Origin of the sequence: Enterobacter dykesii (genome assembly GCF_008364625.2) — a bacterium.
Lineage (GTDB): Bacteria > Pseudomonadota > Gammaproteobacteria > Enterobacterales > Enterobacteriaceae > Enterobacter > Enterobacter dykesii.
Map to the genome: position 1 here is coordinate 2,112,891 of NZ_CP126604.1, position 461,373 is coordinate 2,574,263.

Sequence of the window (461,373 nt, forward strand, 5' to 3'; positions counted from 1 at the left end):
TCCCGTCTTTGCGTTAGAACCCGATATCCCGCGCAACGTACGCATCGCGCGCTGGCTGCTTTTCAAGCTGCTAAGCGGTATTCGCGGCGGCTCGCTCACGCTGCGTGAAGGGGCGCAGACCTTTCATTTTGGTGAGACATCCTCCGCGCTGCACGCCGACGTGCAGATCCTCACGCCCGGCGTCTACTGGCGCGTCTTAACGGGCGGGAGCCTTGCTGCGGCAGAAGCCTGGATGGACGGCGAATGGGAAACCACGCAACTTACGCCGCTTCTGGAGCTGCTCGCGCTCAACGGCGAGGTGCTTGGCCGTCTGGAAAACGGGTTCCGTCTGTTCGGCAGGCCGCTGGAGCGTCTGCGCCACTGGACCCGGCGTAACTCCCGCGCGCAGGCGCGTGAAAATATTGCCGCTCATTACGATCTGGGCAATACCTTCTATGCCCATTTTCTGGATAAAGAGCTGCTCTATTCCAGCGCGCTGTTTACTGAGGATGAGCAGGATCTCACGGCGGCCCAGCAGGCCAAAATGGCGCGCCTGTGCGACCAGCTGGCGCTGAGCCCGGCCGATCACCTGCTGGAAATTGGCACCGGCTGGGGCGCGATGGCGGAATACGCCGCCCGTCATTACGGCTGTCGGGTGACCACCACCACGCTATCGCAGGAGCAATTCATCTGGGCGGCAGAGCGGATCGCCCGCGCCGGGCTGCAGGATCGGGTTGAGGTACTGCTCTGCGACTATCGCGACCTCACCGGACAGTACGACAAGCTTGTCTCGATAGAGATGATTGAGGCCGTCGGGCAACGCTATCTGCCCACGTTCTTCCGCACCTGCCAGGCGCGTCTGCGCCCGGGAGGACGGATGGCGATTCAGGCCATTACCATTCAGGACCAGCGCTATCGCGACTACAGCAAAAGCGTCGATTTTATCCAGCGCTACATTTTTCCCGGCGGCTTCCTGCCGAGCATCACCGCGATGAACGAGCTGATGACCCGCCACACCGATTTCGTAGTGCGCAATCTTTTCGACATGGGCCCCGACTACGCCCGCACGCTGGCCCACTGGCGGCAGCGGTTTGTCCATGCCTGGCAGGAGATTGAAAAGCTCGGCTTCGATGAACGGTTCCGCCGCATGTGGCTGTACTACTTTGGCTACTGTGAAGCCGGGTTTAACGCTCGCACCATAAGCGTAGTGCAGCTGACCGCCGAGCGCGTATGAGACTATATCTTCAGGTCTTCCTGCTGGCCGTCGCGTTCGATCTTTACTGGGTGCTGGTGGTGATCTTTCGCGAACAGGGCCTGATTTTCTGGATTGCGCTGGCGATCCTGGCGTGTCTGCTCTTGCCGCCTGTATACCGATTTTACGCCATTGGGCTGGCCGCGGCGGGGAGTCTGCTGGATACGCTCTGGGCGCTGACGGGACTGATCGCCTTCACGAGCGAGTCCCTGATGCCGCTATGGATGGTGGCATTATGGCTGATGTTTGCCTCCGTCTGGACGCAGCTGACGCGCACCACCACGTTGCCCGGCTGGTTGCTGACCCTGCTGGCCGCCGTGGGGGGGCCGGTGGCTTATCTGTTTGGCGAGCGGCTGGGTGCCATCACGTTTCTGGAGCCAACCTTTATCGTCGTCAGCTGGATGGCGCCGGGGTGGCTGGTATTGATGCTGTTTTTCCACCTGCTGATGGGGAGACAAAAATGAGAGCTGCATTTTTGCTGCTTTGTCTGACGCTGGTTGTTCCCGTTGCCCAGGCCGCCGACTGGCTGGCGTGGCGGAAGGTGGGAGACGCCACGCTTACCTGGGGGCCGTTCACGGTCTATACCTCTCAGCTCCGCACCCCCGACGGGCGTTACGGTCGGGAGGACCAGGATCAGGCGCTGATTATTACCTATGCGCGCGACATCGATCGCGATGAACTGGTCGAGGCGACCCGCGATCAGTGGCAGGCGCAGGGGATCCTGACGCAGGAACCGCAAAGCGAAGCCTGGCTGCGGATGCTCCAGTCGCTGTGGCCGGATGTCCGCCCGGGCTCACAGCTGGCGTTTGTTCTCAACGATAAGCAGGGGCAGTTCTGGTATCGCGCATCAGCGGCGCAAACATCCTTTATTCCACTCGGACCGCGCCAGTCTGAAGCGTTCAGCACCCGTTTTCTGGCCATCTGGCTCGATCCCCGCACGCAATATCCTGAGCTGCGTCAGCAGTTAATCGGAGGCCAACAATGAAACGTATCCTGATGATGGCGCTGGCATTCACGATGCTGCTGGCGGGCTGTAGCACTGAAGTGGCCGAGTATCGCCAGCAGCAGCCGCGGCTTGATATCTTCCACTACTTCCAGGGCAAAACCGAAGCGTGGGGGATGGTGCAGGATCGTAGCGGCAAGCAGATCCGCCGCTTCCACGTTGAAATTGCCGGAGACGTTATCGGCGATACGCTGACGCTCAACGAGCACTTCGTCTACGACGATGGCGAGAAGCAGCAGCGGGTCTGGCACATCCGGCGCGTCGGGAACGATCGCTACGAGGGAACGGCAGGGGACATTGAAGGGGTTGCCACGGGGCAGGCCGCAGGCAACGCCTTTAACTGGCATTACAGCATGAATGTTAAAGCCAACGGGCGCACCTGGCTGCTGAAGTTTGACGACTGGATGTACCTGCAGGATGAGACCCATCTGTTTAACAAAACCGAGATGAAGAAATTTGGCGTCACCGTCGCCACGGTGACGCTGTTTTTCACCCGGAAGACGTAAGCTTAGTCGCTAACATTGCCGGTTTTGCTGCTGGAGTAAATGAAGCACAGGGCAATCCCCAGGCAAACCACCGCGCCCAGACGGCTCGGCGAAAACGGAATCGCGGGATTGTTCAACCAGCCAAAGTTATCAATTAGCATACTCATGGCGAGCTGGCCGAAGATCACCGCCACCGTAGCGACGGCGGTGCCGATGCGCTGCACCGCCACGACCATGATCACAATGTAAGGCACGCCGAACATCGCCCCGAGGAGCTGCCATTTCGGCACGTCCAGCAGCGTGACCGCCTGCTTCGGCTCAAAGAAGAAAATCAGCAGGGCGGTCACCAGCGCGCCGACGGAAAACGTCAGAAACGCGCTTTTAAATACCCCGACATTGCTGCCGAGCTGTCCGTTAATCGCGGCCTGAATGCTCAGCGTTGCGCCGCCGCAGACGGCCAGAAGAATCATAATCAGTGTCATACGTTACCCCTGTGCGACCAGAACCAGTGCCGCAATAATAAAAACCAGCGCCACGATACGTTTCGCGTTTATCTTCCTGTGCGGCGTACCCAGCAGGCCAAAGTGGTCAATGATCAGGCTTTTAAAAATCTGACCAGCCAGAATGCCAATCATCGTCAGAGCGATGCCGATGGTCGGCGTGGCGATAGTCAGAATAACCACATAAACAGGGCCGAGCACGCCGCCGAGCAGCTGCCAGCCGGGCTGGGCGAAAAACGACGGACTGTTACGCGGGCTGAAAAACAGCATCAGCAGAAACGTCAGCGCGGCGCCGACGCCAAAAATGCTGAACGTCGCCCATAAGTCGCCCACTTCTCCCCCTAATGGCCCCAGCAGCCCCGCCTCGACGGAGAGGCCCATCCCGCCGGCAATCACCAGTAAAATCAAAACAAACTGCATTCTTCTTCCTCCGTTTTCAGGCGAAGAAGATTACGTCGGTAGACCCGTGAGAAAAATGCCATAATGCAGGAAACACCTTTGCAGGAAATGCATTAATGTCAGATGCCGGAAGCATGAACCTTCGCTCACTGCTGCTGTTTATTGCCGTCTATGAAACGCAGAACTTTTCCGTCGTTGCGCGACGAGAGGGAATATCTGCCTCGCAGGTGTCGCGTATTGTTCATCAGCTTGAGGACGCGCTCGGCCAGCAGCTGTTCTATCGCAATACCCGGGCGGTGATCCCCACGGAAAGCGGGCATCTGTTTATCCGCTATGCCCGGGCGATGGTCGATAACTTCGAAGAGGCGCGTCGTGAGCTGGATGAACGTTCGACCGAACCCTCCGGCACGGTCCGCATAAATGGGCCGGTATTTTTTGGACAGAGACACGTTGCGCCCGGACTGGCAGGTCTGGCCGAGCGTTATCCACGGTTAACCATTGAGCTGACGCTGACCGATGACTTTATCGACCCGCACCGGGATGCCGCCGATCTCATCTTCCGCATCGGCACGCTGACGGATTCGACGTTCCACGCCCGTGTTTTTGGGCAGCAGCGCTACCACCTCGCCGCATCGCCCGAGTATCTGCGTCAACACGGCGTCCCGACCGATCCGGCCGAGCTGAGCCAGCACAAATGTCTGGTCTATCGCGGTTCGTCCGGGCCTAACCGCTGGCTCGTGCGTCGCAAAGGGGAGACTTGGGTGCATTATCCGGTCGCGCCGCTGATGACGTCCAATAATGCGGAATCGCTGCTCATTGCCGCGCTGGGCGGGATGGGGATCGTCCTGTTTCCGGACTGGCTGATTGGCGACAGGCTGAAGCGGGGCGAGCTGGTTGCCCTTATGCCGGAAATGGCGTGCGCCATCAACACGGAGCAACTTTATATTGCGGCGATCTATCCTAACGCACGTCATCCGCCCCTGAACGTCAGGGCGGTGATTGATTATTACGTGGCGTTTTTCGGCACGCCGCTCTACTGGCAAACGTAAGGCAATTACGCGCCGAGCTCCTTGCGGATAATCTCTGCGCCGGCGCTAAGCGCTTTCAGCTTGCCGTTAGCCACCTGACGTGAAAGCGGAGCCATGCCGCAGTTGGTTGACGGGTAAAGCTTGTCGGCATCGACGAACTGCAGCGCTTTACGCAGCGTATCGGCGACTTCCTCCGGCGTTTCAACGGCGTTGGTTGCCACATCAATCGCGCCGACCATCACCTTTTTACCGCGGATCAGCTCCAGCAGATCCATCGGTACGCGGGAGTTGTGGCACTCCAGTGAGATAATGTCGATATTAGAGGTCTGCAGCTTGGGGAAGGCCTCTTCATACTGGCGCCACTCTGAGCCGAGCGTCTTTTTCCAGTCGGTATTGGCCTTGATGCCGTAGCCGTAGCAGATGTGTACCGCGGTTTCGCACTTCAGCCCTTCAATGGCGCGCTCCAGCGCGGCGATACCCCAGTCGTTCACCTCGTCAAAAAAGACGTTAAATGCCGGTTCATCAAACTGGATAATATCCACGCCTGCGGCCTCTAACTCACGCGCTTCCTGATTGAGGATTTTGGCGAATTCCCAGGCCAGCTTTTCGCGGCTTTTATAGTGGGCGTCGTAAAGGGTGTCGATCATGGTCATCGGCCCAGGCAGGGCCCATTTGATCGGCTTGTCCGTGAGCTGACGCAGGTATTTCGCATCGTCCACGAATACCGGCTTCTGACGCGCAACGGCTGAAACCACGGTCGGCACGCTGGCGTCGTAGCGGTTACGAATGCGCACCGTCTGGCGATTTTCAAAATCGACGCCGCTCAGGTGTTCAATAAAAGTGGTGACGAAGTGCTGGCGGGTCTGTTCTCCGTCGCTGACGATATCGATACCCGCGCGGATCTGCTCATCCAGGGACAGGCGCAGCGCGTCCTGTTTACCCGCCAGGAGTTCCTGATCCTGTAATTTCCAGGGTGACCACAGGGTTTCAGGTTGTGCAAGCCAGGTCGGCTTAGGCAGGCTGCCAGCCGTAGAAGTCGGGAGCAATGTTTTCATAATAAAAGACCTATTTTGATGAATTAAAGCGTGTAGTTATCAGACCACTGCTCAAGAATGTGTTGGTAAGGCTTAATAAAGTACGCTTCGGTAAAGCGACCCTGTTCAATCGCCAGTCGGCTACGCTCTTCCCGGTCATAAACAATTTTGGTTAAGGAGTGATCCTGCTGGTTCAGATCCGGTCGGTAGCACAGTCCCGCCGCCGAGTTTGCGTTATAAATTTCCGGGCGATAGATCTTCTGGAACGTCTCCATCGTGCTGATGGTGGCAATCAGCTCCAGATCGGTGTAGTCACTCAGCAAATCCCCGGTAAAGAAGAACGCGAAAGGCGCCACGCTGTTTTCCGGCATGAAATAGCGAACCTTCAGGCCCATCTTCGCGAAGTACTGTTCCGTAAGCGACTCGCCATCCGGCTGATACTCAACGCCCAGCACAGGATGCTGGTTACCGGTGCGGCGGTAGGTGTCTTTGCTGGAGACGCTCAGGCAGATCACCGGACCCTTGCTGAAGTTCTCTTTGTATTCCGGCGAATTCACAAAGTGGCGGAAAATATTGCCGTGCAGTTCGCCAAACTTTTCCGGAATGCTGAAGTGCTGCTGGTTCTTGTTGTGTTCCAGCAGGCGCACGCTGAAATCATAATCCCGCACGTAAGACGAGAAGTTATTTCCGACGATGCCAGGGATACGCTGGTTATTTTTTTTGTCGACAATCGTGGTTTGCAATATCTCAATGGCCGGGAACGGTTTTTCCGCGCCAATGTTCAAATCGACAGAGATGATTTCCAGCTCAACCGCGTAGCGATCGGCATTTGGGTTATCCCAGCGCGCCAGGGCGTTAAAGCGGTTGTTGATCATCACCAGCGTATTGCGCAGGTTTTCCTGTCGCTTTTCCCCGCGCGCCAGGTTGGCAAAGTTGGTGGTCGTACGCGTATTTTCTGACGGGTTGTAATTCTCATCGAAGCAACTGCGCTTAAGGGTATATGTGAAAGCTTTGCTCATTGTGGTTATGCATCCTAAGTTCATGTTGCTAAGAAGTTACCGATGCATAATTTATGCCTTAGCCCGCGGCGCAGGGGAAGTGACTTAATTTCAATGCAACATGAGGGAAGTTCATGAAGTGTAATGCTCGAGGTGTCGCTGCCTTCATGCCGGGTGGCGCTGCGCTTACCCGGCCTACGGTTCAGCGTCGTTTGTAGGCCCGTGCAAGCACAGCGCCGCCGGGCGAAGCTCATAATATGTCTGTGATATGCACTTACCCTCGTCGTTAACAGGCTGCGGGGGAGAGGGATTTTTTATTTCCGTTCAATTCCCGCTATAATCCGCAAAATTTCCAACCGGTTTAGAAACAATCATGACAAAACTCACCTTACAAGAGCAGATGCTGAAAGCGGGCCTCGTCAGCAGCAAGAAAGCGGCAAAAGTGCAGCGCACGGCAAAGAAATCACGCGTTCAGGCGCGGGAGGCCCGTGAAGCGGTAGAAGAGAACAAGAAGGCGCAGATCGAGCGCGACAAGCTGCTGAGCGAACAGCAGAAGCAGGCCGTGCTGGCGAAAGAGTTTAAGGCACAGGTGAAGCAGCTGATTGAGATGAACCGCATCACCGTTTCAAGGGGCAACATCACCTTTAACTTCACCGACGGTAATCTGATCAAAAAAATCGACGTCGACAAGCAAACCCAGGCTCAGCTGATTAATGGCCGTCTGGCGATTGCCCGTCTGGTCATCAACGCCAGCGGCGACTGTGAATACGCGATTATTCCGGCGGTGGTGGCCGATAAAATTGCCCAGCGCGATGCCGACAGCATTGTGCTAAACAGCGCGCTCAGCCAGGAAGAGCAGGACGAAGACGATCCGTATGCGGACTTCAAAATCCCTGACGATTTGATGTGGTAAACCGCGTTCAGAACGGGGCGGCGTGACGGGCGTTAACCGGCTCTCCGCTCACGGGATGAATAAAATTCAACTCGCTGGCATGCAGCATCAGCCGGGGCGTTTCCTCAGCCCCTGGCGCTTCAAGACCGCCATACAGATCGCAGCCCAGAATTGGGTGCCCCAGCTGCTGACAGTGAATGCGCAGCTGGTGGGTTCGTCCGGTCTCCGGAGTAAGTTCCACCCGCGTTAACGGCAGTCCCGTCTCCTGATAAAACCGTTCCACCACCCGATAGCGAGAGCGGGCGGGTTTTCCGCTGATGGGGCAGATTGACATCAGCGGGAACAGCGCCGGGTCTTTGGCAATCGGCGCGTCTATTATTCCCTCGTCATGTTCCACATGACCGCAAAGCAGGGCGCTGTAGACTTTCTCCACGCTGCGCTGGCTGAACTGCTGGCACAGCGCCGCGTTGATGGCCTTATTGCGCGCAACCACCATCAGCCCGGACGTGCCGAAATCCAGGCGGTGTACCAGCGTGCAGCCGGGGTACGTCTGGACCAGACGATAATGGACGGAATCAAGGTTTTGCGGATTTTTTCCCGAGAGGCTGAGCAGACCGGAGGGCTTATCGATCAGCAGCAGATGTTCATCCTGCCAGAGGATCTGAATGTCGTCGTGACACGGTGGGGCTATAAAAGAATCAATAATCGCAGACATCAGGCCGCCCGGCTGGAGAGTGGGAGCGGATGATAACGAAATGCGGGGAAAAGAAAAACCCTCCCACCAGGCGGTGAGAGGGCAAAATCTTAGGCTGCTACCAGGCTGTCGATGGCGGCTTTCGCATCGGTCTGCGCTTTGGTCGCCACTTCCGGACCGTAAGCGATACCTTCCGCGAACACGAAGTTCACGTCAGTGATGCCGATGAAGCCCAGGAACAGGCTCAGGTACGGCGCAACCAGGTCGGTTGGGGTATCTTTATGAATACCGCCACGGCTGGTCAGGACGATCGCACGTTTACCTTTCACCAGACCTTCAGGGCCATTCTCAGTGTAACGGAAGGTTACGCCAGCACGCGCCACCAGGTCGAAGTAGTTCTTCAGCTGGGTAGGGATGTTGAAGTTGTACATTGGGGCGTTGATAACGATAACGTCATGCGCCTGCAGCTCAGCAATCAGCTCGTCGGACAGGGCCAGGGCTTCCTGCTGACGTGGAGACAGCGGTGCATCGCTTGGGCGCAGCGCGCCAACCAGCTCGCCATCCAGCACAGGAATTGGGTTTGCAGCCAGGTCACGCACGGTGATTTCGTCAGCAGAATGCTGTTCACGCCACTGTTCAACGAAGTAATCAGACAGCTGACCAGACTGAGAGTACCCTGCCAGAATACTGGATTTCAAAACTAATACTTTGCTCATGGGTGATTCCTGTTTTTGCATTTGATTGAAGGGGGTTGCCCCGTTGCTTGTTGACACTCTATTCACAATCCTGCCATAGAGATAGCGCAATATATCGAAGCCTATGTTCGAATTTTTTGAATAAGGCGCGAAAGGCGTCATTGTGGTACTCTATAGCAATCATTAAAAAGAGAATTTATCAGGGCGTGTAGTGCCCTTTAACGCTATGACAGAACAACAAAAATTGACCTTCCCGATGCTCCTGCAACAGCTCGATTCTCTGATGCTGCGCGACAAACAGCGCTTCGCCCGTCGTCTGCACGGCGTTAAGAAGGTTAAAAATCCTGATGCTCAACAGGCCATTTACCAGGAGATGGCGAAAGAGATTGAACAGGCGGCAGGGAAAGTCTTGCTGCGCGAAGCCGCGCGCCCGGCGATTACCTACCCGGAAAACCTGCCCGTCAGCCAGAAAAAACAGGACATCCTTGAGGCCGTCCGCGACCACCAGGTGGTGATTGTGGCGGGGGAAACCGGTTCGGGGAAAACCACCCAGCTGCCGAAAATCTGTATGGAGCTGGGACGCGGCCTGAAAGGGCTGATTGGTCACACCCAGCCGCGTCGTCTGGCGGCGCGTACCGTGGCGAACCGTATTGCCGAAGAGCTGCAGACGGAGCCGGGCGGCTGCATCGGCTACAAGGTGCGATTCAGCGACCACGTCAGCGATAACACCATGGTCAAGCTGATGACCGACGGTATTCTGCTGGCGGAGATCCAGCAGGATCGCCTGCTGATGCAGTACGACACCATCATCATTGACGAAGCGCACGAGCGCAGCCTGAATATCGATTTCCTGCTCGGCTACCTGAAAGAGCTGCTGCCGCGTCGCCCGGATCTGAAAATCATCATCACCTCCGCGACCATCGACCCGGAGCGCTTCTCGAAGCATTTCAACAATGCGCCGATTATCGAGGTGTCAGGACGCACGTATCCGGTTGAAGTGCGCTATCGCCCGATTCTGGAAGAGGCGGATGATACCGAGCGCGACCAGCTGCAGGCTATCTTCGACGCCGTTGACGAGCTGGGCAACGAAAGCGCGGGCGACATCCTGATCTTCATGAGCGGCGAGCGCGAAATCCGCGACACCGCCGATGCGCTCAGCAAGCGCGACCTGCGCCACACGGAGATCCTCCCGCTTTACGCGCGCCTGTCAAACAGCGAGCAGAACCGCGTGTTCCAGCCGCACGGCGGGCGCCGCATCGTCCTGGCGACTAACGTGGCGGAAACCTCGCTGACCGTACCGGGGATCAAATACGTGATCGACCCGGGCACGGCGCGCATCAGCCGCTACAGCTACCGCACGAAGGTTCAGCGGCTGCCGATTGAGCCGGTCTCTCAGGCTTCCGCAAACCAGCGTAAAGGCCGCTGCGGCCGCGTGTCGGAAGGGATCTGTATTCGTCTCTATTCCGAAGACGATTTCCTGTCGCGCCCGGAATTCACCGATCCGGAAATTCTGCGCACCAACCTGGCGTCCGTTATCCTGCAGATGACCGCGCTGGGGCTAGGCGACATCGCGGCGTTCCCGTTCGTCGAAGCGCCGGACAAACGCAACATACAGGACGGCGTACGCCTGCTGGAAGAGCTCGGCGCAATTAGCACCGACGAGCAGGCGACGGTCTACAAGCTGACGCCGCTGGGCCGCCAGCTCAGCCAGCTGCCGGTGGATCCGCGTCTGGCCCGTATGGTGCTGGAAGCGCAGAAGCACGGCTGCGTGCGCGAAGCGATGATCATTACCTCGGCGCTCTCCATTCAGGACCCGCGCGAGCGTCCGATGGACAAGCAGCAGGCGTCTGACGAAAAGCACCGTCGCTTCCACGACAAAGAGTCCGACTTCCTCGCCTTCGTGAACCTGTGGAACTATCTCGGCGAGCAGCAGAAAGCGCTCTCCTCGAACCAGTTCCGACGCCAGTGCCGCGTGGATTTCCTCAACTACCTGCGCGTGCGCGAGTGGCAGGATATCTACACCCAGCTGCGCCAGGTGGTGAAAGAGCTGGGCATTCCGGTGAACAGCGAGCCGGCGGAGTATCGCGAAATCCATATCGCGCTGCTGACCGGCCTGCTGTCCCACATTGGGATGAAGGACGCCGAGAAGCAGGAGTATACCGGCGCGCGCAACGCCCGTTTCTCCATCTTCCCCGGTTCCGGCCTGTTCAAGAAGCCGCCGAAATGGACCATGGTCGCCGAGCTGGTTGAAACCAGCCGCCTGTGGGGGCGCATTGCCGCGCGTATCGATCCGGAATGGGTGGAGCCGGTGGCGCAGCATCTGCTTAAGCGCTCGTACAGTGAACCGCACTGGGAGCGCGCGCAGGGTGCGGTGATGGCGACCGAGAAGGTGACCGTTTACGGCCTGCCGGTGGTTGCCGCGCGGAAGGTCAACTACAGCCAGATTGACCCGGCGCTCAGCCGCGAGCTGTTTATCCGCCACGCGCTGGTGGAGGGAGACTGGCAGACGCGCCACGCCTTCTTCCGTGAAAACCTGAAGCTGCGCGCCGAAGTGGAAGAGCTGGAGCATAAATCGCGGCGCCGCGACATTCTGGTGGACGATGAGGCGCTGTTTGAGTTTTACGACCAGCGCATTAGCCATGATGTGATTTCCGCCCGCCATTTCGACAGCTGGTGGAAGAAGGCCAGCAAAGAGACGCCGGACCTGCTCAACTTCGAAAAAAGCATGCTGATTAAAGAGGGCGCGGAGTCGGTCAGCAAGCTCGACTACCCGAACTTCTGGCATCAGGGCAACCTCAAGCTGCGTCTGACCTATCAGTTTGAGCCAGGGGCCGACGCCGACGGCGTGACCGTCCACATTCCGCTGCCGCTGTTAAACCAGGTCGATGAAGGCGGGTTTGAATGGCAAATTCCCGGCCTGCGCCGCGAGCTGGTGATTGCGCTGATCAAATCCCTGCCGAAACCGGTGCGCCGTAACTTTGTTCCCGCGCCGAACTATGCGGAAGCCCTTTTAGGCCGCGTCACGCCGCTGGAGCTGCCGCTGCTGGACGCGCTCGAGCGTGAATTCCGACGCATGACCGGCACCACCATCGACCGTGAAGACTGGAACTGGGATCAGGTGCCCGATCATCTGAAAATAAGCTTCCGCGTGGTGGACGATAAAAATAAAAAGCTGCTGGAAGGGCGCTCCCTGAGCGAGCTGAAAGAGGCGCTCAAAGGCAAAGTTCAGGAGACGCTGTCTGCGGTGGCCGATGACGGTATCGAGCAGAGCGGGCTGCATATCTGGAGCTTTGGTCAGCTTCCGGAAAGCTACGAACAGAAGCGCGGTAACTATAAGGTCAAAGCCTGGCCGGCGCTGGTGGACGAGCGCGACAGCGTGGCGATCAAACTGTTTGATAATCCGCAGGAACAGCAGCAGATGATGTGGCGCGGGCTGCGTCGCCTGCTGCTGCTCAACATCCCGTCGCCGATCAAGTATCTGCACGAGAAGCTGCCTAACAAAGCCAAGCTCGGGCTGTACTTCAACCCGTACGGCAAGGTGCTGGATCTGATTGACGACTGCATCTCCTGCGGCGTGGACAAGCTAATCCACGAGGCGGGCGGTCCGGTCTGGACGGAAGAGGGCTTTGCTCAGCTTCATGAAAAGGTGCGCGCGGAGCTGAACGATACCGTGGTGGAAATAGCGAAACAGGTCGAGCAGATCCTCACCGCCGTGTTTAATATCAACAAGCGCCTGAAGGGGCGCGTGGATATGACCATGGCGCTGGGGCTCTCGGACGTGAAGGCGCAGATGGCGGGGCTGGTCTATCGCGGTTTTGTCACCGGCAACGGCTTCAACCGTCTCGGCGATACGCTGCGTTATCTACAGGCGATTGAAAAACGTCTGGAAAAAATGGCTATCGACCCGCACCGCGATCGCGCGCAGATGCTGAAAGTGGAGAGCCTGCAGCAGGCGTGGCAGCAGTGGCTCAACAAGCTGCCGCCGGCGCGCCGCGACGATGAAGACGTGCAGGCGATCCGCTGGATGATCGAGGAGCTGCGCGTCAGCTTCTTTGCCCAGCAGCTCGGTACGCCGTATCCGATTTCGGATAAGCGTATCCTGCAGGCGATGGAGCAGATTTCCGCTTAAAACCCGGTTTTCTCCCTCTCCCTGTGGGAGAGGGTATCATTTTCACCCGTTCACCATTGCCAGCGTAAACCCATCCCATCCCTTAACCCCCACCGTTTGCAGCGCGGTGGCGGTTAGGCGCGGGTTATCCCCAATCATTTCGATAAAACGCCGCACACCCAGCACGCGCGCGTCGTCGCTTTGCCCGTTAATCACTTCGCCATCGCGGACCACGTTATCGCCAATGATTATCGTGCCGGGACGTGAATAGTGCAGCGCCCATTCCAGATAGCCGGGATTGTTTGGCTTATCGGCATCAATAAAGATCAGGTCGAACGGCGGAACCTCACCGAAATTCTCCAGCGAGCTCAGCGCCGGGCCTTCAATTAATTCAATGCGTTCGTTTAACCCAGCAAGCTGAATATTCTGGCGCGCAACGCGGGCATGTGTGGGATCGGCCTCAAGCGTAATCAGCTTCCCGTCCGGCGGCAGGGCGCGCGCCATCCAGATCGAGCTGTAAGCACCCAGCGTACCAATCTCCAGAACGCGCCGCGCCTGCGTCATGCGCACGAACAGCGCCAACAGCTGCCCCTGATTGGCCGCCACGTCGTGTTCGGGCAGCCCGGCGCGCTTGTTGTTTTCCAGTACCTGACTCAGCACGTCATCGTCAGGGATCAGCGAAGAAATCATGTAATTATCTACTGCAGACCATCGTTGATGCATAGATTGACTCCTTGGATTTTTCTCCCTCTCCCTGTGGGAGAGGGGCGAGGTGAGGGCATCAGCGCGCAAGCCGGGTTCATGCACTCTTCCAGCCGCCGCCCAGTGCTTTATACAAATCGATCTGCGCCAGCAGCAGGTTATTTTTCACCTGCACCACGCTGGTCTGCACCGAGTACAGCGTGCGCTGCGCGTCCAGCACGTCCAGATAGGAGGAGTAGCCGTTGCGATTGCGGTTCTGCGCAATGCGCAGCGTCTCCTGCGCCACATCCTGCTGGGCAAGCAGCTCGGTCAGCTGTTCCTGATAGCGCGCAATAGCATCAAGGCTGTTGTTCACTTCGGCAAACGCGTTACGCACGGTTTTTTCATAGGCGTACAGCGCCTGGTTACGCTGGGACTGGGAAATATCCACCTGCGCATTCAGCGCCTGGCGGTTCAGCAGCGGCGCAAGAATGCTGCCCCCGACGCTCCAGAGCTGAAGCGGATTGTCCAGCAGGCCGGACAGGGTGCGATCCTGTATCGATCCTGTCGCGGTCAGGTTGATCGACGGCAGCAGGCTCGCGCGCGACGCGGCAAGCGAGGCGTCGGCCGCAACCAGCTGGCGTTCGGCCTGAACGATATCCGGCCGACGGTTCAGGAGCGTAGACGGCAGCTGTGACGGCAGCGTCAGCGGCGTTAGCGTCTCAAAGCTTTCGCTGCGCGCTACCGCCCCGGGATTGCTTCCCAGCAGCAGGCTGAGGGCGTTTTCCTGCTGTGCAATCTGATGCTGCAGCACGGGAACCTGCGCTCGCGTTGAGCGGAGTTCGGAATCCGACTGCATCAGCTCCAGACGCGAGCTGTAGCCCGTCTCAAACTGACGTTTCGCGAGGTTAAATGCCTCTTCGCGCGATTTCAGGGTGGATTCGGTCACGCGCAGCTGCTCATCAAGCGAGAGCAGGGTGACATACCCGGATGCAACGGAAGACGCGACGGTCAAATCCGCGGCGGCAGCGGCGGCTTTTTGCGCCGCCAGCGAGGCCTCGGCGGCACTGGCCGTGCTGCGGTTGACGCCCCAGATATCCACGTCGTAGCTCGCCGTCAGGCTCCCTCTGTACAATGTGCCGTAAACCGGCAGCCCGGTCGCGGCGGATTGTGAACGGGCGCGCGTCCCCGTTACGCCCGCATCAAGCGAGGGAATGAGACTGCCGTCGGCCGCGAAGACCCGCGCCTGATACTCGTTTATCCGTTCGCGGGCGATCAGCACGTCGCTGTTATGCTGTAGCGCCTGATCCACATAGCGGTTGAGGTTGTTGTCGTGAAAATTGCGCCACCAGAGCTGCTCCGCGGGGCTGGCAGGGCCGGAGACGGTGCGCCACTGGGGGGGGATGTGCAGCGTCGGCTGCGCCTGTTTCACGTCAACGGACTGGCATCCGGCCAGCATGACCGCTGCCACCAGCGCGGCTATCGGGCGAAGGATCATTACTTCGCCTCCCGCGTATCAATGGTCACCTGTACCGACATACCCGGACGCAGCAGCGCGGACTCCTCAGGCTTACCGAGCACCTCAATGCGCACCGGAATACGCTGGGCGATTTTGACAAAGTTGCCGGTGGCGTTATCCGGTGTGATGGCGCTGAACTCCACCCCGGTCGCCGGGGAGATGCTCTCCACGCGGCCCTGATACGCTTTGTTGTTCAGGGCATCAACGGTGAATTTCACCGGCTGACCAACGCGCAGCTCCGCGAGCTGGGTCTCTTTGATATTGGCGATAACCCAGTGCTGCGGAGGCACAAGGGTGGTGAGATGGGTTCCGGCGGTAACGTACGCCCCGAGACGAACGGCGATCTGACCCAGCTGGCCGTCGCGCGGCGCCACAATACGCGTGTTTTGCAGATCGATCTGTGCCAGTTCAAGCGCCGCTTTCGCGTTTTCGACATCCGCCTCCAGCGCGCCGCGGTTCACAATCACCGTCTGCAGATCCTGACGCGACATCTCAAGCAAGGCTTTGGCCTGCTCGATGTCGGCGCTGCCCTGGGCCGCGCTGGCCAGCGCCGCATCGCGTTCGCGTACGGAAAGCGAACCGTCAGCCGCCAGATCCTTCACGCGCTTTAAATCCGCCTGGGTTTTCAGGCTCTGGGCGCGGGCATTTTTCAGCGCCGCGTCGTTTTTGGCGATCGTCGCTTCGGCGCTTTTACGCTGCTGCAGGTTGTTATTAAGCGCGGCAATTTTCATCGCCAGCTGTGCCTCGGCCTGATGCACGCGCTGACGATAGATGCGGTCATCAATCTGCAGCAGCAGGTCGCCTTTTTTAACCTGCACAAAGTCCTGAACCTTCACCTCGGTGATATAGCCATTCACCTGGGGACTGATGAACGTCGTCTGGCCGCGCACGTAGGCGTTGTCGGTAAACTGCGCGTGGCGGGTGAACGGCGGCAGCTGCCACGCGTAAAGGATCACCAGCACGCCGACGATGCCGATGGCGGCGGCGGTGAAAACGGAAACAATGCGCACATTTTTGCGGGTGTTGGCCTGCTCTTTAGCGGCATCCTGCTGACTCATAAACTCTCCAGATGTATTTCAATTATTTATTGCCGGTGGCGTTCTTCAGCGCCATACGGGCAGTGATGCGCAGGCGCAACAGGCGCCATAAAATCCAGACCAGCGTGGCGGCAGCGATGCCCGCCGTCAGCAGATAAGTATCGTTGTAAGCCAGAATATTCGCCTCAAGCGTCGTCACCGTTTGCAGCTGCGTGATCGCCTGCGTTCCCAGCAGCGAATTGTCGCCAATCAGGCTCCGGTACATCTGGGTGTAAATCTGGATACGCTCGTTGACCAGCGGATTGAGCGTGGTGAGCTGGTCCGCCAGCAGGCTGGAATGGTACTTCTCGCGCCAGGTCTGGAAGGTTCCGAGGATCGCGGAGCCCAGCAGGCCGCCGAGGTTCTGGCTCATGCCGAACATCACCGAGAAGCTGACCAGGTTGCGCGGATCGGCGATCACCCCGCCAATGGCGGCCAGCATGGCGGGAGCCAGGAAGAAGGCGCTGCCAAAGCCCAGCAGAAACTGGCTTACCATCAGCTGATCCGGCCGGGTCAGGTTGTTGGACTGGCTGTCCAGCAGCGAGGCAACAATCATCAGCGCCAGGGAGGTGATAATCGGCCACGCAAGTTTCGTGGGTTTGATGGTAAGACAGCTGGTGACAATCCCGCAGACGATCCCGGCGAAAATAGACCACGCCAGGTGGGTCATCTGCTCATTCTGTAACCCCACGTACTGCAGCCAGCCGATGACGCCGGTGTTTTGCTCTGCCAGCACGATACGGATCAGCAGCATGATGAGTCCCAGACGGACGATGCTGCCGCTCGACAGCCAGCGGGTGTTAAGCAGCGGGTTGGCGCGGTTATGTTCAAAGACGATGGCGGCCACAATCAGCACCAGCGATAGCGCCAGCGACCAGCCGATCCACGGCGCCTCGAACCACCAGTCAAGGCGGCCCAGTGAGAGCACGGCGCAGAGCAGGGCCATTCCGGGGGCCATTAAAAAGAAGGTGATAAAGTCTTTCTTCTCAAAGACCTTGCGCCTGTCACCCGGGGGCAGTTTTAAGGCTATCACGCAGGCCAGGGAGATCAGCGCCAGCCCCAGCTCGAAGAAATAGAGCCCGCGCCATTCGTCCAACTGCAGCAGTTCGGTGGAAAACAGGCGGGCCAGAGGGATGGCGAGCGACGACCCGGTAATCCCGATGGTGAGCGCCTTCAGGCGGTGCTTCGCAGGCCAGGCCTGGATCTGATAGTAAATCCCCAGCGAGCTGAGCGCGGCGGCCACCATCCCGTGCGCGGCGCGCACCATCAGCGCCGAACTGAGATCGTTAACGAACAGGTGGAAAAAGGTCACCAGCACGTACAGCACCAGAAAACCTTCCGTGAAGGCGCGCAGGCCGTACTGCTGGCGGAACTTGACCAGCAGCAGGTTGATAGAGATGTTGGTCATGACGTAGACCGCGGGAAGCCAGGCGATTTCGGTCGACCAGGCCCCGAAGGTCCCCTGCAGGTTTTGCAGGTTGGCGGTCACCACCGCATTCCCCAGCGCGCCCGTCAGGCACACCAGCAGGCCAACGACGCCGTAGGCAATGCGTTTTGGCGTACTGTGCTCGGGCGTGGAAGGGGAACCCAGCAGGGCGGGTTTCTCATGAGGCTGCCACTCGCGAGGAGCATAAGGGTCGCGTTCGGGCAGGCGCATAACGTCGTTTACCTTAGAAATAATTGAATAATTAGCGGGCTAGCGATTCTACGTCTGCCGCAAATGATAATTCAAGTGAATATGATTTACGCATGTTAATCAAATGTAGAAGGGAAGTTTAAGGAAAAAGAGCGGCCCGATGTCGCCGTTGTGTTGAGAACCTGAAGTCGCTACCCTGAAGGAATAGAGAGAAGGAGTTCATCATGGAACAGCCCCATTTTCCCATCCTGCCGGACGCCACGCTGGCGGCCATCAATACTGTCGGTGAATGGCTGGCGCAGGATGACCTGAGCGGCAGCCGCCAGCAACCGGACGTCGATGCGGTCATCCTGGCAGGAAACGCGGTGATCCCAACCATTGAGGCGGCCTGCCGGATTGCCGCGCAGAGAGACATCCCGCTTCTGATTAGCGGCGGCATCGGGCATTCAACCACCTTTTTATACGCCGCCATCGGCAGTCATCCGCGTTATCACACCGTACCGGTCACGGGGCGGGCCGAAGCGAGCATTCTTGCCGACATTGCGCGGGTGTTCTGGCAGATCCCCGAGGCGCAGCTGTGGGTTGAGGATCAATCCACCAACTGCGGTGAAAACGCGCGCTTTAGCTGGAATATGCTGAAACAGCATCAGCGAGTGACCGGGCGGGTGCTGGTGGTGCAGGACCCGACGATGCAGCGCCGTACGATGGCGACGTTTGCCCGCGTTTGCCGGGATGAGCCCGTATCACCGCAGTGGATAAGCCATCCCGGGTTTACGCCAACGCTGCAAAATGGCAAAGAGGGCGTGGAATTTAGCGCGGGCAATAGCGGACTGTGGCCCGTTGACCGCTACATTTCACTGGTTCTGGGTGAGCTGCCGCGTTTGTATGATGACGTTAACGGCTATGGTCCGGCCGGGCGGGATTTTATCGCGCATGTTGAATTCCCTGAGGCGGTGATTGCCGCATGGGGACAGTTAAAGGAGGATCCGGTCCTGGCGGATGCGTTGGCCAGACGCTCGCTTCTCTGAATATTCAGTAAATCCCCCTCTCAGGAGAGAGGGGGAACATATTACAGCGCCGCAAACTTATCCAGCGTCCGCACCAGCTGCGTCACAAAACCGTACTCGTTGTCATACCATGCGACGGCTTTCACCAGCTGCAGCTCTCCCGCTTCTGACACCTCCGTCTGCGTGGCGTCAAACACCGAACCGTAATGCGAGCCAATCACATCGGACGACACAATCTCTTCGTCGGTATACCCGAACGATTTATTGCCCTGCGTCGCCTTTTTCAGCGCGGCATTGATCTCCTCAACGGTCACTTTCTTGCCGAGAATCGCCACCAGCTCGGTGACCGAACCCGTTTTTACCGGCACGCGCTGCGCGTGGCCTTTCAGCTTGCCGCTGAGCGCAGGGATCACCAGACCGATGGCCTTTGCCGCACCGGTGGTGTGGGGAATGATATTCTCTGCTGCCGCCCGCGAAGCGCGAAGGTCTTTCCCGCGCGGGCCATCCACCAGCGCCTGCGTACCGGTATAGGCATGAATGGTGGTCATGGTGCCCACTTTTATTTCAAACGCATCGTTCAGGGCTTTCGCCAGCGGGGCGAGGCAGTTGGTGGTGCAGGATGCGACGGAAATAATGGTGTCACTGGCGTCAATGGTATCGTCATTCACGCTGTAGACGATGGTTTTCATTTCACCCGCGGGCGCAGAGATCAGCACTTTCTTCGCGCCGGCGTCCAGGTGCGCCCGTGATTTCTCTTCTGAAGTATAAAAGCCGGTGCACTCCACGACGATATCCACACCTGCAGCTTTCCACGGAATGTGCTTCGCCTCTTTTTCGGCGTACACCGCAATGGTTTTACCGTCCACAATCAGCGCATCCTCGGTGAAATCGACGCTCCACGGGAAGCCACCGTAGTTGGAATCATGCCTGAGCAGGTAGGCCAGCACTTTCGGTGAGGTGAGGTCGTTGATGGCGACGACGGTATTGCTGTCCTGGGTTTCAAGAAGGCGACGCAGTACTAGGCGCCCAATGCGTCCAAAGCCGTTAATGCCAATTTTACTCATGGTGTTCTCCTGTAAACGTGTCGATACGACAGTTTGAACTCATCCAGGCTTAGACCATCACGGACAGGGCGGCAATTGAAGATGCTTCATGCGGGAGGAAGTATTTGAAAAACCATACAGAAAAGTTAATGAATTTTTAAGGAAAGGGGATTATGTTGGCGCGATAACTGTTTTTAATCGGGAAATGACATGCGCACTAAATATACAAGCCTGCAAATCGGCATCCACTGGCTGGTGTTTCTGTTAATCATCGTCGCCTACTGCGCCATGGAGTTCAAAGGTTTCTTCCCTCGCACCGCGCGTCCAGCGATCAATATGATCCACGTCTCGTGCGGTATCAGTATCCTGGTGCTGATGGTGACGCGTCTGCTGGTTCGCCTGAAATTCCGCGCGCCACCGATTCAGCCGAAGCCAAAAGCGATGGTGACGGGGATGTCCCATCTGGGACACCTGGTGGTGTATCTGCTGTTTATTGCGCTGCCGCTGATTGGCATTGTGATGATGTATAACCGGGGGAGCGAATGGTTTGCTTTCGGCCTGGCGATGCCGCATGCGGCGGAGTCCAATTTTGACCTGGTTGATGTGCTGAAAGAGTGGCACGAGACGCTGGCGAACCTGGGCTATTTTGTGATTGGCCTGCACGCGGCGGCGGCGCTGATGCACCACTATTTCTGGAAAGATAATACCCTCCTGCGCATGATGCCGAATAAGCGTCAATAAAGGCGAAAAACAGGCCGGGTAGGCGCAGCGCCACCCGGCTTGTTTTTTAACTCAGTAGCGCACGCTCTTCATCAGTTAACGCCAGCGGCTGCGTTGACCCCGTCTCCGACGACTTCACCGCCGCTTCCAGCACGCCCATGACCGCCAGTGCCTCAACAGGGTGGACAGGATTGGTGATTTTCCCAAGCAGCGCATCACGTACGTTGACGTAATACTGGCGCTGATCGCCTTTCGGGGTAGGGATCGTCTGCGGTGCGCCGTCGGCCCCAAAGAACACCATGCTGTCGCTGTCTTCGCCCCAGGTTTCACTGCCGGGAGTTACCCCTGAGAGCAACTGCGCTTCCTGCTGATCGATTCTGGCTTTTACCACGCTGCCCTTGTCCCCGTGGACGGTAAAGCGTGCCGTACCGCCAGCAACCAGCATGCTGGCGTGCAGAATGACCTTATGCTCCGGGTAGTTTAAGACCACGTGCGCCCAGTCGTTAATTTCTGCGCCGTCGCGCAGCGTCGCGATATTCCCCTGAACCGACTGCGGCAGGCCAAAAAGCTGTAGCGTCTGGTCAATCAGATGAGGACCCAGATCAAACCACAGACCGCTCCCGGGTACGTTCTGCTCGCGCCAGCGTACGCGAACTTCCGGGCGGAAACGGTCGATGTGCGATTCCATGTGTTTAACCTTGCCGAGCGTGCCTTGCTCGATAATCTGCTTAATGCCGAGGAAATCGCTGTCCCAGCGGCGGTTGTGGAAGACCGAGAGCAGCAGCTGCTTTTCATCCGCCAGCGCAATCAGGTCGCGGGCTTCCTGCATGTCGAGGGTAAAAGGTTTATCCACGACCACGTGTTTACCCGAGTTCAGGGCAAGCGTCGCCAGCGGGGCGTGCGTGGCGTTGGGGGAGGCAATCACCACCAGATCGATATCAGGATGCTGAATAGCCTCTTCCGGTGTTGCCACCACCTGTACGTCCGGCAGGTCGCGTTTAACCTTCTCTTCATCACGAGAAGAGACCACGGCCAGCTTAATCCCGTCCACAGACTGGATCAGCGGGGCATGGAAGGTTTTACCGACAAATCCATACCCGATCAGCGCAATGTTGATTGTTTGAACTTTACTCATGACCTTCTCCACGTTAATTCGCGCACACCGTAACCTGCAGTGCGCTATGGTCCCCAAGCTCAGGCCAGGGACGATCTAAAAAGAGTTGTTGGATGCTGGATAACCCGGAAACCAGATACGGCTCGCAGCGGTTAATTTTCAGGTGGTCGGCGACAATCCAGTGCGCATGGCTTGCGTCGAGCATCGCGCGTTTAACCTCGGCATCCGCTTCTTTACCGGCGCTCAACCCGAGTTCGGCATGAATGGCGCACGCCCCAAGTATGGCGATATCTGCCCGATACCGGGACAGCAAAGACAGCGTGGCGCTTCCGGCAAACAGTCGCTGCTTGTGGTCCCATTTCCCGCCGAGCAGGATCAGCTCAATATCTTCCCGGTCGCTAAAATGCTGGGCGATATCCAGCGACGTGGTAATGACGGTGAGCGGCCCCTGAAGAAAGGTGGCGACGGCCATCACCGTGCTTCCGGCATCCAGAAACAGGGTGGAGCCCGGTGGAACCTGCTTTGCAACCAGCTTACCCAGGCGCTGTTTGGTCTCCGGCAGCAGCGTGTTGCGTCCATGACGATTCATAGCGGAAAGGTTGAGCGCGATGGCTCCGCCGTGGTTCTTCTGCGCAAGGCCCTGGTTTTCCAGGTCGGTCAGATCCCGACGGATGGTGTCCGCTGATACCTGCAGCTTTTCTGCCAGCTCGGTGATGGTGGCCTGGCCTTGCTCGCTGAGTAAATCCAGGACGTAGCGTTGACGAGCGGTTTTGTGCATGGGGGGCATTCCTGCAAAATGTTGCAATAGTTTGCATAATACAGCATTTAGCCGCAGAGAGAAGAGGAATGTCCTTAGGACGATGTGCAGAGGCATGATGATTCAGATGCGTGATTATTAAAATATTATTAAGCAGGTATAAGTAAGCCGTTTTGAATGTTAATCACTATGTTATTGTTATGTTTTATTTAACGGTTTGGATTATGCAACCAGTACATTGCTTCTGGGTGGAATAAAAAGCTGATTTATTCGTAATTATTGGCATTTAATTTCTTACATTAGTTATTTAATGGTTTTTAATTTCAATCAAATCCGCCGAGTTACTTAAACTGACACTTCTTTGAAAATCTTTGTGTCTGACCCGCGCTGAAATTAACGCAAAAATGTGCATATTACGAATTAGGAATTTTCCTTAAATAACAGTGGGTTTATATGTTTCATTTGAAAGTCTATTTTCAGGGTTTTGTCCAGAAACCCCATGTTTTTTCTTATTTGTAACACCGCATTAACATTGTGGGTGTAGTGGGCTATACCGCATTTTGTTATGCTGCTAACCACTTTAAGAAATAAGTAAATTCTTAATTGGAATTAGACGCAGGCAGATCTCATCTCCAATGGAAATGGGTGTGGGGAGTATTACCTTAAATTCAGCAAGGTAGCTAAATAAGATATTTGTCTAATTATCTATACCTCTTCTTGGGTATTTGCTTGAGTAACACTCAGAGTCAGGGAGATAACATGACGATATTACGAAAGCCTATGTTACGACGATTTACAGCAGCACTGGCATTCATTTCATTAGCCATAAATACGGCGTACGCCAATAGCAGTCAGGTGGGCATTGCCCCGGTTGCCACGACAACCTTAAAAGAAAGTATTCTTTTTGCGATCGATCGCGATCCGTCAATTAGTCAACAGGCCGCGCAATTAGGTATTGGCCAGGCACAAATAGATGAAGCGCGCAGCGGCTGGATGCCGCAAATATCGCTGAACGGGAGTACAGGGCACAGCCAGACCACCGATTCCAGCGGATCGCTGAAGAATTCAGCCGCCTGGGGGCTGAGCCTGACGCAGCTGCTGTACGATTTTGGCAAAACCAATAATAGCATCAGCCAGTCCTCCGCCCAGCGCGATAGCTACCGCTATCAGCTGATGGGCACGCTTTCGGACGTGGCGGAGAAAACGGCGCTGAGCTATGTAGAGGTCAAACGCTATTCCGATCTGCTGCAGGCGGCAATTGATAACGTTCAGGCGCTCAAAAACGTCGAGCAGCTGGCAAAGCTGCGCGCAGACGCGGGCGTGAGTTCCACCTCCGATGAGCTTCAGACCCGCACGCGCATTGCCGGCATGCAGGCGACGGTCGCGCAGTATCACGCCGCCTTAAACAGCGCGCGCGCCAGGCTTGCGGTATTAACCGGAATGCAGGCAGAGGCTTATTCGCCGGTGCCCGCGAATCTTGCCGTAGAGCCTGACTCGCTCAACCGCATCGATTATTCCCTGATACCGGCGGTGATGGCCGCGCAGAACATGGAACGTTCGGCTCAGTATGGCGTGGAAACGGCTAAGTCCCAGCACTGGCCGACGTTAAGCCTGAAGGGTGGGCGCACCCGTTATGAATCGGACAACCGTTCGTACTGGGACGACCAGATCCAGCTCAATATAGACGCGCCGCTTTATCAGGGGGGCGCGGTTTCCGCTCGCGTTCGGCAGGCTGAAGGCGCACGGGCCATGGCCTCTTCTCAGGTCGATCAGGCGCGTTTCGATGTCCTGCAAAAAGCCTCCGTCGCGCAGGCGGACTGGACCGGCGCACGGGGAAGAATGGAGGCCGGAAAGCAGCAGCTGGAAAATGCCCTGCGGGCCCGCGATGTTTATAAAAATGAATACACCCTGAGCAAGCGCAGCATTAACGATCTGCTCAGCGTTGAGCAGGATGTCTGGCAGGCCACCTCAGCGAAAATAATCGCCGAGTATGACGGCTGGAGTTCGGCAATTAATTATGCTTCCGCGGTTGATAATTTGATGCCGCTTATCGGAATAGAGAAAAACGCAGCCGCAAAATTACCCGATTTGAGTTAAAAAAAGACGCGCCTTTCTGCGCGAAATAAGTCTGACAATAATGGGTGTTTTTTCCCAGGGATAGCTACATCCGTCTGGTGGACATATCCACAGGAATCCGTACACCTGCAAGGAGAAGAATATGAGTAACGTAAAAGTTGTTGATGTCATCATTCGCAAAACGGCGGAGAAAACGAAATTAACCGGCGAAGGAAATCTGTCGGTCTCTATTTCATCCCCGAGCGTGATTGAAATCCAGGGTTCTGCTCAGGATGTGGTGCGCTATGTCCGCCAGGGTAAAGATCTCCTCATTTATATGAAAGATGGCAGCGTTATTCGCTGCAATAACTATTTTGTTGAAGATCCTGAAACGCATAATCAGTCAGAGCTGGTATTCAACGATCGTCAGGAACTGACGCATATTTCTTTTGCCGATACCGGGGAAGCATCGGGTGCTGCGGTGACCGAGTTAACCGCGCAGGCCACACCGATTAGCAGCATTCAGCCTTTCCTCGAGCAGGAAAGCGTCTTAAGCGACGCCCCTTGGGGCTGGATTGCGGGAGCGGCATTAGGTGGCGGTGCTATCGGGGCACTGCTGGCAAACGGCGGTGACGGCGAAACTAAAACCAAAGTTATTGATAACACCAAAGAAGTTGAAAGCGCTACGCCGACCTTCTTGCTCTCGGATAAAGCGGGTGACAAGCAGGGCGTGCTGAGTGCAAACGAGATCACGGACGACAGCAACCCAACCTTTAGCGGCACCGGTCAGCCGGGTGCGACCATCCAGATCAAAGACAGCAGCGGCAGCACCATTGCCAGCACCATGGTCGGTAAAGACGGCACCTGGACGGTAATGTTACCGACCCAGACGGACGGGGAGCACACCTGGTCAGTCGTGCAGATCGACGGCAGTAAAACCACCTCAGCGGGCAGTATCACCGTGACGGTCTCTACCGCCGAGGCCGCCATTACGCTGGCCACCACGGCGGGCGATAACGTGCTGAACGCCAGCGAGCAATCCGCGGGCTTTACGCTTTCGGGTGCCAGCAAAAACCTGGCGCAGGGTACCGAACTCACCGTGACGCTGAACGGCAAAACCTACGCGGCTGAAGTGGGAGCAGACGGCGCGTGGCGCGTTGACGTCCCTGCGGCAGACGCGCAGGCGCTGGGCGATGGTACCTGGATGGTGAACGTTAGCGGTAAAGACGCGGCGGGTAACACCGTCAGCGGAAGCCAGACGATTGGCGTGGATACCACTGCGCCAACCCTCTCTGTCGATACCCTCGCGCAGGACAACATCATTAATGCGGCTGAGCACAACCAGCCTCTGACCCTGACCGGTAAAACGAACGCGGAAGCGGGTCAGATCGTCACGGTCACGCTGAACGGTAAAAACTATAACGCCACGGTGGGCAGCGACGGCACCTGGTCCGTCACGCTTGATGTGAACGACGTGCAGGCGCTGAGTGAGGGCAATCACACCCTGACGGTTAACGTTAGCGACAAAGCGGGCAACGGCTCGTCCGTAACGGCAGATTTCACGGTGGATACCGCCGCGCCGGTCGTCACCATCCATACCGTGGCGGGCGACGATACCCTCAATATCAGCGAGCAGGGCCAGGCGCAGATTATCTCCGGGCAGGCGAGCGGCGCGGCGGCGGGCGATGTGGTCACCGTGACTCTTGGCGGCCAGACCTTCACCGGCGTGGTGCTGGCGGACGGCAGCTGGAGCGTGGGCGTTCCGGCGTCCGTGCTGGGCGCGCTGGGTGAAGGCAACCACACGCTTTCGGTTTCCGTCACTGACGCGGCAGGCAACACCGGCAGCGCCACGCACGGCATTACGCTGAGCGGACACCCGCCTGAATTTACGATTGACGCCATCAGCCAGGATAACGTCCTGAATGCCCAGGAGGCGATGCAGCCGCTGAGCCTGACCGGCACCAGCAATCTGCCGGACGGCAGCGCCATCACCGTGACGCTCAACAACGTCAGCTATCAGGCCACCGTAGAAAACGGTATCTGGGCAGTCCAGGTGCCGGTTTCCGACGTCCTGAATCTGGCGAACACGCTTTATACCGTCAGCGTCAGCGGGACCGACAGCGTGGGTAACAGCGGTTCTGCCGAGGCGAACCTGCTGGTGGATACCGTACTTCCGCAGGTCATTATCAATACGTTTGCGGGCGACAATCTGGTCAATAACGCCGAAGCGGGCGTCGATCAAACCCTCAGCGGTCGCGTTACCGGCGCGGTGGCGGGCGATACCGTCTCCATCACAGCCGGCGGCAAGAGCTACACCGCGACGGTTGGAAGCGATCTGACCTGGAGCGTGAAAATCCCGTCAGCGGATCTTCAGGCATTCGGCGACGGGGATTTAACCTTCAGCGCGTCCGTCACCAACGGGCACGGCAATACCGGCACCGGCGAGCGTGATATCAACATCAACGCGGAGCTGCCGGGTCTGCGCGTGAACACCATTTCCGGCGATGACGTGATCAACGCCATCGAACAGCAGCAGGATCTGAGCGTCACCGGCTCCAGCACCCATCTGGCCGCAGGCACGCAGATTATCGTCACCATCAACAACGTGGAGTACGTTACCGCGGTGAACGCCAGCGGCAACTGGCAGATCGGCGTTCCGGCGGCGGACCTGCAGGCCTGGACGGCGGGCGGCATGACGGTTAGCGTCAGCGCGGTAGATGCCTGGGGCAATCCGGTTGCGGCTGAACACCCGATTGAACTCGATCTGAACGCCGTGGCGGTCACCATTGATACCGTCTCCGGCGATGACCTGCTGAATGCGGCAGAAAAAGGCAGTGATTTAACCCTTTCCGGCCAGACGCAGGGCGTGGAGGCGGGGCAGACCGTGGTGGTGAAATTCGCCGACCAGACCTTCACCGCGCAGGTGCAGCAGGATGGCACCTGGAGCCTGACCGTACCCGCCAGCGCCATGGAAACCCTGATCGACGGGCGCGCGCAGGTGAGCGTCAGCGTCACTAACGTCAGCGGCAACAGCGCCGACGCGTCGCGCGTGGTCACGGTGGATACGCAGCCTCCGGCGATTACGCTCGATAACCTGACCGCCGACAACATCATCAATGCCGCTGAAGCGCAGCAGGATTTACTGTTAAGCGGCAGCAGCAGTGCGGAACCCGGCCAGACGGTCACCGTGACGCTGAACGGCAAAACGTATCAGACCACGGTCCAGACGGACGGTACCTGGCAGCTGAGCGTCCCGGCGGCAGATGTGGGTGCCCTGACGGATGGCATCGTTACCGTGACGGCCACCGTCAGCGACGTGGCGGGCAACGCCAGCAGCGCCGATCGCGTGGGTCTGGTGGACGCGACCGTACCGCAGGTGACCATCAACGACTTTGTCACCGACACCAACACCGTAAACCAGCTCGCCCATTCACAGGCGCAGATCCTGAGCGGTTCCGTCACCGGTGCGGCGGCGGGCGACCCGGTCACCATCACCATTAACAGCGTCGACTACACCACCGTGGTGGATGCATCCGGCAACTGGAGCCTTGGCCTGCCTGCATCCGTCGTACAGGGGCTGACCGACGGCACCTGGACTATCGACGTCTCCGTGACCGACAGATCCGGCAACACCGGAAGCAATTCGCTGGATGTGGTGGTGAACACCTTGACGCCTGTCATCGGTATCAACACGCTGGCGGCGGACGACGTGATCAACGCGACCGAGAAGGGCGAAGATCTGCTGCTCTCCGGCACCAGCAACCAGCCGGAAGGTACAACCATTACGGTGACTCTGAACGGCATTCAGTACACCGCCACCGCTGACGCCAGCGGAAACTGGAGCGTGACCGTACCGGCCTCGGCCGTAAGCGCGCTGGGAGAAGCCCATTACACCGTGACGGCGAGCGTCACGGATAACGTAGGTAACAGCGCTTCAACCTCGCACGATGTGCTGGTGGACAGCTCGCTGCCGGTGGTCACGATCGACACGCTGGCGGGCGATAATATCGTCAACGCAGCGGAAGTGGCGGCAGGGCAAACCCTGACCGGTAAGGTGACGAACGCGGCGTCAGGTGACACTGTCACTATCATCCTTGGCGGCCAGACGTACACGGCCACCGTGCAGGACGATCTCACCTGGAGCCTGCCGTTAAGTGAGAACCAGTTCACCGCGCTCGGCAACGGCGACCTCACCGTATCCGCCAGCGTGACCAACGGCCACGGCAATACCGGCTCTTCTTCTCTCGACTTCACCATCGACGCCCAGCTCCCGGGGCTGCGCATTGATACCGTCGCGGGCGATAACGTCATTAACGCGATCGAACACGCCCAGAACCTGATTGTGTCCGGTACCAGCACCGATCTGGCGGCGGGCAGCGCCGTAACCGTGACCATTAACGGTAAAGCCTATTCTGCAACGGTGCTGGCGGACGGTACCTGGCAGGCGGCAGTACCGGCGGCTGATGTGTCCCAGTGGACGGACGGTTCGCTGGATATCAAGGCAAGCGCGCAGGATGCTTCCGGCAACCCGGTGGCTATCGGCACCGTCGTGGACGTCGATCTCGCGCCTGTCGCCATCACCATCAGCAGCGTGACCGACGATAACGTGCTCAACGCGGCGGAAAAAGGCCAGGATCTGGTGCTTTCCGGCACCACGTCCAACGTTGAAGCGGGTCAGACCGTGACCATCACCTTCGCGGGTAAAACCTATACCACGACGGTGGATGCCAACGGCGACTGGACCTGGACCGTTCCGGCAGCCGATTTGAGCAGCCTGAAAGACGGTGACGCCAGCGTGCAGGTAACCGTCACCAACGTGAACGGCAACGCGGCGTCTTCGGCGCAGGAATTCAGCGTCGATACCGCCGCGCCGACGGTGACCATTAACACCATCAGCGGCGATAACATGCTTAATGCGGCTGAGGCGGCGCAGGATCTGACCCTGAGCGGCACCTCGACTGCCGAAGCAGGCCAGACGGTCACCGTGACCTTCAACGGCAATCAGTACACCGCTCAGGTGCAGGCGGACGGCAGCTGGACGCTGGACGTGCCTGCGGCGGATATGGCAGGCATCGCCGACGGCAGCGCGGCGGTCACGGTGACCGTGTCCGATAAGGCTGGCAACCCGGCCAGCGCGGGCTCCTCGGTGCTGGTCGATACCACCGTACCGCAGATTTCATTCAACATCGTCGCGGGCGACGACGTCGTGAATATTGCCGAGCACGGCCAGGCGCTGATCGTCTCCGGTAAGGTCACGGGCGCGCAGGCGGGTGACGTGATTACCGTGACCCTGAACGGCAAAGACTACACCGCCATGCTGGACGCGTCCGGCAGCTGGAGCGTGGGCGTTCCGGCGGCGGACGTGGGCGCGCTGGTTAACGGCGAACAGACGATCTCCGCGACCCTCACCGATAAAGCCGGTAACAGCACCACCGAGACGCACGCGTTTGACGTTTCCCTGACCGCGCCGGTGATAGCCATCAATACCCTGGCGGCTGACGACGTGATCAACGCGACCGAGAAAGGCCAGGATCTGCTGGTGTCCGGCACCAGCAACCAGCCGGACGGAACCACCATCATAGTGACCCTGAACGGGATCGGCTATACGGCCACCACCGACGCCAGCGGCAGCTGGAGCGTCACCGTTCCGGCGTCAAATGTCTCCGCGCTGGGCGAAGCGAGCTACGTGGTGACGGCGAGCGTAACCGACACCGCGGGCAACAGCGCGAGCACCGGCCACAGCGTGCTGGTCGACAGCGCGCTGCCGCAGGTCACCATCAACCCTGTCGCCACGGACGATGTTATCAACGCAGCGGAAGTGGCTGCCGGGCAGACCCTGAGCGGCAAAGTAAGCGGCGCGGCGAGCGGTGACACTGTCACTATTTCAGTTGGTGGCAACACCTACACCGCGACGGTTCAGGACGATCTGAGCTGGTCGGTCAACGTGCCGTCCACGGTCTTAACCGCCATCGGGAACGGCGATCTGACCGTGTCAGCCAGCGTCACCAACGGCCACGGCAATACCGGAACCGGCGAGCGCGACATTACCATTGATGCCAACCTGCCGGGCCTGCGCGTCGATACCGTGGCGGGCGACGACGTGATCAACAGCATTGAGCACGCCCAGAATCTAATTATCTCCGGCTCCAGCGAAGGCCTGACAACGGGCGCGGCGTTAACGGTCACCGTCAACGGCAAAACCTACGCGGCCACCGTGCTGGCGGACGGGACCTGGACGGCAGCCATTCCGGCGGCGGACGTCAGCGCGCTGAATGCGGGCACGGTCACCGTGACCGTGGACGGCCAGAGCGCGGCGGGCAATCCGGTTTCCATCAGCCATGACGTGAAGGTGGATCTGGCGGCAGTCGCTATCAGCATCAACGCCATCGCCACCGACGACGTGATCAACGCGGCGGAGAAAGGCGCGGACCTGGTGCTGTCCGGCTCCACCACCAACGTGGAAGAAAACCAGACCGTCACCATCACCTTCGGCGGCAAGTCGTACACCGCGACGGTGGATGCCGACGGCAACTGGACGACCACCGTACCGTCTGCCGATTTGGGCAGCCTGAAGGACGGCGATGCCAGCGTGCAGGTAAGCGTCACCAACGTGAACGGCAACAGCGCGTCGGCAGGCCGCGAGTACAGCGTGGACGCCACCTCGCCGACGGTGTCTATTGAAATTGTCAGCGACAACAACATCATCAATGCGGCCGAAGCGCAGCAGGATCTGGTCGTTAACGGCGTGACCAACGCCGAAGCGGGCCAGACCGTCACCGTGACGCTGAACGGCGTGGACTACACCACCACCGTTGAGGCTAACGGCAGCTGGAGCGTGACCGTGCCGTCCGCGGATCTGAGCGGTATTACCGACGGCAACTACACCATCAGCGCCGCCGTGTCTGATAAGGCGGGCAACCCGGCCTCTGCGGATCGCGACGTGCTGGTCGATATCACCGTCCCACAGCTGACCATCCACACCGTTTCCGACGACGACGTGATCAACAGCGCCGAGCATGCGCAGGCCTTGATTGTCACCGGTTCCGTGACCGGCGCGGCGGCGGGTGATGTGGTCACCGTTACCCTCAACGGCAAATCGTACACCGCCACTCTGGATGCCTCAGGCAACTGGAGCGTTGGCGTGCCTGCGGCGGACGTTACCGCGCTGGCCGCCGGAGATTACACCATTACAGCGGCGCTGACCGATAAAGCGGGCAACAGCAACAGCGCCACGCACGGCGTAGAGGTGAATCTGACCGCGCCGAGGCTGACCATTGACACCGTTTCCGGTGACGATGTGATCAACAACGCCGAGAAAACCCAGGATCTGACGATCTCCGGTACGGCTTCCGGCCTGGCGGCAGGCGCGGTGGTGACCGTGATGCTGAACGGCAAAGCGTACAGCGCGCAGGTGGACGATAACGGGAAATGGACGACTACCGTTCCGGCGGATCAGGTCGGCGCGTTGGGTGAAGCGTTGTACACCATTACCGCCTCAGCAACGGACAGCGTCGGCAACAATACCAGCACGTCGCACACCGTGAACGTGGAGTCCGTTCTGCCGGGCGTGATCGTCAACACCATTGCGGGTGACGACGTCATTAACGCGGCGGAGGTGGCAGCCGGGCAGACCATCAGCGGTAAGGTGGTGAATGCCGAAGCGGGCAACACCGTGACCGTGACCATTGGCGGCAACAGCTACACCGCCACGGTGCAGAGCGATCTCACCTGGTCCGTTAACGTGCCGTCCGACGTCCTGACCGCGCTGGGTAACGGTGATTTGACCGTGTCAGCCAGCGTCACGAACGGCGTGGGCAATAGCGGAACGGGCGAGCGTGATATCACTATCGACGCTAACCTGCCGGGCCTGCGCGTGGATACCGTGGCGGGTGACGACGTGATCAACAGCATCGAACACGGACAGAACCTGATTATCACCGGCTCCAGCGACGGGCTGGCGGCGGGCGCGGCGCTGACCGTGACCGTCAACGGCAAAACCTATCCGGCGACCGTGCTGGCGGACGGCACCTGGAGTGCGGCGATCCCGGCTGCGGACGTGGGTGCGCTGAATGCAGGCACGGTCACCGTCACCGTTGCGGGCCAGAGCAGCGCCGGTAATCCGGTCTCCATCAGCCATGAGGTGACGGTGGATTTGGCGACCGTTGCCATCAGCATCGATGCGATTGCCGCCGACGACGTGATTAACGCCGCCGAGAAGGGCGCAGATCTGGTGCTCTCCGGGGCGACCTCGAACGTTGAGGAAAACCAGACCGTTACCATCACCTTCGGCGGCAAGAGCTACACCGCGACCGTAGGCGCCGACGGCAAATGGACGACCACGGTGCCAGCGGCCGATCTGGCGGGTCTGAAAGACGGCGACGCCAGCGTGCAGGTGAGCGTCACCAACGTCAACGGCAACAGCGCCTCGGCGGGCCGCGAGTACAGCGTGGATGCGACCGCGCCGTCCGTGACCATCAACACCCTAGCGACGGACGACATTCTTAATGCCGCCGAAGCGAAGAGCGATCTGACCGTGTCCGGTACCAGTACCGCCGAAGCGGGCCAGACGGTGACCGTGTCGCTGAACGGCAAAGACTACACCACAACCGTCAGCGCGGACGGCAGCTGGACGCTGAACGTTCCGGCGGCCGATCTGGCAGGATTAACCGACGGTAGCGTCATCGTTACCGCTTCGGTCAGCGACAAGGCGGGTAACCCGGCGTCCGTAGACCACAACCTGACGGTGGATGTGACCGTTCCTGCGGTCACTATCAACACGATCGCGGGTGATGATGTGATTAACGTGGCTGAACACAGTCAGGCACACGTTATCAGCGGCACCGCCACCGGCGCGGCAGCGGGCGATAAGGTGACCGTCACCATCGGCGGCCAGACTTACACCACCGTGCTGGACGCGGCGGGTAACTGGAGCGTGGGCGTACCGGCAAGCGTGATTTCCGGCCTCAGCGACGGCACCGTGACCGTCACGGCGTCGGTTACCGACGCGGCGGGCAACACCGGTACCGGCAGCCATGACGTGACCGTCGAAACCGGCCTACCGTCGGTGGCCTTTAACGCCATCAGCGATGACAACGTCCTGAACGCGGTAGAGAAGGGTCAGGATCTGAGCGTCAGCGGCACCAGCGCCAACCTGGCAGAAGGCACCGTGGTGACCGTGACCCTCAACGGTAAAAACTACACGGCTACCACGGCGGCAGACGGCACCTGGAGCCTGACGGTTCCGGCAGCGGATCTGGCCGGTCTCGGTCAGGCCAACTACACCCTGAACGCGACCGCCACCAACGGCGTGGGTAACAGCGTGAGCAACACTGCGACCCTGCTGGTGGACACCGCGCTGCCGACCGTCACCATCAACACCGTGGCGGGCGATAACGTCATCAACGCGGCGGAAGTGGCCGCAGGCCAGACCCTGAGCGGCACCGTGGCGAATGCCGAAGCGGGCAATACCGTGACCGTGACCATTGGCGGCAACAGCTACACCGCGACGGTGCAGAGCGATCTGACCTGGTCCGTGAACGTGCCGTCTGACGTGCTGACGGCGCTCGGCAACGGCAGCCTGAGCGTGACGGCGACCGTCACCAACGGCCACGGCAACACCGGCACCGGCGAGCGCGAGATCGCGATCGACGCTAACCTGCCGGGTCTGCGCGTCGATACCGTGGCGGGCGACAACGTGGTCAACAGCATCGAGCATGCGCAGAACCTGATCGTCAGCGGATCCAGCGACGGGCTGGCGCCAGGCACGGCGCTGACCGTCACCGTCAACGGCAAAAACTATGCGGCTACGGTGCTGGCGGACGGCACCTGGAGTGCAGCTGTTCCGTCTACCGACGTGAGCGCGTGGCCGGAAGGCACCGTCAAAATCAGCGTGACCGGCGACAGCTCAGCGGGCAATCCGATTACCATCAGCCACGACGTGACGGTGGATCTGGCGACCGTTGCCATCAGCATCAACGCCATCGCCACCGACGACGTAATTAACGCGGCGGAGAAGGGCGCGGATCTGGTGCTGTCCGGTGCGACCACCAACGTTGAAGCCGGGCAGACCGTGACCATCAGCCTGAACGGCAAAATCTATACCGCGACAGTAGACGACAGCGGTAACTGGACCTGCACCGTGCCGTCTGCGGATCTGGCGGGTCTGAAGGATGGCGATGCCAGCGTGCAGGTGAGCGTCACCAACGTGAACGGCAACAGCGCCTCGGCGGGCCGCGAGTACAGCGTGGATGCGACCGCGCCGTCCGTGACCATTCATACCCTGGCGACCGACGATATCCTGAATGCCGCCGAAGCGAAGAGCGACCTGACCGTGTCCGGCACCACCACCGCCGAAGCGGGCCAGACGGTGACCGTGACGCTGAACGGCAAAGACTACACCACAACCGCAGGCGCGGACGGCAGCTGGACGCTGAACGTCCCGGCGGCCGATGTTGCGGCCCTGACGGACGGCAGCGTGACCGTCACCGCAAGCGTCAGCGACAAGGCGGGTAACCCGGCGTCCGTTGATCATAACCTGACAGTGGACGTCACCGTTCCGGCGGTGACCATCAACACCGTGGCGGGCGACGACGTGATTAACCTTGTTGAGCATGGCCAGGCGCACATCATCAGCGGCACCGCCACCGGCGCGGCAGCGGGCGATAAGGTCACCGTGACCATCGACGGTCAGACCTACACCACCGTGCTGGACGCGGCGGGGAACTGGAGCGTCGGCGTCCCGGCGAGCGTGATTTCCGGCCTCAGCGACGGCACCGTGACCGTCACGGCGTCCGTCACCGACGCGGCGGGCAATACCGGCACCGGCACGCATAACGTGACCGTCGATACCGGCCTGCCGTCCGTGGCGTTCAACGCCATCAGCGGCGATAACGTGCTGAACGCGGTGGAAAAAGGTCAGGATCTGAGCGTGAGCGGCACCAGCGCCAACCTGGCGGAAGGCACCGTGGTGACCGTGACCCTCAACGGCAAAAACTACACGGCTACGACCGCGGCAGACGGCTCCTGGAGCCTGACGGTTCCGGCAGCGGATCTCGCGGGTCTGGGCGAAGCCAACTACACCCTGAACGCAGCCGCGACCAACGGCGTGGGCAACAGCGTCAGCAATACGGCGACCCTGCTGGTCGATACCGCGCTGCCGACCGTTACCATCAACACCATTGCGGGCGATAACGTCATCAACGCGGCGGAAGTGGCCGCGGGCCAGACCATCAGCGGCAAGGTAGCGAACGCGGAAGCGGGCAATACCGTCACCGTATCCATTGGCGGCAATACGTACACCGCGACGGTACAGAACGATTTGACCTGGTCCGTTAACGTGCCGGAATCCGTCCTGACCGCGCTGGGCAACGGTGATTTGACCGTGTCGGCGACCGTCACCAACGGCCACGGCAACACCGGCGCGGGCGAGCGCGAAATCACTATCGACGCCAGCCTGCCGGGCCTGCGCGTCGATACCGTGGCGGGCGACGATGTGATCAACAGCATCGAGCACGGTCAAAACCTCATCGTCACCGGCACCAGCGACGGGCTGGCGGCAGGCACCACGCTCACCGTGACCGTCAACGGCAAAACCTATGCGGCCTCCGTGCTGGCAGACGGCACCTGGAGCGCGGCGATCCCGGCGGCAGACGTCGGCGCCTTCTCAGCAGGTACGGTCACCGTCACCGTTGCAGGCCAGAGCGCGGCGGGCAACCCGATAACCATCAGCCACGATGTCACCGTCGATCTGTCTGCCGTTGCCGTCAGCATCGATGCGATTGCCACCGACGACGTGATTAACGCCGCGGAGAAAGGCGCGGATCTGGTGCTGTCCGGCAGCACCTCGAACGTGGAGGAAAACCAGACCGTTACCATCACCTTCGGCGGCAAGACGTACACCGCGAAAGTGGATGCCGACGGTAACTGGACGGCCACCGTGCCGTCTGCGGATCTCGCGGGCCTGAAGGACGGCGATGCCAGCGTGCAGGTGAGCGTCACCAACGCGCACGGCAACAGCGCCTCGGCGGGCCGGGAGTACAGCGTGGACGCCTCCGCGCCAACCGTGACCATCGATACGGTCGCAGGCGATAACGTGATTAACGCCAGCGAAGCGTCTGCGGGCGTGGCCATTTCCGGCACCACCACGGCGGAAGTCGGTCAGACGGTCACCGTGGCGCTGGGCGGTAAGAGCTATACCGCGCAGGTGCAGCAGGGTGGAATCTGGAGCGTGAACGTGCCGGGTACCGACCTGTCCGCTCTGGCGGATAACGGCTACACCGTGCAGGTCAGCGTGAGCGACGCCGCGGGTAACCCGGGCAGCGCGGGCAAAGCGATTACGCTTGATACTACGCCGCCGACCGTCAGCTTTAACGCTGTCGCGGGCGATGACGTCATCAACAGCGTGGAGCACGGGCAGGCGCAGATCGTCAGCGGCACGGCAACCGGCGCGGCCGTCGGCGATAAGCTGGTCATCACCATCGGTTCGAACCAGTACACCACCACCGTTGACGCCAGCGGTAACTGGAGCGTGGGCGTTCCGGCCAGCGTGATTTCCGCGCTGACCGACGGCACCGTGACCCTCAGTGCGACGATTACCGACAGCGCGGGCAACAGCAGCACCCAGACTCACGACGTGGTAGTGAACACCGCCTCCGTGGCGCTGACCATCAATACCCTCAGCGGCGATGACGTCATCAACGCGGCTGAGGCGGGCAACTCGCTGGTGATTAACGGCTCCAGCGCGCAGTTCGCCAGCGGGACCCTGGTCACCGTGACGCTGAACGGCAAGAGCTATACGGCCACCATCCAGAGCGACGGCAGCTGGACGACCACCGTACCGGCCGCCGACGTGGGCGCCCTGGCCGATGGCGCGAGCTATCAGGTGTCCGTGTCGGCGCAGGACAGCGCGGGCAACAGCGCGTCGGCGACGCACGGCATCAGCGTGGATACCACTGCGCCGGTGGTGAGCATCGCGACGCTGTCGGCTGACGACATGCTGAACGCGACAGAAGCGCAGCAGCCGCTGACCGTGCACGGCTCTTCCAGCGCGGAGGCGGGTCAGACCGTCACCGTGACGCTGGGCGGCAAATCCTACACCGCCACCGTCGCGAACGACGGGACGTGGACGCTGGATGTTCCGGCGGCAGATCTGGCCGCCCTGAGCCAGGGCGCGCTGACGGTCACCGCCTCGGTCAACGACAAAGCCGGTAACAGCGGCCAGACCACGCACACCTTAACGGTGGATACCGTCGCGCCAACCGTGACCATCAGCACCGTCGCCGATGACGACATCGTCAACAACGCGGAGCAGCTGGCGGGCCAGACCATCAGCGGCACCACCACGGCGGAACAGGGCCAGACGGTGACCGTCTCCTTCAACGGGCACAGCTATCAGGCGACCGTCGCGGCAGACGGTTCGTGGTCGGTCTTCGTGCCGGGCCGTGATTTCCTCGGCCTGAGCGACGGGGAGTACACCATCACCGCTTCGGTAAGCGATAAGGCGGGCAACCCGGGCAGCGCGACGCACGACGTAACGCTGAACGGCGATGTCCCAACCATCACCATTAACACCTTTGCGCAGGACGATATCGTCAACGCCGCCGAGCACGGTACGCCGCTGGTCGTCAGCGGTACCACCGACGCCCCGGCGGGCCAGACGGTGACCATCACGCTTAACGGTAAAACCTACACGGCGACCGTCCAGAATGACGGCAGCTGGAGCTATACGGTGGGCAGCGCAGACGTGACCGCGCTGGCAGACGGCGGTTCTTACGTCATCAACGCGCAGGTCAGCAACACCATCGGCAACAGCGGCAGCGATAACCACACCGTGACCGTGGATCTCACCGCGCCGTCGATGGGCATTACGATTGATTCGCTGCAAAACGATACCGGCCTGAGCGCGAGTGATTTCATCACCAACGACAGCCAGATCGTGGTCAACGGCTCGCTGACCGCGCAGCTCGGCAACAACGAGAAGGCGCAGATCAGCCTCGACGGCGGCACCACCTGGATTGACCTGACCGTGACCGGCACCACCTGGCGCTACACCGATGGCCGCACCCTGACGGACGGTACGTATCAGTACCAGGTGCGCGTTATCGATAACGCCGGGAACGTGGGGGCAACGGACAGCCAGGACGTGGTGATTGACCTGACTAAGCCTGCGGCAAGCACTATTACGGTCGATTCCATCACCCAGGATACCGGGCTGTCCGGCAGCGACTTTATCACCAGCGACAGCCAGATCAGCCTGAAAGGGACGCTCGGCGCGGCGCTGGGCAGCGGCGACCACGCGCAGATCAGCCTTGACGGCGGCGTCACCTGGACCGACGTCAGCGTCAGCGGCCTGAGCTGGACCTATGTCGATGGCCGCACGCTGGCCGATGGGGATTACAACTACCAGCTGCGCGTGATTGACGACGCGGGCAATATCAGCGCCACCGCCAGCCAGGTGGTGACCATTGATACGGTTGCGCCGGACGCCAGCAAAACGATCGCTATCGACAGCATCAGCGACGATACCGGCCTGAGCAGCAGCGACTTTATCACCAACGATACGTCCCTGACGCTGCACGGCTCGCTCGGCGCGACGCTGGCCGACGGCGAATATGCCCAGATCAGCATCGACGGCGGCGTGACCTGGCAAAACGTCATCGTCACCGGCAACAGCTGGTACTACGTCGATAGCCGCACGCTGGGTAACCAGACCTATGACTACTACGTTCGCGTGGTGGATGCCGCCGGCAACGTGGGGGCCAGCGCCCATCAGCAGGTGACCGTCGATACGGTCGCCCCGGATGCGGCTATTACGGTGACCGTGGATAACATCACCGTGGATACCGGCTTCGACAATAACGACTTCCTGACCAGTTCGACCTCGTACACGCTGCACGGAACGCTTGGCGCAGAGCTCGGCGCGGGTGAATTCGTGCAGGTGAGCATGGACGGCGGCAGCACCTGGGTGTACGCCACCGTCAGCGGGACGCAGTGGAGCTACAGCGACACCCGTACCCTGACCGACGGTAGCCATAACTATCAGGTGCGGGTCGTTGACCAGGCGGGGAACGTCGGAGCCACCACCTCGCAGGCGGTGACGGTGGATACCCAGGCGCCGCAGTACGGCGTCACCATCGACAGCATCAGCGAAGATACCGGCCAGTCCGGCAGTGATTTCATTACCATGGACACTACGCTGACCATCAACGGTTCGCTGGGCAGCGCGCTGGCAAACGACGAGCGCGTGCAGATCAGCCTCGACGGCGGGAATACCTGGCTCGATACCACGGTCACCAACCAGCGCTGGAGCTACACCGATACCCGCGATCTGGCTGACGGGGACTATACCTACCAGGTACGGATTATCGACCAGGCGGGCAACGTGGGCTCCACCGCCTCTCAGGTGGTGACCGTGGACACCACGCCGCCAGCGACGGTAGGCACGGTAGTGAGCTATACCGACGGCGAAGGCGAGCGTCAGGGCACCTTTGGCAGCGCGGTGGCAACCGACGATAACTCGCCGCTGATCAACGGGACGCTTAACCGCGCCCCGGACGACGGTGAAATTGTGCAGCTCTACCGTGACGGCGTTCTGCTCGGCCAGGTGACCATGAACGGCAGCGCGAGCTGGTCCTTCCAGGACAACGGCCTGAGCGACGGCAATCACACCTATATCGTGCGCGTCACCGACAAAGCGGGTAACTACACGGAATCGGACGGCTTTGTGCTGAACGTCGATACCAGCATTCCGACCACCACGGCGGCGATTACCGCGCAGACCACGTCGGACACTACGCCGATCGTCAGCGGTACCGTCTCCGCTGACCTGGTAAACGGTGAATATCTGGTGGTGACGGTGAACGGCAAAACCTACACCTCCCAGACGGGCGGTGCGGTGGTGGTCGACCCGGATCACAACACCTGGTATCTGCAGATCCCGAACGGCGATGCACTGAGCGTGTCGAGCTACAGCGTGACGGCGCAGGTGAAGAGCAGCGCGGGTAACGGCAATACCACCGGTACGGCGACCGGCAGCCTGGTGATTGATACCACTTCGGTGAATACCGACTGGGCGACCACGGCGGGGAACAGCAACAACTCGACCATGACCCTCGGCATGAACAGCAGCGGTCTGTGGAATATCATTGCTAACGGCCAGTCTTACTCCAGCAGCGATAATTCGAGCTATGCCGGAAATACGCTGACCAACACCCGCGGCTACTACGTGGTGAGCCAGACCGCCGCCGACTTTGACCGTAACGGCACGCAGGACATCTTCGCGACCGAGAACACCTACGCCGGCTCCACGCAGGTGATGTGGACCTATGATGGCAGCACCTATAACGCCAGCCAGCTGGCGATGGGCACCACCATCTGGTACGGCGGCGTGATCGCGTACGACAAAACCGGGGATGGCTATCTGGATCTGGCGTACGGCGATGCCGGTATGGACTCACTGACCTACCTGGTGAACAACAACGGCGTTCTGTCGCCGGACGGCACCGGCGGGGAAGGCGGGTTCTACGGTCAGTTCGATTCCGGGCGCGAAATTTCCGGGGTTGACCTGAACAACGACGGCACGGTGGATATTGTTCAGCACACCAACCGCAGCGGCGCGTACTCGTTAACCGTGATCAACAACAACGGTAACGGCACGCTCTCCATCGGCCAGAACCTGACCAACGTGTTTGTGGTCAACGCCTCGAATACCACCACGGCGGCGTCCATGACGTGGGCGGACTTCAACGGCGATGGCTACATGGATCTGTACCTGGGCAGCAGCTACAACAACAACGGCGGGGTGATCTACTACAACGACGGTACCGGGAAGCTCTCTGCCACCAAGAGCGCGGTGGAAGCCTCTAACGCCACGGCGGGCTATCTGTCGGTGGCGGTGGACTGGAACGGTGACGGGCAGATGGACATCATCAAGCTTAGCACCTACGGCGGCTCGCAGACGGCGACCCTGTTCACCAACAACGGTTACGGTTCCACCTGGACCTCAAGCCAGCTGGCGTCAGGCCTGGCGAACGTCACCGGCGTGGCGGCAGTGGACTACAACTGGGACGGCGCGCAGGATCTGCTGGTCTCTCAGCAGAACGGCAAGGTGGTGCTGGTGCAAAACAGCAAAACCATTGCTGATGGCACCGCGATGCACCTGCACATTGTCGACAGCGAGGGCATCAACGCCTACTACGGTAACACGGTCAATCTGTACAACGCCGCGGGCGTGCTGGTGGCCTCGCAGATCATCAACGCCCAGTCCGGTATCGGGTCGAACGATACCTCTGCGCTGGTGAGCTTCTACGGGCTGGACCCGAATGAGACTTACTCGGCGGAGATCCTGAAGATCACCAACGGCGTGTCGGATAACGTCACCTGGACCGGCCTGGAGGCGGGCAACGGCAAAGAGGGCTATGTCCTGACGGCCGAAGCTGCCACCGGTGGCCACAGCGGGACCATCACCGGGACCGGGTATAACGACACCTTCATCGCAGAGGATGGCACCTATACCTACAACGGTTCCGGCGGCTGGAATACCCACTCCGACTACGACACCTGGAGCAACACCGGTGGGATGGACGTGGTGGATTACCGCAACGCGACCTCCGGCGTTAACGTTGACTTGCGCCTCTCAACCGCGCAGAACACCGGGTTCGGTACCACGCGACTGTTGAACATTGAAGGCATCAACGGCTCGGATTACGACGACGTTATTACCGGCAACAGCGGTGATAACCAGTTCGAAGGACGTGGCGGAAACGACACCTTCAACATCGGCAGCGGCGGTCACGATACGTTGCTCTACAAGCTGATTAACGCCTCGGATGCAACGGGCGGTAACGGTCACGACGTGGTGAACGGCTTCACGGTCGGTACCTGGGAAGGGACCGCGGACACGGATCGTATTGACCTGCGCGATCTGCTCTCCGACAGCGGCTATACCGGCACGGGCTCGGCGAGCTACGTGAACGGCGTGGCCACGCTGGACAGCAGCGCGGGCAATATCAGCGATTACATCCGCGTGGTGCAGAACGGCAGCAATACCGAGATCCAGGTTGACCTGGACGGTACCGGCGGTCAGTTCTCGCCAACCACCCTGGTGACGCTAAACGGCGTGCAGACGGATCTGGCGACGCTGCTGGCGAACCATCAGCTGTTAATTGCGTAAAACAACGCCGCGGGGAGCGATCCTCGCGGCCTTTTGCGTTTCTTTACATGAATAGCCATAACCCTATATTTCACAAGATTATTTTGCGGGCTCGTTTAGAGAGTGTTCGTTTTTCAATCATCCCGTAAAGGTATCATTTCAGTGCGTAATTATCGCGCTGGACAGGACGTAGCATTATGAAGACACATCCACAGTACGAACCCTGGCTGCAGGGCATGCTCATCATCGCGAAGCATTACCGGCTGGATTTTTCCGCGGAGCATGTTCGGGTCACGATTAACCATGAAAGCCAGTCTCCGCGCCAGCTGGTGCTGGAGGAGATGGCGCGCCAGCTTGGGCTGGGGATGCGTGTGGTGGCGGCGGAAGCGGTATCCCTCGACCCGTGGCGTCTGCCGCTGCTGGCGGAATTTACCGGCGGACAAATCGCGGTCATTAACCGCATGGACAGCGAAGGCAACGTCAGCCTGCAGTTTAGCGGCGACGCGGGGCTGGAGACCACGCTTACGCGCGATGAGCTCGGGTCGCGGTTAAAGGGCCTGATGGTGGTGCGCCCGCTCGAATCCACGCCGGATGCCCGCGTGGACGACTACATCAAACCCTATGAGAAAAACTGGTTCTGGCAGCTGGCGCTGAAGGACTGGCGACGCTACAGCGACATTATGCTGGTGGCGCTGGTCGCCAACGTGCTGGCGCTTTCGGGCATGGTTTTCTCCATGCAGGTGTATGACAGGGTGGTCCCGTCACAGTCTGAAGCCACATTATGGGTGCTGTTTGGTGGCGTGATGATTGCCATCGTGTTCGAATTCATTATGCGCATGCTGCGCGTGCATATTTCCGACGTGGTGGGGAAACGCGCCGACCTGCGCATCTCCGAACGCGTTTTTGCCCACGCGCTGCGGATTAAAAACGGCGCGCGTTCTAAATCAACCGGATCCTTTATCGCCCAGATCCGCGAGCTGGAGTCGGTGCGCGAGCTCATCACCTCCACCACCATCGCGGCGATCTCCGATCTGCCGTTCTTCCTGCTGTTCGTCTTTATTCTGTGGATGATTGGCGGGCCGCTGGTGCTGGTGGTCCTGCTCGCCGTGCCGCTGCTGCTCATTCCTGGTCTGCTGGTGCAGCGCCCGCTGGGAAAACTCTCCAGCGAAGGGATGCGTGAATCCGCCATCCGTAACGCCACGCTGGTGGAAGCGGTGCAGGGCATTGAAGACATCAAGCTGATGCGCGCCGAGCAGCGTTTCCAGAACCAGTGGAATAACACCAACGACGTCGCCGCCAGCGTCGGCATGAAGCAGCGCTGGCTGACGGGCCTGCTGCTCACCTGGACGCAGGAGGTGCAGTCCATCGTCTATGCTGTGGTACTACTGGTGGGCTGTTACCTGGTTATCAGCGGCGACATGACCACCGGTGCGCTGGTGGGCACCTCGATTCTGGCGTCGCGCACCATCGCGCCGCTGTCGCAGATCTCAGGCGTGCTGTCGCGCTGGCAGTCGGCAAAAGTGGCCCGCAAGGGGCTGGACGATCTGATGCAGCGTCCGATTGACGATCCGCAGCACGGCAAGAAGGTTCACAAAGCCCACCTGCGCGGCGACTATGCGCTTGATGACGTCGGGTTTTATTACGACGAGGAAGAGAAACTCACCGTGCTCAACGTCAGCAAGCTGCAGATCCGCGCCGGAGAGCGCGTGGCGGTGCTCGGGCGTAATGGCTCCGGTAAAAGCACGCTGTTGCAGCTTCTGGCGGGCATGCAGGAGCCGCAGCAGGGCAGCATCCTGCTGGACGATATTGCCCTCAATCATCTGGACCCGGCCGACGTGCGTCGCGACATGCAGCTGCTCGGCCAGCAGGCCAGGCTGTTCTTTGGCTCCGTGCGGGACAACATCCTGATGGGGAACCCGCTCGCTACCGACGACGAGATTCACCAGGCGCTGGTCAACAGCGGCGCGCTGGAGTTCGTGCGCAAACAGAAAATGGGGCTGAACACCATCATCAACGAGGGCGGAACGGGCCTCTCCGGCGGTCAGCGTCAGGCGCTGCTGCTGGCGCGCGCGCTGATCGTCTCACCGAATATCCTGCTGCTGGACGAGCCTACTGCCTGGCTGGACGAGATGAGCGAGAAGCAGTTTATTCAGCATCTTCACAAATGGCTGGGTAAACGCCGGACGCTGGTTGTGGCGACGCATCGTCTGCCGATTCTGGACCTGGTTGACCGCATCATCGTGCTGGAAAACGGCAAGGTGGTGATGGACGGCCCGCGCGATGCGATCCTGCATCAGCACGGCATGGCGCCGCAGAAAGCCGCGCAGCGCACCGTGACCATGAAGCCAGCGGCGGTTGCAGAGGAGGGCGCGGCATGAATGATTTATCTCGTTTCAATAGTCGACTTAAGGAGCCACGTCTGCCGCGCTCGTCACTGGTGGCATGGTCGCTGTTCGCCCTACTGGCGGCGTTTATCATCTGGGCAAGTCTGTTCCAACTGGATGAAGTGACGACCGGCAGCGGCAAGGTCATACCGTCTTCTCATGAGCAGGTGATCCAGTCTCTGGAAGGCGGCATTATCCACAGCCTGCTGGTGCGCGAAGGTGACATCGTCGAACGCGGCCAGCAGCTCGCGCAGCTTGACCGAACCAAAACCGAGTCGAGCGTGCTTGAGAGCGAGTCGCGTCTGAATGCCGCGTTGGCAACGGCGGCGCGCCTGAAGGCCGAGGTGAACGATACGGAACTCGCGTTTCCGGACGAGCTGGATGACGACGTTGAGCTGGTTAAACAGGAAACGGCGCTCTACCAGTCCCGTCGTGAAAGCCTCGAAAAAGGGCTGGCCGGTTTGCGTCAGGGCGCCGAGCTGGTGCAGCGCGAGCTGTCGTTGACCCGTCCGCTGGTGACCCAGGGGGCGGCCAGCAAGGTTGAGGTGTTACGTCTTGAGCGACAAAAAAATGAGCTTGAGAATAAAATTACCGAGATGAAAAACCAGTATTACGTTCGCGCCCGCGAAGAGCTGGCGAAAGCCAACGCGGAGATAGAAGCCCAGCGTTCGGTGATGAAGGGGCGTGAGGACTCCCTGACCCGTCTGACCTTCAATGCCCCGGTTCGCGGGATCGTGAAGGATATTGACGTCACCACCGTGGGAGGTGTTATCCCGCCGAACGGCAAGCTGATGAGCCTGGTCCCGCTGGACGATCAGATGGTGGTCGAAGCGAAAATCTCGCCACGAGATGTGGCGTTTATCCATCCCGGCCAGAAAGCGCTGGTGAAATTTACGGCCTATGACTATTCCATTTATGGCGGGCTGGAAGGGGAAGTGACCATGATTTCTCCGGACACCCTGCAGGATGAGGTGAAAAGGGATGTTTACTACTACCGCGTCTATATCCGTACCGACAGTAACCATCTGACCAATAAGCACGGCCAGGAATTTCCGGTCTTTCCGGGCATGATTGCCACCGTTGATATTAAAACCGGCAGTAAAACCATCCTGGATTATCTGCTGAAGCCGCTGAACAAGGCGAAAGAGGCGCTGCGCGAAAGATAAGAGAGTGGCGTTCGGGATCCCGAACGCCACATTAATTATACCGTTGACGCCACGTTGTTAAGGTGGCGTCGTTCTTTAGGCACCACGTTGATGTAATGCGTGACATACGCAAAATATAAACCGGCATAGTTTTCCACCAGTTCGATAAAGGCCGGATAGATCGACATTTTTCCATCACCCCGATCTTTAAGATAGCCCGCCTCTTGCGCCGTTTTAATAATTCGGTTGACGTGGATGCGCGAAACGAAAAATTCTTTTGCGAGCGTGCTCGCTGAATAGTCAATGACGGCTCCGTGGGCGGATTTATTTTTCATGGCCTGCAAATAGATATAAAGCATAATCATTCGCCCTCCATCTTTATCAATAAACAACCCCACTTCAGGTAGCACCTTTCGGAACGTTAATCCCCGAAAAAGATATTCAGCCGCGCGGCGGAAGAAGTTGTTTCTCAAAATATCATTATCCAGCAGGTTTACATTAATATTAAAAGTCGGATAAAGAATGCTGACGGGCAAAAATGCCCCGGTCATATAACGCTTAAGTTCATTGAGACCTTTTTCAGTTGGCGCGATTCTCGTTTTGCGTCGGTCTTCCGTGCAGCGCCAGGTACTGATGCGTCCGGTAGTTCTCAGTATTGTAATGATCGCAATAACGCTGTTGGGGCTGGCTATTTTATAGCGAGAGCATAACTCTTTAATCTCTGAAACTGATTCGGCCTGATTTCCAAAAATAAAACAACACATGGAGAGGATAATGTTGAACCGGGATTCCTGCAGCATTGTCTTGTAGAACAAAGGTTGTTTTTTGTAGATGGTGTCATTAATTGTGTAGTGCTCTAAAATTGCCTCACCGAATCGCGGATTGCTCTTTATAACATCCCTTCGATGTAGCAAGGCCCTGGATGAGATGTGATTATCCATAGCATTTTTTCTCGTATTTGAATGAACCGATAGATGAAGTATCCAGTCTTCTTTTTCGGAATTTTCATTATACCCTGAGAATAAGATGTTTGCCGTTGTTATTTGCAAAGAAAAGTATATTTAAACGACGGTGATTAACGCAAAGATGTTCCTCTGAGTTCAGCTGATAACTGTTTCTTACCCTGAGGCTGTACTGTAAAATTAATGTTTATAACAGGTGCGTTAAATTTTACGCATTCACAAATGGAAATGGCGCCTTAGTGCCCAGGAGCAGTTTATGACCCACAACATTTCTCTCAGAAATAGGGTGTGCGATGAACAAAAGTTTGTCATCTCAGCCTGCGGTTTTACGTTCCAGGGATATCGTCTGTTCCTTAACCAGTACGGAATACAGGCTTCGCATATTCATTTTGATGGGGATGAGGCATCGCAACAGGATATGGAAAATATCCTTATAAATCAGAATGCTCATGTTGTGGTGTTTCTCGGAAAAGGTATCTTAAGTCTCCTGGAGAGCCTGAAGCGACTGGCGTCCGTGCTCAATGCGTTGCCCGTTATTCGACGCGTCACGCTGTATGGCGACATACCGGATGGCTGGCTATATCGCACCCTGGGCAGTCTTTTAAATAATAGTTATCAATTATCATTGATTCGACTAGCCCGCGTTTCGGATGTCGTCACTGGTTCTCATACGCACCATCATGTATTTAAGGAACGTTCGTACTTATTACGCGATCGCTACAGGGATAATTCTTCGCAAGACAACGTCAAGTGGCTAACAAAAAGAGAGATTGACGTTTTATTAAATTTCTACCGCGGCATGTCCGTAAAAGAAATGTGCGATGAAATGGGATTATCTAATAAAACGGTTTATACCCACCGTAAGGAAGGCGTGCTGAAATTACGCTTAATTAAGCGGTGGTTACACGATTCGCATAATTTCAATGCGGAAAGAAGTATCAAGCGGCGAAGTCAAAATACGGAGTTTACGGATAAGGAAGCAGAGATTTTTAATGCATTATATAAAAAAGAGATCTTCCCTGCTTATCAGATTATTACCGATCGTGACAAAAAAGGCGTAGGCTTTGAGATACTGATCCGCTGGAATAAAAACGGTAAAATTGTCAAGCCGGCCAGTTTTCTCACGGATATTTCAAACCATGAGATATGGTTAAAAATAACGGCGTTAGTCATCCATGCCGCCGTGTCCGGGATTAATAAGTATAACGGTAAATACTATTTTTCTGTGAATATTCCGCCTCGCCTTGCTTCCGGGAATGCATTGCCTGATATGGCAAAGAAAGCTATCGACATGCTGCTCAAACCGCAGTGGGCCGAGAAGCTGGTCTTTGAATTCGCCGAAGATATTGACGTGACGAAGGACAAAGGGATCCCAGAAACCATGCGGCATTTACGTAATACGGGGTGTCGATTGTTTCTGGATGACTGCTTCTCTAATCACCAAACCATGTTCCCGGTGCGGCAGGTGCATTTTGATGGACTCAAGCTGGATCGGGATATCGTTGAGCATTTTGTGGCAAACGACAATGACTATAACCTGATTAAAGCGATACAGATTTATAGCGACATGACCGGAACGGACTGTATTGCCGAGGGAGTAGACAGTGAAGAAAAATTTGAAAAATTAGTCGCGCTGGGCGTCAAAAACTTTCAGGGATATTATTTATCACGAGCCGTGAAAGAGGACGAGTTAGATCGCATGGTCAGAATTTTTAGTTAAGAAAAAAAATAAAGCCCCGAAGGGCCTTTTATTATTTTCGACCCAACAGCAGGCCGAGAACAATACCTACCGCACCTGCGGCGATGAGGCCGGTGAGGGGATTATTTCTGACAGCTTCAGTGACGTCGGAAACGGCATCGCTGGCCTGCGCGGCATATTTTTTAGCCGCACCTTTTACCTGATGCTTTGGTGAATCTACGAATTCACCGAACTGCTGCTGCGCTGAACCTGCAAGCTCATCAAATTTATTTTTTGCTTTATCTTCAGCAAACTGGGTGTTTTTATCAGTACCGAAATCAGACATTTTTGCCTCCTTTTGTTGATAATTTAAGGATAGCCGCTCTTTGTGGATGTGGGAGACGAAAGGTTAATTTCGGTACCCGGCAGGGCTGTTTTCGGATATATCTCTATACCGGGAACCCGTTATTTCTCACTGTCATCCTGACCATAATACAGTTTCCCGATGCGGATCAGCGGGCGGCCCTGAGACTTACGATGCAGGTTACTGTCCCTGAGCGAATAAACGCACCCGCAGTATTCCTGCTGGTAAAACTGCTCCCGCTTGCTGATCTCAATCATGCGAGAGGAGCCGCCCTGTTTACGCCAGTTATAGTCCCAGTAAACCATACCCGGGTAGCGCGCGACAGCACGCTGGCCGCAGTCATTTATCTGCTGCATGTTTTTCCAGCGGGAAATCCCCAGCGAGCTGCTTATGACGCTGAATCCATTTTCAGCCGCATAGAGTGCCGTACGCTCGAAACGCATATCGAAGCACATGGTGCAGCGGACGCCACGCTCGGGTTCCCATTCCATGCCTTTCGCGCGCTCAAACCAGTTATCGGTGTCGTAATCGGCATCAACAAACGGCACGCCGTGTTTTTCCGCAAAGCGAATATTCTCCTCCTTGCGGATGAGGTATTCCTTTTGTGGATGGATATTGGGGTTGTAGAAGAAAATCGTGTAGTCAATCCCCGAAGCCTGGATAGCCTCCATCACTTCACCCGAACAGGGGGCGCAGCAGGAGTGCAGCAGCAGCTTGTCGGCACCGTCTGGCAGGGAAAGTTGTGGGCGGATAAAAGGGGCTGTCGTCATGGCGTTCTGCACTATGTTTATGAAATTTATGGAAGGGTAGCATAAATTCATCATCTGTTGAGACGGGATCAGGGCAGGACAGAGCGATCCCGCCGGGCGGGATCTTCTCGGGTACCACGTGTCGCTATTCGGCAAATTTCAGCAGCGCTTCGCCATCAAGACGATAGCGTACCCATTCGGACTGCGGCAGTGCGCCTATGCTCAGGTAAAAATCAATGGCGGGCTGGTTCCAGTCGAGCACGCTCCATTCAAGACGGCCGCACTGTCGTCTCACCGCCAGCTGCGCGATATGTTTCAGCAGCGCTCTTCCCGCGCCTTTACCGCGATACTCCGGAGAAACATACAGGTCTTCCATATAAATCCCGTTGCGTCCCAGCCAGGTTGAATAGCTGGTGAAGAAAACGGCATAGCCGGCGATCTTGCCTTCATATTCCGCGATCAACGCTTCTGTCTTTGTGCCTGCGCCAAAGAGCGTTTCCCGGATCTCCTCCGGCGTGGTAACCACTTCTTCCGGCGCTTTTTCATACACCGCCAGCTCGTAGATCATGGCGTATATTGCTGCCGCATCTTCGGGGCGGGCCTGACGAATGGTGATGCTCATTGTTTTTCCTGCTTTTTAGCCTGTGTTCGATTGATGGCGTTAAGCATACGGAGTATTGTCCGAAGAATTAAGTGCAATGAAATCAACAAATGATGAATATTATGCATCCGGTACTGAGACGCCTTGATTTAAACCTGCTGCCCGTTTTCGACGCGATTTACCGCCACCGTTCCGTTCGGCTGGCCGCTGACGAGCTGGCGATGAGCACATCGGCACTGAGCCATGCGCTGTCGCGTTTGCGCATCACCCTTAATGACCCGCTCTTTTTTCGCGAAGGGCATCGCATGTCCCCCAGCGTGTATGCCTCTCAGCTTGCGCCTTCCATTGCTTCCGCATTGTCGTTCCTGAATCATGAGCTGACCCCGCAGCCGGAGTTTGACCCGGCCAGCAGTACCGAAAGCTTACAAATTGGGATTACGGACTTTACCGCGCTGTGCATTTTCCCGGCGCTGATGCACAAACTGCAGCTTGCGGCCCCGGGTTTGCGTTTCGAATTGCGCTATCTGCCGCACAGCCCGGCGCTGACGGAACTGCTGGCGGGCGAAGTGGATCTCGCGCTGGGGTTCAGCACTCAGGATGATATCCGGCACCCGGAGCTGGAAGAGATCGACTGGTTTGAAGATGAGTATGTGGTCATCAGCAACGCGCGCCGGACGCGTCTCGCGCTGGAGGAGTATCTCGCAGCCCGACACCTGGTGGTGACGCCATGGAATGAGAAGCAGGGTGTTCTGGACGTGCGGCTGGAACAGCTGGGCTATACCCGACAAATAGCGATCAAAACGCCATCGATGCTCAGCGCGCCGTTTATCGTAGCGGAAAGCGACCTGCTGATGGCGATCCCCCGTTTTGCCGCTGAGAAGCTGGCTGCGGCAGCGGACCTGAGGATTTTTCCTTTACCGTTTTCGATACGCACGTTTGAAGTGAAAATTTACTCCCATAAACGCAGCGGCCAGCGGGGCGCAACCCGCTGGCTTAAGGAGGAGCTGCAAAGGCTGGCGCAGGCTGGCAGGGAACCGTAGGCCGGGCAAGCGCAGTGCCGCCCGGCAGAAATGGCGGTCAATAAGGGATCGTCACTTTAACGGCAGGTAGATATCGGTTTGCAGCGCATGTTCTGGCACCTCGTGAATAAGGTTGAGGTAGTGGAAAAATACCGGGGCATCGCGAAGCGTTTCGCCGCTGGCCGGTAGCCAGTCGCGAAACATCGCCCACACCGTAGCGGAAATGGTATCCAGAGAACCCGTGTGGCGGGCTACGGCGTATCGTCCGCCGTCGATTTCGCCACTGCAAACCCCGAATTCATTTTCTGGTATCGCTTCAGAGATACTGCCGCAGATATCGAAACGAAAGGCGTCTGCGGGTGTGGTTGCCGGGTCATCCCAGGCAATGCCAAACGTGCTGCTTTCGTGTACTGGCGATAGGCCCGTGCTTTTACGCCAGGCAATAAATTTCGCCGCGCTGTCATTTACCCGATCCGGGTTGCCACGGTGCTGCAGCATTGCCACTTGGGTCTGTGGGAAATCGACAATCTTAATTTCCATCGTTTTTTGCTCCTGAAAGGTCATTTTCGGTACGCGCTGGTGCCAGTTCAGCCAGTCCGGCTGCTGCCGAAACTGACGCGGGCTTTTTCCAAACGCGTTTCTGAAGGCGCGACTGAACGATTCGGGGCTCTGGAAACCGGCATCGAGCGCAATATCAATCACCTTATCTTGAGGATTAAACGCCAGTCGCCAGGAAGCATGACGCAGACGCAGCCACTGGATATAGCGATATAAAGGCTGACCGCTAAACGCCAGAAACTGCCGGTGAAAATGATAGGGCGAACAGCAGGCTAACTCGCTGAGCTTCTCCAGCGTGAGCGGTTCATCGAGATGGCGGGCGATATAGTCGCACACCATCGTGAAGCGCTCGCGGTAGGCCGTTTTGATTGCATCGTTCATTGCATCCTCCTGATGACCCACTTTGCCTCACCGAACGGCCAGAATCCTGACCGATCTTGCTGATTATGGAGAGGTTATACTGGCGGCATAACGTTGTGCGGCGGCAATCGCATTGTCGTCAAATATACTGTTCAAATAGAAGGTTTACATCTCCAGGAAAGTTAAATACCATACCCCCCTATAGTATCTTAACGGAGGGCGTATGCCGCATTCACCCGAAGATAAAAAACGTATTCTTACTCGCGTCCGCCGCATTCGGGGCCAGGTTGATGCCCTTGAACGCGCGCTGGAGTCGGGCGATCCCTGTCTGGCCATCCTGCAGCAAATCGCCGCCGTGCGCGGGGCTGCCAATGGCCTGATGGGCGAAATGGTTGAAATTCACCTCAAAGATGAGCTGGTGACGGGGGAAACCACGCCGGATCAGCGAGCCGTACGCATGGCAGAAGTCGGCCATTTGCTGCGCTCTTATCTAAAATAAACCCACACACCTGACAAAAAGGGAAGACATATGAAATCTCGCGCTGCAGTTGCATTTGGTCCCGGCCAGCCGCTCAAAATCGTTGAAATCGACGTGGCACCGCCGAAGAAAGGCGAAGTGCTGATCAAAATCACCCATACCGGCGTGTGCCATACCGATGCGTTTACGCTGTCAGGCGACGATCCTGAAGGTGTTTTCCCGGCGGTACTCGGCCATGAAGGCGGCGGGATTGTGGTGGAAGTGGGCGAGGGCGTGACCAGCCTGAAGCCTGGCGATCACGTTATCCCGCTGTACACCGCTGAGTGCGGCGAGTGTAAGTTCTGTAAATCCGGTAAAACCAACCTCTGCCAGGCGGTTCGCGCTACCCAGGGGAAAGGACTGATGCCGGACGGTACCACCCGTTTCTCTTATAACGGCGAGCCTGTTTATCACTACATGGGCACCAGCACCTTCAGCGAATACACCGTATGCGCGGAAATTTCCCTGGCGAAGGTGAACCCGCAGGCACCGCTGGATAAAGTCTGCCTGCTGGGCTGCGGCGTGACCACCGGCATTGGCGCGGTGCATAACACGGCAAAAGTGAAAGAGGGCGACACCGTGGCGGTGTTCGGTCTCGGCGGTATTGGTCTGGCGGTGATTCAGGGCGCGGTGCAGGCGAAGGCCGGGCGTATCATCGCGGTCGACACCAATCCGGAGAAATTCAAGCTGGCGGGTGAAATGGGCGCGACCGATTTCGTGAACCCGAAAGATCACGAAAAACCGATTCAGGATGTCATCGTTGAGATGACCGACGGCGGCGTTGACTTCAGCTTTGAATGTATCGGCAACGTGAACGTGATGCGTTCCGCGCTCGAATGCTGCCACAAAGGCTGGGGCGAGAGCATTATCATTGGCGTGGCCGGTGCGGGCCAGGAGATTAAAACCCGTCCATTCCAGCTGGTCACCGGTCGCGTGTGGCGCGGCTCCGCGTTTGGCGGCGTGAAGGGCCGTACCCAGCTTCCGGGTATGGTGGAAGATGCGATGGTCGGCAAGATTCAGCTCGACCCGTTCATTACCCACCGATTGCCGCTGGAGCAGATCAACGACGCGTTCGATCTGATGCACGAAGGAAAATCCATCCGTACCGTCATTCATTTCGGCGACAAGTAACTCTTCTGCCAGCGGTTTTTCACCGCTGGCGTTTCTTTAATAATCTTCTCTAAAGTGTGACCAGTGCGGCGTTTTTAGCCGTAATCTAAATCTCTGCCGTGCCGATGACTATTTAACAGGCGTGTTTTTACGCATCTTACCTACAAGAGAGTCGACGGTCATGGACAACACTACTTCGATGCTGGCGCAGCGCAAGCTGGGCTTCTTGCATCACATCAGGCTGGTTCCGCTGTTTTCCTCCATTCTCGGTGGCATTATTCTTCTGTTTGCCTTGAGCTCGGGTCTTGCGGGGTATTTCCTGCTGCAGGCCGATAACGATCAGCAGGATGTCACATCCGAAATTCAGGTGCGTATGGGGCTGTCGAACAGCTCAAACCATCTGCGAACCGCACGTATCAATCTGATCCACGCCGGTGCGGCAAGCCGTATCGCGGAGATGGATGCGATGAAGCAGAACATCAGCGAGGCGGAAAAGCGTATTAAGCAGTCCCAGGAGAGCTTTACCGCCTATATGAACCGTACGGTGCGCACCTCTTCAGACGAAGCGCTGGACGCTGATCTGAAAGCACGCTACGACGCCTATATCTCGGGCATGCAGCCGATGTTGAAATTCGCCAAAAACGGCATGTTCGAAGCGATTATCAACCACGAAAACGAAACGGCGCGCCCGCTGGATGATGCTTACAACGCCGTGCTGCTGAAGGCGATTAAGATCCGTACCGACCGTGCCAATGCGCTGACGGCGCAGGCGCACAGCCGCACGCAGCTGGGCCTGATGTTTATGGTGGGCGCGTTTGCACTGGCGCTGGTACTGACGGCCATGACCTTTGTCGTGCTGCGCCGCACGGTAATCAATCCGCTGCAGCGGGCAGCGAAACGTATCGAGAATATCGCCAAAGGCGACCTGACGATGCCGGACGATGTGGCCGGGCGCAGCGAAATTGGCCGCCTGACGCGCGATCTGCAAACCATGCAGCACTCGCTGGAAAACACGGTGGGCACCGTACGTCAGGGGGCGGAGGAGATCTATCGCGGCACCAGCGAGATTTCTGCCGGTAACACCGATCTCTCTTCACGTACCGAGCAGCAGGCCGCAGCCATTGAGCAAACCGCCGCAAGCATGGAACAGTTGACCGCGACGGTGAAGCAGAACGCCGATAACGCCCATCATGCCAGCAAGCTGGCTGAAGATGCGTCCGGGAAAGCCAGCCGCGGCGGCCAGATGGTCTCCGGCGTGGTTAAAACCATGGGCAATATCTCCAGCAGCTCGAAGAAAATCTCGGAGATCACCGCCGTCATCAACAGCATTGCCTTCCAGACCAATATCCTGGCGCTTAACGCGGCGGTAGAAGCGGCGCGGGCGGGTGAACAGGGGCGCGGGTTTGCCGTGGTGGCAAGCGAAGTCCGAACCCTTGCAAGCCGCAGTGCGAATGCCGCAAAAGAGATCGAAAGCCTGATCAACGAATCGGTCTCGCTGATCGACCAGGGCTCCGGTGAAGTTGTCGCCGCCGGTAACACCATGAATGAAATCGTCGACGCGGTTAAACGCGTGACCGACATCATGCTGGAGATTGCCGCAGCGTCCGACGAGCAGAGCCGCGGTATCGTGCAGGTGAGCCAGGCGATTTCTGAGATGGATAAAGTGACCCAGCAGAACGCCTCGCTGGTGGAAGAAGCTTCCGCGGCGGCGGCGTCACTGGAAGAACAGGGGGCGCGTCTGACCGAGGCGGTTGGGGCGTTTCGGTTGAGCAGTGTAAAGCCGGGCCGCGCGGCGTCGTCTGCGCCGTTAGCGAAGAGCGCTCCGCTACGCCCGGCGGCGACGGTTTCCGGGGATAACTGGGAAACGTTCTGAGTTGCGCCACCAGATAAAAAAGGGACCTTTCGGTCCCTTTTTCACATCTTATTTCTTATCGGGCAACGCGTACGCGATAACGTAATCACCCCGATCCGGCGACTGTCGAGCGCCCCCGGCGTTGATGATGATGTACTGCTTACCGGTTTTCGGCGATACGTAGGTCATCGGGCCGGACTGGCTGCCGACCGGCAGGCGGTCTTTCCAGATCTCTTTCCCGGTGGCAGTATCAAACGCGCGCAGGTAGAAATCCTGCGTGCCGGCGAAGAACAGCAGGCCGGACTGGGTAGAGAGTGATGCGCCCAGGGTCGGCATACCGATTGGGATTGGCATGTGCATGCGAATGCCCAGCGGGCCGGTATCTTCCACCGTGCCGACAGGGACCTGCCAGACCAGCTTGCCGGTTTTCAGGTCAACGGCCGACATGGTGCCGAACGGCGGCTTCTGGCATGGAATGCCCAGCGGCGACAGGAAGCGTTCGCGCATCGCGCCGAACGGCGTGCCGTCCATCGGGACGATACCCATCTCGATGCCGCTGGCGTTTTTCGCCACGTTCGCGCGCGGCACCATGTAGTTTGCCAGACCCAGGCGCATATCGTTGACGAACATCAGGCTGTTGTTCGGGTCAACGGAGACGCTGCCCCAGTTCATCCCGCCGAGTGAGCCGGGGAACTGCAGGGAACGGTCGAGACCTGGTGGGGTGAAGACGCCCTGATGACGCATCTCTTTAAACTGAATGCGGCACAGCAGCAGGTCGACCGGAGTCGCGCCCCACATGTCGGATTCGGTCAGCGCCTGGTTGCCAATCATCGGCATGCCAACGGAATACGGCTGGGTCGGGGAGTAGCGTTCACCTTCCACATTACCGGCCGGGACAGGACGTTCTTCTACCTTCGCCACCGGCTTGCCGGTTTCGCGGTTAAGCATGAAGATCATGCCCTGCTTGCTGGTCTGCACCAGCACAGGCGTGGTGCCGCCCTTACCGTCGGGCAGGTCGTACAGCAGCGGCTGGGAAGGCAGGTCAAAGTCCCACAGGTCGTGATGGGTCGTCTGGAAATGCCAGCGCACCTGACCGGTGGTCGCGTCCACGGCGACGATGGAGGAGCTGTACTTATCGTCCAGCGCGGTACGCTCACCCGCCCAGAAGTCCGGGGTGGCGTTGCCGGTTGGCAGGTAGATCAGGTTCAGCTTAGCGTCGTAAGACATCGCGGACCAGACGTTCGGCGTGCCGCGGGTGTAGGTCTGGCCTTCCGGCGGCAGGCCGGTCAGGTTCGGATTACCCGGATCCCACGCCCACGCCAGCTTACCGGTGTGAACGTCGTAGGCGCGCACTACGCCCGGCGGTTCGCCGGTGGAGTAGTTATCCGCGACGCGACCGCCGACGACAACCACATTCCCGGCAACCAGCGGCGTGGAGGTCTGCTGATAATACCCGGGCTTGATCTCGCCCATGCCGACGCTCAGATCCACCGTGCCATGGTCGCCGAAGTCTTCGCAGACCTTGCCGGTATCCGCGTTGATGGCAATCAGGCGGGCGTCGGTGGTCGGCAGGAACAGGCGGCGAGGGCATGCCGCAGTCGGTGTTTCTGCCTGTGACGTTGTCACGCTGGAATGGTCTTCAAAATAGCCCAGACCGCGGCAGCGCTGCCAGTTAGGTGCCGTGGCTTTGGAATCGTAGCGCCATTTTTCCTTGCCGGAATCCACGTCCAGCGCCAGCACTTTACTGTATGGAGTACAGACGTACAGCGTGTCGCCAATCTGCAATGGCGTGTTCTGATCTTCCGCGCCGGAGCCGTTGCTCTGCGGAATATCGCCGGTGTGCGCAACCCAGGCGACCTTCAGATCGCTGACGTTTTGCTTGTTAATCTGGTCCAGCGCGGCGAAACGGTCGCCGTGGGTGGTATTGCCCCAGTGCGCCCAGTTCTTTTGCTGCTCGCCGGGGGCGACGGGTTTCACCGGAACGGGCTCGTTCGCTGCCACGAGGGTCTGCGGCTTAAACATCCAGCCCAGGCTGACCAGCATCGCTACCGCGAGCACGGCCGCGACGCCAAAAGCGGGAGCCTTGTTCGCGGCGCTGTGGTTTGCCGCGCGCAGGAAAGGCCAGACGATGGCGCAGAGGAAGGCCAGTACGGCAAAGGTAAACAGGCGGGAGAAGAGCGGCCAGAAATCCCAGCCCGCATCGCCTACCGCCCAGAACAGCGAGGCAATAAACGCGATGCCGTAAAGCACGATCCCGCTGCTACGGTTGAGGAAAATCAGGATCGCGGCAATCACCATCACCACGCCCATTATCAGGAAGTATCCACTTCCGCCTACGGTGACGAGCTTAAAGCCCAGCCCGCCGACTGCCAGACCGATGAGCAACATCAGTCCGGCAAGAAGCCACTGCAGGATACGCGGTATCCCACGTGGCGCGCTGCCAAATGCCATTTCTGTCTCCTTAAGATCCCCCCGTCGCGCTGGGTGTGTACCAGTTGGGTAATAAATGCGGAGGGAAGAATGATTAATACGGTTGAATTCGGGGTTGTAAAATTATTTACGAACCATTTGGTGAATTCGTCGCTATGATAAAACTGTTAAAATGTTTTGCGCAATTGTTAATGAATGATTTCGCATTAATTGATTAGGGCGCAGGACAATGCCCTCGCCCCGCTGGGGAGAGGGTTAGGGCGAGGGGAGAAAAGTGTCAGACCGGCATTGATTTACGGATAGCGCTCAGCAGCGTCTGCGCGCCCGTTGAAAGCGGCGTGTCTACGCGGGTCAAAATGCCGATAGGTTCACCGGGGCCAGGGGAGGTAATCGGCAGGGCGATCAGCGTTCCCTGGCGTAAATCATCTTTTACCGCGCCGGAGGGAACGAACCAGACGTAGTCATAATCCAGCGTAAGCTGGCGCGAAAGCGAGGCCGACAGCGTTTCGATACATCCTGACGGCAGCGTACATCCCTGCATTTGCAGCAAGGTTTCGGCGGTCTGGCGGGGAACGGTCCCTTTCGGGCAAACCACTACTGGCCACTCCATCACGCGGCTTAAGGTGACAGTGTCCTGCAGCAGGGGGTGATCGGGACGAACCACCAGCTTCAGGGACTCCAGGAACAGCAGTTCATAGTTGAGGCCTCCCATCAGCTCAGGGTCGGACATGCGACCGATACCGAGATCCAGTTCGCCTGATTTCAGCCCCGCGAGCAGCATGGTGTTATTCATGGTGGCGACCTGAATCGTGGTATGCCGCTGCTGCTTGTGGAACTGGCCGATAACGGGCGGAAGGATGCCCAGCGCCGCGGTAGGCAAAGCACCCACGCGCACCACCTCACTGGATTGCTCTTCTTTTCGGTGCAGGGACTGGCCTGCGGTATTGAGCGCATCCAGCACTTTAACGGCGTGCGTGAGGAACTGTTCACCCACGATGGTAAGCTGCGCCCCCAGCCGGCCGCGGTCAAAAAGACGGGCACCGGTCAGCTGTTCCAGCTCGTTGAGAGTTTTTGAGAGCGCAGGCTGGCTCAGGTTGAGAGTTTCAGCCGCACGCCCCAGCGTTCCCTGTTGAGCGACGGCCACAAATGTATGCAAATGGCGCAAGCGTATGCGCTGACTGAACAGACCATTTTTTTCCATAGGCGATGTTAAAAACAGAGCGATGCGGGTGACAAGTTAAGTTGTTTAATTTTGATAACCTGATAGCAAAATATTTTTAACATTTGATCTGTTTGAGTTACAACATGTTTTTTGGCAGGGGAATAAAAGCGAACATCCTTGTTCATTTATTGCTCATTGCGGAGGGGTATCGTTTACCGGTTTAGATCACGCCGTCACCGCCATCGGAACACCACACCTGGCCGGACGTAAATGAACATTCATCCGAGGCCAGCGTGACGTACAGCGGGGCAATCTCGACGGGCTGGCCCGGACGTCCCAGCGGGGTGTCGCCCCCGAACTCCTTCACTTTTTCCATCGGCTGTCCGCCGCTGGATTGCAGAACCGTCCAGTAAGGGCCAGGAGCAACTGCGTTGACGCGAATGCCTTTCGGACCCAGCTGTTTGGCTAAGGATTTGGTAAACACCGCCAGACAGGCTTTCGTCTGGGCGTAGTCCAGCAAAACGGGGCTGGGCTTCACCGCCTGAACGGAGGAGGTATTAATGATAACGGACGACGCTTTCAGGTGGCGCAGCGCCGCTTTGGTGATCCAGAACGGCGCGTAAACGTTGGTTTTAAACGTTGCGTCAAAATCTTCCGTGGTCAGTTCCTCAAGCGATTCACGGAACTGCTGACGGCCGGCGTTGTTGACCAGAATGTCCAGCCCGCCCAGCTTCGAGACGGCTTCTTCAACCAGATTTTTGCAGAACGTTTCGTCCCGGACGTCCCCTGGCAGCGCGACGGCCTTGCGGCCTTCCGCTTCGATCAGGTCGATGACCTCAGCGGCGTCTTTTTCCTCTTCGGGCAGGTAGTTAATGGCAACGTCAGCGCCTTCACGCGCATAGGCGATAGCGACCGCGCGCCCAATACCGGAGTCTCCGCCGGTAATCAGCGCTTTTTTGCCGGCAAGGCGGCCATGCCCTTTATAGCTTTGTTCCCCGTGGTCGGGTACGGGCTGCATTTCAGATGCCAGTCCCGGCGGCGTTTGCGGCTGTTCCGGGAACGGGGGCTGCGGGTAAGCGTTCGTACGTTGTTTAGTATCACTCATAGCTGACTCCTTAAGCCAAGGGGTGAGATTTGATGGATAACTGCAGCGTTAACGCTTCGCTGAATTATTTCTGCAAACGATCAACACGGACGACGGCAGGAGATGATTTTTTATCAAGCGAACCGTTGATACTGATCATCTGGTCGGGTTTTACCGTTCTGCCGTCGAAAACTGCCTGGGGAATAATAACGTCGATTTTTCCGGTTTTATCCTGAAATACAAACTTATCGCCGTTACCGTCAATAAGATTACCGCGTAATGAAATTGTCGCACCATCGTGCAATTCTTTTGCCTGTTTGATGGTCATAATACGCGCGTCGTCTGTTCCGCGATATCCGCTATCAAGCGCGTGGGGAGGCGGTGGCGCTTCACCTTTTTGTAAACCCCCGTTATTATCTGCCCATGCGGACGGAACCAGAAATATCAATAAGGCGGAAATAAGTGATAATTTCATCCGATATCCTTCATTTTGCGTGTCTTGACTTATTAAGTATTGTTGCTATTCCTTTATGTGGCAAATGTGATAAGTCCTAAAAACATTCGCGTTAGAAATCAAAATTATCTGGAAATAAGCGAAACGGTGACGATGGCCATGAAGCGTGAAAATGAAAAGTTACCCGGGATAGATGAGAGTTACCGTTTGCTGACGTTTGAATACGCGTTTCGTCAGGTGGGTTTTATTGTTCTGCTGGGTATTATCGTCGCGGCGATTGCCGGTCTGTTTTCCAGCGGAATGGTCAGCGACACGGTCAAAACGAATTCCGCTAAATCACTCACCATAGACTATGAACGCTTTGGACGACGGGAGACAGAGACGCGGATGGCGCTCGCGTTTCCGGTGCAGACCGAGGGGAAGTATGTCCTTAGCATGACCAGCGAGAGCAGCGATGCGTATGAGCCCGGCAGCGTCTGGCCGCAGCCGGACAGCATGTTCAGCCGTGGGAAGACCCTCTTTTTTGTCTATAACAACCTGAAAAAAACAGACAGCTTCTCCGTGTTACTGTTCACGACACCTTCCAGAGCCGGTAAATGGAACACCGTCATCCGCGTCAACAGCGAGCCGGAGATTAACATCTGGCAATTCATTTACCCCTAGGAGGCTGATATGGATATGGTCTTTCGCGCGCTGGCTATTTATCTGTTCCTCGTGGTGGTATTTAAAGTGGCCGGGCGTCGCGCGCTGCTGCAGATGACCAGCTTCGATCTCATCCTGCTCCTGATAATTAGTGAAGCCACGCAGCAGGCGCTTCTTGGACAGGATTTTTCCGTTACCGGCGCGATGATTACTATTACTACGTTGGTGGTGGTGGATATAATATTCGGCTTGATGAAAAAATATTTTTCCCCTGTGGAGAATATTCTGGATGGTACGCCGGTGATTCTGGTCGAGAATGGAGTGCCGTTAGCCGATAAGCTGAAAAAAGTCGACGTATCCTGTGATGATATTCTGGTGTCAGCGCGTCAAAATAATGGGCTTACAGAAATGAGTGAGATTAAATATGCCATACTTGAGCGCAATGGACATATTTCAATCATTCCTTTCGAGAAATAAGAGGCGGTAAGATGAGCAATCTTTTTCACGACAGTAATAATACCGTGGGTGAACTGACAAAAAAGCTGGCGAGCAAATTAACCGATCTCGGGCTTCGCTTAACCACCGCGGAATCCTGCACGGGCGGCAAGCTCTCGGTAGCGCTTTGCGCAGAGGAAAACACCGCCGAATTTTATGATGTCGGCCTGGTCGTGTTCAGCGATGAAGCCAAAGCGCGGATCCTCGGCGTGCGTCCTGAGACGCTTGAGCGGTTTACGGCCGTGAGCGAGCAGACGGTAACCGAAATGGCCGCCAGTATCCGCGACATCGCCCAGGCCGATATCAGCATCGCCATCAGCGGCTACGCGGGCCCGGAAGGGGGCGACGACGGCACGGCGGCGGGGACGGTCTGCTTCGCGTGGAATATACGCGGCGAGACGAAGACCCGCACCGTGCTTTTCTCCGGTGACTGTCAGGACGTGGTCGAAAAAGCGGTGCATTACTCGCTGGCTGAACTGGTAACAACGTTGTCGGACGGGAATAACGGATAAACTCACGTGGAGGTTCTATGGCTGTCATAGTGATTACCGGCGGGACGGCGGGCGTGGGAAAAGCCACGGCGCTGCACTTTGCAAAGGCGGGTTACGACGTGGGGCTCATCGCCCGCGATGAAGCCAGCCTGCACTCGACCCAGGAGGAGCTACGGCGCTTTGGCGTTAATGCCCACGCCGTGCAGGCGGACGTCGCCGACAGCCAGGCGGTGGTGGATGCCGCTAACGAAATTGAGTATCGCCTCGGCGCGATTGATGTCTGGGTGAACAACGCCATGGGGGCCGTTCTGGCGCCGTTTCGCACCCTTACGCCGGACGAGTTTCGGCGCGTGACTGAGGTGACGTACCTCGGCTACGTAAACGGCACTCGCGCCGCGCTTGAGCTTATGGTTCCGCGCGACAGGGGCGTGATTATCCAGGTGGGGTCCGCGCTGGCCTACCGTTCTATTCCGCTGCAGTCAGCCTACTGCGGGGCAAAAGCGGCGATCCGCGGGTTCACCGATGCGGTGCGTACCGAGCTGATGCATGAGAACAGCCGGGTTCAGCTTTCGATGGTCCAGATGCCGGGGCTCAATACCCCGCAGTTCGAATGGGCGAGGAACAAGTTCGCCTGGGCGATGCGTCCGGTGCCGCCGGTCTTTGAGCCTGAGGTGGCCGCCAGCGCCATCTTCAGAGTGGCGCAAAAGCCGGTGCGCGAGCTGTGGGTTGGCAGCAGTACCATCCAGTCCATCGTCGGGCAATTTTTCTTCCCCGGTTTTCTTGACCGGCTGATGGTGAAAAAGGCCTGGGAAGGCCAGATGACCGACGACCTCAACGCGCCGGATCGCCGGGACTATCTCGACCAGCCGGTTAACGATCTGCATAAAATCCATGGCCGCTTTACTGATGAGGCGAAAACCCGCGCGCCGTCCGTCACCTCCGGCATGCCGGGTAAGGTAGCGCTGGGCGCCCTCGCGGTGGCGGGGGTAGTGCTGACGCGTCTGATAACCCGCCGGAAACCGTAATCAGCGCAGCGCGCTACGGTGCGTCCAGAACCAGCGGTAGCCGTAGCCGCCAAGACTGAGCTGAACGGTTTTACCGCAAATCAGCGCATCATCGTAGCGCTTGTCCGCGAGACAGGCGGTCCAGGTGGCGTTGCGGATCCCCTTTGCGGTGAACTGCACCGGCTCGTCGCTGAAGTTAACGAAGGTCAGGATGCTGCGCTCGTCGGTTTCGTAATAGAGCCCCAGCACCGCGTCATCATCGATTGCGATAAGCCGAAAGGGCGCAACGGCAATTTCGGGGAACTCCGAGCGGGTAGTGGCAATATCGATGATCCGGTGCAGGAGCGAGTTGCGGTGAAGCAGCGAATCGGCGACGTTGACTTTGTGATAGCGGTAAGGGCCGCGGTCGATAATCGGCGCGATAAATTTTTCAGGGGCTGCCGCAGAGAAACCTCCTCCCTGTGACCCCGCCCACTGCATCGGGGTACGGACGGCGTAGCGCTCCTCCAGATCCAGGTCGTCCCCCATGCCTATCTCGTCGCCGTAGCGCATCACCGGGACACCCGGCAGGGAAAACAGCACCGCGTGGCAGAACGCCAGCCGCTTCCGATCGCCGTTGAGCATCGGCGCCAGGCGGCGGCGGATCCCGCGCTGATAGACGTTCATCTCTTTGTCAGGGGCGAAGGTATCGAGGACAAACTGTTTGTCTTTCTGACTGATGCCTTCCAGATCCAGCTCGTCGTGATTGCGCAGCCAGTTGGCAAAACAGCAGGAGTCAGGCGGGACGATCATCTTCTTCACCGCATTGCGCAGCGGGCGGGCGCTTTTGCGGGCCAGGCTGACGTAGAAATACTTGTTGAGCCAGAAGTTGAGCACCAGATTAAGGCGGTCGTTATTACCGAAGTAGTCCTGATAGGCCTCCACCTCAACGTCGACCTCACCCAGCAGGATCGCGTCCGGATTGCGCTGTTCGATAAGACGCCGCATATGCTCGAGGATCCACAGCCCTTTTTTTTCGTCACCGTTGCCTGCCTGCGTGGTGAGATGGGAGGCAGCATCGAGGCGAAATCCCGATACGCCCAGCTTGAGCCAGAAGAGGATGATGTTTTCAATCTCTTTAAGCACCGCGGGCGAGGTGAGGTTCAGATCCGGCTCGTGGCGATAAAACATGTGCCGGTAGTATTGTCCCGCCTCGTCGTCCCAACTCCAGATGCTCTTTTCCACGCCGGGAAACATGGGGGGCGTATCGTCCTCGTCGCTATCCGACCAGAGATAGTAATCACGATAGGGTGACGCCGGATTGCGGCGGGCCTGCTGGAACCAGGGATGCGCGTCCGACGTGTGCTGGATCAGCAGCTCGATAATGACCTGCATGCCCAGCTCGCGGGCCTGTTCGATAAAGGCGATGATATCGGCCAGCTTTCCGAAGCGGGGGTCCACCTGGAGGTGGTCGCTGACGTCATAGCCTTCATCGAGAAAAGGCGTGAGGTAAAACGGGGTGATCCAGATGACCGTCGCCCCCATGCGGCGAATATAGCGTAGCTTAGACGCTATCCCGGCGATGTCCCCACAGCCATCGCCGTTCAAATCATAAAATAGCGCGGTATCAATCTGATAAATGATGGCTCGTGTATGCCAGTCCGTCATAGCGTTCCTCAGTGATAGCCTTCAGTATCCGACACTTTGCCGCGGAAGACGTAGTAGCTCCAGGCGGTGTACACCAGGATCACCGGAATAATCAGCAACGTGCCTACCAGCATAAACAGCTGGCTGGCGGGTGGGGCCGCGGCTTCCCACAGGGTGATGCGCGGCGGAATAATGTTTGGCCAGAGGCTGATACCCAGGCCGCTAAACCCGAGGAAGATCAGCCCCAGCGTCAGCAGGAAGGGGCGCGCGTGGCTGGCCGGGTTGCGGGTCAGGCGCCAGATCAGCACGCTGAACAGCCCGACCAGCAGCGGAACCGGCAGGAACCAGAAGAAGTTGGGCAGGGTAAACCAGCGCTCGGCCACGTACTGCCAGCCGAGCGGCGTCCAGATGCTCACCACAGCGATGACGACCATCAGTGCCAGCAGCACGTGGCGGGTCAGCTCGCGCATGCGGGCCTGCAGCGCGCCTTCGCTTTTCATGATGAGCCAGGTGGTGCCCAGCAGCGTGTAGGCGACGACCAGACCGATGCCGCAGAAGAGGTTGAAGGGGGTGAGCCAGTCTAGCGCAGAGCCGACAAAACGTCGGCCTTCGACGTCAAAGCCGTTGATCACGGCCCCTACCACCACGCCCTGGCTAAAGGTGGCAAGCAGGGAGCCGCCGGCAAAGGAGTAGTCCCAGAACTTGCGGTGCGAGGGCGTGGCTTTGAAGCGGAACTCAAAGGCGACGCCGCGAAAGATGAGGCCGATCAGCATCGCGGTGAGGGGTATCGTCAGCGCATCAATAATCACCGCATAGGCCAGCGGAAACGCGCCGAACAGGCCCGCGCCACCGAGCACCAGCCAGGTCTCGTTGCCGTCCCAGACCGGCGCCACGCTGTTGACCATCACGTCGCGCTCTTTCGCGTCGCCCACGAAGTTAAACAGCAGGCCAATCCCCAGATCGAAGCCGTCCATAATGATGTACATCAGCGTGGCAAACACGATGATGGCAAACCAAATCACTGAGATATCGACGCCCATCAGATTCTCTCCTCTTCCGGAACAGACTCCGCGGCAGACAGCGGACGAGCGGGCGTGCCCGAGGTGTTTGACGTCAGCGTATCGACGGGCTGCGGACCTTTCTTAATCAGCCGGATAAGATAAACATAGCCCACGCCAAACACGGATGAGTAGACAACGAAGAACGCCAGCAGGCTGATGCTCATCTGCAGGGTGCTGTGCAGCGATACCGCGTCGATGGTGCGCAGATAGCCGTAGACCACCCACGGCTGACGGCCCACCTCGGTGGTCACCCAGCCGGCGAGCAGCGCCAGCAGCCCGGCAGGCCCCATGCAGAGGGCAAACCAATGGAACGGACGCGAGTAGTAAAGTCGATGACGATAGCGCAGCCAGACGCTAATCAGCCCGAGGGTAATCATCAGCAGCCCCATCCCGACCATGACGCGGAACGACCAGAAAACGATGGTCGAGTTTGGCCGATCTTCTTTCGGAAAATCCTTCAGCGCCGGGACCTGCTTATCCAGACTGTGGGTCAGGATAAGGCTGCCGAGCGCGGGGATCTCCAGACCGTATTTGGTGCGCTCTTCGTCCATATCCGGCAGGCCAAACAGCAGCAGCGGAGTGGCCTCGCCCGGCGGATTTTCCCAGTGCCCCTCAATGGCGGCAATTTTGGCCGGCTGATGCTCAAGCGTGTTCAGGCCGTGCATATCGCCCACGACCGCCTGGATAGGGGCGACCAGCAGCGCCATCCACATCGCCATGGAAAACATGGTGCGGACGGCGGGGGTATCGTTACCGCGCAGCAGGTGCCATGCGCCCGACGCGCCGACAAACAGCGCGCTGCTCAGAAACGCGGCGATAGCCATGTGAATAAGGCGGTAAGGGAAGGAGGGATTAAAGACGATCGCCAGCCAGTCCTGCGGGATAACCTGTCCGTTCTCAATAGTGAAGCCCTGCGGCGTATGCATCCAGCTGTTGGAGGCGAGGATCCAGAAGGTCGACATCAGCGTGCCGAGCGCCACCATGCAGGTTGAAAAGAAGTGCAGGCCCGGGCCGACCTTATTCCAGCCGAACATCATGACGCCAAGGAAACCGGCCTCGAGGAAGAAGGCGGTTAACACTTCATAGGTCAGAAGGGGGCCGGTAATACTGCCCGCGAACTGTGAGAATCCGCTCCAGTTGGTGCCAAACTGGTACGCCATGACCAGGCCGGAAACGACGCCCATCCCGAAGTTAACGGCAAATATCTTGAGCCAGAAATGGTACAACGATCGCCAGACGTCGTTTTTGGTGCGCAGCCACATGCCCTCCAGCACCACCAGATAGCTGGCGAGGCCGATGGTGATCGCAGGAAAAAGGATATGAAACGAGACGGTAAAAGCGAACTGAATTCTGGCCAGATGGAACGCGTCGAGTTCGAACATGGTCCGTACCTCTGAAACGATGGGGCACGAGAATTGCCGGGCAGTTTATGGCTGCCCGGCAAAACCGATTACGGTTTAGTCTTACCGGCACCCAGCTCGGCACCGGTCAGCGGGTCAGAATGTGGATCGGACTTCGTGCGGGCAGACATCGCCTTGACCAGGGTTGCCTGTTCGGTCGTGAGCGTGACGCTTGCGCTGCCATCGCCGCCGTCAACCGCAGGCTGGGGGGACTCAACGTAATCGAAATGTTTATCGCTGTTCCAGCTTCCGCGAACCTCTCCACCTTCAGACATATTGTAGTACTTGTTGGTGAATTCCTCGATTGGCGGCAGTTTTCCCGGTGGGAAATTATTACGGATCGACTGCAGCGCCTTCTCAAAGGAGAGCTGATGCGCCGCCTCGCGCGTCATCAGAAACGCCAGCGCATCTTTTACGCCGGGATCGTCGGTCACGTTGATCAGCCGTTCATAGATGATTTTCGCTCGTGCCTCAGCTGCCACGTTTGAGCGCAGGTCCGCCGTAGGCTCGCCGATGGTATCGACGTAGGCTGCCGTCCAGGGCACGCCCGCCGAGTTAGTGAGCGGGGTGCCGCCACCGTAGAGCAGGGAGGTGATGTGGCTGTCATTGCCGTTTTCGGTCATGGACCGATACAGCTCAGCCTCGTTTTCCACCCCTTCCGCCAGCGCGCCTTTGGCGCCTTTATTCAGCATGCCGACCAGAGTACCGATGATTTCGAGGTGGCTTAGCTCCTCGGTCGCGATATCCATCAGCATATCTTTACGGCCCGGATCGTCATCGCTTAATCCTTGCGTAAAGTAGCGGCAGGCGGCAGCAAGTTCGCCCTGTGGCCCACCGAACTGTTCCAGTAAAAGATTGGCGAGGCCTGGGTTCGGTTCGGCAACGCGAACCGTGTATTGCAGCTGTTTGACGTGTCGGAACATGGCGATTCTCCCGGGTTATTTTTTCGCTTCGACGCCCGATGCGTCAGAACGCAGCAGGAACTGTTCCGTGGTCTGCGGAATATGACGAATCAGCCAGTCGGCCATTTCGCGTTCCTCAGCCAGAATCGTCTCAATCGCAGGTATCGAGGCGGTGTCGCCCGCTTTTTTGGCCGCCGCCAGCAGGGAGGTATAACAGGCTATTTCAAACTGTTCGAAAACATAACCGCTGATCGAGCCCTTCACGATCTCATCAGACGGGAACATGCCGCCGATGGACTGCCCGAGCGCCGCCATTTTGCTCATCGAATCTTTTAAAACCGAACGAGAAATATCATTACGGTCGAGGATTTCTTCCAGCAATGTAATTTGCCGTTTTGTCTCATTAATATGCTGCTCAATTCTGGCGCGAACATCAGGATAATTATCGATACGGCTGGCCATGGATTCCAGCATAGATTCGGCTTGCTTTTCCATCGCATGGGCATCGCGTAGCCAGTCATGGTAGTGTTCTACGTGATTCATCATTGTATCCTCATTAGGGGTTCGCTTATTTGGTCTCACTTTCAGCAGCCTGATCGGCACGCGCGGCACTGTAGCCAGATAAATGGCCGACAATATTGGCGTAAATACTGATGATAATGACCCATAGCACGCTATTCTTCCACCATATTACAGAGGGGATAGCGAGAATGAACCATATTATGGCTGCCGCTAAATGGCACCGTTTAATAGTCCTGGGACTGATGCTCATTTTATTTAACCTTTTATTGCGTCATTTCTGCGCTTTTTGGTTAATATTTCCTACGGCCAGATCGGTGAGTTTAAGGTCGGTCTCTTTTTCTTCTTCCAGCGTTTCGGCAAGAAGCTTAACGGCTTTTTTATAGCCCAGTTGTTCTGCTAATGTGGCAAGGGTACCGTAGCTGGCAATTTCGTAATGTTCGACTTTTTGCGCGGCGGCAATAAGTGCGGCATCACGTACTTCATTTTTTTCCGTGCTTTCGATGACTTCGTTGGCTTCTTCAATTAAGCCTTCCATCGCCACGCATTTCATGCGCTTAAGCTTGATACCGTCTTCCTGCTCGACGATTTGGTCGATACGTTCGATCTGACCCTGCGTCTCTTCCAGGTGCGCGGTAAAAGCGGCGCTCAGCTTCTCGCTGGACGCGGCGCGGGCAAGCTTGCTTAACGCTCGGGTAAGCTGCTTTTCTGCGCTGTAGGTATCCGACAGAAGATGAATAAAGACATCCTCGACGCTTTTCATATTCATAATAATTACGCTCCGGTAAAATAAAGAAAGGGTACTGCGAGCTTTTCAGCCCGCAGCATGCTCTCTGGTATTATTAAAAGAGTATTAAATAAGATCAGGAGTTATCAGATTTACGGCCTCCGCCGTGACTGTTCTGTCCCCCTTTCTTACCCGCTTCAGATGCGCGTTGCGGATCGTTTTTAAAGTTCCCACCGCTATGCTGGCCACCTTTACGTCCAGCTTCTGATGCTTTTTCACGGTCTTCAGCGAAATTACCGGAACCACCACGATGCTCTGCCATATTAAACCTCTTAGTCATATATTGGTTATGTCAGTACGATACGAAAAATATTCCGTATCACTCGTCGTTCGAGTAATAACTCTAGTCGGTGTTCGGCATCCGTCAAATGCGTTTTGCTATTTGCGGTTGCGTTATTTTTAAATATTTGTAAATTTGCGCTTCGCTTAAAATGGAAATATGGATAGACAGGAAGGACTTGTAAACAACTATTCAGATTAATCCTAACTTCAGGCTAAAAATTTGAAAGGTGAGGATAAAAATAATGGCGTACTCGAATTGGTTAATTTGCATTCAGGAGAGAACCAAAAAATACTCCTTTATAGCTAGAAAGCGGAACCCTAAATAATTATAAGGAAAATCCTGGATAAAAGCGTTGAGCATAAAGGGCGGTTCCGTTCGGCGCTGTTCAGGGACCCGTAGCGCACGGTTTGACCACTGTCGTCTTAAGATCACAAATCAGAAATCTTTCCCCCCGGAAGGAACGGGTTTCTCTACACTCCAGGTAATATTCACTGGAGGCATGACATCATGGCGAACACCATCACGGCTGATGACATTCGGGAACACTTTTCGCAGGCTATGTCGGCGATGTACCAGCAGGAAGTTCCGCAGTACGGCACCTTGCTCGAACTGGTTGCGGACGTAAACCTGGCGGTTCTGGAAAATAATCCACTATTACATGAACAACTGGCTAACGCCGATGAGCTTGCGCGCCTGAACGTGGAGCGTCACGGGGCGATCCGCGTCGGCACGGCACAGGAACTTTCAACCCTGCGCCGTATGTTTGCCATTATGGGCATGTACCCGGTCAGCTATTACGATCTCTCTCAGGCGGGGGTGCCCGTCCACTCAACGGCGTTTCGTCCGATAGAAGACGCAGCGCTGTGCCGGAATCCGTTTCGTATCTTTACCTCGCTGCTGCGTCTTGAGCTGATTGAAAACGTCGCGCTGCGCGAACGTGCCGCGGAGATTCTCTCTCACCGGAACATCTTCACCCCCCGCTGTCTGGAACTGCTCGACCTCCACGAGTCGGAAGGGCACTTTACTGATGCACAGGCCCACGAGTTTGTGCAGGAAGCGGTGGAAACCTTCCGCTGGCACCGCCATGCGACGGTCGATCGGGAGACCTATCTGGCTCTGAGCAACGAGCATCGCCTGATTGCCGACGTGGTCTGCTTCCCGGGCTGCCATATTAACCACCTCACGCCGCGCACGCTGGATATTGACCGGGTGCAGGAGCTGATGCCGAAGTACGGTATTGAGCCAAAAATACTGATTGAAGGCCCGCCGCGTCGCGAGGTGCCCGTATTACTGCGTCAAACCAGCTTCAAGGCGCTGGAAGAGCCGGTGCTGTTTGCCGGGGAACATAAAGGAACCCACACCGCGCGCTTCGGTGAGATTGAGCAGCGCGGCGTGGCGCTGACGCAAAAAGGCCGGGAACTGTACGATAGCCTCCTCGCCCAGGCCGGTACCGGCAAAGATAACCTGACGCATCAGCTGCATCTGCGGGAGATCTTTAGCGCCTTCCCGGACAGCGAAATGCTCATGCGCCGTCAGGAGCTGGCTTATTTCCGCTACCGCCTGACGCCAGCCGGGGAAGCGCATCGGCATGCGTTTCGTCCGGGCGACGATCCTCAGCCGCTGATCGAGCGCGGATGGGTGGTTGCCCAGCCGATCACCTACGAAGATTTTCTCCCGGTCAGCGCTGCGGGGATTTTCCAGTCCAATCTCGGGAACGAAACCCAGGCCCGCAGCCACGGTAACGCCAGCCGCGATGCGTTTGAAGACGCGCTGGGCTGCCCGGTGTATGACGAGTTTACGCTCTACCAGGAGGCTGAAACGCGCAGCAAACAGCGTTGCGGTTTGCTCTGAAATCGTTACTCTGCTGGGGTGTGATGGAAAAATTAAGGTCGTTATGCAAAATCCTTCCGCCCCTGTGGTTGAAACGCGCCAGGGCGCACTGTCTGGTTTAACCGATGAAAATGTCCACGTCTGGTGCGGTATTCCCTACGCCGCACCGCCCGTGGGGGAGTGGCGCTGGCGCTCGCCCCGGCCGCCTGAACCCTGGGATGGCCTGCGTGAGGCCAAGGCCTTCTCCGCCTCAAGCTGGCAAAGCAGCGAGTATTGCCAGGAGCTGGGCGGGGGCGATCCGGGCCAGTTTTCCGAAGACTGCCTCTACCTTAACGTCTGGTCTCCCGCAGAGCGGGCCGAGCCGCTCCCGGTTATGGTCTGGCTGCACGGAGGCGGGTTTACGATTGGTGCCGGGGGCCTGCCGCCGTATAACGGCAAAGCGCTGGCCACGCGCGGCGTGGTTGTGGTCACGATTAACTACCGTCTCGGCCATCTCGGCTTTTTCGCCCATCCCGCGCTGGAAGGCGAGGAAGGGCGCGTGGTGCATAATTTTGCCCTGCTGGATCAGATCGCCGCGCTCGAATGGGTGCGGGAGAATATCGCCGGGTTTGGCGGGGATCCCGCTAATGTGACCCTGTTTGGCGAATCCGCTGGCGCGCGCAGCGTGCTTTCTCTGCTGGCCTCGCCGCTGGCAGCAGGATTATTCCACAAGGCGATTGTGCAAAGCGGATACACTCTGCCGGACACGCCGCGCGAGCAGGCGCTGCAAAAAGGGGAAGCGCTGGCCGCCCATTTCGGGCTGGAAAATGCGACCGCCGGGCAGCTGCGCGCCATTCCGCCCGAGGCGTTTTGGCCGCTCACCGCGCCGCTGAACGTCGCCCCGGCGCCTATCGCTGGAGACTGTGTTCTGCCGGAAGCCATGTTGGACGTCTTTTTCGCCGCCCGTCAGCATCCGGTGCCGGTGATGATTGGCTCTAACAGCGATGAAGCCAGCGTGATGGCGGTGTTTGGCATCGATCTCGCCGGACAAATTCAGAAGCTTCGCCGGGAGCGCCGCTTCGGGCTGGGGCTGATTAAGCTGCTCTATCCGGGTGTGAAGGGCGATGAAGAGCTGGGCAGACAGGTGTGCCGCGACATGGCGTTCACCACGATGGGCTATGTGGTGATGCAGGCCCAGCAGCGCGTCGGTGGACTGTGCTGGCGTTACTGGTTTGACTATGTCGCGGAAGCGGAACATGCCACCTATATTAACGGCGCGTGGCACGGCAATGAAGTGCCTTACGTCTTTGATACGCTCGGCCAGGTGGAGCCTTCACGCCAGTATGTCAATGAGCGGGATCTGCAGTTTGCTGCCCAGGTGGCCGATTACTGGGTGAGTTTTGCGCGTGACGCGGGTCGTCGCGACATCCTGCCCGGGCCGACGCACTGGCCCGCGTGCCGTAAAGGGCGGGACGTTCTGTTACGCATTGGCGTGAATAAACATGCAGTTTTCAGGCTTGAAAACCGCTTTATGCGCGCCCGCATGAGCCTCTTCAAGCGGGTGATGAAGCACCACGTCAGCCTCGATTAAGCAAACAGGCGCGAAACGCCGCGAGACCATTTTCCTCGCCTGGCGTTTCGCGCAGCACCAGCCGGTAGCTTGCGCCGGTTTTTATGCTTGCCTCATAGGGCCGTACCAGCCTTCCAGCGTGAACATCTTCTGCCACCAGCGTTTCGTCGGCGATTGCGACGCCGAGCCCCTGAATGGCGGCCGTAATGGCGAGATCCATCGTGTCGAAGTGTTGATTTTTGTGCATGGCAAAGCCTGGACCTTCCTGTTTCGCCAGCCACAGCGACCAGTCCGTCTTATCCCTTGTGGGATGCAGAAACGTCAGCGAGCTCAGCGCTGCCCCCGCACGCACTGGGCTTATCACCGGGGTGAGCGCCTCTTCGAACAGCAGATCGCCTGCGCTCATGTGCGTGCCGAATACAATGGCCGCGTCGTAAGATTCGGTTTTGAAATTGACGTTGTGATCGGTGGTGGTGGTCAGCGCAATTTGCAGATCCGGATGCTCGCGCTCCACCTCCAGCAGGCGCGGCACCAGCCAGCGCATGGCGCAGGTGGGCGCCTTCAGCCGGATCACCGTGTGCTGGCTGCGGGCCTGGTCGGCCACGGACAGCAGCTGCTCGAAAGCGGACTGCAGCTCCGGAAGCAGGGCGCTACCCTGCGGTGAGAGGCGCAGCCCGCGCGCGTGGCGTTCAAAAAGCGGAAAGCCAAACCACGCCTCAAGAGAGGCAATCTTACGGCTCACGGCCCCCTGCGTCAGACACAGTTCCGCCGCGGCATGGGTAAGATTGAGGTGACGCGCGGTGACTAAAAATGCGTCGATGGCATTAAGGGGGAGCGAACGGCGTGACATAGAAAACACCTCAGCTATGCATTTTTCTCATGGCTATTATGACAACAATTCGATTGTCCCGACAGCACAGATGTTGTTTGAATAGTTATGCAATGTCCATGAGAAGGGAAAGAGGATGACTTTACGAACGCCTGTGCAAACGCGCTCCAAACTGCCGGATGTGGGAACCACCATTTTTACCGTTATCGGCCAGCTCTCGGCGCAGCATAACGCGATTAACCTTTCTCAGGGCGCACCGAATTTTTCCTGCGACCCGAAGCTGATTGCGGGCGTCACCCGCGCAATGGAGGCGGGGCACAACCAGTACGCGTCGATGACCGGCCTGCAGCCGCTCAGGGAACGTATTGCCGATAAAATTGCTACGCTCTACGGCACGCAGTATGACCCTGCCAGCGAGGTGCTGGTGACCGCCAGCGCCAGCGAAGGGCTCTATTCGGCGATTAGCGGGCTGGTACATCCGGGCGATGAGGTGATCTACTTTGAGCCGTCCTTTGACAGCTACGCGCCGATTGTCCGTCTGCAGGGGGCAACCCCGATTGCCATCAAGCTCACCGTGCCGGATTTTACCGTCAACTGGGATGAGGTTCGCGCCGCGATCACCCCGCGCACGCGCATGATCATCATCAATACGCCGCACAACCCGAGCGGTCAGGTCTTCTCCGCCAGTGACCTGCAGCAGCTGGCGGCGCTGACGCGCAATACCGACATCATTATTTTGTCTGACGAAGTGTACGAACACGTCGTTTTTGACGGCGAGCCGCACCACGGGATGGCCACGCACCCGCAGCTGGCGGAGCGCAGCGTGATTATTTCCTCTTTCGGAAAAACCTATCACGTCACCGGATGGCGCGTGGGTTACTGTGTTGCACCTGCGGTACTGATGGACGAGATTTGTAAAGTGCATCAATTTTTAATGTTTTCTGCCGATACGCCAATGCAGCACGCGTTTGCTGAGCATATGGTCGACCCGCAAACCTGGCTATCGCTCTCTGCGTTTTACCAGCGCAAGCGCGATCTGCTGCACAGCCTGCTGGCCGATTCACCGTTTACGCTGCTGCCGAGCGCCGGATCTTTCTTCATGCTGGCGGACTACAGCCAGTTCAGCGACGAGCGCGACAGCGAGCTGGTGAAACGGCTGATCGTTGAGTACGGCGTTGCCACCATTCCGCTGTCGGCGTTTTATACGGACGGTACGGATAATAAATTGATTCGTCTCTCTTTTGCGAAAGATGAGGCGACGTTACGGGCAGGTGCCCAGGCCCTGTGTCGGGTTAAACCACGCTGAGGAGTATGAGATGAAATTACGCGCGTTAGTTGTCGGCATGGGATTGCTGTGTACTTTTTCTTCCTTCGCGGCCACCGAGCTGCGTTACGGTCTGGAAGCGGAATACCCGCCGTTTGAGAGCCGCAATGCGGCGGGCGAACTGGAAGGGTTTGACGTTGAGCTGGGGAATGCCATCTGCAAAGCGGCAGCGCTGAAGTGCAGCTGGGTTGAAACCTCCTTTGATGCGCTGATCCCGGGGCTGGTGGCGAAGAAATTTGATGCCATCAACTCGGCGATGAACATCACCGAGCAGCGCCGCAAGAGCATTGATTTTACCCAGCCGATCTACCGTATTCCGTCGCAGCTGGTCGGCAAGGCCGGCACGGCGGTTGAGGCAACGCCAGAAGGGCTGAAGGGCAAAACCATCGGCGTACTGCAGGGATCCATTCAGGAAACCTATGCCAAAGAGCACTGGGAAAAGCAGGGTGTCACCGTGGTGTCTTATAAAGATCAGAATATGGCCTGGGGCGATCTGCTGAATGGCCGTATCGACGCCTCGCTGGTCATGTCCGCGGCCGGGCAGGCAGGTTTCCTCAGCAAGCCGCAGGGGAAAGGGTTTGGCTTCATCGGCAAACCGGTGTCTGACGACACTATCCTCGGCAGTGGGATCGGTTTTGGGTTGCGTAAAGGTGACGAGGCCACCAAAAAGCAGCTTGATGCCGCGATTGATAAAGTACGTGCCGACGGCACGATCGCTAAACTCGCTGATAAGTACTTCCCGGGTATCGATGTCAGCGTAAAATAACCGCCTCATTAGCCCCGTCAGCTGATGTCCTGACGGGGCATTTTTAATACACTTCATCCTTCAAGCTGCCTCTGCGTTGGCTACGTCTGTTCACCCCAGTCACTTACTTAAGTAAGCTCCTGGAGATTCTCAGACTTGCCGCCTTGATCCAGCATGAATGATTTTGTGTATTTACTGTTTTTTACACCACTTTCGGGCCGTTCTGGTCGACAGAAAATATTTCTCACTTTGTTCATATAATCACCGGCCAACAATTGGATTCTTAACCATTTTTGTTTAGGCTGTGCGTTCTTTCTTGCCGTCATTTCGCCGAGCGCGAAACACATTCACACGACCATAAGGACGTTTTTCCAGGCATGAATCGCAGACGTTTTCTAAAAGGCTCGCTGGCAGTGGCAGCCCTGAGCGGCACATCTGGCCTTGCTTCCCTGTTTTCCAAAGCGGCATACGCTGCCGACTCTGACATTGCTGACGGCCAGAGCCGTCGTTTCGACTTCTCCGTACTGCAATCCATGGCGCATGACCTGGCGAAAACCCCGTGGGGTGGCGCGCCGCGTCCGCTGCCGGACACGCTGGCAACCATGACGCCGCAGGCGTATAACGCCATCCGCTACGATGAAAAACAGTCACTGTGGAACAACATTGAAGGGCGTCAGCTGGACGTGCAGTTCTTCCATATGGGGATGGGGTTCCGCCGCCGCGTGCGGATGTTCTCGCTGGACCAGTCGACCTCTATGGCGCGCGAGATCCACTTCCGTCCGGAGCTGTTCAGCTACGGTGAAACGGGTGTGGATACCAAACAGCTGGAAGGGCAAAGCGATCTCGGGTTTGCGGGATTCCGCGCCTTTAAGGCCCCTGAACTGGCGCGTCGCGATATCGTCTCTTTCCTGGGCGCGAGCTATTTCCGCGCGGTGGATGACACCTACCAGTACGGCCTGTCTGCCCGCGGTCTGGCGGTAGATACCTTTACCGATACGCCGGAAGAGTTTCCCGATTTCACGTCATTCTGGTTTGAAACCGTCAAGCCCGGCGACACGACTTTTACCGTCTATACCCTGCTGGACAGCCCGAGCATCACGGGTGCCTATAAATTCGTGATCCACTGCGAGAAGAGCCAGGTGATTATGGAGGTGGAAAACCATCTCTACGCGCGAAAGGACATCAAGCAGCTCGGCATCGCGCCGATGACCAGCATGTTCAGCTGCGGTAATAACGAACGCCGCATGTGTGACACCATTCACCCGCAAATTCATGACTCCGACCGCCTGGCAATGTGGCGCGGCAACGGGGAGTGGATCTGTCGTCCGCTGAACAACCCGCAGAAGCTGCAGTTCAACGCCTATATGGACAAAAACCCGAAAGGGTTCGGCCTGCTGCAGCTCGACCGCGATTTCTCGCACTATCAGGACGTGATGGGCTGGTATAACAAACGCCCGAGCCTGTGGGTGGAACCGCGTAACAACTGGGGGAAAGGCGCGGTTGGCCTGATGGAGATCCCGACCACCGGCGAAACGCTGGATAACGTGGTCTGCTTCTGGCAGCCGGAAAAAGCGGTGAAAGCGGGCGACGAGCTGGACTTCAAATATCGCCTCTACTGGAGCGCCATGCCGCCGGTGCGTTCTCCGCTGGCCAACGTCTTCGCCACCCGTACCGGCATGGGCGGCTTCCCGGAAGGCTGGGCACCGGGCGAAAATTACCCGAAAGTGTGGGCACGTCGCTTTGCCATCGACTTCGTCGGCGGCGACCTGAAGGCCGCTGCGCCAAAAGGCATCGAGCCGGTGATTACGCTCTCCAGCGGTGAAGCGAAGCAGGTTGAGATCCTCTACGTTGAGCCGTTTGACGGCTATCGCATCCTGTTTGACTGGTATCCGACGTCGGATTCAACGGAGCCGGTGGATATGCGCCTGTTCCTGCGCTGTCAGGGCGACGCCATCAGTGAAACCTGGCTGTACCAGTATTTCCCACCGGCGCCGGATAAACGTAACTACGTTGACGACCGGATAATGCGTTAACGATCGATTCCCTCTCCCTTCGGGAGAGGGTTAGAGTGAGGGGCAATGACCGCAGCAAAATCTGAAATAATCCCGATATCTGACGCTCTCGAGCTTCGCGCCGTCGAAGAGCGCTACGCCGCCGATCTGCATAATCTGGTCGTCAAAAATAAAACCTTTTTGCAAACCGCCTTTGACTGGGCGCAGCACGTCGGCAGCGAGGAGGATACCCGCCGCAACGTGCAGAGCAATCAGATGCTGCATCAGCGCGGCTACGCCAAAATGTTTTTGATCTTCAAGAGTGATGAACTGGTTGGCGTGCTGTCGTTCAACACGATTGAGCCTGCTAACAAAGCCGGGTACATCGGCTACTGGCTGGATGAATCCAACCAGGGGCAGGGCATTCTCTCCCGGTCACTGCAGGCGTTTATGCGCTACTACGCTGAGCGCGGGGAGATCCGCCGTTTTGTGATCAAGTGTCGGGTGGCGAATCAGCACAGCAACAGCGTTGCCGTGCGTAACGGTTTTACGCTGGAAGGGTGCCTTCGGGAAGCGGAATACCTGAATGGCCGCTTTGATGATGTGAATATTTACGGCAGGATCTATACCCTATAACGCGCCCAGCAGCGGGGTGCGGGTGATGCGCTGGTCGCCGTTAATCACCTTTTCGCCGCGCAGGTGAATGCTCTCCCCGGCAAACGCTTCAATGACCGCATCGTCGGTGATTTCAACCCGATGTTCGATCAGCACGTCCCCGCTGATCCGCGCGCGTCCCTGAATCACCACTTTATCGTCCAGCATGATCGGCCCGCCGCGTAGCCATGCCTGACCGCCAATCAGGACGTGGTGCTTGATGACGCAGTTTCCCTCCACCACGGCATTCTCCGCAATCTGAGAGCTGTAGCGCACCGTCGGAATAGCATCGTCGTCATAACCGGCAATCACGCGGGCGTTGCCATAGACCTTTGCGCAGTCGCACACCCAGACGTTATTTAAGTCGTTACCTTCGAGGATTGCGTTGTCGAATATTTCGGCGCGGTGCTCAACAAAGGCAAAATTCACCATCGCCTCGCCGTAGATTTGCGCCTGATGCACAATGCGCGACTGGCTCACCGTCGCCTTATCGTAGATTTGCAGGATCTGGTCATGGTCCGGCGTCAGCCCTTTGGCGGCAATGATAACGCTGTTGTGCAGAATGCGGGCATCGCCGTAGAGATGGCATTCGCCCCGCACGCAGGAGTGCTGAATGGTGACGTTGTCACTTATGCGCGCTCCGTGGCTGACCTCTGCCGCGTCCAGCCAGCAGCTGCCGCTGATATGCGCGTCGTGGCTAACGATGCACGGCAGTGTAAGCCGCGCGTTGCCGGACACGGTTGCACCGGCGAACACCACGCTGTTTTCGTCGTAGATCCAACAGTCGCCGTCCTGCGCGAGGGCGCGCTCATCGTCAACCCAGCCGCCTTTCGTGCCGACCGTCACGTCGTTAAAATCCGCCGTTGCGATAATCTGTCGCAGCGTGACGGAGTGGGTAGTGTCGCCGTTTTTCCACTGCCAGAGGCGGGTTTCGTCGCTAAGGCGATATTTATTCATCTTTAGGTCTCTGATAAGCGTCTTAACTAAACGTAGCAAATTTTTCGGTTTTCGAACGGTTGGCAACCAGACGGTAAACGCCTTAAAATGGCATTCAGAATGCACTTTCAGATTATGCAGGCTCAGGAAAAAATAATGACCGTCGACGAGAATTACTTCACAGAGAAATATGGCTTAACCCGCACCCATTCAGAGGTGCTTTTCAGTGCGGCAAAGATTAAACCGGGTAAAACGCTGGATCTGGGCTGCGGCAATGGCCGCAACAGCCTTTATCTGGCGTCCAACGGTTACGAGGTGACCGCGTGGGATAAGAACCCGATGAGCATCGAGAATATCGAGCGCATCAAGGTGGAAGAAGGGATCGATAACCTCCACACGTCGATCAAAGATCTCAACAACCTGAGTTTTGACGGCGAGTACGATTTCATTCTCTCCACCGTGGTGCTGATGTTCCTGGAGTCAAAAACCATCCCGGGACTTATCGCCAACATGCAGCGCTGCACCAAACCCGGCGGCTACAACCTGATTGTTGCCGCGATGGACACGGCGGATTACCCGTGCACCGTCGGCTTCCCGTTTGCGTTCAGGAGCGGCGAGCTGAGCAACTACTACGAAGGCTGGGAGTTGCTCAAATACAACGAAGACGTTGGCGAACTGCACCGCACCGATGAAAACGGCAACCGCATCAAGCTGCGCTTTGCCACGATGCTGGCGCGCAAGCCCGCTTAGCGGGCGGCCAGCAGGCAGATCTGCAGGGCCGTGTTGTAAGACGCCTCGAACGACGACAGCGGCAGGAATTCAAACTTCGAGTGGAAATTATGCGCGCCGGTGAAGAAGTTCGGCGTGAGTAACCCTTTTGCCGAGAGCGCCGCGCCGTCGGTACCGCCGCGCATGGGCGTCGGCTTCGGCGTGATGCCGAGCGATTCCATCGCCTCAAACATCAGATCGATGGTGCGCCGGTCCTCACCAATCGCATTGCTGATATTGCTGTAGGTATCTTCAATGCGATAGTCCACCCTGGCCGTTGGATGTTGGGCGGCAATCCGCGCGGCAACGTCGGCAATCTGCTGCTTGCGGGCGGCAAAGCTGTTCTTGTCAAAGTCGCGGATATTGGCCTTAAGAATGGCCTCGTTCTGTCCGGCCTGAATGCCGTTAAACCAGATGTAGCCTTCACGCCCCTCGGTGCACTCTGGCGTTTGCAGACGGTCAAAATGGCTGATGTAATCAGTCGCCATCAGCAGGGGATTCACCAGCACGCCTTTGGCGGACATCGGGTGCGCCGTTACGCCGGTAAAGCGGATTTCAGCGGCTGCCGCATTAAAGTTCTCGTAGACAATTTCCCCCAGCTCGCAGCAGTCGATAGTCCAGGCGAAGTCGACGTCAAAGCGCTTAAGGTCCAGCGCTTTTGCACCGTTCAGGCCGATCTCTTCGTCAGGCACAAACGCCACGACGATATCTCCGTGCTGATGTTCCGCGGTCAGGTTTTCCAGCACCGTCATGACCACCGTGACCGCCGATTTATTATCCGCGCCCAATACGCTGGTTCCGTCGCTGAAAATAATCTCCTCATTCGGATACGCCAGAATTTCAGGATGCTCGTTAACCCGCAGCCAGATGTCTTTCTCTTTATTCAGACAGAGATCTTCGCCGGTAAAGGTTAATATTTGTGGATGAATATCCGGTGATAATCCCACGTCCACGGTATCAATATGGGTAATAAAGCCGATGCGCGGCGCACCGGGCACGTTGCCTTTTTTTACCGCCGTTACCGTGGCGAATTCATCAATAACAATGTCGTCTAAACCCAGCTGCGCCAGCTCCTGCGCCAGTTCCCGCGCCATGTCGTGCTGGCCCGGCGTTGAGGGCAGGGTTTTGACTTTAGGATCGCTCTGGCTGGTGATCGCGAGATAGCGGAAAAAACGGTGCGTTAATTGTCTGGAAAGCGGCGAGCCCATAGTGATTTATTCCTTATTTATTTTTCAGGTGTTTGCCACATCACTTTAATGTTATTTATGAAATGGCAAAAGAATTAATTAGCCGTCGAATTAAAAAGACAGGAATAAATGATGAAAAGCAAACTCACAACTTTAACGCTGGCGCTTGCTGCACTCACGGTCAGTTCCACCGTTGCCGCGAAAACGCTGGTGTATTGCTCCGAAGGATCGCCGGAAAACTTTAATCCTCAGCTATACACCTCGGGAACCAGCGTGGACGCCAGCGCCGTGCCGGTCTATAACCGGTTGGTCGATTTCAAACCCGGCACCACGGAGCTGGTGCCGAGCCTGGCGGAGCGCTGGGAGGTGAGCGACGACGGCAAGGTTTACACCTTCCATCTGCGTAAGGGCGTTAAATTCCAGAGTAATAAATCCTTCACGCCGACCCGCGACTTTAACGCCGACGACGTGATTTTCTCGTTTATGCGTCAGAAAGACGTGAATCATCCGTATCACAACGTCTCTAACGGCAGCTACTCCAACTTCGAAAGTCTGGAATTTGGCAGCCTGATAACCGGCATTGATAAAGTTGATGACCACACCGTGCGCTTTACCCTGGCGCACCCGGAAGCGCCGTTTGTCGCCGATCTGGCATGGTATTTTGCCTCGATCCTGTCCGCGGAATATGCCGACGCGATGCTCAAAGCGGGTACGCCGGAGAAGGTGGATATGGAGCCCATAGGCACCGGCCCGTTTAAGCTGGCCCAGTATCAGAAGGATTCGCGGATCCTGTTCACGGCGTTTGCCGACTACTGGCAGGGGAAATCGAAGCTGGATCGGCTGGTGTTTAGCATCACGCCGGATGCCTCCGTGCGTTTTGCCAAAATTGAGAAGAACGAGTGTCAGGTGATGCCGTTCCCGAACCCGGCGGACCTGCCGCGCATGAAGGCGAACAAAGACATCAACCTGATGAGCAAAGCCGGTCTGAATACCGGTTTTCTGGCGTTCAATACCCAAAAACCGCCGCTGGATAACGTAAAAGTCCGTCAGGCGCTGGCGATGGCCATCAATAAACCGGCCATTATTGATGCGGTGTTCCACGGCACCGGTACCGCTGCAAAAAACCTGCTGCCGCCGGGGGTCTGGAGCGCAGACAGTGAGCTCAAGGATTACGGTTACGATCCTGAAAAGGCGAAAGCGCTGCTGAAAGAGGCCGGTTTTGCCAGCGGCGTGAGCATCGATTTATGGGCGATGCCGGTCCAGCGTCCCTATAATCCGAATGCTAAACGCATGGCGGAGATGATTCAGGCCGACTGGGCGAAAATCGGCGTACAGGCCAAAATCGTCACCTACGAGTGGGGCGAATACCTTAAGCGCGTGAAGGGCGGGGAACATCAGGCCGCGCTGATGGGCTGGACGACCGCAACGGGCGATCCCGACAACTTCTTTGGTCCGCTATTTACCTGCACCTCGGCAAACGGTGGCTCAAATTCGGCGAAATGGTGCTATAAGCCCTTCGATAATATTATCGCGGAAGCAAAATCAACGACCGATCGCGATAAACGCGCGGCGCTGTATAAAGAGGCTCAGCAAATGATGCATGACCAGATGCCGGCGGTGATGATTGCGCATTCAACCATTTTCGAGCCGGTGCGCAAGGAGGTGACGGGCTATGAAATTGACCCGTTTGGCAAACATCTGTTCTGGCAACTGGATATAAATCAGTAATTTTTCACTGCCCGGCACGCCTCCGGGCAGTCTTTTCGCAATTTGTGCTCTCCGCATCATTTTTTGTCACAACAAACCCATCGGTCTTTTGCTATAACTTCAAATGCATACTTGCAGATAACACGGAAAACTATCATGCGTACTCAAACTTTTTTTAAAGTTGCAGTGCTTACTGGTCTGTTGGCGTTGGCGGGCTGTTCTTCAAAAGTCGCGGCTCCCGAACAATATTCTGGCTTTTTAAAAGACTATTCCGGCTTGCAGCAGACGACGTCTGCGACGGGAAAACCAACGCTGCGTTGGGTTGATCCTTCTTATAACGAAGCTAATTACGACAGTATTCTCTGGACGCCGATTACTTATTATCCTGCGCCTAAACCGACCACTCAAATTGGTCAGAAAACGCTTGATGAGCTGTTGAATTACACCAATAACAAAATGAAAACCGCTATTGGTACCCGTAAGCCAGTGGTGACCACGCCGGGTAAACACAGCCTGATTTTCCGCGGTGCAATTACCGGGGTGAGTTCGCAGAAAGAAGGTCTGCAGTTCTATGAAGTGGTGCCGGTCGCGCTGGTGGTAGCAGGTACGCAAATGGCAACCGGACATCGCACCATGGATACCCATCTTTACTTTGAAGGTGAGCTGATTGATGCGGCAACCAATAAGTCCGTAATGAAGGTGGTTCGTAAAGGCGAAGGTAAAGAGCTGGCAAACGAAAATACGCCGATGGGCTTTGCGACGCTGAAACAGGTAGTTGATGACATGGCGACGGACGCCACCATGTTTGATGTGAAAAAGACCGCCAAATAAAATAAAACGGCCTGCGTAATGCAGGCCTTTTTATTTACGCCATTCGTAAGCGTCTGAACCAGGTTTCTGGTTTGGTAAACATCACCATATTTCCCCCCAGAATCAGCACTAATCCCACGATACCGTTGATATGCCAGACGTAGCCTTCGTACACCGTGGAGATGGACAGCGCCACCAGCGGGAAGAGCAGCGTACTGTAGGCCGCTTTGCCGGGACCGATACGTCCCACCAGCGTGAAGTAGGCGCCAAAGGCAATCACCGAACCAAACACGGCCAGATAGAGCAGCGCGCCAATGTAGCTGATGGTCCACTCTGGCGCGAAGCTGTCGCCTCTGAGCAGGGCAATGCAACCCATTACCAGCGTGCCGTAGAGCATCGCCCAGGCGTTGGTGGTCATGGTTTCCAAGCCTCTGCGCTGGTGACGCATGCTGATCATATTGCCCAGCGAGAAGCCGTAGGTGCCGAGCGCGGAAAGACCAATCCCGGTCAGGAGCGACGCGCTCCAGCCGCTGGCCAGCAGATCGTCCCAGAAGAGGGTGACGATCCCAGACAGGCCCAGTGCCGCCGCCGTCCAGAAACGCGCGGGCGGGCGCTGCCCGAAGAAGATAAAGCTGTTAATAGCGTTATAGAGCACGGCCATGGAGAAGATCACCGACTCCAGCCCGGTATTGATATGTGCCGCTGCCGTATAAAAACACCAGAAGTTAAAGCAGAAAACGCAGCATCCCTGGAGCATACAAAAGAGGTGATCCCGCAGCGCCAGCGTGCGCAGGCGGCGCAGGGCGAGTAACACCACCATCATCGTGAGGCTGGCGACGGCGAAACGCCAGAATATAGAGACGGGCGCCGCCACGGGGCCCTGCTGCAGGAAAATCGCAATCCAGGTGGTTCCCCAGATGACCACCACCAGTCCGTATAATAATGCGTTCATATTTTTCTCTTCTCAAACCACGGAAGCCCGCAGTATGCCGCTGAGATCGGTCAGGGGCTTTCACCGGCTTGCGGTCGACTTGCAAAATCTTGCGCTTTTTTCTTCCCCGGGGGCTGGCAACGGGAGACAACTCTTCTTAGACTGATATTCCAGTCAATCACGCGCTTATGGTCATGTCTCACGCTTACGATACCTTTGAAACGCTTTGCCAACAGAATGCGGTCCTGCGGGAAACCGTCTCGCTGAATTCGGGCATTCAGCTGGCTGCGTGGTACAACAAGCACGATACGATAACGGTAAAAAGTAACCACCATACCCTGAGCCTGTACGTGGCGGACGGCTACGAAAGCTACCAAAAAACGCCGGGCGGCTGGAAGAACGGCGGGGGACCGGACCGCTTCTGTTTGATGCCAAAAGAGAGCGAATCGACGTGGGATATCCGCGATGACCTGTCGTTTGTGCATCTCTACTGCACCGACGAACACCTGCGCGACGTGGGGGAAAAGATCTGGGACAAGCGCCCGCTTTCGCTGACGCTCGACGAGCACATTTTTGGTAGCGATCCGAAGATCACCGCGCTGTATCGCCAGTTTTTGCTCGGCTGCGACTGGCAGCAGCACGCCAACCAGCTCACTCTGAGCACGGCCTCTACGCTGCTCCTGACCCATCTGCTGCAAAACTACTCTAACGTTCAGTGGAAGCTGCCGGTCGTCACCGGCGGGCTATCGCCATTCGTGCTGCGCAACGTGCTGGCCTTTATTGAAGAGAACCTCGGGCAACCCCTGACGCTGGCTGAACTGGCGGCGCAGGCCGCCCTCAGCGAATACCATTTTGCCCGCATGTTCCGCCAGTCGACGGGGCTGGCGCCGCATCAGTACGTGATGCAGAGGCGAATGGAAAAAGCGAAGGCGCTGGTGCAGAACACGGCGACGCCGCTAACGGACATCGCCCTTGCCTGTGGGTTTAACTCCGCCAGCCACTTCAGCAACCGCTTTCGCAGCGCGACGGGCATGACGCCTTCGCAGCTACGCGCGGCGAGTGCGTGAAAACAGGGCGTAGCACATCCCGCCCAGCACCAGCCCCCAGAATGCCGAACCGATGCCGAGGATTGTGACGCCGCTCGCGGTCATCAGAAACGTGACGATGGCCGCGTCGCGCTCCGCCTCGTGATTCAGCGCCTGATATAAACTCCCGCTAATGGTGCCCAGCAGCGCCAGACCGGCGAGCGTCTGGATCCAGCTGAGCGGCAGAGCGGCCATCAGCCCGGTAATCGAGCCGCCGAAAATCCCCGCAAGCAGATAAAAACCTCCCGCTGCGACGGCCGCCAGCCAGCGTTTATCGGCGTCCGGGTGTGCATCCGGGCTTTGGCAAATGGCGGCGGTAATGGCCGCGATGCAGATAGAAAAGACGCCAAACGGAGAAAACAGCAGCGCCAGTCCGCCCGTCACGACGATAAGCGGCGAGACCGCCAGCGGGTAACCGGAGGCTTTCATCGTGGCGAACCCCGGCGCGTTCTGCGAGGCCATGGTCACCAGGAAGAAGGGCACGCCAATACTCACCAGGCTGGTGAAGGTGAACGTGGGCGCAATAAACTCGGGCATCGCAAGGGAGAGCGTGAGCTTATCCGTGACAACGTCACCTCCCGCCCACGCCACCATACCGCCGACCAGCAGCGTGACCACGATGGCATAGCGCGGCGCCAGCGCTTTTGCCATCAGCCACGCCGCAATCATGCTGCCGCACAGCAGAAAGTGACCCTCCAGGTGCGCAAACGCGTGAAGGCCAAACTGCAGCAACACGCCTGCCAGCATGGCGGCAGCAAGCGAATGGGGGATCAGCCTCATCAGACGGGCGAAGAGCCCGGTGATGCCGCAAAGTAAAATGAGCCCGTTAGCAAAGATGAACACGCCGATCGTTTCCGGCAGCGTCACGCCGTGCAGGCTGGTAGCGAGCAGCGCCGCGCCGGGCGTCGACCAGGCGGTCAGCACCGGCGCTTTGTACCACCAGGAAAGCGCCAGCGTGCTGACGCCCATCCCAATCCCCAGCGCGGTCATCCAGCCTGCGATCTGCTGTGCGCTGGCACCAGCCGCCGCGGCGGCCTGCCAGATGATGGCGGCCGAGCTGGCGTAACCGACCAGCACGGCGACAAATCCAGCCAGTGCGACTGGAACAAGGTGAGAGGAAGGGCGCATGAAAACTCCGTTGTGCGTTATAACGTCCGACATAAGGTAACACTGTGCGCTATAGCGTACAAGTGGTATGCTGATCGCCATCAGGAGGGACCATGGACATCACACTACACCTTGCAACAACGCTGAAAACGCTGCGCCAGACGCGCGGCTGGAGTTTGTCGAAGCTCGCGGACGAGACCGGCGTGTCAAAAGCGATGCTGGGGCAAATCGAGCGCAATGAATCCAGCCCGACGGTGTCGACGCTGTGGAAAATCGCCACCGGGCTGAACGTGCCGTTTTCCGCGTTCATCACGCCAGAGGCGGAACGACAGGCGGTGTTTGACCCGCAGCAGCAGGCGATGGTGGTCAAACCGCTTTTTCCGTGGGACGAGACGCTCGGGTTTGATTACTTCTCCATCACGCTGGCACCCGGCGCGCTGAGTGAATCCACGCCGCATGAGGCGGGGGTGATTGAACATGTGGTGGTGGTCAGCGGCGAGCTGGAGATGAAGCTCGAGGGCAAATGGCAGACGATATCTGCCGATTCGGGCGTCCGTTTCGCCGGCGATAAACCGCACGCCTACCGCAACAGCAGCGACCGGACGGTGCATTTTCACTCCCTGATTCATTATCCCCGCTGACGCTACGCAAAACTGTTTCGCTGACGCATACTTCTGACTACAATAGCCGCCATTTTGACCATAACGGATAACGACGAAGTATGCGCCTGCAATCCCATCATCTTGAACTTTTAAGCCCGGCCCGCGACGCCGCCATTGCCCGTGAAGCGATCCTTCATGGCGCAGACGCCGTCTACATTGGCGGCCCTGGCTTCGGTGCCCGCCATAACGCCAGCAACAGCCTGAGCGATATTGCTGAACTGGTGCCGTTCGCCCACCGTTTCGGGGCGAAAGTGTTCGTGACCCTGAACACCATTCTTCATGATGATGAGCTGGAGCCTGCGCAACGTCTGATTACCGATCTCTACCAGGCCGGCGTTGATGCCCTGATCGTTCAGGACATGGGCGTGCTTGAGCTGGATATTCCGCCCATTGAACTGCATGCCAGTACCCAGTGCGATATCCGTACGGTCGAGAAGGCGAAATTTCTCTCCGACGTCGGCTTTTCGCAGATCGTTCTGGCACGCGAGCTGAACCTGAATCAGATCCGCGACATTCACCAGGCGACAGACGCGACGATTGAATTCTTTATCCACGGCGCGCTGTGCGTGGCTTATTCCGGTCAGTGCAATATTTCCCACGCGCAGACGGGCCGCAGCGCCAACCGCGGCGACTGTTCTCAGGCCTGCCGTCTGCCGTATACCCTGAAAGACGATCAGGGCCGCGTCGTGGCGTTCGAAAAACACCTGCTTTCTATGAAGGACAACGATCAGACGGCCAACCTGGGTGCGCTGATCGACGCGGGCGTGCGTTCCTTCAAGATTGAAGGGCGCTACAAAGATATGAGCTACGTGAAGAACATCACGGCGCACTATCGCCAAATGCTGGACGCCATTATCGAAGATCGCGGCGACCTGGCGCGCGCGTCGGCCGGGCGCACCGAGCATTTCTTTATTCCGTCGACGGACAAAACGTTCCACCGCGGCAGCACGGACTATTTTGTGAATGCCCGTAAAGGGGATATCGGCGCGTTCGACTCACCGAAGTTTATCGGTTTACCGGTGGGTGAAGTGCTGAAAGTGGCGAAAGATCACCTTGATGTCGAAGTGACGGAACCGCTGGCGAACGGCGATGGCCTTAACGTGATGATAAAGCGTGAGGTCGTAGGCTTCCGTGCCAATACGGTCGAGAAAACCGGCGAGAACCGCTACCGCGTCTGGCCGAATGAAATGCCGGCCGATCTTTATAAGGCGAGGCCGAACGCGGCGCTTAACCGTAACCTCGATCATAACTGGCAGCAGGCGCTGCTGAAAACCTCCAGCGAACGCCGTATCGCCGTGGATATTGAGCTGGGCGGCTGGGAAGAGCAGCTAATTCTGACCATGACCTGTGAAGACGGCATTAGCGTGACGCATACGCTCGATGGTCATTTCGAGGTGGCAAACAACGCGGAAAAAGCGCTTAACAGCCTGAAGGATGGCGTGGCGAAGCTGGGCCAGACGATTTATTACGCGCGCGCGATCGACGTGAATCTGCCGGACGCGCTGTTCGTGCCGAACAGCCTGCTTAACCAGTTCCGTCGCGAAACGGCAGAGATGCTGGATGCCGCGCGCCTGGCACAGTATCCACGCGGTAGTCGTAAAGCGGAAACCGTCCCTGCGCCAGTCTACCCGGACACCCATTTATCCTTCCTCGCTAACGTCTACAACCATAAAGCGCGTGAATTCTATCATCGCCATGGCGTGCAGCTGATCGACGCGGCCTATGAAGCGCATGAAGAGAAGGGCGATGTTCCGGTGATGATCACCAAGCACTGCCTGCGCTTTGCCTTTAACCTGTGTCCTAAGCAGGCGAAAGGGAATATTAAGAGCTGGAAGGCCACCCCTATGCAGCTCGTAAACGGTGACGAAGTGCTAACCCTTAAATTCGACTGTCGTCCCTGCGAAATGCACGTGATTGGCAAGATGAAAAACCACATCTTCAAAATGCCGCAGCCTGGCAGCATTGTGGCGTCCGTCAGTCCGGACGATCTGATGAAAACGCTGCCGAAACGCAAGGGCAGCTAACTACCGAACGTGCGTGTCCGGTTTGCGCGATTTCTGCCACAGGTGGTGTTCGCGCAAACCCTCCGCCGACTCTTCCGCAGCGCTTCGCAACTCATCGCTGTCGGCTTCATGACGAAGCTGATGCGCCACATTCTTGACCCATAAATATTCGTGTCCTTTGTGCCCGGCCATAAGCTGGCCGGAAAACAGCGCACAGATAAGCATGACGAAAGATAACCCTTTTTTAATCATGGATTCACCGCTTAAAAACAATGCGGGATAATCATGTCGATTATTTTTAAGGGTTATTATTCAAAAATTAAAATTAGCGAAAAGAAAATGTCAAATATTGTGGATTCGGAATTACGGTTAAGACATTTCCTAAAAGTCATCTGAAATTTTGTAAAGCTCCATTTCTGGACCACAATTGGATATTTGCATTAAGGATAAATCTTATATAATAGTTATCTCGGGCTAAGGAACAGGTCATTCATAAATGAAAAAAATAATAGCGCTTGCGCTTCTGGCGGTGGCTGTTGGAGCTGTTGTTGGGATTCGTCATGCAGGTAATGAAGAACCAGAATATATTCAGTCTGCAGAAATTCGCGTGGGTTCCTATTTAACCAGCGATTATGGTGGCGTTGCCTGCTCCAGCAAAAAAATAAACGATCGGCGCTGGGAATTAGATTGTACTCATCAGGCAAGAGGAAAAACATTCCAGTTCGCGGTGTATCCCTCTGAAAAAGCACCTTATGGTGTCGCTCGCTCCTTTTATCTTGAAGCCCTTAATGACGACGCAAAACAGAGCGCTGAGCAGGGGCTTATGCGTTATTTGCAGATCAATACCCATGCAGGTTAATAAGACTGTTTAACCTTCGTTAAGACAACGGGTGTTAGGTTGTAGGAGATCCGCAGCCCGGCCATGGAGTGTCGGGACGTAGAGACCAAAACACAAATCTATCCATGCAAGCATTTACCGCCAGTTAATGGCGGTTTTTTTTTTGCACTTATGCCGCTATCGGGCAGTGTCAGAACGAGAAAATTGTTTGCGATACTGAGCCGGGGAAAGCGCGAACTGCTGGCGAAAATGATGACGTAACGTTGATGCCTGCCCAAACCCGGTCTGCTCAGCGATGCTGTCGATGCTTAACCGGCTGCTTTCCAGATAATCTTTTGCTCTCAGCAGGCGCTCATTGATTAACCAGCGTGCGGGCGTCGTTCCCGTTGCCGCCTCGAAGCGACGAAGGAAGGTGCGCTGGCTCATTCCGACCCGACGCGCCAGGGAGTCGACGCTGTGCGACTCGATAAGATGCGTGTGCAGAAAATCAAATAGCTGGCCGAGACGCTGGCTCTCCCGCAGCTGCGCCACAGGGCGGCTCAGCTGCTGTGGCTGTGAACCATCACGGTGTGGAGGAATGACCAGCCGACGCGCCACGCTGTTGGCGGTTTCCATGCCATAATCCCGCCGCACAACGTGCAGACAGAGATCGATTCCCGCCGCGCTGCCAGCGGACGTCAGAATATCGCCTTCGTCCTGGTAGAGCACATCTTCAACCACGTCGATGTCAGGGTAACGGGCTTTAAGCGCGTCAATGTAGCGCCAGTGCGTCGTGGCTTTGCGGCCGTTCAGCAGCCCCGTAGCGGCCAGCGCAAACACCCCCGAACAGATGGACAGCAGCTGGCATCCTCGTGCGCTGGCCTGGCGTAATGCCTCGCTGAGCGCGTCCGGAACCGGCGAGTCAAGCCCACGCCAGCCGGGAACCACAATCAGATCCGCAGACGCAAGCAGGCTTAAATCACCATCGGTAACGATGCGGATCCCGCCAGTTGCCCGAAGTTCACCGCTGTCCACGCTCGCCACCGCAAAACGATACCATTCGTCGCCCAGCTCGGGACGCGGCAGGCCGAAGATCTCCACCGCTACGCCAAACTCAAAGGTACACAGACCGTCATACGCCAGCACGACCACCTGCGGGCGGGCAATTTGTCTTAAGTTTGTCATCTTTTTGCTGTTTTCTGGCATAAGCGAACGCATTCACGGGCTGAATTTGTGGATAGAGTAGTGTTAACACAAACGCCAAAGATGAGGAAGGATCATGAGCTATGTTACTGAATTTCCGGCTGCCGAGCCGCAGGAAGCCGTTACCCATTTTCTGCGCCGCCTGAGCGTTGAAACCGACTGTGCGGATGTGCATCACGCCATCGCCAATAATGAGCAGGATTTTGTTTTGCTGCACGTGGTGGGGAGTCCGGAGCAGTTTGCCCGCCGTCACGTGCCGGGCGCATTGCACCTGCCGCGGAGTCAGATGACTGCCGGGCGCATGGCCGAATGGCCTGAAGGCACGCTGTTCGTCGTTTACTGCGCAGGTCCGCACTGTAACGGCGCGGACAGAGCCGCGCTGAAGCTGGCGCGCCTCGGGCTGCCGGTCAAAATTATGCTCGGGGGGATCGCCGGATGGGAAGATGAAAAGTTCGCCTTTGCCAGCAGCGAAACCGCCGTCGCGCTGTGAAGATGAATTTTTTTCAACACCCGTGAAATTTTCTCGTTTGCCGGAACAGGACAGGTATGACATCTTTTTTGGACATTTAGACATCCAGAAGTCTAAAACTTCAAATGATGAATTATCACTGCGGGCAATTATCGCCGGCAGACTGAGGAGATTTCCATGCAACGACACCACGCCCCGTACCGCGCCGACGTAGTCGGCAGTTTTTTACGCCCGGATGCCATCAAGCAGGCTCGCCTGAAGTTCGCCAGCGGCGAGATTGACGCCGGACAGCTTCGCGCGGTGGAAGACGATGCCATTCGCCACGTCGTTGAGCAGCAGTGTGCGTGCGGCCTGCATGTGGTCACCGACGGTGAATTTCGCCGTGCCTGGTGGCACTTCGACTTCTTCGACGGTCTTCAGGGCGTTGAGCGTTACGATTCACAGCAGGGGATCCAGTTCAACGGGGTACAAACCAAAGCCCACGGCGTGCGCGTCACCGGAAAGCTGGGCTTTGGCGACCATCCGATGCTCGAGGATTTCCGCTACCTGAAAAGCATCAGCGGCAATGCTCAGCCGAAGATGACCATTCCCAGCCCGAGCGTGCTCCATTTCCGCGGCGGGCGTAAAGACATTGATGCGACCGTCTATCCGGACCTGAACGTCTATTTTGACGATCTGGCGACCACCTGGCGCGACGCCATCCGCGCATTTTACGACGCGGGCTGCCGCTACCTGCAGCTGGACGACACCGTCTGGGCCTATCTTTGTTCGGACGACCAGCGCCGTCAGATCCGCGAGCGGGGCGATGATGCCGATGAGCTGGCACGCATCTATGCCCGCGTCCTGAACAAGGCGCTGGAAGGCAAGCCGGACGATCTGACCATCGGGCTGCACGTCTGTCGCGGTAACTTCCGTTCAACCTGGATTTCCGAAGGTGGCTATGAGCCGGTGGCGGAAGTGCTGTTCGGAACGGTCAACGTTGACGCATTCTTCCTTGAATACGACAACGACCGCAGCGGGGATTTCGCGCCATTGCGCTTCATTCGCCCGGGCAAACAGCAGGTGGTGCTGGGTCTGATCACCACGAAAAACGGCGAGCTGGAGAACCCGGAGGGGATTAAAGCCCGTCTGGAAGAGGCGGCAAAATACGTGGCAAAAGAGCAAATTTGCCTCAGCCCGCAGTGCGGCTTTGCCTCTACCGAAGAGGGCAACAGCCTGAGTGAATCCCAGCAGTGGGATAAAGTCCGTCTGGTCACGCAGATCGCCAGCGAAGTCTGGTAAGCCTCTTCCACAGCGCTGCATTATAAAAGTGCAGCGCTGTGCCATTCTGAGTCGTTCTCTTTACATCCCGCGTTCCCCCACCTGAAATAGCGCTTCCTCCATTCTGGCATCCTTTTTGCTCCTGCTTCGCTGACACATTTTTTTCCGCGTCCACGCCGTAACGGACGTTTTGACAGCGTTCTTTTTCAGGAGTGAAAATATGCAGCGTCGTACCTTATTAAAAGCCTTTGCGTTATCCGCGTCAGTCGTGGCGATGGGAATGAGTTTTGGCGTGCAGGCGGCCGATACCATCAAAGTGGGGATCATGCATTCTCTTTCCGGCACCATGGCCATCTCCGAAACGCCGCTGAAAGACGTCGCGCTGATGACCATCGACGAGATCAACGCGAAAGGCGGCGTGCTGGGTAAAAAACTGGAGCCGGTGGTGGTGGATCCCGCCTCAAACTGGCCGCTGTTTGCCGAAAAGGCGCGCCAGCTGTTAAGTCAGGATAAAGTGGCGGTGGTATTCGGCTGCTGGACGTCGGTATCGCGCAAATCCGTGCTGCCGGTCTTTGAGGAGCTGAACGGCCTGTTGTTCTACCCGGTGCAGTATGAAGGCGAAGAGATGTCGCCAAACGTCTTCTATACCGGCGCGGCGCCGAATCAGCAGGCCATCCCGGCGGTGGAATACCTGATGAGCGAAGACGGCGGCGCGGCGAAGCGCTTCTTCCTGCTGGGCACGGACTATGTTTACCCGCGCACCACCAACAAGATCCTGCGCGCTTTCCTGCATTCGAAAGGGGTGGAGGATAAGGACATCGAGGAAGTTTATACCCCGTTCGGTCATAGCGACTACCAGACCATCGTCGCCAACATCAAAAAATTCTCTGCGGGCGGCAAAACCGCCGTGGTGTCGACCATCAACGGTGACTCCAACGTACCGTTTTACAAAGAGCTGGCTAACCAGGGCCTGAAGGCGACCGACGTGCCGGTGGTGGCGTTCTCCGTGGGCGAAGAAGAGCTGCGCGGGATCGACACCAAACCGCTGGTGGGTAACCTGGCCGCGTGGAACTACTTTGAGTCCGTCGATAATCCGACTAACCAGGCATTCGTGGCGGATTACAAAGCCTATGCGAAGGCGCACAAGCTGCCGAACGCCGACACCGTGGTGACCAACGACCCGATGGAAGCGACTTACGTGGGGATCCATATGTGGGCGCAGGCAGTGGAAAAAGCGGGCACGACCGACGTGGATAAAGTGCGTGCGGCGATGGCCGGCCAGTCCTTTAAGGCGCCGTCAGGCTTCACGCTCACCATGGATGCCACCAACCACCATCTGCATAAGCCGGTCATGATCGGTGAAATCGAAGGCAACGGTCAGTTCAACGTGGTGTGGCAGACGGAACAGCCGGTACGCGCCCAGCCGTGGAGCCCGTTCATCGCTGGAAACGATAAAAAGCCCGACCAGCCGATGAAAACCGTCAGCAACTAAGCCATCATCAGGGAGAAACGTCATGAACGCCATGCGCATGTTCATCGCTCTTGTATGGCTTTCCGGACTGCTGCCAGGGATGGCGCAGGCATCGGATGCCGATCGTTTTGTTGCCGCCAGCCGCAGCCAGCAGGCGGAGTTGCTGACGCAGTGGGCCGAAGCGCCGGACGCCGCGAGGCTGCCGCTGCTGCAGGCACTGCAAAAAGAAAATCTCTATACCGACGGCCAAAAGCACGCCTTTGCGCAGCGCAACGGTCAAATGGTCTCGCTCGGTGACGCTAAGTCGACCGAAGGGGCAGCCAAAGCCGTTCGTCTGACCAACCGGATTCGGGTTCTGGCCGCCACGGCCATCGCTACACATCAGCTGGTGAGTGACAGTGTCACCGAAAGGCGAACGTCAGCCCGTCAGCTTCAGCGGGATGCCCAGCCCGGAATGCTCGCTTTTCTGGAAAAGCGGATAAACGATGAAACGGACGCGGTGGCACGTCAGGCGCTTTTACTGGCGGTGGCGAATCTCCAGCTCTCCAGCCCGCAGGCAGAGGTGCGCCGCAAGGCCGTCGAATTATTAGGGCAGTCCGACGATCCGGACGTGGAGTCCAGACTTACCCCGTTTACCCAGGCACAGACTGAGCCGGATGCCGGGGTTCGCGCCGCCGCGCAGGAGAGTCTGAGCCAGATCCAGCATCGACTGATGTGGGGCGATCTGCTGGGCCAGGCGTTTATGGGGCTGTCCCTCGGGTCGGTACTTCTGCTGGCCGCGCTGGGGCTGGCTATCACCTATGGCCTGCTGGGCGTCATCAATATGGCGCACGGCGAGATGCTGATGCTGGGGGCGTATGCCACCTGGATGGTGCAGCAGGCGATGGCCGGGCTTGCACCCCAGTGGCTGGCGCTCTATCCCTTTATCGCCTTGCCGGTCGCGTTCTGCCTGACGGCGGGCATTGGAATGGTGCTGGAGCGCACCGTGATCCGCCATCTGTACGGTCGTCCGCTGGAAACGCTGCTGGCAACGTGGGGCATCAGCCTGATGCTCATCCAGCTGGTGCGCATGACCTTTGGCGCCCAGAACCTGGAGGTCGCCAACCCGGCATGGCTCTCCGGCGGGGTGCAGGTTTTTGCCAACCTGACGCTGCCGTGGAACCGCATCGTGGTGCTGGGCTTCGTGCTGCTGGTGCTGTTCTTTACCTGGCTCATTCTGAATAAAACCCGTTTGGGTCTAAACGTGCGCGCGGTGACGCAGAACCGCAGCATGGCCGCCTGCTGCGGGGTACCGACAGGCCGCGTCGATATGCTGGCATTTGGGCTTGGTTCAGGGATTGCCGGGTTAGGCGGCGTGGCGCTATCCCAGCTCGGTAACGTCGGCCCGGAGCTGGGACAGGGCTACATCATTGACTCCTTCCTCGTGGTGGTGCTTGGAGGCGTAGGCCAGCTGGCAGGCAGCGTGGCCGCGGCGTTTGGTCTGGGCATTTTCAATAAAATTCTGGAACCGCAGATGGGTGCGGTGCTGGGCAAGATCGTGATTCTGGTGGCGATCGTGCTATTTATTCAAAAACGCCCTCAGGGGCTGTTTGCGCTGAAAGGGAGGGTGATTGACTGATGAGCCAGCCGCTGACCTTAACGCTGGCGCGCAAAGCGCCGCGCACAACGCAGATTGCAGGCAGCCTGCTGGTGGTGTGTCTGCTGATATTACCGTTTTTCGCCTTACTGCCTGCGACGCATCCGCTGGCGCTGTCGACCTGGATGCTGACGCTGACTGGCAAGATCCTCTGCTATGCCATCGTTGCGGTGGCGCTGGATCTGGTATGGGGCTACGCCGGGATGCTCTCTCTCGGGCACGGCATCTTCTTCGCCCTGGGCGGCTACGCGATGGGGATGTACCTGATGCGTCAGGCCGCGGGTGACGGTCTTCCCGCGTTTATGTCGTTTCTCTCCTGGAGCGAACTGCCGTGGTTCTGGTTGGGCACCCAGCATTTTGCCTGGGCGCTGGTATTGATTGTGATGGTGCCGGGCCTGCTGGCGCTGGTGTTCGGCTGGTTCGCCTTCCGCTCAAAGATCAAAGGGGTCTACTTCTCGATTATGACCCAGGCGCTGACCTATGCCGGGATGCTGCTGTTCTTTCGCAACGAAACCGGTTTTGGGGGCAACAACGGCTTTACCGGCTTCACCACGCTGCTCGGGTTTTCGGTAACGGAAACGACCACCCGCATCGCGCTGTTTCTGGCGACCGTGCTGTTGCTGATTTTGGCGTTGGGCACCGGATTTGCCCTGGCGAAGAGCAAGTTTGGCCGCATCCTGACCGCCGTTCGCGACGCCGAAAACCGCCTGACGTTTTGCGGCTACGATCCGCGCGGGTTCAAGCTGCTGGTATGGACGCTCTCCGCCGTGCTGTGCGGCCTGGCGGGGGCGCTGTACGTCCCGCAGGTGGGCATTATTAACCCCGGTGAAATGTCGCCGACCAACTCAATAGAAGCGGCAATCTGGGTGGCGCTGGGCGGGCGCGGCACGCTGGTCGGGCCGGTGATTGGCGCGGCGCTGGTGAACGGGGCGAAGAGCTTCTTCACCGTCGCGATGCCGGAATACTGGCAGCTGTTCCTGGGGCTGATTTTCATCGCCGTCACGCTGTTTTTACCGCGCGGCGTCTACGGTCTGTTTCGAAAGGGAGAGAAATAATGCAGCCAGCCGAAGGGTTATTCACCCGCCAGTTGCCGGGCGATCGTTACCGTGAACAGACCGACCCGGTTCTTCAGCTTGAGGCCATTAACGTCAATTTTGACGGGTTTCAGGCCCTGACCGATCTCTCGCTGAATATCGGCGTGGGCGAGCTGCGCTGCGTGATTGGCCCCAACGGCGCCGGTAAAACCACGCTGATGGACGTTATTACAGGCAAAACGCGGCCAAAGAGCGGCAGGGCGATTTACGATCAGTCTATCGACCTGACCGCGCTGGAGCCTGCGGCCATTGCCCGCCAGGGGATCGGGCGTAAATTCCAGAAGCCCACGGTCTTTGAAGCGCTGACCGTGTGGGAAAATCTCGAAATCGCAATGAAAACCGATAAATCCGTCTGGGCGAGCCTGCGGGCGAAACTCAACGGCGAGCAGCGCGACCGCATTGATGAGATGCTGGTTTTGCTGCGCCTCAGCAGCGAGCGCGACCGCCGCGCCGGGCTGCTTTCTCACGGGCAAAAACAGTTTCTGGAAATCGGTATGCTGCTGGTGCAGGACCCGCATCTGCTGCTGTTGGATGAACCGGCCGCTGGGATGACCGACGCGGAAACGGAATACACCGCCGAGCTGTTCAAAACGCTGGCGGGTAAGCACTCCCTGATGGTGGTGGAGCACGATATGGGCTTTGTTGAGACTATCGCCGACCACGTCACGGTGCTGCATCAGGGACGCGTGCTGGCGGAAGGTTCGCTTCGCGAGGTGCAGGCCAACGAGCAGGTGATTGAGGTCTATCTCGGGCGCTGAGGAGCGATGATGTTACAGGTTAACGAACTGAATCAGTATTACGGCGGCAGCCATATCCTGCGCGGCGTGAGTTTTGAGGCCGTCACCGGAGAGGTCACCTGCCTGCTGGGGCGCAACGGCGTCGGGAAAACCACGCTGCTGAAGTGTCTGATGGGGCTGATCCCGGCTAAAACCGGGGAGGTCATCTGGCAGGGTAAAAAGATCACCCACAGCAGGCCGCACCAGCGGGTGCAGTCTGGCGTAGCGTACGTCCCGCAGGGCCGCGAGATTTTCCCGCGCCTGACCGTGGAAGAGAACCTTCTGCTCGGGCTGTCGCGTTTTTCCGCCCGCGAGGCGAAGCAGGTTCCGGATGAGATCTGGCAGCTGTTTCCGGTGCTCAAAGAGATGAAGCATCGCCGCGGGGGCGATCTCTCCGGTGGACAGCAGCAGCAGCTGGCGATTGGTCGCGCGCTGGCGAGCCGTCCGCAGCTGTTGATTCTGGATGAGCCGACGGAAGGCATACAGCCGTCCGTCATTAAAGAGATCGGCCATGTGATCCGCACTCTGGCGAACAGAGGCGACATGGCGATCCTGCTGGTGGAGCAGTTTTACGATTTTGCCGCCGAGCTGGCCGACAGCTATCTGCTGATGTCGCGCGGCTCCATCATTCAGCGCGGGCGGGGTGAAAACATGGAGCAGGAGGGCGTACGCGGCCTGGTTGCGATCTGAAATGTTATAATATAACATCCTCATTCTTATAAAACGGAATGAGGGCGTTACTTTGGCTGCACATATTGGGAAATTTGCCATGACTCTGGGGGCGCTGCTGGTCAGCGGCCAGCTGTTTGCACACTCGCACGGCCACCAGATGACCGAAGCGGAACAGAAAGCGGCGAACGGCGTGTTTGAGGATAAAGACGTCAAGGACAGGCAGCTGTCTGACTGGGACGGAACCTGGCAGTCGGTCTATCCGTTCCTGTTGGATGGCTCGCTGGATCCGGTCTTTAAGCAGAAGGCCCAGAAGGATAAAAGTAAATCCTTTGACGAGGTGAAAGCGTACTACCGCACGGGTTATGCGACGGACGTGGATGCCATCGGCATCGAAAATAACGTGATGGAATTTCATAAAGGCAAAACGGTTAGCCGCTGTCAGTATGATTACAGCGGTTATAAAATACTGACCTACGCATCGGGCAAAAAAGGCGTTCGCTATCTGTTTGAATGTAAGGATGCCGGCAGCAAGGCGCCGAAGTTTGTTCAGTTCAGCGACCACACCATCGCCCCGAAGGCCTCTTCGCACTTCCACATTTTTATGGGCAACACCTCCCACGAGGCGCTGCTGAAAGAGATGGATAACTGGCCGACCTATTATCCAAATGAGATGTACAAAGAGCAGGTGGTAGAGGAAATGCTGCACCACTGATGCTTTATTGCCGGGTGGCGGCTACGCCTCACCCGGCCTGGAAGCGCTACGCCACCTTCGGTGACTCGCACCACGCCTTCACGCTCATCCCACGCAAAATCATCAGCCACGCAATGACGATGGCGACCATCATGATGACAAATAACGACCAGTGCGGCAGGTTGGTCAGAATAATACCGGTGATCATCGGGTTTGCCGCCGCGCCGAGCCAGCCCAGCGCCTGAGCGGAGAAATAGCTCGCCTTCATCCCCGGCGGGGCAATGTTGTCGATCAACATGTATTCGCCCGGTGCATAGATAATCTCACCCAGGGTAAAGATGGCGGCAGCGATGCCCCAGTAAACCAGGTTTTCCCCGGAGAGCATAAAGCCACCCAGTCCCACGATAAAAAACAGGGTGGCGAGGGTCATCAGCGGGCGAATATTGCTGGCAGAGATCTTGCGGCCCAGCGCATATTGCAGCGTCACCACCACGGCGGCGTTGACGGGCAATACTACGGCGACCACCTTTTCGGCGAAATTACTGTCTGCATGCGCGGCCAGAACGTATTGCGAAATGCAGGTCGCGAACGATCCGCCGACGTATGACGCGAGCAGGCCAGAGAGCGTATACCAGAACAGCGCGCGGTCTTTCAGCAGCACCGACGGCTGCCAGGGCATCTTCTCCTCGGCGGTATCCAGCGCAACGCTTTTCTGCACGAAGAAATGGATGAATCCGAGCGGCAGCGCGGCGCAGAAGGCCGCCAGCCAGAACGGCAGTTGCAGGCTGTACATCACCAGCAGGGTGCCAATCGGCGGCCCGATCGTCCAGCCAATGTTCAGGAAGCTGTAGTTAAGCGAGAAGACGCGCGCTTTCTGGCTTGCGGTAAGCACGTCGGAGAACCAGGCCTTCAGCACCGTCGAAAAGACGGAATAGGCGCAGTTGATCAGCGCAAAGAACAGCACCACCAGCGTGACGTTATCCACCAGCGGGATCGCGACAAAACCGGCGATAAAGGCCACGATCGCGATCAGCATGTAGCGCTTTTTATCAAACTTATCGGCAAGAATGCCAAATCCCAGGCTGAACACCACGCCGATAGTCAGCGCAATCGTCAGGGCATAACCAATATTCTCGACGCTCATGCTGTAGACGCGCGTGAGATAAATGGTCATGAACGGCAGCGTTGCCCCCCGACCGATGGTTAATAACAATGACGACGCCAGCAGCGCTGCGGTTGAGCGCCTGAGAGATGGTTTCATATTCCTGCCCGACAATTGCTTATGCTTTTTATGTTGTGTCCTAAAAGGAGTATCACGACATAAGGGGCTTGTATAGCGCCCAATTTATCCGTAAGTGCTTCGCCTGACTGCCAGAATTAATGATCTTCTCGCCGCGCGCTTTTTTCTGTTACCTTGAAGTGTTAACAAATAATTAATAATTCAGGGGCAGGGTATGACGCGTAAAGACGGGCTGCTGGCGTTGCTGGTGGTCGTAGTATGGGGACTCAATTTTGTGGTCATCAAGCTGGGGTTGCACAACATGCCGCCGCTGATGCTGGCCGGTTTGCGTTTTTTGCTGGTCGCCTTCCCGGCGCTCTTTTTCGTCGCCCGTCCGAAGATCCCGCTAAAGCTGCTGCTGGGCTATGGCCTGACCATCAGCTTTGGCCAGTTCGCCTTTCTCTTTTGCGCCATCAAGTTCGGGATGCCGGCCGGTCTTGCCTCGCTGGTGCTGCAGGCGCAGGCGTTCTTTACCATTATTCTCGGCGCCTTCGTGTTTGGCGAACGATTACAGGGCAAACAGCTGGCGGGCATTACGCTGGCGGTGTTTGGCGTTCTGGTGCTCATTGAAGCCAGCCTGAATGGTCAGCATGTGGCACTGCTCGGCTTTATGCTGACGCTGGCGGCGGGACTGAGCTGGGCCTGCGGGAATATCTTCAACAAGCTGATTATGCAGCACGAGGCGCGCCCGCAGGTGATGTCTCTGGTGGTCTGGAGCGCGCTGATCCCGATAATCCCATTTATGGTGGCGTCGTTTATTCTTGATGGTCCAGATGTGATGCTGAACAGCCTGGTTGAGATCGACCTGACCACGATCCTTTCTCTTGTCTATCTGGCCTTTGTCGCTACCATTGTGGGCTACGGGATTTGGGGATCGCTGCTGGGGCGTTATGAAACCTGGCGCGTGGCGCCGTTATCCCTGCTCGTGCCGGTGGTGGGGCTTGCCAGTGCGGCACTCTTGCTGGATGAAACGCTGAGCGCGCTGCAGCTGTTTGGCGCCGTGCTGATCATGGCCGGGCTGTACATTAACGTGTTTGGTCTGCGGGTTCGTCGGGCGACGCGGGTAAGCGAAAAGGCATAAAAAAGCCCCGCGTCTGCGGGGCAAAAACGAATCAGAGGCCGTGCTGATTATAATAAGGCACGCCTAATTCGTCGGATTTGTCGCTACCAGCACCCATATGGTTGAAATCATAAGGCGACTGGTCATGTGCTGACGGCAAAATCATCGTATCAGGATTATTTTGCTGCGTTGCACGAGGGGTTTGCTCCGCGAAGGTCTGGCTGGAGAAGAGCACCAGCAAGGCGAGGGCGGCGGAGGCGGTAACTTTCATGATTTCCTCGGTTACGTCTTTACAGGCGATGATTAACTACAGTGTTTTAACGGATACAGGTATCGGGATTCGCCCGGCACGCTGGTGATTCGGTACTTATGAGGCGGCACGTCAAAATAGTTCTTGAAGGTACGCGTCAGGGTTTGTTGCGATTCAAATCCGTAACGCTCCGCCAGATAAAGGATCGGCTCATTGCTTTCTTTCAGTTTCTGGGCAATTTCCGTCAGCTTGCGGCTGCGAATGTATTGACCTAATGAATGACCGGTCTCTTTTTTGAACATCCGTTGCAGGTGCCATTTGGAGTAACCTGAACGCTCTGACACTTTTTCAAGGGAGAGCGGCGATTCCAGGTTATCTTCGATCCAGTCCAAAATGCTATGAATGGTGATAGCGTCAGTATTGCGTCTGGACATCGTCATACCTCTTTTTCTGTTTACGGCAGGATTTTCTTCAGCAAAAGCTCAAGGGTTGCCACTTCATCTGCCGTTAAGTTTTTTGTTAGTTCCTGATGCAGTGTTTGTCCTACTAATTGATGACATTGCTCGCACATGTCAGCGCCATCGCTGGTCAGCTTCACCAGTACGCCGCGTTTGTCATTCGGGTTAGGGCTTCGTTCTATCCATCCTTTGCAGACGAGACGATCGAGCATGCGGGTTAACGCACCCAGATCGACAGAGAGCACCTTTTTCAGCTCAACCGGCGTGATACACACTTCGCAGCGAATGGAACACAGCACTTTGAACTGTGTTGCGGTGATATCCAGCGGTGACAGGTAGTCGTTGAGCAGGCGATCTTTTTTCTGATTGACCATATGAATAAGACGACCCAGCGGAACAACGTCGTTAAAGATATCACTGGTGCTTTTCACAATGGTTGCCCTGGCAAGTAGTTAGTCACGGCAGATATTATTGCTCAGGCAAGTATAAGTCAACTGAATGAGTCAGCCGATGCCACGAATTGCTAAAACGTTTCATGAACTTTTTTTGAGGTCTTTCAAATCATATAGATAACTGTCAGTTATCATTCCGGGAGGGAAATAATCCTTACATTGTGACCATGGCTGAATGTCACACTTTCACCCTATAATTGCTGGGTTAAATATGGATAAGGACGACAACGCACTATGTTGGATTTAATAAAAGCAATCAGCCTTGGGCTGGTGGTCTTGCTGCCGTTGGCAAACCCGTTAACGACGGTGGCGCTGTTCCTCGGGCTGGCAGGGAATATGAACAGCGCCGAGCGCAACCATCAGTCGATGATGGCCTCCGTGTATGTGTTTGCCATCATGATGGTGGCTTACTACGCCGGACAGGTGGTGATGAACACCTTCGGGATCTCCATTCCCGGCCTGCGTATCGCCGGGGGGCTGATTGTGGCCTTTATTGGTTTCCGCATGCTGTTCCCGGCGCAAAAAGCGCATGAGTCGCCGGAGGCCACGCACAAGTCCGAAGAGCTGGAAACCGAACCGAGTGCGAATATCGCCTTTGTGCCGATTGCCATGCCGAGCACGGCGGGGCCGGGTACCATCGCGATGATCATCAGCTCCGCCTCAACGGTGCGGGACAGCGCGACCTTCCCGGACTGGGTGCTGACGGTTGCGCCGCCGCTCATTTTTGCGATTATCGGGGTTATCGTGTGGGCGTCGCTGCGCAGCTCCGGCGCCATCATGCGCTGGGTAGGCAAGGGCGGTATCGAGGCGATTTCCCGTCTGATGGGCTTCTTACTGGTCTGTATGGGCGTGCAGTTTATTATTAACGGCGTGCTGGAAATTATTAAGACCTACCATTAAGTCATTACCGGGTGGCGTTGCGCCACCCGTCACAAATAACCCTCACCCGTGCTGACCCTGTTCCTCCAGCGCCACCGGCCATTTACGGAAGATGAGCACCGACCAGACCAGCGCCACCAGCGCCGGAATGGCGCCGAGATAGCCAATCGCCGACATCGATACGTGCAGTATTACCTGATTTCCCACCAGCGCGCCCGCGCCAATCCCCAGATTGAAAATCCCTGAGAACAGCGACATGGCGACGTCCGTTGCATCCGGTGCCAGGGCCAAAACTTTCACCTGCATACCCAGACCAATAATCATAATCGCCACGCCCCAGAACAGGCTGAGGATCGCCAGATGGCTTTCGCTGCCTGCGGCAGGCATCAGCAGCAGCAGGCAGGCCAGCAGCAGACCGATAGCGCTGCTCACCAGCGTCGAGGCGTGCCGGTTACCCAGCTTACCGAACAGCACGCTGCCAATAATGCCCGCTCCGCCGAGGATCAACAGTAAGACGGTGGCAAAGTTGGCGCTAAAGCCCGCTACCACCTGCACAAACGGTTCGATGTAGCTATAGGCCGTGTAATGGGCCGTCACCACGATCGCAGTCAGCAGGTAGATACTCAGCAGCGCCGGGCGACGCATCAGCAGCGGCAGGCTTTTCAGCGAGCCGGAATGTTCGCTCGGCAGCGCGGGCAGCAGCTTAATCAGGCACACCAGCGTAACCAGCGCGCCCATGCCGATGGCGAAGAAGGTCGTGCGCCAGCCGAAGTATTGCCCCACGATGCGGCCAATCGGCAGACCCAGCACCATCGCCAGCGCGGTACCGGTAGCAATCAGGCTCAGCGCCTGTGCGCGTTTCCCCGCCGGTGCGAGTCGAATAGCCAGCGATGCGGTGATCGACCAGAACACCGCATGGGCAAAGGCAATGCCGATGCGGCTAATAACCAGCACCGTAAAATTCCACGCCATAAACGACAGGACATGGCTGGCGATGAACAGCACAAACAGACCGATCAGCAGCCTGCGCCGCTCCATCTGGCTGGTCAAAAGCATAAACGGCAGGGACATCAGCGCCACTACCCAGGCGTAGATGGTCAACATAATGCCCACCTGAGCCGTTTCCATCTGGAAACTTTCAGCGATGTCAGACAACAGCCCAACCGGAACAAATTCTGTGGTGTTAAAAATAAACGCGGCAATGGCCAGCGTGACCACGCGTAGCCACGCAACCCTGCGGGAAACTGTGTTCGTTGTCATAGGGATGTCGGAGATTCGTTGCTGAAAAGAAGAGGAGACGATCTTAAAACGTTGAACGGCGAAAACTCAACCATTATGTGACGCAGATCTCAATATTTACCTTATGAAAGCGGTAGCCGGGAACGCCGTTTTCATTGAATATAAAAGAACAACACAATAAAAACAGGCGGTAAGACAATGCAGGAGATTGATTTTTATCTGGTAGATGCGTTCAGCGATACCTCGTTTGGCGGAAATCCGGCCGCCGTTTGCCCGCTTAAGGAATGGTTACCCGATGAGACCTTACTGAAAATGGCGCAGCAGCATAATCAGTCGGAAACGGCTTTTTTCGTCTGCAGTAAAGGGGGCATTGAGCTACGCTGGTTTACCACGCTTACCGAAGTCAATCTCTGCGGCCACGCTACGCTGGCGGCCGCGCACGTGCTGTTTACCGAGCTGGATTACCCGGATTCGCGGATCCACTTTGATACCGCCTCTGGCCGCCTGACGGTCAGCCGGGAGGGGGAGTGGATGACGCTGGACTTCCCGGCATGTCCAACCCATGAAGAGACCCCCCCGCCGGAGATGCTCTCGGCGCTGGGTATCAGCCGCTACGTTGAAGCCCGTAAAGGGCGCGCCTGGCTGATCGTTCTGGACAATCGCCAGCAGGTTGAAGCGCTTGAGCCGCGCTTCTCGGCGATGACGCCAGGCGAGCATAAGGTGAGCGTTACGGCGCGCGGAGAGGGGGAATATGATTTTGTCAGCCGCTTTTTCTCACCGGGCGTTTCCGTCCCGGAAGACCCGGTCACCGGCTCCGCACATACCATGCTGATCCCGTACTGGAGCGAAAAGCTGGGCAAAAACACAATGTTTGCCCGTCAGGTTTCCGCGCGCGGCGGCGATGTACGCTGTGAGCTGAAAGGTTCGCGCGTGCTGATGAGCGGGCAGGCCGCGCTTTATCTGAAAGGCACAGTTTTTCTGCGCTAAAAACCCATAACAAGAGAGGAAGAGACAATGCAGGAAATTGATTTTTATCTGGTGGATGCCTTCAGCGATAAAACCTTTGGCGGCAACGCCGCAGCGGTATGTCCTCTGGAAGAGTGGCTGCCGGACGAAACGCTGCTCAAAATGGCGCAGCAGCATAACCAGTCTGAGACCGCCTTTTTCGTGCGCACCGACGGCGGGTTTGAGCTGCGCTGGTTCACCACGCTGGATGAAATTAACCTGTGCGGTCACGCCACGCTTGCCGCATCGCACGTCATTTTCGAATACCTTGATTATCCGCATACCGAAATCACCTTCACCACCCGCTTCGTGGGCGAGCTGACCGTCAAGCGCAGCGGCGACTGGCTGACGCTGAACTTCCCGGCGTGGTCAACGGAGGTTGTCGAGAACCCACCTGCGCTGCTGTTTAGCGCGCTGGGCATCACGGAGGCAAAAGAGGTGCGCGTCGGACGCGATTACATGGTGGTGCTGGAGAGTCAGCAGCAGGTTGAAGCGTTAACGCCGGATATTGGGGCCATGCTTCCGCTGGATAAAATGGTCTGCGTGACGGCGCCGGGAGAAGAATATGACTTCGTCAGCCGCTTCTTCTGCCCGGGCGAAGGGGTGCCGGAAGATCCGGTCACCGGATCCGCCCACAGCATGCTGATCCCTTACTGGAGCGAAAAGCTGGGCAAAACGTCACTCATTGCCCGCCAGGTGTCATACCGTGGCGGGGATTTGCGCTGCGAGCTGAAGGGCGACCGAGTGCTGATTGGCGGCCAGGCTACGCTGTACCTGAAAGGGCGAATCTTCCTGCGCTAGGTGAGTGACGCGCTATAAGTTAATACTATGAACCACCCCGGCAGGCCTGAGCTATGTTGATATAAAAACAGCAAGGAGCCTGCCATGTATTCCATTACCTCTGAATCTGCACGTCATCCGGACATTCTCACGCTGATCGCGGCGCTTGACCGCTACCAGAGCGAACTCTATCCCGCCGAAAGCAATCATCTTCTCGACCTGTCCGCGCTGCCGGAAGCCTCGCTGATCCTGATGGTCATTCGTGACCAGCAGCTGCACGCCGTAGGCTGCGGGGCCATCGTGCTCAACGGCGACGGAACGGGGGAGATGAAGCGGGTCTATATCGATCCGGCCCATCGCGGGCAGCATCTGGGTGAAACGCTGCTGGCCGCCCTGGAAGATGAGGCCCTGAGCCGTCATTGCCACACGGTAAGGCTGGAGACGGGCATCAAACAGCGCGCCGCGGTTCGCCTGTACGAGCAGTGCGGATATGATTTGCGGCCGGCGTTTGCCCCGTACGCTGACGATCCGCTCAGCCTGTTTATGGAGAAGGCGCTGGTTGAAGACGTTCGTTTAGCAGCGCTATAAACGCTTCCAGCTGGCGGGTCATCGCCCCGCGCCGCCACACCAGCCAGGTTGTAAGCCAGCGCCAGTTTTCCGCCAGCGGCCAGGCTTCAACCTGATGATGTCCCGGCATACTCTCCAGCATCGAGCGCGGCATCAGCGCGATGCCCGCGCCCGCAATGACGCAGGCGAGCATGCCGTGGTAGGACTCCATCTCATGAATGCGGCCGGGGGTCGCTCTGTCCGCATGAAACCAGCTTTCCAGATGTCGACGGTACGAGCAGTTCGCGCGAAATGCGTAAACGTCGCTACCGCTAACCTGCGTAGCGCGGGCGACCTCCGCGTGCCCGGCAGGCGTGACCAGCATCATCTCTTCCCGGTAGACCGGCATGCCCTCCAGCTCCGGGTGCGACAGCGGCCCGTCGACAAAGGCGGCGCTTAAGGTTCCCTCCAGTACGCCATCAATCATCGTCCCGGAAGGCCCGGTAGAAAGGGCAAACTGAATGCGCGGATAGCGCTGGTTAAACTGCGCCAGCGTTTCGGGAATGCGCACCGCGGCGGTGCTTTCCAGCGCGCCGAGGGCAAATAACCCCTGCGGCTCATCACCCGCGACGACCATGCGCGCTTCATCCACCAGGGCGAGGATCTGCCTGCTGTAGCGCAGGAAGTTATGCCCGGCTGGAGATAAGCGCAAACGCTGATTCTCACGAATAAACAGCTCAACGCCAAGATCGGCTTCCAGCTGGCGGATGCGGGTCGTCAGGTTGGACGGCACGCGATGCACCTTCTGCGCCGCCTGGGTGATGCTGCCCGTCAGCGCGACGGCGTTAAACATTTCAAGCTGGGTTAAGTCCATAGCATTCTCGTTTCGTGAATAAGGTGGTTAGTATTATTCATTTTTAAGAAATAGCAGAGTGAGCCACAATGAATCAACCGAAATGCGTGGAGAACATCATGAAATATTCATCTGCTACACATGCCCTGTCCGTTAACCCGGCAACGGGGGAAACTCTCGGCGCCGTTGCCTGGGCGACGCCGGAAGAGGTTGAACGCGCGATTGCTCAGTCTGACGCGGGGTATCGCCAGTGGCGACGTGAAAGCGTGGCCCACCGGGCGCAGAAGCTGCGGGATCTCGGGGCAGCGCTGCGAAACCGCGCAGAAGAGATGGCGCAGACCATCTCCCGTGAAATGGGGAAACCCATCCTGCAGGCGCGGGCGGAAGTGGCAAAATCCGCCGGTCTGTGCGACTGGTATGCCGAGCACGGTCCGGCGATGCTGCGTGCGGAGCCTACGCTTGTGGAAAACCACAACGCGGTCATTGAATACCGTCCGCTGGGGCCGATTCTCGCGGTGATGCCCTGGAACTTTCCGCTCTGGCAGGTGCTGCGCGGCGCGGTACCGATTCTGCTGGCAGGTAACAGCTGTCTGCTTAAGCATGCGCCAAACGTGCTCGGCTCTGCGGAGCTGATTGCGCAGATCTTTGCGGATGCCGGTTTCCCTGAAGGCGTATTCGGCTGGGTGAACGCCACTAATGACGGCGTAAGCCAGGCGATTAACGATCGCCGTATTGCGGCGGTGACCGTCACCGGCAGCGTGCGTGCCGGTGCGGCCATTGGCGCGCAGGCAGGAGCCGCGCTGAAAAAATGCGTGCTTGAGCTGGGTGGCTCCGACCCGTTCATCGTCCTAAACGATGCCGACCTGGATCTTGCCGTGAAGGCGGCGGTGGCGGGGCGCTACCAGAATACCGGGCAGGTGTGCGCGGCAGCCAAACGCTTCATTGTGGAAGAGGGTATTGCGGATACCTTTACCCGCCGCTTCGTCGACGCCGTCGCCGCGTTAAAGATGGGCGCGCCGGAAGCAGAAGAGAACTACCTGGGCCCGATGGCGCGTTATGACCTGCGCGATGAACTGCATCAGCAGGTGCAGGCCACCCTGGCCGAAGGGGCAACGCTGCTGCTGGGCGGAGAGAAAATCAGCGGAGAGGGCAATTACTACGCGCCAACCGTGCTGACCAACGTTACCCCGTCGATGACGGCGTTCCGCCAGGAACTGTTTGGTCCGGTCGCGGCCGTTACGGTAGCAACAGACGCGGAGCACGCCCTGACGCTTGCCAACGACAGCGACTTTGGCCTGTCCGCTACCGTCTTTACCGCTGACGCAGCGCTTGCGGATAAATTCTCCCGCGAACTGGAATGCGGCGGCGTGTTTATCAACGGCTTTAGCGCCAGCGACGCGCGCGTAGCCTTCGGCGGCGTAAAGAAAAGCGGCTTTGGACGCGAGCTTTCCCGCTTTGGTTTGCACGAGTTCTGTAACGTGCAGACGGTGTGGAAGGATCGCGTGTAGTTTTTCACCCGGCGGCACCCGCCAGTAATTTCGGCCCTCATCACGAGGGCCGTTGTCATTTATCTGCAATGGTTCTGTCATTTTCATTTCGTAGACTCGCACGCGTCTAACGTCTTGTAAATGAAGATAATTATGAACCTAACGCAAATTTTTCGCCGTATTGCGCAGCGTCTCACTCCTCGTCACTTTGGCCTGCTGACGGGTATCTTTTGCATTATTGGCCTTTTCTCCGCGCTGCAGCTCTCCTCCTCCTACCTGCTTAACGCCTCCCTGAACGACGCCCAGCGCAACGAGCAGCAAAACCTGCTGGCCTGGCAGCAGCAGAGCAAGCTGGATCTGGCTCGTGTTTCCCTGCTGGCGGCAAGCGATCTGCTTAACCGCTCCGGCGTCTGGTTTATGCAGGATAAAGAGACCGGATCCGACGGGAGCTGGCATAGCCTGATGGACGATGCGCAAAAGGCGCTGGCGGTTTCTCAGCAGGCGTGGAAGGCCTGGCTGGCGCTGAATCCGCCGAAAGACGACGCCCTGGTGAACAGCTATCAGCTTTTTTACGGCGCGATCAACGAGCAGGCTGAAGCTCTGATTAAGACCAACACCATCGACGCATTTTTTGCCGTACCGGCTCAGGCGTTTCAGTCTGATTTTAACGACAACTATGCGCGCTATCAGCAGGCAAGCGAGAAGCAGGCCATGCAGGGGCGTCAGAGCCTAATGGCGCAGCTCTCCGGCCTGCAAACGTTGTTCCTGTTTGCACCGGTGCTGTTGCTCGCCATCGCGGTTGTCGTCTGGTTCGGCATGTCCAGATGGGTGATTACGCCGCTGCGTCGGTTGATCGCGCATATTAACCGGCTGGCGGCAGGGGATCTCTCCGGCACGCCGCCGAACGTCATGCGCTTCAACCGGGAAATAGGGGAGCTTAGCGACAGTATTGCGACGATGCAGCACGGTCTGCAGCAGCTGGTGACGCAGGTCAGCCATGCCACCGCCACGATGGTGGAGAACATTGACACCCTTGCGCAGGGTAACCAGAAGCTGTATCAGCAGTCAGCGCGCCAGGCGAAAGAGCTTGAGGATGTGACGGCGCATATTGCGGCGCTGGAAAGCCATGTGGAAGGGAATACCGGCTATGCAAGGCTCGCCAGCTCGCGGGCTGATGAAGCGCGTCAGGCCGCCGTGGGGGGCGACAAGATGATGTCTACCGTGAATGCGTCCATGCAGGCAATCGTCGACCGATCTTCTGAGATGCGCGGGATCGTGGCGATGATCGACAGCGTGGCGTTTCAGACCAACATCCTGGCGCTGAACGCGGCCATCGAGGCGGCTCATGCCGGAAACCAGGGGCGCGGCTTTGCCGTCGTCGCCCGGGAGGTCGGTCTTTTGGCCAGAAAGAGCAGCCACTCGACGCAGACCATTCAGGATCTGATCAACCGCTCGCTGCAGGGCATTGAAGACGGTTCCCGCGCCGTTAACCTGATGGAAGAAAATTTGCAGCAGGTCACCGGTCTGGTGGGCAATTTAAGCAGTTTGCTTAATGAGATCTCAACCGCCACGCTCAGCCAGGGAGACAGTATTCACCAGATGACGCGCCAGCTTCAGGCGCTGAATCAGGTCTCCCGTCAGACGGACCTGCTGGTCTCAGACGCCTCGGATGCCTCAGAGCGGCTGCAAAAGCAATCCGATCTTTTATTGCAGGCCGTTTCGCGTTTTCGTCTTAGCGCCTGACGCAATACATAAGCCTCTGTTATACTCGCAGCCCGTTTTAGCCTGAGGGCAAGGAGCAAAGTGTGGCTGCGGTCATCCATAATGAGATGTTGGACGAGATTCTGGCGCAGGTTCGTCCGTTAATTGGAAAGGGGAAGGTTGCCGACTATATTCCGGCCCTTGCCTCGGTGAGCGGGAATAAGCTGGGGATTGCTATCTGTACCATCGACGGACAGCGATACCAGGCAGGCGATGCGACTGAGCGTTTTTCCATTCAGTCCATTTCGAAAGTGCTCAGTCTGGTTGCGGCGATGCGCCAGTATGAAGAAGAAGAGATTTGGCAGCGCGTGGGTAAAGATCCTTCCGGCCAGCCTTTTAACTCGCTGCTTCAGCTCGAGATTGAACAGGGTAAACCGCGAAATCCCTTTATCAATGCCGGAGCGCTGGTGGTCTGCGATATGCTGCAAAGCCGCCTCAGCGCACCGCGTCAGCGAATGCTGGAGATTGTTCGCCAGCTCTCGGGCGTTGACGATATTGCTTATGATGCGGTGGTGGCACGCTCGGAGTTTGAACACTCCGCCCGTAACGCGGCTATCGCGTGGCTGATGAAATCCTTTGGTAATTTCCACAACGACGTGGCGACCGTGCTGCAAAACTACTTCCATTACTGCGCCCTGAAAATGAGCTGCGTTGAGCTGGCCCAGACGTTCCTGTTCCTTGCGCACCAGGGGCACGCGCCGCATCTCGATCAGGAGGTGGTTTCTCCGCTTCAGGCCCGGCAGGTTAACGCGCTGATGGCCACCAGCGGGATGTATCAAAACGCCGGTGAGTTTGCCTGGCGCGTTGGACTTCCGGCTAAATCGGGCGTCGGCGGCGGAGTCGTGGCGATTGTACCGCATGAAATGGCGATAGCCGTCTGGAGCCCGGAACTGGATGAAACGGGAAATTCACTTGCCGGCGTGGCGGTTCTGGAGAAACTGACCCAGCGCCTGGGACGTTCCGTATACTGATGTCCGAACTGGATCCTCTCTTTTCCCGCCTGGCGCGATCGACATTTCGCTCGCGCTTTCGGTTAGGCGATAAGGAACGACAGTACTGCTGGGACAAAGGCCCCGAAACCATCGATCGGCATGCAGCGGATTTTGTCGAAAAGCGCCTGGCGCCCGCGCACCCCGCAAACGACGGTAAACAGACGCCCATGCGCGGACATCCGGTGTTTATCGCCCAGCATGCCACCGCCACCTGTTGTCGGGGCTGTCTGGCAAAGTGGCACAATATTCCACAGGGTGTAACGCTCACGGCGCCGCAACAAAATTATATCGTCAGCGTTATCCACCACTGGCTGGTGCTGCAGATGAACGCCTAAATTTGACGAGTTATGCTCCAGTGGTATTTGTGTTATAGATGCATCCCAAGTTAGTCCAGATCGTGCTGACGACCGCAATAATTGCCATAAGCTCTCATATGGAATGATATTTAATGCGTTCTGCTCTTACCGCTATCAGGCCGTTCCAGGTTGACACGCCGCTGCGAAATGCAACGACGATCTTCATCCTCACCACCTTATTCTATTTTGTGGGCGCGGAATTACGGCTCATTGAGGCCCTGTCGCTGTTCTGGCCGCTGAATGGCGTCATGGCAGGGATCTTCGCCCGCTTTGTTTATCTGAATCGCCTGCATTACTATGCGGTATGTTATGTCGCGATGCTGTTGTACGACGCGGTAACGACCAACTGGGGGTTGGCCTCAGTGACGATCAACCTGTCTAACATGATCTTTATCGTCGTTGTCGCCGTGCTGGTTCAACGCGACAAGCGGCTGATGAAGAAAACCCCCGATCCGCTTAACGCATTACGTCTGTTTAACTACTGTCTGATTGCCGCGCTGCTTTGTGCCTTGCTCGGCGCAGTGGGGTCGGTGGGGATTGATAGTCATACTTTCTGGCCGCTGTTTGCCGACTGGTTTAGCGAGCAGTTCTCAACCGGCGTGCTTGTTGTGCCCTGTATGCTCACGATAGGCATGCCCGTGCGCGAATTCAGGTTACGTCTGGAGCAGCTGCTGCCGGTAATTGCGTTGATCGTCTCGGTGGTCGCGTCGGTGGTGATTGGCGGCGCGGGGAGCCTCTCATTTCCTCTGCCTGCGCTTATCTGGTGTGCGGTTCGCTACTCATTGCCTGCGACCTGCCTGCTGACGTTTGTCACGGGCGCTACTGAAATCATTCTGGTCGCCAACTCGATTATTAATATTGCCGTGGCGACGCCGTTTACGACGCCAATGATGTTTTCAGCCCGGCTGGGGATCGCCACGATGGCGATCTGTCCGGTGATGGTTTCCGTCAGCATGGCGGCGATTAATTCCCTGATCCGCCAGGTTTCGCTGAGGGCAGATTATGACTTCTTAACGCACGTCTACTCGCGTTCCGGGCTTTATGAGGCGTTAAAGCATGAAGAAAGCTACCGGCACACGCGTTTTTTGACCGTCATGCTGCTGGATATTGATTATTTCAAAAGCATTAATGATAACTACGGCCACGAGTGCGGAGACCGCGTGCTGGCGTCGTTTGCCCGACAGGTGCAGCAGGTCGTCGGTGAAGACGGTATGGTGGCGCGCATGGGCGGGGAAGAGTTCGCCGTGGTGGTCAATTCAGGCGACGCGCAGCACGGTTTTGAACTGGCTGAACGTATCCGATCCACCGTGGCCAGCCATCCTTTTACATGGCGTAACCAGACGCTCTATCTGACGGTCAGCATTGGCCTCGGCAGCGGAAAGGCCGAGTCATGGCAGTTGACCGAGGTCTTCAACAAGCTCATGGCCGAAGCGGACGATCATCTCTATCGTTCAAAAAAAGCGGGTCGAAACCGTACCAGCGCCCGGGTGGCGGACGAGCACATTGCCGCGCCCTCCGGGAGTGAAACATAGCTGCGTTAATCGTCATAAGGCATTGACGTGAATAGTAAGCGGCTTAACAGGCTGTCAGATCGCTGACAATGTCTCTGTTTAAGCTACGCTTTTAGTAACGCTTTACGTCAGGAGACATTATGAAAGCACCTGCAACCCCTGAAAATGAAACGGACAGACTCAACTCGCTTAGAGAATCAGGTCTGCTTGAGATCGACAGTTCCCCGGCGTTTGACCGCTTAACGCGTCTGGCAAAACGCTTCTTCCAGGTGCCGCTGGCGATGGTCAATCTCATTGATGAGCATTCGCTGATCGTTAAGTCGGCCGACGGTCAGGCGCCCGGCAGCGTTCCGCGTAATATCTCATTTTGTGGTCATACGATCCTCACCGAAGCACCGCTGGTGGTGGGAGATATGCTTCAGGACGATCGTTTTGCGGATAACCCGCTGGTGGCCGGTGAGCCTCGCGTGCGGTTTTACGCGGGCTTCCCGCTGCGCCTGCGCGACGGTGCAAGCGTTGGCTCGCTGTGCCTGATTGATTACGCTCCCCGCGAGTTTTCTGCCGCCGACCTCGCCGTGCTGGGAGACCTTGGCGCGCTGGCTGAGGATGAATTTGCTGCCATCAGCGCGGCGACCACCGATGAATTGACCGGGTTATTCAACCGTCGGGGCTTTAATCAGCTCGTGCGGTTCACGCTTTCCGTTGCCCGGCGTCGCGCTGAGCCGCTCACGCTCGGCTGGCTGGATTTGGATCGCTTTAAGGAGATTAACGATCGTTACGGACACGAAGAAGGGGATAAGGCGCTGAAAGCGATGGCGCAACTGATGCGCGCCTCTTTCCGTGAAGCGGATCTGCTGGTACGTTTCGGCGGGGACGAGTTTGCCGTGCTGTTCGCGGATACGGATGAGCAGGGTGCCTGGATTGCCATGCAGTATCTTGCCGAGCAGGTAGAAAATTATAACGCCCGCAGGCTACATCCCTGGTCGCTTCATTTCTCGTGGGGGCTCAGTGAATTCGATCATAATGGCAACGACCTGCAGCAGTGGTTAAAAGATGCCGATGAAAAGATGTATGCCATGAAACAGCAGCGCCAGCGCGCCCGGTAACATAACGAAAGCGTATGTTCGAACCGTTTGCGTTAAGAAGATGTTAAATGCACAGTGACGGTATTCAACGTAAGGAAAAACAATGAATACCTCACTGCAAATCAAAAACCTCACCCGCGACGAAATTCTCACCCATCTTGATGCGCTGGCCGGGATCCTCGAAAACTGTGTGAACGGCGGGGCATCCGTCAGCTTTATGCTTCCCTTTAGTCTGGATAAGGCTCGTTCATTCTGGCTCGGCATTGCCGAAAGCGTCGCGCGAGGCGAGCGGCTGGTGCTGGCCAGTATCGACCCGCAGGACGGCGTCATCGGTACGGTGCAGCTGATCGTCGACCAGCCGGAAAACCAGCCGCATCGCGCCGATGTGGCGAAGCTGCTGGTTCACGAGAAAGCGCGCCGGAAAGGTGCCGCGATGGCATTGATGGAAGCGCTTGAAGCGGAGGCGCGGGCCAGAGATATTTCGGTTCTGGTGCTCGATACCTCCACCGGCAGCGGCGCCGAGACGTTCTACCAGCGTGCCGGCTGGCAAAAGGTGGGGGAGATCCCGCGCTATGCCCTGATGCCGGACGGCGCCATGACGCCCACGTCCGTGTTCTATAAGTTCTTATGATTATTTTGTACAACTACACCGTGGATTGATCAAAACAGGGTTTCTGGTCGTTAAGTTTTGATAAGTTATCGTACCAATCTTATCAGGCTGTATGACTAATCATAAAAGGAACCCTCTTGTGAACACGCTCAACCGTCGTGAGTTTCCCGGTGCTCAATACCCGGAACGCATTATTCAGTTTGGTGAAGGCAACTTCCTGCGTGCGTTTGTCGACTGGCAAATTGACCTGCTAAATGAACATACCGATCTTAACGCCGGAGTGGTGATCGTTCGTCCTATTCAGAGCGACTTCCCGCCGTCGCTGAACACTCAGGATGGTCTCTATACCACAATCATTCGTGGCCTGAACGGGCAGGGTGAAGCGGTGAGTGAGAGCCGTCTTATCCGCTCGGTTAACCGGGAGATCGACGTCTACGGCCAGTATGATGCGTTCCTGAAACTGGCGCACAATCCAGACATGCGCTTTGTTTTCTCGAACACCACCGAAGCGGGTATCAGCCACCACGCGGGGGACAGATTCGACGATGCCCCTGCGGTGAGCTACCCGGCGAAGCTAACTCGACTGCTGTTTGAGCGTTATATCCACTTCAACGGTGCAGCGGATAAAGGCTGGATCATCATTCCGTGCGAGCTGATTGACTACAACGGTGACGCATTGCGCGAACTCGTCCTGCGCTATGCCCGGGAGTGGGCGCTGCCTGCCGCCTTTATCCAGTGGCTTAACGAGGCAAACAGCTTCTGCTCGACGCTGGTTGACCGTATCGTGACCGGTTACCCGCGCGACGAAGCGGCCACGCTGGAGGCTGAGCTGGGTTATCACGATGGTTTCCTGGATACGGCTGAACATTTCTATCTGTTCGTTATCCAGGGGCCGGCATCCCTTGCGCAGGAACTTCGTCTGGATAAGTACCCGTTGAATGTGCTGATTGTCGACGACATCAGGCCCTACAAAGAGCGCAAAGTCGCTATCCTGAACGGCGCGCATACGGCGCTGGTGCCGGTGGCATTCCAGGCTGGGTTAGAGACAGTAGGCGAGGCGATGAATGATGCAGAGATCTGCGCATTCGTCGAAAAAGCGATTTATCAGGAGATTATTCCTGTGCTCGATCTGCCGCGTGACGAGCTGGAATCTTTCGCCAGTGCGGTAACAGGGCGTTTTCGCAACCCTTACATCAGACACCAGCTGCTTTCCATTGCGCTCAACGGCATGACTAAATATCGCACCCGCATCCTGCCGCAGCTGCTGGCAGGGCAGAAGGCAAGCGGACAATTGCCTCCGCGTCTGACGTTCGCGCTGGCTGCATTGATAGCGTTTTATCGCGCGGAGCGTAACGGGGAAAACTATCCTGTGCAGGATGATGCATTCTGGCTGGAACGTTATCAGCAGCTCTGGGCGCAGCACCGCGATCGGCAGTTGAGCACCCGTGAGCTGGTGCAGTCCGTACTGAGCGTGAGCGAGCACTGGGAACAGGATCTGACGCAAATCTCCGGTCTCGTCGACCAGGTGACCCTGGACCTGGATGCTATTCTGCTGAAGGGAATGCGCGCAGCGGTGAAACCTCTTTGCTAATGACGTCACCCGGCTTCGGCCGGGTTTAACTACGACTTATGTTAGTTACAACATACTATTGGGTCTTTTTTTAAAACAACATGCAGCACCGTGCGGTTATCGCCAGGCAGGTCATAGAATTCAATGTTTCGTTAACATGCTTGCAACGGTGAGGGAGATCACGTTTAATAGCCACGCTCTTTTCCTTCCTGAAACTCACTATGATTGTTCGTCCTAAACAGCACTGGCTACAACTGATTTTTGTCTGGCACGGTTCAGTACTTCCCAAAATCTACACCCGACTGCTGCTCAACTTCCTGCTTTCAATCGCCGTTATCCTGATGCTGCCGTGGTATACCTCGCTGGGCATCAAATTTACCGTCGCGCCATTCAGCATTCTCGGCGTGGCGATCGCTATCTTTCTCGGTTTCAGAAACAACGCCTGCTATTCACGCTACGTTGAGGCTCGCCTGCTGTGGGGGCAGTTGATGATAGCGGCACGCTCGCTGTTTCGCGAGGTAAAAAACACCTTGCCTGACGATAAGCACCTGGGTGAATTTGTCCGCCTGCAGATAGCTTTTGCCAACTGCCTGCGCATGACCCTGCGCCGGGACCTGAACGCGGAACAGCTCTCTCGCTATCTTGCTCCGGATGATTTACGCCACGTGATGAGCGCCAACTCGCCGGCGAACCGTATTTTACTGATCATGGGGGAGTGGCTGGCCGTGCGGCGGCGTAACGGGCAGCTTTCAGACATCCTGTTCCACAGCCTGAACAACCGTCTGAACGATATGTCCATCGTCCTCTCCGGCTGCGAGCGCATTGCGACTACGCCGGTGCCGTTTGCCTATACGCTGATTTTGCACCGCACGGTGTATCTGTTCTGCATCATGCTGCCGTTCGCGCTGGTTGTGGATCTGCACTACATGACGCCGTTTGTCTCGGCGCTGATCTCATATACCTTTATCTCGCTGGACACCCTGGCCGAAGAGCTGGAAGACCCGTTCGGCACAGAAGATAACGATCTGCCGCTGGACGCCATCTGCAACATGATGGAACGCGATCTGCTTCAGATGAACGATGAAGACAACATTCCTGAAAGGCTGATGCCGGATAAGTATTATCAGCTGACCTGACGGGCGTTCCACTCGTCGCGGGTGATTTCCCACAGCTCGGAATCCAGCATGCCGCTAACGTAGGCTTTCTTTTCCGTCCTGATAAGCCGCATGCCGCTACTGTCTGAAATACGCCGGGAGCGGCTGTTTGCGGCGGCCTTCGGGGCGCGTAAAACTGATTTGTTCAGCGTATTAAACCAGTAATCCGTCACAGCAATGCTGGCCTCACGCATGTATCCCTGGCCCTGAAACTCCGGCGCCAGCCAGAATCCACGGTTGTTATCTTCGACGTCATACAAACAGATAATACCCATCAACTCATCCGGCACCTCGCGACGACGGATGCTCCAGAACCAGGCGATCCCTTTTGCCATATCCGGCAGCGCCACGTTGTTGACATAGTTTTCCGCGCCGTTGTCCGGGTAGGGCCAGGGCACGGAGGAGACCATATAGCGGACGATCTCCCAGCGCGGATAAAGCGTTTGAATCTGGGCCGCATCTTCGGCAACCAGCGGTTTTAGCAGCAAGCGTTCTGTCGTGAGCGTCGGTATCGTCATCCGCGGATCTCCCTATTTAGGCGTTATGCTTTTGTTTGCGTTCTGGTATTTTCATCTTTACGGCACTCTATCCCAGGTGAACTCTTTTCCCATACTACTAATAATGTGAGGAACACATGGCTGTCACGGTAAGATCTCTACGTGAAGACGATTATTCCCAATGGCGACTGCTGTGGGATGGCTATACCCATTTTTATGATTGTTACCTCGAAGAAACCGTCACCGCATCGACATGGGAAAGGGCGCTCTCAGCGCATTCTCAGATGTTCTGCCGCGTGGTAGAGAAGGACCAACAGGTCATCGGTTTCGCGATGTGCATTCTGCACGAAGGAACCTGGTCAACGGCCCCCATATGCTATCTGGAAGATCTGTTTGTTGATGCCGACGAACGCGGGGCGGGAGCCGGTAAGGCGCTTATTGATGCTCTGATTGAGGAAGGCAAGCGCGAAGGGTGGTCAAAGCTGTACTGGGTCACGCGGGAGAATAACCCGGCGCGTAAGCTCTATGACAAATATGGTGAAGCTGACGATTACGTCCGCTATCGCCTCTCCCTTTAAGGCGACAACGCCTGTGTTTGTATCACACTGTATCAGCGTCCCGGATACATACACAGGCTTGCAATAAACCCGCTTTCACACATATCCGCTATACATTTCAGTGTTGTTATATCCCCGTGAATTATACTCAATCGGAGATACCAACATGTTTAGCAAACTCGCGTATTCAACTCTCGCACTGACCGTTTCTCTTGGCACAGTGATGTCCTGTCAGGCCGAAGTCACCGGCACAACTTTCGCGGCAGCCTTCGATCGTCCGCAGCAAATTAACGCCGGCGATCTGAACGTCGGTTATGTCGACATCGGCCCGAAAAACGGCCAGCCGGTAATTTTACTGCACGGCTGGCCCTACGATATTCACAGCTACGCCGAGGTCGCACCCGCGCTGGCGGCAAAAGGGTACCGGGTAATAGTGCCGTCTCTGCGCGGCTACGGCACCACGCGCTTCCTGTCAGCCAAAACGCCGCGCAACGGCCAGCCTTCCGCCATGGCGAAAGATATTGTGAACCTGATGGATGCCCTGAATATTAAGCAGGCGGTATTTGCTGGATATGACTGGGGCGCCCGTACCGCGGATATCGTTGCGGCGCTGTGGCCAGAGCGCGTTAAGTCACTCGTTTCAGTGAGTGGGTATCTCATCAGCAGCCAGCAGATTGGCAAACAGCCGCTGCCGCCAAAAGCGGAGCAGCAGTGGTGGTATCAGTTCTATTTCGCCACCGCGCGCGGTGCTGAAGGCTATGCCAAAAACACGCATGACTTCGCACGCTTAATCTGGTCTCAGGCCTCGCCTGACTGGAAATTTAGCGATGCTGTTTTTAGCGCCAGCGCCAAATCGCTCGATAACCCGGATCACGTCGCCGTGACGCTCAGCAACTATCGCTGGCGTTTAGGGCTGGAAAAAGGCGAACGCAAATACGACAGCTACGAGCAAAAACTGGCTACGCTGCCGAATATCACCGTTCCAACCATCACCATCGAAGGCGGAAACAACGGAGCACCGCATCCGGCACCGCAGGCCTACGCGGGTAAATTTACCGGTAAATATGAGCATCGTACCTTCGGGGCAACCGTGGGGCACAATCCGCCTCAGGAAGATCCACAGGATTTCGTCAAGGCCGTCGTTGACGCTGACAAGCTCTGAAATGTGCTATTTTCAGTACGTTACCCTTCGGTCTGGAGATTTCGGTGGAGCATATTGATCATATCCTTGTCGTCGATGACGACAGGGATATTCGTGAACTGATTGTCGATTATCTCGTTAAGTCTGGCTATCGCGCGACGGGCGCGGCCAACGGCAAAGAGATGCGCGTCGTGCTGGATAAACAGCATATCGACCTGGTGGTGCTGGATATCATGATGCCCGGCGACGACGGGCTTACGCTGTGTCGAGAGCTACGCGTCGGGAAATATAAAGATCTGCCCATCCTGATGCTGACGGCGCGCAACGAGGAGACGGACAGGATCCTGGGTCTGGAGATGGGGGCGGATGACTACGTGGTGAAGCCGTTTATCGCCCGCGAACTGCTGGCGCGTATCAAAGCGATTTTACGGCGTTTTCGCACGATGCCGCCCAATCTGCAGGTGACAGAAGCCGGGCGGCTGGTGATGTTCGGTGAATGGCAGCTCGATACCGTTGCCCGTCACTTAATCGATCCGGAAGGGGTGATCGTCGCGCTCAGCGGGGCGGAGTATCGCCTGCTGCGCGTTTTCCTGGACCATCCTCAGCGGGTGCTGACCCGCGATCAGCTGCTCAACCTGACGCAGGGACGCGACGCCGAGCTGTTTGAACGTTCTATCGACCTGCTGGTTAGCCGCGTTCGCCAGCGTCTGAATGAAGATGCCCGCACGCCCGCCTATATCAAGACCGTGCGCAGCGAGGGCTATGTGTTTACCATGCCGGTCACCATCAAAGAGGCTAACGAATGACGCTCTGGCCTCGCTCGCTGCTGGCCCGCTTGCTGCTCGTCGTGCTGTCCGGCCTGCTGCTGGCTAACGGCCTGAGCCTGACGCTGGTCATGATTGAACGAATGCACAGCGCCAGAACGGTGATGCTCGGCAATCTCGAAAACGACGTCGCAACCAGCGTCGCCATTTTAGACCGCTTACCGGCCAGCGAACGCGCGGCCTGGCTGCCGCGCCTCGAACGGGGTAACTACCGCTATATTCTGGGGCCGGGAGAGCCCGGCAACGCGCCGACGGATAAGCGTTCGCAGGACGCCATCCGGACCTTAAAAGCGACGCTCGCGACACAGTACCCGCTCAGCTTTACCGCCGTTCCCGGCGCCGTTTCACACATCCAGGCGCATCTGACGCTGCGCGACGGCGCGCCGCTGACCATTGACCTCATCCCACGCATGCCGCCGGTCGCCAGCTGGCTGCCCGTTGTCCTGATCCTGCAGCTGCTGCTGCTGGGCGCGTGCGCCTGGATTAGCGTGCGGCAGGTGGTGCGGCCTTTTTCACAATTTACCCGCGCGGTGGATTCGCTGGATCCGGCGGCCAGCACGCCAATGACGGAGAAAGGGCCGCTTGAGGTGCAGCGTGCAGCGCATGCCTTCAACGCCATGCAGGCGCGCATTCAGTCTTATCTCCGGGAGCGCGCGCAGATCCTGGCGTCCATTTCTCACGATCTCCAGACCCCGATTACCCGCATGAAGCTGCGCGTCGAGATGGCAGGTGAACCTGAACTTCGCGACAAGCTCCTGAACGATCTTGATAGCATGACGCGTCTTGTTCGCGAGGGTATTGCGTATGCCCGGTCATCAGAATCGCTGGAAGAGACTCCGCTGAAGCTGGAGCTGAACGCCTGGGTCAACAGCATCGCCTGCGATTATCAGGACATCGGTAAAAACGTACAGTTTCAGGCAGGCGAAGCCCGTTTACCGATCGTTACGCGTCCCCAGGCGCTTCGTCGGGTGATGACCAACCTGCTGGATAACGCCCTTAAGTTCGGTGAGCATGCCGTTATTGCCATTGATAATTCGTCTTCCGAAGAGGTGGTGATTCACATCACGGACGGCGGGCCGGGAATACCCGATGACGAACTTGAGGCGGTATTACAGCCGTTTTACCGGGTGGAAACATCCCGCAATCGCGATACCGGCGGAACAGGACTCGGACTGGCGATTGCCGCGCAGCTCACCGCTCAGCTGGAAGGAAAGCTCAACCTGACGAATCGGTCCGGAGGCGGACTGGATGTCTCCATTACGCTACCGCGCCGTTAATTGTACGGCTTTGTATCTCCCGGCCCGGGCGATACAGAGCCAGACAAAACCCGCGTTTTTACACATATCCTGAACACATCCGCACGATGAAATAGCCTCACTGCAGCGTCGCAGGACTTGTATTGTGAGGTGTCTATGTTTCTGGTAATCGCTTTTCTGGGCGGGATGATAAGCCTGCTCAGCCCATGTACGCTCCCGGTTATTCCACTCCTGTTCGCCGGCTTTCAGGGACAACGACGACATATTCTGGCCCTGCTCGTGGGGATGATCGTGATGTTCACCCTGGTGGCGATGGCCGTCACCGTCGCCAGCGAGTGGATCGCAGAGGCAACTATCGTCGGGCGCTGGATCGCCCTTGTTATTCTGGCCACGGCCGCGCTGGCCCTGATTTTTCCGTCATTCGCCCAGCGTATTGCGGGTCCGGCCGTCAGCGCGGGCAATATTCTGAATGCCCGAAGCGGGCAAACGCGCGGTCTGGCATCGGCTTTTCTGGCCGGGCTCGCGGTGGGGCTGCTCTGGTCTCCCTGCGCCGGTCCCATACTGGGCGCCATTTTCAGCATTAATATCGCCGGCCACTCGGCCATTGCGACGGGCGCGCTGCTGGCGGCCTACGGTAGCGGATGTGCGCTAATGCTGAGCCTGCTCGTTTTCGGCGGCCGCACGCTGATGGCGCCGTTAAGAGCTAAATCGGCGCTGATGGAAAAGCTGCGGCAGGGGACGGGCGTGGTGATGCTGTCGGCTGTCGTATTTAACGCGACAGGAATGACCTCGCTTCTGAAAGGAGCAAACGGCGTTGCAGACCGTCTGGAGACAACACTTTTGACGCTGGCGAAACCCACAGCCGCGCCGGTGAAGCTCCAGCCGGTCGTGATGGCAGAGCCCAGCAGCCAGTTGCCTTCGTTAAGCGGCGGAACAGGGTGGATTAACGGTGACCCTGTCACGTCTGAATCCCTGCGAGGGAAGGTGGTGTTGATTGATTTCTGGACGTGGGATTGCATTAACTGCCAGCATACGCTTCCGCACGTGCGAGACTGGGCCAGGAAGTATCAGTCGCAGGGGCTGGTCGTGATTGGGGTTCACACGCCTGAATACCCCTGGGAAAAACCGCTCGCCTCGGTGAAAAACGCGGTAAATAAATGGCAGCTGCCGTACCGGGTGGTGACGGATAACAACTATCAAATCTGGAACGCTTGCGGGAACCAGTACTGGCCGGCGCATTACTATTTCGATGCCAAAGGCCAGCTACGCTATACCGCCTTTGGCGAAGGAGATTATGCGCAGCAGGAAAAGGTTATTCAGCAGCTGCTGAAAGAAGCCCGGTCATAACCCGTCAGGGCTGGCGTTGAGCCACAATAAACAGTCGTGGAAAAGCGAGCAGTATCTGCCCATTTTCCTGAAGCGGATACTGCTCTTCCAGCAGTTCATGGTAGCGTTTCAGGAAACGTTTCTGCTCGTTCTCATTCAGTTCCTGGAGCCACGGGCGCAATCCGGTGGCGCTTACCCAGTCAATAATGGCCTGGTGCGAGCTCATTTTATGGAAATAAGTTGTTCGCCAGATATCCACGTCACAGCCCGCCTCGGACAAGATATCGTAGTAGGCATGCACTCCCGGCAGAGGTTCGCGGCCGCGGTCAGGGTAGTCTTGCTCCAGCGCCACTTCGCGCATCGCTACGTGAGTGGGCTCAAGCCAGTTGTCAGGCATCTGGATCGCCAGCACGCCATTTAACTTAAGCAGGGAAACAAGGTGCGGCAGGAGATCGTAATGGTCAGGAACCCATTGCAGCGACGCGTTGGCATAAATCAGGCTCAGCGGCTGGCCGGGCTTGTACTGGCGGATATCGGCCTCAACAAAATGGCAGTCAGGTAAGGCGGTGCGCGCTTCCACGAGCATAGCAGGGGAGTTATCTACCCCGGTAATGTGGGCACAAGGCCAGCGATGCTTCAGAAGCGCCGTGCTGTTTCCTGGCCCACAGCCCAGATCGACGATAGTAGCGGCCTCATCCAGAGAAATTCTGGCGAGCAATTCGGCAGCTGGACGCGTTCTTTCAGCGCCATATTGCAGGTAAAGAGAGGGATTCCAGTCGGCCATTATTTGTTCTCCGTTTTGCATGCTTCTGCAAGAATAGCACAGGGAGATGCCCGGAAAACCGTACCGGCGAGGATGTTTGAGTAGACGTAGATGAAGTCAGCAGAGTGGACAAAACGAAGATGAGGCAAAAAACATGAAAACAGAAATATTACCCCTTAAAAAATTAAGGGGCAATGCTTTAATTGTAATTATTTTATGATTATTGTTTTTTAATATTTTATCGGCAAAGTGCTTCTTATGCTCTGTACCCGAAACTTTAAATATTAGATAATCATCGATGGGTATATCCCTGGTGTTTCGTAGGTCTTTGACCTCCTGACCGCTTAGTTTTGCGAGAACTTTGTGGTCAGGTACTTTTTAAGTATAGGGAATATGCGGCACAATGAAAGCTGTCCTTAAAGACAGGTAATAATAGTTTCAGGTGTTATTATCAGGAACAAGAGAATGAATTCTGTCATTGAATTTTTTTTGCACGGCTACGATGATTTACCACCAGCATTAGCGCGCGAACTCTACCGGCTGAGAAGAAAAACCTTTCGGGACCGGCTCGACTGGAAAGTGGAATGCGTCGAAGGCCTGGAAAAAGATCGCTTTGATTCCCATAACACGACATACCTGCTGGGTATGTATGATGGACAGCTGTTATGCGGCGCGCGATTTATTAATTCGACGAAGCCGACAATGATAAGCGAAATCTTTCACAATTATTTCGATAATCCTATTGTTTTTCCAGCAGATGTTCCCTGCTGTGAAGTGAGCCGTTTATTTTTAGATAAAGAAACACGAGACTCTGCAAGTCTGCAAGGCGTGCCTGCCAGTAAAGCGTTGTTTCTTGCGATGAATATGTATTGCATAAAGAATAAATATCATGGGATGTACGCAGTAGCCAGTCGTGGCATGTATGCCATATTTCGCCATGCAAACTGGAAAGTTGACGTTATTCAGCGCGGTGTCTCTGAAAAAGGGGAGGTTATTTATTATATTTATATGCCTGCCAACACCAACATTATTGAAGACATTATTAGCAAAGACAAATCCAGCCACTGGCTTAGCGAAATGCTGGAGCATTTACGCTACTTATAGCCAGTGACTGAGGCTCAGTCGTCCAGTAACCGTAGTTCTGTTCCGAGTTTTATTGCGTGTCTGGCATTATTCACACCGAGCTTTTTCATTACATTTCCCATATGGAACTTAACGGTGCGTTCAGCAATAGATAAAATAACAGAAATTTCTGCGTAGGTTTTCCCGGCGCTGACCCATTTAAGGATTTGTCGCTCACGTGGCGACAGAAAAACATTCTTTTTCTGTTGATGCTGGCTATACAGATTGAGTGTCTTCTGATGCAATTGAACAAGGAAGCTTAGAAATTGTGGCCGATATCTTTCTATATCAATCCCAGAATGCTTTGGACTGATGACGGATAATACAACAAGATTATTCAGATAGTCATGCAGAGGGAAAGTCTGCCCCTGGTAAATATCATACTGGACGCTTTCGTTGAAAATGCGCGTCAGGTTATAACCATCCGACAGGACGACATCACTTTCCCAAAAAAAATCTTCAACACAGCGCAAAGCCCGAATGATAACAGGGTCAATGAACTGGTATTTCCTGTCGAGGTAGATATCAAACCACTCGGGGCTGTTATTGATTATCCGCATCTGTGAAGGATCTTTCTTGTTCATAATGGCGTAGGCGAAGACGATCCCTTTGAAATCCTCAAAAAACGCGTCCAGCTCACTCTGAATTAGCGTATTGATCGCTATGTCGTTGTAATATGTATCCTTCACGTGAGTTGCTTGCCTCCTGTTCGAGTGGAGGAGCAAGTATAATATGCTTCGTTATCTGTAGCGAGTCGCATTTTAATCCAGCCAACAGATAAGACAGGCTACCTCAACTGGTAGCCTGGTCAACTTGTGGCATTTCTAATGGTAAACGCAGATGACTCAGCAAATTTTTGAAGATTTTGTCAAATCCCGAATCGTTCACTAAATATAGTAGGCTGCAAAATTTAGGAGGTTTTCCGCTTTACATTCGAGTATTGGACAAGCGTACCGACCCAGATTCAAATCAGGATTTTAACCAGCAGTCTACATAATGCCTTTAAGAGCAATATGATAAAGCAGCATGATGGTTTTACCGTCGACAATCTTGCCTGTTTCAATGCCGCGTAATGCCTCTTCAAGCGTCATTTCCAGCACGTCGATATCTTCTCCCTCAGCCTTGATCCCGCCGCCTGCGCCGGTTCTGTCTTTTGGCTGATACTCGGCAAGATAAAAATAGAGTTTTTCCGTGACGGAGCCCGGGCTCATATAGGCTTCAAAGATTTTCTGCACGCTCGAAACGTGAAATCCTGTCTCTTCTTCCGTTTCTGCTTTTATGCGGCTTTCGGGATCCATGTTGTCAAGCAGTCCCGCCGCGGCTTCAATTAAATCGTCCTCATGCCCGTTGATAAAGACAGGGAAGCGGAACTGGCGCGTCAGGATCACCGTCTTTTTCTCACGGTTGTAGAGAAGAATAGTCGCGCCGTTGCCACGGTCATAGACCTCCCGCTGCTGCCGCTGCCATTCACCATCACGGCGCTGCAGGTCGAAGGTGTATTTTTTTAGGTTGTACCAGTTATCGGACAGGGTTTCACTGTCAATGATGCGCACATCTGCACGTTTTGATTGCACGTTTGTTCCTCCTTACGTAGAGTAATTATCATAAACAGCATTATCGTGCACTTTCAAGATAAAACATGCAACATCAGGAATTCATGATGCTCACCAGTCAGCGAAAACAATTAATCCTCGAAAAGCTCGGCGCCGAAGGTCAGGTCCAGTCAAAAGCACTCAGCATGCTTTTTGACGTCTCTGAAGACACCATTCGACGTGATTTACGCGAGCTGGCGGCAGAAGGGCGTTTACAGCGGGTTCACGGCGGCGCGCTGCCGTCATCTTCTGCTATTGCGCCATTTGCCGAACGGCAATCCGTGAAGATGGATGCAAAAAAGAGGATCGCCCGGAAAGGGGCTCAGCTGATTTCATCAGGGCAGGTGGTGATCGTTGACGGCGGCACGACAACTTCGGAGCTGATTACGTTTTTCCCTCCTGACCTGCGCATTACGGTGGTTACGCACAGCCCGAGCATCGCCCTGAGGCTCGTGGATCATCCGTCCATCGAGGTGATTCTGATCGGCGGTCGCTTGTATAAGCACTCCATTGTTGCGGTCGGCGCTGCGGCCATCGAAGGCATCGAAAATATTCATGCAGATCTGTTCTTTATGGGCGTGACCGGGATTCATCCTGATGCGGGGCTGACAACCGGCGATTTCGAAGAAGCGTGCATCAAACGTGCATTTTCCGGCAGAGCCGCGGAGACGGTCGTCCTGGCTTCTCCGGAAAAGGTCAACACAGCGTCTTCGTTTGTGATTGGCGATGTGTCATCGGTGAACACCATCGTCGTTGATGACAATACCGATCGGGACTGGATCCGCGCGGTATCGGAAAAAGGGGTCTCCGTCGTGTTGACCTCAGAGAGTGACTGAAGAAGCCTTGAGCTACACGCGCCTCTTCATTTTTTACATTGATTCACTTAGCTATAACGCCGAACGCTTTCGTCCAACGAACGTCCAGCGCAGGTAGTCGTAAAGCCAGTTAAACAGCATCGTATAGGGCAGGAAAAACAGCACCAGGCCAATCTCAACAAAAAATGCCTCCGTCACGGTCAGTTTCAGCATAACCATTGCCACTGGGATTAAGGAGATGATAAGTCCCGTTTCAAAACCAACCGCATGGATTGCGCGAACGAGAAATGTGCGTTGAAACTGATGTTTTTTCTGCAGGGAATCAAAGAGCTTATTAAAAATAAAATTCCAGACCGTTGCGGTAAGTGCAGATATCACGGACAACGAGCCTGACTGAAGTACCGACACGTTCATCAGCCAGGCGAGTGACAGCGCGATGATAACGTTGGCCGTCACTTCAAAAATGACAGCGTGGAAAACTCTCTCTTTAACACTTTTATTTAATTCAATTTCCATTTGCTTACGACAGCGTTTATCAAAAGCTGAAGTATATCAGACATTTTTCAACTCTTTCTGAACGTGCAGGTTATGTTAATGAGGGTTTACAGACTTATATCAACAGGGCAAAACGGTAAGCCATACACTGTGAGATGATCAGCGTGACGATAGTAGCACTTGAGAAAACATACTCAGAGGCTATTAGCATCCAGTAAAACGATGCCCATAAAATGCCAGATTTCTTCTGGTTCCATATTGGTTCGCATAATGTATATTATGTTAAATTTAATCTATGGTATGTAGACCACTAACGGCCATACAACCCAATATCCTTCCCTCGTCCTCCCGTCAGATGAGCGCTAAAATTTCTCGCATCTAAAGCGCATATCCTCTGGCCACAGTGCGTTGCTTTGCATACATATCTCTTTCGCTTTTTCGCTGTGTTGCGCCCTGTAGATCATCATCAGGCTGAAGTTGACATCGGGATTATTGTGAACCTTCCGATAGTGCTCGGCCCAGGACTGGAAGCGAGTTAATAAATCAGGATCTCTGGTCAAATTGAACCGCAGCAGCAGAGCTACGTGGCGGTCAAAATCCAGCCTGTCATGTTGACTCCAGGGATTAGGTAATGTTCCGACAGCTGCGCTTTCATCCCTGGCCAGCGGTGCAAGCCCATGTTGCTCAATATGGGTCATTTGCACTTCGGTTACGACACCGGTTGCCATAAATATCAAAACGGCACTCGCGGCTAAAACGCGTACCATTCTGTTGAACGTCATTACGTTGCCCTGAGCGGCATTTTTCACCGGCGTCGCTGTTGGGCCGTTAATTCCCAGCAGGATGACAAGAGCCAGACCATGCGTTACTGATTGATAGAGCGGATACTCCAGATTCATGTGTAGCGCAATGGGTAATAACATTGCCAGACCAATCCATCGACGCCCTCCCCGACTCCACAGCCGTTTCAGCATGCCGCCGATCATCAGAATCATACCCGCGACGGCAACGATTCCCCCTTCCATCCAGGTATAAAGAAGTTCATTGTGCGGATATAGCAAGGTGGCATCTCTCAGCCCTGGAGGATTGTGCTGTGTCATCTGACCAAACAGAGCTTCGAAACTGCCGTATCCATTGCCGACGATGGGATGATTTTGAATAAGCTGCCAGGTCACTTGCAGGATATACCAGCGCTGACTGTTCGATCCGCTTTTGTCGGCTAATCCCGGTATAAAACCAGGAAATAACCGTGGGCCAACATGAAGCGCGACAAGCCCCAGAATGATACCTGCTAACATCAGCAACAGAGAAAAATAACCGCGGCTACGGTGCGTTTTGTATGCGGCGACCAGTACGATCAGGCTCCCCAGGATAGCGCCAAGATAACCCGCCCGGCTTTGCAACAACACCAGCATGGCCGGTAGCATAACCAGTGACAGGGAACAGAAACGCGTTACCCACTTCTGACGCGCCGTTGTGTTAAGCCACAGGGCACAAACCGTGCCGGTGGCTAAAAACGATGCCAGAACGTTCACCTGCTGGAAGCTGCCGTACGGGCGTCCGCCGGGCAGTTTCGCCATATCATTCAATTGGTACAGACAGAAAATGGTCTGTAAAAAGGCCGACATCACCAGAATCATCAGCCAGTGGCGTCTGGTGATGAGGTTGACAGGCGTCTTAAGCAGTTCAAGCCAGACGATGAGCAGCCCCCACAGTGCCATTACTTTCGTCGCGGCATTCCACTGCCAGGCTGAAGACGGCGACCATAGCAGCGGCAGAGACCACAGAATGGCACCCGTTATAATCAGTTGAGTGCCAGCCGGATAACTGAATTTTACCCGGCGCCCGGTCAGTGAGCACCACAACACCATGAGCGCCATCGCGCACCAGGCCAGCAGGTTTTGGGGTAACGCCAGTCCGGAGCCCCCCTGATTCGGTAATACCCAGAGCAGACCACAGCATATCCAGACGCCAGCAATAAAGAGTATACCGCGCCCGGGGAAATAATAGTTGCAGTTTATATTTAACATGAATGTATTCATAAATATCGGGACGAAAAATCATTTCCGTCCCGTTAAAGGTAAGCAGAATTATTTGGGGATTACTGTTGAGTCATTACCATGGTCGCGCTGGCGGTAAACGCGCCGGTGGGAATATCCTTCACTGCCACCGCTGAGTCACGAATTGCCTGAAAACCCAGATCGACCGTATTCGATCCACTTTTTAAGTTAATTGTGGCTTTGCTGGTTGGGGTTACGGCGGCGTTGTTATAAATAATCGCCGTGCCTACCCCATTCGCCGAGGTTTTTACTGCCTGCGTGCTGCCAATGGTAATCGCCGTATAGGTGATATTCATTGAGACGGTGACGTCTCCGCCTGTGCAACTCACCGGGATCTTGATGTGCTTGGCGGTGCCTGAGCTTGGTGTGGTGGGTAGCGTGGCGCGATCCAGTGAACCTAACGACACACTTAATGCGTTACCGCTGTTAATGGTACAGGAGGTATTTACCACGGGCGTTATCGGAAGTTTTTGACCGGTACACTGTCCGTAAGTGTTGAGAAAATAGATCTTCCCGTCCGGCGCTTTTAAGGTATCGCAAGCATCAAAAGAGGTAGCACCATTATACTTCCAGGTAGAGTATGTTCCAGGATTTACATCCTGATTATTTAACGGTTTAGTCGCGCTAATATATCGAGTTGACATCGCAAAAAGATCTGTTCGAACACCATTAGAAACGCGTGCTAAACCAACGGTGTAATTTCCAGAAACTGGGACGTAATAGGTACCTTGTAGATTAACACCACACTTCCCCTGATCAAAAGTATGCATGTCGGCCATACCGCCGCTTCTTGCCGGAACATAGCGTGGTAAACCGCAGGAACCATCAACGGAAAACCCCATGACCGTCGCCGTCGTACTCCCCTGACACATTAACATCACGATGACAAAAGCAAAAACATTCATTATCACCGTAATAGAATGATGAAATTTTTTATATATATTCACTCTATTATCTCTTAATTAAGGATAGGCCAGCATAAAGGTAGACACCGCCGTAAAATTCCCCGGTGTAATGGTTTCCTGCCGCAGATGGGTCGGTTCCCCCTGAATATAGGCCATGAGGGTAAAGGTATTGTCACCGCTGTTCAGTACATGTTCCGGTGTCGGTTTATTAAACGGTATCGCGATGCCGTCTTCGGTTTCTACACCAATTGCGATACCCGCCGCCTCCCCGGTGACGGCTAATAAGCCAGGCAATTCTGTACTTTCTGTTCCTTTAAACGTTATCGACGCTTTGCTTGCTATCGATAAATCACAGTCCGTCAGGGTAATGGTGAACGGCACGCCTTTTGTACGGGCATAAGCATACAAATCGGGTTCCATGATCATGTCAAAATCGACACTCAGATCGGTAGTTAAGGGGTCTAGGCCGCAGGGAGCACTGGTCAGCGTGCCGCTAAAATGCAGATTGTCTTCGAGAGCCAGCGCCGGCTTGACAGACAGACCGGCCAGGAGAATGAGCGCAACCGCGCCCCAGCAAGTTATCTTCATTCTATGACTGTTCATTTTGTGCCTCAGAAATAATCAGCGGTTAGGGTGGCAGTGGCGGAAAATGTCTGTTCGCTCAATACTTTTGCCGGATCCTTCACCGGTACAGCGCTCAGCACCAGGGATTGCAGGCCGCCAAGCGTCGTCTTCAGAGGCTGGTTGAGTTTCATCGGCACGCCGTTAGCCTGAATCTGGATACCCAGCCCGTCAGCAGAGGTCGTAACGGCGGCGTCATCGAAAATTTCAGCCACCCCGCTCACCTGAATATTGAGTGCGGAATCATCCGGCGCGCCGTGGCAGTCAACGGTATAAGGAATGTCCTGTTTATTGTCGATGCCGTTTACTTTACCCACGCTGATGCTGCCAAACGATACATCTATCACCTCATCGCCCGAAACCGTACAGGGCGTGGTAATGATAAATGTGCCTTTAAAATTGACAGACATCTGATCGCCAACCTGCGCGGCCTGCGGCGTCCCGGTCAGCAGCAAGCCAGATAAGGTGACAATGTGAAATATTCTCTTCATAACTGTCTGCTCAATTAAACGAAAGTTGCAATGTGGCAGAAGCCGTGAACGTATCGCCATTTGTCACCTGTTTGCTGTTCGTTGTGCTGATTTGTACTAACTCTGCCTCAAGCGTGGGTGGCTTGCTTTGGTCGATGGTGAACCACTTCCCCGACGCCTGCGGAGCGCCATTTACTAACAGTTCGACGCCAAGCATACCTTTGTCTATCTCAATCACGTCGGTTCCGTTATAAGCTTTATAGCTTCCTGATAGGCTAGCCAATTGCATTTGCAAGAGTCCGGCAGTGTCACCAGTACAGGTAAAAGCGCTGGTAATCGATTTACGGTAATTCCCATCCAGCGTCATGGTGTCCGTCCCTTCCGGGAGCAATTTCACATCACCAAAGTCGACCGTCAGGCTGTCGCCCTGATTAAACTGACAAGAACCGTTTGCCACCAGGGTGCCATCGATATTGATCGTCAGCTTATAGGTGTCGCCTTTATTCGCCTGACATACCGTCGGGGCCAGCAGCACCAGCGCGAGGAGCGGTGTACGGACAAGGCGTTTAAACGTCATCACGCGTGAATTAGTCATAACTGATTCCGAAATCAACTGAGGCGCGAAATTCTCCCGCAATCAGCGGGGCGATGGTACGAACAGGGATAACGGTATAGGTCAGTTCATCACTGCCCGTCGTCACAAACTGCGGTTTGCCGCGAGTGCCGGGAATTACGATTCTGCCGTTACTGTCAAGGATGCGAAGGCCGACGCCAGACATCCCGGCGATCAGTAATAACGTAGGATCGTCAGGATCCGTTGCACCAACGAAGCTGACTGTGACCACCGGTTGGGTTTCATCCCATGTCGATGGCCCTACCCGATTACTGCGCTGCAGACCACCGGTGCTTTCGCAACCCAGAAGACGAAATACGATCTGTGTTGGTTTACCGGTATCGCCCGGGCGTTTCATCGCCCCTAGCGCCGAGTTATCCATTACCACATCCTGCAGTTTTGAACGCATGCTGATCAGGCAACTTCCGTTACGCAGAACGCCGTGAACGTGCAACTGTCCATTCTCACCCTGAACATTCCAGTCATCGACAGCCAGAGCATTACTCGCCACGCTGCCGCTCAGGAGCAGACTCAACGCACACGTGCGCGAGTAGCGGTAAAATGCTTTTCCGTTCACAGGTCTTTCTCCTTAACCCGCGTTAACATGGTCCACTGAACAGGTATTCCCTGCACAGTTAAAAACAAGTTTCGGCCGACCACCGTAATCATTCACGGAGGTCAGTACCGGATGTGAGCCCAGTGAAGCCGCGGTTATGCCCAGTGCAATGCTTTCTTTAGGCGCAACCATTACAGGTTTAAAACTCTCAATATCACCGCCCTTCTCTGACGTCGCTGCTGCGACAATCGTCAGGTAGTAAGGCGTGGGATTGGTTAACTGGAATCCTTCACCCTGACGAGTTAAGGTGAGTTTTTTCGCGGCCTCGTTCTCCATCCCGTTTTGTAACTGCAACGCTTCCGGGCGGTAAAAGAGTTTGACGCGGGTTTGTAACGCGAGCTGAAGCGTATTGGGTTTAGAACTCTTCGGCGGAATTTCGCGTACGTTAAAATAGAACAGCGATTCTCTGTCCTGCGGTAACGCCTGGGCGTTATTACCCTGAATTTTTACCTGACCTTTGGCGCCGGGCTCAACGCGTTGTACCGGTGGTAATGCCATAAACGGCGTCTCGGTTTTATTGCCGTTGCTGTCCTCAATCCAGGACTGCGCCAGATACGGCAAGGATTTATTTTGATTCGTCACGGTGACACTCATTGATTTCTGGTTGCCGCTATAAATCACCCGGGTGCGATCAAGCGCAATGGCCGCATTCACCTGCTGTGCGACTAACGCCAGCGCGAGTACACCCAGCGTTAAACCGATTTTTTTTTGTACAAAACGCATAACTCACTCTCTGATTTACAAAATGATGATGAAGAATCTGCCTGGCCCTCTACGCCGCTTAGCGTAAGTGGCAAGGCAACAACAGATTGTTGATTGTTTCCGGCAGCGATGGTGGCAACTCGATGTAACATTGCGCGTCGTTGCCCCAGTACACGTCCATGCGCTCTCCAGGACGTATACCTGAAAGCCAGACGCTGCCGTTTTCGGCGACAATCCCTGTTGTCATGTTCTCTCCATTGCGTACTTCTGCGCCAAACGGCGGTTCGCTGCCGTCAGCCAGTTTGATCACCGCCATGCCCTTCTGTCCGGCAAGAATGCCAAAGGCACGGTAGCCAATCGCGCCTTCCGTTAACGTGTCCTGCACAACTGAACGAGTGGCATCGACGTTTTCCGGCAGGCTGTCCAGATCAACACTCACGCTGCTTCGGTAGTAGCTGCTAACATCCGCAACGACTGCCTTACCGAAGGCATTGGTACGAACAATCCCCGCCATGCCCTGCACGGGAACATCTGCCACCCCTGCCGTATCAACGAGCATTCGGGTTCCGCCTGCCGAATTGGTTCTGTGCAGCGCCGCACCTTTGGCGGTAGCGGTAACGCCTCCTTGTAGCGAAAGACCTGCGGCGCTGGATTTGCTGCCGGTATAGCTGGCATTGGCGGTCACACTTGCGCTATCGCCATCATGGGTAAAGTACCCGCTCCCGGTACCTCGGCCATCAGTCGTGCTGCCGGCATTAACCTGGTAATAATTGTTGGCATTGATGCGCTGGTAATAACCCACCGTATTGCTACTGCTGTCTCCGCTGTACTGACTGTTGTAGCTTAATGTTGCGCCGTTGGACCACGGCACAGACAAGCTCAGATAGACGCCATCATCTTTAGAATCGTCATATTCAGTTCTGTAGGCAGACAGTGTCAGGCTGATGTTCTTAAACCGACTGACGTCAAAAAAGCTCGATACCGAAACGTTCCAGGTGTTCGTCGCTTCCCTGTCCCAGTAAGTCTGGTGGCTATAGTTCAGAAACGCGCTCATGTTCTGTTCGCGGAACTGTTTATTCATGGTGATGGTGTACAGTTCTTTATCGCGCCCACCGTTATCGCCGTTGTGATAGCGGCGGTCCAGATACTGAGACATGCTCATAAAGTCACGTTCTGAGAAGCGGTAACCCGCAAAGGTCACCTGGCTGTCAAACTCATCGAAGCGTTTCGAATAGCTGACGCGATAAGATTTACCGCTTAATGTGTCCTGATTAGGAATCGCAGCCCGGGACTGCGTGACGTCAAAGGAAATTGCCCCAAACATCAACAGATCGCGCCCGACCCCTAAGGAGAGCGCGTTATAGTCCCCTGCCAGTAGCGTTCCGCCATATAATGACCAGCCGCTATTCACGCCCCATGATGCTTCGCCAGTGGCAAAATTTGGCCCCTGAGAATGGTGGTCATAATCAGACGGTTTGCCCATCGCTATTTTGTAGCGCACCAGCCCCGGTCGCGTCAGATAGGGAATGGAGGCGGTGTCGACCTGGAAAGTCTGGGTTCCGCCATCCTGCTCTTCCACTTTGACATCCAGCTTGCCGGATACCGCCGAGTTGAGATCCTGGATACGAAACGGACCTGGCGCGACAGTGGTTTCATAAATCACGCGCCCCTGCTGGCTGATAGTCACTTTGGCGTTCGTCTTCGCGACCCCCACCACTTCCGGCGCATATCCGCGGAGATTGGGCGGCAACTGGTTATCGTCTGTAGACAGGCTGGCGCCGGTAAAACGGAAACTGTCAAACAGAGAGGAATTTAAATAGTCTTCTCCCAGCACCAGTTTTGCCCGCAATGCAGTGATGGCCCGATAGGTATAAACCCGGCTCCAGTCCCAGCTTTGCTGTTTTTGACTCTCATTTCCGGTATTGCGTATGTATTGCGCTTGCCAGTCACCCCGCAGGCGCCAGGCACCCAAATTCGCGCCAGTCGTGCCGTTACCCGTGACGGAACTGGAACGCTGTTCCTGTTGTTTCGACGACGTTGCATTGACGGTGTAATCAAACAGTACGCCCGGAATTCCCTCATCCCAGCGAGAAGGCGGATCCCAGTTTTCGGCCGTATACTCAAGGTATGCCTGAGGAATGCTGAGATAGAGGGTACTTGTTCCCAGATCGGCTCTGGCAACCATTCCTTCCAGAGAATGAAGATCCAGACACTGTCCGTTATGCCACCATGAAACACCCTTAACGATGGACTCTTTCAGGCCAATTTGTAAGACATGCTCGGCTGTGAGGCAAACTTCGCTCCCTTTCGGATCGTCTTCAGGCGGGAAATACTCTACCGTCTGATCCGGTATGTCGGTTTTATTGACCTTTAGCGTAAGCTGATACTTACCGGGCATTAAATAACCCGCCCGGGAAAACTGGCTCAAATCAACATTATTCCGCTCTTTAATGTCGAGTACATCAGTGTTAAATTCGACATTCTCTTCAGCGTGAACGCCTTTGACTGCAAGAAACGCAAGAAATACACCAATCGCTACAGGGTGTAACTTGCCCAGAAAGATGGTTTTATTGACTTTTTTCATTTTCAAAAGTAATCAACTTTGAAGCGTATCGTGGCCGTATACTCACCCACTTTCAGGCGGTCGCGATTACTCATAAGACGCAACTGGTATTTAAGAATTTGTGAACCGTTGCTCAATGTACCCGGAGGGAGCGCTTTCCCAGGTTGCGCCACATTTCCGGCGTCATCCGTAATTTCAATCCCTACGCCTGAAGCGCCGTCCACGGAAAAAAGTCCATCTAAAGATGGACCATCAAACGTCGTCTGGAAATGGGATGACAGGGTTTGCGCATCCTTATTTATATGAAGATTGCAATTGACCAGCGTTAACGAAAAGGGATTTTTATTTCCACGGCCGTTGTGAATAATTTCGCCCACGGTCGTGGTCACCATTTCAATGCTTTGCTCACGATCCGCGGTGGCGATAGCGCATGGGGTATCAATTATACTTCCCTGCATATTGACAATACCGTGGCCTTGATCGGCCAGCGCATGGCGGGGATTATTTGCCGCCGCTATGCAGGGTATCAATATACAGGGAAATATAATCACCCGAAGTCCAGATAATACAATCATTAAAATACGCTCTGGTTTCATGAAAAAAGTGCCAGTGATTAAGACAGTTGACTAATCACCAGCACAACAACAAGGTTAATTACTTGCGTAATAAGTCATGCCGGGATTATGGGTAATCCAGAGCGAAGCTTGCAATGGCCTGGAATTTACCTGGGACGATTGTCGCAGACGCGCCATCACCCTTCAGGAAAGCAGCAAACGTCAGGTCGTTATCACCATTCAGCAGTGCCTGCGCCGGAGAAGCCTGGCCCAGTTTAATCGGCGTACCGGTGTCCGTGGTAATCTCAACTGAAGCGCCTTTCGCGGTGCCCTGAATACCGAGCAGATCCGGGTTAGCCGCAGATGCGGTGCCAGAGAACGTGGTGGTCACTGATTTCTTGGTTTCGGTATTACACTGTTGCAGTTTGATAGCGAAAACCTGAGGAATAGAGGTACCGCCATCTTCCAGCGCCAGGTTAGAGATCTGACCCAAATCAACGGTTTGATCAGCACTGTCCGGTGTAATGGAGCAAGGCGCATCAATAATAGAACCCGTAAACGTTACGGTACCATGTCCCTGATCTTTTGCATTCGCATTTGCGATCATAGCACCAGCTATCATCGCAATCGCGAGAGCGATTTTCTTTGCCTTCATATAAGAACTCTCTTCAATAAGATATTGCCCATTTGGGTTCATTGCTTTCTCAGTTTTTCTGACAAGAGCAATGTGTATATATTCTTTCCTTTCGAGGGGTTTGCTTCAACAACAACACAGTGTCAAATGAGACTAAAAAAGAGTATTTAATGGCAAGATATGCAGGCTTGACGGGTCTCAATCCATTTTTTTCTCGGGCCGCTGATTTCTGGAGAGAAAAAAGGAATTGATGTTATTTCAGGTATAGGGGGATTGCTGTGAGTTATCAATATTAGTGTTTAATGTAATAACAAGCAACACGTAAGCGTGCTGGCGAATCGCTGAATAATCCCGCCATTTCGCGAGGGCGGTATCCTTATTATCCCGGAGGCAATATCATTAATCTCGCCTCGTCCAGATGGCTGCGCAATGCCGCAAAACATTGCGCATATGAATAGCTTATTTATCAGGTATTGCTTCCCTCTCCTCCTCACTAACGGCTGCCGTCGTTCTCTTCCTGCGCAACCAGATTAACTTATACGCCGCCGGAATAATAAACAGCGATAACAGCGGCGCCGTGATCATCCCGCCGATCATGGGCGCCGCTATCCGGCTCATGACTTCTGACCCGGCACCGGTCCCCCAGAGAATGGGCAGCAGACCGGCAACGATCACCGCGACGGTCATTGCCTTTGGACGCACGCGCAGCACGGCGCCATGATAAAGCGCCTCATCCAGCCCCTGTTCGGTGAACGTGTCCCGATGGGACAACGCCGGATGCGCTTCAACGGCATGGCGCAAATACATCAGCATGACCACCCCAAATTCTGCCGCCACCCCTGCCAGAGCGATAAAACCGGTGCCGGTTGCCACAGACATATGGAAGCCCTGCCAGTAGAGGAACCATATCCCACCGACCAGGGCGAACGGCAGACTCATCAGGATCAACAGCGCTTCATCCACGCGGCGGAACGCCAGATACAGCAGTATAAAGATGATCATTACCGTCATCGGTACCATCAGCTTCAGTTTCTTGTTGGCGTGCTCGAGCAGCTCAAACTGCCCGGAGAATGAGACGCTGGTGCCCGGCCTCAGCTTTACGTTCTGACTAATGGCCGTCTTAATGTCGTTCACCACCGACACCATATCCCTGCCGCGAGCATCGATATAAATCCAGCTCGCAGGCCGGGCATTCTCCGTTTTCAGCATCGTGGGGCCGGAAACCACGTTGATATCCGCCACATCTCCCAGCGTGATCTGCTGTTTCATCGGCGTCAGGATCGGCATCTGCTTCAACGCGTTCGGGCTGTTCCGGTAGTCCTGAGGATAGCGAATATTAATCGGGTACCGGGCGACGCCTTCCACCGTTTCCCCTACCGTCGCCCCGCCGATAGCTGAGGAGACGAACAGCTGCACATCGCCCACCGTCATCCCGTAGCGGGAGGCTTTTTCCCGGTTGATATCGACATCAATGTAGCGCCCGCCCTCAAGGCGTTCAGCCAGGGCAGACACCACGCCCGGCACCGTTTTGGCTACCGCCTCGATGCTCTGCGCCGTAGCGTCGATATCCGACAAAACGGTACCTGACACCTTGATACCAATCGGGCTTTTTATCCCGGTGGAAAGCATATCGATACGGTTACGGATGGGCGGAACCCAGAGGTTCGCCAGGCCGGGCAACCGAACGGTCTTGTCGAGCTCGTCAATAATCTTGTCTATCGTCATGCCGGACCGCCACTCATTCTCGGGTTTGAGCTGAATGGTGGTTTCCACCATTTCGAGCGGCGCGGAATCCGTAGCCGTTTCGGCCTTACCCGTCTTGCCGAAAACAGAGGCCACTTCTGGCACGGTTTTGATGAGTTTGTCCGTGGTCTGCAGGAGCGCGGCCGCTTCTGCCGGAGAGACGCCCGGCAACGTTGACGGCATATACAGCAGATCGCCTTCATTAATCTTCGGCAGGAACTCGCCGCCCACCTGGCTCAGGGGCCAGATCACCGTGATGAGGGATAAGGCCGCAACCAGCAGGGTTGTTTTAGGCCAGTGGAGCACCCTTATCAGTAGCGGATGGTAGGCTTTAATCAGCAGTCTGTTCAGCGGATTGCTGGTCTCCGCGGGAATTTTGCCCCGGATCCAGAACCCCATCAGAATCGGAATGACGATAATGGCCAGCACGGCCGCGCCCGCCATGGCGTACGTTTTCGTAAAGGCCAACGGGCCGAACAGCCGCCCTTCCTGCCCCTCGAGGGTAAAGATGGGAATGAACGACAAGGTAATGATCAGCAGGCTGATAAACAGCGCGGGGCCAACCTCGACAGAGGCGTTGGTGATCACCGTCCATCGCGTAGCGTTGTCAATCTGCTCTCCCGGATGCTGGCGATCCCACTCCTCCAGCCGTTTGTGAGCGTTTTCAATCATGACGATGGCGGCATCCACCATCGCGCCGACCGCAATAGCAATCCCGCCCAGCGACATGATATTGGCGTTCAGCCCCTGGAAATGCATGACGATAAAGGCAATACACAGGCCAAGCGGCAGAGAGATAATCGCCACCAGCGCGGAGCGGACGTGCCAGAGGAACAGGGCGCAGACGATGGCCACCACGATAAACTCTTCGAGCAGTTTGGAACTCAGGTTGTCGATTGCCCGATCGATGAGCTGGCTGCGATCGTAGGTGGTCACAATCTCAACGCCTTCCGGCAGGCTGGCCTTCAGCGTTTCCAGCTTATCTTTCACCGCCGTGATGACCTCGCGCGCGTTTTTGCCCGAACGCAGGATCACCACGCCGCCCGCAACTTCCCCCTGCCCGTTCAGCTCGGCAATACCGCGCCGCATTTCCGGCCCCGTTTGTACGCGGGCAACATCGCGAAGGTAAATCGGCACCCCGTTCTCGGCGGTTTTCAGGACGATGTTATTGAAATCGTCCATCGTCTGCAGATAGCCGCTGGCCCGGACCATATACTCCGCTTCCGCCATTTCAACTGACGATCCCCCCGCCTCCTGGTTAGACGACTCAAGCGCCTGCTTAACCTCCGGCAGGCTAACGCCGTACTGAGCCAGCTTTAACGGATTGACCTGGATCTGATACTGCTTTACCACGCCGCCGACGGAGGCCACTTCGGCCACGTTAGGGATTGTTTTCAGCTCAAATTTCAGGAACCAGTCCTGCAATGAGCGCAACTCAGCGAGATCGTGTTTTCCGCTGCGATCCACCAGCGCATACTCAAATATCCAGCCCACGCCCGTGGCATCAGGACCAATTTCAGAGTTCACGCCGGCAGGCAGCTTGCCCTGAACCTGGTTCAGATACTCCAGCACGCGCGAACGGGCCCAGTACAAATCGGTGCCGTCTTCAAAAATGACGTACACGTACGAATCGCCAAACTGCGAAAAACCGCGCACGGTCTTTGCGCCGGGAACCGACAGCATGGTGGTCGTGAGTGGATAGGTCACCTGGTTTTCAACAATCTGCGGGGCCTGGCCGGGGTAGCTGGTTTTGATAATCACCTGAACGTCAGAGAGATCGGGCAAGGCATCAACTGGCGTATTAATAATCGTCCAGGTGCCCCAGACGCTGAGGAACAGCGCCCCCATCATGACCAGGAAACGGTTGGCGACCGACCGCCGGATAATCCATTCAATCATCATCGTCTCCTTAATGGCCAGAATGCGCGTCGTCAGCGGCTTCAGCGTGGCGCATGCGCTCCAGCGCGCCGGTAATATTGGCCTCCGAGTCAATCAGGAACAGACCGCTGACCACTACCGACTCCCCCTCTTCCAGTCCGCTACCAATGCCGGACTGCTGCTGAGATTCGTGCAGTACGTGGATCCTTTTCGGTACAAAATTCCCGTCCGCATCGACGGTAATCACGCGCTGTTCTTTGCCGGTATCAATAACGGCCTGGGAGGGGATCAGCAGCATTTCCTGGCTTTGAGTATTCAGCTTCAGGTAGGCATTCATGCCCGGTTTCAGCAGCTCATCCTTGTTGGATACCTGCAGGCGCACCTGTAGCGTACGGGTGGTTGGATCCACGCTCGGCAGAAGACTCCATTTTTCAACCGGGAAGGATTTATCCGGATAAGCCGGTATCGAGACAGTAAACTGCGAGGTCTCTTTCAGCAGATAAGCAATGGATTCAGGCACTGCCGCGCCGATCCAGACCGGATCCATCCCCTGAATTTGCGCCACCACCTTATCTTTCGAAATATTCATGCCGGTACGCAGGTCAAAGGCCGTGATCGCTCCGTCGATCGGCGCCCTGATGGTAAACCGGGTCTGGATGGTACGGGTCGCACGCAGTCTCTGAATATCGTCATCCGGCATACCCGCCAGACGAAGCCGTTCCAGAACCCCTTTGATTTGCGTCGGCGTTCCGCCGGTACCGGACAACAGCAGAAACTCGCTCTGCGCCTCTACCCAGTCAGGAATGGTTATATCAATGAGCGGCGTGCCTTTCTTCACCTTATCGCCCGTCGTCAGCGGGTACACTTTTTCCACAAAGCCTTCCGCGCGCGCCTGCACAATGACAAACTGATAGTCGTTATAGCTGACGTTGGCCGGGATCGTCTGGGCATAGTTCAGCGTTCCGCGCGTCACTTTTTGCGTTTTTAATCCTAAATTCTGGACCTGCGTCGGATCGATACGGATACCGGCACTGCTTTTACTGTCGTTTTCATCCGCATATTTCGGAACCAGATCCATATCCATAAACGGCGATTTGCCGGGCTTATCGAATTTCACGTCTGGCTTCATCGGGTCATACCAGAAAAGCACCTTTCTTTCAGAGACGCTATTTTCCGTTTTTTCAGATGAATGAAGTGTCTGCCATACCGTCACCGATATCAGCCCTCCCGCAATCAGGCTGCTGACTATCATGGCAGCATATTTTATTTTTAATGAGGCCATGCCGCGTCTCGCTATTTAATGCTCTTGAGTAAAGAGAGATTGCCCTGCTGAACAAACGAGAAATTCACGTGGCTGCCGACTTTTAAAGAATTAATACTCTCGTTAGCCTGAATAAAGGTAAAACGCATGGTCATCGCGGGCCAGCCAATTTCCGGGATCGCTTCATGGGAAATCGTGACTTTTTTATTCGTCAGATCAATGTCCTTCACGATACCGGTTCCCGTGATGACCTGCTCTGAGGCCCCTTCGCTGGCAGTACTCATCATCTCGTGCTGATGAACCTCAGCCTGGAGGCCGGCAGAAAACACAATAGAAATCGCACCAAATACAACGGCCTTAAGTGAATTGCGCATGGTTATTTTCCTGTTTAATTAAATAAGGTTATTCGACCCAACCGCCGCCGAGCGCGGTGAAGAGATTAATTTCATTAACCTGCCGGGCATAAATAAGGTCGAGAATATTTTGCTGGGTAGAGAAAAGAGAACGCTCCGCGTCAAGTACTTCGATATAGCTGACCGCGCCGCTGGAATATAACCCTCTGGCACGTTGAAGCGTGATGCGGAGCGAATCCAGATACCGCTGTTGCGCAGCAAGCTGCTGGTTAATGCTGTCCCGCAGCGCGAGCGCGTCGGCAACCTGTTTGAAGGCGGACTGAATTTTTTGTTCGTAATTAACCACTGACTGCTGCTGGCGAATTTCGGCCAGCTTCAGGTTGGCCTTATTTCTGCCCGCATTAAAAATGGGAATTTCAATTTTAGGAATAAAGTTCCACATCCCGCTCCCTGACGTGAAGAGGCTGGACAACTCCGTGCTGCCGGTTGAAAGCCCGCTGGTAAGTGATATTGACGGGAAAAAGGCGGCGCGCGCCGCACCGATATTCGCATCGGCCGCTTTAAGCTGATACTCCGCCTCCATAATATCCGGGCGCTGCAGCAGTATCGCGGAGGAAAGATGAGGAGGCAGTTTTACCGGCGCAACGTCGCTGGCGTTCATGCCGCCGTCACCCGGCAGCGCGCGATACGTGCCGAGGACCAGCTGCAGAGAGTTATTGGCCTGCGCCAGCTCCCCCTCTCTTTTGGCAATCTCTGCCCGCGTGCTTTCGATCTGTCCCCGGGCCTGCTCCAGCGCCAGGACGTTGGTACTGCCCGTCACCAGCTGCTGCTCAACGAACGCATAAGACTGCCGGTAATTGTTCAGCGTATCCCGCGCAATGCGCAGCTGTTTGTACGCCAGCTGCTGGTTGAAATATCTCTGGGAAACGTTAGAGACGAGCAGGATATGCACCGCGCGACGGGCCTCTTCTCTGGCGAAAAAGTTTTGTCGGTCGGCCTCGCTCATGTTCTTCAGCTTGCCGAAGAAATCGAGCTCATAGCTAAGCGCAAGGCCCGCGTCATACTGCTGCGCGGTGGGTTTGTCACTTTTCAGCCCGCCGCTGTACGTGATGCCCGAGGAGGCATTCAGCTGAGGATAGCGATCCGCGTCCGTCACGTTGAACTGCGCCCGGGCTTCTTCAACCTTCAGGGCGGCCATTTTTAGATCGCGATTGTTCTTCAGGGCCTCCGTAATCAGCCCGGCAACCTGAGGGTCGACGAAGAAGTTGCGCCAGCCGGTGTCCTGATATCCCGCCGCCGCGGGCGTCAGGCCGTTACGGGAGAGCGAAAACTGCCGGGGGACAGGTGCTTCCGGCCGCTGGTACTCCGGAGCCAGCGAGACGCAGCCTGCCAGAATAAATACCGTACTGATGCTTAGTCGTTTTAACAGGAACATAACGGTTCAAATAAAGTCCAGAGTAGTTTTAGGGCTACTCTACGCAACGCATCCTGTTTGACGGGTGACAGGATAATGACAATGTTGTCATTTTTAGCGTAAGTCATTGTTAACGGCGGTACGCTCACTAGAATGTCTTCAGCAGCCAGTCAGGGGAGCACGATGAAAATACTGATCGTCGAAGACGAAATGAAAACCGGTGAGTACCTGAGTAAGGGGCTGACTGAAGCGGGGTTTGTGGTGGACCACGCGGATAACGGCCTGAACGGCTACCATCTCGCCATGACTGCGGAATACGATCTGCTGATTCTGGATATCATGCTGCCCGACGTGAACGGCTGGGACATTGTCCGCATGCTCCGCTCTGCGGGAAAAGGGATGCCCATCCTGTTACTCACGGCTCTCGGCACGATTGAACACCGGGTTAAAGGGCTTGAGCTGGGCGCGGATGATTACCTGATTAAGCCTTTCGCCTTTGCTGAGCTGCTCGCCAGGGTGAGGACGCTGTTAAGGCGCGGTAATACGGTGATTGCGGAAAGCCAGCTTCAGGTGGCAGATCTGACGGTTGACCTCGTGTCGAGAAAGGTAAGCCGGGCCGGAAGCCGCATCTCGTTAACCAGCAAAGAGTTCAGCCTGCTGGAGTTTTTCATGCGTCATCAGGGAGAGGTGCTTCCCCGCTCCCTGATTGCCTCCCAGGTGTGGGACATGAATTTTGACAGCGACACAAACGCGATTGACGTGGCGGTAAAGCGGCTTCGCGCGAAAATCGATAACGATTTTGAACCGAAGCTGATCCAGACGGTGCGCGGCGTGGGCTATATGCTGGAGGTACCGGATGCGCGTTAAGCCCCTCCGACGCCCGTTCTCACTTGCCCTGCGGCTGACCTTTTTTATCAGCCTCTCCACCATTCTGGCCTTCTTCGCCTTTACCTGGTTTATGCTGCACTCCGTTGAGAAGCACTTTGCCGAGCAGGATATCAGCGACCTTGAGCAGATCAGCACCGCGATGCACCGCATCCTGCAGTCTCCGGTCGATCCTGACCAAAAGAAAATCAGTAAAATCAAAGAGTCGATCGCCAGCTACCGCAACGTGGCCGTCCTGCTCCTGGATCCGCAGGGAAATACCCTGTTCAGCTCGGCGCAAGGGGCGGCACTGCGCCCTGCGATGAACGCGGCAGACTTTAGCGAACACCGCCGCGCGCAGGATGTGTTTCTCTGGACGGTTGAAGATCCTGCTGAAAACATGCACGCCGGGTCCGATATGAAAATGGAAACGTACCGGATTATCGCCTCTTCAGGCACGGCGACGCTGCAGGGCAAAACGCAGGGTTACGTGATGCTTATCGGGCTCTCGATTAATTTTCATCTGCACTACCTTGAGGCGCTGAAAAGGAATCTCCTGATGATTGCCGCGGCGATCAGCCTGCTGATTATTCTTGTCATTCGCATCGCGGTTCGTCAGGGCCATTTGCCCCTGCGTAACGTCAGCAACGCCATTAAAAATATCACTTCAGAAAACCTGGATGCTCGTCTGGAGCCGTCTCGCGTGCCCGTTGAGCTGGAACAGCTGGTCATCTCCTTCAATCAGATGATCGAAAAGATTGAAGATGTCTTTACCCGTCAGGCGAATTTTTCTGCCGATATCGCGCATGAAATCAGAACTCCCATCACCAACCTGGTGACGCAAACGGAAATCGCGTTGAGCCAGAACCGCTCGCAGAAAGAGCTGGAAGATGTTCTGTACTCCAGCCTTGAAGAGTACAACCGGATGACCCGCATGGTCAGCGACATGCTTTTCCTGGCGCAGGCGGATAATAACCAGCTCATCCCTGACCGGGTGATGTTTGATTTAAGTGCGGAGGTCATAAAAGTCTTCGATTTCTTCGAAGCCTGGGCGGAAGAACGCAACGTTACGCTGAAATTTAGAGGGATGCCCTGCCTGATAGAAGGCGATCCGCAGATGTTCAGAAGAGCAGTGAATAATCTGCTCTCCAACGCCCTGCGCTACACGCCAGCCGGGAAAGCGGTGACGGTCTCCATCAGCAAACAGGATAACGACGTTGAGCTGATGATAGAAAATCCCGGTACGCCGATCCCGCAAGAGCATCTGTCGAAGCTGTTTGACCGCTTTTATCGCGTCGATCCGTCAAGGCAGCGCAAAGGCGAAGGCAGCGGGATCGGGCTTGCCATCGTGAAGTCCATCGTCACCGCGCACCACGGAAAAGTCCGCGTGGAGTCGGATGCGGTATCGACGCGCTTCATCCTCTCCGTGCCGGTAAAAGTGACCTGAGGCGTCAGCGCACGGGCCGACACACTTCCAGTACCTTTTCCCTGAGCCAGCGATGCCCCGGATCCCTTTCCATGCGCGGATGCCACATCTGCGACACCGTAATGGTCCGGGTTTTAAACGGCAGTTCAAAGACGTGTACATGCTCGTTCATCGGCTGATTGAGCAGGTACAGCGCCGGCACCATGGCAATCAAATCGGACGCCAGCGCCACGGATAATGCCGTCGGAAATCCGGGCACTACGCTGGCGATCTTGCGTTTCATCCCCCGTTCCGCCAGCGCGTCATCGACAGCCCCATGTAAGGCTCCGTTCGGAGAGGCCACCACATGGCCCCACGCGACATAATCGTCAAGGCTGACATCAGGCTGAAATGACAGCGGATGTCCCTTGCGCACCGCGCCAACAAACCGGTCCTGAAAGAGCCTTTGCAGCCGTATTTCAGGCCCCATATTGTTCTGCACGCCGATCTCCAGATCGACAAGCCCCTCCCGCAAGTAGCGTGACGTTTTTTCCGGTTTCGGTGAGAAGCGGATGCATACCCCGGGCGCAACGCTCGCCACCGCAGCAATTAGCATTGGACCAAACGCCACCACAAAACCGTCGTTGGCCCGGATGGTGAACAGCCGTTCGAGATTTTCCACCTTCAGCGTGTCGGTGGAGGGCTGCAGCACCGCCCTCGCCTCATGTACGGCGCTTCTGGCGCGGTCCCGCGTGGCTTCGGCCCAGGGCGTCAGCACCATATGACGGCCGGCCCGCACGAGAATAGGATCGCCGGTCACCTCTCGCAGTCTGCTCAGGGTGCGGCTCATGGCGGAGGTGCTGAGGTTCAAACGTCGCGCCGCGCCCGCCACGCTGGCTTCTGCCAGCAGAACGTCGAGCGCAACCAGAAGGTTAAAATCAGGATCGGACACGGTGGCTCCTCAGATGTGGCGTTACGTGCAATGATTAAGTGCAAATGCTGCGTCTTCCGCCCTGTATACCGCATGATTATAGTTTCGTCATCACGATTCTTATCCGGAGTAACGACGATGACGCTATTTTCAAACCTGCCCGGCGATGAAGGCTTACCCGGTCATGAACGCGCCCGGGTGATGGCCGCCGTCATGACCACCACGCTGATGGGCGTCTTTGACGGCACCATGATCAACATCGCGCTGCCCTCCATGGCAAGGGCGATGCAGGTTCCCGCGAACGTTGCGGTCTGGTTCGCCAACGGTTACCTGCTGTCAGCGGCAATGACGCTAGCCATCTTCGCGGCGCTGGCGGCGCGCGTGGGCTATCGCCCGGTTTTTCTTGCCGGGCTTACCACCTTTACGCTCACCTCGTTCGGCTGCGCGCTGGCAACAACGCCAGAAATGTTAACCGGGATGCGAATTCTGCAGGGCATCGGCGGCGCGGCGACCCTGAGTATCGCTCCGGCGATCCTGCGAGCCGTTTTTCCGGGACGGCTGCTGGGCCGCATTCTGGGGCTGCACGCCCTGCTTATCGCCTCCAGCACGGCTATTGCCCCGGTACTCGGCGGAACCATACTGGACATGCTGAGCTGGCAGTGGCTGTTCGCCATTAACATTGTCCCGGGCAGCATCGCCCTGCTGCTGGCATGGCGGGCCCTGCCGCGGGAAACGGCCGTTGACCGCACTCCCTTTGACGCGCCGGGCGCCGTGCTCTCCGCCGCGCTGTTAGGTTCGGCGATCATGATGGCCGACAGCCTTCAGAGCGTGACGCGCCCGATTAGCCAGGCAGCCTTATGCTGGGGTGTTCTCACGCTGGTCAGCGCCTTCGCCTTTATCTGGCGGATTCGGCGGGCAAAAAATCCCATACTGCCGCCTGTTATCTTCAAAAACGGGCGCTTTACCCTCGCCGCGCTGACCTCGCTGGCCTCGTTTGTCAGTCAGGGCATCACCTTTGTCGCGCTACCGTTCCTGTTTCAGAGCGTGTATGGCTACACCCCGGTGGTCTCCGCGCTGCTGTTCACCCCGTGGCCGATTGGCATCGTGCTGATCGCGCCGCACGCGGGACGCTGGGCGGATACGATTTCCGCGCCGCTGATCTCGACAATCGGGCTGATGATTTTTGTCGGTGGGCTGGTCCTGCTGGCCACCCTGCCGGAAAATCCTTCCGCGTGGAATATCTGCCTGCGCAGTCTGGTCTGCGGGATTGGGTTTGGCTGCTTCCAGAGCCCCAATAACCGGGAGATGCTCTCTAACGTGGCGCGGGAATATGCCAGCTATGCCTCCGGCGTGTTGTCCATCGTCAGGACGTTTGGACAGTGTCTGGGTGCGGCCGTGGTAGGGGTTCTGATGGCCGCAGAGGCAGGATCGGACCCTCAACATGCCGTCCATGTTGCGCTGTGGATAGGCGTCATCGCCTCAATGGCTTCGGTGTTATTCAGCCTGAGCCGGCTGCGCCCTGCGGTTCGGGCGTCAGCCTAGACTGATGCAGCGCCTTGCAGCGCTGCGCGTTTGTTTACTCCAGCGCCAGCAGCGCAAAGCTCGCCAGCCAGTGCCCGCCGCTATAGTGGCTGCCGACCACATGCCCGACGCTTGCGGCCAGATGTTTCGTCACAGCTTCGCGCAGCGCCTGCTGCCCAGGATGGTCTGCGGGAAGCGCGCGGGCAATATGCTTCATGCACCACGCGCGGCTGAGGTTTAATCCGTCGAGATGGGCAATTTTCGGGTCGGTACGATCGCTCACCTCCGCCGGGTTCATCAATGCCGTAACGGCGCCGACCTCCGGCAGAAACAGATCAAACCAGGCCGGGAAGTCCTCCGACACTTTGCTCATCAGCAGCGCTTCCGTCAGCGCCCCGGAAATATACTCATCACCGCCGGGCTCGTAGTGGGCAGGATAGCGCGTGTCGGCGAGATAAAACCGCTCCGCCGCCGTCACAAACGCCTGCTCAAGCGCGCTATCTTCTACAGCTCGCGCGTAATCGAGCGCCAGCGCCAGGGCAAACGCCGTGTTGTAGTGCGTCCCGACGCGGATCGGATAGGTGAGCTTGCTGAGATAATCCACCAGCCTGTTGCGAATATCCTGGGTGAGCGGCTCCAGCGTCCGGTACCAGCCTGCGGCCTGCGGCAGCGACGACTGCTTTATCTCCTGGGCCAGCGCCAGCAGCCAGCCGTAGCCATACGGGCGCTCAAACGAGGCGCGGAACGGCGCGGTGAAATAGGCCAGCTCCTTCGTCACGTTCTCGTCCGTCAGGTGCTCGTCGACAAGCGCGACGATCGCGTCACGGCTCGGCAGTTCCGGGTAGAGGCGCACGCAGCGCAGCAGCAGCCAGTAGCCGTGCACCGCCGAATGCCAGTCAAAACAGCCGTAGAAAATGGGGTGCAGCTCGCGCGGCGGCAGAACGTCGCCATCATCATTAAGCAGGTGCATGATGTGGTTCGGGTATTCCTGGCGCAAATAGGTTAAAGGCATGCGGGCAAACGCGTCAGCCTGATGTTGCGTTAATTCCATAACAGCTCCTTAGCGAAACACGAGGAAATACATTAGGAACACGTTCACCACCAGCAGGGTTAACGCGGTCGGGATCTGGATCTTGATCACCTGATATTTGTCTTTCAGCTCCAGCAGCGCGGCGGGAACGATATTGAAGTTCGCGGCCATCGGCGTCATCAGCGTGCCGCAGTAGCCCGCGTACATGCCAATCGCCAGCAGCGGCGCCGGGTTGCCGTGATGCACGTTGATCAGAAACGGCAACGCGATGCCGGCACTCAGCACCGGGAAGGCCGCAAAGGCGTTGCCCATGATCATGGTAAACAGCGCCATGCCCACGCAGTAAATCACTACCAGCATAAAGCGGTTATCCGGGTTAACGAACAGGCTCACCACCTTCTGCACCGAATCACCGGTGTTGGCTGCCACGAACACGCCGCCGAGCATGGCGAGCATCTGCGGCAGGATCACCGCCCAGCCAATGGTATCGACAAGACGGCGAGACTGACGAATGGCGTGCAGCGGCGTGCCTTTGGTGAGCCACCAGCCGGTGAGGATCGCCGCAACGCAGGCCACGCACAGCGCCGCCAGGGTGAGCTGTTTCTGATCGAGCAGGAACACGCCGCCAATCGACACGCCCTTAAGAAACAGCGTCCCGATAACCGTCACCACCGGGATCATCAGCGCCGGCAGGAATAGCCAGTTTTTAAGGCGGTTTGACGACGCGAGACGTTCGTCTTCGGTCGACATTTTATAGTGCCCTTTTCCGACCAGACCAAAGCCCGCCAGCAGCGCGATAGCGATGACGCCCCCGCCGATTATCCGGTACGCCAGCGATTTCCCCAGCTCCTGCACCATAAGGTCGCCGAACAGGAAGATCCCGCCGAATAAAAACCAGAACAGCGCGGTGGTAAAACGCTTCGGATTGGCGCGATCGCGCAGGGTCATCACAACCAGCAGCATCACGACAAAGCCGATCAGGTAGTACACGCGGTTAATGGTGATAAGCGTCATCATTGCGCGGCCCCCTGCGTACCCTGCTCCGCGCGCCAGGCCATGACGTCGCGACGGATGCTGGCATCCAGACGCAGCAGGCGCGTCATATGAATAATTAATGCCGCAATGGCGGTTGGAATGGCCCACAGGCCGATATGCAGCGGTTCAATGCCCGGAATACCGTTCTCTTTCAGGAAGGCGTCGATCAGCAGCACCGCGCCAAAGGCAATAAAGATATCTTCCCCAAAGAAGACCGCGATGTTGTCGCACGCGGCGGCATGGGCTTTGATTTTGTCGCGGATGTGCTGCGGCAGCTCGCCGTATTCGTTCAGCGCCGCCCCTTCGGCCATCGGCGCCAGCAGCGGACGCACCGTCTGGGCATGACCGCCCAGCGACATCAGCCCCAGCGCGGCGGTACCTTCACGGGCGACAAAATAGAGCATCAGAATTCGCGCCGAGGTGGCGCTGGCGATCTTCGCCACCCAGGCCTGGGCGCGCTCCTTAAGCCCGTAGTATTCCAGCAGACCAATCACCGGCAGGATCAGAATGAAGGTCGCCAGCGAGCGACTATTCACGAACTTTTCGCCAAAGGTCTCCAGCAGCATCCCGAAATCCATCCCGACCAGCAGACCTGTTGCCAGCCCCGCCACCACGACCACCAGCAGCGGGTTGAAGCGTAGTGCAAAACCAATAACCACGATCGGTATCCCGATCAGCGGCAGCAGCGTAGTACCGTCCATAACGTTTACCCTATCGAAAGTGAGCGTTGCGCGCCGGCGACTATTTTTTTAATTTGCGGCGAGCGATGTTGTGTTTTGTTGGCAGGCTTCACAAAACCTGCGCTAAAAAGCTATATCTGAACCTCAAAAACATGTAAACAAATTATCAATAAAATGTTCTTATTTTATCGATGAGTTTACATTTCTGGCTAAGGAACGTTATGAACTCGAAAAAGAGTGCTTCACCCGATCGCGACGATATCAACGATGGCCGGATCGTCTCTTCCCGCCATCTGGTGTCCGAGCGCTGCGCGGAACTGTCAGAACTGGAATATGCGCTGATCATGACCAGCAACGCGTTCAACAAATGGATGGTGCGCTGCATGACCGCAGCCGGTGAGCCCGATATGGGCGCCTTTGACGTTTCGCTGCTGCATCACGTCAACCACCGCGACCGCAAGAAAAAGCTGGCCGATATCTGCTTCGTCCTCAACGTGGAAGATACCCACGTGGTGACCTATGCCCTGAAAAAACTGGTCAAAGCGGGCTACGTGACGAGCGAGAAAGCGGGTAAAGAGCTCTTTTTCTTCACCACCGAGGAAGGGAAAGCGTTGTGCATGAAGTACCGGGACGTGCGGGAAGCGTGTCTGATTGCGATCCACGCGGAGAGCGGCATTGCCGGGAAGTCGATCGGAGAAACCGCGCAGCTGTTACGCACGATCTCCTCCCTGTATGACACCGCCGCCCGCGCGGCGGCATCACTCTAACGCTAAGGACGTCTGAAGAGGGTAATACTCCGTCCGGCCAGCTCGTACTCTACGGTTTCGGTGATCGCGGTCCCTGCGGCAGCGTCATCCGCCGTGGAGAGCTCCAGCACCCATCCCCCTTCGCCAAACTGCGGGATCTGGAACGGCACGGTGCCTTCAAACGGGTTGAACAGCATCAGCACGTCGTGCCAGATGCCGTCCTCATGCCTGAGATCCGGCCTGCTGATGGAGACGCCGAGCGTCGAACCTTCATCCCACTGTTCGGCCTGCTGCGGGCCGCCTCCGGCATTAAACCAGCGGATCTCCAGCCCGTCGCGCCAGCTCTCACGACGCAGCAGCGGCTGTTGCGCGCGAAGGGCGATGAGCCGTCGGGTGAACTCGCGCAGCGCGGCGTCGTTTTCGGAAAGCCCCTTCCAGTCGATCCACGAGATCTCGCTGTCCTGACAGTAGCCGTTATTGTTGCCCTTCTGCGTGCGGCCAAACTCGTCCCCCGCCAACAGCATCGGCGTGCCGTGGGAAAACAGCAGCGTGGTCAGGAAATTACGCTTCTGCCGCTCCCGGGTGGCGATAATATCCGGGTTATCCGTCGGCCCTTCTTCGCCATAGTTGTACGAGCGATTGTCATTATGCCCGTCGTTATTGTCCTCGCCGTTGTCGGCGTTGTGCTTTTCGTTGTACGACACCAGGTCATTCAGCGTAAAGCCGTCGTGAGCGGTGATGAAGTTGACGCTGGCCCACGGACGACGTCCGCGCAGGTCGTACAGATCCCCGGAGCCCAGCAGGCGTGCGGCAAAGTCGTTGGAGACGTTATCACCCTTCCAGTACTCGCGTACGGTATCACGGTATTTGTCGTTCCACTCACCCCAGCCCGGCGGGAAACCGCCGACCTGATACCCGCCGGGACCGATGTCCCAGGGTTCACCAATCAGCTTAAGTCTCGATAACACCGGATCCTGCGATATGGCGTCGAAGAAACCGCCGCGCGGGTCAAACCCTTCCGGCTCGCGGCCCAGTATCGTCCCCAGGTCGAAACGAAAACCGTCAATATGCATCGATTCCGCCCAGTAGCGCAGCGAATCCATCACCATCTGCAGCACGCGCGGGTGCGAAGTATTGACCGTGTTTCCAGTCCCGGTGTCGTTGATGTAGTACCGGTGCTGGTCCGGGAGCGTGCGGTAATAGCTGTAGTTATCAATCCCCTTAAACGAGAGCGTGGGGCCAAGCTCATTCCCCTCCGCCGTGTGGTTGTACACCACGTCCAGAATCACCTCGATGCCCGCATCATGATACGCGCGCACCATGTCGCGAAAGCCCTGGATCCCCGCCGGGCCGTAATAGCGCGACGCCGGAGCAAAAAAGCCGAGGGTATTATAGCCCCAGAAGTTCTTCAGACCACGATCGAGCAGATGCTGGTCGTCCGGGAACCAGTGAACCGGCAGCAGCTCCACCGAGGTGATTCCGAGACTCTTGATGTAGTCGACCGAGGCTTTGTGTCCCATCCCCTCAAACGTCCCGCGCAGCTCGGGCGGGATGGCCGGGTTCATCTGGGTAAAGCCCTTCACGTGGCTCTCGTAGACAACGGTATGCGGCCAGGGCACCTCCGGCCGGTTGTTGTCCTGCCAGTCGAAGGCGTCCGGATCGATAACCTTGCATTTGGGCGTGAACGGCGCGCTGTCGCGCGTATCAAAACTAAGATCCAGTTCATCATGCCCAAGCTCATAGCCGAAATGGGCGTCGTTCCAGTCGATATCACCCACCAGTTCACGCGCGTACGGGTCGATAAGCAGCTTATGCGGGTTGAAGCGGTGACCGTTTTCAGGATCGTAGGGTCCGTAGACGCGATAGCCGTACAGCGCGCCGGGCTTCAGGTCCGGCACATAGCCGTGCCAGACCTCATGGGTATATTCCGGCAGCTCCAGCCGGGCAATTTCGTTTTTCCCGGACGGGTCAAACAGACAGAGTTCCACCCGCTCAGCGTGAGCGGAGAACAGCGCGAAGTTGACGCCCTTCCCGTCATAATTCGCCCCCAACTGCTGGCCATGACCGGCCCGAATTTCAAACGTAGTATCCTTTGCCATTTTCGTTCTCCACGATTATTCGCAGGTAAGCAGAACCAGTACACATCCCTTTTCTGACGTTAAATCCAGCGTCTCTTGCAGAATGCGGCTTTCACCGCTGAACAGATCCCGATAGCGTTTCCCCGCCAGCTCCTCGGGTATCGCGACCGTGGTATTGACCCACAGCTGATGATTATCGGTGACATCAAAAACCAGGCGCGGCACGGCGACAATCAGCGCCTCCTCGTCCTTAACGCGCGCATAGACAATCAGGTTCTCCTCGCGCTCGCCGGAGACCTTAAGCGGCAGCCAGTCGCCGTAGCGGAAAAGCGCGTCGTAATGCGGTCGAAGCCGCAGCAGCGTGGCGGTGACGAACTGCTTAACGCGCCCGTCCCGCCAGCAGGCCGGGTTATCAAATACCGTGGCATCCGCCGCGCTGAGGTTGTGCACCAGCGCGTTGAAGTCCGGCTCCCGTCGGTTATCCGGGTCGACCAGGCTAAAGTTAAGCGCCTCGCTGCCCTGATAGATATCCGGCACGCCGGGAGCCGTCAGCTTGATCACCGTCTGGCTGAGGCTGTTCATCAACCCGGCCCGGATAAAGGGCTGCATCGCCTCGCTAAAATCCTGCAGGAACAGGGCGTTGTCCGGCGAAAGCAGATGCCGCGCGTAGCTCAGCACCACGCTCTCATAGCTCTCGTTGCTGTCGATCCAGTCGGTGCGCTGTTTTGCCTCCCGCAGCGCTTTCTCGAGGAAGCCGAGGAAACGTTCTTCCAGCGATTTCAGCCCGTCGGCGTCGTCCGGTGACAGCGTGGCGGGCCAGACGCCCGCCAGCGCCTGATAGATCATCCACGTATCGGCGGCGTTCGGCGCGGTACCGTCATTGAGAAAACGCACCTGGGTCTGGTTCATCTGCCGCCAGCGGGCCAGGTTGTCACCCCATCGTTCCGGGGCTTCCGTCAGGGTATAGAGACGCGCCCGGGCGTCTTCCCCGCGCTTGGTATCGTGCGTGGAGGTGCCCAGCAGCGCGTCGGGCTGTCGGGCGAGACGAATGCGCATATCCTGGTGGAAGCGGGATAATGAAAACGCGCGCGGCGTCGGGTCGGCGCCCACTTCATTGAGCGCCAGCTCCAGGTTGTGGCGAAAGAACAGCGTGTCTTCAACGGACTTTGCCATCAGCGGCCCGGTAAGCTGCTGGAAGCGGGTTCTGAACAGCGCGGCGGACTCGCGGCAATCTTCCGGCAGGTCGCCGGTAAGAATGTGCACAATCAGACTCAGCGCCGCTTCAGACGTCTCCACGCTGGCGACCACGCGGTTAAGCAGCGCCACGTCAGACGGGGTTAATCCCTCCCGGGTGCCGTAGGTGCGGTAGACCGGAAAGGCAATAAGCAGCTCGCGCAGCGCGTGGCGGATCTCCTCGCGCGGCAGCGCAACCTCATTGCGGCGGGCCAGATCCTCAGCAAGGTTTAGCAGCGTGGTGAATTCACCCTCGAAATTGCGATCGGTCATCAGGCCTTTGGCATCGCGCAGTTCCGCATGGCGATCGACCGTTATTCCCAGCGTTTCGTCGTGGATGGTCTCCAGGCGCGACAGGTTATCGTCATCGACCAGCACTTCCGCCAGCGAGGCGATAAACTCGTAGCCGGTGGTGCCGGATACCGGCCAGTCGGCGGGGAGCTGTTCCCCCTTCGCGAGGATTTTTTCAACCGTGATGTAGCAGTCGGGCCCGGTTTTCTCCCGCAGGCGCTGCAGATAGCCCAGCGGATCGGCCAGGCCGTCGACGTGGTCAATGCGCAGACCATCTACCACGCCTGCGTGGACCAGCTCAAGGATCAGCCGATGCGTATCGTCGAAGACCGCGTCGTCTTCAACCCGAACGCCGACCAGGCCGATGATCTCGAAGAAGCGCCGCCACGAGAGCTGCTTCGGCGCCTCCCGCCAGGACATCAGCCGCCAGCTTTGCGCTTCATGCAGTTCAGCAATGCTTTTCTCCTCGCTGTACGTGCCGGGGTTGAGCGGATACGCCGTGTCGTAATAGACCAGAGAGGGCTTTCCAGTGACAGTGTCACGCACAATGTCAATCGCGCCTTTCTCCAGCTCGGCCTCAAAGGTGTCGCCGAGGAACGGCAGCGTTAGCGGGCGCGACCCGTCGATATCGAAATAGCGGAAATAGCGGCTCTGCTGGCCGTATTCAATCACGTCCCGCCACCAGGCGTTTTCCAGCGAGGTGGACATATGGTTCGGGACAATATCCAGAATCAGCCCCATGCCGGCCTGCTTAAGCGCTGCCGCCATGCGGTCGAAACCGTCTCGTCCGCCGATCGCGGGGTCAATTTCATTCGGGTTGGTCACGTCATAGCCGTGGGTGGAACCCGCTGTGGCGGTAAATACGGGCGACGCGTAGAGATGGCTGATGCCGAGATCTTTCAGGTAAGGCACCAGCGCCGCAACGCGGTCGAAGGTCATGCCATTACGGAACTGAATACGGTACGTGGCGGAAGGGATCATAACGATGCTTCTCCATCAGCAAAGCGAACGACAATACCGTTCGGCGGTAAAACGTCAGTGACTTCCGGCCAGGCAAAGCGCGTCTCACCCGCGAGATCGGGCATCGAGACGGGCTTATTGCCGATATTCAGCGCCAGAGAGAGCGTGCCCGACGGGAAATGCCAGCTCACCGCCACCATGCCGGGCGCGGTCTTGATTACCTTGCCCTCAACGGCGCCGCCATGACGCAGAAGCGGAACGATATGGCGATGACGCAGCGTCAGCAGGTGGCGCGTGAAGCGCAGCCACGTTTTGCCTTCGTCGGTGGCAATCTTATTCCAGTCGAGTTTTGAACGGATGAAGGTGTTCACGTCATTCGGATCCGGGACGGTTTCATCGTGCCCTGCATGGCCGGTAAACTCTTTCGCGCGCCCTTCCCGCACCGCCTTTGCCAGATCGCCGTGAAAATCGGTGAAGAACAGGAACGGATGCGTTTCCCCAAACTCCTCGCCCATAAACAGCAGCGGGATATGGGGGGAAAGCAGCAGCGCGGCAAGCAGCACCCGCGTCTTGTCGGATCCCGCCAGGGCGATCAGCCGCTCGCCCTGGGCGCGGTTCCCGGTCTGATCGTGGTTCTGAATAAAATCGACGAAGAACTGCGGCGGCTGCGTCTGGCACTCCACTCCGCGAGACTCGCCGGTTTGCAGCGAAATCTCGCCCTGGTAGACAAAGCCTTCTGCCAGCGCCCGGGCGAACTTTTTCTCCGGCTCAAAGGCAAAATCCTGGTAATACGCGTGGGTCTCGCCGGTGGCAAACACGTGGGCAGCGTTGTGGAAGTCGTCATTCCACTCGGCGGTGAACTGCGGCGCGTTGCCCTGCTCATCGCGCGGATGCAGGAAAATCACGTTGCGGCTGTCTTCCGTGGTCAGGTGAACGTGACGGTGCGGGATTGCCTCGCGGATCTTTTCTGCTATCTCCACAAGAATGTGCGTGTCCGAGCCGTCTTTAATCTGGTCGATGGCATCGAAGCGCAGGCCGTCCAGACGGTATTCCGTCAGCCAGTAGAGGGGCGCATCGGTGATGTACTGCCTCACCGGCTCGCGCTCGTAGGCGATGCCGTTGCCCCACGGCGTCATCCGCTGCGCATCAAAAAACGCGGGCGACAGCAGCGGCAGATAGTTCCCCTCCGGGCCGAAGTGGTTGAGCACGATATCCAGCACCACGGAGAGCCCCAGCCCGTGCGCGGCGTCGATAAACGCGTGGAAATCCTCCGGCGTGCCGTAGGCAGAGTGCGGGGCGTACAGCAGCACGCCGTCATACCCCCAGCCGCGCGTTCCGCCAAACTGGGAGACGGGCATGACTTCAAGCTGGGTAATACCGAGCTCTGCCAGATACGGCAGCTTGTCGATGGCGGCCCGGAAGGTGCCCTCCGGGGTAAACGTGCCGATGTGCAGCTCGTAGATAACCGTGTCTTCCCACGGCCGCCCTGCCCAGTCCCGGTTGACCGGCTGATAGCGATGGGGATCGATAACGACGGAGGGGCCGTTAACGTCGCCCTTTTGCGCGCGCGACGCCGGGTCGGGCACCGTCATGCCGTCCTGCAGAACAAACTGATATTCTGCACCGTGCGTGACGCCGGATACGTCAGCCTGAAACCAGCCGTCGCACGTTGTCGTCATCGGCACGTCGGCGGCGGCCAGACGTAGCGTAAGTTCTTTCTGTCCTTCTGCCCAGACGCGAAAACGTACAACGTCATCGGAAATAAACTCAGCACCCCACTGCTTTTGAAATGTCCTGAATTCCATTCATTGTCCTCGAATGACCCACATTTTACGCGGAACGAAGTACAAGCTTAGTTCAGGATTAAAAGTGCGTGAGCCCAGCGGATTTAACCGCTTCGTCTATTCTTTATTAAATAACTCACTACCGGGAATACTATGCAGATTCGAAAAGGACTCAGTACCGACCTCACACGCCTTGAATGCTGTGACTTTTCTTTCACCATAAGCCACGTTGCGCGAGAGCCCTTTATCCACTGTGATTTGCATATCGAAGCCGTCGCTGAGCCCTGGATTAAAACCTACGAGCTCGATATCCAAACCCTTGAAAACCATTGCGTTAATCCGGACGCCATATTTCTTATTGCCGAAACGGATGACGGTGAAATAGCCGGATTTATTACCGCGTCAATCGGCTGGAATAAGTTTATCTCGGTGGATTACATTGCCGTGGAGCGCACGAAACGCAGAACCGGCGCCGCGCAAAAATTAATGGCCGCCGCGCACGTGTGGGCCCGCAGCGTAAACGCGCCGGGACTACGGCTTGAAACACAAAATGTGAACGTCTCTGCCTGTCTGTTTTACCGCAACTACGGCTTTACCTTGGGCGGATACGATCGTTATCTCTACAACGCCTTGCCGGAAAAAGACGAGGTCGCCCTGTTCTGGTATTACATGCTGGTCTAAGGGCGCGGCCTTCATATTTCTGTCATTGAATTTCATTACGCTTTCGGGATTTTAACCACGGTGTTGAGGAAAGAAGTGTGAATTCAATGGCTAAGGCATTACTGCTGGCATTACCTGTTTTGAGTGCAACGGCGACGGCCGCCGGGGGCGACCTGTGTGAACCCAAAGCGTACGAAATGGCGCTGCGCTATCAGCAGAAATCGGCAGAGATTATGGCCCTTCAGTTGCAAACCTATCGGTTTGCCACCGAGCGTTTCAACGAAAAGTTAAAAGAGCTGAATACGCCCGAAAACTACGCCGTGGTGATGGACCTCGACGAAACGGTGCTGGATAACACCCCTCTGCTGGTGCGCGACACCGAGCAGTGTCACGACTATACAAAATGGGATACCTGGAGCGACTGGGAGAAACAGGGAAAACCCGGCTTAATTCCGGGCGCGAAGGCGTTTCTTGACCATGTGAATCAGAGCAAGGTGCGGATCTATTATGTCTCGGACCGCATGCAGGAAAATAAAGCCGATACGCTCAGGACGTTAAAAGCCCTGGGACTTCCGCAGGTGTCCGATGAAAGCGTGCTTCTGGACACGGTCAGCAAGGAAGAGCGTCGCCAGAGCATCCTCAAAAAGCAGCAGATCGTGATGCTGTTTGGCGACAGCCTGCCGGATTTCGCCGTGCAGTTTAAAAACAAAAAGCCGAGCGAACAGCAGCGTGAACTGGTTGAGGCCAGCGCGGAACACTTCGGAAACGACTGGATTGTGCTGCCAAATGCCGCTTATGGCTCCTGGTCCAAAGCCACGCCGGACGGCTGGAACGCACCGCTGAAAAAATAACGTGTTACGGGCCGGGAAAGGCAGCATCGCCACCCGGCCTCTTCGCTGTGCTATCCACTGCGTTTATAGGTCCTATCATTTCTGGGCAGGTTCTTATAATTTTACGAAGAAGTAAGATGAGCGCTTTCAAAGGAGACTCGTATGCTTACCGTGAAAAAACTTGCTCTTTCCACGCTGATTTCCAGTTCACTGCTTTTCTACCCTGCGCTGCAGGCGGCGGCAGAGACGCCTCAGCACGTCGTTAAACAACCGGCGGGCGGATACAGCGTTCAGGTCGGCGATGTGCTGGTTACCTCGTTTACGGACGGGACCGTCGCGCAGGATCTGCACAAGCTGCTGCGCCGGACAACGCCGCAAAAAATCGATGCGCTGCTCGCGAAGAATTTCCAGACCAACCCGCCCGAGGTGTCCATCAACGCGTTCCTGATTGCGATGCCCGGACATAAAATTCTGGTAGATACGGGCTCAGGCCAGCTCTTTGGCCCCGGCAACGGCGGACGTCTGATTGAGAGCCTCGCCACCCAGGGGGTTAAACCCGAGGACATTACTGAAGTCCTGCTGACCCACGCCCACTCCGATCACGCGGGCGGTCTGGTGAAAGACGGCAAGGTGGTGTTCAGCAACGCGCGCGTTTTCGTTGGCAAACCGGACGTCGACTTTTTCTTTAACGACGAGAATCAGAAAAAAACCGGCTACGGCAAGAACTACTTTGACGTCGCGCAGAAGACCTTAAAACCCTATCTTGATGCCGGTAAAGTGGTGCCGTTTAGCGGCACATCTGAGATTCTTCCGGGGCTGACCGGCACGGTTCATCCCGGCCATACGCCGGGTTCAGCCTTCTACACCCTGACGAGCAAAGGCGAGAAGATCACCTTTGTCGGCGACATCATTCATGCCGCGGCGGTACAGTTCCCGCAGCCTGACGTGACCATTACCTACGATGAAGATCAGAACAAAGCGGCAAGCGTGCGCGAGCATGCGTTTGCGGACTTTGTGAAAAATAAAGACCTGGTTGCCGCGCCCCATCTGCCGTTCCCGGGTATCGGGTACGTCACCAAAGGCGAAAACGGCGGCTATGCCTGGGTCCCTGTCACCTATACCAACCGGGACGCCAGCAGCGCGAAATAAAATGACGCCCGTCTCTGACATGGACATCGACCTTATCCTGACCCTTGACGCCCTGCTTCAGGACAGGAATATCACCCATGCGGCCGCGCGGCTGGGCATCAGCCAGCCCGCGCTTTCCGCCCGTCTCGCGCGTCTGCGAACGCTGTTTGGCGAACCGCTGTTTATTCCTTCCCCACATGGACGTGGGGTGCTACCCACACCGAGAGCGGAAGCGCTTAAGCCGCAGGTTGAGAGCGTGCTGCGCGGCATCAGCGCGATGTTTTCTCCCACCACGTTTGATGCCCAGACCAGCACCCGAACCTTTGTCATCGCCCTGCACGAAAACCCGGCGCTGATGCTGGGCTCCGGGCTGCTTAACCAGGTGGGTACCGAAGCTCCCGGTATTCGTCTGCGCTTCGCCCTGCCACAGATGTCCGAATTGCCGCAGCAGCTGGAAAACGGGGATGTGGATATCTACATCGGCGTAAGCGCGGACGCCCATGACGGCTGGGTGAGACGCAAACTGCTCGACGACGCGTTTGCCACCGCCCAGCGCAAAGGCCATCCGCGCGGGAGCGGGGCGTTAGACCTGGAAAGCTACTGCGCGCTTTCTCATCTGGTGGTGTCATCGGCGGAAGATCCGTTTACCGGATTTGTCGATCAAACCCTGGCCGGGCTGGGCTATCAGCGACGCGTTGCGATGTCCACGCAGAGCTACGCCGTGGCGCCTGCGCTTGTCGCCGGTACCGACCTGGTGTGCACCCTGCCGGAGCGGATGCTGAGACAGTTCGCCTCCACGCTGGATATTTTTCCGCCGCCGCTGCCGCTCCAGCCGATTACCATCTACATGTACTGGCACCCGAAAAACAGCCAGGATCCGGCAAATGCCTGGCTGCGCGAGCAGCTGCTGCGGGCCGCCGGACGTCAGGTGTGATCGAGCGTAACCAGAAACTTTTTAAGTACTTCTGATCGGATAATCCGGTGGCAAACCAGCGTCAGCTCGCTTTCCCGGAGCCGGTCGAGGATGTCCACGTAAACCACATTCTCGACGCTCACCGCTTTTGCCGACGCGGGCAGCAGCGCCAGCCCAAACCCCGCCGAGACCAGGCTTATCACCGTGGGCACGTCGGTCGCGTTTTGCACCACGTCCGGCTGAAAGCCCGCCCCGCTGCAGGCGTCATAAAAGTACTGTTCCAGCCCCATTCCCTCCGGGTCGCGCAGGGAGATCCATTTTTCGTCCTTCACTGACGAAAGCGTCAGCGCGGAAGATCCCGCCAGCGGGTGCTGACGAAACAGCGCCAGCACCGTTTTCTCTGACGTGAACGGGCGGCTTTGCAGATCGTCAGGCAGCGACGGCAGCGGCGCCCGGATAATGGCCACATCGAGCTGGTTGCTCTGCACGGCCGCGTAGAGCGTCTGCACGTTTCCCGTCACCAGCGACATGGTAATGGCCGGCCAGCGCGTGTGCATCTGTCGCAGCGCGGCGGGCAGCCTGCCGTCGAACATCGCGCTCGACACGCACCCCAGGTTTAATACCCCCTGCTCGCCCCGTGCCGTTTGCCTGGCGTCGAGAACCGCCTGCTCGGTCAGGGAAATGGCGAGCCTGGCTTTCACCAGAAACGCTTCACCCGCGGGCGTCAGGGTTAAGCGGCGGTTCGCCCGGCTGAAAAGCGTGACGCCTAAACATTCTTCCAGCGCCTTTATCTGCTGGCTCAGTGCCGGTTGCGCCATGTTCAGACGCTCGGCGGCCCGGTGCATGTGGAGCTCTTCGGCCACGACGATGAAGTTGCGCATCTGACGAAACTGCACGGAACGCCTCCTTTTGATAAGAATTTACTTATCAATTTAGCAGTAATGATGCAATTGATGCTATTGGTCATTGCCATAAAAATGGAGGTATTCAAACGAGGGAGGAAAATATGGAAAACAAGATTAACGATCTCCGCAGCGCCATCGCCCTGCTTCAGCGCCATGAAGGGCAGTATCTTGAAACCGATCATCCGGTCGATCCCAACGCGGAGCTGGCGGGAGTCTACCGTCATATCGGCGCGGGCGGCACGGTAAAACGCCCGACCCGCACGGGCCCGGCCATGATGTTCAACAGCGTCAAGGGCTATCCGGGCTCCCGCATCCTGGTGGGCATGCACGCCAGCCGCGAGCGCGCGGCGCTGCTTCTGGGCTGCGAGCCCTCCGAGCTTGCAAAACACGTCGGCCAGGCGGTGAAAAAGCCGGTTGCGCCGGTTGTCGTTCCGGCCTCGCAGGCGCCCTGCCAGGAACAGGTTTTCTACGCAGACGACCCTGACTTCGATCTGCGCAAGCTGCTTCCGGCCCCGACCAACACGCCGATTGATGCGGGTCCGTTCTTCTGTCTGGGACTGGTGCTGGCAAGCGATCCGGAAGACAGCTCGCTGACGGACGTCACCATTCACCGCCTCTGCGTGCAGGAGCGCGACGAACTTTCCATGTTCCTTGCCGCCGGACGCCATATCGAAGTGTTTCGTAAAAAGGCGGAAGAAGCCGGAAAACCGCTGCCGGTGACAATCAACATGGGTCTCGACCCCGCCATCTACATCGGCGCGTGCTTTGAGGCCCCTACCACACCGTTTGGCTACAACGAGCTGGGCGTCGCCGGGGCGCTGCGCCAGCAGCCCGTCGAACTGGTGCAGGGCGTGGCGGTAAAAGAGAAAGCGATCGCGCGGGCGGAAATCATCATCGAGGGCGAACTGCTGCCGGGCGTGCGCGTAAGAGAAGATCAGCACACCAATACCGGCCACGCGATGCCGGAGTTCCCGGGCTACTGCGGCGAGGCGAATCCCTCCCTGCCGGTGATCAAAGTGAAAGCCGTGACCATGCGAAACCACGCGATCCTGCAGACGCTGGTGGGACCGGGGGAAGAACATACCACCCTGGCCGGATTGCCGACGGAGGCCAGCATCCGCAATGCCGTTGAGGAGGCGATTCCGGGCTTCCTGCAAAACGTCTATGCCCATACCGCGGGCGGCGGTAAGTTCCTCGGGATATTGCAGGTGAAAAAACGCCAGCCGTCAGACGAAGGACGCCAGGGCCAGGCGGCGCTCATCGCCTTAGCCACCTATTCGGAGCTGAAAAACATTATTCTTGTCGACGAAGACGTGGATATTTTCGACAGCGACGACATCCTGTGGGCGATGACGACGCGCATGCAGGGCGATGTCAGCATCACCAATATTCCGGGGATCCGAGGCCACCAGCTGGATCCGTCCCAGTCACCGGATTACAGCACCTCGATTCGCGGCAACGGCATTTCCTGCAAGACGATCTTCGACTGCACGGTGCCGTGGGCGCTGAAGGACCGCTTCGAGCGCGCGCCGTTTATGGAGGTGGATCCGCGTCCATGGGCACCGGAGCTGTTTGGCGGAAACTGATCACTAAAGGCCACGTTAGGGTGGCCTTTATCGTTATCCTGGCAGGTATTCTAGCGTTTCATCCGAGGTTTTTTCCGTTTATTTCTCTGCGCCAGGGTTCAGGGATCGTCAAAGCCAGGTAATGGTGCTTTACGCGTTCCCCCCCATGGCGAACGGTGTTTCTTTATCGTTTCCGGTAAATCATTAACTAATCGCTTCTCTTCCTCATCCGGGTAAAATTGCAAAGACGCTTTCTTAATCAGCCCGGCGTGAATAAAATGTTCAATCTGCTCATGCCTGGACCTGAGCCAGTAATTTGCCGACTGGAAGCAGAAAAAAACCACCGAGGATAAATGATAGGGTGGATTTTTCGGAAGTCTCAATGCCGTCAGCCGTCCAGTCGTTGCCGCTTCCCCCACTTTCTTGTACCCTTTCTCCGTTAACCCTGCCCCCACAAACATTGAGACATCCGGACATCTATGACTGCACACATTTCTAACGATCCTTTGCATGGCGTAACGCTGGAGATGATGGTCAACGCCCTGGTGGCGAAATATGGCTGGAGCGAGCTGGGTGACCGCATCAAAATTAACTGTTTCAGAAAAGATCCCAGCGTTAAATCGAGCCTGAAATTTCTGCGCCGCACCCCGTGGGCGCGCGCGGAAGTGGAAGCCCTGTATCTGGACTCCCTCAACGATGAGGTAAGCGCAGAACAGGCGGAACCCGCCTTTAATCCCTGGGCCAACAGTCGGATTATCAAGAGCTAATACGCAAATGACGCGACACGTAAAACGGATTGGTGCGCTGGCTGCCTGCGCGCTTTTACTTGTGAGTTGCTCCTCAAAACCACCCAAATCATTGGTTACCCCTCTCCCCACCGCGAGCAAACCGACGCAGCAGGCAAACGAGCCGATGCGCGGGATCTGGCTGGCGACCGTCTCTCGTCTCGACTGGCCGCCGGTTGCCTCGGTGAATGGCCGCAGCGCTGACCAGCGCATCGCGATGCAAAAGCAGGCGCTGACAAGCAAGCTCGACAACCTTAAGCACCTCGGCATTAATACGGTGTTTTTCCAGGTGAAGCCGGACAGCACGGCCCTCTGGTCATCAAAAATTTTACCGTGGTCGGATATGCTGACGGGCAACATCGGCGAATATCCGGGATACGATCCGCTGCAGTTTATGCTGGATGAAGCGCACAAGCGCGGCATGAAGGTCCATGCCTGGTTCAACCCGTACCGCGTGTCGACCAACACGAAGCCGTCCACCATCGCCGCCCTGAACCGGACCGCCTATCAGACCCCGTCCAGCGTCTATGTTCAGCATCCGGAGTGGGTGCGCATCTCAGGCGACCGTTTTGTTCTCGACCCCGGTATTCCGGAAGTGCGCGACTGGATCACCAAAGTGGTGACCGAAGTGGTGGCGAACTACCCGGTAGACGGCGTGCAGTTTGATGATTACTTTTACGCCGAATCGCCGGGGTCCGCGCTGAATGACGCACAGACCTGGCGGCAGTACGGTCAGGGATTTGCCTCAAAGGCCGACTGGCGTAGACACAACACGCAGCAGCTGATCGTCCAGGTGTCCCGCGCGATTAAACAGACTAAGCCCGACGTTGAGTTTGGCGTCAGCCCGGCGGGCGTGTGGCGTAACCGCTCCTTTGACCCGGCAGGCTCGGACACCCGCGGCGCCGCGGCCTACGATGAATCCTACGCCGATACGCGTCAGTGGGTTCAGCAGGGCCTGCTCGACTACATCGCTCCGCAGATTTACTGGCCCTTCTCCCGGGACGCCGCGCGCTACGACGTGCTGACCAAATGGTGGGCCGACGTCGTTAAGCCGACCCACACTCGCCTGTATATCGGCATTGCGTTCTACAAGGTGGGCGAGCCGTCGAGAAACGAACCGGACTGGACGGTTCAGGGCGGCGTGCCGGAGCTGAAAAAACAGCTCGATCTCAACGATTCGCTGCCCAACGTGAACGGCACCATCCTGTTTCGGGAAGATTACCTGAACCAGCCGCAGACCCAGCAGGCGGTAAACTACCTCCGAGGACGCTGGGGTAGCTGATTGATGACCAGGCAGAAACATCCCGTTTCTGCCTGTTTTTTTTACGGCTTCGGCCCGAACATCGCCTCAAGCTGCTGCGCATCCGGCATACCGACCACCTGCTGCAGCTCATTTTCCGCATTCAGATAGTAAATGGCCGGCGTGGCGTTAGCGCCCAGGCTGTCCATCAGCGTCTGGTGCTTCTGCAGGATCTCAACCGTCTCACGGGAAGCCTCGCCCTCAGGCTTCGGTAATTTTTTCCCACCGGAAAGCTCGTATTCGCGCCACGCCGAAACCGGATCTTTCGCATTCAGAATCGCCGAGGCGTTACGCCCGCTGTTGGGGTTGAGAAATGCCACCAGCAGCGTGTTGAGCTGCACCTTGCCCGCCTTCACCCACGGCTGCGCTTCGGCCCAGAACTGCTTGCAGTACGGACAGAACGGATCGGCGAAAACAAAGACTTTACGCGGGGCGTTATCCGCCCCTTCCTTCAGGGGATGCGCCGCGTTGAGGTTCTTCCACATTTCGCGGCCCATCGGGGCGTAGATCTCTTTCTGGAAATAGCCTTCGCTGAGGTTTTTTCCTTTGTCATCGTACAGATAGCCTGAAATGACGTGCTTGCCGTCCGGGGTTAAAAAGAGCGTCACGCCCATATCCTGATACTGCCCCAGCCAGGCGGGCGCGCCGCCGGGCGCATCCAGCTTCTTGATGATTTTAATGTTCTGCTGCTCGCCGAAGTGCTTCACCACGTCCGGTATGGCTTCAGCGGCCTGCACCAGCCCTGACGTCGCCAGCGCTGAAAGTAACAGTAATCTTTTCATTTCCCTCTCCGGTTTGTCGGGGGCATTCCGCCCCCTTCAGGTTAGCGGTTTTTCAGTGCGTCACTGACCATTTCGTCGAACTGTTCAAACGGCACCCAGCCGGGCAGCAGTCCCTCGCCGATGAGCGTGGCGGGCGTGCCCTGGATCCCCATTTTTTCCGCGACGATCAGGCTGCGCTTGATCGTCATCAGGCTCTCGTCATCCGGCGCGGTGACGCTCACGCCCGCCCGCTTCTGCGCCTCCTGAATGCTGGCGTCATCGTGGTAGCCCTTTTTCGCCATCAGAGTATGGTTCAGCTTCATAAACTGCCCCGGATCCTGACGCCAGAGCGTTAACGCATCGCGCGCCGCGGTTAGCGAACTTTCCGAGCGGAAAGGTAAAAATTTAAAGACCACCGCGACGTCCGGATGCTTTTCGACGATCTTCTCCAGGTACGGATCGAATTTTTTACAGTACGGGCAGTTGTAGTCGGTAAACACAACCAGGGTGAGCTTTGGGTTTTTCGCGCCGATGCGCGGGGAGTTCGGATCGTTAAACAGGAAATCAGCGATCATCTTCTGCGCACGCTGCTCCTGGTCCGGCGTCAGCGGCTGGGCAGCGAACACCTGAACCGGGGCCAGCAGGAGCAGAAGCGTAATAAGGATTTGTTTCATAACACAGTTAGCCTTTTGCGTTGGTCAGGGTGGTGATGAGGGTGCGCTTGTCCAGCAGCGGCGAGAGGATTTCGCCGTCAGACAGGCCGGGGCCATACACCGCGTTAAACGGAATAGCGTAACGGTTTCGCTTCGCCAGAAAATCCGCGATAAACGCGGACGGCTGGCTCCAGTCTCCGCGCAGGGCCACCACGTCCGGCTGGCGCAGCGCGGCAATGACGTCCGGCTGATTCAGCACCCGATGCTCGTTAACTTTGCAGGTCACGCACCAGTCCGCCGAGATATCCACAAACACCCGCTTCCCCTGCGCCAGCGCCTGCTGGATGGCCTCCTCGCTGAGCGGCTGCCACGGGATGGACTGAGCGGCATTCTGCGCCGGAGCGTCAGGCGGCGCGTTAAGCAGCCCGCGCGCCTGATACCCGCCGAGCGCCGACAACGCGATAATCACGAGCCAGAACAGCGGTGAGGATTTTTGCCCCTTCAGGGCTAACAGCGCGAGCGCGACGGCGATGAGCACCAGCATCACAATCTGGCTGACCGCCTCGCCCAGATGCACGCTTAACAATGTCGCCAGCCACAGGCTGGAGGCGAGCATCATCAGGCCCAGAACGACTTTTAGCGTATTCATCCAGCGGCCGGGTTTCGGCAGCAGCATGGCCGTTTTCGGCACCAGAGCGACAAACAGCCACGGCAGGCTCATGCCCACGCCGAGCATCAGGAAGATCAGCCACAGGGAGTGCAGCGGTGCGCCAAGGGCAAAGGCGACCGCCGTACCGAGGAACGGCGCGGAGCACGGCGTCGCCAGCAGCGTGGCGAACATCCCTTCGCAGAAGCTGCCGCCAATCCCCGCGCCACCTGCCGTAGCCAACCGTCCCGTAGCGGCGGAAGGCAGCAGCATCTCAAACACGCCAAACAGGTTCAGCGCAAACAGGAAGGTGACGGCGACCATCAGGCCGATAAACCACGGGTTCTGGAACTGAATGCCCCACCCCAGCGACGCCCCGGCCAGCTTCAGCGCGGTCACCATTCCCGCCAGCAGCATAAAGGAGGTGAGGATCCCGGCGCTGGTGGCGAGGAAGCGCAGCCTGATGGCGCGCCTGTCCGATCCCGCCTGCAGGATGCTGTTAAGCTTCATGCCCATGACAGGCAGCACGCAGGGCATCAGGTTCAGGATCAGCCCGCCCAGCAGCGCAAAGAGCACCATTTTTCCCGTCCCGTCCGGCGCTGAGGTCACCTCGGGCGCTATCCCAACGGTCATGGCGGTTTGCTGCGCATTGCCGCCACTGGTCAGCACAAACGACAGCCTTTTGCCTTCCAGCGAGGCGGGTTTATCGCCCCATTCGTCGGTCACGGGAACCGCCACCCGAAGCGTATTGCCGTCGTGTTTGATGACCGGCTCGCCGGGAAGAATGTCACCCTCCAGCGGGTCAAAGTAGATCCCCGGATTATCCCACTTCCCGTCCGTCGTGCCGGTAATCACCAGCTTGTCGCCAGCGAGCCAGGCGGCAAGATCCGCGGATACGCCTGACGTACCGGGCACGGCGCGCATCGCTTGCTCAAAGGCGCTGCGGAAGCCCTCATCCACCGGCTGGGTAAAATCGAGATGCAGCGGGTAGTCCGTCAGCAGGCAGACGTTACTGCACGTCGAGAGCGTGAGCGTTCCGTCGAGCGTGTCGCCCTCCACTCCGTCGAGCGTAATCGGGATTGTGACCTTATCGTGATAGCCCTGCGTGGTCATGCCGGAGATATCGAAGCGCGACGGGACCGGCCAGGACCAGCTGTCCGTTACGCCATCCGGCCAGCTGATTTTCGGCGCGACGCCGCCCTCGCCCGGCGATCGCCAGTAGGTTTTCCAGCCGGGCTTTAGCTCAACGGTGAGCAGGCCTTTAACGTGCGTTTGCTCCCTCTCCGCCTGAAAGCGGATGCGGGCGTGATCGTTTTGGGGGGAAACCAGCCAGCCGGTGTCCGCCGCATGGACAATGCCGATGCAGGACAGCCACAGGAAGACGAATCCCCTGAAGAGGTTAACCATGTTGTACTCCGTGAACATTGAAAAATTATCGTGTGGTGACGATGTTTTTCATTCACGGAAAACGCAGTTTTTAAGGTGTATTCGGGGAGGCGGTGCCTGAACGGGCTGTACTGCGGGAGCCAATGCCCGCCCTTGCGTAAGCAGCTGCAGCAGCGCGAAGAAGATGATAATGGCCGGCAGAGCGCCGTCGAAGAACAGCGGCTGCGCACAAAGCAGCGAGTGCGCGCCCAGCTGACACGGCGACGGGCCGGGCTGTTCGGTGCTGCTGGTTTGAGCCGGGGCATCTGCACTCAGGGAAATCTGCGGATCCAGTCCCTGTAAAAAATGGTTGAGCATCACCGCACGCTGCACGAGGCAAAGCGCCATCGCGAGACAGGTGATAATCAAAAGCCATTTTCCGAGGAGCTGACGGTTGCGCATAACAATCCAGAGTGACAAGACGCCCCGATCATAAACGATAGTGATGAATCTACAAGTGCCGGAAGTGTAAGGTTTTGTCTGCCGCCGCTATTCGCCCGTCAGCGCGTCATAGACGTCCCGCAGCCGCGTGCGCAGAAACAGCACCGCCTTGTGCTTGCGGGATAACAGCGCCTGTTCGCTGGCGCCGGTCTCCTCTGCCAGCATTTTAATGCTGTAGCCGTGGAGCTCGGTCTTTTCAAACGCCTCCCGCTGCGTCGGCGGAAGTTCAGACAACGCCTGGCCCAGCTCTTCCCACAGCAGCGTTTTGAGGTACTCCTCTTCCGGCGTGTGCGCTACGCCGAACAGGGTTTCGGCCAGCTCGTCCTCCGGGAAACCCTCTTCGTCTCCGCCCGTAAAATAGCCGGAGAGCGACACTTCGCGCTTTTTACGCGCCCGGTCGGTCATCTCGTTACGCGCCGCGCGGAACAGCCAGGCGGCGACGTTTTCGACCGGCTGCTCCACTTTCATCAGCTGATAGGTGACTTCCTGCAAAATGTCGTCGGCATCATCGCGAACGGACGTCCGTCCGCGAATGAAGGCTTTCAGCCGGGCGCGGCAGGCATTGAGCGCCGACATCAGCATGGATCCGCCCGCCTCCCCGGCTTTCATCTCGCTCACTCTGCTTCCGGCGCTTTTGGCGTGGCGTCGTCGCGCTTATCGTCACGATGGCCGTGCCAGCCGCAGTGCCCGCGTCCGTGGCGACCGAACCCTTCGCGACGCTGCTGAATAAACGCCTCGCGCTGTTCTGGCGTCATGTTCATCCAGCGCTCGTGCATCCGGCGGTGCGCACCAAACATCCCCGGGCGGAAACCCAACCCGCCAAACAGAATGCGGCTCAGCACCAGAATGCCCAGCGCCTGCCAGAATCCGATGGCCTTCACGCCGAGGATGGCCGGGAGCAAGGCGTTCCACAGGGTCATCACCACCAGGCCGAGCACGATGAATATCACCGAGCCGATGACTAAACCCTTGCCCATACGGTGGCGACCGAATCCGCGCCCGTGACCTCTGTCGTGCATATCAAAATCTCTCATGGTTTTTACCTCGTTTACAGTAACTGATTATGGCTTGTGATGAGGTAGACGGATGAGGGAGGGAAATATTGCTGGGGTGAATGAAATAATTACTCTGGCCGCACATTCGCGGTTATTGCCCGGCGGCGCTGACGCTTGCGCGGGCCTATAGGTTTCGTAGGCCGGGTAAGCGTCAGCGCCACCCGGCACATGTCAAAGGCTTACGCCTGCACCGGCAAACTAAAACTCGAAATACTCCGCGAAAGCTGCTGCGCCTGCTCTTCCAGCGAGGCCGCTGCCGCAGCGGACTGCTGCACCAGCGCGGCGTTCTGCTGGGTCACGCCGTCCATTTCGGTCACCGCCTGCCCGACCTGGCCGATCCCGCGGCTCTGCTCTTCGGAGGCGACGGAGATCTGCTCCATCAGCGTATTCACTTTATTCACCGACGAAATAATCGAGTCAATCACCTCACCCGAGCGGCTGACCAGCTCCGCACCGTTTTTCACGCTGGATACCGACTGCGCAATCAGGCTTTCGATGTCTTTAGCCGCCACCGCGCTTTTCTGCGCCAGGGTGCGCACTTCGCTGGCCACGACCGCAAAGCCGCGCCCCTGCGTGCCGGCGCGCGCCGCTTCAACCGCCGCGTTCAGCGCCAGAATGTTGGTCTGGAAGGCGATACTGTTGATCACGCTGGTAATGTCTTCGATGCGCTTCGAGTTCGCCGCGATGGTATTCATCGTGTCGATGACTTCACGGGTCACCGCCTCACCGGTGTGGGCATTTTTCACCGCGTCCTGCACCAGTTTACCGGCCTGATAGACGTTGTCGGTATTGTTCGCCACCGTCGCGCTCAGCTCTTCCATGCTCGCCGCCGTCTGGGTTAACGCGGAAGCCTGCTGTTCGGTGCGTGACGCCAGGTCGATATTCCCGGAGGCAATCTCCTGCGCCGCGTGCGTGACGGTATGGCTCGCATCGCGCACCTGGGCGATGGTCGCCAGCAGCGCCTGACGCATCTGCTCCATTGAGCTCATAAGATGATCGATTTCGTTATGTGCACTCCCCTTGACCGGCACCGGAACGTCCAGCTTGCCCGCCGCAATCTGGCTGCAGTGCTCGCGCGCCAGGTTGACCGGCGCAAATACAAAGCGCTTCATCAGCAGGCTGACGGCGACAATCACCACCACAAACAGGCAGGCGATAGCGGCAATAATCACCAGGCCGGAGACGAAGTTACTGCTCGCATCCTCGTTCAGGCTTTTGGCGTATTTCTGGTGGACGGAAAGGACCTGGTCGAGAACGATCTCGTACTGGCGGTCGAGGCGGGAGACTTCCGGGATCAGCGCGTTAAATTTGGCCACATCGTGCGCCTCGGCGGCATCGATCAGCGGCGCCAGCCCCTGGTTGCGGTAGTTTTGCCAGGCATCCTGATAGGCAGTCACCAGCGACGCTTCATCGCTCAGGCGCGGCGACGCCATAAAGGCCGCAAAGGCGTGGTCCGCTTTGGTCAGCGCCTCTTTCACGGCGGTTAGCTTAGCAGCCCCGTCCGCCGAGTTTCCCGCTTCCACCATCTTCACATACTCCATCACCCGCACGCGCAGCGTACGGCTATGGTTGATGGGGTCAATAATGGACAGCACAACCTGGATCTCTTTGTTGACGTTATCCAGGGAGTTATTACTTTTAATGATGAGGCCAACGCTGGTCACGGTGCTGACAACAAAGAAGAAAAGCAGCGAGAACAGAACGATCAGGGACGACTTTTTCAACGACATAAACCAATACCTCAAGGAGAATTATTCCTTATGGTTATCGGCTCTTCCAAAACTTAAATTAATTAAAGTTATTGATGTATCGGTCCGAGCTATATTGCTCACTTATAGCGCCGCTGCAGGGTGGCAGCCAGCTTGCGTTGCAACGGTTCCGGGGTCTCTCCCTCGATCAGTTTGCTAATCAAATCAAAGCAGTGCCACGCCAGCTGGCGGTTATCCTGACGAATGGTATCCACGGGAATCGTCAGCGAATCGTAGAGATAGTGATCGTCAAAACTGGCTAACCTGATATCACTTTGCAACAGGTTGTGTTGGCCCATATAGCGCAGCACCCCTTCCAGCAGACCGCATGCGGCGGCGAACAGCGCTTTTGGCGGACGCCCCAGACGGGCGCAGAGTTCAGCAAACATCTCGTACCCGGAGCTCGGGTGATAGTTGCCGTGAATGATCCACTCGGGGCGCAGCGCTACGCCGGCCTCTCGCAGACCTTGCTTAAACCCTTCCAGACGGTCGCGCGTCGGAGAAAGGCGCGGCTGACCGCCGAGGAAGTAGAACTCATCAGGATGCTGGCGCGCAATGTCGGCCACCAGTTCCGCCGTCGGGGTAATGGAGTCGGTGATCACCAGCGGCAGCGCGCTGTCGTTGATGTGGCGGTCAAACAGGACAACGGGCAGCTGCTCGCTCAGCTTATGGTAGTCCGCATCGTTAAGCATGCTGGAGGCCACAATCAGCCCGTCCACCTGACGCGCCACCATGTTGTTCACCACCACCGTCTCCTGCCCCGGGTTTTCATCGCTGCAGGAGATCAGCAGCTGAACGCCCGCCTCGCGGCACAGCGTTTCCAGCTCGTGAGAAAAGACGGCAAAACCGTAGTTGGTGATCTCCGGGACCACCAGACCAACGGTGTGGCTGCGGTTATCGCGCAGCGACCGGGCGTGAATGCTGGGCTGATAGTGGTGCTCTTTTGCAATCGCCAGCACGCGCTCGCGCGTCTCTTCCGCCACGCGAAGCTCTTTGCTGCGACCGTTCAGTACCAGGCTGGCGGTGGCTTTTGACACCCCCGCCAGCTCCGCGATGTCTTTAATGGTGACGCGTTTTGTTTTTCTCACAACGACTTAGATCCGGCTGCCAAAACCCTCATTCTATCATGCAGGCGCGCAGCGACCAGTAGCGTAATGTGATATCGGACGCACCTTCGAATCGCACCCGGGCCGGATGGTCAGGAAAATAGCGGCTGCTCATCACCCCTTCACCGTGATTGATGAAAATTTCAGTACTGGAGCGGTCGCAGAGAACGCGCAAATGGCTGACCTCGCCCTGCCAGTATCGGGTCAGCGTTTCACCAGTTTTCAGGCTCGCGCGTTCCAGGCGTATACCCTGCTCATCGACAGTGAGGCGCAGCGTGCCGCCAAAATCGACACTCACCTGCGATGCGCTCAGCTCAAACTCCAGGCGCGTCGCGTCCAGGTCCGGCGCCTCGCTGGCGCGCCCCTGCCAGCGCTGCTCATCTTCACGCAGCGCCGCCAGCTCGCGCGCCGGGGTCTGCCAGAGCCTGCCGTCTCGGTAGCGTAATTCGCGCGGACAGGTCATCTGGTGCATCCAGCCGTGCGTCCGGGTTGGCTGAAGCATCTCTTCCCCGTCCGGTACGCCCATCCAGCCGATCAGAATGCGTCGGCCGTCTTCAGCCAGCGTGGTTTGCGGGGCGTAAAACTCAAAGCCCGCGTCCAGCTCGTGCAGCTCGCCGTGATCGAATGCGACGTTTTCATAGTCAAACGCCCCGCTCATCCAGGTGGCCGGATAGGTGTTGAGATAGCGATGCGGCTCGCGGGCCAGCCCCTGCGGACAGCTGATCAGAACATGCGTTCCGTCGAGCGCGAACAGGTCCGGACACTCCCACATATAACCCGCGTCCGTCAGGCCGTTAACCCCGTGACCGGCGATTTCCCCGCAGGACGTCCAGGCGTGCAGATCGGCTGATTTAAACAGCAGCACCTTGCCGCGCTTTTGCACATCCTGCGCGCCGAGCACCATGTACCACATCCCGTCGTGCTGCCACACCTTTGGGTCGCGCACGTGGCCGGTGTAGCCTTCCGGCAGCGCCAGCACCGGCCCCAGCTTCTTAAAGGTTCCGTCGGGCTGTTCTACGGCCAGACACTGCCAGGCGGTGCGGCTGCCGTCATCAAACTTGACGTTGCCGGTGTAGCAAAGCGTCAGGACGCCGTGGTTGTCCACGGCGCTACCGGAGTAGCAGCCGTTGCGGTCATACTCTTCATCCGGCATCAGCGCCAGCGGCTCATGCCGCCAGTGCACCAGGTCCGCAGAGCTCCAGTGCCCCCAGCATTTAAACCGATGCTCGCAGTCCAGCGGGTTCCACTGATAGAACAGGTGGTAGCGGCCGGCAAACCAGATGAACCCGTTGGGATCGTTCATCAGCCCCGTCACCGGCGCGGGATGCCACTGCGGATAGTGGCTATCCGCAAGCGCCCGCGTCTGGCCTTTCATAACGGCCTGCAGTATCGCAGGCCAGCGGGAAGGTAACGTCATTATTCAGAGTCCGTTTTATATTTCAGCAGCAGTGAGACGGTAAACGCCACGCCGAAGGCAATCACCATACCGATAATATAGTTGAGCAGCGAGCTGGCCTGCACGATGGCCATGCCCGGAATAGCGGTCAACCCAACGGCGGTCATGTAAACATGGACAGATACCACCCAGGCCCCGCCCACCGCGCCGCCGATCAGCGCGGCGATAAACGGCTTAACGAAGCGCAGGTTGATACCAAAAATGGCCGCTTCGGTGATGCCCAGCATCGCAGAAAACGCCGACGGTAAGGTAATGGCTTTGATTTTGGCATCTTTGGTTTTGAACCACACCGCCAGACAGGCGCCGCCCTGCGCCACGTTCGCCATGGCCCAGATCGGCAGCAGGAAGTTCACGCCAATCGACGGGTTACCGAGCAGCCCGGCTTCAATCGCGTGGAAGCTGTGGTGAATACCGGTGATCACAATCACCGAGTAAAGCCCGCCGAACAGCAGCCCGGCCAGCCAGCCCGCGTGGGCGATCAGCGTGCTAAGAATAAAGGAGATACCATCACCTAAGGCGCGCCCCGCCGGGCCGATAATCAGCAAGGCGATAAAGCCGGAGATAACGACGGTGAGGAACGGCGTCAGGATCAGATCTAATGCGTCCGGGATCGCGCGGCGCAGGTTTTTCTCCACGATGCTCATAAACCAGACGGCCAGCAGCACCGGGAATACCGTGCCCTGATAGCCAATCATCGCGATCTCAAGGCCGAAGAAGTTCATGGTGTGGAAGCCCGACGCCACGCCCCAGGCGTTGGTCAGCGCCGGGTGGGTCAGAATACCGCCCAGCGTCGCGCCGAGATACGGGTTACCGCCAAATTCCCGCGCGGCGGTAAAGCCGATCAGAATAGGCAGAATGATAAACGCCGCGGAGCTGCACATGTCCAGCATGATGTAGATGGCGTTATCCGCATTGACCCAGCCGTAGGTTTTCACCATGCCGAGCAGGCCCATCAGCAGACCGGACGCCACAATCGCGGGAATGATCGGGACAAAGATATTGGAGAGCAGACGGGCAATGCGCTGGAACGGGTTCAGCTTGCGCGCCGCCAGATCTGCGGCCTCAGATTTACTGGATTCGCTAATCCCCGCCGCCTGAATAAACGCGGCGTAGACCTTGTTGACTACGCCCGTGCCAAAAATCACCTGCATCTGGCCGGCGTTACGAAAACAGCCTTTTACGCCGTCGACCTTACCGATCGCCTGCTGATCGGCAAGCGCGTCATCGACCAGCACCAGACGAAGACGCGTTGCGCAGTGCGCCGCGCTGGCGATATTTTCCTTGCCACCGAGCAGCGGAATAAGCTCGCGGGCGATTTGATTAAAATCCATAGATACCTCTGCCTGACTTCTTTTTATGATGTGCGAAACGCTCCCGCCAGGCGGGAGCGTGATGGGTTAAAACCAGGTTTCCATCTGGACCCCAAAGTTCCATTCCCCGCCGGCGTTGAAGCCGCTGCTGCCAAAGGCATCATCGCTGGCGTAATTATCCAGTTTGCTGCTCCAGTCCATCCAGGTGGCAAACAGGCGCAGCTCCGGACGGCTGAAGAAATCGCCGATTTTGCTCGCTTTTAACGTTGGAGCAAAGGTCAGCTTGTAGAAACTGCCGTTAACGGCGTTCCGGTCCTTGTAGCCTTCCGGATTTAAATCCATGTACTGATAGCTGCCCTCAAACGCCAGCGCGAAGTTCTGCGTCACCTCTTTGATCAGGCGGGTGTTGAGCGTTACCCACTCATAGCTATCGCCCTTGACGTAGCGATCTTTACTGCTCTGCGCCAGAACGGCGGGCGCAACGCTCCAGCCACCGCCGATCGGCGTGACACCGTAACTTGCGAAGCGCCAGGTATCCGCCTCAGAGAGCAGCGCGCCGTCGGAACCGATGCTTTTCACTTCCGCACCCAGCCCGTGACCGTACAGCAGCGCCGTTTTGGCGGTCCCTTCCCGCAGGCCGTAGAAGCTCTCGTTATGTAACCCGACCAGGGCATGAACACCGGTATTGGCGGCATCGGTTTTGATGAGATCGCCGTTGGTGTCTTTACGGTCGTCGTTATCCTTCGCACGCAGGCCGCTCACCATCAGCTGGAACGGTCCGGCGAAGTGGTTCATGCTGAGGATATAGTTCTGAACGTTATTGTCGGTCTGCTCCACGCTGCCGAAGTTGCGGCCGTAGATGGAGAAGTTGCTGCGCAGCGAATCGTTCCACTTCACGTCGTAGACGCCGCCGCCGGTACCGGCCAGGAACACCACGTCGGAGTCCAGCCAGTGAATATCAAAGTTGTCGCGGTCGAAGCGTTTACCCGCCCAGAAGGTGCTGCCCTTCAGCGCGCCGGTAAAATCAGGCAGGTTGCCCAGCTCCGCGAAGGCCTGGCGAATATTGAGATCGCTGGTATCGGCTGACCAGTCGTTATAGGTTCTCTGACCGTCGGCGAGCATCGCCTTAAAGCGCGTGGTCGCCCCGTTATCCAGAGTTTGTTTGTGCTCCAGGTTCAGCTCGACGTAGGTGTCGGCTTCGTTACCCAGACGCCCTACCGCACCGCCGGTTTCACCGGCCGGGGTCAGATAAGGACCGCTTTTGCTGCTGGAGGCCGCATCGTTCATCAGCAGGCCCGAGCGGGCGTAGCCGTGGAACTCAAACCCGCTGCTTTGATCCGCCTTCTTCTCCAGCGCGCTGGTGCGCTGCGCCACCGCCTGGGTTGTCGTTTGCGCCTGCTGCTGGGCGGCAACCAGCTGCTGCGTTTTTTGTTCCGCATCGGTGGCGCGCTTCTCAGCCACCTGCGCACGCGTTTCCGCCGCCTGGAGGCGCTGCTCCATCGCGGCAAGTCGCGCTTCGATACTTGTCATATCCGTTTGGGCAAAAACAGAGGTACTTCCGGCCAGCATGCCTATCATCACGGCAAGTCTGCGTTTTTTATACATTTTGTCGCATCCCTAAAAGAAGTCATTAAACGTGCTAAATTGCTAAACCGGTTTAGGTTGCTGATACTAAACCTCTGAATTTTGTATCGGCAATCTTTTTTGCTAAACCGTTTTAGTAAGTGTGATCGAGGCGACAATTCAGGCCGCCGGATGGCGGCCAGGAGAGGAAAAATTACAGGTCGTGCTGCCAGGGCAATGCAGTCATCGCCCCTTTGGCCGTGGTGGCTAATGCGCCGCAGCGCTGGGCAAGCGCGATGACCGGCGTCAGGTCCTGTCCAGCGGCCAGCCCGTAAAGCAGCCCGGCAACGAAGGCGTCGCCCGCGCCGGTGGTATCGACACACTCTACGGGCGTAGCCGGATAGTGTTTTACGGTACCCTGATGCCAGGCGATCACGCCCTCCTTGCCCTGGGTGACCAGCACCAGACGCGCCGGACAGCGCGCCATCAGCCTGTCCAGACCGACGTTTACCTCGACATTTCCGGTTAAAAACGCCAGCTCTTCGACGGAGAGTTTCACCACGTCGGCGCTCTGCAGGGCCTGCTCCAGGCAGCGACGCAGCTCGTTCTCATCCGGCCAGAGATCTGGGCGAATATTGGGGTCGAAGCTGACGTAACCGCCCGCCTCGCGAATGGTGGCCATCGCCTCAAACGTCGCAGAACGGCTCGGCTCTGCGCTTAACGCGATGGAACAGACGTGTAGCCATTCCCCGGCGCTGAACGTCGGCAGATCGGCGGATTCGAGAAACAGATCGGCGCTCGGGCGCACCATAAAGGTAAACGAGCGTTCGCCGTGCTCGTCGAGATCGACCACCACCGTTGAGGTGCGGTGCGCCGGGTCAAGGCGCATAGACTTCACGTCGACCTTTTCGTCAGCGAGCGTTTTCGCCATAAAGCGCCCGAATGGATCGTCGCCAACCCTGCCGATAAAGGCGCTCTGGCCGCCCAGGCGGGCAATACCGACCGCAACGTTTGCCGGTGCGCCGCCGGGACACTGCAGCAATCTGCCTTCTCCATCGGGCAGCAAATCCACCACCGCATCGCCAAGTACCCAGATTTTTTTCATGTGATCCTCGCAGCTAAACAATGTTAAACCGTTTTAGCTATTTAAGCACAGGCAGGACGAAGGGGAAATAACGCGGGAGGAAAATTGGCTAACGCACCAGATGCGGCCAGTGAATATCACCGACGCCATTAAGCTGCGGACGGGCAAACAGAAAGCCCTGGAAGCGGCGGATACCGGCAGATTCCAGCCAGCACCACTCCTCTATCTTCTCGATCCCTTCGGCCACAAGGGTAATTTCGAGGTCCGAGCAGCAGCTGATGATGGAGCGCACAATCGCCTGCTTAGGGCCGCTCAGGTGGATATTGCTGACAATTTCGCGGTCGATCTTAATTTTGTCCGGCTGAAAGCGAGTCAGCAGCGAAAGGCCGGCATAGCCGGAACCGAAATCATCGATTGCCAGGCCAACGCCCTCGCCGCGAAGCTGCTTGATAGCGCTGTTGAACTGGTTAAGCCCGGATATCATCTCGTTTTCAGTCACTTCAATGACCACCTGCTCCGGCTGAAGGCCATGCAGTTTAATCTGCTCGACCAGAAATTCCACTGCGCCAGGAACATTCACCAGCGACATCGGCAGCAGGTTTACCGCAATTTTATGGCTGCCAATACCCAGTTTTTTTGCCAGCGCAAAGGCATACGCTTTCGTCTGGAGATCGACTTCGTAAATTTTGTCCGGATCGAGGGTGCTGAAGAAATGCTCAGGGCTGCCGCCGTCGTTGCCGCGGATGAGGGCTTCAAGAGAGCTGATCTTCCCTTCAGAGGGCTCAACGATGGGCTGGAGTGCGAACTGACAGGTTTGATTAGCCATCAGGCCCAGACTCGCGCCAAAGGGTGACGCTTCCGACGAAAGCGACCATTTTTCTGGAGCGTAGCGTGCTCCCGACGGGGATGGGCGTCTGCCCGTAATAAATGTCTGAATGAATTTGAACACCCGATCGTCGGAGGTCAGATAGCTGTCCAGCTTGCTGTAATGCAGAACCGAATGCAGCACCTCTTTCGGCGACTGGGTTTGGAGATCGAAAAGCAGCATACCGACGTTTTCGAACCGTCTGCGCGGACCATAGTCCCGCAGCAGTTCAACCACCCCACTGTGCCGCTTGTCATCCCGAATTTTATGAAACAGCGTAACCACGCTCTCTTCCGACCCTTCGAGGATTTGCAGAACATCATTGCCTTTTGCGAGCAGAACTCCGGTGATGCTCTGGTTGGCATTGCGGATCCGGGCGCGCTCTACCAGCTCCCGCAGCTCGGTGGAGGGGCGGGATAAATTCAACTGGCTTCGGTAAATCAGCGTGGTCAGCACAAAAAAGGGTTCCGGAGTGAGAAAGGTGCCTTAAAGCTACTGTTTAACATACTTTATCAATGCGACCTAACATATTCACACTAAAAGGGAACGTTACCTTTCCGCGTCCCCAATGTGACTGTCTATCCTCTCCTGCATATAGTCGTAGAACGGATTCGAGGTGACGCGCATCAGCGCCTCTTTGCCGACGCTCAACACGGACGTTTCGCCCCAGAGCGCAATCGTCCCCAGGCTGATGCCGTAGCGGTTTTTCACAACAGGCTCACGGCCATACAGATCGTCATCCGGCGGGAACGGGACCGCAACATGCGACAGCGAATAGACATCCTGCGGCCAGGCCTGCGCAAGCGGCACGACCGTCTCCCGGGTGCTGCCGGCCGGGGTGATTTTCGCCACCGTCGAGAAGCTGTGTGCGTCCGAATTGGTAATAATCGTGACACCGTAACACCTCTGCGCAACCGGCAGCAGCGCCGAAGTTGCCGTCCACGACGACGGTTTGAACAGCGGTCGGAAGCTGGCTGCCTGATTGATATCAAACACCACCAGCTCGCTGCCGTTTGCCGGAAGCTGGTCAAACAGGCCGGTCACCACCGCGCGGGTGCTGACCGTGGAATCCATGACCGACTGAAACGCCAGGATCGGCGGCAAATTCGCCAGCCTGTTCTCCCGCGCCTCGCGGCCGATTTGCTCCTGCAGGGCCTTCGTCAGCAGCCATGACTGGCGGGCGGCGTTCACCGGGAACGAGTTATATTTGTACGGATTATATTCCGGAGAGATATTCAGCCACGCCGCTTTGGCAAACGCCGGCAGCAGCGCCGGTAGCCCGGCGAAACCGGCAAAGCGTGCAAAAGCCGTCACGCCGATCATCGGTGAGAGCAGTATCACCTGCTGCGGTCGACGAAGCGCAGGCGCGTCCAGCGCATCGAGGGTATATTTCATCGCCAGCGCCCCGCCGTTGGAGTAGCCCACCAGATGCAGAGGCACTGACTCACCCGCCAGACGCGTGGCTTCCCGCACCGCAAGACGCGTCGCTGCCAGCCACATCTCCCAGTCGACGTCCGTCAGCGCGCCGGGCGCGGTGCCGTGCCCGGGCAGGCGCGGGACCACGGCCACAAAGCCGTGCTGTTGATAGTTCACGGCAAGGCGTCGGACGCTGTAGGGCGAGTCCGTCAAACCGTGCAGCAGCACTACCGCGCCGCGCGGCTTTCCGGCAGGCATCAGCACAAAGGAGCGGTTGGCATCGGGCGTAAACTGACCGGGCCACACCAGGCTCTGGCGGTAGTAACGGTTTAACGGGGTTTGTTCCTCGCCCGCTGTTTTCGCCGTCACCGCATTATCAAGATCGGCGAAAATAGCGTTTTCCCGCGCGATATACCCGGCAAAATTGGCGTTATCCATCTCGCGCACGGACATCTCATCGGCCCGCCAGGTATGCCACAGGTGCAGTTCCGGCCCCTGCTGGGAGAGATACGCCCGCACCGCCAGCAGGACGACCAGGACGATCCCGACGACAATCCCTATTTTCTTTGCAAGCGCCATCAGGCGCACGCTGATTCGCCAGGGCAGATTTGCCATGCCGGGATCCCTTTTATATTCACAGTACATCTATCTTATCAAAAATGTGAACGGACTGACGGATTCACTAAATTCATACCTGCCTGCTCAGCCGGTGCACCAAAAGTGAACTACGCTGCACAAATGTTGAGCATTGGTTAAACAAATATTGCATGAAGTTTACCGCGCAGCGGGTTTTATCCGCCCTGTGAACATGGCACGCGTCATGCATTGTTAACCAGGTAACAAAAACTCAGCCATTGACAGCCTGTTAACAGCGAGGCGGTATGACGACGAAACCTGAGATGTTGAGCCGTATCGAAGCGACGTTCAGCCAGCTCACGCCCAGCGAAAAGCGGGTCGGAAGCTGGCTGCTGGCGCACGCCGCGCAAATCCCGTTTGAAACGGCGGAGAGCGTCGGTCAGGCGAGCGGGACCAGCGGAATTACCGTCGGACGCTTCCTGCGCAAGCTGGGGTATCGCAACCTGGAAGATGCCAAAAAAAGCCTGCGCGATCCGTATCAGCCCTGGGGCATGAACGAGCGGCTGGACTCCTGGCAGCAGCAGCGCCCCCTTTCCAGCCGCCTTCAGCACGCCCTATCGCTGGAAGTGGATGCCATCACGCAGGTATACCAGCTGGCGCAAACGGACGCCTTCCGTCAGGTGGTGCACAACCTCGCCCACGCCGACGCGGTGTTTGTGCTGGGGATCCAGTCCACGCGCGGGATTGCCAACGCTTTCTTCAGCCACCTCGAGTACCTCCGCCCGCGCGTGAGCTATTCGGAGGGGGCTTCCGGCAGCTGGGTGGAATCCCTCAACTCGGGGTTTGCGCACCCGTACGTCGTGCTGACCGATACGCGCACCTACTCCGCGATGGCCCGTCAGTACTGCCGCGTCGCCAGCGAGAAAGGCATTCCGCTGGCCTTGATCACCGACATCTGGTGCCCGTGGGCGCGGGATTACCCGATGGATTTACTGCAGGTGAAAACCGATACCGGTCACTTCTGGGATTCGCTTGCCCCCGTGAGCTGTCTGTTCAACCTGCTGCTGTCGGGCGTGGTGGAAGCGCTGGGTGATGCGCTCCCGGCGCGTCTGGCGGTAAACCGGCAATTACAACAAGAGTTTGGTCAATTCGAACGCTAAAGGAGCGGAGCTATGCCCGAAGAGAGTGAACTGATTGATGTGGCGAAGACGTTTCCCGCGCTGCATATCGATCTGAAGTACGCCACCGCCGACAACATCACCGGCCGCCCGATCTATCAGGAGTCGCTGTGCCTGCTGCATACCGATGCGGCCACCGCGCTGGCAAAAGCCATCAGCATTGCCTCGCTGGCCGGGCTGAAGCTGGTGGTGTACGACGCCTATCGGCCGCAGCAGGCGCAGGCCCAGCTGTGGGATGCCTGCCCGAACCCGGAGTACGTGGTCGACGTGGCGATTGGCTCCAATCACAGCCGCGGTACGGCCATCGACGTCACCCTGATGGATGAACATAACGCCGTGCTGGATATGGGTGCCGGTTTTGACGAAATGCACGACCGCTCGCATCCGTATCACCCCTCCGTGCCGCCGCACGCCCAGCGCAACCGTCTGCTGTTGAACGCCATCATGTTTGGCGGCGGTTTTGTCGGTATCAGCAGCGAATGGTGGCACTTCGAACTGCCGAACGCCGCCAGCTACCCGCTGCTTGACGACCGTTTTGCCTGTTTTCCCCTGACGCACACTTCTCTCTAAACCTGGAGCACTGCCATGAAAACATCGCTTCTCTCGACGCTGATCGCCGCCACGCTGGCCCTGAGCGCACCGCTGGCGCTGGCTGCCGTCCCGAAAGATATGCTGGCGATCGGTAAAGCCGCCGACCCGCAAACGCTCGATCCTGCCATCACTATTGATAACAACGACTGGACCGTCACCTATCCGTCCTACCAGCGTCTGGTCAAGTACAAGCCAGGCTCTACCGAGGTGGAGGGCGATCTGTCCACGGGCTGGAAGGCGTCCGACGACCAGAAAGAGTGGACCTTTACCCTGGCGGATAACGCGAAATTCTCCGACGGTACGCCGGTCACCGCCGAGGCGGTAAAACTCTCCTTTGAGCGCCTGCTGAAGCTCGGTCAGGGGCCGTCTGAAGCCTTCCCGAAAGACCTGAAAATTGATGTCGTCGATGACCATACGGTGAAGTTCACCCTCAGCCAGCCTTTCGCGCCTTTCCTCTACACGCTGGCAAACGACGGGGCGTCCATCATTAATCCGGCGGTGCTGAAGGCCAACGCGGCAGATGATGCGCGCGGTTTTCTGGCGCAAAACACCGCCGGTTCCGGGCCGTTTATGCTGAAAAGCTGGCAGAAAGGCCAGCAGCTGATCCTGGTGCCTAACCCCCACTGGCAGGGTGAAAAACCGCACTTTAAGCGCGTCTCGGTGAAAATTATCGGAGAGAGCGCCTCGCGCCGACTGCAGCTTTCCCGCGGCGATCTGGACATTGCCGACTCCCTGCCGGTCGATCAGCTCGCGGCCCTGAAGCAGGAAGGCAAAGTCGCCGTCGCGGAATACCCGTCCCTGCGCGTGACTTACCTCTATCTCAACAACGGCAAAGCGCCGCTCAATCAGGTGGATTTACGCCGGGCCATCTCCTGGGCGACGGATTACCAGGGCATGGTGAAAGGCATTCTGAGCGGCAACGGCAAGCAGATGCGCGGCCCGATCCCGGAAGGCATGTGGGGCTATGACGCCACGGCAATGCAGTACAGCTTTGACGAGGCCAAAGCCAAAGCCGCGCTGGAGAAGGTCAAAGACAAACCCGCCAGCCTGACCTTCCTCTACTCGGATAACGATCCGAACTGGGAGCCTATCGCCCTCTCCACTCAGGGCAGCCTCGGCAAGATTGGCATTAGCGTCAAGCTGGAAAAACTGGCCAATGCCACCATGCGCGACCGCGTCGGAAAAGGCGATTACGACATTGCCATCGGCAACTGGAGTCCGGACTTTGCCGACCCGTACATGTTCATGAACTACTGGTTCGAATCGGACAAAAAAGGGCTGCCGGGCAACCGCTCGTTCTATGAGAACAAAGAGGTGGATTCGCTCCTGCAGGCCGCGCTGAAAACCACCGACCAGGCGGAACGCACCAAAGATTACCAGCAGGCGCAGAAGGTGGTTATCGACGAGGCGGCCTACGTTTATCTGTTCCAGAAAAACTACCAGCTGGCGATGAACAAAGAGGTCAAAGGCTTCACCTTTAATCCAATGCTCGAGCAGGTGTTCAACATCGCCACCATGAGCAAGTAACCGTTTCGCCGGGGGAAAGCGTATGACGTTCTGGAGCATAGTGCGCCAGCGCTGCTGGGGGTTAATCCTGGTGGTGGCCGGTGTCTGTATTATCACCTTTATTATTTCACACCTGATCCCCGGCGATCCGGCCCGTCTGCTGGCCGGCGACCGCGCCAGCGACGAAATCGTGCAGAACATCCGCCAGCAGCTAGGGCTGGATCGGCCGCTGTACGTTCAGTTTGGCCGCTACGTGGACGCTCTGGCCCACGGTGATCTAGGCACGTCCATCCGTACCGGACGCCCGGTTGCGGAAGACCTGAAGGCCTTTTTCCCCGCTACGCTGGAGCTGGCCTTTTGTTCTCTGCTGCTGGCACTGGTCATCGGCGTGCCGCTGGGGATTTTGTCGGCGGTCTACCGCAACCGCTGGCTGGATCACCTGGTGCGTTTAATGGCGATGACCGGGATCTCCACGCCGGCCTTCTGGCTCGGGCTGGGCGTCATCGTGCTGTTCTACGGGCACCTGCAGATCCTGCCGGGCGGCGGCAGGCTGGACGACTGGCTCGATCCGCCGACGCGCGTCACCGGCTTTTATCTGCTGGACGCGCTGCTGGAGGGCAACGGTGAGGTCTTTTTCAACGCGCTTCAGCACCTGATTTTACCCTCGCTGACGCTGGCGTTTGTTCACCTGGGCATCGTGGCGCGCCAGGTCCGCTCGGCGATGCTGGAGCAGCTCAGCGAGGACTACATCCGCACCGCGCGGGCCAGCGGCCTGCCCGGCTGGTATATCGTCCTGCGCTACGCCCTGCCGAATGCGATGATCCCGTCCATCACCGTGCTCGGGCTGGCGCTGGGCGATCTGCTTTACGGCGCCGTGCTGACCGAAACCGTCTTTGCCTGGCCGGGCATGGGCGCCTGGGTGGTGACGTCCATTCAGGCGCTCGATTTCCCTGCCGTGATGGGCTTTGCCGTCGTCGTTTCGCTGGCCTACGTGCTGGTTAATCTGGTGGTCGATCTGCTTTACCTGTGGATTGACCCGCGAATCGGGCGCGGAGGTGCCGAATGATGTTAACGCAGGAAACGCCCGTCCCGGCTAAAACCGCCGGACAACGCATCAACTGGGCAAAGCTGTTCTGGATGCTGCGTCAAAGCCCGCTCACCATCGTTGGCGGCGTCATTATGATTGCGATGCTCTTCCTGATGGTGGCCTCGCCGTGGATCGTGCCGCATGACCCGAACGCGCTGGATTTGACCGCACGCCTGCAGGCGCCGTCTGCGCAACACTGGTTTGGTACCGATGAGGTGGGACGCGATCTGTTCAGCCGCGTGCTGGCGGGCAGCCAGCAGTCGATTACCGCCGGGCTGGCGGTGGTGGCGATTGCGGGCGGCATCGGCTCGCTTCTGGGCTGTCTGTCCGGCGTGCTGGGCGGGCGCGGCGACGCCGTCATCATGCGGGTGATGGACATTATGCTCTCGATACCTTCCCTGGTGCTGACCATGGCGCTGGCCGCCGCGCTCGGGCCGAGCCTGTTCAACGCCATGCTTGCGATTGCGATTGTCCGCATCCCGTTTTACGTCCGCCTGGCCCGCGGGCAAACCCTGGTGGTGCGCCAGTTTACCTACGTCCAGGCCGCCCGCACCTTTGGCGCGTCCCGCTGGCATTTGATCCGCTGGCATATCCTGCGCAACGCCCTTCCGCCGCTGATCGTGCAGGCTTCGCTGGACATCGGCAGCGCCATTCTGATGGCCGCCACGCTGGGGTTTATCGGCCTGGGCGCGCAGCAGCCGACTGCCGAATGGGGCGCGATGGTGGCCGTTGGCCGGAACTACGTCCTGGACCAGTGGTGGTACTGCGCCTTTCCCGGTGCGGCGATTTTGATTACCGCCGTAGGCTTTAACCTGTTTGGCGACGGTATCCGCGATCTGCTGGACCCGAAATCGGGAGGGAAACAGTAATGACCGAATCGGTACTGAGTATTGAAGACCTGCACCTGAGCTTCCCGATATTTCGCGGTGAGGTCCACGCGCTGAACCACGTCTCGCTGGAGATCGGCAGGGGCGAAATCGTCGGCGTGGTGGGCGAGTCGGGATCGGGTAAATCCGTGACCGCCATGCTCGCCATGCGGCTGCTGCCGCAAGGAAGCTACCGCATTCATCACGGTCAGGTGAAGTTACTAGGTGAAAACGTCCTGACGGCGTCCGAGAAGCAGCTTCGCCAGTGGCGCGGTGCGCGAGTGGCGATGATTTTTCAGGAGCCCATGACCGCCCTCAACCCGACGCGGCGGATTGGCAAACAGATGGTGGAGGTGATCCGCCAGCATCAGCCGCTCTCGCGGCGCGAGGCGCAGCAGAAGGCGATTACCCTGCTGGAAGAGATGCAAATCCCGGACGCGAAGCAGGTCATGGCGCGTTATCCGTTTGAACTCTCCGGCGGCATGCGCCAGCGGGTGATGATCGCCCTTGCCTTCTCCTGCGAGCCGGAGCTGATCATCGCCGACGAACCGACCACCGCGCTGGACGTTACCGTCCAGCTCCAGGTGCTGCGCCTGCTGAAGCATAAGGCGCGGGCCAGCGGGACCTCGGTGCTGTTTATCAGCCACGACATGGCCGTGGTGTCGCAGCTATGCGACAGAATGTACGTGATGTACGCGGGCAGCGTGATCGAGAGCGGTGCCACGCAAACGCTGATCGACCATCCCGTGCATCCCTACTCCATCGGCCTGCTGCGGTGCGCGCCGGAACACGGCCAGCCGCGCGCCCCGCTTCCCGCCATCCCCGGCACGGTGCCCAACCTCAGCCAGCTCCCGCCGGGATGCGCGTTCCGCGAGCGCTGCTTTGCCGCCGGGGCGAAATGCAGCGAAACGCCGCGCTTAGCGCCCACTGGTGCAGAAGGCCAACAGGCTGCCTGCTGGTATCCGCAACGGGAGAAATACCATGACTGATGTACTGCTGGAACTGGATAGCGTGCACGTGAACTTTGCGGCGCGCAAAAACTGGCTGGGGCGCGTGACGGAACAGGTCCATGCCCTCAACGGGCTCGATCTTCAGATCCGTCGGGGGGAAACGCTGGGCATTGTCGGGGAATCAGGCTGCGGGAAAAGCACGCTGGCCCAGCTGCTGATGGGCATGCTTAAGCCCAGCACCGGCGCGTGCCAGCGGGCGCACCACGCGGGCGGCATGCAGATGGTGTTTCAGGATCCGCTCTCCTCGCTCGACCCGCGATTGCCGGTCTGGCGCATCATCACCGAGCCGGTGTGGGTGCAAAAACGCAGCAGCGAGCGCGCGCGCCGTCAGCTGGCTGAAAACCTGGCGCTGCAGGTTGGCATTCGCCCGGAATATCTCGACAGGCTTCCGCACGCATTCTCCGGCGGGCAGCGCCAGCGCATCGCCATCGCCCGGGCGCTCTCGTCCGACCCCGATATTATCGTGCTTGATGAACCCACCAGCGCGCTGGATATCTCCGTGCAGGCGCAGATCCTCAACCTGCTGGTGACCCTGCAGCAGCAGCGTAATCTGACCTACGTGTTAATCTCGCATAACGTCTCGGTGGTCAGACACATGAGCGACCGCGTGGCGGTGATGTACCTCGGGCAGATTGTGGAGCTGGGCAGCGCCGCGCAGGTGCTTGGCGAGCCGCGCCATCCCTACACCCGTCTGCTGCTCGACTCGGTTCCCCGCACCGGTGAACCGCTGGATGAAAATCTGGCCTTGCGCAAAACGGAGCTTCCCGGCAACCGTCACCTGCCCGAGGGCTGTTTTTTCCGCGACCGTTGCCCGATGGCAGCGCAGGGGTGTGAGCATCCCCAGCCGTTACAGCCCTCTCGCGAGGGCCGTGACGTCCGCTGCTGGCGCAGTCTGGGTTAGATTTGGGCCATTCCGCCGTCCACAAACAGCTCGGTGGCGTTAATAAAGCTGGCCGCGTCGGAGGCCAGAAACGCCACCGCTTTCCCCACCTCGCCCGGCGCGCCTAAGCGCCCAAGCGGTACCTGAGCGGCCAGCGCGTCGTACAGACCCTGACGGTGCTCTTCCGGCACCAGATCGCCGAGACCCGGGGTTTTGATCGGGCCCGGGCTTACCACGTTGACGCGGATTCCGCGGCCCTGCAAATCCAGCGCCCAGGAGCGGGCAAAGTTGCGCACGGCGGCCTTGCTGGCGCTGTAGACGCTGAAGTTGGCCGTCCCTTTAATCGACACCGTCGAGCCGGTCAGAATAATCGACGAACCGGTGGATAGCAGCGGCAGCGCCTTCTGCACCGTAAACAGCACCCCGCGAACGTTGGTGCCAAAAATCCTGTCAAACTGCTCTTCGGTGATCGCGCCCAGCGGCAGCATATCGCCGCCACCGGCATTGGCGAACAGAATATCGAGGCGGCCTTCTTCTTTGGCTATCCGGGCATAAACCTCATCCAGATCGGCAAGCTTAGAGACGTCCGCGCGAATGCCCACTGCCGTTGAAGCAATTTCTGCGACCGCCGCGTCAAGCTCGGCCTGACGACGACCGGTGATATACACCTTCGCGCCCTGTGCCGCCAGCTCCTGCGCCGTGGCAAGACCGATACCGGTGCTGCCGCCGGTGACCAGTGCGATTTTTCCTGAGAGAGTCGTGTTCATGTCATTTACCTTTTGTTGGGTTTGCGTTGAACAAACTTTAGCCCTTGCGGCATTAGTTAAAAACAGGCAAAAATGAAAATGACTATTCACATACAGAAATAATCCGAGGTCATCATGGACCAGCTCATGGCGATGCGCGCCTTTACGCGGGTCGTAGAGTCCGGCAGCTTTACCCGCGCGGCGGACTCGCTGAATATGCCGATCGCCACGCTGAGCAAACTGGTTAAATCGCTTGAGGCGCACCTGGAGATACGCCTTCTGCACCGCACCACTCGCCGGGTGGTCGCGACGCCTGAAGGGATGGAATACTATGAAAAAGCGCTCAGGGTGCTGATTGATATCGAAGATATCGACACCTCGTTTCGCGTTTCCCGCGCGACGCCAAAAGGTCATTTGCGGGTTGACGTGGGCGGATCCACCGCCCGGGACGTGCTCATTCCCCTGCTGCCGGATTTTATGCAGCGCTATCCGGAGATCCGCATCGACCTTGGCGTGGCCGACCGGCCGGTCGATCTCATCAGCGGTAACGTAGACTGCGTGATCCGCGGCGGTCCGCTGGACGATTCAACCCTCATCGCCCGTCATCTCGGTAACGCCGAAATGGTCACCTGCGCGACGCCGGGTTACCTGAGAAATCACGGCGTTCCGGCCTATCCGCAGGAGCTGCGCAACGGCCACAAGCTGATTAGCTATCTCTCGCCCGTCACCGGACGGCCGTTTCCGTTTCGCTTCCGGCAGAAAGGCGAGGCGCTGGAAATCAACATTCCGCACTATCTCGGCGTCAATGAAAGTAATGCCCATCTGGCGGCTGCCGCGGCGGGGCTGGGGATCGTTCAAACCTTTGAGTATTCGGCAAAGTCGTATCTGCAGGCGGGAACGCTGGCGGCTATCCTGGGCGACTGGCGCCCTGCCGCGTATCCGTTTCATGTGGTTTACCCGCAGAACCGGCATTTGACGCACCGCCTGAAGGTGTTTATCGCCTGGCTGGCGGAGGTGTTCCCCGCCGCGCTGAAGGGATAGCCGGGCGCAAACCCGGCTGTGGCTTAATTGAGCTTATAGTCCAGGGTAATCTCGGCTTTCAGGAGTTGCGAGACCGGACAGCCCGCTTTTGCTTTCTGAATAATGCCGTCGAACTGCTGCGGGGCAATGCCTGGAACGGTCACCTTGCTATTCAGGGCAACCTTAGTGATGGCAAAGCCGCCGTCGGTTTTATCCAGAGAGACGTCCGCGGTGGTATCAATGGAATCGGCGGTATAGCCCGCTTCCCCGAGCATCAGCGACAGCGCCATTGAGAAACAGGCCGCGTGTGCCGCGCCGATCAGCTCTTCGGGGTTGGTCCCCTTTTCCCCCTCAAAGCGGGTATTGAAACCATAAGGCTGCTGATTGAGAACGCCGCTCTCGGTGGAAACCGTTCCTTTTCCGCGCTTAATGTCGCCAGACCAGTGTGCCGAACCGTGCTTATGAATAGTCATTCTTGCTCTCCTTTTGGCTTACAAAGGGTTAAGTATAGACTACGCATCTGCCCCACCCTGGAACACAGACAATTCCGGGACTTTCACCTGCTGTACCAACAAAAAGGATAATGATATGGCGCTAAAAATCAGGATGGCCGTTGCCGTCACCACGCTGGCTCTGTCGCTGACTTCACTGGCGAAAACGCCGGAGAACTTTATCTATACCAGCTCGGGCGATCTCGACGCGGCGTTTCCGCTTGTTGCGCGAAGCGATGTCGGCGGCGTGCAGATCGTTTACAACTGGCGCCTGCTGGAACCCGAGAAGGACAGCTATGACTTTTCGCGGATTGAACAGGATCTGGCGCGCGTTAAGGCCGCCGGAAAAAAGCTCTTTATTCAAATCCAGGATCGTTTCTTTGAGCCGGACGCCCGCTACGTTCCGGACTATCTGATGCGCGACACGCAGTACGGTGGCGGGATTGCGCCGCAGTTCGATAACCCCGGCGAAGGTAAGCCGGTCGGGTCAGGATGGGTGGCGCGTCAGTGGGATCCCGCCGTGCGCCAGCGCTACCAGGCGCTGCTGGCCGCCCTCGCGAAACGCTTTGACGGCGAGGTGTATGGGGTAAACCTGCCCGAAACCGCCATCGATCTCGACGAAAAAAATCCGCCCGCCGGATTTACCTGCGACAGCTATTTCGCGGGTGAAATGGAAAACCTGGCCTTTGCGCGAAAGGCTTTTCAGAAATCACACGTGGTGCAGTACGTGAACTTCTGGCCGTGCGAATGGGATAACGACCACAACTACATGGGGCGTCTGTTTGCGTACGCCAGCGCTAACAATATCGGCCTGGGCGGGCCGGACATTGTTCCCAACCGCAAGGCCCACATGAAGAATGCCTATCCCTTCTTCCATAAAAATAAACAGACGCTGCCGCTCATCGCCATGGCGGTTCAGGAGCCGACCCTGACCTATAAGGATCCTCAGACCGGAAAACCGTTCACCAAAGCGGAATTTGTCCGCTTCGGCGAAAGTTATCTCGGTGCCGATATTATTTTCTGGAGCACGACGTCTCCCTGGCTAAAGGCGAAGTAATCCCTTCTTATGCCAGGTAGCGCGACAGTTCGTCAAGGAACACGCGCAGCGCGGCAGGCTGGTATTCCCGGGACTGATAAATGCCATGGATGGCAAGCGCTTTCGGCTCAAGCGCCTCCAGTACCGGCACCAGCAATCCCTGTTCCAGCGCGGCAGACGCTTCGCGCTCCGGCAGCATGGCGATACCGCAGTGCTTGATCGCCGCGTCCATCAGCAGCGAAGAGATGCTGGCGCTCAGGTTGCCGCTGACGGCCACGCTCAGGCTTTCCCCTTCCGGCGTCAGGAAGTGCCAGGACTGCCCGGCAAAAAAGCTGTAGTGCAGGCAGTTGTGCTGCGCTAACTCTTCGGGGCTGACGGGGGTACCGTGCTGTGCCAGATACGCCGGCGAGGCGCAGAGCACCGAGCGACATTCCCCCAGCCGGCGGGCAATCATGCCGGGTTCGGGGTTGTCGGTAATGCGCACGGCGACATCAATGCGCTCTCCCACCAGGCTCACCGGGTGGTTGTTCACGTCCAGCTCGATGCGCAGCTGCGGGTAGCGCGAGAGCAGCTCAGGCAGGATCGGCGCAATGAGGTGCATGGCGGTAAAATGGGCGCAGGCCACCCGCAGCGTGCCGGACGGCAGATCCTTCTCCGACTGGCCCTCGATTTCCTGCGAAATCTGCGAGAGCGTCCGGGTTTTTTGCAGCACCTTTTCTCCTGCAGCGGTCAGCGTCAGCTTGCGCGTGGAGCGGTTTACCAGCCGCGTACCCGCCCACTTCTCCATTTGTTCAAGGTAGCGGCTCACCATCGGTCGGGAAATGCCCAACGCGCGGGCCGCCGCGCTCAAACTGCCCAGCTCGCATATCCGGTTGTAGACCTGAGCGGCGATAACGCGATCCATATAAGCTCCATTTGCTCGATTTATGAAACTAAGCATGTCTTGTTTCAGGAATTCTGGCAAATGCGAATATCCGTACAATAGACACATTCCTGAACAACAGAGACAACAGCATGAAATTCACTCACCTTGCCCTGCTTTCCACCCTTTTCACGCCGGCTGTTTTTGCCGCGCCGTTAACCATTGATACCTGGAACCCGCAGGAAAAAGGCATTTTCCCGGTCTCCTCCACGCTGGTTTCCGGCCCGAAAGAGGCGGTGCTGTTTGACGCGCAGTTCAGCGTGAAGGATGGCGAAGCGCTGGTAGAGAAAATTCGCCGCAGCGGTAAAACACTGAATAAGATTGTGATCACCTCCGGCGATCCGGATTTCTATTTTGGCCTGCAGCCGCTGGTCAAAGCCTTCCCGAATGCCAAAGTGGTGGCCACGCAGCATGTGGTTGACCATATTAAAGCCACCAAAGACGCCAAGCTCGCCTTCTGGGGGCCGCAGATGAAGGACGGCGCGCCAACGGAGCTGGTCGTCCCGCAGGTGCTTGCCTCCACCACGTTCATGGTTGACGGGGAAAAGATCGACATCGAACAGCCAGACAGCTATGCGGCGTATGTGTGGATCCCGTCGGCAAAAACGATCCTCGGCGGCACCGGGGTAGCCTGGGGTATTCACGTCTGGACGGCAGACACCCAGACGCCGGAAAGCCGCAAGCAGTGGCAGGAAACGCTGGAGAATATGGCCGCTCACAAACCTGAGCGCGTGATACCGGGCCACTACCTGGGCACTCCACCAGCGGGTACTGGCGCGATTGATTTTACCCGCGACTATCTGCAGCGCTTTGAAAAGGCTTTAGCCGCGCATAAAGATTCCGCAGGCGTCATCAGCACCCTGAAAAAACAGTATCCAGGCCTGGCTGATGAGAGCTCGCTGGAATTAAGCGCCAAAGTGAACACTGGCGAAATGAAGTGGTAATTTAAAAACGGCTCCTGCTATATTTCCACGATAGCAGGAGCACCGCCAAAATATCCCCGCCGTTACCCGTCGATATAGCCACACCTTTTAAAAGCGCATAAAAGCATGCACTTATGTCATTTTTATTTCTAAGATGAATCTGAACCACAACCGGGAAAATATTTGCCATTCTGTTTATGAATTAAATTTTTTGCGAGCCGTACCATTAAACAGACAACGACACGGAGGCAGCATGTTTACTTATTACCCGGCTAATACTGCAGCAGCACAACCTGAACTCGTTAACGCGATTGCGCAGGGTCTTCACGCCGAGCACGGTGCTGTGACTGAAGATGACATTTTGATGGAACTGACCAAATGGGTGGAATCCACGGATAATGACATCCTCAGTGACATCTACCAGCAGACCATTAACTACGTCATCAGCGGGCAAAACGCACCCTTGTAAAAACCTGCTAAGCTGGATCTGCAACCTAAGGGGTTACATTTCGTTTGCGTGAGCAAACTGGTCCTTAAAACTATCAACAGGATTGAGGAGTTAACATGAAATCGAACCGTCAGGCACGCCATATTCTGGGACTGAACTACAAGCTTTCCAATCAGCGTAAAGTGGTGATTGAAGGCGACCACGAAACGCAGGTCACTCACGCCACGGGCAGAAAACGCCACGCGGGCAAGTAAGTTCCAGACTGAGATCCAGAACACCATCGGTAATCCCGGTGGTGTTTTTGTTTATGTGTTGCGGTAATTAATATTTAGCTCCTTTATAATACCGTCGGACCGCACCCCATCGCACAGGCCAGAAAGATGACAAACAGCAGTGTCAGGGACGGATCTTCATAAAAAGAGTGAGTGACATGGACAACAAACTGAAAAAACATCGTTCCTTATACATCCCATACGCCGGACCGGTTTTACTCGAATTCCCCCTGCTCAACAAAGGCAGCGCCTTCAGCATGGAAGAGCGCAGCAGCTTTAACCTGCTGGGTTTACTGCCCGAAGTGGTTGAAACCATTGAAGAACAGGCGGAGCGCGCGTGGATCCAGTATCAGGGTTTCAAAACCGAAATCGACAAGCACATCTACCTGCGCAACATTCAGGACACCAATGAAACCCTCTTCTATCGCCTGGTGCAGAACCATCTTGAAGAGATGATGCCGGTGATCTACACCCCGACGGTGGGTGCGGCCTGCGAGCGTTTCTCAGAGATCTACCGTCGTTCACGCGGGGTATTCATCTCCTATCAGAACCGTCACAACATGGACGATATTCTGCAGAACGTGCCGAACCACAATATCAAAGTGATTGTGGTGACCGACGGCGAACGTATTCTCGGCCTCGGCGACCAGGGCATTGGCGGGATGGGGATCCCAATCGGTAAGCTCTCACTCTACACCGCCTGCGGCGGCATCAGCCCGGCGTATACCCTGCCGGTAGTGCTGGACGTCGGCACCAACAACCAGCAGTTGCTCAACGATCCGCTCTATATGGGCTGGCGCCATCCGCGCATCACCGACGACGAGTACTATCAGTTTGTCGACGACTTCATCCAGGCCGTGAAGCACCGCTGGCCGGACGTTCTGCTGCAGTTTGAAGACTTCGCGCAGAAAAACGCGATGCCGCTACTGAACCGCTATCGCGATGAGATCTGCTCCTTTAACGACGACATCCAGGGCACCGCGGCCGTGACCGTGGGTACGCTTATCGCCGCCAGCCGCGCAGCCGGCAGCCAGCTGAGCTACCAGAAAATCGTCTTCCTGGGCGCAGGCTCTGCGGGCTGTGGTATCGCCGAGCAGATCATCGCCCAGACGCAGCGCGAAGGCTTAAGCGAAGAGCTGGCCCGCTCCCGCGTCTTTATGGTTGACCGTTTCGGCCTGCTGACCGACGCTATGCCGAACCTGCTGCCGTTCCAGAACAAGCTGGTGCAGAAGCGCGAGAACCTGAAAAACTGGGATACCGACAACGAAGTCCTGTCCCTGCTGGACGTGGTGCGCAACGTGAAGCCGGATATTCTGATCGGCGTTTCCGGGCAAACCGGCCTCTTCACCGAAGAGATTATTCGCGAGATGCACAAGCACTGCGAGCGCCCTATCGTGATGCCGCTTTCTAACCCGACCTCCCGCGTGGAAGCGACGCCGCAGGACATCATCGCCTGGACCGAAGGTAACGCGCTGGTCGCGACCGGCAGCCCGTTCGACCCGGTGGTGTGGAAGGATAAAACCTATCCGATTGCCCAGTGCAACAACTCTTACATCTTCCCGGGCATTGGGCTGGGCGTGATCGCTTCCGGCGCGTCCCGCATTACCGATGAGATGCTGATGTCGGCGAGCGAAACCCTTGCGGGCTACTCGCCGCTGGTCAACAACGGTGAAGGGCTGGTGCTGCCGGAGCTGAAAGACATTCACAAGGTGTCGCGCGCTATCGCGTTTGCGGTAGGTAAAATGGCGCAGCAGCAGGGCGTGGCGGTGAAAACCTCTGCCGACGCGCTGCAGCAGGCCATCGACGACAACTTCTGGAAACCTGAATACCGCAGCTATCGCCGTACCTCGATTTAATTCGGCCTTCCGACCATTCCCTCTCCCTTTGGGAGAGGGAATTACATTTGTACCCCCACTAGCCAAACCCCTTTTCCCCCGCTACACTCCCTTCATCCATTAACCTAATGAATATATAAGGAGGCCAATTATGCTGTATCGTGAAATTTTCAATGTTTCACATACATTTGGTGATCGCACCAGCTCAAGCGTTATCGGTATCGTGCTGCGATAACTTCTGCTTGAGCGAAGACACCAACCCCTGAAATCCCTTCTCTCGGGCTTACTGAGTTATCGTCAGCGATGTTTGACGAGGCATAAACATGCCTGTAACTCTTGGGTAAGCAACAATGAGCACTTTACTCACTGCACAATCTTTACGCGTTGATACGGCGTTTGGCACGCTCTTCGACTCACTCTCCTTTACGCTGAAAAAAGGCGACCGCATTGGCCTGCTGGGCGACAACGGCTGCGGTAAAAGCACGCTGCTGAAGGTGCTGGACGGTACTGACTCCCCCGCCGCCGGAACGGTCGCGCTGGCCGGGCACTGCCTGATGGCGCGCGTGGAGCAACATCTCCCGGACGCCATTTTCCCGCTGTCCATGCTGGATGCCGTACTCGCACAGCTGCCTCTGGCTGAGCGCGATAGCCTGCGCTGGAAAGCCGAAACGCTGCTGGCGAGCATGGGCTTCACGCCGCAGGATATGGCGCTGCAATCCGCCACGCTGAGCGGCGGGCAGCACACCCGCCTGCTGCTGGCGCGGGCGTTGATTCACGAGCCGGATCTGCTCCTGCTCGATGAACCCAGCAACCACCTTGATTTGCCGACCATGCTCTGGCTGGAACACTTTCTGCAGAACTGGTCGGGCAGCTTTGTGCTGGTCTCGCATGACAGACAGCTGCTGGATGCCGTCACGAACGGCAGCTGGATCCTGCGCGATAAAACGCTGCACTACTTCGCCCTTCCCTGCACGGCAGCCCGCAAGGCGCTTGAAGCAAAGGATGAAAGCGACGCGCAGCGCCACAAGGCGGAGCAAAAGGAGATCGACCGCGTGACCGCCAGCGCGAAGCGGCTGGCGACCTGGGGCAAGGTTTACGACAACGAAGACCTGGCCCGCAAAGCCAAACAGATGGAAAAACAGGTCGAACGGCTTAAGGAGAGCCAGACGGCGCTCACGGCGGGCAGCCAGTGGACGTTAACCCTGCGCGGCGACGCGCTGCGGGCCGACCGTTTGCTGGAAATGGAGAACCTCGACGTGCCTCCTGCACCTGGCCTGCCGGCGTTGTTCAGCATCGAAATGGCGCGGCTGAAAAGCGGCGATCGCGTGGCGATTGTCGGTCGCAATGGCTGCGGAAAATCGTCGCTGATGAGGCTTATCTGGCGACATTTTACGGATGAACCGGCGGAAGGCGGGCTGAAAATCCATCCACGCGTGTCGCCTGGCTATTACGACCAGACGCTTCACCAGCTTGCGGACAACGCCACGCTGCTCGACGCGCTGGAGCCTTTCGCACCAGATCCGCAGAACCGCAAAATGGCGCTGATAAGCGCGGGTTTCCCGTGGTCGCGTCACGGGCAAACGGTCAGCACGCTCAGCGGTGGCGAACGCTCGCGCCTGCTGTTCGTTGGCCTGACGCTTGCCCGCTACAGCCTGCTGATGCTGGATGAGCCGACCAACCACCTCGACATGGAAGGCAAAGAGACGCTGGCGCAAACCCTTCAGCAGTTTGAAGGCGGCGTCCTGCTGGTCAGCCACGATCGCCAGTTAATTAGCCAAAGCTGCAACCGTTTCTGGCTGATTGAAGAGGGAAAGCTGAGCGAGTGGCACGATGCAGAGGCGGTGTTTGAACGCCTGCGTGAAAGCGCGGGGCTGGCGACACCCGCCGCGCCCGTCATCGACGCGGCGACGGTTCCATCCTCGCCGTATGACGATCTGCTCGAACGGCTGGTCGCGCTGGAAACGCTGCTGGAAGACGATCTGGCGCGTAAGCCGAAGCATCAAAAGCCGCAGCTGCAGGCGCAATGGCGTAAAGAGATTGAGGAAATAGAAGCACTGCTGTAAGTCTGCGCCCGCCGGGTCTCTCTCGGCGGGCCAGTTTTTTCCCCCTAAATTATTAGAGGAACGCCGTATTCTTATTCTGAAATCGGATTAAATGATGACATTATGTTGCCGTTGCCTTGCATTACAGCCCCAAAGCACTAATCCTTGAGGAGTATTACACCTGCTATGCAGATACTCATCATGAACAAGGAGATACACATGAAGGCTGCTGTTGTCACTCAGGATCATCAGGTTAATGTCACCGAAAAAACCTTACGCCCGCTAAAGCACGGGGAAGCCCTGCTGAAGATGGAGTGCTGTGGCGTATGCCATACCGATCTCCACGTGAAGAACGGTGATTTTGGCGATAAAACCGGGGTTATCCTGGGCCACGAAGGGATTGGTATCGTAAAAGAAGTTGGCCCCGGCGTGAAATCGCTGAAAGTCGGCGACCGCGCAAGCGTGGCCTGGTTTTTTGAAGGCTGCGGCCACTGTGAATACTGTAATACCGGCAACGAAACCCTGTGCCGCGATGTGAAAAATGCCGGTTACTCCGTTGACGGCGGCATGGCGGAAGAGTGCATCGTCACCGCGGATTACGCGGTAAAAGTGCCGGACGGTCTGGAATCCGCTGCGGCCAGCAGCATCACCTGTGCCGGGGTCACCACCTACAAAGCGGTAAAAATTTCCGGTATTAAACCGGGCCAGTGGATCGCAATCTATGGTCTGGGCGGTCTGGGCAACCTTGCGCTGCAGTACGCCAAAAACGTCTTTAACGCCAAAGTCATCGCTCTCGACGTTAACGACGAACAGCTGAAGCTGGCGGCCAGTATGGGTGCCGATTTAACCATCAACTCCCGCAGCGAAGACGCCGCAAAAATTGTGCAGGAGAAAACCGGCGGCGCGCATGCCGCAGTCGTTACTGCCGTCGCAAAAGCGGCCTTTAACTCAGCCGTTGACGCCGTGCGTGCCGGTGGCCGCGTGGTCGCGGTTGGCCTGCCGCCGGAAGCGATGAGCCTCGACATTCCGCGTCTGGTACTGGACGGCATTCAGGTGGTAGGTTCCCTGGTCGGCACCCGTCAGGATCTGCAGGAAGCGTTCCAGTTTGCGGCCGAAGGTAAAGTCGTGCCGAAAGTCACGATGCGCCCGATCGAGGACATCAACGCCATCTTCAAAGAGATGGAACAGGGCCAGATCCGCGGCCGTATGGTGATTGACCTGCGTTCATAATCACCCACCGTTCAATTACCGCTCCTGACAGGAGCGGTTTTTTTATAGCCATTTTCCGGCAATCCTTATCTTAATTCCTTTGTTCCCTTGTTTTCCCCCGCGCCCGATGATGAATCCGACGCTAACAAGAGATAACAAAGGAATTCACCATGCAAACCCCATTTCGTCTGCCGCTGCTGACGGCGCTGATCCTGGCGACAACCGCAGCCTGGGCAGCAGATGCGCCCGTCAAAGGCGGCACGCTGATTTATCTGGAGCAACAGGCGCACACCAATCTCTATCCGCCTGCCGGTGGCTTTTACCCGAACGGCGGCATTCTGAATCAAATCACCGACAAACTGACGTGGCAGAACCCAAAGACGCTGCAGGTCGAACCCTGGGTGGCCGAAAGCTGGACCACCAACGCCGATAAAACCGAATACACCTTTAAGCTTCGTCCCGGCATCACCTTCTCCGACGGCACGCCGCTGGACGCCAACGCCGTGGCGAAAAACTTTGATACCTACGGTTTAGGCAATAAGGCGCAGCGCCTGCCGGTGTCAGAAGTGATTAATAACTACGATCGCAGCGAAGTCATCGACCCGCTGACCGTGAAATTCTACTTCAAAAAACCGTCGCCGGGGTTCCTGCAGGGCACCGCCACCATTGGCTCGGGTCTGGTCTCGCTCAGCACGCTGAAGCGCAACTTCGAAGAGCTGGGTGATGCCCGCCACATCATCGGTTCCGGCCCGTTTGTGGTGAAGGACGAGAAGCTGGGTCGTGAAGTGACGCTCGAAGCCCGCAAAGACTACCAGTGGGGACCGAAAAACCTGACGCAACAGGGGCCCGCCAATCTCGATGGCATCAAGTTTATCGTGACCCAGGAAGACAGCGTGCGCGTCGGCGCCCTGCTGGCCGGTCAGGCCGACTTTATTCGCCAGGTGCAGGCGTATGACGAAAAGCAGGCGACAGACCAGGGCTATAAGATCTACGCCGCCCCGACGCGCGGGGTGAACGACAGCATCAGCTTCCGCCCGGATAACCCGCTGGTCTCCGATATTCGCGTTCGCCAGGCGCTGCTGCATGCCACCAATGCAAAACAGGTGGTCGAGACCCTCTTCTCGGCCAACTATCCGCAGGCGAAGTCCGTGATTGCCGGTTCTGCCGCAGGCTTTGTCGATCTCAGCGACAAATTGACCTTTGACCCGGCAAAAGCCAACCAGCTGCTGGACGAGGCGGGCTGGAAAGCAGGCGGCGACGGGATCCGCGCCAAAGACGGCCAGCGGCTGGCGCTGACGGTATATGAATCTCTGCCGCAGCCGCAAAACAAAGAGGTGCTGCAGCTGGTTGCCCAGCAGTGGCGACAGGTGGGCGTGGCGCTGAACGTCAAAGCCGGTGACGCAGGCAGCCGCACGCTGGATAACCTTGACCCGCTGAAAACCCCGTTAACCGTTTCCGAAGTGGGCCGCGCCGATCCGGACGTGGTGAAAAGCATGTTCTACCCGGCTAACCGCGACGCGCTGCTGCAAAAAGGCGGATCCAGCGACAAGGTCAAAAACTTCCGTGACGACAGGCTTAATGCGCTGCTGGTGAACATTTCGGCTGAGGTCGATCCGCAAAAACGCCTGCAGCTGACGGGAGACGCCCAGCGCTACCTGCTGGATAACGCCTACGTCATTCCGATTTTCGAGGAGCCGCAGGTCTTTGCCGGTGCGCCGTGGCTGAAAGGCGTGAATTTCGAAGCGGTTGGCCGCCCGTCGTTCTACGGCGCGTGGATTGAGAAACACTGAGGAGCCGACGATGCGCCACGCACTTCTTCAACGTTTAGGGCACGGGCTGCTGGTACTGTGGGCCGCCTTTACCCTCTCGTTCGTGTTGCTCCAGGTGCTGCCGGGCGACGCGGTGCTGATTAAATTTCAGAACCCGGACCTGGGCTTAAGCCCGGCGCAAATCGAGGAGATGCGCGTGGCCTACGGCGCGGACAGCCCGCTGTGGCAGCAGTACGGCCACACGCTGCTGGCGATGCTGCGCGGCGATTTCGGCTATTCGGTACAGGCAGGCGTGCCGGTCAGCGAGCTGATTGCCAGCAATCTGCCGGATACCCTGAGCCTCGCCCTGCCCGCCTTTTTGCTCGCGGTCCTGCTGGCGTTTGCGCTGGCCTTTGCGTCGCGTCTGCCGAGGCTGCGCTGGCTGAGCAATACCCTTCAGTCTCTGCCGGTCCTATTTATCTCCTTACCGACGTTCTGGCTGGGGATTGCCCTCATCCAGCTCTTTTCTTTTCAGCTGCGGCTGATCCCGGTGATTAACCCGACGCCGCTGCAGGGGCTGATCCTGCCGATCGTGACCGTTGCGATCCCGATCTCCGCCCCGCTGGCGCAAATCCTGATGCGCAGCCTGGACCAGGTGGCGACGCAGCCGTTTGTCGCAGTGGCCCGCGCCAAAGGGCTGAGTGAAACCGCCGTCCTGTGGCGTCACGTGACCGTCAACGCCCTGCTGCCGGTCCTGAACATTGCCGGACTGCTGCTGGGCGAGCTGATTGCCGGGGCGCTGATCACCGAAACCGTTTTTGGCCGCAGCGGGCTCGGGCAGCTGACCCAGCAGGCGGTGAATAATCAGGACATCGCCGTGCTTCAGGCGGTCGTGATGATTTCCGCCCTCGGTTTTGTCCTGATCAATCTGCTGGTGGATCTGCTGATGCCGCTGCTGGATCCCCGTCTGCAAACCGTTACCGGAGGTGCATCATGAGTCTGGTCGATTACGCGGCCGCCGCGCGAAAACGCGTTCCTGCCTGGCAGGGAGTGGAATGGCAGCCGGGGCTGTGGCTGGCATGGGCGGTGATTATTCTCGCCGCTTTTGCCGCCGTGGCGCCCGGCCTGTTAACCCACTACAGCCCGATTGAGGGCATCGCCGGGGCACAGCGCCTGGCGCCGCAGGCGGGTCACTGGCTCGGGACCGATCAGCTTGGCCGCGATGTTTACACGCGTATCGTTTATGGCGCCTCCCACTCCCTGAGCGCGGCATTGGCCGCCGTGACGATGGGCCTGGTGGTCGGCACCGGCTTAGGGGTAATTGCCGGGGCGTTCGCCGGACGCGTCGAGTCTCTGCTGATGCGCTTCGTCGACGTGTTGCTCTCCATCCCGTCTCTGCTGCTCTCGCTGACGGTGATTATTCTGCTCGGGTTTGGCACCGTTAACGCCGCGATTGCCGTCGGCGTTGCCTCCATTGCCAGCTTCGCCCGCCTCGCGCGCGGTGAAGTCGTGCGTATCCGCCATACGGATTATGTCGAGGCGGCGTTTGGCAGCGGCGGGACGTTTTTCGCCGTGCTGTGGCGACACATCCTGCCCAACGCATTAACCGCCGTCCTGGCCTTTGCCACGCTGCAGTTTGGTCAGGCCATCCTGGCGCTCTCCACGCTGAGCTTTCTCGGTTACGGCACCCCGCCGCCGGTGCCGGAATGGGGCTTACTGATTGCCGAAGGCCGTAACTATCTCTCTACCGCCTGGTGGCTCACCACCTTCCCCGGCGTGGTCGTCATCGCCGTGGTGCTGGCCACCAACCGTATCAGCCAACAGTTCAGCGGAGGTCGCTAATGACCGTGCTCTCAGTGGAAAATTTGACGATTAGCTACCGTACCGCTCGCCAGTGGCGAGAGGTGGTGCATAACGTCAGCTTCACGCTTGAACGAGGGGAAATGCTGGCGTTTGTCGGCGAATCCGGATCCGGCAAAACGACCACGGCGCAGGCGATCATTGGCCTGCTGGCCGATAACGCCCGGCGCGATGCGGGAAAAATATCGCTCAACGGCGAAGAGATTAGCGGATGGTCCGCGAAGCGTCTCGATACCCTTCGCGGGGCGCGAATTAGCCTGGTGCCGCAGGATCCGGGTAATTCGCTCAACCCGGTGAAGACCATCGGTGCGCAGGTCGGAGAGATCGTTCAGCTCCACCAGAAGGTGACCCGCGCCGGGCGCGACGAGCAGGTGCTCGCCCTGCTGACAAAGGTCGGCCTGAGCCACCCCGAACAGCGCATGACGCAGTATCCCCATCAGCTCTCCGGCGGGATGAAACAGCGCGTGCTGATTGCCATCGCGATAGCGCTGCGCCCGGACGTGATCGTTGCCGATGAGCCCACCAGCGCGCTGGACGTGACGGTGCAAAAACGTATTCTCGATCTGCTGGATATCCTGCGCCGGGAATCGGGTACCGCCGTTCTGTTTGTCACCCACGATCTGGCGCTGGCCGCACAGCGCGCGGACAGGCTGCTGGTGTTTCGCGATGGCGAGGTTCAGGAACAGGGCAACACCGCCGATATCGTCCGCACGCCGCAGCACGCCTACACCCGCCAGCTGCTGAGCGATCTCCAGGGCCAGCGCCTGACCATCGCCCCGGTGGCCGGTCGGCCGCTCGCGTCCCCGGCCATTCGCGCCCGCGCCATCAGCAAGCAGTTCTCCCTGGGCAAAGGTCATCAGCTTCAGGCGCTGGATCGGGTAACGTTTGATGTCAGGCGCGGCAGCACGCATGCGCTGGTCGGTGAATCCGGCTCCGGGAAAACCACCCTCGCCCGTATTTTGCTGGGTTTTGAACAGGCCGACAGCGGACAGGTCATTATTGATGATATTGATGCCACCGCGCTCAGCCGCGAGGCCCGCCGTCAGCTGCGCCAGAAGATCCAGTTTGTCTACCAGAACCCGTTTGCCTCTCTCGATCCGCGTCAGACGCTGTTCGAGATCATCGAAGAGCCTCTGAAGAATTTTTCTCGCCTCGGTAAGGCGCAGCGAAAGCTCCGGGTGGAGACGGTGGCGCAGCGGGTTGCCCTGCCCGTCGAACTCCTGACCCGCACCGCCCGGGAGCTTTCAGGCGGACAGCGCCAGCGCGTTGCCATCGCCCGGGCGCTGATCCTGGAGCCGACCATTCTGGTGCTGGACGAAGCCACCTCCGCGCTGGACGTCACCGTGCAGGCGCAGATCCTGGCGCTGCTTCAGCAGCTGCAGCAGCAGCTGGGATTGACCTACCTCTTTATCACGCACGATCTCTCCACGGTTCGCCGGATCGCCCACAGCGTCACGGTGCTGCGCAGCGGTCAGGTGGTCGAACAGGGCGACGTCGGAACCTTATTCGCGTCGCCGCAGAACGACTATACCCGCGAGCTGATTGACGCCATTCCCCATTTTTCACCCGCTACGGAGGAGTTCGCATGACGCGAAAACGCCTGGGATTTTTCACCCGCCTGCTCGACGACGCTGCGCCGAAGGAGCGCTATCGTCTGGCAACGGAACAGATCCGCCACGCCGAACGCCACGGTTTTGACAGCGCCTGGATTGCCCAGCACCACTTCCACGAAAGTGAAGGCGGCCTGCCGTCGCCGCTGCTGTTTCTGGCGCACGTAGCCGCGCATACCGAAACCATCCGCCTGGGTACGGCCATCATTACCCTGCCGATGGAAAACCCGCTGCGCGTCGCGGAAGATGCCGCCGTGCTCGATTTACTCGCTAATGGCCGTCTTGAGGTCGGTTTTGGTTCAGGCGGCACACCAACCTCATTTCTGCCGTTCGGCCTGACGTTTGTGGAGCGTGGCGCGGCCTTTGCTGACCATCTGCATGTGATCCAGAGCGCCTGGCGCGGGGATTCGCTGACCCATCCGGATAACCACCTTTACCCGCCTGCGCCGCAGCTGGCCGACCGTATCTGGATTGCCACCTTCTCTGTTGACGGAGCCGTTCGCGCCGCCCGGGCTGGACACGGTTTAATGCTCTCGCGCACGCAGCCGCGCCCGGCAGACCGGCCGGATCTCACGCTCGACGAGATCCAGAACCCGATTGTGGATGCCTACCTTGAGGCGCTGCCTGCGGGCATCGCACCGCGCATTCTGGCCTCCCGCACGGCGTTCGTTGCCGACAGCGACGACTATGCGCTCAGGGTCGCCACGCCGGGCCTTACGAAACAGGCCCAGCAGCATCGCGCTGCCGGGCACACGGTAAAAGGTGACAGTGTCACCGATTATCGCCGTCAGTTTGATGCCCATATTGGTTCGCCCGATACGGTGCTGCATTCGCTGAATGCTGACTCCATTCTCAGGCGCGCCACGGATATCTCATTCCAGGTCCATTCGGTCGAACCTACGCATCGCGACACGCTGCGGTCCATCGAACTGATCGCCGAACGTATTGCCCCCCACATCCTTTGAGGAGACACCTATGTCGTTAAGTCAGGACATTCTCGCCGAGCTGGCAGAAATTAAACCCGGTTCCCCTCTGGCAGAGGCGCGCGCCACGCGTGATGCCGCCACGCGCCACGCGCAGGGCAGCTACGAAATCCTCTTTAGCCAGCAGGATGCTGATTTTGCACTTGACGAGCGCTTCGCCGTGGCGGCAAAAGTCGCCTGGTGGCACAGCGCGGAGGCGCTGGCCGCGCACTATGCGGGGTTTGGCCTGGCCGACCCGACCTCAGAACGCCTGACCCCGGCGCTGAACTTCGCGCGCCTGCTGACGTTCTCCCCCGTCGAAGCCACGCCGACATCGTTAAAGGCGCTGACCCAGGCGGGTTGGACCAAGGAAGGCATTGTTACCCTGGCGCAGCTTATTGCGTTTGTGAGCTTCCAGAGCCGACTCATCACCGGGCTGCGGCTGCTGAACGACAGGCCCGTCGCCAGAAGCGATGCGCCGGTGGCGGCGGGCATCTGGCACACGACCGCAACAACGGTCACCGGAAAGGCGGCCCCCGTCGCGTTCACCCGGCAGGAGCTGGGATGGGAGCCGTGGATAGCGGCCAAACCGCTGGCGGATTTCCGTGACGATGAGGTTGCCATCCTGGCGAAATTTGGCCATACCGATTCCGACTACTTCCGCCTGCTGGCGCGCAATCTGCCGGTGCTTGAACAGCGCACGTTAACTGATAAAGGAATTTTTTATACATCGGGGGGATTGCCGCGCGCCGAGCGCGAGCTGGCCGCAACGGTAGCCAGTAAAATCAACGGCTGCATTTACTGCGCATCTGTCCATGCGCGTAAAGCCAGCCAGCTGTCAAAGGATGACGCGGCGGTAGAAGCCCTGCTGGCCGTGAGGCCGGGGCGGTCCCTGAGCGAGGGGCAATCTGCACGCTGGCAGGCGGAAATCGATTTTGCGGCGGCGCTGTCGGTCACGCCGCCCGCCGCCACGCCGCAGCACCTTGCCGCGCTGGAAAAAGAGGGGCTGGATACCTTAGCCCAGCTTGATCTGGTGCAGTCCACCGCATTCTTCGCCTGGGCCAACCGCCTGATGCTTACGCTGGGTGAGCCCTGGCTTGACTGAAGCCTGTCAGGCTAGCGCGCGAGCGTTAGCCTGAGCCCGTCTGGCCCGCAGGTAACCATAGATCAGCAGTGCACTCATGGCCGAGAACGAGAGTATCGCTGCAGGCAGCGTGACGTAGCGCCAGCTAAAGCCGAAGGTAATCATCATCCCACCAAAGTACGCCCCGATCGCACTGCCGAGATTAAACGCCATCTGCCCCCCTGCCGCCCCCAGCATTTCACCGCCCTTCGCATTTTGCAGCAGCAAAATTTGTAGCGGCGCAGAGAGCGCGAACAGCCCGGCACAGCAGATAAAGCCCATGACCAGCGAGGCCGTTTTCAGTTCACCAAAGGCGAAAAGCAGCAGCAGCGAGGCGACAATCACCATGTCGGTGGTAGCCGCAATGCGCAGCGGGCTAAAACGCCCCGAGAGCTTACCGCTCAGCAGATTGCCCAACACCATGCCAAGCCCCATCAGCATCATGATGGCCGTCATCATCCCTTCTGAATAACCGGAGACGGTGACCATAAACGGCTTAACGAAGCTGAACCATGCGAACACCCCGGCGTTGCCAAACATGGTGGCGGCAAAAATCAGCCAGGGTTCTGGTTTTTTCAGAAAGTGGAACTGCTCGGTCAATTTGATTTCTGATGTGTCGCGGATGTCCGGCACCCAGAGTAGAACCGAGAGGATCACCAGCGCATCGAACACGGCAATCAGAAAAAAGGTATAACGCCAGCTGAACTGGTGCCCGAGCCAGGTGCCCAGCGGAACGCCCATCAGGTTCGCCACGGTCATACCGGCGATCATCCCAGCCACCGCGACCGTCACCTTACCCGGCGGCGCAATTTTCGACAGGATAATCGCCCCGACGCCAAAAATAGCCCCGTGCGGAAAGCCGGAAATCAGCCGCCCCACCGCCAGCCAGAAATAGGACGTGGAAAACGTGAACAGGGCATTACCGACAGCGGACATCGCCACCAGAAACAGCAGCGTGGTCTTTAACGAAAACTTGCCTGAGAACAGCGCCACAACCGGGGCGCCAATCACTACGCCGAACGCATAAAACGAGATCATATTCCCGGCGGAGGGAATCGAAATACCGGTGTCATGTGCCAGCTCGGTTAACACGCCCATAATGCCAAATTCGGCCATTCCGAGGCCAAATGTGCCAAGCGCCAACGAAAAAATTGTCTTTTTCATACTTCAACCACGGGTTAATCACACGCGACGGACATTATTGAATAATCTTGTATGGTGAGCCAGTTCAAATCAGCTGGCTGACAGGTTAATCCATTAATTCAGGTGGATTACACTTCATTGTGCGGCCTCGCTTTTTTCCGCATCGGACAACCTGAGGATGACCATCATGGGAAGCAAAAAGAAAACCAGTGTCGCTGTTGATGTCGTAAAGAACGCTCCGTTAAAGACCAAAGAGTATGAACAAGAGCTACGTCGCCTCCACGTTGAACTGGTTAAGCTCCAGCAGTGGGTCGTCGCCAAAGGGCTGAAAGTGTGTATTGTTTTTGAAGGACGCGACGGGGCTGGCAAAGGCGGCACCATTAAAGCGATCACCGAGCGCGTCAGTCCTCGCGTGTTTCGCGTTGTTGCGCTCCCTGCTCCGACTGAAAAGGAAAAAAGCCAGCTTTACTTCCAGCGCTATGTGCCCCACCTGCCATCGGCTGGTGAAATCGTGATCTTCGATCGCAGCTGGTATAACCGCGCGGGCGTTGAGCGGGTGATGGGGTTCTGCACGGAGGAACAGGCCGAGAAATTTTTAGATGGTGCGCCGGTGATGGAAAAAGCGATGGTGGATGCCGGAATTATCCTGCTGAAGTACTGGCTGGAGGTCACGCCTAAAGAGCAGGAGCGACGCCTGCGCGACCGTATTAACGATGGTCGTAAAATCTGGAAGCTGTCACCGATGGATATTAAGTCCTTTAACCTGTGGGACGAGTATACCCTCGCGCGCGACGCCATGTTTGAAGCTACCGACACCGCCTGGGCGCCGTGGTTTGTGGCACGTTCAGAAGATAAAAAACGCGTGCGCCTGAACATTATTTCGCATCTGCTTTCGCAGATACCTTATAAAGAAATACACGTTGAGAAGGTGGATTTACCGAAACGCAAAATCGGCAAAGTCAAACCCACAAAATACCCGTTCCGCTATGTGGAAGAGCGGTTCTGAAATTACTGGAATACGCTTCGCAGAATGTAGATTACCAGGGGATACGGTATTGTTTTTTGTTGGCTGCGGTTAATAATGACCGCACCAACAAAGGAGATACTGATGACATACCCAGCAGAGCACACCCCCTCCCAACGCGTAAAATCGGCAAAACCGTCGAGCAACACCGCACCAGACTCCGCTGACCCGCGTCAGCAATCAGAAGCGGAGCGTTCATTTATTCGCTCAATGAATGAGTTTGTCGAAAAACATGGAACCATTACCGATGATGAGTTTTTCAGGGTGCTATAATGCTGAGACAATTTAATGTTTACCGAAATACATCTGCGGCCACCCGGGATAAGCTTCCCTATTATATGCTCATTCAGGATGATAGTTATGATGATCTTGCCACGCGCGTCATTGTGCCGCTCGCGAGAAATAATAAATTACCGTTATGGCAGATCCATCTGGCTCCAGGCGTAAATATCGATTTTGAAACATTTCTGATTTATTCGCCAATGATAACCAACCTTAACAATAACAAAATAAATCCTAAAGACTTTGTTTGTAACCTACGCAACGCACGTCATGACGTTATAGCGGCAGTTGATCGTTTATTGACTAACACATGACGCTAGTCGGTCAGGCATTTGCCCTGTCTGCACAAGCGCAGCGCCGCCGGGCAAAACCGACGGCGCAGGTCTTACTTCATTCCTTCCGTACTTTCCCGTTTCGCTTCCAGTCGCTCCACATCACGATACCAGCGCGGGTGGTGTTTCTGCGCCCAGCGGCGGCTCACCTTCCCTTCAATCATCCCTTTGATCGATCCTTTGACCCAGAACGCCATATACATGTGGATCAGGATGGCATGAATCAGAATGATGGCAGACGTGGCGTGGATCAGCAGCGCGTAGCGAATCACCTGAATCGGAAAGTAGCGCGCAAAATACGGACGCCAGATAATCACACCGGTCACCAGCAGCACAAAAATCATGCTCATGATGGTCCAGAACATCATCTTCTGCCCGGCGTTGTATTTCCCCACCTTCGCAACCTTATGCTCGTTGCCCTTCAGGACTTCGACGATCCCTTTCACCCACGGGATATCCTGCTTGTCCGGGATGTTGTGGTGGACAAAGCGCACGAACATAAACATCAGCACCACGAAAATCAGCACGCCGAAGAACGGATGCAAAATGCGCCCCATCTGCGGCGTACCGAAGGTCTCGGTCAGCCACTGCAGCGTCGGGAAGAAGAACGAAATCCCCGACACCGCCACCAGGAAGAAGCAGATCACAACCGTCCAGTGACAGGCGCGGTCAACGAACTTCGTGCGCACGATCGTTTTCGACTTACTCATGGTGCTCCTCCTCATCGTCATCCACCTCTTTGTTTGGCCCGATACCGATGTAGTGATAAATCAGCCCGGCAAAGGTGGCGATAAAGCCCGCCGCCGAGAGCGGCTTAAGCGCTCCTTTCCAGAGGTTGATGGAGGTATCGATCGCCGGATCCTTCGGCAGGTTGTGGTACAGCTCCGGCTGGTCGTTATGGTGCAGCACATACATCACGTGCGTACCGCCCACGCCCTGCGGGTTATAAATGCCCGCATTCTCATAGCCGCGCGCTTTCAGCTTGTCCACTCGCGCCTGCGCCACGTCCAGCATCTCCTTTTTGGTGCCGAAGTGAATCGCCCCGGTCGGACAGGTTTTCACACACGCGGGCTCCTGCCCGACGCTGACGCGATCCACGCACAGGGTGCATTTGTATACCCGGTTATCCTCTTTATTGAGGCGGGGGATATTAAACGGACAGCCCGCGATACAGTACCCGCAGCCGATGCAGTTGTCCTGCTGGAAGTCGACGATACCGTTGGCGTACTGAATAATTGCGCCGGCTGACGGGCACGCCTTCAGGCATCCCGGATCTTCGCAGTGCATGCAGCCGTCTTTGCGAATGAGCCACTCCAGCCTGCCGTTCTGGTCGGTTTCGCTAAAGCGCATCACCGTCCAGGATTTGGCGCTCAGGTCAGCCGGATTATCGTAGACCCCCACGCAGTGCCCCACCTCGTCGCGGATATCGTTCCACTCCGAGCACGCCACCTGGCAGGCCTTACAGCCCACGCAGGAGGAGACGTCGATAAGCTTAGCGACCTCTGCCTTGTTGTCCCGCGCGCGGGGCGCGGGCGTTATCGGGTTGGTCGCGGAGCGTTTGATAACGTCTTGTGTTTCCATCGCCATTGAATCGCTCCTTACGCTTTCTCGATGTTGACCAGAAACGCCTTGTACTCCGGCGTTTGCGAGTTGGAATCGCCGACGTTTGGCGTCAGGGTGTTGGCGATGTAGCCTTTCTGCGCCACGCCCTCAAAGCCCCAGTGCAGCGGGATCCCGACGGTTTCCACCTGCTGGCCGTGCACGTTCAGCGACTGCAGGCGGCGGGTGACCACAGCCACCGCACGAATAAAGCCACGCTTGCTGCTCACCTTCACGCGGTCGCCGTTGGCGATGCCTTTCGCCTTCGCCAGCGTTTCGCTGATCTCCACAAACTGTTCCGGCTGCGCGATAGCGTTAAGCCGCGCGTGCTTGGTCCAGGTGTGGAAATGCTCGGTCAGACGGTAGGTCGTCCCTACGTACGGGAACTTGTCCTTTTTACCTAAGCGCAGGACGTCATCTTCGTAGATACGCACCACCGGGCTGGAGACCACGTTCGGATGCAGCGGGTTGGTGCCGAGCGGCGTTTCCATCGGCTCGTAGTGTTCCGGGAAAGGCCCTTCCGCCAGCTTGTTGAGGGCAAACAGGCGTCCCAGCCCTTCCGGCTGCATGATGAACGGCCCGGTGTTGCTGCCCGGCGCGGCGGTGCTGTAGTCAGGGATATCGTTCCCCGTCCACTTCGCCCCGTTCCACTGGATCAGCATACGTTTCGGATCCCACGGCCTGCCGTTTACGTCTGCAGACGCGCGGTTGTAAAGCACGCGACGGTTCAGCGGCCACGCCCATGCCCAGCCCAGCGTATTGCCCAGCCCGGACGGGTCGGCGTTGTCGCGGTTGGCCATCTGGTTGCCCTGCTCCGTCCAGCTGCCGGTGTAGATCCAGCAGGACGACGCCGTCGTGCCGTCATCGCGCAGCAGCGCGAAGCTGTTCAGCAGCTGGCCTTTCTTCGCCACCAGGTTGCCGTTAGCGTCATAGAGATCCGCCAGCGCCACGCCGTTATTCTCCTTCGCGACTTCTTCAGACTCAGGACGATCGGGCTGCTTGTAGTGCCAGCCCATCTTCAGCAGCGGCTCAGCGCCCTTGCCGCCTTCGGTGCGGTACATTTCGCGCAGGCGATGGTAAATCCCGGCCAGGATTTCGCCGTCGTTACGCGCTTCGCCCGGCGCGTCCTGACCTTTCCAGTGCCACTGCAGCCAGCGGCCGGAGTTTGCAATCGAACCGTCCTCTTCCGCAAAGCAGGTAGACGGCAGGCGGAACACTTCGGTCTGAATCGATGCTGGATCGACATCGTTTGATTCCCCGTGGTTCTGCCAGAAGGTGGACGTTTCGGTCACAAGCGGATCGATAACCACCATGTACTTCAGCTTGCTCAGGCTGCGAACGACTTTGTTTTTGTCCGGGAAGGAGGCCACAGGGTTAAAGCCCTGGCAGATATACCCCGTGACGTCGCCCTTATCCATCATGTTGAAATACTTGATGACGTCGTACGCCTGGTCCCACTTCGGCAGCCACTCAAAGCCCCAGTCGTTCTCCTTCTGTGCCGCATCGCCGTAGAAGGATTTCATCAGGCTGACGTAGAACTTGGGATAGTTGCTCCAGTAGTTCACCTGATCCGGCAGCGTCGCTTTCGGCGTATTGGCCTCAAGATACGTTTGCAGATCGGCCTGCTTTTCCGACGGCAGCGTCAGGTAGCCCGGCAGGCTGGTGGAAAGCAGACCGAGGTCGGTAAGCCCCTGAATGTTAGAGTGCCCGCGCAGCGCGTTTACGCCGCCACCGGCCATGCCCATGTTGCCGAGCAGCAGCTGGATCATCGCCATGGTGCGGATGTTCTGCGCGCCGACGGTGTGCTGCGTCCAGCCAAGCGCATACAGGAACGTGGTGGTTCTGTCGGCGGCGCGGGTGGAGGCCAGTACCTCACACACCTTCAGGAAGTCCGATTTCGGCGTGCCGCAGATGTTTTCAACCACGTCCGGCGTATAGCGGGAGACGTGCTGCTTCAGCAGGTTCCACACGCAGCGCGGGTGCGTCAGGGTTTCATCCCGCAGCGCATAGCCGTTTTCATCGAACTGATAGTTCCAGGACGTTTTATCGTACTGGCGTTTTTCGGCGTCAAAGCCGCTAAACAGCCCGTCATCGAAGGCAAAATCATCCCGCACCAGCAGGTTCGCGTTGGTGTAGTGCTTAACGTATTCCGCGTTAATTTTGTTGTTTTCGATCAGGTACAGCAGCACGCCGGACAGGAAAGTAATGTCCGTGCCGGAGCGGATTGGCGCATAGATATCCGCCACCGATGCCGTACGCGTAAAGCGCGGATCGACGACGATAAGCGTCGCATCGTTGTTGTTTTTCGCTTCCATCGCCCAGCGGAATCCCACCGGATGGGCCTCCGCGGCGTTACCGCCCATCACCACCACGACGTTAGCGTTTTTGATATCAACCCAGTGGTTGGTCATCGCACCGCGACCAAATGTTGGAGCAAGACTTGCTACCGTTGGTCCATGTCAGACGCGCGCCTGGTTGTCTACCGCCAGCATGCCGAGAGAGCGCACAAATTTTTGCGTCAGCATGCCGGTTTCATTACTTGCCGCGGACGCACACAACATCCCGGTGGAGAGCCAGCGGTTGACCGTTACGCCCTGCGCGTTCTTTTCAATAAAGTTGGCGTCGCGGTCGGCTTTCATTAATTTTGCAATACGGGAGAAGGCCTCGTCCCAGGAGATACGCTGCCATTTAGCTGAACCCGGCGCGCGGTATTCCGGGTAGCGCAGGCGGTTTTCGCTGTGAACATAGTCCAGCAGCCCCGCCCCTTTCGGGCAAAGCGCCCCGCGGCTCACCGGATGATCCGGGTCCCCTTCAATATGGTAAATCGCTTCTCTGGCGTTCTTCGCGCCATCGCCCAGGCTATACATTAAAAGCCCACAACCTACGGAGCAGTATGTGCAGGTGTTACGGATCTCTTTTGCGCGCAGCAGCTTATAGTTGCGTGCCTGAGCCAGCGCCATTTTGGGAGCAAATCCCAGCATGGCTGCCGTTGTTCCGGCCATACCGCCCGCGCAGATTTTAAAAAATTGTCTGCGGCTGACGTCCATTGTTGTCCTCGTTTTCATATAAGACTTCGCGCCGCAAACTAACAGCAAAGCCCCTGTTTTTTTTGCGTCAAATCAAGGTCATCGGCCTTCACCCCCTTAATAGTCACCCCCGGAACCTTTAAATACCTCTTTTTGATTAACGGCTTAAGAGAATAATTGGCGACAGCGTCAGGATGAATGCGATACATTTTTGCTCTGATTTTTATTGCAATGGCGAAGTAATGGACAGAAAGAGAGCAACGCTTATTGGGCTGGCAGCAATACTGCTATGGAGCACCATGGTCGGCCTTATTCGCAGCGTGAGTGAGGGACTGGGCCCGGTAGGCGGCGCGGCGATGATCTACACGCTGAGCGGATTACTGTGTCTGGTGACGGTAGGATTTCCTGATATCAGGCGGTTTTCACCTCGCTATCTTATTGCCGGCAGCGTTTTATTTGTCAGCTACGAAATATGCCTGGCGCTGTCGCTGGGCTATGCCGCAACGCGATCGCAGGCGATTGAAGTGGGCATGGTCAATTATCTTTGGCCAAGCCTGACCATTGTGTTTGCCATCTTGTTCAACGGGCAGAAATCGACCCTGTGGGTGATCCCCGGCTTAGCCGTCTCATTGCTGGGCGTCTGCTGGGTATTGGGCGGTGAACAGGGTTTACATCTTGATGAAATAACCCGCAATATCGTTTCCAGCCCGCTGAGCTACGCGCTGGCGTTTGCCGGGGCATTTATCTGGGCCGCCTACTGCACGGTCACCAGCAAATTTGCGAAAGGACAAAACGGCATTACGCTGTTTGTTTTGCTGACAGCGCTGAGCCTGTGGGTGAAATATTTCCTGAGCGATCAGCCCGAGATGGTGTTCACGCTTCCCGTGGTCGTGAAGCTCGTTATGTGCGGTATCGCGCTTGGGTTTGGTTACGCCGCATGGAATATTGGCATCCTTCACGGTAACGTCACGGTTCTGGCGGCCGTATCCTATTTTACCCCCGTCCTCTCCGCCGCGCTTGCCGCCGCAGTGCTGAGTTCGCCCCTCTCATTCTCGTTCTGGCAAGGCGCTCTGATGGTCTGCGCCGGGTCGTTACTCTGCTGGTACGCAACAAGAAAATAATGCTTCTCCAACGGCCGGGCGAATTTCAGCCCGGCAACATAATTAACATAAATTTAAAGTGTGATCGCTCCTCAGAATATTTATCATAATTATCGTATTTCCGTTTAAATTCGGTTTATATTTGGTGTCTTCTGTAAACGGTCGAAAAGATAATTGACACAAACTGACAACGTTGTGAAATTAATCAACCGCGAATATTAACGCCATGGATAGCATTGAGTGCAATAATTCATTTGTGACGTGTTCATGGTAACATTCGCAATATACGTCGTAATTTACCCCTAACCTACTGTTATTAAGTCAAAACAGTAATAACAACCCCCTCAAAGCATCGACAACACCGAAATCTAACGCAATAGATTAAAACACGCAGAAATTATAGCGATAGCAATAGTCCCGCAGGATACATAATTATTAATCGTATGAAATTCGATCGCATTGTTTGAATAATCGCCTTTTCGCACGATCGAGATCACACTAATTGAAATTATCTCTAATATTTTGAAACTTATTATTGAAATAAGACTACGAGATTTTTAAAAATAGCATGCCATTGACGAGCAGCCTCGTTTAGAAATCGTTCACAGTGGTTCAGGAAATACTCAAAAAAAATTATAAGGAACATTTAAGATGAAACTTAAATTAGTTGCAGTGGCAGTCACTTCCATGCTGGCAGCAGGCGTTGTTAACGCTGCCGAAATTTACAACAAAGACGGTAACAAGCTGGATCTGTACGGTAAAGTAACAGGTCTGCACTATTTCTCTGATGACGCTGGCGCAGATGGCGATAAAACCTACATGCGTATCGGCTTCAAGGGCGAAACCCAGGTTAACGACCAGCTGTCCGGCTACGGCCAGTGGGAATACCAGATTCAGGGTAACAAAGACGAAGGCGACAACCAGTCCTGGACCCGTGTGGCGTTTGCAGGTCTGAAGTTTGCTGAAGCAGGCTCCTTTGATTACGGTCGTAACTACGGCGTGATTTATGACGTGACCTCCTGGACCGACGTTCTGCCAGAATTCGGCGGCGACACCTACGGTGCCGACAACTTCCTGCAGTCTCGCGCAAACGGCGTTGCGACCTACCGTAACCAGGACTTCTTTGGTCTGGTTGACGGCCTGAACTTTGCTCTGCAGTACCAGGGCAAAAACGGCAGCGTAAGCGGTGAAAACACCAGCGGTCGTAGCCTGCTGAACCAGAACGGCGACGGTTACGGCGCGTCCCTGACTTACGATCTGGGTGAAGGCTTCAGCGTGGGTGGCGCAATGTCCTCTTCACGTCGTACCGCTGACCAGAATGCGGCTGGCGTATACGGTGAAGGCGACCGCGCTGAAGTGTACAGCGGTGGCGTGAAATACGACGCGAACAACATTTACCTTGCTGCGCAGTACTCTCAGACCTATAACGCAACCCGCTTCGGTACCTCTAACAACAAGCGTACCGACATTTACGGCTTTGCAAACAAGGCGCAAAACTTCGAAGTTGTGGCTCAGTATCAGTTCGACTTTGGCCTGCGTCCATCCATTGCTTACCTGCAGTCCAAAGGTAAAGACATCGAAAACTTCGGCGACCAGGATCTGGTTAAATACATCGATGTTGGCACGACCTACTATTTTAACAAAAACATGTCCACCTATGTGGATTACAAAATCAACCTGCTCGACGACAACCAGTTCACTCGCCAGGCAGGCATCGGTACCGACAACATCGTTGCGCTGGGTCTGACCTACCAGTTCTAAATCTTGTCTGTACAAAAGCCAGCTGAATAAGCTGGCTTTTTTTTATCCGTCGCTTTTACCCGGATGACGGCTCCCCGCTCGCCGCCCGACGCAGCCAGTTTTGCAGCAGCTTACCGTCCTCGGTCATCTCTGAATCTGAACGAACGCAGAGGTGATAGTCGCGCCCGTCATCAATGGGTAAGTCAAATATCTTCACCAGCTCGCCGCTCTCAAGATAAGGCGCGATCAGCGGCTCGCGCATCAGCGCGCAGCCCAGCCCGGCCTGCACGCCCGCCAGCGTCAACAGACCGTCTTCAAACAGAGGGCCGCTGCGCCGCAGAGATCGTTTTACCCCCTGCAGCAGAAACCACTGCGGCCACGTGGTGCGCTCCTCATCATGCAGCAGCGGCATTTGCAGCAGTTGCTCAGGCGTGTCGATGTGGCCATGAATGCGCAAAAACGCGCGGCTGCACACCGGCACCATCTGTCCGGAAATCAGCTTTTCGCTCTGATAGCCCGCCCACTGGCCGTTACCAAAACGAATCGACATATCCGACGCATCGCTCAGATAGTTACGGTGGTTGGCATACACTACGTTGATCTCGGTCTGCGGATTGGCACGCATAAAATCAGGCAGACGCGGGATAAACCACCCCATGCCAAAAAGTGGGATCAGGCTGATGGTGACCTGACGCGTTTGCGCCTGCTCTGCCAGATGCTCCGTTGCCTGGCGCAGCACGTTAAACGCCGCACGGATCGAGCGGTAATATTCCCGTCCGTGCTGGCTCAGCACCAGTCTGCGCCCCTGACGCTCCGTCAGCGGCATTTGCAGATACCCTTCGAGCACCTTGAGCTGATGGCTGACCGCCGACGGTGAGATATCCAGCTCCTGCGCGGCAAGCGTGACGCTGCCCAGCCGGGCGATGGCCTCAAAGGCCCGGACGGCCCGAAGCGGCGGATCGTTTGCCAGACGGCTGTCTGCATACTCAGGCAAACCCACCGATTGTTCTGTTTTATTCATATGTTGATTTCTTTAGGCTTTTCACCTTAATGCGAGATTACATTATTTTTATACAAATCATAAAGATAAAGAAATAGCGGTTTATCATAAGAAATAATATATGTGTATTTTACAATTTAATTCATTTATTGGATGGTAGCCGCAGAAAGAAGACTTTGCGGGAACAGACGTTGGATACACTCATACAACAACTGATCAACGGTGTGATGCTGGGAAGCATTTACGCGCTGATCGCGCTGGGCTATACCATGGTGTATGGCATCTTGCGCATTATTAACTTTGCTCACGGCGATATTCTGATGGTCGGTGCGCTCACCACCCTTTCCGCCATTAACGCCCTGAACACTACCTTTCCTCACATGCCGCTGCTGTTGCAGCTTGGCGTTGCCCTGGTGATTGCCATGGCCGTTTGCGCCCTGCTGGCAATGGCCGTGGAGCGCTTTGCCTATCGTCGACTGCGCAACGCCCCGCGCCTGGCACCGCTTATTTCGGGTATCGGCGTCTCGGTCCTGCTGCAAACCGTGGCGATGATTATCTGGACGCGCAACCCGCTGATGTTCCCGCAGATCCTGCCCATGGAACCGATCGCCGTGACGTCAGGAAGTGAACAGCATCCCCCCGCCATTGTGACCGTCACCGGCATTGTTACCGTGGCGCTGGCGCTTGCGGTGATGACAGGGCTATGGCTGCTGGTGGAATACACCCGCCTGGGCCGCGGCATGCGCGCCGTGGCGGAAAACCCGCGCGTGGCCACGCTGATGGGGGTTAACCCCAATGCCATTATTACCCTGACGTTCGCCATTGGCGGCGTATTTGCCGCGCTGGCAGGCGTCATGATGGCCAGCAACTACGGCAACGCCAGCTTCTCGATGGGCTTTTTGCCCGGGATCAAAGCCTTTACCGCCGCCGTGCTGGGAGGCATTGGTAACATTCGTGGCGCAATGATTGGCGGGATCCTGCTCGGCATTATCGAAGCGCTGGGCGCAGGCTACCTGGGTGAACTGACCCACGGCGTCTTCGGCAGTAACTATCAGGACGTCTTTGCCTTCATGGTCCTAATTCTGGTGCTGGTCTTCCGTCCGGCAGGCCTGCTGGGCGAGCGCGTAGCGCACAGGGCGTGAGGGAAACAATGACAACGCTTCAACTACAAACCCCGGCGGCGACGGGCAAATTCTGGTCAGGCATGGTCCTGTTCTGCCTCGCGCTGCTGGTTGCCCCCGTAGTGGCCACGCAGCTTGGCGGCAACTACTGGGTGCGCGTTATCGACTTCGCCCTGCTCTACATCATGCTGGCGCTGGGGCTTAACATTGTGGTGGGCTATACCGGCCTGCTGGATATGGGGTTTATCGCCTTTTACGCGGTCGGCGCCTATCTCGCCGCGCTGATGGCCTCGCCACACCTGCTGGAGGTTTTCCCGATCCTCAACGTCTGGTTCCCGGACGGGCTGCACACCTCATATCTGCTGATTATTCCGCTGGCGGCGCTCGTCGCTGCGGTCTGCGGCATTTTACTGGGTGCTCCCACGCTGAAGCTGCGCGGGGACTACCTGGCGATAGTGACCCTCGGCTTTGGCGAAATCATCCGCATCCTGATGCGCAACCTCGACCGTCCGGTGAACATCACCAACGGTGCAAAGGGCATTACGGGGGTGGATACGCTGAATCTGTTCGGCCTGAAGTTCAGCGGCGTATACCACTGGTTTGGTTTCAAAGTGCCCGCCCTGTGGCTGTGGTACTACCTGCTGATGCTGGTGATTGTGGCGATTATCTTTGTCTGCCTGCGCCTGCAGCATTCCCGTATTGGCCGCGCCTGGCACGCCATCCGTGAAGATGAGGATGTGGCCCGCGCGATGGGCATCAACGTGCGTAACTATAAGCTGCTGGCCTTTGCGATGGGTGCCTCTTTTGGCGGCGTGGCGGGAGCCCTGTTCGGCGCGTTTCAGGGCTTTGTCTCCCCGGAATCCTTCACGTTACAGGAATCCATTGCCGTGCTGGCGATGGTGGTGCTGGGCGGGATGGGACACATTCCGGGCGTGATCCTCGGCGCGATACTGCTTACCGCCCTGCCAGAACTGCTGCGCAGTCAGGCAGCCCCGGTTCAGCAGGCGATGTTCGGTACGGTATTGATTGACCCGGAAGTGCTGCGTCAGCTGTTCTACGGCCTGGCGCTGGTGCTGGCCATGCTGGTGCGTCCTGCCGGGATCTGGCCGGTACGCCACAAGGAGGTGAATACATGAGTCTGTTAACCGTACGCAACATGTCAAAACGCTTCGGCGGGCTTACCGCCGTGGATGACGTTTCGATCGCCGTGAACAAGGGCGAGATCTACGGCCTGATTGGTCCTAACGGGGCGGGAAAAACCACCTGTTTTAACCTGATCACCGGGCTTTATCCGGCGGACAGCGGTGAATTTTCCATTGCCGATAAGCCCTATTTTCCAAAGCACATTGAGAAAGTCACCGCCGCCGGGATCGCGCGCACCTTCCAGAACGTGCGCCTCTTTAACGACATGTCGGTGCTGGAAAACGTGATGGTAGGTCGCCACGTGCGCACCCGTAACGGCCTGTGGGCCGCGCTGAGCCGTCACAAACGCGCTCGCGAAGAGGAGAAGCAGACCCGGGAGCTGGCCTGGCACTGGCTGGAGTACACCGGCATTGCCAAGTTCGCCCACTACCGCGCCTGCGATCTGGCGTATGGCCATCAGCGCCGTCTGGAGATTGCCCGCGCGCTGGCAACGGATCCGCTGCTGCTGGCGCTGGACGAACCCGCCGCCGGAATGAACGCAGCGGAAAAAGTGGCGCTCGGCGAGCTGCTTATCCGACTGCGCGATGACGGCAAAACCCTGCTGATGATTGAACATGACGTCAAGCTGGTGATGGGCATCTGCGATCGCCTGACGGTGCTTGATTACGGCAAAACGCTCGCCAGCGGCACGCCGGAGAGCGTGCGTCGCGACCCGGCAGTGATCGCCGCCTGGCTTGGAGGCAACGCCCATGTCTGAATTACTGAAGGTTGAACGTGTGGACGTGCATTACGGCGGCATTCAGGCCGTACGCGATGTCTCTTTTACCCTGCACGGGGGCGAACAGGCTACGCTGATCGGCGCTAACGGCGCGGGGAAAAGCTCCACCGTGCGCGCCATTACCGGGCTGGAAAGCTTTAGCGGCCGTATTGAATTCAACGGTAAAGCGGTGCGTAAGCACAGGCCCGAAACCCTGCTCCGTGACGGTCTGGTGATGGTCCCGGAAGGCCGGGGGATCTTCTCCCGAATGACGGTGCTGGAAAACCTGCAGATGGGCGCCTGGCTCAGGCGTGACGCTGTCACAATTAAGCGCGAGATGAACGAGATCTTCGAGCGCTTCCCGCGCCTGGGCGAACGCCAGCATCAGCTCGCCGGCCTGCTGTCCGGCGGTGAGCAACAGCTGCTGGCCCTTAACCGCGCCCTGCTCAGCCGCCCGCGCCTGCTGATCCTCGACGAACCCTCGATGGGCCTTGCCCCGAAGATGGTCGAGAACATTTTTGCCGTCATTGCCGGCCTGCGCGAGCGCGGCGTTGCCCTGCTGCTCATCGAACAAAACGCCCGTCTCGCGCTGGAAGTCACCGACAGCGCGTGGGTGATGGACAGCGGCAGCATTGTCCATCACGGCGAATCGAAAGCGCTGCTCAATGACGACCAGATTGCACAGATTTATTTGGGCGAGATGCCCGTTTAACAACACCAGCCAACATCAGGGAAATACAATGAAAACAGTAAAAATCAGTGCGCTCAGCGCCGCTATCCTCCTCGGCAGTTTTGCCTCGACGGCCGCGTGGGCCGCCGACGGTGAAACCGTGGTTATCGGTCTGGCAGGCCCGCTCACCGGCCCGTCTGCCCGTATCGGTAAGGATCTGGAGAACGGCGCGCAGCTGGCCATTGACGACATTAACAAGCAGCACCCGACCATCGGCGGCAAAGCGGTGACCTTCAAACTGCAGTCCGAAGACGATCAGTCCGACCCGCGCACCGCCGTGGCCGTGGCGCAGCGTCTGGTGGATAGCGGCGTGGCGGGCGTTGTCGGTCACTGGAACACCGGTACCAGTATTCCTGCGGCACGCGTCTATCACGATGCGGGCATCGCACAGGTGGCACCGGTCGCGACCGGTCACGCCTATACCAAACAGGGTTTTGATACCAGCTTCCGCGTGATGGGCCACGACGACGACGGCGGTCAGCTAGCCGGCCAGTACGCGGTCAATACGCTGAAAGCCAAACGCATTGCGGTGATCGACGACCGCACCGCCTTTGGTCAGGGGCTGGCGGACCAGTTCATTAAATCCCTTGAAGCGCAGGGCGTGAAGGTTGTCGATCGTCAGTACGTTGATGACAAAACGGTGGACTTCAGCGCCGTGCTGACCGCCATCCGGAGTAAAAACGCCGATCTGATCTTCTTCGGCGGCGTCGACAGCCAGGCCGCACCGCTGGCGCGTCGTATCAAACAGCTGGGCATGAACGCCACGCTGATGGGCGCAGGCGGATTTGTCAGCCAGACGTTCCTGCAGCTGGCGCAGAAAGAAGGCGAAGGCGTGGTGGCGCTGGAGCCGGGTCTGCCCGTTGACCAGATGCCGGGCGGTAAAGCGTTCGAGCAGGCCTATCAGTCCCGCTACCACACCCATATCGAACTGCACGCCCCGTTCGCCTATGACGCCACCCGCGTGCTGGTTGCGGCGATGGAAAAAGCAGACTCCGTTGAGCCGTCCGACTATCTGCCCGCCCTGCGCGCCATCAGCTACTCCGGCGTCACCGGCCAGATCGCGTTTGATAAAGAAGGTAACCTGAAATCGCCGTCCTTCACCGTTTACAAAGTTGTCGACGGCAAATGGCAGCCGCAGACCGTGCTGGGTGGCGCAAAAGCGAAGTAACGCAGCGAGGGCAATGTGATGAGTGATAATAACGAGCTGGGCATTCTCGCCCGCCGCAAAATTGAAGCAGAAATTATCAAGCCAATTTATGAAATCCTGGTGCGCGAGATAGGGAAAACCCGCGCCCAGGCGGTCATTGGCGAGGCCATTGAGCAGGCCGCGATTGACGCAGGCAAAGCGTTTGCCAGCAAAGAACCCAACGGCACGGACGTAAAGAGTTTCATCGCCCTGCAGTATCTGTGGGAGAAAGATAACGCCCTGGACGTGAAGGTGATCGACGCCGACGACCAGCAGTACAACTACAACGTGACCCGCTGCCGCTACGCGGAGATGTATCACGAAATGGGGCTGGGCGAGATTGGTCATCTGCTCTCCTGCGCGCGCGATGAAAAATTCATCGTTGGCTATGCGCCGGACGTGAAGCTGACCCGCACGACCACCATCATGCAGGGCGGCGCGTGCTGTGATTTTCGCTACCGCAGCAGTAAGGACAAGCCATGATCCGCGTCAACGCCGAACGGCTGTGGTCAACGCTTGAGATGATGGCGCAGATCGGCGGCACGCCCGCCGGTGGCGTGACCCGTCTGGCGCTGAGCGAGGAGGATCGTATTGCGCGTAACCTGCTGCGCGACTGGGCGCTGGACGCGGGTTTCACCTGCGACGTCGACAGCATGGGCAATATGTTTATCCGTCGCGCCGGGAAAAACCCGCAGCTTGCCCCGGTCATGACGGGTTCACATGCGGATACCCAGCCGCTGGGCGGTAACTACGACGGGGTTTACGGCGTGCTGGCCGGGCTGGAGCTGCTGCGAACCCTTAACGACCATAACGTTGAGACTGAACGTGATGTTGTGCTGGTGAACTGGACTAACGAAGAAGGCGCGCGCTTTGCGCCAGCCATGCTCTCTTCAGGGGTCTGGACGGGACAGTTTAGCGAAGCGTACGCCCATGCCCGCGCGGATAACGATGGCATCACCGTGGGCGAAGCGCTGGAGAGCATTGGCTACCGGGGTGAAACCCCTGCCCGCGCCTTTCCCGTTCACGCCTGCTACGAACTGCACATCGAACAGGGCCCGATCCTGGAAGATGAGGCCATCGATATCGGGTTAGTCCGCGCGGCAATGGGCCAGCGCTGGTTTACCCTGACGCTGGACGGATTCGCCGCCCACGCGGGCACGACGCCGATGCACAGCCGCCGCGACGCGCTGACCGCCTTCGCAGAGCTGGCGCTGAAGGTGGAAGAGATTGGCTATCGGCATGCGCCGGACGGACGCGCGACGATCGGCATGGCGAAGGTAACGCCAAACTCGCGCAACGTTGTGCCGTCCCGCGTGGAATGCAGCGTTGAGTTTCGCCACCCTATGCAGCAGGCGCTGGAAGCCATGGAAGCGGCGCTGCATAAAGTGGCTGAAAGCCTCAGCCTGCGCGACGTCGCTGCTGCCGTTGAGCGCATCTTTGACTACGCGCCCATTGCGTTTGATGTCAAATGCCTGGCGCGTTCGGAAAAGGCCGTGGCGGAACTGGGCTATTCGTCGAAACCGATGGTCTCCGGTGCGGGACACGACGCCTGCTATGTCAGCAAAATTGCGCCCGCCAGCATGATCTTTATCCCCTGCGTGAAAGGCATCAGCCATAACGAAGCGGAAAGGATCCTGCCAGAGTGGTCGGAGAAAGGGGCGAATGTGCTATTGCATAGCGTCCTGTCCGCGGCCCTGGAGAGATAAAACGGTGCGAAAGCAGAGGAGCTCTGCTTTCGCCAGAATCTACACGGCAACGCGTCGGCTGAGATGCCGTACGCAGGGTTGAGGGCCAGCAATACCGACGGGTGTTGAACGATCCCTCGCACGCCCAGCTCAGCAATCGCCAAAAACCACAGCGCCATGAGCGGGCCAAATATTTTCCCTATTCGCGCAGTGCCAAAAGGCTGAAGAAGAAACAGCGCCCGACTTTGCCTTTCTCCACCAGAAGCGACATCAGGGCCATGATGCCCCCCTCGCCATGATTATCAATTCGTATGGCGAAGGCGGCATATTTTCCAGCAAGAGTCAGATAATCCTATAAAAAACATAGCCCATCTGCCCCAACCGCGCGCCCTGTATTACTGCGGCTTGACCTTCGCCAGGCTGAACCAGATCCCTACCGCCAGCAACAGCAGCATGCCGCCCGCGCTGCCCAGCGCCACGCTGTGCGAGGTGATAAACGCGCTTTTCGCGGCCTCAATCACCGGCTCTGCCAGCGTCGGGGTCAGATCCTGCGCCACCTTCATCGCCTCACCAATGGATGACGAGGCCTTATCGACGAGCGAGGCGTTCAGCCCCTGCGGCAGGTCAATCGACGCCGAGAAGCTGCGGGTCAACAGCAGACCAAAGATGGCGATCCCCAGCCCGGCGCCCAGCTCATAGGACATGGTTTCAATGGCCCCCGCAGCGGCGGCTTTCTCTTTCGGCGCAGCGGCCATAATCGCCGAGGTCGAGGCCAGCAGCGCGCTGGCGGCGCTAAAGCCGAGCAGAACCATCAGGGCAGAAGCCAGCAGTTGCTGCGTGCTGAAATCAAGCATCGACAGGCCGATAAAGCTAACGGCGCTGAGCCCCATTCCGCCAGCCGCGACGATGCGTAGCCCTAAACGCCCCACCAGCACACCCGCGATCGGGCCGCTAAACCCGCTCGCCACCATCAGCGGCAGCATGAACATTCCCGCTTCAAACGGCGTAAAGCCATGAACAAACTGCAGCTCCTGGGCCATCAGCAGCTCAAACCCGACCAGGGCAATCATGGCGGTCATCGCCATCACCACGCCGCTCAAAATGATGCGATGGCAGAACAGACGCATGTCGATCATCGGTACGCGAGCGCGGAGCTGAATACGCACGAAGATAAACAGCAGCACCGAGCCGGTCACCAGCGCGGAGGCGACCAGCCACGGTGACAGCGCGCCTTTTAACGCGGTTTTGGCGCTGTAGACCAGCAGCAAAACCGCCACAATCAGCATAACGGCATGGCTGATATTCAGCGGCTGCTCCGGGCGCCCCTGCTGAGGTGGCACAAAACGCGCGGCCAGCGAAACCACCACCAGCACAATCGGCACGTTGATTAAAAACACCGATCCCCAGTAAAAATGCTCGAGCAGCATACCGCCAATCAGCGGACCAAACGCCGCGCCACCGGATCCCACCGCAGCCCAGACGCCGAGCGCAATATTCCGATCCCGCGCGTCGATAAACAGCGTGCGGATCCCGGCAAGCGTAGCCGGAATAATCATCGCCGCGCCGATTGCCAGCGAGGCGCGCGCCGCAATCAGCCACCCTGCTGACGGGGCAAACGCTGCCGCGAGCGACGACAGGCCAAACAGCGTGCTGCCAATCATGAGCAGGCGTTTAAAACCGATGCGATCACCCAGGGCGCCCATCGGCAGCACCATCCCCGCCATCACCAGCGAGTAGATATCGATGATCCACAATAATTCGTTACCGCTGGCACCCAGCGTCATGCTCAATGTTGGCGCCGCCACGTGCAGCACCGTCGCGTCGATCGCCACCGGGATATACACCAGCACGATAATCACTAACGCTAACCACTGACGAAACATAAATTTCCTTTTCTTTCAAAACATGGACACATGTCCAGGATGCGATCCTACGTAAAGTTGAACGAGTGTCCAGCTTTTTGTTACACTCGTTTCATTCCCATTGAGAGTGAGTAAAGATGCGATATCTGAGCAAGGATGAACGGCGGGAAGCCATCTTACAGGCCGCCATGCGCGTGGCGCTGACCGAGGGACTGGCGGCAATGACGGTACGCCGCGTTGCGGCTGAAGCCGGAGTCGCGACCGGACAGGTTCACCATCATTTTACCTCCGGCGGGGAGTTAAAATCCCTGGCCTTCGTACGGTTGATTCGCGAGCTGCTGGATGCCGATGTTGCGGGTAAACAGGCCGGCTGGCGGGAACAGCTCCATGCCATGCTCGGCAGCGATGACGGTAGGTTTGAGCCCTATATTCGCCTGTGGCGTGAGGCGCAGATCCTGGCCAGCCGTGATGCCGACATCAAAGGCGCGTATGTGATGACCATGGAGATGTGGCACCAGGAAACGGTGGCGCTTATCAAAGCAGGAACGGAGGCCGGAGCATTTCATCCGGGCGATCGGGCGGAAAATATTGCCTGGCGCTTGATTGGGCTGGTGTGCGGCCTTGACGGAATGTATATCTTAAACATGCCTGAAATGGACGAAGCCGCCTTTAACAACCATCTTGATACATTAATCACGCTCGAGTTGTTTTCTGGCCCGTCTCATCAGTGATGTTGCCGGGTGGCGGCGACGCCCTACCCGGCCTGCGTTTTACCGTCTCCTGGCCCGTTAAGACTGCAGCATGCCGTGCTGCATCAGGAAACCCCACCAGGGAATGCCGAGGAACATGTGGATTAAAAACGTGCACAGCGCCACGAGCGTGCCTATTGTCCACCATGAACTGATGTCGTTATACCCGGCGGCGAAGATAATCGGCCCCGCTGCGCCGCCATAGTGCGTGATGCAACCCCCATAAGAGTTGGAAAACAGAATGGCGAGGGCAAGCAGAACGGGTGCCGTTCCGGTGACCAGCCCCACGGTGGCAAAGACCGGCACCATCGCCGCGACGTACGCCCCGCCGGAGGCAAAGAAATAGCGAACCAGCACGCTGAGAAACACGATAATAACGATGGTCATATACCCCGCGCTGAGAAAATCGAGGTGCGTTGACAGGAAATCAGCCAGCCAGCGGAAAAATCCCTCCTTGCTCAGCGTGGCGCTCAGACCGATGATGCCCCCGTACCACATGAGGGTATTCCAGCCGCCTTTGTTTTTCTGTACATCGCTCCAGCCGATAATATTAAACAGCAGCGCTGCCCCCATCGCGATAATGGCGACGGCGGATTCATTTAGCCCAAGGTGACGCGAGAAGATCCAGCCTAATAACGCGGCGATAAAAATCACCACCAGCCCCTTCTCTTTGAGGCTCATTGCACCGAGGCTTTGCAGACCGTTGGTAGCAATCGCGACATTATCAATCTTTTTAATTTCCGGCGAGGCAACGCGGTAACAAATATAGGGGATAATACACAGCATCAATAACCCCAACGGTGCACCCGCCAGCATCCAACCGATCCAGCTAATATGAATATGGAAAATGTCGGAAATAAGCTGTAGCGCTAACGCGTTCCCGGCAAAACCGGTTAAAAACATATAGCTGGTCGTTTTAGTCACCATATAGACATTGACCATTAAATAACGGCCGGCCTTGCGCGGTGACTCTTGTGGCGTTGAGCCTAATACCGTCGCGATACTGTTAATAATAGGGAAAACCACTCCACCTGCCCGCGCGGTATTTGAGGGCGTGGCGGGTGCCAGCACCAAATCCAGCAAGGCGGTTACATAACCCAGCCTCAGCGTCGTGCTGCCAAATTTCAGGATAAACCAGTAAGCAATCCGTTTCCCCAGACCGGTGGTGACAAACGCCGCGCTAAGCGTAAAGGCGCTAAACACCAGCCAGGTTGTGCCTGAGGCGTATCCGCTAAGAACGTCCATGGATTTCACGGGAGAATCGGGGAATTTGGTCACGGTAAAACAGGTCAATGCGACCGCGACCAGCATGATGACGGGTTCAGGATAGGGTTTAATGACCAGCCCAACGATGGCCGAAAGATATATACCTGCCAGTATCCACGCCTCTTTGGTTAACCCATCAGGTGGAGGAATAAATATTGATAAAAATATTATTACGGCAAGTAAGATTGTTTTTAAAACATTGGAGTTAAGCATATCTCACCCATGAGAAAAGGGTCCCTGAATAGCGGAGGCCGCTCCTGAGAGAAGCCCCCACCGATAAAATATCGTTTATCAAATATAAAAATGACAATTACACACTAACAGTATTGATATTAACACTTTCATTGAGCTGATATTCGGCAAGAGTATCAAAACTGAGATAGCGATAGATATTTTCATGCGCATCATGAAGTTTATTCGTATAGTCAAAATATTCTTCCACGGTTGGCATTTTTCCCAGCATGGCCGCGACGGTGCTTAATTCAGCTGAGGCAAGGAATACTTTCGCATTCGTTCCCAGACGATGCGGGAAATTTCGGGTGGACGTTGATACCACGCTACTCCCTTCACGCACCCTCGCCTGGTTCCCCATGCACAGGGAACAGCCCGCAGGCTCGATTCTCGCCCCCGCTTTAATAAACTGATTAAAATAGCCCTCGCGGGAGAGCTGCTGGGCATCCATTTTTGTCGGCGGTGCGAGCCACAAACGCGCCTGGTTTTCGCTGGCACCGGCCATGATTTCACCCGCAGCGCGGAAGTGACCGATATTTGTCATGCAGGAGCCAATGAAGACCTCTTCGACAGGAGTGCAGGCAACTTCCGAAAGTAACCGGGCATCGTCCGGATCGTTCGGGGCGCAGACCACCGGCTCGGTGATTTCATTGAGATCGATCTCAATGACTGCCGCATATTCCGCGTCATGATCGGCGCGGAGCAGCGACGGGTTAGCCAGCCACGCCTCGATTTCAGCGATGCGTCGTTCAAGCGTGGCGGCGTTCTCGTATCCCTGCTTAACCATCCAGCGCAGAAGAGCCGCATTGGAGCGAAGATATTGCGCGACATTCTCCTCCGCCAGGCGCATAACGCACGCGGCGGCGGACCGTTCGGCGGAGGCGTCAGCCAGTTCAAACGCCTGCTCTGCGCTTAATGTTTCCAGGCCTTCAATTTCGAGGATCCGGCCCGAGAAAACGTTGCGCTTATTCTTTTTCTCGACCGTCAACAGCCCCTGCTTTCTGGCGTAGAGCGGAATGGCATGCACCAGATCGCGCAGGGTGATCCCTTTCTGCATCTCGCCCTTAAAGCGCACCAGCACAGATTCAGGCATATCCAGCGGCATAATGCCGGTTGCGGCGGCGAACGCAACCAGCCCGGAGCCGCCCGGGAAGGAGATCCCCAGCGGGAAGCGGGTATGGGAGTCGGCACCCGTGCCTACCGTATCCGGCAGCAGCATGCGGTTAAGCCAGGAGTGGATGATGCCGTCGCCCGGCTTAAGCGCCACCCCATTCCGTCGGGTGATAAACTGCGGCAGGGTTTCATGCAGCTGGACATCTACCGGCTTAGGGTACGCAGAGGTATGGCAGAAAGACTGCATCACCAGATCGGCTGAAAACGTGAGGCAGGCAAGGTCGGTCAGCTCGTCGCGCGTCATTCCGCCGGTGGTGTCCTGAGAACCGACGGTAGTGATTTTTGGCTCGCAATACTGTCCCGGGCGGATCCCCACCACGCCGCAGGCATTACCCACCATTTTCTGCGCCAGCGTAAAGCCGGTTGCGGATGGCGCAGGTGAAGCGGGCGTGCGGAATACCGCTGAAGGCTCAAGCTTCAGTGATTCCCGCGCTTTCGCCGTCAGGCTGCGTCCGATAATTAACGGGATCCGCCCGCCGGCGCGCACTTCGTCCAGCAGCACCTCGGTTTTAAGGGTAAAAGTCGTCACCAGCCGCTGGCTTTCTGTCTCACGAATTTCGCCCTTGTACGGGTAAAGATCGATCAGCATCCCGGTCGTTAGCGCGGAGACATCCATCTCTACCGGCAGCGCGCCGGAATCTTCCAGGGTGTTGAAGAAAATAGGCGCGATTTTGCCGCCAAACACAAACCCGCCGTTACGTTTATTCGGCACGTACTGAATGTCGTTCCCGATGTGCCACAGAATGGAGTTGGTGGCGGATTTACGTGAGGAGCCGGTCCCCACGACGTCACCGACGTACGCCAGCGGCCAGCCCGACGCTTTCAGTTCTGCCAGCTGGCGCAAAGGGCCACGCACGCCGGGCTCATCAGGCGTAACCCCTTCCCTGACGTTACTGAGCATGGAGAGCGCGTGCAGCGGAATATCCGGACGTGACCACGCCTCCGGTGCCGGAGACAAATCGTCGGTATTGGTCTCGCCGGGAACCTTAAACACCTTCAGGGTAATTTTTTCAGGCATGGCCGGACGGAGCGTGAACCAATCGGCATTTGCCCAGGAGTGAAGCACCTCTTTTGCCCGGACGTTGCCGCTCTTCGCTTTGGCTTCCACCAGGCTGAATTTTTCAAAGATCAGGATGCTAGAAGAGAGCTGCTCGGCGGCCAGCGGCGCGAGGTTCGGATGATCAAGAAGCTCAATCAGCGGCTGGACGTTATAGCCACCCTGCATAGACCCCAGCAGCGTTGTGGCCGCGTCGGGAGAAAGCCCGTTTACACGGTATTCCTGCAATGCCACCTTAAATAAAAAATCGGCTTTTAGCTTTGCAGCGAGATCAACGCCCGGCGGAACGCTGTGGGTTAATAAATCCAATAATTGCGGATGATATGCGGACGCATCATTTATTAAACAATGAATAAGTGCATCGGTTTGTTCCGCCGTTAACGGTTTCGCCGGAATACCCGAGTCAGCGCGCGCTTTCTGGTGCTGATGATAATCATCTAACATAGGTTCTCCTGTTAAAGCTAAAGTTGTTCGCAAAATTCAGTTAATCGTTCGAGTCCGTATGGCCATTCGCCAAAACCGGACTCAGAATTAATGTGCCCGGCCTCACCGATATCGATGAGATGACCGCACCAGCGCGTGGCCCAATAGTGAGCGCGCGCAAAAGGCATCAGAGGATCGTTTCGGCTGGCAAATACCATGCAGGGGACGGGTAATGGCGTAGGCTGAATGGCCTCTTCAAGTCCGAAAAAAGCAGGCTCTGCCGGTGCGACCATCACCACCCCGGCTACGTTTATCCGCCGCGTTTGCAGCAGCCGACAGGACGCCAGCGCGCCAAAGCTGTGGCCGACGAGAATGGCGGGCAGCGGGCACATTGCCAGCTCGCGGGTAATGGCCGAAACCCAATTTTCGATATCGGGCTCTAACCAGTTTTTCTGCTGGATCCGTTTCCAGAAGGGAAAACGCCGCCCCCAGCAGCTTTGCCAGTGATGTTCATCGCTGTCTCTGAGACCCGGGACCAGAACAAGGGTGTACACCTTACTGAGCTGCTGCAGACGTTGCTCGATCATGAGGTTTTCCTGTTACGCTATTCGCGATTATTCGGGTGGCAACTGCGACAATAGCCAGCCAACGGAAATAAGATCGGCGCTACCGCCGGGGCTTAAATTGCGTTTAATAAATTCCGCGTCCATTCTGAGCAGCGCGTTAACCAATTTATCCGCCGGGAGACGTTTTATTTTTAATAACCGCCTCGAATAGCGTCTGGCGTAGCTCAGACCTTTTATTCCCCCACGGGAAACCAGATTGGTATCCGGATTCGCCGCCATCAAACCCAGCAGCATTCTTAAGAGCGCCACGTCTTCGAATTCGCCCTGACCTAACGCGGTGTGCAGGTGCGGGAGACCCGCCTGGCGAACGGTCATAAAACCGCTTGCCGCTTCCCCTCTCGCCCCGGTAAATCCGTATGTCTGGAACTGCTGCTCGCCCTTCGTTCTGGCGATGCCAGTGGTTTTCAGCTCCTGCTCAACGATGCCGGTACAGATAATGCGGGTCTCGCGGCATAAACTGCGCTGCGTGAGCGTTTCATCCCTTTGCGTCAGACGTCCCGCCGCGGCGCACAGCAGCCCCAGCGAGAAGATCCCGCCTTTATGGGTATTCACCCCGCCGGTCGCGTTAAACATCGCCTGCTCGCAGGCCAGGCCGGTCGGTCTTATGGCTCGCAGCGTTTGCGGGCCAGCAAGACGAGCCGTCTCTCTGCCAACGTTAAAGAACGTTGAGAACCAGGGCGCAATCGCCGCAATGCTGGTCATGAACAGCGCAAAATCCATGTCGCTATGCGCCCCGCTGTTTACGCGATCCACCAGACCCGGCTTCGGGGTTAAGCGAATTTCCCGATACATTGCCTCGGCAGCCAGCTCAGCGAAGGTGCGCTGAACGTCTGGCGCTTTACATCTGGCAAGCGAAGTAGTCATCGGTTAACTCCTCGATTATGCGCGCGAGTTCGGCCTGCGAATGACGCCGCGCACGAGAGCAAACGTGGGCCGGTTCATGACAGATAAAGCAACTGCGCATCGGCTGCTGGATGGCGTTTCTTTTCAGCAGCCCCTTTTTCGGACAAAGCACGTCGATGTCCCACAGGCGCCCCAGAGGATGGTTATCTTCCAGATGCGCCGTGACGTGTTTTATCATCCACGCGGGTGCCGACACCGACCAGAGCGCTTCGGGGCCGGAGACCGGCTGCAGGATCTGATGCCGGCACACCGTCCACTGATGGGTGCGGAATACTTCGCCGAGCGCCTGATTCGCGGCGGCCATCACCCGTCTGGCCAGGTCGGTATCCTTCACCTCCCCCGGCCAGACCAGCGTGACGGATACAACCGTATGTTCCGACTGAAACAGCCACGCCTGCTGGCGACGGGCTCGCTGCTCTCTGGCGCTTAACACCTGTTCCAGAGAGACTTTCGCGTTCGAGGCTTTATCCGTCATGACGATTACTCCTTCACCTGACGAACCACGTCAATCACGCTGCCGTCGCGGTAGCGCACCACGCCGACGATGCGGTCAGTGAACTCAACAGACTTAGGTTCACCCGAGATGAGCAGCGCCTTTTGATACAACGCGTCGATGTCGACAACGGAAAGCCCGGCGTTAATCAGGCGTTCGCGAATTTCCGGGCGCGCCGGGTTAACGGCAATACCGTGATCGGTAACCAAAACGTCGATACTTTCGCCCGGCGTCACCAGGGTGGTGACCTGCCTGACGACGGTAGGAATGCGGCTGCGGATCAGCGGCGCAACCACGATGGTGAGATTTGCCGCCGCGGCGACGTCGCAGTGTCCGCCCGACGCGCCGCGCATCACGCCGTCGGAGCCGGTCAGCACGTTAACGTTGAACTGGGTGTCCACCTCCAGCGCGCTGAGGATGACCACGTCCACCCTGTCGCAGCAGGCGGCTTTTGCGGCCGGGTTCGCATACACGTTGGTGGAGATCTCCACGTGGTCGGGATTGATGGCCATGGAGGCTGCTGCCGCGCCGTCAAAGCTTTGCGTATCGAGGATCTTTTCAATTAACCCTTTCTGATGCAGATCGACAATGCTGCCGGTGATCCCGCCGAGCGCGAAGCGGGCGACAATATTGTGCTTGCGCATGCGGGTTTCCATAAACCGCGTGCAGGCGGTTGACGCCGCCCCTGAACCGGTCTGAATGGAAAAGCCGTCGCGGAAGTAGCCGGAGTGTTCGATAACGTCGGCCGCAGAGCGGGCAATCATCAGCTCACGCGGATTACTGGTCACCCTGGCGGCGCCGACGCTGATTTTTGCCGGGTCGCCGACGCTCTCAATCTGCACTACATAGTCAACCTGATCCTGAACGATACTGGCTGGCAGGTTGGGGAACGGCTTCAGGGTTTCGGTGAGCAAGACCACCTTTCTGGCATATTTCGCGTCAACCATCGCATAGCCGAGAGAGCCGCACTGCGAAGTGCCGCCATTGCCGCTGGCATTGCCGTATTCGTCGCTGCATGAGACCGCCAGAAACGCGACATCAATGGCAATTTCGCCCTGCTGAATCAAATTCACCCGCCCGCCGTGGGAGTGGATCTGCACCGGCTCGTCCATCAGCCCGTGCGAAATCGCATCCGCAAGTTCGCCGCGCATCCCGGAGGTGTAGATTTTGCCGATCACGCCGTTGCGAATGTGCGCGATAAGTGGCGAATTGCACGACATCAGCGAGCTGGACGCGAGCGTGATCCCCTTTAAGCCGCGCTGGGCCAGCTTATCCATCACGTAATTGATGACCTTATCCCCTTCACGAAAGGCGTGATGAAAAGAGACGGTCATGCCGTCATGCAAATCGCAGCGGGCCAGCGCATCGTCCACGCTGGCAAAGAGTTTGCGCTGATACTTTTGCTGGCTGTCAGCAAGATAAGGCGTCGTCGCGTTAGCGCCGCTGAAGGCGACGTACTCACGGCGAGAGCCAGGAATGTGGTGCAGGGTTTCAGTTTGGTTTTTCATTTTTCATCCTGTCGCTTGCGGTAAAGGGGATTACTGACGAATGCCGGAGGCATTTTTACGTTCGATCACGACGCGGGCATGGTTGATGATTGGCGCATCGATCATTTTTCCGTTCAGCGAAATCACCCCCAGTCCGTTGCGTTCACCCTCCTCTGCGGCGGCAAGCACGCGCTCTGCGTAATCCACCTCTTCCTGCGTTGGCGCGTAGGCGTTATGAATAATTTCAATTTGTCGTGGGTTAATCAGCGATTTTCCGTTGAAGCCCATCCGGCGGATGAGATCCACTTCTTTCAGGAAACCGGCCTCGTCGTTCACATCGGCGTACACCACGTCGAAGGCGTCAATACCGGCTCCGCGCGCGGCATGTAATACGGCGCAGCGGGCATAGAACAGCTCCGTTCCGTCGCCCCGCTCGGTTTGCATATCCATCACGTAGTCAAAGGCGGCCAGCGCAATACCCATCAGGCGGTCGGAGGATTTCGCAATGGCGACAGCGTTAATCACGCCAACCGCAGATTCTATCGCCGCCATTAATTTCGTTGAGCCAACGGGACGTCCGCAGGTTTCTTCAATGCGGACGATTTCACATTCGAGCTGATGAATATCTTCCGGGGAATCGGTTTTGGGTAAACGAATGACATCGACACCCGCCCTGACGGCAGCTTCCAGATCTTTTAATCCAAAAGGCGTATTCAGCGGATTAATTCTGACAACGGTTTCAATATTGTTGTACATCGGGTGTTGCAGGGCGTGAAATACCAGAAGGCGGGCGCTGTCTTTTTCTTTTAGCGCAACGGCATCTTCCAGATCAAACATTATGGAATCAGGCTTGTAGATAAATGCCGTTGATAGCATGGCGGCACTCGAACCGGGAATAAATAACATACTGCGGCGTAACTTTTTCATTATAACGTTTCCCATGCAATGTCTTCCCGGGCCATTCCTCTGAGCAGAGCAGCCTGCACGCGGGCGCGGATCACGCAGTCCAGCGCACCTTTATCATCAATAACGACAAGCCCTTGCTCAATGTTGAACGCGGCCAGGGTTTCATTGACAACCTCAGTAATTCGGTCGCCAAATTGCTTATATACTTCGCTCTGGATGACCACATCCAGCCCGCTCTCGACGGGACTGACCTTGACCATCAGGTCGCTGGACTCCAGCGTTCCCGCCATTGCGGCTTGCACAATTTTCATATCATTTTTCCTGTGATAACGCGGTTAAACCGCTGCCGACATCGGTTCAGATAAACAAGGCTGATGCTGTACCTCTTTATTCAAAAACGCGCGCGTGGTGGCTGGCACCATGCGGCTGGCAGCAGTGAGTTTGTTTTCATCTAATAAACGACGAACGGCTGAAGCTGAGACCGGCACATTGTTGCCATCCGTTCTTCTTTCTATTTCGTGTACGCTGATTCGCGCCGCTGAACACGCTTCGTCTTCCAGCCAGCGGTGCATCGCCCGGTTATATTCCGCGGTTAACGGGCAGAACGGCTCGGTACCGACAAAACGATGATTAATATTCAGCGCGGGGGCGATAAAACTTCTGAACAGCATGAGGTCAATAGCGGCATAGGCTTTATCGATGACCTGCTTATCCTTCAGGAAATAGCCCGGGAATGTGCCGCGAGAAATAATATATGCCGACCCCGGATGCACTGTGACATTTTGCAGATGCCGCGATCCGTCTTTGACCATCGCAAACCGTTCTTTAAAAGAAAAAGCGGAGACATCTTCCTGCACTACGAAAACATGCAGCCAGTCGCACCGGCTGGCCGCATGCTCGATAAGATATTGATGGCCCAGGGTGAACGGATTCGCGTTCATCACAATCGCGCCAGTGTTTTGCCCCGGCACGAAATGATGACGACGCAGCTGGCTGCAGTAACGATGAATACCAACCGGCGTATTCTCCATTAACGCCGCACAGTTCTCGATCGTCACCAGGGGATAAAACCCGCATCCGCGAAATGACTTTACGTTATCCGGGCGGGTAAAAAGAAAGAGCTGATGTTCGCCGTTTTGTGCCGCCAGCAGCTCGGCCTCATGAATTAACGTCAGGCTTAACGACGTGCCCCGCCACCCGGCATCCACGGCGATGCATTTCAGCGTGTTACCCGCAATGCCGGTGCAGGCGACAAGCTGGCGCTGATAGCGCGCAGCGATAAATTGCTCAATATCGTTATCAATGCCTAAACCGTTGCGGGCCAGGAAGCGGGCTACCTCCTCTCTGGCCAGAGCGTTACCGGCTTTAATCACCTCAAATTCTGGCGTGGTGGCGGTGTACATCGTCTCTCTCCTGAGCGTCTAGACGGTTAATTCTTGCTGCTGGGGTTGCGCTTCCACGATGGTGTTCATCAGGCGGCCAATGTTTTCAATTTCGACTTCGACGCGATCGCCATCGCGCATAAACAGAGGCGGATTACGTTTTTTCCCGACGCCGCCGGGCGAGCCGGTAATGATGACGTCCCCGGCGCTGAGGGAGGTGAACGTGCTGATGTAGGCAATAAGATCCGCCACTTTGTGGATCATGCTGCCGGTGGAGTCATTCTGAACCAGCATGCCGTTCAGCCAGGTGTGAATGGTCAGCGCGTGAGGATCGGGGATCTCATCCGCCGTGGTCATATACGGGCCAAAGGCACCGGTTTGCTTCCAGTTTTTACCAGCGGTGAACCAGGCGTGCTGCCAGTCGCGGACGGAACCATCCATGTAGCAGCTGTAGCCTGCCACGTGGCTGAGCGCGGTATTGACGTCAATTCGGGAGCCGGGTTTACCGATGATTACGGCCAGCTCGCCTTCGTAATCAAACTCGCTGGAGAGAACCGGTTTTAAAACCGGCCGCGCATGTCCGGTTTGGGAATCAGGAAAGCGAATAAACAGCGTGGGAGCATTATTGGTCTCGGCAAATTCTTTTCTTTTTTCAGCGTAATTCATCCCAACGCAGAATATCTTTCCCGGTTCTTCTATCACGGGCAGGAAGGTAATGTCTTCAGGCATCATATCCACAGGGCAATCGTGATATTGCCTGGCGACGTCAACCGCATCCCATTGCAGAAGGTCTTTTAATGTCGCATAGTGATGGCCGATTTTATTACCCAGATCGATAATGCCGGACTGTGTATAAATTCCGTAACTTTTACGGCCCTGATGAATATAGCTTGCTAATTTCATAATAATACCTGCTTGATATACGTGCTCATTCTGTGTTCACGCCCGGAGGCGTGAACACATTGCCATGCTATTTATTCAGCTGACTGCGCTGGAACCAGTACCTGTTTATTACCGGATGCCAGATACGTTGCCACCACAACGCCCACGCCCAGTAATGCCAGAATAAATCCGGTCATCCCCTGCCAGCCCATTGAGTGGAAGACAAAACCGTTGATAAAACCAATAACCGAACCGCCCATGTAGTAGAAGAATAAATAGAGCGCGACGGCCTGGCCTCTTGCATGCGTTGCATTTTTACTGACCCAGCTTAAACCGATAGAGTGGCAGCCGAAGAAACAGCCGGTAAAAATCACAGCGCCAACAATAAAGGTGACGACATTTGACGTCAGCGTCAGCAGCATCCCTAAGGCCATTATCAGGAACAGCACGCGCAGGACTTTCATGGCGCCATATTTCGCCGATAAGCGACCTGCCTGTGGAGCGGTAAAGAAACTCAGGGCGAAGCTAAAGGAGAGCAGACCCGCGTTTGCCGGTGAAATATGGAACGGCTCGCCTTTCAGGAAGAAGGCCAGATAGTTATAAAGTGAGGTAAATGCGCCAAAAATAATGAAGCTGATAACAAACGCCAGCGCCAGATTTTTGTTTTTGAAATGCGATGCCGCCCCTTTCACCATGCGCATTACATTAAGATTCTGCGTAGGCGTGAAGTTCTTCGATTCTGGCAGCAGGAACTTCACCAGAATGGCAACCGCAATCAGGCTGACCGCAAACCCGTAAAAGATGACATTGATGGAAACGTGATCGATCAGCTGGCTGGCAACAATACGCCCGGACATTCCGCCCATCGAATTACCGAAGACGAAATATCCCGTCACAATACCTGCCGCCACCGGGGCGACCTCTTCACTGATGTAGGCGGTTGCCGCCGCCGCGATGCCGCTCAGCGCCAGACCAATCACCGCACGTAGCGCCACCAGCATTGCCCAGGATTCTACCAGCGGGCAGAGCAGCGTCAGAATGCCGCCCAGCAGGAGAGAGACGATAATTAACCGCTTCCTGCCATAGCGATCGGATAACGTTCCGGTAAACAGCAGCCCAATTGCCAGCAACGCTGTTTCTGCGGATAAGATAATACTCACCTGGCTGACCGGAACATTATATTCCACAGCAAGTGTCGGGAGCAGTGGCTGAATAAAAAACAACGAAGCAAGTTCCGCAAGCCCGGATAAGGCCAGCGCCAGAATGACGCGAATATGCGCGCTGGCTTTTACCGGGTCGGGAGCTTTCAGGGTATTGTTAGCATGCGTTAACGCCATAATAACCTCAGTATTATAGTTAAGGTACAGGGTGTATTTTTGTAAGATGGTTAGCTTTTTAGTTACGACTTTACTTAATCAACTTCAGATAGCAGTTTTTCTGGCACGCAAACAACGCCTTCAAATAATTTGCGCGACGTGCGAATAACCGCAGCCCGGGTATTTTCGATATTATTTCCGTTCCTCAGCAACGATACGGATATTTTTCCACTGGGGTGTTCAATATCAATAATGTTGGTAAAGCGTTCCTTTGGACGATCGGCAACAATTTTCGCGGCGATGGAGCCTTCAATAATCGTCGCGGTTGAGATACCAATCGAACCGGTAATCGCCAGTGATTTATGGCAAGTATGCGGCATGAAATAGCGCACCTGAAGCGTGCCGCCGTTACGCGCCCGGCTAAGAAGAACCGGTTTAGGGATCACTTTGTTGGACACGTCCCCTAAGCCCATCGCCGCGCCAGCCTGACGACGCAGGTTCTCAAGCCTTTCTTTAAACGCCCTGTCGCCATCTAATTCTGCTGGTGACTCCCCGCCTGTTTTGCCCAACGCCGAGGCGTCAATCAGGACCATCGGCATCGCCATATCTATACAGGTAACTTCAATCCCGTCGAACACGTTTGTTACGCTGTCCGTTGGCAGCAGTTTTCCGGTTTTCGACCCCGCAGAATTCAGGAAGGTTAAGCCAATCGGTGCCGCTGTACCCGGCACACCATCGATCTGGGTATCGCCTTCATATTCGACCCGATAGTCAGGTGTTTGCACTTCCGCGTCGACCAGTGTTCCGGTGTTCAGATTGCGAATACGCACCGTCGTCACCGGGCTTTGCGCCTTGACCAGCCCCTTTTCAATGGCAAAGGGCCCCACGGCACAGAGCATATTGCCGCAGTTAGGCGTGGTATCAACGCGACGTTCGTTCACCATCACTTGTGCGAACAGATAATCCACATCCGCGTCCGGACTGTCGGACAGACTGACGATCGCCACCTTACTGGTTTGCGGACTTCCCCCGCCAATACCGTCAATTTCGAGTTCATGCCCCGCGCCCATCAGGCTGAGTAAAACTGCATCACGCGCTTCGGTTTCCTCTGGCAGATCGCTGGCCAGAATGACCGGACCTTTTGAGGTACCGCCACGCATTAATACGCAAGGGATCTTTAACATGTCTTTTTTCTCATTTCGCGTTTATCAGGAACGCAATAAGGTTTTCACACTCCCGTTGATAACTCTAATGTCAAAAAAAGCAGGATTAATACGCTTTGCGTATTAATAGCCCTTGCGTTACCGTGGGTATAGGCAAGCCATAATCAGGTGCGGATATGCAGCATGAATTACAGGGAATACAAGCGTTTGTAAAAATTGCAGAAATCGGATGCTTTACAAAAACATCGCAATTTCTTCACATTTCACAACCGGCTTTAACACGCAGAATTCAGAAGCTCGAAGAGAGCCTGGGGACCACGCTGTTTGAACGGTCCACGCGCAGCGTCAAACTCACAACCGTGGGAAGGGAATTTTTACCTAAGGCAAAGAATTTAATCGATTTTTATGAAAGCGCGGTCCTGAGTATTAAAGAGATGGCGACGCATCAGGCAGGGGTTATTACCGTTTCCTGTATCCCCACTGCCGCTTTCTATTTTCTGCCTTCAGTGATACGAGATTATAACAATGACTACCCAAACATCCGTATCCGCATACTTGAGCACAGTGCCAGCGATTGTCTCGAAGCGGTGTTAAATGGCGACGCAGATTTCGGCATAAATATGATAAACGTCACACATCCTAATATCGATTTTGCGCCGCTGGTTAACGAACCCTTCGTTCTGGCATGCCGACGGGACAACGAGCTGGCGAAAAAACCGCTGGTGACATGGGACGATCTGGCAGGGATGAAGCTGATTGGGGTAAGGCGCTCCAGCGGGAACCGATCGCTTATCGATCAGGCGTTCGAGAAGATGGCCTGGAAACCGAACTGGTTTTATGAAGTACGTCACCTGTCAACGTCGCTGGGGATGGTGGAAGCGGGTCTTGGCGTGTCTGTCGTTCCCAGCCTGGCGATGCCGACCGACGAACATCATGTCCTTGTCAGCCGGCCACTGATTGAACCCGTGATAAGGCGTACGCTGGGCCTCGTGCAGCGGCGCGAAACGACCCTGAGTCCGGCGGCGGAAAAATTCCGGGAGCTGATTTTACATCTGTGGTCAGGCGAAAACAGCAGCCCCTGGATCGGCAAGTTTACTCAGCTATAAATTCTGGAACGGTAAAGGGGCCTGTGCCCCTTTGCGTATTATTTCCCGGCCTGAGGATGTGTATCAAAGCCCGCCATTACCGCCGTCAACTCCGCCAGCGAAAATCCGTGTTTTGCATCGTCAACGCCCAGCCCAAAGCGTTCCTGCATCAGCTGGTAAAGCGCCTCCGCATCCGGCAGATGGATCTGCTCCTCCACATGGCCGTTCCGCCAGTGGGTAAAGTTGAAGTTTGTTAGCGTAAGCTTGCCGCCGTCCGGCAGATGGCGACACATCAACAGATGATGACGGAAATGCGACTGCGGCCAGTGCGCCGACCAGAAATTCCCCATTACGTAATCGCTGAAATACTGCGTCGTCAGGTCAAACTGGTACATCGACTGCCAGTGCTCGTGGTGCCGGAACTGCAGCACCCAGTCGTTCCCCTCGCTCAGCAGACGATACAGCCCGTGCGGCGTCTCCTGTTCTTCATTAGCGAGCAGTCGAATCGGCGCCGTCAGCGTCTGGCCGCCAAACCCCACATCGGCTATCCAGCGCTCACCGTTAAGCTCAACCAGCAGCAGACGGTGCGTGCGCGGCGGCATTTGCGGCGGATTCGCTAATACCACGCGTCCCAGCACGCTACGCACAGTAAACCCGACCTCACGCAAAACGCGCTCGAACAGGCCGTTTTGCTCAAAGCAGTACCCTCCGCGACGTGCGGTGAACAGCTTGTCGACCAGGCATCGATCGTCAAGCTGGATTTCGCGCGGCAGAACGACATCAATATTCTCAAAAGGGATCGCACAGTTGTGATGTAAATGCAGCGCGCGCAGGGTATCGATATCCACCCGTGTCGGCTGCGTCCAGCCGATGCGGGCGAAATAGGCGGTCAGGAATGGGGACATGAATCAGTTTCCTTTGATTGTGATGTTCTGTTTATAAACTAATTTTACGCACTCACTTTGATTTACGTGCTTTTTCGTCATACTCATCGGTATAGATGAGGAGAACCTATGAGCCACTTTCGCCCTGTTGAATTACGTCATGCCAGCCGTCTGCTGAACCACGGCCCTACTGTGCTTATCACCAGTCGGGATGAAAGCCTGGACAGACGCAACGTGATGGCCGCCGCATGGTCAATGCCCGTTGAGTTTGAACCGCCGCGCATCGCAATAGTCGTGGATAAAAGCACCTGGTCGCGTGAACTGATTGAGCGCAGCGGGAAGTTTGGCATCGTCATCCCCGGCGTGGCGGCGGCCAACTGGACATACGCGGTCGGTAGCGTCAGCGGACGCGATGAAGACAAATTTAACTGCTACGGGATCCCGGTCGTGAACGGTCCTGAGCTTGGCCTGCCGGTGATTGAGGAAAAATGCCTGGCGTGGATGGAGTGCCGGTTACTCCCGGTGACAGCCGCAGCAGAAAAATACGATACCCTGTTTGGTGAAGTGGTTTCAGCGGCAGCCGATGAACGCGCATTTATCGCCGGGCGCTGGCAGTTTGACGGGGATAAGCTGAATACGCTGCATCATCTTGGCGCCGGGACGTTTGTGGCGAGCGGAAAAATGGTGAAGGCGCTGGATTGAGAAAACCCTCCCCCTACCGGGAGAGGGTAACCGTATTACTTCGCACGTCGTGAAATAATCTCATCCGCAACATTCCGCGGGGCTTCCGCAAAATGATGGAACTCCATCGTATACGTCGCGCGTCCCTGGGACATCGAGCGCAATGTCGTGGCATAACCAAACATCTCTGCCAGCGGCACGTCAGCGCGAATAATCTGGCTTCCGTACTGCTCCGCCATCCCCTGCACCATGCCGCGGCGGGAAGAGAGATCGCCCATGATGTTACCGGCGTACTCTTCCGGCGTTTCCACCTCCACGTGCATGATCGGCTCAAGGATCGCCGGATCCGCCCTGCGGGCCCCCTCTTTAAAGCCGAGGATCGCCGCCGTGCGGAACGCCATCTCCGAGGAGTCGACGTCGTGATATGAGCCAAACGTCAGCGTCGCTTTGACATCGACAACCGGATAGCCCGCCAGCACGCCGCTGTTCATCGCTTCCCGCAGCCCTTTCTCAACGGACGGAATATACTCGCGCGGCACCACGCCGCCCTTGGTGGCATCTTCAAATTTAAAGCCACTTCCGGGCTCCAGCGGCTCCAGGCTCAGCACCACATGGCCGTACTGGCCTTTACCACCGGACTGACGGACAAATTTGCCTTCGATATCCTTCACCGTTTTACGCAGGGTTTCACGGTAGGTTACCTGTGGGCGGCCAATGTTCGCCTCGACGCCAAACTCACGCTTCATGCGGTCGACGATGATCTCAAGGTGTAGCTCACCCATCCCGGAGATAATGGTCTGGCCGGACTCTTCGTCAGTATGCAGGCGAAACGACGGATCTTCCGCCGCCAGACGCTGCAGCGCGATCCCCATTTTCTCCTGATCGGCCTTAGTTTTCGGCTCGATCGCCAGCGAGATAACCGGGTCCGGGAACTCCATGCGTTCAAGCGTAATGACGGCGTTCGGATCGGTAAGCGTGTCGCCGGTAGTCACATCCTTCAGCCCCACGCAGGCCGCGATGTCCCCGGCGCGCAGTTCGTCCACCTCGTGGCGATCGTTGGCATGCATCAGCACGATACGCCCGATGCGCTCTTTCTTCCCTTTGACCGGGTTATACACCGCGTCGCCTTTGCGCAGCACGCCAGAGTACACGCGGATAAAGGTCAGTTGCCCGACGTACGGATCGCTCATCAGCTTGAACGCCAGGGCCGAGAACGGCTCATCATCGCTTGGATGACGCTCCGCGTGCTGCCCTTTTTCATCCACGCCATCAATGGCCGGCACGTCCAGCGGCGACGGCATAAGCTCAATGACCGCATCGAGCATGCGCTGCACGCCCTTATTCTTGAACGCGCTGCCGCACAGCATCGGCTGAATTTCACCCGAGATGGTGCGAATACGCAGCCCTTTGATGATTTCCGCTTCGTCGAGATCGCCGGTTTCCAGGTATTTGTCCATCAGTTCATCGCTGGCTTCTGCCGCCGCAGAGACCATTTTTTCCCGCCATTCCTGAGCGGTATTGACCAAATCGTCCGGCACGGGCGCATAGGTAAACACCATGCCCTGCGTCGCATCGTCCCACAGAATGGTGCGCATCTTGATGAGGTCCACCACGCCGGTGAAATGATCTTCTGCACCCACCGGAATGACAATCGGCACCGGATTGGCCTTCAGGCGCTCCTGCATCATCCGTACGACGCGGAAGAAATCGGCACCCGGACGGTCCATTTTGTTGACGAAGGCCAGACGCGGAACGTGATATTTATTGGCCTGACGCCAGACGGTTTCCGACTGCGGCTGCACGCCGCCCACGGAGTCATACACCATCACGGCGCCGTCGAGCACGCGCATGGAACGTTCCACCTCAATGGTGAAATCCACGTGGCCCGGGGTGTCGATGATGTTGATCCGGTGCGGTTCATAGCCTCTGTCCATACCCGGCCAGAAGCAGCTGACGGCCGCGGAGGTAATCGTGATCCCGCGCTCTTGCTCCTGCGCCATCCAGTCAGTGGTTGCCGCGCCATCGTGTACTTCACCCAGCTTGTGGCTCATCCCGGTGTAAAACAGGATGCGCTCAGTGGTGGTGGTTTTACCGGCATCGATATGCGCGGAGATACCGATGTTGCGATAACGTTCGAGAGGGATGGGTCGGGGCATGATATTTCCTTAAGTCTTATGACTTGTCTGTGACGACCAGGATGGTCGTGCATTCGTTGGTTTGCTATAATAGTCCTATTGTACGAGTATTATCGAACTATTTTTTAACGGTTGACCTATTGTTGATATAGCTCAATCTAACGCCAAACGCAGGAAAACGATGATCCCAAACCACCCTGAAACTGAACAAATACTGCTGGAAAATGTGCTGTTTGCCCTCGGCAATCCGCTCCGGCTGTCGATTATTCGCCGGCTCGCCGATGGCAGCGAACTCAGCTGTAACGCGCTGCGTCCGGAAGATGTGGTGAAGTCCACGATGACACACCACTGGCGCGTTCTGCGCGACAGCGGCGTTATCTGGCAGCGCCCGCAGGGGCGGGAGAACATGATTTCGTTACGCAGAGAGGATCTGGATGCCCGTTTTCCAGGGCTGATGGAGATACTTTTACAGGCTAAATCATAAGGACATGCCTGTTTTTTCCTGAAAAATGCCCCGTACATATTTGAGGGGGCATTACGTCAGCGAAGGGATTTATCTAACCTGCATACGATATTCAATCATTCCACTTTTCTTCGCAATCCAGTCGTACAATCGTTGCCCGCGATAGTTGGCTTCATGCGTATGCCAGTAAAGGTGACTGGCATGATGTTTTCTCGCTTCTCTCTGAACATATTCTATTAACTGTTTGCCAATGTGTTTGCCCCTTACGGCTTCACAGACGTATAAATCTTCGAGGTAGCAGTAATCGCTCTCAGCCCAGGTCGAGCGGTGAAAAAGATAATGCGCAAAACCCACTATGTCTCCATTACATCGTGCTACCACGCAGAATAGCGGCTCAACGGGGCTGAAAAATCGCTGCCAGGTTCGTTGAGTGACGGCCCCAGAGAGGTCGACATTATAAAATTCCTGGTATTTACTCCACAGTGGCATCCAGCTTTCAAAATCATGTTCTTTAACTGCCTCAATTGTCACGCTCGTATTATTCATATTGCCTCTTTGGTCACCCGTTTATTCGTTTCAGGAAGAGTGTATTCGCTGAATGGCACGTTTTGCCCCGCCAATTCTCGCCATCAAGGCAGACCAATTTTTCATCCTTCTGAGTGCAATATTGCTTTAGAATCAAAAGACACAGAGGGAAAGTGGACAACGTAATGTTTAAGCACGCGCAGCTAGAAACGGTTAAGGCATGGATTATCGACCCCGCTAACGGATCGCTACCGCTTCATGAAAGGATCCAGAGAGCAATACGGACGCTGATACTGGAAGGGGTATTATCTCACGGTAAGGCCCTTCCTGCCTCACGCGCTCTGGCGGCTTCTCTCAGCGTTTCCCGGGATACCATAGAAGCGGCCTACTCCAGCCTGCATGCCGAAGGTTTTATTGAGAGACAAACAGGCAGAGGGAGCTTCGTCTCTTCCAGCGCGCGTTTTTTAAAACCTCGTCCCCGGCAGCATCAGCCAACCGCTGAGATACGAAAAGCAAAACTCAGCGTCCGTGGAAAGGTCATCTATGAAAGCGGCGGGATCCGCGAATTTTCCTCCCCTCGCCCCCTTGCGCCCGGCATTCCTGAAACCCGCATGTTTCCCATTTCGATCTGGGAGCGTCTTCAGCGACAGGTGCTGAAGGAGTTTCAGCACCAGGCATTAGAGCAAAGTCCCCCACAGGGTATAGAGCGCCTGCGACGGGCAATTGCGGAATACGTCAATCTTGAGCGCGGGACGCGCGCGAGGGCGGAACAGGTCATCGTTCTGACAAGTTCTCAACAGGCGCTCGCGCTCTGTTCCCACGTGCTGATGGACGCCGGGGATGGCATTGTCATTGAAGATCCCTCCTATCAAGGGGCACACAAAGCGTTCAACGCTGCAGGGCTTCGCTGTATTCCGGTTCCTCTTGATGAAAAAGGCATCTCGGTTGACGGGCTTAATTCTCTGACCGAGCCAGCCAGGGCGATCTACCTGACGCCTTCTCATCAGTACCCTACCGGTGTGACGCTCTCTCTTGACCGACGACTGGCGGTTATTAAATGGGCAAACCGTTACGGAGCATGGATTATTGAGGATGACTATGACAGTGAGTTTCACTACGAAGGTAAGCCTATGGCCAGTCTTCAGGGGCTTGATACTTCCAACCGGACAATTTATATCGGCACGTTCACCAAGTCTCTGTTCCCTGGGTTACGTATTGCCTACACGATCGTCCCCTCAGAACTGATAGAGCCCTTTACCATGGCGAGGACGTTAATGGATGGTCACACCGCCTCAATAACCCAGCTGACGCTGGCAAAATTTCTGGAGGGAGGCCATTTTGGCGCCTATGTTCGTAAGATGCGGAGTATTTACGTTACTCGTCGCGACGCGCTGGCAAGTATGATGGACGTATATCTCTCCGAATATGTCACCTGTGAAACGCCTGCGGGCGGAATGCAAATGCCTTGTCACCTGAAGCACGGAATATCCGAGAAAGAGATAGCCACCGCCGCCCGCCGCGCGGGTGTTGATATGCTTGGGCTTACCGATTTATATGCAGGTCCCCCCGCGTCCACTGGTTTTTTGATGGGATTTGCAGCTTACACGGAAAGGGAAATAGAAGACGCTGTAAAAAAACTGGCCGCAATTTTCCATCATGTTTGATGCCGTCGACGGGTAAGAGACTGACACTCATTCCGGGCGAGCAAGGCTATAGGCTGGGATCCGCCGGGTTGTTTTGGTGAGCGTATCAAACACCTCGGCGTCGGACGTCACGATCCTCATCCCCGTTTTGCGTAATCTCTGCACATCAGCCGCGATGCGCTGAATGCCAAACCAGAAAAGCCCGTCGAGTGCCGTCACCGACAGCCCGTTTTCCAGCGCCAGCCTGAGGCGTTCCTTCGGGGCTTTAACCTGCTGGGCAATTTGCCGGTAAGGCAGTTCATTGCATCCTGTCGCGTCACTGCGCTGGATACGGGTTTTCAGCTGATAGGTAAACTCGTCAGGTATGCCGTCGAGATCCCTTTTAAGGCTATAGACGCAGCCAAAGCGCTTGCCGTTAAACAGAACATTTTTCTGGCTGAGCTGAAGCTCTTTTCTGACAACGTCTATCAGCTGAGGCGCACGGGTAAGGAGTAGCCTGAAGGGCAGCTCGAAGCTGGTGACGTAATCCACATTAAGCAGCGCGAGACGCAGCCGCTCCTCTGCACCGGACTGTTGCTCACGACACTCCTCCATCACCTCTGCCCACTGGCGCGTCAGGCGCTCCGGTTCGGAGGCTTCGGTAAGGAGGTATTTTTCAATCTGATAATCAACTCTTCCGGTCATCGTGTGGTATCCCGTCACTGTGGATGCGGTAATTCTATACAGCGCGGTGAGTTTTATAAAGGACTGAACCGCAGCGGCACCCTGAAAATGTCGTTGCGATTCAGCATCCTGACGTATCGGATCAGTTCGCCATAATCCAGCCCATCAGCAGCGTAGCGAAAATCACCGTCGACGCGCCACCGATGCGGGTGGCGATCTGCGCGAACGGCATGAGCGACATCCGGTTAGACGCGGACAAAATGGCCACGTCCCCCGTTCCGCCCAGCCCGCTGTGGCAGCAGGTCACAATGGCCGCTTCCACAGGATACATATTCAGACGCGACGCGATAAAGTAGCCGCTCAGCGCCATCGCAATCACCACCGAACCGCATACCACCACGTATCCCACCGAAAAGACCGACACCACGCTCTCAAGCGGCACGTATAACATCCCGAGGCCGATCATCAGCGGCCAGACCAGCGCAGCCGAGACGAATTTATAGCAGCTGTGCGCGCCCTGCTCCATTGAGGCCGGGATCACCCTGAAGTATTTACACAGAACGGCAATCAGGATCATCAGCACCGGACCGGGAATGTGAACCAGTTTTTCAAACAATCCGCCGACGATGAAAAACGCGCACACCATCAGCAATCCGCCCCCCATCAGATGAAAATCCGTCTGCTGCGTGCTTTGCGCCCCGGCAAACAGGCTGGCGTCATCATTACTCCGCGTGAGCATGCCATTTCCCGAAAGCGCAGGACGTTTCGCGCCGAGACGCGCCAGCGAGCCCGCACAAATAATGGCGAAGATATTCCCGACGACCGCAGCGGGTGCCAGCTGCGCAACGTAGACGTCCGGCGTCTGCCCCAGTATTGCCGAATAGGCCAGAGACAGCGGCAAAATCCCCTCGCCAATCCCTCCGCCGATGATGGGCACAATGATGAAGAAGAAGGTGTGGTAAGGCGTATAACCAAACAGTGAGCCCACAATGAGGCCGCTCAGCACGGCCATGCATGTTCCGGCCACCAGCGGAACAAACATGCGCATCATCCCCTGGATCAGCAGCACCCGGTTCATCCCCAGAATGCTGCCGACCACCAGGCAGGCGATGACGAAATAGAGTAGATTCGCCTCTTTCATCAGCAGATGGACGGTATCAAGGGTATGTTTCCCGAATACGCCAAAATAGACCAGCACGGAAGGCACCATCAGGCACAGGATCGCCGGGCCGCCGATATCTTTCAGCACCGGGATTTGACGCCCTACTTTGGCAAACGCGAAGCCGAGGGTCATAATGACCGCGAGACCACCAATCATATTTTTTGGCAGCAGCCCTGCCCAGGCGGACGTCGCCACAATCGCGGCAATCCCGACGAACAGCATCAACGGGACCGTGCCCACCTCGGTATTGTTGAGCCTAAAGGCAAAACGCGGGGTCGACAGTTCAGAAGTCGGTACAGGATTATCTTTCATATAATCACCTGAATTTGTGTTCGGATAAACAGAGAAAGGAATAACTGAAACTATTCCTGATACGAATAAATATTCTTAAATATAAATAAAGACTTAGATGGCCTTTTCTAAAAACAGACTCACGATGAAATTATCACGGGCCTGCGGGTAGAAATGTGAACAATCTGGCCCTTTGCTTTTAAATAACTTAATTCAGCATTAAGTAACTAAAGTTATTTATGGCAACCATTGTCGCTTTCTTGCGTCTTATCAATATTTGACGAAAGTATTAGTTATCCAACTAATGCAATCTTTTTGAAATTAATAAAACCAGAGAGAGTGTGACCCTTGTCACTCCTGCCCTGCTTTCTAAGCGCTAGATTAGCGCTGCAATAAAACACATAAAATACCCTACAGGAAATACTATGCCTTCATTACTATTACAGTCACTGTTTCCGCTCGTCTTTATAATGTTACTTGGATGGCTAAGTGGAAAGCTGGGATATTCCCGACGTGAAGATGCAAACGTTATGGCAACCGTGGTGATTCGTTTCGCCCTTCCTTTCCATCTTTTTATCGGCGCATTGCATACCGACCCCAATAAAATTAAGAACCTGACCTTTATGGCCGTACTGGTTGTCGGTTTAATGGGGTCGTATTTACTGACGCTATTTATTTCACGCTACGTTTTTCGCCACGATATCAAAACCAGCGCCATTCAGTCTCTGGTTTGCGCCTTTCCCGATATGGCCTACTTTGGTGCACCGGTCCTGGCGGTATTGATTGGGCCGGAAGGATTTATCGGCGTGCTGATTGGCAATATTATTACCAGCGTTATCATGATCCCTCTGACTATCGTCCTGATTCGTATGGGTGATAAAAACGGTCATGACGGCCTGGAGGCGCTGCACCCGGGCGCGATGATCGTGCAAAACCTTATCAAAGCGGCACGCAATCCTATCGTCTGGATCCCGGTCTCCGGCGTATTGCTCAGCCTGGCCGGCGTGCAAATCCCTTCCATTCTCAGCATGCCTATTGAGATGATTGGCAAGGTTTCAGGCGGACTGTCCCTGTTTGCCCTCGGCCTGCTGTTTTACGGTGAACGTCCAAAACTGAACGTGCAGACGTTTACCAATATCAGTATTAAAAACCTTATTCAGCCGGCAATGATGGCCGCCGCGGGGATCGCCTTTGGCCTGAGCCACACCTTACTGCAGCAGGTCGTCATTATTGGCGCAACGCCTTCCGCTATTGCCGCGGGGATGTTTGCGTTGCGCAGCGATACCTATATTGATACCGCATCCTCTTCCATATTAATTGGCACTGCCGTCGGGGTCGTGACCGAAGGCATTATGATCTATTTCATCTCTTAATCTGTTTTATTTAAAAAATTCAGGAGTTAACCATGTCCCGGAAAGAAGTTCTGTACACCCCCTATAACGGGGCCGTATTGCTGGAAAATCCGCTGCTAAATAAAGGGCTCGCATTTATTAAAGAGGAGCGTGACAATTTTAATCTGCATGGGTTATTGCCGCACAACGTTGAAACCATTGAAGAACAAACCGAGCGTGCCTGGGTGCAGTTCTGCCATTTTAAAAGCGATATTTCGCGTCACGTTTACCTGCGAAATATTCAGGACACCAATGAAACTCTTTTTTATAACCTCTTGCGTTCGCATCTCAAAGAGACGTTACCGATTATCTATACCCCGACGGTCGGTGAAGCCTGCGAGCATTTCTCCACGATTTATCGACGCGCGCGGGGCCTGTTTATTTCATGGCCGAATCGCCATCGTATTGATGAGATGCTGCAAAGCTTTTCGCGCAACGACGTTCGCGTGATTGTGGTGACGGACGGGGAACGTATTTTAGGGCTTGGCGATCAGGGTATCGGCGGAATGGGTATCCCAATTGGCAAGCTGTCGCTGTATACCGCCTGCGGCGGGATCCATCCGGCCTCTACCCTGCCGATTATGCTGGATGTTGGCACCAATAATCAGCAACACCTCGACGACCCGATGTACATGGGCTGGCGCCACCCGCGCATCAGCGACGACCAGTACGCTGAGTTTATGGATATGTTTGTCAGCACCGTTAAAGCGCGCTGGCCCAATGTGCTCCTGCAATTTGAGGACTTCGCGCAGAAAAATGCCACCAGGCTGCTCCAGCGCTACCGCGACCAGCTGTGCTGCTTCAATGATGATATCCAGGGCACGGCCGCCGTCACCGCCGGTACGCTGATGGCGGCGGCCCATGCGGCAGGCACGCGCATTCGCGACCAGCGCGTGGTCTTCCTGGGCAGCGGCTCTGCCGGATGCGGGATAGCTGAAAAAATAGTGGCGCTGATGGTGGATGACGGCCTGACCGAGCCGGAAGCGCGCAGCCGGATCTTTATGGTCGATCGCTTCGGCCTGCTGACCGACGACATGACCAACCTGCTCGATTTCCAGAAACACCTGCTTACCGCGCGCGACGCCGTTTGCAGCTGGCAGGTTGACGCGAAGAACATTTCCCTGCTGGACGTGGTGAAGAACGCGCATCCTACCGTGATGATCGGCGTTTCGGGCCAGCCGGGGCTGTTCAGCGAAGAGATTGTCAAAGAGATGCATCGCCACTGTCCGCGCCCGATCATCATGCCGCTCTCGAACCCGACCTCGCGGGCGGAAGCCCAGCCGCAGGATCTCATTGCCTGGACCCAGGGTGCCGCACTGGTGGCCACCGGCAGCCCGTTCGCCCCGGTATTCTGGGAGAATGAACACTACGAGATCGCCCAGTGTAACAACGCCTATATCTTCCCGGGCCTGGGGCTGGGCGTGCTGGCCTGCAACGCGCGCCGGGTGACGGAAGAGATGCTGATGGCAGCAAGCCGCAGCCTGGCAGCGCAGTCTCCTCTGGTCACCACGGAAAAAGGCGGATTGCTGCCGCCGGTAGATCAGATTGAAACGGTCTCACGCCAGATTGCCGTCGCCGTCGCCCGGGCCGCGATTGAACAGGACGTGGCTCCGGCGATTGATGATGAGACGCTGATGGCGCGTATTGAGAAGACCTGGTGGCAGGCGGACTATGCGCCGTACCGCAGGTCTGCGCTGTAAGCTTCGCGCCTGCCCTCACTGCGCGGTGAGGGCAGGATTGCTTCCTCAGTGCTGGACGCCAGACCGATCGGAAAGATCGGCTGCGGAAAGGATATCAGCCCGTGGTGCCACGCTCTTGCGGCGGGCATAGCGGTCAGGCTGACCTTCAGGACGCGTTTTGAAGCGACGGTGCAGCCACATATACTGTTCTGGCGCCATCCGTACCGCCTGCTCAATCGCCCTGTTCATCTGCGTCGCTACAGATTCTTTATCTCCCCCCTGCAGCGCCTCGCTGATATCCTCCAGAATAATCAGTTCGTAGCCGGTACCGTCCGCCCTGCGGCGCGGCACAAAGGGAATAACGGCAGGCTTAGCGCTTTTGACCAGCATATAGCTTCCCGCTGTTGTGGCGGCATCCGGAACCGCAAAGAACGGCACAAACACGCTGTTGGTTTTGCCATAGTCGTGGTCCGGGGCGTACCACAAAATTTCATTCTGCTTCAGCGAGCGGATCATGCCCTTTAAATCATGACGATCGAGCATGGTTTTATTGGAGCGCAGGCGTCCGCGCGTCTGAAGCCAGTCCAGCAGCGCGTTATTATTCGGACGATACACCCCAATCCCAGGGTTGAGCATGCCAAAGATCCGCGCGCCCAGCTCAAGGGTGAGAAAATGCATGCCAACGAGCACCACGCCATTGCCCTTTGCCCGCGCCTTTTCCATGTGCTCATACCCCTGCACGGTAAAGCATTTCTTCACCCGCCACGCAGGCCAGAACCATGCCATCCCGGTTTCGATTACCCCCATTCCTACCGATTCAAAATTACGCTGCAGCAGCGACTCTCGCTCCGCCTTTTTCATCTCCGGAAAACAGAGTTCCAGGTTGCGGCGGGCAATCTCAACGCGGCGCGGAAGCAGGCGCATCGCCAGCCGTCCAAGGCCGTGGCCGATTCGGAACAGCAGCGGATAAGGGAGCAGCATGATGAGCCACAGCGCGGCAATGCCGGCCCAGCTTAGCCAGTAACGAGGGTGAAGAAAGGCGAGTGAAAAACGGGGTAATTTTGTCATGAGAAAATTATCCTTTAGCGTGTCTGTCCTTAATTGATTCTGTTTGAGATCATTCCTAAGGATGTATGAAATGTCAGTCAGAAACGTAAAGTGTAACGGATAAGATAAAACGCATTTTTATCGATTTTTGCGAAAAAGCGGGAAGACGAGGCGGGGAAAACCGGGGAGGAGCGTTCCCCCCGGCAATTGCGCTTACATTGAATAGCCTGGCTTTTTGATTAATTCGTCCAGCTTCGGTCCTATTTCGATATCCCAGACCTGCGCTTTCCAGTCCTCCTGGTTCACCTGATTCAACGCAACGGACACCGAGCTGTCTTTGCTGTTGAAATGGCGAATAATGACCTCAGCAATATCCTCGGCCAGGGCAGCTTTTTGTTCGTCGTTCAAATCGCGGGGAAAACATTTGATATCTACGTGTGGCATATACAGGCTTCCAGTTGTGAGTCAGGGCTCCACGTTATCAGATAATACCGTTGGCCTTTAACACCTTGTGCAGTTCCGGCAGCTGGCATACGGTGTCCGCAATAGCCGTAAACCTCGGCGTATTGGTTGCAAACCAGTCATGGCGTGGCCCCCAGGTTCGCGCCACCGCGATATACACATCCAGCAGCGTCAGCCGTTCCCCCAACGCAAACGGGGCGGCCTTGAGCTGAGTTTCGAACCACAAATAGAGGGATTTCCGGTATTCGATGCAGTTTTTCTGCAGCTGTTCAGGCGCATCCGGCGCCCAGCGTTCGGGATAGTCCGCATACATAAACGTGGGATAGACGTTGGCCACAAACCAGATCAGCAGACGCTGAAACTGCTGGCGTTCGGCCTGCCCCACGGGCGGCGCGAGATCGGGACATCTGTCGAGCACCATCAGGGCAATCGCCGCCGTTTCGGTCATGATGGCGCCATTTTCCAGCTCCAGCGTGGGCACCTGACACAGCGGGTTAAGCTTTTGCAGCAGTTCGCGCTGCGGGCCGGGCTGGTCAAACCCGTCCACGTTGATAAATTGATAAGGGATATCGGCGAGGGTTAGCATCACTTCACCGATCGCCGAGCCCCAGCCGGGTACGCCATAGAGTTTAATCATGTTGCCCCCTCAGGGATGAAAACCTAAGTGTAGAGCACCATTAGTAGGTTATCCCAGGCGGGTTGACCTCCGACTGCGCCACCGCTTCGCCCTGCTCACCCCAGCGCGCCAGCACCTTCTGGTAATCTCCGCGCTTAATCGCGCCGTCCAGCGCGGCCTGCAGCGCGTACACCAGCTCATTGCCTTTTTTGGTGGTGGTCGCAACATAGGCTTTTTTCGGCCCTAAACCGACAACGCGGGTTTTGCCCGTGAGCGCAGCCTTATAGGCCGATACCGACTGCGGGCCAAAGAACACGTCCGCCCTGCCGGACTGAATATAGAGATTGCCCGAGGCATCGTCGTGGAGATAGACCGGCAGCGCAGGCGCCCTTCCCGCCTTTTTGTTCTCTTCGTTCCAGCCCAGCAGGATGCGTTCCTGATTTGTACCAGAGCCGACAATCACCTTTTTCCCGGCCAGATCTTCCGCGCTTTTGATTGACTGAATGTCGCTGGTGGATTTCACCGAAAACGCCAGCGAATCGACGCGGTAGGTCGCAAAATCAAATTTCTCTTTACGCTGTTCGGTCACCGCAATGTTCACCAGCGCCACGTCGTAGCGCCCGGAGGCGATCCCCAGCGGCCAGTCTTCCCACGCCGTCGGCACCAGCTTCAGCTTTAGCCCCAGGCTGCCCGCCAGCAGGCGGGCGATATCCGGGTCGCTACCGATGCGCGTGCGGTTATCGCTGGCCAGCAGCGCCAGCGGCGGAGAATTCAGCGCCGAAACGGCGACCGTCAGCGTACCCGGCTCAACGAATTTGTAGTTTGCGGGGATCTTCGCCACGGCCAGCCGATCCACCGTCACCGGCAGCGGCTGCTCGTTGGCTTTCAAATCAATGCTGGCGTGGCTCACCGTAGTGAAGACCAGCCCCGCCAGAAGTCCATATTTCATTGGCACTCCTTACAAGACTTTGGAGAGAAACTGGCGCGTTCGCGCATGTGACGGACGGTTTAATACCTCGTCACTGCTTCCCTGCTCGACAATTTTCCCGTCGACCATAAACACCACCTGATCCGCCACTTCCCGGGCAAAGCCGATCTCGTGGGTCACCACCACCAGCGTGGTGCCGGACCGCGCCAGCTTTTTGATCACGTCCAGCACTTCCCCCACCAGCTCCGGATCCAGCGCCGAGGTGGGCTCATCAAACAGCATCACGCGGGGACGCAGCGCCAGCGCGCGGGCAATCGCAATGCGCTGCTGCTGTCCGCCGGAGAGATGGCGCGACCAGGCATCGGCTTTATCCCGCAGCCCGACCACGTCCAGCAGGCTGTACGCCCTTTCCACCGCCTCTTTTTTGCTGAGCTTTTTATGCGCGATGGGCGCCTCAATCAGGTTTTCCAGCACCGTGAGATGCGGAAAGAGATTGAAGTTCTGGAACACATAGCCCACGTTGACGCGCTGTTTGAGGATCTCCTTCTCTTTCAGCTCGTAGAGCCTGTCTCCCTGACGACGGTAGCCAATGTAGTCCCCGTCGATCTGGATAAAACCTTCATCGACGCGCTCCAGGTGGTTAATGGTGCGCAGCAGCGTCGATTTGCCGGAGCCGGACGGCCCGAGGATCACCGTCACGGAACCGGGCGGGATCTCAAGCGAAACGTTGTCGAGCGCCTTATGCCGACCAAAATACTTGCTGACGCCGGTAATCGAAATGTGTCCTTCAGGAGAGGCTTGCATGGACGGGCTCCTGTGCTGGCGTGGTGGTGACAGAACGGGTGCGACGGACGGCTCGGTTCTGGTTAACGGCAGAGCGGCGTTCGCTGCGGGCAAGCGCGCGCTCGACGCCATACTGGATAGCGGACAGGACGGTGGTGATCGCCAGATACCACGCGGCACCGACCATCAGCAGCGGGATCACCTCCTGCGTGCGGTTGTAGATCATCTGGATGGTATAGAACAGTTCCGGCATCGCCAGGACGTACACCATCGCCGTGCCCTTGGCGAGGCTGATGATTTCATTGAACCCCGACGGCAGGATGGTGCGCAGCGCCTGTGGCAAAATGATGCGCACCGTGCGTCGCCAGGCCGGCAGACCGAGCGCGGCGGCGGCCTCATACTGGCCGTGATCGACCCCGAGGAATCCGCCGCGAACGATCTCGGCGGTATAGGCGCTCTGCACCAGGGTGAGCCCCACCACGGCGGTAGAAAACTGCCCCAGCACGTTGATGGTTTCAAAACTGCCCCAGGTGATGCCGGTGAACGGCACGCCGAGCGAAAGCGTGTCGTAGAGATAGGAAAAGTTGTAGAGAATGATCAGCACCACGATCAGCGGCAGCGACCGAAACAGCCAGATATAGGCCCACGCCAGGCTGCTCAGCAGCCAGGAGGAAGAGAGTCTCGCCAGCGCCAGCATACCGCCAAGCACCACGCTCAGCGCGGTGCCGATCAGCGTCAGGAGCAGGGTCTGCCCGACACCTTCGAGGATCACCGGGTCAAAGAACCAGCGGGCAAACACCGCCCACTCCCAGCGCGGGTTAAAGGCCACGGACTGAATCACGACCGCCAGGACAAACAGCGCCACCGCGGCGCCGACGGCCCGCAGCGGATAACGCGCCGGGACCACCTTAATGGTTTCAACGTTGCTCATCGTCGTTCCTCATGCGGTTTTACTGAACGCTTCGCGTACCAGCGTTTTGGTGAAGCGCAGCCGACCGTCAAACGGAGGCTGGCTGTACTCTTCCGGATCGCGGTTCAGATCGAACTGCGCCTGATAGCCCTGGCTGAGATAGAGCCGCACCGCTTCCGGCTGGCGAAAGCCGGTTGTCAGGTAGATTTGGCTGTACCCTGCCAGCACCGCCCTGCGCTCAAGCTCCTGCACCACGCGCCCGGCAAGCCCCTGCTGACGCAGGGTTTTGTCCGTCCAGATGCGTTTGATTTCCGCGGTGCGTTCGTCGAAAGGTTTGTACGCGCCGGTGGCGATAATCTTCCCGTCGCGCTCCAGGACGATAAACAGCCCCTGCGGCGCTAAATACCACTCGGTGAGCTCGACCTCCGCGTCTTTGGAGAAGTAGTCCCCGTAGCGGGCGGCATATTCACCGAACAGCCCCTCGATAATGGGCTGAAGCTCGGCGTCTTCCGGTGAAACATCACGAAATCGTTCGCTCATCACGCCTCCTTAATCGCCCAGGCCAGCCGGGTTCACTTCTGACTGAGGAATACGCTCAACCCCTTCCCCCCAGCGGTTCAGCACTTTGTCGTAGTCGCCGTTTTTGATGACCCCGTTCAGCGCGGTTTGCACCGGCTCAACCAGCCCGCTGCCTTTCTTCAGCGTGACCGCGATGTGCGCCGCCTTCGGCCAGCCGCCGTCGACGCTACCCACCAGTTTGGTTTTCCCGTTCAGCGCCGCTTTCCAGGCGCCAATCACGTTCGGACCAAAGTAGGCATCCGCGCGCCCGGACTGCAGCGCCAGCGTTTGCGCCGCATCGTCTTTGGTGTAGATCGGGGTAAAGGGCTTCAGCCCCTTCTTGAGGTTTTCGGCATTCCAGGCCAGCAGAATGGCCTCCTGGTTGGTGCCGGAGCCGACGATAATCCGCAGCCCGGCGATGTCTTCCGCCTTCTGCAGCGACTTGATCGGGCTGGTGGACTTCACGTAGAACCCGAGGGAATCTTTGCGGTAGGTGGCAAAGTCAAACTTCTCTTTACGCTCTTTGGTGACGGTGATGTTGCTGATGGCGGCATCATATTTCCCGGAAGCCACGCCCAGCGGCCAGTCTTCCCATGAGGTTGGCACCACGTTCAGCTCCAGCCCCAGGCTGTCTGCGACCAGACGGGCGACGTCAACCTCGCTTCCCAGCAGCGTTTTGTTGTCATCGGAAAACACCGTCAGCGGCGGTTGATTGAGGCCCGCCACCGCCACGGTAAATTTTCCCGGCACGGCAAAGCGATAGTCTTTTGGCAGCTGTGCCACCGCATCGTTGTTTTTGGCGGTATTAACCGGCGTTTTATTGGCCTCGATGCTCACGCCGGTGCCGTTAATATTCACATTCTCTGCCCAGACGGCAGGGGTAAAGGCCAGCGCGAGCGCCAGAATAAGCGTTGTCTTCTGCATAGCGGAGTTCTCTTTTATTGTTGTGTGAACTGGTTTTTAGGTTCGTCTAAACCCAGGCTTTCGCGCAGCGTGGTGCCAGGGTAGTCGGTACGGAACAGGCCGCGGGCCTGCAGAACAGGCACCACCTGGTCAACAAAGCGCGGGAAGGTGTCCGGCGTGCCGCCCTGAATAATGAAGCCGTCTGCGGCATAGCCTTCAAACCAGGCCTGCAGGCCGTCGGCCACCTCTTCCGGCGTACCGGAAAAGCGCGGGCGCGGCGAAGCGGCTTCAAGCGCCACCTGACGCAGGGTTAAGCTGCGCTCGCGGGCGTTACGCTTGATTTCATCGGTGGTGCTGCGGAAGCTGTTTTTGCCTAAGTCGCCGATATCCGGGAACGGCTCGTCGAGCGGGTACTGGCTGAAATCGTGATGCTCGAAATAGCGTCCGAGGTAGTTGAGGGCATCGTTAATCGACACCAGCGCCGCCGTGGTCTGATACTGGTTCTCCACGTCATCGGCGTCTTTACCCACAATCACGCTGACGCCCTGGAAGATATGTAAATCAGACGCGCGGCGTCCGTTACTTTCCAGCTGCTGCTTCACGTCGCGGTAAAAGGCTTTCGCTTCGTCGATGGTCTCGTGATGGGTAAAAATGGCGTCGGCATGTTTCGCCGCCAGCTTTTTCCCGTCGTCCGACGCGCCCGCCTGAAAGACAATCGGCCGCCCCTGTGGCGTGCGCCCAATATTCAGCGGCCCGGCGACCTGGAAGAAATCACCGTGGTGGTCCAGGGTGTGCAATTTGGCCGGGTCAAAAAACTGACCGCTCTCTTTGTTGCGGATAAACGCGTCGCCTTCCCAGGAATCCCACAGCCCTTTCACCACGTCGAGATACTCTTCCGCAATCCGGTAGCGCAGCGCGTGCTCGGGGTGTTTTTCGCGAGAGAAGTTCTTTGCTGACCCTTCCAGCGGGGACGTCACCACGTTCCAACCCGCGCGTCCGTTGCTCAGGTGGTCGAGGCTGGCGAACTGCCGCGCCGTGGTAAAGGGCTCGCTGTAGGAGGTGGATAAGGTTCCCACCAGCCCCAGGCGCGAGGTGATGCTGGCGAGAGCGGATAACACCGTCAGCGGTTCAAAGCGATTTAAAAAATGCGGGATAGATTTCTCGTTGATATAGAGACCGTCGGCAACGAATAAAAAATCGAGTTTGCCCTCCTCCGCCTTTAACGCCGTCGCTTTGACGAAATCAAAATTGATGCTGGCATCGGCGACGGCCTCAGGGTGACGCCAGGCGGACATATTGCCGGATGCACCATGCAAAATGGTCCCGAGCCGCAGTTGACGATGTGCAGACATATTCACCTCTTAAGAATTAAACGTGTTGCAGGGCTTTTTCCGCAAGCTGTGCAAAATAGCGGGCAGCGGGCTCAATTAATGCTTCATCCGGATTGAATGCCGGATGATGTAAACCGTACGGGCTGTTGCTGCCGATGCTGACAAACGCCCCCGGGATCTGCTGCAGATAGACCGCGAAATCTTCCCCGCCCATATGCAGCTCGGCGTGCCGGGTTTCGTAGCCTGCTTCTCTGGCGACCGAGGTGGCGAAATCGGCCCAGCGCTCGTCGTTCACCAGCGCGGTGGGTCCGGCATACCAGGTGATATCAATCTGCGCGCTGAAGGCGCTGGCAAACCCGGCGGCGATTTCGCCCACACGGGCTTTAACGTTCTGCTGCACTTCCGTGCGGTGGGTGCGCAGCGTGCCTTCCAGCTCGACGCTTTCCGGCAGCACGTTCCAGGTGTTACCGCCTGCGATGCGCGTCACGCTCAGCACCACCGAATCCAGCGTATTGACGTTGCGGCTGGCGACGCTTTGCAGCGCCGTTACCAGCTGGCTCGCCAGCACGATGGCGTCGTTGCCTTCGTGCGGACGTGCGGCGTGCGCGCCCTTACCGGTAATGCGGATCACGAAGCGATCGACGTTGGCATAAAACGGCCCGCCGCGGGTAGCGAACTCACCGACCGGCAGGCCGGGCTCGTTATGCATGCCGAAGATGGCGCTGACGTCACGCAGGGCACCGGCCCGCACCATGCTCTTCGCACCGCCAAAGTTCTCTTCGGCAGGCTGAAACAGGATCCGCACCCGGCCGTTAAGCGACGCTTCCCGCTCTTTCAGCTTTAACGCGGCGCCGAGGATCACGCTGGTGTGGATATCGTGACCGCAGGCATGCATCACCCCTGCACGCTGCGAACTAAACGGCACGCCGCTGCGCTCTTCAATCGGCAGAGCATCGATATCTGCCCGCAGCGCAATCAGCCTGTTGCCCGAGCCGATTTCCGCCACCAGTCCAGTCGACAGGTCGTAAGGCTGCGGAGTAATCCCGGCATTCGTCAGCCACTGGCGCAGGCGCGTTGTGGTCTCCACTTCCTGGCCGGAGAGCTCCGGGTTCTGGTGCAATTCGCGACGCCAGGCAATCAGCTGTTCGCCAAAGCTCATACGGTGACCTCCCTGTTAAGACGCGCCTCGGCAAGCAGGCGCAGCGACGCGACGCGCGTTGCCCCCTCCGCTACCGGCGTGTCGATGATAAATTCATCAATGCCCCACTTTTCATGCAGGGCGTTAAGCTGTTCGAGCACCGACACAGCGGTACCCGCCAGCAGCGACTGCGCCCGACGGGCAATGCGCACCGGCTCGCTGCCCGCCTGACGCGCAAAGGCGTAGGCCTGCTCTTCGCTGGCCACGGTGACACGCTGGCCGTTTGCCAGCTCAACGCCCCACACTTCGACCTTTTGCGCCAGGGCTTCCGCCTCGGCCTGCGTCGGCGCGACAATCGCCTGTACCGCCACAATTACGTCCTGCGCGCTGTTCTTACGCCAGGTCGAGACCACCTCGCGCAGCAGTTCCGGGTCACCGTTCAGATGCGCGGCAAACACAAAGTGCCAGCCGAGCCCGGCGGCCAGCAGCGCGCTATCGATGCTCGCGCCCAGCAGGAAACCCTCAGCAGGCAACGGCGGCAGCGGCGTGGCGCGAACGGCCTCTTCATTAGACTGATACTCAGGACGGATCCAGCGGTCGAGCTGGGCCAGCTGTTCGGCGAAGCTGCCCTTTTCCTGTTGATTCAGACCCTGCTGAAGCGCGCGGGTTGAGAGCGGCAGCCCGCCAGGGGCTTTTCCGACGCCGAGATCCACGCGGCCGGGCGCCAGCGCGGCCAGCACGTTGAAATTCTCGGCGACTTTATAAGGGCTGTAGTGCTGGAGCATCACGCCGCCGGATCCGACGCGGATGCGCGTGGTTTGCCCGAGGATCCAGGCAATAAGCAGCTCCGGCGAGGGGCTAGCAAGGTGGGGAGTGTTGTGGTGTTCGGCAATCCAGAAGCGGTGATAGCCCAGATTTTCTGCCTGCTGCGCCAGCGCCAGGGTACGCGCCAGCGCATCAGCAGCCGTTTCGTTTTCAGCGATGGGGCTTTTATCCAGAATGCTGATTCGCCATGACATGTTGCGTTCTCGTTTGACTTAACATGTCGACATTATTAAAGGCGCATTTCACCGCTGAGAAACAATTAATTTACATTTAGTTTGCCGGAAATCAGATATATAAAACCATGCTAAGAATAAGACTTTAAGTCGGCAATCAGCGTTTTCACCTGCCCGCGCCGGGTAATACGGACGAAGCGAATATGCCCATACTGCGGGTTTTGCAGATCGGCTTCATAACGCGTGCGGTTGTTACGCCAGGTTTTCATCGTCCAGATAAGGATGGACTCTCTGCTGAAGAACGCGCGCCGGAAACTCTCTTTGTTCCCGGTGCCGGGCCAGAGCTCGCGCTTATGCCAGGCCCGTTTGATTGCCCTGGTGACGGCCTGCCAGAGGGTGCGGGCAAAGCCATAATCGACCCACACCACAACGTCGACATTGCGCCATTTCACCGGCCGCGTGCGGTTATAGTTACCGTCGAGCACCCAGTCTGGCGAAGCCTGTAGCGCCTGCTCCAGCTTTGACTGAAACTCATCGTCCGGCGTCCCCTGCCAGTCAGGTCGCCAGTAGAGTCTGTCCATCTCGATATAGGGAATAGCCAGTTCGGTCGCAATCTGCTTCGCCAGCGTGCTTTTTCCGCTCCCGCTGGTTCCGATGACGTTAATTTTCACCTCAGCCTCACTGTGTTAACGAAAATTGACCAAATCATAGCGTTTTCATTCTGTTAACGAAACGCTATTTCAGCATGGCATTTTTTCCTGAGAGACGATCTCTCTCTTTCAGTTTTGGTTATGTCGTTTATTTGCAGCGATTCAAAAAAACGCCCCTGAAAATATTTTCATTTTTATTACATTCGAGAACATTAACAGATTAAAAATAATGGAGAATGGGTATTTCAGGCAGCCATAATTTCAGAGAGAATATGCAGCAGTCCGTTACATAAAAATAATCAAACTCATCTTGCCGGAGCATTTTCCGGGCATTTTTTATTCTTGCACAACATCATGGAGTTACTCATGAGGCGTAACACCCCCGTTACACAAAACGAGTATTTACTTAACGATGGTTCGACGTTAATGTCGACCACCGATACCAAAAGCCATATTACCTATGCTAATTCCGCTTTTATTGAGGCCAGCGGATATAAAGAAGAACATCTTCTGGGTGAGCCGCATAACCTCATCCGCCATCCCGACATGCCTGCCGAAGCGTTTGGCGACATGTGGTATACCCTGCAGCAAGGCGAGACCTGGACGGGGCTGGTGAAGAACCGTCGTCATAATGGCGACCACTACTGGGTGCGGGCTAACGTGACGCCTGTCTGGCAGAGCGGATCCCTGACGGGCTATATTTCCGTGCGAAATATACCCGCACGGGAAGAGATTGCGGCCAGTGAGAAACTGTATGCAAAAGTGCGTAATAACGAATTAAAACATTACCGCTTTTATAAAGGGTTACTGGTTCGGCGCGATTTATTTTCGTTTATGTCGCTCTTTAAATGTCTCAGCACCAGTAAACGCATCCATCTGGGTATTGCGACGGCGGCGTTACTCTCCTGCCTCACGGTGTATTTATTCCCTGATAAACTTGTGCAGTCGGGAAGTCTGGCGCTGCTGTTTATTGCCCTGACCTATTATCTTCATGCGCAGATCGCCCGTCCGGTAAAATCTATTGTGCAACAGATGCAGCGCGTGGTTTCAGGACGTAAAACGGACTATTACCATTTTGACAGGATCGATGACATCGGGCTGATGATGCGCCTGGTGAATCAATCAGGCTTGAACCTCAATTCGCTGGTTGACGATGTCGGGGCGCAAATCAGCGGGATTGGCACCATCAGCCAGCAGGTCGCGAAAGAAGGTGCAGCGCTGCAGACGCGTTCAGAAGAGACCGCAGACTTCCTGCAGCAGACCGCGTCAGCAGTGGAAGAGATCGCCAGCGCGGTGAAGCAGACGGCAGAAACCGCGAAAGAAGCCACGGAGATGGCGGATCGCACCCGCGACAGCGCCCACCGCGGTGAAGCGATGATGAAAGAGACCATCGGTATGATGCAATCCGTGTCGCAGGATAACAGCCAGATCGTCGATATTATCAGCGTCATCGATCGTATTGCCTTCCAGACCAACATTCTTGCGCTGAATGCTGCCGTGGAAGCGGCGCGCGCAGGTGAAGCCGGGCGCGGTTTTGCCGTGGTGGCGGCCGAGGTGCGCAACCTTGCGCAGCACTCCGCGACGGCGGCGAAAGAGATCAAAGTGCTGATTGAGAAAAATGTCGGCAGCGTCAACGCTGGCGTGGATAAAGTGGAACAGACCGAAACGCAGCTGACGGTCATGATTAACAACGTGCTGCAGGTCTCCTCCCTGATTAAGGAGATCGGCCACGCCACGCAGGAGCAAACCCAGGCGCTGACGCTCATCAACGCCTCCCTCTCCCGTATCGGCGCAATGACTCAGAACAATACGGGGATGGTGGATAACGTCACTCACGCGGCGAATCACCTGACGCAGCGCACCACGCGCCTGCAGCAGGCGATTGCCGTTTTTGGCGGTTAGCCGCTGGGGTTTTGAAGCCTGGGGCCATTTTTATGCTCTGCAACAGTTAAAATCTTTACCACCTGGTAATAATTAAGAGATTCTGATGATTAAATAATCAAGCTACCGACCGTTTTGTCTAAAAAGTCATCACGATTCAGCGTGTTGTGATCGCCGTCTGCTCTGACCACACGATTTCCTTCGACGTGCATCACTTTCGGCACGGTTATATTTTGCGTCGCTTATGAATTGCAGGTAGGATGCCTCGCCATGTTTCGCCTTATCCATACGCAGAATGACTGGGAAGGCGACATGTGTTTGCGCAGAAGCAATCGTTTGTATTGCGCTCTGCCAGGCAGGACTATCACGATAATGGTTCAGACAGGCAAACAGGTAACTCAATGAAAACAAGCAATAAAAGCGCAGCCGATCATCATGCTGCTAAACGTCGCTGGTTGAACTCCCACGAAGAGGGCTACCACAAAGCGATGGGCAACCGTCAGGTTCAAATGATCGCCATCGGCGGCGCTATCGGAACGGGGCTGTTTTTAGGTGCGGGTGCACGCCTGCAGATGGCTGGCCCGGCTCTCGCCCTGGTCTATCTGGTGTGCGGGATCTTCTCTTTCTTCATTCTACGCGCGCTGGGCGAACTGGTACTGCATCGCCCTTCCAGCGGAAGCTTCGTCTCTTACGCCCGTGAATTCCTCGGCGAAAAAGCGGCCTACGTTGCGGGCTGGATGTACTTCGTCAACTGGGCGATGACCGGTATTGTTGATATCACCGCCGTTGCGCTGTATATGCACTACTGGGGCGCGTTTGGTGATGTTCCGCAGTGGGTCTTTGCGCTTGGCGCGCTGGCGATTGTCGGCACTATGAACATGATCGGCGTGAAGTGGTTCGCGGAGATGGAGTTCTGGTTTGCGCTGGTAAAAGTGCTGGCCATCGTGATTTTCCTGGTCGTAGGTACCGTCTTCCTCGGCAGCGGCAAGCCGCTGGACGGCAATGCCACCGGCTTCCATCTGATAACCGATAACGGCGGATTCTTCCCGCACGGTCTGCTGCCTGCGCTGGTCCTGGTTCAGGGCGTCGTGTTCGCCTTCGCCTCTATCGAACTGGTGGGCACCGCAGCAGGTGAATGTAAAGATCCGCAGACCATGGTGCCAAAAGCCATTAACAGCGTGATCTGGCGTATCGGTCTGTTCTACGTCGGTTCCGTAGTGCTGCTGGTTCTGCTGCTCCCGTGGACTGCCTATCAGGCAGGTCAGAGTCCGTTTGTGACCTTCTTCTCTAAGCTGGGCGTGCCTTACGTTGGCAGCATCATGAACATCGTGGTCCTGACGGCGGCGCTCTCCAGCCTGAACTCCGGTCTTTACTCTACCGGACGTATCCTGCGCTCCATGTCGATGGGCGGTTCCGCGCCGAAGTTCATGTCGAAGATGAGCAAGCAGCAGGTTCCCTATGCGGGGATTCTGGCAACGCTGGTGGTTTACGTTTTTGGCGTGTTCCTGAACTATCTGGTGCCGTCCCGCGTATTTGAGATCGTTCTGAACGTCGCTGCACTGGGGATTATCGCCTCCTGGGCCTTTATTGTGGTCTGCCAGATGCGTCTGCGCAAAGCGATCAAAGAAGGCAAAGCGGCTGATGTGAGCTTCAAGATGCCGGGCGCACCGGTGACCTCCTGGCTCACCCTGCTGTTCCTGTTCAGCGTGCTGGTGCTGATGGCGTTTGACTACCCGAACGGTACCTACACCATTGCGACGATTCCGCTGCTGGCGGTACTGCTGATTGCCGGCTGGTTCGGCGTGCGTAAGCGCGTTCACGAGATCCACAGCACCGCGCCGGTTCATCACGACGATGAGAAACACGACGCACCGCTGGTGGAAGAAACCTCGCGTTAAGCATCCGGTAAGCATTAAAAAGGGAAGGCAAATGCCTTCCCTTTTTTTATTTACAGCGCGATACGAATCACGTCGTCAGGCAGGGTGGCTTCCTGCTGGCGGGTGGATTTTTGTTTCACCGTCACGTACAGGGTTTTGCCATCCGCGGAGAGCGCCAGGCTGTTCGGGTAGACCGGCGTGTCGAAGGTTTTTGTGACTTTATACGTTTTCGCGTCAATTACGCTCACCTTACCGGCTTCACGGTGCGTCACATAGGCTTCATTGCGGGCAGGGTTAAACAGGACCGCCAGCGATTCCGGCGCGGCAATTTTCTCGATCACGCTGCCGTCTTTCAGGCTCACCACCAGCACTTCCGGCTGTTTTGAATCGGTCAGGAACGCGCGCTGGCCGGCGGTATCGAGGCTGAGGTTCAGGTAGAAATGCTCTTTACCGTCATCCTGCACCTTTTTGCGGCTCAGGATTTTGTTGGTGGCCGTATCAATCGTCACCAGCTCACCGTCTGCATTCGTGGTGTACAGACGTTTCGCCTGCGCATCCAGCGCCAGGCCGGTGCTGTACGTACCGGTATTGGCAATGGTCTCTTTCAGCTTCAGCGTGGCGCCATCCACCACCCAAATCACGCTCTCTTTGCCGACACCGGTGATGTAAATCGTGTTGCTCGCGTCATCCGCCACCAGCTGGCGCGGCTGCAGCGGTTTGACGGTTTCGCTGCGTTGACGCCCGTCCAGAACCAGACGCCCTTTCACGTCGCCCGTTTTCGCATCGATAGCCGTCACCGCACCGTTGATGGTATTACCGAACCACAACGTTTGGGTCGCATTGTCAAAGGTGGCACCAAAGGGCTTGAGATCGCTATGGATCGCCTGCGTCACGTCCAGGGTGACCGGATCAAGGCGATAGACAACCCCGCCCTTATCGGTTTTGCGGCTTTGCGAGGTCGCCACCCACAGCGCATTCTCCTGCTGGCTGACCGCCATTTCATACGCCCCTTTGCCCACCGCTTTACGCAGCACCTCTTCGGCGGCATGTACCTGGAACGTCCCGGCAAGCAGTAAAGTGGCAGACAGCAGTGACAGGCTCAGACGCGGCGAGCACAGATGACGTAAAGACATAACAATTCCTTTTCTGAAAAGAGGGGGTTCCGCTGACATCACTTCCGGCAGACAACGTCATGGCATTGCCTTTTGATAATGAGAATAGTAATCATTAATGAACTGAATGTGGAGTTTTTCTTTCACGCTTCGCCTTTCATTAACGCAATGTGCGGTTATAGTTTTCAAAACATTTACAAAACCTTTAACATGTATGGACATGTTCCATTTGGTTCGTTTATACACCACAACCGGTTTTATTCATGAAAATCATTTCTGCCCGTAAGGCCTCTCTCCCGCTGCTGCTGGTTCCCGTTATTCTTGCGCCGCTCACCGCGTTGAGCGCGGAGGAACAGACCATGATCGTCAGCGCCACGCCGCAAACCGTATCGGAGCTGGATACCCCGGCCGCGGTCAGCGTCGTCAATGGCGATGACATGCGCCACGCCGCGCCGCGCATCAACCTGTCTGAATCTCTTGGCAGCGTCCCGGGACTGCAAATCCAGAACCGCCAGAACTATGCCCAGGATCTCCAGCTTTCAATGCGCGGGTTTGGTGCCCGCTCAACGTTTGGCGTGCGTGGTATCCGTATGTATGTCGACGGTATCCCAGCCACCATGCCGGACGGACAGGGCCAGACCTCCAACATCGATCTCTCCAGCGTGGAGAGCGTTGAAGTGCTGCGCGGCCCCTTCTCTGCCCTGTACGGCAACGCCTCCGGCGGCGTGATTAACATCAACACCCAGACCGGGCAGCAGCCGCCGACCATTGAAGCCAGCAGCTATTACGGCAGCTACGGTACCTGGCGCTACGGCATGAAAGCCACCGGCGCGATGGGTGACGGCACCCACGCGGGCGATGTGGATTACACCGTTTCCACCACCCGTTTCACCACCAAAGGCTACCGCGACCACAGCGGCGCGCGGAAGAATCTGGCCAATGCTAAGCTGGGCGTGCGCATTGACGACGCGAGCAAGCTGACGCTGATTTTCAACAGCGTGGACATGAAGGCCAACGATCCGGGCGGGCTGAGCTATCAGGAGTGGCAGAACAATCCGCGTCAGTCTCCACGCGGCGATCAGTACAATACCCGCAAGACCATCAAGCAGACCCAGGCAGGCCTGCGCTACGATCGTCAGCTCAGCACTCAGGACGACCTCAGCGTGATGATGTACGCCGGCGAGCGTGAAATGACGCAGTACCAGTCGATTCCGTATCAGCCGCAGCTGAAAGCCTCCCACTCCGGCGGCGTGATTGATATGCAGCGTCATTATCAGGGTATCGATACCCGCTGGACGCACCGTGGCGAGCTGCTGGTGCCGGTGACCTTTACTACCGGCCTGAACTACGAAAACATGAGCGAAGATCGTCGCGGATACGAGAACTTCGTGATGAACAACGGCGTGCCGGATTACGGCGTGAAGGGTGATAAGCGTCGAAACGAACGTAACCTGATGTGGAACGTTGACCCTTACCTGCAAACCAGCTGGCAGCTGACGCAGAAACTGTCGGTGGATGCGGGAGTCCGCTACAGCTCGGTGTGGTTTGATTCCAACGACCATTACGTTACGCCGGGCAACGGTGACGACAGCGGTGACGCGAGCTATCACAAGTGGCTCCCGGCCGGTTCCGTTAAGTATGCGGTGACGGACGCATGGAACCTCTACGCTGCCGCAGGGCGTGGGTTCGAAACGCCAACCATCAACGAGCTGTCCTATCGCACCGATAACCAGGGCGGCCTGAACATCGGCCTGCAGCCGTCCACCAACAACACGTATGAAGTGGGCAGCAAAACCCGCATCGGCAATGGCCTCCTGACCGCAGCGCTGTTCCGCACCGATACGGATGATGAGATCGTGGTAGATGCCAGCTCTGGCGGGCGTACCAGCTATAAAAATGCCGGTAAAACCCGTCGTCAGGGGGTGGAAGTCTCCCTCGACCAGCAGTTTGCCGAGAACTGGAAGCTGAAGATGGCGTGGACTTACCTGGATGCCACCTACCGGACTAACGTCTGCAGCGACACAGACTGCAACGGTAACCGGATGCCTGGTATCGCCCGCAACATGGGTTACGCCTCGTTTGGCTGGCAGCCGGAGGAAGGCTGGTACGCGGGTTCAGACGTGCGCTACATGAGCGATATCATGGCCGACGACGAGAATACGGCGAAAGCGCCGTCGTATACGGTAGTCGGGCTAAATACCGGGTATAAGTTTAACTACGGCAACTGGGGCATGGACGTCTTTGGCCGCGTCGATAACCTGTTCGATAAAGAGTACGCGGGCTCGGTTATTGTCAACGAGTCTAACGGTCGTTATTACGAGCCTGCACCAGGCCGTAACTACGGGGTCGGGCTGTCGGTCTCTTATCGCTTCGAGTAAGCGAAAAGAAAAGTTTATCTTATTAATGAAATAACGCTCCTGATGGCAATAAGCCATCAGGAGTTATTCACCAGATAAATAATTAGGGGTGATATATAGTCGCTCTGTTAAATAATCGCTTAGTTAAAATATTGTCGCTGTAAAAGCAAATTCGCTTCATCAATCACCTTATCAATCGCCTTCTGGCAGGCAACAGCATCTCTTCGCTCAAGGGCGGAAAGGAGTTCTTCATAGTGATATGTCGAGGCTTTGATGTCGTTAAGCTCCTGATGCAGATAGTTCATACAGGGCCCGATGCGCACCCACAGCTGCTCAATTAATGCATTAAGCGTAGGCATTTCCGCATACTGATAAAGCGTGAACCGGAAGACGCGATTCGCATGCAGTGCCTGCTGGACGTTCCCGTTGCGCATGGCCTCATGAAAGGCATCCGACAATTTGCGCAACGCCTCCAGTTTGCTATCAGACATATTATGACAGGCTGCGGCGACCGCCATCGGCTCAAGCTGTTTGCGGATGGCGTTAATCTCGTTATAGCGCTCCAGCGTGACCTCCGGAACCAGAAATGCCTGCGCCGGCGTGGCGTGTAACGCCCCTGATGACACCAGGCGCAAAAGCGCCTCGCGAACAGGGGTAATACTGGTGCCTAATTTATCGGCGATCTCTTTTGTAATCAGTCGTGCTCCTGGTTTTAGGGAGCCTGTTATTAACGCCCCTTTCAAACTGTGTTCAACCTGCATGGTAAGGCTAACCCTTTGGGCTTTTTCTAAGTGATCCAAATCAAGCATGTGAAATTCCTGTAGCTAAAACTTAATGCTATTTTTAAACGCCAGTTTTAATAAAACGACGCCGGCCCGATATATCCTGTATCGTTATGCCTGGTGGTGGGAAGTACGTAAAAACATCAAGAAAGCAAAATTTGTTTTTTTATTGGTTCCGGGCCCATCCGGGATGCGGGCGCGAAATGCCATGTCCATTAATTAAAGACAATATATCGTATCTTCACAAATAAATATGGCGGGAAACCCCGCCATAGTGCTGTTTATTTATTGTCGCTCGCGACGCGAATCACGACTTTGCCGAAGTTACGCCCTTCGAGCAGGCCAATCAGCGCCTCGGGCGCGTTCTCCAGCCCGTCCGTTATCTGTTCGCGATAGTGAATTTTGCCCTCCTGCACCCAGCCTCCCATCGCCTCCTGGAACTCCTCAATGCGGTGACCGTAATCCTGGCCGATGATAAAGCCCTGCATACGAATGCGTTTCTTCAGGATGGTTGCCATCAGGAGCGGCAGGCGATCCGGCCCTTCTGGCAGGCCCGTCGCATTGTAGCCGCTCACCAGGCCGCACACCGGCACGCGCGCGGAGGTATTCAGTAACGGCAGTACGGCGTCAAATACCTTCCCGCCGACGTTTTCATAATAGACATCAATTCCTTTCGGGCAGGCGCGTTTCAGCTGTTCGGCAAAGTCCGCCGCGTGGTGATCCAGACACAGGTCAAACCCGAGGACCTCAACGGCATGGCGGCATTTTTCAGCCCCACCGGCGACGCCAACCACCCGGCAACCTTTGATTTTGCCGATCTGCCCGACGGTCGCGCCCACCGGGCCTGTTGCCGCGGCGACCACCAGCGTTTCACCCGCTTTTGGTTGCCCGATATCCAGCAATCCCATATAGGCGGTAAAGCCCGGCATACCCAGAATACCCAGCGCCCAGGAAGGATGAGAGAGATTTTCGCCCAGCTTCACCAGGCCGCTGCCGTCCGAGAGTTCATATTCCTGCCAGCCGCTGTATCCCAGCACCCACTCCCCGGCTTTGAACTCGGGATGATTCGACTGCTCAACGCGACTGACCGTTCCCCCCACCATCACCGCGCCAATCTCAACCGGAGGGGAATAGGATGGCGCATCGCTCATGCGGCCCCGCATGTACGGGTCCAGCGACAGCCAGACGGTACGCAGCAAAAGCTGCCCCTCACCAGGGGCGGGAACAGGCTGCGTTTCCAGACGAAAATTTTCCGCCACCGGCGCACCCTGAGGACGGGAGGCCAGTACCCAGCGGCGATTTTGTGAAACAGGTTGATTCATCGGGATCTCCTTCTGGTACAAATGTCATTACAGCCTGGCTCACGAATGGCGTTATCGCATTAGCATTACGAGCCAGACTGGTTAAGCCGTACAACCAGATAGATGCAGGGTTCATTCGTTTCGTTGATGAACCGGCAGTCATTTGGCGGCCCCAGCTCGAGACAGTCTCCGGCGTGCATCTCGTGGCGCGTATCGCCCTCCTGAAACACCAGCTCGCCGGACTGAAGCCAGATAAGCTGACGTGCCAGCGCGTAAGAAGATGCAGGCATCGGAACATCGCTGCCCGCAGGCAGTTCAACCTGAACAAGGTCGATGGGCAAATCGGTGCGGGGAGAAACATGGCGGCGGAGGTAGTGCGTCTGAGGGTCACGCCAGACGGGCTGGTTGGCAAGGCGCAGCAGCTTGCCTTCCTGCATTTCGGCCCGGGCAATCAGCGTGGACATGCTGATGCCAAACGCGCCGGACAGGCGGGCGAGCAAGGTGGCTGTCGGGCTGCTGTCTCCACGTTCAATCTTGTGGATCATCGCGCGCGAGACCCCTGCCCGGTCAGCAAGCTCGCTCAGAGACCATCCGCGAGACTCGCGTTCAAGGCGAATTCTTGCGCTAATCCGTTGATTCATTGTGTCTGTTATGGTGTTCATGACGTCATACTATAGTGTATGAACGGCATTTCAATGGGCTTTTGATAACAAAAAAATATGGCTTATGCCGTAGCGATCGGGCAGAACAGTTGTGTAATATCGTAGCTACCGCGTAATACTATAGTGAACAACACACAGAGGGTTAATCATGATCGTTCGTCATGCCTGCAAGGAAGACTGCGCTGCGATAGGCGAAATCTACAACCACGCGGTGCTGCATACTGCCGCGATCTGGAACGATAAAACCGTCGATACCGATAACCGAATCGCCTGGTTTGAGGCGCGCACGCTCGCGGGTTACCCGGTTCTGGTGAGTGAGGAAGACGGTGCGATCACCGGTTACGCCTCTTTCGGCGACTGGCGCGCCTTCGACGGTTTCCGTCATACGGTTGAGCATTCTGTCTACGTCCACCCGGACCATCAGGGCAAAGGCATTGGCCGCACGCTGATGATCGCGCTGATAAACGAGGCCCGCGCCATCGGTAAACACGTGATGGTGGCCGGTATTGAAGCGCAAAACCATGCCTCGATTCATCTCCATGAAACGCTGGGTTTTGTCACCACGGGGCAGATGCCGCAGGTGGGAACCAAGTTTGGCCGCTGGCTGGACTTAACCTTTATGCAGCTGCAGCTGGACGAGCGCAGCGATCCGGACGCCATCCCATGAATCAATCCCTGACCCTGGCGTTTCTGGTGGCGGCGGGCATTGGCCTGGTGGTGCAAAACACCTTAATGGTGCGTATCACCCAGTCCTCTTCCACCATTCTTATCGCGATGCTACTGAATTCCCTGGTCGGCATTGTGCTGTTTGTCAGCATTCTGCTGCTGAAACAGGGCGTCGCCGGGTTTAGCGAGCTGGCCGCAACGGTACGCTGGTGGACGCTCATCCCGGGGCTACTGGGGTCGTTTTTCGTGTTTGCCAGCATCAGCGGGTATCAGAACGTTGGCGCGGCGACGACCATCGCCGTGCTGGTGGCAAGCCAGCTCATCGGCGGGCTGGTGATGGACGTGCTGAGAAGCAACGGCATTCCGCTCCGCGCCCTGATTGGCCCGGTATGCGGCGCGGTGATGCTGGTGGTGGGAGCCTGGCTGGTGGCGCGACGCCAGTTTTGATCGTTACAGTATGGTACCGCCTTTGGTCAGCTGTTCCTCACGCGCGTCCATCTCCTCTTTATGCTGCTTGCCGTGATGCGAAATCGCGGTACGCAGGCGCTGCTGCTGGGTATAGCGATCTTCCCGGCTCAGCTCTGCATCATCACTTAATTCGATCAGCAGTTCATTCATATGGGTGATGATGCCCTCTTCAATGGCGGCATCCACCAGGGCGGTAACGTCGTTTAAATGTGACATTGTCACTCCTTGTTATGAGCCCGGTGGCGCTACGCCGTACCGGGCAATAAAACGCTTAGTTCAGCTTCGCCTTAGAGAAATCGCTGCCCATCAGGCTTACGCTGTATCCCGTCACGTTGCTGCGGGTCGCATAGAACGTTTTCCCGTTTGCCAGTGCGATCCAGGGCGCCTGCTGGTAGAAAATCTCTTGCGCCTGGCCGTAGAGTTTCGCACGCTCGGCCGGGCTGCTGGTCAGCTTCGCTTTTTGAACCAGTGCATCATAACCCTTATCGCACCAGCGCGCGGCGTTTGATCCAGTTTTAATGCTGTTGCAGCCCAGCAGCACGTCGGCAAAGTTGTCCGGGTCGCCGTTATCGGACATCCAGCCAAACAGCGCGGAGTCATGTTCGCCTTTACGCATCCCGGAGAGATATTCGCCCCACTCGTAAGAGACAATTTTGGCCTTCACGCCGACTTTCGCCCAGTCGCTCTGGATCATCTCCGCGATACGACGCGAGTTCGGGTTATACGGACGCTGAACCGGCATTGACCACAGCGTGACTTCCGCCCCCTTCTCCAGCCCCGCCTGCTTTAGCAGCGCTTTCGCTTTTTCTGGATCGTAGCTGTAGTCTTTCAGGTCTTTATTAAAGCCCAGCATATTTGGCGGGATCGGCGATTTTGCCACCGTACCGGAACCCATAAAGACCGCATTGACTATAGCCTTCTTGTCGGTTGCGTAGTTAAGCGCCTGGCGCACCAGCACGTTATCAAACGGTTTTTTCTCGGTGTTAAACGCCAGATAGCCGACGTTCAGCGCATCGACAGAGTGCAGCGTCAAATCTTTGTTCTTTTTAATCACGTCAAACTGAACCGGGGACGGTGCAGGAATGATTTGACACTCGTTGGTCTGCAGCTTCGCCAGACGGGTCTCCACGTTAGGGGTAATGGAGAAGATCAGGTGTTTGGTCGGCACCGCGCCATCCCAGTAGTTCGGGTTAGCAACATAGCGAATCAACGAATCCACTTTGTACTGCTGCAGGACATAAGGCCCGGTACCAATCGGCCAGGTGTCTACGTTTTCAGGCGTGCCTTTTTTCAGCATCGCGTCGGCGTATTCGGCGGAGAGAATAGAGGCGAAATCCATCCCCCAGTCGGCCAGAAACGCGGCGTTGGGCTCGCTGAGGGTGAACTGAACGTGATAATCATCGACCTTTTTCACGTCCTGAATCAGCTTATCGAGCCCGACATCGTTAAAGTATTCGTAGTTGCCCTGCGACACGTTGTGATACGGGTGTTTAGGGTCTTTCTGACGCATAACCGAGAAAATAACGTCATCGGCATTAAAGTCGCGCGTCGGTTTGAAGTATTTATTGCTGTTGAACTTCACCCCTTTGCGCAGGGCAAAGGTATACGTCTTACCGTCCGGTGAAATCGTCCAGGACTCCGCCAGCGACGGTACCGGGGTGTTTTTTACCGGGTCGAAATTGATCAGGCGGTTGTACAGTACCTGAGAGCTGGCCACGAAAGACGGGCCAGAGCTGGCGATTTGCGGGTTGAAGGACTCGGGGGACGCTTCAGAACAGTAAATAAGGGTGTCGTTGTTCGCCGCCCATGCGGCACCGGCTGGTAAAAGAGTGCTCAGCGCGAGGGCGAGCAGTGTTTTCCCTGTAGACATGGTTATAACCCTGACAGTTTTATTATATAAGACAGTAATAACAGCACAGGCGATATGACCTGGCAAATAACGAAACACTATCAGGTTATTCTAAAGCCGCGTTTTTTGCTGTTTTAACAGCCAGCGCCCGAAAAGGTGATTTGCCTTAAGGGCCGTTATTCGTCAAGCACAACCGTCAGTTTCTATGCCGCAAGAAATCGGCCCTTTTAGCGTCTCTTCCCCCGTTTGGTTGCTTCCTCGTTTCGTTAAAGTAACGGTGTGAAGAAGTATATGGGATCAAATCGTGGCAAAAACTCTTTTACGCAGCGGTAACCTGGATGACTTTCAGGCCGTTGGCGGCGGCGGACAAGCCGTTTTTGAATCAGCGTTACAAATCAGGGAAGCGCTCCGGTTGCGCAAACAACAGGCCATCGTCGACTGTCTGGCTATTCCTCAGGTCAACGACAGCGGTGACCGCGTGGACTGGTATTCCCCTGTTGAAGGGAGCGTAACCAGCTGGAAAGCGGCCGATGAGGATGACCGTTATCGCGCCCTGCGCTACCTGGAAAACACGCTCGCCAGCGTCGAGTCATTAAGCAAGAAATGCCTCCAGTCGCCCAAAACCGCGCAGCAGCTTTTTGGCTCTCTGCTGTCAAAGGCGTTTCAGTTCCCGGGTGAAAACTTCCTCTTCCTGGTGGACGGAAAGCCGGTCATCAGCTTCTGGGGGTTTGTAAACCTGAACGAAAATGCGCGCGACGATGTTCTCGACTGCCTGCGTGAATCGCTGGTCCCTGAGCCCGCCCCCGTTGTGATTGAAGATCCTGAACCCGAGCCTGAGCCAGAACCGGTTGTGGCCTTTGAACACGCCGACGAGCCGCTGATCGCCCCTTCCACGGTGGTGCGCATCACGCCGGAAGAACTGTATGAGCCGGAGCCGGCATCGGCCGTTGCGCAACCCGTTCAGGAACCGGCTGTGCCGATAGTCGTGAAAAAACGTCGCGTTCCCCTGTGGACGCTGCCGGTTGCCGTCGCGATCGTTGCCGCCGTTGCCGCGCCGCTGATGTGGCCAAAACAGTCCCCTTCCGCTGAGCCCGCCCCGGCGCCCGCACCTCAGCCCGTAGAGATTGCACCAAAGCCGATCAAAGCGGTTGAGCCGCTGGCCATGAAACTACCGCTGCATCAGGCAGAGGTCCTGGCAAGCAAAGAAAAAGAGCCTGCGCCTGCGCCACAGCCTGCCCCGGTGGTGATTGTCGCCATCCCGAAAGACGCCATGGTGATGGAAGCGAATCAGGTAAAAGCGGGATCGACGCGTTTCCTGAACGGTACCTGGCGTGCGGTTCTCGACGTGAAAGATCCGGTCACCGGCAAGCCGCCGTCAATGCGCTATCAGATCCAGAACAATAAAGGCTTCGCCCGGGTTGTCCATGGCGACAACGTTGTCTGCCGCGCGGAAGTGTTCTCCGGCCTGCACAGCAACGGCGAGCTGATGATTAAAAGTCGCGGTACTGCCCGCTGCACCGACGGCTCCCGCTACCCGATGCCGGAGGTTGCCTGTAAAGCAGGCGCCAGCGATATCGCAGAATGTCGCGCCCGTTATGATGCCAATACCGTCGTTCCACTGACGTTCAAGAAAGCAGGTGCCTGATCCTATGCTGGTTAATCTTTGCGACTATAAACAAAGCGTCACGCTTATTGCCAACAGCGGCGTGCAGTTCCTTGATTTCGGTCTGACGCCGCAGGACACCGCCAGCAACGGGCGCTTCGTACGTAAAACCGCGAACGGCCCGCTGCTGCGGCTCGATTTCGACCTGGTTAACGGGCGCTATACCGTGCCTGGGACGAACGGCGGGCAGCCTGAAGTGGTTAAGCCGGAAACCACCATCCCGCTGCATCAGTCCCTGGCGGTGCTGGACGGCGTCTGGCTCCCGGTTCCGTTTCTGCGCTTCAACCCACCGCGGACCTTTGTTGAGGGGCCGGATAACTGGGCCCGCGTTCAGGTGCGCAGGCTGGATACACCCGATACGGCAGGCAATACGCACCGCGTCACGCTCGCCCTTGACAGCCAGATTGCCGAACACGCCACGTCCGCCCTGTCCCCGGTTGAAAACGATATTCTGAACGGGACCCGATTCGCGCTGGCCTGGCGAGACAACGAAGTTGAAAATTTCCTCGACCAGACCTGGATTGACGGCTGGCTGCGCGAGGCATTTACCCAGTATGCCGACGGCGTTGAAAACCGTTCAGAACGCGATCTCCAGCAGGCGATGCGCGGGTTTGAATATCAGGCCCACTGGCTTAACCTGCTGACCATGCTCGGTGAACAGCTCACCGTGCCGGAGGTGAAATTTGTTACCCATACGCTCAGCACGCCAGCCATTCCGGTCGACCTGATCCTCGACGTGGGCAACACCCACACCTGCGGCGTCATTATTGAAGACCACGGCGATGCGAACGATGGGCTGCGCCAGACCGCCGAGCTGCAGGTCCGCTCGCTCAGCGAGCCGCAGTTCCTGAATGCGCCGCTGTTCACCAGCCGTCTCGAGTTTTCGGAAGCGCGCTTTGGCAAGCAGCACTTCTCGGTTGAAAGCGGTCGCGAAGATGCCTTTGTCTGGCCGTCGATTGTTCGCGTGGGCGATGAAGCCCGCAAGCTGGCGATGCAGCGTCTGGGAACAGAAGGCAACAGTGGCATCTCCAGCCCGCGTCGCTACCTGTGGGATGAAACGCCGGTCGTGCAGGACTGGCGCTTTAGCCAGATGAACAGCAAAACCCAGCGTGAGCCGCTTGCCACCGCGTTTCCGCTGATGAACCTGATGAACGATGACGGCGAGCCGCTCTTCACTCTGCCGCAGGACGAGCGGCTGCCGGTCTTCTCGCCGCAGTACAGCCGCAGCACGCTGATGACGCACATGCTGTGCGAGCTGCTGGCGCAGGCGCTGGGGCAGATCAACAGCGTCGCCACGCGCCTGCGTCTGGGCTTCCCCGCGTCACCGCGCCAGCTGCGCACCCTGATCCTGACCCTGCCCTCGGCCATGCCAAAGCAGGAGCGCGAGATTTTCCGTCGCCGCATGTTCGAAGCCATCGCCATCGTCTGGAAAGCGATGGGCTGGCACCCGCAGGATGAGGATTTTGTCACCCGCAAACAGCAGGATAAAAGCGTGGTGCCGGTTCCTGAAATCCAGATGGAGTGGGATGAAGCCAGCTGCGGTCAGCTGGTCTGGCTGTATAACGAAGCGATCTCCCGCTTTGGCGGTCAGACGGAAGCCTTCTTCGCCTCCCTGGCCCGCCCGGACCGTGAGCCTGAGCCGGGTAGCCAGCCGGGCCGCGCGCTTCGCGTCGCGTCCATCGACATCGGCGGCGGCACAACGGATATGGCGATCACCCATTATCAGCTGGATGACGGTTCTGGCAATAACGTCAAAATCACCCCGCAGCTGCTGTTCCGTGAAGGCTTCAAAGTCGCGGGCGACGATACGCTTCTGGACGTGATTCAGCGCTACGTGTTGCCCGCGCTGCAAACGCAGCTGCAGAAATCCGGTATCGCGGACGCCTCGCTGCTGATGGCGTCGCTGTTCGGCGACTCCGGGCGTATTGATACCCAGGCGGTACTCCGTCAGCAAACGGCGCTTCAGCTGTTTATGCCGATTGGCCACGCCATTCTTGCCGCGTGGGAATCGAGCGACGTTGACGATCCGCTGGCCGGTCTGCATGCCACCTTTGGCGATCTCCTGCCGCAGAAACCGACGCGCAACGTCATGAATTATCTGCAGCAGGCGATCGACCATGCCCTGCCAGCGGGTTCAGACGCTTTTGACCTGTTCGCGGTGCCGCTGCACGTGAATTTCCGCGAAATGCAGGATGCGATGCTCGCCGGGCAATTTACGCTGGCCTCGCCGCTCCACGCGGTGTGCGAGGCGATATCCCATTACAGCTGCGATGTTCTGCTGATCACCGGACGCCCCGGCTGCCTGCCTGGCGTTCAGGCTCTGATTCGTCATCTGCAGCCGGTGCCGGTCAACCGCATCGTCTGGCTGGATAAATACCAGGTGCACGAGTGGTATCCGTTCAGCCAACAGGGGCGCATTGGCAACCCGAAATCAACGGCCGCCGTGGGGGCCATGCTCTGCAGCCTGGCGCTCGACCTGCGTCTGCCGCGCTTCAACTTTAAAGCCGCGGACATTGGCGCGTATTCAACCGTGCGGTATCTCGGCGTGCTGGATAACACCGTTAATACCCTGCGCGAGGAAAACGTCTGGTATCAGGATATCGACCTCGATAAGCCGGGCGCGAAGCTCGACGCGCGTCTCCACTTCCCGCTGCGCGGTAACGTTACCCTCGGCTTCCGCCAGCTGGCGAACGCGCGCTGGCCCGCCACGCCGCTCTACACGCTCAGCATCAACTCGGCTGAACTGGCGAAAGCCATTGCCGGTGACGGCGTGCTGAACGTGCGGCTGAAGCTCTGCGGCGGCAGCAAGCAGGAAGGCCCTGAGGCCTTCGAGCTGAGCGATGCCTGGCTGCAGGACGGCACGCCGGTTGCCCCTGACGCATTAACCTTCAAACTGAATACCTTGGCCGATCGCCGACACAGCGGCAGCCACTACTGGATCGACAGCGGGAGCGTATACCTGAAATGACAGCGACGACGACCACCACTCAGGCCTTAATCGGGTGGATTAATGAGACGCGCCTGAACGCCCCTGTGCTGGATAACGATGCTGACGCCCTGCTTGCTCGCATCAACGCGGCGCAGGCGCGGGAACAGGCCATTGAACGCGCCATGACCCGCCAGAGCAGCATTGGGCTTTACGGTCATTCGCAGAGTGCGAAAGCCCATCTGCTGTTATCCCTGTGCGGCAGCGGTAATGGACGCCTGAACGTAACGCCGGGCCAGCGCACCTTTGACTATTTTTCGCATATCAATCCGGGACATGCCCTGACCAACATGGCCATCCGCTTTACCCGTGAAAACACGGAGGTGGCGGATGAGGCGTTCCCGCTGCGTCTGAGCCTGGTCACCGAGGCCGAGTTGGTACAGCTGTTTATTGCCCGCACGACGCTGCATCCGCAGATGCGCGCGGTGGATAAGGCGGTCATTGAGACACGTCTGGACAAATGGCGCGGGCTGCGCCAGCCGCAGGGCGTGCCCGGCATCACGGCTCAGGAAGTGGGGGCGATAGCCCGCTTCTGGCAAAGCACCGTACCCGCCGCTAAGCAGCAAATTGATGATGCCCTGTGGCATGAGTTCGCCCGGCTGGTGCCTTCTCTCGATCTCAGCACGCGGGCCAGCGTCTGGTCACTGCTGTGGGGCGAGCAGCAGGAGTTGACCCAGCAGTGGTTAAAACTGGCACATGTGCTGCACCAGACCAGCCATGCCGGGGAGCTTGCTGCCCCGCTTAGCCTGCTGGTGGACAGCTTTGGCCTGCCGGGTGAGGGTTTCCTGACGCACGACGGCACGTTAGATCTCCAGGACGCGCAGGAGACGCTGCTTCATCCGCTGAATAGCGGTGAAATGCTAAACGCCATCAGCATCCCCGTCGACGTGCTGGCCTTGCTGACCCGCGAGCTGGTGCTGCCGGTTGAGAACGGCGCGCTGGATAACGTCGATATTATTGATATTCCAGTCTTTGAAGATAACCGTGTCGACCCGCTACGCCAGGCGAAGTCCCAGTGGCTGCTCGAGCATTACCGTCAACAGCTTCAGCCGGATGTGCTGGTGATTTGCAATGCGACGGCGCAGCACGAGCAGACGGCCAAAAAAGCAAAAGTGTTAATGAACTGGGTCAAGGAGACGCAGCCTGCTGAAGAATCGGCCCTGCCGGGGCTGGTATGGGCGATTACCCCTCACGACGCCCGCTTTACCACCCGGCAGAATCTCGATGAAGCCGTACAGCATCTGCTCGGAAAGCCGGGTTTACGCTGGGGCACGCTGCAGGCGCTGGACAGCCACAGCATGCAGCGCGTCATCGAATGGCTGTCTCAGGCCACGCTGCCCGCGCAGCGACAGAAGCGTCTCGGCACGCTGAAAGGCTTGCTGCGACAGGAACTCTCATCGCTGATGCAAAGCTATCTGGCGCCGCTGGTAGAAGAGCCGGGGACAAGACGCGCTCAGGCCGAAAGCATGGTGCGCACGCTGCAAAGCAGCGCCGCCCGCCACGGCGAACTGCTTGAAGGCCTGCTGCCGCCGCTGAAAGCCTTTGAAACGCTGCTCGCCGTTCAGCAGCCGCGCGAGGAGCAGGTGAACGGGCTGTTTACGGACACGATTGACCTGTTTGCCGAGAATACGCAGGAAAGCACCGGCCTGTTCCAGACAAAAGACAAAGCGCGTCTGGCGCACAGAGTCTGGATAAATCATCTGCGTCAGTGGAGCCGCAACGAGGCAACGGCTGCCCGTCTTGGGCTGGAGCCTGCGGTATTACAGCAAATCGCGGATGTGCTGGTTGTCACCAGCTACCGGCTTAATCTGCCTCAGCAGCTTCAGCGCATTGTCGAAGCGGATAAAAGCAGCGCTGCACAGCTGCATGCCGTGATGGGCAATTTCGTTGGCTGGCTGGGTTATGACAAGACGCCCGTGGCAACGCGCCCGGCAAGCCGCATCCGCAAGGGCCAGGCCATCTTCGTCACGCCGGTGGTCAGCAGCGCGGAGCCTCGCCTGACCCGCCTGGGGGAACAGCCCGTGCATGCGGCCACCGCGTACGTTTACGACTGGCTGGTTGCACTCTATAGCCGCGCGATAGAGAACATTGATTACCAGCATCCGCATGATGTTCAGCCCGGTGCTCGCCGGGCTTTACAGGCGTTATTGCGCTGAGATGTCGGCCCGCAGCCATGCGGGCCATTTTCACCGCGCCATACAGCCAACGATCGTCTGCGCCAGCGCAGAAGGGTTTTCCCACGACATTGAATGCCCTGCCGCAGGAATGATTTTCACCTCGACGCCCTTTTGCTTCAGACTTTCCACATCGTCATCCGGAAGAGACTGCTCGCCGAAAATCAACGTTACCGGGCAAGGAAGTGACAGAAACTGCGCTTCCCATTCCGGTTCAACGCCCGCCACCAGGCTCGATGCACCCCGCCAGACGGCATACGGCGCATTGCTCTGCAGGCACCCGGCCCACGCCGTTTTTTCCGCGCCGAGCATGGCGTCATAGCCCTGCGTCAGAAACTGCTGCTCGGTTTGCGCCGCAATAGACCGGCTGAACATGCCCCCGCCCGCGTGAAAATTAGGCTCTGACACCATCAGGCCCTTCACGCGCGACGCCAGCAGCCCCGCCGTTTCGATAGCAATGCTGCCGCCCATGCTGTGGCCGTATAACCAAAAGGACTCCAGCTCTAGATGGTCAATCAGTTCCGCCACTACGTGCGCCTGGTCGGTGGTTTTATAGCTGTAGTGCTCAGGCTTGTCGCTGTAGCCGCTGCCGGGCAAATCGATGAGAATCGCTCTGCGCGCGCCAAACAGCGGGTCATGAACGACACGGGGATATTCATAGGAAGAGGCGCAGCCCAGCCCGTGAATGAACACCACGGGATCGCCGGTGCCGGGCAGGTCATGCCAGCGCACGGTACAACCGGCCTGCTGCGAGTAAAAACTGTTCATAAGCACTCCTTTTACGATGCACTGTTTATTTATACAGTTACCGTATCTGGAATGCCATATTCATCTTTTAAAAATGGAAGCGTGCTTCAGAAAAGCGAGACCAGCAGCGCAACGGGGAAGCTCATTGGCCAGGTTGACCCCACCAGAAAAGCGCTAAGCAGGCGGATACGTTTGCGGTCTTTAGAGAGGAACCAGGTAATTAATGCGCAGATAGAAGCCATAATTGCGTAAAAAACCAACATCTTTTGATACAACGTCATTCTGTATACCAGAGCCGAAAAAATAACCGCACGCAATATGCGTCATATGTTGATACAGATCAAGTTTTTTCGTTACAGAATAACCACTTAAAAATAATGGATAATAACAATTGAGTATCTTGCGTAACACTCATGGCGGGCGCGGGAAACGCCTGGCCGCGCATGCGGCCAGGCATGGCGGGCTTAGTGTTTGATCATCACATGCCGCACGACCGTATAATCCTCAAGCCCGTAGACCGACATATCTTTGCCGTAGCCGGATAATTTCATGCCGCCGTGCGGCATTTCGCTCACCAGCATAAAATGGGTATTCACCCAGGTGCAGCCGTACTGCAGCCGCGCGCTCAGGCGATGGGCGCGGCCCACGTCTTTGGTCCAGACCGATGACGCCAGGCCATACTGCGAATCGTTCGCCCAGGCCAGCACCTGCGCCTCGTCATCAAACTCGGTGACGCTCACCACCGGGCCAAACACCTCGCGCTGAACGATGGCATCGTCCTGTTTTGCCCCCGCCAGCAGGGTTGGCTGGAAGTAGTAGCCTGCCCCCTCTTTTTTGCTCCCGCCGGTGACAACGCGGATATGACCGAGCGCTTTCGCCTCATCGACCGCCTGACAAACGCGTGAAAGATGGGCGGCTGAGCTGAGCGGCCCCAGTTCGGTAGAAGCATCCTCCGGCGCACCCATTTTGAGGCTGGCGACCGCTGCGCCCAGCTTTTCCACCAGCGCGGCATAGATGCCCTTCTGGGCATAAATCCGGCACGCCGCCGTACAGTCCTGTCCGGCATTGTAGAAACCAAACGTCCGCACCCCTTCGACAACCGCATCCAGGTCAGCATCATCAAAGACGATAACCGGCGCTTTACCGCCCAGCTCCATGTGGGTGCGTTTAATAGAGGACGCCGTATGGCCGATGATATGTTCCCCGGTAGCAATCGAACCGGTCAGCGAGACCATACGAACTTTTTCATGCCCGGTCAGCGGATCGCCGACCGTTTTACCCCGCCCAAACAGGACGTTCAGAACGCCTGCCGGGAAGATATCTTTTGCCAGCTCTCCCAGCTTCAGCGCGGTCAGGGGCGTGATCTCTGAGGGCTTAATCACCACGCAGTTCCCTGCCGCCAGCGCGGGGGCCAGTTTCCAGGCCGCCATCATCAGCGGATAGTTCCAGGGGGCAATAGAGGCAACCACGCCCACCGGATCGCGGCGGATCATCGACGTGTGGCCGTCAAGGTACTCCCCGGCGGCCAGCCCGTTCAGACAGCGGGCGGCCCCGGCGAAGAAACGGAAAACGTCGACCACCGCCGGAATTTCATCACCCAGAGCACAGTGCAGCGGCTTGCCGCAGTTGAGGGATTCGAGCCGGGCAAACTCCTCCCCATGCGCTTCAATCGCATCCGCCAGCTTCAGCAGGCACTCGGCGCGCGTCTTCGGCGTGGTTTGTCCCCACTCCGCAAAAGCACGGTCGGCCGCCTGAACCGCCGCGTCGACCTGAGCCGCTGACGCCTCGGCAATCTCCAGCAGGAGTTCTCCAGTGGCCGGGTTATAGACCGGCTGTTTTTCTCCCTCTCCGGTTACCAGTTTTCCCTCTATCAGCAGTTGTGTTTGCATAGCATTTTCCTGTTGAATTCACTGTTATTTCCCGCTGCCGGCGATGTTCTCGCCGTCGCGGGTTAGCCACCAGGCTCCCAGAATGGGGATAGTTGTCACCAGCATCACCAGCAGTGCTACGACGTTGGTGACCGGCACGTCGCGCGGACGACCGAGCTGATTGAGCAACCACAGCGGTAACGTGCGCTCGTGTCCCGCCGTAAACGTTGTGACGATTATCTCGTCAAACGACAGGGCAAACGCCAGCATTCCCCCGGCCAGCAGCGCGGAACCCAGATTGGGCAGCACCACATAGCGGAAGGTTTGCCATCCGTCGGCCCCGAGATCCATCGACGCTTCCACCAGGCTCCAGGAGGTGCGTCTGAAACGGGCAATCACGTTGTTAAATACCACCACCACGCAAAAGGTGGCGTGTCCCACCACGATGGTGAAAAACCCCGGCTCAAGGTCAATCGTTTTGAATGCCGTCAGCAGCGCCAGACCGGTGATGATCCCCGGTAACGCAATCGGCAACAGCAGCAGCAGCGAGATCGCATTCTTGCCAAAAAACTCGCTTCGCCACAGCGCCGCTGCAGCAAGCGTGCCAAGCACGAGGGCAATCGCGGTGGAGAGCGCGGCAATCTGAAGTGACAACGTCACGGATTCAATAATATCGCCGCGCCCCGCCGCCACGCTAAACCACTTAAGCGTCAGCCCCTGCGGCGGAAAGCTGAAGGCCGCGTCTTCGGTGTTAAAGGCATAGGTCGCGATAATCAGCAGCGGGAAGTGCAGGAAGATGACGCCTCCCCAGGCTGCCACTTTCAGGAACAGCGGTGCGCGTTCAGAGTGCATCGAATGCTCCCAGACGTTTCACGAACGCCAGATAGAGTGAAATCAGCACGATGGGCACGAGCGTGAACGCGGCGGCCATGGGCATATTGCCAATGGCGCCCTGCTGTGAGTAGACCATGTTACCGATGAAGTAACCCGGCGGCCCCACCAGCTGCGGAACGATGAAATCTCCCAGCGTCAGGGAAAAGGTGAATATTGAGCCCGCGGCAATACCCGGGATCGCCAGCGGCAGAACGACGCAGCGAAAGGTCTGGCGAGGGCGCGCGCCAAGGTCGGCTGAGGCCTGCAGTAGCGAGGCCGGCAGGCGTTCCAGAGCCGCCTGGACGGGCAGGATCATAAACGGCAGCCAGATATAGACGAACACCAGAAACCGTCCCAGCCCGGAGGTGGACAAGGTGTTGCCGCCAACTGCCGGGAGCGTAAGGAGTGAGGTCAGGATCGGCTCCAGCCCCATATGGTTGAGAAACCACTGCGCCACCCCATCCTTCGCCAGCAGCAGCGTCCAGGCGTAGGCTTTGACGATGTAGCTTGCCCACATTGGCAGCATCACAGCAATATAGAAAAACGCTTTCCACTTGCCGCGGGTGTATCGCGCCATGTACCAGGCCATCGGGAATGCCAGGATGGCGCTGGCTATCGTCACCGCAATCGCCATCGTTAGCGTGCGCAGTATGATGTCGTAGTTTGCCGGGTTGAAAAGCGCCCGAATGTTCGCCAGGGTCAGATCCGGCGTGACGGCCATGGTGAAATCGTCAAAGGTGTAAAAACCTTGCCACAGCAGGGTCAGAAGCGATCCTAAATAGACGATGCCAAACCACATGAGCGGCGCGAGCAGAAGCAGGAACAGGCCAAGCGACGGTTTGCGCCAGAACAGCGCCGTCATGCGGCTTAAGCGCCCGTGCGAGGCGGGAGGATGCGTAACGCTCATAGCCATTTCACCTCTCCTCGTGCAGGCGAATCATCGCCTCGCGTGACCACGACGCCATCACCGCCTGCCCCGGCGCAATCCCGCTCAGCGGCGAGATTTCACTGAGATTAGCCTGGCTCACCAGCAGTTTGGCGCCGTCGGCGAGCTTCAGCTCCAGCCGCGTGGCCGCCCCCTGATACTGAACGGCCTGCACGATGCCCTGAACCTGAACGTCTCCGCCCTCATTAAGGCGAATATGTTCCGGGCGCAGGGAATAGCTGCCTTCCATACCGCATAGTTTCTGCGCAAGGACTGCGTCAAATACGTTGGAAGTGCCGACAAAACCGGCGACAAACGGCGTGCGCGGACGCATGTAGAGATCGCGCGGGGTATCCACCTGCTCGATGCGCCCGTTATTGAACACCGCCACCCGGTCTGACATGGAAAGGGCTTCGCCCTGATCGTGGGTGACAAAAATAAAGGTGATGCCGAGTTCCTGCTGAAGCTTCTTCAGCTCGAACTGCATCTGTTCACGCAGTTTGAGATCGAGCGCACCTAAGGGTTCATCCAGCAGCAGGACGCGCGGCTCATTAACCAGCGCCCGGGCGATGGCAACACGCTGCCGCTGGCCGCCGGAAAGTTGTGAAGGTTTGCGGGCAACGGCAAAGCTCAGGCCCACTTTTTCCAGGGCATCACGGGCCTGCGCATGGCGTTTTTTCTTGTCGATACCTTTGACCATCAGCCCGTAGGCAACATTGTCGAGGATCGACATATGCGGAAACAGCGCGTAGTCCTGAAAGACGGTATTCACATCCCGCTCCCAAGGGGGCAGTTCGCTCGCCTCTTTGCCGAAGATAGAGATCGTCCCGCCTGACAGCTGTTCGAAACCGGCGATCAGACGCAGGCAGGTGGTTTTACCGGAGCCCGAAGGCCCCAGCATGGAGAAAAATTCTCCGTCACGAATGGCAATGGTGACCCCATCCACCGCCCGTACGTCGCCGTACAGACGGGAAACGTTGTTAAACTCTACCGCGTACGTCATGTTCTGCTCCCGGGCAATTAACGACCGCCCATGATGGCGATGTAGTCCTGCGTCCAGCGGCTGTAAGGGACAAATTTGCCGCCTTCGGCGATGGGGGTTTTCCAGAACATGATTTTGTCGAACTCGTTATAACCGTTTGTTTCGCAGCCTTTATCACCCAGCAGCGTGCTGGCCTTACACCCTTCTGCAACTACGGGCAGGGAGCCAAACCATGCGGCCAGATCGCCCTGCACTTTCGGCGTCAGCGACCAGTTCATCCATTTGTAGGCGCACATCGGGTGTTTTGCCTGCGCGTGCAGCATGGTGGTGTCCGCCCAGCCGGTCACCCCCTCTTTCGGGAAGACGGTGGCAACGGGCTGGTTCTCAGCCTTCAGCGCATTCGCCTGATACGGCCAGGCGCTGGAGGCCACGACGCCTTCATTTTTGAAGTCGCTCATCTGGACGGTGGTGTCATGCCAGTAGCGGTGGATCAGCGCGTGCTGGTCGCGAAGCACCTTGAGCACGGCGGCATACTGTTTTTCGGTGAGCTGGTAAGGGTCTTTGATACCCAACTGCGGCTGCGTGGCTTTGACGAACAGCGCGGCATCGGCGATATAAATCGGGCCGTCATACGCCTGCACGCGTCCCTGATTGGTTTTACCGTCCGGCAGATCCTGTTTAGTAAAGACCACGCTCCAGCTGTCAGGCGGCGTCGGGAAGGTTTTGGTGTTGTACATCAGCAGGTTTGGCCCCCACTGATACGGCGTGCCGTAGACTTTCCCGCCGACGTTAAACCATTCCCCTTTCACAATCCGTCCGTCTAGGGTTTTCCAGTTGGGGATAAGATCGGGGTTAATGGGCTGGACGCGTTTGCCCATGATCAGGCGCAGGGAGGCGTCACCCGAGGCGGTCACCAGATCGTATCCTCCTTTCGCCATCAGGCTGACCATTTCATCCGACGTGGCCGCCGTTTTGACGTTGACCGCACACCCGGTCTCTTTTTCAAACTGGGTGACCCAGTCATAATTTTTATCCGTCTGTCCGCGTTCGATGTATCCCGGCCAGGCGATAATATCCAGCCGACCTTCCCCGTCGCCGATGGCCTTTGGTGGTTCTGCGGCTTGCGCTGTCATGATAGTCATGCCGAGCGCGCACAGGCTGCTGCGGGCAAAATGTTTGCTCATAAGAGTTACTCCTGTCGCAATGAAATTTAGCGGCAGCCGTGCCGTAAAAATATCTCCCTTATTAAACGTAGACCGCGCAAATGCGCCGCACCGTATGGCTTCAGGAAATTTCATCAAGGTGTGACAGAGGGCGCATTCCCCGTTAACTGGATTATAGACAAGGAGTTAGGCGCGAAAGACGGTATGCAGATTTCCTATGACAGGGCACTGCGAAATATTCGCAGCGCCGTCATCAGGATAAGAATTGATTATTTAAATAAGGTCGAATTGATTATTCCAGCATCGTGCTAATTAATTTTCCTAACTGAATGACCGCCTGCTCTTCTCGCTCTCCCCAGGCCCAGGAGGTATTAAACCGGAAGAACGGTGTCCACGCGTCGGAGGTGGAAAACATCTTTCCGGGAGCAATGCTGATGTGGTGCGTTAAGGCTTGTTCGCTGAGCAGCCCCGCATCCAGCTGCGCCGGAAGCTCCAGCCATAAAAAGTAGCCGCTGTCGTTATGGTGGATTTTGACGCCGGCAGGCATATGGCGCAAAAGGGACTGCCAGGCCTGCTGTTTTCGCTCGGCGAGCGTACGCCGCAGGCGGCGCAGATGGGCGTCGTAGCGTTTCGTCGCCAGATAATCCACCAGCGCCAGCTGCACGGGCGAACTGGTGGAGAGCGTGCTCATCAGCTGCAGCTGCTGAATGCGCCGCGCGTGTTTTCCTGCCGCCACCCAGCCGATGCGAAAACCGGCCACCAGGCATTTTGAAAAGGACGAGCAGTGAAGCGTCATGTCCTGACGATCCCAGGCTTTCGCCGGGAGCGGCTTTTCGCGGCCAAAATAGAGCTCGCTGTAGACATCGTCTTCAATCAGGGGGACGTTGTGCTGCGTTAACAGCGCCACAAGCTGCGCTTTTTTCGCAGCGCTCAGCGTAAAGCCAAGCGGGTTCTGACTGTTGGTCATGATCCAGCAGGCTTTAACCGGGTACTCCTTCAGCGCCTGTTCAAGGGCATTCAGGTCAATCCCCTCGCGGACGTCCGTCGCAATCGACAACGCTTTGAGCTTCAGGCGTTCCAGCGCCTGTAGCGCGCCGTAGAAACACGGGTTTTCGACGATCACCCAGTCGCCCGGCTCGGTCACCGCCTGCAGGCTGAGATTGAGCGCTTCAAGCGCGCCTGCGGTGATCACAATCTCTTCCGGGGAGATGTTCATCCCCTGCTGCGCGTAGCGACGGGCAATGGCGTGGCGGAGATCGACGTTACCCGGCGGCAGGTTCTCAATCACGCTCATCGCCGTCGCGGTTTTGCTGACGTTCGCCAGCGAGCGGTTGAGCTGCTGCAGCGGGAAAAGTCGGGGATCGGGAAACGCGGAGGCAAAAGGAACAACGGACGGGTCGCGGCTGGCCTGTAAGACGTCGAAGATGTAGGTATTAATATCCACCACTTCGTCACGCATTACCTGGGCAGGTGGAGCAGGCTGATGTGCGGTCGGGCGCGAGGCAACGTAATAGCCCGACTGCGGTCTGGCGACAATGCGCCCCTGACTTTCCAGCATCTGATACGCGTGGCCAACGGTCATAAAACTCATGCCGCTGCTCGCCACCTGCTCTCGCAGCGAAGGCAGCTTATCGCCCGGCAGCCATACGCCAAGCTCAATCTGCGAGATAATTTGTTGCGCCAGACGCTGGTATTTTTTCATCAAATTCTCCTTGTGACCGACAGTGTATATCAGCAGGAGAAAAAGAGAAGATTTAGCTAACTGTTATGGTTCGGGAAACGAATTACTTACGGTACTCGGTAACGTGGCTTTGCGCCTGACGCGCGGCGGCCAGGTGATCGAGCGTAATCATCGACGATTTGCAAAAGATGCATTTCGCGCCGAGTGGGTTTTTCTCAGACATATCAAAGACTGAGGTACGGTACTGCGAGCCATGACAGCATGGGCAGCGGAAATGAATATAAGAAGTCATAGGATTCTCCTGTGAACGTAAAAACGTAAATTACTAATGGGCCGATTGGGCAATAATGGTTTTAAACAAAACGAATCGGAAAGTAGATAAAGACCCAAGAGAGGCTGCGGAGAGGCACAACGTGATGAGAACTGCTTTATAAAACTACGTCAGATATTTATTTGGACTCAAAACCAGAGGGCCATTAACGCACGGCGCAGACGACAAGGCAAGCAGTTTTATGCGTAAAATTCATAAAAAGACGGTTTTTATTCCTCACTCGAGGTATATCAGATGGCTAAAGCATGAGCTTTAAGCCAACTGTTATGGTTAAAAATCACTTTTCTGCGTCTGATAGTCCGAACTTTGCCCCTATACCATAACAGCACACCGTTTGACATTGAGGCTGTGCATGTTTGGTTTAGATGCTTTTCACCTTGCACGGATACAGTTTGCCTTTACCGTATCCTTTCACATTATTTTCCCGGCGATCACCATCGGCCTGGCAAGCTATCTTGCCGTGCTCGAAGGGCTGTGGCTGAAAACAAAAAATCCGGTCTGGCGCTCGCTGTACCATTTCTGGTCGAAGATTTTTGCCGTCAACTTTGGCATGGGCGTGGTCTCCGGGCTGGTGATGGCCTACCAGTTTGGCACCAACTGGAGCGGATTTTCACAGTTTGCGGGCAGCATTACCGGCCCGCTGCTGACCTATGAAGTGCTGACCGCCTTCTTCCTCGAGGCCGGGTTCCTCGGCGTGATGCTGTTCGGCTGGAATAAAGTCGGGCCGGGTCTGCACTTCTTCGCCACCTGCATGGTGGCGTTGGGCACCATTATCTCCACCTTCTGGATCCTCTCGTCGAACAGCTGGATGCAGACCCCGCAGGGCTATGAGATCGTCAACGGCCAGGTGGTACCGGTGGACTGGTTCGCCGTGGTGTTTAATCCCTCCTTCCCTTACCGCCTGCTGCATATGTCGATAGCCGCATTCCTGAGCAGCGCCCTGTTTGTGGGCGCATCCGCGGCATGGCACCTGCTGCGCGGGAATAATACTCCTGCCATCCGGGCGATGTTTTCTATGGCGCTGTGGATGACGCTGATAGTCGCCCCCATTCAGGCCATGGTTGGCGATATGCACGGGTTAAACACCTTAAAGCATCAGCCCGCCAAGATTGCCGCCATTGAAGGCCACTGGGAAAATCCGCCGGGTGAGCCTACCCCGCTGCTGCTGTTTGGCTGGCCGGATATGGAACAGGAGCGCACCCGATTTGGGCTGGAGATCCCGGCGCTGGGGAGTCTTATCCTGACGCACAGTCTGGATAAACAGGTTCCGGCACTCAAAGAGTTTCCGAAGGAAGATCGTCCGAATTCCACCATCGTCTTCTGGTCGTTCCGCATCATGGCGGGCCTGGGCATGCTGATGCTGCTGCTCGGGGTGACGGCACTCTGGCTGCGCTACAAAAAACGCGTGTATTCGTCGCGCCCCTTCCTGTGGTTTGCGCTGCTGATGGGGCCAACCGGGCTGATTGCCATCCTGGCCGGGTGGATCACCACCGAAGTGGGCCGCCAGCCGTGGGTGGTCTACGGACTCCAACGAACGAAGGATGCGGTGTCCGCCCACGGTGATCTGCATATGAGCGTGAGCCTGCTGGCCTTCTTCGTCGTCTATACCTCGGTATTCGGCGTGGGTTATAGCTATATGGTACGCCTCATCCGAAAAGGCCCACAGCCGCATGAAACTTTCGCTACCGAGTCCGACGGACGTCCGGCGCGCCCGCTTTCTGCCGTCACAACTGAACATAAGGAGCAGCCATAATGGGTATCGATCTTTCCATTATCTGGTTTGTGATCATCGTCTTCGCCACGCTGATGTATATCGTGATGGACGGTTTTGATCTGGGGATTGGCATTCTGTTCCCTGCCACGCAGAACGCCGACGATCGCGACGTAATGGTCAACAGCGTCGCGCCGGTCTGGGACGGAAATGAAACCTGGCTGGTGCTTGGCGGAGCCGCCCTGTTCGGCGCATTTCCGCTGGCGTATGCAGTAATCGTTGATGCCCTGACCATTCCGCTAACATTAATGCTGATCGGACTTATTTTCCGCGGGGTGGCTTTTGAGTTTCGCTTTAAAGCCACGCCAGCCCACCGCCCTTTCTGGGATAAGGCGTTTATAGGCGGTTCCATTCTGGCAACGTTCACCCAGGGCGTGACGGTAGGCGCCGTCATTAACGGCTTTACCGTCACCGGCCGGGCCTATACCGGTGGCCCCTTTGACTGGTTTACCGCGTTTAATCTGTTTTGCGGCGCGGGGCTGGTGGTGGCCTATGCGCTGTTAGGCTCCACCTGGCTGGTGATGAAAAGCGAAAACGCGCTGCAGCAGCGGATGCGTGAGGTGTCGAAAACGCTGTTAATCGTGCTGCTGGCGTTTATTGCGGCGATCAGCCTCTGGACGCCGCTGGCGCAACCGGCCATCGCTGCGCGCTGGTTTACGCTGCCGAATCTGTTTTATCTGCTGCCGGTCCCTGCTCTGGTGGTGATTTTTAGCCTCTACCAGTGGCGCTGCCTGAATAATCCCGCCAGCCATAGCCGTCCGTTTATTCTGACGCTGGGGCTGATATTCCTCGGCTTTAGCGGGCTTGGGATCAGCATCTGGCCGCATATTATTCCACCGTCGATCACCCTGTGGCAGGCCGCCGCCCCGACGCAAAGCCAGGGCTTTATGCTGGTGGGCGCGCTGTTGATCATTCCCGTTATTCTGGTCTACACCTTCTGGAGCTACTACGTGTTTCGCGGCAAAGTTCAGCATGGGGAGGGTTATCACTGATGCAACAACCGGTCTGGAAAAGATTACTGTGGCTGGCCATTATCTGGGGCGGCAGCGTACTGGCGCTGGCTGCTGTCAGTATGCTCTTCCGCATGCTGATGACGGCGGCAGGATTTAAATCGCATTAACGTCATTCCGGGCAACCGCTGCGTTGCCCGGTACTTCTCCCCGCACTTTCAGACAAACCCCATTAACGCACGGCAGAGTATCGTTACACTGGAAAAAGATTCACGGTATTTATAGTTTGAGAAGAAAAATGAAAAAGCTCATTGCGTTAAGCGTTATCAGTCTTGTCCTTACCGGGTGTGTTAATCCGGGTAAAGCCTCCGTACAGCCGGAGCAACTTAAAAACCACCGCTTTGTGCTGGAAAACGTAAACGGTAAGGCCGTGAAGACCGCGACAACGCAACCTGAGATCGGTTTTAGCGCGCTGCCAGATATCAGCCTGGTGAATAACATCAGCGTTTCCGGCCAGATGTGTAACCGCTTCAACGGACAGGGGAAATTGTCCGAAGGCGAGCTTAAGGTTAAAACGCTGGCCATGACGCGTAAGCTCTGTACCGAGCAGCAGCTGAATGAGCTAGATCAGACTATCGGCGACATGCTGCGCAAAGGGGCGCAGGTCGACCTGACTGAGGACCAGTTAACGCTGGCGACAGCCGATACAACGCTGATGTTTAAGCGTGTAGAATAATCAGTAGTTACCGCAGCTTCCAACGGCAAGCGACTGTTCGCTACAGCGTTTGCCGTTTGGCAAGGCGCACATCCCAATAGCAGAACCATCAAGCTGGCGGGCGACAGACAGCGAACCGCCAATCATCGCGCAGTTGGCCTGACCTGAACTGGACATTGCCGCTTTCATTCCCGGCGCCACGTGGGCTGCCGTTGCCTGCTGGACTGGTTCACTGCTACATGCCGACAACAATAACGCGGCACACCCTACCCAAAATGCTGAGCGCATGCTCTCTCCCCCATGAATAATACGAAACCTATGCATAATAGGCATCACATCCCGTGTCGTCGAGAGCGGAAGTGCGTATTTATGCGCTACAGAAACAATTTCTCGCAATTTTTTCGCCAAAAGTTTGATCTACTCATTGATGGCAAGAATACCAAGGACACAAAAGCGAAAATCGTAAAATCCCCCGTTTGCTAGAATACACAGATAATATTCAGGGTTTGTTGCCGTAATACAGACCCCTATTTTTTGCGCAATGTAAGGGTGTTGTCCTATGCAAACTATTGACGGTAATGGTGCAGTTGCCTCAGTCGCGTTTCGCACCAGTGAAGTTATCGCCATCTACCCGATTACGCCAAGTTCTACCATGGCCGAGCAGGCGGATGCCTGGGCGGGTAACGGGTTAAAAAACGTCTGGGGCGATGTCCCGAGAGTGGTTGAAATGCAGTCTGAAGCCGGTGCGATTGCCACGGTACACGGTGCGCTTCAGACCGGCGCGCTTTCCACGTCGTTTACCTCCTCACAGGGATTGCTGTTAATGATCCCTACGCTGTACAAACTCGCCGGTCAGCTGACCCCCTTCGTTCTGCACGTTGCCGCGCGTACCGTTGCTACCCACGCGCTCTCTATCTTTGGCGACCACTCCGACGTCATGGCCGTGCGCCAGACCGGCTGCGCGATGCTATGCGCCAGCAGCGTTCAGGAAGCGCAGGACTTTGCCTTAATTTCGCATATCGCCACGCTTAAAAGCCGCGTGCCGTTTATTCACTTCTTTGATGGTTTCCGCACCTCTCACGAAATCAACAAAATCGTCCCGCTGGCCGACGATACTATCCTGAATCTGCTGCCGCAGGCGGAAATCGACGCGCATCGCGCCCGGGCTCTTAATCCTGAACACCCGGTTATTCGTGGGACATCGGCGAACCCGGATACTTATTTCCAGTCCCGAGAGGCCACGAACCCCTGGTACAACGCGGTTTACGATCATGTTGAACAGGCAATGAATGATTTTGCCGCCGCAACCGGCCGGCAGTACAAACCGTTTGAGTACTACGGCCATCCGCTGGCGGAACGGGTGATCGTGCTGATGGGGTCAGCCATTGGGACCTGTGAAGAGGTGGTTGACGAGCTGCTGACGCGCGGCGAAAAAGTTGGCGTGCTTAAAGTGCGTCTCTATCGCCCGTTCTCGGCTAAACATCTGCTTTCGGCGCTGCCTGAAAGCGCGCGCGCTGTGGCGGTGCTCGATCGTACCAAAGAGCCTGGCGCGCAGGCGGAACCCCTCTATCTGGATGTGATGACGGCCCTGGCAGAAGCCTTTAATCAGGGCGAGCGTGAAACGCTGCCGCGCGTTATCGGGGGGCGCTATGGTTTGTCCTCCAAGGAGTTTGGGCCGGACTGCGTGCAGGCGGTATTCAACGAGTTAAGCGAAGCGAAACCCAGACCGCGCTTTACCGTCGGCATTTATGATGACGTGACGAATCTGTCCCTGTCGTTGCCGGAAAATACCCTGCCCTCGACCGCAAAACTTGAGGCGCTGTTCTATGGTCTGGGCAGCGACGGCAGCGTCTCCGCGACCAAAAACAACATTAAAATCATCGGCAACTCAACGCCGTGGTACGCCCAGGGGTACTTCGTCTACGACTCCAAAAAAGCAGGCGGCCTGACCGTTTCCCACCTGCGCGTGAGCGAACAGCCCATCCGCTCCGCGTATCTTATTTCTCAGGCCGATTTTGTTGGCTGCCACCAGCTGCAGTTTATCGATAAATACCAGATGGCCGAGCGCCTGAAGCCCGGCGGCATTTTCCTCCTCAATACGCCGTACAGCGCAGACGAAGTCTGGGGGCGACTGCCGCAGGAAGTTCAGGCGGTGCTGAACCAGAAAAAAGCCCGTTTCTACGTGGTCAACGCCGCAAAAATTGCCCGCGAATGTGGCCTTGCTGCGCGTATTAATACCGTTATGCAGATGGCCTTCTTCCATCTGACCAATATTCTCCCGGGCGACAGCGCGCTGGTGGAACTGCAGGGTGCGATTGCCAGGAGCTACAGCAGCAAGGGCCAAGAGCTGGTCGAGCGAAACTGGCAGGCGCTGGCGCTGGCACGCGAATCGCTGTATGAGGTACCGCTGCAGCCGGTGGATGCCGCAAGCCCGAACCGCCCTCCGGTGGTGTCCGACGCGGCGCCTGATTTCGTGAAGACCGTGACGGCGGCGATGCTGGCCGGCCTGGGCGATGCCCTTCCCGTCTCTGCGCTACCGCCGGATGGCACCTGGCCGATGGGTACGACCCGCTGGGAAAAACGCAACATCGCCGAAGCGATCCCCATCTGGAAAGAAGAACTGTGTACCCAGTGCAACCACTGCGTTGCGGCCTGCCCGCACTCTGCCATTCGTGCCAAAGTGGTTTCACCGGAAGAGATGGAAACTGCACCAGCCAGCCTGCATTCGCTGGATGTGAAGTCTCGCGATATGCGCGGACAGAAATACGTTTTGCAGGTCGCGCCGGAAGATTGCACCGGCTGTAACCTGTGCGTCGAGGTCTGTCCGGCGAAAGACAGGCAGGATCCGGAGATCAAAGCCATCAATATGATGTCGCGTCTGGAGCATGTTGAAGAGGAGAAGGTCAATTATGACTTCTTCCTGAATCTGCCGGAAATCGATCGCAGCAAACTGGAACGTATTGATATTCGTACGTCACAGCTGATTACGCCGCTGTTTGAGTACTCTGGCGCCTGCTCCGGCTGCGGTGAAACGCCGTATATCAAGCTGCTTACCCAGCTGTACGGTGACCGGATGCTGATTGCCAACGCTACCGGCTGTTCATCCATCTACGGGGGCAATTTGCCTTCTACGCCGTACACCACCGACGCGAATGGGCGCGGTCCGGCGTGGGCAAACTCGCTATTCGAGGACAATGCCGAATTCGGCCTGGGCTTCCGCCTGACCGTCGACCAGCACCGCGCGCGCGTGATGCGCCTGCTGGAGCAGTTTGCCGGGCAGATCCCCGCGGAGCTCAATGACGCGCTTCACGCGGACGCGACGCCAGAAGAACGCCGTGAGCAGGTTGCTGAGCTGCGCCGCGCGCTGCAGGGCGTGACGGGGGCTGAACAGCTGCTGACCGACGCTGACGCCCTGGTCGAAAAATCAATCTGGCTGATTGGCGGTGACGGCTGGGCTTACGATATCGGCTTTGGCGGGCTGGATCACGTGTTGAGCCTGACCGAAAACGTCAACATCCTGGTTCTGGATACGCAGTGTTATTCCAATACCGGCGGCCAGGCGTCGAAAGCGACGCCGTTAGGCGCGGTAACGAAATTCGGCGAACACGGTAAACGCAAGGCGCGCAAAGATCTCGGCGTGAGCATGATGATGTACGGTCACGTTTACGTCGCGCAAATCTCGCTGGGCGCGCAGCTTAACCAGACGGTGAAAGCGATTCAGGAAGCGGAAGCGTATCCTGGCCCGTCGCTGATCATTGCCTACAGCCCTTGTGAAGAGCATGGCTACGATCTGGCCCTCAGCCACGACCAGATGCGCCAGCTGACCGCGACCGGCTTCTGGCCGCTGTACCGGTTCGACCCGCGTCGTGCAGACGAGGGTAAATTACCGCTGGCGCTGGATTCGCGTCCGCCGTCGGATGCTCTGGCCGAGACGTTAATGCAGGAACAGCGCTTCCGTCGCCTTAACGCCCAGCAGCCGGAAGTGGCCGGGCAGCTCTGGAAAGATGCCGCTGCTGACCTGCAAAAACGCTATGACTTCCTGGCGCAGATGGCGGGTAAAGCCGAAAAACCGACCAGCGACTAGTTCCTCTGCCCGGCTTGTCCGGGCATTTTTTTACCATAAAAAAAGCCCGGCGTATTCACACCGGGCGAATCCAGATAATTATTGAATATCTATTTAGTTTCCTTAATAGCATTCACGTTAATTATGGATTAATCATCTTACAGGCATATAACGCCTTCAATATTACCTTAATTAAACCCTGTTTAATAATTTCATTTTAATATAAAAACTTTTGAATCATTCATCAAATCAATGACCATTACCGCCGATTTATTCGGTTTAGATTTTACTTAGTTCGTAACAATTATATTTTATTACTCCTTCACGGGAGTGATTTAGCATGAGACAACTTTCTCATTCTGAAAGTTCAACAGGTAATTAAATAAAAACAACTGCAAAGGAATATCACAATGCAAAGAAAAGTACTGGCCCTGATGATTCCGGCTCTGTTAATGGCTGGCGCAACTCATGCAGCAGAGATTTATAATAAAGACGGCAACAAATTAGATCTGTACGGAAAAGTAGATGGTCTGCACTATTTCTCCGACGATAAAGGCGCTGACGGGGATCAAACCTATATGCGTCTGGGCTTCAAGGGTGAAACCCAGATCAACGACATGATGACCGGCTACGCGCAGTGGGAATACAACATCCAGGCGAATAATACGGAAGGGTCTGATAATCAGTCCTGGACGCGTCTGGCCTTCGCCGGTGTGAAGGTGGGCGACTACGGCTCCTTCGATTACGGCCGTAACTATGGCGTGCTGTACGACGTGGAAGGCTGGACCGATATGCTGCCTGAATTTGGTGGCGACTCCTACACCAAAGCCGACAACTTCATGACCGGCCGCGCCAACGGTGTGGCAACCTACCGTAACACCGACTTCTACGGTCTGGTGCAGGGCCTGAACTTTGCGCTGCAGTACCAGGGCAAAAATGAAGACGCCAGCAACAACCAGGAAGGCACCAATAACGGACGCGACATGCGTCACGAGAACGGTGACGGCTTCGGTATTTCTACCACCTATGACTTCGGCATGGGGATTACTGCAGGGGCCGCGTATACCTCTTCTGACCGCACCAACGAGCAGGTCATGAATACCACTGCGGGTGGAGACAAAGCGGATGCCTGGACGGCGGGCCTGAAGTATGACGCCAATAATATCTATCTGGCGGCCATGTATTCTGAAACCCGCAATATGACGCCGTATGGTGATAATACCAACGCCGTGGCGAACAAAACCCAGAACTTCGAAGTGACCGCGCAGTACCAGTTCGACTTCGGCCTGCGCCCGTCCCTTTCCTACCTGCAGTCGAAAGGTAAGGACCTGGGCAACGGCCAGGGCGACCAGGATCTGGTTAAATATGCTGACGTAGGGGTCACCTATTACTTCAACAAAAACATGTCCACCTACGTTGATTACAAAATCAACCTGCTGGATGAAGATGACAACTTCTACAAAGACAACGGCATCAGCACCGATGACGTTGTAGCGTTAGGCCTGGTTTACCAGTTCTGATGGTCAGAGCCCGCATAATTATGCGGGCTCGCTTTTTTATGACATTTGTCACAAAAGACAGTTTAAGAAAGAGATTGGTTGAGGGAAAGTTGAAAACAAGCGGGTTAAACTGCGGTGATAGCCTTTTCGTCACTAAGGATAACAGCGTTGTTTGGTCGTATATCCCTTGTCGTACTTACCCTTTTAGCATTGTTGTGGATGGCGTTAATTTTTGATTTTGGTGATATTGTCGGGCATCTCGGCGCGCTGTTAAACCATCTGGATGGCAGTTGACCGTGTTCCAGAAAATAAAAAGCCACCAGCAGTGCCGGTGGCGGGTAAACGCGTATGTCGCGTTATTTTTTCACAGGTTGAGGCTTTTTATCCCCTGACTCAGGGGCCTCACGCGGATCGTCTTTTTCAACACAGAGCATAGTTTCTCCTGTATCAGATAACCATTTTCCACTATAGCCAGGCTGATTAAAGAGTGGCCAGGCGGCAATCATGCCTGCTCTTCCCCTTTCTCGCGAAAAGAGAGATAACCAAATACCCCACTTTCCCCATCCATGGGGTGGTTAACGCCGTCCATCACCTTCACCTCTGGAAAATCAAAAGGTGAAACGTTTTCAAAACAGGCGACATTCACGCCATATTCGTTTGGGTTAGAACGCCGCTGATGGAACGTGTAGATCCCGCACACCGAGCAGAAGAAATGCCGTGCCGTTCCCGTGTTAAAGCGGTACTCGGTGAGCTTATCCTCACCTTTGGTCACCCTAATCCCTGACAACGGCGCAGAGACGACGACCGCGCCCCGCATGCGACAAAAGGAACAGCTGCAGCGCCGCGCGGTGTTGAGGCCATCAGTGAGCTCAACGGTGAACGCCACCGCCCCGCAATGGCACTTCGCATTACGTCTTTCAGCCATGGGCTATACCCCTTTTCTCACCAGCTCGGCAGCCTTAACGAAAACCTCATCTTCTACGCCATCGCCTTTTTGCCTGCCGAGCCTGACCAGTTCATCCACAATACTGTTGCGATGGATCGGTTTCTGGGCGGAAACCAGCCCAATAACGGCGGCCCCAATCGCCAGCCCCACTAATCCGGTTTGTTCATCTTTGTTTTTCATATTCATGCTCCTGGTACAACAAACAAGGTTAGCAGGAATATGGTAAAACGGAATGACGGACAAGTTCAGACAGGTATGACCTCCAAAATCGACAGATAGGAACGGGTATCTATTATTTTGTTCAGCTTCAGATTGGTCTGTTCAAACAAGACCTGATACTCAGGCTCTGTTCTTGCCCGCCCGCCATCAAAGCTAGTTAACAGAAGAAGGTCAATTTCAAATCGTCCCTGCTCATTATTTTCTTTTTTAATAAGCGGTTCAAAAATTAATAAGCGGGCGTTCTCTTTCATTGCATTTCTGCAGCACTGAAGTATCTGTACCGCCTTCTCATCAGGCCAGTCCATGAGGATATACTTAAGCAGATAAATGTCCGCTGCAGGACAGGCTTCAAAAAAGCTACCCTCTACCGTCTGCCATCGGCGATTATCATTCAATAATGACAGTCGATTGCGCGCAAGCACGTCTTTTTGATCAAACAAGATCCCTGTTAAGGTCGGATTTCGACGTAAAACGGCCAGCAATAAATTACCCAGCCCACCGGCGATATCGGCAACGACAGCGTTTTCAGGGAACAAATAGCTATCAGTAATCGCTTCATTCTCTACGGATGACATAGAGGCCATACCGGCGTGAAAAATATTGCTGCCAGTCGCCGTGTCGTCATGCTGCCAGTAATCGTAAAAAGGCTTGCCAAACAATTCGTTAAAAACGGGTTTACCTTGCAATATTTCATCCATTCTGGCCGCTGGCTGCCAGAATGTTTGGTCTGTCAGCATGAGCACCGCCGCACGCAAGGAAAATTCATGATCGGAACGCAGGAATTGTGCTGAATGGCTAAGACCGTATTCCGCTTCGGATACTTCGTTGAACACCCCACGCGAAGACAATAAACGCATGATTCGATGAAGATAATCGCAATCGACATTAAGCTCCTTCGCCAGCTGCTTAACGGATTTCTTTCCTTCAGCCAGTAGATCTGCAACGCCTAATACCGCGACAGCCCGAAGTGCTGCCTGCCATACAAAACCCATGCTTTGCTCTAACAAACACATTCCTTCTTTACGGCTGAGTAAATCCAGATTATTACGTTGTGACATTTTCTGCTCCTTACCAATAAAGATGTGTTGGACAACCAAAATCCGTTAGCAAGCGTAAGTCTGGAGTTAAGCTTTAGCCATATTAAAAATAATATTCAGCAAAGTTATTTGCTGATATTCCGTATCATTTAGCGTACAGAAATGTCAATGCGTAAATAAATAAAACCACTTGTCATTTATTTTGAATAATAAAATACGGGAATTATTATTAAGGCAATGATTTTTTCACCTAAAAAAACCGTCGTAAGACGGAATTTTAGTATTTAAAATCTCGGCGTCAGCCCATATATGGGTGTCTTAATGTTTGCCGCCCAAACCTTGATATCATTTTGAAGCAGCACGGTAAAATCGGATTTCAAATGTGTCACCATACTATTAACGCTGTCAGCGTCCAGTACTGAAAAATGCTCAATTCTGTACTCTCCCACCTGAACACAGTGATATTGTGCAGGAAGCACCTTGCCATTGACGTTAAGCTCTTGCCGGTTCGCACCACATTGTCCAGGGGATATGTAGGACACCAGCAGATTGGCCGAACGCCGGGCCGGTTGAGAAATACTCACCATGACGGGGAAACCTTCTGAGGTCTGCGTCATATCATAAAGAACGGCATTTTTTATATACCATGTATTGTATTCGCGCTCCTGAAAAGCGGACCAGGAAGGCGCAGAAATAAACGCCAGCGCCGCCAGTGTAATAGTTTGAATTCTCATGGGATGTTGTCTTCCTTGTTGGTGCATTTATTATTCAGATTGTGCAAAAAACAGCAAGCCATTGAGAATAGACCTACTACTATTAGCAGTGCTGGCGTCTAATGGTGACGAGGCGTTAAGGCTGGAGGTACTCCTCTCTCAGCAATGCATAAAGATATTCATCCCCCCACTCTCCCTTAAAAAAGACATTCTGCCGATAATGAGCTTCTCGTCGAAAGTGGAGTTTTTCCAGCAGATTTACTGCAGGCGTATTTCGTATATCCACAACGGCGATGAGCCGGTGCTTTGCGTAATGCGTAAATAGCAGCGTGATAACGGCATTGAGTGCTTCCCGGGCATAACCCTGCTTCTGATATTTCATATCAAAGGTCATACCCAGTTCAGCCTGCCTGCCCTCATCAAAAAAATGAACACCAATATCACCCGCCACTGCCCCGTCCGTTTGCCGTTCAACAATAATCTGATACCACGTATCATCGCTGTTAAACTCAAGAAGGATCTGCTGAGCATATAATTTCTCTGCATCTCGCGTCGTAAACCGCTCCCAGCTCTGAAAACGGGCAACTTCAGGCTGGTTACGGTAGCCTACAAGCTGCGACAAATCGGCAGATGCCAGAGGACGTAGTCGTAACCGGGGGGTTTGAAACGGCAACCTGTCTTCCATCTTTTTTCTCATATCACCCGTTATCTTCATTTTTCCGTATGAGCCGTCCGGATTGCCTCAAGCCCAACCCGCTGCCCGAATGACAGTTCTAATGTGTTGCCGTCAGGGTCGGCAAAAAATACATAGTAACCGACGGGATCGCCCAACTCCTCCGGTGCTTTTCTTAACACCCCTTCAGCGATTGCCATCTCCGTTTTCCCGTCGAGTTCTTCACGCGTGGCGCAGGCAATCCCCAGGTGACCAAAGTTGCCCAGCGGCGTATCAGTCACATGGTCGGCCTGCACCAGCACAAGAGCGAAAGGACGGGTACGGTCGCTTAACCATGCCACCTTTCGGGCATCGGGAATACCGGGTTCACGCAGGTGGATGACGTCCATATTGGCGTAGCGACGGTAGAAAGCGATACTCTTTTCCAGATCCCTGACCATAAACGCAACGTGGGTAAAACCAACATCGATATCTTTCATTTTAAGATGTTACTCCTTTATCAGCGCGTGGAGGCATCTTAAAAGCTCAAGTTAACTTGATGTCAACAAGCACTTCATCTGTTTCTCCCTGCGCTCGTCAGGAAGCAAAAGAAGAGAAATGGTAAGCCGTCACCATTAAGGCGATGCTGACGAAAATGCTGATAACAAAGTAGGTTTTGAAGGGCTGCTTTTGAGTTTTATGACGAAAGAGCTGTTGGCCCAAAATGGCACCAGGCCAGCCGCCTGTCGCGCCAAACACCAGCAGCGTGACTTCCGGCACCCTGCGCAAACCTTTACGCGCCGCCATTTTATCGGCGCCATACATGCCTGTCGTCAGGGCGTTAATCAGCAGAAACCAGATGATCAGCGGATGCGAGGTAACAAGGCTAGCTATTGCAGCGAAAATCAGAAGTGAATAACAAAAGCGATTGAGGGTCATAGTACGGGTTACTGGGTTGTGAAGCGGTTGCCGAGGGCGCAGTATACCCTCTCTTACGCCTGTCTCTTAAATGAAAGATTGTCTCTGTTATTTAAACACAAGATGTTGCCCCCCCTTTTATACGATGTGATAAACCTCACTCTACTTTCACCTTAACTTTTGGCTTCGACAAAAGAACTTTCACCAGTTCCTTAAACGGTGTGGGTTTGAAGAAGTAAAAACCTTGTAAAAAATTGATGTGGTTACGCGTGAGATAATCCAGCTGCTCTGGTGTTTCAACGCCTTCTGCCACAATACTGATTGACAATTTTTTTGCCAGCTCCAGTACCGAATCCAGTATAACGGTTGAGTCCGCACTGGCATTAACCCTGGCAACAAAGCTTTGGTCGATTTTGATGTAATCAATCTGCAAATCCTGCAGGTAAGACAGACCAGAATAGCCGGTTCCAAAATCATCCAGTGCAATAGCAAAACCAATCTCGTGGAGCGCATTCAGGGTCTTAACGAGATGTTCATCGACATGGAGGGGTTCTCGCTCGGTCACTTCAATGACAAGGTTAAGATCCTGATGAATAAAGCTACGCTTGTAGTGGAGACACTCTTCAACAAAAGTGGAGGCAACAATATGAGACGCGCTGAAGTTAATACCGACATGGAACCCTTCGGGTAACAAGGTAGAAATCGAATTCATATGCGATGCAACCTGACGCATTAAGCTCTGGGTTAAGGGAATGATTAAGCCCGATTTCTCAGCGAGAGGAATAAATGACGCGGGAGAGATAAACCCTGACTTCGGGTGTTTCCATCTGGCCAGCACTTCTACCCCACGCAACGTTCCCTCTTTACCGCTTACTACGGGTTGGTAGTAGGGAATAATTTCATTTCTGTAGATGGCAATACGCAGCGATTCCTCAGGCGAAATATCCTTAGAGAAATATCGCTGCAGAAGATAAGCAGGAAGAGAGGAGATGAGCAGCAGAAATAACAGCACTCCACCGGCCTGGTCGAATAGTCTCGTCAGGCTAAAAAAAGGCGGAGAGTTAAATTGAATCGCGAAAGGATAATCAGCGTCTTTTACCCTGAGTACATCTTTGTTTGCATGGGCTGGCGTCATCACATCGCCGGATTGGCCTAAGCTACGATTGCCAACCTGCAGTGAATACGCCACGCCACGTAATGGCATATTCAGCGCATCCCGGATATGGCTGTCACTGATGCTCACCATGATTCGGCTTCCGGCATGCTGTGTCTGGTATAAAAGAACCGGCAGGCCGTTGACCGTACTTTTCGCGGGAACGAGCAGCAATGTTGTTTCAGGCAGCGCTGAGCCGTTAACCAACAATACGCGGTTTCCCGGCAACGAAGAGCACCAGACCGCATCTTTTTTCAGAATAACGATCGTTCTCAGGTGTGGCTGTAACGCAGCTTCGGTGCCGAGCCGATATTGTCCTTCAGCATCGCATTCATTTTCAGCAAGTTGCATCGCTATCCGGGCTGCATCGCGGGCTTCCTTAAGAATAACATTCATATTACGGACGACGTAGCGCGCCCCTGCCAGACTGTCTGCCCGTGCAGAATACCAGACCTGTAAATTGATAATAAAAACGCCCAGCATAAAAATTGTCGTGGCTACAGCTAAATAAATCGATACACGGCGCATTGAGGATTCTCGACCAGAGTGAAGTTGCCGCTTCGATGATGCTGAAGTGATTGAATTGTCATCGTCTTAAGCATGGTTGATAAAGAAAGAAATACCATGTCAGGCGTCAGAAATATAAAAGTTACAGAAAAAGCGTGGTGTCGGTTCTGTTCCGCTGACTTTTCCTCGTTATACAACGTCACGCGCCTGGCTGCAGGCAACAGATTCACCACACAAATAACCCCATAAGGTTATATTTACTCGGCCAATATGCGCAACGCTTTGTTTTCCTGCCCACCCGTGCACAAAGGTGTAGGAAAAGCCGACTACGCTTCCTGTAACGACAGAGTTTATGCTAAAACTGTTTTAATCAAGGGTTAAGAAAGGATTGGCATGGTAAAGGTTGAGGAATTAAAAATGAAATACCCAGGCGCAGTGGCCTGGCAAATGGGTGATGGCCCGGAGCTGGCCAGCGTGCTTGCGGACCTGATTAAAAAAGGAATCAAAACGGCCACCTGCGGATCTTTTGCCTCGTACGCGCAGGATATGTCTGCTCCGCGGATGGGGAGCTACAACATAATCCTTGATGGCCAGGATGTCCCAGTCTGTGTGATCCGGCTGGTTTCAATGCGGCTGGTGCGTTTTTGCGATGTTAATGAGGAGTTCGCTCGCAAAGAGGGTGAAGGTGATTTAAGCCTTGAATACTGGCAGAAAGAGCATCAGCGATTTTTCTTCCGCGAAGGCCATTTTTCTGAAGATATGGAACTGATCGCAGAAGAATTTGAATTGGTTGAGGTGCTTTAAGCTGAGATAAAAGTGATACTTATCCCAGCGAGCCTGCACCCTTCTGATGCCCTCCCAGGTTTTTCAGGCTTTTTAAAGCTACCCTTGTCGATATAACGCATAACCCCGGCATCACTAGTCATTACCCTTAAGCCTGCATGATGTGAATCACTATAGGGCTCCAGATTTAACCCCGCTGTAAAACGTGCTGGTATTCGTCGCCGGAATCCGTACCATACGCGGCATACAATGTTTGCCCCTGCTGGCTCCGAAGGTAGTACTTAATGCAACAGAATCAAGAAATTAACAAAAAAGAACAATACAACCTGAATAAACTGCAAAAGCGACTGCGCCGTAACGTGGGCGAAGCCATTGCAGACTTCAACATGATTGAAGAAGGCGACCGCATCATGGTTTGCCTGTCAGGGGGTAAAGACAGCTATACCATGCTGGAGATCCTGCGTAATCTTCAGCAAAGCGCACCGGTGAAATTTTCCCTGGTGGCGGTCAACCTTGACCAGAAACAGCCGGGCTTCCCGGAGCACATTCTGCCGGAATACCTCGAAAAGCTGGGCGTTGAGTATAAAATCGTCGAAGAAAATACCTACGGCATTGTGAAAGAGAAGATCCCGGAAGGGAAAACCACCTGCTCACTCTGTTCTCGTCTGCGCCGCGGCATTCTGTATCGTACCGCGACGGAGCTGGGCGCGACCAAAATTGCGCTGGGCCATCACCGCGACGATATCCTGCAAACGCTGTTCCTCAATATGTTCTACGGCGGCAAGATGAAAGGCATGCCGCCTAAGCTGATGAGCGATGACGGCAAGCACATTGTGATCCGCCCTCTCGCCTATTGCCGCGAAAAAGACATTGAGCGTTTTTCTCAGGCTAAAGGTTTCCCGATCATTCCATGTAACCTGTGCGGCTCTCAGCCGAACCTGCAGCGTCAGGTAATTGGCGACATGCTGCGTGACTGGGATAAGCGTTATCCGGGTCGTATCGAAACCATGTTCAGCGCGATGCAAAACGTTGTTCCTTCCCATCTCGCGGATGTGGAGCTGTTCGACTTTAAAGGCATCAACCACGAGTCAGAAGTCGTGAACGGCGGGGACCTGGCGTTTGATCGGGAAGATATTCCCATGCAGCCAGCGGGCTGGCAGCCGGAAGAAGATGACAATCAGTTTGAAGAGCTGCGTCTCAACGTGCTTGAAGTGAAGTAAGCGATTAGCGTCTCAGAAGGACCTTCTGAGACGCTCCATTCTTTATTTCAGCAGACGTACGCGACAGGTTTTACCCTTAATTTTCCCGTTTTGCAGCTGCTTCCATGCCTTATGGGCAACCGCCTGGCGAACCGCTACGTAGACATGCGCCGGATGGACCGCAATCTTGCCGATATCCGCCCCGTCCAGACCCACATCCCCGGTCAGCGCCCCTAATACGTCACCTGGACGCATCTTGGCTTTTTTACCGCCATCAATACACAGCGTCGCCATTTCAGCCTCCAGCGGCACAATGCTGGCGCTGGCCGGTGTATTCATCCAGTTCAGCTTAATCTGCAGCATCTCAGAGAGAATGTTGGCGCGCTGCGCCTCTTCCGGTGCGCAGAAGCTGATCGCCAGACCGCTGTTTCCCGCACGCGCGGTACGGCCAATACGGTGCACGTGCACTTCAGGGTCCCACGCCAGCTCATAGTTCACCACCAGCTCAAGGGATTTAATATCCAGACCGCGCGCAGCGACGTCGGTTGCAACAAGAACGCGGGCGCTGCCGTTAGCGAAACGGACCAGCGTCTGATCGCGATCGCGCTGCTCCAGATCGCCATGCAGCGACAATGCGCTCTGGCCGGCGGCATTCAGGGCATTACAGACCGACTGACAGTCTTTTTTGGTATTACAGAACACCACGCAGGACGCAGGCTGATGCTGACTCAGCAGTTTCTGCAGCAGCGAAATTTTCCCCTGCTGCGAAGTTTCAAAGAACTGCTGCTCGATAGCGGGCAGCGCATCAACGCTGTCGATTTCAATGGTGAGCGGATTTTTCTGCACGCGCCCGCTGATGGCGGCGATGGCCTCCGGCCAGGTCGCGGAGAACAGCAGCGTCTGACGACCGGCCGGGGCGAAACGGATCACCTCGTCAATCGCATCGCTGAAGCCCATATCCAGCATCCTGTCTGCCTCATCCATCACCAGCGTTTGTAACGCATCCAGCGAGACGGTGGCTTTTTGCAGGTGATCCAGCAGGCGGCCGGGCGTTGCGACAATGATGTGCGGCGCATGCTGGAGTGAATCACGCTGCGCGCCGAACGGCTGTCCGCCGCAGAGGGTTAAAATCTTGGTGTTGGGCAGGAAACGCGCCAGGCGACGCAGTTCACCCGCGACCTGGTCTGCCAGTTCGCGGGTCGGGCACAGCACCAGAGACTGGGTCTGAAATAGCGCCACATCGATATGCTGCAACAGGCCAAGGCCAAATGCCGCCGTTTTCCCGCTGCCCGTTTTCGCCTGCACGCGCACGTCACGGCCCTCAAGGATGGCTGGCAACGCGGCCGCCTGAACAGGCGTCATCGTGAGGTAACCCAACTCGTTGAGGTTATCGAGTTGGGCGGCGGGCAGAACATTCAGGGTAGAAAAAGCGGTCACAGTAGTCTCTCGTGGTCATCTTTGCGGTCAGATGGCGCGTATCCTCGCAGATCTCGCGGTTCGATGCGACAATTTAATCGGTTCTTGATCGGGCGGCGGGTCGGGCATCGGCTGCGGACGCGGGATGGGATCGGGCATTGGCACCGGATCGGTGGGGACGGGATCGGATTGACGCGATTGTTGCAGTAGCAGAGCGTTCAGGATGCTCATCATTTTCTCCAGAATTTGCTGTCGTCCCTTTTAGGGTAGACGCTGAGAATCAGGAGGCAAAAAAAAGCCGACTATGAAGTCGGCGTCGTACGAATCAATTGTGCTATGCAGTAATTCAAAAAAGGAAGTAAGACAATATGGAGCGCAACGCCCATCGCTTGACGTTGCATTCACCTGCGGGAGTCATATTGCACCTTACGGGGTAGATGTTTATTGACTTCGCTCAATTAAAAGAGCGTTTTGATCCCGTTGAAAGCTGAAAAAAGCGTAAATTTACAGCCATTTACTACGATGCAACCACCATGCAACACCACCAATCAAAACAACTAACATCACGCAAAAGGCGGTAAAGCCGTAGCGATAAGCACCACCCGGAATTCCCCCCAGATTCACGCCAAACAGCCCGGTAAGAAACGTGCTGGGTAAAAACACCATCGCCATCAGGGACATCGTATAGGTTCTTCTCGCCAGCGACTCCTGCATCACCTGCGCGATTTCGTCCGCCATCACCGCCGTTCTGGCAATACAGGAATCAATCTCGTCCAGCCCGCGCCCCAACCTGTCGGCAATATCCTGCATTCTGCGTCGCTGATCGTCATTCATCCACGCGAGCCTTTCGCTGGCAAGACGCGCGTAAACGTCGCGCTGCGGCGTCATGTAGCGGCGCATCACAATCAGCTGCTTACGCAATAAGGCCAGAAAACCGCGGGGCGGGATCTGCTGATCGAGCAGGTTATCTTCCAGGTCGATGATTTTGTCGTGCAGTTCTTCAATAAATTCACTCGCATGATCGGTCAGCGCGTCACAGACGTCCACCAGCCAGCTGCCGCAGTCGACCGGCCCGGTGCCCTCTTTCAGATCGTTGACGATGTCATCCAGCGCCAGAACCTTTCGCTGGCGGGTCGACACAATGAGCCCGTCGTCCATGTAGACCCGCATCGCAACCAGCTGATCCGGGCGTTCATCCGTGCTGCCGTTAATGCAGCGCAGGGTGATCAGCGTCCCGTCACCCATTCGACTCACGCGGGGCCGCAGGCTTTCACCCGCCAGCGCATCGCGCACGTTATTGGGCAAGAGCGGCGTCGAGGCCAGCCAGTCAGCGCTGTCCGGGTGGGTGTAGTTCAGATGTAGCCAGCAGGGATGCGCACTATCGATCGCATCATTATCTTCCAGCGGTCGCGCACCGCCGCGACCATCCAGCACCCACGCAAAAACTGCGTCCGGAACGTTAAGTTCAGATCCTTTAATGCTTTCCACAGCGCCTCCACCTTTTTAGCTCTTCGGTGTCAGTCTAGCTTTCATCAGGGGTTAAGCAACAACTATGTATCCCATCGCGCTGAAATCGCTCAGGAATTGTACATACCAGGCGGAGGCGTAAAAAAAGCCTGGCATGCCAGGCTTTGAGGTGCTGTCAGAGCGAGTGTTCTGGCCGCTGGAGGAAAGATGGCGAGCCGCCAGGTGATGAGGACAAGGATGACCGATCGAGCCTGAAATTACGCGTTCGGGTCTGCAGCTCAATCACCTGATTACGCAGTACATCAGACGAACCGTTGAGTTCCTCTGCCATTGCCACGTTACTTTGCGTAACCCGCTCCAGCTCCGATAGCGCCAGGGTAATCTGAGAAATGCCTTTCTCCTGCTCTGAGGTTGACGCGGAAATGTCGTCCATTAAGCGGCTGACATTTCCCGAGCCGGTCACGATTTCATGCATGTTTTTCTCTGCCTGTGACACAACGCTGGCTCCCTGCGTGACGTTACTGCTGGTGACTTCAATCAGCGTTTTGATATTCTTCGCGGCTTCCGCGCTGCGGTGTGCCAGGTTTCTTACCTCTTCCGCGACCACAGAAAACCCCTTGCCATGATCGCCCGCCCTTGCCGCCTCAACGGCCGCGTTGAGCGCCAGAATATTCGTCTGGAAAGCAATGCCGTCGATGAGCGAAATAATCTCCGTCATCTGCTGCGCGCATTCGGTAATGGACTGCATATTGCTGGCGACCTGCCCCATCAGCTCGCCGCCCTTGCGCGCCTGTAACGTCGCCACATTTGCCTGCTCGCTCGCCAGGCGGGTGTTATCGGCATTGTTTTTGGTGCTCGCGGCCATTTGCTCCATGCTGGCTGCGGTTTGCACCAAAGACGCAGACTGCTGCTCGGTTTTCACCGATAGCTGAGCGCTACGTGCCGAGAGTTGATCCGATAAGGTCATGGCGGTTTGTGATGATGCCCTGATCTCACGCACCAGCGTCGCAATATTGCCGGAAAGGCTGTTTATCCCGGGAATGAGTCGGCCCGCACAGTTATTGCCAAATTCAGGGATAGAGACGCCAAGGTTGCCTGCGGTTACCTCTTCAATACTTTTCTTCACCGTATTGATCGGCGTCACAAGATACTTCGTCATATAGACCCAGAGCAAAAATAGCGCAACGAAATTGATGACATTAAGCGAAATAAAGAGAGACGTATTGCTGGAAAATAGAACAACGACACCTGCACTTACCAAAAAAAGAGAGAAAAGGAACCCGATAATAAAGGTCCTGACACTAATATTTTTTAGCATGATAATACCCACGTTTTATATTTTGGTCGGCACTTAGACTTATAGCATTGGCCCGGAAGTTTTTCATCGCAAACGACGCTTGTTTTTTGTTTCGCCGTTAGCATCCTGAGATTTGACTTAAGTAAGATAAAAAGAGCGTATTAGTGAAAATGTTCTGCTCAGCATGCTGTGATACTGGTCTCCCGCCATCTTAAGCGATAGTATCGCCCGCGGTGAGGCGACACGATCGCCTTCATATTTAAGGAGCTTTGCTACTGTTATTCGTTCTTGTTTAGCAATGCTTAATATATTAACAAGAGAATATATTTTATATTCTTAATAAGTTTTAGAGTATTAATATGACTGGTCACTTTTCACGATAAATAACTAATATGGTTTGAATGCGCATGTTCGTTGCCCAATAAAGATGTACTCGGCAGGCGAAATCGGTAACCCTCTCAGGCGTGGGATTGCATAATGCTCAATATATCGTGGGACCCTGTGTTAATCGCTATCTCTTATCTGGTGGCGTTTATCGCCTCCTTTGTGGCGCTGGACAGCGCCGGAAAGATCCCCCTCTCCAGCCGAAAGGCTGCCCTGTTCTGGCGCATTGCCGGTGGGGTCACGCTGGGCATTGGCATTTGGTCGATGCACTTTATCGGCATGCTGTCGATGCAAATGCCCATGATGATGAGCTACGACCTCTGGTTAACCCTTGCGTCACTGGGCGTCGCGGTGGTTGCATCGGCCACGGCACTTAATATTGCCGTCACGGGCAAAAAACTTTCTCCCTTTCGACTGATCTTTGCCACGGCGATCCTGAGCGCTGGCGTGGTGTCTATGCACTACATCGGTATGGCGGCCCTGATGCTGGATGGCAGCATCATCTGGGATCGCCGCCTCGTGGGGTTGTCCGTGGTTATTGCCGTTGTTGCCTCCGGCACGGCGCTGTGGCTGGCTTTCCGTCTGCGGGATAAACGTAAAGGCGTCTTTATCAATCGCATTCTCGCGGCCTTCGTCATGGGTGCCGCCATTTGTGCGATGCACTATACCGGCATGAGTGCCGCTCAGTTTCAGGAAATGGCGCACACCCTGCCGGGCGGCATCGGCGAGCTGGGGTTATCCATCTGGGTTTCGGTCACCACGCTCTGCCTGCTCGGGGTGATGTTAATCATTTCACTTATCGACTCTCACCGGCGCACTAACCGGCTGACGGATAATCTGCAGCAGCTCAACCGCCAGCTTGAGCTACAGGCGCGTTTTGACGCGCTCACCGGGCTCGCAAACCGCCACCAGATGGATCTCCGCATGCAGGATTGTCTGCGCAGCGCGCTGCTGAGCAAGAAGCCATTTGCGGTGATTTTCCTGAACGTCGATCTCTTCAAACGCGTTAACGATACGTGGGGTCACAGCGTCGGTGATGAGCTATTGATCACGGTCGCGCAGCGCATCACGGCCCGACTCACGCGTGAGATGACCCTGGCAAGGCTGGGTGGCGACGCCTTTATCCTGCTGGTGCCGGAATGTGACGACGACAGGCTCAACGCCCTGCTCACCGCGTTGCTCGAGGATGTGCGACGCCCTCTGTCTGTCTGCGGGCATACGTTAAGCACGACGATCAGCGCAGGCGTCAGCCTCTATCCGCAGGATGGCGAAACGCTGCATGAGCTGAAGCTCAAGGCGGATGCAGCCTTACATCGCGTCAAGGAAGATGGCCGCAACGGCTGGGCGATTTACCGGGCCGAGATGTCAACGGCGATCCCGGCGAAACCCGGTTTCCTGCAGGAGCTCTCTCAGGCGCTTGAACGCGATCAGTTTGAACTGTGGTACCAGCCAACCTGGCATGCGGGAGAAAAAACCATTCACGGTTTTGAAGCCCTTCTGCGCTGGCGGCATCCTGAGCAAGGCGTTGTGCTGCCTAATCTGTTTATCCCCACGCTGGAACAGACGGGCTTAATTATTCCGGTAGGTAACTGGGCCATTGAAGCGGCATGCCGACAGCTTCATTTCTGGACTGAACAAGGTTTCAGCCAGTGGACGCTGTCGCTCAACCTATCCCCCATCCAGTTTGAACAGCCGGACATTTTCCAGATCATCTCGTCGATGCTGGAAAAATATAGCCTGTCTCCGTCCCGGCTGATCCTGGAGGTAACGGAAAGCACCGCGCTTAAAAATCTCGACCGCAGCATTGAGTTACTCAACGCGTTTAATCACGCGGGGATCGTCGTCTCGATTGATGATTTTGGTACGGGCTATTCCAACCTTCTGATGCTGAGCGTGCTTCCGGCAAAAGAGCTCAAGATCGACAGAAGCTTTGTCACGTCGATGCTGGAAAATGAAAAAAGCTACAAGCTGGTTGAAACTATTATCAGTATCGCCCGGACCATGGAGATGAATGTGGTGGCAGAAGGGATCGAGACGGAAGAACAGCAGGCGGTTCTCACCCGTCTCGGCTGCGATTACCTGCAGGGATATCTTTTCTCCCGGCCCTTACCCGCCGAACAGGTACCGTGGCTACTGCTGCAGATAAACTCAGACAAACAGATTATACCCATTAATAAAATTCAAACGGATCCCGCATTTATTTCTCAAAAAAATCATGCCTGACGGGGTTAAGTGGAGTATGTTTCAAAGGATTGCACGCGAGTCAATTCTGTCATGATTGTCAGGCACATGTTGTCGATGAACAGGAAACGCCTATGTCGCAACCTTGTTTTGATGCGTTGAATGTAATTAAAACACCCGTGTGGCTCGTTTCACCCGTGTCGGAAAAGATCGTTTTTGCGAATGTGGCAGCAACGCAGATCATGGGGGATAAAACGCTCAATGACCTGCGAAAAGGGATCTACTCTGCCAGTGCGCAAACCGTCCTGTCGATGTATGTATCTGAACTGAAAACAGAGCAGGAGATCGTCGAAATCTGGACAACGAACCGGGATGGACAGGATACGCCGTTAAGCTGTCGCCTCTCGCTTGCCCACTACGCGCCCTGGGGAGATGTGATCGTTTTCGAGGGCGTCTCCCAACCAATACTCTCAGGATTGAAGGCCAGCCGTTCCGCCACCTACCGGCGGAAAAAGCAGGGTTTTTATGCGCGCTTTTTTCTGACCAACAGCGCCCCGATGCTGCTAATCGATCCGGCCCGCGACGGTCAAATCGTCGATGCGAATCTGGCCGCGCTCAATTTTTATGGTTATTCACATGATGACATGTGCAGTAAGCATACCTGGGAAATCAATACGCTGGGGCGAGATGTGATGCCCATTATGACTGCAATTGCCGCGCTGCCCGGCGGTCATAAGCCGCTCAATTTTGTTCACCGCCTTGCCGATGGATCCACCCGCCACGTTCAGACGTATGCCGGGCCCATTGAGATCTACGGTGACAAGCTGATGCTGTGCATCATCCACGATATCACCGAGCAAAAAAGGCTGGAGCAGGAGCTGGAACATGCGGCGTTGCGTGACTCCATGACGGGACTACTCAACAGGCGCCAGTTCTACGCAATTACCGATCAAAGCAACCTGAATAAACTTCCTGCGCAGCAGCAATTTAGCCTGCTGCTGGTGGATACCGACCATTTCAAAAACATTAATGACCTGTTCGGCCATCTGAAAGGCGATGAGGTGCTTATCGCCCTTTCCCGAACGCTGGAAGCCTGTAGTCGGGAAGGCGACATGGTGTTCCGCTGGGGTGGCGAAGAGTTCGTTATCCTGCTGCCGCGCACCTCTCTCGACACCGCGTTGCAGATTGCCGAGTCAGTCCGCGCGGCCGTTGCCCGCATTACGATTCCAGGCTTGCCGCGGTTCACCGTCAGCATCGGCGTAGCGCGGCACAATCAGGGTGAAAGTATTGACGAGCTGTTTAAGCGTGTGGACGATGCGCTGTATCGCGCTAAAAATGACGGCCGCAATAAAGTCCTTGCTGCATGAAACTGGAGTATCCGGAAAAGCCCCGCTACAATGCCCACCTCGAATGAATTAGCGTCAGGTGGGTAAAAGCCGCAATGGGAAAAACAGAAATAATACTCACCTTAATTATTTTACTCCTTATTATATTTGGCTTCTGGTTTATTTTTAGCGGTGAGATCTGGTATCTCGTCGAGTTTCTTGAAAATAGCCTTTACCCGACCTTCGACGCACCGTAACGCACGTTTAATCGCTTGTTTCACCTACCGAATATGTCAGGTATCTGCTTCCCTTACAGCCGCGTAAAATACGCGGCGTTATCCTCCAACAACGTTGATAACGAATCACTTATTCATTTGCTTATGTTGCCCGTGCTCTGACGGGCTTTTTTATTTCCGGCAATTCAACCACGCCAGGCTATATCTTAATCATCTTTATTGATAGAGGTGAGGAAAGATGAGCAAGAAGATCCTGATGCTGGTTGGCGATTACGCCGAAGATTACGAAACCATGGTGCCTTTTCAGGCTTTGCAGATGATTGGCCATCAGGTGGATGCGGTCTGCCCCGACAAACCGAAGGGCGACTACATCATGACGGCAATCCATGACTTTGACGGTGCCCAGACCTATAGCGAAAAGCCCGGTCACCGGTTTACCCTCAACGCCGATTTTTCCGCCGTTAAGGAGCAGGACTACGACGCGCTGCTCATCCCCGGTGGGAGAGCACCCGAGTATCTGCGGCTAAATGAGGACGTGTTAAAGCTGGTGCAGGCATTTGACGCCGCGCGTAAGCCGATTGCTGCGGTGTGCCACGGACCACAGCTGCTTGCTGCCGCGGGCATCCTGAAAGGACGAACCTGTAGCGCCTACCCGGCCTGCGCGCCTGAAGTACGTCTCAGCGGGGGACACTACGCCGCTATCGGCATCGATCAGGCCCATGTTGACGGCAACCTGGTGACGGCTCCCGCCTGGCCCGCGCATCCGCAGTGGCTGGCGAAGTTTAATGCGCTGTTAGAATAACAACGGATGAAGCGGTACCGCGTTTTGCAGACCTGGCGCGAGAGTGCGCCAGGTCTCATAAAACATCAGTGCTTCTCGATATACATCGTCCGGCTATACGCCACGTCTTCTGGGTTATTAATCGGATACCCTTTCACCCACGGTTTAATAAGACGACCGTTGGTGTACTGATAAATGGGTGCGATAGGCGCTTTCTCCATGAGGATTTTCTCCGCCATGTTATAGTCCGTATTACGCGCTTTCGCCGTGGTTTCCAGCGTCGCCTGGTGGATAATTTTATCGTAGGCCGGCTCATTGAAACGCGAGATATTACCGCTGTGGGTTGAGGTCAGCAGAGACAGGAAGGTCGACGGCTCGTTGTAATCGCCTACCCATGACGCGCGGATCACATCAAAATTGCCGGTATTACGACTGTCGATATAGGTTTTCCACTCCTGGTTTTGCAGTTTGACGTCCACACCGAGATTTTTCTTCCACATAGACGCCACCGCAATGGCGATTTTCTGGTGGTTTTCCGAGGTGTTGTACAGCAGGGTCAACTTCAGCGGACGCTGAGGACCGTAACCGGCGGCCTGGAGCAACGTTTTCGCCTGAGCGTTCAGCTCCTGCTGGGACATCTGCTCGAACGGAGAAGGTTCAGGGGTGAAACCCGCCGTCACGTCAGGGGTGAAATGCCAGGCCGGCTTCTCGCCTGTACCTAATACCTTTTCTGCCATAATGCGGCGATCGATAGTCATGCTCAGCGCAAGACGCACCCGGGCATCGGCCGTCGGGCCCTCTTGCGTGTTAAACGCATAGTAATAGGTCCCGAGCTGAGGCGGCGTATACACCTGTCCCGGAATGTCCTTCAGGAGCTTCTGATACATGTTTTTCGGGAACGATTCGGTGATATCAATATCTCCCGCCAGATAGCGCTTAGTGGCGGACGATTCCTGATTAATCGGAATGAACGTCACTTTTTGCAGGACAGTTTTAGCGTTGTCCCAGTAGTGCGTATTCGGCACGACAACCAGTTTTTCATTCACCACGCGGTCGTTCAGGACGTACGCGCCGTTACCCACCAGAGCGCCCGGTCGCGTCCACTCTTTCCCGCTTTCAACGTTCGCTTTTTGCACCGGATAGAAGGCAAAGTTCGCCGTCAGGTTGCTAAACCACGGGAGCGGTTTATCCAGCTGGACGCGTAAGGTTCTGGCATCCACCGCCGTCACGCCCAGAGTATCTGGCGCCGCTTTGCCATCAATAATGGCCTGCGCGTTGTTGATGCCTGCCAGCGCCGCAAACCAGGCAAACGGAGAGGTGGTTTTCGGGTCAACCAGACGCTGCCAGCTGTAGACAAAATCCTGCGCGGTGACGGGCGTACCGTCAGACCATTTCGCGTTATCGCGCAGGGTGAACGTCCAGATACGGTTATCGTTGCTCTGCCAGCGCGTCGCCACGCCGGGGGTCAGCTCCCCTTTCTCGTTCTGATTCACCAGCCCTTCGAAAAGATCGCGAATCACCTGAATCTCGGGTAATCCCACCGCTTTTGCCGGATCGAGCGAAGCCGGCTCGTCTTTAATATGCCTGACCAGCTCCTGTTTTTGCGCCAGTACCGTGCCCTGGGGCACATCAGCAGCGTACGAGAGTGTAGAGAGTCCGCACAGGTACAGTGCAGCGCAAAGACGCGAAACAGGATGCTTCATAAGATCCCCTTTGATGAATTCAGGTAACAAGCAGATGCGTAATTATTTGTTTCGAAAAAGAGAAATGCAAATACCTTACGCCCGAATAGTGATTTAAGGCAATTCTCAAGCGTTACGGAAACTATTTGATTAACAGCGGGTTTTGCACAACACTGCCAGTAGAGACTTCTTTATCAGGATTTCGTATGGCAACCACCCGACCACGCGCGGAGCGCGGCGCCTTCCCGCCGGGCGCTGAACAATATGGCCGCTCATTTTTAGGCGCATCGCTGATCTGGTTCCCGGCGCCCGATGCCGATCGCAGCAGCGGTTTGATCATTGCCGGCACGCACGGAGATGAAAACTCGTCCATCGTCACGCTTTCCTGCGCGCTGCGGACGCTGACGCCTTCATTGCGACGTCACCACGTCATTCTTGCCGTCAATCCGGACGGCTGTCAGCTTGGATTACGGGCAAATGCGAGGGGGGTTGACCTGAACCGTAATTTCCCGGCGGCAAACTGGCGCGCCGGAGAAACGGTTTATCGCTGGAACAGCTCCGCCGAGGAGCGGGACGTGGTGCTGCTGACGGGAGACAAGCCCGGCTCCGAGCCGGAAACGCAGGCGCTGTGCCAGCTTATCCATAAGATCCACCCCGCCTGGGTTGTCTCCTTCCACGATCCGCTGGCCTGTATTGAAGATCCTCGTCACTCCGACCTGGGCGCTTGGCTGGCGCAGGCTTTTGCCCTGCCGCTCGTCACCAGCGTGGGCTATGAAACACCCGGATCGTTCGGTAGCTGGTGCGCCGATTTGAGCCTGCCCTGCATCACCGCTGAATTCCCGCCAATTTCCTCCGACGAAGCCAGCGAAAAATACTTAAACGCGATGATGGAGCTACTGCGCTGGCAGCCTCAAAGATGAAGCACGCCGCTGGTAAAATTAAGCGCCGGTGAAACGTCAACCGCCAGCCACGTCGGGCCATCCAGATCGGCGAAACGGACCTGATTGACCAGCGGCAGCGCCGCGCCGATCGCCCGGGATGTGCAGAGCATGCATCCCAGCATCAGGGAAAAGCCCTGCGCCTGCGCTTCCGCCGCCAGGGCCAGCGCTTCTGTCAGCCCGCCTGTCTTGTCGAGCTTGATATTGACCATCTCATAGCTGCCCTTAAGCGCGCTCAAATTCTCGCGGGTATGACAGCTTTCATCCGCACAGACGGGCAGCGGATGGATAAAATTCTTCAGCGCCGCATCATCCTTCGCTGGCAGAGGCTGTTCCAGCATCGCCACGCCCAGGTCGGCCAACAGCTGGCATCGGGCGGCAAGCCCCTCGGGATGCCACGACTCGTTTGCGTCCACAATCAGCGTGGCAGAAGGCACCGCCGAGCGAATAGCGACCATCCGCTCGCTGATCAGGCGATCGTCGAGCTTCACTTTTAACAGCGTGGCCCCGGCGTCATAGAGCGCTTTTGCGCTGGCGGCCATCTGCTCCGGCTCACCAATCACGACCGTTTGCGCCGTCACGACGGACTCCGGCAGCGCCACACCCAGCAAGGACGTCAGCGATTGCTGCTGCCTGGCGGCCTCAAGGCTCCAGAGCGCACAGTCGATGGCATTGCGCGCGGCCCCGGCGGGTAAACTCTGCTGTAACGCCTCGCGCGTGAGCCCCTTTTGCAGCTCAGGCACCAGGGTCATGATATGCGCCATCACCGACGCGACACTTTCTCCATAGCGCGGGTAAGGCGTACATTCCCCGACGCCTTTAACCCCCTCTTCTTCGATTTCAACCACGACCACGCTGGCTTCACTTCGGCTGCCGCGGGAGATCACAAACGGGGTATGCAATGGCCAGGCTTCTTCATAGACCTTAACGCTTCTCATCACTGACTCCTTGCGGCCCGGAAAGGCGAAAAATTTGGTTTGCCGTGTTATCCGCTGATGGCATACACTAGCCCCGACGTTAACTATATGTAAACAGGAAGATATCTATGTCACAACTCGTTCATTTCCAGGGCAACCCGGTTGCTGTTGCAGGTTCCATTCCGCAGGCTGGCAGCAAAGCGCAGGCTTTTACTCTGGTGGCTAAAGATCTGTCTGACGTCACACTGGCTCAGTTTGCGGGTAAACGCAAAGTACTGAACATTTTCCCAAGCATTGATACCGGCGTTTGTGCCGCGTCCGTGCGTAAATTCAACCAGCTGGCGACTGAAATGGACAACACCGTTGTGCTGTGCATTTCCGCTGACCTGCCGTTTGCCCAGTCCCGTTTCTGCGGTGCCGAAGGCCTGAGCAACGTTATTACCCTCTCCACCCTGCGCAGCGCAGATTTCCTCGAGAAATACGGCGTCAGCATCGCGGAAGGCCCACTGAAAGGTCTGGCGGCACGTGCCGTACTGGTTCTGGATGAAAACGATACCGTTGTCTTCAGCGAACTGGTTAACGAAATCACCACCGAGCCGGACTACACTGCCGCGCTGGACGTGCTGAAAGCATAATAAATACTTAGCATTCTATACAACTTAATCTCAACCTCGCCGCGGCGGGGTTTTTTATTATATTTAAGCTGAATCGTTAAAGCATAAATATTCACAAATCACATTATTCATGCAATAAAAACGGCGACGCGTAACATTAACGTGATCAATAACGCATAATAATCGTTAAATTTCTCTATTTTCATCCCCAGTGAAGCACATCACATTTCCCTTTTTGCCTAAACATTAGATTTGCTTACGAAAGAAAATAATCGTTTCAGCAAAAAGGATAAAATATGAAGATTAAATTCGCTTTTACGCTCCTTGCGGTACTGATTTCTGGCCATGCAGCGGCCAAAACCTGGGTGCTGACAAGCGCTGAAAGCAGCGTAGAAAAAGGAAACTGGAAGATTTCCAGTGATGAGCTGAAAGTTAAAGATCAAACGTTCAGCATTGAGCAAAAAGTCTTACACGGTGGTAAACAGGAAGGCAGCAAAGTCATCATAATTAGCAGCAAAGATGGCCTGACGATTACCCTGAGCCCGACTCGCGGGATGAACCTTCTGCATGTAGAAGGCTTTGGAACCCGACTGGGGTGGAATTCGCCCGTTAAAGAGGTCGTTAATCCGGCATATATCAATCTTGAGAGCCGCAACGGTCTCGGCTGGCTGGATGGTTTCAACGAGATGATGGTGCGCTGTGGCTATGAGTGGACAGGACACCCGGTCACTGCGGACGGGCAAATTTACACCCTGCACGGCAGGGCCGGTAATACCCCCGTTTCGCAGGTCGAGGTTGAAATCGCCGATGCTGCTCCGCATGAGATCCGCGTTCGGGGTTTGATCAAAGAGAGCACGTTTAAAAAATCGGATCTGCAAACCATGACCGAACTGCGCTACGTTCCCGGAACCAACCAGTTCAGCCTGCATGATGTTCTGACCAACCATGCGGATTACCCTCATGATTACCAAATCATCTATCACAGCAACTTCGGCACGCCGATCCTCGAAGAAGGCGCGCGTTTCCTTGCGCCGGCGGCGAGCGTGAGCCCGTTCAATGACTACGCCAAAGCGGGCGTTAACGACTGGCAAACCTATGCCGGGCCGACAAAAGGCTTTGATGAGATGGTCTTTAACATTAAACCGCTCGCGGACAATAACCACGAAACGCTTGCAGCGGTGGTCAATAAAGCCGGAGATAAAGGCGCGTCAATCCAGTTTGATACCCGCCAGCTGCCCGTGCTGACCTTGTGGAAGAACACCGACACGCTGAAGCAGGGCTACGTCACGGGCATTGAGCCAGGCACCAGCTACGCCTACCCCGTTACGATTGAACGCGAGCAGAAGCGGGTTAAGCAGCTGCAGCCCGGAGCCAGCGCGCAGTTTGACCTGACCTATACCCTGCTGCACAGCCCGCAGCAGGTGAAAGAGGTCGAAAACAGGATTGCGTCGATTCAGGGAGAGACAAAAACAGAAATCGTTAACACGCCGATGGCGAAGGAATAACCATAAAGCAAAAAGCCTCTTTACAGAGGCTTTTTGTTATTCGTCACCTTTCTTATGATTCAATCCATACTCACGCAGCTTGTTCGCGATCGCGGTATGCGAGACGCCAAGACGTTTTGCCAGCTTGCGGGTGCTGGGATAGCTGCGGTACAGCTGCGTCAGCACTGAGCGCTCAAAACGGCTTGTGATATCATCCAGCGACCCCTCCATCGCCTCTTCGCCGACCGATACCGTCCCCGCGTCGTAATCAGGCAACAGAATATCCTGCGGACGCAGTTCATAACCTTCCAGCTGGGTCAGCGCACGATAAACGGCGTTTTTAAGCTGGCGAATGTTGCCCGGCCAGCCGTAGCGCATGAGCACCGTGCCGAGATCGGCAGACAGCTTCGGACGCGGCACCCCCTGCTCGTCGGCAAAGCGGGCGACGAACAGCTCCGTTAGCGGCATGATGTCCTGTGGACAATCGCGCAGCGGGGGAATATTCAGCGTCAGGACGTTGAGGCGGTAATAGAGATCCTCGCGGAAGATCCCCTTTTGCACCAGCTCAACCAGGTTTTTCTGGGTGGCGCAAATGACGCGCACGTCCACATGCACTTCGTGATCCTCGCCGACGCGGCGGAAGGTTCCGTCGTTCAGGAAACGCAGCAGCTTAGCCTGCATACGTGGCGACATTTCGCCGATTTCGTCCAGCAGCACCGAGCCGCCGTTAGCCTGCTCGAAGAACCCTTTCTTGCCTTCCGGCGCGTGGCCAAACAGCTCGCTTTCAACGGCATCTTCCGGAATAGAGGCGCAGTTAAGTGCCAGATAAGGCTTAGCCGCTCGCGGGCTCGCCAGGTGCACCGCGTGAGCCAGCAGGTCTTTCCCGGTGCCGGTGTCCCCGGTAATCAGCAGCGGTGCGGTCAGGCTTGCGAGCTTGCGCGCCTGATCAACCACATGGCGCATTTTCGGGCTGACGGCAATAATCTGGCTGAACGCGCCAACATCCTGGCTGGAAATGTTTTGCAGCTGGCGACCCATGCGTAACGTCGAGCGCAGCATGATCACCGCCCCGGTCAACACGCGGGTATTCCCTTCCCCTTTCAGATAGACCGGCGTGATCTCCATCAGGAAATTCTGCCCGTTAATCACCACATGCTCGCTAAGCGTGTTCTGCGGATTGCTGTCCAGCCAGCGCTGGAAGTTAAAGCCGGGGATCAGCTGCGCGGCGTTATGATTGCTGAGCTTCTCCTGGCTCTGCGCGAAAAGCTGGCAGCTCGCGTGGTTAACGCGCTCAACTTTGCTTTTCAAATCCAGGGAGAGGAACGGCTCCGGCATGGCCTCCAGCAGCGCGCTCAGGGCCAGGTGCTCACGCTCAGAGGGCATCCAGGGAATGGTGCGTACATCCGTAACGCCAGCGATACGGCGGATTTCCGCCATCAGGCTGCTGAAGGTGTTAAATTCAATTTCGGCAAAATTGAGGTAAATTCGCCCGACAGGATCGATCTCAATGCCACGTAAATCAATGCTACGTAAAACAAGAAGATCGAGTAATTCGCGGGTCAGACCGAGACGGTCTTCACAGAAGACTTCAAGACGCATGGGAAATTCACCGTTTTAAGCCAATAACAGTAAAATGATATGTCAGAACACGGTGATCGGGAAGATGGCTGTCAACAAATATTGACAGCCAGCACGATAAGTGAACAAAACCTCACGGAGCGGGTTTCTTATTGAGCGTCTCTTTGAGCTGACCGATCAGTTCGCGCCTGAAATCTCCCAGACGGGGCTTATCGCCATCGATCCACGGCAGCGGACGGCAGACCTCCATCGCTTTAATCCCCAAACGCGCCGTCAATAGTCCCGCGCCGATACCCTGCGCCGCACGCGCAGAAAGACGCGCCGCCAGATCCTGCGACATCCAGTCCATTCCCACTTCGCGCACCAGTTCACTCGCCCCGGCAAACGCGATATTGAGCAGGACCAGCTTGAACAGCCGGAGTCGACTGTAGTAACCCAGCTCTATGCCGTAAAGGTTCGCGATACGGTTGATCAGGCGCAGGTTACGCCAGGCGATAAAGGCCATATCGACCAGCGCCAGCGGGCTGACGGCAATCATCAGGGTGGATTCCGCCGCAGAGCGGCTAATCTCGCGTCGCGCCTGGGCATCCAGCACCGGCTGAACCATATGGGAATAAAGCGTCACTACTTCCCGGTCATTCTGGGTTTCATGGATGGCGGCATACCAGCGCTGAAGCGCCGGATGCGACTGATCGATTCCGGCCTGGCTGGCCAGCTTTTCACAGAACGCGCGGCCTTTGCCGGTGCCGTGACTGTGGAGCAGATCCCGCGCTTCATCACGCTCGTGCGCGCGCTGGCGCAAACGCCAGAGCCGCCGCCACTCGGTGGCAACCGATCCGATGCCCGCACCCACAATCAGCGCGCCCGCGGCACATCCGCCCAGCGCGACCCAGTCCTGAGTTTGCCAGGCATTCATCGTCCACTGCACGCCCTGCCCAACCACGCTTACGCCAAACAGCGCCAGACCAGCGGTGACCATCCTGCGCCACAGGCTGCGCTTTGGACGCAGGGCAGCTTCAACAACCGCCTCTGCCGGACCTTCCTCGACTCCGGGCTCCTCTGTCAGGGCCGGAGCAAAGTTATCAGCCTGCATGCCGCTGAACGTCTGCGCGGTTTTGAACGCCTCCTGAGGGTCCTGCTCAAGCGTTCCGGTAAAGTCTATGCGCGGTTTTAACGGTTCCGTCATCGCAATTTATCTCCAATCAAAAACTCCAGCGCCGCATCCAGACGGATGTGTGGTAATGGCCGATCGACGCTCATTGCCTGCGGGCGGAAGGCTTCAAACTGGAAGCCCTGATTCTGCCAGAAGGCCTGACCCGGCAGCCGCCCAGGCACTTCGCCCGGATAGACGGTAAGCGGTTCACCGTCGCTGAGCCGCTTACCGCGTAATGCCGGTATTTTCTCGCCGTTAAGGTCAATCAGCCCGCTTTGCGTTGCCTGCACGGACGCGAGCCCAAGGCAATCCATGGCGATCCCTTCGAAGGCGGCGTTTTGCCAGGCGTCCTGCACCAGCTGCTGCAGTAGCGATACCATATTGGCATGCTGGTCGACCGTAACGTGATCGGCCTTGGTGGCCGCAAAAAGCAGTTTGTCGATCACCGGTGAGAACAGTCGGCGAAACAGCGTCCGCTGCCCGTAGTGAAAACTTTGCATCAGCTGCGTCAGGGCAAGACGCATATCGTTGAAGGCCTGCGGCCCGCTGTTGAGCGGCTGCAGACAATCCACCAGCACAATCTGACGGTCAAATCGCAAGAAGTGGTTTTTATAGAATCCCTTGACCACTTTTTCACAGTAGTAATTGTAACGCTCGCGCAGCATCCCGGCGTTTGTGTGCCTGTCAGCCTGCGCCAGCTTCGACTCGCCCACCCCATCCACGTCCGGCCAGGGGAAGAACTGAAGCGCAGGCGCGCCCGCTAAATCACCCGGCAGGACAAAGCGACCCGGCTGAATGAAGTGCAACCCTTCCTGCTTGCACTGGTGCAGATACGCCGTCCAGGCTTCGGCAATGGCCGCCAGACGGTTTTCATCGGCCGGCGCAAGCGGGTCCAGGCCTTCGCAAAGCTGTCGCCATTTGGCCGACCACCCGGCGCGCTGCCCCTGCAACAACCCCGTCATCTGGCGGGACCAGCTGAGGTAATCCTGCGCCAGCATCGGCAGGTCGAGCAGCCATTCACCGGGGTAATCGACGATTTCAAGGTACAGCGTGGAGGTATCCTTGAAGTGGCGCATCAGGGATTCATTCGAGCGAAAGCGCAGCGCGAGGCGAATTTCACTGACTCCTCGCGTCGGCGTCGGCCACGTGGGCGGATCGCCGTAGAGCTGCGCCAGCCCTTCGTCATAGGTAAAACGCGGAATACCAAAATCACGCTGAGGGACGCGCTTCACGCCCAGCAGGCGTTCTTCCCGCACCGCGCTAAGCAGCGGCAGACGTGCCCCGGCGTGCAGGTTCAGGAGCTGGTTTACCATCGCGGTGATAAACGCCGTCTTACCGCTGCGGCTCAGCCCCGTCACGGCCAGACGCAGATGACGGTCAACGCCACGGTTCACCAGTGAATTGATTTCGTTTTTAAGTCGCTTCATCGCCGTCCTTCGTTGCCTGGAAGCCTTGAATGCATGGCTTCAGAATACAATAAATGGGGGCAGATCGTTGATTATCAATTCTTATTTATTGCTATTGCCGTTTTCTCTCCAGTAAGATGAACGGCATTGCTGTCAGTCCGGAGTGAGTAAGGTGTATGTCACCCACCATCTATGATATCGCACGGGTTGCGGGCGTATCGAAATCAACCGTTTCCCGCGTTCTGAATAAACAAACGAATATTTCTCCCGAAGCGCGTGAAAAAGTGCTGAAGGCGATTGACGAATTAAATTATCAGCCCAACAAACTGGCCCGCGCCCTGACCTCTTCAGGCTTCGATGCCATTATGGTTATTTCGACCCGTTCAACCAAAACCACTGCCGGAAATCCTTTTTTCTCCGATGTCCTGCATGCCATTACGGCAAAAGCGGAAGAAGAAGGATTTGACGTTATTTTACAAACGTCAAAAAGCAGCGAAGACGATCTGCTGAAATGCGTGAGTAAAATAAAACAGAAGATGATCAAAGGGATCATAATGCTGAGTTCACCGGCAAATGAATCCTTTTTCACCACGCTGGATGCGTATGGCGTACCGGTAGTGGTTATCGGCAAAGTTGAAGGTGAGTTTCAGAATATTTATTCCGTCGACACGGATAATTTCCATGACAGCGCCACGCTGACCGAAACCTTTATTAAAAACGGACGCCGTAAAATTGCCTGTCTGCATGCCCCCCTTGATTATCATGTTTCGATCGATCGCCTTGCGGGCTATAAAGCCAGTCTGGAAAAGCACCATATTGCCCTTAACCCGGACTGGATCAGGGACGGCGGTTATACCCATGAGAGTGCGCTTACGGCAGCGCTGGAATTGTTGTCTTCGCCCACGCCGCCTGATGCAGTATTCGCTACCGACAGCATGAAGTTACTTAGCCTCTATCGCGCGGCGGATGAGTTGAATCTGATGATCCCTGAGCAGGTGGTGATAGCCGGATACAGTGATCCGATGCTGTCTCTCATTTTAACGCCCGCACCTGGCGGCTTTGATATCCCCACCCGTAAGCTGGGGGAAGAGAGCTGCGATCTTCTTTTCAGGCGTATCGCGGGGCATCCCGCCCCGCAAAAAGTGCTGGTTGATACCCACTTTCTGTTGGCCGCATCACTTCGCTAAAACCAGGGGCGAAGTGCCCCTGGCGCGCCGTCGGTCAGAACGCGTAGTTTACGCCAACCCCCGCATAGTGGAAGCGGTCGCTCTCGCCTTCATCGTGGTTTTCCCATTCATAGGCGTATTCAAGCGTCATGGATAAACCATTGTTGAAATCGTAAGCGTAGAGGAGACCCAGTCGGTTAAAATCGTGTCCTTCACGCTCAGGATCGTCCTGCCAGTCCCAGTTCGACCAGCGATCGAGCCCCAGGCGGGTATAAGGCGTTAAGGTGGTCTGGCCTAACGAAATGGGCAGATAGGCACGAATTTCCTGAGTAGAAAACTCGCCGTTATTACGAGAACTGTCCATATTGAAACCGCGCTCTAAATAGTAATTCACTTTAGCCGCAAAGGTTTCGTTAATCGTCCAGGTAAAGCCCGTTTCGGTTTCAACGCGGCTGTCAGCATAGCCGGTTTTTTGCAGATCGTTAGCAAACTGATACATGGCAAACCAGCCGCCAAAACGCCAGTCGTCGGTTAATTTAATATCCCAGTCAGGCTGAACTTTATAGCGCTGCATATTAGCGCTGCCGTCTTTGGCGCCGTGTTCATCTTTAAAGTGATAACCATAATTACGGAAACCGCCGGTCAGACCGAAAGTAAAATCATCGGTTCCGATTAAGCGATAGCGTAATTGAAATTCAGGACGATCGAAATAGGTTCCACGGGTCATACTGCTGTAATCAACCGGCCCCTCCTGATACATCGCCAGCGAAATAGTCCACGCATCCCAGGTTGCATTAAACCACACGGAAGGTTCATATAATCCATCTTTATCGTCGCCCTGCCCCTCAACGTTTTCGATTTCATACATTGCACCAATATTAAATTCCCACTGTTTAGCTGTTTCTGATGCTTGTGCACAGCTAACTCCTGCGCACAGCACGAGCGCAGCACTTCTTAGTAGAGTACTCATTTAATTTTCCCTTTATAAGTAACAAACAAAAAAACCGGAAATTTGCATTTCCGGCGAACACCTTTCTTATCTAATAGCCGCTTCGGTTTCAGCATCGAAGAAATGGCACTTATTCATATCGAACTGGATATCGATATTATCCCCAGCGGCATAATCATTCGCCGCGCCAGCGCGAACCACCAGCTCATGACCGCCAACGCTGGCGTAGAGCATGAACTCCGCGCCGGTCAGTTCGGCTACGCTGACTTTCGCTGCGATATGCTTACCGCTGCTCTGCAGAGTGAGAATATCTTCCGGGCGGATCCCAAAGACCACGGCTTTGCGCTGATACCCTGCGGCATTCAGTGAAGCGAGCTTGTCCTCTGGAATCTTCAGACGCAGCGTTTCCGTGACGAAATAGCGATCGTCGATAGCGCCGCGAATGAAGTTCATGGCTGGCGATCCAATAAACCCGGCAACAAACATGTTTGCCGGTTCGTTGTAGACCTGCTTCGGAGCGCCGACCTGCTGAATAATGCCATCTTTTAAGATCACGATGCGGGTCGCCATGGTCATGGCTTCGGTCTGGTCGTGGGTCACGTAAATCATCGTGGTGTTGAGCTTCTGGTGCAGCTTGCTGATTTCAGCCCGCATCTGCACGCGAAGCTTGGCATCGAGGTTGGAGAGCGGTTCATCCATCAGGAACACGCCCGCTTCGCGAACGATCGCCCTGCCCAACGCCACGCGCTGTCGCTGGCCGCCGGACAGCGCGCCCGGTTTACGCTTGAGATACTCGCGTAATCCGAGGATCTGTGCCGCCCAGTTAACGCGCTCGTCGATAACCACAGGCGCAATTTTTTGCATCTTCAGGCCAAACGCCATGTTGTCGTAGACCGTCATATGCGGATAAAGCGCATAGTTCTGGAACACCATCGCGATATCACGAGACTTGGCGGGCACGTCATTCATGCACACCCCGTCAATAATCAGTTCACCCGCACTGATCTCCTCCAGACCGGCAATCATGCGCAGCGTCGTGGATTTGCCGCAGCCCGAAGGCCCGACGAAGACGATGAACTCCTTGTCTTCGATTTCGAGATTGAAATCCTTAACCACGTGGACCTGGTTATCATAGATTTTCTGAATGTGTTTCAGGGACAGTTGAGCCATTGTTAATTCCTTAGCAATACGTCCGGGATGCCCAAAACTCGGTCAGGCATTTCCAGGTCAGTTCCCGCGTTGAATGAAGTTGTAAACCCGCATGGTTCAGGCCACATCCAATCCCAACCGATAGCATTCCCGCCGCGTTGATCGCCTCAACGCCTGCAGGTGCATCTTCGATACCTATAGCCGCGTCAGGACGCACATTCAGGCCTGCACAGGCGGCGAGGAAGATCTCCGGGTCTGGCTTTGAGCGGCAAATACGGGAAGCATCGGCGCAAAAATCGAAGGCCTGATGAATGCCCAGCGCGTGCAGAATCCCCGGGGCATTCAGGGAAACGGAGGCGAGCCCAATTTTGACCTTCGCCGCACGGATATCCGCCAGCACGTCGCGAATACCGGTAAGCAGTGAATCCTCCGTCAGCGACGCCAGAGACTGGACATAGAGCGCGTTTTTCTTGGTCGCCAGCGCAAGGCGCTGCTCATCGCTAAACGTCCCCTCTTTCCCGCCATGCTTCAGGATGCGCTGAAGGGAATCCATGCGGCTAATGCCCTTCAGCTGTTCGTTAAACGCTTCGTCGAAGGTGATGCCGATTTCATCCGCCACTGCACGCCAGGCCAGAAAATGGAGGTGGGCGGTATCGGTGATCACACCGTCCAGATCGAATACAACAGCCTTAAGCGTCATGGCGCCCCTCCGTGGTAGCGGTCCCATTAACAGGTGCAAGAAAATCCTTATAAGCGCAAACTGTCCGCCCCGAAACGTGTAGCGTCTTGCCCCACAGCGTCAGCGCGGCAGGTGCCGAAGCTTCAATGGTTAACACCTCGTTTTCATAGGTGAAGTGCAGCGTTGCGTTCCGCCAGCGCAGCGGGAATGCCAGTTTTTGCCAGTGAGCTGGCAGTTTCGGCGCAAGATGCAGCTCCCCTTCTACAATCTGCACACCGGCAAAGCCCTGAATGACGCCGGACCAGATAGCGCCGGTCGCAGCGGCGTGAATTCCGTCATCGCAGCTGTGCGGGTCGTCCCCAAGATCGATGGCGACGCCATCGCGCCAGAAGGCGTAGGCACCTTCGGTGTCACCACAGCGGGCGGTCACAATGCCGTGAATGGCCTTGCTCAGCGACGAATCATGGATCGTGCGGGGCTCGTAGAACGCCAGATTGGCGGCGCACTGCTGCGGGGTAAACCGCTCCGGCAACAGGTAGGTAAGCATCACCACATCAGCCTGCTTAAGGATCTGCATGTCGTTGACTTCCGCGCGGGAATAATCGAGCAGAATGGTCTGCTTCCCTGCTTTTGCTTTATAGCGGCTGAGATCAATGGCGGGTTTCGCCATGAAGGTATCATCCTGCGGGATCACACCGTCTGGATTGGCCTCCGGCAGCCATAAGCGCGTCAGGAACCGTGTCGCTTTCTGCGTAAAACCTTCATCCTCGCGCCCAAACATCGTCACAAACTGGCGAGCGCAGGCAACGTTGTGCCAGGCCAGATAGTTGGTATAAGCGTTGTTGTTCACATGCTCGGTATATTCGTCCGGTCCGATGACGTCATGGATTTCGAGGCGACCATTGATTTCCGTTGCGCGGCCCATCCAGAACGCGGCGGTTTCCATCAGCAGCGTCAGGCCTTCGTTTCGCATAAAGGCATCATCGTGCGTCGCCTGCCAGTAAGCGACGACGGCCCAGGCAATGTCCGCCACGATGTGGTGTTCCGCCAGCGCGGAGGCCACCTTCTGGCGCGTGCCGGTTCGGATGTTGATAGCCGCGAACTCTGGCGTCTCTTCCAGGCCGCTGGCGGCGCTTTCCCATGGGAACAACGCGCCGGGCCAGCCGTTGCGTCGAGCTTTTTCCCGCGCCCCGGCCAGGTTGAGCCAACGATAGCGCAGCAGGCTACGGGCGGTTTGGGGGCGAGTGAAGAGATGGAAAGGCAGCAGGAAAACTTCGGTATCCCAGAAGACGTGGCCTTTATACCCCTCTCCCGTCAGCCCTTTGGCGGCGATACTGCTTCGCTCATCATGGGCTGGCGTCATGGTCGTCAAATGCCAGACGGCGTAATCCAGCGCCATCTGATCCTGATGTTCCGTAGAGTCCACCTCCACCCGAGCGTCACGCCAGACCTCTTGCCAGGCACACCCCGAACTCTCAATCAACGCGTCGTAGCCTCTTGCCGAACAGACTTTAAGATCGGCCAGCGCGTTGCGGGCGAAAGACGCCTGCGACAGAGCTTTATCACTGCGATGTGCCACCCAGACGATTTTTTCAAGCGTGACAGTGTCACCCTTAGCAATCGTCAGCGAATGATGAACGCTGAGACGACGATTTTTGGCGGTGAAACAGCTGTCGCTCTTCGCTGAGAGCCGACAATACGCTGAAACAATAATCTCAGACGCGCGGTCCTGCGTTTCATATACGCCCTGCATATATTGCTGGTCGAACACTCTGACCGACACTTCATCCAGGTGCTGTCTGCCGCTGTTCGTTTGCGTTGCGTCAATGCCGGTTTTCAGCACGGCCTGCGTGGCAGCATCGAGCGGTGTAATAGAAAGCTGCATGGCTACTAAGGGCAACTGGTCCATCGACACGAAACGACGGCTCTCCAGACGATAGCGTTTCCCGTCAGGCGAGCGCCAGACGACGCTGCGACGAAGCTCGCCATTAGCAAACGCCAGCTCGCGCTGCCACTCGAGGATTTCGCCTGACAGTAGCGTGAAATTGACGCCATCCAGCTCAACATCGATACCGATGATATCCGGCAGATTGATCAGCTCAGTGGTCTCGTTGCGACCGGCACGATGATAGAGGCCCGCAAGATACATGCCTCGGGTTTGCTGGGTGTAATCTTCTTCGTGCGCAGCGCGGACCCCCATGTAGCCATTACCGCAGGCCATGATGGAGGCGTATTTATTCAGGCTGTGTGGACAAAAGCCCGGGTCGGTTAATACAGACACGTTTAGCATAACGTCACGCTTTCCCCTGTTTCTGCTGATTCATACAGCGCGGCGACGAGCTGCTGGATAACCAGCCCCTGCTCCGCATCAGCGATCATGACGGGCTCTCCCTGCACATGCCGTAGGAAGGCATCCATACTGCGCATATGACGCCGATCGTCAGCCTCTTCACGCTGCGTGAGGGTGACTAAAGTACCGGCTTCGTCGTTGTAGATGTGCGCCGGGAACAGCATGGCGCCCGCCTTTTCACCGCAAAATGCGACGTTCATGATGGATTGTTCACGGATATTGAGCGCAAACGACGTGTCCAGACGCAGAATGCCGCCGTTGCAAAATTCAATGGTGCCAAACAGGGCATCTTCAACGGTAAACTGCGTGGGATCCCACTCGCCAAACTGGCCGCTGCTTTTACGATTTCCCAGCCTCTGGAAGCTGTGTGCCGTCACCCGTTTTACCGCCGGGAACCCCAGCACGTACATCGCGGCATCGAGCATATGGATGCCGATATCAATCAGCGGCCCACCGCCCTGAAGCGTTTTGTTGGTAAAGACGCCCCAGCCGGGAACCCCGCAGCGGCGTAGCGCCTGCGCCGTGGTGTAATAAATTTCGCCCAGTTCCCCCTTCATCACAGCCTCACGCAGCAGTTGCGTATCAAGAGCAAAACGATGGTGAAAATCATACGCCAGCACTTTTCCCGCCTTGCGCGCGGCCATGCGCATCCGATCGGCCTCCTGCGGCGTCATGGCAGGCGGTTTTTCACACATCACGTGGCAGCCTGCTTCCAGCGCTGCCGTGACGTGCCCGAAATGGAACCGGTTAGGCGAACAGACGCTCACCACATCCGGCTTAACCGCCTCGAGCATCTCTCGCGTATCCTGCCATACCGAGGAAATACCATGACGTTCCGCAAACGCCCGAGCCTGTTCAGGATGGCTGTCCATGACAGCCACCATCTGAACATCACTGCGCGTGGCGTAATACGAGGCATGCACTTTATCCGCGACCTGCCCGGCGCCAATGATGGCGACGCGCAGAGGCGAAGGTGTAGAAGCACTCATCACGCTCGTCATCCTTAGCATTTACGCAAGTAAGTGAGCGAGTCCCGGTATGCCTTAGCCGGATCCTCGGCGCGAACACGGCACTCATACACCACGTAACCCCGGTAGTTATCCGCACGCAGCCGATCGAAAAGGCTGGCAAAATCGAGGCTGCCGCTGCCCGGCTGGTAGCGGTGGTTATCTGCGATGTGCACATGGCCAACCAGATCGCGGTGCTGATGCAGCGCATCCGTCAGCGAGTCTTCTTCGATGTTCATATGATAGAAATCGCCGATGATCTGCACGTGCTTCAGACCGTTCTCTTCGATATAGCGACGCGCGTCAGCCAGGGTGTTGATCATGTGATCCTGATAGCGGTTCAGCGGCTCCAGGTAGACGGTTGTTCCGGTGCGCGCCGCCACCTCATCCAGCCAGCGCAGGGAGGCGCTTACGGCTTTGCGGTCACCGTCCAGGCTGCGTGGGGAGGTCATTGGCGGCAGACGGAAGGTAAACATTCCCCAGGCAGCAGGCACGATAATGCCCTTGCCGCCCACTTCAGCCAGCGCTTCCAGAATGCGTTCAATCTGCTTTAACCCGTTCAGACGACGTTCTTCGATGAAGTCGCCGATCCAGCCATCGTATCCGCCGCAGGCGGTCGTCACCGGCAGACCGGTGGCCTTAATCGCCGCTTTAACCTCGGCGAGGTTCTCCACCAGCAGCTTGCCGTCAATTTCGTAGCCATCAAAACCCATCGCTTTGATGTACTGGAATTTCTCCATGATATTGACCGGGAAAAAGGCCTGATTTTGTGTTGCGATTTTCATGAGTTGCTTTCCTTAGCTTAAAAAGTGACGCCCATTTTGATGCTCAGTTCCGGATGCTGATCGACATACTTCATGTAGCTTTCCGGGCTAGTGGTGAAGGTGACGACCGGGTCGATGAGATCTTCACAATTCAGATAGCCGTTCATCAGCAGTTCCCAGCAGGTCTCTTCAATACGTTTGCGGTTCCAGCGCGGGTAATCCGGGTTGGGTTCGCTGCAGGCACGGGAGAAGACAATCTTCGCGTTATTGAAATGCGCCTCGCGACCAAGGTTAAAACCTTCCGCGAACGGTTTCGCGAAGGCTACGTAGGAGATGGTGCCGCCATAGGCCAGCCCGCGCAGCGCGGACTGCAGCGCATCTGCAAAGCCGCTGGTTTCGATGATCACATCCGCGCCCTGCCTCCCGGTCAGCTTTTTGATTTCCAGACCGACATCGGCGCCGATTGGGTTCAGACAGTGGTCTGCCCCATGACGACGGGCGATGTCACAGCGGTATTCGATAGGATCGACGCCGATGACAATTGACGCACCGGCTTTTTTGGCCAGCTGGATCGCAATCTGCCCAATCGCACCCAGCCCCACCACAACCACAAAATCGCCGACCCGCACGTTGGCATCACGCACGCCGCTCATGGCGAACTGCGCCGGATCGTAGCAAACGGCGTTTTTCCAGGAGGCACCCTGCGGCATTTTGCGCAGCTTGTAGTTATTCACCGCGTTAACGATCACCGTTTCCTGCAGCGGTGCGTAGCAGCAGACGCTGTCGCCGATCTGGTATTCAGTGACGTCTGCACCACATTCAATAATGTCGCCAACCACCATATTGCCCAGCTGGAACTTACCGAATTCGATCCCGCGGGCCGTCCCCTCTTCACGCGGGGTAAACATCTGCCACTCCGCGTTGAACTCCTCATCGATAAACGGACTGGCGGCGCGGAAATCCACCACTTCGGTACCGTGTTTTGGCGCGCCAAAGCGGGCGCGAATTTTCACTTCATGGACGGCAACCGGACGATCTTCATATTCCACCAGCGCCGCTACACGAGGCGCTGTCGCAACTAATTTTTTCATGACTGACTCCTTGTTAAAATTGGCCGCCTCAGCCCTTCACGCCGCCGGCGGTCAAACCACTTTTAATAAAACGTTCAGACAGGGCGTACATGATGACCACCGGAAGCGCCGTCACCAGCGATGCCGCCATCATGCGACCCCAGATATAATCTGGTGTGCTAAAGAGCGTGTTCAGCCCGACCGGCAAGGTGAAATGGCTGGCGCTGGACAGGAAAATGGACGCAAACAGGTAGTCGTTCCACGCCACCATGAAGCAGTAGACAAACACCGATACAAGCCCGGAAATCGCCAAAGGCACGGTGATGCGAAAGATGATTTGCAGGCGGTTGAGGCCGTCCATCATCGCGGCTTCTTCGATTTCGTCCGGGATGGTGTCGAAATAGCTGCGCAGCATGAACACCGCTGTCGGTAACGTCTGCGTCACCATGGTGATAATTAGCGCCAGCTCGGTGTCGTAGATCCCAAGGGCAGTGATGATTTTGAACAGCGGCACCACCAGCAATATTCCGGAGAACATGTAAACGGTGTAAAAGCTCACGTTGATCGTCGTGCGGCCCTTAAAACGCAGTTTGGACAAGGCGTAAGCCCCCAGCGTGCCGAGAAACACGGCAATCACCGAGGAGGTCAGCGACACCACCATGCTGTTTTTGAAATAGTCCACGAACGGGAAAATCAGCGGGTTAAAGATGTCGACGTAATGCTGCAGCGTCCACGCCTGCGGCAAAATGGTCGGGTTAAGCGATATCGCCTCTTTCGCGCTTTTGAATGACGTCATCAGCATCACGAAGAACGGGAATAGCGTAATGACCAGGAACACCGCCAGACCGAGGTAGAAACCAATACGGCTCAGTACGCGTTTATTTGTTGCCATTGAGGTTTACCCTTTTTCTGGTCAGCAGAATCACCGTGAAGATGATCACGAACAGCACAACGGATATCGCCGCAGCCTTACCCAAATCGTTGAAAGCGAATGCCGTTTTGTAGAGGTAGACGCCCAAAATATCGACCTTGGTCGTCAACAGGTAGACATCCGCAAACATGTAGAACATCCAGATAGTGCGGAGCGTCACCACCGTTGCCAGCACTGGCATAATCGCGGGCAGCGTAACGATTCGAAAACGCTGCCAGGCATTCGCGCCGTCCATTTCCGCCGCTTCATACAGCGACTTATCAATGGTCTGCAAAATCGCGAGGAACGAAATGAACGCGTACGGGAAGTAGCGCCAGATGGCGAACAACACCACCAGCACAAAGCTGCTGCCAGGATTGTCGAACCACAGGGGTGCCTGGTCATACAGATGCAGCAGGTCAACGCCCAGATAGTTCACAATGCCGTAGCCGTTGTTGAACATGTATTTCCACGCAAACACCAGCGAAATGGACGGGGTGACGTAGGACAAAATCACCAGTGAACGTGCCGTTTTCCGCAGACGGAATTCACGGTTAAAGAAGATCGCAACCGCCAGCCCCAACCCCGTGCTGCCGATCACCACCAGCGCGGTGTACCAGAACGTCATCCACAGCGAGTGCCAGAACGCAGCATCCCCCAGGATGCGGATGTAGTTATCCAGCCCGACGAACACCGCATCAATACGCGGGTTGAGCGGCAGACGTAAGAAACTGATTTCAATATTGGAAATCATTGGCCAGGCCACCAGGCCCCCCAGCAAAATCAGGCTGGGGGCCAACAGCAGCATGGCGAAAGGCATATCTGAACGACCAGAAAACAACGTCTTCATAATTTCCTTCCGCAGAGCGCTCCTATCGTTGTGAAATCAGATCGGTCAGACGCTTCTGGCTGTTACTAAGCGTGTTGCTGAGATCTTTTTTCCCCACCGTGACGTTATGCACCATGGAACTGATGATGCCGGACCCGGTAACATCGCCCATGCGCGTGAAGTTTTTGTCCCCCACCGCACCAAACACCTGCACATTCGGGAACTGCGCAATCAGTTCGTAAGGCAGTTGCCCAAACGCTTTAATCACATCGTTGTTTTTCCAGGTATCGGTGCCCACCACCAGCTTGTTCACCGGCAGTGCCGCGCCGGGCGACATCATGACCCAGTCGGTTGCGTTTTGAGCCTGCTCCATCCAGGTCACAAACTTTTCAGCCGCCTGAGTCTCATCTTCGGCTTGACCGGTGGTAATCGTCAGCGACGTGACCATGCCGTAAACAGCAGAAGAGGTTTCTGTTGGGACGACGAAGCCCAGGTTTGCAGGGTTTCCGTCCTGGAATACCGCCGGCAGGATGTAGGTGGAGTAAACTGCCATCGGCGCAGAACCGTTCATGAAGGCATCTTTGATCTCCATGACGTCGTTTGAACCCGGCATGGTGGTCGCGGCCAGTTCTTTGTAAAACGCCAGGGCTTTTGCCATATCAGGGGTATCGATGTCGACGTTCCCTTTGGCATCAAAAACGTTCGCGCCGCCGGAAAGCGCAAACTGGGAGAATGCCTGCTCCGTCATCACGCTTTCCGCGGTGGGCAGCGCAATGCCGTAACGTTTTTTGGCCGGGTCGTTAAGACTCTGGCTGGCTTTCAGCAGCTGCGCCCAGTTATGCGGCTCCTGAATACCCGCCGCAGCCAGCGCATCTTTGTGATACCAGACGCCCGATAGCCAGGCGCTGACTGGCACCCCCGTCCAGGCAGAACCGTCTTCCGTACGAACCACGCGCAAGATGCCGTCATAGAAGGTATCCTTGCCTACCGCGTTAATGGCTTCGGCGATGGCTTTGCGATCCAGCAGCTGTTCCTTGTCCATAACTTTCGCGTAGTCATGGCTGACTTCAATCACCTCTGGCAGCGCGCCCGTTCTGGCGAGCGTAATAACCTTGGTGTTGTAAGCATCCTCTTCTACCGGCACCTGTTTCACCGTGATGCCGGGGTTCTCTTTCTCGAACTTTTCGATAAGCTTCGTGATAACCGCCTGGCGCTCCTGCTCAACTGACGAGTGCATAAACTCAATGGTGACAGCTGACTTTTTGTCGTCCTTGCACCCTGATAACAAGGCGCACGAAACCAGTGCTGATATCAGCACAATTCTGGGCATTTTCATTTTTAAGGTCCTTTTTAGTTTTCTTTAATCCACAACACCTGCCATGGATATAGGGTCAGCGTTTTATCCGTAATATCTTTCCCGGAAATCAACTCCGTTCCGGAATGAATATCGGATTCCACCGTTTGAATGCCGTCACTGAAATTAAACAGCGCCGTTACTTTCTTACCACAATCCGCCACGCGAACGATTTTTAAAACATGTTCACCTGGCGCACTGAAATAAGCCTCGCTGTCAGGATGGAATGCCTTTTCCGCCCGACGCAGCGCAATTAACTGGCTTAACGAGCGATAGACCTGAGAGCGTAGGCTATTTTTATCTTCAAGCTCGCCATCAATTTGTCCTGCAGTGTATTTCTCACGATTAATCGCACGGTTGTATCCCAGGCGTTCAACACCTGCATAATCATTACGCGAGCCAAGAATGCTCTGGATATAAACCGCGGGCACGCCGGGGAAGCTTAAAAGGACGGCATGCGCCAGAATAAACCGGGCAATCCGTTGGCTATCAAGACTGTCACGCGGACTTAAAGCATCCAGATAGGTCACATTAATTTCATAAGGACTGCGTGTGCCATCCGGGTTATTTTTCCAGTTAACCAACGCGCCTTCAGCCTGAAGTTTTTCCACAAGCGAGAGGATTTCCGACTCGGGTAAAATTCCGCGTAATGGATTCAGACCAATCCCGTCATGCGAGGCCAGGAAGTTAAACCAGGTGGTTTTCGTGGAAGGCAACGTCAGCGACGCTGCCCACTGGCTCAGCGTCCGGACGTCCTGAGAATGTACCGCATGCAGCACCAGCGGAGGCAAAGAGAACTGATAAACCATCTGCGCTTCATTTTCACCGTCACCAAAGTAAGCAACGTTATCTTTATGCGGAACGTTCGTCTCGGTAATAATCACCGTTCCAGGGGCGACAGCCTCGGTAATGGCGCGGAAAAGCTGGATGAGCTGATGGGTTTGCTCAAGGTGGATGCAGTTTGTTCCGGGTATTTTCCACATGAAGCCCACCGCATCCAGACGAATGTATCGCGCCCCTTCAATCAGGTAATGCAGCAGCACGTCGACCATCGCGATCAGCACCTGCGGAGAGGCGAAATTGAGATCGACCTGGTCCTCGCTGAAGGTGGTCCACAGGTGTCGCACGCTGCCATCATGCAGCGTGAAAGGCGTAAGAAGCGGTAAGGCACGCGGACGCGTCACCGCGGATAAGTCTGTTTCAGGATCGACAGAAATAAAGAAATCTTCATATCCTGGCATTTGCTTCAGGTAATTAGCGAACCATTTGCTTTTGGCCGACATATGGTTGCATACGAAATCGAACATTAAACTGGCTGACTGTTTTAATTCGAAAACGTCTCGCCACGTTCCGGTTTTCGGTGCAACCTCATGATAATCGATAACAGAAAATCCGTCGTCCGAAGACCATGGATAAAAAGGCAAGAGATGGACATGAGAAAAAGAGTGAGCAAGCCATCTGTTATAAAAACGTGTAAAAACCGGTAGCGCCTTCTCCCCTTTCGCTGAAAACTGATCGGCATAGGTGATCAGGACAACGTCTTTTTCATCCCAACCCGTTTTACGTTTTTCCGTAATAACAGAAGCGGCATTTCCAATATTTTCCAGCAGCACATTAAGATGGGCGTCAGAAAACGTTCCCCCGTAAACAAGATTAATGATTTCTTTAATTTTTGGATTCATTTCATTTCCCATGGTAGCGGTCCCACGGAGTGGCAATCTACTCCCATGAAAAATATCTGTCAACGGACCAGGAAAGAGAAAAAGGTGATTGCAAAGCAGCTCGGCGCAATATTGTGAGCTGCCGCAAAGAAAGAACGGGGAAAAGAGGAAATGCGGTTATCCGTCGCCAGTCCCTCCCCCGTCAGGGAAAGGGCTAACGCCAGCAGGAATTATTGGGATAAGTAGCGGCGAGAAAGCCGTTTTGCCACCTTTTGCAGCAGCGGTTCGAGCGCCACGGCCAGCACCATTCTGACCGGTTTGCGGGCAACGGATTTAATTGCCCAACCCGCCACACCTGCCGGGCCGAACCGTAACGCGGTCAGCAGGACCAGTTTACCTGCGATTTTCAGGCCGGGTTTTACCTTCTGACCGGCCTGTTGCCAGTGTTGTTTCATCTCATCTCTCTCTTAAAGCTGACGAAAGCGACTTCTCAGCGTAAAGGTATCCGACGTGACATAGCGTTCCATTTCCCGTAGCCGCTTCTCACCGGCGGCGAGTTGCTCATCAACGGCATTGAGAAGATCGCTGCTGGTCGGGGCTCCCTCCGCTGCCAGTTCTCCGTCCGGCATTGGGTCAAGGACAAACGACAGGACGATGTATGCCACCAGGGTAATAAACGCCAGGCCAAAGAAGATCGATAGCACCGCGACCACGCGGACCAGTTTTACCGGAACATCAAGATAGTGAGCCAGCCCGGCACAAACGCCGCGCACCATGCCCTGCTGTGGAATTCGCCACAGCTTTTTGTTCAGATTCAGTCCAGACATTAACGGTCCCTCCAGTTTGGATGCTCAGCATCCAGGATGGCTTCCAGCGCCTGAATGCGCTCGCGCATTTTGTTCGCCTCGTCGGAAAGCTGCACCAGACGCTGTTGTTCACTCTGGGAGAGTTCGCCCCGAGAAGAACGGTTGCTGTAGTGCAGCCATAGCCAAATCGGCAAAACGAACAGCACGAAAATTGTCAGGGGAATGGCCAGAAAAAGCGCGCTCATGTGTACTCCTTGTCTTATGAGGCGGCACGCTCAGGTGCCGCAGGAATTATTATTGGTTGTCTTGCTTCATTTTGGCTTTCAGTGCCGCCAGCTGCTCGCTGATTTCATCATCAGCCTTCAGATCGGCGAACTGCTGATCCAGCGACTTCTGCTTGCCGATGCCGTGGCTTTCGGCTTCCGCTTCCATGTGGTCGATACGACGTTCAAACGATTCAAAACGCGCCATCGCTTCATCAAGCTTACCGCTGTCCAGCTGACGACGCACGTCGCGGGAAGAGCTTGCCGCCTGGTGACGCAGGGTCAGCGCCTGCTGACGCGCGCGGGTTTCGTTAAGTTTATTTTCAAGCTCACCAATCTCTTTCTTCATACGGGTGAGCGTGTCATCCACCAGCGTGACTTCATGCTCGAGCGTCGCGACCATATCGGCCAGCTTCTGTTTTTCGATCAGCGCCGCACGGGCCAGATCCTCTTTGTCTTTACGCAGCGCCAGTTCCGCTTTTTCCTGCCATTCGTTCAGCTGAGCGGTTGCCTGTTCAATACGACGCGTAAGCTGTTTTTTCTCCGCCAGCGCGCGGGCGGAGGTTGAACGCACTTCAACCAGCGTGTCTTCCATCTCCTGAATCATCAGACGTACCAGCTTCTGCGGATCTTCCGCTTTCTCAAGCAGTGAGTTGATATTGGCGTTCACGATGTCGGCAAAACGAGAAAAAATACCCATAATCAAATCCTCATAGTTCTGTTATCGGGCTATGCCCTGCTGTACTGATAATACAAACATCGTGCCAAGTTTTTATCTTATTGATTTTACTGATCATGATTGATTTTTACGCGATGAAGAACTATTCTTCCCTGGTGAATATCGCTAAGGAGTGGTTAATTTCATCATGCCCGGATACAAAGACAATTTACTCGGCGAAGCAAACAGCTTTCTCGAAGTGCTGGAACAGGTCTCTCGCCTCGCGCCGCTCAATAAACCGGTGCTGATCATCGGTGAACGCGGAACGGGGAAAGAGCTGATAGCCAACCGTCTGCATTACCTCTCCGGGCGCTGGGATGGCCCCTTCATTTCCCTTAACTGCGCGGCGCTGAATGAAAACCTGCTCGACACCGAGCTCTTCGGCCATGAAGCGGGCGCGTTTACCGGTGCCCAGAAACGCCATCCCGGACGCTTTGAGCGCGCTGACGGCGGTACGCTGTTTCTGGATGAGCTGGCCACCGCGCCCATGCTGGTGCAGGAAAAACTGCTGCGCGTGATTGAGTACGGCGAGCTGGAGCGCGTCGGCGGTAGCCAGCCGCTGCAGGTTAATGTGCGCCTGGTGTGCGCCACGAACGCCAACCTGCCGGAGATGGTGGCGGAGGAGAAATTCCGTGCCGACCTGCTTGACCGCCTGGCCTTTGACGTCGTTCAGCTTCCTCCCCTGCGCGAGCGCAGAAGCGACATCATGCTGCTGGCAGATCAGTTTGCGATTCAGATGTGCCGCGAGCTCGGCCTGCCGCTGTTCCCAGGCTTCAGCGATTATGCGCAGGAGACGCTGCTGGCTTACCACTGGCCGGGAAATATCCGCGAACTGAAAAACGTCGTGGAGCGTTCCGTCTATCGCCACGGCAGCAGCGAGACGGAGCTGGACAACATCATTATCGATCCTTTTCAGCGCAGCGCAGCGCCACTGTCCGCACCAGCGTCTTCAGGCGATGTTCCTACTCTCCCCCTTGATTTACGCCAGTTTCAAAACGATCAGGAGAAACAGCTGCTGGAGCAAAGCCTGAAGACGGCGAAATATAATCAGAAACGGGCGGCTGAACTGCTTGGTCTGACCTACCATCAATTGAGGGCATTGCTCAAAAAGCATCAAATGCGCTGACAATATCAGCACTTACCTGCAGACATTTTTACGAAGCAGGCGTAAGTGCGATACACTTTGCAGATCGAACCTAAAAACCTTAAAAATTATGCGTCTGGTTTTATCGTCCTTTTTTGCACTTGGTCTGTTTAGCAGCCAGGCCTTTGCCGCGCCCGGGCAAACTCCCCAGCCTGACATTCGTGACAGCGGCTTTGTCTATTGCGTAAGCGGCCAGGTGGATACCTTCAACCCGCAAAAAGCGGGCAGCGGCCTGATCGTGGATACCCTGGCCGCGCAGCTTTACGACCGTCTGCTTGATGTTGACCCATACACCTACCGTCTGGTGCCTGAGCTGGCGGAAAGCTGGGAAGTGTTGGATAACGGCGCAACCTACCGTTTTCACCTGCGCGATGACGTCGCGTTTCAACGCACGCCGTGGTTTACCCCCACGCGCAAGCTGAATGCGGATGACGTGGTCTTCACCTTCCAGCGCATCTTTAACCGCAACCATCCGTGGCATAACGTTAACGGCAGCAACTTCCCCTATTTCGACAGCCTGCAGTTTGCCGACACCGTCAAAAGCGTGCGCAAGCTGGATAACCGGACGGTTGAATTTACGCTGACGCGCCCGGATGCCTCCTTCCTCTGGCACCTGGCGACCCACTATGCGTCGGTCATGTCCGCTGAATACGCGGCGAACCTGACGAAAAAAGATCGCCAGGAGTTACTCGATCGTCAGCCGGTCGGCACCGGTCCGTTCCAGCTGGCCGAATACCGCGCCGGGCAGTATATTCGCCTGCAGCGCCATGAGCATTTCTGGCGCGGCACCCCGCTGATGCCGCAGGTGGTAGTGGATCTCGGCTCTGGCGGGACAGGACGTCTGTCAAAACTGCTCACGGGTGAATGCGACGTGCTCGCCTGGCCCGCGGCCAGCCAGCTCACCATTTTGCGCGACGATCCGCGCCTGCGGCTGACGTTACGTCCCGGAATGAATATCGCTTATCTCGCCTTTAACACGGATAAGCCGCCGTTGAATAACCCTGCCGTACGTCACGCTCTGGCGCTGGCGATTAACAACCAGCGTTTGATGCAGTCGATCTACTACGGCACGGCGGAAACCGCCGCCTCAATTTTACCGCGCGCCTCGTGGGCCTATGACGGTGAAGCTAAAATTACGGAATACAATCCGGCAAAAGCACGTGAACAGCTGAAGGCGCTGGGGGCGGAAAACCTCACGCTGCAGCTTTGGGTGCCAACCAGCTCTCAGGCGTGGAACCCGAGCCCGCTCAAGACCGCCGAACTGCTGCAGGCAGATATGGCGCAGGTGGGCGTCAAAGTGATCATCGTACCGGTTGAGGGCCGTTTCCAGGAGGCGCGCCTGATGGACATGAATCATGATTTAACCCTGACCGGCTGGGCGACCGACAGTAACGATCCGGACAGTTTCTTCCGGCCGCTACTGAGCTGTGCGGCGATAAATTCGCAGACCAACTACGCCCACTGGTGTAACCGGGAGTTTGACGCCGTGCTGCAAAAAGCGCTGGCTTCCCAGCAGCTGGCCTCACGAATCGACGCCTATGATGAAGCGCAGAAGATCCTTGCCCAGGAACTGCCGGTGCTGCCGCTGGCCTCTTCCCTGCGTCTTCAGGCCTATCGTTATGATATTAAAGGTCTGGTGCTGAGTCCGTTCGGCAACGCCTCGTTCGCCGGCGTGTCGCGTGAAAAAGAACAAGAGGTGAAAAAACCATGATTATTTTTACCTTACGTCGGCTCCTTTTGCTGCTGGTGACGCTCTTTTTCCTGAACTTTGTCGGCTTCAGCCTGAGCTATTTCACGCCCCACGCCCCGCTCCAGGGGTCGTCGCTGTGGGATGCCTGGCTGTTCTGGTTTAACGGGCTGCTGCACTGGGATTTCGGCGTGTCCAGCATTAACGGCCAGCTGATTTCCGAGCAGTTGAAAGAGGTTTTCCCGGCCACGATGGAGCTGTGCATTCTGGCCTTCGGCTTTGCCCTGATGGTCGGTATCCCGGTGGGTATGCTGGCCGGGATCTATCGCAACAAATGGCAGGATAAGTTTATCAGCGCCCTCGCCCTGTTAGGCTTCTCCATCCCGGTATTCTGGCTGGCGCTGCTGCTGACGCTGTTCTTCTCGCTGACGATGGGCTGGCTGCCGGTTTCGGGTCGCTTTGACCTGCTCTATACGGTTAAAACGGTGACGGGTTTTGCCATCATCGACGCGTGGCTGTCCGATTCGGTGTGGCGCCATGAGATGATCGTCAGCGCCGTGCGCCATATGGTATTGCCGGTGCTGACGCTGGCGGTTGCGCCAACAACCGAAGTGATCCGCCTGATGCGCCTGAGCACCATTGAGGTATTTGACCAGAACTACGTCAAAGCCGCCGCCACGCGCGGGTTGTCCCGCCTGACCATACTGCGCCGCAACGTCCTGCACAACGCGCTGCCGCCGGTTATTCCGCGTCTGGGGTTACAGTTTTCCACCATGCTGACGCTGGCCATGATCACCGAGATGGTCTTTAGCTGGCCTGGCCTGGGACGATGGCTGATTAACGCCATCCGCCAGCAGGACTACGCCGCGATTTCTGCGGGCGTGATGGTGATTGGTTCGCTGGTGATTATTGTTAACGTGTTGTCCGATATTCTGGGTGCCATGGCTAACCCATTGAAGCATAAGGAATGGTATGCCTTACGATAGCGTATACAGTGAAAAGCGCACGCCTGGCGTGCTGCGTACCGTGTGGCGTAAATTCTATGGTGACACCACGGCGATGATCGGCCTTTACGGCTGCGCCGGCCTGGTGTTGCTTTGCGTCTTTGGCTCGTGGTTTGCGCCGTACGGCATCGACCAGCAGTTCCTTGGCTATCAGCTGCTGCCGCCGTCCTGGTCGCGCTACGGTGAAGTCTCTTTCTTCCTGGGAACGGACGACCTCGGACGTGACGTGTTGAGCCGCCTGCTGAGCGGTGCAGCCCCGACGGTGGGCGGCGCATTTGTGGTAACGCTCGCGGCAACGATCTGCGGGCTGGCGCTCGGTATTTTTGCGGGATCCACCCATGGCCTGCGTTCGGCGGTCCTTAACCACATTCTGGATACGCTGCTGTCGATTCCATCCCTGCTGCTGGCGATCATCGTTGTTGCCTTTGCCGGTCCGCACCTGTCGCATGCCATGTTCGCCGTCTGGCTGGCTATCCTGCCCCGCATCGTGCGCTCGGTTTACAGCATGGTGCATGATGAATTGGAAAAAGAGTACGTCGTTGCCGCGCGTCTGGACGGCGCGACAACCTTTAACATTCTGTGGTTTGCCGTGCTGCCCAACATCGCCGCCGGGCTGGTCACCGAGATCACCCGCGCTCTGTCGATGGCGATCCTGGACATCGCGGCGCTCGGCTTTCTCGACCTCGGTGCACAACTGCCGTCGCCCGAATGGGGTGCGATGCTCGGCGACGCGCTGGAGTTGATCTACGTGGCACCGTGGACGGTCATGCTGCCGGGGGCGGCCATTATGGTGAGCGTGCTGCTTATCAACCTGCTGGGCGACGGTATTCGCCGTGCAATTAACGCGGGGGTGCAATAATGCCGCTTCTTGATATTCGCAACCTCACCATCGAATTCAAAACCGGTGAAGGCTGGGTTAAAGCCGTCGATCGCATCAGCATCACCCTTGCGGAGGGTGAAATACGCGGGCTGGTGGGGGAATCCGGCTCGGGAAAAAGCCTGATTGCCAAAGCTATCTGCGGCGTGGCGAAAGACAACTGGCGCGTGACGGCAGACCGTATGCGTTTTGACGATATCGATCTGCTGCGCCTTTCCCCCCGCGAGCGGCGTAAGCTGGTCGGGCATAACGTCTCAATGATTTTCCAGGAGCCGCAGTCCTGTCTCGACCCGTCCGAACGCGTGGGTAAACAGCTCATGCAGAACATCCCCGGCTGGACCTACAAAGGCCGCTGGTGGCAACGCGTTGGCTGGCGCAAGCGTCGTGCCATCGAGCTTTTACACCGCGTCGGGATCAAAGATCACAAAGATGCGATGCGCAGCTTCCCCTATGAGCTGACCGACGGCGAATGTCAGAAAGTGATGATTGCCATCGCGCTGGCAAATCAGCCGCGTTTGCTGATTGCGGATGAACCGACGAACGCGATGGAACCCACCACGCAGGCGCAAATCTTCCGCCTGCTGTCGCGTCTCAACCAGAATAACAACACCACCATTTTGCTGATCAGCCATGACCTGCAAATGCTCAGCAAATGGGCGGATAAAATTGACGTCATGTACTGCGGGCAAACGGTCGAAACCGCGCCGAGTGAAGACCTGATCACCGCGCCGCACCACCCGTATACGCAGGCGCTAATCCGCGCTATTCCGGATTTTGGCAGCGCGATGCCGCATAAAAGCCGCCTGAATACCCTGCCGGGGGCGATTCCGCTGCTGGAATCCCTGCCGATAGGCTGTCGTCTGGGGCCGCGGTGCCCCTACGCTCAGCGTAAATGTATCGAGACGCCACGCCTGACCGGGGCCAAAAATCATCTATACGCCTGTCATTTCCCGCTGAACATGGAGAGAGAGTGAAATGGTCGAAACCTTACTGGAAGTCCGCAACCTGAGTAAGACCTTTCGCTACCGCACGGGGCTGTTTCATCGTCAAACTGTCGACGCGGTGAAGCCGCTGAGCTTTACGCTGCGTGAAAAACAGACTCTGGCGATCATCGGCGAGAACGGTTCCGGGAAATCCACCCTGGCGAAAATGCTCGCCGGCATGGTTGAACCGACTGCAGGCGAAGTGTTGATTGACGATCATCCTCTGACGTTCGGCGATTACTCTTTCCGCAGCCAGCGCATCCGCATGATCTTCCAGGATCCGTCTACCTCGCTTAACCCGCGCCAGCGCATTTCGCAGATCCTCGATTTTCCGCTGCGTCTGAACACAGACCTGGAGCCGGAGGCGCGCCGTAAGCGCGTATTTGAAACCCTGCGTATGGTTGGGCTGTTACCGGATCACGAAAGCTACTACCCGCATATGCTGGCCCCCGGCCAGAAACAGCGCCTGGGACTGGCGCGCGCGTTGATTTTGCGGCCAAAAGTGATCATTGCGGATGAAGCGCTTGCCTCGCTGGATATGTCGATGCGCTCGCAGCTGATTAACCTGATGCTGGAATTGCAGGAAAAACAGGGGATCTCGTATATCTACGTCACCCAACATCTGGGAATGATGAAGCACATCAGCGATCAGGTGATGGTCATGCACCAGGGCGAAGTTGTCGAGCGCGGCAGTACGGCGGATGTGATGGCCTCCCCGCTGCATGAGCTGACAAAACGGCTGATTGCCGGTCATTTCGGTGAAGCATTGACCGCCGATGCGTGGAGAAAGGACCGCTAAGCGCGACGCTCAACACAAATCACCCCACTAAAATAAGGATTAAATAGCCTGCGTGCGCTATTTAATCCTTTAATTTTTCGTCTCCATCCCTGCTCCATATTTTAAGCAATATCAATCAACAGTTCTTCTCCAGAATATCCGGACATTACGGAGGAGAAGAAATGAACACCGCCACTTACGTTCTAAAATACACAGAGTATCTCATTAGAAAATGCCGTTCATTTTTAATGACGGACCTGCACTTTCATACCGTGAGGCTTAAGAGAACATCCGGTAAAACCCCTGACATTAACTCGCCCACGACGTTGAGTGAAAAAATATGTCATCGCCTGATCTATGACCATAATAACTTCTACACAATGCTTGCCGATAAACTCGCCGTTCGGGCATACGTTTCCTCCAGAACAACGCGCGTGAAAACGGTGCCATTAATTGGCGTTTATACCCGGCCGTCGCAGATTGATTTTTCAGTTCTTCCTGATAAATTCGTCCTTAAGTGCAACCATGACAGCGGCAGCACAATAATATGTACAAACAAAGCGCAATTTAATGAAAAAGAAGCGTGTAAAAAGCTGAGCCTCGCGTTAAAGAAAAATCTTTACTACACGACGCGCGAATGGCAGTACAAAAACATTACGCCGAGTATACTTTGCGAGCCGTTCGTCGATCTCTTCGATGATGTTGACAGAAATACAACGCCCGAAATGCTGAGGATCCATTGCTTTCACGGCGTAGCACACTATGTTGAAGCGGATTTTACGGATGATAACGGCAAAGGGTTTATCAACGTTTATGACAGGCACTGGAACTTACAACCCTTCCGGATGGAATATCCGAATACTTCAGCAACGCCTGGCGAACCGCTCTTGTTCCGTCAGGCACTATTGGCCTCCCAGGAGCTGGCGCATGGAATTGACTACTGCCGCGTTGACCTTATGCTAAAAAAAGATGAAATCTATTTCAGCGAAATAACCTTAAGCCCAAGACGCGGTAAACTGACGATTACCCCGCAGGAATGGGATGCTAAGTTAGGAAAAATATGGCATTTATCGCCGGCAGGCAGATTTGACCTGCCGCTTAAGCTCACGAGTCGGGCCAGGTGAGCTTAAATATCGAGTGGTTTTGCGTCGATAAGGTATAGGTAACATCGCCACCATGAGCCAGCATGATGGCTTTTACCACCGACAAGCCCAAACCACAGCCTTCCGGGTTCACATGTCTGGCGCCATTATCGCGCTGAAAGGGCTGAAACAGGAAATCATGAAACTCTCTGGGGATGCCCGGTCCCCCGTCCTGAATAAGGATATAATTGCCTTTATCAGAAACGCCATTTTTCACGATGAGCATCCGCGAGGTTGAATAGTGTAAGGCATTATCAAATAAAACGGTCAGGCACTGATTGATGCGTAATGGATCGAATACGCATTGCTGCTCCCTCAGGTCTGCATTGACGGTAAACGCCTTACGGCTGAACTCGGGCATGAACGTATCGAGTGCGTTCTGTATTGTCCCTTTGAGATCCGTTCGGGACGGATATAACGTATATCCCGCCCCGCCGTCCGAGCTGATAACCCGCAGATCTTCAATCAGACGGGTTAACCCTTCCGTCTGTTTGAGAAGATTATTAAACAGCACCGGGTCCGGGATGAAAACGCCGTCAACCAACCCCTGAAGCCGTCCGCGTAGAATCGTGACCGGGGTTCTCAGCTCATGCGCAATAGCGGCATTCCAGGATTTCCTCTGAATATCCAGCGTCTGTAATTTTTCCGCCATTTCATTGAAATCCGTCACCAGGTGATTGATTTCACCCAGCCGGGAACTGGTGCAGAATGCCCGGGCGTCCAGATCGCCCTGAGAAATCTTTTTCAGGCTGGACGCTACCGCGTTTAGCGGGGTGAGTATTCGCGATGAAAGTTTGACCGTGAAAAAGAGAGCGATAATCAGACTGATCGTTGTCGCGGTCCCAATCCATACCCAGTCCCACATCGTCATCTGCTCGTCATCGCCCGCAGCAGCGCCGCCCGGGAGATGATCCAGAATAAAGGAGTAAAAAAACCAGGAGCCGAGTATGGCGATGGCAATGATCGTAAACGTCAGCAACAGCATATACGTTAAGATTTGACGACTCAGGACAGACTCTTTGTTCATTTCTTTTCCCCAAGCCGGTAACCCATGCCTCTGATGCTCTCGGGAACACCGTAAAGGCCTGCAAGCTCCAGTTTTTTACGCAACTTGCTCATATGGCTGTCGACCGTTCTGTCGAGCGTATCCCCTTCCGGCAGACACGCGTTGAGTAGCTCTTCGCGGGAGCAGACCTTTCGCGGGTATCTCACCAGGTACGTGAGCAATTTAAATTCGGTCGTCGTTAATACCGGGGAGACAACCTCTGCTCCCACGGTGACTTCCACGTAGAAGTCATCCGGATAGACCGTAATAAACGGCGTTCTGAGCGGCTGGGAACCTGCCTGCTGAAGCGCGGGTTTTGTCCTGCGCAGCACCGCCTCAACCCGGGCGACAACTTCAGAAGGGTTGAAGGGTTTGATCACGTAATCATCCGCGCCCAGCCTCAGCCCCATGAGCTTATCGACATCCTGATCGAGAGCGGAAACCATGATGACGGGGACAACGCTTTCCTGACGAAGCGTCGTAAGTACGCTCCAGCCGTCACATACGGGCAGGTGAATGTCCAGCAATATGAGATCCGGTTTATGGAGACGATTGAGCGCTATGGCCTGTTCGCCCTGTCTGGCTCGGAGCGTTTTCATTCCCGAACGCTCTAAGTAGCTCATCAGTATATCGGCGATTTCGTCTTCATCTTCAACAACAAGGATCAGCGTATTTTTGTTCATATTATCTCCGCGGGTGAAATCCCTTTAAGCACGCTATCAGATATCTTTAGCACAATAAGACACAGCCTCCGGGAAAAAGTGCCGTAGTCACGAAAATTTCCCCGCTGATTTAAATTCCCGGTTATTTCTCCACACAGCCTACACATTCCGTCAATAAAGACTCGACAATGCGCGTTCAAAATCGCTATTGGGGCATAACCCGTTGTGCATTGCGCGCTGCAAATTACCACTGTTTCTTAAAGATTTTATGAAGTTGGCTGAAATAATGAACATGGAACTTTCTAAATATTTCTCTCCTAAAAAGCTGGGCATATATTCCCTGTTCCTGCTGCTGTCGTGGGGATTACTTTATACCTGGCTGGTACTGGTACACAAAATGGATGAAAAAGTCGCCTCGACGCTGCTCTCTTCACCCATTATTTATGGCTGCATCGCATTGTCGGTGGTCTCTCTGATCATCCAAAATAAAGCCGGCGCGTTGACTGAACTGCTTGTCATCGCCTTCTGGCTAATAGTTATTTTTGTTTATCTCATTATTACGTTCACCGTGCTGTTAAACACAATGCCCGATATTGAGGATCTGCTCTTTTACTACGAGTGTTATTTGGTCATTTTTTTTGGCGGAGCGCCGCTGTACCTGATTATGAGAATGATTTGAGCCCTTGCTCCACACGTTCTCCACAAACCGCCCATTTCCGCTAAACAGGTGCGCGGTAGACTTTCTACCTCACTCTTTTGCACAAAAATAACCCAATGCCTCATTTTTTTATTGAACGCCCCGTTTTTGCCTGGGTAGTGGCGCTGTTTATCGTCCTGACGGGTCTCCTGTCTATTCCCCGTTTACCGGTTGCGCAGTATCCGGCGGTGGCACCGCCGGGAATCATTATTTCCGTCAGTTACCCGGGGGCCAGCCCCGATATCATGAATACGTCGGTGGTGTCGTTAATAGAGCGCGAAATCTCTGGCGTCGATAACTTGCTCTATTTCGAATCCTCCAGTGACACAACCGGTTCGGCATCGATTACCGTCACGTTTAAACCGGGTACGGACATCAAGCTGGCGCAGATGGATCTGCAGAATCAGATTAAGATCGTCGAGCCTCGTCTACCTCAGGCGGTAAGGCAAAACGGCATTAACGTCGAGGCCGCTAATTCTGGATTTTTAATGATGGTGGGGCTGAAGTCCGCGACGGGTCAATTTGAGGAAGCCGATTTAAGCGACTATTTTGCCAGAAACGTCAGTGACGAGCTTCGTCGCGTGCCCGGCGTAGGGAAAGTTCAGCTGTTTGGCGGCGAAAAAGCGCTGCGCATCTGGTTGGATCCCATGAAGCTCCACGGCTACGGGCTTTCGGTAAGCGATGTTCTTACCGCCGTTGACCAGCAAAATGCCCGTGTTTCGCCCGGTAAAACGGGAGATGAGCCAGCGTCTGCAGGACAAGGGGTAACGTATCCCATCACCGTGAAGGGACAGCTCTCCTCGGTAGAGGCGTTCAGCAATATCACCCTGAAATCTGACGCATCCGGCGCCCGCCTGAAATTGTCCGACATTGCGCGGGTTGAATCTGGCCTGCAAAGCTACGCCTTTGGTATCCGTGAAAATGGCGTGCCCGCAACGGCGGCGGCAATCCAGCTCTCGCCTGGCGCCAATGCGATGAGTACGGCTTCCGGCGTACGGGCGCGCATCGACGAGCTTTCCCGGGTGTTACCTGAAGGAATGGCGTTTACGGTTCCCTTCGATACCGCGCCGTTTGTGAAACTTTCTATCATGAAGGTTGTTCAGACATTTGTAGAAGCGATGGTTCTGGTCTTCCTGGTTATGCTGCTGTTTCTGCACAAGATACGCTGCACGCTTATCCCGGCGATTGTTGCTCCCGTCGCACTGCTTGGCACCTTCACGGTGATGTTACTGAGCGGCTACTCCATCAATATTCTGACGATGTTCGGCATGGTGCTGGCGATAGGGATTATCGTTGATGATGCCATCGTGGTCGTTGAAAACGTTGAACGGCTGATGGAGGAAAAATGCCTCTCCCCGCGTGACGCCACGCGGCAAGCCATGCAGGAAATCACCCCGGCGATTATAGGCATCACGCTGGTGCTTACCGCCGTCTTTATCCCCATGGGGTTTGCGGAAGGATCCGTCGGGATTATCTACCGACAATTTTGTATTTCCATGGCGGTTTCCATACTGCTGTCCGCGTTTCTTGCCCTGACGCTGACGCCGGCCCTGTGCGCAACGTTACTCAAGCCGCATAAGGCAGAAAAGAGCGGAGGCGGAAGGTTCGCAGTCGGGTTTAACGCGCGCTTCCGTTCGCTCACCGCCTGTTATGAAGCCGGGCTGGGTGCCGTTCTGAAGCGAACCGGGCGTATGCTGCTCCTGTACGCTGCGCTTTGTGCTGCGCTGTTTCTGGGATTGTCTTCGTTACCGTCGTCTTTTCTGCCGGACGAAGATCAGGGCTACTTTATGTCCTCCATCCAGCTGCCTTCTGATGCCACGATGCAGCGTACCCTCAACGTGGTTAAAAAATTTGAAGAGGAAAGTGCGGCCCGGCCGGATATTGAAAGCAACATTATGATCCTGGGGTTTGGATTTTCAGGTTCAGGACCAAATTCGGCTATGGCCTTCACTACGCTGAAAGACTGGAAAGATCGGCAGGGCTCGACGGCCCAGAACGAAGCCGACCATATACAGGCCAGCATGGCGAACGTCTCTGATGCCGTCACGATGAGCCTGCTCCCGCCAGCCATTTCGGATATGGGCACCTCGTCGGGCTTCACCTGGTACGTGCAGGACAGAGCGGGACAGGGCTACGAGGCGTTAAAGCGCGCTGCCGACGCGCTGGTCCTGCAGGCCAACCAGCGCCCTGAACTGAGTGACGTGTATATAGACGGGCTTCCGGAAGGAACAAGCCTTGCGCTCCAGGTGGACAGAGAAAAGGCGGAAGCGATGGGCGTCTCATTTGATGAAATCAACCAGACGCTCTCCGTCACCCTGGGCTCAAATTACGTCAATGACTATACGAATAACGGCCGCGTTCAGCAGGTGATTATTCAGGCCGATGCGCCATACCGAATGCAGCCTGAGCAGATACTGGCATTATCAGTGAAAAACCGGATGGGACAGATGGTGCCGGTATCAACGTTTGCCACGCTTTCCTGGAACGTTGCGCCGCAGCAGCTGACGCGTTATCAGGGATATTCGGCTATTCGCATTACCGGAAATGCGGCGCCGGGAGCATCCAGCGGCACCGCAATGAAGGTTATGGAGAGTTTGTCCAGAGATTTACCTCAGGGCATGGCTGGCGAGTGGGCCGGGAGTTCATTGCAGGAGAGAAAATCGGAATCTCAGCTTCCGGGCCTTATCGTCCTGTCGATACTGGTCGTGTTTATGGTGCTGGCCGCCCTGTATGAGAGCTGGTCTATTCCATTTGCGGTCATGCTGGTCGTTCCGCTGGGTCTTATCGGCGCGGTGATCGCGGTGTCCGCCGCCGGCATGACGAATGACGTTTTCTTCAAGGTTGGCCTGATTACGCTTATCGGCCTATCGGCCAAGAACGCCATTCTGATTGTTGAATTTGCGAGGCAGCTCCATCGCCAGGGGCAGCCCCTGCTGGCGGCAACCGTTCATGCCGCCGGCCAGCGCCTGCGCCCCATTCTGATGACCTCGTTAGCCTTCACCTTAGGGGTTGTTCCGTTGATGCTGGCCAATGGTGCGAGCGACAGTACGCAACATGCCATCGGTACCGGCGTATTTGGCGGCATGATTAGCGGTACGCTTCTCGCCATTTTCTTCGTGCCGGTTTTCTTTATCGTCATCGCGCGCTTCATCGACAACCTCAGGAAAGCGTGAATCCCCGTGCGGGATCGCGCTTCCTCGCTGGTTGGATGAGGTGAACCTGTTGCCGGGTGATATACTGGACGAATGCTGAAATTTTGAGCCCCCGCGAGTCCGCGGCGCTTTCTTCGGGGCAGGCGTCTTCGGAGAAGAGCGAGAAATATCGTGACACAAGGGGCTGTGAGTGGGCTATAATTTCGAGCTAATTTCGAATGATTTTGAAATACTGCCTGTAACGCTATGAATTACAAGGCAAAATTAGCAATGAATATAAGGATTAAAGCTATGGGTTTTCTTTCCGGTAAGCGCATTCTGGTGACTGGCGTTGCCAGCAAACTGTCCATCGCATACGGCATCGCACAGGCAATGCATCGCGAAGGCGCTGAGCTGGCGTTCACCTACCAGAACGACAAGCTGAAAGGCCGTGTTGAAGAGTTTGCCGCGCAGCTGGGTTCCAGCATTGTTCTGGAATGTGACGTTGCACAAGACGAAAGCATCGATGGCATGTTTGCTGAACTGGCAAAAGCATGGCCGAAATTCGACGGTTTCGTTCACTCCATTGGCTTCGCTCCTGGCGACCAGCTGGACGGCGACTACGTGAACGCGGTTACCCGTGATGGCTTCAAAATCGCTCACGACATCAGCTCCTACAGCTTCGTTGCGATGGCGAAATCCTGCCGCGCGATGCTGAACCCGGGCGCAGCCCTGCTGACCCTGTCCTATCTGGGCGCTGAGCGTGCTATCCCTAACTACAACGTTATGGGTCTGGCAAAAGCCTCTCTGGAAGCCAACGTACGCTACATGGCGAACGCAATGGGCCCTGAAGGCGTGCGCGTTAACGCCATCTCTGCAGGTCCTATCCGCACCCTGGCAGCTTCCGGTATTAAAGATTTCCGTAAAATGCTGGCACACTGCGAAGCGGTTACCCCGATTCGTCGTACCGTTACCATTGAAGATGTGGGTAACTCTGCAGCATTCCTGTGCTCTGACCTTTCCGCTGGTATCTCCGGCGAAGTGGTTCACGTTGACGGCGGCTTCAACATCGCTGCAATGAACGAGCTGGAAATTAAATAAGCTGTGACTCTCTTCCCGCACGGGAAGAGAGTTTTCCCCCCGCACCACCCCTTCGTTATTCCGTTCTGCTATTTGTTATCACCTAACAATATTTTTCCCTTTATCTGCCTTACGCCAGGATATTGATCGCCATTTTGAGATCAAGGAACGCACATGGAACAACGCCGTTTTTCCGGCAAAGGCCACTGGTATCACGAGACCCAGTCGAACCACGCGCAGACGGATGTTCTGCCTCTGGTGCCCGAAGCCGCTAACGTCGACGATCGTTTTTTGCTCGATTTAGCCCTGCCTGATGAGATTGTCGCCGCCTGTACTGGCTGGCTTACCCCTGCCAGAGCCTTGTGCCACCAGCTGTTTCCGCTCTCGATTCCCGTGAACCGCCTGCATACGCTCAGCGCATACGATCGGCTCAGCACCGCGCTAACGGTCGCCCAGGCCTGTGGTGTTCAGCGGCTTTGTAACCATTACGCCGCCCTCCTCGCCCCGCTTCCCGGCCCGGACTCCTCGCGCGAAAGTAACCGACGTCTGGCGCAAATTACGCAGTATGCCCGCCAGCTTTCCAGCTCCCCTGATGTTATTGATGACAAAGCGCAGAACCAGCTTGATGAGGTTGGTCTGTCAATCTATGACATTGTGGTGATTAACCAGATTATCGGCTTTATCGGCTTTCAGGCGCGCGTGGTCGCGGTTTTTCAGGCGCTGTTAGGACACCCCGTTCGCTGGTTGCCGGGCCATCATATTCAGCCGCACACGCTGCCCGCGAGCCACGCCGCCTGGGTTCCGCTTTTGCCCGTCGTCGAGCTGCGCTATGCGAGCGCGCATCAGCTTGAGTCGCTGTCCCGCTGGCAGGCAGAACCCGCGCTGGAGGCCCTGACGCCGGTCCTTTGCCACGAGCCGTCGCTGCTCGACCTGACCGGAGAGATCCTGTTAAACACCCGCGACGCGATCCCGCTGACGTCCCCCGCACTTTCGGCGGCGGTCGAACTGCTGACGCGCTCTCCGGACCGCTTCAGCGCCGCGCAGTTTACCCCGCTCACGGATCAGGGGCTCCCCGGCGAACATGCCATCATGCTGCTTACCCGGAGCGCGTTTGACGGCTGGCTCAATCGTTTGAAAGTCGCGTTTGGTAAAGAGGAATAACCATACTAATTACCCAAAGAGCGCTTGCTGAGACAGTGAGAATCGCGTAAAACTGTCAGCCGCTCAATGGCTACGAAAATAGAACATTATGTTTCAGGACAACCCGCTGCTAGCGCAGCTTAAACAGCAAATGCATTCCCAGACGCCGCGTGCAGAAGGGGTCGTAAAAGCCACGGAAAAGGGCTTTGGCTTCCTTGAGGTTGACGCGCAGAAAAGCTACTTCATTCCGCCTCCGCAGATGAAGAAAGTGATGCATGGCGATCGCGTCATGGCCGTCATTCATACCGAGAAGGACCGCGAGTCTGCCGAGCCGGAAGAACTGATCGAACCGTTCCTGACCCGTTTTGTGGGTAAGGTGCAGAGAAAAGACGATCGTCTTTCCATCGTGCCGGATCATCCCCTGCTGAAAGATGCCATTCCCTGCCGCGCCGCCCGTGGCGTTGAGCATGATTTTAAAGAAGGTGACTGGGCCGTAGCAGAAATGCGCCGTCATCCTCTGAAAGGCGATCGCGGTTTTTATGCTGAGCTGACCCAGTTCATCACCTTTGGTGCCGACCATTTCGTGCCATGGTGGGTCACGCTGGCACGCCACAATCTTGAAAAAGAAGCGCCGAACGGCGTAGCGACCGAGATGCAGGACGAAGGTCTGACGCGCCGCGATCTCACCGCGCTGGAGTTTGTCACCATCGACAGCGCCAGCACGGAAGATATGGATGACGCGCTGTATGCTGAAGAGAGCGCCGATGGCAAACTGCATCTGACCGTCGCCATTGCCGATCCAACCGCCTGGATTGCCGAAGGCAGCAAGCTTGATGACGCGGCGAAAATCCGTGCGTTCACCAACTACCTGCCGGGCTTCAACATTCCGATGCTGCCGCGCGAATTGTCAGACGATCTCTGCTCGCTGCGTCCAAATGAAGTGCGCCCGGTCCTTGCCTGCCGCATGACTATCGCCGCAGATGGCGCGATTGAAGACGATATCGAGTTCTTTGCCGCCACCATCGAATCGAAAGCCAAGCTGGCCTACGATAACGTCTCCGACTGGCTTGAAAATACCGGTAGCTGGAAACCTGAATCCGACGCCATTGCCGCGCAAATCCGTCTGCTGCATCGCATCTGCCTGAACCGCGGCGAGTGGCGTAAAACCCATGCGCTGGTGTTTAAAGATCGTCCGGATTATCGCTTTGTTCTGGGCGAGAAAGGCGAAGTGCTGGACATCGTGGCCGAACCGCGACGCATTGCGAACCGCATCGTTGAAGAGGCGATGATTTCCGCCAACATCTGCGCCGCACGCGTGCTGCGCGACAAGCTGGGCTTTGGCATTTACAACGTCCACACCGGGTTTGATCCGGCGAATACCGAAGCGCTGGCGGCCCTGCTGAAGAATCACGATGTGCACGTCGATCCGGAAGAAGTGCTGACGCTGCCGGGCTTCTGCAAGCTTCGCCGCGAACTGGACGCGCAGCCGTCGGGTTTCCTGGACAGCCGCATTCGTCGCTTCCAGTCCTTCGCTGAAATCAGCACCGAGCCTGGCCCGCACTTTGGTCTTGGCCTCGAAGCTTACGCCACCTGGACATCGCCGATCCGTAAGTATGGCGATATGGTTAACCACCGTCTGCTGAAAGCGATTATCAAAGGTGAAACCATTGCCCGTCCTCAGGAGGACACCACGCTGCAGATGGCCGATCGTCGCCGTCTGAACCGCATGGCCGAGCGTGACGTTGGAGACTGGCTGTACGCACGCTTCCTGCAGGATAAAGCCGGTACGGATACCCGTTTCGCCGCAGAGATCATCGATATTAGCCGCGGGGGTATGCGTGTCCGTCTGGTCGATAACGGTGCTGTCGCGTTTATTCCTGCGCCGTTCCTGCACGCGGTTCGTGACGAAATGGTCTGTAGCCAGGAAAACGGTACCGTGCAAATTAAAGGTGAAACAGTTTACAAAGTCACCGACGTGATTGACGTCACTATCGCCGAAGTTCGCATGGAAACCCGCAGTATTATCGCGCGTCCTGTCGCCTGATAACCGGTTCAATTGTCGGTCATTTCCTCTCCGGAAAGGCCGACAATTTTTCTTTTTATCCCCGCCACAAAATCATTATTTTTCCTTACTATTTTCAGTATCCCTTCGCCCAAACCCGCCATAATTATCTACAGTAAAAGAGTGTTGTTTTATTCGGTTATGTGAATTTCTATACGCTCCGTACCCTTTTTAACCTGACTCGTTTTATTATAAGAAAGCAGGGAAAAACAACAGGTTCACTTCGGTTTTGCCGCTGTTTCTCAACGGAAAAGTCGACAGCAAATGAATAATTTGTGCGCTTATGAACAGCTGCGGGAGAAAACATGATGGACGATCTGGAGCAGAATTTGCTGTTTCGCTACATGGGCACTCACAGCCCGTGGTGGCGCCTGTCAGCTGACAGCAACGCTCTGCACCTTTCCACCAGCGAAAATGCCGATGTCACTCAGGTCGTGGCGCTGGACGATGAACAGGCCGATCTCATCCGTCATTTAACCGTTATTACCTCCAGCATTTCCATGACGCTCTCGTTATTCGGGGAAGACCTCCCGGTTCATCTTGTGGGCCGTAAGATTACCCGCAACGAGTGGGCAGGCACCGCTTCCGCCTGGAACGATACGCCCTCCGTGGCGCGCGATCTGGCTCAGGGGCTCTCTTTCGCGGAGCAGGTTGTATCAGAGGCCAACTCCGTCATTGTTATTCTCGATAAGCACGGCAATATTCAGCGATTTAACCGGCTTAGCGAAGAGTACACCGGCCTGAAAGAGCAGGAAGTGATTGGTCAGAACGTGTTTAAGCTGTTTATGAGCCGCAGCGAAGCGGCAGCCTCAAAGCGCAATATTACCGGTTTTTTTCGCAACGGCAGCTCCTATGAAGTCGAACGATGGATCAAAACGCGTAAGGGTCAGCGGCTGTTTCTGTTCAGAAACAAATTCGTCCACAGCGGCAGCGGTAAAAATGAAATTTTCCTTATCTGTTCCGGGACCGATATTACCGAGGAGCGCCGCGCTCAGGAGCGGCTGCGCGTGCTGGCCAATACCGATACCATCACCGGCTTGCCAAACCGCAATGCGATCCACGACCTGATTTCTGACGCCATCGCCAGCCGCGGCGATACGCAGGTTGGCGTGGTGTATCTCGATCTGGATAACTTTAAAAAGATCAACGACGCTTACGGGCATATGTTTGGCGATCAGCTTTTGCAGGCTGTCGCTCTCGCGATTTTGAGCTGTCTGGATGAGGAACAGGTTCTTGCGCGTCTTGGCGGCGATGAGTTTATCGTCATGGCCACCAATACCTCTCAGGGCTCTCTGGAGGCGATGGCGTCACGCATTTTAACCCGTCTTCGCCAGCCGTTCCGAATCGGTCTGATTGAGATCTATACCGGCTGCTCTCTGGGTATCGCCCTCGCCCCGCAGCACGGGAACGACCGGGAAAGCGTCATTCGAAACGCCGATACCGCCATGTACACCGCCAAAGAGAACGGCCGGGGCACGTTTTGCGTCTTCTCACCCGAGATGAACCAGCGCGTGTTTGAGTATCTCTGGCTGGATACCAACCTGCGTAAGGCGCTGGATAACGATCAGCTTCTGATCCACTATCAGCCGAAAATAACCTGGCGCGGGGAAGTCAGAAGCCTTGAAGCGCTGGTCCGCTGGCAATCACCAGAACGCGGCCTGATCGCGCCGCTAGAGTTTATCTCTTATGCCGAGGAGTCGGGTCTAATTGTGCCGCTGGGCCGCTGGGTGATGCTTGATGTGGTTCGTCAGGTGGCAAAATGGCGCGATAAGGGAATAAACCTGCGCGTGGCAGTGAACGTCTCTGCACGCCAGCTGGCCGATCAGACCATCTTCAGCGACTTAAAGCAGGCGCTGAAGGATCTGAATTTTGAATACTGCCCGGTCGACGTCGAGTTGACCGAAAGCTGTCTTATCGAGAATGAAGAGCTGGCGCTGTCCGTGATCCAGCAGTTCAGCCGACTCGGGGCGCAAATTCATCTGGATGATTTCGGTACCGGCTACTCTTCCCTTTCTCAGCTGGCCCGCTTCCCTATCGATGCCATTAAACTCGATCAGGCTTTTGTCAGGGATATTCATAAGCAATCCATTTCACAGTCGCTGGTGCGCGCCATCGTCGCGGTGGCACAGGCGTTAAATCTTCAGGTGATTGCTGAAGGTGTGGAAAATGCAAAAGAAGACGCCTTTCTGACCAAGAACGGCGTCAACGAACGGCAGGGTTTTCTGTTTGCTAAGCCGATGCCCGCTGCCGCATTCGAGCGATGGCTAAAACGATATCAAGCGCGAAATCAACGTTAACTGGCTTTATGCAGGCCCGCCGCGTGATGGCGATTTTGCAGCGTCACCAGTCGCTCCCCCCCGTGAGGCCGCAGCATCATCCAGACCCTGTGACGCTCCGCTTCGCAATAACCTGACATCTGCATGAAGGGGATTAAATTTATCACTTACGTTTAAGTAATTTAGTTATTGTATTTTTTCCCTTCTCTTTTGATCCTAATTTCTGCATCATTGAAAATATTAACTTTTCGCGCCTGGGGTGAGATTATGTCGACTATTGACGCACAAGCTGTAGCACAACGAATTGATACCGTGCTGGATATCCTGGTGGCGGGCGATTATCAATCTGCTATCCGGAATCTCGAGATCCTGAAGTCTGAACTTCTTGCTCAGAATGGTGCTGACAATGCGCCAGAAAACAGACAGCCAAAAGCGCCGTGGGAAGTTTAACCCCACCGTCTCCGACCTCGTTTCGCTTTATTAAATGGATGCTATGAATTCCCGACAACAACTCATTTTGCAGATGGTCATCGATCAGGGACGCGTAAGCGTAGTCGATCTCGCTAAAACCACCGGCGTTTCTGAAGTCACCATCCGTCAGGATCTTAATCTGCTGGAAAAACAGAGCTATCTGCGTCGTGCGCACGGATATGCGGTCCCCCTGGACAGTGATGACGTTGAGACGCGCATGATGAATAACTACGCGCTCAAACGTGAACTGGCGGAATTTGCCGCATCCCTGGTGAACAACGGCGAAACCGTCTTTATTGAAAACGGCAGCAGCAATGCCCTTCTGGCGCGCACGCTTGCCGATCAAAAAGACGTTACCATCATCACCGTCAGCAGCTATATCGCGCACTTGCTCAAAGAGACGCGCTGCGAGGTGATTCTGCTCGGCGGTATTTACCAGAAAAAAAGTGAAAGCATGGTAGGCCCGCTGACCCGTCAGTATGTTCAGCAGGTACATTTCAGCAAGGCCTTTATCGGGATTGACGGCTGGCAGCCGGAGACAGGTTTTACCGGCCGGGACATGATGCGCTCTGACGTGGTGAATGCCGTGCTGGAAAAAGAGTGTGAAGCCATTGTGCTGACCGATAGCTCTAAATTTGGCGCCGTTCACCCATACACGATGGGCCCGGTTTCACGCTTTAGCCGCGTGATTACCGACGAACGGTTGAGCGATGCGCACCGTAATAAGCTGGAAGATGACGGGCTGATCGTCAATATTATTAAAACGACCGCCTGAGTTCCCTCCGCGCCCGAATTTCGGGCGCATACGCCCTTCTTTCTCTGAGATGATTCCTGGTACTTCTTTAAGAGTTTTTACCTGTTTAACCTGCATTAAAGTCGTAAAATTAATGTTAGCGATATAACAGGAAGTGACTATCACCTGCGTGATTACGTAACGCCTGCGCGACCAGCTTTCACGGAAAACAGAATTAAGTATTCGATTCGTCTATACTTAACGTGTACATCTTTCCGTGAATCGATAATTCAGGAGAAAGTATTATGACCTTAACCAGCAAAAAATTAGCCGCCGCTGTTCTGGCAATCACTGTAGCAATGTCCCTGAGCGCGTGCTCTAACTGGTCTAAACGTGACCGTAACACCGCTATTGGTGCCGGTGCCGGTGCTCTCGGTGGTGCAGTATTAACGGATGGTAGTACGCTGGGTACATTAGGTGGCGCTGCTGTCGGTGGTATTATCGGTCACCAGGTTGGCAAATAATTATTATCTAAGCCTTCCCCGGTATTGCGATATTTGAACGCATTTCAGGTCTGACATACGCACGTATATAATACGAGCCACGGCATTTGCCGTGGCTCATTTATTTTAACCGCCTGCCAGTTTGACTTTCATACCTTTGGCTTCCAGCAGAGATTTTATTAAATCGCGCTTGTCTCCCTGGATTTCAATAATGCCGTCTTTCACGGCGCCGCCGCAGCCACATTTCTTTTTCAACTCGGCCGCCAGCTTTGCAAGTTCAGCATCATCCAGGTCAATGCCGGAGATGAGGCAAACCCCTTTCCCTTTTCGTCCACTGGTTTGACGCTGGATCCGAACGATGCCGTCCCCCTTAGGACGTTCCACTTTCGCTTTCGGCTCGTCTATACGCCCGCTATCGGTTGAATAGACCAGACGGCTGTTGGAATCGGTCATTAGGCCCCCTTTTTCAGCGATGCGTTGATAGCCTTAAGCGTCTCAGCCGGGTTGGCAGACTGCGTCACCGGACGCCCGATGACCATGTAGTCAACGCCAGCAGCCAGCGCCTGCTCAGGCGTCATAATACGGCGCTGATCGCCGACTTCGCTGCCTGCAGGACGGATACCCGGCGTAACCAGTTTAAAATCCTGGCCCAGCGCTGATTTGAAACGTACCGCTTCCTGCGCGGAACAAACAACGCCATCCAGGCCGCAATGCTGCGTCAGACGCGCGAGACGTTCGGCATGCTCGGCGGGTGACAACGTCACGCCCAGGTCGCGAAGATCGTTTTCGTCCATACTGGTCAGCACCGTGACCGCAATCAGCAACGGTGCATCTTTACCGAACGGCAGAAGCGCCTCACGGGCGGCCGTCATCATTCTTGCCCCACCCGATGCGTGGACGTTGACCATCCATACACCCAGCTCTGCGGCTGCGGCAACGGCGTGCGCCGTGGTATTCGGGATATCGTGGAATTTAAGGTCGAGGAAAACGTCAAAGCCGCGCTGCTGAAGATCGCGAACGATTTGCGGTCCAAACAGCGTGAACATCTCTTTGCCAACTTTCAGACGGCAGTCGCGAGGGTCGATGCCGTCGACAAACGCCAGTGCAGCGTCACGCTTATTGTAATCAAGCGCAACAACAACAGGAGAGTCCGTAATTACGCGGGAAGTGGAGGATGTAACAGACGTCATGACCAGCCCTTTTCGTCTATGGGCGCGCAGCGGCGCGGAACAGATAAACGGCCAGCATTCTACCTGCCGACGCCGTAAATTGACAGGATCCATTTACGCGCCTGCCAGGCCGGCAAACCGCACGGAGTTCGGGACAAGGGAAAAATCATGAGTATGTTGTAACTAAAATGAGGCGTTTTAAAAAATTACTGCCCGTCCAGACCGCGGATTGGCTTGATGGTGGACCAGGCGCGGCAGGAAGGACAGTGCCAGTAGAGCGTATACGCGGTAAAACCACACTTCTGGCAACGATAGCGCGGCTTGCTGCGCACCTGCTCGCCAACCATATCGCGCAGCACCATCAGGCTCTCTTTGGCTCGCCCTTCTTCGGCGTCATTCAGGTGGTAATCCATCAGCTTGTGGAATACCCGCATGGTTGGATGGCGCTGCAGCTGGCGCGTAATATAAACCTGCGCGGTGTCGCTTCCCTCATACTGCTCAACGACGTCAGAGAGCATCAGTTCAGCGGTGGCGCCAGTATTCTCTTCCACGCAGCGACGCAGGAACGCTACCCACTCTTCCTGCTTGTCCAGCTGTTGATAGCAGGTTTGCAGCATTTCCAGCGTTTCACTGACCAGCTCTTTGTCCTGGTCGATAACCCGCAGCAGGCTTTCAACGGCTTTGGCGTAGTCGCCATTCGCCATAAAGACGCGCCCCATCATGATGGAGATGCGCGCGCTGTTGCGGTCCGCGGCGGCGCCTTTCTTCAGCAGCGCCATGGCTTTATCCATGTCGTCGTTGCCCATTTGCTGAAGAGCAAGCTCACAGTAGAAATGGGCGATCTCAACGCGCTGCTTATCTTTACCCAGCTTCACCAGACGTTCAGCGGTATCAATGGCTTTCTGCCAGTCGCTGGTGGCCTGATAAATCTGCAGGAGTTGCTGCAATGCCCCGATGCGAAAATCTGTTTCATCAACCAGCTGCGCGAACATATCTTCAGCGCGATCGTACAACCCCGCGGCCATGTAATCCCGCCCCAGCTGTTGCACCGCCAGGAGACGTTGATCGTAGGTCAGCGAGGCGCTTTCCATCAGGGTCTGGTGAATACGAATGGCGCGATCGACCTCGCCGCGCGAGCGGAACAGGTTGCCCAGGGTGAGATGCGCTTCAACCGTCCCCGTATCCTCTTTCAGCATATCGAGGAACAGGTCTACCGCTTTGTCCTGCTGATTACTCAGGAGGAAGTTCACCCCCGCAACGTAGTCGCGGGAGAGCCGGTTGGCCTCATCCTGTTTTGTTTGTTGCGCACTTCTGCGGCCCATATACCAGCCATAGGCTGCGGCTACAGGCAAAAGCAGAAACAACAACTCCAGCATAGTCGATTATTCCTTCACGACCGGCACACCAGAGCTTTCCGGGATGTCAGACGCAGGGGCAATATTATTTTCGAGTCGCTTAATTTTACGTTCAGCGCGCGCAAGAGAAACACGGACTTTCAGCCAGAACAGACCGCAAACCAGCCAGCCAATGGCAAAGCCGGCAGCAAATAGGACCGCCAGCAGGCTCGAGACGCGATACTCACCCTGAGCCAGCAGATAGTTAAACGTCACCTGCTGATCGTTTTGTGCACCCAACGTGACTGAAATGACAAAAATCGCCAATACCAGTAAGAAAATGAGTAAATATTTCACATTACTTCCCGTTATGTGGTTCAAGCGAATAAAGTGTGTTCAACCCACCGCAATCAGCCTTATAAACTACCATTTTAGCGACGAGCGCGAAACGGAAAAAGTGACGCGCAGGTCATGGATCTATGGGCAAAATGCGGAATATCAACCGTCAGGCGTCTGTCTGGTCCCTTTCGGCTATTTCTTCTTTCTCTTCTGGCGGTGGCGTTAGCGGGCCGCAGAATCGTTCAGTGAGCCAGGTCGCCATCATAATCAGCAGCCATGAGATGAGCGTGGCGACGACCAGGTCCCGAGGCCAGTGCATCCCCAACAGCAAGCGGCTGCCCATAACTCCCGTCGCCCAGACCAGTAAAATCACGATAGTGATCGTTCGACGCCTTGGCCAAAGCAGCCCAACCCCCAGCAACGCCCAGCTGGCCGCAAACATGGTGTGACCGGAAGGAAACGCGAACCCGGTCTCTTTCTGCCAGTGTTTACGCAAGAATTTCGGGATATCCTGCTGTTCCGCAAGCTGTTCTTTCACCAGCGCACCGCGATCTTTACGCTTTAAATTGTAGAACTCATCCACCGGAACATGATGCGTTTTTTCCAGCCAGACGACAAAAGGACGCGGTTCCTGAACGCGATCTTTAACCCAGGACTTCACGCCCTGACCGACAAGGATAGCGCCCCCGAGTATCGCAAAGAGCATCAGCGCCGCCCGCAAACGAAAGCGGAGGCACCACAGAAACCAGGCGCAGAGGAGTACGTGGGTAATTATTCCCCACGGCTGGGTGACCGTTTCCGTTATCCAGTATAACGTTTTCAGCCACGTGGCGTTCTGCCCGGGCTGCCACATCCAGCCTGAAAGCCATACGGCCAGAGGCATAATCAGTAAAATGGCCGCACCTGCTGCCGTACGTCTGGCGATTGAAAGCATGTCTTCTCCTTTTTCGCTAAGCGTCACAATCATAACCGAAATTAATCCTCCGGGTGGATATGTCGGATCGTGCGTTTAACGTTCATATAGCATGGTGCCCATTAGGCGAACCTGCTGAGCTTGTGGCAAAATGAACTGATACAGAAAGCAAAACAGGGCAAAGGCACGAAACGTGTCAGCCTACTCTGGAGAATCACATGCAGCTTAAACGTGTGGCAGAAGCCAAACTGCCAACCCCATGGGGCGATTTCCTGATGGTGGGTTTTGAAGAACTGGCAACCGGACAGGATCATGTCGCGCTGGTGTATGGCGACATTTCAGGGCAGACGCCGGTGCTGTCCCGCGTCCATTCAGAGTGTCTCACCGGCGACGCGCTGTTCAGCCTGCGCTGTGATTGTGGTTTCCAGCTGGAAGCCGCCCTGTCTCATATTGCAGAAGAAGGCCGAGGTGTGCTGCTTTATCACCGTCAGGAAGGTCGTAATATTGGTCTGCTGAACAAAATCCGCGCCTACGCGCTTCAGGACCAGGGCTACGATACGGTTGAAGCAAACCATCAGCTTGGCTTTGCCGCTGACGAACGCGACTTCACCTTGTGCGCCGATATGTTCAAGCTGCTGGGCGTGGACGAAGTTCGACTGCTGACCAATAACCCGAAAAAAGTGGAGATCCTGACCGAAGCGGGGATCAACATCGTCGAGCGCGTACCGCTGATTGTCGGCCGTAACCCGAAAAACGCCCACTACCTTGATACCAAAGCCGCCAAAATGGGCCATCTGCTGAAAGAGTGATGCTAAAAAGCCCGGCACGAGTGCCGGGCTCGTTTCATCAATCCAGCATCTTACGAATCACATAATGTAAAATGCCGTCGTTCTGGTAATAGGTCAGCTCGGTTGCCGTATCAATACGGCACCGGCAATCCAGCACCTCGGTTTTCCCGTCTGCCCGCGTTAACTTCACCGGCACCGTTTTCCCCGGCTGCAGGTTTTGCAGACCGCTAATCTCAATCTGCTCTTCCCCGGTCAGTCCCAGCGTTTTACGGGTCACGCCCTGCGGGAACTCAAGCGGCAGGATCCCCATGCCGATCAGGTTCGAGCGGTGAATACGTTCGAACGATTCGGCGATGACCACGCGAACGCCAAGCAGACGCGGACCTTTCGCCGCCCAGTCGCGGCTGGAGCCGGAACCGTACTCTTTCCCGGCGATCACCGCCAGCGGCGTACCTTCCTGTTGATATTTGACCGCCGCATCATAAATCGAAACCACTTCCGTACCCGGCAGATGGCGGGTCATCCCCCCTTCCACGCCCGGTACCATTTCGTTACGAATGCGTATGTTGGCAAAGGTCCCGCGCATCATGACCTCATGGTTGCCGCGACGCGAGCCGTAAGAGTTAAAATCGCGGCGTTCGACGCCCCGGCTCTGCAGATAACGGCCTGCCGGGCTATCGGCTTTGATACTCCCCGCCGGAGAGATATGGTCGGTCGTGACGGAGTCGCCCAGCATCGCCAGTATGCGCGCGCCGTGAATATCCTTAAGCGGTGCCGGCTCGGCCAGCATCGCATCAAAGAACGGCGACAGACGAATATAGGTCGAGTCATCCTGCCAGTCGTAGGTATCCGAGCCCACGACGTTGATGGTTTTCCACTCCGGCGTGCCTTCAAAGACCTCCGCATACTCTTTGCGGAACATCTCGGTTGAGACCTTTTCAACGGCCAGCGCGATTTCACGCGAAGATGGCCAGATATCTTTCAGGTAGACAGGATCGTTCTTGCGATCGTGACCAATCGGATCGGTCGCCAGGTTGATATTCATGTTCCCTGCAAGGGCATACGCCACAACCAGCGGCGGCGAGGCAAGCCAGTTGGTTTTCACCAGCGGGTGTATACGCCCTTCAAAGTTTCGGTTACCGGACAGAACCGCGCCTACCGTCAGGTCACCCTGCTTGATCGCCGTTTCAATCGGTTCAGGCAGCGGGCCGGAGTTACCAATACAGGTCGTACAGCCGTAGCCCACGAGGTTAAAGCCCAGTTCGTCAAGGTACGGCGTCAGTTTGGCCTGCGCCAGGTAATCCGATACCACTTTGGAACCCGGTGCCAGCGAGGCCTTGACCCATGGCTGAGGTTTTAGCCCAAGCTCTACCGCCTTTTTCGCCAGCAGACCGGCCGCCATTAATACGCTGGGGTTCGAGGTGTTGGTGCAGGAGGTAATGGCCGCAATCACAACCGCGCCATCCGGGAGCTGATACTGATGTCCGTTCAGAACATAGTTGACCGGACGGTGATCTTTCTGCGCCACGTTCACTTCCAGTGCATTGCTGGCGGCAAAGGCTTTTGGCACGTCACTCAGCGCAACCCGATCCTGCGGACGTTTCGGTCCGGCGAGGCTCGCCTCAACGCTTCCCATATCGAGTTCAAGCGTGCTGGTGAAGACCGGTTCATCGCCCGGGTTTCGCCACATGCCCTGCGCTTTGGTATAGGCCTCGACCAGCGCAACCTGCTCTTCGCTGCGCCCGCTAAGGCGCATGTATTCCAGCGTGACGTCATCGATGGGGAAAAAGCCGCAGGTTGCACCGTATTCCGGCGCCATATTGGCAATGGTGGCACGGTCGGCCAGCGGCAGCGAATCCAGTCCGTCACCGTAGAATTCTACAAACTTGCCCACCACACCATGCTTACGCAGCATCTGGGTGACGGTGAGCACCAGATCGGTGGCGGTAATGCCTTCAGACAGCTTGCCGGTGAGCTTGAAGCCCACCACGTCAGGGATAAGCATGGACACCGGCTGGCCGAGCATGGCCGCTTCCGCTTCGATACCCCCAACGCCCCAGCCCAGCACGCCCAGACCGTTGATCATGGTGGTATGGGAGTCCGTGCCCACCAGCGTGTCCGGATAGGCGACCCACTCTTTATCCTGCAATTCACTCCAGACGGCTTTACCCAGATATTCAAGGTTCACCTGGTGACAAATACCGGTACCCGGCGGGACCACGCTAAAACGGCTGAACGCCTGCTGCCCCCACTTCAGGAACACGTAGCGCTCGTGGTTGCGCTCCATCTCCAGACGCACGTTCTCGCCAAAGGCGTCGTCATCACCAAAGCGGTCAACGGTTACGGAGTGGTCAATGACGAGGTCAACAGGGGAAAGCGGATTCACTTTTGCCGTATCTCCGCCGAGACGCTTAACGGCCTCGCGCATCGCGGCTAAATCAACGACGGCAGGAACACCGGTAAAGTCCTGCATCAGCACCCTGGCCGGGCGGTAGGCGATTTCTCTGTCGGCATGGGCATTTTCGAGCCACCCTGCCAGCGCCTGGATATCATCGAGGGTGACAGAATCACCGTCCTGCCAGCGCAATAGGTTTTCCAGTAATACTTTCAATGACTTGGGTAAACGCGAAATGTCCCCAAGCGTTCTGGCAGCCAGCGGCAGGCTGTAGTAATGCCAGGTTTTATTTTCTGCCTGTAACGTGTCCTTACTGGCTTCGCGTAGGGTTAACGACATAAGCTCCTCCTTAATCACAGAGATGCCCCGACAATCATCAGGGCCGTAATTAAAGATAACACAAAGATGTCGTAACGTTTTGATAACAACCCAAATTGATAAATTTAGGATTGGTCCAGAAAGGAAAAACAAAAAACCCCGCCGTAGCGAGGTTTTACAATTTAGTGGAGGGCCAACCAGATGAGCTGACTCCAGAACAGAATCGACACGGTAAAAACGCCGATCCATGACCAGTATTTGTGAGACGTCATGTTATTCATCATAGGGACACCAGGCATTATTTATTAAAAGTTCCGAGGTAAGTCCTCAGTGCTATATTGCTGATGTGTATTTATTAAAGAGTACAAAAGTGCAGAGTCGATATTCAGACTATTTGCATCATTACGCAATTAACTAAATTATTGTTTTTTGGGTTCGTCTTCTGCGAACACATCAATAAACGCTTGCTGCTGCGGCGTCAGTTTCCAGGACGCGGGTACAACGGTCGCAGGAGCTTTACGCCCTCTGTGGCCATTGTCACGATGCTGACACATCTGTTTTACCGAAGCTGTACGTACCGTCACTGCCATATTTAACCCCAATATTTCCAGGCCAGGAGAGCAACCACCACCCAAAACAGGGTAGAGACGAGAAAGACCGCCAGCCAGGCTTTACGCTTGAGCGCAGGATCCCTTTGCGGTTCTTCACTTCCTGAAGGCATTGCTAACCTCATACAATCGATATCGCTTATCATTTAGGACCAAACAATTGGTACAATTAATCATCTGTTGAGATAAATCCTAAAGAAACTTTAGCCGAAAAGCCAGTGAATTTACGCACCGGGAGGTATGAAATATTCAATCTTTTGACCAGAAATAAATAATTGAAAAGAAAAATTTGCGAAGGCGTAAATTAGTTTCTACTTTTGTCGCCAATTCACGACATTATAACCATACGAATTAAATGGATAATGACATTATATGACAGGGGATACGTAGATGATGATAATTCTAATTTAGCTTTGAGGCGTTATTTCGGTATCTTTCCGTAAGGGAAAGATACCGGGTGTGATTATTTTTCGGGGAGTTTGATGTCTTTAAACATCTCTTCAATATCTTCATTTGAGCGTAATGCCACGGCGGTATCCACCACGTCACGCGTTAAATGAGGGGCAAAGCGCTGAATAAAATCATACATATAGCTGCGCAGGAAGGTGCTGCGACGGAAGCCAATCTTTGTGGTGCTATGGCTGAAAACATCATGCGCATCAAGACGCACCAGGTCAGGATCTGACACCGGATCCACCGCCATGCTGGCAATAACGCCCACTCCCAGACCAAGCCGCACATAGGTCTTAATCACGTCGGCATCCGTCGCGGTAAAGACAATGCGCGGCGTTAACCCTGCCCGGTTAAAGGCCGTATCAAGCTCGGACCGTCCGGTAAAGCCAAACGTATACGTTACCAAAGGATATTGCGCCAGCTCTTCGATAGTGACCGACCCTTTACCCGCCAGGGGGTGATCGGGGGTCACCACGATAGAACGGTTCCAGTGATAGCATGGAAGCATCACCAGATCGTCATACAGGTGGAGCGCTTCCGTGGCGATGGCAAAGTCTGCATTACCCTTGGAGACGGCTTCAGCAATTTGCGTTGGCGAGCCCTGGTGCATATGCAAAGAGACGCGAGGATAACGCTCGATAAAGCCTTTAATTACACCGGGAAGCGCATAGCGCGCCTGGGTATGCGTCGTGGCAATATACAGCGAGCCTTTATCCGGCCAGGTGTGTTCCCCTGCCACTGACTTAATCGCATCGACTTTGGAGAGGACTTCCCGCGCAATGCGGATGATTTCCTGCCCCGCAGGCGTCACCTGAGTGAGATGCTTACCGCTGCGGGCAAATATCTGGATACCTAACTCGTCCTCCAGCATACGAACTTGTTTGCTGATGCCCGGTTGCGAGGTATACAACCCCTCGGCGGTAGAAGAGACGTTAAGGTTATGATTCACCACCTCAACGATATAACGAAGCTGCTGTAATTTCATGCCAGACCATCCGATTTAGCGCATGCGGTCAATCGCTTAAGACGATTTAATAATAAGAAACAGGTTAACTATAACCACTATATCATTTATAGCCTGACTGTATAGTACGGAACAAAAAATAATAACAAGGCAATAAAAAAGGGCCGGAAATCCGGCCCTTTTACAGGTAAGTTACGGTAAGGGAAGATTATTTCTTGCCTTCAACCCATTTGCCATCGACAAAGAAGGCTGACCATCCGGTCGCTTTACCCTCTTTCTCGGCCGCAACATACTGCTGCTTAGTTTTACGGCTAAACCGTACCACGGTTTTGTTGCCTTCCGGATCCTGCTGTGGCGCATCGGCCAGATAACGCAGTTTCTCAGGCAGACGATCGCGGAAGCGATGCAGCTCTTCCACCAGCGGCGCGCGCGTTTCACGCGATTTCGGGAAGGTGTTGGCGGCCAGGAAGACACCTGCGGCACCATCACGCAGCACGAAGTACGCGTCGGATTTCTCGCACGGCAGTTCTGGCAGCGGAACCGGATCTTCCTTCGGAGGAGCCACTTCGCCGTTACGCAGAATTTTGCGCGTGTTTTTACACTCGTCGTTGGTACAGGCCATGTACTTACCGAAACGCCCCATTTTCAGGTGCATTTCAGAGCCACACTTCTCGCACTCCACAATCGGGCCGTCATAGCCTTTAATGCGGAACTCACCCTCTTCGATCTCATACCCGTCACACGTTGGGTTATTACCGCAAACGTGCAGCTTACGTTTTGGATCGATCAGGTAGCTGTCCATTGCCGTGCCGCATTTTTTGCAGCGGCGTTTGGCACGCAGAGCGTTTGTTTCCGCATCATCACCTTCCAGCACGTTGAGCACTTCGTTCTCAGGCACCAGGTTGATAGTGGTTTTGCAGCGCTCTTTTGGTGACAGGGCATAGCCGGAGCAGCCAAGGAACACGCCCGTGGTTGCGGTGCGGATCCCCATCTTGCGGCCGCAGGTTGGACAGTCGATGCTGGTCAGAACCATCTGGTTTGGCAGCATACCGCCCTCTTCAGGGTCTTTTTCCGCTTTTTCAAGCTGGTCGGTAAAGTCGCTGAAGAAGCTGTCGAGGACCTTTTTCCATTCCGCCTGATGGCTGGCAACCTGGTCGAGGCTGTCTTCCATTTGCGCGGTGAAATCGTAGTTCATCAACTCGCGGAAGTTTGCTTCCAGACGGTCAGTGACGATCTCACCCATTTTTTCCGCATAGAAACGGCGGTTTTCAACGCGCACGTAGCCACGGTCCTGAATGGTCGAGATGATGGATGCGTAGGTCGATGGACGACCAATACCGCGTTTTTCCAGCTCTTTCACCAGGGACGCTTCACTGAAGCGCGCAGGCGGCTTGGTGAAGTGCTGTGCCGGAACCAGATCGACAAGTGACAGCTCGTCACCTTTGTTTACGGCAGGCAGCGTTCTGTCTTCATCACCTTTACGCAGCGCAGGCATCACCTTCGTCCAGCCGTCGAAACGCAGGATACGACCGCGCGCTTTGAGACGGAACTCGCCCGCGCCAACGGTCAGCGTGGTGGAGTCATACTGCGCTGGCGTCATCTGGCACGCCACGAACTGGCGCCAGATCAGCTGATACAGCTTCTGCGCGTCGGCTTCCATGTCTTTCAGCGATTCCGCTAACACCGAGACGTCAGAAGGACGAATCGCTTCGTGCGCTTCCTGGGAGTTCTCTTTGCTGGCGAACTGGTTAGCGCTTTCCGGCAGGTATTTCTTACCGAAGTTGTCGCTGATGTAGCCACGCACCATGTTGACCGCGTCCTGGCTCAGGTTGGTTGAGTCGGTACGCATATAGGTGATGTAGCCCGCTTCATACAGGCGCTGAGCCATCATCATCGTCTTCTTCACGCCATACCCCAGACGCGTGCTTGCAGCCTGTTGCAGCGTGGAGGTAATAAACGGCGCACCTGGCTTGCTGCTGGTCGGTTTGTCTTCACGTTCCAGCACCTGATAACGTGCTTTTTCCAGCAGCGCGACGGCGGCCATGGTCTGGTCGCGGTTTTCCGGACGGAAAGGCTTGTCGTTGTGATGGCTCACCTGCAGCGGCAGAGCGTCACCGCCCGGCGTGGTCACATTGGCATCGACTTCCCAGAACTCTTCCGGCACGAAGGCTTTAATTTCGCGCTCACGCTCAACGACCAGACGCACGGCGACGGATTGCACACGCCCTGCGGACAGGCCACGGGCAATCTTCTTCCACAGCAGTGGAGAGACCATGTAGCCCACAACGCGGTCCATAAAGCGACGTGCCTGCTGTGCGTTTACGCGGTCAATGTTCAGTTCGCCCGGCTTCTCAAATGCCTGACGAATCGCATTCTTCGTAATTTCGTTAAACACTACACGGCTGTAGCGTTTGTCATCACCACCGATCACTTCCCGCAGGTGCCACGCAATGGCTTCCCCTTCGCGGTCAAGGTCGGTTGCGAGATAGATGTGGTCTGCTTTTTCAGCAAGCTGCTTCAGCTCGTTAACGACTTTTTCTTTCCCGGGCAGCACTTCATATTGTGCATCCCAGTTATGCCATGGGTTTACACCCATGCGGTTGACAAGCGCGCTACGTTCATCCTTTTTAGGCTTTTTAGCCCCTTTGGTGGAGGTAGAGTCTGCGCTCTTTTTGCTGGCTGAGCCACTGGTCGGCAAATCGCGGATATGACCGACGCTGGACTTAACCACGTAGTCATTACCCAGATACTTATTGATCGTTTTGGCTTTTGCCGGGGACTCAACGATGACGAGAGCTTTACCCATATTCACCTTTACCTAATTTAATTCTTCCAGGAATACGCCGCACGTTGATTTCCCTTCCGCTGACGACGCGCCAATGATATTGCGACTGCGTCAGGAGATATCAACCCCTTTGACTTACCGGACGTTAATGAGAATACGCCCAGGTGATTGAGTTTTCGGGTATTTTTCTCACATCTCGTGTAATTCGTGACGAATTCCCGGTTGAATGTCAAGCAATTCTGTTGCCAGAATGACGAAAGCGCACACTCTACCTGATAAAATTCGTTACGCAACTTTATTAGCATGCAAAAGCAGATCCCGCCAGCCAGGACCCTGCACCTTATCCCCTCACATTACAGGGAAAATTTGCCCCCAAAGCGCCCTCGGCGTAGACTATTGTCACTGTTTAAGGAGTGGATTATGCAGAATACGACCCAACCTATTGACCGAGCCTCTCTGCTTATCGAAGCAAACAAGCTTATCCGTGACCATGAAGATACGCTGGCGGGCATTGAAGCCACCGGCGTAGAGCAGCGTAATGGTGTGCTGATTTTCAGCGGCGAATACTTCCTTGACGAACAGGGTTTACCGACCCCGAAAAGCACCGCCGTGTTTAACATGTTTAAATACCTGGCGCATACGCTTTCCGAGAAATATCACTTGGTCGATTAATGCAAAACGCGAGGCATATGCCTCGCGTTTTTGTTTACAGCAACGGTTTTTGTCCGCGCTGTAGCCAGCGCAGCAGCAGGCGGTCCGCGCTTTCTGCGGCACTGTTGGTAAAGCGGTCAAGGAGTCGCTTACGCTGGGTAAAGCGCACGCCCACCAGTTCCCGGCCTTCCATCAGATTGAGCAGCAGATCGTCGCTGGTTCCGACTTCATCCACCAGCCCTTTCTCCTGCGCCTGGACGCCGTACCAGTGCTCGCCCGTCGCGACCTGTTCAATATCGAGCGTTGGGCGCATACGGTGTACAAAATCTTTAAAGAGATGATGCGTTTCGTTGAGATCTTCGCGGAACTTTTGACGCCCTTCTTCCGTGTTTTCCCCCAGCAGCGTCAGGGTACGTTTGTACTGACCCGCCGTGTGAAGTTCGATATCAATCTCTTTATTTTTCAGGAAGCGGTTAAAGTTCGGAATTTGCGCGACCACGCCGATCGAGCCAATAATGGAGAACGGCGCGGCAACAATTTTGTCCGCCACGCAGGCCATCATGTAGCCACCGCTCGCCGCCACTTTATCCACCGCCACGGTCAGCGGGATCTGTTTTTCACGCAGGCGCTGCAGCTGTGAGGCGGCCAGTCCGTAACCGTGAACCACCCCGCCCGGGCTTTCAAGGCGCACGACAACCTGATCCTGCGGTGTCGCCACGGCCAGAACGGCAGTCACTTCTTCCCGCAGAGAAGACACTTCATGCGCATCCATACTGCCTTTAAAATCGAGCACATAGACGCGTGGCGTGGCCTTATCCTGCGGCGCATTGAGCTTTGCTTTTGCCTTTGCCGCTTTGGCTTCCTGTTTATGCTTTTTCTTCTGCGCTTTCTGCCAGAGTTTCTGTTGATGACTATCAAGCAGCGCCAGAGACATCTCTTCCTGCATCTCTTTATACTGCTCGCTCAGGCGGGTGATGCGTAACTCCCCACGCTGACGCTTGCGCTGCGTCAGGTTGACAATCAGAACGGCTACCACCGCAATGGCAACCACCACCGTCGCGATTTTGGCCAAAAACAACCCATATTGAGAAAGTAATTCCACGCGTTCCACCTTGATTTAACCACGAATCTTTCACGGCAGTGTACAACAGCCCTGCCCATGCGTCTCGCTCGTGACATTACCTCTGCGAGCCGCCTTCAGGAATCCCCGGACTGGAGTTTAAATATTTGCAAATTGTTAATTTTACAGTAATGCGTCCTGTAGACTGATTGAATTATCAGGCGAATTCGGGCATAAAGCCGAAAAGTCATTATAAAGGCGCCATTGCGTCACCGGTCGCCTGAGGAGTCACCGTGCATTATCAACCGCAAAAAAATCTGCTGCAAAACCGGATTATTCTTGTCACCGGTGCCAGCGACGGGATTGGCCGAGAGGCAGCCCTGACATACGCCGAATATGGCGCCAACGTCATTCTGATCGGGCGCAACGAAGAAAAACTGAAAAACGTCGCTCAGGAGATTGAGGCCGTATGCGGCACGCCGGCCCCGTGGTATACGCTCGATTTACTGACCTGCACGCCTGCGGTGTGCCAGGAATTAGCCCAGCGCATCAGCGCTCACTATCCGAGACTCGACGGCGTGCTGCATAACGCCGGTTTGTTAGGTGAAGTGCGTCCGATGGATGAACAGGATCCGGATATCTGGCAGCAGGTGATGCAGGTCAACGTCAACGGCACGTTTTTCCTCACGCAGGCATTGCTTCCTTTATTACTCAAATCCGAGTCTGGCTCACTGGTCTTTACCTCCTCCAGCGTAGGTCGCGAGGGGCGCGCAAACTGGGGTGCTTATGCCGTATCAAAATTCGCCACCGAAGGCATGATGCAGGTGCTGGCGGAGGAGTATCAGAGCCGTCATCTTCGCGTGAACTGCATCAACCCGGGCGGTACGCGCACCAAAATGCGCGCCAGCGCGTTCCCGAGCGAAGATCCGCAGAAGCTGAAAACCCCGGCAGACATTATGCCGCTCTATCTCTGGCTGATGGGCGACGACAGCCGCCGCAAGACCGGGATGACCTTTGATGCCCAGCCGGGCCGTAAACCGGGAATTTCGCAATGAGTGAAGAACGTCATCAGCAGCGCCAGCAGCGTCTGAAAGAACAGGTCGATGCACGCGTTGCCGCAGCCCAGGACGAACGTGGGATCGTCATCGTTTTTACCGGCAACGGAAAAGGGAAAACCACCGCCGCATTCGGCACGGCGACGCGCGCCGTTGGACACGGTCAAAAAGTGGGCGTGATCCAGTTTATCAAAGGCGAATGGCCCAACGGTGAGCGGAATTTGCTTGAGCCTCACGGCGTTGAGTTTCAGGTGATGGCGACCGGTTTTACGTGGGATACTCAGAATCGGGAAACGGACACCGCAGCCTGTCTCGCCGTCTGGGAGCATGCAAAGAGAATGCTGGCCGATCCCTCGCTGAATATGGTTCTGCTGGATGAGATCACCTATATGGTCGCCTATGACTACCTGCCGCTGGAAGCCGTGCTGGATGCTCTGAAGAATCGTCCTGTACACCAGACGGTTATCGTCACGGGGCGCGGGTGTCATCGGGAGATTCTGGAGATGGCCGATACCGTCAGCGAGCTGCGTCCGGTCAAACATGCGTTTGATGCAGGCATCAAAGCGCAAATTGGAATTGATTACTAAAGAAAAAAGCCCGGTGCGTTCACCGGGCTTTTATATTAACCGTTGTTGTTACGGCTGCCGGAGCGGCGGCTGCTGCTCACCTGGCTGTGGCGCTTCACCGCGCGACGGATCTGATTCGCCTTCATGCGACGACGATCTTTTTCCACCGCCACTTTTGAGGTGGTTTCCGGCGTCAGGCCGACAAGCTCGCGCAGGTAGTTGGTTTGGGTCAGATCCAGTTCGGTATACCCACCGCGCGGCAGACCTTTCGGCAACAGAATGTCGCCGTAACGGACACGGATCAGGCGGCTCACCTGGACGCCTACCGCTTCCCAGAGACGACGCACCTCGCGGTTACGGCCTTCGGTCAGGGTCACGTTGTACCACTGGTTAATGCCTTCCCCACCGGTAAACTTGATGGTTTTGAACGCCGCAGGACCGTCTTCCAGCTGAACGCCACGCGACAGATCGCGCAGTTTATTTTCATCAACCTGGCCAAATACGCGCACCGCGTATTCACGTTCCACTTCACGGCTTGGGTGCATCAGACGGTTTGCCAGTTCACCATCGGTGGTAAACAGCAGCAGACCGCAGGTGTTCACGTCCAGACGACCGACGGCAATCCAGCGAGCGCCACGCAGTTTAGGCAGACGGTCAAACACCGTCGGGCGACCTTCCGGGTCGTTGCGGGTGCACAGCTCGCCTTCTGGCTTGTAGTAAGCCAGCACGCGGCAGATCTGTTCAGCGGACTCTTTCACGGAGATAAGATGACCGTCGATGCGGATCTTCAGCCCCGGTACGATTTCTACGCGGTCACCCAGCGTGGCGATTTTACCGTCCACACTCACGCGGCCCGCTTCAATAATGGCTTCGATTTCACGGCGTGAACCGTGGCCGGCACGCGCCAGCACTTTCTGTAACTTCTCGCTCATTGAGCTTCCTCAGGTGTCGCCTTCACAGGCGTCGAATCAGGTCAAAAGAGGGCTGAGCCCTGCTTTGATGGCCGCGTAGTATATCTGCTTATACCTTTACAAGAAAGGCTTTACATCGCCCACGCCTTCACGAATCACTTCCGGTGCATCTTCGGTTAAGTCGACCACGGTGGTCGGCTGCTGGCCGAGATAGCCGCCGTGAATAATCAGCTCGACCACCTTCTCCAGACGATCTTTGATCTCTTCCGGATCGGACTCGGTAAACTCGCTGCCCGGCAGCATCAGCGAGGTAGAAAGCATCGGTTCGCCGAGGGTTTCCAGCAGCGCCTGCGCAATCGGGTTAGACGGCACGCGCATGCCGATGGTTTTACGTTTTTCCTGCAGCAGTCGACGCGGTACTTCCTTCGTGCCCTTCAGGATGAAGGTGTAGTTGCCCGGCGTGTTGTTCTTAATCAGGCGAAACGCCACGTTATCAACATACGCATAGGTCGACAGCTCAGAGAGATCGCGGCACATCAGGGTAAAGTTATGGCCGTCCGGCAGCTGGCGAATACGGCAAATGCGCTCCATTGCCCCTTTATCTTCAATTTTGCAGCCCAGCGCATAGCCTGAATCGGTCGGGTAGACAATCACGCCGCCTTTGCGGACGATCTCCACGGCCTGGTTAATCAGGCGTGGCTGCGGGTTATCCGGATGGATATAGAAAAACTGACTCATACTTCCCTCTCTTCAATTTGCTGCGGCTGTTCCCAGAGCTGCCAGACCGGCTCAACGCCAGCGGGCAACCAGAGCTTGCGCCCCAGTTCGATCCACGCGCAGGGCTGATGGAAATCAGAGCCCTGTGACCCAAGCAGGCCGAACTGGCGGGCATAGGTCGCGAGCTGCGCGCGCTCGTTGGGCGCCTGCTGACACTGGGCGACTTCCATCGCCTCGCCACCGCATTCGGCAAAGTGTGCCAGCAGCCTTTTCAGCCATTTAGCAGAAAGATTATACCGCCCCGGATGGGCCAGCACGGCCTTACCGCCAGAATGATGAATCACATCAATAGCTTGTTTTATTGTATACCACTGTGGTGGAACGTATCCGGTTTTCCCGCGCGCCAGATACTTTTTAAAGACATCCGCCATGTTCGTCGCTTTGCCGGCTTCAACCAGAAAACGGGCGAAATGACCGCGGGTGACCGCCCCGCCGTTCGCCATCTTTTGCGCGCCTTCCAGCGCGCCCGGAATATGCGCTTTTTCCAGACGCTCGCCGATCATCTCTGCGCGCTGATTGCGGCGCGTTTTTTGTTCTTGCAAAAATGCCGTAAGTGCCGGATGGTCTATATCGATATTCAGGCCAACAATATGAATCTCATGATTTTCCCAGACGGTCGAGATCTCGACGCCGGACACCAGATTCAGCGCCAGCCCGCTGCGGGCAATCTCGGCGCGCGCCGCCGGAATGGCATCTGTCGTATCGTGATCGGTTATCGCCAGCGTGCCGACGCGCATTTCAACGGCGCGATGAACCAGGGCTTCGGGTGTCAGCAGGCCGTCAGAGGCCTGAGTATGGCTATGTAAATCATAAATAATGGCGTAGGTGGTATCGCTCAAAGCACTTCCCGTAACAGGTTGGAGACATCCGAAAACACCATGATACCGACTTAACGCGAAATTCTGAAATCAAGGGTTGACAACTGGCCATCGAACTAGTTAACTAGTACGCAAGTTCACACGAGAAAGGTATCTGAAAATGACAGCACATTTCGCTCTTCACGGCTGGTGGCGCACTTCCTGATCTTCGGGCAGTGTCACGCGTCTGCGAAATGCAAACAGATACCCGCCCGCTACCCAGCGGGCTTTTTTTTGAACAAAATATGAGAACAACAACATGCAAACAGCCAAACCTCATCTCGAACTGTTGACCTGCGAGGCGGCCTATCGCCACAACCCGACCGCGCTGTTTCATCAGGTGTGCGGGGCTCGTCCGGCAACGCTGCTGCTTGAGTCTGCGGATATCGACAGCAAGGACGATCTCAAAAGCCTGCTGCTGGTCGACAGCGCGCTGCGCATTACCGCTTTAGGTGACACTGTCACCATCAAGGCATTATCAGACAATGGCGCATCGCTGCTGCCGCTGCTGGATGCCGCTCTGCCGTCAGGCATTGAAAATGAACGTCACCCGGAAATGCGTATTCTGCATTTCCCGCCGGTGAGCCAGCTGCTGGACGAAGACGCGCGCCTCTGCTCCCTGTCCGTTTTCGATGCCTTCCGCCTGCTGCAGAACCTCGTCACCGTGCCGGAAGACGAGCGAGAGGCGATGTTCTTCGGCGGGCTGTTTGCTTACGACCTGGTTGCCGGTTTTGAAGATTTGCCGGAAACCGAGCAGGGTAATCGCTGCCCGGACTATTGCTTTTATCTGGCCGAAACCCTGCTGGTGATCGACCATCAGAAACAATACACCCGCATTCAGGCCAGCCTGTTTACGCCTTCAACTGCTGAGAAAGACCGTCTTGAGCATCGTATCGCTCAACTGCAGCAGCAGATGACGGAAGCGCCGCCCGCGCTGCCGGTGCAGCGTGTAGAGAAAATGACCTGCGACGTTAACCAGACCGACGATCAGTACGGCGCCGTGGTTCGCCAGATGCAAAAAGCGATTCGCGCCGGGGAAATTTTCCAGGTCGTGCCGTCCCGTCGCTTCTCACTGCCCTGCCCGTCTCCGCTGGCAGCCTACGACGTGCTGAAGAAAAGCAATCCCAGCCCGTACATGTTCTTTATGCAGGACAACGACTTCACGCTGTTCGGCGCCTCGCCGGAAAGCTCGCTGAAATATGACGCCACCAGCCGTCAGATTGAGATCTACCCGATTGCCGGTACCCGTCCGCGCGGACGTCGCGCCGATGGCTCGCTGGACCGGGATCTGGACAGCCGCATCGAGCTGGAGATGCGTACCGACCACAAAGAACTCTCCGAGCACCTGATGCTGGTTGACCTGGCGCGTAACGATCTGGCACGCATTTGTACTCCCGGCAGCCGCTACGTGGCGGACCTGACCAAAGTCGACCGCTATTCGTTCGTGATGCACCTCGTCTCCCGCGTGGTCGGCGAGCTGCGCCACGATCTGGACGTGCTGCACGCCTACCGCGCCTGTATGAACATGGGCACCCTCAGCGGCGCGCCGAAAGTACGCGCCATGCAGCTGATTGCCGCCGCCGAAGGACGCCGTCGCGGCAGCTACGGCGGCGCGGTGGGTTACTTCACCGCCCACGGCGATCTCGATACCTGCATCGTAATCCGCTCCGCCTATGTCGAAGACGGGATTGCCACCGTCCAGGCGGGTGCCGGGATTGTTCTTGATTCCGTTCCGCAGTCTGAAGCTGACGAAACGCGCAGTAAAGCCCGAGCGGTCCTTCGCGCCATTGCTACCGCACACCATGCACAGGAGATTTTCTGATGGCTGACATTCTGCTGCTCGATAATATCGACTCCTTTACCTACAACCTGGCAGATCAGCTGCGTGCGAATGGCCATAACGTCGTTATCTATCGCAACCACGTTCCGGCCCAGACCCTGATTGACCGCCTGGCCACCATGCAAAACCCGGTGCTGATGCTCTCCCCGGGGCCAGGCGCACCGAGCGAAGCGGGCTGTATGCCGGAGCTGCTGACCCGTATGCGCGGCAAGCTGCCGATAATCGGCATCTGCCTCGGCCATCAGGCGATTGTTGAAGCCTACGGCGGCTACGTTGGCCAGGCAGGTGAAATCCTCCACGGTAAGGCGTCCAGCATTGAACATGACGGCCAGGCAATGTTTGCCGGGCTGCCGAATCCGCTCCCGGTCGCGCGCTACCACTCGCTGGTCGGCAGCAACATTCCCGCCGGGCTGACGATCAACGCCTCGTTTGAAGGGATGGTAATGGCGGTACGTCACGACGCGGATCGCGTTTGCGGAATGCAGTTCCATCCGGAATCGATCCTGACCTCCCATGGCGCCCGTCTGCTCGAGCAGACGCTGGACTGGGCGTTGCAGAAGCTGGAGCAGACCAACACCCTGCAGCCGATTCTGGAAAAACTCTACCAGGCTCAGACCCTGAGTCAGCAGGAGAGCCATCAGCTCTTCTCCGCCGTGGTTCGCGGTGAGCTGAAGCCTGAACAGCTGGCGGCAGCGCTGGTGAGCATGAAGGTGCGCGGCGAAAGCCCGCAGGAAATCGCCGGTGCCGCCACGGCCCTGCTGGAAAATGCCGCCCCGTTCCCGCGCCCGGACTATCAGTTTGCGGATATCGTCGGTACCGGCGGTGACGGCAGTAACAGCATCAATATCTCCACCGCCAGCGCCTTCGTGGCGGCGGCGTGTGGGTTGAAGGTCGCGAAACACGGTAACCGCAGCGTTTCCAGCCGGTCAGGCTCGTCCGATTTGCTCGCGGCATTCGGCATTAATCTCGATATGAACGCCGAGCGTTCCCGCGAAGCGCTGGATGACCTGGGCGTCTGCTTCCTGTTTGCGCCGAAGTATCACACCGGTTTCCGCCATGCGATGCCGGTTCGTCAGCAGCTTAAAACCCGCACGCTGTTTAACGTGCTTGGCCCGCTGATTAACCCGGCGCACCCGCCGCTGGCGCTGATTGGCGTTTACAGCCCTGAGCTGGTGCTGCCGATTGCCGAGACGCTGCGCGTGCTGGGCTATCAACGTGCCGCCGTGGTGCACAGCGGCGGTATGGATGAGGTTTCTCTTCATGCGCCTACGCTGGTGGCCGAACTGCGCGACGGTGAAATCCTCAGCTACCAGCTTGAAGCCGCTGACTTTGGTTTAACCCCGTATCATCAGGAAGCGCTGGCTGGCGGGACGCCGGAAGAAAACCGTGACATTCTCACGCGCTTATTACAAGGTAAAGGAGAGGTCGCCCATGAGGCCGCCGTTGCTGCCAACGTCGCCATGCTGATGCGTTTGCACGGTGAGGAAGACCTGAAGGCCAACGTTCAAAAAGTTCTGGATGTACTGCGCTCCGGTGCAGCTTACGATCGCGTTACCGCACTTGCGGCAAGAGGGTAAAGAATGCAGACCGTTTTAGCGAAAATCGTTGCCGATAAGGCCATCTGGGTGGAAGCCCGCAAGCAACAGCAGCCGCTTGCCAGTTTCCAGAATGACGTCGTCCCGAGCAGCCGTCGTTTCTATGACGCCCTGCGGGGTACGCGCACCGCGTTTATTCTTGAATGCAAAAAAGCGTCCCCGTCCAAAGGCGTTATTCGTGACGATTTCGACCCGGCGCGTATTGCCGGCATTTATAAGCATCACGCGTCAGCCATCTCCGTGCTGACGGATGAGAAATATTTTCAGGGCAGCTTCGATTTTCTGCCGATCGTCAGCGGCATCGCGCCGCAGCCGATCCTGTGCAAAGACTTTATTATCGACCCGTATCAGATTTGGCTGGCGCGCTTTTACCAGGCCGACGCCTGCCTGCTTATGCTCTCGGTGCTCGACGACGAGCAGTATCGCCAGCTTTCCGCCGTGGCGCACAGCCTGAACATGGGCGTGCTGACCGAAGTGAGCAACGAAGAGGAGCTGGAACGCGCGATTGCGCTGGAAGCCAAAGTGGTCGGCATTAACAACCGCGATCTGCGTGACCTGTCGATTGACCTTAACCGTACGCGCCAGCTGGCGCCGCGTCTGGGGTCTGGTGTTACGGTGATCAGCGAATCCGGTATTAACAGCTACGCTCAGGTGCGCGAGCTGAGCCACTTCGCCAACGGATTCCTGATTGGCTCCGCCATGATGGAACATGACGATCTCAATGCGGCTGTGCGTCGCGTGCTGCTGGGTGAAAACAAAGTCTGCGGCTTAACCCGCGAACAGGATGCTCAGGCCGCGTATGAAGCCGGGGCGATTTACGGCGGGCTGATCTTTGTGGACTCCTCTCCTCGCGCGATCAGCGAAGAGCAGGCGCGTAAGGTCATCGCCGCGGCTCCGCTCAGCTACGTGGGTGTTTTCCGCAATGCAGATATTGCAGACGTTGCGGCCAAAGCCGACGCGTTATCCCTGAGCGCGGTGCAGCTCCACGGCGATGAAGACCAGAGCTATATTGATGCCCTGCGCGCCGCGCTGGCACCGCAGGTGCAGATCTGGAAAGCGCAACGCGTTGACGATACGTTGCCCCCGCGTAACCTGAATCACGTGGATAAATACGTCCTCGATAACGGCCAGGGCGGAACCGGCCAGCGTTTTGACTGGTCGCTGCTGAACGGCGAAAAGCTGGACAACGTTCTGCTGGCGGGCGGATTAAGCCCGGACAACTGCGTAGAAGCCGCCAAAACCGGCTGCGCAGGCCTCGATTTCAATTCAGGCGTAGAGTCCCAACCGGGTATCAAAGATGCCAGCAAGCTGGCCTCGGTTTTTAAAACTCTGCGTGCATATTAAGGAAGAGAAGATGACGACATTACTTAACCCGTATTTTGGTGAGTTTGGCGGGATGTACGTCCCGCAAATCCTGATGCCCGCGCTGCGCCAGCTGGAAGAAGCGTTTGTCAGCGCGCAGAAGGATCCTGCGTTTCAGGCGGAATTTACCGACCTGCTGAAAAATTACGCCGGTCGTCCAACCGCGCTGACCAAATGCCGCAATCTGACGGAAGGCACCAAAACCACGCTGTATCTGAAGCGTGAAGACCTGCTGCACGGCGGCGCGCATAAAACTAACCAGGTGCTGGGCCAGGCGCTGCTCGCGAAACGTATGGGCAAAACCGAAATCATCGCCGAAACCGGTGCGGGTCAGCACGGCGTGGCCTCTTCGCTTGCCAGCGCCCTGCTCGGCCTGAAATGCCGCATCTATATGGGGGCGAAAGACGTTGAGCGCCAATCTCCGAACGTCTTCCGCATGCGTCTGATGGGGGCAGAAGTGATCCCGGTGCACAGTGGCTCCGCGACGCTGAAGGATGCCTGTAACGAAGCGCTGCGCGACTGGTCTGGCAGCTATGAAACCGCACACTATATGCTTGGTACCGCGGCTGGCCCGCACCCGTTCCCGACTATCGTGCGCGAATTCCAGCGCATGATCGGTGAAGAGACCAAAGCGCAGATCCTCGAAAAAGAGGGTCGCCTGCCGGATGCGGTGATCGCCTGCGTTGGCGGCGGATCTAACGCCATCGGCATGTTCGCAGACTTTATCGACGACACCAGCGTGGGTCTGATTGGCGTCGAGCCAGCCGGTCACGGCATTGAATCGGGTGAACACGGCGCGCCGCTGAAGCATGGCCGCGTGGGGATCTACTTCGGGATGAAATCCCCGATGATGCAGACCGATGAAGGCCAGATTGAAGAATCTTATTCTATCTCTGCCGGCCTCGACTTCCCGTCCGTCGGGCCGCAGCATGCGTATCTGAACAGCACCGGTCGCGCGGACTATGTCTCCATTACCGATGACGAAGCGCTGGAAGCCTTTAAAACGCTGTGCCGCAGCGAAGGGATTATCCCGGCGCTGGAGTCTTCCCACGCCCTGGCGCACGCGCTGAAAATGATGAAAGACAATCCGGAAAAAGAACAGCTGCTGGTGGTGAACCTTTCCGGCCGCGGTGACAAAGATATCTTCACCGTTCACGATATTCTGAAAGCACGAGGGGAAATCTGATGGAACGCTACGATAACGTATTTGCAGAACTGAAATCCCGCCAGGAAGGCGCGTTCGTTCCCTTCGTCACCCTGGGCGACCCGGGCCCGGAACAGTCGCTGAAGATTATCGACACCCTGATTGAAGCCGGCGCCGACGCGCTGGAGCTGGGTATTCCGTTCTCTGACCCGCTGGCAGATGGCCCGACCATCCAGAATGCGACGCTGCGCGCATTTGCCTCCGGTGTGACGCCGACCCAGTGCTTCGAGATGCTGGCGGCGATACGCCAGAAGCACCCGACCATTCCGATTGGCCTGCTGATGTACGCCAACCTGGTGTTCAACCGCGGTATCGATGAGTTTTACGCCGAATGCGCACGCGTGGGCGTCGACTCTGTTCTGGTCGCCGACGTGCCGGTTGAAGAGTCCGCCCCGTTCCGTCAGGCGGCGATGCGCCATAACGTCGCCCCGATTTTCATCTGCCCGCCGAACGCCGATGACGAACTGCTGCGCCAGATTGCCTCTTACGGACGCGGGTATACCTACCTGCTCTCCCGCGCGGGCGTGACCGGTGCCGAGAATAAAGCGGCGTTGCCGCTGCATCATCTGGTGGAGAAGCTGGCCGAGTACCATGCCGCGCCGCCGCTGCAGGGCTTCGGGATTTCATCCCCGGACCAGGTCTCCGCAGCGATTGACGCGAAGGCGGCAGGTGCCATCTCCGGCTCCGCGATTGTGAAGATCATCGAGAAGAACGTGGACAAGCCAGAGCAGATGCTGGCCGAGCTGAAAGCGTTCGTAACGTCAATGAAAGCGGCGACGCGTAAAGCCTGACCCCTCTACCGTCTGGCATCCCTGCCAGACGGTTCCCCCTCCTTCCCCACCTTCTACAACGGATTACCTCAAAATTGATCCCGTCGATATTTTCGGCGTTAATGGCTTTCCATTCCGGCGTGCACGCGTATGATCTGGACTCTTTTTTATCTCTAATCCTTCTGAGTTCAGAGGCTTATTCATGTCATGGCAATACTTCAAACAGACTTACCTGGTTAAGTTCTGGTCACCTGTTCCGGCCGTTATCGCGGCAGGCATTCTCTCTACCTACTATTTCGGCATCACCGGCACCTTCTGGGCCGTGACCGGCGAGTTCACCCGCTGGGGTGGTCAATTGCTACAGCTCGCAGGCGTACATGCCGAGGAGTGGGGTTACTTTAAACTCATCCATCTGGACGGCACACCGCTGACCCGCATCGACGGGATGATGATCGTCGGCATGTTCGGCGGCTGTTTCGCGGCGGCGCTGTGGGCAAACAACGTTAAGTTGCGGATGCCCAAAAGCCGCATTCGCATAATGCAGGCGGTAGTCGGCGGTATCATTGCCGGGTTTGGCGCCCGCCTGGCGATGGGCTGTAACCTGGCCGCTTTCTTTACGGGGATTCCTCAGTTTTCGCTTCACGCCTGGTTCTTTGCTGTCGCCACGGCCATCGGCTCTTACTTCGGTGCAAAATTCACCCTGCTACCGCTGTTCCGCATTCCGGTGAAAATGACAAAAGTCAGCGCAGCGTCTCCGTTAACCCAGAAGCCGGACCAGGCGCGTCGTCGTTTCCGCCTCGGTATGCTGGTCTTTTTGGCTATGGTCGCCTGGGCGCTTTGCACTGCGATGAATCAGCCCAAACTCGGCCTGGCGATGCTGTTCGGCGTGGGTTTTGGTCTGCTCATTGAACGCGCGCAGATCTGCTTTACGTCCGCGTTTCGCGATATGTGGATCACCGGCCGCACGATGATGGCAAAGGCGATTATCGCCGGGATGGCGGTCAGCGCCATCGGCATCTTCAGCTATGTTCAATTGGGCGTCGAACCGAAAATCATGTGGGCTGGGCCTAACGCCGTGATCGGCGGCCTGCTGTTTGGCTTCGGGATTGTGCTAGCTGGCGGGTGTGAAACCGGCTGGATGTACCGCGCCGTCGAAGGCCAGGTGCACTACTGGTGGGTGGGTCTGGGAAATGTTATCGGCTCGACGATCCTGGCGTACTTCTGGGACGATCTCTCCCCGGCGCTGGCCACGAGCTGGGACAAGGTCAACCTGCTGAGCACCTTCGGCCCCCTTGGCGGCCTGCTGGTCACCTACGCCCTGCTGCTAGTGGCTTTTTTACTGGTTGTCGCACAGGAGAAACGCTTCTTCCGTCGCGCGAGTGTTAAAACAGTAACCCAGGAGAATGCTGCATGAAAGAGATCGTGCCCGATTACCGTCTGGATATGGTCGGTGAGCCCTGCCCTTATCCGGCTGTTGCCACGCTTGAAGCCCTACCGCAGCTCAAAAAAGGGGAAATTCTGGAGGTGGTTAGCGACTGTCCGCAGTCCATCAACAATATTCCGCTGGATGCGAAAAACCACGGCTACACGGTGCTGGATATCCAGCAGGATGGCCCGACCATTCGCTATCTGATTCAAAAATAATCGCTAAGGGCCTCGTCGGAGGCCTTTATCGCATTGAATTATAAGACATCTTGATCCACGGCAAAAACGCGATTTTTAACTTAAGTAAAATCTCATTTCTCTTTTGAAGGAGGTTTTCGCGGTTTGATGTATTTACGAGCTTTACTGGTTTTCGCCTTATTGATTCCCTTCCATGCGCTGTCCCTGAATTTCTCTTCCACCTTCCTGCGCCTTAATTGTCCGCAACGAGGACTTGTCGAGGTCATTCTGCACGTTTATGACCATACCCAGGAACGATGGCACGGTCATTTTGAAACCGGCGCGGGACATAAACGTGCGGGTGATACCGAAATTATCCCGTTTGCCAACGGCGATATTCTCTTCCATTCCCTGTCCAGCGACGCTTTCAGCTATTTATATGATGGGGAAAAAATCTTGAGGCACTGCGTAAAGCTTGATGAGCGGCCGGTTTATCCGTCGTTTTGAAGTGAGCAAAGCAAACTGGCCACCCTGTGGCCAGTTTGACGGGGGATTAGAAACGATAACCCGCAGAGAACATAAACACCCACGGATCCAGGCGAGTATTGATACTTTGCTGCTGACCGCCCGCCTTGAAGCGTACGTCCGTATCAATATCCATGTACCAGACCGAGGCGTTGATCAGCCAGTCGCGGTTAATCAGATAGTCCAGACCGACCTGCCCCGCCATACCCCACGAATCTTTCAGGCTGAGATCGGTCAGACCGGCCTCTTTACCGGTATCGTTAAACTTCTCGTCAAAGAAGGTGGTGTAGTTTACACCGGCGCCAATATAAGGACGCACCTTGCTGCTGGCATCGCCAAAGTACCATTGCGCCATCAGCGTTGGCGGTAAATGGTGAACCGTAGCGATATCACCCGTTGCGCCCAGACCTACGCGATGACGGAACGGCGTTGCAGCCAGAAGCTCAACACCAACGTTTTCCGTCGCCATATAGGTGAACGTTAACCCTAACTGGGTGTTATTACTGACGTTAAAACCGCCCATACCCAGCACGTTATCCGAGCCTTCAGTTGGGCGAACCGTAGCCGAACCGGCACGAATAAAGAATTCGCCTGCTTCATGCGCGTACGCGCCGCCAGAGAGACTGCTTAATACAAGGGCTGCCACCGCTAATTTTTTCATATCCGCTCCATCGTTGTGGTTTTAATCGCGGATGAGAATATACTCACAAATGAGTAATAAGTGATCTGCCACAGATCACATTAAAACCAGTAAGTTAACATTCATTGATCTGGGTTAATTTTTTGTGGCGTACCGAAAAGCAATAAGTTGTTTCCATGTCAATTTTTGGCATTTCACGGTTACAAAATTTTCCCTTTTCCCCCTCTTGCTCTTCCTCTGACGGCTGGATAATTTATCGCTCTCACAAGTTGATTTGATGCGTTCTTCTTTTGCAGGTGTGCCATGAGTGATATTAACCCGTGCATGACGTGCGGAGCCTGTTGTGCGTATTTTCGAGTCTCTTTCTACTGGGCCGAAGCCAGCGATGGCGGCGGTACCGTTCCGGTTCATCTTACTGAGCCGTTAACGCCCTTTCTGCGCTGCATGAGCGGCACAAACCAAAAGCAGGCCCGCTGCGTGGCGCTACAGGGTGAGCCTGGGGTCTCTACCCGGTGTTCTATCTATGATGACCGGCCCAGCCCGTGCCGGGAATTTGCCATGTCGGGGGAAGATGGCCAGGTCAACGAAGCCTGCAATCGGGCCCGGGCGCGCGTTGGATTACCACCGCTTTACAAAGATATGCTTTTCCATACAAGCCTTGATGCTGCCACAGCAGGTGCATCCGGTGTACAATTGCCGGCTAATTAACACCTGCAATACTCAAGGAGAGTGCATGTCTATCACGGCGAAGTCTGTCTACCGTGACACGGGAAACTTTTTCCGCAATCAGTTCATTACCTTTTTACTGATCGCGTTGCTTTGCGCCTTTATCACGGTGGTGCTGGGCCATGCCTTCTCACCGAGTGAAGAACAGATTGCCAGCCTGAGCCAGGGCGACCATCTTGCGGGTAGCGTGGGGTTGTTTGAGCTGGTGCAAAACATGACGCCGGAACAGCAGCAAATCCTGCTGCGCGCTTCTGCCGCGTCCACGTTCTCAGGCCTGATTGGTAATGCGGTTCTGGCGGGCGGCGTTTTGCTGATGATTCAGCTGGTATCGGCGGGTCACCGGGTCAGCGCCTTACGAGCGATTGGTGCCAGCGCGCCGGTCTTACCTAAGCTGTTTATTCTGATCTTTTTAACCACCCTGCTGGTGCAGATGGGGATTATGCTGGTCGTGGTGCCGGGCGTATTACTGGCTATCGTGCTCTCATTTGCCCCGGTGATGGTGGTGCAGGATAAGATGGGGATTTTTACCGCAATGCGCAGCAGCATCAGGCTGGCATGGGCGAATATGCGTCTGGTGGCGCCCGCCGTGATCGGCTGGCTGCTCGCCAAAACGCTCCTGCTGCTGTTTGCACCGAATTTTGCGGTATTAACGCCAAACGTTGGCGCCGTGGTGGCGAATACGCTGAGCAACCTGATTTCAGCGATACTGCTGGTCTATCTGTTCCGCCTGTATATGTTAATTCGTCAGTAATCCTGAGGCGGGGGCATCGCAGCCTCCCGCCCCGCTCAGAAGATGGAATCACAGAATGAAGCAGTTTCTTGATTTTTTACCGCTCGTGGTCTTTTTTGCTTTTTATAAGCTGTACGACATTTATGCCGCGACCACTGCGCTGATCGTTGCAACGGCTGTGGTGCTGATCTACAGCTGGGTTCGCTATCGTAAAGTCGAAAAAATGGCGCTGATCACCTTCGTCCTGGTCGCCGTATTCGGTGGGCTTACTCTGTTCTTCCACAATGATGAATTTATCAAGTGGAAAGTGACCGTCATTTACGCGCTGTTTGCGGGCGCGTTGTTAATCAGCCAGTGGGTCATGAAAAAGCCGCTGATCCAGCGCATGCTCGGCAAAGAGCTGACGCTGCCTCAGGAAGTCTGGTCCCGTCTGAATATCGCCTGGGCGGTCTTCTTTATTCTCTGTGGTCTTGCCAATATCTATATTGCCTTCTGGCTGCCGCAGAATATCTGGGTCAACTTTAAGGTCTTCGGCCTGACCGCGCTGACGCTTATCTTCACGCTGTTAAGCGGCGTATACATCTATCGCCACATGCCGCAAGACGACAAGCACTGATTAATGACTGACCAGAACGTCAACGACAGGCGTTCTGGTCTATTCTCTCCACTGTGAAATCATAGTAGCATCCCGCCTGAAGTCTTCCGTTACGAGTTAAAACAATGACAACAACTAACGCCCCGCAGGGCGAACTGGTTTTACGCACACTGGCAATGCCCGCTGACACCAATGCCAATGGCGATATTTTTGGCGGCTGGCTGATGTCGCAGATGGATATGGGCGGCGCAATTCTGGCAAAAGAGATTGCCCACGGGCGCGTGGTGACTGTGCGAGTGGACGGCATGACCTTCCTGCGCCCGGTTGCGGTGGGAGATGTGGTTTGCTGCTACGCACGCTGCGTCAAACGCGGCAACACCTCTATTTCAATCAACATTGAAGTATGGGTTAAGAAAGTCTCTTCGGAACCCATTGGGCAGCGTTATAAGGCCACCGAAGCGCTGTTTATTTATGTTGCAGTGGATAGCGAGGGTAAACCTCGTCAACTTCCGCAGGCCTGATCGACAGGCAAAAAAAAGCCTCCATCAGGAGGCTTTTTTTTATTCCATCTGCGCCCCGCCGTTCAGGCGGAAAACAATATTCACAATCAGTCCGTTGCCCGGTTTCCCGGCCTCATAGCGCCATCTGCGCATCGCCGATTTCACTTCGCGCTCAAACATATTAGAAGGCTGAGCGGACAATATTTCCACGTTATCCACGCGACCATCGGCAGTAACGTCAAATTTAACCCGTACGCGGCCTTCAATACGCAAGGCCTGCGCTCGCGCCGGATACTGAGGCTGGTTGCGACTCAGCGCGCGCGGACCCGCAGGGGCACTGATTGTCGGCTTAGGCGCGGCTGCGGTGTTATTCATCACCGGACGCGAAGGCGCCGCATTCTCCACCGTCTGGGTCGCGCGCGGTTCAACCGGACGTTCCTCGCGTTTCGGACGATCCTCGACCTTTTTCACCGGTTTTGGCTTCGGCTTAGGTTTTGGCTTCGGTTCAGGCTTGTGGATCACCACCGGGGCTTCCTTCGGTGGCTCCGGAACGGGCTCGGGTTCTGGCTCCGGTTCAGCCACCGGCTGCGGCGGCGGAGGGGCAACCTGCGGCGGTTCAAGATCCGCTGGCGATACCATCGTCACGGAAATCGGCTGCGCGGGCGCGGGCATTTCAATAACCTGATGAACCGAGGTATACAGCAGACCCGCCACAACGGCACCGTGAATCACGACAGAAAGCAGCGTCGGCCAGGGAAAGCGGCGAGGTAAATCAAGGGTCATCGAAGTCATAATCATCAACGTTAAAAAACCGAACACTGATTTTAAATGCAAATAGCAATCATATTCAATAAGACACTTTGTTCTGACGCAACTTTAGCGCATGAGAGGCCAAAAAAGGCGCATTCAGATCAGGGTATTAACATTGTTTTTATTTTACATTGCAGTCGTTTGCCCTTTCACATAACGTAACTGACACTTTTACCGGTTAAGGAGCTTCGCCGTGTTTTACGTGATTTACTCTGAAGATGTTGCTGATTCGCTCGAAAAACGCCAGTCTGTGCGCCCTGCACACCTGGCACGTTTGCAGCTGCTCCAGGATGAAGGTCGTTTACTGACCGCCGGCCCCATGCCTGCAGTAGACAGCAACGATCCGGGCGCCGCCGGTTTTGCCGGCTCCACTGTGATTGCTGAGTTTGAATCCCAGGAAGCCGCTCAGGCATGGGCTGACGCAGATCCGTATGTTGCAGCGGGTGTGTATGCAAAAGTGACGGTCAGACCGTACAAGAAAGTGTTTTAAATCAATCGGGTAAATGTAGGGTAACAAACTAACGTTGCATTGCCCTACTACCTTTTTGAATGAAAAAAGATATAATCCATTCATCTCTTTTACTTAGAAAGTTTTGTTATGGATTATATCTTATTAGTATTATTATTGGCCGTTTGTTTTGCTAATGCTGCATTTATCAGAATCAAATCGATTGTGGTGGTAATTGCATTACTTATATTTGCTTTCTGGTATATATCAAATATGTTTACCGGAAATGGTGTAAATGATGCAGTTTATTATCATCTGAGAAGTGATGTTCACGGGACGTCTATTGATGATATATTGCCTAAAGTTTTTGCAGCCAGCATATTTATTTTGATTTCTATGGCGATATTATTTGCGTCGTTCAAATTTCGAAAAAAATTACCACGACACAATGTCACATTCTTTAACTTTTTATTTATTACATCCCTTTCACTTTTCGTTTTTCAATCTAATGCAACCCAAAATATATACAATTCGCTTCAGAATTTGTCCTATGGGAATGGGGTGAAAGTGGCCAGGCAGTATAACAGCATTGATTACAAGATGAATAAAAAGTACAATTATGTTTTTATTTATGCTGAGAGCCTTGAACGCTCACTGAGAAACATTGATGGCATCAATTATATTCCACAAATAAGTAAACTTGCAGATCAATATCTTGAATTCACTGACATACGTCAAATTCCGGGTATGGGGTGGACAATGGCAGGAATGGTCAATACCCAATGTGCTATCCCACTAGTCCTCCCTCAGGGTAATTCAGCGAATAATATGTCTCATTTCTTGGGTGGGGCTGATTGCATTGCAACGCATTTGAAAAAAAATGGATACACTACGGAATTTATACGTGGGAGTGATAAAGAATTTGCTGGAGGGGATAAGTTCTTTTCTCAGCATGGCTGGATTTATCAACATGATAAACAATATTTGCTTAATCATCTCGTAGTAAATCAAAATGAAATTAGTGGATGGGGTGTTCATGATGATTCGCTCATTGACTATGTATATAATGAATTTGAAAAGTTATCGACCTCAAAAAATAACTTTCTCCTCTCATTCTTAACCGTCAATACTCATCCGCCAGCAGGTACCTATTTATCTGCTTGCGATGGATATATTAATGCTGCCATCAGTAACCCTATGTTTAAATCAGCAAGTTGTTCTGATTATCTTGTTGGTACATTTATTAAAAAAATCATCAACTCAGACCATTTTGACAATACAATCATTGTTCTTGTTTCAGATCATTTGATGATGGCTAACGCTGCCAGTAAAGAGCTTGACAGCATTCAGGACAAGCGCAGGAACAATTTTATTATTATAAAAAAAGGAATTAAACCTACTAAAATCGCCAAACCAGGAACATTACTGGATGTCTGGCCGACTATACTTGACGTCTCTTCGGCTGATAAACCTGATTTTGGATTTGGTCACAGTTTACTTCGCAATGAGAAAAGCCAGATATTACAATCATGGGAAAACTCTAAAAACATTAGTGATTATCTAGGGTTTTCGTCTTCACTATAGAATTACCCTTCCCTAAATGACAAATTCTCATTTAAAGATGGCAAATTGACAATTGGCCAACAAGAATATAAATGGCCTCTCTTCGGATCCGCTGACAAGAATAAAAACATCAAGAGCATTTATTTTGAAGCCTTTGCCTTAAACGCGCAAAGAATTACTGCCGAAGATAACATTCTTTTTTATATAAATGATTGTTCAGTAACATCGAAAAGTAAACAAGGATTATGTGGTTATGAACTAACACATAATAGTACGACACAGTACCAAATAAATGAAAGCGGTATTTTCAATAGAAGAGAACTTAACGTTGCATCTCCTTTGTTTTCTGAGGGACTTATCGGTATTTCGTCTGGGCCACTTAATGTCCAGACAGGCATTAATGATAATATTCAAGAGCAAACCATGCCATATGGGGTTAATTTTTACAAACTGGAAGGAGAAAATAATAAACTTAAACTCCTCGCCAATTTTAACACATGCAATAACGTTCCAGTTGATGTGAATGCAGTAAAAAACTTGATTGGTAAAGACAGTTCGACTCTCATCATTGCTTCAAATGAGTCTGTTTTTTGTATACCTTATGAAACCAGACCATCAGTTAATGAATTATTGCGCTCGAATGCGGCTACTCACCTGACCCCCAGACAGCAAATTATAGGAACTTATACTAAAAATGATACTAAATTCATTTTAGGGAGCCCTGATATCCCATTAGATGTGTTTATAAACAAAACAAATTATAAGCTGAACGAATTATGTACCATTTTTAAAGACTGTAGCTAATTTTTATAATCTGTTGAAAGGCTCCCTCAGGAGCCTTTTTAAACACTTCAACCAAATGAAATAAAAGGATTTATTTCATGCCACGTCCACTCATTGACCACATCGATACTTAAAGCCCCGCAAATGCGGGGCTTCTTATAGCGAATAATTAATAAGTTAATATAATAGTATCAGCAATCGTCTAATAAACCTGGAAGATACTTATTTATAAGGGCTAAGTGCTGTGTTATGCGTGATCCAATCAATGTCCCAGGGATATTACCTTTTTCTTTTTTATATTCAATTGTTATAGCAGAAAGTTTAGGTCTCTCTATTTTTGGTTTAATACACAACTTATTTAAATCAAACGAATTAAATTTAAAAATAGCACCACCACTGAAGCCTTGCGGTGTCGGAGAAAGAGTAAAAATGCCATTTTTAAGAAGATTTTTTTCGTATGCCAAAGAGAGATGCCATTCTCTATCAATACCTAACAACTCATAGTCTTCTTTGAGCAACTCCCTAGAGCCAAAACTTTCACGTTTACAATTGATAGTGCTGTTACGTAACTTAGAATTTTTTGAATAAAATCCACTAACTATATACGAGTGGTCGAAACTGTCCGAGACCGTTCTATCAAGATCATCATAGTTTAAAGCAAGTTTTTTTATGTTATCGCTTATCGAATCTTGTATATGAAATACTGATGAATCGTAAGGATCATCATTATGCGTTCCAGATACCCCCCTTGCTGTACTGAACCTATCACCTTTAAACGTCGTTACCCTCTCTTCACCTTCACACGACATTAATAACTCATGTTCACCTATAGCATCAAATACATGCGATGCAGAAAACACGAAGTACTCACCTTTTATATTAACAAATACACCACTTCCAATTTGCTCAGGCCGACTTTCATGTTTCAATGGAAACAGAATTGCATTAACAGATTTTTCAATCTGAAGTGTATTATCCAAACATATTGCAAAATGTGTTTGGATGCGCCCTATTACTTTCTTTGTAAGCGGATTTTTGAGATCTATTTTTTCTTTCATAACACTTCCCATTTAGTAAACACAAAGCATAATAAAATTGCTCACTTAAGTATATTTTGTTGATTGTATGGATGCGATAAATACAATGCCAATATTTTAACAGTTAATTACATTAACACAATTTATCACCACAGAAAACTATTGATTTTATTTAAAATAAACCAGGCGTGTTGGGGATAATTAATTTGAGTTAAGTCTGTTTTGCATTTTACGGTATTAAATTATACCGCAAGTGCAAACTAATTATTATCAAAAACCCGCATCTGCGGGTTTTATGAAGAGTCACATCCATTGAATCTGTTGCTGTCCTGACCTAGACGGGTGCGGTGCTGCTGGTACTACCACCCCCGGCGATACGATAAAGCGCTCGACCGTTTCGGTGGTCACAAATGTCGCGCTGCAGTTGATGTTTGTGCACTGGTGATAGCGCTCTTTGGTCGTGTCGGTAAAATAGCGACTTGTGCGGGCGTGAGCGGCAAAATGGCATTTTGGACAGTGAAACATGGCGAGCACCTCATTTAATTTCCGATGTGTTAATTTACTCAATTTTTCCTTATATAACAAATATTTAAAAACAAATCACTGCATTAATTCTTCGCTTTCGCACTCCACATCCGAAACCTTAACCTCAAGCTCTAAGCCCGTCGTGTAGCCGTTGCTGTTGAGGTTATGCACCACCCGGCTGATTATCCACGCCTTCTCGTCTATGACGCGCTTAAACCCTTTCACCACGATTGGCGTTTCAGGAAATAAATCTGCCCGGCCGATCGCCAGCGAGATTGAAAACTCCGCAACACTGCGCTGCAGCTTGTCCCACTTCGCCTGAGCGGCGCGCATGGCCTGCGCCTTTGTCGCGTAAATGGTCGTCAGCTCCAGCACGTTGTCAGCCTCACCGGCCATATACTCACCCTCGCGCGCTTCCTGCTCTTTTTTGGCTTTGGCCTTTGCCGGGGCTTTGGTCGCTTTCGGGTGCTGCAGCGCGCGGAGGTGTTTCTCTTTGGGCTTTCTCTTGAGCTTCACCTTTTGCTTTTGCGGCTTCGGGTCTTTGGTGTGCAGCCATTTTGCCGTCACGCCGGTATAGGCTTCCCGGTCAGCAATGGCAAACTGATGACGATCGCCGTCGCCGCGCTCAAGCGTCATCTGTGGAATGGGCTTTCCGCTGGCCGTCTTACCGCTCCCCGCTTTCAGGAATAACAGTTTCCCCGCTTTTACCGAAACCGCCGCACCGTTCCGGTCAGCCAGGCGGGAAAGAAACACCGCGTCCGATTCCTGCGACTGGTCAATGTGAGGCACGGCGACGGCTTTCAGGGTGTCGGCCACGCTGGCCGTCAGCTTATTGCGTGCCGCAATCGTCTCGACAATTTGCCCGAGCGTGGTGTCATGCCATGACTGTTCCCGGCGCGAGTTCAGCGACCCGCGAAAATCAGCGCTTCGCCCCCTGATGGTCAGCGTATCAGGCGCGCCCCTGTGCTCGATTTCGTCGACAGTGAATGTCCCTTTTTTTATCAGCGCTGAATCCTGCCAGCCTAACCACAGCGTCAACGTTGCGCCGCGCGGTGGCAAAGCTATCTGACCGTCAGTGTCATCGAGCTCGATATCGAGCTGGTCGGCCTCGAATCCGCGATTGTCGGTCATGGTCAGGCTGATAAGGCGGTCACTAAAATCCTGCGTGATATCGTCGTTATCCAGCTTGAGCATAAACGCCGGGGCTATCTTCGCCCCGGCCTGAATATCCATTCCCGTAATCATCCCGCCAGTCCTCCCAGCCAGTCACCGGCAGACGTGACCAGATTGTCGGCCTGCGTTTTCAGGTCGCCATACATGGCCGCCAGCGATTTATCGACCCGCTTAAGAGAAAGGCTAAACTCGATTTTTCTCGCCGCCCCGTCGCTGAATAGCTCGGTGTGCGTATGCGTCACTTTGTCGATGACATACATGCCGTGGATCATGCCCGTTCCGTCAATCAGCGGCCACGCGCGCCCCTCGTCGGCCATCAGCTCGATGGCGGTCAGTGACAGGCGTCCGCCGGTAATTTCGGGATAAAGCACGCCCGACAGCGTACGCGTGGTTTCCCCTTCCCCGAGATACTGGTAAGCCGGTGGCTTTCCTATACGGTCGTTTGACGCCCAGCGGTAATCCTTCGAATACTGCATAGACTGATAGGGCAGCGTGCGGCGCTCAAACACAAATAAACCTAAAACCATTAACATGCTTTATCCCCCTCAGTCATGACGCATACTTGAGCGCTGACGCGCACGGTTTTCACGGTCGAGTTTATCGACAGCCTCACGCAGTTGACGGTCGAGGTCGCTGCCCGGCGCAATGCCACCATTCAGGTTAATGTTGTATTCTGGCTTGCTCTGGTCGACGTAAGTCTTACCCGTGGGCGCAGTTACCGGCTGATACTGATAGCCTCCATATGTTGAAGTTGCCGGAATATAAGACCCTTTTTGCGAGCCGGTGGCAGCATTGGCTTTTGCGGCCTTCTGGTCAAGGTCGCTTGATTCTTTATTGATAACCCCGAGCTTTTCCAGTAACCAGTTAACGCCGGTACGCAATGTATTAAAGCTTTTGAGCGGTAACATCAGCGCTTCGGCCAGCATCTTACCGAACATCACACCCGCATTTTTGCAGCTGTCGAGCGTCTCCTGCGTCGACTTAACCGGTGCGATCAGGTCTTTAAACCACTGCCACGCCGCTTTAAGTTTGTCACCCAGCCAGTCAAAAACCGGCTTTAACGGTTCGAATAACTCCACTACAGGGGCAAAAGCCTGCTTTATCCCCTCCATTACGCCTGAGAAAAATGCGCTTATTGGCTCCCAGTATTTGCGGATGAGCAGCGCACCGGCGATGATGGCAACGCCAATAGCCACAATCGGCCAGGTAAGCGCCCCGAGCACAGAGACAATGGCCGCCCCCATTGCGGCCAGATTTGCACCGAGAACACCGGCAGCGGCCATAATCACGTTGAAACCCGTTACCACCGGCCACGCTATCAGGCCAATCCCACCCAGTACGCCAATCAGCGCCAGCCCACCACCTGCAATTAACCCGATGGTTGACGCAAGTGTTTTGTTATTGGTGATCCAGCCGTCGAGCTTTAAAACATATTTCGTGGCGGTTTTAGTGAGCTCACGCAGTGAGCCCTCCTGCTGGTCAAACAGGTCAGTACCGACGGCCTCATAGGCTGACTGGAATTCTTTGAAGTCACCGCCGAGGTTGTCCTGCATGATTTTAACGAGCTCAGCGGTTTTCCCGTCCGAGGCTTTAAACGCCGCCGTGAGCTGGTCGAGCTTGCCGCTAGATGCCGCGGTCATCAGTACCGCCGCCGCCGAGCTGGCTTCCTCACCAAAGATGGTTTTCATGTACTCGCCTTTCTGGCTTGTTCCGAGATTATTTTTCTCAAAACTGCGCTGCATTTCTTTCAGAATGGCGAATATCGGGCGCGTGTTGCCCTTGCTGTCAGACGTTTTAACGCCGAGCTCTTTGATTGCCTCGTATGCCTTACCGGTCGGAGCCTGCAGGCGACTCAGGACGGCACGGCTGCCCGTCCCCGCCATCGAGCCGGTGATTTTGGCGTCATGGAGCGCGCCGACCATCGCGGCGGTCTGCTCGATACTGACCCCGGCATTTTTTGCCACCGGCGCAGCATAGGTCAGCGCGTCGCTCAGCCCGTCAAAGTCAGCGGCCGTTTTGTTCATGGTCATCGACAACACGTCGCCGATGTGTGCGATCTGGTCGTTTGACATCTGAAACGCGGATTTCATACCCGTCAGCAGCGCGGCGTTTTCTTCCATCGAGCGACGGTTAGACAGCGCCATATTCAGCGTGACCGGCGTCGCCGCCTGAATCGCTGCGGCATCCCCGCCGCTTTTCGCAATGATAATCTGCGCGCTCGCCGCATCATCTGCAGACGCAGCGGTATTGTCCCCGAGCTGGCGTGCCTGTTTGCGCAGCGCCTCCATCTCGGGTGACTGTTTATCAACGCCGAGCACGGCCTGCAGCTCAGAGTTTTTCTGTGCAAAGTCATAACCGGGCGTGAGTAATTTCACTCCGGCCATTGTTCCCGCCGTGGCGATACCGACGCCCGCCGCGCCTGCCGCTGCAGCGCCTCCGGCAAGGGATTTACCGGCCTGATAACGCTCTTTAACGCGACTGAGTCGCGCCTGCTGTTGACTGACCCGCGCCAGCGCCTCGCGCTGCCGGTTAAGTTGCGCGGTCGTCTCACTGATGCTGGTTTTCAGTCTGCGCTCATCCGCCGATAGAGTACGGGTGTTAATCCCGGCCTGCGCGAGCTCGGTGCGCTGGCGCTGTACCGACTGCCTGAGGCTGTTGTATTTGAGCTGCAGGTCAGCGGCGGATTTCTTTGCCGCCTCCATCGCGCGCGCCTGCGCGGTTGTCGGGTTCTGCGTGTTTTTAAACTGGACGGCCAGCGCGGCGGCTTCCTGTTTCGCCTCGTTAAGCGACTGGCCTGTCACGGCAAGCTGTGCGCTCGCTTTCCTGAATCCGTCAATTCGGCCAGCCTGCGCATTCAGGTCGCGCAGGCTGTTTTGAGAAGTGCGGATGTCGCCGGCAAGGGTCTTGCTGGCAGTCTGGATAGCTTTGAGCGGTCGGCTTGCCCGGTCTACTGCGTTCAGCAGTACCTCAATCCTGACGTTATTGCTCATGGTGGTGTCCGCTTCGCTGCAGCGCCTTTTCGCGCCATGTAATGAGCTCGGTCACGCTCAGGGAATTCAGCTCTGATGGCGGCCAGTGAAATATCACCGCGATATCCGCCATCAGGTCATCGACCGTAAGGTTATCCGGGAAGGTCAGCGAGCCGAAGACGGCGACAAAAAACCGACCACCTTACCGGCGAACAAAATCAGGTCTGACGCTTCCAGACGCATAACCTCGGGCTCGGTCAGCGCCGGATACGTCATGCGCGGCAGCACCTTAATCAGCGCATCGACGTCAGAGTTTGCCAGCGAGGCCAGACTCACACCGCGCAGAGTACCGGCGTTGGGTTTGGACACGGTCACCTGTTCGATTTTTTGCTCACCGCGCATGATTGGATTATCGAGGATCACAATGTTCGGGTTTTCGGTTTCGGTGGTGGCGGTTTCGTTGATGTTTTCCATGATGTTGCTCTCTTTGAATGTGAGTACGTGACCGGCCAACCTGCCTGACCGGTTAACGGGTTACAGGCCAATCGCCCGGCGGTGCTCAGCGAGACGGTCGACTCCGTCGACTTTCATCACCATGTTGACGACGTCAATCTCGATGACCTCCTTGCCGTCAATCGTGAGCTGGTAGTACGCGCACTCGGTCGCGATTTTGGTCGTGCCGCTTTCGCCCTGTTTGTTTTCGCCGCCGTCGTACTCCTTGTGACGGCCACGCATGACCACCTCAACGGCGGAAATTGCGCCGGTGTCATCGCGCTGGAATGAGCCGGTGAAGCGCAGCGGCACGCTGTCGGCACCCGGTGACGCGTACTGCGCCCACAGCTCAACGTCAGGCAGGCCGCCCAGCGTCCACTCAAGCGACAGGGCGTCGTCGTCGAGGCCGAGGTCAATAGACACCGAGCCCGGCATACCGCCGCCGCGATATTTCTCAAGCTTGCGGGTCAGCTTTGGCAGGGTGACGGATTCAACGACGCCCATGTAGCTGAGACCGTCGTTAAACATGTTCAGGTATTTCAGTTTGCGTGGTAACGCCATGCTCTGAGCTCCTTAGCTGTTGACCGAGTCTGAGAGGTCTGCCAGATAGGTATCGGTGATGCGCTGGCGCAGGGTCAGGTTTTCCAGCGGCGGGACGGGGGTGTAGTCGTAATCGATATACAGCTTCCCGGCTTTGAGGGTTTCCACGCTGTTTGACTCCGGGTCGTACCAGCAGGAGCCGTCAACGATATAGCCGTTATTTTTCAGCTCGCGGAATTTGGCATTGATACCGGCGACGATGTCGCGGATGAGCGTTGCGGAAACGGGCTTATCCATCGCCCACGCGTGCGCCTCTGCCATCGTGTCGGCCAGCACCTGCGCCGTGCGGGTGTAGTTTTCAAACACGAATAACGGATCGTCCGAGCAGGTGCGGTTGCCCCAAAACTTAAAGCCGTCGTTGCGGATGAGCGTTGTCACCCCGGCCTGATTCAGCAGGTTGGCGTCGGTGGCCTGCTCCTGCAAATCCCATGAGACCGAGGCACTGACGCCGGTGACGCCATTCACGCCAACGTTTGACAGCGTTTTGTGCCAGCCGATTGTCTGGTCGATTCTGGCGCGCAGGCCGAGCGCGCGGGCGGTCGCCCATGCAATATCGGTTTCGTTCGCCGTGGTGTCCCATGCCAGAAAATCAGGGTGAATGACCATAAGCTCGCGCTGGCTGAAATTCTCACGGTATTTGATGGCGTCGGAAATGGTCTTGCAGCCCCACGCGCTCACGTAGCCGAATGCGCGCAGGCTCTGGCAGGTCGACGCAAGCGCGGTCGCCACTTCCTGCGTGTCCAGCCCCGGCACGCCGAGAATGCGCGGCTTAACACCGGTGACGGTTTTCGCCGTCAGCCCCCCGGGCGAGGTGTTAAGCAGACGAAAGTCAGGCATCAGCGCTGCCAGCGCCAGCACGGCGGCCACACTGCATTTTTTAACGATTGATTTCACGAATAGCCCCTTTATCGAGTCCGAGCGATGTCAGATAGAGGTACGTTTTGCGCTTAAACCAGTAGTTCGTCAGCGCGGTAAAAATGGCGCATCCGCCTCCCACGTAAAGCGCCATCTTTTCGGGGGACATTGCCCCGACATACGCCAGCCCCACGGCCAGCCAGTAGGCGATAAACGTGGTGATTTTTTCCATGCTCAGTCCCATAGATTCACCGTTTCGGTTCTGGCCGCGCTCTCGGTCTCGGGCAGCTCTACTGCCGTGCCGTGTGGCAGGATCACACCGAGCTCGGACAGGCCGGGATTAGCCTTTAAGACGGTTTCGACCACGCCCTCAGTACGCCCGTAATACCGGGCGCAAATTGCGTCGAGGGTGTCGCCCTGCAGCGCATACGCTTTCATCAGATTTGCCCCACAATGCAGCGCGCTTTGTCCTGGATGCGCGCCACAGACCAGCGCATATCCCGCCACATTTCATCGATAGTGCTGTCGATGCTGTCGGCTTTTTTATCCCCTTTGCCGGTCGCATCCACGCCGCGAAAACGTTCATAAAGCGTGGCCGTCGTCATCGAACACACGGCGTTGAAGTAGTGGAAAACGCGCACGCTCTCGCCGTCGAGCTCGTCGGTCGGGACATCCGCCAGCGTGGCGTAACCGGCATCGAGCTGACTTTCGCGCCAGTCGCTCAGCTCCGCGTTAGTCTCCGCAATGGCGGTCTTAATCGCCCGGCGCAGGCGCACGGGGGAAACGGTCTGCTCCAGTCTCATTTCTTCCCGCACGCGCTTCGGATCAACGTCAGGAAAAAACGGGGTGTTTTTGATTACCGGCTCGCTCACGCCCGGTGGCGGTATCACCACGCCCGGCACATCCTGCGGCTCTTTTTTTGGCTCAATAATCAGCGTCGTCATGACAACCTCGGGTAATGGGTGGGCGGTGGACGCCGGTCGCAGTCAGGGCAATTGATACCCGCATTGACCGGCGTGCCGCCCGGCTCGGGGAGCGCTCGGTTAACCTGCGGCTTTTGCCGCCTTTGGTGGACGCCCGCGCCGTGCCGCTGGTTTGGCGGCAGGTTTGCGCGTGCGCGGTTTAGTCGTTTGGGTTTTCGGTGCCGGTTCGGGTTTTGGTCTGAGCTGACGCTCTAACTGCTCGATATCCTTTTTCACCCCGATAGTGCTTTCTAACTGGATCGCACGCTGCAGGTGCGCCAGCGCCTCGGGCAGTTGCTCCGCATCACGCAGCACGTAGCCGGTGATTTTGTGCAGCTTCGCACGCACGATATCGGGCATATCCGCGCGTTCAGTCAGCGCGATAGTGTCGAGCAGGTTCGCCAGATTGACCGGCTGCTTTGCCGCCAGCAGGCGCTGCGCTGCGAGCGCGACCTCTTCGGCCAGCAGGCACGGCGTCGGACGGCGACCGACCGGCATGGTGAGGCCGTAGGTCATGGCGTAACGGGCGATTTCCAGCGCCCCGGCGATATCGTCGGCATCGAGACGCCAGAGCATCACCGTCATGACGATGTCATCCTGTGCGCCTTTGCCGTTTTCGAGGACGCCAGCGACCCACGGCAGGTAGAACGGCAGCAGCTCGCGCTTTTTCGCGGCTTTGCGCTCTTTAGAGCTGATTTGTTTTAGCGTGCGGTTGTCTGCGGCCAGCTTAACGAGCATCTGCTCATAGGCAGTTGCGTTGCGCAGCGGGACGGCAGCCCGCTGCGCTGTTTCAGAGGCCGAGACCCGCATCATGTGACGCGCTGCGGGACTCGTCATGGCTTACTCTCCGCTTTCCGGTGCTGCAGGTGCGGTGAAGTCACCGAGCTTGATGTTTTCAATCAGGCAACCGGCGGCGTAAGCCTCGACCACATAGTCAACATTCATTGAATCGTAGTTTTCGATGCGGTCTTTCTTCGGGTTTTCGATGATGCTGCGACGGTGCGCGTCATCCATGAAGTAGACAGACAGGTTGTCGAGACGCGTCACCATCAGCGCATCTGCCGGGAAGTAAGGCACGCGCACGGCTGGCAGGTTGCCGATTCGCTTCTGGCTGATGATGATGTCAGCGGCCAGCGACTCGGTGTTTGCCTGCTCTTTGTTGACGATCGGGAAATATTTATCCGCCATCAGCTTACGGCCAGTGATGACAACCAGCTCCGGGTCATCCTGATAAATCTCGTCAATCCGGTTTAAAACACCTTGCACCTGACGGAGTTCGGCACGTGTAAGGGGTCTGTCGCGGCCAATGGCCTCTTTAGTGACGTTATTCCAGGGATAAGCACCAACGAATGAATCACTGGCGCCCTTCAAAAATGGTGGTGGTGGCGAGGGGGCAATACGCCCCCGAGATTCGATGGACATACTATTTAAAGGCGTCCAGACATTGCTTCCCCAGGCGTTCAATTCGAGCTTCCCAAGCTGAGAAGCCAATAAGATCGCTGGTCAAAAGGTCATGCAATACCAGGCCTGAGATAAGCTTAGGGATAGTCGGGTAGTAACCGACAACGTCCAGCCAATCCTTGCCTTTGTTCTTCCCGGATGTTGCGGTCTTCTTCTCCTGCAAAATGAATTGATAGCGGTCACTGGTGATGACGTACTGGTTATTAATCTCGATGCGTATGCTCATTCTGGCTTCCTTTTAAAAGTGGTTAGCCTGCTCAATTGAAAATTGAGTTGTGCAAATTTGCCGACTCTTGACCTAATAACTCGATAATCTCGGTACGATTGAGCTCAGACTTGCTGATATGCGCGATAAGCCCGTCAAATCGAGAAGAGAAACGTGTCGCGAGGTCGCGCTGTGCTTCGTTTACTGCCTGCTCCAGGAGAGCGGAAAACTGGACTGACCCCGCCCCGGTAGACGATCCTGCCCTATAGTTTGAGCATAGGAGGAGCGTATGGGCACACCACGATTTACACCTGAATTTAAGGAAGAAGCCGTCCGTCAGATAACAGAACGCGGTTATTCCGTTGCCGAAGTATCCGACCGTCTGGGCGTTTCTGCACACAGCCTCTACAAGTGGCTACGGGCTATCAAACCTGATAACAGCGAACAGCATGCCCGGGATTTACTGGAAGCCAAAAGCGAGATCCTGAAACTCCGGGCGCAGCTAAAACGCACCGAAGAAGAACGGGATATCCTGAAAAAGGCCGCGCGGTACTTTGCAAGGGAGCCCGACTGAAGTACCGCTTTATCAATGAACACCGCACTGTATGGGGTGTGATGACGATGTGTCGGGTACTGAATGTCGCCCGGGCCGGGTTCTATGCGTGGCTGCACAACCCGGTCTCGGTGCGTGATAAAGATAACCAGCGTCTGCTGATGCTTATCCGCGACTCATATTCACTGAGCGGAGGCGTATACGGTTACCGGCGGGTTCATGGCGACCTGAACGAAATCGGGGAAACCTGCGGCAAAAACCGGGTGGGTCGTATTATGCAACAAAACCGGATCAAAGCCGTACGCGGCTATAAAGCGCCGCGTCGTATCGCCGGCCGGCCTTCAGTGGTTGCCCCTAATCGCGTGCAGCGGCAGTTTACTGTTGTCCGGGCCAATCAGGTCTGGGTCACAGATATTACTTATATCCGCACCTGGCAGGGCTGGCTGTATCTGGCGGTGGTTATCGATCTCTTCGCCCGTAATGTGGTCGGCTGGTCGATGAAGCCCACTCTCTCACGCGAACTGGCACTCGACGCGCTGATGATGGCCGTCTGGCGGCGAAAACCGGACGGCGAGGTCATCGTGCACTCAGACCAGGGCAGCCAGTACGGCAGTGACGACTGGCAGCGCTTCTGCCGGGCTAATAACCTGGCCCCGAGCATGAGCAGGCGTGGCAACTGCTGGGATAATGCGGTGGCCGAATCGTTCTTCAGTTCGCTGAAAAAAGAGCGGATCAGAAAACGCATCTATAAAACCCGGGATCTGGCCCGGGCCGATATCTTCGATTACATTGAAGTGTTCTACAACCGGGCCCGGCGCCACAGTCACCTCGGCGGCCTCAGTCCGGAGGCCTTCGAACAGGCCTCATCGTGAGGACAGAATTTGTCTACGGGCGTGGGGTCAGTCCAAACATGCCATCTGGTACTGTGTTTTGTGTCTGCATTTGCCTATCTCCAGACAAAAGGAGTCCCCACGCTGTAAGGCGCGTAATAAAACGAATCCAGATTAATTAATGTAAATACTGCTCAGGTTTTACCGAGGTTAAAATGGTAGGTGCGTACTCAAAAAGGCTAAACAGCTCTCGCAGCGCGCGGAAAAGTTTGTCGCGCCAATAACAGCCCTCTTCATTCAAACGCCAGTGCGGCATCATAAATTCCTGCTCTGTCAGTCCCGCATGAAGAAACAGTGATCGCCTTTGGCTAACGGTCAGGCGGCTGATGAAAGTTGCTTTTGACACGCCAAGTTGGCGGTGCCGGGCGAATGCATTTCTCAATTCATCAAGCGCGCAAACAAGACGCTCACGATCGGCTTCGGTCATTTCCTCTAAGCGCATGACAGAGTGGCGCTGTTTTAATTGAGCGTGGAAACAAACCGTAAGACGCTCCCGCTCCATCATCTGATTGTAAAAATCGCAAGTGTCCTGCCAGCGAGGCTGAGCCAAATACTTGCAGACCAGACCGCGAAGCGCTGTTGGTTGTTTCTGGATCACGTCCAGTGTCATTACCGTCATAACCACAGTCCTCTCTTTTTGACCAGACGGCGAACCTTCTCGATAACGCCCGGCTTACGGGTTCGGATGATTATGCCCTTGCGGCCGCGACCGTGAGTGATGGTGAAGTTGATCGGATTAGGGTTTTCTCTTCGAAGCAACTGTGCAATACAGCGAGGCTCTTTCATAAATTCTCCTTAGGGAGTCGGGTTTTAACCATGCCCGACACATGGCCTTGTGATAGGATCGAATCGCCAAAAACAAGCCAATCACATGAGGTATTTCATGACTAATCAACAAAATGATGAATTAATTGCCACTCTAAAATCAGCCATTGCATTGGTTAATTCTTCCTCTGATGCGATCTCTAATCGTGAGAAGGCTGAGGAAATCAACAAACTGTCAATCCAGTTGAGAGAGGCAGTTCAATCTAAAATGCCTGTCACGCATAAAAGCTTTTTAGATATCAACTAAGCTCAAATAATGGTGGGGTTTGCCATAACCCCACGTTCTTTTGCTAAAAATTCTAGATACAGACCTGCAATCTCCTCATAGGCAACATCAAGTTCAAAAACTTCTCCCGACGTCAGATGCACCTCAACTTTGTCGGCTGTTTCAGTGCGCTCACGGATAGCGGCCACGCTTTTTAAGTCGATCAGCACCCGCATACCATTAGTGATATGACGAATGCAGCCATGCTTTATTGGTTTTGACATGCAATTTCTCGATTGAATTTGAATGGATTAGATGAATTTAATCACCGTGAAGGTTGACCTAAGCCGAGCCACATCAGCCAACCATCGCGAATTTCTTTAGGACGGCTGTCATAAGCCATCTTCATTCCTTTGTTCCATGCAGGCAGGTAGACCCAATATTCCCCTGCTCTACCGCTTGTTGATTGTGGGTCAGTCATCTCAACTACTGGCAGCTTTCCTTTCTCAATCATTCCTTTTACGGCAGCAGGAGTTTTGCCTATCAGACGCGCAAACTCCTGATACGGAACCGCGTCCGTGCTACTTACAAGCTGGTTGTTCATCTGTTACGATTCTCCTTTAGTGCATTTAATTGCTCATAAAGGGCTTTAATTGCCTATAGCTAAACCCCATAAAAAGGAATTAATTTCCTTATAAGGGAATAATCATCGTATGGAGGATTTATGTCAACCCCGATAAATGAAAAAATAAAACTCATAAGGGAGTCAGAACGCTTAAATAGAAAGGAAATCAGTGAGTTAACTGGAATAGCATATGGTTCATTTTGTGGATACGAAGCTGGGGATAAAAAACCGGGTGTCGAGCCCATAATGAGAATCCTTCAACATCCTCGTTTCACCAAGTACACCTTATGGTTTATGACTGACCAAATAGCACCCGAAGCTGGGCAGATTGCACCGGCTCTCGCGCACTTTGGGCAGCAGACAACAACGTCACCCCACTCAGACCAGAAAACTGGCTAACCATTTACGGCGCTTATTTGTGCAGTAAATGCGCAGTGAGTTTTTGCTATTTAAATCAGGAAATTGAAGTACGCAGTAACATCATCGGGAGGCTTTATGTCTGTTAAAAAGCTCGATGATGGTCGATATGAAGTGGACATTAGACCGACCGGGCGTAACGGAAAACGCATCCGTCGGAAGTTCGACAAGAAAAGCGAGGCGATGGCTTTTGAAAAACATACTCAATATAACCATCACTCAAAGGAATGGCTTTCAAAACCAACGGACAAACGCCAATTGTCGGAACTGAAAGAGTTATGGTGGAAGCTGAAAGGTAAACATGAGGAGCACGGTCAATCGTATCTCAGGAAAATTGAGCGTTTCGAAACGATGACCGGAAACCCGTGCGCTTTCCAGATCACCAAGAGCCTGATAACGCAATATTGTGCTCAACGTCGGGGTGAAGGTATTAAGCCAACTACCATCAACCGCGACCTGATCACGCTAGGTGGGATGTTCACAACCCTGATTGAGTCAGAACTGTATAACGGTGAGCATCCATTCAGGGGATTCAAAAAACTGAAAGAGCAGACAGCCGAAACGGGCTATCTCACTCTTGAGGAAATTGACGCCTTACTTGCTGCGCTCTCAGGTGATAATCGTAAAATTGCGGTTTTGTGTTTGAGTACCGGAGCAAGATGGGGAGAAGCTGCGCGATTGAAGGCGGAGAATGTGATTCATAACCGGGTGTCTTTCATTAAGACGAAAACCAACACACCGCGCACGGTCCCGATCTCTGATGACGTTGCGGCTTACGTAGTCGGCAAAACACGAGGTTTTCTGTTTCCTGAGGCCAGTTATGCTGACTTCAGGCGAACCCTCAAAGAGGTTAAGCCCGATTTACCGGCCGGACAAGCAACACATGCGCTACGACACTCTTTCGCGACGCACTTTATGATTAACGGGGGCAACATCATCACACTGCAGAGGATCTTAGGTCATACGAAAATTGCGCAGACAATGGTCTATGCGCACTTCGCTCCTCAGTACCTGCAGGACGCGATTTCGCTTAACCCGTTGAAGGGTGCTAATGGTGGTCAGAATGTCCACAATGTGTCCACACCCTAGCCGCTTTTTATGGCTTTTGACTGCTAGTAGTAAAACGTGAAGCCTTGTCTGGCGCGGCTTTCCAGTTACGCCAGACATAAAAAAGGCTCCCTCAGGAGCCTTTCTAACCATCAATGTAGCGATGCCAACCTCGCAGCAAACCCGACAAACAGCAGCCCTATCAGCCCGTTCCCCAGCTTTGCCAGTTTCTTTTTCGTTTTCAGATAACGCGTGACAAACGTGCCTGAGAAGATCAGGAAACTCATATACATGAAGCTTATCAACTCCAGCGTCGTCGCGAGGATCAGGAAAGAGGTGCCGGTGCTCTGCGCATTCACGTCAATGAACTGAACGAAGAACGATACGTAGAACAGAATCGCTTTGGGATTGGTCAGGCTTAATACCAGCGAACGTTTCATGATCATACTGGCCGGTTCAGGGCCGCTCTCATGCGCGTTTTTCTGGCGGTTCACCACCGACCAGAGCATTTTGCCGCCCAGCCAGAGCAGATAGAAAGCTCCGAGATAGCGCACGATATTAAACAGTACCGGCGTGGTCTGGATTAATGCTGCGACGCCCGCCCAGGCCAGAAACATCAGCACCGCATCGCCGATAAATACGCCTGTGGCGGCAAGATACCCTTTTTTAACGCCGTGACCGATCCCGGTTTTTAGCACAAACAGGGTATTCGGCCCTGGCACCAGCACGATAAAAAACGCGCCGACAACATACGTCCAGAAATTCAGTACGCCAAACTCCGCAAACACTTCTCCCTCCTTTTGCTCAATACAACAGGAATATCGCTGCAAATACGCTATTCCTAAAAAATCAGATGCTATAAAATCAGCGGGCACCGGTTACGGTGCCCTCATGGATTCAGATATCCTGGACTGCGAACAGCAACGCATTGCGATGCCGGGTCAATCCACATTTTCTGATGGCGTGAATACGCATATTGCGGCGGGATTGTGCTTCCAGCCAACGAGCCTTGCGACGACTCACCTGTCGCAACATGCGCCAGCGCCCTACTTCTGTTCTACTGCGCTTCATGTCTACAACTCTTTCTCTAACACTTTTTCTCTAAAAGAAAGGCCATTATAAACCCAACCCGGCAGCAAACCAGCGCTTTTACCTGGCGTTTTTATTTGCCAGATGAATCCTGATGCGTACACTCATAACAATACGCTTTCAAAAGGATTTTTTTACCTATGACAACCTTCTACACCGTGGTGAGTTGGCTGGTCATTCTGGGATACTGGCTGTTAATCGCGGGTGTGACATTACGCATCCTGATGAAGCGCAGAGCCGTACCCTCTGCCATGGCCTGGCTTCTGATCATTTATATCCTCCCGCTGGTGGGAATTATTGCCTATCTCTCTTTCGGTGAGCTTCATCTGGGTAAACGCCGCGCCGAGCGCGCCCGTGCCATGTGGCCCTCCACCGCGAAGTGGCTGAACGACCTTAAAGCCTGCAAACATATCTTTGCCGAGGAGAATAGCAGCGTCGCCTCCTCACTGTTTAAGCTGTGCGAGCGCCGCCAGGGTATTGGAGGCGTTAAGGGCAATCAACTGCAGCTGCTGACCTCGTCCGACGACGTCATGCAGGCGTTAATCCGCGATATTCAGCTGGCTCGTCATAATATCGAGATGGTTTTTTATATCTGGCAGCCCGGCGGGATGGCTGATCAGGTCGCTGAGTCGCTGATGGCCGCCGCGCGGCGCGGCATTCACTGCCGCCTGATGCTCGACTCCGCGGGTAGCGTGGCATTTTTCCGTAGCCCCTGGGCCGGCATGATGCGTAATGCCGGGATCGAAGTGGTTGAAGCGCTGAAGGTAAATCTCCTGCGCGTGTTTCTGCGCCGGATGGATCTCCGTCAGCATCGCAAAATGGTCATGATCGATAACTATATTGCCTACACCGGTAGTATGAATATGGTTGATCCGCGCTTCTTCAAGCAGGACTCGGGCGTAGGTCAATGGGTGGATTTGATGGCGCGAATGGAAGGTCCGATTGCCACCTCGATGGGCATCGTTTATTCCTGCGACTGGGAGATTGAAACCGGCAAACGTATCCTGCCGCCACCGCCGGACGGCAATATTATGCCGTTTGAAGAGGCCAGCGGTCACACCATTCATACCATTGCTTCAGGGCCGGGCTTCCCGGAGGACTTAATTCATCAGGCGCTGCTGACGGCAACCTACTCGGCGCGTGAATATCTGATCATGACGACGCCCTACTTTGTCCCCAGCGACGACCTCCTGCACGCGATTTGTACCGCCGCGCAGCGCGGTGTCGATGTCAGCATCATTTTGCCACGCAAAAATGACTCCCTACTGGTGGGCTGGGCCAGCCGGGCATTCTTCAGCGAACTGCTGGCCGCAGGTGTAAAAATTTACCAGTTTGAAGGCGGATTGCTCCACACCAAGAGCGTTCTCGTCGACGGTGAGCTGAGCCTGGTGGGCACGGTCAACCTGGACATGCGCAGCCTCTGGCTTAACTTTGAAATCACGCTGGTCATTGATGATGCCGGCTTTGGCGGCGACCTCGCAGCGGTGCAGGATGATTATATCTCCCGCTCGCGGCTGCTGGATGCCAGACTGTGGGTAAAACGTCCGCTGTGGCAGAGAATTGCCGAACGACTGTTTTACTTCTTTAGTCCGTTGCTGTAAAACGTGCCCAACGATGTTAAACAGGTAGTCATCATGGAAATGGATCTGAACAATCGCCTGACCGAAGACGAAACGCTCGAGCAGGCCTATGACATTTTTCTCGAACTGGCGGTTGATAACCTCGATCCCGCAGACGTGATCCTCTTCAATCTGCAGTTCGAAGAGCGCGGCGGCGCCGAATTGTTCGACCCTTCAGAAGACTGGGCTGAGCATGTGGATTTCGACCTGAATCCGGACTTCTTTGCCGAAGTGGTGATTGGGCTGGCAGATGAAGACGGCGGCGAAATTAACGATATTTTCGCGCGCGTTCTGCTCTGTCGAGAGAAAGACCACAAGCTGTGCCATATTCTCTGGCGCGAATAATAAAAAAGGCTGCGATTGCAGCCTTTTTTATTTACTCCGGTAATTTACTGCCGCAGCGGTGACAAAACCGCGCGTCGTGTTGATGTTCGCCCTGCTGGCAATGAGGACACTTGCGCTGCTGCTTGCGGCTCTGAAAGGCGCTGCTCATGTGTGTGGTAATAAGTCCCGTCGGGATCGCAATGACCGAATAGCCAATCAAAATCAACACAGATGCCACGATGCGGCCCAGTGGCGTATGGGGCGTAATATCACCGTAACCCACGGTCGTGACGGTCACAATGGCCCAGTAGACGGACGCATTGAGCGTCGTAAAGCCATATTTGGGCCCTTCTATTAAATACATCAGCGCGCCAAAAACAATCATGACGATGGCAATAAACGAGTAGAACAAAATAAGCTGATGCCGGGCGCTGACGATTGCGCTCCAGAACACGCGCAATGATGGCATAAAGCGCAGTAATTTTAGAATACGTAAGACGCGAATAACGCGCATCGCTCGCCAGGCAAAGACATAGCTCAGGCTGATTTCCGGCCACAGCCACATGACGTAGAGCGGCAGAATGGTGGCTAAATCAATAAATCCCCAGAAGCTGAAAACATATCGGGCCGGGTTTGGCCAGGCAATCACTCTGAGCAGATATTCAGCGGTAAAAACCAGGGTAATCGCCAGCTCAAGCCAGACAAAGATATGCCATTCGTCAAACGTCAGGTGGTATTGCGTCCCGGCACCCGATTCAATAAAGATGACAACCACGCTGAGGAGCGCAAATAAACCGCACAGACCTTCAAAGCGTCGCCCGGAAACCGTTTCAGGATCGAATAAAAAATGATATAGCCGCCGACGGGCTGACGTGAATAAACGCGACACAGTAACCTCGCAAAAAATAAGGGCTGACATCATGTCAGCCCTTGCGATTATAACGGGTCTACTTTCAGGCAGGAAACCGCATGTCGGAAACTGCCTTCGAGAACCGGTCGCGTTTTTGCACATTCCGGCCCGGCCATTGGGCAGCGCGTGCGGAAGACGCAGCCTGACGGTGGGTTAATCGGTGAGGGTAATTCCCCTTCCAGAAGCTGGATGGTTTTATTCTTTTCCAGATCCGGATCGGGGATCGGCACCGCGGACATCAACGCTCTGGTGTAGGGGTGCAATGGATTATGGTATACCTCGTCATAGGTGCCCAGCTCCACGGCATGCCCCAGATACATCACCAGCACGCGGTCAGAAATGTGTTTCACCACGGCCAGGTCATGCGCGATAAAGATCAGCGACAGCCCCATTTCGCGCTGCAGCTTCTGCAGCAGGTTAACCACCTGCGCCTGAATGGACACGTCCAGCGCGGAAACCGGCTCATCGCAGATAATCAGCTTCGGTTCGAGGATCAGCGCACGGGCAATACCAATACGCTGGCACTGACCGCCGGAGAACTCATGCGGATAGCGGTTGATGAGGTTTGGCAACAGGCCGACTTTCATCATCATCGCCTTCACGCGATCGCGCACTTCCTGACGAGACATCTTTGGATGATAGGTCCGCAGCGGCTCGGCAATAATCTCGCCGATGGTCATACGCGGGTTTAATGATGCCAGCGGATCCTGGAAAATCATCTGGATATCGCTGCGCACCTCGCGCCACTCGTCGGGCTTCATGCCCAGCAGATCTTTACCCAGCCAGGCCACTTTACCGTCGGTGGCTTTGACCAGGCCGATAATGGCTCGCGCAAAGGTCGATTTCCCGCAGCCGGATTCACCCACCACGCCCAGGGTTTCCCCTTCGTACAGGCGCAGCGTGACGCCATCCACCGCTTTCAGGGTCTTCGGCGGCTGCCAGAACCACTGTTTGCCGTCTTTAATATCGAAATGCACCTTAAGGTCAGCAATTTCGAGCAGCACGTTGCGTTTTTCATCTAATGCGTTCATACCAGCTCCTCCTGCGGCTTAAAGCAGGCGCGCAGACGGCCTGGTGCAAACTCTTCCAGCGGCGGAGCGCTGTTGCAGATTTCCATCGCGTGCGGGCAGCGCGGCTGGAACGGACAGCCTTTCGGCAGACGCAGCAGGTTTGGCGGGTTGCCCGGAATGGTGAGCAGGGATTCCCCTTCCGCATCCAAACGCGGCACCGCATTCAACAGACCAATCGAGTACGGGTGCGCAGGCTGATAGAAGACATCGCGCGCTTTGCCGTATTCCATGGTACGACCGGCGTACATCACCAGCACTTTGTCGCAGATGCCGGCCACCACGCCCAGGTCGTGAGTAATCATGATAATCGCCGTGTTGAACTCGCGCTTCAGCTCGTTCAACAGGGTCATGATTTGCGCCTGAACGGTAACGTCCAGCGCGGTGGTAGGTTCATCGGCAATCAGCAGCTTTGGCCGGCACAGCAGCGCCATCGCAATCATCACGCGCTGACGCATACCGCCAGAAAATTCGTGCGGGAACATGCGCATACGCTTACGCGCTTCCGGCATTTTCACCGCATCGAGCATTTTGACCGACTCTTCAAAGGCCTCCGCTTTGCCCAGGCCTTTGTGCAGCATCAGGACTTCCATCAGCTGCTCGCCTACGCGCATATACGGGTTCAGCGAGGTCATCGGATCCTGGAAAATCATCGAAATCTGCTCAGCGCGCAGCTTGTTCAGCTCGTGTTCCGGCAGGTTAAGGATTTCACGACCGTTGAATTTCGCGGAACCGCCAATAACGCCGTTTGCGGCCAGCAGGCCCATCAGCGCAAAGGCGGTCTGGGATTTTCCGGAACCGGATTCCCCTACGATCCCCAGCGTTTCACCCGCGCGCAGGTTGAAGTTGAGATCGTTGACGGCGGTAACATCCCCGTCCGGCGTTTTAAAGGTCACGCGGAGGTCTTTCACATCCAGCAGAAGATTATTCTGCTGTTGCGCCTGTGGCGCAGTGGCCGTTTCAATAATTGTCATGACGGCGCTCCTTAACGGTCTTTCGGGTCGAGGGCATCACGCAGGCCATCGCCGATAAAGTTAAAACAAAACAGGGTGACGACCAGGAAACCCGCCGGATAAAGCAGCAGCCACGGTGAAACTTCCATCGAGTTTGCGCCATCGCTCAGCAGCGCGCCCCAGCTGCTCAGAGGCTCTTGTGTACCGAGACCCAGGAAGCTCAGGAAAGATTCAAACAGGATCATGCTTGGTACCAGCAGTGAGGCATAAACCACCACCACGCCCAGCACGTTAGGAACGATGTGGCGAACCACGATATTCCCGGTGGACACACCGCCTACCTGCGCGGCTTCGATGAACTCTTTGCGTTTGAGGCTCAGCGTCTGGCCGCGAACAATACGCGCCATATCCAGCCAAGAAACCATCCCGATAGCCACGAAGATCAGCAGGATATTCTGGCCGAAGAAGGTCACCAGCAGGATGACGAAGAACATAAACGGGAAGGAGTTCAGGATTTCCAGCAGACGCATCATTACCGAGTCAATTTTGCCGCCGAGGTAGCCGGAAAGTGAACCATAGAGCGTACCCACGATCACCGCGACCAGCGCGGCAGCAATACCGACCATCAGCGAGATACGGCCACCGATAGCGACACGCACCAGCAGGTCGCGTCCCGAGGAGTCCGTGCCAAAATAGTGGCCTGATTCCATATCCGGCGCGCTGGACATCATGCCCCAGTCGGTGTCGAAATAGGTAAATTGCGACAGCATTGGCGCCAGGGTCACAAACAGCGCGATGATCACCAGAACAACCAGACTGGCAACCGCTGCACGGTTGTGCATAAAGCGACGGCGCGCGTCCTGCCAGAGGCTACGACCTTCTACTTCCAGTTTTTCACTGAAGTTTTCCAGCGCCTCGCTGTTTTTCTTACTCAACATCATGGCGTGCTCCAGCGTTAGTAACGAATTTTCGGGTCGATGACGGCGTACAGAACATCGACGATAGCGTTAAAGAGAATGGTCAGCGCACCGACGAGAATGGTCAGGCTCAGCACCAGCGAATAGTCGCGGTTGAGCGCGCCGTTAACGAACAGCTGACCAATGCCAGGCAGGCCGTAGATTGTTTCGATAACCATAGAGCCGGTGATGATCCCAACGAATGCCGGTCCCATGTAGGAGAGCACGGGCAACAGCGCCGGTTTGAGCGCGTGGCGGAAGATAATCCGACGCATCGGCAGCCCTTTAGCGCGCGCGGTACGAATGAAGTTCGAGTGCAGCACTTCGATCATTGAACCACGGGTGATACGCGCGATACTGGCGATGTACGCCAGAGATAATGCCACCATCGGCAAAATCATGAACTTCAATGCCCCGCCGTTCCAGCCGCCGCCAGGCAGCCACTTCAGCGTGATGGCAAATATCATCACCAGTAATGGCGCGACAACGAAGCTGGGTATCACTACCCCGGTCATTGCCACCCCCATTACGGCATAATCCCATTTGGTATTTTGTCTGAGCGCGGCGATAACGCCTGCGGTGACCCCGAAAACGATGGCCAGAATGAATGCCGCAGCACCTAACTTAGCCGAAACCGGGAAGCTGGACGCGACCAGGTCGTTAACGGAATAGTCTTTATATTTAAATGACGGTCCAAAATCGCCGTGGGCCAGCTGCTTCAGGTAATTGAAGTACTGGGTGGAGATAGGATCGTTCAAGTGGTATTTCGCTTCGATATTCGCCATGACTTCAGGCGGCAGCGTACGCTCACCGGTAAATGGACTGCCCGGCGCAAGACGCATCATGAAGAAGGAAATCGTGATGAGAATAAATAGCGTTGGAATCGCTTCAAGACAGCGACGTAGGATAAATTTCAACATTGCCCGTACCTTCTGGCGTGTGCCTATATTATGTGACGTTGGTTAGACACCGTGGGGCGAGCATGCCCGCCCCACTCATTGCCATTAATGCTTGATAATATACAAGTTTTTAACGTAGATATTATCCATCGGGTCTTTACCGGTATACCCACCTACCCACGGTTTCACCAGACGGGCGTTAACGTAGTAGTAAACCGGAACGATCGCGGAATCTTTATCCAGCTGCTGCTCGGCTTGAGAGTACAGTTCTTTACGCTGTGCTTCGTCAGTGGTTTTCAGCGTGTCGGCGATCAGCTTGTCGAACGCTGGGCTCTTATAGTGAGCGGTGTTGTTCGAGCTGTCGCTCAGCATGGTGTTCAGGAAGGAGGTCGGTTCGTTATAGTCCGCACACCAGCCAGCACGAGCCACATCAAAGGTGCCCTGATGACGGCTGTCGAGGAAGGTTTTCCACTCCTGGTTCTCCAGCTTCACGTTCGCGCCCAGGTTCTTTTTCCAGATTGAGGCAACGGCGATAGCCAGTTTTTTGTGCAGATCGGAAGTGTTGTAGAGCAGGCTGAAGGTCAGCGGCTTATCTGCGGTGTAGCCCGCTTCGGCCAGCAGTTTCTTCGCTTCCGCGTTACGCTGTTCCTGAGTCTGTTTGAACCACTCTGGCTCGGTCAGTTTTGCGCCATCGGTGTATGGAGGGGTATAGCTGTACGCTGGCAGATCGCCCTGGTTTTTCACTTTGTTCACGATGATATCGCGATCCAGTGCCAGCTTCAGCGCGGTACGGACACGTACGTCGGTGAACGGTGCTTTCTGGTTGTTGATTTCATAGTAATAGGTGCACAGGTACGGATCGACGTGAACTTCTTTAGGGATCTCTTTTTTCAGTTTCTGGAACAGTTCAATCGGCATGTTGTTATAGGTCATGTCGATTTCACCGCTGCGGTAGCGGTTAACGTCAGTCACTTCGGACGAAATTGGCAGATAGGTAACCTGATTAATAACGGTTTTAGCGTTGTCCCAGTATTGCGGGTTACGCTCAAGCACCATACGCTCGTTGACCACCCAGTCTTTCAGCTTGTAGGCACCGTTAGTCACGATATTGGCAGGCTGGGTCCATTTTTCACCAAATTTTTCCACGGCGGATTTTGGTACCGGAGAGACGGACGGGTGAACCAGCAGCTTATAGAAGTACGGAACAGGTTCGCTCAACGTCACTTCAAAGGTATTGGCATCGATCGCTTTTACGCCCAGGTCGGTAACAGGTTTTTTGCCCGCGATGATGTCATCAATATTGGCAATGTGGCCATATTGCAGGTAGCTCGCATACGGAGAGGCGGTGGTTGGATTCGCCAGACGCTGCCAGCTATAAACGAAATCTTCGGCTGTGACCGGTGTACCGTCGGACCATTTCGCATCTTTACGCAGATGGAAGGTCCAGACTTTGAAATCTTTGTTTTCCCATTTTTCTGCAACACCCGGCGCCGGGTGGCCGTCTACGTCTGTCACCAGCAGGCCTTCGAACAGGTCGCGGTTAACGTTAGACTCAGGAACACCTTCAATTTTGTGCGGGTCAAGAGACTGAACTTCCGCACCATTGTTACGCACCAGCGTCTGTTTCTCCGCCAGTTGAACACCTGCAGGAACGTCCGCAGCCATTGCAGCGTTGCCCGCGATTAGCGCAGTTAAAATCCCCGCCGCTACCAGATTTTTTTTTGTGATGATGGACATTGTGTTGGTACTCCACTCATTATAATGACTGGCCTTCGCCAGCTGTGTAATCCCCTGTTGGGGCCTGTACAGCGCAGGAGTTTTTTTTTGCTGCTGTCAGGTTCTTCTTTTACTGCTTGCTATCACCGACTTTTTTATTACTGACCGCTCGTATGGCCGTCTTGCGTCGATTCTTAACAGGCCTCCCCTGTTTGAGACCTGCGATGGATATCTGAGAAGAGAACCATATGAAAATAATTCTCATCTGCTTGTTTTATGCTGCAAAATATTAGGCCGGAAAGTATCAAATGGCGTAAACGCGCGCCAATACATTTTGCAAATTTGTTAAGCAATTCTCTTTTACGGTGAGTACCGCATCGTTGAGGGCAGCCCTGCCAGACATCGAACATCAATAAAAAAGCATGACATTCAACAAGATAGAGAAAATTTTCTCTACACGCGCGTCGCTGCGCTATCATCGAGTGATTTTGTACAAAAATTTAACAACTGGTTATTATTTAGCACATTCATCTAGGGGAATGTTGAATTTACTAATATCATTTCGGTTATCTCTCAGCAAGCCCCAGAGTATCATGTGAGTAAAATAACAGATCGATCGAAGGTTTTCTGCGCAGGCGGGTTTGGCGGGAATTAATAACTTATTGAAATACAAGCAATGAACATTATTAGTAGAATTTATTATGATATGTGAGCATTTCAACTTTAGTTATAGGATTTACCGATAATGACGTAAAAAAACGGAGCCGTGGCTCCGTTCTTTCATACGAAATATCAGTGCAGCAAACCGGGGAAAATGCTTTTAATTCCCGTAACGATGAATTCAATCCCTAACGCCATCAACAGCAGGCCCATAATACGCGTTATGACGTTAATGCCCGTCTGCCCCAACAGGCGCACCAGCCAGGGCGCCATGCGGAATACCCCCCAACAGCAGAGCGCGAAAATGGCAATGGCGACGGAAAAACCAATCAGGTGCATCAGGCTATGGTAACGCGTGCCCCAGACAATGGTTGAACTGATGGCGCCAGGGCCAGCCATGAGCGGTAAGGCCAGCGGCACCACGCCAATACTTTCGCGGATGGCGGTTTCTGACTTCTCCTGCTTGTTCTGTTTATCCTCGCCCAGCTTACCGCTGATCATTGACATGGCGATGGTCACGACCAGAATCCCACCCGCTATGCGGAAAGAGTCAATCGAAATCCCGAAGAGCTGGAGAATGGCGTCACCCAGAAAAAGCGAGGTGAGCAATATGATAGCCACTGACAGGTTAGCGGTGAGGTTGGTCTTATTCCTTGCCGCCGCCGTCTGGTAACTCGTCATACTAATGAACACAGGAATGATCCCCACCGGGTTGACCAGGGCAAACAAACCAATAAAAAATTTAAAATACGTTGGAAAATCAAAGAGCGTTTGGATCACGTTTTGCTCCGCTTATACACATGCCCGGGACTGACAATTTGTCATGAGAAATCGCGCTGAAGATACCCTTTTTATCAGCATACTTCACTCGAAATCTGTGGCAAAACGTTATCATTTCAGGATGTTAAACATATGTATAATCAATGATAGCGCTGCTTCCATTACTTACGTAATTATTTAACACTTGAAAAATCTCAACGAAATAACCCTGCTGAAAGGTATCAGCTTGGGGGAAAATTGACGCAGATCATGATTTCCGTACTCAGAAGTGAGTAATCTTGGTTACGCCCCCAGGGAGATCACCTGACAAAAAGGGATGATGCTAAGGTAAGGCTCTTTTAGTAAATTAGTGTGCAGACGCAGAAAGTAACTCTTTGTTTTACTTTGTGTTACGCAAGTCGTATCGGCTCTGTCTATACTGTGTGACGTATCGAGCGCTGGTTTACTAAAAGAGTTTAAACATTATCAGGAGAGCATTATGGCTGTTACTAATATCGCTGAACTGAACGCCCTCGTCGAGCGCGTTAAAAAAGCCCAGCGTGAATATGCCAATTTCACCCAAGAACAGGTTGATAAAATCTTCCGCGCGGCCGCACTGGCTGCTGCAGATGCTCGAATCCCTCTCGCTAAAATGGCCGTTGCCGAATCCGGTATGGGTATCGTAGAAGATAAAGTGATCAAAAACCACTTTGCTTCTGAGTATATCTACAACGCCTATAAAGATGAGAAAACCTGTGGCGTGCTGTCTGAAGACGACACCTTCGGTACCATCACCATCGCTGAACCTATCGGCATCATCTGCGGTATTGTTCCGACCACTAACCCAACGTCTACTGCTATCTTCAAATCACTGATTAGCCTGAAGACCCGTAACGCAATCATCTTCTCTCCACACCCACGTGCTAAAGACGCGACCAACAAAGCTGCAGATATTGTCCTGCAGGCGGCGATCGCTGCTGGCGCACCAAAAGATCTGATTGGCTGGATCGACCAACCTTCCGTTGAGCTCTCCAATGCGCTGATGCATCACCCGGACATTAACCTGATCCTGGCAACCGGTGGTCCAGGCATGGTTAAAGCCGCATACAGCTCCGGTAAACCTGCGATCGGTGTGGGCGCCGGTAACACCCCTGTTGTTATCGACGAAACCGCTGACATCAAACGTGCCGTTGCGTCTGTACTGATGTCTAAAACCTTCGATAACGGCGTGATCTGTGCATCTGAACAGTCTGTTGTTGTTGTCGATTCCGTGTACGACGCTGTTCGTGAACGTTTCGCCAGCCACGGCGGCTACCTGCTGCAGGGCAAAGAGCTGAAAGCGGGTCAGGACATTATCCTGAAAAATGGCGCATTGAACGCCGCTATCGTAGGTCAGCCGGCTTACAAAATTGCTGAGCTGGCAGGCTTTACCGTTCCGGCAACCACCAAAATCCTGATCGGTGAAGTGAAAGTTGTCGACGAAAGCGAGCCGTTTGCACATGAAAAACTGTCCCCAACGCTTGCCATGTACCGTGCGAAAGATTTCGAAGACGCGGTAGAGAAAGCCGAGAAACTGGTTGCCATGGGCGGTATCGGTCACACGTCTTGTCTGTACACCGACCAGGACAACCAGCCAGAACGCGTTGCTCACTTCGGTCAGATGATGAAAACTGCACGTATCCTGATTAACACCCCTGCTTCTCAGGGTGGTATCGGTGACCTGTACAACTTCAAACTCGCACCTTCCCTGACTCTGGGTTGTGGTTCCTGGGGTGGTAACTCCATCTCTGAAAACGTTGGTCCAAAACACCTGATCAACAAGAAAACCGTTGCTAAGCGAGCTGAAAACATGTTGTGGCACAAACTTCCGAAATCTATCTACTTCCGCCGTGGCTCACTGCCAATCGCGCTGGATGAAGTGATTACTGATGGCCACAAACGTGCGCTCATCGTGACTGACCGTTTCCTGTTTAACAACGGCTACGCTGACCAGATCACCTCTGTGCTGAAAGCGGCCGGCGTTGAAACTGAAGTGTTCTTTGAAGTTGAAGCTGACCCTACCCTGAGCGTTGTGCGTAAAGGTGCTGAGCTGGCTAACTCCTTCAAACCAGATGTGATTATTGCACTGGGTGGTGGTTCCCCAATGGACGCCGCGAAAATCATGTGGGTCATGTACGAGCACCCTGAAACCCACTTCGAAGAACTGGCGCTGCGCTTTATGGATATCCGTAAACGTATCTACAAGTTCCCGAAAATGGGCGTAAAAGCGAAAATGATCGCGGTAACAACCACTTCCGGTACCGGTTCAGAAGTTACGCCATTCGCGGTAGTAACGGACGATGCAACAGGTCAGAAATATCCACTGGCTGACTATGCACTGACCCCAGACATGGCTATCGTTGATGCGAACCTGGTTATGGAGATGCCGAAGTCACTGTGTGCGTTCGGTGGTCTGGATGCGGTAACTCACGCCCTGGAAGCTTACGTTTCTGTGCTGGCATCTGAGTTCTCTGACGGTCAGGCTCTGCAGGCGTTGAAACTGCTGAAGGAAAACCTGCCAGCGTCCTACAACGAAGGGGCTAAAAACCCGGTAGCACGTGAACGCGTTCACAGCGCAGCAACCATCGCCGGTATCGCGTTTGCGAACGCCTTCCTGGGTGTTTGCCACTCTATGGCGCACAAACTGGGTTCTCAGTTCCACATTCCTCACGGTCTGGCGAACGCCCTGTTGATCAGCAACGTTATCCGTTATAACGCTAACGACAACCCAACCAAGCAGACTGCTTTCAGCCAGTACGACCGTCCGCAAGCGCGTCGTCGTTATGCTGAAATCGCAGACCACCTTGGTCTGAGCGCACCGGGCGACCGTACTGCCGCGAAGATTGAGAAACTGCTGGCATGGCTGGAAAGCCTGAAAGCTGAGCTGGGTATTCCTAAATCTATCCGTGAAGCAGGCGTTCAGGAAGCTGACTTCCTCGCTCATGTCGATAAGCTGTCTGAAGATGCATTCGATGACCAGTGTACTGGTGCTAACCCGCGCTACCCACTGATCTCCGAGCTGAAGCAGATTCTGCTGGATACCTACTACGGTCGTGAATTCAAAGAAGGTGACGTTGCCGCTGTGAAAACAGAAGTTCCTGTCATCAAAGCTGACAAGAAAGCGAAGAAAAGCGCTTAATTGACCGCAGCAGATGAAAAACCCGCCTTATGGCGGGTTTTTTTATGCCTGAATAATGAGGCGGATGTTATTTTCTGTTGTCGTGCTGAATCGCCGTCAGCGAGCCTACAGCTAGCGCTTCTTTATAATGCTTACGACAGACCGAAACATAGCGTTCATTACCGCCTATCACCACCTGCTCACCATCTGCATAAGGTTTCCCGGCCTGGTCGAGGCGAAGCACCATGCTGGCTTTGCGACCGCAGAAGCAGATTGTTTTCAATTCGACAAGCTTATCCGACCAGGCGAGCAAATACTGGCTACCGGCAAAGAGCTCACCGCGGAAATCAGTACGCAGGCCGTAACACAGCACGGGAATATCGAGCTCATCGACCACCTCTGAAAGGGCATGAACCTGTTCACGCGTCAGGAACTGGCACTCATCTACCAGAACACAGTGAATGGGCTTAACAGCGTGTTCTGTGCGAATGTCCTCAAACAGATCGGTTTTCGGGTTAAACAGTCTGGCAGGCGACGAGAGCCCTATTCTGGAACTTACCTTCCCTGCGCCAAAGCGATCGTCAATTTCAGCCGTATAAACAACGCTACGCATCCCCCGCTCCTGGTAATTGTACGAGGATTGCAGCAACGCGGTGGATTTCCCGGCATTCATAGCCGAATAGTAGAAATAAAGTTGTGCCATTGGCCGTAAAACCCCAATCAATGTGTAATATTCCCGATGATTCATTGTACCATAATTTGTCTGGTCATCAGCGATGTAGCACGCAAGGGAAGCGTTTCAGCGCGGAGTTCACAACCTTCTTTTTGTGAAAATAGCCCGTTAAAACATGAAGTAAACCCCTTCAATCCGGCCAATATGTTATATGTTCAGCCAAACATAACACTGCTTTTTATAGTGGAATCCCCGTTCTTTAAAATTCACTATTTATTAACTATTTCAGTCTTAACATCACGGCGCGGAACTAATACAAAAGGCTGATATTTCTCCGCCGCAACTATAATTCCTGCGGTAAATGTCACAAAAAAAAGAGGCAATCGGCCGGGTTCAGCCGGGTTAGCTGATAACAAACGAGACTGTGGGGTGATGAAATTTAAGTTAGCGTAATTAATAATAGCGGCATTATTTAGTATTTTTTGAATTCCTTACATTCCTGGCTATTGCACAACTGAATTTATGGCTCTATTATTAGGTCAACAAACCACCCCCCATTATAAGTTTGAGATTACTACAATGAGCGAAGCACTTAAAATTCTGAACAACATCCGTACTCTTCGTGCGCAGGCAAGAGAATGCACCCTCGAAACGCTTGAAGAAATGCTGGAAAAATTAGAAGTTGTAGTTAATGAACGTCGTGAAGAAGAAAGCGCAGCAGCTGCTGAAATCGAAGAACGCACTCGTAAACTGCAGCAATATCGTGAAATGCTGATTGCTGATGGTATCGATCCAAATGAATTGCTGAACAGCATGGCTGCAGCTAAAACCGGTACTAAAGCCAAGCGTGCTGCACGTCCTGCTAAATATAGCTACGTTGACGAGAACGGCGAAACTAAAACCTGGACTGGCCAGGGCCGCACTCCTGCTGTTATCAAGAAAGCCATGGACGAACAAGGTAAACAGCTGGACGACTTCCTGATCAAGGATTAATCCAGCAGTATTCAGAAAAATCCCGCGTAATGCGGGATTTTTTTTAACCTAAATTTGGCGCAAACATCCCCTTACATTCTGTCATAAAGCATTATTTGGCAATTTTAATAACTGTACTTAGAGACAGGTTTCAGAAGTGTTTAGGGCATAAAAAAACCGGTGGGCAGCGCCTCACCGGTTTCGGACATATGTAACCGTGGCTTATTTCTTAATACCTACGCTCTCTTTGAGCCAGGTTTTAAATTCTTCACCAAGAGTATTGTGGCGAATACCATATTCAACGAACGCCTGCATATAACCAAGCTTATTACCGCAGTCATGGCTCTTACCTTTCATATGGTAAGCCTCAACGGTCTCTTTCTCGATCAGCATATCAATGGCATCCGTCAGCTGAATCTCATCACCCGCTCCTGGAGGCGTTTTAGCCAGCAGAGGCCAGATTTCAGCGCTCAGGACATAGCGACCTACAACGGCCAGGTTTGAAGGCGCTACGTCGGCTTTAGGCTTCTCTACCACGCCAACCATTGGCACGCTTTCGCCCGGCTCAAGGTTAACGCCTTTGCAGTCAACCACACCGTATGCCGTCACGTCTTCAACAGGCTCAACCATAATCTGGCTGCTACCGGTTTCGTCGAAACGTTTGATCATCTCTGCCAGGTTATCCTGGGAAAGATCGGATTCGTATTCGTCCAGAATTACGTCAGGCAGAATTACCGCTACAGGCTCATCACCTACAACAGGATGTGCACACATAACAGCGTGGCCCAGACCTTTAGCCAGGCCCTGACGAACCTGCATAATGGTAACGTGTGGCGGGCAAATAGACTGAACTTCTTCTAACAGCTGACGCTTAACACGTTTTTCCAGCATGGCTTCAAGTTCAAAGCTTGTATCGAAATGGTTTTCGATAGAGTTTTTAGATGAATGCGTAACCAGCACAATTTCGGTGATGCCGGCTGCGATACATTCATTAACGACATACTGGATTAATGGCTTATCAACCAGAGGCAGCATCTCTTTAGGAATTGCCTTAGTTGCTGGTAACATCCTGGTCCCCAATCCCGCTACCGGGATGACGGCCTTTCTGACTTTCGAATTTAGGGCAGCCATTCAAATTCTCCTGAGCTGTTCAAGTTTTGAACTTTTATGCAATAAATAACGCGTTGAGTATATCAGCCTCGCCCCGCAGTCCGGGTCTGAAAAGAACGCGTTGCCGATCAATTAGGACAAATACGCATGAATCTGGGCAGCGATAGTAGCACTCCCCGTAAAACACAGGTAAAGCAATCTTAAAATTAAGATCCAATTGCTTATTCCGTGGACAACATTAAGCGTAGCCGTCCCCCGGCGCCCCAAATTTGGCACTGCCAGGAGGAACAGCGGTGGCTAATTTGATTAAGATAAGCCGTGCCCAATGTCCCAAGCGGCACACCGTTACTCACCTCAATATGATGTTCACCGGTATTCAGTGAAGCGTTGAGACCTGCTGAGACGAGGATCAGATTTTTTAAACCGCTGTGGTAATAGCCGACCAGCAGCGGGAACTGTCCAGGTAAATTGGCCTGACGAAAAAGCTGGTTTACCTGTTTGAGTAAACTGCCTAACTCCGGCAGCCGTTGTCCCTGATGCGATAACTGTTCCTGCAACAAACCATTAAATAGCGCGCGAAGAAGCAACGCGGCTAATACGCCATTATCCCCCGCACGGGTGACATCCAGAGAATAAAACGCAAGGTCGGAATCAGATAATGGTGCGATATCCAGCACGAGTCCCGGCTGGTCAGCCGCCACTAGCTGGCGATAATTTACGCGGCAATGTGAAATAGTTTGCTGTACAGGCGGCTGAAGTTCTTGCAACAGTTTCGCCGCAGCTGGAGGATCACTCACCAGGGCATCCCAGTCCTGGAAAAGACGCTCCTCTTCCTCTACCCGGGAATTAAACATATTCGGATAAAGGCACGCTAAGACCGTTTCTCGCAGCCGGTTCAGATCCTTGACCGGTTTAAGCAGAATATCCTGTACGCCAAGACGCAATGCTTTGGCGATATCCGCCATATTCTCTGTGGCAGAGATCACCAGAATCGGCGTCTGGTTACCTTCGTTACGCAGATGTTCAACCAGCTTCAGTCCATTCATGCGCGGCATCGCAATGTCGCAAATCATCAAATCGGGCGTAATGCTGATCATTTTTTCCAGGGCGTCGATACCATCTTCAGCCAGTGAAGTGATGGCTCCCAGCGATGATAACCACGAATCCAGTAGCGATCGGAAAACGGGCTCGTCTTCAACAATCAAAATGTGTTTTCCGGCCAATGGCTGCGTCATGGTTCCTCCCCTGGCTGACAGTAACTAAATAGTGGCATGCGATCGGCACTATCGCCTGTCAGATTTTGCTGAAGTAGTCAAAAAAAGGTGCTTAACGTGCGGTCTGCACAAAAGGCAACAATTCGTCCATTTTCTTTTCGACGGCTAACGAGCCCGCTGCGATGGCGGCCTCAGCCCTATGGAAATCAAGAGTAGAGATTTGCGGACAGTACGGCTGAATAAGAATATCCGGAGGGTCGCCTGCCATACGATTGCGCTTGAGGCGATTCTCCAGAACCTGGATTGACGTGGTCATGATTTCTATCGCCGTCGGCGCGGCAACCGAGCGTCGCGCAGCCATACGCCCGATTCTGCCGCGCAGGCGCTCATGCCAGGCCAGTTTCTCGCCCTCGGCATCTTCGCTCTGGAGATTGACCGGCATGAGGTCCTGTTGCATCAGGTGGGCGTCGTGCTGCAGGTCGACGGCAATCACGATATCCGCCCCCATTGCACGAGTCAGAGAGATGGGAACCGGGTTCACGACGCCCCCGTCGACAAGCCAGTAACCGTTGTGTGGGACAGGTGCCATGAGCCCCGGCATGCTGCAGGAGGCGCGCACGGCAAGATGGATATCCCCTTCGGTTAACCACAGTTCGCGTCCCGTGCTGAGGTTCGTCGCGACGGCGCCGAAGGGCATCTGACAATCCGTGAAGTCTTCGAGAGGCATAACCTGACGGAACTGGTTAAAGACGCGTTCGCCGCGCAACAGCCCGCCACGCTGCCACGAGAGGTCCATCAGACGCAGGACGTCCCAGTAGCTGAAGGAACGCACCCATGTCTCAAGTTCAGGAAGCTTCCCGCACGCGTAAGCGGAGCCGACAAGCGATCCTATTGAACACCCTGCGACAATATCTACGCCAATGCCCATCTTGTTTAAGGCATTAATCACGCCGATGTGTGACCATCCCCGGGCTGCACCTGAGCCCAGCGCCAGTCCAATTTTTACCTTTCTCATTAGCCCTGTTTTACTTCCCCTGGATTCCTGACATAGCGTCAACGCAACAGCTCAGTTAACATAGTGCTACCCGAAGCGTTTTACGCCTTTATTTTTTGTTCCAGGAAGAGAATCGTGTCTCAACTCTGCCCTTGTGGTAGCGCTCTGGAGTATAGCCTATGTTGCCAGCGATATCTGTCTGGCGATCAGGTTGCACCAGACCCGTCACACCTCATGCGTTCACGTTACACTGCTTTTGTGATCAAAGACGCAGACTACCTGATTAAAACCTGGCATCCCTCCTGCCACGCTGCCGAATTCAGACAGGACATCGAAGCCGGCTTCGCGAACACGCAGTGGCTCGGCCTTACCGTCTATGATTCCGCAACGGGCAGTCACGTTGATGAAGGTTACGTCAGTTTTGTCGCCCGTTTTAACGAGAATAATAAACCGGGGGCCATTATCGAGCGTTCCCGGTTCTTAAAGGAAAGCGGGCAGTGGTATTATATTGACGGAACACGCCCACAGTTTGGTCGTAACGATCCCTGCCCGTGTGGTTCAGGTAAAAAATTTAAAAAGTGTTGCGGGCAGTAATGCCTGACAACCCAGACTTCGCAAATACAAACAGGATTTCCCGGCGATGCAATCATTACAACGTAAAGTTCTGCGCACCATCTGTCCCGATCAAAAAGGGCTGATCGCACGAATTACCAACATTTGCTACAAACATGAACTGAATATCGTGCAGAACAACGAGTTCGTTGACCACCGTACCGGCCGCTTCTTTATGCGTACTGAACTCGAGGGTATTTTCAACGACACCACCCTGCTTGCCGATCTCGACAGCGCGCTTCCGGAAGGCTCCGTGCGCGAACTGACCCCAGCCGGTCGACGCCGCATCGTGATCCTGGTGACCAAAGAAGCACACTGTCTTGGCGACCTGCTGATGAAAGCAAACTACGGCGGTCTGGACGTGGAAATAGCTGCCGTTATTGGCAACCATGAGACGCTGCGCACGCTGGTCGAGCGTTTTGATATTCCGTTTGAGCTGGTCAGCCATGAAGGCCATACCCGCGAAGAGCACGACGATCTGATGGCCCGGGCCATTGAAGCGCATAACCCGGACTACGTGGTGCTGGCGAAATATATGCGCGTGTTAACGCCATCCTTCGTGGCGCGTTTCCCGAACAAGATCATCAACATTCACCACTCGTTCCTGCCGGCCTTTATTGGCGCGCGTCCCTACCACCAGGCCTACGAGCGCGGCGTGAAGATCATCGGTGCGACCGCACACTACGTGAATGACAACCTGGATGAAGGTCCAATCATCATGCAGGACGTGATTCACGTGGACCATACCTACACGGCCGAGGACATGATGCGTGCAGGGCGTGACGTTGAGAAGAACGTGCTGAGTCGTGCGCTGTATCAGGTGCTGGCGCAGCGTGTCTTTGTCTACGGCAACAGAACCATCATTCTTTAATCTTTCGGAAAATGAATTGATTAGCTTTGCACCTTTACGGATAAAAAGCAGGCAAACAGCTTCATTTACCTAAAGGAATGCTTTACAGGGGCGTCTCATTTGATATGATGCGCCCCGCTTCCAGCAGGAAGCAGGCCAGTAAAAGCATTACCCCGTGGTGGGGTTCCCGAGCGGCCAAAGGGAGCAGACTGTAAATCTGCCGTCATCGACTTCGAAGGTTCGAATCCTTCCCCCACCACCATCTCTCAGCACGACCTCAAAATTTGAATTACCCCTGGTGGGGTTCCCGAGCGGCCAAAGGGAGCAGACTGTAAATCTGCCGTCATCGACTTCGAAGGTTCGAATCCTTCCCCCACCACCATCACTTTCAAACGACTCCAAACCTTACGTGCGCACCATGCATCATGCATTTCCGTAACGGGGAAGCCTTCGTAGGCGCGGCCGCCACCCGGCGACAGAAGCCAGAAGTTTACATCGGCGGCAAACGACGCTTCACCGGTGAACTTTTCACAATCGACGTATTGCACTGGGCATGCTCCGCCAGGCCGTCCAGCAGCACATCCAGTTGCTCTATCGAGCGCACCACCAGCCTAATCACAAAGCAATCTTCCCCGGTGACTTTGTCGCTCTCAATACACTCCGGCATCGCCTGAATGTATTTATCCACCTTATGCAACAGCCCCGGCAAAGGCCGCACGCGCACCAGCGCCTGCAGGGTATACCCCAGCGCTGCCAGATTCACCCGTGCGCCATACCCCTGAATCACGCCGCGCTCTTCCAGCCTCTTCAGGCGTTCTGCCGTGCTGGGGGACGTCAGACCGATGCGTCCGCTGAGCACCTTCAACGACATGCGCGCATCCTCGACCAGACAGGCTAAAATTTGCCGATCGATATCATCGATAAGGTATTCCATTCTTTTCACCTAATTTTTAAAAGTGATTTCTTCCTTCAACCTTATATCAATCCTGTAAAACCCGACAGCGATTTTCGACAATAGGGTCATTAATCAGGAGGTGGATGATGCGTGATTTACAAAAAGGCGTCGGGCAGATGAGCCTGGCGATGTTAATTTCCGGCTCTATCGGCGCGTTTGTTTTGCTCAGCGGTCTGCCGGTGACGGAAGTGGTGTTCTGGCGCTGCCTTATTGGGGCAATAGCGCTTTTCATTTTTATCCGGGTAAGTCAAAAACCCTTTAGCCCCCTCACCCGTACTACTCTACTGCTGGCTATTCTCGGCGGCGTAGCGCTCGTGGTGAACTGGCTGCTGCTCTTCGCGGCCTATGAACGGATCTCGATTGGCCTTTCGACCGTGGTGTATAACACCCAGCCGTTTATGCTGGTCCTGATGGGGATGTTTTTAGGCGAGCGCGTCAGCCTGGTGAAATGGGGCTGGCTATTCCTCGCCTTTGGCGGCGTGGTGATCTTGCTCTCCAGCGAGCTGACCGGCGCGCACGGCGGTGAATGGCTCGCCGGAATCGGTCTGGCGATGGCCGCGGCTTTCTTCTACGCGGTCACGGCCATTATTGCCCGTAAACTCAGATCCGTTGCGCCGCAGCATATTGCCTTTATCCAGGTGCTGGCGGGCGTCGTGATGCTTTTGCCGTTTGCCAGCATGCCGTCATTTTCCGGTGATTTTCCCTGGCCTACCCTGCTGACGCTGGGCATCGTCCATACCGGCATTATGTACCAGCTGCTCTACAGCGCTATCCAGAAGCTGCCTACGCCCATTACCGGCTCCCTGTCGTTTATCTATCCGGTGGTGGCGATCGTTGTCGATAATCTGGTGTTCGGACACTCGCTGAACCTGACCCAGCTGGCGGGCGGCGCGCTGATCCTGTTTGCTGCCGCGGGCAATAACCTGGGCTGGGGCGAAAAAAAACCCCGCGAGTGCGGGGTTGGTATCAAAACGACGAATTAGCGGCGGGCGCGCACAATCTGGTATTTGCGCGTCAGGTACTCCACCGGCGCGCTCCAGATATGCACCAGACGAGAGAACGGGAACAGCACAAACAGCGTCATACCCAGCACAAGGTGAACGCGGAAGATAAACGCCACGCCGTCCAGGTGCGCGGAGGCTCCGCCGTGGAAGGTCACCACGGACTGTGCCCACCCCACCAGCTTCATCATTTCGCTGCCGTCCATATGCTGCGCCGAGAACGGAATGGTCAGCAGGCCCAGCGCACACTGCACCATCAGCAGGGAGAGGATCAGGATGTCCGCTGCGGTCGTGGTCGCACGCACGCGAGGGCTGAACAGACGACGTTTCAGCAGCAGCAGGCCTCCCACCAGAGTCATCACGCCGCAGGCACCGCCGGCGATCATCGCCATCTTCTGCTTCACCTCAATCGGTAGCCACGCTTCATACATCCAGTGCGGCGTCAGCATCCCGAGGAAGTGACCGGCAAAAATCCCCAGAATACCGATGTGGAACAGGTTAGAGCCCACATGCATCCCTTTGCGGTCCAGCATCTGGCTGGAGGCCGCACGCCAGCTGTACTGGCCGTAGTCGTAACGCAGCCAGCTTCCCACCAGGAACACGGTGCCCGCGATATACGGGTAAATGTCAAAGAAGAACATATTCAGGAAGTGCATTAGTGCCGTCCTCCGTTAGAGATATTCAAATATTGCGGGGCAACCGCGCCGGCAAAGCGACGCTGGTGAGCGGAGATTTCAGACTCGCCGCAGTTCTGGTCAGCAAAGAATTTCACCTGCTCTTCTTCCCAGACCGCATCCAGCGCCTGTGGGGTATCGTCGCGGGCTTCATCCGCGATTTTCTCCGCCACTTTTTCACTGTCGACCGCGGCGTTGGCCAGCTTCACCAGCAGATCGAACAGCACCGCATAGCGGCTCTCGCGCTGCTGAAGACGCGCGCCGAGCAGCGCCAGGATCGGCGCGATGTCCTGCAGACCGCCCAGCGCCTCCTCTTTCGGCAGCTGCGCCAGGTACTCCAGATAGAGCGGCAGATGGTCCGGCAGTTCGCGGCTGTCGAGCTGCAGGCCGTGCTGTTCATACTGGGCCATCAGGTCCACCATCGCCTGACCGCGGTCGCGGGATTCACCGTGGACGTGTTCAAACAGCAGCAACGAGGTCGCACGCCCCCGGTCAAACAGCTGGCTGTAGTCCGACTGGGCATCCAGAAGGTCGCGCGCCAGCAGATCGCGGAGGAAAACGCCAAGCCGCTGGGCATCGTCTTTATCCAGGTTTTCAGATGACGCGAGTGCATCAAAGAGTTCCTGCTGATGCTGCGCAAGCGCAGCATCCGGGTACTCGAGCAGACGCGAAACAATGACGAGTTCAATCATTGGTGCGGCTCCGTTTTGCTGGTCACATCCATGGCATCGATGCGGCGGCTGTTGAACAGGTTAAATTTGCTGTCTGACCCGTGGCAACCGTCGCCAAAGGTAAAGCCACAGCCATTTTTTTCCGGGAAGGCTTCCCGCGCCAGCTCACGGTGGCTGCTCGGCACCACGAAACGGTCTTCGTAGTTGGCAATCGCCAGATAGCGGTACATCTCCTGCGCCTGCGCTTCGGTCAGACCGACCTCTTCCAGCGCGCGGGTATCGGTCACGCCGTCTACGGTTTCCGCACGTTTGAAGTGACGCATCGCCAGCATACGCTTAAGCGCGAGCAGTACCGGCTGGGTATCCCCGGCGGTCAACAGGTTCGCCAGGTACTGAACCGGAATGCGCAGGCTTTCAACGTCCGGCAGGATGCCGTTGCTGCCCAGTTCGCCCGCATCAGCCGCGGACTGAATCGGCGACAGCGGCGGTACGTACCAGACCATCGGCAGGGTACGGTATTCCGGGTGCAGCGGCAGCGCGAGCTTCCAGTCCATTGCCATTTTGTACACCGGTGACTGCTGCGCCGCGTCAATCACGCTCTGCGGCACGCCGTCCTTCAGCGCCTGCTCAATCACCTTCGGATCGTTCGGATCGAGGAACACGTCCAGCTGACGCTGATACAGATCCTTCTCGTGCTCGGTGCTGGCGGCGTTTTCAATCGCGTCCGCGTCATACAGCAGCACGCCGAGGTAGCGAATACGGCCTACGCAGCTTTCTGAGCAGACGGTCGGCATTCCGGCTTCAATACGCGGGTAGCAGAAGATGCACTTCTCAGACTTGCCGCTCTTCCAGTTGAAGTAGATCTTTTTGTACGGGCAGCCGGTGATGCACATACGCCAACCGCGGCACTTGTCCTGGTCGATCAGCACGATGCCGTCTTCTTCACGCTTGTAGATGGCGCCGCTTGGGCAGGTCGCCACGCACGCCGGGTTGAGACAGTGCTCGCACAGGCGCGGCAGATACATCATGAAGGTATTTTCGAACTGACCGTACATCGCCTTCTGCATGTTCTCGAAGTTCTGGTCTTTGGCGCGCTTCTCGAACTCGCCGCCCAGAATCTCTTCCCAGTTTGGACCGCTGGTAATTTTGTCCATGCGCTGACCGGTGATCAGCGAGCGAGGACGGGCGATCGGCTGGTGCTTGCTTTCCGGCGCGTTGTGCAGGTTCTGGTAGTCGTAGTCAAACGGCTCGTAGTAATCGTCGATGCCCGGCAGGTGCGGGTTAGCGAAGATTTTACCCAGCAGCATCGCGCGGTTACCCATGCGCGGCTGCAGCTTGCCGTTGATTTTACGGATCCAGCCGCCCTTCCACTTCTCCTGGTTTTCCCAGTCGGTCGGGAAGCCGGTGCCCGGCTTGCTTTCCACGTTGTTGAACCAGGCGTACTCCATACCTTCGCGGCTGGTCCAGACGTTTTTACAGGTGACCGAGCAGGTATGGCAGCCGATGCATTTATCCAGATTCAGCACCATGCCGACTTGTGAACGAATTTTCATTTTACGCTCTCCTGTACCTGGTCATTACCTTCGCCGTCTAACCAGTTAATGTTCTTCATCTTACGTACCACCACGAACTCATCGCGGTTCGATCCAACGGTGCCGTAGTAGTTAAAGCCGTAGGCCAGCTGCGCATAGCCGCCGATCATGTGGGTCGGCTTCGGCGTAATGCGGGTCACGGAGTTGTGGATCCCGCCGCGCTGCTCGGTAATTTCTGACCCCGGCAGGTTAACGATGCGTTCCTGCGCGTGATACATCATGGTCATCCCGGCCGGTACGCGCTGGCTCACCACCGCACGCGCCGTCAGGGCACCGTTGCTGTTGAACACTTCGATCCAGTCGTTATCTTCGATCTCCAGGTCTTTGGCGTCCGTTTCGCTCATCCAGACAATCGGACCGCCGCGAGACAGGGTCAGCATCAGCAGGTTGTCGCTGTAGGTGGAGTGAATGCCCCATTTCTGGTGCGGCGTCAGGAAGTTCAGCGCCTTCTCCGGGTTACCGTTCGATTTCGCGCCCATCACGGCTTTCACGGAGCGGGTGTCGATTGGCGGACGGTAGACCAGCAGGCTTTCACCGAAGTCGCGCATCCACTGGTGATCCTGATACAGCGACTGACGGCCTGACAGGGTGCGCCATGGGATCAGCTCGTGAACGTTGGTGTAGCCCGCGTTATAAGACACGTGCTCATCTTCCAGGCCTGACCAGGTCGGGCTGGAGATAATCTTGCGCGGCTGCGCCTGAATATCGCGGAAGCGGATTTTCTCTTCCTCTTTATTCGTCGCCAGGTGCGTATGGTCGCGACCGGTAAACTCGCTCAGTGCCGCCCAGGCTTTCACCGCCACGTGGCCGTTGGTTTCCGGGGCCAGGGTCAGGATCATCTCTGCCGCATCAACCGCCGTGTTCAGCATGGGCTGGCCTTTCGCCGGGCCGTCCGCTTTGGTGTAGTTGAGCTTGCGCAGCAGATCCATTTCGCTCTGGGTGTTCCAGGCGATCCCTTTCCCGCCGTTACCGATTTTCTCCATCAGCGGGCCGATAGAGGTAAAGCGCTCGTAGGTTGCCGGATAGTCGCGTTCAACCGGAATAATGTGCGGCGCGGTTACGCCCGGGATCAGGTCACATTCACCTTTTTTCCAGTCCTTCACGTCCAGCGGCTGCGCCAGTTCGGCGGCGGAGTCGTGCTGAATTGGCAGGGTCACCACGTCGGTCTCTTTGCCGAGGTGCCCAACGCAAACTTCGGAGAATTTCTTCGCGATGTCTTTGTAGATATCCCAGTCGCTTTTCGATTCCCACGCCGGGTCAACGGCCGCGGACAGCGGATGAATAAACGGATGCATATCCGAGGTATTCATGTCGTCTTTTTCGTACCAGGTCGCGGTTGGCAGCACGATGTCGGAGTACAGGCAGGTGCTGGACAGACGGAAGTCGAGCGTCACCACCAGATCCAGCTTGCCGTCGAGACCGTTATCTTTCCACTCCACCTCTTCCGGCTTCACGCCGCCCTGCTTGCCGAGATCTTTCCCCTGGATACCGTTTTCGGTACCGAGCAGGTATTTCAGCATGTACTCGTGGCCTTTACCGGACGAGCCCAGCAGGTTGGAACGCCAGATGAACAGGTTACGCGGATGGTTTTTACCGTTCTCCGGCTGTTCAGCCGCGAAGCGGATGGAGCCATCCTTCAGGGATTTCACGGTGTAATCCACCGGTGACATGCCCGCCTGCTTCGCCGCTTCCGCAATACGCAGCGGGTTAGTGCCCAGCTGTGGCGCAGACGGCAGCCAGCCCATGCGCTCGGCGCGCACGTTGAAGTCAATCAGGTGGCCGCTGTAGCGGGATTTATCCGCCATCGGCGACAGTAGCTCCTGCGCGGTGACCGTTTCGTAGCGCCACTGGCTGGAGTGGTTATAGAAGTAGGAGGTGCTGTTCATGTGACGTGCCGGACGCTGCCAGTCGAGGGCAAACGCCAGCGGCTGCCAGCCGGTCTGCGGACGCAGTTTTTCTTGGCCGACGTAGTGTGCCCAGCCGCCGCCGCTCTGACCGACGCAGCCGCAGAAGATCAGCATGTTGATCAGACCGCGATAGTTCATATCGAGGTGATACCAGTGGTTCAGACCCGCACCGACGATGATCATCGAACGGCCGTGCGTTTTGTCCGCGTTTTCAGCGAACTCACGGGCGATACGGGTAATGTGCGCGCGTGGCACACCGGTGATCTGTTCCGCCCATGCCGGGGTGTAGGCCTTCACGTCGTCATAGCCGGTTGCGCAGTTTTCATCGCCCAGACCGCGCTCCAGACCGTAGTTCGCCATGGTCAGGTCATAAACGGTGGTGACCAGCGCGGTAGAACCGTCGGCCAGCTGCAGGCGCTTAACCGGCAGCTTGTGCATCAGAACGTTTTTCAGTTCGACCTTGTTGAAGTGCTCGGAACCTTCGCCGCCGAAGTACGGGAACCCGACCTCGGCGATCTCGTCCTGGCTGCCCAGCATGCTCAGGCGAAGCTCCGTCTCTTCGCCGGTGGTGCCGTTGCGTTGCTCAAGGTTCCACTTGCCCTTCTCGCCCCAGCGGAAGCCGATAGAGCCGTTTGGCGCCACCAGCTCGCCGTTGCTGTTATACGCAACGGTTTTCCACTCAGGGTTATTTTCCTGGCCCAGCGAATCCACCAGATCGGCCGCGCGCAGCGTGCGGCCCGCGGCATAGTAGCCCTCACGCTCTTCCAGCATCACCAGCATCGGCATGTCGGTGTAGCGGCGAACGTAGTCGGTGAAGTACTGGCTTGGCTTATCGAGGTGGAATTCACGCAGCATGACGTGTCCCATCGCCATCGCCATCGCGGCGTCGGTACCCTGTTTCGGCGCCAGCCACAGATCGCAAAGCTTGGCGATTTCCGCGTAATCAGGGGTGACCGCCACGGTTTTAGTGCCTTTGTAACGGACTTCGGTAAAGAAGTGCGCGTCCGGCGTGCGGGTCTGAGGAACGTTTGAGCCCCAGGCGATGATGTAGCTGGAGTTGTACCAGTCCGCAGACTCCGGCACGTCGGTCTGCTCGCCCCAGGTCTGCGGAGACGCAGGCGGCAGGTCGCAGTACCAGTCGTAGAAGCTCAGGCAGGTACCGCCGATCAGCGACAGATAGCGCGCCCCGGAGGCGTAAGAGACCATCGACATCGCCGGGATAGGCGAGAAGCCCGCCACGCGGTCAGGACCGTAGGTTTTAACGGTGTAGACGTTGGAGGCGGCAATCAGCTCGTTTACCTCTTTCCATGAGGAGCGAACGAAACCACCGCGACCGCGAGCCTGCTTGAAGCTTTTTGCTTTGTCCGCGTCTTCGATGATGGACGCCCAGGCATCAACCGGATCGCTGTGCTGCGCTTTCGCCTCACGCCACATTTTCATCAGGCGCTTACGCATCAGCGGGTATTTCAGACGGTTGGCGCTGTAGAGATACCAGGAGTAGCTGGCACCGCGCGGGCAGCCGCGCGGTTCGTGGTTTGGCATATCCGGGCGGGTGCGCGGATAGTCGGTCTGCTGCATTTCCCAGGTCACCAGACCGTTTTTAACGAAAATCTTCCAGCTACATGAGCCAGTACAGTTCACGCCGTGGGTCGAACGGACGACTTTGTCATGCTGCCAGCGCTGGCGGTAACCGTCTTCCCAGTCCCGGTTGGTATCCAGAACCTGGCCGTGCCCATCGGCAAAAGTTTCACCCTTCTGTTTGAAGTAGCGAAACCGGTCCAAAAATTTGCTCATCGGGTATCTCCTGTGTGGAGCCTGTGGCTCTCTAAATCGACATTGCTGATTTGTAGCGAAGGTAACGCCCTGAAAGAGGGGGAGAATTGATAACGATCAAGACGAGGAGGGACTTTCCGGGGTGGGGCTACACCAAATACCACCAAAGCGGTATCCTCAAAAATTTCATATCACCATGAAATATATAATTATTTTTATTTTATCGTACAAAAAGCCAGTCAAAATTTAACCTCTCAGGTATTAAGGGGTAGACCTACCTGCAAAGCGATGGCGATCGCAGTGCCGCCGCAGGCGTCTACCGTAAAAGCCGTGAGTATGTTGTAACTATTATTCAGGCTAAAAAAAAACGCGGCCCGAAGGCCGCGTAAACGGATAATCACACTTACTTATTTTTCTTGGTATTTCGGCCATATACCAGCCACGTAATCACAACGCAGGCGATATAGAAGACGAGGAAGACTTTCATGGCACCGGCCGGAGAGCCGGTCAGGTCCAGAGAGATACCGAACGCTTTCGGGATAAAGAAGCCGCCAATCGCGCCGATGGCAGAGATAAAGCCCAGCGCCGCGGCCGTATCCGTCGCCGCTTCGCGCATGGCCTGCTCTTCGCTCCCGCCCTGCGCCTTCACGCGATCCATCGTCAGCTTACGGAAGATCACGGAGATCATCTGGAAGGTAGACGCACTCCCGAGCCCGGCCGTCAGGAACAGCACCATAAACACGCCGAAGAAGGCGATGAAGTTACCGCCCTGTCCGTCAGCGGGCAGCGTCAGGAACAGCAGCGCGCAGAAGACCGCCATCACGACGAAGTTCACCAGCGTCACGCGGGTACCGCCGAGACGGTCAGAGACCATACCGCCCAGCGAACGCGCCAGGGCACCGATAAACGGTCCGAAGAAGGCGAATTGCAGGATCTGAATCTCCGGAAACTGGGTTTTCGACAGCATCGCGAAGCCCGCCGAGAAGCCGATAAACGAACCGAAGGTGGCCAGATACAGCAGTGCCATCACCCAGAGGTGTCCGCGCTTCAGCACCGGCAGCTGTTCGCTCAGCGACGCCTTCGACGCGGACAGGTCGTTCATAAAGAACCAGGCTGCGAGGGTGAAGACCACCAGGAAAGGTACCCAGATCCAGGCGGCGTTCTGCAGATAGAGGGAAGAACCATCCGCCTGCTCAACGCCACCGCCGCCAAAGGCCGCGAAAATAGAAACGGAGATCGCCAGCGGGGCAATGAGCTGCATCACGCTGACGCCCATGTTCCCCAGGCCGCCGTTAATGCCCAGCGCACCGCCCTGCTTCGCTTTCGGGAAGAAGAAGCTGATGTTCGCCATGCTGGAGGCGAAGTTCGCGCCCGCAAAACCGCACAGCAGGGAGATAATCACGAACACGCTGAACGGCGTAGAGGTATCCTGCACCGCGAAGCCGAGCCAGACGCAGGGAACGATCATGATACCCGTACTGAACGCCGTCCAGCGACGACCGCCAAACACCGGCACCATAAACGCGTAAGGTACCCGCAGCAGCGCGCCTGACAGTGACGGCAGCGCGGTCAGCATGAACAGCTGATCGGTCGTAAACGTAAACCCGACTTTGGGCAGGTTGACCGCCACCGCGCTAAACAACATCCATACGCAAAACGCTAATAACAAACACGGCACGGAAATCCACAGATTCCGGCTTGCTACACGATGGCCGCGCTGTTGCCAGAACGCCGGATCCTCTGGACGCCAGTCTGTAATAACGGCACCCTTTTCCCTTTCGGGAGCGGATGAGTGACTCATAGACACCTCTGATTCTCGAATGATGCTGCAAACATTAGGGTTTTAGGGCGGCGGTAAGTTGATATAAATCAAAGGAAAAGTGGGAGGATTTGCGGCGTAAAATAAAGCCTCACCCTTAGTGAGTAGGCTAATTCGGTGAAAAAGACGTGGTTTTTCACGGCACTGACGATTCCAGACTACCCCCACCTCCTTCCCCCTACTCCGTTGGCAATTTAGGGGTAATCCTTTATTGGTATGGGTATACTCCAGGGTATGCACCAGAATAGCGCCATTCCTGCAAGCAGGCCACGTCAGGAGCACGCCACCTCTATGTTAAAAAGATGTTTATCTCCGCTGACGCTCGTGAATCAGCTCGCTCTGATTGTTTTGCTGTCCACCGCCATCGGCGTGACCGGCATGGCGATCTCCGGCTGGCTGGTACAGGGAGTACAGGGTAATGCGCATGCCATCAACGAGGCAGGCTCGCTACGCATGCAGAGTTATCGCCTGCTGGCGTCGGTTCCCCTGACGCAGGACGATCGGCCCCTGATTGATGAAATGGAGCGCACGGTCTTCAGCCCCGAACTGGAAAACGCCGCCATCCGCGCCGGTCAGCAATCCCAGCTTAAAGCCCTTCAGGGCTACTGGCACACCCAGCTGCAGCCAGGGCTGAAACAGGCGCGCAGCACGGAAACCGTTGCGCAGGACGTGGCGGGGTTCGTCTCACGCATCGATGCGCTGGTCTCCTCTTTCGACCAAACCACAGAATTACGCATTGACCGGGTGGTGATGGTGCACCGCGCCATGGCGCTGTTTATGGGGCTGCTGCTGATCTTCACCATCGTCTGGCTCCGCGCGCGGCTGCTGAACCCGTGGAAACAGCTGCTGGCGATGGCCCGCGCGGTGACCGCACGCGATTTTACCCAGCGCACGCACATCAGTGGGCGCAACGAGATGGCCATGCTCGGCCAGGCGCTCAACACCATGTCGGCAGAGCTCTCCGAGAGCTACTCGGTGCTGGAACAGCGCGTTCAGGAAAAAACGGCCGGGCTGGAGCAGAAAAACGAGATCCTTTCCTTCCTGTGGCAGGCCAACCGTCGTCTGCACATGCAGGTACCGCTATGCGAACGTCTCTCTCCGGTGCTGAACGGCCTGCAAAATATGACCCTGCTTCACGACCTTGAGCTGCGCGTCTACGACGTGGAAGACGAAGATAACCATCAGGAATTTACCTGTCAGTCGGATATGTCCTGCGATGACAAAGGCTGCCATCTTTGCCCTCGCGGCCTGCCGCCGCTGACGTCCGGCGGCACCACCCTGAAGTGGCGCCTGACCGACAGCCACACCCAGTACGGTATTCTGCTGGCAACGCTGCCAGCCGGGCGTCACCTGAGCCACGACCAGCAGCAGCTGGTTGATACGCTGGTCGAACAGCTAACGGCCACGCTGGCGCTCGACAGGCATCAGGAAAAGCAGCAGCAGCTGATCGTCATGGAAGAGCGCGCGACCATCGCCCGCGAGCTTCACGACTCGATCGCCCAGTCGCTCTCATGTATGAAAATGCAGGTGAGCTGCCTGCAGATGCAGGATGCAGAGATGCCCGAAAGTAACAAGCAGCTGCTTAGCCAGATCCGCAACGAGCTGAACACCTCCTGGATACAGCTTCGCGAGCTGCTGACTACCTTCCGTCTGCAGCTGACCGAGCCGGGCCTGCGTCCGGCGCTGGAGGCCAGCTGTCACGAATTTAGCGCCCGGCTGGGGTTCCCGGTGAAGCTGGACTACCAGCTGCCGCCGCGGTTTGTCCCCTCCCACCAGGCCATACATGTACTGCAGATCGCCCGTGAAGCGCTGAGCAACGTGCTTAAGCATTCCGGCGCGACGGCGGTAACGGTCACCGTCAGCCAGCACAACAATCAGGTGAAGCTCACGGTTCACGACAACGGCCGCGGCGTGCCGGAAAATGCCGAACGCACTAACCACTATGGTTTAATTATTATGCGAGACCGCGCCCAAAGCCTGCGCGGTGATTGCCAGGTTCGCCGGAGAGAGACGGGTGGCACGGAAGTTGTGGTCACCTTTATTCCCGAGAAACCGCTTACAACTGCTCAAGGAGAAACCCATGACTAATCAGGAACCGGCATCCATCCTGCTGATCGACGACCATCCGATGCTGCGTACTGGCGTGAAACAGCTGGTCAGCATGGCGCCCGATATCACCGTGGTTGGCGAAGCCAGCAACGGTGAACAGGGTATTGAGCTTGCCGAATCCCTCGATCCCGACCTGATCCTGCTCGATCTGAATATGCCCGGCATGAACGGTCTGGAAACCCTCGACAAGCTGCGGGAAAAATCGCTTTCCGGGCGCATCGTTGTCTTTAGCGTGTCAAACCATGAAGAGGATGTGGTCACGGCGCTGAAGCGCGGCGCGGATGGTTATCTGCTCAAAGATATGGAGCCGGAAGACTTGCTTAAGGCGCTGCAGCAGGCCGCGGCAGGCGAGATGGTTCTCAGCGAAGCCTTAACGCCGGTGCTGGCCGCCAGCCTGCGCGCCAACCGCGCCACCTCTGATCGCGACGTCAGCCAGTTAACCCCGCGCGAGCGCGATATTCTTAAACTCATTGCCCAGGGGCTGCCGAACAAAATGATCGCCCGCCGCCTGGACATCACCGAAAGCACGGTCAAAGTACACGTGAAGCATATGCTGAAGAAAATGAAGCTCAAATCCCGCGTTGAAGCTGCGGTGTGGGTGCATCAGGAACGCATTTTTTAAGGATTACTCCTCCGGCAGAAGCTTCCAGCGCGGGTCGTTGTCCGGTAACGCGACCAGCGGCTGCACGACGGTCAGCACGATCTCATTGGACGAGACGCGTTGGCCCTTCTCATCTTCCACCACCGCCGACAAGTGCCAGCGGTTTGTCGCCCCTTCACTGTCATCCCAGGCAGGCATAATCACGCTCCAGCCGTGACTGCTGTTGCTTTTGGGCGGCGACGTCAGGCTCAGCGCCTGCGTATCCCCCTGCCAGTGGATCTGACGAATGCCGTGCGTGCTGCGAACCTGAAGCTTCAGCATAACGGTCTCGCCCCCTTTCAGATCCCACGGCGGCGTCGCCAGCCAGACGGACAGCGTTTTACGCTGGCGGAACTCCATCACCGGCAGGCTATTGCGCTCCGGCGAGTCGTAGCGGCTTCCGCGCAGGGAGCGCGTGGCGGCGACTTCACCGGCGGAAAGCTGCTTCACCAGCGGCACGCCAAAACGATAGTTGAGCTTCAGCCCGAGGTTATTCTGGCTCGCGCCACTTTCGCCCTGCTTGTGCGCGGCGGTCAGTGTGACCAGCGGTACGGGGGTATAGTTAAGCCCCAGATTCACCGCCACCGGATTGTGATAGCCGGTTCCGCTGTTGAAGAGATCGACGTTATCGCCGAAGTATTGCTCGAAGCTCACGCTGGTATTCAGATGATGGAACCACGGCAGCCAGGCTTTCGCGGTGACGTCATAGCCGCGCGCCATCCGCTGCTCCTGGACGTCAGAGCGGTCGCGCCAGCCGGCAAAGGGCTGATAATAGTTTGCTGACAGGCGCAGATTTTCCCCCCACGCTTCTGCACCCAGCCCGGCACGCTGCAGGTTTTCGTCCAGCAGGTTATCGTAAAAGGTGTTGTAACCCAGCAGCCATTTCCCGGCGATCCAGCGCTGACCGATTCCAGCGTTACTCACCAGACCATCCGTCTGCTGGGTCAGGCCAAGCTGGCTCCAGCTCAGATAACGGTTGTTATCGTTCCAGGGGATAAACCAGCTCCCGCTGCTGCCGTTAAATTTGCCATCGTTATCCACCAGTAGGTTCACGCTGGCGTTCCCCCAGGGCGAAAGCCAGGACTCAATCTGCTGGTTCACTTCGCCGCTCACCGCGTCGCGCACCTGGCCAAACGCAAACTGACGCGCCTGCTCGCCCGTTGTCAGGCCGTTGTCGGTCATGCTGGCCTCACCGAAGGCTTTCGCCATTTCGGCCAGGTGTTTTTCCCCCTCGCCCGTTGGCGCCGCCATGCCGAGGTCGGGTAAACTATCCCCATTATTATCAAAGGGATTTTGCGCCTGCTGCATAAAGGAATTCGGCGCACCGTGAACGGCTCCGACCGTAACAAGGGAGAGTAATAACAGCAAACGAATGCGGGACGATACAGCCATCAACGTCGTAAATAAGAACCTGTGTTTATGAATAAACTCCTATTATGTTAACGCGATAAGCCTTGAAATGCAGTTCTGGCGGACATTTCAGGATTATCCTGAAACAGCCCTTTCAGCTCCGGCACGCAGGAGCCACAGTTCGTACCACAGCGCAGCGTCGCCCCCAGCGCGGTGACGGAATCACATCCGCCGACGATCGCCTCCCTTATCGTATTCTCTCCGACGCTGAAACAGCTGCAGATGATGCGTCCCGGATCAGCCGCCTTCCCGACGCTCTGTCCGTTCAACAAGGCGTGGCGTTCTGCGAGAAGCACGGGTGGGGAATGAAAAGCGGCTTCAATCACCGCATGCGCCAGCGCCCTTAACGCGGTGCCCTCCCAGAAGCCCAGCATCAGCCGGCCTTCATGCCAGGCCAGCACGCTGCTGCGTTCACCGGTTTGCGCAACCTGCAGCTGCCAGCCCTGAGCGCTGGCGTATTCCATTACCCACGACAGCAGCGGTTGATCGCCCGCCACCGTCAGGCGTGAGGCTTTACGCCACCAGTAAGCCGAAGAGGGCATTTCCGGCCATTCCCGGGCATAGAGTTCCCCCTGCCAGGCGGGCTGCCAGGGCAGGATCCTGACGGCGGTTTGTTTACTCTCCGGCTGGCCCGAAACCGGATCGCAGCGCCCTTCCACCAGCGCATTCACCTTTCCCTGGCGGGCAAACCCGGCGTTCCAGTGCATCGGGGCAAACGCCTCGCCTTCCCGTATCCCGTCGCTGATGCGCACTCTTGCCACCATCACGCCGCGCGGCGAGCTGATGCGCGCCAGCTGGCCGTCGCACAGGGAAAAGCGAACGGCGTCTGCGGGGCAAATCTCAACAAACGGTTCGGCGATATGCTGCATCAGCCTCGCCACGTATCCCGTTCGGGTCATGGTATGCCACTGATCGCGGATGCGCCCCGAGTTGAGAATCAGCGGGTATAACGCGCTGACCGTCGCGCCGTGCGACAGAGGGTTAACGGGAACGATGTTTCGGCACGGGAAATCCCCCGTCGGCCACTGCCAGGGCTCAAGCTGATCCCACTCCTCACGGGTTAGCGCAGCCAGTTCATGAAGATTCAATGCCCGCGCGCCGTCATTTTCAAAGGCCGTCAGCGCCGCATGTTCGCAAAAAATCTCGTGCGGATGTTGCCAGGTAAAGGCCTCGCCGTAGCCCAGCCGTTTCGCCATCTGGGCGACGATCCACCAGTCCGGCTTCGCCTCGCCCGGCGCGGGCAGAAACGCGCGCTGGCGCGAAATGCGCCGCTCGGAATTGGTCACCGTGCCGTCCTTCTCTCCCCAGCCCAGCGCCGGAAAACGGATATGGGCGAATCGGCTGGTGTCGGTATCCTTCATCACCTCAGAGATCATCACCAGCGGGCAGCTCGCCAGCGCCTGACACACCGCGTGGCTGTCCGGAAGCGACACGGCGGGGTTAGTGCCCATGATCCACACCGCCTTCACCTCGCCGCGGGGAATGGCGTCAAACAGCTCCACCGCCATCAGGCCCGGCGTCTGCGCCAGCCGTTCCGTTCCCCAGAAACGCGCCACCCGCGAGAGGTCGTCCGGCTCAAAGTTCATGTGCGCCGCCAGCTGGTTCGCCAGCCCGCCCACTTCCCGTCCGCCCATCGCGTTTGGCTGTCCGGTCAGCGAAAACGGGCCGCAGCCCGGACGGTTGAACTTCCCGCTGGCAAGATGAACGTTAATGATGGCGTTACACTTGTCGCTGCCGCTGGCGGACTGGTTGATCCCCATCGTGTAGAGCGTAATCGCGCGATGCGCGGTGACAAACCAGTCGTAAAAGGTAGCAATCTCCTCTGACGGAAGGTCGCAAAACGCCGCCACGCGGGCAATCGGCCACTCCTCATCACCCTGGATCAGATTGAGTAACCCGACAAACAGCCCGGCGTCGCTGCCGGGGGCGAGCGCCAGATGCAGATCGGCTATATCGCAGGTGGCGGTGCGGCGCGGGTCAATCACCACCACCTTCATCTGCGGATTGCTGTGCTTTGCCTGCACCAGCCGCTGATACAGCACCGGATGCGTCCAGGCCGCGTTCGAGCCAGCCAGCACCACCAGATCGCTGTTTTCCATATCCTCGTAGCCGCACGGCACCACGTCTTCACCAAAGGCGCGCTTGTAGCCCACCACCGCCGAGGACATGCAGAGCCGGGAGTTGGTATCGATGTTTGCCGCACCGATAAACCCTTTCATCAGCTTGTTGGCGGCATAGTAATCTTCGGTTAACAGCTGGCCGGAGGCGTAAAACGCCACCGCCTGCGGCCCCCATTTATCGATAATCTCCCGCAGGCGCTCCCCTGCCGCGTTCAGCGCCTGCGCCCAGTCCACCTCAAGGCCGTCAACGACCGGGCGCAAAAGCCGCCCCTGTAACCCCGTCGTTTCCCCCAGGGCCGATCCTTTCACGCACAGGCGGCCCAGGTTCGCAGGATGGGTTTCATCTCCCCGAACGCTGACCGCTTCACCTTCCACGCGGGCGACCACGCCGCAGCCCACCCCGCAATAGGGGCACGTTGTCCGGGTTTCCGTCATGAGGCCTCCGCACGCATCATCAGGGCATCATTTCCAACCCACACTTTGCCATTTTCAATTTTCACTGGCCAGGCGCGCACCGCGGGTTCGCCGTTCTCTACCTGACAGCCGTCGCGCAGGCGAATGCGCTGCTTGTAGAGCGGTGAAATCACCACCGGCTCGCCCGCCGCATCGCCAAGAATGCCGCGTGAAAGCACGTTCGCATCGCCGCCCGGCTCCCGATCGTCGAGGGCGTAAACGGTTTTGCCAAAGCGGAAGAGCGCAATCGGCTTACGTCCAAGCCGCGCGCCGATGCCCGCCTGCTCGGGGATATCGTCGATGCCGCAAATTTCCTGCCAGCGCTTGCTTTCATCCGGCGCGGTGTCGTTCACCGTCGTGCGGAACAGCGCCAGGCGGTTGGGATCGCTGAGCGTGGTCTGCCATTCGCACTGGTAGGTTTCCACCACCCGGGCCATCTCCTGCTCCAGCTCGTGGGCGATGCCGAGGCTGTCGTTGAGGATCACCTCCCGCAGATAGTCGAGACCGCCTTCCAGGTTGTCCATCCAGGTGCTGGTGCGCTGCAGGCGATCCGCCGTGCGGATGTAAAACATCAGGAAACGGTCGACGGTGCGGATCAGCGTTTCGTCGTCCAGATCGCTGGCGAAGAGATCCGCGTGGCGCGGCTTCATCCCGCCGTTGCCGCACAGGTAGAGATTCCAGCCCTTATCGGTGGCGATGACCCCCACGTCTTTACTCTGCGCCTCGGCGCACTCGCGGGTGCAGCCTGAGACCGCCATTTTGATTTTGTGCGGCGCGCGCAGGCCCTTGTAGCGGTGCTCCAGCCGGACCGCGAGGCCGGTGGAGTCCTGCACGCCGTAGCGGCACCAGGTCGACCCGACGCAGGATTTCACCGTGCGCAGGGATTTCCCGTAGGCGTGTCCGGTTTCAAAACCGGCCTCCACCAGCGCCTGCCAGATTTCTGGCAGCTGTTCGAGGGTGGCGCCAAACAGGTCGATACGCTGTCCGCCGGTGATTTTGCTGTACAGGCTGTAGCGTTTCGCAATCTGCCCGATGGCAATCAGCCCGTCGGCCGTCACTTCCCCTGCGGGCATGCGAGGCACGATGGAGTATGTGCCGTCCTTCTGGATGTTGGCGAAGTAGCGGTCGTTGGTGTCCTGCAGCGGCAGGTGCGCCGGTTTCAGCAGATACTCGTTCCAGCAGGAGGCGAGTACCGACCCCACCAGAGGCTTGCAGATCTCGCATCCGTGCCCCTGTCCGTAGCGGCTAATCAACTGGTCGAAAGTGCGGATATGGTTGACCCGCACGAGGTGGTATATCTCCTGGCGCGAGTACGGGAAGTGCTCGCAAATGTCCTTTTTCACCTCCACGCCCTGCTCCGCAAGCTGGAACTCCATCACCTGCTTCACCAGCGCGCTACATCCCCCGCAGCCGGTCGCCGCTTTGGTGCACTGCTTAACGGCGCCGATATCCGCCGCGCCCGCGCTCACCGCCCGGCAGATGTCGCCCTTACTGACGTTATGACACGAACAGATCTGCGCGCTTTCCGGCAGCGCCGCCACGCCCAGCGCTTTTGGCGCGCTGCCTGACGACGCGGGTAAAATGAGCGTTTCCGGCTCTTTCGGTAGGGCTATCCCGTTGAGCATCATCTGCACCAGCGTGGCGTACTCGCTGGCATCGCCCACCAGCACGCCGCCGAGCAGCGTTTTACCGTCGTGGCTGACCACGATTTTCTTGTAGACTTGCTGCGGGCCGTGCGTCCACTGGTAGCTCAGCGCCCCCGGGGTGCGCCCGTGCGCGTCGCCGAACGAGGCCACGTCCACGCCGAGCAGCTTGAGCTTAGTGCTCATATCCGCGCCGGTGAAGGTTTTATCCTCACCCGCCAGCGCGGCGGCGGCCACCCGCGCCATCTGATAGCCGGGCGCGACCAGTCCGAAGATTTTCCCCTCCCACAGGGCGCATTCGCCGATGGCCAGCACGTCCGGATCGGAGGTCTGGCAGCCGTCGTCAATGCAGATCCCGCCGCGTTCGCCGATAGCCAGCCCGCTGCTGCGCGCCAGCGCGTCCTGCGGACGAATGCCCGCCGAAAAGACCACCATGTCCGTTTCCAGCTGTTCGCCATCGGCAAAGCGCAGTACCAGCCCGCCGTCCGCGGTGGCGATCTCCGTCGTGGCTTTACTGGTGTGAACGCCGACGCCCAGCGCCTCGATTTTCTTGCGCAGCATCGCCGCGCCGTCGCTGTCGAGCTGGACCGCCATCAGGTTGGGCGCAAACTCCACCACGTGGGTTTCCAGCCCGAGCTGCTTCAGGGCATTCGCCGCCTCCAGTCCGAGCAGGCCGCCGCCTATCACCACGCCGCGGCGCGAGCCCGCCGCATGTGCAGCAATGCTGTCCAGGTCGTCAAGGGTGCGGTAGACAAAACAGCCCGGCAAGTCGTTGCCCGGCACGGGTGGAACGAACGGGTATGAGCCGGTCGCCAGCACCAGCTTGTCCCAGTGGGTCTCATGCCCGCTGGCGGTGCGCACCACGCGCGCGTCGCGATCGATAGCGACGATCTGCTGCGACAGGCGCAGCTCAATGCCGCTGTCGGCAAAGAAATCCCCCTCCACCAGCGAGAGCGACGCCGCGCTGCGGCCGCCAAAATATTCCGACAAATGCACGCGGTCGTAGGCGGCATAGCGCTCCTCGCCAAAGACGACGATCTGATACTGCTGATGCAGATTGCGCTTAACGCAGTCTTCGAGGAAATGATGGCCGACCATACCGTGCCCAACCACCACCAGAGTAGGTTTTGTCATAGCATTCTGTCCTGCAACCTGCGGTTGCGTAGTGAAACGATCGAACAGCCAGTCCGCGTGGGCGGGCGCAGCCGTTGCCAGTAAATCGGTAAACGTTGCCGCGCTGCGGCAGTCGCCCATCAGCAGCGCGCCAGCCAGCGCCCCCTGATGGATCAATAAACGACGATAGTGACGGGTCAGCGGATCCCATGCGCTCCAGACCACGTCGCCCTCCTGCTCCGCCGCGCGACCGAGGCTGAACAGCTCCACGCCCGTCACCTTGAGGCGCATCCCGCTGTCGGTCAGGGTAAACGGCGCGGTAGCGTCCCCGGCCAGCCGCGCGGCGAGGATTTCCGCCTGCGCCAGGCAGGGGGCGACCAGGCCAAACGTCTGCCCGTCAATTTCGCAGCACTCGCCGATGGCGTAGACGTTCGGTTCGGAGGTTTGCATCTGGTGATCCACCACGATGCCGCGCGCGCAGCGAATGCCGCTGGCCTGCGCCAGCGCGACGCTGGGCTGCACGCCGGTCGCCAGCACCACGCGCAAGGCGGCGACGCGGCGTCCGTTGAGCAGCGTCACGCTATTTCCGCCCACCGCTGCGATGCCTGAGGCGAACTCACAGCGCACGCCCCGCGCCGCCAGCGCCTCTTCCAGCAGCATTCCCGCCTGCCGATCCAACTGCTGCTCCATCAGCCACGGGCCGCGATGAACAAGCGTGACGTTGTCACCTGATCGCGCCAGCGCCGCCGCCGTCTCAACCCCGAGCACGCCGCCGCCCAGCACCACCGCCGGACCGGCGATCGCCCGAATGGCCCGCGTATCCTCCAGGGTGCGGAACGTGAACACATGCGGCGCATCGCAGCCGGGGATTGGCGGAATAAAGGGCGTTGATCCGGTGGCAAACACCAGCGCATCCCAGCCCAGCGTGCGGGCGGTGGTTTGCACTTCCCGCGCGTCCACGTTCACGGCGATCGCCTTTTCGCCCCGCAGCACCGTCACGCCGCGTTCCTGGTACCAGTCGTCATCCTGAAGGGAGATGTCTGCAGCCTGCTTTTCACCGCCCAGCACCGGCGAAAGCTGGATACGGTTATAGGCATGCTCCGGCTCGTCACCGATGACGGTGATTGCGAAACAACCGGCAGCACGCGCGGTGAGCGAGGCAATAAGCCGCGTGGCCGCCATGCCATTTCCGATAATGACCAGTCGCATCAAAGCCCCCTCATTACGCCGCTTTCGGCTGCTTTTCATAGAGGAAATGAAGGATCTGCTGGCGCATGTGGTGATAGCGGCTGTCGTCGGCAAGCTGCACCCGGTTGCGCGGGCGCGGCAGATCGACGCGCAGGATCTCCCCGACGGTGGCCGCCGGGCCGTTGGTCATCATCAGCACGCGATCGGAGAGCAGCACCGCCTCGTCCACGTCGTGGGTAATGAGCACGATCGTGGTGTTCAGCGCCTGCTGGATCTGCATCACCGAGTCCTGCAGATGCGCGCGCGTCAGGGCATCGAGCGCGCCGAAGGGTTCATCCATCAGCAGGACTTTCGGCTTCATCGCCAGCGCGCGGGCAATACCGACGCGCTGCTTCATGCCGCCGGAGATCTCCCCCGGGCGCTTGTGCAGGGCGTGCCCCATCTGCACGCGGTCGAGATTGTGTTCAATCCACTCCCTGCGCTCCGCCTTGCTCATGCTGTGGCGGAACACGTGATCGACCGCCAGGGCCACGTTGTCAAAGCAGGTGAGCCACGGCAGCAGCGAATGGTTCTGGAAGACCACGGCGCGCTCCGGACCCGGCCCGGCGATTTCGCGGTTATCGCAAATCAGACCGCCTTCCGTCGGCAGGGTAATACCGGCGATGAGGTTCAGCAGCGTCGATTTGCCGCAGCCGGAGTGACCAATCAGGCTGACGGTTTCGCCCTCGTGGATATCAAAAGAGACGTTCTGCAGCGCCAGAAACTCGCCGCTGGCGGTGGAAAAACGCTGGCTCACGGCCTGGACCTGAATTAATGGTTTCATATTCGCTCCTTATTTTTCCTGCCAGCTAAAGCGGCGGGCGATCAGCATCAGCCCCTGCTCCAGCAGCAGCCCGACCACGCCAATGATGACGATGGCGATGAGAATGTTTTCGACGTTGAGGTTGTTCCACTCGTTCCAGATCCAGAAGCCGATGCCTAAACCTCCGGTGAGCATCTCGGCGGCGACGATCACCAGCCAGGCGATGCCGATGGAGAGACGCACCCCGGTCAGCACCGCGGGCAGCACCGCCGGGAAGAGAATGCGGCGCATGATGGTCCACTCGGAAAGCTGCAGCACCCGGGCCACGTTGAGGTAGTCCTGCGGAATGCGGCGCACGCCTTCGGCGGTGTTGATCACCATCGGCCAGATGGAGCAGATAAAAATGGTCCAGCTCGACGCGGGCTCCGCTTTCTGGAACAGCAGCAGGCCTATGGGCAGCCAGGCCAGCGGGCTAACCGGGCGTAACAGCGCGATCAGCGGGCCGAACATGCGAGAGAAAAAGGTGAAGCGGCCAATCAGGAAGCCGAGCGGGATCCCGGCGAGCGCGGCCAGGCCAAAGCCCACCGCCACGCGCTGTAATGAGGCGAGCACGTTCCAGCCGATGCCCATATCGTTAGGCCCGTCGCGATAAAACGGATCGGCGAACAGGGTGATGGCGGAATCGAGCGTGCTGAGCGGCGTCGGAAAACCTTTGCTGTTAATCGCCGCCAGCTGCCAGAGCACGGCCAGCAGTCCCAGACCGAGAAACGCAGGGATGATGCGCTGAAGGACCGCGTTGATCCGACGCGCAAACGTCGGCGTACGGCGGCGAACCTGCACCGGAGGCAGGACAATCACCTCCCCACTCTCCGGCGTCTCGTGTGAATTCGTCTTTTGCAGATGCTGCATAATCAGGCCCCTTTACGGTGAATGGCGAAACGGCTGGCGTATCCTTCCGGGTCGGTACCGTTCCAGACGGTGCCGTCCATCAATGTGCTGCTGCGCAGTGGTGAAGTCGGTGTGGTAATGCCCCCCACCGCCGCGGCGGCATCCTGCCAGACCGCCGTCTGGTTAATGCGCTGCGCGATGCCCGCGTAGTCCGGCGCGGATTTGAGCAAGCCCCAGCGGCGGAACTGGGTTAAGAACCACATGCCGTCGGAGAGATACGGGTAGCTCACGGCCCCCTCGTTGAAGAAGCGGATCGGGTGCGCGTCCTGCCAGCGCTGGCCCAGGCCGTTGTCGTACTCGCCGAGCATGCGTCCGGTGAGATACTGTTCCTTGCAGTTGAGCCACGCCCGGCGGGAGAGGATCTGCGCGGTCTCGCGTTTGTTTTCCGGGGAGGCTTCGATCCAGCGCGCGGCCTCCATCACGGCGCTCACCAGCGCCCGCGCCGTGTGCGGGTTTTTCGCCACCCAGTCGCGGCGCGTGCCGAGTATTTTTTCCGGATGGTCGGCCCAGATGGACTGCGACGT

General features: G+C 56.2%; 419 protein-coding genes, 2 tRNA genes, 5 pseudogenes and 1 other annotated feature (2 of these 427 running past the window's edge). Of the genes and pseudogenes, 191 read left to right on the forward strand and 235 right to left on the reverse strand.

The window, feature by feature from the left end; all coding sequences use genetic code 11:
- The 4 genes in view from F0320_RS10250 to F0320_RS10265 are tightly spaced (each overlapping or abutting the next) and all read left to right on the forward strand, a layout consistent with a single transcriptional unit that may run on beyond the window.
- Positions 1-1,213, forward strand: the 3' portion of a protein-coding gene (locus tag F0320_RS10250; RefSeq protein WP_126328467.1) for an SAM-dependent methyltransferase. 8 nt of this gene lie to the left of the window's left edge; 1,213 of the gene's 1,221 nt are visible here — the last part of the coding sequence; its start codon lies beyond the left edge, outside the window; the stop codon is at positions 1,211-1,213.
- Positions 1,210-1,695 (forward strand): DUF2878 domain-containing protein, encoded by a 486-nt coding sequence (locus F0320_RS10255; RefSeq protein ID WP_126328468.1) that lies wholly within the window; start codon positions 1,210-1,212, stop codon positions 1,693-1,695. The genes F0320_RS10250 and F0320_RS10255 overlap by 4 nt, the downstream gene beginning before the upstream one ends.
- A complete protein-coding gene (locus tag F0320_RS10260; protein ID WP_126328469.1) occupies positions 1,692-2,216 on the forward strand; it encodes a hypothetical protein in 525 nt (174 codons plus the stop codon). The genes F0320_RS10255 and F0320_RS10260 overlap by 4 nt, the downstream gene beginning before the upstream one ends.
- Positions 2,213-2,740: a DUF3833 domain-containing protein gene (locus F0320_RS10265; RefSeq protein ID WP_126328470.1), complete on the forward strand. Its 528-nt coding sequence runs from the start codon at positions 2,213-2,215 to the stop codon at positions 2,738-2,740. The genes F0320_RS10260 and F0320_RS10265 overlap by 4 nt, the downstream gene beginning before the upstream one ends.
- Before the next feature lie 2 nt (positions 2,741-2,742).
- Here the strand turns inward: F0320_RS10265 and F0320_RS10270 are convergent, their stop codons facing one another.
- A complete protein-coding gene (locus F0320_RS10270; RefSeq protein WP_126328471.1) occupies positions 2,743-3,201 on the reverse strand; it encodes a DMT family transporter in 459 nt (152 codons plus the stop codon).
- A gap of 3 nt (positions 3,202-3,204) precedes the next feature.
- Entirely contained in the window at positions 3,205-3,639 is a 435-nt protein-coding gene (locus tag F0320_RS10275; RefSeq protein ID WP_047651220.1) for a DMT family transporter, read from the reverse strand.
- Between the two features lie 95 nt (positions 3,640-3,734).
- Here F0320_RS10275 and F0320_RS10280 point away from each other — a divergent pair, with 95 nt between their 5' ends.
- Positions 3,735-4,667, forward strand: a complete 933-nt coding sequence (locus F0320_RS10280; RefSeq protein WP_126328473.1) for a LysR family transcriptional regulator — start codon at positions 3,735-3,737, stop codon at positions 4,665-4,667.
- A gap of 5 nt (positions 4,668-4,672) precedes the next feature.
- On the opposite strand, the gene F0320_RS10285 is transcribed toward F0320_RS10280, so the two are convergent.
- Positions 4,673-5,701, reverse strand: coding sequence for a methionine synthase (locus tag F0320_RS10285; RefSeq protein WP_023311627.1), 1,029 nt, complete (start codon positions 5,699-5,701; stop codon positions 4,673-4,675).
- 23 nt (positions 5,702-5,724) lie between these two features.
- Positions 5,725-6,699 carry a DUF1852 domain-containing protein gene (locus tag F0320_RS10290; protein WP_126328474.1) on the reverse strand — a complete coding sequence of 325 codons (975 nt, stop codon included), beginning with the start codon at positions 6,697-6,699 and terminating at the stop codon, positions 5,725-5,727.
- A gap of 352 nt (positions 6,700-7,051) precedes the next feature.
- Between F0320_RS10290 and F0320_RS10295 the strand changes: the two genes are divergently transcribed.
- Entirely contained in the window at positions 7,052-7,591 is a 540-nt protein-coding gene (locus F0320_RS10295; RefSeq protein WP_032651856.1) for a DUF2058 domain-containing protein, read from the forward strand.
- A 7-nt stretch (positions 7,592-7,598) separates the two neighbouring features.
- Here F0320_RS10295 and F0320_RS10300 read toward each other — a convergent pair whose 3' ends face one another.
- Both F0320_RS10300 and azoR read right to left on the reverse strand, forming a co-directional pair.
- Positions 7,599-8,285, reverse strand: coding sequence for an RluA family pseudouridine synthase (locus F0320_RS10300; protein ID WP_126328475.1), 687 nt, complete (start codon positions 8,283-8,285; stop codon positions 7,599-7,601).
- Positions 8,286-8,374: 89 nt separating this feature from the next.
- Positions 8,375-8,980 (reverse strand): FMN-dependent NADH-azoreductase, encoded by a 606-nt coding sequence (gene azoR, locus F0320_RS10305; RefSeq protein ID WP_008502313.1) that lies wholly within the window; start codon positions 8,978-8,980, stop codon positions 8,375-8,377.
- 205 nt (positions 8,981-9,185) lie between these two features.
- Here azoR and hrpA point away from each other — a divergent pair, with 205 nt between their 5' ends.
- On the forward strand, positions 9,186-13,088 hold the full coding sequence (gene hrpA, locus F0320_RS10310; protein WP_149323765.1) for an ATP-dependent RNA helicase HrpA: 3,903 nt from the start codon (positions 9,186-9,188) through the stop codon (positions 13,086-13,088).
- Between the two features lie 42 nt (positions 13,089-13,130).
- Here the strand turns inward: hrpA and F0320_RS10315 are convergent, their stop codons facing one another.
- The 4 genes from F0320_RS10315 to F0320_RS10330 all read right to left on the reverse strand — a co-directional run bounded on the left by F0320_RS10315 (position 13,131) and on the right by F0320_RS10330 (position 18,000).
- Positions 13,131-13,790: an O-methyltransferase gene (locus F0320_RS10315; protein WP_149323766.1), complete on the reverse strand. Its 660-nt coding sequence runs from the start codon at positions 13,788-13,790 to the stop codon at positions 13,131-13,133.
- 76 nt (positions 13,791-13,866) lie between these two features.
- Positions 13,867-15,246, reverse strand: a complete 1,380-nt coding sequence (locus F0320_RS10320; RefSeq protein ID WP_149323767.1) for an efflux transporter outer membrane subunit — start codon at positions 15,244-15,246, stop codon at positions 13,867-13,869.
- The gene (locus F0320_RS10325; protein WP_126328478.1) at positions 15,246-16,325 is read right to left on the reverse strand and encodes an HlyD family secretion protein; all 1,080 of its coding nucleotides are present in this window, start codon (positions 16,323-16,325) and stop codon (positions 15,246-15,248) included. Before F0320_RS10325 ends, F0320_RS10320 begins: the two co-directional genes overlap by 1 nt.
- 22 nt (positions 16,326-16,347) lie before the next feature.
- Positions 16,348-18,000, reverse strand: coding sequence for an MFS transporter (locus tag F0320_RS10330; protein ID WP_126328479.1), 1,653 nt, complete (start codon positions 17,998-18,000; stop codon positions 16,348-16,350).
- A gap of 203 nt (positions 18,001-18,203) precedes the next feature.
- On the opposite strand from F0320_RS10330, the gene F0320_RS10335 reads away from it, so the two are divergent.
- Positions 18,204-19,007, forward strand: a complete 804-nt coding sequence (locus F0320_RS10335; protein WP_126328480.1) for a YdcF family protein — start codon at positions 18,204-18,206, stop codon at positions 19,005-19,007.
- Between the two features lie 41 nt (positions 19,008-19,048).
- Here the strand turns inward: F0320_RS10335 and gap are convergent, their stop codons facing one another.
- On the reverse strand, positions 19,049-20,050 hold the full coding sequence (gap, locus tag F0320_RS10340) for a type I glyceraldehyde-3-phosphate dehydrogenase (RefSeq protein ID WP_029740556.1): 1,002 nt from the start codon (positions 20,048-20,050) through the stop codon (positions 19,049-19,051).
- Between the two features lie 189 nt (positions 20,051-20,239).
- Between gap and cybB the strand changes: the two genes are divergently transcribed.
- Positions 20,240-20,770, forward strand: a complete 531-nt coding sequence (cybB, locus tag F0320_RS10345; RefSeq protein ID WP_047651233.1) for a cytochrome b561 — start codon at positions 20,240-20,242, stop codon at positions 20,768-20,770.
- A 46-nt stretch (positions 20,771-20,816) separates the two neighbouring features.
- Here cybB and F0320_RS10350 read toward each other — a convergent pair whose 3' ends face one another.
- Together F0320_RS10350 and F0320_RS10355 are read right to left on the reverse strand one after the other, a co-directional pair.
- Positions 20,817-21,884, reverse strand: a complete 1,068-nt coding sequence (locus tag F0320_RS10350) for an oxidoreductase (protein ID WP_126328481.1) — start codon at positions 21,882-21,884, stop codon at positions 20,817-20,819.
- Positions 21,885-21,897: 13 nt separating this feature from the next.
- The gene (locus F0320_RS10355; RefSeq protein ID WP_047651235.1) at positions 21,898-22,641 is read right to left on the reverse strand and encodes a DeoR/GlpR family DNA-binding transcription regulator; all 744 of its coding nucleotides are present in this window, start codon (positions 22,639-22,641) and stop codon (positions 21,898-21,900) included.
- Between the two features lie 738 nt (positions 22,642-23,379).
- Here F0320_RS10355 and F0320_RS10360 point away from each other — a divergent pair.
- From F0320_RS10360 to F0320_RS10375, 4 genes are all read left to right on the forward strand, one after another.
- The gene (locus F0320_RS10360) at positions 23,380-24,717 is read left to right on the forward strand and encodes a TolC family outer membrane protein (RefSeq protein WP_047651236.1); all 1,338 of its coding nucleotides are present in this window, start codon (positions 23,380-23,382) and stop codon (positions 24,715-24,717) included.
- Positions 24,718-24,838: 121 nt separating this feature from the next.
- Complete coding sequence (locus tag F0320_RS10365) at positions 24,839-42,844, forward strand: Ig-like domain-containing protein (RefSeq protein ID WP_149323768.1); 18,006 nt, start codon at positions 24,839-24,841, stop codon at positions 42,842-42,844.
- A 176-nt stretch (positions 42,845-43,020) separates the two neighbouring features.
- Entirely contained in the window at positions 43,021-45,201 is a 2,181-nt protein-coding gene (locus F0320_RS10370) for a type I secretion system permease/ATPase (protein ID WP_149323769.1), read from the forward strand.
- The gene (locus F0320_RS10375; RefSeq protein ID WP_149323770.1) at positions 45,198-46,373 is read left to right on the forward strand and encodes an HlyD family type I secretion periplasmic adaptor subunit; all 1,176 of its coding nucleotides are present in this window, start codon (positions 45,198-45,200) and stop codon (positions 46,371-46,373) included. Before F0320_RS10370 ends, F0320_RS10375 begins: the two co-directional genes overlap by 4 nt.
- A gap of 35 nt (positions 46,374-46,408) precedes the next feature.
- On the opposite strand, the gene F0320_RS10380 is transcribed toward F0320_RS10375, so the two are convergent.
- The gene (locus F0320_RS10380; RefSeq protein ID WP_149323771.1) at positions 46,409-47,293 is read right to left on the reverse strand and encodes a MarR family transcriptional regulator; all 885 of its coding nucleotides are present in this window, start codon (positions 47,291-47,293) and stop codon (positions 46,409-46,411) included.
- A 277-nt stretch (positions 47,294-47,570) separates the two neighbouring features.
- On the opposite strand from F0320_RS10380, the gene F0320_RS10385 reads away from it, so the two are divergent.
- Positions 47,571-49,034, forward strand: a complete 1,464-nt coding sequence (locus tag F0320_RS10385; protein WP_126328485.1) for an EAL domain-containing protein — start codon at positions 47,571-47,573, stop codon at positions 49,032-49,034.
- Between the two features lie 31 nt (positions 49,035-49,065).
- Here F0320_RS10385 and F0320_RS10390 read toward each other — a convergent pair whose 3' ends face one another.
- The 3 genes from F0320_RS10390 to F0320_RS10400 all read right to left on the reverse strand — a co-directional run bounded on the left by F0320_RS10390 (position 49,066) and on the right by F0320_RS10400 (position 50,727).
- Positions 49,066-49,338, reverse strand: coding sequence for a DUF883 family protein (locus F0320_RS10390; protein ID WP_047651242.1), 273 nt, complete (start codon positions 49,336-49,338; stop codon positions 49,066-49,068).
- Between the two features lie 119 nt (positions 49,339-49,457).
- Positions 49,458-50,126 carry an epoxyqueuosine reductase QueH gene (locus F0320_RS10395; protein WP_126328486.1) on the reverse strand — a complete coding sequence of 223 codons (669 nt, stop codon included), beginning with the start codon at positions 50,124-50,126 and terminating at the stop codon, positions 49,458-49,460.
- 124 nt (positions 50,127-50,250) lie between these two features.
- The gene (locus F0320_RS10400; RefSeq protein WP_126328487.1) at positions 50,251-50,727 is read right to left on the reverse strand and encodes a GNAT family N-acetyltransferase; all 477 of its coding nucleotides are present in this window, start codon (positions 50,725-50,727) and stop codon (positions 50,251-50,253) included.
- 89 nt (positions 50,728-50,816) lie between these two features.
- On the opposite strand from F0320_RS10400, the gene F0320_RS10405 reads away from it, so the two are divergent.
- Positions 50,817-51,746 carry a LysR family transcriptional regulator gene (locus tag F0320_RS10405; protein ID WP_126328488.1) on the forward strand — a complete coding sequence of 310 codons (930 nt, stop codon included), beginning with the start codon at positions 50,817-50,819 and terminating at the stop codon, positions 51,744-51,746.
- 51 nt (positions 51,747-51,797) lie between these two features.
- Here F0320_RS10405 and F0320_RS10410 read toward each other — a convergent pair whose 3' ends face one another.
- A complete protein-coding gene (locus tag F0320_RS10410) occupies positions 51,798-52,664 on the reverse strand; it encodes an AraC family transcriptional regulator (protein WP_126328489.1) in 867 nt (288 codons plus the stop codon).
- Positions 52,665-52,866: 202 nt separating this feature from the next.
- Here F0320_RS10410 and F0320_RS10415 point away from each other — a divergent pair, with 202 nt between their 5' ends.
- The 3 genes from F0320_RS10415 (at position 52,867) to F0320_RS10425 (ending at position 56,143) form a co-directional block, all read left to right on the forward strand.
- Complete coding sequence (locus F0320_RS10415) at positions 52,867-53,142, forward strand: metal/formaldehyde-sensitive transcriptional repressor (RefSeq protein ID WP_003857256.1); 276 nt, start codon at positions 52,867-52,869, stop codon at positions 53,140-53,142.
- 30 nt (positions 53,143-53,172) lie between these two features.
- Positions 53,173-54,291, forward strand: coding sequence for an S-(hydroxymethyl)glutathione dehydrogenase/class III alcohol dehydrogenase (locus F0320_RS10420; protein WP_032668253.1), 1,119 nt, complete (start codon positions 53,173-53,175; stop codon positions 54,289-54,291).
- A gap of 160 nt (positions 54,292-54,451) precedes the next feature.
- A complete protein-coding gene (locus F0320_RS10425) occupies positions 54,452-56,143 on the forward strand; it encodes a methyl-accepting chemotaxis protein (RefSeq protein WP_126328490.1) in 1,692 nt (563 codons plus the stop codon).
- Between the two features lie 48 nt (positions 56,144-56,191).
- Here the strand turns inward: F0320_RS10425 and F0320_RS10430 are convergent, their stop codons facing one another.
- The 4 genes from F0320_RS10430 to F0320_RS10445 all read right to left on the reverse strand — a co-directional run bounded on the left by F0320_RS10430 (position 56,192) and on the right by F0320_RS10445 (position 61,273).
- Positions 56,192-58,573: a glucose/quinate/shikimate family membrane-bound PQQ-dependent dehydrogenase gene (locus tag F0320_RS10430; protein ID WP_126328491.1), complete on the reverse strand. Its 2,382-nt coding sequence runs from the start codon at positions 58,571-58,573 to the stop codon at positions 56,192-56,194.
- A gap of 256 nt (positions 58,574-58,829) precedes the next feature.
- Positions 58,830-59,753: a LysR substrate-binding domain-containing protein gene (locus tag F0320_RS10435; protein ID WP_033145495.1), complete on the reverse strand. Its 924-nt coding sequence runs from the start codon at positions 59,751-59,753 to the stop codon at positions 58,830-58,832.
- A 181-nt stretch (positions 59,754-59,934) separates the two neighbouring features.
- Positions 59,935-60,819 carry an SDR family oxidoreductase gene (locus tag F0320_RS10440; RefSeq protein ID WP_047651249.1) on the reverse strand — a complete coding sequence of 295 codons (885 nt, stop codon included), beginning with the start codon at positions 60,817-60,819 and terminating at the stop codon, positions 59,935-59,937.
- A gap of 64 nt (positions 60,820-60,883) precedes the next feature.
- The gene (locus F0320_RS10445; protein WP_047651250.1) at positions 60,884-61,273 is read right to left on the reverse strand and encodes a YdeI family stress tolerance OB fold protein; all 390 of its coding nucleotides are present in this window, start codon (positions 61,271-61,273) and stop codon (positions 60,884-60,886) included.
- Positions 61,274-61,411: 138 nt separating this feature from the next.
- Here F0320_RS10445 and F0320_RS10450 point away from each other — a divergent pair, with 138 nt between their 5' ends.
- From F0320_RS10450 to F0320_RS10465, 4 genes are read left to right on the forward strand one after another with little or no spacing between them, the layout of a single operon-like run.
- Positions 61,412-61,915: a hypothetical protein gene (locus F0320_RS10450; RefSeq protein ID WP_126328492.1), complete on the forward strand. Its 504-nt coding sequence runs from the start codon at positions 61,412-61,414 to the stop codon at positions 61,913-61,915.
- A 9-nt stretch (positions 61,916-61,924) separates the two neighbouring features.
- Positions 61,925-62,371: a DUF421 domain-containing protein gene (locus F0320_RS10455; protein ID WP_126328493.1), complete on the forward strand. Its 447-nt coding sequence runs from the start codon at positions 61,925-61,927 to the stop codon at positions 62,369-62,371.
- 11 nt (positions 62,372-62,382) lie between these two features.
- Entirely contained in the window at positions 62,383-62,901 is a 519-nt protein-coding gene (locus F0320_RS10460; RefSeq protein WP_032657136.1) for a 2-oxo-tetronate isomerase, read from the forward strand.
- 17 nt (positions 62,902-62,918) lie between these two features.
- A complete protein-coding gene (locus tag F0320_RS10465) occupies positions 62,919-63,905 on the forward strand; it encodes an SDR family oxidoreductase (RefSeq protein ID WP_126328494.1) in 987 nt (328 codons plus the stop codon).
- Here F0320_RS10465 and F0320_RS10470 read toward each other — a convergent pair whose 3' ends face one another.
- The 8 genes from F0320_RS10470 to F0320_RS10505 all read right to left on the reverse strand — a co-directional run bounded on the left by F0320_RS10470 (position 63,906) and on the right by F0320_RS10505 (position 70,441).
- The gene (locus F0320_RS10470) at positions 63,906-65,531 is read right to left on the reverse strand and encodes an alpha-amylase family protein (RefSeq protein WP_126328495.1); all 1,626 of its coding nucleotides are present in this window, start codon (positions 65,529-65,531) and stop codon (positions 63,906-63,908) included. It abuts the gene before it with no gap.
- A gap of 8 nt (positions 65,532-65,539) precedes the next feature.
- A complete protein-coding gene (gene cydB / locus F0320_RS10475) occupies positions 65,540-66,550 on the reverse strand; it encodes a cytochrome d ubiquinol oxidase subunit II (RefSeq protein ID WP_045888403.1) in 1,011 nt (336 codons plus the stop codon).
- Positions 66,550-67,953, reverse strand: coding sequence for a cytochrome ubiquinol oxidase subunit I (locus F0320_RS10480; RefSeq protein ID WP_126328496.1), 1,404 nt, complete (start codon positions 67,951-67,953; stop codon positions 66,550-66,552). The genes cydB (F0320_RS10475) and F0320_RS10480 overlap by 1 nt, the downstream gene beginning before the upstream one ends.
- A 68-nt stretch (positions 67,954-68,021) precedes the next feature.
- The gene (locus F0320_RS10485; protein WP_008502274.1) at positions 68,022-68,894 is read right to left on the reverse strand and encodes a manganese catalase family protein; all 873 of its coding nucleotides are present in this window, start codon (positions 68,892-68,894) and stop codon (positions 68,022-68,024) included.
- Between the two features lie 15 nt (positions 68,895-68,909).
- Entirely contained in the window at positions 68,910-69,416 is a 507-nt protein-coding gene (locus tag F0320_RS10490) for a ferritin-like domain-containing protein (protein WP_014883791.1), read from the reverse strand.
- Positions 69,417-69,441: 25 nt separating this feature from the next.
- A complete protein-coding gene (locus tag F0320_RS10495) occupies positions 69,442-69,645 on the reverse strand; it encodes a hypothetical protein (protein ID WP_008502273.1) in 204 nt (67 codons plus the stop codon).
- A gap of 21 nt (positions 69,646-69,666) precedes the next feature.
- Positions 69,667-70,161, reverse strand: a complete 495-nt coding sequence (locus F0320_RS10500; protein ID WP_008502272.1) for a ferritin-like domain-containing protein — start codon at positions 70,159-70,161, stop codon at positions 69,667-69,669.
- A gap of 94 nt (positions 70,162-70,255) precedes the next feature.
- Entirely contained in the window at positions 70,256-70,441 is a 186-nt protein-coding gene (locus F0320_RS10505) for a general stress protein (RefSeq protein ID WP_004150795.1), read from the reverse strand.
- Positions 70,442-70,969: 528 nt separating this feature from the next.
- Between F0320_RS10505 and hglS the strand changes: the two genes are divergently transcribed.
- Complete coding sequence (hglS, locus tag F0320_RS10510; RefSeq protein ID WP_047651258.1) at positions 70,970-72,313, forward strand: 2-oxoadipate dioxygenase/decarboxylase HglS; 1,344 nt, start codon at positions 70,970-70,972, stop codon at positions 72,311-72,313.
- Between the two features lie 43 nt (positions 72,314-72,356).
- A complete protein-coding gene (locus F0320_RS10515) occupies positions 72,357-73,862 on the forward strand; it encodes a carboxylesterase/lipase family protein (protein WP_126328497.1) in 1,506 nt (501 codons plus the stop codon).
- On the opposite strand, the gene F0320_RS10520 is transcribed toward F0320_RS10515, so the two are convergent.
- Positions 73,849-74,691, reverse strand: coding sequence for a LysR family transcriptional regulator (locus F0320_RS10520; RefSeq protein WP_126328498.1), 843 nt, complete (start codon positions 74,689-74,691; stop codon positions 73,849-73,851). The genes F0320_RS10515 and F0320_RS10520 overlap by 14 nt on opposite strands.
- Positions 74,692-74,806: 115 nt before the next feature.
- On the opposite strand from F0320_RS10520, the gene F0320_RS10525 reads away from it, so the two are divergent.
- The 4 genes from F0320_RS10525 (at position 74,807) to rimL (ending at position 79,366) form a co-directional block, all read left to right on the forward strand.
- Positions 74,807-75,976 carry a pyridoxal phosphate-dependent aminotransferase gene (locus tag F0320_RS10525; protein ID WP_126328499.1) on the forward strand — a complete coding sequence of 390 codons (1,170 nt, stop codon included), beginning with the start codon at positions 74,807-74,809 and terminating at the stop codon, positions 75,974-75,976.
- Positions 75,977-75,986: 10 nt separating this feature from the next.
- A complete protein-coding gene (locus tag F0320_RS10530; RefSeq protein ID WP_025756391.1) occupies positions 75,987-76,760 on the forward strand; it encodes a transporter substrate-binding domain-containing protein in 774 nt (257 codons plus the stop codon).
- A gap of 356 nt (positions 76,761-77,116) precedes the next feature.
- Entirely contained in the window at positions 77,117-78,772 is a 1,656-nt protein-coding gene (locus tag F0320_RS10535; protein ID WP_149323772.1) for a glucan biosynthesis protein D, read from the forward strand.
- 45 nt (positions 78,773-78,817) lie between these two features.
- On the forward strand, positions 78,818-79,366 hold the full coding sequence (gene rimL / locus F0320_RS10540) for a 50S ribosomal protein L7/L12-serine acetyltransferase (RefSeq protein ID WP_126328501.1): 549 nt from the start codon (positions 78,818-78,820) through the stop codon (positions 79,364-79,366).
- Here rimL and ydcK read toward each other — a convergent pair.
- Positions 79,361-80,341 carry a YdcK family protein gene (gene ydcK, locus F0320_RS10545; RefSeq protein WP_126328502.1) on the reverse strand — a complete coding sequence of 327 codons (981 nt, stop codon included), beginning with the start codon at positions 80,339-80,341 and terminating at the stop codon, positions 79,361-79,363. The genes rimL and ydcK overlap by 6 nt on opposite strands.
- A gap of 132 nt (positions 80,342-80,473) precedes the next feature.
- Between ydcK and tehB the strand changes: the two genes are divergently transcribed.
- Positions 80,474-81,070 (forward strand): tellurite resistance methyltransferase TehB, encoded by a 597-nt coding sequence (gene tehB, locus F0320_RS10550; RefSeq protein WP_262485854.1) that lies wholly within the window; start codon positions 80,474-80,476, stop codon positions 81,068-81,070.
- On the opposite strand, the gene pepT is transcribed toward tehB, so the two are convergent.
- Entirely contained in the window at positions 81,067-82,296 is a 1,230-nt protein-coding gene (gene pepT / locus F0320_RS10555; RefSeq protein ID WP_126328503.1) for a peptidase T, read from the reverse strand. The two genes, tehB and pepT, sit on opposite strands and share 4 nt — an antisense overlap.
- A 111-nt stretch (positions 82,297-82,407) precedes the next feature.
- On the opposite strand from pepT, the gene F0320_RS10560 reads away from it, so the two are divergent.
- Complete coding sequence (locus tag F0320_RS10560; protein WP_126328798.1) at positions 82,408-84,003, forward strand: ABC transporter substrate-binding protein; 1,596 nt, start codon at positions 82,408-82,410, stop codon at positions 84,001-84,003.
- Between the two features lie 135 nt (positions 84,004-84,138).
- Entirely contained in the window at positions 84,139-84,813 is a 675-nt protein-coding gene (locus tag F0320_RS10565) for a DUF3313 domain-containing protein (protein ID WP_149323773.1), read from the forward strand.
- A 34-nt stretch (positions 84,814-84,847) separates the two neighbouring features.
- Here the strand turns inward: F0320_RS10565 and F0320_RS10570 are convergent, their stop codons facing one another.
- A complete protein-coding gene (locus tag F0320_RS10570) occupies positions 84,848-85,744 on the reverse strand; it encodes a DMT family transporter (protein ID WP_126328505.1) in 897 nt (298 codons plus the stop codon).
- 173 nt (positions 85,745-85,917) lie between these two features.
- Between F0320_RS10570 and F0320_RS10575 the strand changes: the two genes are divergently transcribed.
- Positions 85,918-86,790, forward strand: a complete 873-nt coding sequence (locus F0320_RS10575) for a helix-turn-helix transcriptional regulator (RefSeq protein WP_126328506.1) — start codon at positions 85,918-85,920, stop codon at positions 86,788-86,790.
- Here F0320_RS10575 and F0320_RS10580 read toward each other — a convergent pair.
- Positions 86,770-87,936 (reverse strand): benzoate/H(+) symporter BenE family transporter, encoded by a 1,167-nt coding sequence (locus F0320_RS10580; RefSeq protein WP_126328507.1) that lies wholly within the window; start codon positions 87,934-87,936, stop codon positions 86,770-86,772. The genes F0320_RS10575 and F0320_RS10580 overlap by 21 nt on opposite strands.
- A 92-nt stretch (positions 87,937-88,028) precedes the next feature.
- Between F0320_RS10580 and F0320_RS10585 the strand changes: the two genes are divergently transcribed.
- On the forward strand, positions 88,029-88,556 hold the full coding sequence (locus tag F0320_RS10585; RefSeq protein WP_126328508.1) for a helix-turn-helix domain-containing protein: 528 nt from the start codon (positions 88,029-88,031) through the stop codon (positions 88,554-88,556).
- A gap of 80 nt (positions 88,557-88,636) precedes the next feature.
- Positions 88,637-90,601, forward strand: a complete 1,965-nt coding sequence (locus tag F0320_RS10590) for a peptidase U32 family protein (RefSeq protein WP_126328509.1) — start codon at positions 88,637-88,639, stop codon at positions 90,599-90,601.
- Here F0320_RS10590 and F0320_RS10595 read toward each other — a convergent pair whose 3' ends face one another.
- Complete coding sequence (locus tag F0320_RS10595) at positions 90,602-90,832, reverse strand: DUF2554 family protein (RefSeq protein WP_039262502.1); 231 nt, start codon at positions 90,830-90,832, stop codon at positions 90,602-90,604.
- 244 nt (positions 90,833-91,076) lie between these two features.
- On the opposite strand from F0320_RS10595, the gene F0320_RS10600 reads away from it, so the two are divergent.
- On the forward strand, positions 91,077-91,439 hold the full coding sequence (locus F0320_RS10600) for a hypothetical protein (RefSeq protein WP_126328510.1): 363 nt from the start codon (positions 91,077-91,079) through the stop codon (positions 91,437-91,439).
- Between the two features lie 156 nt (positions 91,440-91,595).
- On the opposite strand, the gene ftrA is transcribed toward F0320_RS10600, so the two are convergent.
- A complete protein-coding gene (ftrA, locus tag F0320_RS10605; RefSeq protein WP_126328511.1) occupies positions 91,596-92,603 on the reverse strand; it encodes a transcriptional regulator FtrA in 1,008 nt (335 codons plus the stop codon).
- A gap of 73 nt (positions 92,604-92,676) precedes the next feature.
- Between ftrA and F0320_RS10610 the strand changes: the two genes are divergently transcribed.
- The 8 genes from F0320_RS10610 to zinT all read left to right on the forward strand — a co-directional run bounded on the left by F0320_RS10610 (position 92,677) and on the right by zinT (position 100,690).
- Positions 92,677-93,090, forward strand: coding sequence for a rhodanese-like domain-containing protein (locus F0320_RS10610; protein WP_047651277.1), 414 nt, complete (start codon positions 92,677-92,679; stop codon positions 93,088-93,090).
- Positions 93,091-93,246: 156 nt separating this feature from the next.
- The gene (locus tag F0320_RS10615) at positions 93,247-94,350 is read left to right on the forward strand and encodes a cobalamin-independent methionine synthase II family protein (RefSeq protein WP_126328512.1); all 1,104 of its coding nucleotides are present in this window, start codon (positions 93,247-93,249) and stop codon (positions 94,348-94,350) included.
- 199 nt (positions 94,351-94,549) lie between these two features.
- Positions 94,550-95,821 carry an urea ABC transporter substrate-binding protein gene (gene urtA, locus F0320_RS10620; protein WP_047651279.1) on the forward strand — a complete coding sequence of 424 codons (1,272 nt, stop codon included), beginning with the start codon at positions 94,550-94,552 and terminating at the stop codon, positions 95,819-95,821.
- A 22-nt stretch (positions 95,822-95,843) separates the two neighbouring features.
- Positions 95,844-97,418 (forward strand): urea ABC transporter permease subunit UrtB, encoded by a 1,575-nt coding sequence (gene urtB / locus F0320_RS10625; protein ID WP_126328513.1) that lies wholly within the window; start codon positions 95,844-95,846, stop codon positions 97,416-97,418.
- The gene (urtC, locus tag F0320_RS10630) at positions 97,418-98,491 is read left to right on the forward strand and encodes an urea ABC transporter permease subunit UrtC (protein WP_126328514.1); all 1,074 of its coding nucleotides are present in this window, start codon (positions 97,418-97,420) and stop codon (positions 98,489-98,491) included. The genes urtB and urtC overlap by 1 nt, the downstream gene beginning before the upstream one ends.
- Positions 98,491-99,288, forward strand: coding sequence for an urea ABC transporter ATP-binding protein UrtD (urtD, locus tag F0320_RS10635; protein WP_023311769.1), 798 nt, complete (start codon positions 98,491-98,493; stop codon positions 99,286-99,288). Before urtC ends, urtD begins: the two co-directional genes overlap by 1 nt.
- Positions 99,289-99,297: 9 nt before the next feature.
- A complete protein-coding gene (gene urtE / locus F0320_RS10640) occupies positions 99,298-99,996 on the forward strand; it encodes an urea ABC transporter ATP-binding subunit UrtE (protein ID WP_047651282.1) in 699 nt (232 codons plus the stop codon).
- 52 nt (positions 99,997-100,048) lie between these two features.
- Positions 100,049-100,690, forward strand: a complete 642-nt coding sequence (gene zinT, locus F0320_RS10645) for a metal-binding protein ZinT (protein WP_126328515.1) — start codon at positions 100,049-100,051, stop codon at positions 100,688-100,690.
- Between the two features lie 46 nt (positions 100,691-100,736).
- Here the strand turns inward: zinT and ydeE are convergent, their stop codons facing one another.
- Entirely contained in the window at positions 100,737-101,930 is a 1,194-nt protein-coding gene (gene ydeE / locus F0320_RS10650) for an efflux MFS transporter YdeE (RefSeq protein ID WP_126328516.1), read from the reverse strand.
- 193 nt (positions 101,931-102,123) lie between these two features.
- On the opposite strand from ydeE, the gene eamA reads away from it, so the two are divergent.
- Entirely contained in the window at positions 102,124-103,029 is a 906-nt protein-coding gene (eamA, locus tag F0320_RS10655; RefSeq protein ID WP_126328517.1) for an O-acetylserine/cysteine exporter, read from the forward strand.
- Positions 103,030-103,060: 31 nt separating this feature from the next.
- Here eamA and marB read toward each other — a convergent pair whose 3' ends face one another.
- The 3 genes from marB to marR are packed head-to-tail and all read right to left on the reverse strand — an operon-like array spanning position 103,061 to position 104,147.
- Complete coding sequence (gene marB / locus F0320_RS10660; RefSeq protein ID WP_029741246.1) at positions 103,061-103,279, reverse strand: multiple antibiotic resistance protein MarB; 219 nt, start codon at positions 103,277-103,279, stop codon at positions 103,061-103,063.
- Between the two features lie 32 nt (positions 103,280-103,311).
- Positions 103,312-103,692 (reverse strand): MDR efflux pump AcrAB transcriptional activator MarA, encoded by a 381-nt coding sequence (gene marA, locus F0320_RS10665; RefSeq protein ID WP_008502237.1) that lies wholly within the window; start codon positions 103,690-103,692, stop codon positions 103,312-103,314.
- A gap of 20 nt (positions 103,693-103,712) precedes the next feature.
- On the reverse strand, positions 103,713-104,147 hold the full coding sequence (gene marR / locus F0320_RS10670) for a multiple antibiotic resistance transcriptional regulator MarR (protein ID WP_032647191.1): 435 nt from the start codon (positions 104,145-104,147) through the stop codon (positions 103,713-103,715).
- A 255-nt stretch (positions 104,148-104,402) separates the two neighbouring features.
- Here marR and F0320_RS10675 point away from each other — a divergent pair, with 255 nt between their 5' ends.
- Positions 104,403-105,068, forward strand: a complete 666-nt coding sequence (locus F0320_RS10675) for a MarC family NAAT transporter (RefSeq protein ID WP_047653291.1) — start codon at positions 104,403-104,405, stop codon at positions 105,066-105,068.
- Between the two features lie 42 nt (positions 105,069-105,110).
- Here the strand turns inward: F0320_RS10675 and F0320_RS10680 are convergent, their stop codons facing one another.
- Complete coding sequence (locus tag F0320_RS10680; protein WP_126328518.1) at positions 105,111-106,307, reverse strand: sugar transporter; 1,197 nt, start codon at positions 106,305-106,307, stop codon at positions 105,111-105,113.
- A gap of 177 nt (positions 106,308-106,484) precedes the next feature.
- On the opposite strand from F0320_RS10680, the gene F0320_RS10685 reads away from it, so the two are divergent.
- The 3 genes from F0320_RS10685 to F0320_RS10695 all read left to right on the forward strand — a co-directional run bounded on the left by F0320_RS10685 (position 106,485) and on the right by F0320_RS10695 (position 108,659).
- Positions 106,485-107,273 (forward strand): PhzF family phenazine biosynthesis protein, encoded by a 789-nt coding sequence (locus F0320_RS10685; protein WP_126328519.1) that lies wholly within the window; start codon positions 106,485-106,487, stop codon positions 107,271-107,273.
- Positions 107,274-107,300: 27 nt separating this feature from the next.
- Positions 107,301-108,092: a PhzF family phenazine biosynthesis protein gene (locus F0320_RS10690; RefSeq protein WP_126328520.1), complete on the forward strand. Its 792-nt coding sequence runs from the start codon at positions 107,301-107,303 to the stop codon at positions 108,090-108,092.
- An 84-nt stretch (positions 108,093-108,176) separates the two neighbouring features.
- A complete protein-coding gene (locus tag F0320_RS10695) occupies positions 108,177-108,659 on the forward strand; it encodes a GNAT family N-acetyltransferase (protein ID WP_047653295.1) in 483 nt (160 codons plus the stop codon).
- On the opposite strand, the gene ptrR is transcribed toward F0320_RS10695, so the two are convergent.
- Positions 108,613-109,491, reverse strand: coding sequence for a putrescine utilization regulator PtrR (gene ptrR / locus F0320_RS10700; RefSeq protein ID WP_033145537.1), 879 nt, complete (start codon positions 109,489-109,491; stop codon positions 108,613-108,615). The genes F0320_RS10695 and ptrR overlap by 47 nt on opposite strands.
- A gap of 98 nt (positions 109,492-109,589) precedes the next feature.
- On the opposite strand from ptrR, the gene sad reads away from it, so the two are divergent.
- From sad to F0320_RS10745, 9 genes are all read left to right on the forward strand, one after another.
- Entirely contained in the window at positions 109,590-110,978 is a 1,389-nt protein-coding gene (gene sad / locus F0320_RS10705; RefSeq protein ID WP_126328521.1) for a succinate-semialdehyde dehydrogenase, read from the forward strand.
- A 132-nt stretch (positions 110,979-111,110) separates the two neighbouring features.
- Positions 111,111-112,700 carry a methyl-accepting chemotaxis protein gene (locus tag F0320_RS10710; RefSeq protein WP_126328522.1) on the forward strand — a complete coding sequence of 530 codons (1,590 nt, stop codon included), beginning with the start codon at positions 111,111-111,113 and terminating at the stop codon, positions 112,698-112,700.
- Positions 112,701-112,762: 62 nt separating this feature from the next.
- Positions 112,763-113,689, forward strand: coding sequence for a glutaminase B (gene glsB, locus F0320_RS10715; protein WP_023311792.1), 927 nt, complete (start codon positions 112,763-112,765; stop codon positions 113,687-113,689).
- The gene (locus F0320_RS10720; protein WP_047653298.1) at positions 113,689-114,045 is read left to right on the forward strand and encodes a DUF4186 domain-containing protein; all 357 of its coding nucleotides are present in this window, start codon (positions 113,689-113,691) and stop codon (positions 114,043-114,045) included. Before glsB ends, F0320_RS10720 begins: the two co-directional genes overlap by 1 nt.
- A gap of 113 nt (positions 114,046-114,158) precedes the next feature.
- A complete protein-coding gene (locus tag F0320_RS10725) occupies positions 114,159-115,598 on the forward strand; it encodes a sensor domain-containing diguanylate cyclase (RefSeq protein ID WP_149323774.1) in 1,440 nt (479 codons plus the stop codon).
- Positions 115,599-115,717: 119 nt separating this feature from the next.
- Positions 115,718-116,683 carry a sensor domain-containing diguanylate cyclase gene (locus F0320_RS10730; RefSeq protein ID WP_126328524.1) on the forward strand — a complete coding sequence of 322 codons (966 nt, stop codon included), beginning with the start codon at positions 115,718-115,720 and terminating at the stop codon, positions 116,681-116,683.
- 82 nt (positions 116,684-116,765) lie between these two features.
- On the forward strand, positions 116,766-117,293 hold the full coding sequence (locus tag F0320_RS10735) for a GNAT family N-acetyltransferase (protein ID WP_126328525.1): 528 nt from the start codon (positions 116,766-116,768) through the stop codon (positions 117,291-117,293).
- Between the two features lie 118 nt (positions 117,294-117,411).
- A complete protein-coding gene (locus F0320_RS10740) occupies positions 117,412-118,863 on the forward strand; it encodes a tagaturonate reductase (protein WP_126328526.1) in 1,452 nt (483 codons plus the stop codon).
- Positions 118,864-119,063: 200 nt separating this feature from the next.
- Complete coding sequence (locus F0320_RS10745) at positions 119,064-119,978, forward strand: bestrophin family protein (RefSeq protein WP_047653303.1); 915 nt, start codon at positions 119,064-119,066, stop codon at positions 119,976-119,978.
- Here F0320_RS10745 and F0320_RS10750 read toward each other — a convergent pair.
- Positions 119,966-120,514 carry a GNAT family N-acetyltransferase gene (locus F0320_RS10750; RefSeq protein ID WP_126328527.1) on the reverse strand — a complete coding sequence of 183 codons (549 nt, stop codon included), beginning with the start codon at positions 120,512-120,514 and terminating at the stop codon, positions 119,966-119,968. The genes F0320_RS10745 and F0320_RS10750 overlap by 13 nt on opposite strands.
- A 116-nt stretch (positions 120,515-120,630) precedes the next feature.
- Here F0320_RS10750 and F0320_RS10755 point away from each other — a divergent pair, with 116 nt between their 5' ends.
- From F0320_RS10755 to F0320_RS10775, 5 genes are all read left to right on the forward strand, one after another.
- Positions 120,631-121,071 carry a GNAT family N-acetyltransferase gene (locus F0320_RS10755; RefSeq protein WP_126328528.1) on the forward strand — a complete coding sequence of 147 codons (441 nt, stop codon included), beginning with the start codon at positions 120,631-120,633 and terminating at the stop codon, positions 121,069-121,071.
- A gap of 145 nt (positions 121,072-121,216) precedes the next feature.
- A complete protein-coding gene (locus tag F0320_RS10760; RefSeq protein ID WP_126328529.1) occupies positions 121,217-122,212 on the forward strand; it encodes an alpha/beta fold hydrolase in 996 nt (331 codons plus the stop codon).
- Between the two features lie 44 nt (positions 122,213-122,256).
- On the forward strand, positions 122,257-122,997 hold the full coding sequence (locus tag F0320_RS10765; protein WP_126328530.1) for a response regulator: 741 nt from the start codon (positions 122,257-122,259) through the stop codon (positions 122,995-122,997).
- Positions 122,994-124,292, forward strand: a complete 1,299-nt coding sequence (locus F0320_RS10770; protein WP_047653308.1) for an ATP-binding protein — start codon at positions 122,994-122,996, stop codon at positions 124,290-124,292. The genes F0320_RS10765 and F0320_RS10770 overlap by 4 nt, the downstream gene beginning before the upstream one ends.
- A gap of 135 nt (positions 124,293-124,427) precedes the next feature.
- Positions 124,428-125,618: a cytochrome c biogenesis protein/redoxin gene (locus tag F0320_RS10775; protein ID WP_149323775.1), complete on the forward strand. Its 1,191-nt coding sequence runs from the start codon at positions 124,428-124,430 to the stop codon at positions 125,616-125,618.
- Positions 125,619-125,622: 4 nt separating this feature from the next.
- Here the strand turns inward: F0320_RS10775 and tam are convergent, their stop codons facing one another.
- Positions 125,623-126,381: a trans-aconitate 2-methyltransferase gene (gene tam, locus F0320_RS10780; protein ID WP_126328532.1), complete on the reverse strand. Its 759-nt coding sequence runs from the start codon at positions 126,379-126,381 to the stop codon at positions 125,623-125,625.
- Positions 126,382-126,825: 444 nt separating this feature from the next.
- Between tam and F0320_RS10785 the strand changes: the two genes are divergently transcribed.
- Positions 126,826-127,464 carry an acyl-homoserine-lactone synthase gene (locus F0320_RS10785; protein WP_047653311.1) on the forward strand — a complete coding sequence of 213 codons (639 nt, stop codon included), beginning with the start codon at positions 126,826-126,828 and terminating at the stop codon, positions 127,462-127,464.
- Positions 127,465-127,478: 14 nt separating this feature from the next.
- On the opposite strand, the gene F0320_RS10790 is transcribed toward F0320_RS10785, so the two are convergent.
- Together F0320_RS10790 and F0320_RS10795 are read right to left on the reverse strand one after the other, a co-directional pair.
- Positions 127,479-128,171, reverse strand: coding sequence for a helix-turn-helix transcriptional regulator (locus tag F0320_RS10790; RefSeq protein ID WP_047653312.1), 693 nt, complete (start codon positions 128,169-128,171; stop codon positions 127,479-127,481).
- A gap of 300 nt (positions 128,172-128,471) precedes the next feature.
- Entirely contained in the window at positions 128,472-129,056 is a 585-nt protein-coding gene (locus F0320_RS10795; RefSeq protein ID WP_126328533.1) for an NUDIX domain-containing protein, read from the reverse strand.
- Positions 129,057-129,142: 86 nt separating this feature from the next.
- Between F0320_RS10795 and F0320_RS10800 the strand changes: the two genes are divergently transcribed.
- Positions 129,143-129,910 (forward strand): DeoR/GlpR family DNA-binding transcription regulator, encoded by a 768-nt coding sequence (locus F0320_RS10800; RefSeq protein ID WP_126328799.1) that lies wholly within the window; start codon positions 129,143-129,145, stop codon positions 129,908-129,910.
- Positions 129,911-129,961: 51 nt separating this feature from the next.
- Here the strand turns inward: F0320_RS10800 and F0320_RS10805 are convergent, their stop codons facing one another.
- From F0320_RS10805 to F0320_RS10875, 15 genes are all read right to left on the reverse strand, one after another.
- Entirely contained in the window at positions 129,962-130,405 is a 444-nt protein-coding gene (locus F0320_RS10805) for a PACE efflux transporter (protein WP_126328534.1), read from the reverse strand.
- Between the two features lie 341 nt (positions 130,406-130,746).
- Positions 130,747-132,414: a PglL family O-oligosaccharyltransferase gene (locus tag F0320_RS10810; RefSeq protein ID WP_126328535.1), complete on the reverse strand. Its 1,668-nt coding sequence runs from the start codon at positions 132,412-132,414 to the stop codon at positions 130,747-130,749.
- A gap of 71 nt (positions 132,415-132,485) precedes the next feature.
- Complete coding sequence (locus F0320_RS10815; protein ID WP_149323776.1) at positions 132,486-133,349, reverse strand: fimbrial protein; 864 nt, start codon at positions 133,347-133,349, stop codon at positions 132,486-132,488.
- A gap of 57 nt (positions 133,350-133,406) precedes the next feature.
- Entirely contained in the window at positions 133,407-133,952 is a 546-nt protein-coding gene (locus F0320_RS10820) for a fimbrial protein (RefSeq protein WP_240168050.1), read from the reverse strand.
- Between the two features lie 8 nt (positions 133,953-133,960).
- A complete protein-coding gene (locus F0320_RS10825) occupies positions 133,961-134,461 on the reverse strand; it encodes a fimbrial protein (protein WP_052119570.1) in 501 nt (166 codons plus the stop codon).
- Between the two features lie 10 nt (positions 134,462-134,471).
- Complete coding sequence (locus F0320_RS10830; protein WP_161785601.1) at positions 134,472-135,035, reverse strand: fimbrial protein; 564 nt, start codon at positions 135,033-135,035, stop codon at positions 134,472-134,474.
- A complete protein-coding gene (locus tag F0320_RS10835) occupies positions 135,028-135,630 on the reverse strand; it encodes a fimbrial protein (RefSeq protein ID WP_052119571.1) in 603 nt (200 codons plus the stop codon). Before F0320_RS10835 ends, F0320_RS10830 begins: the two co-directional genes overlap by 8 nt.
- Positions 135,631-135,642: 12 nt before the next feature.
- A complete protein-coding gene (locus tag F0320_RS10840; RefSeq protein ID WP_126328537.1) occupies positions 135,643-136,392 on the reverse strand; it encodes a fimbria/pilus periplasmic chaperone in 750 nt (249 codons plus the stop codon).
- A gap of 58 nt (positions 136,393-136,450) precedes the next feature.
- Complete coding sequence (locus F0320_RS10845) at positions 136,451-138,955, reverse strand: outer membrane usher protein (RefSeq protein WP_126328538.1); 2,505 nt, start codon at positions 138,953-138,955, stop codon at positions 136,451-136,453.
- A gap of 2 nt (positions 138,956-138,957) precedes the next feature.
- The gene (locus F0320_RS10850; RefSeq protein ID WP_126328539.1) at positions 138,958-139,530 is read right to left on the reverse strand and encodes a fimbrial protein; all 573 of its coding nucleotides are present in this window, start codon (positions 139,528-139,530) and stop codon (positions 138,958-138,960) included.
- Positions 139,531-139,615: 85 nt separating this feature from the next.
- Positions 139,616-140,143: a fimbrial protein gene (locus F0320_RS10855; protein WP_047653366.1), complete on the reverse strand. Its 528-nt coding sequence runs from the start codon at positions 140,141-140,143 to the stop codon at positions 139,616-139,618.
- Positions 140,144-140,581: 438 nt separating this feature from the next.
- Positions 140,582-143,764, reverse strand: a complete 3,183-nt coding sequence (gene silA, locus F0320_RS10860; RefSeq protein ID WP_126328800.1) for a Cu(+)/Ag(+) efflux RND transporter permease subunit SilA — start codon at positions 143,762-143,764, stop codon at positions 140,582-140,584.
- A gap of 10 nt (positions 143,765-143,774) precedes the next feature.
- Positions 143,775-145,025 (reverse strand): efflux RND transporter periplasmic adaptor subunit, encoded by a 1,251-nt coding sequence (locus tag F0320_RS10865; RefSeq protein ID WP_126328540.1) that lies wholly within the window; start codon positions 145,023-145,025, stop codon positions 143,775-143,777.
- A gap of 11 nt (positions 145,026-145,036) precedes the next feature.
- Positions 145,037-145,378: a cation efflux system protein CusF gene (gene cusF, locus F0320_RS10870; protein WP_126328541.1), complete on the reverse strand. Its 342-nt coding sequence runs from the start codon at positions 145,376-145,378 to the stop codon at positions 145,037-145,039.
- Positions 145,379-145,406: 28 nt separating this feature from the next.
- Positions 145,407-146,792, reverse strand: a complete 1,386-nt coding sequence (locus tag F0320_RS10875; RefSeq protein ID WP_126328542.1) for an efflux transporter outer membrane subunit — start codon at positions 146,790-146,792, stop codon at positions 145,407-145,409.
- Positions 146,793-146,954: 162 nt separating this feature from the next.
- On the opposite strand from F0320_RS10875, the gene F0320_RS10880 reads away from it, so the two are divergent.
- Both F0320_RS10880 and F0320_RS10885 read left to right on the forward strand, forming a co-directional pair.
- A complete protein-coding gene (locus tag F0320_RS10880) occupies positions 146,955-147,638 on the forward strand; it encodes a copper/silver response regulator transcription factor (RefSeq protein WP_029741284.1) in 684 nt (227 codons plus the stop codon).
- Complete coding sequence (locus F0320_RS10885; RefSeq protein ID WP_126328543.1) at positions 147,628-149,082, forward strand: Cu(+)/Ag(+) sensor histidine kinase; 1,455 nt, start codon at positions 147,628-147,630, stop codon at positions 149,080-149,082. Before F0320_RS10880 ends, F0320_RS10885 begins: the two co-directional genes overlap by 11 nt.
- Positions 149,083-149,086: 4 nt before the next feature.
- Here the strand turns inward: F0320_RS10885 and F0320_RS10890 are convergent, their stop codons facing one another.
- On the reverse strand, positions 149,087-149,992 hold the full coding sequence (locus tag F0320_RS10890; protein ID WP_126328544.1) for a LysR family transcriptional regulator: 906 nt from the start codon (positions 149,990-149,992) through the stop codon (positions 149,087-149,089).
- Between the two features lie 117 nt (positions 149,993-150,109).
- Here F0320_RS10890 and F0320_RS10895 point away from each other — a divergent pair, with 117 nt between their 5' ends.
- The gene (locus tag F0320_RS10895) at positions 150,110-151,513 is read left to right on the forward strand and encodes an MFS transporter (protein ID WP_126328545.1); all 1,404 of its coding nucleotides are present in this window, start codon (positions 150,110-150,112) and stop codon (positions 151,511-151,513) included.
- Positions 151,514-151,547: 34 nt separating this feature from the next.
- Here F0320_RS10895 and F0320_RS10900 read toward each other — a convergent pair whose 3' ends face one another.
- From F0320_RS10900 to F0320_RS10910, 3 genes are read right to left on the reverse strand one after another with little or no spacing between them, the layout of a single operon-like run.
- The gene (locus tag F0320_RS10900) at positions 151,548-152,543 is read right to left on the reverse strand and encodes a DUF2891 domain-containing protein (protein WP_126328546.1); all 996 of its coding nucleotides are present in this window, start codon (positions 152,541-152,543) and stop codon (positions 151,548-151,550) included.
- A 9-nt stretch (positions 152,544-152,552) separates the two neighbouring features.
- A complete protein-coding gene (locus F0320_RS10905; RefSeq protein WP_047653330.1) occupies positions 152,553-153,539 on the reverse strand; it encodes a DUF979 domain-containing protein in 987 nt (328 codons plus the stop codon).
- Positions 153,536-154,258 carry a DUF969 domain-containing protein gene (locus tag F0320_RS10910; protein WP_047653331.1) on the reverse strand — a complete coding sequence of 241 codons (723 nt, stop codon included), beginning with the start codon at positions 154,256-154,258 and terminating at the stop codon, positions 153,536-153,538. The genes F0320_RS10905 and F0320_RS10910 overlap by 4 nt, the downstream gene beginning before the upstream one ends.
- A gap of 200 nt (positions 154,259-154,458) precedes the next feature.
- On the opposite strand from F0320_RS10910, the gene F0320_RS10915 reads away from it, so the two are divergent.
- A complete protein-coding gene (locus tag F0320_RS10915) occupies positions 154,459-155,004 on the forward strand; it encodes a winged helix DNA-binding protein (protein ID WP_126328547.1) in 546 nt (181 codons plus the stop codon).
- Between the two features lie 2 nt (positions 155,005-155,006).
- On the opposite strand, the gene glgX is transcribed toward F0320_RS10915, so the two are convergent.
- Genes glgX through treZ form a run of 3 tightly spaced genes read right to left on the reverse strand, consistent with a single transcriptional unit; the run spans position 155,007 to position 161,350 of the window.
- Positions 155,007-157,082 (reverse strand): glycogen debranching protein GlgX, encoded by a 2,076-nt coding sequence (gene glgX / locus F0320_RS10920; RefSeq protein WP_126328548.1) that lies wholly within the window; start codon positions 157,080-157,082, stop codon positions 155,007-155,009.
- 15 nt (positions 157,083-157,097) lie between these two features.
- Positions 157,098-159,566, reverse strand: a complete 2,469-nt coding sequence (treY, locus tag F0320_RS10925) for a malto-oligosyltrehalose synthase (protein ID WP_126328549.1) — start codon at positions 159,564-159,566, stop codon at positions 157,098-157,100.
- Positions 159,563-161,350 (reverse strand): malto-oligosyltrehalose trehalohydrolase, encoded by a 1,788-nt coding sequence (gene treZ / locus F0320_RS10930; RefSeq protein WP_126328550.1) that lies wholly within the window; start codon positions 161,348-161,350, stop codon positions 159,563-159,565. The genes treY and treZ overlap by 4 nt, the downstream gene beginning before the upstream one ends.
- 132 nt (positions 161,351-161,482) lie before the next feature.
- On the opposite strand from treZ, the gene F0320_RS10935 reads away from it, so the two are divergent.
- From F0320_RS10935 to F0320_RS10950, 4 genes are all read left to right on the forward strand, one after another.
- On the forward strand, positions 161,483-162,010 hold the full coding sequence (locus tag F0320_RS10935) for a GNAT family N-acetyltransferase (RefSeq protein WP_126328551.1): 528 nt from the start codon (positions 161,483-161,485) through the stop codon (positions 162,008-162,010).
- A gap of 86 nt (positions 162,011-162,096) precedes the next feature.
- Complete coding sequence (locus F0320_RS10940; protein ID WP_407043994.1) at positions 162,097-162,840, forward strand: 5'-nucleotidase, lipoprotein e(P4) family; 744 nt, start codon at positions 162,097-162,099, stop codon at positions 162,838-162,840.
- Between the two features lie 141 nt (positions 162,841-162,981).
- Positions 162,982-163,968, forward strand: a complete 987-nt coding sequence (locus F0320_RS10945) for an MBL fold metallo-hydrolase (protein ID WP_126328553.1) — start codon at positions 162,982-162,984, stop codon at positions 163,966-163,968.
- Between the two features lies 1 nt (position 163,969).
- Positions 163,970-164,881, forward strand: coding sequence for a LysR family transcriptional regulator (locus F0320_RS10950; protein WP_126328554.1), 912 nt, complete (start codon positions 163,970-163,972; stop codon positions 164,879-164,881).
- Here the strand turns inward: F0320_RS10950 and F0320_RS10955 are convergent.
- Positions 164,872-165,756, reverse strand: a complete 885-nt coding sequence (locus F0320_RS10955) for a LysR substrate-binding domain-containing protein (RefSeq protein WP_126328555.1) — start codon at positions 165,754-165,756, stop codon at positions 164,872-164,874. The genes F0320_RS10950 and F0320_RS10955 overlap by 10 nt on opposite strands.
- A 110-nt stretch (positions 165,757-165,866) precedes the next feature.
- Here F0320_RS10955 and F0320_RS10960 point away from each other — a divergent pair, with 110 nt between their 5' ends.
- Positions 165,867-167,351, forward strand: a complete 1,485-nt coding sequence (locus F0320_RS10960; RefSeq protein ID WP_126328556.1) for a UbiD family decarboxylase — start codon at positions 165,867-165,869, stop codon at positions 167,349-167,351.
- Between the two features lie 98 nt (positions 167,352-167,449).
- On the opposite strand, the gene F0320_RS10965 is transcribed toward F0320_RS10960, so the two are convergent.
- On the reverse strand, positions 167,450-167,791 hold the full coding sequence (locus F0320_RS10965; protein ID WP_126328557.1) for a hypothetical protein: 342 nt from the start codon (positions 167,789-167,791) through the stop codon (positions 167,450-167,452).
- Positions 167,792-167,809: 18 nt separating this feature from the next.
- Between F0320_RS10965 and F0320_RS10970 the strand changes: the two genes are divergently transcribed.
- Entirely contained in the window at positions 167,810-168,097 is a 288-nt protein-coding gene (locus tag F0320_RS10970; RefSeq protein ID WP_126328558.1) for a VF530 family DNA-binding protein, read from the forward strand.
- A gap of 7 nt (positions 168,098-168,104) precedes the next feature.
- Positions 168,105-169,397, forward strand: a complete 1,293-nt coding sequence (locus F0320_RS10975; RefSeq protein WP_126328559.1) for a glycoside hydrolase family 10 protein — start codon at positions 168,105-168,107, stop codon at positions 169,395-169,397.
- A gap of 41 nt (positions 169,398-169,438) precedes the next feature.
- Here F0320_RS10975 and dsbG read toward each other — a convergent pair whose 3' ends face one another.
- From dsbG to F0320_RS11045, 14 genes are all read right to left on the reverse strand, one after another.
- Positions 169,439-170,197: a thiol:disulfide interchange protein DsbG gene (dsbG, locus tag F0320_RS10980; protein WP_126328560.1), complete on the reverse strand. Its 759-nt coding sequence runs from the start codon at positions 170,195-170,197 to the stop codon at positions 169,439-169,441.
- Positions 170,198-170,238: 41 nt separating this feature from the next.
- The gene (locus F0320_RS10985) at positions 170,239-170,850 is read right to left on the reverse strand and encodes a DsbA family protein (RefSeq protein ID WP_126328561.1); all 612 of its coding nucleotides are present in this window, start codon (positions 170,848-170,850) and stop codon (positions 170,239-170,241) included.
- Positions 170,851-170,857: 7 nt separating this feature from the next.
- Complete coding sequence (locus F0320_RS10990; RefSeq protein WP_149323777.1) at positions 170,858-172,882, reverse strand: protein-disulfide reductase DsbD family protein; 2,025 nt, start codon at positions 172,880-172,882, stop codon at positions 170,858-170,860.
- Between the two features lie 48 nt (positions 172,883-172,930).
- Complete coding sequence (locus F0320_RS10995) at positions 172,931-173,302, reverse strand: hypothetical protein (protein ID WP_126328563.1); 372 nt, start codon at positions 173,300-173,302, stop codon at positions 172,931-172,933.
- An 87-nt stretch (positions 173,303-173,389) separates the two neighbouring features.
- The gene (locus tag F0320_RS11000; RefSeq protein ID WP_149323799.1) at positions 173,390-173,950 is read right to left on the reverse strand and encodes an RNA polymerase sigma factor; all 561 of its coding nucleotides are present in this window, start codon (positions 173,948-173,950) and stop codon (positions 173,390-173,392) included.
- Positions 173,951-173,955: 5 nt separating this feature from the next.
- Positions 173,956-174,375 (reverse strand): hypothetical protein, encoded by a 420-nt coding sequence (locus tag F0320_RS11005; protein WP_126328564.1) that lies wholly within the window; start codon positions 174,373-174,375, stop codon positions 173,956-173,958.
- Between the two features lie 200 nt (positions 174,376-174,575).
- Positions 174,576-176,126 (reverse strand): methyl-accepting chemotaxis protein, encoded by a 1,551-nt coding sequence (locus tag F0320_RS11010; protein WP_126328565.1) that lies wholly within the window; start codon positions 176,124-176,126, stop codon positions 174,576-174,578.
- A gap of 98 nt (positions 176,127-176,224) precedes the next feature.
- Positions 176,225-177,232, reverse strand: a complete 1,008-nt coding sequence (locus F0320_RS11015; RefSeq protein WP_126328566.1) for a LacI family DNA-binding transcriptional regulator — start codon at positions 177,230-177,232, stop codon at positions 176,225-176,227.
- Between the two features lie 28 nt (positions 177,233-177,260).
- Positions 177,261-178,667 (reverse strand): sucrose-6-phosphate hydrolase, encoded by a 1,407-nt coding sequence (locus F0320_RS11020; protein WP_126328567.1) that lies wholly within the window; start codon positions 178,665-178,667, stop codon positions 177,261-177,263.
- On the reverse strand, positions 178,667-180,037 hold the full coding sequence (locus tag F0320_RS11025) for a sucrose-specific PTS transporter subunit IIBC (RefSeq protein ID WP_023619263.1): 1,371 nt from the start codon (positions 180,035-180,037) through the stop codon (positions 178,667-178,669). Before F0320_RS11025 ends, F0320_RS11020 begins: the two co-directional genes overlap by 1 nt.
- Before the next feature lie 66 nt (positions 180,038-180,103).
- Positions 180,104-181,621 carry a carbohydrate porin gene (locus tag F0320_RS11030; RefSeq protein WP_126328568.1) on the reverse strand — a complete coding sequence of 506 codons (1,518 nt, stop codon included), beginning with the start codon at positions 181,619-181,621 and terminating at the stop codon, positions 180,104-180,106.
- A 172-nt stretch (positions 181,622-181,793) separates the two neighbouring features.
- Positions 181,794-182,684, reverse strand: coding sequence for an aminoimidazole riboside kinase (locus F0320_RS11035; RefSeq protein ID WP_126328569.1), 891 nt, complete (start codon positions 182,682-182,684; stop codon positions 181,794-181,796).
- An 88-nt stretch (positions 182,685-182,772) separates the two neighbouring features.
- The gene (locus F0320_RS11040) at positions 182,773-183,984 is read right to left on the reverse strand and encodes a diguanylate phosphodiesterase (RefSeq protein ID WP_126328570.1); all 1,212 of its coding nucleotides are present in this window, start codon (positions 183,982-183,984) and stop codon (positions 182,773-182,775) included.
- Positions 183,985-184,077: 93 nt separating this feature from the next.
- Entirely contained in the window at positions 184,078-185,559 is a 1,482-nt protein-coding gene (locus tag F0320_RS11045) for an alpha/beta hydrolase (protein ID WP_126328571.1), read from the reverse strand.
- A gap of 266 nt (positions 185,560-185,825) precedes the next feature.
- Between F0320_RS11045 and F0320_RS11050 the strand changes: the two genes are divergently transcribed.
- From F0320_RS11050 to F0320_RS11080, 7 genes are read left to right on the forward strand one after another with little or no spacing between them, the layout of a single operon-like run.
- Positions 185,826-186,680 (forward strand): MurR/RpiR family transcriptional regulator, encoded by an 855-nt coding sequence (locus tag F0320_RS11050; RefSeq protein WP_126328572.1) that lies wholly within the window; start codon positions 185,826-185,828, stop codon positions 186,678-186,680.
- A gap of 12 nt (positions 186,681-186,692) precedes the next feature.
- Complete coding sequence (gene ddpX, locus F0320_RS11055) at positions 186,693-187,268, forward strand: D-alanyl-D-alanine dipeptidase (protein WP_149323778.1); 576 nt, start codon at positions 186,693-186,695, stop codon at positions 187,266-187,268.
- 15 nt (positions 187,269-187,283) lie between these two features.
- The gene (locus F0320_RS11060) at positions 187,284-188,816 is read left to right on the forward strand and encodes an ABC transporter substrate-binding protein (protein ID WP_126328574.1); all 1,533 of its coding nucleotides are present in this window, start codon (positions 187,284-187,286) and stop codon (positions 188,814-188,816) included.
- Positions 188,817-188,838: 22 nt separating this feature from the next.
- A complete protein-coding gene (locus tag F0320_RS11065; RefSeq protein WP_126328575.1) occupies positions 188,839-189,861 on the forward strand; it encodes an ABC transporter permease in 1,023 nt (340 codons plus the stop codon).
- Positions 189,858-190,751, forward strand: coding sequence for a D,D-dipeptide ABC transporter permease (gene ddpC / locus F0320_RS11070; protein WP_126328576.1), 894 nt, complete (start codon positions 189,858-189,860; stop codon positions 190,749-190,751). Before F0320_RS11065 ends, ddpC begins: the two co-directional genes overlap by 4 nt.
- Complete coding sequence (locus F0320_RS11075; RefSeq protein ID WP_126328577.1) at positions 190,751-191,737, forward strand: ABC transporter ATP-binding protein; 987 nt, start codon at positions 190,751-190,753, stop codon at positions 191,735-191,737. Before ddpC ends, F0320_RS11075 begins: the two co-directional genes overlap by 1 nt.
- On the forward strand, positions 191,730-192,659 hold the full coding sequence (locus F0320_RS11080) for an ABC transporter ATP-binding protein (RefSeq protein WP_149323779.1): 930 nt from the start codon (positions 191,730-191,732) through the stop codon (positions 192,657-192,659). The genes F0320_RS11075 and F0320_RS11080 overlap by 8 nt, the downstream gene beginning before the upstream one ends.
- On the opposite strand, the gene F0320_RS11085 is transcribed toward F0320_RS11080, so the two are convergent.
- Positions 192,656-193,405 carry an SDR family NAD(P)-dependent oxidoreductase gene (locus F0320_RS11085; protein ID WP_126328579.1) on the reverse strand — a complete coding sequence of 250 codons (750 nt, stop codon included), beginning with the start codon at positions 193,403-193,405 and terminating at the stop codon, positions 192,656-192,658. The two genes, F0320_RS11080 and F0320_RS11085, sit on opposite strands and share 4 nt — an antisense overlap.
- 114 nt (positions 193,406-193,519) lie before the next feature.
- Between F0320_RS11085 and F0320_RS11090 the strand changes: the two genes are divergently transcribed.
- Positions 193,520-194,425 (forward strand): LysR family transcriptional regulator, encoded by a 906-nt coding sequence (locus tag F0320_RS11090; RefSeq protein ID WP_126328580.1) that lies wholly within the window; start codon positions 193,520-193,522, stop codon positions 194,423-194,425.
- 23 nt (positions 194,426-194,448) lie between these two features.
- Here F0320_RS11090 and F0320_RS11095 read toward each other — a convergent pair whose 3' ends face one another.
- The gene (locus tag F0320_RS11095) at positions 194,449-194,877 is read right to left on the reverse strand and encodes an OsmC family protein (protein ID WP_045326427.1); all 429 of its coding nucleotides are present in this window, start codon (positions 194,875-194,877) and stop codon (positions 194,449-194,451) included.
- 115 nt (positions 194,878-194,992) lie between these two features.
- Here F0320_RS11095 and F0320_RS11100 point away from each other — a divergent pair, with 115 nt between their 5' ends.
- Entirely contained in the window at positions 194,993-195,952 is a 960-nt protein-coding gene (locus F0320_RS11100) for a hypothetical protein (RefSeq protein ID WP_126328581.1), read from the forward strand.
- A 7-nt stretch (positions 195,953-195,959) separates the two neighbouring features.
- On the opposite strand, the gene F0320_RS11105 is transcribed toward F0320_RS11100, so the two are convergent.
- Positions 195,960-196,835, reverse strand: coding sequence for a LysR family transcriptional regulator (locus tag F0320_RS11105; RefSeq protein WP_126328582.1), 876 nt, complete (start codon positions 196,833-196,835; stop codon positions 195,960-195,962).
- A gap of 110 nt (positions 196,836-196,945) precedes the next feature.
- Between F0320_RS11105 and F0320_RS11110 the strand changes: the two genes are divergently transcribed.
- The 12 genes from F0320_RS11110 to F0320_RS11165 all read left to right on the forward strand — a co-directional run bounded on the left by F0320_RS11110 (position 196,946) and on the right by F0320_RS11165 (position 210,867).
- Positions 196,946-197,797: a Vmh family MBL fold metallo-hydrolase gene (locus F0320_RS11110; protein WP_126328583.1), complete on the forward strand. Its 852-nt coding sequence runs from the start codon at positions 196,946-196,948 to the stop codon at positions 197,795-197,797.
- 232 nt (positions 197,798-198,029) lie between these two features.
- Positions 198,030-198,245 (forward strand): biofilm-dependent modulation protein, encoded by a 216-nt coding sequence (bdm, locus tag F0320_RS11115; protein ID WP_126328584.1) that lies wholly within the window; start codon positions 198,030-198,032, stop codon positions 198,243-198,245.
- A 95-nt stretch (positions 198,246-198,340) separates the two neighbouring features.
- A complete protein-coding gene (sra, locus tag F0320_RS11120) occupies positions 198,341-198,478 on the forward strand; it encodes a stationary-phase-induced ribosome-associated protein (RefSeq protein WP_008501714.1) in 138 nt (45 codons plus the stop codon).
- Positions 198,479-198,654: 176 nt separating this feature from the next.
- Complete coding sequence (locus F0320_RS11125) at positions 198,655-200,352, forward strand: NAD-dependent malic enzyme (RefSeq protein WP_023311897.1); 1,698 nt, start codon at positions 198,655-198,657, stop codon at positions 200,350-200,352.
- 329 nt (positions 200,353-200,681) lie between these two features.
- Positions 200,682-202,394, forward strand: a complete 1,713-nt coding sequence (locus tag F0320_RS11130) for an ABC-F family ATP-binding cassette domain-containing protein (RefSeq protein ID WP_126328585.1) — start codon at positions 200,682-200,684, stop codon at positions 202,392-202,394.
- A gap of 198 nt (positions 202,395-202,592) precedes the next feature.
- Positions 202,593-203,603 carry an alcohol dehydrogenase AdhP gene (adhP, locus tag F0320_RS11135; RefSeq protein ID WP_047348428.1) on the forward strand — a complete coding sequence of 337 codons (1,011 nt, stop codon included), beginning with the start codon at positions 202,593-202,595 and terminating at the stop codon, positions 203,601-203,603.
- 149 nt (positions 203,604-203,752) lie between these two features.
- Positions 203,753-205,372 carry a TIGR04028 family ABC transporter substrate-binding protein gene (locus F0320_RS11140; RefSeq protein WP_126328586.1) on the forward strand — a complete coding sequence of 540 codons (1,620 nt, stop codon included), beginning with the start codon at positions 203,753-203,755 and terminating at the stop codon, positions 205,370-205,372.
- Between the two features lie 10 nt (positions 205,373-205,382).
- Positions 205,383-206,327 (forward strand): ABC transporter permease, encoded by a 945-nt coding sequence (locus tag F0320_RS11145; RefSeq protein WP_149323780.1) that lies wholly within the window; start codon positions 205,383-205,385, stop codon positions 206,325-206,327.
- Positions 206,324-207,172 (forward strand): ABC transporter permease, encoded by an 849-nt coding sequence (locus tag F0320_RS11150; RefSeq protein WP_126328588.1) that lies wholly within the window; start codon positions 206,324-206,326, stop codon positions 207,170-207,172. The genes F0320_RS11145 and F0320_RS11150 overlap by 4 nt, the downstream gene beginning before the upstream one ends.
- Complete coding sequence (locus F0320_RS11155; RefSeq protein WP_126328589.1) at positions 207,172-208,779, forward strand: dipeptide ABC transporter ATP-binding protein; 1,608 nt, start codon at positions 207,172-207,174, stop codon at positions 208,777-208,779. Before F0320_RS11150 ends, F0320_RS11155 begins: the two co-directional genes overlap by 1 nt.
- Positions 208,776-209,765: a putative FMN-dependent luciferase-like monooxygenase gene (locus F0320_RS11160; RefSeq protein ID WP_126328590.1), complete on the forward strand. Its 990-nt coding sequence runs from the start codon at positions 208,776-208,778 to the stop codon at positions 209,763-209,765. The genes F0320_RS11155 and F0320_RS11160 overlap by 4 nt, the downstream gene beginning before the upstream one ends.
- Before the next feature lie 10 nt (positions 209,766-209,775).
- Positions 209,776-210,867 carry an alkylhydroperoxidase domain protein gene (locus F0320_RS11165; protein WP_149323781.1) on the forward strand — a complete coding sequence of 364 codons (1,092 nt, stop codon included), beginning with the start codon at positions 209,776-209,778 and terminating at the stop codon, positions 210,865-210,867.
- A gap of 6 nt (positions 210,868-210,873) precedes the next feature.
- On the opposite strand, the gene araJ is transcribed toward F0320_RS11165, so the two are convergent.
- Positions 210,874-212,049, reverse strand: coding sequence for an MFS transporter AraJ (araJ, locus tag F0320_RS11170; protein ID WP_047650992.1), 1,176 nt, complete (start codon positions 212,047-212,049; stop codon positions 210,874-210,876).
- 166 nt (positions 212,050-212,215) lie between these two features.
- On the opposite strand from araJ, the gene ppk2 reads away from it, so the two are divergent.
- The 3 genes from ppk2 (at position 212,216) to F0320_RS11185 (ending at position 213,648) form a co-directional block, all read left to right on the forward strand.
- Positions 212,216-213,034 (forward strand): polyphosphate kinase 2, encoded by an 819-nt coding sequence (ppk2, locus tag F0320_RS11175; protein WP_149323782.1) that lies wholly within the window; start codon positions 212,216-212,218, stop codon positions 213,032-213,034.
- A gap of 102 nt (positions 213,035-213,136) precedes the next feature.
- Entirely contained in the window at positions 213,137-213,325 is a 189-nt protein-coding gene (locus tag F0320_RS11180) for a hypothetical protein (protein WP_126328593.1), read from the forward strand.
- Complete coding sequence (locus F0320_RS11185) at positions 213,325-213,648, forward strand: CcdB family protein (RefSeq protein ID WP_126328594.1); 324 nt, start codon at positions 213,325-213,327, stop codon at positions 213,646-213,648. The genes F0320_RS11180 and F0320_RS11185 overlap by 1 nt, the downstream gene beginning before the upstream one ends.
- Positions 213,649-213,719: 71 nt before the next feature.
- Here the strand turns inward: F0320_RS11185 and fdnI are convergent, their stop codons facing one another.
- Genes fdnI through fdnG form a run of 3 tightly spaced genes read right to left on the reverse strand, consistent with a single transcriptional unit; the run spans position 213,720 to position 218,312 of the window.
- Positions 213,720-214,376: a formate dehydrogenase-N subunit gamma gene (gene fdnI / locus F0320_RS11190; protein WP_126328595.1), complete on the reverse strand. Its 657-nt coding sequence runs from the start codon at positions 214,374-214,376 to the stop codon at positions 213,720-213,722.
- Entirely contained in the window at positions 214,369-215,253 is an 885-nt protein-coding gene (gene fdxH / locus F0320_RS11195) for a formate dehydrogenase subunit beta (protein ID WP_126328596.1), read from the reverse strand. Before fdxH ends, fdnI begins: the two co-directional genes overlap by 8 nt.
- 11 nt (positions 215,254-215,264) lie before the next feature.
- Positions 215,265-218,312: a formate dehydrogenase-N subunit alpha gene (gene fdnG, locus F0320_RS11200; protein WP_126328802.1), complete on the reverse strand. Its 3,048-nt coding sequence runs from the start codon at positions 218,310-218,312 to the stop codon at positions 215,265-215,267.
- 221 nt (positions 218,313-218,533) lie between these two features.
- Between fdnG and yddG the strand changes: the two genes are divergently transcribed.
- Both yddG and F0320_RS11210 read left to right on the forward strand, forming a co-directional pair.
- Entirely contained in the window at positions 218,534-219,412 is an 879-nt protein-coding gene (yddG, locus tag F0320_RS11205; RefSeq protein WP_033145645.1) for an aromatic amino acid DMT transporter YddG, read from the forward strand.
- 630 nt (positions 219,413-220,042) lie between these two features.
- Entirely contained in the window at positions 220,043-221,152 is a 1,110-nt protein-coding gene (locus tag F0320_RS11210; RefSeq protein WP_047651000.1) for a porin OmpC, read from the forward strand.
- A 55-nt stretch (positions 221,153-221,207) separates the two neighbouring features.
- Here F0320_RS11210 and F0320_RS11215 read toward each other — a convergent pair whose 3' ends face one another.
- The gene (locus tag F0320_RS11215) at positions 221,208-222,152 is read right to left on the reverse strand and encodes a LysR substrate-binding domain-containing protein (RefSeq protein WP_126328597.1); all 945 of its coding nucleotides are present in this window, start codon (positions 222,150-222,152) and stop codon (positions 221,208-221,210) included.
- A 170-nt stretch (positions 222,153-222,322) separates the two neighbouring features.
- Between F0320_RS11215 and F0320_RS11220 the strand changes: the two genes are divergently transcribed.
- From F0320_RS11220 to F0320_RS11250, 7 genes are read left to right on the forward strand one after another with little or no spacing between them, the layout of a single operon-like run.
- A complete protein-coding gene (locus tag F0320_RS11220) occupies positions 222,323-223,273 on the forward strand; it encodes a branched-chain amino acid ABC transporter permease (protein ID WP_047651002.1) in 951 nt (316 codons plus the stop codon).
- Between the two features lie 8 nt (positions 223,274-223,281).
- Entirely contained in the window at positions 223,282-224,388 is a 1,107-nt protein-coding gene (locus tag F0320_RS11225; protein WP_126328598.1) for a branched-chain amino acid ABC transporter permease, read from the forward strand.
- Positions 224,385-225,152 carry an ABC transporter ATP-binding protein gene (locus F0320_RS11230; protein WP_039262838.1) on the forward strand — a complete coding sequence of 256 codons (768 nt, stop codon included), beginning with the start codon at positions 224,385-224,387 and terminating at the stop codon, positions 225,150-225,152. The genes F0320_RS11225 and F0320_RS11230 overlap by 4 nt, the downstream gene beginning before the upstream one ends.
- Positions 225,145-225,864 (forward strand): ABC transporter ATP-binding protein, encoded by a 720-nt coding sequence (locus F0320_RS11235; protein ID WP_126328599.1) that lies wholly within the window; start codon positions 225,145-225,147, stop codon positions 225,862-225,864. The genes F0320_RS11230 and F0320_RS11235 overlap by 8 nt, the downstream gene beginning before the upstream one ends.
- Before the next feature lie 28 nt (positions 225,865-225,892).
- Positions 225,893-227,050, forward strand: a complete 1,158-nt coding sequence (locus F0320_RS11240) for a branched-chain amino acid ABC transporter substrate-binding protein (RefSeq protein ID WP_126328600.1) — start codon at positions 225,893-225,895, stop codon at positions 227,048-227,050.
- An 18-nt stretch (positions 227,051-227,068) separates the two neighbouring features.
- Positions 227,069-227,551, forward strand: coding sequence for an L-2-amino-thiazoline-4-carboxylic acid hydrolase (locus F0320_RS11245; protein ID WP_047651009.1), 483 nt, complete (start codon positions 227,069-227,071; stop codon positions 227,549-227,551).
- On the forward strand, positions 227,548-228,774 hold the full coding sequence (locus F0320_RS11250) for a Zn-dependent hydrolase (RefSeq protein WP_126328601.1): 1,227 nt from the start codon (positions 227,548-227,550) through the stop codon (positions 228,772-228,774). The genes F0320_RS11245 and F0320_RS11250 overlap by 4 nt, the downstream gene beginning before the upstream one ends.
- Before the next feature lie 62 nt (positions 228,775-228,836).
- Here the strand turns inward: F0320_RS11250 and F0320_RS11255 are convergent.
- Positions 228,837-229,084: pseudogene (locus F0320_RS11255) on the reverse strand (KUP/HAK/KT family potassium transporter); the annotation flags it as partial.
- Positions 229,085-229,148: 64 nt separating this feature from the next.
- Complete coding sequence (locus F0320_RS11260) at positions 229,149-230,636, reverse strand: MFS transporter (protein ID WP_126328602.1); 1,488 nt, start codon at positions 230,634-230,636, stop codon at positions 229,149-229,151.
- 116 nt (positions 230,637-230,752) lie between these two features.
- Here F0320_RS11260 and F0320_RS11265 point away from each other — a divergent pair, with 116 nt between their 5' ends.
- Positions 230,753-231,346 (forward strand): TetR family transcriptional regulator, encoded by a 594-nt coding sequence (locus tag F0320_RS11265; protein WP_126328603.1) that lies wholly within the window; start codon positions 230,753-230,755, stop codon positions 231,344-231,346.
- A 57-nt stretch (positions 231,347-231,403) separates the two neighbouring features.
- Here the strand turns inward: F0320_RS11265 and F0320_RS11270 are convergent, their stop codons facing one another.
- The 12 genes from F0320_RS11270 to F0320_RS11325 all read right to left on the reverse strand — a co-directional run bounded on the left by F0320_RS11270 (position 231,404) and on the right by F0320_RS11325 (position 244,693).
- Positions 231,404-232,843 (reverse strand): anion permease, encoded by a 1,440-nt coding sequence (locus F0320_RS11270; RefSeq protein WP_126328604.1) that lies wholly within the window; start codon positions 232,841-232,843, stop codon positions 231,404-231,406.
- A 97-nt stretch (positions 232,844-232,940) separates the two neighbouring features.
- Positions 232,941-235,535, reverse strand: coding sequence for a bifunctional aconitate hydratase 2/2-methylisocitrate dehydratase (gene acnB / locus F0320_RS11275; RefSeq protein WP_149323783.1), 2,595 nt, complete (start codon positions 235,533-235,535; stop codon positions 232,941-232,943).
- A 17-nt stretch (positions 235,536-235,552) separates the two neighbouring features.
- Positions 235,553-236,101 carry an RBBP9/YdeN family alpha/beta hydrolase gene (locus F0320_RS11280; RefSeq protein ID WP_126328606.1) on the reverse strand — a complete coding sequence of 183 codons (549 nt, stop codon included), beginning with the start codon at positions 236,099-236,101 and terminating at the stop codon, positions 235,553-235,555.
- A gap of 27 nt (positions 236,102-236,128) precedes the next feature.
- Complete coding sequence (citG, locus tag F0320_RS11285) at positions 236,129-237,004, reverse strand: triphosphoribosyl-dephospho-CoA synthase CitG (protein WP_126328607.1); 876 nt, start codon at positions 237,002-237,004, stop codon at positions 236,129-236,131.
- On the reverse strand, positions 236,979-237,518 hold the full coding sequence (gene citX, locus F0320_RS11290; RefSeq protein WP_126328608.1) for a citrate lyase holo-[acyl-carrier protein] synthase: 540 nt from the start codon (positions 237,516-237,518) through the stop codon (positions 236,979-236,981). The genes citG and citX overlap by 26 nt, the downstream gene beginning before the upstream one ends.
- A 5-nt stretch (positions 237,519-237,523) precedes the next feature.
- Positions 237,524-239,044, reverse strand: a complete 1,521-nt coding sequence (citF, locus tag F0320_RS11295; RefSeq protein ID WP_126328609.1) for a citrate lyase subunit alpha — start codon at positions 239,042-239,044, stop codon at positions 237,524-237,526.
- 30 nt (positions 239,045-239,074) lie between these two features.
- A complete protein-coding gene (citE, locus tag F0320_RS11300; RefSeq protein WP_149323784.1) occupies positions 239,075-239,950 on the reverse strand; it encodes a citrate (pro-3S)-lyase subunit beta in 876 nt (291 codons plus the stop codon).
- Positions 239,950-240,240: a citrate lyase acyl carrier protein gene (citD, locus tag F0320_RS11305; RefSeq protein WP_023335831.1), complete on the reverse strand. Its 291-nt coding sequence runs from the start codon at positions 240,238-240,240 to the stop codon at positions 239,950-239,952. The genes citE and citD overlap by 1 nt, the downstream gene beginning before the upstream one ends.
- 24 nt (positions 240,241-240,264) lie before the next feature.
- A complete protein-coding gene (gene citC, locus F0320_RS11310; protein WP_126328611.1) occupies positions 240,265-241,332 on the reverse strand; it encodes a [citrate (pro-3S)-lyase] ligase in 1,068 nt (355 codons plus the stop codon).
- An 18-nt stretch (positions 241,333-241,350) separates the two neighbouring features.
- Positions 241,351-242,214, reverse strand: a complete 864-nt coding sequence (locus F0320_RS11315) for a fumarylacetoacetate hydrolase family protein (RefSeq protein ID WP_047651025.1) — start codon at positions 242,212-242,214, stop codon at positions 241,351-241,353.
- Positions 242,215-242,285: 71 nt separating this feature from the next.
- Positions 242,286-243,530 (reverse strand): MFS transporter, encoded by a 1,245-nt coding sequence (locus F0320_RS11320; protein ID WP_047651027.1) that lies wholly within the window; start codon positions 243,528-243,530, stop codon positions 242,286-242,288.
- Between the two features lie 74 nt (positions 243,531-243,604).
- Positions 243,605-244,693, reverse strand: a complete 1,089-nt coding sequence (locus F0320_RS11325) for a 4-oxalomesaconate tautomerase (RefSeq protein WP_126328612.1) — start codon at positions 244,691-244,693, stop codon at positions 243,605-243,607.
- A 155-nt stretch (positions 244,694-244,848) separates the two neighbouring features.
- On the opposite strand from F0320_RS11325, the gene F0320_RS11330 reads away from it, so the two are divergent.
- Entirely contained in the window at positions 244,849-245,778 is a 930-nt protein-coding gene (locus tag F0320_RS11330; RefSeq protein WP_052119532.1) for a LysR family transcriptional regulator, read from the forward strand.
- Positions 245,779-245,816: 38 nt separating this feature from the next.
- Here F0320_RS11330 and nhoA read toward each other — a convergent pair whose 3' ends face one another.
- Complete coding sequence (nhoA, locus tag F0320_RS11335; RefSeq protein WP_126328613.1) at positions 245,817-246,662, reverse strand: N-hydroxyarylamine O-acetyltransferase; 846 nt, start codon at positions 246,660-246,662, stop codon at positions 245,817-245,819.
- 108 nt (positions 246,663-246,770) lie between these two features.
- On the opposite strand from nhoA, the gene F0320_RS11340 reads away from it, so the two are divergent.
- Positions 246,771-247,343, forward strand: coding sequence for a flavin reductase family protein (locus F0320_RS11340; protein WP_032651999.1), 573 nt, complete (start codon positions 246,771-246,773; stop codon positions 247,341-247,343).
- A 35-nt stretch (positions 247,344-247,378) separates the two neighbouring features.
- Here the strand turns inward: F0320_RS11340 and fusA are convergent, their stop codons facing one another.
- Positions 247,379-249,478, reverse strand: coding sequence for an elongation factor G (fusA, locus tag F0320_RS11345; protein WP_126328614.1), 2,100 nt, complete (start codon positions 249,476-249,478; stop codon positions 247,379-247,381).
- 160 nt (positions 249,479-249,638) lie between these two features.
- On the opposite strand from fusA, the gene F0320_RS11350 reads away from it, so the two are divergent.
- Positions 249,639-249,941 carry an ArsR/SmtB family transcription factor gene (locus F0320_RS11350; RefSeq protein ID WP_045354132.1) on the forward strand — a complete coding sequence of 101 codons (303 nt, stop codon included), beginning with the start codon at positions 249,639-249,641 and terminating at the stop codon, positions 249,939-249,941.
- A gap of 69 nt (positions 249,942-250,010) precedes the next feature.
- Here the strand turns inward: F0320_RS11350 and F0320_RS11355 are convergent, their stop codons facing one another.
- Positions 250,011-250,466 (reverse strand): GNAT family N-acetyltransferase, encoded by a 456-nt coding sequence (locus tag F0320_RS11355; protein ID WP_047651034.1) that lies wholly within the window; start codon positions 250,464-250,466, stop codon positions 250,011-250,013.
- Positions 250,467-250,630: 164 nt separating this feature from the next.
- On the opposite strand from F0320_RS11355, the gene F0320_RS11360 reads away from it, so the two are divergent.
- On the forward strand, positions 250,631-252,109 hold the full coding sequence (locus tag F0320_RS11360) for a PLP-dependent aminotransferase family protein (RefSeq protein WP_126328615.1): 1,479 nt from the start codon (positions 250,631-250,633) through the stop codon (positions 252,107-252,109).
- Between the two features lie 27 nt (positions 252,110-252,136).
- Here the strand turns inward: F0320_RS11360 and F0320_RS11365 are convergent, their stop codons facing one another.
- Together F0320_RS11365 and F0320_RS11370 are read right to left on the reverse strand one after the other, a co-directional pair.
- The gene (locus tag F0320_RS11365; protein WP_126328616.1) at positions 252,137-252,772 is read right to left on the reverse strand and encodes a helix-turn-helix domain-containing protein; all 636 of its coding nucleotides are present in this window, start codon (positions 252,770-252,772) and stop codon (positions 252,137-252,139) included.
- A gap of 121 nt (positions 252,773-252,893) precedes the next feature.
- Entirely contained in the window at positions 252,894-254,225 is a 1,332-nt protein-coding gene (locus F0320_RS11370; RefSeq protein ID WP_126328617.1) for a 2-hydroxycarboxylate transporter family protein, read from the reverse strand.
- 404 nt (positions 254,226-254,629) lie between these two features.
- Here F0320_RS11370 and F0320_RS11375 point away from each other — a divergent pair, with 404 nt between their 5' ends.
- Entirely contained in the window at positions 254,630-255,577 is a 948-nt protein-coding gene (locus tag F0320_RS11375; RefSeq protein WP_126328618.1) for an AEC family transporter, read from the forward strand.
- Between the two features lie 32 nt (positions 255,578-255,609).
- A complete protein-coding gene (locus F0320_RS11380; RefSeq protein WP_126328619.1) occupies positions 255,610-257,295 on the forward strand; it encodes an NAD-dependent malic enzyme in 1,686 nt (561 codons plus the stop codon).
- 45 nt (positions 257,296-257,340) lie between these two features.
- On the opposite strand, the gene F0320_RS11385 is transcribed toward F0320_RS11380, so the two are convergent.
- The 11 genes and pseudogenes from F0320_RS11385 to F0320_RS11435 all read right to left on the reverse strand — a co-directional run bounded on the left by F0320_RS11385 (position 257,341) and on the right by F0320_RS11435 (position 267,619).
- On the reverse strand, positions 257,341-258,342 hold the full coding sequence (locus F0320_RS11385) for a Kdo(2)-lipid IV(A) acyltransferase (protein WP_126328620.1): 1,002 nt from the start codon (positions 258,340-258,342) through the stop codon (positions 257,341-257,343).
- Positions 258,343-258,534: 192 nt separating this feature from the next.
- Positions 258,535-258,765 (reverse strand): tautomerase PptA, encoded by a 231-nt coding sequence (gene pptA, locus F0320_RS11390; RefSeq protein WP_047651043.1) that lies wholly within the window; start codon positions 258,763-258,765, stop codon positions 258,535-258,537.
- A gap of 37 nt (positions 258,766-258,802) precedes the next feature.
- The gene (locus F0320_RS11395) at positions 258,803-259,420 is read right to left on the reverse strand and encodes a glutathione S-transferase family protein (protein ID WP_126328621.1); all 618 of its coding nucleotides are present in this window, start codon (positions 259,418-259,420) and stop codon (positions 258,803-258,805) included.
- A gap of 40 nt (positions 259,421-259,460) precedes the next feature.
- Entirely contained in the window at positions 259,461-260,348 is an 888-nt protein-coding gene (locus tag F0320_RS11400; protein ID WP_185807233.1) for an ABC transporter substrate-binding protein, read from the reverse strand.
- 9 nt (positions 260,349-260,357) lie between these two features.
- Entirely contained in the window at positions 260,358-261,131 is a 774-nt protein-coding gene (locus F0320_RS11405; protein ID WP_047060962.1) for an amino acid ABC transporter ATP-binding protein, read from the reverse strand.
- A complete protein-coding gene (locus F0320_RS11410) occupies positions 261,115-262,041 on the reverse strand; it encodes an amino acid ABC transporter permease (RefSeq protein WP_039262857.1) in 927 nt (308 codons plus the stop codon). Before F0320_RS11410 ends, F0320_RS11405 begins: the two co-directional genes overlap by 17 nt.
- Before the next feature lie 9 nt (positions 262,042-262,050).
- The gene (locus F0320_RS11415) at positions 262,051-262,560 is read right to left on the reverse strand and encodes a GNAT family N-acetyltransferase (RefSeq protein ID WP_032656866.1); all 510 of its coding nucleotides are present in this window, start codon (positions 262,558-262,560) and stop codon (positions 262,051-262,053) included.
- 9 nt (positions 262,561-262,569) lie between these two features.
- A pseudogene (locus tag F0320_RS11420) lies at positions 262,570-264,833 on the reverse strand (NtaA/DmoA family FMN-dependent monooxygenase).
- Between the two features lie 16 nt (positions 264,834-264,849).
- Complete coding sequence (locus F0320_RS11425) at positions 264,850-265,971, reverse strand: amidohydrolase (RefSeq protein ID WP_047651047.1); 1,122 nt, start codon at positions 265,969-265,971, stop codon at positions 264,850-264,852.
- Positions 265,968-266,969, reverse strand: a complete 1,002-nt coding sequence (locus tag F0320_RS11430; RefSeq protein ID WP_126328623.1) for an LLM class flavin-dependent oxidoreductase — start codon at positions 266,967-266,969, stop codon at positions 265,968-265,970. The genes F0320_RS11425 and F0320_RS11430 overlap by 4 nt, the downstream gene beginning before the upstream one ends.
- A gap of 110 nt (positions 266,970-267,079) precedes the next feature.
- Positions 267,080-267,619 carry an AAA family ATPase gene (locus F0320_RS11435; protein WP_126328624.1) on the reverse strand — a complete coding sequence of 180 codons (540 nt, stop codon included), beginning with the start codon at positions 267,617-267,619 and terminating at the stop codon, positions 267,080-267,082.
- Between the two features lie 345 nt (positions 267,620-267,964).
- Between F0320_RS11435 and F0320_RS11440 the strand changes: the two genes are divergently transcribed.
- Together F0320_RS11440 and ansP are read left to right on the forward strand one after the other, a co-directional pair.
- A complete protein-coding gene (locus tag F0320_RS11440) occupies positions 267,965-269,500 on the forward strand; it encodes a methyl-accepting chemotaxis protein (protein WP_126328625.1) in 1,536 nt (511 codons plus the stop codon).
- A gap of 380 nt (positions 269,501-269,880) precedes the next feature.
- Positions 269,881-271,377 carry an L-asparagine permease gene (gene ansP, locus F0320_RS11445; RefSeq protein WP_047651051.1) on the forward strand — a complete coding sequence of 499 codons (1,497 nt, stop codon included), beginning with the start codon at positions 269,881-269,883 and terminating at the stop codon, positions 271,375-271,377.
- Between the two features lie 50 nt (positions 271,378-271,427).
- Here the strand turns inward: ansP and F0320_RS11450 are convergent, their stop codons facing one another.
- Positions 271,428-272,489, reverse strand: coding sequence for a YncE family protein (locus F0320_RS11450; protein ID WP_126328626.1), 1,062 nt, complete (start codon positions 272,487-272,489; stop codon positions 271,428-271,430).
- 242 nt (positions 272,490-272,731) lie between these two features.
- On the opposite strand from F0320_RS11450, the gene pqqU reads away from it, so the two are divergent.
- Positions 272,732-274,846 (forward strand): TonB-dependent receptor PqqU, encoded by a 2,115-nt coding sequence (pqqU, locus tag F0320_RS11455; RefSeq protein WP_149323785.1) that lies wholly within the window; start codon positions 272,732-272,734, stop codon positions 274,844-274,846.
- Positions 274,847-274,965: 119 nt separating this feature from the next.
- Here the strand turns inward: pqqU and F0320_RS11460 are convergent, their stop codons facing one another.
- From F0320_RS11460 to F0320_RS11470, 3 genes are all read right to left on the reverse strand, one after another.
- Complete coding sequence (locus F0320_RS11460; protein ID WP_126328628.1) at positions 274,966-275,634, reverse strand: GntR family transcriptional regulator; 669 nt, start codon at positions 275,632-275,634, stop codon at positions 274,966-274,968.
- A 254-nt stretch (positions 275,635-275,888) separates the two neighbouring features.
- Complete coding sequence (locus tag F0320_RS11465) at positions 275,889-276,929, reverse strand: NADP-dependent oxidoreductase (protein ID WP_126328629.1); 1,041 nt, start codon at positions 276,927-276,929, stop codon at positions 275,889-275,891.
- Between the two features lie 65 nt (positions 276,930-276,994).
- The gene (locus tag F0320_RS11470) at positions 276,995-277,570 is read right to left on the reverse strand and encodes a helix-turn-helix domain-containing protein (protein ID WP_032643265.1); all 576 of its coding nucleotides are present in this window, start codon (positions 277,568-277,570) and stop codon (positions 276,995-276,997) included.
- A 148-nt stretch (positions 277,571-277,718) separates the two neighbouring features.
- Here F0320_RS11470 and F0320_RS11475 point away from each other — a divergent pair, with 148 nt between their 5' ends.
- Both F0320_RS11475 and F0320_RS11480 read left to right on the forward strand, forming a co-directional pair.
- A complete protein-coding gene (locus F0320_RS11475) occupies positions 277,719-278,237 on the forward strand; it encodes a GNAT family N-acetyltransferase (RefSeq protein ID WP_063408838.1) in 519 nt (172 codons plus the stop codon).
- Positions 278,234-278,683, forward strand: coding sequence for a DMT family transporter (locus F0320_RS11480; RefSeq protein ID WP_032656841.1), 450 nt, complete (start codon positions 278,234-278,236; stop codon positions 278,681-278,683). Before F0320_RS11475 ends, F0320_RS11480 begins: the two co-directional genes overlap by 4 nt.
- Positions 278,684-278,686: 3 nt before the next feature.
- On the opposite strand, the gene F0320_RS11485 is transcribed toward F0320_RS11480, so the two are convergent.
- Together F0320_RS11485 and F0320_RS11490 are read right to left on the reverse strand one after the other, a co-directional pair.
- Positions 278,687-278,920 carry a YdcY family protein gene (locus F0320_RS11485; RefSeq protein ID WP_126328630.1) on the reverse strand — a complete coding sequence of 78 codons (234 nt, stop codon included), beginning with the start codon at positions 278,918-278,920 and terminating at the stop codon, positions 278,687-278,689.
- Positions 278,921-278,975: 55 nt separating this feature from the next.
- Positions 278,976-280,574 (reverse strand): ABC transporter substrate-binding protein, encoded by a 1,599-nt coding sequence (locus F0320_RS11490; RefSeq protein ID WP_126328631.1) that lies wholly within the window; start codon positions 280,572-280,574, stop codon positions 278,976-278,978.
- A gap of 283 nt (positions 280,575-280,857) precedes the next feature.
- Here F0320_RS11490 and F0320_RS11495 point away from each other — a divergent pair, with 283 nt between their 5' ends.
- Genes F0320_RS11495 through F0320_RS11505 form a run of 3 tightly spaced genes read left to right on the forward strand, consistent with a single transcriptional unit; the run spans position 280,858 to position 287,358 of the window.
- On the forward strand, positions 280,858-282,198 hold the full coding sequence (locus tag F0320_RS11495) for an SrfA family protein (RefSeq protein ID WP_126328632.1): 1,341 nt from the start codon (positions 280,858-280,860) through the stop codon (positions 282,196-282,198).
- A gap of 4 nt (positions 282,199-282,202) precedes the next feature.
- A complete protein-coding gene (locus F0320_RS11500) occupies positions 282,203-285,184 on the forward strand; it encodes a virulence factor SrfB (protein WP_126328633.1) in 2,982 nt (993 codons plus the stop codon).
- Positions 285,181-287,358: a virulence factor SrfC family protein gene (locus F0320_RS11505; protein ID WP_126328634.1), complete on the forward strand. Its 2,178-nt coding sequence runs from the start codon at positions 285,181-285,183 to the stop codon at positions 287,356-287,358. Before F0320_RS11500 ends, F0320_RS11505 begins: the two co-directional genes overlap by 4 nt.
- A 30-nt stretch (positions 287,359-287,388) precedes the next feature.
- Here the strand turns inward: F0320_RS11505 and F0320_RS11510 are convergent, their stop codons facing one another.
- The 9 genes from F0320_RS11510 to F0320_RS11550 form a co-directional block, all read right to left on the reverse strand.
- Positions 287,389-288,144, reverse strand: a complete 756-nt coding sequence (locus F0320_RS11510; protein WP_126328635.1) for an alpha/beta fold hydrolase — start codon at positions 288,142-288,144, stop codon at positions 287,389-287,391.
- 86 nt (positions 288,145-288,230) lie between these two features.
- A complete protein-coding gene (locus tag F0320_RS11515; RefSeq protein WP_013096478.1) occupies positions 288,231-288,404 on the reverse strand; it encodes a GhoT/OrtT family toxin in 174 nt (57 codons plus the stop codon).
- Positions 288,405-288,587: 183 nt separating this feature from the next.
- Positions 288,588-290,012, reverse strand: a complete 1,425-nt coding sequence (gene patD, locus F0320_RS11520; protein ID WP_126328636.1) for an aminobutyraldehyde dehydrogenase — start codon at positions 290,010-290,012, stop codon at positions 288,588-288,590.
- Between the two features lie 24 nt (positions 290,013-290,036).
- Positions 290,037-290,843, reverse strand: coding sequence for an ABC transporter permease (locus tag F0320_RS11525; protein WP_029741505.1), 807 nt, complete (start codon positions 290,841-290,843; stop codon positions 290,037-290,039).
- On the reverse strand, positions 290,833-291,777 hold the full coding sequence (locus tag F0320_RS11530) for an ABC transporter permease (RefSeq protein WP_126328637.1): 945 nt from the start codon (positions 291,775-291,777) through the stop codon (positions 290,833-290,835). The genes F0320_RS11525 and F0320_RS11530 overlap by 11 nt, the downstream gene beginning before the upstream one ends.
- 1 nt (position 291,778) lies before the next feature.
- A complete protein-coding gene (locus F0320_RS11535; RefSeq protein ID WP_126328638.1) occupies positions 291,779-292,792 on the reverse strand; it encodes an ABC transporter ATP-binding protein in 1,014 nt (337 codons plus the stop codon).
- A gap of 17 nt (positions 292,793-292,809) precedes the next feature.
- Positions 292,810-293,955 carry a putative ABC transporter substrate-binding protein YdcS gene (gene ydcS / locus F0320_RS11540; RefSeq protein ID WP_126328639.1) on the reverse strand — a complete coding sequence of 382 codons (1,146 nt, stop codon included), beginning with the start codon at positions 293,953-293,955 and terminating at the stop codon, positions 292,810-292,812.
- Between the two features lie 271 nt (positions 293,956-294,226).
- Complete coding sequence (locus F0320_RS11545) at positions 294,227-295,636, reverse strand: PLP-dependent aminotransferase family protein (protein ID WP_126328640.1); 1,410 nt, start codon at positions 295,634-295,636, stop codon at positions 294,227-294,229.
- An 82-nt stretch (positions 295,637-295,718) separates the two neighbouring features.
- On the reverse strand, positions 295,719-295,907 hold the full coding sequence (locus tag F0320_RS11550) for a hypothetical protein (RefSeq protein WP_023335881.1): 189 nt from the start codon (positions 295,905-295,907) through the stop codon (positions 295,719-295,721).
- A gap of 391 nt (positions 295,908-296,298) precedes the next feature.
- Here F0320_RS11550 and F0320_RS11555 point away from each other — a divergent pair, with 391 nt between their 5' ends.
- The 4 genes from F0320_RS11555 (at position 296,299) to hslJ (ending at position 299,403) form a co-directional block, all read left to right on the forward strand.
- Positions 296,299-297,699, forward strand: coding sequence for a cytochrome ubiquinol oxidase subunit I (locus F0320_RS11555; protein WP_029741510.1), 1,401 nt, complete (start codon positions 296,299-296,301; stop codon positions 297,697-297,699).
- Positions 297,699-298,709 carry a cytochrome d ubiquinol oxidase subunit II gene (gene cydB / locus F0320_RS11560; RefSeq protein WP_048029815.1) on the forward strand — a complete coding sequence of 337 codons (1,011 nt, stop codon included), beginning with the start codon at positions 297,699-297,701 and terminating at the stop codon, positions 298,707-298,709. Before F0320_RS11555 ends, cydB (F0320_RS11560) begins: the two co-directional genes overlap by 1 nt.
- The gene (locus tag F0320_RS11565) at positions 298,709-298,837 is read left to right on the forward strand and encodes a DUF2474 domain-containing protein (RefSeq protein WP_008501283.1); all 129 of its coding nucleotides are present in this window, start codon (positions 298,709-298,711) and stop codon (positions 298,835-298,837) included. Before cydB (F0320_RS11560) ends, F0320_RS11565 begins: the two co-directional genes overlap by 1 nt.
- Positions 298,838-298,965: 128 nt before the next feature.
- On the forward strand, positions 298,966-299,403 hold the full coding sequence (gene hslJ, locus F0320_RS11570) for a heat shock protein HslJ (protein WP_126328642.1): 438 nt from the start codon (positions 298,966-298,968) through the stop codon (positions 299,401-299,403).
- Here hslJ and F0320_RS11575 read toward each other — a convergent pair whose 3' ends face one another.
- Positions 299,404-299,670 carry a putative hemolysin gene (locus F0320_RS11575; RefSeq protein WP_023312003.1) on the reverse strand — a complete coding sequence of 89 codons (267 nt, stop codon included), beginning with the start codon at positions 299,668-299,670 and terminating at the stop codon, positions 299,404-299,406.
- 271 nt (positions 299,671-299,941) lie between these two features.
- On the opposite strand from F0320_RS11575, the gene nifJ reads away from it, so the two are divergent.
- Entirely contained in the window at positions 299,942-303,466 is a 3,525-nt protein-coding gene (gene nifJ, locus F0320_RS11580) for a pyruvate:ferredoxin (flavodoxin) oxidoreductase (protein ID WP_126328643.1), read from the forward strand.
- 389 nt (positions 303,467-303,855) lie between these two features.
- Positions 303,856-304,965 carry a porin OmpC gene (gene ompC / locus F0320_RS11585; RefSeq protein ID WP_126328644.1) on the forward strand — a complete coding sequence of 370 codons (1,110 nt, stop codon included), beginning with the start codon at positions 303,856-303,858 and terminating at the stop codon, positions 304,963-304,965.
- Positions 304,966-305,300: 335 nt separating this feature from the next.
- Here ompC and F0320_RS11590 read toward each other — a convergent pair whose 3' ends face one another.
- The 9 genes from F0320_RS11590 to F0320_RS11630 all read right to left on the reverse strand — a co-directional run bounded on the left by F0320_RS11590 (position 305,301) and on the right by F0320_RS11630 (position 311,110).
- Complete coding sequence (locus F0320_RS11590) at positions 305,301-305,378, reverse strand: hypothetical protein (RefSeq protein ID WP_223239581.1); 78 nt, start codon at positions 305,376-305,378, stop codon at positions 305,301-305,303.
- A gap of 68 nt (positions 305,379-305,446) precedes the next feature.
- Positions 305,447-305,869 (reverse strand): GFA family protein, encoded by a 423-nt coding sequence (locus F0320_RS11595; RefSeq protein ID WP_126328645.1) that lies wholly within the window; start codon positions 305,867-305,869, stop codon positions 305,447-305,449.
- Positions 305,870-305,872: 3 nt separating this feature from the next.
- Positions 305,873-306,070 carry a hypothetical protein gene (locus F0320_RS11600; protein WP_023312007.1) on the reverse strand — a complete coding sequence of 66 codons (198 nt, stop codon included), beginning with the start codon at positions 306,068-306,070 and terminating at the stop codon, positions 305,873-305,875.
- Between the two features lie 65 nt (positions 306,071-306,135).
- Complete coding sequence (locus F0320_RS11605; protein ID WP_126328646.1) at positions 306,136-307,167, reverse strand: methyltransferase; 1,032 nt, start codon at positions 307,165-307,167, stop codon at positions 306,136-306,138.
- A 263-nt stretch (positions 307,168-307,430) separates the two neighbouring features.
- Positions 307,431-307,880, reverse strand: a complete 450-nt coding sequence (locus F0320_RS11610) for a hypothetical protein (RefSeq protein WP_047651072.1) — start codon at positions 307,878-307,880, stop codon at positions 307,431-307,433.
- A gap of 115 nt (positions 307,881-307,995) precedes the next feature.
- Positions 307,996-308,574, reverse strand: a complete 579-nt coding sequence (locus F0320_RS11615) for a GNAT family N-acetyltransferase (RefSeq protein ID WP_233443215.1) — start codon at positions 308,572-308,574, stop codon at positions 307,996-307,998.
- Positions 308,571-309,011: a VOC family protein gene (locus tag F0320_RS11620; protein ID WP_126328647.1), complete on the reverse strand. Its 441-nt coding sequence runs from the start codon at positions 309,009-309,011 to the stop codon at positions 308,571-308,573. The genes F0320_RS11615 and F0320_RS11620 overlap by 4 nt, the downstream gene beginning before the upstream one ends.
- Positions 309,012-309,108: 97 nt before the next feature.
- Positions 309,109-309,450 (reverse strand): DUF1294 domain-containing protein, encoded by a 342-nt coding sequence (locus F0320_RS11625; protein WP_126328648.1) that lies wholly within the window; start codon positions 309,448-309,450, stop codon positions 309,109-309,111.
- A gap of 136 nt (positions 309,451-309,586) precedes the next feature.
- On the reverse strand, positions 309,587-311,110 hold the full coding sequence (locus tag F0320_RS11630) for an EAL domain-containing protein (protein ID WP_126328649.1): 1,524 nt from the start codon (positions 311,108-311,110) through the stop codon (positions 309,587-309,589).
- A 372-nt stretch (positions 311,111-311,482) separates the two neighbouring features.
- Here F0320_RS11630 and F0320_RS11635 point away from each other — a divergent pair, with 372 nt between their 5' ends.
- The 3 genes and pseudogenes from F0320_RS11635 (at position 311,483) to ttcA (ending at position 313,092) form a co-directional block, all read left to right on the forward strand.
- Positions 311,483-311,893, forward strand: a complete 411-nt coding sequence (locus F0320_RS11635; protein WP_047651076.1) for an ASCH domain-containing protein — start codon at positions 311,483-311,485, stop codon at positions 311,891-311,893.
- A 156-nt stretch (positions 311,894-312,049) separates the two neighbouring features.
- Positions 312,050-312,121 (forward strand): annotated as a pseudogene (locus F0320_RS11640) (hypothetical protein); the annotation flags it as partial.
- 35 nt (positions 312,122-312,156) lie between these two features.
- Positions 312,157-313,092 (forward strand): tRNA 2-thiocytidine(32) synthetase TtcA, encoded by a 936-nt coding sequence (gene ttcA, locus F0320_RS11645; protein ID WP_033145703.1) that lies wholly within the window; start codon positions 312,157-312,159, stop codon positions 313,090-313,092.
- 42 nt (positions 313,093-313,134) lie between these two features.
- Here ttcA and dbpA read toward each other — a convergent pair whose 3' ends face one another.
- From dbpA to F0320_RS11665, 4 genes are all read right to left on the reverse strand, one after another.
- A complete protein-coding gene (gene dbpA, locus F0320_RS11650; RefSeq protein WP_126328691.1) occupies positions 313,135-314,508 on the reverse strand; it encodes an ATP-dependent RNA helicase DbpA in 1,374 nt (457 codons plus the stop codon).
- 27 nt (positions 314,509-314,535) lie between these two features.
- Positions 314,536-314,709 (reverse strand): hypothetical protein, encoded by a 174-nt coding sequence (locus F0320_RS11655; protein ID WP_305089335.1) that lies wholly within the window; start codon positions 314,707-314,709, stop codon positions 314,536-314,538.
- 282 nt (positions 314,710-314,991) lie between these two features.
- Entirely contained in the window at positions 314,992-315,975 is a 984-nt protein-coding gene (zntB, locus tag F0320_RS11660) for a zinc transporter ZntB (protein WP_023312017.1), read from the reverse strand.
- Between the two features lie 154 nt (positions 315,976-316,129).
- Positions 316,130-317,272, reverse strand: a complete 1,143-nt coding sequence (locus F0320_RS11665) for a methyl-accepting chemotaxis protein (protein WP_072015514.1) — start codon at positions 317,270-317,272, stop codon at positions 316,130-316,132.
- A 456-nt stretch (positions 317,273-317,728) separates the two neighbouring features.
- Here F0320_RS11665 and F0320_RS11670 point away from each other — a divergent pair, with 456 nt between their 5' ends.
- The 4 genes from F0320_RS11670 (at position 317,729) to F0320_RS11685 (ending at position 322,179) form a co-directional block, all read left to right on the forward strand.
- Positions 317,729-319,858: a putative bifunctional diguanylate cyclase/phosphodiesterase gene (locus tag F0320_RS11670; RefSeq protein ID WP_126328692.1), complete on the forward strand. Its 2,130-nt coding sequence runs from the start codon at positions 317,729-317,731 to the stop codon at positions 319,856-319,858.
- Between the two features lie 92 nt (positions 319,859-319,950).
- Positions 319,951-321,183 carry a sensor domain-containing diguanylate cyclase gene (locus F0320_RS11675; protein ID WP_126328693.1) on the forward strand — a complete coding sequence of 411 codons (1,233 nt, stop codon included), beginning with the start codon at positions 319,951-319,953 and terminating at the stop codon, positions 321,181-321,183.
- A gap of 74 nt (positions 321,184-321,257) precedes the next feature.
- Positions 321,258-321,398: an Ecr family regulatory small membrane protein gene (locus F0320_RS11680; RefSeq protein ID WP_021240268.1), complete on the forward strand. Its 141-nt coding sequence runs from the start codon at positions 321,258-321,260 to the stop codon at positions 321,396-321,398.
- Between the two features lie 217 nt (positions 321,399-321,615).
- Positions 321,616-322,179, forward strand: coding sequence for a DJ-1/PfpI family protein (locus F0320_RS11685; RefSeq protein WP_033145709.1), 564 nt, complete (start codon positions 321,616-321,618; stop codon positions 322,177-322,179).
- Between the two features lie 65 nt (positions 322,180-322,244).
- Here F0320_RS11685 and F0320_RS11690 read toward each other — a convergent pair whose 3' ends face one another.
- Positions 322,245-323,861, reverse strand: a complete 1,617-nt coding sequence (locus F0320_RS11690; protein ID WP_126328694.1) for a peptide ABC transporter substrate-binding protein — start codon at positions 323,859-323,861, stop codon at positions 322,245-322,247.
- A 185-nt stretch (positions 323,862-324,046) separates the two neighbouring features.
- On the opposite strand from F0320_RS11690, the gene mpaA reads away from it, so the two are divergent.
- Complete coding sequence (gene mpaA, locus F0320_RS11695) at positions 324,047-324,760, forward strand: murein tripeptide amidase MpaA (RefSeq protein ID WP_047651082.1); 714 nt, start codon at positions 324,047-324,049, stop codon at positions 324,758-324,760.
- On the opposite strand, the gene ycjG is transcribed toward mpaA, so the two are convergent.
- Positions 324,751-325,716 carry an L-Ala-D/L-Glu epimerase gene (ycjG, locus tag F0320_RS11700; protein ID WP_126328695.1) on the reverse strand — a complete coding sequence of 322 codons (966 nt, stop codon included), beginning with the start codon at positions 325,714-325,716 and terminating at the stop codon, positions 324,751-324,753. The two genes, mpaA and ycjG, sit on opposite strands and share 10 nt — an antisense overlap.
- Positions 325,717-325,823: 107 nt before the next feature.
- Here ycjG and tpx point away from each other — a divergent pair, with 107 nt between their 5' ends.
- The gene (tpx, locus tag F0320_RS11705) at positions 325,824-326,330 is read left to right on the forward strand and encodes a thiol peroxidase (protein ID WP_023335907.1); all 507 of its coding nucleotides are present in this window, start codon (positions 325,824-325,826) and stop codon (positions 326,328-326,330) included.
- Positions 326,331-326,605: 275 nt separating this feature from the next.
- On the forward strand, positions 326,606-327,814 hold the full coding sequence (locus tag F0320_RS11710; protein WP_032656778.1) for an aldose 1-epimerase family protein: 1,209 nt from the start codon (positions 326,606-326,608) through the stop codon (positions 327,812-327,814).
- 36 nt (positions 327,815-327,850) lie between these two features.
- Here F0320_RS11710 and tyrR read toward each other — a convergent pair whose 3' ends face one another.
- From tyrR to F0320_RS11725, 3 genes are all read right to left on the reverse strand, one after another.
- On the reverse strand, positions 327,851-329,392 hold the full coding sequence (gene tyrR, locus F0320_RS11715; RefSeq protein WP_023335909.1) for a transcriptional regulator TyrR: 1,542 nt from the start codon (positions 329,390-329,392) through the stop codon (positions 327,851-327,853).
- Between the two features lie 112 nt (positions 329,393-329,504).
- Positions 329,505-330,557 (reverse strand): YcjF family protein, encoded by a 1,053-nt coding sequence (locus F0320_RS11720; RefSeq protein WP_126328696.1) that lies wholly within the window; start codon positions 330,555-330,557, stop codon positions 329,505-329,507.
- Positions 330,554-331,951, reverse strand: a complete 1,398-nt coding sequence (locus F0320_RS11725) for a YcjX family protein (protein ID WP_126328697.1) — start codon at positions 331,949-331,951, stop codon at positions 330,554-330,556. Before F0320_RS11725 ends, F0320_RS11720 begins: the two co-directional genes overlap by 4 nt.
- A gap of 155 nt (positions 331,952-332,106) precedes the next feature.
- Here F0320_RS11725 and F0320_RS11730 point away from each other — a divergent pair, with 155 nt between their 5' ends.
- Positions 332,107-333,117, forward strand: a complete 1,011-nt coding sequence (locus F0320_RS11730; RefSeq protein WP_047651088.1) for a LacI family DNA-binding transcriptional regulator — start codon at positions 332,107-332,109, stop codon at positions 333,115-333,117.
- A gap of 34 nt (positions 333,118-333,151) precedes the next feature.
- On the opposite strand, the gene F0320_RS11735 is transcribed toward F0320_RS11730, so the two are convergent.
- The 15 genes from F0320_RS11735 to pspA all read right to left on the reverse strand — a co-directional run bounded on the left by F0320_RS11735 (position 333,152) and on the right by pspA (position 347,587).
- Positions 333,152-334,066 (reverse strand): OmpG family monomeric porin, encoded by a 915-nt coding sequence (locus F0320_RS11735; protein WP_126328698.1) that lies wholly within the window; start codon positions 334,064-334,066, stop codon positions 333,152-333,154.
- A 66-nt stretch (positions 334,067-334,132) separates the two neighbouring features.
- Positions 334,133-335,215: an ABC transporter ATP-binding protein gene (locus F0320_RS11740; RefSeq protein WP_126328699.1), complete on the reverse strand. Its 1,083-nt coding sequence runs from the start codon at positions 335,213-335,215 to the stop codon at positions 334,133-334,135.
- Between the two features lie 10 nt (positions 335,216-335,225).
- Entirely contained in the window at positions 335,226-335,894 is a 669-nt protein-coding gene (gene pgmB, locus F0320_RS11745; RefSeq protein ID WP_126328700.1) for a beta-phosphoglucomutase, read from the reverse strand.
- Entirely contained in the window at positions 335,884-338,163 is a 2,280-nt protein-coding gene (locus F0320_RS11750; protein WP_126328701.1) for a glycoside hydrolase family 65 protein, read from the reverse strand. The genes pgmB and F0320_RS11750 overlap by 11 nt, the downstream gene beginning before the upstream one ends.
- Positions 338,157-339,215 carry a Gfo/Idh/MocA family protein gene (locus F0320_RS11755; protein WP_126328702.1) on the reverse strand — a complete coding sequence of 353 codons (1,059 nt, stop codon included), beginning with the start codon at positions 339,213-339,215 and terminating at the stop codon, positions 338,157-338,159. The genes F0320_RS11750 and F0320_RS11755 overlap by 7 nt, the downstream gene beginning before the upstream one ends.
- 11 nt (positions 339,216-339,226) lie before the next feature.
- Positions 339,227-340,015, reverse strand: coding sequence for a sugar phosphate isomerase/epimerase family protein (locus F0320_RS11760; protein ID WP_126328703.1), 789 nt, complete (start codon positions 340,013-340,015; stop codon positions 339,227-339,229).
- 17 nt (positions 340,016-340,032) lie between these two features.
- Complete coding sequence (locus tag F0320_RS11765) at positions 340,033-341,085, reverse strand: zinc-dependent alcohol dehydrogenase (protein WP_126328704.1); 1,053 nt, start codon at positions 341,083-341,085, stop codon at positions 340,033-340,035.
- Between the two features lie 28 nt (positions 341,086-341,113).
- Complete coding sequence (locus F0320_RS11770; protein ID WP_047651096.1) at positions 341,114-341,956, reverse strand: carbohydrate ABC transporter permease; 843 nt, start codon at positions 341,954-341,956, stop codon at positions 341,114-341,116.
- Positions 341,943-342,824, reverse strand: coding sequence for a carbohydrate ABC transporter permease (locus tag F0320_RS11775; protein WP_126328705.1), 882 nt, complete (start codon positions 342,822-342,824; stop codon positions 341,943-341,945). The genes F0320_RS11770 and F0320_RS11775 overlap by 14 nt, the downstream gene beginning before the upstream one ends.
- A 22-nt stretch (positions 342,825-342,846) precedes the next feature.
- Positions 342,847-344,139, reverse strand: a complete 1,293-nt coding sequence (locus F0320_RS11780; protein WP_126328706.1) for an ABC transporter substrate-binding protein — start codon at positions 344,137-344,139, stop codon at positions 342,847-342,849.
- Between the two features lie 14 nt (positions 344,140-344,153).
- On the reverse strand, positions 344,154-345,851 hold the full coding sequence (locus tag F0320_RS11785; RefSeq protein ID WP_126328707.1) for a sugar phosphorylase: 1,698 nt from the start codon (positions 345,849-345,851) through the stop codon (positions 344,154-344,156).
- A gap of 197 nt (positions 345,852-346,048) precedes the next feature.
- Positions 346,049-346,273 (reverse strand): phage shock protein PspD, encoded by a 225-nt coding sequence (pspD, locus tag F0320_RS11790; protein WP_023312043.1) that lies wholly within the window; start codon positions 346,271-346,273, stop codon positions 346,049-346,051.
- A 12-nt stretch (positions 346,274-346,285) separates the two neighbouring features.
- A complete protein-coding gene (pspC, locus tag F0320_RS11795; protein WP_047651099.1) occupies positions 346,286-346,645 on the reverse strand; it encodes an envelope stress response membrane protein PspC in 360 nt (119 codons plus the stop codon).
- On the reverse strand, positions 346,645-346,869 hold the full coding sequence (gene pspB / locus F0320_RS11800) for an envelope stress response membrane protein PspB (protein WP_023312045.1): 225 nt from the start codon (positions 346,867-346,869) through the stop codon (positions 346,645-346,647). The genes pspC and pspB overlap by 1 nt, the downstream gene beginning before the upstream one ends.
- Before the next feature lie 49 nt (positions 346,870-346,918).
- Positions 346,919-347,587 (reverse strand): phage shock protein PspA, encoded by a 669-nt coding sequence (pspA, locus tag F0320_RS11805; protein WP_033145729.1) that lies wholly within the window; start codon positions 347,585-347,587, stop codon positions 346,919-346,921.
- A gap of 166 nt (positions 347,588-347,753) precedes the next feature.
- Between pspA and pspF the strand changes: the two genes are divergently transcribed.
- From pspF to F0320_RS11840, 7 genes are all read left to right on the forward strand, one after another.
- A complete protein-coding gene (gene pspF / locus F0320_RS11810; RefSeq protein WP_047651101.1) occupies positions 347,754-348,731 on the forward strand; it encodes a phage shock protein operon transcriptional activator in 978 nt (325 codons plus the stop codon).
- Positions 348,732-348,819: 88 nt separating this feature from the next.
- On the forward strand, positions 348,820-350,460 hold the full coding sequence (sapA, locus tag F0320_RS11815; protein WP_126328708.1) for an ABC transporter substrate-binding protein SapA: 1,641 nt from the start codon (positions 348,820-348,822) through the stop codon (positions 350,458-350,460).
- Positions 350,457-351,422: a putrescine export ABC transporter permease SapB gene (sapB, locus tag F0320_RS11820; RefSeq protein ID WP_047651103.1), complete on the forward strand. Its 966-nt coding sequence runs from the start codon at positions 350,457-350,459 to the stop codon at positions 351,420-351,422. Before sapA ends, sapB begins: the two co-directional genes overlap by 4 nt.
- Positions 351,409-352,299: a putrescine export ABC transporter permease SapC gene (gene sapC / locus F0320_RS11825; RefSeq protein ID WP_032656751.1), complete on the forward strand. Its 891-nt coding sequence runs from the start codon at positions 351,409-351,411 to the stop codon at positions 352,297-352,299. The genes sapB and sapC overlap by 14 nt, the downstream gene beginning before the upstream one ends.
- Entirely contained in the window at positions 352,299-353,291 is a 993-nt protein-coding gene (sapD, locus tag F0320_RS11830) for a putrescine export ABC transporter ATP-binding protein SapD (protein WP_008501228.1), read from the forward strand. The genes sapC and sapD overlap by 1 nt, the downstream gene beginning before the upstream one ends.
- A gap of 1 nt (position 353,292) precedes the next feature.
- Entirely contained in the window at positions 353,293-354,099 is an 807-nt protein-coding gene (gene sapF, locus F0320_RS11835) for a putrescine export ABC transporter ATP-binding protein SapF (protein ID WP_023312051.1), read from the forward strand.
- Positions 354,100-354,260: 161 nt separating this feature from the next.
- Positions 354,261-355,202, forward strand: coding sequence for an ATP-grasp fold amidoligase family protein (locus tag F0320_RS11840; RefSeq protein WP_126328709.1), 942 nt, complete (start codon positions 354,261-354,263; stop codon positions 355,200-355,202).
- Here F0320_RS11840 and F0320_RS11845 read toward each other — a convergent pair.
- Positions 355,183-356,247, reverse strand: coding sequence for an ATP-binding protein (locus tag F0320_RS11845; protein WP_149323786.1), 1,065 nt, complete (start codon positions 356,245-356,247; stop codon positions 355,183-355,185). The two genes, F0320_RS11840 and F0320_RS11845, sit on opposite strands and share 20 nt — an antisense overlap.
- Positions 356,244-356,948 (reverse strand): response regulator, encoded by a 705-nt coding sequence (locus F0320_RS11850; RefSeq protein WP_047651105.1) that lies wholly within the window; start codon positions 356,946-356,948, stop codon positions 356,244-356,246. The genes F0320_RS11845 and F0320_RS11850 overlap by 4 nt, the downstream gene beginning before the upstream one ends.
- Positions 356,949-357,219: 271 nt before the next feature.
- Here F0320_RS11850 and F0320_RS11855 point away from each other — a divergent pair, with 271 nt between their 5' ends.
- The 9 genes from F0320_RS11855 (at position 357,220) to osmB (ending at position 369,041) form a co-directional block, all read left to right on the forward strand.
- Positions 357,220-357,606 carry a transporter gene (locus F0320_RS11855; RefSeq protein WP_185807235.1) on the forward strand — a complete coding sequence of 129 codons (387 nt, stop codon included), beginning with the start codon at positions 357,220-357,222 and terminating at the stop codon, positions 357,604-357,606.
- A 95-nt stretch (positions 357,607-357,701) separates the two neighbouring features.
- Positions 357,702-360,797: a multidrug efflux RND transporter permease subunit gene (locus F0320_RS11860; RefSeq protein ID WP_126328712.1), complete on the forward strand. Its 3,096-nt coding sequence runs from the start codon at positions 357,702-357,704 to the stop codon at positions 360,795-360,797.
- A 270-nt stretch (positions 360,798-361,067) separates the two neighbouring features.
- Positions 361,068-361,856, forward strand: coding sequence for an enoyl-ACP reductase FabI (gene fabI, locus F0320_RS11865; protein WP_003856831.1), 789 nt, complete (start codon positions 361,068-361,070; stop codon positions 361,854-361,856).
- 153 nt (positions 361,857-362,009) lie between these two features.
- Entirely contained in the window at positions 362,010-362,996 is a 987-nt protein-coding gene (locus F0320_RS11870; protein WP_126328713.1) for a CMD domain-containing protein, read from the forward strand.
- An 88-nt stretch (positions 362,997-363,084) separates the two neighbouring features.
- Positions 363,085-365,019: an exoribonuclease II gene (locus tag F0320_RS11875; RefSeq protein ID WP_149323787.1), complete on the forward strand. Its 1,935-nt coding sequence runs from the start codon at positions 363,085-363,087 to the stop codon at positions 365,017-365,019.
- A 323-nt stretch (positions 365,020-365,342) separates the two neighbouring features.
- Positions 365,343-367,334: a cyclic di-GMP phosphodiesterase gene (gene pdeR, locus F0320_RS11880; RefSeq protein ID WP_047651108.1), complete on the forward strand. Its 1,992-nt coding sequence runs from the start codon at positions 365,343-365,345 to the stop codon at positions 367,332-367,334.
- 246 nt (positions 367,335-367,580) lie between these two features.
- Positions 367,581-367,763, forward strand: coding sequence for a hypothetical protein (locus tag F0320_RS11885; protein WP_126328715.1), 183 nt, complete (start codon positions 367,581-367,583; stop codon positions 367,761-367,763).
- A gap of 43 nt (positions 367,764-367,806) precedes the next feature.
- Positions 367,807-368,559 (forward strand): DNA-binding transcriptional regulator YciT, encoded by a 753-nt coding sequence (locus tag F0320_RS11890; RefSeq protein ID WP_023312063.1) that lies wholly within the window; start codon positions 367,807-367,809, stop codon positions 368,557-368,559.
- Positions 368,560-368,822: 263 nt separating this feature from the next.
- Complete coding sequence (gene osmB, locus F0320_RS11895; RefSeq protein WP_008501216.1) at positions 368,823-369,041, forward strand: osmotically-inducible lipoprotein OsmB; 219 nt, start codon at positions 368,823-368,825, stop codon at positions 369,039-369,041.
- Positions 369,042-369,146: 105 nt separating this feature from the next.
- Here osmB and yciH read toward each other — a convergent pair whose 3' ends face one another.
- The 5 genes from yciH to pgpB form a co-directional block, all read right to left on the reverse strand.
- Positions 369,147-369,473 carry a stress response translation initiation inhibitor YciH gene (gene yciH, locus F0320_RS11900; protein WP_023312064.1) on the reverse strand — a complete coding sequence of 109 codons (327 nt, stop codon included), beginning with the start codon at positions 369,471-369,473 and terminating at the stop codon, positions 369,147-369,149.
- Positions 369,473-370,210 (reverse strand): orotidine-5'-phosphate decarboxylase, encoded by a 738-nt coding sequence (gene pyrF / locus F0320_RS11905; protein WP_045355906.1) that lies wholly within the window; start codon positions 370,208-370,210, stop codon positions 369,473-369,475. The genes yciH and pyrF overlap by 1 nt, the downstream gene beginning before the upstream one ends.
- Before the next feature lie 185 nt (positions 370,211-370,395).
- Complete coding sequence (lapB, locus tag F0320_RS11910) at positions 370,396-371,565, reverse strand: lipopolysaccharide assembly protein LapB (RefSeq protein ID WP_023335944.1); 1,170 nt, start codon at positions 371,563-371,565, stop codon at positions 370,396-370,398.
- A gap of 6 nt (positions 371,566-371,571) precedes the next feature.
- The gene (locus F0320_RS11915) at positions 371,572-371,880 is read right to left on the reverse strand and encodes a LapA family protein (protein ID WP_023312067.1); all 309 of its coding nucleotides are present in this window, start codon (positions 371,878-371,880) and stop codon (positions 371,572-371,574) included.
- 148 nt (positions 371,881-372,028) lie between these two features.
- Positions 372,029-372,796: a phosphatidylglycerophosphatase B gene (gene pgpB, locus F0320_RS11920; RefSeq protein ID WP_032656731.1), complete on the reverse strand. Its 768-nt coding sequence runs from the start codon at positions 372,794-372,796 to the stop codon at positions 372,029-372,031.
- A gap of 197 nt (positions 372,797-372,993) precedes the next feature.
- On the opposite strand from pgpB, the gene ribA reads away from it, so the two are divergent.
- Entirely contained in the window at positions 372,994-373,584 is a 591-nt protein-coding gene (gene ribA, locus F0320_RS11925; RefSeq protein WP_008501210.1) for a GTP cyclohydrolase II, read from the forward strand.
- 37 nt (positions 373,585-373,621) lie between these two features.
- Here the strand turns inward: ribA and acnA are convergent, their stop codons facing one another.
- From acnA to topA, 5 genes are all read right to left on the reverse strand, one after another.
- Positions 373,622-376,297 carry an aconitate hydratase AcnA gene (acnA, locus tag F0320_RS11930; RefSeq protein ID WP_149323788.1) on the reverse strand — a complete coding sequence of 892 codons (2,676 nt, stop codon included), beginning with the start codon at positions 376,295-376,297 and terminating at the stop codon, positions 373,622-373,624.
- Between the two features lie 161 nt (positions 376,298-376,458).
- The gene (gene ymiC / locus F0320_RS11935; RefSeq protein ID WP_032623144.1) at positions 376,459-376,557 is read right to left on the reverse strand and encodes a small membrane protein YmiC; all 99 of its coding nucleotides are present in this window, start codon (positions 376,555-376,557) and stop codon (positions 376,459-376,461) included.
- A 311-nt stretch (positions 376,558-376,868) separates the two neighbouring features.
- Positions 376,869-377,009, reverse strand: coding sequence for a YmiA family putative membrane protein (locus F0320_RS11945; protein WP_213327741.1), 141 nt, complete (start codon positions 377,007-377,009; stop codon positions 376,869-376,871).
- Between the two features lie 338 nt (positions 377,010-377,347).
- Complete coding sequence (gene cysB / locus F0320_RS11950; RefSeq protein WP_008502814.1) at positions 377,348-378,322, reverse strand: HTH-type transcriptional regulator CysB; 975 nt, start codon at positions 378,320-378,322, stop codon at positions 377,348-377,350.
- 187 nt (positions 378,323-378,509) lie between these two features.
- A complete protein-coding gene (gene topA / locus F0320_RS11955; RefSeq protein WP_047651111.1) occupies positions 378,510-381,107 on the reverse strand; it encodes a type I DNA topoisomerase in 2,598 nt (865 codons plus the stop codon).
- 399 nt (positions 381,108-381,506) lie between these two features.
- On the opposite strand from topA, the gene F0320_RS11960 reads away from it, so the two are divergent.
- Positions 381,507-381,758: a YciN family protein gene (locus F0320_RS11960; protein WP_023312072.1), complete on the forward strand. Its 252-nt coding sequence runs from the start codon at positions 381,507-381,509 to the stop codon at positions 381,756-381,758.
- Between the two features lie 34 nt (positions 381,759-381,792).
- Here the strand turns inward: F0320_RS11960 and sohB are convergent, their stop codons facing one another.
- Positions 381,793-382,839 carry a protease SohB gene (gene sohB / locus F0320_RS11965; RefSeq protein ID WP_126328718.1) on the reverse strand — a complete coding sequence of 349 codons (1,047 nt, stop codon included), beginning with the start codon at positions 382,837-382,839 and terminating at the stop codon, positions 381,793-381,795.
- 251 nt (positions 382,840-383,090) lie between these two features.
- Between sohB and F0320_RS11970 the strand changes: the two genes are divergently transcribed.
- Complete coding sequence (locus F0320_RS11970) at positions 383,091-383,852, forward strand: YciK family oxidoreductase (RefSeq protein ID WP_039263558.1); 762 nt, start codon at positions 383,091-383,093, stop codon at positions 383,850-383,852.
- The gene (cobO, locus tag F0320_RS11975) at positions 383,849-384,439 is read left to right on the forward strand and encodes a cob(I)yrinic acid a,c-diamide adenosyltransferase (RefSeq protein ID WP_045355892.1); all 591 of its coding nucleotides are present in this window, start codon (positions 383,849-383,851) and stop codon (positions 384,437-384,439) included. Before F0320_RS11970 ends, cobO begins: the two co-directional genes overlap by 4 nt.
- Positions 384,440-384,474: 35 nt before the next feature.
- Here the strand turns inward: cobO and rluB are convergent, their stop codons facing one another.
- The 3 genes from rluB to rnm all read right to left on the reverse strand — a co-directional run bounded on the left by rluB (position 384,475) and on the right by rnm (position 386,945).
- Positions 384,475-385,350 (reverse strand): 23S rRNA pseudouridine(2605) synthase RluB, encoded by an 876-nt coding sequence (gene rluB / locus F0320_RS11980; protein WP_023312076.1) that lies wholly within the window; start codon positions 385,348-385,350, stop codon positions 384,475-384,477.
- Between the two features lie 96 nt (positions 385,351-385,446).
- Entirely contained in the window at positions 385,447-386,067 is a 621-nt protein-coding gene (locus tag F0320_RS11985) for an L-threonylcarbamoyladenylate synthase (protein WP_003856793.1), read from the reverse strand.
- Positions 386,064-386,945 (reverse strand): RNase RNM, encoded by an 882-nt coding sequence (rnm, locus tag F0320_RS11990; RefSeq protein ID WP_126328719.1) that lies wholly within the window; start codon positions 386,943-386,945, stop codon positions 386,064-386,066. The genes F0320_RS11985 and rnm overlap by 4 nt, the downstream gene beginning before the upstream one ends.
- 139 nt (positions 386,946-387,084) lie before the next feature.
- Here rnm and trpL point away from each other — a divergent pair, with 139 nt between their 5' ends.
- From trpL to F0320_RS12035, 9 genes are all read left to right on the forward strand, one after another.
- The gene (gene trpL, locus F0320_RS11995) at positions 387,085-387,129 is read left to right on the forward strand and encodes a trp operon leader peptide (RefSeq protein ID WP_071524153.1); all 45 of its coding nucleotides are present in this window, start codon (positions 387,085-387,087) and stop codon (positions 387,127-387,129) included.
- Positions 387,106-387,199, forward strand: a sequence feature (Trp leader region). (Overlaps the previous gene by 24 nt.)
- A gap of 23 nt (positions 387,200-387,222) precedes the next feature.
- Positions 387,223-388,785, forward strand: a complete 1,563-nt coding sequence (locus F0320_RS12000; protein ID WP_126328720.1) for an anthranilate synthase component 1 — start codon at positions 387,223-387,225, stop codon at positions 388,783-388,785.
- Positions 388,785-390,380 carry a bifunctional anthranilate synthase glutamate amidotransferase component TrpG/anthranilate phosphoribosyltransferase TrpD gene (gene trpD / locus F0320_RS12005; RefSeq protein WP_126328721.1) on the forward strand — a complete coding sequence of 532 codons (1,596 nt, stop codon included), beginning with the start codon at positions 388,785-388,787 and terminating at the stop codon, positions 390,378-390,380. Before F0320_RS12000 ends, trpD begins: the two co-directional genes overlap by 1 nt.
- Before the next feature lie 3 nt (positions 390,381-390,383).
- On the forward strand, positions 390,384-391,742 hold the full coding sequence (gene trpCF / locus F0320_RS12010; RefSeq protein ID WP_126328722.1) for a bifunctional indole-3-glycerol-phosphate synthase TrpC/phosphoribosylanthranilate isomerase TrpF: 1,359 nt from the start codon (positions 390,384-390,386) through the stop codon (positions 391,740-391,742).
- Positions 391,743-391,752: 10 nt separating this feature from the next.
- Positions 391,753-392,946, forward strand: a complete 1,194-nt coding sequence (gene trpB, locus F0320_RS12015; RefSeq protein ID WP_149323789.1) for a tryptophan synthase subunit beta — start codon at positions 391,753-391,755, stop codon at positions 392,944-392,946.
- The gene (trpA, locus tag F0320_RS12020; RefSeq protein ID WP_126328723.1) at positions 392,946-393,755 is read left to right on the forward strand and encodes a tryptophan synthase subunit alpha; all 810 of its coding nucleotides are present in this window, start codon (positions 392,946-392,948) and stop codon (positions 393,753-393,755) included. Before trpB ends, trpA begins: the two co-directional genes overlap by 1 nt.
- A 181-nt stretch (positions 393,756-393,936) precedes the next feature.
- Complete coding sequence (yedE, locus tag F0320_RS12025) at positions 393,937-395,148, forward strand: selenium metabolism membrane protein YedE/FdhT (protein ID WP_126328724.1); 1,212 nt, start codon at positions 393,937-393,939, stop codon at positions 395,146-395,148.
- On the forward strand, positions 395,145-395,378 hold the full coding sequence (yedF, locus tag F0320_RS12030) for a sulfurtransferase-like selenium metabolism protein YedF (RefSeq protein WP_003856774.1): 234 nt from the start codon (positions 395,145-395,147) through the stop codon (positions 395,376-395,378). Before yedE ends, yedF begins: the two co-directional genes overlap by 4 nt.
- Positions 395,379-395,504: 126 nt before the next feature.
- Positions 395,505-395,843, forward strand: a complete 339-nt coding sequence (locus tag F0320_RS12035; RefSeq protein ID WP_126328725.1) for a hypothetical protein — start codon at positions 395,505-395,507, stop codon at positions 395,841-395,843.
- Positions 395,844-395,889: 46 nt separating this feature from the next.
- On the opposite strand, the gene ompW is transcribed toward F0320_RS12035, so the two are convergent.
- Positions 395,890-396,522, reverse strand: a complete 633-nt coding sequence (ompW, locus tag F0320_RS12040; RefSeq protein WP_023312086.1) for an outer membrane protein OmpW — start codon at positions 396,520-396,522, stop codon at positions 395,890-395,892.
- A gap of 282 nt (positions 396,523-396,804) precedes the next feature.
- Between ompW and F0320_RS12045 the strand changes: the two genes are divergently transcribed.
- The 4 genes from F0320_RS12045 (at position 396,805) to yciA (ending at position 399,073) form a co-directional block, all read left to right on the forward strand.
- Complete coding sequence (locus F0320_RS12045; RefSeq protein WP_047651122.1) at positions 396,805-397,209, forward strand: YkgJ family cysteine cluster protein; 405 nt, start codon at positions 396,805-396,807, stop codon at positions 397,207-397,209.
- 25 nt (positions 397,210-397,234) lie between these two features.
- Positions 397,235-397,978, forward strand: coding sequence for a YciC family protein (locus F0320_RS12050; RefSeq protein WP_047651123.1), 744 nt, complete (start codon positions 397,235-397,237; stop codon positions 397,976-397,978).
- A 55-nt stretch (positions 397,979-398,033) separates the two neighbouring features.
- A complete protein-coding gene (locus tag F0320_RS12055) occupies positions 398,034-398,573 on the forward strand; it encodes a septation protein A (protein WP_023312088.1) in 540 nt (179 codons plus the stop codon).
- Positions 398,574-398,677: 104 nt separating this feature from the next.
- A complete protein-coding gene (yciA, locus tag F0320_RS12060; RefSeq protein ID WP_008502796.1) occupies positions 398,678-399,073 on the forward strand; it encodes an acyl-CoA thioester hydrolase YciA in 396 nt (131 codons plus the stop codon).
- A gap of 39 nt (positions 399,074-399,112) precedes the next feature.
- Here yciA and tonB read toward each other — a convergent pair whose 3' ends face one another.
- On the reverse strand, positions 399,113-399,835 hold the full coding sequence (gene tonB, locus F0320_RS12065; protein ID WP_126328809.1) for a TonB system transport protein TonB: 723 nt from the start codon (positions 399,833-399,835) through the stop codon (positions 399,113-399,115).
- Positions 399,836-400,055: 220 nt separating this feature from the next.
- Between tonB and F0320_RS12070 the strand changes: the two genes are divergently transcribed.
- The 3 genes from F0320_RS12070 (at position 400,056) to F0320_RS12080 (ending at position 402,677) form a co-directional block, all read left to right on the forward strand.
- Positions 400,056-400,352 (forward strand): YciI family protein, encoded by a 297-nt coding sequence (locus tag F0320_RS12070; RefSeq protein ID WP_023327637.1) that lies wholly within the window; start codon positions 400,056-400,058, stop codon positions 400,350-400,352.
- A gap of 108 nt (positions 400,353-400,460) precedes the next feature.
- The gene (locus F0320_RS12075; protein WP_149323790.1) at positions 400,461-401,894 is read left to right on the forward strand and encodes a phosphoglycerol transferase I; all 1,434 of its coding nucleotides are present in this window, start codon (positions 400,461-400,463) and stop codon (positions 401,892-401,894) included.
- Positions 401,895-401,939: 45 nt separating this feature from the next.
- Positions 401,940-402,677, forward strand: coding sequence for a hypothetical protein (locus F0320_RS12080; RefSeq protein ID WP_149323791.1), 738 nt, complete (start codon positions 401,940-401,942; stop codon positions 402,675-402,677).
- A 170-nt stretch (positions 402,678-402,847) separates the two neighbouring features.
- Here the strand turns inward: F0320_RS12080 and F0320_RS12085 are convergent, their stop codons facing one another.
- The 16 genes and pseudogenes from F0320_RS12085 to F0320_RS12160 form a co-directional block, all read right to left on the reverse strand.
- Positions 402,848-403,714 (reverse strand): hypothetical protein, encoded by an 867-nt coding sequence (locus F0320_RS12085; RefSeq protein WP_149323792.1) that lies wholly within the window; start codon positions 403,712-403,714, stop codon positions 402,848-402,850.
- A 282-nt stretch (positions 403,715-403,996) separates the two neighbouring features.
- Positions 403,997-404,218 (reverse strand): DNA-binding transcriptional regulator, encoded by a 222-nt coding sequence (locus F0320_RS12090; protein WP_149323800.1) that lies wholly within the window; start codon positions 404,216-404,218, stop codon positions 403,997-403,999.
- A gap of 75 nt (positions 404,219-404,293) precedes the next feature.
- Positions 404,294-405,463 carry a phage late control D family protein gene (locus tag F0320_RS12095; RefSeq protein WP_149323793.1) on the reverse strand — a complete coding sequence of 390 codons (1,170 nt, stop codon included), beginning with the start codon at positions 405,461-405,463 and terminating at the stop codon, positions 404,294-404,296.
- Positions 405,460-405,924, reverse strand: coding sequence for a phage tail protein (locus F0320_RS12100; RefSeq protein WP_126300571.1), 465 nt, complete (start codon positions 405,922-405,924; stop codon positions 405,460-405,462). The genes F0320_RS12095 and F0320_RS12100 overlap by 4 nt, the downstream gene beginning before the upstream one ends.
- 12 nt (positions 405,925-405,936) lie before the next feature.
- The gene (locus tag F0320_RS12105) at positions 405,937-408,381 is read right to left on the reverse strand and encodes a phage tail tape measure protein (RefSeq protein WP_149323794.1); all 2,445 of its coding nucleotides are present in this window, start codon (positions 408,379-408,381) and stop codon (positions 405,937-405,939) included.
- Entirely contained in the window at positions 408,371-408,529 is a 159-nt protein-coding gene (locus F0320_RS12110; protein WP_316326013.1) for a GpE family phage tail protein, read from the reverse strand. The genes F0320_RS12105 and F0320_RS12110 overlap by 11 nt, the downstream gene beginning before the upstream one ends.
- The gene (locus F0320_RS12115) at positions 408,526-408,834 is read right to left on the reverse strand and encodes a phage tail assembly protein (protein WP_059290894.1); all 309 of its coding nucleotides are present in this window, start codon (positions 408,832-408,834) and stop codon (positions 408,526-408,528) included. The genes F0320_RS12110 and F0320_RS12115 overlap by 4 nt, the downstream gene beginning before the upstream one ends.
- Before the next feature lie 60 nt (positions 408,835-408,894).
- Positions 408,895-409,413 carry a phage major tail tube protein gene (locus tag F0320_RS12120; protein ID WP_149323795.1) on the reverse strand — a complete coding sequence of 173 codons (519 nt, stop codon included), beginning with the start codon at positions 409,411-409,413 and terminating at the stop codon, positions 408,895-408,897.
- A 12-nt stretch (positions 409,414-409,425) separates the two neighbouring features.
- Positions 409,426-410,250: pseudogene (locus tag F0320_RS12125) on the reverse strand (phage tail sheath subtilisin-like domain-containing protein); the annotation flags it as partial.
- 79 nt (positions 410,251-410,329) lie between these two features.
- Complete coding sequence (locus F0320_RS12130) at positions 410,330-410,551, reverse strand: hypothetical protein (protein ID WP_001354073.1); 222 nt, start codon at positions 410,549-410,551, stop codon at positions 410,330-410,332.
- Positions 410,542-410,745: a tail protein X gene (locus tag F0320_RS12135; protein ID WP_047651144.1), complete on the reverse strand. Its 204-nt coding sequence runs from the start codon at positions 410,743-410,745 to the stop codon at positions 410,542-410,544. Before F0320_RS12135 ends, F0320_RS12130 begins: the two co-directional genes overlap by 10 nt.
- A complete protein-coding gene (locus tag F0320_RS12140) occupies positions 410,745-411,251 on the reverse strand; it encodes a head completion/stabilization protein (protein WP_052119535.1) in 507 nt (168 codons plus the stop codon). Before F0320_RS12140 ends, F0320_RS12135 begins: the two co-directional genes overlap by 1 nt.
- A gap of 99 nt (positions 411,252-411,350) precedes the next feature.
- On the reverse strand, positions 411,351-412,106 hold the full coding sequence (locus F0320_RS12145; protein ID WP_149323796.1) for a terminase endonuclease subunit: 756 nt from the start codon (positions 412,104-412,106) through the stop codon (positions 411,351-411,353).
- A 3-nt stretch (positions 412,107-412,109) separates the two neighbouring features.
- Positions 412,110-412,520: pseudogene (locus F0320_RS12150) on the reverse strand (P2 family phage major capsid protein); the annotation flags it as partial.
- 172 nt (positions 412,521-412,692) lie between these two features.
- Complete coding sequence (locus tag F0320_RS12155; protein WP_149323797.1) at positions 412,693-412,956, reverse strand: DUF5405 family protein; 264 nt, start codon at positions 412,954-412,956, stop codon at positions 412,693-412,695.
- Between the two features lie 31 nt (positions 412,957-412,987).
- Complete coding sequence (locus F0320_RS12160) at positions 412,988-413,152, reverse strand: DUF2732 family protein (RefSeq protein ID WP_149323801.1); 165 nt, start codon at positions 413,150-413,152, stop codon at positions 412,988-412,990.
- A gap of 72 nt (positions 413,153-413,224) precedes the next feature.
- Here F0320_RS12160 and F0320_RS12165 point away from each other — a divergent pair.
- A protein-coding gene (locus F0320_RS12165) for an IS3 family transposase (protein WP_221765986.1) occupies positions 413,225-414,360 on the forward strand; the annotation gives its coding sequence in 2 pieces (ribosomal slippage) (positions 413,225-413,471 and positions 413,471-414,360; 1,137 coding nt in all).
- 136 nt (positions 414,361-414,496) lie between these two features.
- On the opposite strand, the gene F0320_RS12170 is transcribed toward F0320_RS12165, so the two are convergent.
- Together F0320_RS12170 and F0320_RS12175 are read right to left on the reverse strand one after the other, a co-directional pair.
- Positions 414,497-414,997: a hypothetical protein gene (locus F0320_RS12170; protein ID WP_029883441.1), complete on the reverse strand. Its 501-nt coding sequence runs from the start codon at positions 414,995-414,997 to the stop codon at positions 414,497-414,499.
- The gene (locus tag F0320_RS12175; protein WP_169810063.1) at positions 414,994-415,164 is read right to left on the reverse strand and encodes a hypothetical protein; all 171 of its coding nucleotides are present in this window, start codon (positions 415,162-415,164) and stop codon (positions 414,994-414,996) included. Before F0320_RS12175 ends, F0320_RS12170 begins: the two co-directional genes overlap by 4 nt.
- 97 nt (positions 415,165-415,261) lie before the next feature.
- Here F0320_RS12175 and F0320_RS12180 point away from each other — a divergent pair, with 97 nt between their 5' ends.
- Positions 415,262-415,450 (forward strand): hypothetical protein, encoded by a 189-nt coding sequence (locus F0320_RS12180; protein ID WP_000184654.1) that lies wholly within the window; start codon positions 415,262-415,264, stop codon positions 415,448-415,450.
- A 2-nt stretch (positions 415,451-415,452) separates the two neighbouring features.
- On the opposite strand, the gene F0320_RS12185 is transcribed toward F0320_RS12180, so the two are convergent.
- The gene (locus tag F0320_RS12185) at positions 415,453-415,692 is read right to left on the reverse strand and encodes a hypothetical protein (protein WP_149323950.1); all 240 of its coding nucleotides are present in this window, start codon (positions 415,690-415,692) and stop codon (positions 415,453-415,455) included.
- A gap of 41 nt (positions 415,693-415,733) precedes the next feature.
- Positions 415,734-416,012: a regulatory phage cox family protein gene (locus F0320_RS12190; RefSeq protein WP_001064688.1), complete on the reverse strand. Its 279-nt coding sequence runs from the start codon at positions 416,010-416,012 to the stop codon at positions 415,734-415,736.
- Between the two features lie 120 nt (positions 416,013-416,132).
- Here F0320_RS12190 and F0320_RS12195 point away from each other — a divergent pair, with 120 nt between their 5' ends.
- Complete coding sequence (locus F0320_RS12195) at positions 416,133-416,432, forward strand: helix-turn-helix domain-containing protein (RefSeq protein WP_000106733.1); 300 nt, start codon at positions 416,133-416,135, stop codon at positions 416,430-416,432.
- Between the two features lie 96 nt (positions 416,433-416,528).
- The gene (locus tag F0320_RS12200; protein WP_149323951.1) at positions 416,529-417,539 is read left to right on the forward strand and encodes a phage integrase; all 1,011 of its coding nucleotides are present in this window, start codon (positions 416,529-416,531) and stop codon (positions 417,537-417,539) included.
- Positions 417,540-417,649: 110 nt separating this feature from the next.
- Here F0320_RS12200 and leuE read toward each other — a convergent pair whose 3' ends face one another.
- The gene (leuE, locus tag F0320_RS12205) at positions 417,650-418,285 is read right to left on the reverse strand and encodes a leucine efflux protein LeuE (RefSeq protein WP_109845027.1); all 636 of its coding nucleotides are present in this window, start codon (positions 418,283-418,285) and stop codon (positions 417,650-417,652) included.
- A gap of 109 nt (positions 418,286-418,394) precedes the next feature.
- On the reverse strand, positions 418,395-418,568 hold the full coding sequence (locus F0320_RS12210) for a YciY family protein (RefSeq protein WP_086379783.1): 174 nt from the start codon (positions 418,566-418,568) through the stop codon (positions 418,395-418,397).
- Positions 418,569-418,726: 158 nt separating this feature from the next.
- Here F0320_RS12210 and cls point away from each other — a divergent pair, with 158 nt between their 5' ends.
- Positions 418,727-420,187 carry a cardiolipin synthase gene (gene cls, locus F0320_RS12215; RefSeq protein ID WP_028013424.1) on the forward strand — a complete coding sequence of 487 codons (1,461 nt, stop codon included), beginning with the start codon at positions 418,727-418,729 and terminating at the stop codon, positions 420,185-420,187.
- Positions 420,188-420,220: 33 nt separating this feature from the next.
- Entirely contained in the window at positions 420,221-420,550 is a 330-nt protein-coding gene (locus tag F0320_RS12220) for an HI1450 family dsDNA-mimic protein (RefSeq protein WP_006810881.1), read from the forward strand.
- Between the two features lie 31 nt (positions 420,551-420,581).
- Here the strand turns inward: F0320_RS12220 and F0320_RS12225 are convergent, their stop codons facing one another.
- From F0320_RS12225 to F0320_RS12255, 7 genes are all read right to left on the reverse strand, one after another.
- Positions 420,582-421,451, reverse strand: a complete 870-nt coding sequence (locus F0320_RS12225; RefSeq protein ID WP_185807236.1) for an ion transporter — start codon at positions 421,449-421,451, stop codon at positions 420,582-420,584.
- Positions 421,452-421,465: 14 nt separating this feature from the next.
- Entirely contained in the window at positions 421,466-422,470 is a 1,005-nt protein-coding gene (gene oppF / locus F0320_RS12230; RefSeq protein ID WP_023312094.1) for a murein tripeptide/oligopeptide ABC transporter ATP-binding protein OppF, read from the reverse strand.
- Entirely contained in the window at positions 422,467-423,480 is a 1,014-nt protein-coding gene (locus F0320_RS12235) for an ABC transporter ATP-binding protein (protein WP_023312095.1), read from the reverse strand. The genes oppF and F0320_RS12235 overlap by 4 nt, the downstream gene beginning before the upstream one ends.
- An 11-nt stretch (positions 423,481-423,491) precedes the next feature.
- Positions 423,492-424,400: an oligopeptide ABC transporter permease OppC gene (gene oppC / locus F0320_RS12240; RefSeq protein WP_023312096.1), complete on the reverse strand. Its 909-nt coding sequence runs from the start codon at positions 424,398-424,400 to the stop codon at positions 423,492-423,494.
- Positions 424,401-424,414: 14 nt separating this feature from the next.
- Entirely contained in the window at positions 424,415-425,335 is a 921-nt protein-coding gene (gene oppB, locus F0320_RS12245; protein ID WP_008502786.1) for an oligopeptide ABC transporter permease OppB, read from the reverse strand.
- Positions 425,336-425,419: 84 nt separating this feature from the next.
- Positions 425,420-427,051, reverse strand: coding sequence for an oligopeptide ABC transporter substrate-binding protein OppA (gene oppA / locus F0320_RS12250; RefSeq protein WP_126328756.1), 1,632 nt, complete (start codon positions 427,049-427,051; stop codon positions 425,420-425,422).
- A gap of 771 nt (positions 427,052-427,822) precedes the next feature.
- Complete coding sequence (locus F0320_RS12255) at positions 427,823-428,470, reverse strand: YchE family NAAT transporter (RefSeq protein WP_021240330.1); 648 nt, start codon at positions 428,468-428,470, stop codon at positions 427,823-427,825.
- A 478-nt stretch (positions 428,471-428,948) separates the two neighbouring features.
- On the opposite strand from F0320_RS12255, the gene adhE reads away from it, so the two are divergent.
- Complete coding sequence (gene adhE, locus F0320_RS12260) at positions 428,949-431,627, forward strand: bifunctional acetaldehyde-CoA/alcohol dehydrogenase (protein ID WP_149323952.1); 2,679 nt, start codon at positions 428,949-428,951, stop codon at positions 431,625-431,627.
- Between the two features lie 67 nt (positions 431,628-431,694).
- Here adhE and tdk read toward each other — a convergent pair whose 3' ends face one another.
- Positions 431,695-432,309, reverse strand: coding sequence for a thymidine kinase (tdk, locus tag F0320_RS12265; protein WP_047651159.1), 615 nt, complete (start codon positions 432,307-432,309; stop codon positions 431,695-431,697).
- Positions 432,310-432,858: 549 nt separating this feature from the next.
- On the opposite strand from tdk, the gene hns reads away from it, so the two are divergent.
- Positions 432,859-433,272: a histone-like nucleoid-structuring protein H-NS gene (hns, locus tag F0320_RS12270; protein ID WP_008502781.1), complete on the forward strand. Its 414-nt coding sequence runs from the start codon at positions 432,859-432,861 to the stop codon at positions 433,270-433,272.
- 201 nt (positions 433,273-433,473) lie between these two features.
- Here the strand turns inward: hns and galU are convergent, their stop codons facing one another.
- From galU to rssA, 3 genes are all read right to left on the reverse strand, one after another.
- Positions 433,474-434,382 (reverse strand): UTP--glucose-1-phosphate uridylyltransferase GalU, encoded by a 909-nt coding sequence (gene galU, locus F0320_RS12275; RefSeq protein WP_008502780.1) that lies wholly within the window; start codon positions 434,380-434,382, stop codon positions 433,474-433,476.
- A gap of 200 nt (positions 434,383-434,582) precedes the next feature.
- Positions 434,583-435,596, reverse strand: a complete 1,014-nt coding sequence (rssB, locus tag F0320_RS12280) for a two-component system response regulator RssB (RefSeq protein ID WP_126328757.1) — start codon at positions 435,594-435,596, stop codon at positions 434,583-434,585.
- Positions 435,597-435,687: 91 nt separating this feature from the next.
- Positions 435,688-436,590, reverse strand: a complete 903-nt coding sequence (gene rssA, locus F0320_RS12285; protein ID WP_126328758.1) for a patatin-like phospholipase RssA — start codon at positions 436,588-436,590, stop codon at positions 435,688-435,690.
- 114 nt (positions 436,591-436,704) lie between these two features.
- On the opposite strand from rssA, the gene F0320_RS12290 reads away from it, so the two are divergent.
- The 4 genes from F0320_RS12290 (at position 436,705) to F0320_RS12305 (ending at position 438,413) form a co-directional block, all read left to right on the forward strand.
- The gene (locus tag F0320_RS12290) at positions 436,705-437,163 is read left to right on the forward strand and encodes a YchJ family protein (RefSeq protein WP_126328759.1); all 459 of its coding nucleotides are present in this window, start codon (positions 436,705-436,707) and stop codon (positions 437,161-437,163) included.
- A gap of 46 nt (positions 437,164-437,209) precedes the next feature.
- Positions 437,210-438,052, forward strand: coding sequence for a formyltetrahydrofolate deformylase (gene purU, locus F0320_RS12295; protein WP_126328760.1), 843 nt, complete (start codon positions 437,210-437,212; stop codon positions 438,050-438,052).
- Between the two features lie 156 nt (positions 438,053-438,208).
- Positions 438,209-438,293, forward strand: a tRNA-Tyr gene (locus F0320_RS12300).
- Positions 438,294-438,328: 35 nt separating this feature from the next.
- A tRNA-Tyr gene (locus tag F0320_RS12305) sits at positions 438,329-438,413 on the forward strand.
- Between the two features lie 108 nt (positions 438,414-438,521).
- Here the strand turns inward: F0320_RS12305 and F0320_RS12310 are convergent.
- Complete coding sequence (locus F0320_RS12310) at positions 438,522-438,965, reverse strand: Lrp/AsnC family transcriptional regulator (protein ID WP_047651165.1); 444 nt, start codon at positions 438,963-438,965, stop codon at positions 438,522-438,524.
- A gap of 107 nt (positions 438,966-439,072) precedes the next feature.
- On the opposite strand from F0320_RS12310, the gene F0320_RS12315 reads away from it, so the two are divergent.
- Positions 439,073-439,969: a DMT family transporter gene (locus F0320_RS12315; RefSeq protein ID WP_126328810.1), complete on the forward strand. Its 897-nt coding sequence runs from the start codon at positions 439,073-439,075 to the stop codon at positions 439,967-439,969.
- Here F0320_RS12315 and narI read toward each other — a convergent pair.
- The 5 genes from narI to F0320_RS12340 form a co-directional block, all read right to left on the reverse strand.
- Positions 439,966-440,643, reverse strand: coding sequence for a respiratory nitrate reductase subunit gamma (narI, locus tag F0320_RS12320; protein WP_047651167.1), 678 nt, complete (start codon positions 440,641-440,643; stop codon positions 439,966-439,968). The genes F0320_RS12315 and narI overlap by 4 nt on opposite strands.
- Entirely contained in the window at positions 440,643-441,353 is a 711-nt protein-coding gene (narJ, locus tag F0320_RS12325; RefSeq protein ID WP_039263578.1) for a nitrate reductase molybdenum cofactor assembly chaperone, read from the reverse strand. Before narJ ends, narI begins: the two co-directional genes overlap by 1 nt.
- A complete protein-coding gene (narH, locus tag F0320_RS12330; RefSeq protein ID WP_023312109.1) occupies positions 441,350-442,885 on the reverse strand; it encodes a nitrate reductase subunit beta in 1,536 nt (511 codons plus the stop codon). Before narH ends, narJ begins: the two co-directional genes overlap by 4 nt.
- Positions 442,882-446,625 carry a nitrate reductase subunit alpha gene (locus F0320_RS12335; RefSeq protein WP_126328762.1) on the reverse strand — a complete coding sequence of 1,248 codons (3,744 nt, stop codon included), beginning with the start codon at positions 446,623-446,625 and terminating at the stop codon, positions 442,882-442,884. Before F0320_RS12335 ends, narH begins: the two co-directional genes overlap by 4 nt.
- Positions 446,626-447,007: 382 nt before the next feature.
- Positions 447,008-448,405: a NarK family nitrate/nitrite MFS transporter gene (locus F0320_RS12340; RefSeq protein ID WP_149323982.1), complete on the reverse strand. Its 1,398-nt coding sequence runs from the start codon at positions 448,403-448,405 to the stop codon at positions 447,008-447,010.
- Positions 448,406-448,714: 309 nt separating this feature from the next.
- Here F0320_RS12340 and narX point away from each other — a divergent pair, with 309 nt between their 5' ends.
- Together narX and narL are read left to right on the forward strand one after the other, a co-directional pair.
- Positions 448,715-450,511: a nitrate/nitrite two-component system sensor histidine kinase NarX gene (gene narX / locus F0320_RS12345; protein WP_126328764.1), complete on the forward strand. Its 1,797-nt coding sequence runs from the start codon at positions 448,715-448,717 to the stop codon at positions 450,509-450,511.
- Positions 450,504-451,154: a two-component system response regulator NarL gene (gene narL, locus F0320_RS12350; protein ID WP_008499531.1), complete on the forward strand. Its 651-nt coding sequence runs from the start codon at positions 450,504-450,506 to the stop codon at positions 451,152-451,154. The genes narX and narL overlap by 8 nt, the downstream gene beginning before the upstream one ends.
- Before the next feature lie 3 nt (positions 451,155-451,157).
- On the opposite strand, the gene F0320_RS12355 is transcribed toward narL, so the two are convergent.
- The 6 genes in view from F0320_RS12355 to F0320_RS12380 are tightly spaced (at most 47 nt apart) and all read right to left on the reverse strand, a layout consistent with a single transcriptional unit that may run on beyond the window.
- Positions 451,158-452,564, reverse strand: a complete 1,407-nt coding sequence (locus F0320_RS12355) for a YchO/YchP family invasin (RefSeq protein ID WP_126328765.1) — start codon at positions 452,562-452,564, stop codon at positions 451,158-451,160.
- A gap of 47 nt (positions 452,565-452,611) precedes the next feature.
- Positions 452,612-455,137, reverse strand: a complete 2,526-nt coding sequence (locus F0320_RS12360) for a nitrate reductase (protein ID WP_126328766.1) — start codon at positions 455,135-455,137, stop codon at positions 452,612-452,614.
- Positions 455,134-459,120: a nitrite reductase large subunit NirB gene (nirB, locus tag F0320_RS12365; protein WP_149323983.1), complete on the reverse strand. Its 3,987-nt coding sequence runs from the start codon at positions 459,118-459,120 to the stop codon at positions 455,134-455,136. The genes F0320_RS12360 and nirB overlap by 4 nt, the downstream gene beginning before the upstream one ends.
- A 13-nt stretch (positions 459,121-459,133) precedes the next feature.
- Positions 459,134-459,922, reverse strand: a complete 789-nt coding sequence (locus tag F0320_RS12370) for an ABC transporter ATP-binding protein (protein ID WP_033145769.1) — start codon at positions 459,920-459,922, stop codon at positions 459,134-459,136.
- 9 nt (positions 459,923-459,931) lie between these two features.
- Positions 459,932-460,810: a nitrate ABC transporter permease gene (gene ntrB, locus F0320_RS12375; RefSeq protein ID WP_126328768.1), complete on the reverse strand. Its 879-nt coding sequence runs from the start codon at positions 460,808-460,810 to the stop codon at positions 459,932-459,934.
- Positions 460,811-460,812: 2 nt separating this feature from the next.
- Positions 460,813-461,373, reverse strand: partial view of a CmpA/NrtA family ABC transporter substrate-binding protein gene (locus tag F0320_RS12380; RefSeq protein ID WP_126328769.1) — the 3' portion only. It continues 687 nt past the right edge of the window; 561 of the gene's 1,248 nt are visible here — the last part of the coding sequence; its start codon lies beyond the right edge, outside the window; the stop codon is at positions 460,813-460,815.

Coding starts and splice junctions, on each gene's coding strand:
- F0320_RS11890 (WP_023312063.1), top strand. CDS start 367,807: ATGAATTCCCGACAACAACTCATTTTGCAGATGGTCATCGATCAGGGA.
- F0320_RS11945 (WP_213327741.1), bottom strand. CDS start 377,009: ATGAGGTTAGCAATGCCTTCAGGAAGTGAAGAACCGCAAAGGGATCCT.
- mpaA (WP_047651082.1), top strand. CDS start 324,047: ATGGCAACCACCCGACCACGCGCGGAGCGCGGCGCCTTCCCGCCGGGC.
- F0320_RS10615 (WP_126328512.1), top strand. CDS start 93,247: ATGCAACGACACCACGCCCCGTACCGCGCCGACGTAGTCGGCAGTTTT.
- F0320_RS12225 (WP_185807236.1), bottom strand. CDS start 421,451: ATGATGTCAGCCCTTATTTTTTGCGAGGTTACTGTGTCGCGTTTATTC.
- sad (WP_126328521.1), top strand. CDS start 109,590: ATGAAATATTCATCTGCTACACATGCCCTGTCCGTTAACCCGGCAACG.
- F0320_RS11530 (WP_126328637.1), bottom strand. CDS start 291,777: ATGGCTATGAGCGTTACGCATCCTCCCGCCTCGCACGGGCGCTTAAGC.
- pgpB (WP_032656731.1), bottom strand. CDS start 372,796: ATGCTTTCAATCGCCAGACGTACGGCAGCAGGTGCGGCCATTTTACTG.
- F0320_RS11050 (WP_126328572.1), top strand. CDS start 185,826: ATGACGACGAAACCTGAGATGTTGAGCCGTATCGAAGCGACGTTCAGC.
- F0320_RS11085 (WP_126328579.1), bottom strand. CDS start 193,405: ATGAACACGACTCTCTCAGGAAAAATCGCACTGGTCACCGGCGGCAGC.
- cybB (WP_047651233.1), top strand. CDS start 20,240: ATGCGCACTAAATATACAAGCCTGCAAATCGGCATCCACTGGCTGGTG.
- F0320_RS11045 (WP_126328571.1), bottom strand. CDS start 185,559: ATGGCAAATCTGCCCTGGCGAATCAGCGTGCGCCTGATGGCGCTTGCA.
- F0320_RS10760 (WP_126328529.1), top strand. CDS start 121,217: ATGTTTAGCAAACTCGCGTATTCAACTCTCGCACTGACCGTTTCTCTT.
- rssB (WP_126328757.1), bottom strand. CDS start 435,596: ATGACGCAGCCATTGGCCGGAAAACACATTTTGATTGTTGAAGACGAG.
- F0320_RS11505 (WP_126328634.1), top strand. CDS start 285,181: ATGACAGCGACGACGACCACCACTCAGGCCTTAATCGGGTGGATTAAT.
- sapB (WP_047651103.1), top strand. CDS start 350,457: ATGATTATTTTTACCTTACGTCGGCTCCTTTTGCTGCTGGTGACGCTC.
- ribA (WP_008501210.1), top strand. CDS start 372,994: ATGCAGCTTAAACGTGTGGCAGAAGCCAAACTGCCAACCCCATGGGGC.
- F0320_RS10840 (WP_126328537.1), bottom strand. CDS start 136,392: ATGCGTTTTGTACAAAAAAAAATCGGTTTAACGCTGGGTGTACTCGCG.
- F0320_RS10295 (WP_032651856.1), top strand. CDS start 7,052: ATGACAAAACTCACCTTACAAGAGCAGATGCTGAAAGCGGGCCTCGTC.
- F0320_RS11365 (WP_126328616.1), bottom strand. CDS start 252,772: ATGACCGGAAGAGTTGATTATCAGATTGAAAAATACCTCCTTACCGAA.
- pptA (WP_047651043.1), bottom strand. CDS start 258,765: ATGCCACACGTAGATATCAAATGTTTTCCCCGCGATTTGAACGACGAA.
- F0320_RS10360 (WP_047651236.1), top strand. CDS start 23,380: ATGACGATATTACGAAAGCCTATGTTACGACGATTTACAGCAGCACTG.
- ompW (WP_023312086.1), bottom strand. CDS start 396,522: ATGAAAAAATTAGCGGTGGCAGCCCTTGTATTAAGCAGTCTCTCTGGC.
- F0320_RS10320 (WP_149323767.1), bottom strand. CDS start 15,246: ATGATCCTTCGCCCGATAGCCGCGCTGGTGGCAGCGGTCATGCTGGCC.
- F0320_RS11165 (WP_149323781.1), top strand. CDS start 209,776: ATGTCGTTAAGTCAGGACATTCTCGCCGAGCTGGCAGAAATTAAACCC.
- F0320_RS10420 (WP_032668253.1), top strand. CDS start 53,173: ATGAAATCTCGCGCTGCAGTTGCATTTGGTCCCGGCCAGCCGCTCAAA.
- F0320_RS11245 (WP_047651009.1), top strand. CDS start 227,069: ATGAGTGATAATAACGAGCTGGGCATTCTCGCCCGCCGCAAAATTGAA.
- ttcA (WP_033145703.1), top strand. CDS start 312,157: ATGCAACAGAATCAAGAAATTAACAAAAAAGAACAATACAACCTGAAT.
- F0320_RS11025 (WP_023619263.1), bottom strand. CDS start 180,037: ATGGATTTTAATCAAATCGCCCGCGAGCTTATTCCGCTGCTCGGTGGC.
- F0320_RS11340 (WP_032651999.1), top strand. CDS start 246,771: ATGAGCCACTTTCGCCCTGTTGAATTACGTCATGCCAGCCGTCTGCTG.
- bdm (WP_126328584.1), top strand. CDS start 198,030: ATGTTTACTTATTACCCGGCTAATACTGCAGCAGCACAACCTGAACTC.
- pgmB (WP_126328700.1), bottom strand. CDS start 335,894: ATGACGCTTAAGGCTGTTGTATTCGATCTGGACGGTGTGATCACCGAT.
- acnB (WP_149323783.1), bottom strand. CDS start 235,535: ATGTTAGATGATTATCATCAGCACCAGAAAGCGCGCGCTGACTCGGGT.
- F0320_RS12090 (WP_149323800.1), bottom strand. CDS start 404,218: ATGTTTCACTGTCCAAAATGCCATTTTGCCGCTCACGCCCGCACAAGT.
- ansP (WP_047651051.1), top strand. CDS start 269,881: ATGAAAACAAGCAATAAAAGCGCAGCCGATCATCATGCTGCTAAACGT.
- galU (WP_008502780.1), bottom strand. CDS start 434,382: ATGGCTGCCCTAAATTCGAAAGTCAGAAAGGCCGTCATCCCGGTAGCG.
- F0320_RS11395 (WP_126328621.1), bottom strand. CDS start 259,420: ATGATTAAACTCTATGGCGTACCCGGCTGGGGCTCGGCGATCGGTGAA.
- F0320_RS10785 (WP_047653311.1), top strand. CDS start 126,826: ATGAATTCTGTCATTGAATTTTTTTTGCACGGCTACGATGATTTACCA.
- F0320_RS10945 (WP_126328553.1), top strand. CDS start 162,982: ATGCTTACCGTGAAAAAACTTGCTCTTTCCACGCTGATTTCCAGTTCA.
- F0320_RS10965 (WP_126328557.1), bottom strand. CDS start 167,791: ATGTTTGTGGGGGCAGGGTTAACGGAGAAAGGGTACAAGAAAGTGGGG.
- F0320_RS12370 (WP_033145769.1), bottom strand. CDS start 459,922: ATGAAACCATTAATTCAGGTCCAGGCCGTGAGCCAGCGTTTTTCCACC.
- F0320_RS11250 (WP_126328601.1), top strand. CDS start 227,548: ATGATCCGCGTCAACGCCGAACGGCTGTGGTCAACGCTTGAGATGATG.
- F0320_RS10470 (WP_126328495.1), bottom strand. CDS start 65,531: ATGACGGACTGGCATACACGAGCCATCATTTATCAGATTGATACCGCG.
- ydcK (WP_126328502.1), bottom strand. CDS start 80,341: ATGAATAAATATCGCCTTAGCGACGAAACCCGCCTCTGGCAGTGGAAA.
- trpA (WP_126328723.1), top strand. CDS start 392,946: ATGGAACGCTACGATAACGTATTTGCAGAACTGAAATCCCGCCAGGAA.
- F0320_RS10730 (WP_126328524.1), top strand. CDS start 115,718: ATGAAAGCACCTGCAACCCCTGAAAATGAAACGGACAGACTCAACTCG.
- yciH (WP_023312064.1), bottom strand. CDS start 369,473: ATGACCGATTCCAACAGCCGTCTGGTCTATTCAACCGATAGCGGGCGT.
- F0320_RS12315 (WP_126328810.1), top strand. CDS start 439,073: ATGCGTGATTTACAAAAAGGCGTCGGGCAGATGAGCCTGGCGATGTTA.
- F0320_RS11515 (WP_013096478.1), bottom strand. CDS start 288,404: ATGACGTTGTATCAAAAGATGTTGGTTTTTTACGCAATTATGGCTTCT.
- yedF (WP_003856774.1), top strand. CDS start 395,145: ATGAAAGAGATCGTGCCCGATTACCGTCTGGATATGGTCGGTGAGCCC.
- F0320_RS11770 (WP_047651096.1), bottom strand. CDS start 341,956: ATGGCAACAAATAAACGCGTACTGAGCCGTATTGGTTTCTACCTCGGT.
- F0320_RS12175 (WP_169810063.1), bottom strand. CDS start 415,164: ATGAAAGAGCCTCGCTGTATTGCACAGTTGCTTCGAAGAGAAAACCCT.
- F0320_RS11675 (WP_126328693.1), top strand. CDS start 319,951: ATGTCGCAACCTTGTTTTGATGCGTTGAATGTAATTAAAACACCCGTG.
- F0320_RS11685 (WP_033145709.1), top strand. CDS start 321,616: ATGAGCAAGAAGATCCTGATGCTGGTTGGCGATTACGCCGAAGATTAC.
- F0320_RS11160 (WP_126328590.1), top strand. CDS start 208,776: ATGACGCGAAAACGCCTGGGATTTTTCACCCGCCTGCTCGACGACGCT.
- F0320_RS10915 (WP_126328547.1), top strand. CDS start 154,459: ATGAACTCGAAAAAGAGTGCTTCACCCGATCGCGACGATATCAACGAT.
- F0320_RS10460 (WP_032657136.1), top strand. CDS start 62,383: ATGAGCAATCTTTTTCACGACAGTAATAATACCGTGGGTGAACTGACA.
- ftrA (WP_126328511.1), bottom strand. CDS start 92,603: ATGCCAGAAAACAGCAAAAAGATGACAAACTTAAGACAAATTGCCCGC.
- F0320_RS11690 (WP_126328694.1), bottom strand. CDS start 323,861: ATGAAGCATCCTGTTTCGCGTCTTTGCGCTGCACTGTACCTGTGCGGA.
- hslJ (WP_126328642.1), top strand. CDS start 298,966: ATGAAAAAGCTCATTGCGTTAAGCGTTATCAGTCTTGTCCTTACCGGG.
- F0320_RS11130 (WP_126328585.1), top strand. CDS start 200,682: ATGAGCACTTTACTCACTGCACAATCTTTACGCGTTGATACGGCGTTT.
- F0320_RS11760 (WP_126328703.1), bottom strand. CDS start 340,015: ATGAAAATCGCAACACAAAATCAGGCCTTTTTCCCGGTCAATATCATG.
- F0320_RS10365 (WP_149323768.1), top strand. CDS start 24,839: ATGAGTAACGTAAAAGTTGTTGATGTCATCATTCGCAAAACGGCGGAG.
- F0320_RS11730 (WP_047651088.1), top strand. CDS start 332,107: ATGTCACCCACCATCTATGATATCGCACGGGTTGCGGGCGTATCGAAA.
- tam (WP_126328532.1), bottom strand. CDS start 126,381: ATGGCCGACTGGAATCCCTCTCTTTACCTGCAATATGGCGCTGAAAGA.
- F0320_RS12190 (WP_001064688.1), bottom strand. CDS start 416,012: ATGAACAACCAGCTTGTAAGTAGCACGGACGCGGTTCCGTATCAGGAG.
- F0320_RS11370 (WP_126328617.1), bottom strand. CDS start 254,225: ATGAAAGATAATCCTGTACCGACTTCTGAACTGTCGACCCCGCGTTTT.
- F0320_RS11490 (WP_126328631.1), bottom strand. CDS start 280,574: ATGTCTACAGGGAAAACACTGCTCGCCCTCGCGCTGAGCACTCTTTTA.
- urtC (WP_126328514.1), top strand. CDS start 97,418: ATGAGCCAGCCGCTGACCTTAACGCTGGCGCGCAAAGCGCCGCGCACA.
- F0320_RS11000 (WP_149323799.1), bottom strand. CDS start 173,950: ATGAAAGCCGGGGAGGCGGGCGGATCCATGCTGATGTCGGCGCTCAAT.
- F0320_RS10750 (WP_126328527.1), bottom strand. CDS start 120,514: ATGACGATACCGACGCTCACGACAGAACGCTTGCTGCTAAAACCGCTG.
- F0320_RS11545 (WP_126328640.1), bottom strand. CDS start 295,636: ATGAAAAAATACCAGCGTCTGGCGCAACAAATTATCTCGCAGATTGAG.
- F0320_RS12120 (WP_149323795.1), bottom strand. CDS start 409,413: ATGGCGTTACCACGCAAACTGAAATACCTGAACATGTTTAACGACGGT.
- F0320_RS10465 (WP_126328494.1), top strand. CDS start 62,919: ATGGCTGTCATAGTGATTACCGGCGGGACGGCGGGCGTGGGAAAAGCC.
- F0320_RS12355 (WP_126328765.1), bottom strand. CDS start 452,564: ATGGCTGTATCGTCCCGCATTCGTTTGCTGTTATTACTCTCCCTTGTT.
- F0320_RS11030 (WP_126328568.1), bottom strand. CDS start 181,621: ATGTATAAAAAACGCAGACTTGCCGTGATGATAGGCATGCTGGCCGGA.
- lapB (WP_023335944.1), bottom strand. CDS start 371,565: ATGCTGGAGTTGTTGTTTCTGCTTTTGCCTGTAGCCGCAGCCTATGGC.
- sapC (WP_032656751.1), top strand. CDS start 351,409: ATGCCTTACGATAGCGTATACAGTGAAAAGCGCACGCCTGGCGTGCTG.
- fdnI (WP_126328595.1), bottom strand. CDS start 214,376: ATGAGTAAGTCGAAAACGATCGTGCGCACGAAGTTCGTTGACCGCGCC.
- ycjG (WP_126328695.1), bottom strand. CDS start 325,716: ATGAGAAGCGTTAAGGTCTATGAAGAAGCCTGGCCATTGCATACCCCG.
- pspA (WP_033145729.1), bottom strand. CDS start 347,587: ATGGGTATTTTTTCTCGTTTTGCCGACATCGTGAACGCCAATATCAAC.
- F0320_RS10270 (WP_126328471.1), bottom strand. CDS start 3,201: ATGACACTGATTATGATTCTTCTGGCCGTCTGCGGCGGCGCAACGCTG.
- fdxH (WP_126328596.1), bottom strand. CDS start 215,253: ATGGCGATGGAAACACAAGACGTTATCAAACGCTCCGCGACCAACCCG.
- F0320_RS10960 (WP_126328556.1), top strand. CDS start 165,867: ATGGAAAACAAGATTAACGATCTCCGCAGCGCCATCGCCCTGCTTCAG.
- F0320_RS10885 (WP_126328543.1), top strand. CDS start 147,628: ATGCGCGTTAAGCCCCTCCGACGCCCGTTCTCACTTGCCCTGCGGCTG.
- hns (WP_008502781.1), top strand. CDS start 432,859: ATGAGCGAAGCACTTAAAATTCTGAACAACATCCGTACTCTTCGTGCG.
- tpx (WP_023335907.1), top strand. CDS start 325,824: ATGTCACAACTCGTTCATTTCCAGGGCAACCCGGTTGCTGTTGCAGGT.
- F0320_RS10495 (WP_008502273.1), bottom strand. CDS start 69,645: ATGAGCATCAGTCCCAGGACTATTAAACGGTGCCATTTAGCGGCAGCC.
- fusA (WP_126328614.1), bottom strand. CDS start 249,478: ATGCCCCGACCCATCCCTCTCGAACGTTATCGCAACATCGGTATCTCC.
- F0320_RS10535 (WP_149323772.1), top strand. CDS start 77,117: ATGAATCGCAGACGTTTTCTAAAAGGCTCGCTGGCAGTGGCAGCCCTG.
- F0320_RS10990 (WP_149323777.1), bottom strand. CDS start 172,882: ATGGTTAACCTCTTCAGGGGATTCGTCTTCCTGTGGCTGTCCTGCATC.
- tonB (WP_126328809.1), bottom strand. CDS start 399,835: ATGACCCTTGATTTACCTCGCCGCTTTCCCTGGCCGACGCTGCTTTCT.
- oppC (WP_023312096.1), bottom strand. CDS start 424,400: ATGATGTTGAGTAAGAAAAACAGCGAGGCGCTGGAAAACTTCAGTGAA.
- F0320_RS12195 (WP_000106733.1), top strand. CDS start 416,133: ATGTCAACCCCGATAAATGAAAAAATAAAACTCATAAGGGAGTCAGAA.
- F0320_RS10280 (WP_126328473.1), top strand. CDS start 3,735: ATGTCAGATGCCGGAAGCATGAACCTTCGCTCACTGCTGCTGTTTATT.
- F0320_RS10325 (WP_126328478.1), bottom strand. CDS start 16,325: ATGAGTCAGCAGGATGCCGCTAAAGAGCAGGCCAACACCCGCAAAAAT.
- F0320_RS10335 (WP_126328480.1), top strand. CDS start 18,204: ATGGAACAGCCCCATTTTCCCATCCTGCCGGACGCCACGCTGGCGGCC.
- F0320_RS12185 (WP_149323950.1), bottom strand. CDS start 415,692: ATGTCAAAACCAATAAAGCATGGCTGCATTCGTCATATCACTAATGGT.
- F0320_RS10950 (WP_126328554.1), top strand. CDS start 163,970: ATGACGCCCGTCTCTGACATGGACATCGACCTTATCCTGACCCTTGAC.
- osmB (WP_008501216.1), top strand. CDS start 368,823: ATGACCTTAACCAGCAAAAAATTAGCCGCCGCTGTTCTGGCAATCACT.
- F0320_RS11350 (WP_045354132.1), top strand. CDS start 249,639: ATGATCCCAAACCACCCTGAAACTGAACAAATACTGCTGGAAAATGTG.
- F0320_RS10430 (WP_126328491.1), bottom strand. CDS start 58,573: ATGGCATTTGGCAGCGCGCCACGTGGGATACCGCGTATCCTGCAGTGG.
- narJ (WP_039263578.1), bottom strand. CDS start 441,353: ATGATTGAACTCGTCATTGTTTCGCGTCTGCTCGAGTACCCGGATGCT.
- F0320_RS10285 (WP_023311627.1), bottom strand. CDS start 5,701: ATGAAAACATTGCTCCCGACTTCTACGGCTGGCAGCCTGCCTAAGCCG.
- F0320_RS10350 (WP_126328481.1), bottom strand. CDS start 21,884: ATGAGTAAAGTTCAAACAATCAACATTGCGCTGATCGGGTATGGATTT.
- purU (WP_126328760.1), top strand. CDS start 437,210: ATGCAATCATTACAACGTAAAGTTCTGCGCACCATCTGTCCCGATCAA.
- F0320_RS11620 (WP_126328647.1), bottom strand. CDS start 309,011: ATGAAAGATATCGATGTTGGTTTTACCCACGTTGCGTTTATGGTCAGG.
- ompC (WP_126328644.1), top strand. CDS start 303,856: ATGCAAAGAAAAGTACTGGCCCTGATGATTCCGGCTCTGTTAATGGCT.
- F0320_RS11460 (WP_126328628.1), bottom strand. CDS start 275,634: ATGCTTGATTTGGATCACTTAGAAAAAGCCCAAAGGGTTAGCCTTACC.
- F0320_RS11280 (WP_126328606.1), bottom strand. CDS start 236,101: ATGATCGAGCAACGTCTGCAGCAGCTCAGTAAGGTGTACACCCTTGTT.
- F0320_RS11235 (WP_126328599.1), top strand. CDS start 225,145: ATGTCTGAATTACTGAAGGTTGAACGTGTGGACGTGCATTACGGCGGC.
- F0320_RS12310 (WP_047651165.1), bottom strand. CDS start 438,965: ATGGAATACCTTATCGATGATATCGATCGGCAAATTTTAGCCTGTCTG.
- F0320_RS12210 (WP_086379783.1), bottom strand. CDS start 418,568: ATGAAGCGCAGTAGAACAGAAGTAGGGCGCTGGCGCATGTTGCGACAG.
- F0320_RS11415 (WP_032656866.1), bottom strand. CDS start 262,560: ATGAGCGAACGATTTCGTGATGTTTCACCGGAAGACGCCGAGCTTCAG.
- silA (WP_126328800.1), bottom strand. CDS start 143,764: ATGATTGAATGGATTATCCGGCGGTCGGTCGCCAACCGTTTCCTGGTC.
- F0320_RS10830 (WP_161785601.1), bottom strand. CDS start 135,035: ATGACTAATTCACGCGTGATGACGTTTAAACGCCTTGTCCGTACACCG.
- F0320_RS11600 (WP_023312007.1), bottom strand. CDS start 306,070: ATGAAAAACAAAGATGAACAAACCGGATTAGTGGGGCTGGCGATTGGG.
- F0320_RS10725 (WP_149323774.1), top strand. CDS start 114,159: ATGCGTTCTGCTCTTACCGCTATCAGGCCGTTCCAGGTTGACACGCCG.
- F0320_RS12340 (WP_149323982.1), bottom strand. CDS start 448,405: ATGAGTCACTCATCCGCTCCCGAAAGGGAAAAGGGTGCCGTTATTACA.
- yedE (WP_126328724.1), top strand. CDS start 393,937: ATGTCATGGCAATACTTCAAACAGACTTACCTGGTTAAGTTCTGGTCA.
- F0320_RS11875 (WP_149323787.1), top strand. CDS start 363,085: ATGTTTCAGGACAACCCGCTGCTAGCGCAGCTTAAACAGCAAATGCAT.
- hrpA (WP_149323765.1), top strand. CDS start 9,186: ATGACAGAACAACAAAAATTGACCTTCCCGATGCTCCTGCAACAGCTC.
- F0320_RS11595 (WP_126328645.1), bottom strand. CDS start 305,869: ATGGCTGAAAGACGTAATGCGAAGTGCCATTGCGGGGCGGTGGCGTTC.
- F0320_RS11850 (WP_047651105.1), bottom strand. CDS start 356,948: ATGAACAAAAATACGCTGATCCTTGTTGTTGAAGATGAAGACGAAATC.
- tdk (WP_047651159.1), bottom strand. CDS start 432,309: ATGGCACAACTTTATTTCTACTATTCGGCTATGAATGCCGGGAAATCC.
- F0320_RS10390 (WP_047651242.1), bottom strand. CDS start 49,338: ATGTCTGATTTCGGTACTGATAAAAACACCCAGTTTGCTGAAGATAAA.
- ppk2 (WP_149323782.1), top strand. CDS start 212,216: ATGGGAAGCAAAAAGAAAACCAGTGTCGCTGTTGATGTCGTAAAGAAC.
- cydB (WP_045888403.1), bottom strand. CDS start 66,550: ATGGGCGTCGATATCTCAGTGATTTGGTTTGCCATCATCGTGTTTGCC.
- F0320_RS11605 (WP_126328646.1), bottom strand. CDS start 307,167: ATGTCACAACGTAATAATCTGGATTTACTCAGCCGTAAAGAAGGAATG.
- F0320_RS10815 (WP_149323776.1), bottom strand. CDS start 133,349: ATGAATGTTTTTGCTTTTGTCATCGTGATGTTAATGTGTCAGGGGAGT.
- F0320_RS11615 (WP_233443215.1), bottom strand. CDS start 308,574: ATGAAGATAACGGGTGATATGAGAAAAAAGATGGAAGACAGGTTGCCG.
- F0320_RS11080 (WP_149323779.1), top strand. CDS start 191,730: ATGACTGATGTACTGCTGGAACTGGATAGCGTGCACGTGAACTTTGCG.
- F0320_RS12135 (WP_047651144.1), bottom strand. CDS start 410,745: ATGAAAGCGTATGCGCTGCAGGGCGACACCCTCGACGCAATTTGCGCC.
- F0320_RS11635 (WP_047651076.1), top strand. CDS start 311,483: ATGGTAAAGGTTGAGGAATTAAAAATGAAATACCCAGGCGCAGTGGCC.
- F0320_RS10995 (WP_126328563.1), bottom strand. CDS start 173,302: ATGCGCAACCGTCAGCTCCTCGGAAAATGGCTTTTGATTATCACCTGT.
- F0320_RS10825 (WP_052119570.1), bottom strand. CDS start 134,461: ATGAAGAGAATATTTCACATTGTCACCTTATCTGGCTTGCTGCTGACC.
- F0320_RS11485 (WP_126328630.1), bottom strand. CDS start 278,920: ATGTCACATTTAAACGACGTTACCGCCCTGGTGGATGCCGCCATTGAA.
- F0320_RS10985 (WP_126328561.1), bottom strand. CDS start 170,850: ATGAAACAAATCCTTATTACGCTTCTGCTCCTGCTGGCCCCGGTTCAG.
- narI (WP_047651167.1), bottom strand. CDS start 440,643: ATGCACTTCCTGAATATGTTCTTCTTTGACATTTACCCGTATATCGCG.
- F0320_RS10255 (WP_126328468.1), top strand. CDS start 1,210: ATGAGACTATATCTTCAGGTCTTCCTGCTGGCCGTCGCGTTCGATCTT.
- urtD (WP_023311769.1), top strand. CDS start 98,491: ATGCAGCCAGCCGAAGGGTTATTCACCCGCCAGTTGCCGGGCGATCGT.
- F0320_RS10565 (WP_149323773.1), top strand. CDS start 84,139: ATGCGTACTCAAACTTTTTTTAAAGTTGCAGTGCTTACTGGTCTGTTG.
- F0320_RS11355 (WP_047651034.1), bottom strand. CDS start 250,466: ATGAATAATACGAGCGTGACAATTGAGGCAGTTAAAGAACATGATTTT.
- cls (WP_028013424.1), top strand. CDS start 418,727: ATGACAACCTTCTACACCGTGGTGAGTTGGCTGGTCATTCTGGGATAC.
- F0320_RS11265 (WP_126328603.1), top strand. CDS start 230,753: ATGCGATATCTGAGCAAGGATGAACGGCGGGAAGCCATCTTACAGGCC.
- F0320_RS11270 (WP_126328604.1), bottom strand. CDS start 232,843: ATGCTTAACTCCAATGTTTTAAAAACAATCTTACTTGCCGTAATAATA.
- sra (WP_008501714.1), top strand. CDS start 198,341: ATGAAATCGAACCGTCAGGCACGCCATATTCTGGGACTGAACTACAAG.
- F0320_RS12130 (WP_001354073.1), bottom strand. CDS start 410,551: ATGGGACTGAGCATGGAAAAAATCACCACGTTTATCGCCTACTGGCTG.
- F0320_RS11725 (WP_126328697.1), bottom strand. CDS start 331,951: ATGAAGCGACTTAAAAACGAAATCAATTCACTGGTGAACCGTGGCGTT.
- F0320_RS11780 (WP_126328706.1), bottom strand. CDS start 344,139: ATGAAAATGCCCAGAATTGTGCTGATATCAGCACTGGTTTCGTGCGCC.
- F0320_RS10900 (WP_126328546.1), bottom strand. CDS start 152,543: ATGGAATTAACGCAACATCAGGCTGACGCGTTTGCCCGCATGCCTTTA.
- F0320_RS11385 (WP_126328620.1), bottom strand. CDS start 258,342: ATGACAAAATTACCCCGTTTTTCACTCGCCTTTCTTCACCCTCGTTAC.
- F0320_RS11400 (WP_185807233.1), bottom strand. CDS start 260,348: ATGAAATATGGACTTCTGGCGGGGCTGGTCTTCACTACGGTGAGCCAC.
- F0320_RS11670 (WP_126328692.1), top strand. CDS start 317,729: ATGCTCAATATATCGTGGGACCCTGTGTTAATCGCTATCTCTTATCTG.
- F0320_RS12145 (WP_149323796.1), bottom strand. CDS start 412,106: ATGACGAGTCCCGCAGCGCGTCACATGATGCGGGTCTCGGCCTCTGAA.
- F0320_RS11625 (WP_126328648.1), bottom strand. CDS start 309,450: ATGACCCTCAATCGCTTTTGTTATTCACTTCTGATTTTCGCTGCAATA.
- F0320_RS11075 (WP_126328577.1), top strand. CDS start 190,751: ATGACCGAATCGGTACTGAGTATTGAAGACCTGCACCTGAGCTTCCCG.
- cysB (WP_008502814.1), bottom strand. CDS start 378,322: ATGAAATTACAGCAGCTTCGTTATATCGTTGAGGTGGTGAATCATAAC.
- F0320_RS11105 (WP_126328582.1), bottom strand. CDS start 196,835: ATGGATCGCGTTATCGCCGCTCAGGTCTACAACCGGATATGCGAGCTG.
- F0320_RS11500 (WP_126328633.1), top strand. CDS start 282,203: ATGCTGGTTAATCTTTGCGACTATAAACAAAGCGTCACGCTTATTGCC.
- F0320_RS12180 (WP_000184654.1), top strand. CDS start 415,262: ATGACTAATCAACAAAATGATGAATTAATTGCCACTCTAAAATCAGCC.
- marA (WP_008502237.1), bottom strand. CDS start 103,692: ATGTCCAGACGCAATACTGACGCTATCACCATTCATAGCATTTTGGAC.
- F0320_RS10300 (WP_126328475.1), bottom strand. CDS start 8,285: ATGTCTGCGATTATTGATTCTTTTATAGCCCCACCGTGTCACGACGAC.
- cusF (WP_126328541.1), bottom strand. CDS start 145,378: ATGCGCAATTCACTTAAGGCCGTTGTATTTGGTGCGATTTCTATTGTG.
- patD (WP_126328636.1), bottom strand. CDS start 290,012: ATGCAAACACAACTGCTGATAGAGGGAAAACTGGTAACCGGAGAGGGA.
- F0320_RS11125 (WP_023311897.1), top strand. CDS start 198,655: ATGGACAACAAACTGAAAAAACATCGTTCCTTATACATCCCATACGCC.
- F0320_RS11360 (WP_126328615.1), top strand. CDS start 250,631: ATGTTTAAGCACGCGCAGCTAGAAACGGTTAAGGCATGGATTATCGAC.
- F0320_RS10380 (WP_149323771.1), bottom strand. CDS start 47,293: ATGGATAATCACATCTCATCCAGGGCCTTGCTACATCGAAGGGATGTT.
- F0320_RS12105 (WP_149323794.1), bottom strand. CDS start 408,381: ATGAGCAATAACGTCAGGATTGAGGTACTGCTGAACGCAGTAGACCGG.
- F0320_RS10720 (WP_047653298.1), top strand. CDS start 113,689: ATGTCCGAACTGGATCCTCTCTTTTCCCGCCTGGCGCGATCGACATTT.
- F0320_RS11425 (WP_047651047.1), bottom strand. CDS start 265,971: ATGAGCTTTGGCGAACAGCTGATTGCCTGGCGTCGCGAATTGCACCAG.
- urtA (WP_047651279.1), top strand. CDS start 94,550: ATGCAGCGTCGTACCTTATTAAAAGCCTTTGCGTTATCCGCGTCAGTC.
- citG (WP_126328607.1), bottom strand. CDS start 237,004: ATGACTACTTCGCTTGCCAGATGTAAAGCGCCAGACGTTCAGCGCACC.
- F0320_RS11630 (WP_126328649.1), bottom strand. CDS start 311,110: ATGCGCCGTGTATCGATTTATTTAGCTGTAGCCACGACAATTTTTATG.
- F0320_RS11510 (WP_126328635.1), bottom strand. CDS start 288,144: ATGAACAGTTTTTACTCGCAGCAGGCCGGTTGTACCGTGCGCTGGCAT.
- F0320_RS11005 (WP_126328564.1), bottom strand. CDS start 174,375: ATGAGAGATTTTGATATGCACGACAGAGGTCACGGGCGCGGATTCGGT.
- ydeE (WP_126328516.1), bottom strand. CDS start 101,930: ATGAAACCATCTCTCAGGCGCTCAACCGCAGCGCTGCTGGCGTCGTCA.
- F0320_RS11375 (WP_126328618.1), top strand. CDS start 254,630: ATGCCTTCATTACTATTACAGTCACTGTTTCCGCTCGTCTTTATAATG.
- pspC (WP_047651099.1), bottom strand. CDS start 346,645: ATGTCTGGACTGAATCTGAACAAAAAGCTGTGGCGAATTCCACAGCAG.
- F0320_RS11855 (WP_185807235.1), top strand. CDS start 357,220: ATGGAACTTTCTAAATATTTCTCTCCTAAAAAGCTGGGCATATATTCC.
- F0320_RS10580 (WP_126328507.1), bottom strand. CDS start 87,936: ATGCGCCCTTCCTCTCACCTTGTTCCAGTCGCACTGGCTGGATTTGTC.
- F0320_RS12075 (WP_149323790.1), top strand. CDS start 400,461: ATGGATTATATCTTATTAGTATTATTATTGGCCGTTTGTTTTGCTAAT.
- F0320_RS11535 (WP_126328638.1), bottom strand. CDS start 292,792: ATGACGTACGCGGTAGAGTTTAACAACGTTTCCCGTCTGTACGGCGAC.
- nifJ (WP_126328643.1), top strand. CDS start 299,942: ATGCAAACTATTGACGGTAATGGTGCAGTTGCCTCAGTCGCGTTTCGC.
- F0320_RS10440 (WP_047651249.1), bottom strand. CDS start 60,819: ATGAGTGATACTAAACAACGTACGAACGCTTACCCGCAGCCCCCGTTC.
- F0320_RS11020 (WP_126328567.1), bottom strand. CDS start 178,667: ATGACGTTACCTTCCCGCTGGCCTGCGATACTGCAGGCCGTTATGAAA.
- F0320_RS10370 (WP_149323769.1), top strand. CDS start 43,021: ATGAAGACACATCCACAGTACGAACCCTGGCTGCAGGGCATGCTCATC.
- urtB (WP_126328513.1), top strand. CDS start 95,844: ATGAACGCCATGCGCATGTTCATCGCTCTTGTATGGCTTTCCGGACTG.
- F0320_RS10425 (WP_126328490.1), top strand. CDS start 54,452: ATGGACAACACTACTTCGATGCTGGCGCAGCGCAAGCTGGGCTTCTTG.
- F0320_RS11185 (WP_126328594.1), top strand. CDS start 213,325: ATGCTGAGACAATTTAATGTTTACCGAAATACATCTGCGGCCACCCGG.
- treY (WP_126328549.1), bottom strand. CDS start 159,566: ATGATCCCTTCCGCCACGTACCGTATTCAGTTCCGTAATGGCATGACC.
- marB (WP_029741246.1), bottom strand. CDS start 103,279: ATGAAAGTTACCGCCTCCGCCGCCCTCGCCTTGCTGGTGCTCTTCTCC.
- F0320_RS12200 (WP_149323951.1), top strand. CDS start 416,529: ATGTCTGTTAAAAAGCTCGATGATGGTCGATATGAAGTGGACATTAGA.
- F0320_RS11550 (WP_023335881.1), bottom strand. CDS start 295,907: ATGACTTCTTATATTCATTTCCGCTGCCCATGCTGTCATGGCTCGCAG.
- F0320_RS11480 (WP_032656841.1), top strand. CDS start 278,234: ATGAATCAATCCCTGACCCTGGCGTTTCTGGTGGCGGCGGGCATTGGC.
- F0320_RS10395 (WP_126328486.1), bottom strand. CDS start 50,126: ATGACGACAGCCCCTTTTATCCGCCCACAACTTTCCCTGCCAGACGGT.
- F0320_RS11230 (WP_039262838.1), top strand. CDS start 224,385: ATGAGTCTGTTAACCGTACGCAACATGTCAAAACGCTTCGGCGGGCTT.
- F0320_RS11145 (WP_149323780.1), top strand. CDS start 205,383: ATGCGCCACGCACTTCTTCAACGTTTAGGGCACGGGCTGCTGGTACTG.
- F0320_RS11775 (WP_126328705.1), bottom strand. CDS start 342,824: ATGAAGACGTTGTTTTCTGGTCGTTCAGATATGCCTTTCGCCATGCTG.
- glgX (WP_126328548.1), bottom strand. CDS start 157,082: ATGGCAAAGGATACTACGTTTGAAATTCGGGCCGGTCATGGCCAGCAG.
- F0320_RS10735 (WP_126328525.1), top strand. CDS start 116,766: ATGAATACCTCACTGCAAATCAAAAACCTCACCCGCGACGAAATTCTC.
- F0320_RS11765 (WP_126328704.1), bottom strand. CDS start 341,085: ATGAAAAAATTAGTTGCGACAGCGCCTCGTGTAGCGGCGCTGGTGGAA.
- F0320_RS10810 (WP_126328535.1), bottom strand. CDS start 132,414: ATGTTAAATATAAACTGCAACTATTATTTCCCCGGGCGCGGTATACTC.
- trpCF (WP_126328722.1), top strand. CDS start 390,384: ATGCAGACCGTTTTAGCGAAAATCGTTGCCGATAAGGCCATCTGGGTG.
- F0320_RS10770 (WP_047653308.1), top strand. CDS start 122,994: ATGACGCTCTGGCCTCGCTCGCTGCTGGCCCGCTTGCTGCTCGTCGTG.
- treZ (WP_126328550.1), bottom strand. CDS start 161,350: ATGGAATTCAGGACATTTCAAAAGCAGTGGGGTGCTGAGTTTATTTCC.
- F0320_RS11090 (WP_126328580.1), top strand. CDS start 193,520: ATGGACCAGCTCATGGCGATGCGCGCCTTTACGCGGGTCGTAGAGTCC.
- F0320_RS12000 (WP_126328720.1), top strand. CDS start 387,223: ATGCAAACAGCCAAACCTCATCTCGAACTGTTGACCTGCGAGGCGGCC.
- F0320_RS11870 (WP_126328713.1), top strand. CDS start 362,010: ATGGAACAACGCCGTTTTTCCGGCAAAGGCCACTGGTATCACGAGACC.
- F0320_RS10275 (WP_047651220.1), bottom strand. CDS start 3,639: ATGCAGTTTGTTTTGATTTTACTGGTGATTGCCGGCGGGATGGGCCTC.
- yddG (WP_033145645.1), top strand. CDS start 218,534: ATGGACAGAAAGAGAGCAACGCTTATTGGGCTGGCAGCAATACTGCTA.
- F0320_RS10880 (WP_029741284.1), top strand. CDS start 146,955: ATGAAAATACTGATCGTCGAAGACGAAATGAAAACCGGTGAGTACCTG.
- citF (WP_126328609.1), bottom strand. CDS start 239,044: ATGAAAAACCAAACTGAAACCCTGCACCACATTCCTGGCTCTCGCCGT.
- narL (WP_008499531.1), top strand. CDS start 450,504: ATGACTAATCAGGAACCGGCATCCATCCTGCTGATCGACGACCATCCG.
- F0320_RS10975 (WP_126328559.1), top strand. CDS start 168,105: ATGACGCGACACGTAAAACGGATTGGTGCGCTGGCTGCCTGCGCGCTT.
- F0320_RS10525 (WP_126328499.1), top strand. CDS start 74,807: ATGACTTTACGAACGCCTGTGCAAACGCGCTCCAAACTGCCGGATGTG.
- F0320_RS11240 (WP_126328600.1), top strand. CDS start 225,893: ATGAAAACAGTAAAAATCAGTGCGCTCAGCGCCGCTATCCTCCTCGGC.
- F0320_RS10375 (WP_149323770.1), top strand. CDS start 45,198: ATGAATGATTTATCTCGTTTCAATAGTCGACTTAAGGAGCCACGTCTG.
- F0320_RS11440 (WP_126328625.1), top strand. CDS start 267,965: ATGAGGCGTAACACCCCCGTTACACAAAACGAGTATTTACTTAACGAT.
- F0320_RS11680 (WP_021240268.1), top strand. CDS start 321,258: ATGGGAAAAACAGAAATAATACTCACCTTAATTATTTTACTCCTTATT.
- F0320_RS10800 (WP_126328799.1), top strand. CDS start 129,143: ATGCTCACCAGTCAGCGAAAACAATTAATCCTCGAAAAGCTCGGCGCC.
- F0320_RS11465 (WP_126328629.1), bottom strand. CDS start 276,929: ATGAATCAACCTGTTTCACAAAATCGCCGCTGGGTACTGGCCTCCCGT.
- F0320_RS11470 (WP_032643265.1), bottom strand. CDS start 277,570: ATGAACACCATAACAGACACAATGAATCAACGGATTAGCGCAAGAATT.
- tyrR (WP_023335909.1), bottom strand. CDS start 329,392: ATGCGTCTTGAAGTCTTCTGTGAAGACCGTCTCGGTCTGACCCGCGAA.
- F0320_RS12155 (WP_149323797.1), bottom strand. CDS start 412,956: ATGAGCATACGCATCGAGATTAATAACCAGTACGTCATCACCAGTGAC.
- citE (WP_149323784.1), bottom strand. CDS start 239,950: ATGAAAAAGTTACGCCGCAGTATGTTATTTATTCCCGGTTCGAGTGCC.
- F0320_RS11665 (WP_072015514.1), bottom strand. CDS start 317,272: ATGCTAAAAAATATTAGTGTCAGGACCTTTATTATCGGGTTCCTTTTC.
- F0320_RS11260 (WP_126328602.1), bottom strand. CDS start 230,636: ATGTTTCGTCAGTGGTTAGCGTTAGTGATTATCGTGCTGGTGTATATC.
- F0320_RS12095 (WP_149323793.1), bottom strand. CDS start 405,463: ATGATTACGGGAATGGATATTCAGGCCGGGGCGAAGATAGCCCCGGCG.
- pqqU (WP_149323785.1), top strand. CDS start 272,732: ATGAAAATCATTTCTGCCCGTAAGGCCTCTCTCCCGCTGCTGCTGGTT.
- F0320_RS10755 (WP_126328528.1), top strand. CDS start 120,631: ATGGCTGTCACGGTAAGATCTCTACGTGAAGACGATTATTCCCAATGG.
- ptrR (WP_033145537.1), bottom strand. CDS start 109,491: ATGGACTTAACCCAGCTTGAAATGTTTAACGCCGTCGCGCTGACGGGC.
- oppB (WP_008502786.1), bottom strand. CDS start 425,335: ATGTTGAAATTTATCCTACGTCGCTGTCTTGAAGCGATTCCAACGCTA.
- F0320_RS10400 (WP_126328487.1), bottom strand. CDS start 50,727: ATGAGCATCACCATTCGTCAGGCCCGCCCCGAAGATGCGGCAGCAATA.
- F0320_RS11860 (WP_126328712.1), top strand. CDS start 357,702: ATGCCTCATTTTTTTATTGAACGCCCCGTTTTTGCCTGGGTAGTGGCG.
- F0320_RS10515 (WP_126328497.1), top strand. CDS start 72,357: ATGCAAAATCCTTCCGCCCCTGTGGTTGAAACGCGCCAGGGCGCACTG.
- F0320_RS12050 (WP_047651123.1), top strand. CDS start 397,235: ATGTCTATCACGGCGAAGTCTGTCTACCGTGACACGGGAAACTTTTTC.
- F0320_RS11225 (WP_126328598.1), top strand. CDS start 223,282: ATGACAACGCTTCAACTACAAACCCCGGCGGCGACGGGCAAATTCTGG.
- F0320_RS10405 (WP_126328488.1), top strand. CDS start 50,817: ATGATGAATATTATGCATCCGGTACTGAGACGCCTTGATTTAAACCTG.
- F0320_RS12055 (WP_023312088.1), top strand. CDS start 398,034: ATGAAGCAGTTTCTTGATTTTTTACCGCTCGTGGTCTTTTTTGCTTTT.
- pspB (WP_023312045.1), bottom strand. CDS start 346,869: ATGAGCGCGCTTTTTCTGGCCATTCCCCTGACAATTTTCGTGCTGTTC.
- acnA (WP_149323788.1), bottom strand. CDS start 376,297: ATGTCGTTAACCCTACGCGAAGCCAGTAAGGACACGTTACAGGCAGAA.
- pspF (WP_047651101.1), top strand. CDS start 347,754: ATGCCCGGATACAAAGACAATTTACTCGGCGAAGCAAACAGCTTTCTC.
- fabI (WP_003856831.1), top strand. CDS start 361,068: ATGGGTTTTCTTTCCGGTAAGCGCATTCTGGTGACTGGCGTTGCCAGC.
- F0320_RS10935 (WP_126328551.1), top strand. CDS start 161,483: ATGCAGATTCGAAAAGGACTCAGTACCGACCTCACACGCCTTGAATGC.
- oppF (WP_023312094.1), bottom strand. CDS start 422,470: ATGAACGCATTAGATGAAAAACGCAACGTGCTGCTCGAAATTGCTGAC.
- F0320_RS12085 (WP_149323792.1), bottom strand. CDS start 403,714: ATGAAAGAAAAAATAGATCTCAAAAATCCGCTTACAAAGAAAGTAATA.
- azoR (WP_008502313.1), bottom strand. CDS start 8,980: ATGAGCAAAGTATTAGTTTTGAAATCCAGTATTCTGGCAGGGTACTCT.
- F0320_RS11885 (WP_126328715.1), top strand. CDS start 367,581: ATGTCGACTATTGACGCACAAGCTGTAGCACAACGAATTGATACCGTG.
- pdeR (WP_047651108.1), top strand. CDS start 365,343: ATGATGGACGATCTGGAGCAGAATTTGCTGTTTCGCTACATGGGCACT.
- F0320_RS10710 (WP_126328522.1), top strand. CDS start 111,111: ATGAACCTAACGCAAATTTTTCGCCGTATTGCGCAGCGTCTCACTCCT.
- F0320_RS11320 (WP_047651027.1), bottom strand. CDS start 243,530: ATGGCGTTAACGCATGCTAACAATACCCTGAAAGCTCCCGACCCGGTA.
- F0320_RS10455 (WP_126328493.1), top strand. CDS start 61,925: ATGGATATGGTCTTTCGCGCGCTGGCTATTTATCTGTTCCTCGTGGTG.
- F0320_RS12140 (WP_052119535.1), bottom strand. CDS start 411,251: ATGACGACGCTGATTATTGAGCCAAAAAAAGAGCCGCAGGATGTGCCG.
- pepT (WP_126328503.1), bottom strand. CDS start 82,296: ATGGGCTCGCCGCTTTCCAGACAATTAACGCACCGTTTTTTCCGCTAT.
- F0320_RS10450 (WP_126328492.1), top strand. CDS start 61,412: ATGAAGCGTGAAAATGAAAAGTTACCCGGGATAGATGAGAGTTACCGT.
- trpB (WP_149323789.1), top strand. CDS start 391,753: ATGACGACATTACTTAACCCGTATTTTGGTGAGTTTGGCGGGATGTAC.
- F0320_RS10585 (WP_126328508.1), top strand. CDS start 88,029: ATGGACATCACACTACACCTTGCAACAACGCTGAAAACGCTGCGCCAG.
- F0320_RS11315 (WP_047651025.1), bottom strand. CDS start 242,214: ATGAAATTAGCAAGCTATATTCATCAGGGCCGTAAAAGTTACGGAATT.
- cydB (WP_048029815.1), top strand. CDS start 297,699: ATGGGTATCGATCTTTCCATTATCTGGTTTGTGATCATCGTCTTCGCC.
- F0320_RS10520 (WP_126328498.1), bottom strand. CDS start 74,691: ATGTCACGCCGTTCGCTCCCCCTTAATGCCATCGACGCATTTTTAGTC.
- F0320_RS12100 (WP_126300571.1), bottom strand. CDS start 405,924: ATGTTAATGGTTTTAGGTTTATTTGTGTTTGAGCGCCGCACGCTGCCC.
- F0320_RS10850 (WP_126328539.1), bottom strand. CDS start 139,530: ATGAAACCAGAGCGTATTTTAATGATTGTATTATCTGGACTTCGGGTG.
- F0320_RS11565 (WP_008501283.1), top strand. CDS start 298,709: ATGCAACAACCGGTCTGGAAAAGATTACTGTGGCTGGCCATTATCTGG.
- F0320_RS11525 (WP_029741505.1), bottom strand. CDS start 290,843: ATGCACTCTGAACGCGCACCGCTGTTCCTGAAAGTGGCAGCCTGGGGA.
- F0320_RS10695 (WP_047653295.1), top strand. CDS start 108,177: ATGTATTCCATTACCTCTGAATCTGCACGTCATCCGGACATTCTCACG.
- F0320_RS10560 (WP_126328798.1), top strand. CDS start 82,408: ATGAAAAGCAAACTCACAACTTTAACGCTGGCGCTTGCTGCACTCACG.
- F0320_RS10905 (WP_047653330.1), bottom strand. CDS start 153,539: ATGATGACGCTTATCACCATTAACCGCGTGTACTACCTGATCGGCTTT.
- F0320_RS11110 (WP_126328583.1), top strand. CDS start 196,946: ATGAAATTCACTCACCTTGCCCTGCTTTCCACCCTTTTCACGCCGGCT.
- eamA (WP_126328517.1), top strand. CDS start 102,124: ATGACGCGTAAAGACGGGCTGCTGGCGTTGCTGGTGGTCGTAGTATGG.
- F0320_RS11010 (WP_126328565.1), bottom strand. CDS start 176,126: ATGTCGTTGAAAAAGTCGTCCCTGATCGTTCTGTTCTCGCTGCTTTTC.
- F0320_RS10500 (WP_008502272.1), bottom strand. CDS start 70,161: ATGAATATGAAAAGCGTCGAGGATGTCTTTATTCATCTTCTGTCGGAT.
- F0320_RS11750 (WP_126328701.1), bottom strand. CDS start 338,163: ATGCTAAACGTGTCTGTATTAACCGACCCGGGCTTTTGTCCACACAGC.
- F0320_RS10910 (WP_047653331.1), bottom strand. CDS start 154,258: ATGGACGGTACTACGCTGCTGCCGCTGATCGGGATACCGATCGTGGTT.
- F0320_RS12170 (WP_029883441.1), bottom strand. CDS start 414,997: ATGACGGTAATGACACTGGACGTGATCCAGAAACAACCAACAGCGCTT.
- rimL (WP_126328501.1), top strand. CDS start 78,818: ATGACCGCAGCAAAATCTGAAATAATCCCGATATCTGACGCTCTCGAG.
- F0320_RS11840 (WP_126328709.1), top strand. CDS start 354,261: ATGAACACCGCCACTTACGTTCTAAAATACACAGAGTATCTCATTAGA.
- F0320_RS10570 (WP_126328505.1), bottom strand. CDS start 85,744: ATGAACGCATTATTATACGGACTGGTGGTGGTCATCTGGGGAACCACC.
- F0320_RS10445 (WP_047651250.1), bottom strand. CDS start 61,273: ATGAAATTATCACTTATTTCCGCCTTATTGATATTTCTGGTTCCGTCC.
- F0320_RS11555 (WP_029741510.1), top strand. CDS start 296,299: ATGTTTGGTTTAGATGCTTTTCACCTTGCACGGATACAGTTTGCCTTT.
- F0320_RS10690 (WP_126328520.1), top strand. CDS start 107,301: ATGCAGGAAATTGATTTTTATCTGGTGGATGCCTTCAGCGATAAAACC.
- cobO (WP_045355892.1), top strand. CDS start 383,849: ATGAGTGAAGAACGTCATCAGCAGCGCCAGCAGCGTCTGAAAGAACAG.
- F0320_RS11735 (WP_126328698.1), bottom strand. CDS start 334,066: ATGAGTACTCTACTAAGAAGTGCTGCGCTCGTGCTGTGCGCAGGAGTT.
- F0320_RS11380 (WP_126328619.1), top strand. CDS start 255,610: ATGTCCCGGAAAGAAGTTCTGTACACCCCCTATAACGGGGCCGTATTG.
- F0320_RS10590 (WP_126328509.1), top strand. CDS start 88,637: ATGCGCCTGCAATCCCATCATCTTGAACTTTTAAGCCCGGCCCGCGAC.
- F0320_RS11150 (WP_126328588.1), top strand. CDS start 206,324: ATGAGTCTGGTCGATTACGCGGCCGCCGCGCGAAAACGCGTTCCTGCC.
- F0320_RS11140 (WP_126328586.1), top strand. CDS start 203,753: ATGCAAACCCCATTTCGTCTGCCGCTGCTGACGGCGCTGATCCTGGCG.
- F0320_RS12235 (WP_023312095.1), bottom strand. CDS start 423,480: ATGACAATTATTGAAACGGCCACTGCGCCACAGGCGCAACAGCAGAAT.
- rluB (WP_023312076.1), bottom strand. CDS start 385,350: ATGAGCGAGAAGTTACAGAAAGTGCTGGCGCGTGCCGGCCACGGTTCA.
- sapA (WP_126328708.1), top strand. CDS start 348,820: ATGCGTCTGGTTTTATCGTCCTTTTTTGCACTTGGTCTGTTTAGCAGC.
- F0320_RS11180 (WP_126328593.1), top strand. CDS start 213,137: ATGACATACCCAGCAGAGCACACCCCCTCCCAACGCGTAAAATCGGCA.
- adhE (WP_149323952.1), top strand. CDS start 428,949: ATGGCTGTTACTAATATCGCTGAACTGAACGCCCTCGTCGAGCGCGTT.
- F0320_RS10875 (WP_126328542.1), bottom strand. CDS start 146,792: ATGTTCCTGTTAAAACGACTAAGCATCAGTACGGTATTTATTCTGGCA.
- F0320_RS12035 (WP_126328725.1), top strand. CDS start 395,505: ATGTATTTACGAGCTTTACTGGTTTTCGCCTTATTGATTCCCTTCCAT.
- F0320_RS10940 (WP_407043994.1), top strand. CDS start 162,097: ATGGCTAAGGCATTACTGCTGGCATTACCTGTTTTGAGTGCAACGGCG.
- pyrF (WP_045355906.1), bottom strand. CDS start 370,210: ATGACGTCTGTTACATCCTCCACTTCCCGCGTAATTACGGACTCTCCT.
- F0320_RS11710 (WP_032656778.1), top strand. CDS start 326,606: ATGAAGATTAAATTCGCTTTTACGCTCCTTGCGGTACTGATTTCTGGC.
- F0320_RS10775 (WP_149323775.1), top strand. CDS start 124,428: ATGTTTCTGGTAATCGCTTTTCTGGGCGGGATGATAAGCCTGCTCAGC.
- F0320_RS10530 (WP_025756391.1), top strand. CDS start 75,987: ATGAAATTACGCGCGTTAGTTGTCGGCATGGGATTGCTGTGTACTTTT.
- F0320_RS11720 (WP_126328696.1), bottom strand. CDS start 330,557: ATGACGGAACCGTTAAAACCGCGCATAGACTTTACCGGAACGCTTGAG.
- F0320_RS10385 (WP_126328485.1), top strand. CDS start 47,571: ATGACCCACAACATTTCTCTCAGAAATAGGGTGTGCGATGAACAAAAG.
- araJ (WP_047650992.1), bottom strand. CDS start 212,049: ATGAAAAAGACAATTTTTTCGTTGGCGCTTGGCACATTTGGCCTCGGA.
- F0320_RS12115 (WP_059290894.1), bottom strand. CDS start 408,834: ATGGAAAACATCAACGAAACCGCCACCACCGAAACCGAAAACCCGAAC.
- pspD (WP_023312043.1), bottom strand. CDS start 346,273: ATGAAACAACACTGGCAACAGGCCGGTCAGAAGGTAAAACCCGGCCTG.
- F0320_RS12335 (WP_126328762.1), bottom strand. CDS start 446,625: ATGAGCAAATTTTTGGACCGGTTTCGCTACTTCAAACAGAAGGGTGAA.
- F0320_RS10490 (WP_014883791.1), bottom strand. CDS start 69,416: ATGAATCACGTAGAACACTACCATGACTGGCTACGCGATGCCCATGCG.
- F0320_RS11590 (WP_223239581.1), bottom strand. CDS start 305,378: ATGCTCTGTGTTGAAAAAGACGATCCGCGTGAGGCCCCTGAGTCAGGG.
- trpD (WP_126328721.1), top strand. CDS start 388,785: ATGGCTGACATTCTGCTGCTCGATAATATCGACTCCTTTACCTACAAC.
- F0320_RS11210 (WP_047651000.1), top strand. CDS start 220,043: ATGAAACTTAAATTAGTTGCAGTGGCAGTCACTTCCATGCTGGCAGCA.
- nhoA (WP_126328613.1), bottom strand. CDS start 246,662: ATGTCCCCATTCCTGACCGCCTATTTCGCCCGCATCGGCTGGACGCAG.
- F0320_RS10895 (WP_126328545.1), top strand. CDS start 150,110: ATGACGCTATTTTCAAACCTGCCCGGCGATGAAGGCTTACCCGGTCAT.
- F0320_RS10505 (WP_004150795.1), bottom strand. CDS start 70,441: ATGGCAGAGCATCGTGGTGGTTCCGGTAATTTCGCTGAAGACCGTGAA.
- F0320_RS11610 (WP_047651072.1), bottom strand. CDS start 307,880: ATGAGAATTCAAACTATTACACTGGCGGCGCTGGCGTTTATTTCTGCG.
- F0320_RS11575 (WP_023312003.1), bottom strand. CDS start 299,670: ATGCGCTCAGCATTTTGGGTAGGGTGTGCCGCGTTATTGTTGTCGGCA.
- F0320_RS12360 (WP_126328766.1), bottom strand. CDS start 455,137: ATGACGGAAACCCGGACAACGTGCCCCTATTGCGGGGTGGGCTGCGGC.
- sapD (WP_008501228.1), top strand. CDS start 352,299: ATGCCGCTTCTTGATATTCGCAACCTCACCATCGAATTCAAAACCGGT.
- rssA (WP_126328758.1), bottom strand. CDS start 436,590: ATGAGAAAGGTAAAAATTGGACTGGCGCTGGGCTCAGGTGCAGCCCGG.
- ntrB (WP_126328768.1), bottom strand. CDS start 460,810: ATGCAGCATCTGCAAAAGACGAATTCACACGAGACGCCGGAGAGTGGG.
- F0320_RS11060 (WP_126328574.1), top strand. CDS start 187,284: ATGAAAACATCGCTTCTCTCGACGCTGATCGCCGCCACGCTGGCCCTG.
- F0320_RS10415 (WP_003857256.1), top strand. CDS start 52,867: ATGCCGCATTCACCCGAAGATAAAAAACGTATTCTTACTCGCGTCCGC.
- ymiC (WP_032623144.1), bottom strand. CDS start 376,557: ATGAATAACATGACGTCTCACAAATACTGGTCATGGATCGGCGTTTTT.
- F0320_RS11215 (WP_126328597.1), bottom strand. CDS start 222,152: ATGAATAAAACAGAACAATCGGTGGGTTTGCCTGAGTATGCAGACAGC.
- F0320_RS11985 (WP_003856793.1), bottom strand. CDS start 386,067: ATGAGTCAGTTTTTCTATATCCATCCGGATAACCCGCAGCCACGCCTG.
- F0320_RS10745 (WP_047653303.1), top strand. CDS start 119,064: ATGATTGTTCGTCCTAAACAGCACTGGCTACAACTGATTTTTGTCTGG.
- citC (WP_126328611.1), bottom strand. CDS start 241,332: ATGTACACCGCCACCACGCCAGAATTTGAGGTGATTAAAGCCGGTAAC.
- F0320_RS11475 (WP_063408838.1), top strand. CDS start 277,719: ATGATCGTTCGTCATGCCTGCAAGGAAGACTGCGCTGCGATAGGCGAA.
- F0320_RS10675 (WP_047653291.1), top strand. CDS start 104,403: ATGTTGGATTTAATAAAAGCAATCAGCCTTGGGCTGGTGGTCTTGCTG.
- F0320_RS12045 (WP_047651122.1), top strand. CDS start 396,805: ATGAGTGATATTAACCCGTGCATGACGTGCGGAGCCTGTTGTGCGTAT.
- nirB (WP_149323983.1), bottom strand. CDS start 459,120: ATGCGACTGGTCATTATCGGAAATGGCATGGCGGCCACGCGGCTTATT.
- F0320_RS10265 (WP_126328470.1), top strand. CDS start 2,213: ATGAAACGTATCCTGATGATGGCGCTGGCATTCACGATGCTGCTGGCG.
- F0320_RS11325 (WP_126328612.1), bottom strand. CDS start 244,693: ATGTTAAAGATCCCTTGCGTATTAATGCGTGGCGGTACCTCAAAAGGT.
- F0320_RS10485 (WP_008502274.1), bottom strand. CDS start 68,894: ATGTTCCGACACGTCAAACAGCTGCAATACACGGTTCGCGTTGCCGAA.
- F0320_RS11035 (WP_126328569.1), bottom strand. CDS start 182,684: ATGAAAAAAATCTGGGTACTTGGCGATGCGGTGGTGGATTTGCTGCCC.
- F0320_RS11410 (WP_039262857.1), bottom strand. CDS start 262,041: ATGAGCAACGTTGAAACCATTAAGGTGGTCCCGGCGCGTTATCCGCTG.
- urtE (WP_047651282.1), top strand. CDS start 99,298: ATGTTACAGGTTAACGAACTGAATCAGTATTACGGCGGCAGCCATATC.
- ydcS (WP_126328639.1), bottom strand. CDS start 293,955: ATGAGCAAACATTTTGCCCGCAGCAGCCTGTGCGCGCTCGGCATGACT.
- F0320_RS10410 (WP_126328489.1), bottom strand. CDS start 52,664: ATGAACGATGCAATCAAAACGGCCTACCGCGAGCGCTTCACGATGGTG.
- F0320_RS11405 (WP_047060962.1), bottom strand. CDS start 261,131: ATGCAAGCCTCTCCTGAAGGACACATTTCGATTACCGGCGTCAGCAAG.
- oppA (WP_126328756.1), bottom strand. CDS start 427,051: ATGTCCATCATCACAAAAAAAAATCTGGTAGCGGCGGGGATTTTAACT.
- F0320_RS10855 (WP_047653366.1), bottom strand. CDS start 140,143: ATGAAGGCAAAGAAAATCGCTCTCGCGATTGCGATGATAGCTGGTGCT.
- F0320_RS10970 (WP_126328558.1), top strand. CDS start 167,810: ATGACTGCACACATTTCTAACGATCCTTTGCATGGCGTAACGCTGGAG.
- F0320_RS11845 (WP_149323786.1), bottom strand. CDS start 356,247: ATGAACAAAGAGTCTGTCCTGAGTCGTCAAATCTTAACGTATATGCTG.
- dsbG (WP_126328560.1), bottom strand. CDS start 170,197: ATGAAAAGATTACTGTTACTTTCAGCGCTGGCGACGTCAGGGCTGGTG.
- F0320_RS10480 (WP_126328496.1), bottom strand. CDS start 67,953: ATGTTCGAACTCGACGCGTTCCATCTGGCCAGAATTCAGTTCGCTTTT.
- F0320_RS10330 (WP_126328479.1), bottom strand. CDS start 18,000: ATGCGCCTGCCCGAACGCGACCCTTATGCTCCTCGCGAGTGGCAGCCT.
- citD (WP_023335831.1), bottom strand. CDS start 240,240: ATGAAAATTGTGCAAGCCGCAATGGCGGGAACGCTGGAGTCCAGCGAC.
- F0320_RS10610 (WP_047651277.1), top strand. CDS start 92,677: ATGAGCTATGTTACTGAATTTCCGGCTGCCGAGCCGCAGGAAGCCGTT.
- F0320_RS11740 (WP_126328699.1), bottom strand. CDS start 335,215: ATGGCTCAACTGTCCCTGAAACACATTCAGAAAATCTATGATAACCAG.
- gap (WP_029740556.1), bottom strand. CDS start 20,050: ATGAGTAAAATTGGCATTAACGGCTTTGGACGCATTGGGCGCCTAGTA.
- F0320_RS11065 (WP_126328575.1), top strand. CDS start 188,839: ATGACGTTCTGGAGCATAGTGCGCCAGCGCTGCTGGGGGTTAATCCTG.
- F0320_RS10805 (WP_126328534.1), bottom strand. CDS start 130,405: ATGGAAATTGAATTAAATAAAAGTGTTAAAGAGAGAGTTTTCCACGCT.
- ddpX (WP_149323778.1), top strand. CDS start 186,693: ATGCCCGAAGAGAGTGAACTGATTGATGTGGCGAAGACGTTTCCCGCG.
- ddpC (WP_126328576.1), top strand. CDS start 189,858: ATGATGTTAACGCAGGAAACGCCCGTCCCGGCTAAAACCGCCGGACAA.
- yciA (WP_008502796.1), top strand. CDS start 398,678: ATGACAACAACTAACGCCCCGCAGGGCGAACTGGTTTTACGCACACTG.
- F0320_RS11430 (WP_126328623.1), bottom strand. CDS start 266,969: ATGTCATGGCGAATCAGCATTCTGGATAAAAGCCCCATCGCTGAAAAC.
- F0320_RS10260 (WP_126328469.1), top strand. CDS start 1,692: ATGAGAGCTGCATTTTTGCTGCTTTGTCTGACGCTGGTTGTTCCCGTT.
- F0320_RS10315 (WP_149323766.1), bottom strand. CDS start 13,790: ATGCATCAACGATGGTCTGCAGTAGATAATTACATGATTTCTTCGCTG.
- narH (WP_023312109.1), bottom strand. CDS start 442,885: ATGAAAATTCGTTCACAAGTCGGCATGGTGCTGAATCTGGATAAATGC.
- F0320_RS11785 (WP_126328707.1), bottom strand. CDS start 345,851: ATGGGAAATGAAATGAATCCAAAAATTAAAGAAATCATTAATCTTGTT.
- citX (WP_126328608.1), bottom strand. CDS start 237,518: ATGACGGATAAAGCCTCGAACGCGAAAGTCTCTCTGGAACAGGTGTTA.
- F0320_RS10435 (WP_033145495.1), bottom strand. CDS start 59,753: ATGGAAAAAAATGGTCTGTTCAGTCAGCGCATACGCTTGCGCCATTTG.
- adhP (WP_047348428.1), top strand. CDS start 202,593: ATGAAGGCTGCTGTTGTCACTCAGGATCATCAGGTTAATGTCACCGAA.
- F0320_RS11155 (WP_126328589.1), top strand. CDS start 207,172: ATGACCGTGCTCTCAGTGGAAAATTTGACGATTAGCTACCGTACCGCT.
- F0320_RS11960 (WP_023312072.1), top strand. CDS start 381,507: ATGCAGAATACGACCCAACCTATTGACCGAGCCTCTCTGCTTATCGAA.
- F0320_RS10680 (WP_126328518.1), bottom strand. CDS start 106,307: ATGACAACGAACACAGTTTCCCGCAGGGTTGCGTGGCTACGCGTGGTC.
- narX (WP_126328764.1), top strand. CDS start 448,715: ATGTTAAAAAGATGTTTATCTCCGCTGACGCTCGTGAATCAGCTCGCT.
- hglS (WP_047651258.1), top strand. CDS start 70,970: ATGGCGAACACCATCACGGCTGATGACATTCGGGAACACTTTTCGCAG.
- F0320_RS11100 (WP_126328581.1), top strand. CDS start 194,993: ATGGCGCTAAAAATCAGGATGGCCGTTGCCGTCACCACGCTGGCTCTG.
- F0320_RS10865 (WP_126328540.1), bottom strand. CDS start 145,025: ATGGCCTCATTAAAAATAAAATATGCTGCCATGATAGTCAGCAGCCTG.
- F0320_RS11330 (WP_052119532.1), top strand. CDS start 244,849: ATGCAGCATGAATTACAGGGAATACAAGCGTTTGTAAAAATTGCAGAA.
- F0320_RS10820 (WP_240168050.1), bottom strand. CDS start 133,952: ATGAACAGTCATAGAATGAAGATAACTTGCTGGGGCGCGGTTGCGCTC.
- sapF (WP_023312051.1), top strand. CDS start 353,293: ATGGTCGAAACCTTACTGGAAGTCCGCAACCTGAGTAAGACCTTTCGC.
- F0320_RS10845 (WP_126328538.1), bottom strand. CDS start 138,955: ATGAAAAAAGTCAATAAAACCATCTTTCTGGGCAAGTTACACCCTGTA.
- F0320_RS10355 (WP_047651235.1), bottom strand. CDS start 22,641: ATGCACAAAACCGCTCGTCAACGCTACGTCCTGGATTTACTCAGCGAG.
- F0320_RS10685 (WP_126328519.1), top strand. CDS start 106,485: ATGCAGGAGATTGATTTTTATCTGGTAGATGCGTTCAGCGATACCTCG.
- F0320_RS12220 (WP_006810881.1), top strand. CDS start 420,221: ATGGAAATGGATCTGAACAATCGCCTGACCGAAGACGAAACGCTCGAG.
- F0320_RS10595 (WP_039262502.1), bottom strand. CDS start 90,832: ATGATTAAAAAAGGGTTATCTTTCGTCATGCTTATCTGTGCGCTGTTT.
- topA (WP_047651111.1), bottom strand. CDS start 381,107: ATGGGTAAAGCTCTCGTCATCGTTGAGTCCCCGGCAAAAGCCAAAACG.
- F0320_RS10290 (WP_126328474.1), bottom strand. CDS start 6,699: ATGAGCAAAGCTTTCACATATACCCTTAAGCGCAGTTGCTTCGATGAG.
- F0320_RS11095 (WP_045326427.1), bottom strand. CDS start 194,877: ATGACTATTCATAAGCACGGTTCGGCACACTGGTCTGGCGACATTAAG.
- F0320_RS10600 (WP_126328510.1), top strand. CDS start 91,077: ATGAAAAAAATAATAGCGCTTGCGCTTCTGGCGGTGGCTGTTGGAGCT.
- F0320_RS11450 (WP_126328626.1), bottom strand. CDS start 272,489: ATGTCTTTACGTCATCTGTGCTCGCCGCGTCTGAGCCTGTCACTGCTG.
- F0320_RS10575 (WP_126328506.1), top strand. CDS start 85,918: ATGTCTCACGCTTACGATACCTTTGAAACGCTTTGCCAACAGAATGCG.